Raw genomic sequence first — 460,280 nt, 5'->3', positions numbered from 1 at the left:
GCTGATCATGCGCCTCGGCGAACTACCGGTACTGCCGCAACATTATTGGAAAGACCGCGATTTCCGCGCCACGACGTTCGAGCCACCACTGGGTAGCGGCCCTTACCGCATCAGCGAGGTGCAACCGGGACGCCGGGTAACCTTCGAGCGGGTGAAGGACTGGTGGGGCGCGGAGCTTCCAGCCAACCGCGGCAAATACAATTTCAACCGTGTCGACGTCGAGTTCTATCGAGACAGCACGGTTGCATTCGAAGCTTTCAAGGTCGGCGAATTCGACTTCTACATCGAGCATCAGGCGAAGAACTGGGCCAACGGTTACCAGTTTCCCGCTGTTCTGCGCGGTGACGTGATCCGCGCTGAAATCCCGCATCAGATCCCCACCCAGACGCAGGCGCTGTTCATGAACGGGCGCAGGCAGACCTTTGCCGACATCAGGATTCGTCAGGCCTTGGGCATGATGTTCGATTTTGAATGGACCAACCGCGCGCTGTTCTATGGCGCTTATCAGCGCAGCGAAAGCTACTATCCGAACAGCGACTTCGCGGCGACCGGCACACCGAAAGGAGGTGAATGGTTGCTGTTGTCGCCTTTCCGCGACCAGTTGCCCGCCGAACTATTCACCGAGCCCTACGAACTGCCGAAAACGGACGGGCGCGGTATTCCACGCGACACCTTGCGCGAAGCGCTCAACCTACTCAATCAAGCTGGCTGGAAACTGACGGCTGATGGTCTTCGCGACCACGCAGGCCGCGCTTTCCAGTTCGAGATTCTGCTCGTCAATCCGCGACTAGAGCGCATTCTTCAGCCTTACGTGGAAAATATGGCTCGCATTGGCATACAGGCTCGCTTGCGTACCGTTGATAGTGCGCAGTATAAGCAGCGCCTGGATCAGTACGACTACGACATGATTCTGACAACGCTGGGTCAGAGCCTCAGCCCTGGCCTCGAACAGTGGCTGTATTTCCACTCCAGCCAGGTGAACGTCAAAGGTGGCCGCAATTACGCCGGCATCGCCAACCCATTGATCGATGAGCTGATCGGCAAATTGCTGGCGGCCAAAACCAGAGAAGAGCAGATCGCCGCCGCGCGCGCCATCGACCGCGTTTTGCTCTGGAATCACTACACCATCCCCAACTGGTACATCAGTTACCACCGCCTGGCGTACCGCAATCGGTTCGCCCATGTCACCACGCCGCCGTACACTCTCGGGTTGCGTGCCTGGTGGCTGAAGGATCTGGAGAAGGCTCAATGACAAGAAACATACGATTACCGATCCTGCATACGGGAATCCTTGCCGTGTTATGCCTTCTGGGCGTTGCCCAAGCGGCGCCCCGGCATGCATTGACGCTGTACGACGAGCCGGCCAAGTATTCCGCTGACTTCTCTCACTTCGATTACGTCAACCCCAATGCGCCCAAGGGCGGCACGCTGCGACAGGCAGGCTTCGGCGGTTTCGATTCGCTCAACCCTTTCATCAATAAAGGCGTCGCTGCGGACGACATCGGCCTGATCTACGACACTCTGACGACCAGCAGCCTGGATGAACCTTTCACGGTTTACGGCCTGCTGGCAGAAAAGATCGAAAAGGGCCCGAACAATGAGTGGGTTCGCTTCCATCTACGGCCCGAAGCGCGCTTTCACGACGGCGAGCCGGTTGAGGCGGAAGATGTCGTATTTACCTTCGAGACGCTGATAAGCCAGGGCGCGCCGCACTACCGTGGCTACTACGCCGACGTAGAGAAAGCCGTGGCCGAAAGTCCACGCCGCGTGCGTTTCGACTTCAAGCATGGCGGCAACCGCGAACTGCCGCTGATTCTCGGACAATTACCGGTCCTGCCGAAGCACTGGTGGGCCGAGCGGGACTTCACCTCCGGCAGCATGGAGCCGCCGCTAGGCAGTGGCCCCTATCGAATCGAACGCGCGGAAGCTGGACGCTCGGTGCGCTATGCCCGTGTCGAGGACTATTGGGGCAAGGACCTAGCCGTCAACCGCGGCTTTTACAACTTCGACCATGTGCACCACGATTACTACCGCGACAACACGGTAGCGCTACAGGCCTTCAAGGCCGGACATTTCGATTACTGGCTGGAAACCAGCGCGAAGAACTGGGCGACCGCCTACGATACCGACGCGGTCCGAGACGGGCGGATCATCAAGGACGAGATCGCCAATCACAATCCGCAAGGCATGCAGGGCTTCATCTTCAATACTCGCCGACAACACCTTCAAGACATCAGGGTTCGAGAAGCCCTGGCGCTGCTGTTCGATTTCGAATGGACCAATCGCCAGCTGTTCAACGGCGCCTACACCCGCACCACCAGCTACTTCGACAATTCGGAACTCGCCTCCTCGGGCATGCCGAGCGAGAACGAACTGAGCATTCTCGAACCCCTGCGTGGCCAAATACCCGAAGAGGTGTTCGAAAAATCCTTCGAACTGCCGCAGACCAACGCCGACGGCATGATCCGAGAGCAGCAGCGCCGCGCTTACGAGCTACTCACCGACGCTGGCTGGAAGATTGAAAACGATCGCATGGTGGATGCCGAGGGCAAGCCGGTAAAACTGGAGTTTCTGCTGGTACAGGCCGACTTCGAACGGGTGCTCCTCCCGTACAAGCGCAACCTTGCCGGTCTGGGGATCGAGCTGGAGATCCGCCGGGTCGACGTATCTCAATACATCAACCGGTTGCGCTCGCGCGACTACGACATGATCGTTAGCGGTTTCGGCCAATCCAGCTCTCCGGGCAACGAACAGCGCGAGTACTGGCATTCAGCGAGTGCGGACAATCCCGGCAGCCGCAACTTCATTGGGCTGAAGGACCCAGCCATCGATACGCTGGTGGAAAAGCTGATCGCCGCCGACTCGCGTGAAGAGCTGATCACCCGCACCCGCGCATTGGATCGCGTACTGCTTTGGGGGCACTACGTGATTCCGAACTGGCACATCAAGACCTGGCGTGTGGCGTACTGGAATCATCTGGCTCACCCCAAAACGACACCTCGTTACGATATTGGCCTGATGACCTGGTGGCACAAGCCCAACGTCGACAGCCCCGATCCGCAAGAGCCAATCACAGAATCAGACGCCAGCGACTCCACCCGAGCAGCGGAGCGATAGGCATGCTGGCGTACATTTTCCGGCGTTTGCTGCTGATCATTCCCACCCTGTTCGGCATTCTGCTGATCAACTTCATCATCATCCAGGCCGCGCCTGGGGGGCCGGTCGAGCAGGCGATCGCCAAACTCGAAGGGTTCGAAGGCGCGACGAGCCGCATTGCAGGTGGTGGCTCTGAAGTGGCTACCGGCAGCAACAGCTATCGGGGCGCGCAAGGGCTAGACCCGGACCTGATCGCGGAGATTGAACGTCTGTACGGCTTCGACAAACCGGCACCGGAACGTTTCTGGATCATGCTCAGCAACTATCTGCGCCTGGATTTCGGCGAAAGCTTCTTCCGTGACGCCAAGGTGACCGATCTGATCATCGAAAAGATGCCGGTGTCGATCTCGCTGGGGCTATGGAGCACGCTGATCATGTATCTGGCGTCGATACCGCTGGGTATCGCCAAGGCGACTCGTCATGGCAGCCCTTTCGATGTCTGGACCAGTTCGGCGATTATCATCGGCTATGCGATACCGGCATTTCTGTTCGCCATCCTGCTGATCGTACTGTTTGCCGGTGGCAGCTACTGGAACTGGTTTCCGTTGCGAGGGCTGTCTTCGGGCAATTTCGATGAGCTGACGCTGGGCGGCAAGATTCTCGACTACTTCTGGCACTTGGCGCTTCCGGTCACGGCCCTGGTCATCGGCAACTTCGCGACCCTGACCCTGCTGACGAAAAATAGCTTTCTCGACGAAATCAACAAGCAGTACGTGATCACGGCACGAGCCAAGGGCCTGAGCAAGAATCGCGTTCTCTACGGCCATGTCTTTCGCAACGCAATGCTGATCATCATCGCGGGTTTTCCAGCAGCCTTCATCGGTATGTTCTTCACCGGTTCGCTGTTGATCGAAGTGATCTTCTCGCTCGACGGCCTTGGCCTGCTCAGCTTCGAAGCCGCCATCAACCGCGACTATCCCGTCGTGTTCGGCACCCTCTTCCTGTTCACCCTGCTCGGCTTGGTGGTCAAGCTGATCGGTGATCTGACCTACACACTGGTCGATCCGCGAATCGATTTCGAAAGCAGGGAGGCCTGAGATGCAGCTGTCGCCGCTGAATCAGCGCCGCTTCGCCCTGTTCAAAGCCCACAAACGCGGCTGGTGGTCGCTGTGGATATTTCTCACCCTGTTCGTGCTGAGTCTCGGAGCCGAGCTGATTGCCAACGACAAGCCGATCGTGGTGCGCTTCGACGGCGGCTGGTATTTCCCCGTATTCGAACGCTATCCGGAGACGGTGTTCGGCGGCGAATTCCCGCTGCAGGCCGATTACAAGGGGCCGTACATTCAGGAGCTGATCGAAAAGAAGGACGGCTGGATGATCTGGCCACCGATTCCATTCCATCACTCCAGCATCAATTACGACCTTCAGGTGCCTGCGCCCGCCCCGCCATCTTGGAGTAACTGGCTGGGTACCGATGATCAGGGCCGCGACGTATTGGCCCGGATCATCTACGGTTTCCGCATCTCGGTATTGTTCGCGCTGACCCTGACGCTGATCAGTTCGGTGATAGGCGTCGTAGCCGGTGCGTTGCAGGGCTTCTACGGCGGCTGGGTGGATCTCGTCGGTCAGCGGGTCCTGGAAATCTGGTCCGGATTGCCGGTGCTCTATCTGCTCATCATCCTTGCGAGCTTCGTGCAGCCGAATTTCTGGTGGTTGCTTGGCATCATGCTGCTGTTTTCCTGGATGAGCCTGGTCGATGTCGTGCGCGCCGAGTTCTTGCGTGGACGCAACCTCGAATACGTCCGCGCTGCACGGGCGTTGGGCATGCGCAACGGCGCAATCATGTTCCGTCACATCCTTCCGAATGCGATGGTGTCGACCATGACCTTCATGCCGTTCATCCTGACCGGAGCAATTGGCACGCTAACCGCTTTGGACTTCCTTGGCTTCGGCCTGCCGCCTGGTGCCCCATCGCTGGGCGAACTGGTCGCGCAAGGCAAGGCGAATCTGCAGGCGCCTTGGCTTGGCATCAGTGCATTCATGGTGTTGGCCGTCATGCTGACTCTGCTGGTATTCATCGGCGAGGCCGCTCGCGATGCCTTCGATCCAAGGAAATAGCATGGCTGAGAATCTGATAGAGGTCCGCGATCTGGCCGTCGAGTTCGCCACCGGGGACCGGGTTCAGCGGGTCGTAGAAGGTGTTAGCTTCGATATCCGCAAGGGCGAGACCCTGGCACTGGTGGGTGAAAGCGGTTCCGGCAAGTCCGTCACGGCTCATTCGATCCTGCGCCTGCTGCCCTACCCGCTCGCCCAACATCCAGCCGGTGAAATCCGCTACTCCGGTGAAGACCTGCTCAAGGCAACCGAAAAACGCATGCGTGGCATACGTGGCGACCGCATCGCCATGGTGTTCCAGGAGCCGATGACATCGCTGAATCCGCTGCATACCGTTGGCAAGCAGATCAATGAAGTGCTGCAGATTCACAAGGGCCTCAACGGCAAAGCCGCCACGGCACGCACCCTCGAGCTTCTCGAACTGGTCGGCATTCCAGAACCTGCCAAGCGTATTCGTGCCTATCCGCACGAACTGTCAGGCGGTCAGCGTCAACGTGTGGTGATCGCCATGGCGCTGGCGAACGAACCCGAACTGCTCATCGCCGATGAACCGACCACAGCGCTGGACGTAACGGTCCAGTTGAAAATCCTGGAGCTGCTCAAGGATCTGCAGGCACGCCTGGGCATGGCGCTGTTGCTGATCAGCCATGATCTAAACCTCGTTCGCCGAATCGCTCATCGTGTATGTGTCATGCAGAGCGGTCGCGTCGTCGAACAAGCGCATTGCGAAGAATTGTTTCGTTCGCCACAGCACCCCTATACCCGGGAGCTACTTGCGGCGGAGCCGAGCGGCGGTCCGGTAACAGTTGAAGCACCATCGCCGACGCTGCTGGAAGTGAATAATCTGCGCGTCTGGTTCCCTATCAAGAAGGGGTTATTCAGGCACACCGTCGATCACATCAAAGCGGTTGATGGCGTCACCTTCAGCTTGCCTAAGGGCCAGACGCTGGGCATCGTCGGGGAAAGCGGCTCGGGGAAATCTACGTTGGGGCTTGCAATCCTGCGGCTGCTAGCCAGCAATGGCGAAATCCGGTTTCAGGGTCAAGCACTGGAGAAGATGTCGCAACGTTTGGTACGTCCGTTGCGGCGTCAAATGCAGGTCGTATTTCAAGATCCATTCGGTAGCCTCAGTCCCCGAATGTCGGTCGGCCAGATTGTTGGCGAAGGGCTTGGCATTCATGGAATGGGCAATGCGGAGGAACAGGCGCAGGCAATCATCGATGCGCTGGTCGAGGTTGGGCTCGACCCGGAGAGCCGCCACCGCTATCCCCACGAATTCTCGGGGGGCCAGCGGCAGCGTATCGCGATAGCCAGAGCCCTGGTGCTCAAGCCGGAGCTGATCCTGCTCGATGAGCCAACCTCAGCGCTGGATAGAACCGTACAGCGGCAAGTCGTGGAGCTACTACGCTCGCTACAGGCCAAGTACAACCTGACCTACCTGTTCATCAGCCACGATCTGGCGGTGGTAAGAGCTCTGAGCCACCAGATGATGGTCGTCAAGCAAGGCAAGGTCGTTGAACAGGGAGTGGCCGAGGCTATCTTCGCCACCCCCCAACATCCATATACACAGCAGTTGCTGGAATCCGCCTTCATGGTGCCAGCGGCTGAACAACCAGAAGAGGGACAAGCACATGGGTTTTCTTACCGGTAAGCGCGTACTGATCGTTGGCGTCGCCAGCAAATTGTCGATCGCCTCGGGTATCGCCGCCGCCATGCATCGCGAAGGCGCTGAGCTGGCTTTTACCTATCAGAACGAAAAGCTCAAGGGGCGCGTCGAAGAGTTCGCCGCCGGCTGGGGCTCAGGTCCGGAGCTGTGCTTCCCCTGCGACGTCGCCAATGACGATGAAATCGTCCGGGTCTTTGAAGAGCTAGGCAAGAAGTGGGACGGCCTGGACGGCATCGTTCACTCGGTCGGGTTTGCACCAGGCGATCAGCTCGACGGCGACTTCACCGATGTCACCACTCGCGATGGCTTCAAGATCGCTCACGACATCAGCGCCTATAGCCTGGTCGCCCTGGCCAAGGCCGGTCGCCCGATGATGAAGGGCCGTAACGGCGCCATCCTCACCCTCTCCTACCTGGGCGCCGAGCGCACCATGCCTAACTACAACGTCATGGGCATGGCCAAGGCCAGTCTTGAAGCAGGCGTTCGTTACCTAGCCGGTAGCCTCGGCCCAGAGGGCACCCGCGTCAACGCCGTATCCGCAGGCCCGATCCGCACCTTGGCGGCATCTGGCATCAAAAGCTTCCGCAAGATGCTGGCAGCCAACGAGAAGCAGACACCGCTGCGTCGCAACGTCACCATCGAAGAAGTGGGTAATGCCGGCGCGTTCCTCTGCTCGGATCTCGCTTCCGGTATCAGTGGTGAAATTCTCTACGTCGACGGTGGCTTCAATACCACCGCAATGGGTGCGATCGAAGACTGAACCAGCGCCCATAAAAAACCCGCACCAAGTGCGGGTTTTTTTGCGCCTAAGTGAATCGAATTAGAAGGTTTCGATGTCAGCGTTGGCGTGCAGCATCTGCCGGTAGGCAGCAAAATCCTGCTGACCACTACGCGAAGCAAGGAAACGGCGATAGCTTTGCTTGTCTTCCTCCGACAGTTCAGCGTTCGGCTCGCTGACTCCGCTTAGACGAACGACTACAAAGTCCCCACCGGGAAGCCGGACGCTGCCGTAAGTCGGCGTTTCATTCGTCTCCGGCTTCGGCATCCGGAACACCTGCTGAAGCACTGCCGGATCAACGCCTTCCTGATTGCGCGAAGCAGCCTCTACCGGCTGCCATTGCTGCTCAGCCTGCACGCCTTCACGCAGACTGGCAACCAGCGACTCGCCTGCCTCACGCGCCTGTTCAGCCGCTTTGCTGCGCTGCAGTTGAGCGACGATGTCGCCTTTTACCTCATCGAAAGGCTGCACTTCCGGTTGTAGATGCTCTTTCACACGCACCGCAACAACGGTGTCCGGATCCAGTTCGATGACACCGCTGTTGGCGCCATCTATCAGAACCTCTTCGCTGAACGCCGCCTGGATAACCTGCCTATTGGCTGCAACACCACTGCCGCCGCCCTCACGTCCGAACGCCTCGGTCGTATGCACGGACAAGCCGAGCTCTTGAGCCGGCTGGGCGAGATCGGACGACTCGAACGCAGTATCTTCCAACAGCTTGGCTGCCTCGACGAAACGCTGCTCGACCTGCTGCACTTTGAGCTCACGAACCAGCTCCGGTTGCATGCTCTCCAGCGTAGGGACTTCAGGCGACTGCACACCCAACAGCTTAATCAGATGCCAGCCAAAGTCAGACCGGACCGGAGCTGATACCTGTCCTTCTTCGAGCGCATACAGCGCTTCCTCGAACGCCGGGTCATAGACCCCCTGGCCGGCGAAGCCCAGATCGCCCCCTTCGTTGGCCGAACCCGGGTCGTCGGAGGTTTCCTTGGCCAATGCCGCGAAATCCTCACCGGCGGACACGCGCTTGGCAATTTCGTCGATCTTCGCCTTGGCCTCAGAGTCGCTGGAGTTATCGGCCTCGATCAGAATATGCGCCGCACGGCGCTGCTCGGCAAGATTGGCGATGCGCTGCTGATAGAGATTCGCCACTTGCTCGTCCGAGACATCGACCTGATCGAAGAAAGACTCCTTCTTCAACTCGACGTACTGAAGAACGACCTGCTCAGGCGAGCGGAAACGATCCGTGTTCTGCTCGTAGTACTCGCGCGCCTCATCGTCACTGACTTCAACCACGGTCGCATCTGCCGGCACGGTAATGGTGGCGAAATCGCGAGTTTGCTGCTCCAGTCGAGCAAAGGCTTCGATCTGATCATCCGTGACGAAACCGGAACCAGAGATACCGGCACGCAGCTGCCCAATGAGCATTTCCTGCTTCAGCAGCTCGCGAAACTGGAATCGAGTATAGCCCATCTGCTGAATGACCTGATCGAACCGTGACGCGTTGAAAACGCCGTCGACGAGAAACTCAGGTGTCTGCAGTATCAGCTGATCGAGCGCAGCCTCGGAGAAGGCGAAATCGGCTTCATGAGTGCCTTGTAACAAAAGCGCACGATCAATCAGCGCTTGCAGAGATGATTCGCGGACTAACTTGTCGTCCAGCAGCGAAGGGTCGAAGTTACCGCCCAACTGCTGGGTCAGCTGTCGGCGCTGCATGTTCATTGCCTGGTTGAGCTCATCCTGCGAGATTTCTTCGCCATTGACCTCCGCGGCCGTTCGGCTGTTGCCCGCGCTATTGAAGATGGCCTCGAAGCCTGTAAGCGCCAACAGCACAACGATGATGCCGATGATGGTTTTGGCAATCCAACCTTGTGAATTGTCCCTGATGTTCTGAAGCATGCGTCCCCCAGGAGTCAGCTGCGCAATGATCGTTGCAGCGCGGGTGGAATCCGAAAAAAGAAAGGCGCATCCAGGGATGCGCCTCTTGGAGCTTTGGAGCGGTTGGACCTTATCCCCCAGGCCCGAACGCAACAGGCCGTGCCTGTTCGATTAACCGCTCCAAGCCAGGGCCAGCGCTAACTGACAACTGGCCGGATCGAAAACGCTTAGTTGACAGCGTCTTTTAGAGCTTTGCCGGCTTTGAAACCTGGGATCTTGGCGGCGGCAATGTCGATTGGCTTGCCGGTCTGGGGGTTACGGCCAGTACGGGCGGCGCGTTCCTTGACAGCGAAAGTACCGAAACCAACCAGTACCACTGAATCACCAGCCTTCAGAGCACCAGTGACGGATTCAATCACTGCATCCAGCGCGCGGCCAGCAACAGCTTTCGGGATATCAGCAGATGCAGCGATGGCATCGATCAGTTCCGACTTGTTCACTCTAAGTCCCCTTATTTCTGTTGAGTCGTATCTTTAATTTTTAGGTGTAAGCAAAGCGGTGTCGAAATAGCGACGACACAAGGGGCCGGCTTATATCAAGGCCGGCGAAAATGTGTCAACAAAGCCTTTCAGACTAATGCGTGCTGATTCGCTCCTTGGAATCAGACTCGCGCTTGTCGTCCTTTGCAACAATCTCGGGAGCCGCATCGGGCAAGGGCTCCGGCGCGTATTGCAGCGCAATTTGGAGGACTTCGTCAATCCACTTCACCGGTTTAATCTGCAGGTCCTGCTTAATATTCTCAGGAATCTCTTTCAGATCACGCTGATTTTCTTCGGGAATGATCACAGTCTTGATTCCACCCCGATGCGCAGCGAGCAGTTTCTCTTTCAGTCCACCGATAGCCAATACCTGACCACGCAATGTGATTTCTCCGGTCATCGCAACTTCGGCGCGAACCGGAATCTGCGTAAGCGCTGATACGAGCGCTGTGCACATTCCAATCCCCGCGCTCGGTCCATCCTTGGGCGTTGCGCCTTCCGGCACGTGAATATGGATATCCTGCTTCTCGTGAAAATCCACCGGGATACCCAGACTTTTGGCTCGGCTACGCACGACCGTAAGCGCCGCGGTGATCGACTCACCCATTACATCACCGAGCGAACCCGTCTTGGTCAACCGGCCCTTGCCAGGCACCACGGCGGCCTCGATCGTCAGCAGCTCGCCGCCAACCTGGGTCCAGGCCAGCCCCGTCACTTGGCCGACCTGATCCTGCTGTTCGGCAAGCCCGTAGCGGAACTTGCGAACGCCAAGGAAATGCTCGAGCGATTCGGCGGTAACCGTCACCTCGAAGCTCTTCTCCGCAGCATGTTCCTTGACCACTTTTCGGCAGACCTTCGCCACTTGGCGTTCCAGGCTGCGAACGCCCGCCTCGCGAGTGTAATAACGGATGATGTCGCGGATCGCCTCTTCCTCGAACAGCAGCTCGGTCTTTTTCAGTCCGTTGGCCTGTATCTGCTTCGGAACCAGGTAACGAATCGCGATGTTGATTTTCTCGTCTTCGGTGTACCCCGGAAGACGAATGATCTCCATACGATCCAGCAATGGAGCCGGGATATTCATGGAGTTCGCAGTACAAAGGAACATCACATCGGACAGGTCATAGTCGACCTCGAGGTAATGGTCGTTGAAATTATGGTTCTGCTCGGGGTCTAGCACTTCAAGCAACGCGGACGCCGGATCGCCACGCATGTCGTTGCCCATCTTGTCGATCTCATCGAGCAGGAATAGCGGATTGCGCACGCCGACCTTGCTCATCTTCTGGATCAACCGGCCAGGCATCGAACCGATATAGGTACGCCGATGGCCTCTGATCTCAGCCTCGTCCCGCACCCCACCCAGCGCCATCCGCACGAACTTGCGGTTAGTGGAACGCGCAATGGACTCCGCCAGCGAAGTCTTACCCACGCCCGGCGGGCCGACCAGGCAGAGCACCGGCCCCTTGAGCTTTTTCACGCGTTTCTGGACAGCAAGGTACTCAAGAATGCGATCTTTGACCTCCTCGAGACCGTAATGGTCGGCGTCGAGCACTTCCTCAGCCTTCGCCAAATCCAGACGCACCTTACTCGCGGCCTTCCACGGTACATTTACCAGCCAGTCGATATAAGTCCGCACGACAGTCGCTTCGGCCGACATCGGCGACATCTGCTTTAACTTATTCAGCTCGGTCGTCGCCTTGGCGTGGGCATCCTTGCTCAGGCCAGCATTCTCGATGCGCTTCTTCAGGTCATCGATTTCGTTATGACCTTCGTCGATATCGCCCAGCTCTTTCTGAATGGCCTTCATCTGCTCGTTCAGATAGTACTCACGCTGGCTTCGCTCCATCTGCTTCTTTACGCGGCCGCGAATTCGCTTTTCCACTTGAAGCAGATCGATTTCGGCATCAAGCAACGCCAGTACGTGCTCGACCCGGGCCGGCAGATCGATGATTTCGAGAATCGCCTGTTTTTGCTCGATCTTAAGCGCCATATGCGCGGCCATGGTATCGACCAGACGCGCCGGCTCATCGATGCTGGCAAGCGATGAAAGCACCTCGGTAGGGACCTTCTTGCCAAGCTGAACGTACTGTTCGAACTGACTCAGCAGACTGCGAGTGAAAACTTCCGCTTCGCGCTCTTCGATGTCGGACTCATCGATCAACGACACCTCAGCGCGACAATGGTCGTCCACGTCGTAAAAGCGATCTATGACGCCACGCTGCTCGCCCTCAACGAGAACCTTGACGGTGCCGTCCGGAAGCTTGAGCAACTGCAGCACGGTCGCAACCGTGCCTACACGGTAAAGCCCGTCTTCAGCCGGATCGTCATCGGCCGGGTTTTTCTGGGCCAGCAGCAGTATTTGCTTGTCACCAGCCATGGCGGATTCGAGCGCCTCGATGGACTTTTCTCGGCCAACGAACAGCGGAATCACCATGTGCGGGTAAACCACGACGTCGCGCAGTGGCAAAAGGGGCAATTCGATGGTTGTCTTCATAAATTCAGCTCTACGACGGCCATACGGCGGTGAACGGGAAACACCCTGGCAATCAAGATGAGGGCGTGCAGGGCAAAAAACAAGGCGGGGGCAGAAAAGCAAAGGGGCCCGGAGGCCCCTTGTTATGTTACGCGTCCGGCGCAGCCTTCGCAGGCGGCTCACTGCTCTCGTAAATAAGCAGCGGCTGGGAAGTCCCTTCGATGACGCTTTCGTCGATGACCACCTTGCTGACATCCTTCTGCGAAGGAATTTCATACATGGTATCGAGCAGCACGCCTTCCAGGATCGAACGCAGACCACGCGCTCCGGTCTTGCGCTCCAAGGCACGACTAGCCACGGCCTTGAGTGCATCGGTACGGAACTCGAGATCTACGCCTTCGAGCTCGAACAACTTCCCATACTGTTTGGTCAGCGCGTTCTTGGGTTCGGTCAGGATCTGAATCAGCGCCGCCTCGTCCAGCTCATCGAGGGTCGCAATGACCGGCAGACGACCGACGAACTCTGGAATCAGGCCGAACTTGACCAGATCGTCAGGCTCCACGGCACGCAACGACTCACCGATCTTCTTGCCCGGATCCTTGCTGCGAACCTCGGCATTGAAGCCGATGCCGCCCTGGGTCGAGCGGCCCTGGATAACCTTCTCCAGACCAGCGAACGCACCGCCACAGATGAATAGGATATTGCGCGTATCGACCTGCAGGAACTCCTGCTGCGGATGCTTTCGACCACCCTGCGGCGGAACCGAAGCGACCGTACCTTCGATCAGTTTGAGCAGTGCCTGCTGTACACCTTCGCCCGACACATCGCGGGTAATCGAAGGGTTGTCTGACTTGCGGGAAATCTTGTCGATCTCATCGATGTAGACAATGCCCATTTGAGCCTTCTCGACATCGTAATCGCATTTCTGCAACAGCTTCTGAATGATGTTTTCAACGTCCTCGCCTACGTAGCCCGCCTCGGTGAGGGTGGTGGCGTCGGCAATGGTGAACGGCACATTCAACAGCCGTGCGAGCGTCTCGGCGAGCAGCGTCTTACCCGAACCGGTCGGCCCGATCAGCAAAATGTTGCTCTTGCCCAGTTCGACTTCTTCCTTCTTGTCGCGCTGGTTGAGTCGCTTGTAATGGTTGTAAACAGCCACTGCCAAGATCTTCTTGGCGCGCTCCTGACCAATGACGTACTGGTCGAGAATGCCGCTGATCTCTTTGGGTGCGGGCAGTTTTTGCGCGCTGCTTTCAGCCTGTGCCTCTTGCACCTCCTCACGGATGATGTCATTGCACAGGTCGACGCACTCGTCGCAGATAAAGACCGAGGGTCCGGCAATCAACTTGCGTACTTCATGCTGGCTTTTGCCGCAGAAAGAGCAATAGAGCAGCTTGCCGGAATCCTCGCCGTTGCGGGTGTCAGTCATTCGATCGATCCAATCGGGGAAGGCTTGAAACACAAGATGAAGGCAATCGTGGGCTTTTTCAAGCCCACGCTACAGCCGGATATCGCCGGGCGGTGTGATCAGACTGCCATCTGCCGCTGGGCCAAGACCTGGTCGATCAGGCCGTACTTGACAGCTTCTTCGCCACTCATGAAGTTGTCACGGTCGGTGTCGCGCGCAATCACTTCCATCGGCTGGCCAGTGTGTGCAGCCATTACCTTGTTCAGCCGCTCGCGAATCGTGAGAATTTCGCGAGCGTGAATTTCGATGTCAGACGCCTGCCCCTGGAAACCACCCAGCGGCTGGTGAATCATCATGCGCGAATGCGGCAAGCAGTAACGCTTGCCCGCTGCGCCGCCCGTCAGCAACAGGGCGCCCATGCTGCAGGCCTGACCGATGCAAATCGTGGAAACGTCGGGCTTGATGAACTGCATCGTGTCGTAAATCGACATGCCTGCAGTAACCGAACCACCGGGGGAATTGATGTACAGGTGAATGTCCTTCTCGGGGTTTTCCGCCTCGAGGAACAGCATCTGCGCAACGATCAGGTTGGCCATGTAATCTTCCACTTGGCCGACCATGAAGATCACCCGCTCCTTCAGGAGACGGGAATAGATGTCATACGCGCGCTCGCCACGAGCAGACTGCTCGATGACCATCGGCACCAGGCCGCCAGCCGCTTGGATATCTGGTGCTTGCATAAACGGATTGCCGGACATTTCCAACGAAACTCCCTATGTCATGCCGCAAAGACATAAGCCAGCACGAGGCTGGCTTATGAATGCATATAAACGGTGAAGAGACTCAGGCAGCTTGCGGAGCTTCCGCAGGCTTCACTGCTTCTTCGTAGGAGACCGATTTGTCGGTCACTTTAGCCTGCTGCAGGACAGTATCTACAACTTGCTCTTCGAGCACAACAGAACGGACTTCGTTCAATTGCTCGTCGTTCTTGTAGTACCAGGACACGACCTGCTCCGGCTCTTGGTAAGCGGAAGCCATTTCCTCGATCAGTTCGCGAACACGTGCGTCATCAGGCTTGAGCTCGTACTGCTTGACCACTTCGGCGACGATCAGGCCCAGCACGACACGGCGCTTGGCCTGCTCTTCGAACAGCTCCGCCGGCAGTTGGTCAGGTTTGATGTTGCCGCCGAACTGCTGAACGGCCTGAACGCGCAAACGGTTCACCTCGTTGTCGATCAGTGCTTTCGGGACTTCGATCGGATTGGAACTGACCAGCCCTTCCATGACCTGGTTCTTGACCTTGGTCTTGATGGCTTGGCGTAGCTCGCGCTCCATGTTCTTTTTCACTTCGGTACGGAAGCCTTCGAGACCACCTTCCTGTACGCCGAACTGAGCGAAGAACTCATCGTTCAGTTCCGGCAGCTGAGGGGCCTCGACACTGTTTACGGTAACGGTGAATTCGGCAGTTTTGCCGGCGAGGTCGAGATTCTGGTAGTCCTCCGGGAAAGTCGGGGTGATGACCCGCTCTTCACCAGCCTTGGCGCCAACCAGCGCGGATTCGAAGCCTGGAATCATGCGACCGGATCCCAGCACGAGCTGGGTGCCTTGCGCCGAACCACCGGCGAAGGCTTCACCGTCGATCTTGCCGACGAAATCGATGTTCAGCTGATCGCCGTCTTCGGCAGCACGGTCGGCCTTTTCAAAACGAGTGTTCTGCTTGCGCAGGATTTCGAGCATGTTGTCGACGTCGGCATCTGCCACTTCGGCCTGCATGCGCTCGATCTCGACGCCTTCGAAGCTGGCAACCTTGAACTCGGGGAAAACTTCGAAAGTCGCGACGTATTCCAGATCTTTGCCCTTCTCGAACACTTTCGGCTCGACGGCAGGCGCGCCAGCGGGGTTCAGCTTCTCGGCTACCACGGCTTCGTAGAAGGTGGCCTGGATCAGATCGCCCAGCGCTTCCTGGCGTGCGGCAGCTTCATAACGCTGACGAATGACGCTCATCGGCACCTTGCCGGGGCGGAAACCTGGGATCTTTGCACGGCTGGCGGTCTGTTGCAGACGCTTGTTGACTTCGTTCTCGATGCGCTCGACCGGCACGCCAATGGTCATGCGGCGCTCAAGAGCGGAGGTGCTTTCAACAGAAACTTGCATGGATTTTCCTCGTTGCACAGACATAAGCCGGCGTTCCGGCCCCAGAATGGGCAAGCATTCTAGTGGCTCGAATCATAGAAGTCACCCCGCTCGTCAGGGCACAATCAAACGGAGCTTTGCCACGAGTTAAAAGGCGATTTCGGCGGAAAAGCGCGACCGGATGCCCCAGCGCCAACTGGAGCCATTCGGCACAGGCATTACGACCAACTGAAGGTCGTAGGCGAAGCAACTGTCCCGTTTCCGGCTATTGGATGCAGTCACAATAAAGGGAAGCGTTCCGCCCGGCGGAATCCTTAAGTTTGCTGCTCACGCATCGAACGACGCATCACGGGGAAATACAGTCAGTGCACATGCAGCAGTACCACGGCTGGTCTACTGTCTTAGATACCAGAGCATGGGTGCTCTACTGGATGGTTCGAACATGACTGAAGATATTGGGAAGCTGGTACTGAGAGTATCGGTTGGTGTGCTGATCTTGTTGCATGGAATATCGAAACTGCAGAACGGCATAGGCGGTATTGAGGGGATGCTGGAAAGCCATGGGCTGCCCACGCTCCTCGCTTATGGCGTCTACCTTGGGGAAGTGGTCGGGCCCGTGCTGGTGATCATCGGTCTGTTCACACGTGTTGGGGCGGTACTTATGGTTGGCAATATGGCAGTAGCCTTTACCTTGGCGCATATGCAGGAGCTTTTTTCGCTCGGCCAGATGGGTGGCTGGGCGCTCGAATTACAAGGCATGTTCCTCTTCGGTTCGATCGCTATCGCGCTACTCGGTGCCGGCAGGTACAGCGCTGGCGGGAACAACGGACGGTTCAATTAAGATCGATAGGCAACGCCGTGTGCCGTTTACTATGATCAGCGCCATGACAGCCTCGGTTCAGATCCGCCAACCCTGCCCACCCACCGCTTGCAACTGCGGCCGAGAGCAGTTGTTGGACAAGCCCAAAAGCGATGCGCGCATCCTTCGCTTGACCCTCCATGAAGAGAATCGGCTGCTGGAGCGGCTGGAGAACCTGACCAGCATGGGCGACCTCGAGCGCATGCAGCAGCGGATGCACCAGCAATTGGGCATTCGCGTGGAGATCGCGCCGGGACACAACGAAGTGCGCAGCATGCGCGGCATCCGCATTGAGATAGCCGAGCTGCCTGGGCTGTGTCGTAAAACGCGCCAGTCGATTCCCGCCGCGATTCGACGGGCATTACAGAAGCGCCCGGAAATCGCCTTCAGTCTCCTCAACGCCCACGACTTGTTGCGCGATGCCTGATGATCCGCCGTTGCGTCTAACCAGAACCGGCAATAGCGCTCCGTGACACCTTCTGCGATAGTTGTCCGACCTGTCGCGTTGCGGCTGGTACGCCGCTCGCTCACAAGGCATTCGGCGCTCGTGACGCCCTTCGATATTCGCTGCGCCCACCTCCCGCAGCTCGCCGCGTCCTTTCGCGCTACCCGCGCGTTCGATGGCCGACCCGCTATCGTTACACCCGTCGCTGCCCGCCAGCGCCCGGTCGTTCGCTAAATAAAACCAAGATCGATCCGAACAAGGACGCCTCATGAAACTGACCCGTTGCTTTACCGCGCTGGCTGCCGCTGCGGCCCTGTCTGCCACCTTCGCCGCTTCGGCCCGCGAATATTCCGTTTCCACCGTGCTGTCCGATGCCTTTCCGTGGGGCCAGGCGGCGCAAAAATGGGCCGATCTGGTCGAGGAACGCTCCGGAGGCGAAATTACCTTACGCGTTTACCCCAACGCGCAACTGGTCGCTGGGGATCAAACCAAGGAATTCTCCGCCATGCGTTCCGGGCTGATCGACATGGCGGTCGGCTCGACCATCAATTGGTCGCCTCAGGTGCCGGAGCTGAACCTGTTCTCCCTGCCCTTCCTGATGGCCGATAGCGCCGATCTTGACGCCATCACCCAAGGCGACGCCGGCAAGCAGGCCTTCGCCGCCATCGAGAAGCGCGGCATCGTTCCACTGGCCTGGGGTGAGAACGGTTTTCGCGAAATATCCAACTCATCCAAGCCGGTGAAAACCCCAGCCGATCTTGCCGGCCTGAAGATTCGGGTAGTTGGTTCCCCGCTGTTCCAGGACACCTTCACCGCATTGGGCGCCAACCCGACCCAGATGAGCTGGGCCGATGCCAAGCCAGCGCTCACCACTGGCGCGGTGGATGGCCAGGAAAACCCGCTGGCGGTGTTCGACGTCGCGCGCGTTGATCAGGTTGGCCAGAAATACCTGACACTTTGGCACTACATGGCCGACCCGCTGATCTTCGCGGTCAATCAGCGCGTCTGGAAACAACTGCCCGAAGCCGATCGCGAACTGCTGCGTCAGGCTGCCATCGACGCAGGCAAATGGGAGATCGAATTGTCGCGCAGTAGCGAGGCCAAGCGCTTGGAAGACATCCGCGCCCGCGGCGTCGAGGTCACCGAACTGTCTGATGCCGAGCACCAAGCGTTCGTCGACGCGACTCGCAGCGTGCATGAGAAGTGGACGCAGAAGATCGGCGCAGAGCTGATCGAGGCGGCGCGCGCGGCCATCGCTGAGTAAACCGTTCTACCCGGCGGCACCGTGCCGCCGGGATTCGAGGAAATCCATGAACAATCGAAAGGACGCGCGCCTGGAGCGCGTACTGGGCACGCTGGCGCTGATATTTATCAGCCTGATCAGCTTGGCCAACGTAGTGGTGCGTTATTTCACCGATGCTTCCTTTGCTTTCACTGAAGAGCTTTCTGTCTTTCTGCTGGTCATCCTGACCTTTGCCGGCGCCTCCGTGGCAATGCGCAGTAACCGCCACATTCGCATTGGCTTGATCGAGCGCCTCTTTCCGCGCTTGCGCACATCCCTGATCCTCCTTCAATGGCTCGCCAGCATAATGGTGCTGGGTCTGGTGGTCTGGTTCGGGGGCCAGTTCGCGCTGGAAGAGTATCAATGGGAATCGGAGTCTCCCGGCCTTGGCCTGCCGAACTGGTGGTATGTGGTCTGGCTGCCATTGCTGGCTCTGTCGATGGCGGTGCGCCTTACTCAAATGACCGTCGACCGACTGCGCGGGAGGCTCTCTGATGAGCCCTGATTTCTGGATGCTCGCAAGCTTCCTGCTGTTGCTGCTGATCGGCGTGCCGGTGGCATTTTCTCTGGCGTTGTCGGGCGCGATCGGCATTCTTGCCGGGCTCTCGCCGGACATGTTGGCAACGCTCGGCACCAATACCTACAACGGCGTCGCCAAGTACCCGCTGATTGCCATTCCATTGTTCATACTCACCGGTCTGGTATTCGAGAAATCCGGCGTAGCGCTGCGTCTGGTGCGCTTCGCCCAGGCAGTGATCGGCCCACGTCATGGCGGCCTGGCGATGGTTGCGATCCTGGTGTGCCTGATCATGGGCGGAATGAGCGGCTCGGGCCCGGCCGATGCTGCGGCGGTCGCCATGGTGATGCTGCCGAGCATGACTCGCGCGGGCTATCCCAAGCCGTTCTCCGCCACGCTAATTGCCGCCTCGGCTTCCACCGCCATCCTGATTCCGCCGTCCATCGCGCTGATCCTTTATTCCATCGTCGTACCCGGCGTGGACCTGCGTGCGCTGTTTGCTGCGGGCCTGTTTCCGGGAATCATCGCCGGCTTGGTACTGGTGCTGCCGGCCTGGCTGCTGGCCAGGCGTTATGGCTGGGAAAATCCGGAAGATACCGAGCGACCTCCCTTGGGCGAAAGCTTCCGCCAGGCGTTGCCCGCACTGTTCGCGCCAGTGCTGATCCTCGGCGGCCTGCGCAGCGGCCTGTTCACGCCGACCGAAGCGGCCGTAGCCGGCGTGGCTTACGGCGTACTGATCGGCCTGTTCGTCACTCGCGAACTGGATTGGCGCAACCTCTGGCGGCTTTGCGGCGAGGCTGCGGTGATTTCTGGCGTGGTCATGCTGATCATCGCTCTGGCCGGCATCTTCGCCTGGGCCGGGACGATGCTCGGCACGTTCCGTCATCTGGCCGAATGGCTGATTTCGCTATCGGACAACGGCACGGTACTGATCATTCTGGTGATGATCGCCGTGCTGCTGGCCGGCATGTTGCTGGACGCTATCTCCATCTACCTGATCCTAATGCCCATTCTGATTCCTGTGATGCAGCACTTCGGCTGGAATCCGGTGTGGTTCGGCATTCTGCTGGCGATGAACATCGCCATCGGCCAGTTCACGCCACCGGTTGCAATCAACCTGATGGTCACGGCCGAAGTCGCCAAGATCCGTCTGGAGCAAACGGTCGGCTGGGCCATGCTGTTCGTACTGGTGATGGGAAGCGCACTGGTGCTGGTGGCTGTCTTCCCTGAAATCGCGCTGTGGCTACCGCGCGTGCTGGGATACGCGGTCTAGCGGTACGTCACACTCGCCGTCTTGCTCGATAGCGCGTGCAATGGCCCAACACCCCTGCACTTCAGCGGGGGCTTGCGCATCCGGTCTGCGCAAGCCCCCGATCTGGTTCCCCGTCCGACTGGACGCCGACACGCCTGACCCGCGACTCGCACGCATCATCGCATCGAGCAGCCATGTCAGTAGCCATCACATCCGATAGCGCTTCATCGCAGTCCATCAGGCCTGTCGACTACCGCTTCGCCAGAATTATCCAGCCTCAACATCTATAGTCGTTCAAGCCGCAGCGAATCAGCGCCCTGTCAACGCGCGCAAGCATGACGTGTATTTTTGCAGATGCACTATGCGGCAAGCCTCATTGATACTGAGAAATTTGCACTCTAGGATCAGGACAGACGTATCCAATAACAACAATCGCTAGGACCACGCCATGACCCCGTCAAGTGCCATACCCACAGTCAAACTCCTGATCGGCGGTGAGCTGGTCGAGTCGTCCACCAGCGAGTGGCGCGACATCGTCAACCCGGCGACCCAGGAAGTGCTGGCCCGCGTGCCCTTCGCCACTGAAGCGGAGATGAACGCCGCCGTTGCCAGCGCCAAGGAAGCTTTCAAGACCTGGCGCAAGACGCCCATCGGTGTGCGCTCGCGGATCTTCCTCAAGTACCAGCAGCTGATTCGGGAAAACATGAAAGAGCTGGCGGCAATTCTTACCGCCGAACAGGGTAAGACCCTGCCCGACGCCGAGGGCGATGTGTTCCGCGGACTGGAGGTCGTCGAGCACGCCGCTGGCATCGGCAACCTGCAGCTGGGCGAGCTGGCCAACAACGTCGCCACTGGCGTCGACACCTATACGCTGCTGCAACCGCTGGGCGTTTGTGCCGGCATCACGCCGTTCAACTTCCCGGCGATGATTCCGCTGTGGATGTTCCCGATGGCCATCGCCACGGGAAATACGTTCGTGCTCAAGCCATCCGAGCAGGACCCGATGGTGACCATGCGCCTGGCCGAACTGGCGATGGAAGCCGGTGTGCCGCCGGGCGTGCTCAACGTCATCCATGGTGGCGCCGATGCAGTGAACATGATCTGCGATCACCCGGACATCAAGGCCGTTTCCTTCGTTGGCTCGACCAAGGTCGGCACCCATGTCTACAACCGCGCCAGCCAGGCCGGCAAGCGTGTGCAATGCATGATGGGCGCCAAGAACCACGGCATCATCCTGCCCGATGCGCACAAGGAGCAGACGCTCAACAACCTGCTTGGCGCAGCGTTCGGCGCGGCGGGTCAACGTTGTATGGCATTGTCGGTGCTGATTCTGGTCGGCGAGGCGCAGAACTGGTTGCCCGATCTGGTGGCCAAGGCCAAGACCCTGAAAGTCAACGCGGGTGCCGAAAACGATACCGATCTCGGTCCGGTTGTCTCTTGCGCAGCGCTTGATCGCATCAGCTCGCTGATCGAGCGCGGCGTTTCGGAAGGTGCCGAGTTGGTACTCGATGGGCGCAATCCACAGATCGCCGGTTACGACAAAGGCAACTTCGTTGCGCCGACCATCTTCTCCGGAGTGAAGCCTGAGATGAGCATCTACCGCGAAGAAATCTTCGGCCCGGTGCTCTGCGTGATGCAGGTCGACACCCTCGACGAGGCCATCGAACTGATCAACGCCAACCCCAACGGCAACGGCACCGCCCTCTTCACCCGCTCCGGCGCCGCGGCGCGGCATTTCCAGGAAGAGATCGACGTCGGCCAGGTGGGCATCAACGTACCGATTCCGGTGCCGGTTCCGATGTTTTCCTTTACCGGCTCGCGCGCTTCGAAGCTCGGCGACCTTGGCCCATACGGCAAACAGGTGGTGCAGTTCTACACTCAGACCAAGACTGTCATCCAGCGTTGGTTCGACGAGAGCGAAGTGGGCGGACCAGTTAACACCACCATCAACCTCAAGTAACGCAATCGGCGCCGCGCACCATTGGCGGCGCTCTGTTGCCAGCATAACCAGTAGCCACTAACAAGAAGAAGGAAACGGCCATGCATATCGGTTTTCTCGGACTCGGCAACATGGGCGGGCCCATGGCCCACAACCTGCTAAAAGCCGGCCATCAGGTTAGCGTTTTCGATCTATCCGCCGCGGCGGTTTCCGGGCTAGTGGAAGCCGGCGCGAAGGAAGCAACCTCGCCCGCTGCGATAGCAAAGTCGGGTGTTGAGGTCATCATCACCATGTTGCCCGCGGCCGCGCATGTGCGTCAGGTCTATCTTGGCGACGATGGACTATTGGCCCACGTACCGGCCGGCGTATTGCTGATCGACTCCTCCACTATCGATCCGATGAGTGCGCGTGAAGTTGCCGCAGCGGCAGCCAACAACGGCAATCCCATGCTCGACGCGCCGGTTTCCGGCGGCACGGTCGGTGCGGCTGCCGGCACCTTGACGTTCATGGTCGGAGGCAGTGACGCGGACTTTCAGAAAGCGCAGCCAATTCTCGCGACGATGGGCAAGAACATCGTCCACTGTGGAGGCAGCGGCAACGGCCAGGTGGCCAAGGTTGCCAATAACCTGTTACTCGGTATCTCCATGATCGGTGCCGCCGAAGCCATGTCCTTGGGCGTCGCGCTTGGGATGGACGCCAAGGTGCTGGCACGCGTGATCAATTCGTCCACCGGCCGCTGCTGGTCGTCTGAAATCTACAATCCCATTCCCGGCGTAGTGGAAAACAGCCCGGCCTCGCGCGACTACAGCGGCGGCTTCGGCACCGACCTGATGCTCAAGGATCTCGGCCTTGCCAGTGAAGCGGCGAAACAGGTGCGCCAGCCGGTTATCCTCGGTGGCCTCGCGCAGCAGCTGTACCAGGCCTTCAGCATGCAAGGCAACGGTGCGCTGGATTTTTCCGCGATCATCAAACTTTACCGCCAGGAGCATTGAGCATGACCCAGGCAGAAGCGCCGGTACTGATCGAAGTCCGCAACCGCGTCGGCTATCTCACACTAAATCGTCCAGCCGGCCTGAATGCCCTGACGCTGCCCATGGTGCGCACCCTCTATCGCCAGCTGCAGGATTGGGCCGACGACCAGGGCGTGGTCGCCGTGGTATTGCGCGGCGCCGGTGAAAAAGCGTTCTGTGCCGGTGGTGATATTCGCTCGCTGTATGACAGTTACCAGAACGGCGAAGACCTGCATCGCGTCTTCTTCGAGGAAGAATACGCGCTGGATCAGTACATCCATGCCTACAGCAAACCGCTGCTGGCATTGATGAACGGCTTCGTGCTCGGCGGCGGCATGGGGCTGGTCCAAGGCGCATCGCTGCGAATGATTTCCGAGCGCACACGCATGGGCATGCCGGAAGTTGGCATCGGCTATTTTCCTGATGTCGGCGGCAGTTACTTCCTGCCGCGTCTGCCCGGCAATCTAGGCATTTATATGGGCCTGACTGGCAACCACGTTGGTTCGGCCGATGCGCTCTACGCTGGACTAGCCGATTACTGCGTGCCCTACGAGCGCTTCGCCGAACTGGAACAACGGCTGGACGAGCAGCGCTGGACCGCTCCGGCCCGCGAAGCACTCACCGCCCTGCTCGCCTCCATGGGCAGCAAGGAACTGCCAGACGCGCCGTTCAAGACCCTGTTCCCCGCCATCGAGAAGCACTTCGCCCATGACAGCGTTGCGGCCATCCGCGAATCCTTGGCGGACGAAAACCGACCCGAGTACCGCGACTGGGCGGCCGAAACGCTCAAGGTCATCGACAGCCGTTCGCCGCTATCGCTCAGCGTCACGCTGGAAATGCTTCGTCGTGGTCGCACGCTGTCGCTGGCCGAGTGCTTCGCCATGGAGCTTCATCTGGACCGCCAATGGTTCGACCAGGGCGACATCATCGAAGGCGTGCGCGCACTGATTGTCGACAAGGACAAGAACCCGCGCTGGAACCCGCCGACGCTCAATGAAGTAACGCCGCAGCGTGTTGCCGATTTCTTCGCGGGTGCCTGAGGAGGATCAATGCAAGACATCGAACTGAGCGAAGAACAGCGGATGATCCGCGATATGGCGCGAGACTTCGCCCGCTCCGAGATCGCCCCCAAGGCTCAGGCCTGGGAACAGGCCGGCTGGATCGGCGACGAGACCGTGACCCAACTGGGCGACCTCGGTCTTCTCGGCATGATCGTCCCCGAACAATGGGGCGGAACCTATATCGATTACGTCGCCTACGCCCTGGCGGTCGAAGAAATATCGGCCGGCGACGGCGCCATTGGCGCACTGATGTCCATCCACAGCTCGGTCGGCTGTGGCCCCATCCTGAAATACGGCACACCAGAACAGCAGGACGAATGGCTGCCGGAGCTGGCTGCTGGCCGTGCCATCGGTTGCTTCGCCCTCACCGAACCCCAGGCCGGTTCGGAAGCGCACAACTTGCGCACCCGTGCCGTGCTGAATAACGGCGAATGGGTAATCAACGGTGCCAAGCAGTTCGTCAGCAACGGCAAGCGCGCTAAGATCGCCATCGTCTTCGCAGTGACCGACCCGGATATGGGCAAGAAAGGCCTGTCGGCGTTTTTGGTGCCCACCGATAACCCCGGATTCATCGTCGATCGCATGGAAAGCAAGATGGGCATCCGTGCTTCGGATACCTGCGGCGTGACCCTGCGCGATTGCCGTATTCCCGAGGCCAACCTGCTCGGCCCGCGCGGCAAGGGCCTAGCCATTGCGCTGTCGAACCTCGAAGGTGGACGCATCGGCATCGGCGCCCAGGCGCTAGGTATCGCCCGCGCCGCTTTCGAAACGGCGCTAGGTTATGCCCGTGAGCGCATCCAGTTCGACAAGCCCATCATTGAGCACCAAAGCGTGGCGAACATGCTGGCCGACATGCTTACGAGGCTGAATGCCGCGCGCCTGTTGATCCTGCATGCCGCCCGCCTGCGCAGCGCCAACCTGCCGTGCCTTTCGGAGGCGTCCCAGGCCAAGCTGTTCGCCTCGGAAATGGCCGAATACGTCTGTTCCAAAGCCATGCAAATACACGGTGGCTACGGCTACCTCGAGGACTATCCGGTCGAGCGCTACTACCGCGACGCGCGCATCACCCAGATTTACGAAGGCTCCAGCGAGATCCAGCGTTTGCTGATCGCGCGCGAACTGAACAACTACGGTTTGTGATCGAAACCAACGGAAGGGAGGAAGCAGATAACGAGCGAAGGACCCAGGGGAACGCGAGCGATTGCCAACGATCAGCGATCCAAAGATGGACGCACACCTGGCGGCCAACAGACGAAACACCTCGAAGCAGTATTCCGAGCGGCAGATGCCGGCCACCGCGGACCGCCATCCAGAAAACAATAAGAAGGATACGAAGATGCTCAAAGGCACGATGCAGCAGACCCCGCTAATGATCAGCGGCATTCTGACCCATGCGGCCCAAGCCCATGGCGACAGGGAAATCGTTTCGCGACTGGTCGACGAGCCACAATGGCGCTACGACTATGCCGGCCTGGCGAAGCGCGCCGGCCAAGCAGCCGCAATGCTGCGCAGCCTTGGCGTCAAACCCGGCGATCTGGTGTCTTCGATGGCCTGGAACACGCATCGTCACTTCGAACTATTCTTCGCCGTGCCTGGCATCGGCGCTGTCCTGCACACCGCCAACCCCCGTTTGTCGGACGAGCAGATCATCTATACGTTGAATCACGCCGGCAGTGGCGTGTTGCTGTTCGACCGCAGCTTCCTCGCTGTGGTCGAACGCGTACGACCACGGTTGGAACACATCCACACCTTCATCATGCTCTCCGATGCGCAACGCACCGAGCAGGGGGAAGTGGGTGCGCTCAGCTACGAAACGCTGCTCGCCAAGGAGCAACCGATCACTGACTGGCCGCAGTTCGATGAGAACGCGGGCGCCATGCTCTGCTACACGTCAGGCACCACTGGCAACCCGAAGGGCGTGGTCTACAGCCACCGCTCCGTCGTCCTGCATGCCATGGCGGCGGGACTCACCGGCGCCTTCGGCTTTTCCGCGTTCGATTGCATCATGCCCTGCTCCTCGCTCTACCATGCCACCGCTTGGGGCGTACCCTTCACCGCGGCCATCAACGGCTGCAAGTTCGTCCTGCCCTGCGACAAGATGGACGGCGCCAGTCTGCAGGAGCTGATCCAGACCGAGGGCGTGACCTTCTCCGGCGGCGTGCCGACCATCTGGACCATGTACCTCAATCACTTGGAACGCACCGGAGAAAACACCGGCAAGCTCAAGTGTCTTGTGATTGCCGGCTCGGCCGTACCTCGGGCACTGGCCGAAAAATTCGAGACCCGCTACGGCGTCAGCGTCCGTCAGCTCTGGGGCATGACCGAAACCAGCCCGCTCGGCGTGGTCGCCACCCCGACGCCCAAGCTCGCAGCCCTGGGCGAAGCCGCCACCAACGAGGCCATCTGGACCCGCCAGGGCCGCCTGCAATTCGGCATCGAATTAAAGATCGTCGACGAAGCGGGCAACGATCTGCCGCATGACGGGACCAGCTCCGGTGCCCTGCTCGTGCGCGGTCCCTGGACCGTCGAGCGCTACTTCCGCAGCGAGACCAGCGCACTGGATGCTGACGGCTGGTTCGACACGGGCGACATCGCCACCCTCGACCCCAACGGCTACATGCGCATCACCGACCGCAGCAAGGATGTGATCAAGTCCGGCGGCGAATGGATCAGCTCCATCGATATCGAAAACGTTGCCGTGGGCTGCCCAGGCGTACGCATCGCCGCGGTGGTTGGTGTAGCGCATGAAAAATGGGAGGAACGCCCGCTGCTCATCATCGAACCGCATGACGATGCCGAACTGTCCACCCAAGCCGTACTCGCTTATCTCGAACCACAGATCGTCAAGTGGTGGATGCCCGACGCGGTGATCTTCGACAGCGTGCCCCTTACCGCCACCGGCAAGATCGACAAGAAAACCCTGCGCGACCGCTATCGCTCGTACCTCGTAGACATGCCGGCGAGCGAAGCGAGCGCGGCGAGTATGTAGTCAACACTGCTGGCCGTAGGACGGAGGGGTTGCGGAGCCAAGCCAGCTCATTGGACTTCGCTCCCGTCAACCTGCACAGCCCGACGCAGCTCCGATCAGCGCTCTGCGTTGCGGGGTGCAGCCATCAGCGAGTCCCACCGCGACTGGAGCGTCCCATAAGGTGGATGACATGGTCATCCACCTCGGGAGCATCTCATGAGTTGCTTCCGCGTGGCCTGCCCCATCCTACGGAACAGTACGCATCACCGATCCATCAGGTGATGCCCATCGGAAAGCCGGCCGCACGTCTGTGCTCGGAGCCGCCAACGGTTCCGGTTCAACACGCGCTACGCGCCTCGCCCGCTACGCTTAGGAGCCATCCATGCCAACCGAAAATACTCAACACCACCAAGGCCCGCTGGTTGGGCTGCGCGTGCTGGAATTTTCCAGCATCGGCCCCGGGCCGCATTGCGCGATGCTTTTGGCCGATCTGGGTGCCGAGGTCATCCGCATCGAGCGTGACGGCGGTAACGGCTGGCCCAACCCAGTGGTGGACCGCGGTCGCAAGCGGCTGACGCTGGATATCCGCAGCGATGCCGGTCGCGAGCGTTGCCTGGCGCTGGCGGAAAACGCCGACGTATTGATCGAAGGCTTTCGTCCCGGCGTGATGGAGCGACTGGGTCTCGGACCGGAGCAGGTTCACGCGCGCAACCCACGGCTGATCTATGGCCGCATGACCGGCTGGGGCCAGACCGGGCCGCTGGCAAAAAGCGCTGGGCACGACATCAACTATCTGGCAATTACCGGGGCATTGGCGGCAATTGGCGGTCGGGGAGGTCCTGCCATTCCACCGCTCAACCTGGTCGGCGACTTTGGCGGCGGCTCGTTGTACCTGGCGTTCGGCATCATGGCCGCGTTGTGGGAGCGAGAACGGTCGGGCAAGGGGCAAGTGGTCGACGCCGCGATTGTCGACGGTGTGTCGTCGATGATGAGCTTCTTTGCGGGACTCTTGCCCAGCGGGGCCATATCCCTGGAGCGCGACCGCAATCTGCTCTCTGGCGCCGCGCCGCATTACCGCTGCTACACCTGTGCCGATGGTCGCGATATCGCCGTCGGACCGCTGGAACCGCAATTCTTCGCCGAGTTGATGCAGCAAATCGATGCCCCACAGAGCCTACGACAAGGCTGCGCCGATCCGGACCGCTGGCCGGAACAGAGCGAGCAGCTCGCCGCCCTCTTCGCCAGCCGAACCCAGGTCGACTGGTGCGCCCTGCTCGAAGGAACCGACGCCTGCTTCGCATCGGTGCTCACTCTGGAAGAAGCCGCGCAGCACCCGCATATGCGACAACGGGGCGTCTATCGCGACATCGACGGTGCCCTGCACGCCGCACCGGCTCCGCGTTTTTCAAGAACGCCGGGAGCGATCAGGGATTCGGAAGAGGATGCGGCAGGCTGGGATTGATGGGCACCAGGATCACTCGATTGCGGTGGGCTAAAGCCCACCCTACCTAAGCGCCGCGGATCATCCATAGCGCCCCGCACCCACGCAGGAACTGTAGGGTGGGCCGGGCGGCGTTCCGCTTCAGCCCACCAAAGACGGCAGTATCACTCCGTTGCGGTGGGCTAAAGCCCACCCTACGCGAGCCCCGGAGCAGCCCAGGCGCAGGCATGCCGACACAACCCCGTAGGGTGGGCTTCAGCCCACCAGGCCCCCAGAATGCGCATAGTAGTGAGCTAAAGCGGAACGCCGCCCGACCCGCCCTAAGAGGAGCGGAACGGCCTGATGACCCTCACGACGCCCGAACCGCTTCTCGGGCTCACTCCCCCAAATTACGCGCAATCACCAGACGCTGGATGTCGCTCGTCCCTTCATAAATCTGGCAGACCCGAACATCGCGGTAGATGCGCTCCACCGGGAAGTCCTGCAAGTAGCCATATCCACCGAGCGTTTGGATGGCCGCCGAGCAGACCTTTTCCGCCATTTCCGACGCGAACAGTTTGGCCATGGATGCTTCGACAAGTGCAGGCTGACCGGCCTCGCGCAGTGCAGCGGCGTGCAGCACCATCTGCCGGGCAACGGCGATCTGGGTCGCCATATCGGCCAGGCGGAAAGCGACGGCCTGGTGTTCGGTCAGAGCTTTGCCAAAGGCTTCACGCTCGCGAGCGTAGTCGCGAGCTGCTTCGAAGGCGGCGCGGGCCATGCCGACCGCTTGGGCGGCGATGCCGATGCGGCCGCCTTCCAGGTTCGCCAAGGCGATGCGGTAGCCCTCGCCCTCCTCGCCCAAGCGCTGGGATTCATGCACGCGCACGTCTTCGAACGCCAGCTGGCAGGTGTCGGACGCATGCTGGCCGAGCTTGTCCTCGACGCGCACCACCTGATAGCCGGGCGTATCGGTGGGCACGATAAAGGCGCTGATGCCGCGCTTGCCGGCGTCCGGATCGGTCACGGCAAAGACGATCACCGTGCCGGCATGCTGGCCCGAGGTGATGAATTGCTTGGCGCCATTGATCACGTAACCGTCGCCGTCACGCCGGGCGCGGGTGCGCAGGCTGCTGGCGTCGGAGCCCGCGTGCGGTTCGGTCAGGGCGAAGGCGGCGATCTGCGCGCCGCTGGCCAGTGGCGTCAGGTAGCGCTGCTTCTGCTCGTCAGTCCCGAATCGCAGGATCGGCACGCAACCGACCGAGTTGTGCACGCTCATGATGGTCGAGCAGGCACCGTCGCCAGCGGCGATCTCTTCCAGGGCCAGCGCATAGGCGATGTAGCCGGTGTCGCTGCCACCCCACTGTTCGGGACAAAGCATGCCGAAGAAGCCGAGTTCGGCCATTTCGCCAATCGCGTCGGCCGGGTAGCGGTGTTCGCGGTCCCAGTCGGCGGCGAAGGGCTTCAGCCGCTCCTGGGCGAACTGCCGGGCCATGTCGCGGATGCTGGTTTGATCGTCGTTGAGCAGCATGGCAGATCCTCAGTCGAGCAGTTCGACGGCCATGGCTGTCGCCTCGCCACCGCCGATGCAGATGGCCGCAATGCCCTTGCGCAAGCCGCGATCACGCAGTGCGGCGATCAAGGTGACCAGGATACGCGCTCCGGACGCACCAATCGGATGGCCTAGAGCGCAGGCGCCACCGTTGACGTTGACCTTGGCGTGATCCAGGCCGAGCTCGCGCATGGTGACCATGCTGACCACGGCGAAAGCCTCGTTGATCTCGAACAGATCCACCTCATCGAGACGCCAGCCGGTACGCTCCAGCAGCTTGTGAATGGCGCCGATAGGCGCGGTCGGGAACAGGTTTGGCGCATCGGCGAACACCGCGTGGCCATGGATCACCGCCTGGGGTTTCAAACCAAGACGCTCGGCTTCGGAGCGACGGGTCAGTACCAATGCGGCGGCACCGTCGGAGATGGAGCTGGAATTGGCCGCGGTCACCGTGCCGCCTTCGCGGAACGCCGGCTTGAGCGAGGGAATCTTCTCCGGCATCGCCTTGGGCGGCTGCTCATCGTCGCGAATCGTACGTTGCTCGCGGCCCTGGGTGACGTCGAGCGGAACGATCTCACTGGCGAAGCGGCCGCTAGTGATCGCATCGCGAGCACGCTGCAGGGATGCTAGCGCGTAGGCGTCCTGTTCTTCGCGGCTGAAGCCGTGGTTCTGCGCGCAGTCTTCGGCAAAGGTGCCCATCAGCCGGCCCTTGTCGTACGCATCCTCGAGGCCATCGAGGAACATGTGGTCGAGCACCTTGCCATGACCCATGCGGTATCCGCTGCGGGCCTTTTCCAGCAGATAGGGCGCGTTGGACATGCTCTCCATGCCGCCGGCGACGATCAGATCGACGCTCCCAGCGCGCAACGCGTCATGCGCGAGGATGGCGGCCTGCATGCCCGAGCCGCACATCTTGTTTAGCGTGGTGGACGCGGTCGCCTTTCCCAACCCGGCACCGAGCGCCGCCTGACGGGCCGGCGCTTGGCCAAGACCGGCTGGCAGCACGCAGCCCATCAGCACTTCCTGCACTTGTTCGGCGCCAACGCCACTGCGCTCCACCGCTGCGCGAATCGCCGCCGCACCCAGCTCCGGCGCACTGACGCTTTTCAGATCGCCCTGAAAACCGCCCATGGGCGTACGGGCGCTGCCCAGAATCACGATTGGATCGTTGATCATCATGTATCTCCCGATTATTTCGCGGCCATGCGCAACGCGCCGTCGAGGCGGATGACTTCGCCGTTGAGCATGTCGTTTTCGATGATGTGGCGCACCAGCGCCGCGTACTCATTCGCTCGCCCCAGACGCGGCGGGAACGGCACGCCAGCAGCCAGCGAGTCGCGCACTTCCTGGGTCATGCCGGCCATCATCGGCGTCTCGAACACGCCGGGAGCGATGGTCATCACGCGGATACCGTGACGCGCGAGTTCGCGCGCGACAGGTAGCGTCATGGCGACCACCCCGCCCTTGGAGGCGGCATAGGCGGCCTGACCGATCTGCCCGTCGTAGGCGGCGATGGACGCCGTGTTGATGATCACGCCGCGATTGCCTTGCGCATCCGGCTCACCGCGCGACATCGCTTCGGCAGCCAGGCGCAGCATGTTGAAACTGCCGGTCAGGTTGAGGCCGATGACCCGGCTGAAACTGCCCAGCCCGTGCGGCCCCTGACGGCCGAGAACCTTTTCGCCGCTGGCGACACCGGCGCAGTTGACCAGCCCATGCAGGCCGCCGAAATGTTCGACAGCCGTATTCACAGCCGCCTGCGCCGCCACCTCGTCACACACATTGGTGACCACACCGTGAGCGCTTGCGCCCAGCGCTTCGCTGCGCTCGTTCAGCAGCTCGGCGTTGATGTCCGCCAGCACGACCTTCGCGCCCGCGGCGATCAGCGCTTCGGCAGCTGCCGCACCCAGACCGGAAGCGCCGCCGGTGATCAGAAAAACCTTGTCTTGAATGTTCACAGCATGACCTCACGAAAATGTTAGGGATCGCTGCAGACGCGCTGCCGGATCTCGCTGGTTCCATCTTCATCAGACCGGTTTGCCCGGACAATGGTCGTTGCACGCAATCGCGATGACTGTTTTGGCCAAATCGCCTGCACGGCGCGGCGTAGCCGACATTCATAGCAAGGCGACGCTTCCGTGTTATCAGTTTGGCGCCGGTGGATAGCTCAGCCTTGTTCCCTCACCCCAGCCCACTCCCCAACGGGGCGAGGGAGCCGGTAGCCAGACGTATCAGGCGGGGTTTGACGACGAGACGGAGTAGTCAGCAGCAGCGCTGGTTGTCCCAAGACAAGAGTGGTTGGAGCACCATCAGATCTTGCAGCACGACGTTCATTGCTTCTACAGGAACACGCTTGGCCTATTCATCGGCGCGGAGGATCAACCCACGATACTGGCCTGGATTCGTACCGGTCCACTTGCGGAACGCCTTATAGAACGAGCTGACATCGGCGAAACCGAGGCGCTCGGCGATTTCGGCATAGGTGACGCCGGCATCGGCCAGCCATAGCGTGGCCATCTCCTGACGTACTAGATCCTTGATCGCCTGGTAAGGCATTCCGGCTTCGGCCAGTCGCCGACGCAACGTCGAGGGTGAGACGCACAGCGTCTGCGCGAGCAGTTCGCTGGTCGGCCATTGATCTGCCGGCAGCTCGCGCAGCTGCGCCTTGATGCGGCTGGCGAGGCTGGTGGTGTCGCGGTATTTGACCAGGATGTTGGCCGGAGCATGAGCCAGAAAGTCATGCAGTTCCTGCTCGCTGCGTCGCACCGGCAGGTCCAGCATCTCGGCGGCAAAAATGATCCGTGTGCTGGGTCGGGCGAAGCGCAGGTTGTCTGAGAACATCACCCGATAGTCATCGGTATAGGCTGGTTCGTTGCAGCGCAGTTCCACGGCCAGCAGCGGGATGCGCCGCCCGATCAGCCAGCACGCCAGGCCATGCACCAACATCCAGAACGTGAAGTACGTGAAAGCGCGGAGCGGCGTTGAATCCGTGCGTTCCAGCAGTACGACCTCGGCCAGACTCTCGCTACGGTGCAGCGTGCCGCGAAAATGCTCCAAGGTCAGGCCGAAAAAATCCAGCGCCAGCCGCAGCGCACCGTCGAGCGTCGGCTGTGCCATGGCCGCACGCGCGACGAAGGCAAAGCTGCCCGTGCGCATACGCCGCGTATCCATGCCAAAGAATTCGTCATCGAAGCGCCGCGCCAGACGACGCCATAGCTTGCTGTACTCGACCACATCGATCCGCGCCGATGAGTCATCGAGGTCGATCGGTGAAACATCCAGAGCGTGCAGCAGCGCAGTGGCCGTCTGCTCTGGCGTCATGAAGGCCCGCAGCGCTTCTTCCACCAACCGTACGGAAATGGTGCCCTTGTCCTCGCGCATCATGCTCGCCCCATCATCTGATCCTGGCTGCTGGCGGCGACCTCACGAAGGAAATCCCAGCACACGCGCATCCTAGCCAGGTCCTTGTTCTCAACCGGCATCAGCATCCAGAAGGTGCGGGTGAACTCGATCTCCTCGACCAGCACCTCCTTCAGCAAGGGCTCCTTGCGTGCGGCAAACACTGGCAGGATCGCCAGCCCAGCGCCGGCCGCAACGGCTTCCTGCTGCGCAAGAATGCTGGTGCTGCGCAGCGAGTGCTGGCGCGGCCGCATGATTTCATCGAGGAAGTTCAGTTCCTTACTGTAGAGCAGGTCCTCGATATAGCTGACGAATACGTGGTTGCTCAGATCGTCCCGACTGCGAATCGGCGGGTGCTGCGCGAGATAAGCCTCCGATGCGTAGAGCCGCAACACGTAATCGGTCAGTTTGGTGATCACATAGGGGCCTCGCTCCGGGCGCTCCAACGTGACGACGATATCGGCCTCATGCCGCGCCAGCCGCACCGAACGCGGGACCGCTAGCAAATCCACGCCAAGGTGCGGATAGTCGCGGGTGAGATTGGCCAACTGACCGGCCAACATCACAGTGCCGTAGCCTTCGGTCGCGCCGATGCGTACCTGGCCGGACAGCTTGTCGGCGCTCAGGCTCGGTTGTTCGATCGAGGTAATGGCGCTTTCCATTGCCTCGGCTTGCACCAACAATTCGCGACCGGCTTCGGACAGTCGATAGCCCGCCTTGGCTCGAATGAACAGTTGCCGGTCCAGGGTTTTCTCCAGTGCCTGCACGCGTCGCGCCACCGTCGTGTGATCGACGGCCAGGCGTCGCGCAGCGATGGTCAGCTTGCCCGCCCGGGAGAGTTCAAGAAAGAAACGCAGGTTGTCCCAATCCACTTCAGGCTCCATCCAGTTGGCTTGAGCGTGCTGACTTGTGCAAAAACACAGAATACCTCTGCATTTAGCACCATGGGTTTACTATTTTTACGCTGCTAGGCTCGTTCATCGAGCGCTGTATCGCCTACCGATCATTCCAACAAGAAGGAACCGACATGAGCCAGAAGATCCAGCTCGAAATGCGCGACCACACGGCCTTGCTAACCATTGCCAACCCACCAGCGAATACCTGGGATCGGGAATCGCTGGCCGCTCTAGAACAGATGATCGAGCGCCTCAACGATGATCCGAACGTGTACGCGCTGGTGATCACCGGCCAGGGCGAAAAGTTTTTCTCCGCCGGTGCCGACCTCAATCAATTTGCCGATGGAAACAAGCAGAGCGCTCAGGAAGTCGCCGCGTTGTTCGGTCGGGCCTTCGAGGCGCTGAGCCATTTCCGCGGTGTGTCCATCGCCGCCATCAATGGCTATGCCATGGGCGGCGGCCTGGAATGTGCGCTGGCGTGCGATATCCGTATCGCCGAAGAGCATGCGCAAATGGCGTTGCCTGAAGCCAAGGTAGGACTGCTGCCCTGTGCCGGCGGCACGCAGAACCTGCCCTGGCTGGTCGGTGAAGGCTGGGCCAAGCGGATGATCCTTTGTGGCGAACGCATTAATGCTCAGAAAGCGGAAAAGATCGGCCTGGTCGAAGAAGTAGTGCCGCGCGGGCAGTCGCTGGAGGTCGCGCTCCAACTCGCCGAAGGCGTCAGCGCACAAAGCCCCTCCTCAGTCAGCCGCTGCAAGCGTCTGGTGATGAACGCCCGGCAGGCGCCGCAATCCGCCGGCTGGGCCGCCGAACGCGAGCTGTTTGCCGAACTCTTCGATACGCAGGACCAGAAAGAAGGCGTCAACGCGTTCCTGGAGAAGCGCAGCGCCAAATGGCAGAACGCCTGAGCCGATCCGGCCCCGCGCATGCGGGGCTTTGGCTGTTTTCGCTCGTTCCCTCGCTCCCCTCGACGCCCTGCATCTGGGGGAGCGAAGCGTCAGTCGGAATTTCCACGCAGAGCACGGGATCACCAACCATCAGTCCCAACCGCGATGGGTTGCACCCAGGCCGGATTCCAGCCTCCAGCTATTTGAAGTTGCGCTTGATCAGCTTTTCCAACCAGCCAACGATGCCGGAGCGGAACAGCAGCACGCACAGTACGAAGATCACGCCGAGAATCACATGCACCCACTCGCCCAGCGGGCCGCTGGATAGCGAGCTTTGCAGCGTCACCACCACGGTCGCTCCGACTATCGGCCCGAGGAGCGTGCCAACGCCGCCCAGCAGCGTCATCAGGATCACTTCGCCAGACATGTGCCAGTGGGCATCGGTCAAGGAGGCGAGCTGGAACACCACCGTTTTGGTCGAGCCAGCCAGACCGGTGAGCGCTGCGGAGATAACGAACGCGAGCAGTTTGTGCGCATCGACGTTGTAGCCCAGCGATACCGCCCGCGGCTCGTTCTCGCGGATCGCCTTGAGCACCTGCCCATAGGGCGAATGGATGGTGCGCTGGATGATCGCGAAGCCAAGCACGAACACCGCCAGCACGAAGTAATACAGGGACATGTTGTTCTGCATGTCGAACAGCCCAAACAGGTGTCCACGCGGAACCCCCTGCATGCCGTTTTCACCGCCGGTGAACGGCGCCTGGACGAAGACGAAGAAGACCATCTGCGCCAGGGCCAGGGTGATCATCGCGAAATAGATGCCCTGTCTGCGAATCGCCAGCAGCCCGAAAATCACGCCTAGTACCGTAGATGCCAGAGTTCCGACCAGGATGCCGAGTTCTGTGCTCAGTCCGCTGTAGGTGCTGAGCATGTAGCCGGTGATATAACCGCCGCAGGCGAAAAATGCCGCATGTCCAAAGGACAGCAACCCGGCATACCCCAGCAGCAGGTTGAACGCACAGGCAAACAGTGCGAAGCACAAGAATTTCATCAGAAACACGGGGTAGATCATCATCGGCGCGACCAGCGCCACACCTAACAGGACCAGATAGAAGATGTTCTGGCGCCGCCGCGCAGCACGGCGGCGCTCACGCTCGGCATTTGCACGGATGGTCATCGGAGACGCTTGAACGCTTTCCTGAGTCGACATGTTCATGCCTCCTTACCGAACAGACCTGCCGGACGAACAAGCAGGACCAGAACCATGATTACAAAGATCACCGTGTTTGCCGCCTCTGGGTAGAACACCTTGGTCAAACCCTCGATCAGCCCCATGGCAAGGCCGGTAATGATTGCGCCCATGATCGAGCCCATGCCTCCGATCACCACCACCGCGAACACCACGATTAGCAGGTTCGAGCCCATGCCAGGCGTTACCGCATAGATCGGCGCCGCCAGCACGCCGGCGAAGGCAGCCAGCGCCACACCGTATCCATAGGTCAAGGTGATCAGCAGCGGCACGTTGATACCGAATGCCTGCATCAACTTAGGGTTTTCCGTACCAGCGCGCAGATAAGAGCCCAGGCGGGTCCGCTCGATCATGTACCAGGTAGCGAAGCACACCGTCAGCGCGGCGACGATGACCCAGCCGCGGTAGGTCGGCAGGAACATGAAACCCAGGTTATGCCCGCCTTTGAGCATTTCAGGCATCGGATAGGACGAGCCCGATACGCCGAAGAGTTTGACGAAGCTGCCTTCAACGATCAGCGCCAGGCCGAACGTCAACAACAGGCCATACAAGTGGTCTTCACCGGCGATGCGTCGCAGTAGGCCGCGTTCGATCCCCATCCCCAGCAAACCGATCAGTAGCGGCGCCAGCAGCAGCGCTGCCCAATAATTGATGCCCAGGTAGTTCAGCCCGAGGAATGCCGCGAAGGCGCCCAGCATATATTGCGCGCCGTGAGCAAAGTTGATGATGCGCAGCAAGCCGAAGATGATCGCCAGACCAAGGCTCAGCAGCGCATAGAACGACCCGTTGATCAGGCCGAGCAGCAACTGCCCGAACAACACACTCAGGGGAACGCCGAAAACGAGAGTCATGATTCACTACCCAGAAAAGTCCGTGACGCCCCGGCCATCGGCGACCGGGGATGGCTCGGGTCCGGCCGGTCAGTTCTTGGTAACCAGCTTGCACTGACTTTCGGAGAGCGGGCGGAACGCCACGTCGCCCGGGATGGTGCTGACGATTTTATAGAGGTCCCACTCGCCCTTGGATTCGGCCGGTGTCTTGACCTGTACCAGGTACATGTCGTGGACCATGCGGCCGTCCTCGCGGATGGTGCCGTTCTTGGCGAACATGTCATTGACCGGCGTCTTGGCCATCTGCGCGCGAACGGTTTCGGTGTCGTCGCTGCCGGTCTCTTTCACGGCGTTCAGGTAATGAGTGGTCGCCGAGTAGATACCGGCATGAACCATGGTCGGCATGCTACCCATGCGCTCTTCGTATCGCTTAGCCCAGGCACGCGTTTCCTCGTTCATGTCCCAGTACCAGCCAGTCGTCAGCATCAGGCCCTGAGTCACTTCAAGCCCCATGGCGTGAATGTCGTTGAGGAACACCACCATGCCGGCCAGACGCTGCCCAGACTGAGTCACGCCGAATTCACTGGCGGTCTTCAGCGAGTTGACGGTATCGGCGCCAGCGTTGGCCAGTGCGATCACATCGGCGCCAGAACCCTGTGCCTGCAGAATGTAGGACGAGAAATCGCTGCTCGGGAATGGATGGCGAACGGTGCCGACCACGCTGCCGCCTTCGGCCTCGACCACCTTCGTGATATCCGTCTCCATCGCATGGCCGAACGCGTAGTCGGCGGTGAGGATGAACCAGCTCTTGCCACCATCCTTGAGCACGGCGTTGGCGGTTCCGTTGGCCAGCGCGAAGGTGTCATACGTCCAGTGAATGTGGTTGGGCGAGCAGAACTCGTTGGTGATGCTCGATGCGGCGGCACCCGAGATCAAGGCAAGCTTGCCGCCCTGCTCCACCACCTTGCTGGCTGCCAGCACCACGGAGCTAGCCACCATGCCGGTGACCATGTCGACGTTGCGCTCATCGATCCACTGGCGCACGGTGTTGGCGCCCACGTCCGGCTTGTTCAAATCATCGGCGTTGAAGGTCACGATCTTCTTGCCATCGACACTGCCGCCGAAATCCTCGATGGCCATTTTCAGCGCTTCGAGACCGCCCGGACCGGAAAGGTCGCGGTAGGTGCCGGACATATCGGCGAGATAACCGATGCGAATTTCGTCGTTACTGATTTCCGCCTGCGCGGCACCGGCGATCATGCTGGAAACGAGAACGGCGGCTGCGGTTTTCTTGATGATTTTCATAGTCACTCACTGTGATTGTTTTTGTTGTTGTATTCACCGGCTGTATTCCGAACCGGCATGCCTTCCTGAGAACGGGCCGTCAGACCCCCAGACATCTATTCAAAAACTCCTTTTTCGAATCCAGTTCGGCGGCGCTGATTTCTTCGATGATCTGCCCGTGTTCCATTACATAGTGACGGTCCGCCAAGGGTGCGGCGAAGCGGAAGTTCTGCTCCACAAGAACGATGGTCAAACCACGCTTCTTCAGTTTGATCAATACTTCGCCGAGCTTTTGCACGATCACTGGTGCAAGGCCTTCAGTGATTTCGTCCAGCAACAGGAGATTGGCGCCGGTACGCAGAATGCGCGCCATCGCCAGCATCTGCTGCTCGCCACCGGATAACCGCGTGCCTTGGCTGAAGCGGCGCTCATAAAGATTGGGAAACATCTCGTACAGCTCATCCAGCCCCATACCGCCGCTGCGCACGGTTGGCGGTAACAACAAATTTTCCTCAACGCTCAGACTGGAAAAGATGCCCCGCTCTTCTGGGCAATAGCCGACGCCCAACCGCGGAATCTGGTGGGCGGGTATGCCGATGGTTTCGTTGCCGTTGACCACGATCGAGCCGGTGCGGCGGCCGACCATGTTCATGATGGCGCGCAAGGTGGTGCTGCGTCCGGAGCCGTTACGCCCGAGCAATGTCACCAGCTCTCCCCGTCCGACCACCATGTCGACGCCATGAAGGATGTGGGACTCGCCATAGAACGCATGCAGGTCATCCAGCCGCAGCTGGTCGCGATCGGCCATGGGCGTCATGGATGCGCCTCCTCTACGGTGGCTTCGCTGCCCATGTAAGCCTCGCGTACCTGTGGGTTGGCCGAAACGGTCTCGTAGTCGCCCTCGGCCAGCACGGCACCACGAGCGAGCACCGTGATGCGGTCGCAGAGGCGGCTGACCACACTGAGGTTGTGCTCGACCATCAGCACCGTTCGGTTCGCCGCCGCTCGGCGGACCAGCGCAACGACCATATCAACATCCTCGCCGCCCATTCCCTGAGTGGGCTCATCGAGCAGCAGCACGACCGGGTCCAGGGCCAGCGTGGTTGCCAGTTCGAGGGCGCGCTTGCGACCGTAGGGCAACTCGATGGCGAGCGTCTGGGCAAAGGACTGCAGGTCCACGTCAGCCAGCAGTTGCATGGCGCGTTCATCCAGATCGCGCAGTGTTCGCTCGGATTTCCAGAAGTGGTACGAGTTGCCGAGCTTTTGCTGCAGCGCTACCCGCACGTTCTCCAGCACTGTCATATGGCCGAATACCGCTGAAATCTGAAACGAACGCACCAGTCCGAGTCGGGCGATTTCGTTGGCCTTCATAGCGGTGATGGATTTGCCGCGATAGAGAATGTCGCCGCGAGTGGGCTTCAGAAATTTGGTAAGGAGATTGAAGACAGTGGTCTTGCCGGCGCCGTTCGGGCCGATCAGCGCGTGGATGTGACCCTTCTGAACGCGAAGATCAACGGAATCCACTGCGGTGAAGCCGCGAAATTCCTTGGTTAAACCGCGCGTTTCCAGCACGAACTCTGGTGCCATGGAATGCCCTCTAACCTTGATTATTGTTGTTGGTTATGGCGCAGGTCGCTGGATGACCTTTACGTAAACGATAACAATCGTTTCGATCAGCAGGCAAGCTCCAATTTCAAACGATCGATTGATCGGAATGAGCCGCTTTTGGCCAAGCCGTGGGCGAACCCACATTGAAGGTAGTCGAAAAAAACCGGGCTACAACAGCCCGGTAAATCGATCAACGAGGAGGTATTTGAAACAAACGCTGCGCTGTTACCACAGCGCCATCGTGTAGCTCAGGATCAGCCGGGTTTCGTCTATATCGCTGCCGAAATTACTGCGTACGGTCGCGTTGCGCACTTTCAGGCCAAGGTTCTTCATCGGTCCGCTCTGAATCACATAGGCGATATCAGTGTCGCGTTCCCATTCCTTGCCTTCGCTGGCACGGCCGACGACGTTGACGTTATCGCCGGTCACGTAGCGGGTCATCAGACTCAGACCAGGAATGCCCATGGCAGCGAAGTCATAGTCATAGCGAACCTGCCAGGACTTCTCATCTTCGTTACCGAAGTCATTGATCTGCAACAGATTGATCAGCGAGTTATCGCCGCCGCCGATGTACGCAAAGCCGGTGTCGCCGCTCATCTTCTGGTAGCCGCCAGTGAAACCATGGCCACCAATTTTGTAGGTGAAGAGCGCACCGAAAGCGTTGTTGTCGACGTTGCTACCGCCATCATCGGTGGAGCGCACGTAGCGTAGATCGGTCTTGAAGCTCTGGTTGTCACCGATCGGCAGTACATGCACGACATTGAGGTTGTGCTGGTCGTAAACGCCGTCCAGCCCGCCGTAGTAGTAGCTGCCGGTCAGCTCAGGAGTGAACTGGTAACGACCGCCAGCGAAGACGAATTCGTCGCTGGTCGCCGTGCTGCCCAATACGATATTTCTCGAACCGCCATTAAATACCGCCATTTCTTCGTAATCCGAAGAGTCTCGGTAGCTGATGCGGTCGAGCATGCCCACATCGACGGTCAAGCCTTTGAGTTCCTTGCTTTGCAACCAGGCGCCGCGGTAGATGTTGGGCAACAGGCGGCTGTCGTTGCGCATTACCACCGGAATAATCGGCTGCAATGTCCCGACATGGACAGTCGTGTTGGACATCTTTGCTTTGGCTGTCAGGCCTGCCGTGCCGTAATCGTCCTGAGCGCGGTTAGGCGCCTCCCTGTCTCGCTGCAGAATCCCGGTACCCGTACGATCCGGGCTGGAATCGAGCTTGACGCCAAGCAGGCCGAGGGCATCGACACCAAAGCCGATCGGGCCTTCGGTGTAGCCGGACTCGAACTTCAGAATGAAGCCCTGGGCCCATTCCTCGGCCTTGGCTTGAGTGGCCTCGCTACCGCGAAAATCACGGTTCATGTAGAAGTTGCGCAGCTCGATGGCCGCTTTGCTGTCGTCGAAAAACGCAGCTGATGCTGTCGTCGACATGCCCAACGCGGTGGCCGCCAGGCTACTGAAGACGAAGAAACGGCTTAGGGGTTTCAGTTGCATAGTCATCTCTCTTGTTATTGTCTTGGTTGATGCAGCTGTTACGACCGGCCTCGCTCCGACCGGTCGGGCTTTACCGCGTTGCGGTAAATCGATCGCTGCCGCTCAGCCTGCGGCAGCCCTGGGTACCCGACCCAGCAAATAGAATTCATCGTTAGGCGGCGTACGCGCCATCGACACCAGGCGGTTGGAAAGGCCGAACAGCGCCGCAATCGAACCGATATCCCAGATGTCATCCAAAGTGAAGCCCAGTTCCTCAAGACGCGCCTGCCAAATGTCATCCAGCACGCCCCGATGCGCAGCCAGATGCAACGCGAAGTCGAGCATCACCCGCTGACGCTCACTGATTGGCGCCGTGCGGTAGTTGACCGCGACCTGATCAGCGATCAGCGCGTCCTTGGCCAGAATGCGCAGGATCGCGCCATGGGCCACCACGCAATACAGGCAACCGTGTTCAGCACTCACTGCCACTACGATCATCTCTTTCTCGGCCTTGGTCAGGCTGTGGGACTTCCTTTCCATCAAAGCATCGTGATAGCTGAAGAACGCGCGAAATTCATCGGGGCGATGAGCCAACATCACGAAGACGTTGGGTACGAAGCCTGCTTTTTCCTGCACCGCCAGAATGCGCTCACGCACATCGGCAGGCAGCGCATCCAGGTCGTCGACCAGCGGAAAGCGACTGATTGCTTGAGTCATCGGCTAACTCCTTATCCGGACATGCAGCGGCTGGGCCTACCAGCAATTCTTATTGTTCAGCGAGCCCGAGCTCGGCCACGCTCACTTCGCGCATGCGAAATTTCTGCACCTTGCCGCTGATGGTCATGGGGAAGTCATCGACGAACTTGAAGTGTCGTGGAGTCTTGAAATGCGCAATCTTGCCTTTGCAGAAATCACGCAGATCGTCGGAACTGGCTTCGTGCCCTGGATGCAGCTTGACCCAGGCGACGATCTCTTCGCCGTAGGTCTTGTCCGGCACCCCGATCACCTGAACGTCCGCGACGGCTGGATGAGTGAAGAGAAACTCCTCGACCTCACGCGGATACACGTTCTCGCCGCCACGAATGATCATGTCCTTGTTGCGCCCGACGATCTTGAGATAGCCCTCGTCGTCCATGATTGCTAGGTCGCCGGTATGCATCCAACGCGCTCCGTCGATGGCGCCAGCCGTCGCTTCGGGGTTGTTCCAGTAGCCCAGCATTACGCTGTAACCGCGGGTGCAAAGCTCGCCGATCTGTCCGCGCGGGACGATGCGGTTGTGCTCGTCTACCACCTTGCTCTCCAGGTGCGGCTGTGTGCGTCCGACGCTGGTGACACGGCGCTCCAGATCGTCGTCAGCAGCGGTCTGAGTCGATACCGGGCTGGTCTCGGTCATGCCGTAGGCGATCTGCATTTCATTGAGGTGCATATCGTCGATGACACGCTTCATCACTTCGATCGGGCAAGTGGAGCCGGCCATGATCCCGGTGCGCAGATGGCTCAGGTCCAGTGACTGACGCTCCGGATGGTCGAGCATGGCGATGAACATGGTCGGCACGCCATACATGCCCGTGGCTTTCTCTTCGGCGGCGGCTTGAAGGGCGGCGAGCGGTTCGAAGGCCGCGCTCGGGTAAATCATTGTGGTGCCGTGGGTCACGCAACCCAGGTTACCCATGACCATGCCGAAGCAGTGATACAGCGGCACCGGGATCACCAGCCGGTCATGCTCGGTGAGTTTCAGGCTTTCGCCGACCATGTAGCCGTTGTTGAGGATGTTGTAGTGGCTGAGCGTGGCACCCTTGGGGAAGCCCGTAGTGCCGGAGGTGTACTGGATGTTGATCGGATCGTCGAACTGCAGCTGCTCGCCGCATTGGCGCAGCTGTTCTGGGCCTACGCCCTCGGCCATCTCCATCAAGCCTTTCCACAACAGCATGCCGTCCACGGGCTTGTCACACAGGCTGATCACGCCGCGCAGCTCCGGCAGCATGTGGCTTCGCAAGGCGCCGATGGCGGAACGTTCCAGCTCGGGCAGCAGCTCGTGGAGCATGGCGTGGTAATCGGACGTCTTGAAAGCATCGGCGCAGATAAGCCAGCGGCAGCCGGATTGCTTCAGCGCGTATTCGAGTTCGTTGAGGCGATAGGCCGGGTTGATGTTCACCAGCACCACGCCCACTTTCGCCGTTGCGAACTGGGTGATGCACCACTGCGCATTGTTCGGCGACCAGATGCCCACCCGCTCGCCTGGCTGCAGGCCTAAGGCAAGCAACCCGCGCGCGCAGCGCTCGACTTCATCGGCCAACTGCGCCCAGGTGTAGCGCAGATTCTGATGCCGCACGACCAGGGCCTCACGCTCGGCGAACCGCTCGACCGCCCGGTCGAACGCCGCGCCAATGGTCATCGCTAACAGAGGTTTGCTCTGCGGGCCGCAGGTATAACTCGGAAGACTCATGCTGAAATTCCTCAGTCTTATGTTTGTTATGAGGCCTTGCCATCCGGGCGTATCGATGAGTTGACAGTCGCTCCGGACTGGGATTACGTTAACGTAAAGGTTACAGCGTGACAACCCACCGCACCCGCCATCAGAAATCACAGTCGGGACGCGGTATCGAACAGGCTGCAGGACACGCCGATTCAACGTTTCACGGCGACCGTCAGTCGAACCAGAACAATGACAAAATCGAACAGGTGGCACATGAACTATTCCGGCCTTAACTTCGCCCTCGGTGAAACCGTCGACATGCTCCGCGACCAGGTGCGCGGTTTCGTGGCCGATGAACTGGCGCCCCGCGCCGAAGCCATCGACCGTGACAACCTCTTCCCGAGCGACATGTGGCGCAAGTTCGGCGACATGGGCCTGCTCGGTATCACCATAGACGAAGAATACGGCGGCGCCGGGATGGGCTATCTGGCCCACGTCGTCGCGCTCGAGGAAATCAGCCGCGGCTCGGCTTCAGTCGGCCTGTCTTACGGTGCGCATTCCAACCTCTGCGTCAACCAGATCAACCGTAACGGCACGCCGGAACAGAAGGCGAAATACCTGCCCAAACTGATCTCCGGTGAACATATCGGCGCGCTGGCGATGAGCGAGCCGAACGCCGGCTCCGACGTGGTTTCAATGAAGCTGCGCGCCGATCGCAAAGGCGACCGCTTCGTGCTCAACGGCAGCAAGACCTGGATCACCAACGGCCCAGATGCCGACACCTACGTGATCTACGCCAAGACCGACCTGGAAAAGGGCCCGCACGGCATCACCGCCTTCATCGTCGAGCGCGACTGGAAGGGCTTCTCGCGCGGCAACAAGTTCGACAAGCTCGGCATGCGCGGCTCCAACACTTGCGAGCTGTTCTTCGACGACGTTGAAGTACCGGAAGAGAACGTACTGGGCGTCGAGAACGGCGGCGTCAAGGTGCTGATGAGCGGGCTGGACTACGAGCGCGTGGTGCTCGCCGGTGGCCCGGTTGGGATCATGCAGGCCTGCCTCGACGTGGTGGTGCCATACATCCACGACCGCAAGCAGTTTGGCCAGAGCATCGGCGAGTTCCAGTTCATCCAGGGCAAGGTCGCCGACATGTACACCCAGCTCAACGCCAGCCGCGCCTATCTCTACACGGTGGCCCAGGCCTGCGACCGGGGCGAGACCACCCGCAAGGACGCCGCCGGCGTGATCCTCTACACCGCCGAAGCGGCGACGCAGATGGCCCTGCAGGCGATCCAGATTTTGGGCGGCAACGGCTACATCAACGAGTTCCCAACTGGCCGTTTGCTGCGCGACGCCAAGCTCTACGAGATCGGCGCCGGCACCAGCGAAATTCGCCGCATGCTGATTGGGCGCGAGTTGTTCAACGAAACCAAATAACCAAGACGCTGGCGGCGAACTCAGTAGCGTGGGCCGGGCGGCGTTCCGCCTTAGCCCACCTACCCTCATGACGGTGGGCTAAAGCCCACCCTACAGGGAGCGAGTTCAGTAGGGTGGGCTTTAGCCCACCGCAGTCTGAAAACGGCAGGCTTGTTGCCTACCCTACAGACAACTTCCAGCTTCCGGCGTGTCAAGTATCGGAGACAATGAATGGCCGTCTTGCGTACCCAAATCAACACCCGCTCACCGGAGTTTGCGGCCAACAGCGCAGCCATGGCCGAGCAGGTGAACAACCTGCGCAGCCTGCTCGGTCGCGTCAGCGAAGGCGGCGGCGAAAAGGCCCAGCAGCGCCATGTCGCACGCGGCAAGCTGTTAGTGCGTGATCGCATCAACGCCCTCCTCGACCCAGGTTCGGCCTTTCTCGAGGTCGCGCCTTTGGCTGCTTATGAGGTGTACGGTGAAGACGTCGCCGCCGCTGGCGTGGTCGCCGGCATTGGCCGGGTCGAAGGCGTCGAATGCATGATCATTGCTAACGACGCGACAGTAAAAGGCGGCAGCTACTACCCGCTCACCGTGAAAAAGCACCTGCGCGCCCAGACCATCGCCCAGCAGAATCGCTTGCCATGCATCTACCTAGTGGATTCCGGCGGTGCCAACCTGCCGCGTCAGGACGAGGTCTTCCCCGACCGAGAACACTTCGGCCGCATCTTCTTCAACCAAGCCAACATGAGCGCCATGGGTATTCCGCAGCTCGCCGTGGTGATGGGCTCCTGTACCGCGGGCGGTGCCTATGTACCGGCAATGGCGGATGAGACCATCATGGTGCGCAACCAGGCGACCATTTTCCTCGCCGGCCCGCCGCTGGTAAAAGCCGCCACCGGTGAAGTGGTGACCGCCGAGGACCTGGGCGGCGCAGATGTGCACTGCAAGATCTCCGGCGTGGCCGACCATTACGCCGAAAGCGACGAGCACGCGCTGGCCATTGCGCGCCGCTGCGTCGCCAATCTCAACTGGCGGAAGCTCGGCACAGTCCAGCCTCATCAGCCGCGGGCGCCGCTGTATGCGGCAGACGAGCTCTACGGTGTGATTCCAGCCCAAGCCAAGCAGCCCTACGATGTGCGCGAGGTGATCGCGCGACTTGTCGACGGCAGCGAATTCGATGAATTCAAGGCACTGTTCGGCACCACCCTGGTCTGCGGCTTCGCCACGTTGCATGGCTACCCGATCGCGATCCTGGCGAACAACGGCATCCTCTTCGCCGAGGCCGCACAGAAAGGCGCGCACTTCATCGAACTAGCCTGCCAGCGCGGCATTCCACTGTTGTTTCTGCAGAACATCACCGGCTTCATGGTCGGGCAGAAATATGAAACCGGCGGCATCGCCAAGCACGGCGCCAAGCTGGTCACTGCCGTGGCCTGCGCCCAGGTGCCGAAGTTCACCGTGGTCATTGGCGGCAGCTTTGGCGCGGGCAACTACGGCATGTGCGGGCGCGCCTATGACCCGCGCTTCCTGTGGATGTGGCCCAACGCGCGCATCGGCGTGATGGGTGGTGAACAGGCCGCTGGCGTACTGGTGCAGGTCAAGCGCGAGCAGGCCGAGCGCAGCGGGCAAACGTTCTCCGATGAGGAAGAAACGCAGCTCAAGCAACCGATCCTCGAACAGTACGAGCGTCAGGGCCATCCCTACTATTCCAGTGCGCGGTTGTGGGATGACGGCGTCATCGATCCGGCGCAGACCCGCGACCTGTTGGGCCTGGCAATTTCGGCCAGTCTCAATGCACCGATCGAGCCGACCCGCTTTGGCGTGTTCCGCATGTAGAAAAAAGCTGAAACGACGCTGGAGGCGTGACGTCCCGCCTCCAGCAAAGGGCCGTAGGCCTTCGCTGCAGGAACCTGATATGAACACGTCCTCCTTTCAAACTATTGAACTCGAATACTCAGCCAAGGGTTTCGCCACCCTCTGGCTCAACCGCCCGGAAAAGAACAACGCCTTCAACGCCGAGATGATCCGCGAGCTGGTGCTGGCCATCGATCAGGTGCAGGCGAACAAGGACCTGCGCTTCCTGCTGTTGCGTGGTCGCGGCAAGCACTTCTCGGCCGGCGCCGATCTCGCCTGGATGCAGCAGTCGGCCAAGCTGGATTTCGAGGCCAACCTCACCGACGCCCGCGAGCTGGCCGAACTGATGTACAGCCTCTACCACCTCAAACTGCCGACGCTGGCGGTGGTGCAAGGCGCAGCCTTTGGCGGCGCAGTCGGGTTGATCGCCTGCTGCGACATGGCCATCGGCGCTCACGACGCGCAGCTGTCGCTTTCGGAGGTACGCATCGGCCTCGCACCGGCGGTGATCAGCCCCTTCGTGGTCAAGGCCATCGGCGAACGCGCCACGCGCCGTTATGCCATGACCGGAGAGCGTTTCAGCGGCGAACGTGCATGCGAGCTCGGTTTGTTGTCCGAAACCTATGCCACGGCCGAACTGGACGATGGTCTTGATAGCTGGATCGACAATCTGCTGCTCAATAGCCCACAGGCCATGCGCGCCAGCAAGGACCTGATGCGTGAAGCCAGCAGCGCTTCGTTGAGTCCGGCGCTGCGCCGTTACACCGAAAACGCCATTGCGCGCATCCGCGTAAGTCCCGAGGGCCAGGAAGGACTGAACGCCTTTCTGGAAAAGCGCAAACCGGCTTGGTTGGGGGACGTTTGATGTCCGGGTTCGTCTGGAACTCCGCCCCCTCTCCCCAGCCCTCCCCCCAGAGGGGCGAGGGGGTTGTTTCGTGCGACGCCTGGACCACGACGCTAGCTCCCAGCTACGGCAACCATGCTCGCCTTGCCACGTCAATCAGGCGAGCCACCGTCTGCCAAACAACACCATTCCCTCGCCTCACCCCGTCATCCCCTCGCCCCTTTGGGGAGAGGGCTAGGGTGAGGGGAAACATACTCAAGGCCACGCAGGAGCCACAACAATGATCACCACCCTCCTGATCGCCAACCGCGGCGAAATCGCCTGCCGCGTGATGCGCACCGCCAAGGCCATGGGCCTGACCACCGTTGCCGTGCACAGTGCCATCGACCGTGACGCACGGCATGCCCGCGAGGCCGACATCCGCATCGACCTCGGCGGCGCCAAGCCGGCGGAAAGCTACCTGCAGATCGAAAAACTGATCGTCGCCGCCAAGGCCAGCGGTGCTCAGGCGATTCATCCCGGCTATGGCTTCCTGTCCGAAAACGCCGATTTCGCCCGCGCCATCGAAGACGCTGGCTTGGTTTTCCTCGGCCCGCCCGCCTCCGCCATCGACGCCATGGGCAGCAAGTCCGCCGCCAAGGCACTGATGGAGAAAGCCGGTGTGCCGCTGGTGCCCGGCTATCACGGCGAAGCCCAGGATGTGGAAACCTTCCGTGTCGCTGCGCAGAAGATCGGTTATCCAGTCCTGCTCAAGGCCACCGCAGGCGGCGGCGGTAAAGGCATGAAGGTCGTCGAGCGGGAAGCGGATCTCTCCGAAGCGCTGCAATCGGCCCAGCGCGAGGCGCAGTCCTCGTTTGGCGATTTGCGGATGCTGGTCGAGAAATACGTGCTCAAGCCGCGCCATGTGGAGATTCAGGTGTTCGCCGATCAGCACGGTAACTGCCTGTATCTCAACGAGCGCGACTGTTCGATCCAGCGCCGCCACCAGAAAGTCGTCGAGGAAGCGCCAGCACCGGGCCTGTCTCCAGAGCTGCGTCGAGCCATGGGCGAAGCGGCGGTCAAGGCTGCGCAGGCCATCGGCTATGTCGGTGCCGGCACGGTTGAGTTTCTGCTCGACGCCCGTGGCGAATTCTTTTTCATGGAGATGAATACCCGCCTACAGGTCGAACATCCTGTCACCGAAGCCATTACCGGTCTCGATCTGGTCGCCTGGCAAATCCGCGTCGCCCGTGGCGAACCGCTGCCGATCAGCCAGGATCAGGTACCGCTCAACGGCCACGCCATCGAAGTGCGGCTGTATGCCGAAGACCCGGATAACGACTTCCTGCCCGCTACCGGGACGCTCAATCTGTACCGTGAATCCGCTTCAGGTCCGGGCCGCCGTGTCGACAGCGGCGTGGCCGAAGGCGATACGGTGTCGCCGTTCTATGACCCGATGCTCGGCAAGCTGATCGCCTGGGGCGAAAACCGTGAAGAGGCGCGTCTGCGCCTGCTGGCTATGCTGGATGAGACCTACGTCGGCGGCGTGCGTACCAATCTCGCCTTCCTGCGTCGCGTCATTGGCCACCCTGCGTTTGCAGCGGCAGAGCTGGATACCGGCTTCATCCCGCGCCACGAAGCGGAGCTGATGCGCAAACCCGGTGAGTTACCCGATGAATTCTGGCGGCTGGCCGGTGAACGCTTCGTGCAGACCGAACCGGCACGGGTCCGGAACGACGATGCCCATTCACCTTGGGCCAGCCGCGACGGCCTGCGCTTCGGTATGCCGACGCAAATTGGTGTGCACCTGATGTGCAACGGCGAAAGCCGGCTGGTAAAGGTAGACGCAGCCTCACGTAGGAGCGACGGGAACGTCTCAGTCCTTGCTCGCGAATCCGAGCGCGCGGCGCCCACCGGAGAAGGGTTCGCGAGCAAGCTCGCTCCTACACAAGCCCTGCGCCAGCCAAAAGCCATCCGCCAGGGCAGCACGCTCTATCTGGAATGGAACGGCGAACTGCAAGCCGTCACCGCTTTCGATCCCATTGCCGAAGCAGAGGCCAGCCACCAACATCACGGCGGCCTTACTGCGCCCATGAACGGCAGTATCGTGCGCGTGCTGGTCGAGCCCGGGCAGAACGTCGAGGCCGGCACCGCGCTGATCGTGCTGGAAGCGATGAAAATGGAGCACAGCATCAGAAGCCAGCAGGCCGGTGTGGTCAAAAGCCTGTTCTGCGCCGAAGGCGATATGGTCAACGAAGGCGTAGTGTTGCTGGAGATGGAAGAAGAAGCCTGACGCAGGATACAGAGCGCTGTGGCTCGGCATTGGTGGGCTGAAGCGGAGCGCCGCCCCGGCCCATCCTACGGGTGAGCCCGGCGGTGTTCCGCTTCTGCCCACCAGACCATGGAAGCTGCGTAGGGTGGGCTTCAGCCCACCAGGCAGGACGGAAAACTCACACTAAAGGTGAACAAGGCTCGCCGTTGTCCACCCTACGACCAACGAATAGGTGAAATGCCAAGTGCCTTTCACATCCATGGAGGACATATGAACCTGCCCAAACACGTCCGCCTGGTCGAAGTCGGCCCGCGCGACGGGCTGCAGAACGAGAAGCAGCCGATCAGCATCGCCGACAAGGTGCGGCTGGTAGACGACCTCAGCGCCGCCGGCTTGCAGTACATCGAAGTCGGCAGCTTCGTGTCGCCCAAGTGGGTGCCGCAAATGGCCGGCTCGGCCGATGTATTCGCGCAGATCAGGCAGAAGCCCGGCGTTACCTATGCGGCCCTGACGCCGAACCTGAAAGGCCTCGAAGCGGCCATCGAAGCCGGTGTGCAGGAAGTCGCGGTGTTTGGCGCCGCGTCCGAAGCGTTCTCGCAGAAGAACATCAACTGCTCCATCGACGAGAGCCTGTCGCGCTTCGCTCCGCTGATGGAGGTGGCGCGCGAAAACGGTATCCAGGTGCGTGGCTATGTGTCCTGCGTGCTGGGTTGCCCCTACGAAGGCGAGATCGATCCGAAGCGCGTCGCCCACGTGGCGCGCGAATTGTTCGCCATGGGCTGCTACGAGGTTTCGCTGGGCGACACCATCGGCACCGGCACGCCGGGCAAAACCCGTCAGCTGATCGAGGCCGTCAGCCGCGAAGTGCCGCGTGACAAGCTCGCCGGGCATTTTCACGATACCTACGGCCAGGCGCTGGCTAATATCTATGCCAGTCTGCTGGAAGGCGTCTGCGTATTCGACAGCTCGGTCGCCGGGCTCGGCGGCTGTCCTTACGCCAAGGGCGCCAGCGGCAACGTGGCCAGCGAAGATGTGCTTTACATGCTCAATGGGCTGGGCATCGAGACGGGTATCGATCTGGACGCGCTGGTCGCTGCAGGGCAACGCATCAGCGATCTGTTAGAGCGGCCCAACGGCTCGCGGGTCGGGCGGGCTCGCAGCGGCACCTGACGCCGCACTTCTTATAGGAGGTGCGTCCTCGTGGCGACGCGGGCCGCAGGTCCGCCTGAAGCAGAAGAGCTTCGCCCCAAGATCGGCCCCCACAAAAGCGGCATCTGTAACACCCGGCGCCACAGGTCAGCACAACAAGAGAGGCACGCTATGAACAAGCTCTACCCTAGCGCCCAGCAGGCCCTCGACGGCCTGATCGAGGACGGCATGACCCTCGCCGTCGGCGGCTTCGGGCTCTGCGGCATACCCGAAGCGCTGATCGAGGCGCTGCGCGACACCGGCAAAAAAGACCTCACGGTGATCAGCAACAATGCCGGCGTGGACGGTTTCGGCCTCGGCGTACTGTTGGAAACGCGCCAGGTGCGCAAGATGATTTCCTCCTATGTGGGCGAGAACAAAGAGTTCGAGCGGCAATATCTGGCCGGCGAACTGGAACTCGAATTCACTCCCCAGGGCACGCTGGCCGAGAAGTTGCGCGCCGGCGGTTCCGGCATTCCCGCGTTCTACACCCGAACCGGCTACGGCACGCTGATCGCCGAAGGCAAGGAAACGCGTCAGTTCAACGGCGAGTGGTACGTGATGGAAGAATCGCTGACCGCCGACATCGCCCTGATCAAGGCTTACAAAGCCGACAAGGCGGGCAATCTGGTGTTCAACAAGACCGCGCGTAACTTCAACCCGCTCGCGGCCATGGCCGGCAAGGTCTGCGTGGTAGAGGTCGACGAGCTGGTCGAAACTGGCGAACTGGACCCCGACCAGATCCATCTGCCGGGCATCTACGTGCAGCGCATCATCCATAACCCGAACGCCGAGAAGCGCATCGAAAAACGTACGGTGAGGAGCTGATCATGGCCTGGACACGTGAGCAGATGGCGCAGCGCGCCGCGCAGGAATTGCAGGATGGCTTCTACGTCAACCTCGGCATCGGCCTGCCGACCCTCGTCGCCAATTACATTCCGGACGGCATGGACGTCTGGCTGCAGAGCGAGAACGGGTTGCTCGGCATCGGCCCCTTCCCCACCGAGGAAGAAATCGATCCCGACCTGATCAATGCTGGCAAGCAGACCGTCACTGCCCTGCCCGGCAGCGCCTTCTTCGACAACGCCATGAGTTTCGGCATGATCCGCGGCGGTCACATCAATCTGGCGATTCTTGGTGCCATGCAGGTCTCGGAGAAAGGCGATCTGGCCAACTGGATGATTCCCGGCAGGATGGTCAAAGGCATGGGCGGCGCGATGGACCTGGTGGCCGGCGTCAAGCGCGTGGTGGTGCTGATGGAACACACGGCTAAGGGCGCGCACAAGATCATCGAACAGTGCGATCTGCCGCTGACCGGTGTGGGCGTGGTCGACCGGATCATCACCGACCTGGGCGTGCTGGATATCACCGAGCAAGGGCTGAAGCTGGTGGAGCTGGCCGATGGGGTGAGCTTCGAGCAGATGCAGGGCGCGACCGGCTGCACGATCCATCGCTGAGCTGGTCACGCAATAGCCATACGCCACTGTGCACGATTGGCGCCCGCGTGTAGCCTTGCCGGCACCTGAAGAACGATACGCCGGTTCATCTCGAGCCGATGACATGCAAGATTGGACACCCTATGGCAAAGCAGACCTACAGCATTTCCGACCTGGCCAACGAGTTGGATATCACCACCCGCGCCATTCGCTTCTATGAAGAACAGGGCATGCTCTCGCCCACTCGCCGCGGTCAGGAGCGTATCTACAGCCCCAAGGACCGCGTTGCACTGAAGCTCATCCTGCGTGGCAAACGCATCGGCTTCTCGCTGGCCGAATGCAAGACGCTGATCGAACTCTACGACCCTAAGGCGGGCAATCAGAAACAGCTGAACATCATGCTCGGCATGATTGCCGAACGCCGCCAGCAGCTCGAACAACAGCAGCTCGACATTCAGCAGATGCAGCTTGAGCTCGATACGGCCGAAGAACGCTGCCTCAGCGCTCTGAAAGCGACCCTTGGCAAAGAAGCGATTTAAACCGCACTGCTAGTCCGTACTTCACGCCGCTGTCTGGCGTGAAGTCGCATCTCCGTTCCTGCGATGCCGCGACAGACAGGTGCGGCCTCTACACGTCTCGCAGCTCCACCAGTCCAGCCAAGCAGACACTAGTCCAGCATCATGGACACTCGATCACTTCCTCCATTCAGCTGTCCAGCTAGCTGGACACCGGTTCGCTTACGCCTTAGGCTCGACCGCTCTAGAACGGTCTTTCCAGTGTATTTCGCAAGTCAGGCACAGAACCTGCTAAGACATCTGGGCTACACGCCAGAACGCTGATGGATGGATGACTGGAGTCACCTTCTGCTCCGGCTACGCAGCACGCTGCCGCGCCACGACCTTCTGGTTCCAAAACAAAAAAAACAAGGAAACTGCACATGTCAGCAAAGAAAAAACTGTCCCGTCTCGCCTGTGCCATCGGTGCAACCACCCTTCTCAGCGTCAGTCTGCTCAGCGGCAACGCAATGGCCACCGAGAAAATTCGCTGGCAGGTACCGCTTGCGTTCCCATCCCATCTCATCGGCTTGACCACACCGGTCAAACACCTTTCCGAGTCGCTCAAGGCGATTTCGGGCGGCGACATCCAACTGCGCTACTACGAGCCCGGCGAGCTGGTACCGCCCTTCGAAATCATGGATGCGGTGAGCAACGGCAAGTATCCGGCCGGCTACACCTGGATCGGTTACGACCAGGGCACAATCCCAGCGCTGCCACTGTATTCCGGTGCTCCGTTCAACATGGAGCCGCCGGCCTACATTGCCTGGTACTACGAGGGCGACGGTAAGAAGCTGCTCGAGGAGATCTATGCCGAGCGCAACATCCACCCGATGCTGTGCAGCATCATCGGTCCGGAAGGCGCCGGCTGGTTCGCCAAGCCCATCGAGAAGCTGGAAGACATCGACGGGCTGCGCATCCGCTTCGCCGGCATCGGCGGCAAGGTGCTCGAAAAGCTCGGCGCCTCGGTGACCATGGTGCCGGGCGGTGAGATCTACCAGGCGCTGGAACGCAAGACCATCGACGCCACCGAGTTCTCGCAGCCAGCAGTCGACAAGATGCTGGGCCTGGATCAGATCATCAAGAACTACATCATGCCGGGCTGGCACCAGACGCTGACCACCTCGCACCTGCTGGTGAACAAGGATGTCTGGGACAAGCTCGAGCCGCAAAGCCGCGCACTGATCGAGATGGGCTGCGAATCCGCCACGCTCAAGGGCTTTGCCGAAAGCGAGTGGGCTCAGCCGACCGCCCTGCGTGATTACGAGCAACAAGGTGTGAAGGCTCAGGTGCTGCCTGAAGAAGTGCTGCGCGAGCTCGAGCGCGTCACCAACGAGGTGCTCGACGAAATGGCTGCGGAGAACGAAATGTTCAACCGCGTCCTGACCAGCCAACGCGAGTTCATGGAGCACCACTCCATCTGGCACGGCAAGGGCTACCTGCCGCGCGATTACTACAAGTACGAGTAACCGCACGAGTCGAGGGGCGCAGCGCGGCTGTGCCCCTTATTTCAAGCGGGCCGTTGCCGTACCTGTGTAGTTGCGTCGCGTGCCCGTGCTGGATTTGCCGAGGTCGTCATGTCCGTTCACCCCGTTTCCCCCAACGACGCGGCGCCCGCCTCTGCCAAGGCCGAGCTGCCGCATAATCGACTGTCTTACTGGCTGGACAGGGCCTTGGTCGCCATCGGCGAACTCAGCGCCTGGCTCTGGGTGCTGTGCCTGCTGGTGGTGCTGACCAATGTGTTCAGCCGTTTCGTGCTGGCGCGTGGCTCCATTGCGCTGGAAGAGTTGTCCTGGCACCTGTTTGGCGCCGCCGTATTGCTTTCCCTGGCCTACGCAGTGGTACGCGACGACCACGTGCGGGTCGATGTGTTGAGCGAGAAATTCACCCTGCGCAGCCGGGCCATCATCGAGTTGCTGGCCATCGCGTTCCTTGCCTTGCCTGTCGTTGTGCTGATGGTCGATGCGCTGATTCCCTTCGCCTACCAGGCGTTCATCTACAACGAGCGCTCGCAAGCGCCAAGCGGCCTGCCGCATCGCTTTATCTTCAAGAGCACATTGCCGCTGGGCTTGATGCTCCTGGCGCTGGCGCTGTTCTCCAAAGCCACGCGCTGCAGCACGCTGTTGTTCAAATTCCCACGGGCCATTACGGCCTCTCCGAATGACCGCGACCGCGGCCATCCGCAGCCCTGATGGAGTAGCCGTAATCATGGGTCTGGAACAAATACTCGTCATCGGCATGTTCGCCAGCTTCATGGTGCTCCTGCTGCTTGGTTTCCCCGTCGCCTGGTCACTGGCCGGCATCGGGCTTCTGTTCGCCGTTCTCGGCTATGTCATGGTCGAGCATTTCGATGCCGATCTCTGGTTCACTTGGGAAGGCACCATCGGCGTGCTGGACGCCCGCATCTACGGCATCGTCGCCAATGAACTGATGGTCGCCCTGCCGCTGTTCATCTTCATGGGCATCATGCTCGACCGTTCCGGCATCGCCGAGCGCTTGATGCACAGCCTGGTCCGTGTGCTCGGGCCATTGCGCGGCGGCTACGCCGTGACGGTCGTGCTAGTGGGCATTCTGCTTGCCGCGTCCACCGGCATTGTCGGCGCTTCGGTGGCGCTGCTCGGCATGCTTTCGATCGGCCCAATGCTGCAGGCCAAATACAACAAAAGCCTGGCCGTCGGTACTGCCTGCTCGGTCGGCACGCTGGGCATCCTGATTCCGCCAAGCATCATGCTGGTGCTAATGGCTGATCGTCTTGGCACCTCCGAAGCTTCGGTGGGCAAACTGTTCATGGGCGCGCTGATCCCCGGCATGATGCTGGCTGCGATGTACATCCTCTACATCGTGATAGTTGCCTGGGTAAAAAAAGACTTCGCGCCTGCTCCGGCCAACCGTCCCAAGCTCGACGCGCGCGCGCTGCTCGACGTCTTCTTGGCCGTGGTGCCGCCCTTCGTGCTGATCCTGGCTGTGCTTGGTTCGATCTTCTTCGGCATCGCCACGACCACCGAAGCCTCCGCTGTCGGCGCATTCGGCGCGGTACTGATGGCCGCTTGCAGCCGAAGGCTGAATCTCACCGTGTTGAAGGAAGCGCTCTACCAGACCAGCCGCACCTCCGCTTTCATCTTCGGCATTTTCATCGGTGCCACGGTGTTCGCCGCAGTGCTGCGCGGCCTGGGCGGCGACGATGTGATTCGCGATGCACTCACCGGATTGCCGTTCGGCCAGACTGGCGTATTGCTCACGGTGCTATTCATCACCTTCCTGCTGGGGTTCTTCCTGGATTGGGTGGAGATCACCTTGATCGTTCTGCCGCTGGTAGCACCGGTACTGTTCTCGATGGGCGTCGATCCGCTGTGGTTCGCGATACTTTTCGCGCTGTGCCTGCAAACCTCGTTCCTGACACCACCGGTAGGCTTCGCCCTGTTCTACATCAAAGGCGTCTGTCCGCCAGAAGTGACCACCCGCGACGTCTATCTCGGTGTATTGCCGTACATCCTGATCCAGCTGCTCGGCCTGGCGCTGGTGTTCTTCTTCGAGCCGCTGGCGACGTGGTTGCCCAATGAGGTATATGCGCGCTAGCGCCCTCGCCCCGGCTGCCTTGCCCGAGGCAGCCGGGGCCTTCCATAATCGGTCGGAACCCAAACGGACATCCCTGCCCATGGCGATTGCGCGCAACGACCTCGATCACAATGGTTTGATAATCGGCGTCTCCCCGGAGCGCTTTCGCGCCGTGGCGATGCCGCTGCTGTTCGATCACCTCAACGCCCAGTGCGAAGGCACCATTGCGGTCAACCGCCAGGCGCGCATCGTCTGGATCAATGACAAGTACGCCGCAAAGGTTGGCATCAGCGACCCACGCAGCGTGCTTGGCAAGGAAATTGAAGAGGTGCTGCCAGCCAGCCGTCTACGCGAGGTCATGGAAAACGGGCTGCCCAGCATGCTCGACCTGATGGCGTTCGGCGATGAGCATTTCGTGGTGACTCGCATCCCGCTACGGGACGAGGACGGCACCTTGGTCGGCGCGCTGGGCTTCGTGCTGTTCGACCGGGCGCAGCACCTCAGACCGCTGATGTCCAAGTTCAACGTTCTGCAGACGCAGCTGGTCGCGACTCAGAACGAGTTGGCGAAGGCTCGCCGCGCGCGTTACACCATTGCCGGCTTCATCGGTACCAGCCCAGCCGCCAGCGAGGTCAAGCGTCAGGCCCGCCGTGCGGCACAGCTTGACGCCACGGTGCTGATCCGCGGCGAGACCGGCACTGGTAAGGAATTGCTCGCGCAAGGCATTCACAACCTTTCGCCACGGGCCAATGGCCCTTTCGTCGCGGTCAACGTCGCGGCCATCCCGGAAACCCTGGCAGAGGCCGAGCTGTTCGGGACCGCCCCAGGCGCGTTCACCGGTGCGGATCGCAAGGCGCGTATCGGCAAATTCGAAGTGGCTAACGGCGGCACGCTGTTCCTCGATGAAATCGGTGATCTGCCCATGCCACTGCAGGCGAAACTGCTACGGGTGCTGCAGGAACAGGAAATCGAGCCGCTGGGCTCCAACCAGGTCAAACCGCTCAACGTGCGGGTGATCGCCGCGACCCACATCGACCTGGAAGCCAAGGTCGCCGCCGGGCAATTCCGAGACGATCTCTACTACCGCCTCAATGTCCTCGCGCTCAAGGTCCCATCGTTGCGCGAACGCGCCAGCGACATTCCTGCGCTGGTCGAACATCTGCTCGATGACATCGCCAATCGATCCGGCCATGCGCCGATGGAGCTCACGCCCGAAGCCGTAGCGCTGCTCTGCGGCCAACCCTGGCGCGGCAACGTTCGCGAATTGAGCAACCTGCTGGAGCGGGCCCAATTGAATGCCGATGGCCTGCCACTGGAATCGCGACATCTGCTCCCGTTGCTTGGCGAGCAGAGCAGCAGTGCCGCATCTGTGCCGCCAACAGTAATGCCGCCCCTTACCGAACCATCCGCCTTGGAAGAAGCGCCGCTGCAGCTGCTGGCCGAGAGCATTGCTCAGGCCGAACGCCGCGCGCTGCAACATGCACTGCGCACCTGCAAAGGCAACCGTCGCCGTGCCGCCGTCGAGCTGGGTATTTCGCGTGCGAGCCTGTATTCGAAACTGCAGCTGCACGGGTTGAGCGAGCGTTAGCCTTTCGTGACACAAGACGCCATCGGCTCGGTGGCGTACAGCCTGCCTCGCAACCCTCGAACGACGTGTCTCATTCGGCAATGCTTTCTCTAGCGCTGAAGATGCTCTATGGCCTGCGGCCTTTTTCGCCGCGAGGTCGCGCCTCTCACACAGTCAGGTGCATCTGCCTGCTTTCGTGGGAGGCCCGACCTCGGGGTGAATGTGCTTAAGTGAACGCCCCGCCCACCACCCCCGAAATGCTCAGGCAGAACTGCCGATAATCTGGACGAATCACCATGATCGACCCAATGGCGCCGTCCAGGCTTAAACTGGACGGCGCACCGGGGCCTATCAGGCATTCAGTCGTTCGATCTGACCACCAAGCTCTTGCGCCAATAGCCGCAGCTCGGTACTGGCGGCGCGAGTTCGGGTGACCGTCTGCCCAGCGGAACTGGCGGTGTCGCGGATGCCGTTGACGCTACGATTGATTTCCTCAGCCGTAGCGGTCTGTTCCTCCGCGGCCGTCGCGATCTGCAGGTTCATGTCGTTGATGGTCGAGACCGCCACGGTGATGGCGCCGAGCGATTCACCCGCGCGCGCGGCCTGTTCCATCGTCGACTGCGCCTTTTCCGCATTACGAGCCATGCGCTCGACGGCTGTGGTCGCGCCTGACTGAAGCCGCTCGATGATCGCGTGGATCTCTTGAGTCGAACGCTGGGTACGCTGCGCCAGCGAGCGTACCTCGTCGGCCACCACCGCAAAACCGCGACCATGCTCGCCCGCGCGGGCTGCCTCGATGGCGGCATTGAGCGCAAGTAGATTGGTCTGTTCGGCGACGCCATTGATCACGTCGAGCACCGTGCCGATGTCGTAGGAATCCTTCGCCAGTTTCTCCACGACCGAGCGCGCTTGCGACAGATCGCCGGTCAGGTCCGCGATTTCCTGCATGGTCTGCTCGACCATCCGCCGACCTTGCGCGGCCTCTGCTTCTGTCTGCTTGGTCGAATCAGCCGCGAGACTGGCGCTACGCGCCACTTCCTGCACCGTGGCGACCATTTCGTTCATGGCGGCGGCCAGACTGATGGTTTCGCTTTCCTGCCGCTCGGCATCGCGCTGGGCGCCTGAGGTGATCTGAGACAAATCTTCGCTGGCGGTCATCAGCTTCAGGTTGGCCTGGGTCACCTGGCCAACCACGCCGCTGGCGGCTTCCATGAGCGTATTAAAGCTGCCTGCCATCTGCGCGAGTTCGTCGCGACCTTGTGTCGGTAGGCGTACGGTCAGGTCAGTGCGGCCCTCGGCAGCCTTTTCCAGGGTGGTTACCGTTTCACGCAGGGGCCCGGTGATGCTGCGGATCAACAGTATGCTGAATCCCGCGAGCGCCGCGAGAATAAGCGCGCCGACGAGCAACGCGGTCGTCACCTCTCGGTTCACGGCCGAATCGATATCGGCGGGGTGAATACCGCTGGACACCATCCAACTCCACGGTTTGAAACCACGTGCCTCGGTCAGCTTGAGCTCGGGCTCGGTGGCGCCCGGTCGCGGCCAAAGATATTCGAGCCGCATGGAGCCGTTGCTGCGCACTCCGTCCACCAGCTGCTGCACGAATGGCTTGCCGGCCTTGTCCTTCAGATCACGCAGATCGCGACCGACCAGTTGCGGGCTGACCGGGTGCATTAGCCAGACGAAATCCATGTTGTTGATCCACAGATAGTGGTCGCCCAGATAACGGATGGTGCCGATCACTTCCATCGCGCCGGTTTGCGCCTCTGGCAGCGTGATTTCACCAGCGCGCGCTTTGCCCTCGTAATGCTCCATCACCCGTACGGCGGTGGTCAGTGCCGCATCCACGGCGGCCATTTTTTCTTCGGTCAGACTGCGTTGCAGACTGGCCACCATCCACCAGGTGAACAGAACTACGACCACACCGAAACCAAGGGTAAGCATCCAGACCCGCTGACCGATACGAAACTGACGAAAGAAGCTGTTCATCGAGACGTCATCCTTATGAAGGCAGCGCGCCAACCATTGGCGAACCGCAACTGCTCACCAGCGCATAGAGCTCAGGCGCCGTTCCTAAGTGCGTTAACGTGAAGACTTGCCGCAAAGGTCGATCAAGGCCGCAGCGTCACTGCGCCAGCCAGCCGCCATCGACGTTCCAGGCCGCGCCGCGTACTTGCTTGGCGGCGTCGCTACAGAGAAACAGCGTCAGATCACCCAGCTCCTCGGGCGTGACGAAATCCAGCGAAGGCTGTTTCTCCATCAGCAGCTCCCGCGTCGCGCGGGCCGGGTCGCCATGAGTTTGCGTCTTGCTGTCGATCTGCTGCTGTACCAGCGGCGTCAGTACCCAGCCTGGGCAGAGCGCGTTGCAGGTGACTGCGGTGGATGCGGTTTCCAGAGCGACCGTCTTGGTCAGGCCGATCACCCCGTGCTTGGCAGCTACGTAGGCCGATTTCTGCGCCGAAGCCACCAGGCCGTGAACCGAGGAGATGTTGACGATCCGCCCCCAGTTGCGCTCGCGCATGCCCGGCAGCGCCAAACGCATGGTGTGGAATACCGAGGACAGATTGATGGCGATGATGCTGTCCCAACGCTCGACCGGGAAACTTTCGACCGGCGCGACGTGCTGAATGCCGGCGTTGTTGACCAGCACATCGAGAGACCCGAAATCACGCTCGGTGTGGCTGACCATCTCGGCGATCTGTTCGGCATTGGATACGTCGGCTGAGTGATGCAGCACACGGGTGCCATAGACGGACACTCGGGCGATAGCCGCCTCCACATCGCCGAAGCCATTGAGCATCACGTCGGCACCCGCCTCTGCCAGCTTGCAGGCGATGCCCAGACCGATCCCGCTGGTCGAGCCGGTGACCAGGGCTGCTTTGCCTTTCAGAATCATGGCTGTCTCCGATTGCTGCGGGTAACGATCAGGGCAGCGGTGCACATGGCACCATGACAATCAGAGTAGCGGCTGTTACGAAGCATGCTGGGCGGGATAATGGTGAAGCGGGACGGTCGGGTGCCGGCGGCTGGTCCGCCGATAGGTGTGCGTAGGGCATTCATGTACGGTTTTCCTTATTGTTCTGATCGCGCCGGCCGCACCGTCGAAATGCATCGACGGTGCGGCACGGAAACAAGCGAGACCGGAAAACCAGAGCGAAAGCCATGCCAGAGCGGCGAGCGGCCGGGCAAAAAGGTCGAGACGCCCGCGATAGCGGGCGTTCGGAACGAGAAGATGGGTGTCCTTACCCCTCAGCCGGTTTGTGCAATGTCCAGCATTTTGCACATGCTCACAGAGCGACACATACCGGCGAGGCCTATGTCCGAGCCGCTGGACGGTAATGAAAACCTCGCTCGAAAGCGGCTGTATCACTTTCGCCGAACACAATCAGTCCCTACTGGATTGCGCTTGTTGCCTCACCCTGCCAGCACGCCGTCGACCAGCGCCTTGGCTTCTTCCTGGATGCGCTTCAAGTGCGCCTCGCCTTCGAAGCTTTCGGCGTAGATCTTGTAGACGTCCTCGGTACCGGATGGCCGAGCGGCGAACCAGCCGTTATCGGTCACGACTTTGAGCCCACCAATGGCAGCACCGTTACCCGGCGCTTCGGTCAGGATTTGTGTGATCGGCTGGCCGGCCAGTTCGCCCGCCGTGACCTGAGAGGCGGACAGCTTGCCGAGCTTGGCTTTCTGTTCACGGTTGGCTGGGGCGTCGATGCGCTGGTACACCGGAGCGCCGAAACGATCGGTCAGCGCCTGGTAGCGTTCGCCCGGGTCCTTGCCGGTGACTGCGGTGATTTCCGCCGCCAGCAGGCCGAGGATCAGGCCATCCTTGTCGGTTGACCAGGCGCCGCCGTTCTTGCGCAGGAAGGAAGCACCCGCTGATTCCTCGCCGCCAAAGCCCAAGCTGCCATCCATCAAACCATCGACGAACCACTTGAAGCCCACCGGCACTTCTACCACTTGGCGGTCGATGCCCTTCGCGACGCGGTCGATCATCGAGGACGAGACCAGCGTCTTGCCGATACCGGCCTGCGCGCTCCATTCGGGGCGGTGGGTGAACAGGTATTCGATGGCGACGGCGAGGTAGTGATTGGGGTTCAGCAGCCCGACCGAGCGCGCGACGATGCCATGGCGGTCATGGTCCGTGTCGCAGGCGAAGGAGACGTCGAAGCGGTCCTTGTTTTCGATCAGCCCGGCCATGGCGTGTGGCGAGCTGCAGTCCATGCGGATCTTGCCGTCCCAATCCAGGCGCATGAAGCGGAAGGTTGGGTCGACTCGGGTGGAGAGCACTTCGAGCGGCAGACCATAGCGTTCCGCGATGCGCGTCCAGTAATGCACACCGGCGCCGCCGAGCGGATCGACGCCAAACTTCAGGCCAGAATTGCGGATCGCTTCGAGGTCGATCACCTGATCCAGGCCGCCCACGTAGCTTTCGATGAAATCGAAGCGCTGGGTGGTCGGAGCCTTGAGCGCTTGCGCGTAATCCATTCGCTGCACGCCCTTGAGCCCGGCGACCAGAAGCGCGTTGGCGCGTTCCTGAATCCACTTGGTCACGCCGGTATCGGCCGGGCCGCCGTTGGTGGGGTTGTACTTGAAGCCGCCATCGGCCGGCGGATTATGCGACGGGGTGATGACGATGCCGTCAGCCAGGCCGCTGCTGCGGCCGGCGTTGTATTCGAGGATGGCGTTGGAGATCGCCGGCGTCGGGGTGTAGCCGGGCTCGCCATTGGTTTCGCTGCAGCCGGCATCGATGCGCGTCTCGACGCTGTTGGCCGCCAGTACTTCCAGCGCGGAAACGAACGCCGGTTCAGACAGCGCGTGGGTGTCCATACCGACGAAGATCGGACCGTCGATGCCCTGCTCTCGACGGTAATCGCAGATTGCCTGCGTGGTGGCGAGGATGTGCCATTCGTTGAAGCTATTCTTCAGCGACGAGCCACGATGGCCAGACGTCCCGAAGGAAACCTGCTGCGCTGGGTCCGACGGATCGGGGCGCTCGCTGTAGTAACGGGATACCAGGCGTGGAAGATTGACCAGGGAATTCTCGTGCGGGAGGCGTCCTGCGTTGACGTCAATGCTCATCTGTCGTTCCTTTGAAGGGGCTGGATAATGTCGCCTCGGGCATAACCGCAGAGGTCGCATAGGAGGCAATCGAAGCAATAAAGCGCGGTCCCGCGCCACTTATCTACGCGCTAAGACCACCACCCCTTGGGCTTTGGTTCCCCATGCGTGATAAAGACATGTTCGGTCTGATTCGGGTGCGCATGATATTGCCGATTTCTTCGGTAGCGAAGGTCTGCTGCACTCACCTTGCGTCGAGCAAACGAGTAATCCATACGACTTCTTTGTGGTCAGCCCAACAAGCTCGTCCATGCCGAGACGAGCAACAGCAGCGCCATGCTCTGATTGAAGCGCCGCATCCAGCGCGTCGACGTCAGAAACCGCGCGGCGCCCCGCCCCAGTACGGCCCAGGCAGTTAGACAAGGCACGGCGACGAGAAAGAAAATCAGCGCATAGATGCCATAGCGGAACGAGCTGGCCCCCGCGCTGGTGAATACGCTAACGACAGCGAACGCCATCATCCAGGTCTTGGGATTCACCAATTGCAGCGCCGCTCCGCCCCAGGCCCCGATGCGCTTACTGCTGCCGTCCTTATCCACGCCGACGGGCTGAGTGCGGAACAGCTGCCACGCCAGCAGACTGATCCACGCCACACCGAGCCACGCCAGGCTTTGCTGCGCCAACGGAAACCGCAGCAATGTCTCGCCCAGCCCCAACCCGACCACCAGCACGATGGCAGCCGCACCGGCACAGGCGCCCAGCACGATGGGCAACGCAGCACGCAAGCCGTACAGCGCGCTATTGCTGAGCACCAGAATGTTGGTCGGCCCAGGTGTGATCGATGCCACCAAGGCAAAGAGCACGAAAGGCAAAAACTGACTCATCGCCATGCACCGAGGCACGGCTGGCTATGAAAGACCTCGAAGATCGAAAACATGGGCGGAAACTCCAATGGACTGTTTCTGCCATGTTCCGTCGGGGCGCGTTAGCGGTCTGGAAGATTTGAGCAGCGCTTGCGATAGGCAGCGGGACTCAACCCGTACGCACGCCGAAACCAACGCCCTAGATGGCTCTGATCGGCAAATCCCAGCTCCACCGCAACGCTCGCCGGAGCCAATCCCTGGCGCAAAAGCTTGCGAGCCAGACTCAGGCGAAGTTGCACCAGATAAGCGTGAGGTGCCAGTCCGAAGGCCGCCTTGAACGCGCGGGAAAGGCGGAAGCGGTCTACATCGACCGCCAATGCCAGGTCATCCAGACCGATATCCTGATCCAGGTGAACGTGCAGAAAATCCCGCGCCTTGAGCGCCACAGAAGGCAGCCGCGGACTCAGCTCCCCTTTCTGTCGCCAATGAACATGGCTGGACAGTTTTTCCAGCAATGCATCCAGCGCCGCGTGCCGGACGATGCGCAAATCTGCGCTGTGCAGCGCCTGGAAAGCATGGGCAATGTGGTTCACCAGATCCGGCCCGCTCGCCAGCGTTTCAACAAAGCTCGGCAGGCAATGCTCAGGCGCGTCCTCGAACAACGCCCGCAGCTGGGCTTCAAGCCATTGCGGCTGCAGGTAGAGCATCGAATAGGTGAAGCCACCAGGCGCTGGGGCATGGCCGTCATGAATTTCCCCGGGCTCCAGCAAAAACGCCTGCCCCGCCGTACTGCTATGCAGCACCTTGCGACAACGAAACTGCTGCACCCCCTGCTCCGTAAAACCGACGAGGTAGCTGTCATGCCAATGCGGGTCGTAGGCATGGCCCTCGAAATGAGCACGGATGATCTCGATGCCCGTTTCAGCATCCAGCTTCAGATCGACCCAGCTGTTGGCACCCATGGATTGGCTCTTCGATAACGAATGGCTACAGGCGAAGGCCCGTGAACAGGCATTCTCTTAGGAGATAGACGGCAGTCATAGAAGATTTGTGCAAACGCGGGCCGCATAGGATTGACGGTCGTCTTGGCAGGGCGGGTTTGGGACCGGTAAATCGCATCGCTGCGCTGGGCCAAGCGTCAACGGTTCGGAGAGCGCCGGTCGTGAATGACCGGCGTCTGATCCGCTCGAGTTCAGACCGCTTTGGCAGCCGTTTCAACCCCTGCTGGCCGTTGTTCGCGGAAGGCGAATAGGAAGGTCAGGAAGACCCCCAATGCGAATACCGCCGGGAAAATCCAAATGCTCTGCCAGTCGTGGCCGTCCATGGTCGCGAAGTGATCGGTGACCTTTCCGGCTACCCAGAAACCGATGAGCATGCCGACGCCGTAAGTGGCGAGGGTGATCAGCCCTTGTGCCGAGCCTTTGTAGGTCTCGCCGGCCTTGGCGTCGGTATAGATCTGTCCGGAGACGAAGAAGAAGTCGTAGCAGATCCCGTGCAAGGCGATGCCGGCAACCAGCATGAAGAGCAGATCACCGTTATTACCGTAGGCGAACAGCGCATAGCGCAACGTCCACGCAAGCATCCCCAGCAGCAATGTCTTCTTGATGCCGAAGCGCTGGATGAACAGCGGCAGCAGCAACATGAACAGCACTTCGGAGATCTGTCCCAAGGTCATCTTGCCGGTCGGATTGTCGACGCCGATTTCCGCGAGGAAAGGGTTGGCGTTCTGGTAGTAGAAGGCCAGTGGAATGCAGATCAGCACCGAGGCGAGGAAGAAGATGGCGAAGCTGCGGTCCTTCAGCAGTTTGAGCGCATCCAGACCCAGCGCTTCCTTGAGTCCGCCCTGCTCGCGCCGGGCCAGCGGCGGCGTACTCGGCAGGCTGAAGCTGTACAGTCCAAGCAACGCCGAGGCGATGGCGCACATCAGGAAGGTGTTGCGTAGCGCACCGGCCGCGATGGCTTGCTGCGAATCCCAGCCGAACAGAAAGCTGATCACCAGCCCGGCGATGATCCAGCCCACCGTGCCCCACACCCGAATCTTCGAGAACTCCTGCGCGGGGTCACGCATCTGCCGGAAGGCGACGGCATTCACCAGGGCCAAGGTGGGCATGTAAACGATCATGTAACCCAGCACGAACGGGTAGAACGCACTGAAGTCGCTGGCCCGATAAAGCTGAAACAACAGCACCGCACCAACCAGATGCAGGATGGCGAGCAGGCGTTCGGCATTGAAGTAACGATCGGCGATCAGGCCGATCACGAACGGCGCCAGTATCGCGCCCCAGGATTGGGTCGAGAACGCCATACCGATCTGGCCGCCAGTCGCGCTCAGGTTGTTGGCCAGAAAGGTGCCGAGGGTGACGAACCAGCCGCCCCAGATGAAGAACTGCAGAAACATCATCAGGCTCAGCCGCGCATTGAGTGTGCTCATGGTCTTGTCCTTATTGTTGTGCACGTTTATCAGGAGAACGCCTTAATCGAGTCCCAGCAGACGGCGGTTTGCCGAAGCGCTGCGAGCAACGCCGGCGAAATCGTCGAAGGCCCGGCTGGCGCGGTTGATCAGCTGCTGTCGAATGAAAGGGGCGCCTTCCTCGGCCCCCTGCGCTGCATCCTTGAGGCAGCACTCCCATTCGAGGACTGCCCAGCCCTCGTAGCCGTACTGCGTCAGCTTGCTAAATATCTGTTTGAAATCGATCTGGCCGTCGCCCAGCGAACGGAAGCGCCCGGGGCGATCGGTCCAGCTCTGATAACCGCCGTAGACGCCGGAACGAGCATCCGGACGGAACTCCGCATCCTTAACGTGAAACATGCCGATGCGTTCGTGGTAGCGGTCGATGAAACCGAGGTAATCCATTTGCTGCAGCAGCATGTGGCTCGGGTCGTAGAGAATCTTCGCGCGGGGATGGTGGTCGACCGCATCGAGGAAGCGCTCGAAAGAGGCGCCGTCGTGCAAGTCCTCGCCGGGATGGATCTCAAAGCACAGGTCGACCCCAGCTTCCTCGAACGCATCGAGGACCGGTCGCCAGCGCCGCGCCAGTTCGGCAAAGCCCTCCTCGACAAGACCGCTCGGTCGCTGTGGCCAGGGATACATGTACGGCCATAACAGCGCGCCGGAAAACGTCGCATGAGCGCTGAGCCCCAAGCGCCGACTGGCCTTGGCCGCGAGGTGCAACTGATCGATGGCCCACTCGGTACGGGCCTTTGGCTTGCCACGCAGCGCGGGCGGGGCGAAGTCATCGAACAGGCCGTCGAACGCCGGATGCACCGCCACCAGCTGACCCTGCAGATGGGTCGACAGCTCGCTGATTTCGACGCCCGCCTCGGCGCAAAGTCCTTTCAGTTCGTCGCAGTAGGTCTGGCTCTCGGCGGCTCTTTGCAAGTCCAGACATTGTGCGCCAAGCGTGGGTAGCTGAACCCCGCAGTAGCCGAGCGAGCCCGCCCAGCGCGCCAGGTTTGACAGCGTGTCGAATGGCGCCTCCGGGCCGAGAAACTGCGCAAGGAAAATGGCCGGACCGCGAATACCACTGGATGTCATGGGTTGCTGCATCTTGAGTTCCTATCGTTCGGTAGCGGCGAATGGCGTCCACTTGGCATCGCTGTGATGGCTAGCGATGACCGTCTCGATGAAGGCCATGCCACGCAGGCCGGCATCGATACCCGGTACTTCGAGCGCGCGCCCCGAGCGGATGGATGTGGCGAAGTCGGCATAGAGATTGGCCATCGCTTCGAGATACCCCTCGGGATGTCCGGCGGGCAGGCGCAGGCGCCGAAGCGCGTCATCGCACAGCCAGCGCTGATCGACCCCAGCACGCAGCACTTGCAGCGCCTCGCCAAGTGGCCGATGAACCAGGCTGTTCGGCTCTTCCTGGCGCCATTCCAGGCCGCCGCGCTCGCCATACAAGCGCAACGTCAGGGCGTTCTCTTCGCCCGTGCAGACCTGACTGGCGATGAGCACGCCGCTTGCGCCGTCATCGGTCTGGAACAGCACCGCACCGTCATCGTCGAGCTGCCGCCCCGCGACATGCACGCCAAGGTCCGCGCACAACCGCTCGATGCGCTGGCCGCTGACGAACTCAGCGAGGTTGAACGCGTGAATGCCGATGTCACCCATGCACCCGCTCGGTCCCGCCTGAGCTGGCTCACCGCGCCAGGCCGCCTGCTTGTTGCCTTGCCCTGCTTGATCCTCGCCCAACCAACCCTGCGGATATTCGACGAAGATTTTGCGCAATCGACCGAGCGCGCCGGCCTGCACCATATGCCGCGCCTGCCAGACCATCGGATATCCCTGGTAGGTATGTGCCAGTCCATACAGTCGGCCGCTGTCGGCCTGGGCTTCGGCAAGCGCCTGCATATCCGCCAGCGACAGCGCCGCCGGCTTCTCGGAAAACACGTGGAATCCGGCACGCAAGGCAGCCTCAGCGATAGGCGCATGCAAATGATTAGGCGTAACGATAGCCAGCAGTTCCATGCGCTGATCCGCTGGTCGCTCCTGCTCGGCCGCCAGCAGCGTCTCCCAGGTGTCATAGCGACGCCCCGGGTCGAGATGCAGACCCGCACCACTTCGCCTGTTGTTTTCGGGATCGCGGCTGAAGGCACCACAGACCAGCTCGATATGGCCGTCGAGGCGCATTGACTGTCGGTGCACCTGGCCGATGAACGCCCCTTCACCGCCACCCACCATGCCCACCCGAACCTTAGATCGACCGGTTGAATCCATGCCTTTGCTCCAGCTTTCGAGGTTTGATCACTTGCAATGTAACCGGTTACATTGATTCGAAAGTAGCACCGAAAGCCTTACTGTCAAGTCGCAAGCGCTGCGTTACGCTAGTCACCGCTGACCGACAGCGTCGGCGTCGATGATCGAGGAGTTATGCCAAACATTCGCAAGGTGGCCGAGCTGGCCGGCGTATCAGTCGCCACCGTCTCGCGCACATTGAAGACGCCTGAAAAGGTATCGCCGCAGACCCGCGATCGCGTGAACGCTGCGGTCGAACAGGCCGGCTATCGCCCAAACCTGATGGCCGTGCAGTTCCGCTCGCGCAAGACGCGCAACCTCGTCGTGCTGGTCCCGGCCATCGCCAATGTGTTTTTCGCCCGGGTCATCAGCGGTATTCAAGAAGCCGCGCAAGCCTTCGATTACCGCGTGCTGTTGTGCAATACCCTGGGCCGTGAAGACGTCGAGATCGCTTATGCCGAACTGGTTCACGCCCACCAGGCCGACGGCTTGATCCAGCTGCGCGCGTTCAACCCTTTCGCTGAAACCTGCCTCCACGGCGATGCGCTACCGCCGATGGTCAACGCCTGCGAAGTGCTCGATATTCCGCCCTGCCCGACCGTTCGACTGGATAACCGCGCCGCGGCCCGCGCAATGACCGAACATCTGCTCGCGCTGGGCCATCGCCGCATCGGCCTGATCAAGGGGCCGCAAGGCAGCCCCCTGACCCGAGAGCGTATCGCCGGATACGAAGATGCGCTGAATGAAGCAGGCATCGCGCTCGACTTGGAGCTGCTGCGCCGCGGTAATTTCACTTTGCAAGCCGGTTACGACGCCGCCGGTCAGCTGCTCGACAACCCGAATCGACCGACCGCGATCTTTTGCGAAAACGATGAAATGGCGATAGGCGCCATGCAGCGCATCCGCCAGTCCGGATTGCGCGTTCCGCAGGACGTATCGGTCGCCGGCTTCGATGACATTCCCTTCGCTGCTTTTAGCGACCCACCGCTGACGACCATCGCCCAGCCCGCCGAGGCGTTCGGAAGGCACGCGGTCGAGATGCTAGTGGCTCAGTTCGAGCAAAGCCCGCTCGACATTCCTCATTTGATATTGCCCTTCAACCTGATCGTGCGCGGCAGCACAGCGGCTGTTGCACGCACTTGACCGCCCTGTTGCATTCGCCCTGACTAATCAATTGCATTCGACCACCGCTCGAACCCGACTTTGACCTGTACATACCGAAGGGTGACCGGCGGAGAACGGCCAGAAGCGGACAATGCCAGTTCTCTCTATTCCCTTAAAGTCGAGCGTTAATCCAGTCCCAGACTGGCTGGTCTAACCAGCCTTGGTGGTTGCCGTTGGTAACTTGGCACACAAATATGCGGTCGTTTGTATCCAACTTGCTTCGGAGATCAGCATCCACCTCATGAACTGAACGTGGCGTGTTGATCCAACGCACCGACTCCAAACCCGAATCCTTCTTATTGTCGTAACGCTCGAGGTGCTGAAGGAATGCACGACGCGCTGCGTCATAATTACCGCGTTCTTTATTGAGATTCCAAGTAACAACGTAAACTGCCATATCCATCTCCGATAAAGTTAGAAGAGTGATTAGCTAACAATTCGATTTCTAGCGATAGTGATCGCGGCGGTGGAATCATGACGCGATGCGAATGCCACCCGCCGAGTATTTCTGCTTAAGCGCGAGGTCAATGTCGGCGACGTACTTTTCAGGAGCCGTGTTGCAGGGCTCATCCATCAGCTGGTGCACAGCCTTCACCGTTTCAGCTCGAATCTTGTGGCTACTGACGATCTGGATCGTCAACTGCAAGCTTGCTGGCTTACAAAAATCGTCGAACAACTCGAATTGATTTTGCAATTCACGCTCGATGTTCTCCAGAGTCGACACCTGTCTGAGCGCGGCCTCCGCCAATTCCAATTCAAGTCGGCTCAATCGGGCCTTGTTAGGAATTGCCTCTAGCTGTCGTCGTAAGGACAAGAGGGCTTCCTGATGGGGCTGTTGATCCACTTGCAGCCACGCGCCCAAACCTTTGAGTTTGCCAAAAGAATGCGGATACCAGCTCCGTTCCTCGAACGGTTTTCCGTTGTCATCTTTCCCCTTCTTGATGAGCAAATACTCCCAAGAAACCTCTAAGACATTCCGCTTCCAACGATCCAGCAGGACGCCGCCGACCTCAGCGGGCAGGGTAGAGAGAACCACGCTGGCTTTGGCCTGCAGTCTCCTGAGCTCAATGCTCGCGGCCCGAACCCGGCCTATGAGATTCTCCCGCTGCTTGAGCATCGTTTCGACCTTGTGGCGGCGGATGTTTTGCCGCTCAGCGGAGCTCAGCCTCTTGAAATCCCCCCTAACCTGCTCATCATCCAAACCCAAGTGGTTCAGTGCACAGCAATTCCCTATCAATACCTTTGAGTCGTCGTTCCGCTCGACGACGAAGCCGTGCTGATGCATCTGGGAACAACGCTTCCCATTCTTCCGGTACTGGCAGCTCGCCTCGGGCTGAATCAATCGGTAAGGGCGCAGCGGGTTTCTGTACTGGTCTTTCGTCAAGGTGCTTTCCGATGCGATCTCGTATAGGGACAACAATTCGGCGAGCGTTCTGAGTTCCACGATTGCATTCGAGGCGGGCATCAACTCCTCCTGGTGGATTTACTCGTGCAGAGCTGTATATTAAACCAGTGATTGCATAATGCAATCTCCACACAGGGCAAGTGACCATAGACTGAGATAACCTCGTTATTGTTAGAACCGGCAGGTAGAGAGCGATGGAAAATAACGATCAACTGGAACCTGTTCTCGCTACGGTACATGCACTTCTGCGTGCCGAAGGTGCTGACGATGCTGCGGCTATCGTGCGTGACTACCCGGCCCAAGCGGAATTGACCGGCCATGACAATTGGAACGGCGGGACAGACATTTGGGAGATCCAGTTTCGAATCCCGGCACCGGAATTCGCCCGTCTTGGTCCTAGGCGTAGTCAACTGGAAGAGCAGGTGACCGCCAGACTCAAAACCGTCCTTGAGCACGAAACCCAAGACTGGTATTCGGCCCGTCTTGTCCCGGCGAAAGAATTTCGGGCTGATTGGAGATCGGACAAATCAGAGCTCCCTCGCAATGTTCGGCAGAACATTTTGGATGGGCTGCGCTTGGAGGAAGTAATCTGGTATGGCCAGTTGGATGACGTTGAGTTTCTGGGTCGCCTGTACGATTTGCAAAAGCTTCCATCGACCGACAGTCGCTACAAAGACGCGGCGGGTGACATCTACCAGCATCGCTTCAGCAACGATGATTGGGAGAAAGATTGGGTCTACACCGACGGTCGCTTCCAACTCCTTGATGGAAGCGCGGAACAGTTCCTTCGCTTCCTTTGCGAGGTCGTGCACCCAGTGGTTCGCCCCGTTCGGGATGAGGCGCTCAAATTAGTGTTGCATTTCAATCAACAGCTCCGAATGGCCGGCTGGGAGTTATTTGAGGAAGAGCATATTGCCGGACGGCCCCGCTTCGCCTTCCGCCCGGTGCATAACAACTCAGCGCGTGCCGTTCTAAGAGCTAAGTCGGTAGCAGATGCACTCAATGCTGGTTGGATGGCCAAGGAGATCGAACGGCTTGAAAATGCGGTTGATCGTGATCCAGCTCTGGCGATCGGCACGGCTAAAGAACTAGTTGAGACGTGCTGTAAGTCGATTCTGACGAAACGCGAAATTGCATTTACAAAGTCCGATGATCTGGGCGACCTCGCCAAGAAGGTCACGAAAGCTTTGCAGCTCGTCCCTGAAGGCATCAGCGAAGCAACCAAGGGGGCGGAAAACATCAAAATGATCCTTCGCAACCTCGCACAGTTAGCCAGCAATTTGGCGCAACTCCGCGGCCTATACGGTACCGGGCATGGGCGAGATGGGCAGCATCGCGGCTTGCAACCCAGGCATGCCCGGTTGGCCGTAGCCTCTGCTGTGGCATTTATTGACTTCGTGTCCGAGACCTATCGGTATCGAGAGAGCTTGAACGGCGATGAAAAGCCATGACAGTTAACGCCAAACAGCTTCCGTCCGGAGGAAAATCATCAGATAAAAACCAGAGTAGCGCTAAGCCGTTCTTAAGCGTCATGTTTTTCCTAAAGCAGAAACTCATGAAAGGCCGCTATTGGCCGTTTTCTACCTGTCATGAGCGCCCATTTGGGTCGGCCGCTCTGTTCGCTCCTAGCCATAATCGGCCGCTGGCGAACGGCTGCATACAACCGATACTGAATATCTTGGGAAGAATGGGCCAGCCATGTCTGTCGAATTGGAGCGACTCAGTAGTTTTTCTGTGCGATGGTCTGGGGATTGTTCCAACAGCGAGAAAGCACACCTTTTGTCTTCTAACAGCAAGGTCGTTAGGGCCTCGACGTGGAAGATGTAGCTAGGAGCGCACTTAAGGTCAGGTGTATGCGTAGCCGGAACGAGATGTCCTCCAAGTAATAAGCAACTTGCTTCCCTGCCCGTCGCAGCCACGTTACGGCTAATCCGATTGAGCCATATCCCTTTGGAGACGATATGTACGTCCCAGCACATTTCAATGAACCCTCATCCGAAGCCATGCATCAGCTCATCAAGCAGCATCCGCTAGGGATACTTTTCACGAATGGCGAAAGCGGATATGACGCAAACCATGTGCCCTTCGAACTGGCTGCCGACCAAGGCACCTGCGGCACGCTCCACGCTCACGTGGCCCGCAATAATCCTCTCTGGACTGACGTTCGAAATGGCGATGAAGTACTGGTTGTATTCCGGGGTGAGGAGGCCTACATCTCACCCAACTGGTATCCGAGCAAACATGAGCACCATAAACAGGTGCCGACATGGAACTACAAGGTCGTGCACGCTCATGGGCGCATTCTGATTAGAGATGATGAGCGCTACGTTAGAGGACTGGTTGCTCGGTTGACTCGGACTCACGAGGCAAACCAGCCGAAGCCCTGGAAAATGACCGATGGGCCGACGGAATACATCGAATCGATGCTCAAAGCCATCGTTGGTGTAGAAATCCAAATCACCCGTCTAGTTGCTAAATTCAAGCTCAGCCAAAACAAAGAAACACGTGATATCCAAGGTGCTGCGCGTGCACTAATGAAAAACGGTCGCCCTGCAATAAGCGTATCAATGCAGGAAGTTGCTTCACAGAAAGACGGCTTGAAACCATGAGTAGGATAGGCGTCACGGCCCTCTCATCCTCGATGGGTTTTTCCTATGTCCGCGTCTAGCAGATAGCCCGATCGTCACTGTCTGTTTGGGTTCGATTTCTCCCGATCGTATCGACGTAATGTCGACGAGAGTCGTCGGCTTCATCGAGACGTGAGAGCGAGATTGATGTATCGCCAGATAAATGTCTTCAGCTGAGTTTCCTTAGCAGCCTAAGGGATGGTGCTATTGCACTGATAAATGGCACATTGATGCCCCTGCCGTTTGTACCCTCCGTGTGGAACTCTCATGACCATCAGCAATGCCCAGGCCGGCGCGACATTGGCATCCGCGACTTCACAAAGCAGCCCGTTGGCCATGCGCATTATCGGCGCGGTTGCGCTGGCGCATTTGATCAATGACCTGATCCAGGCAGTGCTACCGTCGATTTATCCGATGCTCAAGGCCAGCTATGGTCTGACGTTCACGCAGGTCGGTCTGATTACCCTGACTTTCCAACTGACCGCCTCGCTGTTGCAACCTTGGGTCGGTTACTACACCGACCGCCACCCCAAACCCTGGTTATTGCCGGCCGGCACGGTCTGCACGTTGATCGGCATTCTGATGATGTCCATGGTCGGCAATTTCCCGTTGATTCTGTTGGCGGCGGGGTTGATCGGCATCGGTTCTTCGACCTTTCACCCTGAAGCTTCTCGCGTGGCGCGACTCGCTTCGGGTGGGCGTTTCGGGCTGGCGCAATCGACTTTTCAGGTAGGCGGCAATGCGGGTTCGGCGTTCGGGCCGCTATTGGCTGCGGCAATCATCATTCCGTACGGTCAGGGCAATGTGGCCTGGTTCGGGCTGTTCGCCGTGTTTGCGCTGTTCGTGCTGTATCGAATCAGCCGCTGGTACGCCAATCACTTGAGCCTGTTCAAGCTCAAGCAAGGTCAGGCGGCGACCCATGGCTTGTCGAAAGGTCGGGTGATGAGCGCGCTGGTCGTGCTCGGCTTGCTGGTGTTTTCTAAGTACTTCTACATGGCCAGCTTCACGAGCTACTTCACCTTCTACCTGATCGAGAAGTTCGATCTATCGGTGGCCAGCTCCCAACTGCATCTGTTCCTGTTTTTAGGTGCAGTTGCAGCGGGAACCTTCTTCGGAGGGCCGATCGGCGACAAGATTGGCCGTAAGGCAGTGATATGGTTTTCGATCCTTGGCGTGGCGCCATTCACCCTGATTCTGCCTCACGTCGACCTGTTCTGGACCAGCGTCCTGAGCGTTGTCATCGGCTTCATCCTCGCCTCGGCGTTCTCGGCCATCGTCGTGTATGCCCAGGAATTGGTGCCGGGAAATGTCGGGATGATCGCCGGGGTGTTCTTCGGATTGATGTTCGGCTTCGGCGGGATTGGCGCAGCCTTGCTGGGGCATTTGGCGGACATTCACGGCATCGAATACGTGTACTTCCTGTGTTCGTTCCTGCCGTTGTTTGGTGTGTTGGCGATCTTCCTGCCAAGGACCAAAAAAGCCTGAGGGACTCCGAGGTCGTTGAACGAAGCAATCGGCGGCAAGCGACCTTCAGCCTGCTGTCGAAGCTACCTCATGAAACCGAGCTTCTCTCCTCTAACGTCTCCCGCAAGCAGCGCCGAAACAGCTGATGCAACGGCAATCGCTGCGCGCTGTGGCGGCTGACGAGCATCAGCTCGCGGTAGAAGGTGGCACTGCCGAGGGAAATAATGCGTACCGTTGGCGTGCGTTCCAGCCACAGCCCGGCCTTTGGCACCAGCGCCACGCCCAGGCCGCTTTCAACCATCTTGACAATGGCATCCAGCTCGTCCAGTTCGAGCCCTGGGCGCACATCCAGATGGTGTTTGCGCAGGAATTGACTCACCTGGCGACCACCGAAAGAATTGCGGTCGTAGCGCACTAAGGGATGCTCGACGAGCAACCTTAACGGGTCGTCGCCCTCTACGCTCAGCGGAGCGATCAGCATGAAGGGCTCCTTCTGGATCAGCTCGGCATGCAATTCCTTGGGCAGCGCAAACGGCGGTCGGATCATCACCGCGAGGTCGATATCCCCAGCGTCGACCTGCGACAGCAGGTTCAGCGAAACGCCTGGAACAAGTTTGGGCGCAACGCCCGGCGCTTCGCGCAGCAAACGCAGCAGAACTGGCGGCAGCAAGCCGGTCTGCACGGTGGCGATGGCACCGATGCGCAGTTCGCCGCGGTATTCGTTCAGCGTTTCCGGCTGGCCCATCAGCGCATAGGTTTCGAGGATCTGTTCGGCCAGCGGCACCGCACGGAGCCCGGCTGCATTGAGATGCGCCGAGCGCCCTGTTCGATCGAATAAATGCATGCCTAGCGCATCTTCTAGATTCTTGATCTGGGCGCTCACGGCCGATTGGGTCAAGCCGATCTGATTACCCGCAGCAGCGAAACTGCCACACCGGACGATAGCGAGGAACGTTTTCATTTCACGGATCATTCGGCACCGTTTCATCGATTTTTTCGAGGCTCGAATCAAAACATATTCGTTGTAGAAAGATGCAGCAAATCGGCAAGAATCATCGCTTCCGTTTCATCATAAGAAGGAAGCCCAGATGAGCCTTTCCCCTTTTCACCTTGCGATTCCCGTTTACGACTTGCCAGCCGCCCGCCATTTCTACGGCGAGGTGTTCGGACTCGCTGAAGGGCGCTCTTCCGACCATTGGGTCGACTTCGATTTCTACGGACATCAGTTGGTGATCCATGAACATCCGAAAACCCAGTCTCAGGACGCCGCGCACACCAACGCGGTGGACGGCCATGACGTGCCGGTACCGCACTTCGGCATCGTGCTGAGCTGGCCGGAGTGGGAAGCCCTGGCCGAACGCCTCCGCTCGCTGGGCACCCAGTTCGTCATCGAGCCTTACGTGCGTTTTCAGGGGCAGGTCGGCGAACAGGCCACGATGTTCCTCTTCGATCCCTGCGGTAATGCGTTGGAATTCAAGGCGTTCAAGGACATGAGCCAGCTGTTCGCCAAGTGAGTTGGCGGGCGTCTGATATGACGCGCTGCGGAGATGCGGCAAGCAATTCGCAGCGTCTTGATTAGTCTTTAGCTCAGCCTGCTCCGAGCGCGTAGATATACGCTTTTACAGTCTGACCGCTGCCGAGCCTGACGTCCGCCAGGATGCGTTTGTAGGCGTCGCCTTCGAACTCATCGAGCCTTGCCCAATGCGCCGCAAACGCCTCTGAGCTGAGCACGAAGCCTTCGATCGTCTCGCCGCGCTCATCCAGATCGAGACCGGGAAACCCCAGCGCCGCGCCCCAACCTTCTTCACGCAACCTGCCCGACACACTTGCGGGCTCCCAGGTACCGGGAATCGCCGCCAGGATGTGCTCGTTCGGCCGCCCAGGTGCGAGGGAGCCGTATACAAAAAGTCGCTCGATCATGAGTCGCTTTCCTCAATGCGTTCGGTTGCTTAAGCGAGATTTTGCCATGCGCTCAATGTGGCCAGCCATTCAGCCGGTCTACGAGACTGCCCTGGCGCATAGCGGGCACGAGCGGCGCCAGACAGATTTTCGACACTTGGCGCTAAACAAAAGCGCTGATGGACCGATAAACCGACATGCCAAGCGAAGCGGACGCGGTTCGATCCGCCCCTTCGAGGCGCCCTACACAGCCGGTCTCGTATCTGCTCGCATGCGGCAGACTCGAGATGCGGCATGGCCACTCTGCAAACGGAATCCTTACCGTGCAACTCATCGATAACAGAGCGCTGATCAACGAAGCCCTGAGTCAATCCGCGGCGCTGACTGGAGGTCGTTTCGATCATCGCTACTGGTTGAGCAAGGTGGCGGACGTAAAACTGCTGATCATCTCCAAGCCGGAGGTGCTGTTCGATCTGTCCGTGAAGGTTTACATCCCCCTCGCACCCGGACAGAAGACACCCTTGACCTATGGCGACGGCTGGTTCAACTGGCATTTTCTGGGTAGCAAAAGTGCGATGGTGACCATTGCCCGCGAGATTCTGTCCATCGCGTTGCGCAACCAGAAAGGCAATTCGCCTGTGCTGCAGGCTTGGCTAGCCGAGCTGGTGACGTTCAAACGCAGCAGCAATACCATCGCCGTGCTCGAACCTGAGCCGCATCAGGACCAGGCCGGCCGCTAGAATCCGCTCCCGCTGCTGCACGAGGCGGAAACAATCTTTAAACCGCGTCGCCCGTGCCGAGCGCCGCCTCTTCGTAATCGAGTTCGCGCAGCAGGATCTGCAGCATCTGCTCGTCGATCAGGTGGCGCTTTCTCATCCGGTACAATTCCTTGCGCTGCACAGCGATGGCCTGCACGCGAATGTCGCGCTCCAGCACCTGCGTCTGGCGCGCCTGGTTCGCACGATCTTGGTGTTCCATCAAGGCCTCGATGTCGTGCCGATAGGACTCGGTAATCCGAGCCGTGACCTCGCTGCGCAGCAGCGCCTCGTCGGGATCGTCCACGGGGTTGGCCTGTTTCCAGTTTTCCAGCCAGGTGACCGCAGCCTGGGCGGCGATCCGACGGGCTTTCTTCAGCTCTTCCCTATGTTGTTCGACATCGTTGTTGGGCAGTTGCTTGAGGAAATAGGGGATGCCCAGCGCACCGACCAGCAACGACAAGATGATCACGGCGGCCGCCAGAAAAATCATCAGATCGCGCCCCGGAAATGGCGTGTCGCCAATCATCAGTGGAATCGACAGGACGCCGGCCAGGGTGATTGCCCCACGCACGCCCGCCACGGCGCTGAGCGCGGAAAACAGCCTAAGGGGTTTGGGCTGAACAGTCTTTCCACGCAGCCGATGTACCCGCGCCTCGCTCCAGTGATAGGCGTAAACGAAGCCGAAACGGATCACCAGCAGCAGCGCCATGATCGCCAATGCGCTGAAGATCAGCATCGGCATGCTGTAGCTCTGCTGCCCCGCCGCTTCCCAAACCCGCGCCACGATCCGCGGGAATTGCAGCCCCAACAGCAGAAACACCAGACCGTTGAAGCTGAAATCAAGCATTTCCCAAATGCTGCGGTTGAGGATGCGCGTGCTGGTCTTCACCGGCAGCATGTCGATGCGGCTCTGCACCATGCCCGCCGCTACCGCCGAGAGGATGCCAGACATACCTGCATGTTCGGCCAGGAAGAACGCCGCGAAGGGCAGCAGCAGAATCATCAGCACATAGGCCGAGGGATCAAACAGGTCTCGCGCGGTCATCCATTGCTTGGCCTTGCCCACCGCCCAGCTCAAGCCGGCGCCAATGAGCAGACCACCCAGCGCGATGACAAAAAACTCGCCGGTGACCGTCGTCAGCGAAAAGGTGCCGGTAATGGCGGCGGCCAGTGCGAACTTGAACGAGACCAGGCCAGTGGCATCGTTCATCATCGCCTCGCCTTCCAGCTGGTGCGCCATATGGCGCGGGAGTCGACCCTGGGCGATGGCGATTACGGCTAGCGCATCGGTCGGCGAGAGAATGGCCGCCAGTGCGAAGCTCGCCGCCAGCGGAATCGTCGGCAGTAGCCAGTGGATGAAGTAGCCCACCACCACCAGGATGACCAATACAAGCACCAATGACATGGCGGACATTTCGGCGCCATGCTCGGTGAACTCGCGTTTGGGAATTTTCCACCCGTCGTAGAACAGCAACGGCGGAATGAACAGCAGCATGAAGATCTCTGGCCGTAGCTCAACGCCCATTCCGAACGGCGGAAGCGCCAACATGCTGCCCATCAGAATCTGCAGGATTGGCAGTGGCACTGGCACGACATTGGCGAGTACCCGGCTCGCGCCCACCGCAAGCAACAGCAGAAAGATCAGATAAAGCGTTTCCATAGGATCGGTGGGTCTCTAGCGAAATCAAGTGAGGGGCGCATATAGAGTGCCCGCATATGAAAAAGTATAGCCAGGCGGTTTGATATAGCCGGTTCGTTCGTCAGGTCCGCCTCAACAACCACCAGCACTGCCGCGCGTGGCGTAACATACCGCGCCCTGATCACCATCACCCAATGCTGCCCAACCGAGCAAACATTGCCCCGACGCAGTGGTTACAGAAGCCTGTCATCAGGCGACGAGAGCGGCTTCATCGGGATCGGAGGAGTGAATGGCACCAGGCTGCCAACCCGGAGATTTCCAATGCCCATCTGGCTTCAGACTGCCGCCCTGCTTTGCATCTCCAACTTGTTCATGACCTTTGCCTGGTATGGCCACCTCAAAACACTCAACGGCAAACCCTGGCTGATCGCTGCACTGATCAGCTGGGGTATCGCCTTGTTCGAGTATCTGATCATGGTGCCCGCCAACCGCATCGGCTACACCGAGCTGTCGATCGGCCAACTAAAGATCATGCAGGAGGTCATCACCCTCGCGATCTTCGTCCCCTTCAGCGTGCTCTATATGCAGCAGCCACTGAAGCTCGACTATCTCTGGGCCGGGATTTGCCTGTTAGGTGCGGTGTACTTCATTTTTCGCTCGTGAGCGTGCCGCTGCAAAGCCGCAACATGGCCTTCATTCGAAACATGAGCGGCCTGATGACGCCATCAGGCCGCTTCGGCATACTGGCCGCCCTTTTACGCACCCTGGAGTTTCCGAATGTTCAAGGTCAACGAGTACTTCGACGGCACCGTCAAATCCATCGCCTTCGACATGGCAGCAGGGCCTGCCACCATCGGCGTCATGGCCGCAGGCGATTACGAATTCGGCACCAACCAGTTGGAAGTGATGCACGTGGTCGCTGGCAGCCTGGACGTCAAACTACCGGGAAGCGACAGCTACGAAACCTTTGGCGCCGGCACTCAATTCACCGTGCCAGCCAACAGCAAGTTCCAGCTGAAGGTTGCATCGGATACCGCTTATCTTTGCGAGTACCGCTGAAAGCAAAACGCACTGACTGGCTCAGTTGCCAGACAGTGCGTCTGTGTTGCGTTGACAAATAGCATCTGTAGTACTGCGGCTTGAATCAAACCTTAAGCGCGATGCCGTCCCAGCCTTGCTTGATTTCACCTAGCAGATTCGCCACTTCATCAAGCTTGTTTACGTCGTTATGCCGGCTGGCTTCGAACAGCCGCATCGTCATGAATTCGTACAGGCGATCCAGGTTTTCCGCCAGTTCGCCGCCCGCCTGCTTGTCCAGCACGTCGCGCAGACCGCCAATGATGTTGACCGCCTTGCCAATCAGCGAGCCTTTCTCCGCATATGCCTCACGCTCCATGGCGCCCTTGGCCTGAGCGATACGGTCCAGCCCACCCTGCATCAACATCTGAATCAAACGATGCGGATCGGCCTCGGTCACCTGGGCCTTAACGCCGACTTGCTGGTACTGCCTCATTGCTGCCATAGCATTCATTTGGATGAGCCCCTTGCCACATCAATTTGCATGTACAGCTTATCGGTCGGGGTCGCTCAAGCTTGAGAGCAGTCAGCAAAATTAACGGATAAACGAAAGCGCTTTGTCGGCGGCCTAGGAACGATAGCGAAGCTCACTAGCTTGGGGGTTTGGTTTTTTCAAGCGGATCGTTTCTCGGCAGGCGGTCCGGTGTTACAGGGAAGGCTGAACCGTGCACAGCCCCGGAGGGTGGGCCGGGCAGCGCTCCGCTTCAGCCACCGAATGCTGGTCAACTAGCAAGCCGAACTAAGAACCCCGCCAGGCTCCTGTATAAATCGCGTCGGTGCGTACGTGCGGCACGCTCCATCTGGTGGGCTGAAGCCCACCCTACCTGAACCGTGCACAACCTTGTAGGGTGGGCTTCAGCCCACCGAAACCTAATGGTCAGCTAGCGAGCCGAACCAAGAACCCCGCCAGGCTCCCGCATAATCGCGCCGATGCATACGTGCGAAACTCCGTCTGGTGGGCTAAAGCCCACCCTACCGCACTGCCCCTACGGTGCTGTTACTTCTTGGAGTTACCCGCTGCCCAAGGCAGGTTTTCCAGCGACGCGATAAGGCTGTTGGACGTATTCGACAATTGCCCCACCAACAAGTCCATGGAATTGAACTGCTTGTAGAGTCGCTCTTGCAGCGAGGTGATACGGCGGTTCAAATCTTCCTTCTGATCATCGATCTTCGAGATGGTCTCGGTCATCGCCTTGTTGCGCTGTTCGAGAATGCCGCCAGTTTCGGTGTAGGGCTTGAGCTTCGCATCAAGACGGCTAGCGAGACCTGTATCGCCAGTGAACAACGCCGGCAGCTCGGTAAAGTTGCCATCCATTGCCTTGCCCAGCTTGGCATCATCGATCTTTAGCGTACCGTCTTTCTGCGTGGTGATGCCGATATCGGTCAAGGCACGCAGCGCGCCATCGCCCTGCACATTTACCAATTCATTACGGATGGTATTGAGCAAAGTGCGGGCCGTGGCATCGCCTACCAGCGCACCTGTTACAGGAGCGTTGCCTTCGCCTACGGACGTCACTTTGGTCTGCGCATTGATAACGCCGATCAGCTTGTTGTAACTATCGACAAACGACTGAATCTGCTTTTTGACGCCTGCCTTGTCTTCTGCAACGCTAATACTGAGCGGCTCGTTAGCTGCAGTTTTGGCCTTGAGATCGAGCGTAACGCCGTCGATGGCACCCTCGACCTTGTTTGTTTCACTAACGATCTGCAAACCATCGATAGACAACCTGGCGCTCTGCGCCGTGGTCAGCGTGCGCGCACCTTCACCGGCACTCGAGATGCCGTCGAAGGCCAGTTTCGAGAGACTAACTTGACCACCCTGTACTGGCGCTGCATCAGTTCCCGCCACAGTGATATCGCGCCCGTCACCGCTTTTGCTGCTGCTAAGCACCAGCCGCGAGCCGTGCTCATCCGTCACGATGGTGGCACTGACGCCCATCTCCTTGCCGGCCGCGTTGATGGCATCACGCATACCGGCCATCGTGTTGTTGCTCTCATCGACCGTAACGGAAAATGATTCTTTTGAAGGAGGGGTGCCCGGCACACCGAGCGAAATCTCCAGCGTCCCGCTGGCGAAGCGCGCCGGCGCATCGGCGGTGTTCTTAACCGCAGCGAGAGCCACTTTGCTGCTGGTAGCCAGCTTCTCTACCTCGACCTGATAGCTACCGGCCCCGGCAGTAGTACTGGCAGTGACGCCAACCAGATCCGACTTGCTGGATGTAGCTGAACGCGCCTGGAACAGCTCCGGCTTATTCAGCGCACCAAGTGCCGTCTGGAAGTCGCTGATGGCGCTTTTCAATGCACCAACGGCAGTAATTTGGGTGGTGGTTTTCTTTTCGAGGTTCGCGAGCTGCGTCTCTTTGGGCGCACGCTCAGCCGCGACCATGCTGGACACGATACTGTCGATGTCAATACCGGAGCCAATACCCGTTACGCCAGCCATAGCCTTACCTCGTCAAGAAATTGTTAGCCGGAAAACACAATACAAAAATCGTACCGTTAAGCTTTGGCTTCGAATAACAAACTGCGCATTTCATCCAGTCGCTCGGTAAGGTGAAGGATTTCCTCCGATGGTATCTGCCGAACGATTTTACCTGACTCGCCATCGATTACACGAACAACCACGTCACCGGTGGAATCGTCAACGCTGAAGCTCAGATCCCGTTGGATATTCTGCATCTGCGACCGAAGTTTTTCGACCAAGTCAGCGGTGTTCTCTTGCTCTTCCGCTTTTGCGGGAGCCGTTGCTGGCTGAAGCCTATCGGACGCAGAAAACCCAGCCTCCTTGAGAAGGCTGGGTGGCGATCCAGCTGTCATCTGCGTTTGCGGTGCGGCTCCGCCAGATAATTTTCCGACGTCCATTGATTCACCTCTCATGAATCAATGAGGGTAGAGCACAGCCCTACCCTCATCATTAACGCCTTCTGCTTATTACTGCAGCAAGCTCAGAACAGCCTGCGGCAGCTGCTTGGCCTGGGCGAGGATTGCGGTACCAGCCTGTTGCAGGATCTGGTTCTTGCTCAGGTTGGCGGTTTCAGCTGCGAAGTCGGTGTCTTGGATACGACCGCGGGCAGCGGAAACATTCTCACTGATATTCGTGAGGTTGGCGATGGTATTGTCGAAGCGGTTCTGAACCGCACCAAGATCGGCGCGCTGTGTATCTATGCTTTTCAAAGCAGCATCGATTACATCAATGGCACTCTGAGCTCCGTCTACAGTTGAAATATCAACCTTTGATACTGAATTAACAGTCGATGACCCAGTAGCAGCAGATAATATCTCCGTGCTTGCGCCAGAAAAGCTGAACGACTCAACACCGCTAAGCTTAACTTCACCGACTGCGATCCGATTAGCGTTGGAGTTAACGGCAGACGATGCAGCTCCGTTTATGCCTACATCGTAAGTATGTGTTGCATCCGCCTCGGCAATCGAGAAGCTGATATCATCAGAACCCTTTAGCACAATGCTTGTTTTATCCAACGTACCGTCGCTATTCGCAGCAAACTCGGCAGTAACACCTGCATTAGAAGAATTTATTTGGTTCTTCATTGCGGTTAAGTCGTTAGCATTAAAATTATCAACGGTCACGCTTTCCCCATTCAGTGTCAAACTAACCGTTCCGCCATTGAATGTAGAATCAAAGCCACCAATTTTCACATCGTTCTTAACTTCTGCGGTAACACCAACCCCAGCAGCAGCAGTCGCCGTATTGATAGCTCCGGCAATATCTTTTGACGTCGATTCAGCAGTGTATGCAATTGCTCCTGTGGCGCCTTTAGAGTCAGAAATCTTAAAGTTAGCCGCTGCCAAAACAGCGTCAGTACCGTTGGTTGCTGCTGTAACAACAGTCCCGGCTACCGAACCTTTAGTCCCATATTCATTATTTCCGAGCTTGGCCGCCGCGGTGGATGCGATTGAAAAACCAATCGTCTCGTTTGCTTGCGAACCTACTTGGAACTTCACATTTGAAAAGTCACCATCGAGCAATTTGCGACCACCAAACGTGGTTGTGTTTGCAATACGATCAAGCTCTTCCTTAAGCTGCCCAACCTCTTGATTAAGAGCCTGGCGCTCAGTAGTGGAGTTGGAACCGTTAGCCGACTGGAGCGAAAGATCTCGCATACGCTGCAAAAGGTTGGTCGATTGCTGCATAGCGCCTTCAGCAGTCTGCGCCAAAGAGATACCGTCATTGGCGTTCTTTACGGCTACACCGAGACCATTGATCTGGCTGGTCAGACGGTTGGAAATCTGCAGGCCTGCAGCGTCATCCTTCGCGCTGTTAATGCGGCTACCAGTAGACAGGCGCTGCATGGAGGTGCTGAGGGCGTTGGACGAAGATTGCAGGTTACGCTGAGTGTTGAGCGATGCAATGTTTGTATTGACTGTAAGAGCCATGATGTGCCTCCAAGGGCGCTAGTTACTTTGGTTGCCTGAGCTTGCGACTCCGGGCCGGCTTTTGCCCAGGCACCCATTGAGTTCGCATTCGATTAGCTTATCGGCGTCGTTTCGGTGAGCTTTAGGAGGCGGTTGAAAATATTTTTGCAAGCCCCGAGAACAACCTGTACGACACCGGCGAATCCGCAAACAAGCGAGCCCGCCTGCGAAGGTTGTCGGACGGGTGGTGGAAATCTTTAATGGATGAATAGAAGGTAGCGAGGTGGACGGCAGGCGCGTGCGGGAGTGTTTGGTTTTAGAGTGGGCTGGAAACCCTTTTCGCCGCGAGGGCGCGCCTCCCACAGGACTGGAGTAAAGCCGCTGCTTTTGTAGGAGGGCCGCCCTCGGCGCGAAGCTTTTACTTGTTGTTCACTACCTGCTGTTCGTCGCGGGGCGAGCCCTAGCGGGCACAAGCGGTCGCCGGATCCGGATGCCTGCTTGTTGGCGGATTGTACCCGCCCAACGCGGATGCGCAGTTCGCCAGGAACCGGCGTTGTAGGCTAGTTTTCGAGCGCCGCCAGTCGTTGCAGGAACGACTCTTCATCTTCCACCGCGACGCCGAGTTCGTTGGCCTTCGCCAGTTTCGATCCGGCGCCCGGCCCTGCAACCACTACGCTGGTTTTTGCCGAGACGGAACCCGAAACCTTCGCCCCCAACGCCTCCAGCCTCGCCTTGGCCTCGTCGCGGCTCATGCTTTCCAGCGTTCCGGTCAGTACCCAGGTTTGGCCCGCCAGCGGCATGCCTTGCGCCGCCTTACGCTCGCTTTGCCAGTGCATGCCGAACTCATGCAACTGGGCCTCGATTGCGTAGGCGCGCTCGGCGTTGGTCGCGACATCGAAATAGTCGCGCAATGCGCGAGCAGCCTTTTCGTTGAGCCGCTCTACTTGGCGTAGATCGAGCCAGTCGGCTTCGATGATGCCCTTGAGGCTACCGAAGCGGTCGGCGAGGCGCTGAGCGCCGGTGGCGGCGATAGACGGCATGTTGAGCTTGTCGAGCAGTCCGGCGAGCGTCGCGCAGGCGGCAAACTCAGGATGCACGTCGCCCTCCTCCTGCAGCTGCACGCCTCGCTCGCGCAGCTGTTCGATGACGAGCTGGTTATGCTCATCCTCAAAGAAGCTGTGAATTTCATGGGCTACTTCCAGGCCGATGTCCGGCAGGTAAACCAGCACATCCGGTAACGCCCGGCTGATGCGATCCAGGGAACCCAAGGCCCGCGCCAGGAGTTTGGCCGTGCCCTCGCCCACGTCGGGAATGCCCAGCGCATAGATGAAGCGCGCTAAGGACGGCGTGCGGCTGACGTCGATGGATTTGAGCAGGTTGCGAGTCGACACTTCGGCGAAGCCTTCCAGAGCCAATACCTGCTCGAAGGTCAAGCAGTAGAGATCGGCTGGCGAGCTGACCAGTCCGGTATCGACCAGCTGCTCGACGATCTTGTCACCGAGCCCGTCGATGTCCATGGCGCGACGCGAAACGAAATGAATGATCGCCTGCTTGAGCTGCGCCTGGCAGGCCAGCCGGCCCACGCAGCGGTAGATCGAACCTTCGCTGATCGACTCCCGGCCCTTGCTGCGTTTGATCAGCTGGGTGCGTTCAACGGCCGAGCCGCAGACTGGGCATTGTTCCGGTACGTGAACGACACGCGCGTTTTCAGGACGACGCTCCGGGATCACACCGAGAATTTGCGGAATCACATCGCCCGCGCGCCGCACGATGACCGTGTCGCCGATCATCACGCCCAGGCGCGCCACCTCATCCATGTTGTGCAGCGTGGCGTTCGAGACCGTCACGCCAGCGACCTGCACGGGCTTCAGGCGTGCAACCGGTGTGATTGCGCCAGTACGGCCCACCTGGAATTCCACGTCCAGTAGTTCGGTCACTTCCTCGCGGGCCGGAAACTTATGCGCGATGGCCCAGCGTGGTTCGCGCGCACGGAAGCCCAGCTCGCGCTGCTGCGCGGTCGAGTTGACCTTGAACACTACGCCATCAATCTCGTATGGCAGCGCGTCGCGTTTTTCGCCGATCGACTGGTAATAGGCACGGCACTCAGCGACGCCCTTGGCCAGCCTCAGCTCACGGCTAATGGGCAAACCCCAGCCTTTGAGCGCATTGAGGATGTCGATGTGGGTATCCGGCAGCTCGCCATCGCTGCGGCCGACGCCGTAGGCACAAAGCTCCAGCGGGCGGCTGGCGGTTATCTTCGAGTCAAGCTGTCGCAGGCTGCCGGCTGCGGCGTTGCGTGGATTAGCGAAGGGCTTGCCGCCGGCTTCCAGTTGGCGTGCATTCAACGCCTCGAAGCCGGCCTTGGGCATATAAATTTCACCGCGCACTTCCAGTACCGACGGCCAGCCGCTGCCATGCAGTTTGAGCGGGATATTGCGAATGGTGCGGACGTTGGTGCTGATGTCCTCGCCCGTACTGCCGTCACCACGCGTGGCACCGCGTACCAGCTGGCCGTTTTCGTAAAGCAGGCTGACGGCCAGGCCGTCGAGTTTCGGTTCGCAGCTGTATTCCAGCTCAGCGCCGTTGCCAAATAGATCACCCGAGGGCAAGTCCAGCCCGTCGCGGGCGCGTCGATCGAAGTCGAGCAGATCCTGCTCCTCGAAGGCATTGCCCAGGCTCAGCATCGGCACTTCGTGGCGGACCTGGCCGAATGCCGCTAAGGCCGCACCACCGACACGCTGAGTGGGTGAGTCGGGGGTGACCAGTCCCGGGTGTTCGGTTTCGAGCGCTTTGAGCTCCTTGAACAGGCGGTCGTACTCGGCATCGGGAACGCTGGGCTCGTCGAGTACGTAGTAGCGATAGTTGTGAGCGTCGATTTCGCTGCGCAGTTCGGCGATGCGCTCGGCAGCAGTTTGGGCGGAAGGCATAGAACGGAGCCGTGGCAGTGGCAATGCTGGTCAGACAGTCTCAGCGCGCCTTTGGTTGATATAAGGCGCGGGATTTTAGCTGATTCAGAAAATGGTGGCTGGGGTGCGCGGGGGTTCGGTCTTTCGGAGGGGCTGGTAGGCCTGCGGCCTACTTCGCCGCGAGGGCGCGCCTCCTACAAGAGCGGAGCGGTTTTGAGTAGGTTGGGCTTCAGCCCACCACAGACCACGGTGGGCTCCTTCTTGGTGGGCTGAAGCCCACCCTACGGGCTGAAGCGGAGCGCCGCCCGGCCCACCCTACGCCAGTCAGCGTTGCTTGACGGTCATCTGCCGGCGCTCGTATTCGACGATGCGCTGGCGGTAGTGCTCGATGGTCTGCGCGGTCAATACGCTGCGCTGATCGTCTTTCAACTCGCCGTTCAATTCCGAGGACAGCTTGCGTGCGGCGGCGACCATCACGTCGAAGGCTTGCTTGGGATGACGCGGGCCGGGCAGGCCGAGGAAGAAGCTCACGGCCGGCGTGGTGAAATGGTCGATATCATCCAGATCGAATGTGCCGGGCTTGACGGCGTTGGCCATGGAAAACAGCACCTCGCCATTGCCTGCCATGCTTTCGTGGCGATGGAATATGTCCATTTCGCCGAAACGCAGGCCGCTTTCCAGAATGTTCTGCAGCAGCGCCGGGCCACGGAAGCCGTGCGGGTCGCGGGAAATCACGTTGATGACGAGCACTTCCTCGACCGGAGGCAGTTCATGCTCGGACTCGCTCGCCTCACCGTCATCGCCTGCCACAGGCTCGAGCAATGTCGGGACCGGCTCATCGCTGGTGAAGTGTAGATCGCCCTGCTGAGGTTCGTTGGTGCGACGTTTGACTGTCTCGCGCGCGCTCATTGACGGGAGATCCGTTTCGTCCAGCGATGGCTCGTTGTTGCGGCTAACGACTCGCGGCGGTCCTAACAACTCATTGGAGTCGCCTTCGTCAGGGAAACTGTTGGCGATATTGCGATCTAGCTTGAATTTCAACTTGCCTTTGCTGCCGCGCATCCGGCGCCAGCCATCGAAAAGAATGCCGGCGATAACAATGATGCCGATGAGGATCAGCCACTCGCGCAGACCGATATCCATTAATGCTTAAACCCCTGAAATCGATGATAAAGACGCAGATTCACAGCCGCTGAACAGGCTCATCTGCGCATCGCAAAAATTGCGCTCTAAACTAGCACGACGAACGGTAGATGTGCACCGCCCGACGCGGCTCTTTTGTTAGTCTCCGTTTCCCTCAAAAACACCCGAACTAGCGGGTCTCAAGCCTCCACGAGTGCTACCGCCTGTTCCACATCGACGGCCACCAATCTTGAACAACCCGGTTCATGCATGGTCACGCCCATCAGCTGATCAGCCATCTCCATCGCGATCTTGTTGTGCGTGATGTAGATGAACTGCACCTTTTCGGACATTTCCTTGACCAGTCGCGCGTAGCGGCCGACGTTGGCGTCGTCCAGGGGTGCATCCACTTCATCGAGCATGCAGAACGGTGCCGGGTTGAGCTGGAAGATCGCAAACACGAGCGCCAGAGCGGTCAGTGCTTTTTCGCCGCCTGACAACAGGTGGATGGTGCTGTTCTTCTTGCCCGGCGGACGCGCCATGATCGCCACCCCGGTATCGAGTAAATCTTCCCCGGTAAGTTCCAGATAAGCGCTGCCGCCACCGAAAACCTTGGGAAAAAGCGCCTGCAGCCCGCCATTGATCTGGTCGAAGGTATCCTTGAAGCGATTGCGGGTTTCCTTGTCAATCTTGCGGATGACATTCTCCAGCGTATCCAGCGCCTCGGTGAGGTCGTCGTTCTGCGCATCGAGATAGCGCTTTCGTTCCGATTGCTGATGGTATTCGTCGATCGCCGCGAGGTTGATCGGACCGAGGCGCTGAATACGCGCAGCAAGGCGCTCGAGTTCAGCCTCCCACTCCGCCTCCGCTGCGCCAGCAGGCAGCGTCGCCAGCACGCCATGCAGATCGAAGCCATCTTCGTGCAGCTGATCCTGCAACGCCTTGCGCCGAACGCTGAGCGCTTGCCACTCCATGCGCTGCTGTTCGAGCTGGCCGCGTAATAGTTGCGCCTGCTGTTCAGCCTGGGTACGGCGTTTCTCGACATCGCGCAGTTCACGGTCGGCGTCTTCGAGTGCCAGGCGCGCCATCTTGAGCTCCTCCTCGACACCCATGCGTCGCTCAAGCAGCTCCTCGAGCTTCATTCGCAATTCATCGAGCGGGGCTTCACCCTCTTCCAGATTCAGACTGAGCTGCTCGCGACGCTCCATTGCTCGTTCGAATTGTTGTTCTAGGCGCTCCAATGCCTGGCGAGTCGAATCATGCTGTGCTTTCAGCGAGCCGACTCGCACAGCCAGCTGGTGCGCGTGATCCTTGTGCTGGCGGGCCTCCTGGCGAACCCGATCGAGAGACTCGCGGATGGCATCGCGGCTCGCCAGCAATGTTTCGCGTTGTTCGGTATCCGCTGCCATCGCGTCGAGCGCATCCTGCAGATGCAAACGAGCCTCGCCGAGCTGTTCGGTTTCAAGCTCACGCTGTTCGGACAGTTCGGAAAGCTCTTCATCTAGTCGAACACGGCGCAAGCTGAGCTGCTCCAGCCTGGCCTGGCTGGCGGATAATCGTGCATTCAACTCGGCCTGCTGACGGGACAGGTCTTGATGCTGACGACGCTGCTGTTCGCGCCGATCTTCCGATTCACGTTGTGTTTCGCGAAGCTGGCCGAGCCGCTCGCCCTGCAGTTCCAGACTTTGTTCGCGCTCATCGCGCTCAGCCTGCAGCCGCTCCAGTTCCTGACCGCGCGCCAGCAGTCCGGACTCGGCCTCTCCGGCACGCCGCACGCGCAAAAAATGTCGACCAACCCAGTAGCCGTCACGGCTGATCAGGCTTTCGCCCTCGCCGAGCGAACCACGTGCAGCCAGCGCCTGATCAAGATCATCCACCGGACGCACCCGCCCCAGCCACGGCGACAAATCGGCAGCTGACTCGACCTTATCCAGCAAGCTATTGGCCATGCCACCGCCGCCCTGCGCCGGGCTGACAAGCCGTAGTTCGCCCTGCTCGAAGCCGCTCATATCGAGGCCGTCGAATTGGTCCAGTAAGACCGCCTGTAAATCCGCACCCAGCACGGTTTCGACCGCCAGCTCCCAGCCCGGCTCGACGCGCAGCCCTTCGGCGAGGCGTGGACGCTCATCGAGCCCCTGCTCACGCAACCATTCGGAAACGCCTTTGCCTGGATCCATCGCGGCCTGCTGCAGTGCTTCCAGCGAAGCGATGCGGCCGCTGAGCCGCTGCAGTTCACCCTGCGCCTGCTGCTCGGCCTGACCGGCCTGTTGCAGCTGCTCGCGTATGCGTTCGAGCTGCTGATCGGTCTGCTCTTGCGCGGCAATTAGCTCTTCCAAGCTCAACTCACCGACGGACAGCTGTTCGCTCAGCTCCGCTACCGCGGCATCCTCAGGGTCGCCCGCGAGCGAGGTGCGCTCGTCTTCCAAGCGACGCTGGCGCTCGCTCAGACGCTCCAGTGATTGTTCGAGCTGCTGGATACGCGACTGCTGCACCTCGGCCGCACGGCGTGGCTCGGCACTTTGCTGGTTGAAGCGCTCCCATTGCTCCTGCCATGCCTGCATGGCAGTTTCGGCCTCTTCGAGTTGCGCCGCGGTTTCCTCGGCTGCCGCGCCGGCGATGTCTTGCTCGGGCTCGAGCATTGCCAGCTCTTCGCCGAGGGTGGCGAGCAAGGTGCGGTCGTGACCCAGATGTGATTCGGTCTCCAATCGTGCTTGCTCGGCCTCGCGAAGATCATCCTGCAGCTGCCGCAAACGCTGCTGGCCGTGCTGGATGCTCTGCTCGACCCGTGCGATATCGCCGCCGACCGAATAGAAGCGCCCTTGGACCAGGTTGAATCGCTCGGACAGCTCGTGATGACCGTCACGCAGCCGCTCGATACCGGCGTCCGCGTTGCGCTGTTCGGCGACTAACGCCTCGAAACCGACCTCCTGATCGCCGATCACTTGCTCGCGCTGGCCGACCTGTTCGTTCAACACCTGCCAACGCAACGCCGACAATTGCGCCTTGAGCTGACGCTCTTCGGCCTTGTATTCCTGATATTTCTCAGCGGACTGCGCCTGGCGGTGCAAGCGCTCCAGCTGGCGCTCGAGCTCTTCGCGCAGATCGGTCAGGCGCGCAAGGTTTTCATGGGTGCGGCGAATGCGGTTCTCGGTTTCACGGCGGCGCTCCTTGTACTTGGAGATGCCCGCCGCCTCTTCGATGAAGTTACGCAGATCCTCAGGCTTGGCCTCGATCAGCTTGGAGATCATGCCCTGCTCGATGATCGAGTAGCTGCGAGGGCCCAGGCCGGTGCCCAGAAAGATGTCAGTAATATCGCGGCGGCGGCATTTCACGCCATTGAGGAAGTAGGTGTTCTGCGCATCGCGAGTCACGCGGCGGCGGATGGAGATTTCGGCGAAGGCTGCGTATTCGCCGGTCAGCGTGCCGTCGGAGTTATCGAAGATCAGCTCGATGCTGGCCTGGGTCACCGGTTTGCGCGTATTGGAGCCGTTGAAGATGACATCGGTCATCGACTCGCCACGCAGATTTTTCGCCGAACTTTCGCCCATCACCCAGCGCACGGCGTCGATGATGTTGGATTTGCCGCAGCCGTTCGGCCCGACCACGGCCGCCATGTTGCTGGGGAAGCTCACGGTGGTGGGATCAACGAAGGATTTGAAGCCGGCCAGCTTGATGCTTTTCAGACGCATGCGGGCCTATCCGTGGCAGTCAGCGTGAGGACGAACAAGAGAGTCGCCTTGAACATCGGGATTCCTGGCATCGAGTGGGTGCTGGCGAGAAAACGGCGGAGTTTATCACGCCGCTTTGTAGCCATCGCGGCGATAGATTCGCAGTTTCGGTGTGATTCGGGGATGCGTTGCGCCTGGTGGGCTGAAGCGGAGCGCCGCCCGGCCCACCCTACAGAATCGGAACGTCGCGCGGCTCGTTTTAGCGACGTAGGGTGGGCTTCAGCCCACCTATGATGACGGCGAGGAGTTTTCTACCAGCTACAAGCGACATAAATCGTAGCGCGGCTCGCTTCAACCGCCGGTCATGCTCATAAAGCGCACCACTTGCACTTGCTCGTCGGTGCGGAATTCATGTCTTTCCGGCTTGAGTTGCAGCGCGTCAACCAACGCTTGACGCAGTCGCTCACTGTCGCCCGGATGGCTGCGCATCAGGGTCTTGAGGTCCAGTGCGCCTTCGTGGCCGAGGCACAGCACCAGCTTGCCTTCAGCCGTGACACGCACCCGGTTGCAACTACCACAGAAGTTGTTGCTGTGCGGCGAGATAAAGCCGACCTGGGTTTCGCTGCCGGCGACCTGCCAATAGCGCGATGGGCCGCCTGTGGTGTGGCTACTGCGTATCAGCTGGTGGCCGACTTCGATGCGCTCACGCACCTCTTCGCTGGAACAAAAGGTAATTTCACGCTCATGGCTGGAGATATTGCCGAGCGGCATTTCCTCGATGAAGCTGATGTCCAGCCCGCGCTCCACAGCGAAATTCACCAAGTCCAGCACCTCGTCGTCGTTCCTGCCCTTCTGGATCACGCTGTTGAGCTTGATCCGGCGGAAACCTGCGCTACGCGCGGCATCGATACCTTCGATGACCTGATGAAGCATGTCACGGCGGGTCAGCTCGGCGAATCGCTCGCGTTTGAGCGAGTCGAGACTGACATTAAGACGCTTGACGCCCGCGTCGCGCAGTACTGTCGCGAGTACTGGCAGTTGCGAGCCGTTGGTGGTGATGGCCAGATCTTCCAGTTCTTCACGCGCGCCCAGACGACTCAGCAGGCTCGGCAGCCCTTTTCGCACTAACGGTTCGCCACCCGTCACCCGGATACGTTTGACGCCAAGACTGATGAACGCATCAGCTACGGCATAAAGCTCTTCCAGTGTGAGGATCTGTGCACGCGGAGCGAAGACCATGTCTTCGCTCATGCAATAGGTGCAGCGAAAGTCGCAGCGGTCGGTGACCGACAGCCTCAGGTAGGTGATGCGTCGGCCGAATGGATCGACCAACTGGGAATCTGGCATGTCGCTCTCCAAACACTTGATGCGCGAGCTAAGACTATGCCGGAACGTGACGCGTGGCAAAGGTACGGAGCCAAATGGTCTATCGGAGCTTGGAGCGGCGTAATTCCACGAAGCCCCTCCTCTGACCGTGCATTCAAAAAAAAACGAAAACCGTCCAGCTTTTTCTGACCGCCGTCCGCAACGATGTTTTGCCAGTGCGGTTCGAACGTTAGGATATTCGCCTTCTCCGTTTTGCCGGGAGCTTACGCACATGGACAACGACGCCCTCCGTTCGATGGGCTGGCGGGAGCGCCTCTACGTCATCATCTTCTTTACCAATACGCCGGCAGGTAAACGATTCGACACCTGGCTTACTGGTATTCATTTTCGCCAGCCTCGTGGTTGTGATGCTCGACAGCATCGCGATCTACCGGTTGGAATACGGCACGTTCCTGGTCGGTCTCGAATGGTTTTTTACCGCCGTTTTCGCTATCGAATATCTAGTGCGGATTTATACCCACCCCGAGCCGCGCAAGTACATTTTCAGTTTCTATGGAGCCATCGACCTACTGTCGGTACTCCCAGCGTTCATCGCCTTGCTGTTACCGGATGCGCAGTACCTGCTGGTAGTGCGTGCGATCCGGATGTTGAGGGTGTTCCGCGTGCTCAAGCTGACTCAGTATCTGAGCCAGCCAACTTCTTAATGGTTGCCCTTCGCGGCAGCAAACAGAAGATTGTTGTCTTTCTGCTCAGCGTCACCACCATGGTGTTGGTGTTCGGCACCTTGATGTATGTGATCGAAGGGCCATCGAGGGGCTTCACCAGCATTCCGATGAGTATTTACTGGGCGATCGTCACGATCATAACCGTCGGTTTCGGTGACATCGTGCCGCAAACTCCACTAGGCAAGGCGGTGGCGAGCCTGGTGATGATCACGGGTTACTCAATCATCGCCGTCCCTACCGGCATTTTCACTGCCGAGCTGGCTACTGCCATGCGTGCTGACAGCTTGCAGCATCGTTGTCCCACATGCGAAAAGCTCAGCCACGAAGCCAATGCAGCGTTCTGCAGCCGGTGCGGTACTCAGCTCTTCAAGCGCCCTGAACCCGACCCCGAAAGCTGAGCCGCGCGCACAAAGACGTTCACTCCCTGATTTCCTCGAATCAAGCGCCACTGCGCGCATTCGAACCGCCTCGGTCGAGGGTTGTCACAACCTCTGACCTGCCGCGGGCCCGGATGGAGACGCGAATGCCCTTGCTCAAACTGCTGCACTTCGCAAGCCTGCTGTGCTGGTGCGGCACTCTCCTGTACCTGCCTGCGCTCATTGCCGCCGGCACCAAGCGTACTGATGCGCTTTTTTACCGGGACCATGCTCATCTCACGCGCATGGTGTTCAACCTCGTCGGTACGCCGGCTGCGCTTATCGCCATCGGCTCGGGGACGGCCCTGTTTCTGCGCGACGGCATCATGGCTGGCTGGTTGATTGTCAAACTCAGCACCGTCGCAGGCATGGTCTTGTGTCATGCCCTTTGCGGCGTACTTGTGCTGCATATCGAACGCACCCCGGAACAGAGCGTGACCACCCGTTGCCGCGTTCTTGGCGTGGCCATCGCGGCTTTCACTACCGCGACGCTCTGGCTGGTACTGGCCAAGCCGTTTTAGCCCATGACCCAACCGCCGGATCGAACCGAATAGCGCCCATGACCGAACGATTCAAGCCTCACCCACAGCAGCCCAGGTCAGACCTTGTCCAGATCGACCCCAACGGCATGCTCATAGACCAGTCGCCCCCCCAGATAGGCGGCCAGCGAGATCAATGCGGCCGTGATCGCGGACAGGTACAGCGCCCACAGATGAATGTTGTCCCCCTCGTTCTGGAAGCGCAGCAACCAGTTGAGCGAAGCCAGCGAAAGCATCATCACCGCGAGGATCGCATGGCACCAGGCGGTGATCTTCTGACGAATCTCGCGCACCGTGAGCAGGTCGATCAGGCCGAAGATACTCGCGACCCAGCCACCCAACGCACCCACACCGGCGAGCCAGATTCCGGCACGCCACCAGAAATCATCCAGCGTCCAGATATGGGCGAGATCGACCGGCAGCAAGCCGATCAGCGCCGCTACCGGGAAATGGATCAGCATCGGATGCAGGGGGTGTCCGGCGATCGCGGCGCGACTGTGAATAGAACTTTGGTCATTGGCCATCCGGCACTCCAGCGGCATAAAGGGGAACGCGCCGAACGAGCCGGCAGCCTCTTGAAATGGACCACGCTGGCGCTGGCAGTTCCTTTATTGGCCGCGTGCGGTGGCCCACTGTCCGCGCTCCACCCGGCCAGCCCGATGGCAAGGCAGGTGGCGAATGTCTGGTGGGGCATGTTCGCCTTCGCCACCTTGGTGCTGGTGGTGGTCAGCGCGATCTGGATCTACGCGCTGGTACGCAAGCCACGCCAGACCAGCCAGGAACAGGCGATGCGAATCAATCGCTGGTGGATCATCGGTGGCGGCGTCGTGCTGCCAAGCGTGAGCATCATCGTGCTGCTGATATTCGGCATCCCCACTGGCCGCGGCATGATTCCGCTTCCCGTGGACGGCGAGCAGCCGCTGAAGGTGGAGGTCACCGGCCATCAATGGTGGTGGGAAGTGCACTACCCCGACAGCGGCGTTACCACGGCCAATCAGTTGATCATCCCAGCCGGCCGCCTGATAGACGTGCATGTCACCAGTGCGGACGTCATCCACTCGTTCTGGGTGCCTCGTCTTGGCGGAAAAATGGACATGCTGCCCGGCCGAACCAACGTCATTCGCATCGAAGCCGGGCATGCCGGGATCTTTCATGGGCAGTGCTCGGAATTCTGCGGACTTCAGCACACCCACATGAAACTCCATGTCGAAGCCCAGACCACTGCCGACTTCGACGCCTGGATCGCCGCGAGGGAAAACCTCAGCTTCACGCAGCGCGCGCCCGGCGCGGCCGGTCAGGTCTTCGACGAACGCTGCGGCCAATGTCATCGCGTCGAGGGAATAACCAACGGCAATCGAGCACCGGACCTGACCGACCTCGCCAGCCGCCCGTCGCTGGGCGCCGGAGTGATCGAAAACGACCATGAAGGACTGCGCCGTTGGTTGCGCGAACACAAGTCGCTCAAATTCGGAAACGGCATGCCTGCCCATGATGACGTTCCGCCAGAAACCCTAGATCAGATTGCCGATTGGCTGGAGACGCTCGCTCCATGATTTCTTCGTTCAGGGGCAGCGCCCCTTCTACCGATCCGGATCAGCTTCATGATCAATTCAATGACGTCTGGGGCAACCCGCGCGGCTGGCGTGCGCTGACCATCGTCAACCACACCAGCATCGGCCTGCGCTTCATGGTCACTGGGGGCGTGTTCTTCCTGATCGGCGGGCTGATGGCGATGCTGATCCGCACGCAACTCGCCATGCCGGGCTACGTGTTGATGGAGCCGGACGTCTACAACCAGGTCTTCACCATGCACGGTTCGGTGATGATGTTTCTGTTCGCCGTGCCGATGATGGAAGGGCTGGCGGTCTATCTGATACCCAAGATGCTCGGCGCACGGGATCTGGTCTTTCCCCGACTCTCGGCCCTCGGGTATTTCTGCTATTTGTTCGGCGGCATCATTCTGCTGTCCAGCGTATTTCTCGGCGTAGCGCCCAAGGCTGGCTGGTTCATGTACACGCCGCTGTCCAGCGCCTCGCACATGCCGGGCGTGAATTCGGACTTCTGGTTGCTGGGCATTACTTTTGTCGAAATTTCGGCGGTGAGCGCGGGCGTCGAGTTGGTGGTGTCGATCCTGCGCACCCGCACCAACGGCATGGCGCTGCACAAGATGCCGATTTACGCCTGGTACATCCTGGTGATGGCGATGATGATCGTCATCGGTTTCCCACCGCTGATCCTGGGCAGCATTCTCCTGGAACTGGAGCGCGCCGCCGGCCTGCCTTTCTTCGACACGGCCAAGGGCGGTGACCCGGTACTCTGGCAGCACCTGTTCTGGCTGTTCGGCCACCCCGAGGTTTACATCATCTTTTTGCCCGGCGCTGGCATCGTCTCGACGTTGTTGCCGGTGTTCTGCCAGCGTCCGCTGGTGGGATATCGGTGGGTCGTGCTGGGCGTCCTGACTACAGGTTTTCTCAGCTTCGGGCTCTGGGTTCATCACATGTTTACGGTGGGCATCCCGGCGCTCGCACTGGGCTTCTTCTCGGCAGCGAGCATGCTGGTGGCCATCCCCACCGGGGTGCAGATTTTCGCCTGGATCGCGACCCTGTGGCTGGGCAAGCCGGTGTATCACGTCCCGATGCTTTGGCTGGTCGGGTTTCTGATCGTCTTCGTCTGCGGCGGCCTGACCGGCGTGATGGTGGCGCTGGTGCCCTTCGACTGGCAGGTACACGACACCCATTTCGTCGTCGCGCACATGCATTACGTGCTGGTGGGCGGTATGTTCTTTCCGTTGATGGCAGGACTCTACTACTGGCTGCCGCATTTCTCCGGCCGCATGCCCTCCGTGCGCTTGGGGCGCTGGGGGTTCTGGCTGGTATTCATCGGGTTCAACACCACCTTCTTGATCATGCACTGGACCGGCCTGATAGGCATGCCGCGTCGTGTCTACACTTACGACACCGGTCTGGGCTGGGACATACCCAATCTGATCTCATCGATCGGCAGCTTCATCATGGCCATCGGCATCGGCACCATACTGCTGGACATCGTGTTGCACTTCCGCTTCGGTCAGCCCGCCAAGACCAACCCCTGGAACGCCGACACGCTGGAATGGGCGACCAGCCTGCCACCGAGCCCGTACAACTTCGTCAGCCTGCCGGACATCACTGATCGTCATCCGCTGTGGAAGGATCCGGATCTGCCCCACAGCATCGCCCGCGCTGAACATGCGCTGACGACCATCGATCATGGACGACGGGAGACCTGGGGCTCGGACCCGCTGAGCGGCAAGGTACGTGAGGTTATTCATCTGCCGGGAAATAGCTGGTGGCCCTTTGTGGCCTCAGTATTCCTTGCCGCGCTCTGCCTGAGCCTGCTGAACAAGGTCTACTGGGGTGCACTGTTCGCGACTGTCGCAACCTTGATCGTGCTGTTCCGCTGGTCCTGGGAAAACGGCGCGCATCCATCCGCCGCACCGGATGCACGCACCCAGCCCGGCGAGCCTCCGCTGCATTCGCGCACCTTCGACGGCCCGGGGCTCTGGGGCATGGGCGTCACCTTACTGGCCAACGGCACGCTCTACCTGTCGCTGCTGTTCGGCTGGTTCTATCTGTGGACCGTCTCGCCGCAATGGCAGGTGCCGGAGCAGCCGCAACTGAACGGCTGGCTGATGCTCGCCAGTGCCGTTCTGCTGACCATCGGTACGTTGTGGATGCGTGTCATACCGGCGCGGCTGCGCCGTGGCGACACCAGCGGCCTGATGGGCAATCTGGGTGTGGTAACAGCCATCGGTGTGGCGCAATTCGGCACCTTGTTATGGGTGTTGCTAAGCGCCAACTTGCAGGTAACCGAGACCGCCCACGACGCGGTGATCTTCGTGATCCTCGCCTACAGCCTGATCCATTGCGGCCTGGCAACCATCTGTACGTTGCTGCAGATGCTGCGGGTGCATCACGGTTATGTGGGTGAGATGGCGCCATACGAGCCAGTGGTCGTCGAGCAGCTCTGGTACTACAACCTTGGCGTGGTCTGGAGCGCTTACGCGGCGATCGTTCTATTCCCGTCGGCCTGGGGAGGTGCCTGATGAGTTACCGCCGCACGTCAGTGTTTCATCCGATACAGATCCCCTTCGGCCTGATCATCTGGAGCCTCTGGTTCGCCACGATGTACGGCTCGCATGCGGTGGTCTGTTCGATCGCACCGCCTGATCCCAATCTGGGAATCTTCAATTGGCTGAACGCGAGTTTCGGCATATTCACCTTGGTAGTGGTTGCTCTGTTGCTTTGGCTGGGGTGGCGGTCCTGGAGGCTCTCACGGCCACCACATGATCTCGACGAACGCCAAGTATTCGTCACCAAGGTCGCATCGGGGATTCATTTCATCGCGGCGTTGTCGACGATGTTTGTCGGTCTGCAGCTGGCGTTTCTGCCGCCATGCGTGTGAGAACTCAGGAGCTCAATCGAGCTTCTTGCGAATCCAGTACAGGTAGGTTCCCTCTTCAGCCTGTTGGCCGACCAGCTCATGACCGAGAAACACGCAGAATTTCGGTATATCGCGCTGGGTAGACGGATCGGTCGCGATGACCTTGAGCAACTCGCCCCCACCCAAGCCGCGCACCTTGTTGTGCAGCATCATCACCGGCTCGGGGCAGTTGAGGCCGCTGGCATCGAGCACCGCGTCGGCGGACAGTTCAACAGATTGAGACATCACAAACTCCCTAAAAACAGGTCGGCATTGTCGCCCAGACAGATCGCGCGATCACTCGGCCAAGCGTCACAGCCGACGCAGATGGCAAGTCACTTCTTCGCGGTCATGGTAAAGCTGCTTGCAGCCGATGCTCGCTTTCACCCCTCGTTCGGCAAGCCCATCGGCAATGCGTTCCAGCAAACGTTTCACCTCGGCATAGCGTTGTTTCATCGGCAGCTTGAGGTTAACCACCGCTTCGCGACACAGGCCTTCGCCAATCCAGGTCTCCAGCAAAGCGGCATTTTTTGCGGGTTTCTCGACGATATCGCAGACCATCCAATCCACCGCACGCTTGGGGCGAAAGGCGAAGCCATCGGCCCGGTAATGGCCAACCAGCCCCGACTCGAGCAACGCTTCGTTCATCGGGCCGTTATCCACGGCCATCACCTCGATGTCACGGTTGACCAGCTGCCAGGTCCAACCACCCGGCGAAGCGCCCAGATCCACGGCAGTCATGCCCGCTGCCAGCCGCTCGTCCCACTGATCACGGGGAATGAAGTGATGCCAGGCCTCTTCCAGCTTCAACGTCGACCGGCTCGGCGCCTGCCGCGGGAATTTCAGACGCGGGATACCCATCGGCCACATCGCGCTGTTATCTGCCTCAGCGATACCAAGGAAAACTTCGCGACCACTTTTGAATGTCAGTAGCAAACGCGGGCCGTCACCGCCCACGCTCAATCGACCCGCTTTCGTCAGCGCCTTGCGCAACGGCGCCTCGAACTTGCGGCAGAAAGTCGACAGCTCCTTACCGTCATTGGTGTCCAGCACTTCCAGCCAGAGGCTTCCACAGACCGGATAGGATTTGAGACGGTCGAGCAGCACGCTGATCCGATCAGTTTCCGGCAGCGCCAGATAATCGCCTCGGGCCCATTGTCGGGGGAAGATCAGCCGCGCGAAGCGTGCGCCGCGCATTAGCCGCTCCGCACCATTTTCCTCGCTACAAATGAATTCAGCGCAGGCGCTGTCCGGTTTCGCCCTGGCGTAGCCCGTCACATCGAGGCGTGTGGCTTGATCACTGATTTCTGCACAGACTTCGTTCTCAAAGCCCGGTCGGCAATGCAGCAGCAGTGTTTTCATGGTACGTCCTGTAGTCAGCGCGAAGGCACATCGGCGCGCGAGCGCTCTGCGACCAAAGCCGCACATGATAGCCGAGAGGGGAACCCCAGGCTCTGTGCTCCGGTCCAGAACAGATAGCTGGGATCGATAAAGCCCGATCTACGGCCCTTCAGGCAGATGCAATGCCAAGCAAGATTCAACTGCCGCAGACACAGGTCTGCGGCCAGCTCCGTGGCGAAACATGCCGCCAGAAGCTAGCGTCAACATAACGCTTCCCATCCAGTAAGCCCGACCGTGCGGGCAAAAAGGAGAGACGAATGCGATCCCTGGACAGCTTGAACTGCCGCCGCAGCCTGGAGGTCAACGGCAAGACCTATCACTACTACAGCCTGCCCGAAGCCGCCAAACAGCTGGGCGACATCAGTCGTCTACCGACCTCGCTCAAGGTGTTGCTGGAGAACCTGTTGCGCTGGGAGGATGACGTCACGGTGCGTGCCGATGACTTCACCTCGCTGGCAGTATGGCTGAAGACCCACACCTCCGAGCGTGAGATCCAGTACCGTCCCGCGCGAGTGCTGATGCAGGATTTCACTGGCGTACCGGCCGTCGTCGACCTGACTGCCATGCGCGATGCCGTATCCCGAGCGGGCGGCGACCCTCAGCGCATCAACCCGCTTTCGCCGGTGGATCTGGTGATTGACCATTCGGTGATGGTGGACCGTTTTGGCAGCAATCAGGCGTTCGAGCAGAACGTCGAAATCGAAATGCAGCGCAACGGCGAACGCTATGAGTTCCTGCGCTGGGGCCAGCAGGCCTTCGATAATTTCCGCGTGGTACCGCCGGGCACCGGCATTTGCCACCAGGTCAACCTCGAATACCTGGGCCAGGTGGTGTGGACCAAGGAAGAAGATGGCGAAACCACCGCCTATCCGGACACGCTTGTCGGCACCGACTCGCATACCACCATGATCAACGGCCTCGGCGTGCTGGGCTGGGGCGTTGGCGGAATCGAGGCGGAGGCGGCCATGCTCGGCCAGCCCGTGTCGATGCTGATTCCGGAAGTGGTCGGCATGCGCCTGACCGGCAAGCTCAACGAAGGCGTGACCGCCACCGACCTGGTCCTTACCGTCACGCAGATGCTGCGCAAGCACGGCGTGGTGGGCAAGTTCGTCGAGTTCTTCGGTCCCGGTCTCGACAATCTTCCCCTCGCCGACCGCGCCACCATCGGCAACATGGCGCCGGAGTATGGCGCCACCTGCGGCTTCTTCCCGGTCGATCAGGTCACGATCGATTACCTGCGCCTGACCGGACGCGACGAGGACCGCATCGCGCTGGTCGAGGCCTACAGCAAGGCTCAGGGCATGTGGCGGGACAGCAATTCTCCGGACCCGGTATTCACCGCCACCCTCGAGCTCGACCTAAGCCAGGTCCGGCCTTCCCTCGCCGGCCCCAAGCGTCCGCAAGACCGGGTTTCGCTAGGGGATATCGGCGCCAACTTCGATCTTCTGCTGGAAACCAGTGGTAAAACCCAGCAAGCCAACAGCTCGGTGCCCGTAGCTGGCGAGGACTTCGGTCTCAAGCATGGCGCAGTCGTGATCGCGGCGATTACCTCCTGCACCAACACCTCCAACCCGAACGTGCTAATGGCCGCCGGCCTGGTGGCGAAGAAGGCACTCGAACGCGGCCTGAAGCGCGCGCCCTGGGTTAAATCATCCCTTGCGCCCGGCTCCAAGGTGGTCACCGATTATCTCGAACGCGCCGGCCTAACAACCTACCTGGATCAGCTCGGCTTCAACCTCGTCGGTTATGGCTGCACCACATGCATCGGTAACTCTGGACCACTGCCGGAAGCCATTGGCCAGACGATCACCGACAACGACCTGATCGTTTCCTCGGTGCTTTCCGGCAACCGCAACTTCGAGGGCCGCGTGCATCCGCTGGTCAAGGCCAACTGGCTGGCTTCGCCGCCGCTGGTCGTGGCTTTCGCGCTTGCCGGCACGACGCGAATCAACATGGACAAGGATCCGCTGGGCTACGACGAGCAGAACCAGCCTGTCTATCTCAAGGACATCTGGCCGAGCAGCACCGAGGTGAACGAAGCGGTCAGCAAGATCGACGGGCAGATGTTCCGCACCCGCTATTCGGACGTCTTCAGCGGCGACGAACACTGGCAGTCAATCGCGGTAACGGCGGGCGACACCTACGAGTGGAACAACAACTCCAGCTATGTGCAAAACCCGCCATTCTTTGAAGACATCGGCCAACCGCCGGCACCACCGAAGGATGTCGAAAACGCTCGCATCCTGGCGCTGTTTGGCGACTCGATCACCACCGACCACATCTCGCCAGCCGGTAACATCAAAGCCAGTTCACCGGCCGGCGTGTACCTGCAACAACTCGGCGTGCAGCCGGAAGATTTCAACTCTTACGGCTCGCGCCGTGGTAATCACGAAGTGATGATGCGCGGCACCTTTGCCAACATTCGTATCAAGAACGAAATGCTTGGCGGCGAAGAAGGCGGCAATACCCTGCATCAGCCGAGTGGCGAGCGGATGTCGATCTACGATGCGGCGATGCGCTATCAGACTGAAGGCGTGCCGCTGGTGGTGGTCGCAGGCAAGGAATACGGCACCGGCTCCAGCCGGGACTGGGCAGCCAAGGGCACCAACCTGCTCGGCGTCAAGGCAGTGATAGCCGAAAGCTTCGAGCGCATCCACCGCTCGAACCTGATCGGTATGGGCGTGCTGGCGCTGCAGTTCGTTGGCGAGCAGACCCGGCAATCGCTGGGCCTGACCGGCAACGAGAAGCTCTCGATTCGCGGCCTTGGTGTCGACATCAAACCGCGCCAGTTGCTGACGGTGGATGTCGAGCGCGCAGACGGTTCCCGAGATAACTTCCAGGTGCTCTGCCGCATCGACACGCTCAATGAAGTCCAGTACTTCAAGGCCGGCGGCATTCTGCATTACGTGTTAAGGCAGTTGATCGAAGCCTGAGCGCTCGCCGCGCGGCCGCCGGAACGCCCGTTCGCAGTGACCTGCGGCGGGCGTTTTACTTTGCGGTGACCACTTATCCATCGCTTCTCAACTAATCGCTTTGCGTGCCGTTAAGACAAACAGCACGGTCAACCGACCCTAGAACAATCAGAAATCACGCAAGCCATTTTGAATTTGCCAGGCGTATTCCATATGCGAAACAACCAGCCCATCACCCAGCGCGAATATGCATTCCCCGACCAGCAACGGCTGATATCCACTACCGACCTGAAAGGCAAAATCAGCTACTGCAACGATATCTTTGCCGAAGTCAGCGGCTTCGATCGTGGCGAGTTGATCGGATCCCCGCACAACTTGATCCGTCATCCGGACGTGCCTTCCGCGGTATTCGCACATATGTGGACGACGCTCAAGGCAGGCAAGCCTTGGATGGGCATCGTCAAGAATCGACGCAAGGACGGCGACCATTACTGGGTCAACGCCTACGTGACGCCGGTGCTGGACATGCAGCGTAATGTGATCGGTTATGAATCGGTCCGTACCAAACCCACCCGCGAACAGATACAGCGAGCCGAAGCGCTCTATGCGCGGCTCAACGCTGGCAAAAGCGGCGTGCCACGCCGGGACAAGTGGCTGCCGCTGGTCGTCAACTGGCTCCCTTTCATCCTGACCAGCCAGATCGGTTTCATGGTCGGTTTCTGGCTCAATCACGCATGGGGCTTCGCGCTGGCTGCGCTGCTATCCGTACCGCTGGGCCTGGCCGGACGCCATTGGCAGATGCGTGGCGTCAATCGCCTGGTGCGCCTGGCCGAGCAATCGATGAGCGATCCAATGATTGCCCGGATGTACACCGACAGTCAGGGCGTCGAAGCCCATCTGGAGATGGCGATGCTCAGCGAGCATGCGCGGTTGAAAACCTGCCTGACTCGCCTGCAGGACAGCGCCGTGCAACTGCAGCAACAGGCCAAGCGGGCCGATGAACTGGCGCACAGTTGTTCGGACGGTCTGGCTCGTCAGCACCACGAAACCGAGCAGGTCGCCACAGCCATCAACCAGATGGCCGCAACGACCCAGGAAGTCGCCAGCAACGTCGCTCTAGCCGCCGGGGCTACGGAGCAGGCCAGCCAGCTGACGGCCCAGGGCCGTGAAATCGGGGCTCAGACCCGCAAGGCCATCGAACTGCTGGCCCATGCCGTGACGGAAACCGGCGATGCGGTTTCGGCACTGGCGCATAACAGTGAAGAAATCGGCACCGTGGTCGATGTGATCAAGAGCATCGCCGACCAGACCAACCTGCTGGCACTCAACGCGGCCATCGAAGCGGCGCGCGCCGGGGAAAGTGGCCGCGGTTTCGCGGTGGTCGCCGACGAGGTCCGTCAATTGGCCCAACGCACCGCTGCCGCCACCGGCCAGATCCATCAGCTGATCGAAAAACTGCAGGTGCAGGCACGGCATGCCGTCGAGACCACCGAGCAGGGACGCGTGCAGGCGAGCCGTGGCGTGGATCAGGTGGTCGACGCGGACAAGGCACTCGCCGGCATCAGCACGGCGATGGAAAGCATCATCGACATGACGTCGCAGATTGCCTCGGCAACCGAACAGCAGAGCGCGGTGGCAGACGAAATCAGCCACAACGTCAGCAATATTGCCCGCCTTGCGGTGCAGACGACAGGCGATGCACAGAGTTCGGCGCTGCTTTCCGAAGATCTGGCCAACACAGCCCGCTCGCAATACACCCTGGTGGAGCGTTTCAACCGCTGAGCGAGGCTCGTATCGCATGACGCCCGTGCTGCCACGGGCGTTTTGCTATCTGCTTACGGATTACACAGAAACGCTGCAACTTCGTCTGCAGCACTGTCCAGATGCTGTTCATGAGTCAGCCCTGATCGTTTCAGCGGCTTGAGATCATGATCCGCGGCCACGAGCCATTGGAGACGAATCGCTGGTGATAGCGCGTAACCGCTAACCGTATCCCGGTCGCCCAAGGCATCGCGCTCGCCTTGGATGATCAGCGTCGACGTGCGCAATTCGGCAAGATGCGCCACGCGTGGCTTGTCCGGTTTGCCGGTGGCGTAGAACGGATAGCCCAGACACACCAGCGCATCAGCGTCCAATTCATCGGCCAGCAAACTGGCCATTCTTCCCCCCATCGACTTGCCCCCAATCGCCAACCGACCTGCGGTTTGCTGTCGCACCGAGCGATACACCGCACGCCACTCTTGCAGCAACTGCGCCTGTGGGTTGGGCGGCCGTTTGCGTCCGTTCGCGCGGCGCTCGGCCATGTAGGCGAACTCGAAACGAAAGACCGCAACCCCGCGTGCCAGAAGCCGTTCGGTCATCTGCTGCATGAACGGACTGTCCATCGGCGCGCCCGCACCGTGCGCCAGAATGAAGCTGCCGCACGCCTCGCCTTGCGGCTGATCGGCTCTGATGAATGGAATTTCATCGCCCTGCGAGTATTGATCGGCGTCAATACCGGCCATTTGCCCTTTGCCCATCCTTGCCCCCGCTTTTCAGTGAAAGAAACGTCTGCTCACGCAACGAAAAACATGCTCACTACCGTGGATGGAAGCCCATACATGAACACAGCAACCAGTACCGCCTATGACTATAAGGTGGTCCGCCAATTCGCCATCATGACGGTGGTGTGGGGAATCGTCGGGATGGGGCTCGGCGTTCTCATCGCAGCGCAGCTTGCCTGGCCCGCACTCAACTTCGATCTGCCCTGGACCAGCTTCGGGCGCTTGCGACCTCTGCATACCAACGCGGTGATTTTCGCCTTCGGTGGCTGCGCATTGTTCGCAACCTCCTACTATTCCGTCCAGCGCACCTGCCAGGCCACGCTGTTCGCGCCCAAGCTGGCGGCCTTTACCTTCTGGGGTTGGCAGCTGGTGATTCTGCTCGCGGCGATCAGCCTGCCGCTGGGCTTTACCAGCTCCAAGGAATACGCCGAGCTGGAATGGCCAATCGACATCCTGATCACCATCGTCTGGGTGTCCTACGCGATCGTGTTCTTCGGCACGCTGGCAACGCGCAAGGTCAAGCACATCTACGTCGGCAACTGGTTCTTCGGCGGGTTCATCCTGACCGTGGCGATCCTGCATGTGGTCAACAACCTGGAAATCCCGGTCACTGCGATGAAGTCCTATTCGCTGTATGCCGGCGCAACCGACGCCATGGTGCAGTGGTGGTACGGGCACAACGCCGTGGGCTTCTTCCTGACCGCTGGCTTCTTGGGGATCATGTATTACTTCGTGCCGAAGCAGGCCGAACGCCCGGTGTATTCCTATCGCCTGTCGATCGTGCATTTCTGGGCGCTGATCACCGTTTACATCTGGGCCGGCCCGCATCACCTGCACTACACCGCGCTGCCGGACTGGGCGCAGAGCCTCGGTATGGTGATGTCGCTGATTCTGCTGGCACCGAGCTGGGGCGGCATGATCAACGGCATGATGACCCTCTCGGGCGCCTGGCATAAGCTGCGCAGCGATCCGATCCTGCGCTTCTTGGTGGTGTCCCTGGCGTTCTACGGCATGTCGACCTTCGAAGGTCCGATGATGGCCATCAAGACCGTCAATGCCCTCTCCCACTACACCGACTGGACCATCGGCCACGTTCACGCCGGCGCCCTCGGCTGGGTTGCCATGGTCTCGATTGGCGCTCTGTACCACCTGATTCCCAAGGTATTCGGCCGGGCGCAAATGCACAGCATCGGCCTGATCAACTCCCACTTCTGGCTGGCCACCATCGGCACCGTGCTTTACATCGCTTCGATGTGGGTCAACGGCATCGCTCAAGGCCTGATGTGGCGTGCGATCAATGAAGACGGCACCCTCACCTATTCCTTCGTCGAAGCACTTGAAGCCAGCCATCCGGGCTTCGTTATTCGCCTGATCGGCGGTGCGGTCTTCTTCGCCGGCATGTTGCTGATGGCCTACAACACCTGGCGCACCGTGCGTGCCGCCAAACCGGCCGAATACGAAGCCGCCGCGCAGATCGCCTGAGGAGCTGAACCGATATGAAACAACACGAGAAACTCGAGAAGAACGTCGGTCTGCTGACCCTGTTCATGATCCTCGCGGTGAGCATCGGCGGCCTGACTCAGATCGTTCCACTGTTCTTCCAGGACGTGGTCAACGAGCCAGTGGAAGGCATGAAGCCCTATACCGCGCTACAGCTCGAAGGCCGCGACATCTATATCAAGGAAGGCTGCGTCGGCTGCCACTCACAGATGATCCGGCCGTTCCGCGCCGAAACCGAGCGCTACGGCCATTACTCGGTCGCCGGTGAAAGCGTTTACGACCATCCGTTCCTTTGGGGCTCCAAGCGTACTGGCCCGGATCTGGCCCGTGTCGGCGGCCGCTACTCCGATGACTGGCACCGCGCGCATCTCTATAACCCGCGCAACGTGGTGCCGGAATCGAAGATGCCGTCCTATCCATGGCTGGTGGAAAACACCCTCGATGGCCGGGATACCGCGAAGAAGATGAAAGCCTTGCGCACCCTGGGTGTGCCATACACCGATGAAGACATCGCAAGCGCCAAGGACGCGGTCAAGGGCAAGACCGAAATGGATGCCTTGGTGGCTTACCTGCAGGTTCTTGGCACGGCTCTGACTAACAAGCGCTGACCATCGAAAGCGGCGCGCTGCAAAGACAGCCGCCAGGGACTTCAATCGCGGACAGCCCGAGTGGCTCGGGCTGTCCAGGAGTAGCACATGAGCACTTTCTGGAGTGGATACATCGCCCTGCTGACGCTGGGCACCATCGTCGCGCTGTTCTGGCTGATCTTCGCCACCCGCAAGGGCGAGTCGGCCGGTACGACCGACAAGACCATGGGGCATTCCTTCGACGGCATCGAGGAGTACGACAACCCGCTGCCCAAGTGGTGGTTCTGGCTGTTCATCGGCACGCTGGTGTTCGGCATCCTCTATCTGATCATCTATCCGGGCCTGGGCAACTGGAAAGGCGTCTTCCCCGGCTACGAAGACGGTTGGACGCAGGAGAAGCAGTGGCAGCGTGAAGTCGATCAGGCCGATGCCACGTTCGGTCCGATTTTCGCCAAATACTCGGCCATGGGTGTCGAGCAAGTCGCCCAGGACGAACGCGCCTTGAAGATCGGCGGTCGCCTCTTCGCCAACTACTGCTCGGTTTGCCACGGCTCGGACGCCAAGGGCGCGAACGGCTTCCCCAATCTCGCCGACAACGACTGGCGCTGGGGCGGCGATGCTGAAACCATCAAAGCGTCCATCCTCCATGGCCGTGTTGCGGCGATGCCGGCCTGGGGACAGGCCATCGGCGAAGAGGGTGTGAAGAACGTCGCGGCTTTTGTACGCAATGATCTGGCCGGTCTATCGCTGCCGGAAAGCACCGAGGCGGATGTCGCCGCCGGCGCTCAGGTGTACACCCAAACCTGTTCGGTCTGCCATGGTTCGAACGGTGAAGGGATGGCTGCATTGGGAGCGCCGAACCTGACCAACCCAGCCGGCTGGATTTATGGCTCCAGTCTGCCGCAACTGCAGCAGACCATCCGCCACGGCCGCAACGGCCAGATGCCGGCGCAGGAGCAATATCTGGGCAACGATAAGGTGCACTTGCTGGCCGCTTACGTTTACAGTCTTTCGCAACAGCCAGAACGCCTGGCGAAGCAATAATCATGGCAGGGCGGTATTGCGATACCGCCCTGTTCCAAATCAAGTCTAATTATAAAAAGTGCCAGTGCGACGCTCTGTCGCAGACCGTTCACCCTCTTCCCCGTTTGCCCTTCAGTCCAGCTGCTCTTATATTCCTCCCCACTCGCCGGACCCCCGCAGAACTACAAGGCGAAGCCCTCGATTCATCACATCGGCATGATGTGAAAACGACCCTGCAAAGAGCATGGAAAACGCTTGGAATAAGGGTCTGAACGGCACGAGATGGCCTGGGCGTTGATTGCATTGCCCCCCTCCTTTCTCCATACTTGCCGCCGTTTTTGCCCCCTGAAATGCCATTTAGCGTGGAAGCCTTGCATGAGCACAGCAATAAGTGAGACTGCATATAACTATAAGGTGATTCGCCAATTCGCCATCATGACGGTGGTGTGGGGAATCATTGGGATGGGTATGGGCGTGCTTATCGCCTCGCAGTTGGTGTGGCCCTCACTCAACTTCGACCTGCCTTGGGCCAGCTTTGGCCGCCTACGTCCGCTGCACACCAATCTGGTGATTTTCGCCTTCGGCGGCTGTGCCCTGATGGCAACATCCCTATACGTGGCCCAGCGGACCTCGCAGACGCGTCTGTTTTCCGACGGCCTGGCCGCCTTCACCTTCTGGGGCTGGCAAGCGGTCATCGTTCTGGCCGTGATCACCCTGCCGATGGGCTTCACCAGCTCCAAGGAATACGCGGAGCTGGAATGGCCGATCGATATCCTGCTGGCCATCGTCTGGATCAGCTACGCGACGGTGTTCTTCGGCACCCTCATGAAGCGCAAGGCCAAGCACATCTACGTGGGTAATTGGTTCTTCGGTGCCTTTATCCTGGTTACGGCGATGCTGCACATCGTCAACAACCTGGAAATCCCGGTGTCCTGGTTCAAGTCCTACTCGATCTACGCGGGCGCGACCGACGCGATGGTTCAGTGGTGGTACGGTCACAACGCGGTTGGTTTCTTCCTGACCACCGGCTTCCTGGGCATGATGTATTACTTCGTACCCAAGCAGGCTGGCCGCCCGGTCTACTCCTATCGTCTGTCCATCGTGCATTTCTGGGCATTGATCACCCTGTACATCTGGGCTGGTCCGCACCACCTGCACTACACCGCACTGCCAGACTGGGCACAGAGCTTGGGCATGGTGATGTCGATCATTCTGCTGGCACCGAGCTGGGGCGGCATGATCAATGGCATGATGACCCTCTCGGGCGCCTGGCATAAGCTGCGCACCGATCCGATCCTGCGCTTCCTGGTGGTCTCGCTGGCGTTCTACGGCATGTCGACCTTCGAAGGTCCGATGATGGCCATCAAGACTGTCAACGCACTCTCCCACTACACCGATTGGACCATCGGCCACGTACATGCCGGCGCCCTCGGCTGGGTAGCCATGATCACCATCGGCTCCATATATCACCTGATTCCGAAGGTCTTCGCTCGCGAGCAGATGTACAGCATCGGCCTGATCAACGCCCACTTCTGGCTGGCCACTATTGGCACCGTGCTCTACATCGCTTCGATGTGGGTCAACGGCATCACCCAGGGCTTGATGTGGCGTGCGATCAACGAAGACGGCACCCTCACCTATTCCTTCGTCGAAGCGCTGGAAGCCAGCCATCCGGGCTTCATCGTTCGGGCGCTGGGCGGTGCATTCTTCCTCGCTGGCATGCTGCTGATGGCTTACAACACCTGGCGTACCGTGCGTGCCGCCAAGCCGGCTGAGCTCGAAGCCGCCGCGCAGATCGCCTGAGGGAATCGATAAATGAAGAATCACGAAATACTCGAAAAGAACATCGGTCTGCTGACCCTGTTCATGATCCTCGCAGTGAGCATCGGCGGCCTGACCCAGATCGTTCCGCTGTTCTTCCAGGACGTGGTGAACGAGCCGGTGGAAGGTATGAAGCCCTACACCGCGCTGCAGCTCGAAGGGCGTGACCTGTATATCCGCGAAGGCTGCGTCGGTTGCCATTCGCAAATGGTTCGTCCGTTCCGCGCCGAGACCGAGCGCTACGGCCACTACTCGGTTGCCGGCGAAAGCGTCTACGACCATCCGTTTCTGTGGGGCTCCAAGCGTACCGGCCCGGATCTGGCTCGCGTCGGCGGCCGCTACTCCGATGACTGGCACCGCGCGCACCTCTACAATCCGCGCAACGTCGTACCTGAATCGAAGATGCCTTCTTACCCCTGGTTGGTCGAGCACAGCCTCGATGGCAAACACACCGCCAAGAAGATGGAAGCCTTGCGCAGCGTAGGCGTGCCTTACACCGAAGAAGACATTGCCGGTGCGAAGGACGCGGTCAAGGGCAAGACAGAAATGGATGCCCTCGTAGCCTATCTGCAAGTACTTGGCACCGCACTCACCAACAAACGGTAACGCACCATGGATATCGGGACTCTTCGCGGTCTGGGCACCATTCTTGTTTTCGTCGCCTTTATCGGCATCGTGCTCTGGGCTTACAGCAGCAAACGCAAGAAAAGCTTCGATGAAGCCGCCAACCTGCCCTTCGCAGACGAGCCCGACGCCAAGAAGCGTGATGAAGAAGCTTCCAGGAGTAAGAAATAGATGACCTCGTTTTGGAGTTGGTACGTCACCCTGCTCAGCCTGGGGACCATTGCGGCACTGGTCTGGCTGCTGCTTGCGACTCGCAAGGGACAACGCCACGACAGCACCGAAGAAACCGTCGGCCATTCCTATGACGGCATCGAGGAGTATGACAACCCGCTCCCGCGCTGGTGGTTCATGCTGTTCGTCGCCACCGTGATCTTTGCCCTTGGCTATCTGGTTCTGTATCCAGGCCTGGGTAACTGGAAAGGCGTGATGCCCGGCTACGAAGGTGGCTGGACTCAGGTCAAGGAATGGCAGCGTGAAGTCGACAAGGCAAACGAACAGTACGGCCCGCTCTACGCTAAGTTCGCAGCGATGCCGGTCGAGCAAGTGGCTCAGGATCCGCAAGCCCTGAAAATGGGTGGCCGCCTGTTCGCTTCCAACTGCTCCGTCTGCCATGGCTCGGACGCCAAAGGTGCCTACGGCTTCCCCAACCTGACCGACCATGACTGGCTGTGGGGCGGCGCGCCCGAAACCATCAAGACCACCATCATGGGTGGACGTCAGGCCGTCATGCCGGCGTGGCGCGATGTGATCGGCGAAGAAGGCATTCGCAACGTGGCCGGTTACGTCCGTACTCTGTCCGGCCGGGAGATTCCTGAAGGCATCAACGCCGACATTGAGCAGGGTCAAAAGATCTTCGCTGCCAACTGCGTAGCCTGTCATGGAGCCGACGGTAAAGGCACCGAAGCCATGGGCGCACCGAACCTGACCGACAACGTCTGGCTTTACGGCTCGAGCTTCGGTCAGATTCAGCAAACCCTGCGCTATGGCCGAAACGGTCGCATGCCAGCCCAGGAACACATCCTTGGCAATGACAAGGTGCATTTGCTGGCGGCTTATGTGTACAGCCTCTCGCAGCAGCCGGAGAACTGATCCAACCCGCACAGGCGCGACTTACGGTCGCACCTGATGCCGGCTATCGAGGCGTACCATTTGCACCAGGTCAGCTAAGGATCCCGGTCGACACGTATTGACCGGGACACTCACCCTCCGCCGTGGTACGCATTCGATGTCTGAGCAAATTCCCGTCCATGATGTAACTCCTCCGGCCAAGGTCAACGCCTCATCCGACCTCTACGCCGCCCGCGAAAAAATCTACACACGCTCCTTTACCGGCCTGTTCCGCAACCTGCGACTCGTCGGCGGTGCGCTGCTGTTCGCGCTCTATTTCGGCACTGTATGGCTTAACTGGAACGGTCGCCAGGCCGTCTGGTGGGACCTGCCCGAGCGCAAGTTCTATATTTTTGGCGCTACCTTCTGGCCTCAAGATTTCATTCTTCTTTCCGCGCTGCTGATCATCTGCGCGTTTGGACTGTTCTTCATCACTGTATTCGCAGGCCGCGTCTGGTGTGGCTACACCTGCCCCCAGAGCGTGTTCACCTGGGTATTCATGTGGGCGGAAAAGATCACCGAAGGCGATCGCAATCAGCGCATGAAGCTCGACAAAGCGCCAATGAGCGCCGGCAAATTCGGGCGCAGGCTGGCCAAACACGCCATCTGGCTGGGCGTATCCCTGGCCATCGGCATTACCTTCGTCGGCTATTTCACACCGATTCGTGAACTGGTGCCCGACCTGCTCACACTGGAAGTCGGCGGCTGGGCGCTGTTCTGGGTCGGCTTCTTCACCCTCGCCACCTATGGCAACGCCGGTTTCTTGCGCGAGCAGGTGTGCATTTACATGTGCCCCTATGCGCGCTTCCAGAGCGTGATGTTCGACAAGGACACCCTGATCGTTTCCTACGACCCGCGCCGTGGCGAACGGCGTGGCCCGCGCAAGAAAGACGCCGACTACAAGGCGCTGGGCCTCGGTGACTGCATCGATTGCACCATGTGCGTACAGGTCTGCCCGACCGGCATCGACATCCGTGACGGCCTGCAGGTCGAGTGCATCGGCTGCGCGGCCTGCATCGATGCCTGTGACACCATCATGGACAAGATGAACTATCCACGGGGTCTGATCAGCTACACCACGGAGCACAACCTGTCGGGGCAGAAAACCCGGCTGGCTCGGCCGCGACTGATCGGCTATGCCATCGCATTGCTTGCGATGATGGGTGTGTTTGCCTATTCCGTCTCGGACCGCGCACTGGTCAAGCTCGACGTCCTGAAAGACCGCGTGCTCTATCGCGAGAACGAGCAAGGCAGGATCGAGAACGTCTATACGCTGAAAGTGATGAACAAGGCTCAGAACGAGCAGACCTTCATCATCGAAGCCACTGGGCTGGACGGTCTGCAGTACGAAGGCCGCAACGAGGTCCACGCCGGTGCAGGCGAGCTGATCACGGTCCCGGTGGAGCTTTCGGTTGCACCGGAACAACTGCCCTCGAGCACAAACGAAATCGTCTTCCACATCAGATCGGCAGACGACCCCGAAATCGAAGACGAAGCGGATAGCCGCTTCATCGGTCCTAGCATTCGCTGAACAGGTAGTAAATGAGCGCACCTTCCGATACTGAAAATAGCCGTTGGTACAAGCAATTCTGGGCCTGGTTCGTCATCGGCATCCTGATGATGTCGGTGATCCTCGGCACCTCGATGCTGGCCATCGCGATCCGCAACTCCGACACCCTGGTATCGGACAACTATTACGATGCAGGCAAGGGCATCAATCAGTCGCTGGAGCGTGAAAAGCTTGCCGAGCGTTTGCAAGTGCAGGCGCAACTGACGCTCAACGACGATCGGGGGCTCGCCGAAGTGCAGCTGAGCGGCCATAGCGGTCCGCAGCAACTGGTACTCAACCTGCTCTCCCCCACGCAGCCCGAACGCGATCGCCGCATCGTTCTCCAGCCTCAGGGCAACGGCTTCTACCAGGGGCAGATGCAGGAGCCGGTCACCGGCCGGCGTTATGTCGAACTGCTCGGTCGCGAGGGCGATCAGGACTGGCGTCTGTTCGAAGAAAAGGACATCGTGAGCGGTCAGACGCTTGAACTAAGCTACTGACCGGTCGATGGCGAATCCAACCCCCTGCTTTCACTGCGGTCTGCCGGTTCCCGCCGGCAGCGCCTATCACGCCCGCGTTCTCAATGAGCAGCGGGCGCTTTGCTGTCCGGGTTGTCAGGCGGTCGCGGAAGCCATCGTTCAAGGCGGTCTGGAAAGTTACTACCTGCATCGCAGCGATACCGCCATCAATCCCGGCGCCCTGCCGCAGGCGCTGAGCGAAGAGCTGGCACTCTACGACCGCAAGGATGTGCAACAGCCCTTCGTGCAGCACGAAGGCGAGCTGGCCGACACCTCGCTGATGATCGAGGGCATCAGTTGCGCGGCCTGTGGCTGGCTGATCGAAAAACACCTGCGCGGATTCGATGGGATCGCCGAGGCCAACCTCAACCTTTCCAATCATCGCTTGCGAGTGCGCTGGAACGATGCGGTCTTGCCACTCAGCGAACTGCTCGCCGAACTTCGGCGCATCGGCTATGCCGCTCACCCTTACCGGGCCGATCAGGCGGCGGAGCAACTCGCGCGGGAAAACCGCCGCAGCATGCGCCAACTGGGTGTGACCGGGCTGCTCTGGATGCAGGTGATGATGGCTACCATGGCTACATGGCCGGAATTCAATCTGGATCTTTCGGAAAGTTTCTTCGTCACCCTGCGCTGGACCGCGCTGGTGCTCACCACGCCTATCGTTTTCTATTGCTGCACCGACTTCTTCAAGGGCGCGTTGCGGGATTTGCGTACCCGCCACCTGAGCATGGATGTTTCGGTATCGCTGGCGATCGGCGGAGCCTATATCGCCGGCATCTGGTCGACGGTGACCGGTCAGGGCGAGCTGTATTTCGATGCCGTGGGCATGTTTGCGCTGTTCCTGCTCGCCGGACGCTTTCTCGAACGCCGCGCGCGCGAACGCACCGCCGCTGCGACTGCGCAGCTGGTCAATCTATTACCGGCGTCCTGCCTGAAGCTCGTCGAAGATGGCCAGACGGCGCGCATTCTGCTGAGCGAATTGCAGGTCGGCGACCATGTGCTGGTACACCCCGGCGCACTGATCCCGACAGATGGTCGCATCGTCAGCGGGCAGTCGAGTGTCGATGAATCGGTCCTTACCGGCGAATATCTACCGCAGCCACGAAATGTCGGCGATGCGGTTACCGCCGGCACCCTTAACGTCGAAGGCGCCCTGACTCTCGAAGTCCTGGCGCTGGGTGACAATACCCGCCTGTCCGCCATCGTGGGACTGTTGGAACGCGCCCAATCGGATAAACCGCGCCTCGCCGAACTGGCTGATCGCGTCGCGCAGTGGTTCCTGCTGATCGTGCTGCTGACCGCTGCTGTAGTCGGTTTCGTCTGGTGGCAGATCGATCCTCAACGCGCGTTCTGGATCGTTCTCGCCTTGCTGGTCGCGACCTGCCCCTGCGCGCTATCGCTGGCCACCCCGACCGCCTTGACCACCGCCACCGGGACATTGCACAAGCTCGGGCTGCTGCTCACTCGCGGGCATGTCCTGGAGGGGCTCAATCAGATCGACACGGTGATTTTCGACAAGACCGGCACCCTCACCGAAGGACGCCTGACGCTGAGCGAGGTCCGTCCCCTGGGCGAGCTGGATGCCAACGCATGCCTGGAGCTGGCCGCCGCGCTGGAAAACCGCTCCGAACACCCGATCGCCAGAGCGTTCGGCCGCGCGCTGCAAGCAGCCGATGCGGTGGACAGCACCCCCGGGCTGGGCCTGCAGGGATCGGTTGCTGGACGCGTTCTGCGTATTGGCCAGCCGGGCTTCGTTGCGGCCGGATATGCAGGCGTCGCGCCCGAAATTCCGGGCGACAAGGGCCAATGGTTGCTGCTTGGCGATACGCTGGGGCCACTGGCATGGCTAGTACTCGACGATCGGCTGCGCGAGGATGCGCCTGCGCTGCTGCAAGCCTGCAAAAACCGCGGCTGGAAAACGGTGCTGCTATCCGGTGACAGCTCGCCGATGGTTGCCGAAATCGCTCGACAGCTCGGCATCGAGGACGCGCACGCAGGAATGACCCCGACCGACAAGCTCGCCCACCTGCAACGGCTGCAAGCCGAAGGTCGCCGCGTGCTGATGCTTGGCGATGGCGTCAACGACGCTCCGGTCCTGGCTGCGGCGGACATCAGCGTAGCCATGGGCTCAGCGACCGACCTGGCCAAAACCAGCGCCGATGCCGTCCTGCTCACCAACCGACTCGACAGCCTGGTGCAAGCTTTCGCCGTGGCGCGACGCAGCCGTCGCATCATCATCGAAAACCTCGCCTGGGCGAGCCTGTACAACGGCTTGATTCTGCCATTCGCCGCCATCGGCTGGGTAACGCCGTTGTGGGCAGCCCTGGGCATGTCGGCAAGTTCGCTGGTGGTAGTGCTCAATGCATTGCGACTGGCGCGCCTGCCTGCTCCCTCTGCGCCCCGACATTCTGCGCTGCCTGGCGTAGGATAGTCGGCGTCTGCCAAGGCTGCGTTGCCGAACCCATCTGGAGACCCGCTATGGCCGCACTTTACATTCTGATTCCCGTCGCCGTGGTTCTGGTCGCACTGGCTATCTGGGTATTTTTCTGGGCGGTCGACAGTGGCCAGTACGACGATCTGGACGGCCCAGCCCACAGCATCCTGTTCGACGAGGAAGATCCCAAGCATCGCGCCGGCATCGAAGAAGCGGACAAGGGCAGCGACGAGGGAAAAGCCGATCGTGACTGAGCTATTGCCGCTGCTGGTGTCGGCGTTCGTCCTCGGTTTGCTGGGCGGCGGGCACTGCCTGGGTATGTGCGGCGGCCTGATGGGCGCACTGACCATGGCAATCCCGGCGCAACAGCGCGGCAGACGCCTGCGTTTGCTGCTGGCATACAACCTGGGACGAGTGCTCAGCTACGCCAGTGCGGGTCTGCTCATCGGATTGGCCGGCTGGGCGGTAGCCAATAGCCCAGCCGCCATGGCGCTGCGAGTCGTAGCCGCGCTATTGTTGATCAGCATGGGGCTTTATCTGGCCGGCTGGTGGAGTGGACTGACGCGTGTCGAAGCAGTAGGACGCGGCCTCTGGCGTCACATCCAACCTTTCGCCAGTCGGCTCATGCCGGTCCGCAGCGTGCCGCGAGCTTTGCTGCTTGGCACGCTCTGGGGTTGGCTGCCTTGCGGCCTGGTCTACAGCACATTGCTATGGGCCGCGAGCCAAGGCGACGCGCTGGACAGTGCACTGCTGATGCTGACATTCGGTATCGGCACCTGGCCCGTACTTCTGGCGACCGGCCTGGCCGCCGAACGGCTCACCGCGCTATTACGCAAACGCGGCGTGCGAACGCTCGGCGGCATCACGGTAATCCTGTTCGGCGTTTGGACACTTCCTGGCCCGCATCAGCACTGGTTGATGGGGCATTAACTGGAAGCCGGAAGAAGCGCAGACAGGTGATCCGTCCAATTTACTGGCGGTGCATCCAGCTTCCTTCCGGCTTCAAACCTGATGCTGCTCTAGACCGGCTCTTTCGGCATCTGCCGCTTGTGTGCCGACTTGTCGTAGGTTTCCACGATGATGCGAGCCGCCTCTTTAGGAACCGGCAGGCCTTGCAGGAACGCATCGATATTCTGATAGCTCACCCCATGCGCGTCTTCGTCCGGCTTGCCTGGCGAGAGCTCTTCCAGATCGGCCGTCGGCACCTTCTTGACCAGTTGCTCGGGCGCGCCTAACGCGGCGGCCAATTCCCGCACCTGATGCTTGACAAGGCCGGCCAGCGGTGTGAGGTCACAGGCGCCATCGCCGAATTTGGTGAAGAATCCCATCACCGCTTCGGCCGCATGATCGGTGCCGATCACCAGACCTTGTCGTGCATTGGCAATGGTGTACTGAGCTACCATGCGCATCCGCGCCTTGGTGTTGCCCAGCACGAAGTCGCGCTTCGCCGGGGTCAAGTCATCGAGCGCCTCGGTCGCCCGCGCCAAGCCCTGCACCGCAGCGCCGATATTGACCGTATGGCATTCATCCGGCTTGATCGAGTCAATTGCCAGCTGCGCTTCGTCCTCGTCATGCTGAACCTGATATGGCAGGCGGACCGCAATGAAGCGGTAGTCGTCGCCCTCCCCTGCGGCACGCATCCCCTCCACCGCACGCTGAGCAAGCAGGCCAGCCGTAGTCGAATCGACGCCGCCACTGATCCCCAGAACCAGAGTTTTCATGCCCGAATCGCGCAGGCATGCCTGGATGAAGGCAACCCGCCGCTCGATGTCGGCCTGGACCGCTGCAGGCCCATCAAACGGTGAGCAAACGTTGAGTGCGGCAGCGATCTCTTGTTGGCGGCTATGCATGTGTGTCTCCTATGCGGATGAACGGTTTCGGTTCAAGCCCTAGTTTGACTAATCCGACCACGGTTCGGCGATAAATCTCCGTGTCCGCGCCACCGGTCTCAGCGCCCGCCGCTGGGTCTGGACTTGCTTGATACAGGTCAAGTCTACGCGGATGCGCCAGTCCTAGAATCCCGTCACCGCAGTCAAACCGAGACCGTATGATGCTCGACGCCATTCGCTGGGATGCCGACCTGATCCATCGTTACGGTCAGGCTGGGCCGAGCTACCCGTCATATCACGCGGCGCTCCAGTTCAGCGGCGGACTGAGCTCCTTCGATCTGCTGCATGCATTGCGTCGCAGTCGACAGGCCAGCCGCCCGCTTTCGCTTTATATCCATCTACCGTTCTGCGCAACGGCCTGCTACTACTGCCACCGCAACAAGGTCATCACGAGCGACCGCAGCCGCATCCAATCCTATTTGCAGCGGCTGGAACAGGAAATCGAGATGATTGCCTGTCATCTCGCCCCGCATCAGATGGTCGAGCAGCTGCATATCGGCGGCGGCACGCCGAACTTGCTCAGCCATGACGATCTGCGACGACTGATGACGCATCTGCGCAAACATTTCAATCTGCAGAACGACGATCACGCGGACTTCAGTATCGAGATCGATCCCCGCGAAGCGGACTGGCCGACGATGGGATTGCTGCGCGAGCTTGGCTTCAATCGGATAAGTGTGGGTCTGCAGGCGCTGGATCCAGATGTGCAACGAGCCATCAATCGGCCGCAGACGATCGAGCAGACCCAGACGATCATCGAGGCAGCTCGGACCCTGCAATATCGCTCGCTACACATGGACCTCGTCTATGGCCTACCACTGCAGACCCACGGACGCTTCGCCCGCACGGTAGAAGCCGTTCTTGCCCTGCAGCCTGATCGCATATCTGTCTCGAATTATGTGCACCTACCCGAACGGCACATGGCACAGCGACGAATAAGCGCCACGGACCTCCCCACCTCGAACGACCAGCTCGCGATGCTGCAACACAGCGTGGAACAACTGACCCGCTCCGGCTACCGCTATATCGGCATGGATCAGTTCGCCCTGCCTGATGACGAGCTGGCAATGGCGCAGGAGGACGGCACGCTACAACACAACGTTCAGGGCTACACCACACATGGTCATTGCGACCTGATCGGTCTCGGCGTTTCGGCGATCAGCCAGATCGGCGATCTGTACTGCCAGAACCACAGCGATATCACGCTTTATCAGCAGATGCTGGATCAAGGGCAGCTGGCCACGATTCGCGGGCTACGATGCAGCGAGGACGACCGGATCAGGAGCAGGGTGATCGAAGCGTTGATCTGCAATTTCGAACTGCGTTTCGACGAAATCGAAAGCGCCCACGGAATCGTCTTCAAAATCTATTTCAAGGACAGCTGGCCAACTCTGGAGCAAATGGCTGCCGACGGACTCATTCAACTCAAGGCAGACACCATCACCATCCTGCCGGCCGGGCGCCTGTTGGCGAGCTCGGTTTGCATGCAGTTCGACAATCGCCCGCCTCGTCCCGCCCGGCTCTTTTCCCGCGCGATCTGACCTTGGGTCGCTCTTGCCTGCGACCCTCGCGCCAATTGGCCTAAGCCACTGGCCTGGGTTAATCTTGCACGTCCCGTAAGGTTTTTCAGGAACCACCGATGTCCGAGTCGATCAAGGTCCGCAGGCAGCCGCAAGCTCATTGCAAAGAATGCAGTCTTTCCGGCCTTTGCTTGCCGCTTTCGTTGAACATGCAGGACATGGATACGCTGGACGAGATCGTCAAGCGCGGGCGCCCGCTGAGAAAAGGTGAAGTGTTGTTTCGCCAGGGTGAGCCGTTCAGCTCGGTTTTCGCCATCCGCTCCGGGGCCTTGCGCACGTTCAGCGTCACCGACACTGGCGAAGAGCAAATCACCGGCTTCCATCTGCCTAGCGAGCTGGTCGGCCTTTCCGGCATGGATACCGAAACCTATCCGGTAACCGCGCAAGCGCTTGAAACAACTTCGGTGTGCGAAATTCCTTTCGATCGCCTCGATGAACTCAGCGTGTTGCTGCCGCAGCTTCGCCGTCAATTGATGCGCATCATGAGCCGCGAAATTCGCGACGATCAACAAATGATGCTGCTGCTTTCGAAGAAGAGCGCCGACGAGCGCATCGCGACCTTTCTGATCAACCTGTCGGCCCGTTTCAGTGCGCGGGGTTTTTCCGCCAACCAGTTTCGGCTGCCCATGTCGCGCAACGAGATCGGCAACTACCTGGGGCTGGCGGTCGAGACGGTCTCGCGGGTGTTTACCCGCTGTCAGGCCAACGGCCTGCTAGAAGCAGAAGGCAAGGAAGTTCGTATCCTCGATTCAATCCGGTTATGCGCCCTGGCGGGCGGAAACATGGACGCCTAGAAACTCGGACGCCTAGTAGCGAGAGCCCGTTATGATTTTCGACGAATTCGCCATCAAGACACTGATACGCCCGGTCCCCGACTTCCCCAAGCCGGGCGTGGTATTCCGCGACATCACTCCGCTGCTGCAGTCGCCCAAGGCGCTGCGCATGGTGGCGGATAGCCTGATTCAACGCTATGTCGAGACCGACTTCAGCCATGTAGGCGCACTCGACGCCCGCGGCTTCATCATCGGTTCGATCATCGCCTACGAATTGAACAGACCGCTGATCCTGTTTCGCAAGAAAGGCAAGCTCCCGGCCGACGTGCTGGCCGCGTCCTACAGCACCGAGTACGGCGAGGCCTTCCTCGAAGTTCACGCTGACAGCCTTTGTGAAGGCGATTCGGTGTTACTGCTGGACGATCTGATCGCCACCGGCGGCACGCTGATTGCCGCCGCGCAGCTGGTTCGCCGCATGGGCGCCCAGGTTCATGAAGCCGCCGCAATCATTGATCTGCCCGAACTGGGTGGATCACGCAAACTGCAGGACATGGGCATTCCCACGTTCACGCTCACCGCATTCGAGCTGAACGAGCGCTGATCATGTTCCGCAAAGCAACGAGGATTATCAGCTGCGCAGTTTTGCTGGTGACGTTCTGCTCCTCTTCGTTTGCCCTCGACCGCAACGCGTTGCTCGATGATGCGAATCTGCTGCTTCTGCCGCGCGAGCGGCCATTGCCGGTCCTCGAGCTGATCAACGAGCAAGGCCAGGCCGTCAGCACCGATTCTCTTCGCGGACGCTGGCACCTTATGCTCTTCGGATTCACCGCCTGCCCGGATATCTGCCCCACGACACTGAGCGACATGCGACGGCTATTCGGCCAACTGCCTTCGGATGTTCGCGAACAGCTCCAGCTGGTGTTGATCACTGCCGATCCGGCGCGCGACACGCCCGAGGTGCTGCGCACCTATCTCGGTTATTACCGTGCAGGATTCCAAGGGTTGACGGGAGACATGGCGCAGTTGCAGAAACTGTCCAGGGCACTGGGGCTTCCGTTCGTCCCGGCAAAGCAGACCGAAGGAGACTACAGCGTCAACCACAGCGGCAATCTAGCCATCGTCGGCCCCGATGGCAGCCTGCGCGGCCACATCCGCGCACCTTTCAAGCTGGAGGGGTTGCGTCAGGCCCTGCCGCAGATAATCGAAGCCGAGAGACAGCCCTGGTGGGGAAACCAGCCCTAGTGGCAATCCAGGGTGTCGGCTAGCACATAGGCCTGAAATGCCACTTCGTCGATCCAGTACTGAGTGGCTTCAACCAGCATCTCCTGTCCCTGCTCGCTTGAAAGAATCTGCTCGACGCGCTGCTGCAACAGCGCATCGTCAGCCTCGATCCGCAGTGCCAGCGCGGACTCCTCCAGAACAGGCAGCAGCCGATTGTAGCGACGCCATTCCGGTAGCGTGGCGATCTGCTGGAGCAACAACTGATCGCCCACTACCGCCTGGCATTCGCCAAGCTTCAACCCAATCAATGCCTGCGCCGCACTTGGATAAGCGCGGGCAATACCATCGAAGCGAGACACAACGGTAGCGGCATGAGGGTTCCCAGCCGCGATGCAGACGGGTGCGCCAGCAAGGTCGGTCCATTCGGCTGGCCCCGCTTCGGCCGCAGCCAGCGCCGCGATCTCGCTGGAGTAATAGACGGCGCCCGAGCTAATCTCTCCGATACGCAGCTCCGCCTGTGCCTGTGCGTCGGCGAGGTCGATATCGCTCCCCAACGCCTCACCCAAGCTGACAAGCCAGGCCGCCTCGAACCCTTCGGTAACCGCCTCCGCTTCAGTCGCCTTGAGCGGCCGATAGTCGCCGACCAGCACCGCCTGCAAGGGTGCCGCAAGCGCGCTGGCCGGCATCAGCAGCACGATCAACAACCGCAGCAGATGAGACTTCACGGCACCTCCTTCTCAGACGTACTGGTAGCGAAGCATCCTTTGTTTGAATTTTTCCAGCACCACCTGATCGATCAGCGTGGCAAGAATGGCGATCACCAGGATATTCATCATCACCCCGACCATGTCGGCGATCTCGCCGGAATAGGCGAGTGAACGCCCCAGGCCCTGCCCGAAGCCGATCAGCATTTCAGCGGAAATCAGCGCACGCCAAGCGTTACCGAAGGCCAGCTGAGCGCCGGTAATCAATTCTGGCATCACTGCCGGCAAATAAACGCGCCGCAGCAACTGCCAGCGCGACGCCCCCATCACCCGCGCGGCCGATACATGTACCGGCTGCACGCTTTCGGTGGCGTTCATCACCGACAGGGCCATGGGGAAGAATGCCGCCAGGGCCACCACAACGATGATCGGCAGGTTGCCGAAGCCCATGACGATGAGAAATAGCGGCACCCAAGCGATCGAGGGAATCGACTGCAGGATGACGATGGCCGAGCGCAGGATCTCCCGAAAGAAGAACAGCACGCCTCCGACCAGACCAAAGCCAATGCCAAACAGCAGCGCAAAGCCGTAGCCGCTACCAAGACGGCTCATGCTGCCGTACAGGCCTTCGCGGAATTCGGGCTCTTGTACCGTGGCGAACAGCCGTTCGAGCACCGTGGGAATCCCTGGCATCAGAAACGATGGCAGGCTCCAGGCCGCAGCCTGCCAAATCAGCAGGATGAACAGGACCGCCAGCACCACAGCAAGGTGTTTCTTCGGCCCGGTTAGACGACGAGGTTGACTCATGGCTGACCGACCTCCGTCTTGATGCCCAGCAACCGCAGAATCTCGGTGCGCTCGGCGGCAAATGCGGAGAGATCGTGACTCTTCTCGCAATGGGTGAAATTGAAGGTTTTCAGCACCCGCGCCGGGCGCGCGCTGAATACGAGGACATGGTCGGCCAGATACAGCGCCTCGTCGACGTCATGGGTCACCAGCAGCACGGTGGGCTGATGTTCGTTGATGAGCTCCAGCAGCACGTCCTGCAGCGCCATGCGGGTCAGCGCATCAAGCGCACCGAAGGGCTCATCGAGCAGCAGTACCTCGGGTTTGGCGATGAAGGCACGCGCCAATGCCGTGCGCTGACGCATGCCACCCGAAACCTGGTGAGGGTAGTAATGTTCGAAGCCTTCCAGGCTCACCCGGGCCAACCAGGCAGCGGCTTGCTCGAAGGCACTGACCTTCGCCACGCCCTGCAGCTCCAGCGCCATGGCGACATTGGCCTGCAGGCTCAGCCATGGATAGAGCGCATGCTCCTGGAATACCAGGGTGCGCCGCGGGCTCGGTCCGGGAATCTTCTTGCCATCGGCCAACACACGACCTGCAGTCGGGTTCTCCAGCCCGGCCACCAGATGCAGCAAGGTCGATTTGCCACAACCGGAAGGTCCGACCAGCGCTACCAGTTCGCCCTGGGCAAACTCACCATTGAAACCCTTGATGACTTCCAGTTGCCCGAACTGCTTGTCTACTTCTTCGAATCTGAGCTGCATGAAAAACCTGAAAGAAACTTCACCGGCAACGACCGGCAGAATGAAAACTGCCCGGCACGTGGCCGGGCAATGAACGATCGGCGCCATTAACAGGTCGCCGATACGACGATCAGAGTTCGCGTGCTTCCTGCCAGGAAAGATCAAGGATCGCGCTGGTATCGAACGGCTTGCCGTCGCGGGTTTTCAGCGAACCCAGTTCCTGAAGGATATCGGCCAGCTCCTGGATACGCGCCAGATCGGCATCGTCCAGTTTGGCGGTGAAATCCTGGGTCGCGATGGCTTCCTCGATTACCACCTCACGTGACAACTCGCCACGCTCGAGCGTCTTGAGCGTCGGTTCGGCAATGAAGTAATCGGCGATCAGCTTGGCGGCTTCGGCAGGTTGCTTCTCCAGCAACTCAATGGCGTCACGCTGGGCATCGAGAGATTTCCAGACGGCATCCTTGCGCTTGGCCAATGTTTCACCGGAAGTGATCACCACCATGCAGGGGAAAGGCCAGACCTCGCCGATCTCGTAGATCTGCTTGACCGGTGCTACCAGCTGGGCGATGCGGTCATAGGGCTCGAACAGGAACGCCGCATCGACCCGACCGGAAACCAGCGACTGCACCGCAACCGCCGGACTGACACCCATGATGTTTACGTCGCTGGGTTGCAGGCCGGCAGACTTCAGCGTCACGCCGCGCAGTACCGAATCGGCGGTGCTGCCCTCGCGCTGCGAAGCCAAGCTGTGTCCCTTGAGACCGGCCACATCATCGATACCGGTTTCGTTACGCACCAGAATCGAGTGATAACCCTGCTGGGCACCACCGACCACTTTCAGATCGGCGCCCTTGGAAGCCCAGGCGACCGCGTTGGTGAAGCCCAGTACACCTGTATCCAGCTGCCCGCCAACGATCGCCTTGATCAGATCGGTCCCGGAGCTGAATTCGACCAGTTCTACATCCAGTCCATGCTTTTTGTACAAGTCGCCTTCGAAGGCAACCATCGCTTGAGCATCGTCCATAACCCGGATGAAGCCAACCTTGAACTTTTCTTGAGCTTGCGCGAAAGCGCTGAGCAGCAGTAGCGCAGGGACCAGCCAGTGTTTTGCCTTCATCATCAACCTCAAGCTCTTAGGCAGCATTTAGTCATATAACCAAAAGAAAGCTTTCAATTCCATTTAGTTATAAATCAATTCTGGCTTAGAACTTTACACGAAGTTATTTCTGAACGGCACTAGTTAACAGCCATAAGCATTAAACCGGAGGTTATAAGTTGCTGAGATTGCACTACGGCAAAAGATTAGAGCGTGATCGTCTTCCGTCCAGCCAAGGCGTGGGCAAGCGTGCCGCCATCGACCAGATCGAGCTCTCCACCAAGCGGCACGCCATGTGCGATGCGGCTCAACGTCAACCCCTTCGGAATCAACAGCTGGGCGATGTAATGAGCAGTCGCCTCACCTTCTACGGTCGGATTGGTTGCCAATATCGCTTCGCTGAAATTGCCTTCAGCTACACGCACAAGCAGTTCAGGGATACCGATGGCCTCGGGACCCAGCCCGTCGAGCGGCGATAAGTGCCCCTTCAGGACGAAGTAGCGCCCACGAAAACCGGTCTGTTCCACAGCGAACACATCCACTGGGCTCTGGACGATGCATAGCAGCGAATCGTCCCGCCGCGGGTCGGCACATTGCGGACAGAGTTCATCCTCGCTCAACGTACGGCATTGCCGGCAATAGCCCACCTCCTCCATCGCCCGTGCAAGCGCTTGCGCCAATCGCAGCCCGCCACTTCGATCACGCTCGAGCATCTGTAGCGCCATGCGCTGAGCGGTTTTCTGTCCGACACCGGGAAGAACGCGCAGCGCATCGATGAGTTGACGAATAAGGGGACTGAAGCTCATGAATTTCTCGGATAAAGCTGAAAGCTGAAAGCTGAAAGCTGAAAGCTGAAAGCTGAAAGCTGAAAGCTGAAAGCTGAAAGCTGAAAGCTGAAAGCTGAATCAGAGCCTGCGTTCGACCGGATGGTTTGCAAGCTCTTCCTCGCGCTTCAAGCTTATGGCTTCTTTCAGAACGGCATCTTGAAACCCGGCGGCAGCTGCATGCCCTCGGTCATGCCCGCCATCTTTTCCTTACTGTTCTGCTCGATCTTGCGCACTGCATCGTTCACCGCAGCGGCGATCAGATCCTCGAGGATCTCCTTGTCTTCCTGCATCAGGCTGTCGTCCAGGCTGACGCGTTTGACGTCGTGCCGGCCGTTCATCACAACGCTCACCAAGCCGGCGCCGGACTGGCCGGTGACTTCGGCGTTGGCCAACTCCTCCTGCATCTTCTGCATTTTTTCCTGCATCTGCTGTGCCTGCTTCATCAGGCCGGCCATGCCACCTTTCATCATGGGATTTACCTCGGATCAGGGTTCGGAGTGTTCTACGGGTTCGATGGTACCGTCACGAATGACGGCGGCGAACTGTTGCATCAATTGCTGTACTACGGGATCAGCCTGGATCGACTGCTCGGCCGCCCGCTGGCGCTCACCACGGCGTCGTGCCGCTGCCTGAGCGGGTGTTTCCTGCTGCGGCGTCTGCAGCTCGATATCCAGCCGCAATGTACGCCCGTGATATTGATTCAGCGCCTCGTTAAGACGCCGATGCTGGGTCGCGTTGAATAGCGCACTTTGCGCCGGATCCAGGTGCATCAGCCAGCGATCGTCGCTCACTGAAATCAGCGTGCAATTGGCCGCGATGCTGCCGGTCAGGCCGCCCAGACCCAACTTCAGATAGATATCGAGCCACTCGGCAGCCAGACCGGTAGCAGGCTCTACCGCAGGAGCCGGCGCGACGACCTGCGGTTCTGCCGTCAGGTCATCCAGCCCTTCGAGATAGGCTTCGGCCTGAGTTTCGACTTCGAAATAATCCTCGTCGGTCAACGGCGGCTCGTCATCGTCCGGCTCGTTCACCTCAACGACTGCGGCCACATGCTCGGGCTCGCCAACCGGGGCGATTCGCTGCTCAAGTGCCTCGCTTTCCACCGCAACTGGGGGCGTAACCGGCGGCTCATTCCAAGGCAGGTCGACGACCGGAGGCGCAGGTTCGGACACCAACTCGGGCTTGATCACAGTAGCCGGAGCGAGTTCAGGACTGATCGGCGCCAGAGCGGGTTCCGGTGACGATGAAGAAACAATGGGCGCCGGGGACGCTGGCGCGGGCATCACACGCGACTCAGGTTCCGGCGCAGCCGATGTTGCTGGACCGGCCACATCGGTTGGTCTGGAATCAGTCGTGGCCGGACTGATCCCCAGGCTCTTTAGCGGTGTTCGTGGTGCATCTTCACTATCAGCCGGTCGAAACGCCAGCATGCGCAGCAGGACCATTTCGAAGCCACCGCGTGGGTCCGGCGCCAGCGGCAGATCGCGCCGACCGATCAGGCCCATCTGGTAGTAGAACTGTACGTCTTCAGCCGGCAACGCCTGGGCCAGCCCCAGCACCCGCTCACGATCGCCCTGGCCGTTATCCACCGCCTCCGGCAACGCCTGGGCGATGGCGACGCGATGCAGCACATTGAGCATTTCGGCCAGCACGCCGCCCCAGTCCGGGCCTTGCTCCGCTAAGTGCCGGACCGCCTCCAGCATGGCGCGTGCGTCACCCTCCAGTAGCGCCTGCATTACCCCGTAAACCTGGCCGTGATCCAGGGTGCCGAGCATGCTACGCACGTCCTCGGCCAGCACCTTACCCTCACCAAAGGCGATCGCCTGGTCGGTCAGGCTCATGGCATCGCGCATCGAACCGTCGGCGGCGCGTCCAAGCAGCCAGAGAGCGTCTTGCTCGAAGGGTACGTTTTCAGCACGCAGTACATGGTTCAGGTGCTCGACCACCCGCTCCGGCGGCATGTTCTTCAACGAGAACTGCAGACAGCGCGAAAGAATGGTGACAGGCAGCTTCTGCGGATCGGTGGTGGCCAGCAGGAACTTGACGTGCGGCGGCGGCTCTTCGAGCGTCTTTAGCAGCGCGTTGAAAGAATGCGACGAGAGCATGTGCACTTCGTCGATCAGGTAAACCTTGAAACGCCCACGGCTGGGCGCGTATTGCACGTTATCCAGCAGCTCGCGAGTGTCTTCGACCTTGGTGCGGCTCGCGGCGTCGACTTCGATCAGATCAACGAAACGGCCTTCATCGATCTCGCGACATACAGAACACTCGCCACAAGGCGTGGAGCTGACGCCGGTTTCGCAGTTCAAGCACTTGGCGATGATGCGCGCGATAGTGGTTTTACCCACCCCGCGGGTACCGGTAAATAGATAAGCGTGGTGCAGGCGCTGGCTATCGAGCGCATTGATCAGAGCCTTGAGCACGTGCGTCTGCCCGACCATTTCGCGGAACGAACGCGGACGCCATTTACGGGCTAAAACCTGATAACTCATAACACCATCGCGGGGAAAGCAGAGGACGGGTAATGCTAGCGGAGCAGGCCGCAAATTGCATCCGGCCTGTCGTCAGCCAAGCAGATCCAGCTCGCAACACGCTAAACGTCGCGTCAACGCTTGAGGGTCGCACCCAGTGCGCGTACCAACTGCTCCAATTGCGGCTGGGCATCGTTGATCTCGACTTGCAGCCCCTCTATCTCTCGACGCGGAGGGTACTGTTTGCGCAGCAGATCGAAGCCGTTGCGACGCTGTTCATCTTTGCCGGTCAAGCTTCGGCGAAACGCTGCATCGTCGCTACGCGGGTCGTAAACCGCTCGGCATATTGTTGCCAGCGCATCACGGGGTGGCGCCGATGCATCGAAGGAAAGCCCACGCAACGGCGCGACCGGTGTCAGATCGGTCAGATCTACCGTGGGTGCCAGTCCTTTGCTGACGCAGAACGCCTCGTATATCTGAGCGGTTCCGCGCAATTTGCCGTCCAGGCTGTAACCGGCAACGTGCGGTGTGGCGATGCGACATAACCTGGCCAGTTCGACGTCAACCTGCGGCTCCCCTTCCCAGACGTCGAGCACCACCTGAATATCGGGCCGACTGGTCAGCTGTTCGCGTAGAGCTGCGTTGTCGACGACCGCACCGCGAGCTGCGTTGATCAGCCAGGCGTCCGGGCGCAGCTGTTGCAGACGGGATCGGTCCAGCAGGTGAAACGTCGAATGCTCGCCTTCCAATGTCAAAGGTGTATGCAGGCTGATGACGTCACACTCGGCGAGGATTTCATCCAGACCGACGAACTCGCCAACCTCACGGGCCTGACGCAGCGGATCACACACCCGTACATTCCAACCCAGGCCGCGCAACACCTCCACCAGTCTGCCACCCACTTGCCCGGCACCGACCACACCATAACGGCGATCAGCCAGCTCCGTGCCCCCACGCTCGGCCAGCGCCAGGAGACTGCCGAGCACATAGTCGACGACGCCCCGGGCATTGCAGCCCGGCGCGCTTGCCCAGCTAATACCCGCCTCCTCGAAATAATCGATATCCAAATGATCGGTACCAATGGTGCAGGTACCGACGAAGCGCACGGCACTGCCTTCGAGCAGCTCGCGGTCGACACGGGTGACTGAACGAACCAGAAGCACCTCAGCTTGTTCGAGCGACGCTCTATTGATGCTACGGCCAGGCATACGGCGAATCTCGCCGTGCTCGATAAAGAATGCCTCGACCAGCGGAATATTTTCGTCGGCAAGGATGCGCATTGGCAGGCTCCGTCAGTGATGAGCCCATTCTAGACATCTTCGAAGCGCCGTGCCGCCTTCCGAGAACACCTCTCACGGCGTAGACTGAGCAGCTCTGTATACAATTGGATACACCCTGAATGCCCACTGAGTCGAAACTCAGCAGGGTTCGCGTTGAATTGCGCACCCTCTTTGCTCTCGCCCTGCCCATGATGATCGCGCAACTGGCGAACACCGCCATGGGCTTCGTCGATACGTTGATGGCCGGGCGCGTCAGCCCCCGCGATCTCGCTGCCGTAGCGCTGGGCAACTCCATCTGGGTCCCTGTGTTTCTGCTTCTCACAGGGATTATTCTGGCAACCACACCCAATGTCGCACAGCGCTTCGGCAGCGGGCAGCATGAGCAGATCGGCCCGCTGGTGCGCCAGGCATTATGGATGGGCCTCGGGATTGGCACGCTGTTGGCGATCATGATGTGGAATGCCGAACCCGTGCTACACCTGATGCAGGTCGATCAGACGCTGATTGAACCAGCGATGGCCTATCTGAGAGCGGTGGCGTGCGGCTTTCCGGCGGTGGCCCTGTACCAGGTATTGCGCTGCTACAGCGACGGCCTCGGACACACGCGTCCCAGCATGGTCGTAGGGCTTCTTGCGCTGGCATTGAACATCCCGCTCAACTACATCTTCATCTATGGCAAGCTTGGCCTGCCCGCCATGGGCGGTGTCGGTTGCGGCTGGGCCACTGCCGTAGTCATGGGTTTCATGCTGCTGGCCATGCTGTTCTGGGTCCGGCGTGCCGACTACTACCAACCAAACCGACTTTTTGCCCGTTTCGATTGGCCGGACTGGTCCGTACTGAGCCGCCTGCTTTCCGTTGGCGTACCGATCGGGGTTGCGGTGTTCGCCGAGGCCAGCATCTTCTCGGTCATCGCACTGCTGATCGGTAGTCTCGGAGCAACTGTCGTCGCTGGGCACCAGATCGCGCTGAACTTCACCTCGCTGATCTTCATGATTCCGCTGTCGCTGGGTATGGCCATCACCGTACGCATCGGCCAGACGCTGGGACGTAACGCGCCGCGAGATGCGCGCTTCGTTGCTGGCGTCGGGATCGTTTCAAGTTTGGTCTATGCCTGTTTCTCGGCCGGCACGATGCTGTTGTTCAGCGAGCAGATCGCTCGCATCTATACCACCGACCCGGCCGTAATCGCCGTCGCCGCCAGCCTGTTCTTTTACGCCGCGCTGTTCCAGTTCTCCGACGTGGTGCAAGTCACCGCAGCCGGCGCGCTACGTGGCTATCAGGACACCCGCATGACGATGATCTTCACGCTCTTCGCCTACTGGGGCATCGGCCTGCCGGTAGGCTACCTGCTGGGCCTCACCGACAGGTTCGGCGATCCGAGCGGTCCAGCAGGGCTCTGGCAAGGGCTGATCGCCGGCCTGAGCTGCGCCGCGATATTGCTCACCATCCGCCTGGCGCGCAGTGCCCGATGGGAGATACGCCGGCAAGCGACCCAGGCCGCAGCGTAGTGTGGCGATCACCTCAAACGTGTCAAACCTCGAACGCCAGCATCACAGCACTTAGTAGCAGGAAGCCGCTGAACAGAACGCGCAACAGGCGTTCCGGCAGCGCGTGTGCCAGTTTCACGCCAAGGCTGATACTGAGCAGTCCGCCAACGGCAAGCGGCAACCCCAGCGACCAGTCGACCTGGTCGTGAGTGGCATAGGCGAATAACGTTACGGCGGTGCTTGGCGCTGCCAACGACAATGACAGCCCCTGCGCAACGACCTGCGATGTACCGAACACCGCCGTAAGCACCGGCGTGGCAAGCACCGCGCCGCCAACGCCGAACAATCCACCCAACGCACCGGCGCCAGCGCCCAGCACGCCCAGCCAAGGCCACGGATGGCGCAATTCGGTACTCCCAGGCTGCGACCGAATGAAAACGCGCAACAAGGTGTAGGCGGCTAGGGCGACGAGGAAACCGACGAAGGCAATACGCATGCGGCCAGCATCGAGCGAAACCGCAATGGCGGCACCCGCGATGGCAAAAAAGAAACTGGCTATACCCAGCGCCGCAGCGTGGCGCGGGTCGATGCGGTTGCGCTGGTGATAACGCCAGATGGCGAGCAGCACATTAGGCACAACCATCACCAACGCCGTGCCTTGCGCAACCTGCTGATCCAGCCCGAACAGCACGCCGAGCACTGGAATCGCAATCAGCCCACCGCCGATTCCGAACAGGCCGCCGAGTGTTCCCAACGCCAAACCCAACACCACATTCAGCCCGAACCCGACGAAGTCCATGATCGCTTCCTGATGAAAACCGCAATGCTACTCACCACACTCTAGTAGGTACACGCACAAGCCTGCACAATGGTTTTGCAACTTACGCAAAGCGGAGCAACGAACATGGATGCCAACGCACTCACCGATCAGTTCCGGCTGTTTCTTGCCGTGATCGATACCTCCAGCTTTTCAGCGGCGGGCCGCCTGCATGGACTCACGCCCTCTTCCGTTGCCCGTCGTATCGATTCGCTGGAACGCTCGCTTGCCTGCCAACTGGTCAGCCGCAACACCCATTCCATCAAGCCCACCGCAGCCGGGCAGGTCTTTGCCGAGCGCGCCAGGCGTATCGTTCAGGAACTCAACCTGGCACGCGCCGAAATGACATCGCTACAAAGCACACCGGAAGGCCGCATCCGTATCGATGCGCCAGCGCCTTTCGGCCGCCGGCATCTGGCACCTGCGCTTGCGGAGTTTCTGCAGGCCTATCCGGGCGTGGATATCCAGCTACGCCTGATCGACAGCTTTGTCGATCTGCAGGGCGAACACTTAGGCGAGGTCGATCTGGTACTGCGTATCGGCCCGCTGGCCGAAACCCGGCTGGTCGCCACAGCACTGGCGCCGATGACACGCATCGCCTGCGCCAGCCCCGATTACCTGGCACGGCGAGGCACTCCGATATCGGTTGCGGAGCTGCCAGAACATGACGGGCTGGATTGGGATGCACTGGCACCCACCCACGCTTGGCGATTCGAGCATGAGGGCAAGTTGCAGCTGTTACGGCCGAGACGCCTGCGGATGATTGCGAACAATGCCGAAGCGCTGCTTTGCGGCACCGTGGCTGGCCTGGGTATTGCGCATCTGCCGACCTGGTTGATCAGCGATCACCTGCTGCGCGGGAAATTGCTGCCGCTGTTCTGTGAACAGGGCCTGCCTGCGCCGGAGCCAAGCGGCATCTACGCCCTGCGCCTGACCAGGGAAGCCGACTCTCGCAGCCGGTTGCTACTAGAGTTTCTGAAAAGCCGGTTTGGCCCGATCCCACCCTGGGATCAGGCACTGCAAAGCGGGCTAAGCTTTGGTTAAGGACTGACGTCAGACGGGGCAGCCGGATATTTCCTGGGTGACACCCCAACCATCGACCACGCCACCCAGCGGCTCGATCAGATTTTCCAGATCCTGTTCGAAATCACCAATGCCATCGAAGGTGGCGTACATCACCTTGCTGACCTGTAGGTCCCAGGCGCCGTCATCACGTGGGGCGATCTGAGCGTTGATGCATTCACCGCGAAATTGGCTTGCGGCGGCAGACGCACACTCGCGATCAGGAAATACGGCATAAAACTCGATCGGATGGACGCGGGCGAAATCGAAACCGCCCTCTTTCATCCTCATCAATACGTTGCTGCTTACATCCTCATGGAAGGTGGCACTCATAAAACAACCTCCTCTCACTCATGGATGAAACGGTGGGGGAATGGATAGAGTCTTGAGTCAGCCTCTTTGCAGATATCGGCTGACTAGAGCCAATCGCAAATACCTTTAACAGATAAGAAACCGCAACGGGAAACAGCGTGCGGTATAAACAATAGGCCTCAGCAGTCCTGAGTAGTTCGGTTCAGGCGCCGCATGCCGTCCCCCAACGACATACGGTGTACGCATCGTTATCGGACGCATGATGGACATCGAGCCAACCTGCACACTGCGGCAAACAGACTGCCGCAGTGCGCTAAGCGCTCAATCGTTGCTCGGCTTGCTGATGGCCTGCAACACATACTGAGGCAGCGCGAACGCGCCGATATGGATGTGCGGGTTGTAATAGCGGGTGACGATTCCGCTGCCGGCGAAACGCTGGCTCAGAGTTTCCAGCGTCAGTTTGCGGCTGGCCGAGTCGCAAGCGCCCCAGGCGAAGGTCATGGCGCCGCCGATGTAGGTAGGCACCGCCGCCTGGTAAAAATGCCAGTCAGGGAAAAGCCCGGTCATGCGCTTGGCGGTGGTCTGCACTTCGGCCAACTGCATGAACGGCGTACCGTTCTGCGTGACCAGAATTCCACCTTCGTTGAGGCAGCGGCGGCAGGCCTGGTAGAAGTTTTCCGAGAACAGCACCTCGCCAGGACCGATAGGATCGGTCGAATCGGAAATGATCACGTCGAACTTTTCTTCGGTAGTCGCAACGAAGCGCATGCCGTCGTCGATCACTAGATTCAATCGCGGATCAGCGAATGCGCCTTTCGAGTGCTCCGGCAGGAACTCCTTGCACATCTCCACCACGGTGCCGTCGATCTCAACCATGGTGATGCTTTCCACATCCCGATGCTTGGCGACTTCGCGCAACATCCCGCCGTCACCGCCACCGATGATCAGCACGCGGCGCGCCAGGCCATGCGCCAGAATCGGTACGTGAGTAAGCATTTCGTGATAGATGAATTCATCGGCCTCGGTGGTCTGGATTACGCCGTCGAGCGCCATGACGCGTCCCATTCGGGCATTCTCGAAAATCACCAGATGTTGATGCTCGGTACGCACTTCATGCAGCATCTTGTCGATCCTGAAGCGCTGGCCGTATCCCTCGTAGAGAGTTTCCTGATAGTCGCTCATGGGGTGTCTCCCTGATGGATGGCGTAACAGACAAGCCGCCCGCAGGCCGCACGGACTGCCCGTTGGCAAAGAGGCGCATTCTACTTTGGTCTCATGACAGGGGAAACCATACCGCTTTCAAAGCGCTTTCGGTGAAGACACCCCATCAACGACGGCTATGGTCGGCCTATGACGCCTCTACACCTGCCCTATATCGCCCCTTGGAACTGGACACAATTTCACCAGCACTTCGCGCTGCGGCTGTTGCCGGGAGTCGAAGCGCTGGATGCCGACCGCTACAGCCGTACCGTTCGCGTGAATGGAAGTGTCGGCTGGATCAGCGTGCGACCGTTACCGGGCCAGGACGCCATTGAACTGACCCTGAGCGACTCGTTACATGAGCACGCACCCATACTGGTTTCTCAGGTTCGCAAGATGTTCGATCTCGACATCGACCCGGCAGCCGTAGTGCGGCATTTCATCGACGATCCGCAGCTCGGGCCGCTGGTCGTTGCGCATCCCTGGCTGCGCCTGCCCAGCGCTTTCGATCCGTTCGAACAGGCGGTGCGCGCCATCATTGGCCAGCAGGTCACGGTGAAAGCCGCCGTGACCATCACTCGACGGCTAGTAGAGCGGCTCGGCGGCGAGCTGCCCCGCTCAACGGCGAGCGAAGCCGCCGGTTTGCTCACGCTGTTTCCCAGCCCGGCAGCGATAGCGCAAGCCCAACTGGACAATATCGGCATGCCTGGCAAGCGCGTTGCGACACTGCAACGCCTGGCGGCTGCGGTGGCAGAAGGCGCGCTCGAACTTCAGGTTCAGGACGGTGCGGACGAACTTGTTCGCAGGCTCTGCATGTTGCCTGGTATCGGCCCGTGGACCGCCGAGTACATTGCATTGAGAGGATTTGGCGAAGCGGACGCCTTTCCGGCCGCCGATCTCGGCCTGCTGAAAGCGCCCTTATGGGGAAGCGAGGGTATAACAGCCAAACAGTTATTGACTCGATCACAGGCATGGCGACCTTGGCGGGCCTACGCTGCGGTACATATCTGGCAGAACTACGGCGTCACGGCAGGACAAACAAGACCGGTCACAAAGGCCGGGCCAGCAGCCTCAACGAGTTAGTGGTTGCTCGCGAATCGCGGCATGACAAGCAACTGGCTGAGGCTCGGCCCGCACAGCTCACAACCTGACCTTGGCAAAGTGCCCCGCCGCAACGAACCACATGATCAGCCCCACTACCGGCAGCAGCACAATAACGAGGCTCCAGATGATCTTTCGCCCCACCTCGATACGGCTACGCCACACCTGAACAATGGCCAGCACATCGCCTACCAGCACTACCACTGCCAGCAGAGCACTCCAGGTTTCCATAGGCTTAGGGTCTCAGGTTCCGGTCGTCGGGACGGTTACCACGCGGCCCCATGATGCCCCAAATGATCAGACCCAGGACCGGCAGGATCACGATCAGCAACACCCACATCGCTTTTTTGCCAGTCGTGGCGTCGCTGCGCAGCACGCTGACGATGGCCCAGACATCCAGTGCCAGAATGAGCAGGCCGAAAATACCGCCGAAGGCATCGGTCATGGCAAGACTCCAATTACAGTGAGTACGTAATTAGGATGCCGGGGCGGTTTGAGGGTTCAGTAAGACGACCCGTTCAATAACGGGCCGGGTCGATCGCGGCAAAGCTTTGGACGGATTCATGACCAGTCAGCTCGCCGCCTTCGCGAGCCAGGCCACAGGTGTGCATGCCGGCCTGACGCGCAGCGTCCAGCTCTTCCACCACATCGGACAGAAACAGAACCTCATCGGCCTGCAGGCCGATCGATCCGGCTATTCGTCGGTAAGACTCAACCTCCCGCTTGTGGCCGCTGCCCGTGTCGAAGTAACCGGAGAACAGTGGAGTCAGATCCCCCGCTTCAGCACATCCGAAAATCAGCTTTTGCGCCTGAATCGATCCGGAGGAATACACATTGAGCGCGTAGCCCTGCTCATGCCAACGATGCAGCGCGTCCACCGCATCCGGGTAGACATGGCCTTTGATTTGACCGGCCCGATAGCCTTCGGCCCAGACCATGCCTTGCAGTGCTTTCAAAGAGGTGGCTTTGCGATCGGCGGCGATCCATTCCAGCAGGATTTCGACGACGCGCTCGATGCTCGCCTCCGGCTCGCCGCTTTCGCTGCGCACGGCCTCGATCTGCGTAGCCACCGCCGGCTCCGCCACATGCTTGCGCACAAACGCTGGCAGGTGCTCGCGGGCATAGGGGAACAGTACGTCGAAGACGAAGCTCACCGCGCTGGTGGTGCCTTCGATATCGGTGAGAATGGCTTTGATCGGCATCTTCAATCCTCCAGGCGCGGGAAGCGACCGGCAATGTCTTCACCGGTAAATTGCGCGACCCAGCCTTCTGGATTGTTGAACAGGCGAATGGCGACGAAGTGCGGATTCTCACCCATGTCGAACCAGTGCCGGGTGCCAGCGGGCACGGAGATCAGATCGTTCTTTTCGCACAGCACGGCGTAGACCTTGTCATCGATATGCAATGTGAAAAGACCCCGCCCAGCAACGAAGAAGCGCACCTCGTCCTCGGCATGACGATGTTCTTCGAGAAACTTGGCCCGCAACTCGGCTTTTTGCGGGTGATCGTTGCTCAGGCTGATGACGTCTACCGTGACGTAGCCCCGCTCGTTCATCAGTCGGTCGATCTGCGGCCGGTAGGCGGCAATCACCTCTTCCGGGCTGGCACCGGCGGCAAGCGGCGCACTGGCCTGCCAGCGTTCGAGGCGCACGCCAACCTCAGCCAATGTGGCGGCGATATCTTCGACATGGGTGAGCACCTTGAGAGGCTGCTCGGGAGCGTTGTCCTGATAGACGCTGAGAATGCTCATGGGGTTGTCTCCGAACCGGGTGCTGTCCCGGCTTCTCATCGGTTATTCGGGCACGCGTTGCGTGCGGTAGAAAGAGCGGCGGTCAGACGCGCTGCAACATGCGCATCTTCAGTTCGCAATCGAACAGGAACTCGAACGCCTCGATCTGGCGCAGCGCGTCGTTCATCTGTGCGCCCCAGGTATAGAGGCCATGCCCACGGATCAGATAACCAGCGCAGTCGGGATGCTCGTCGAGCCAGGGCTGAACACGCGCGGCGAGTCGCTCGATATCCTGATCATTGTCGAAGATCGGCACCAGCACCTGGGATTCATGGGTCGCGATGCCGCTGAACGCCTTCTGCAACTCGTAATCAGCAAAGACCAGCGAATCACTCAGGCAGACGCGCGAAAGCACGGTGGCGTTGACCGAATGCGTATGCAGCACGGCGCCGATTTCCGGCTGCCAGCGATACAGCTGCGTATGCAGCAGGGTTTCCGCCGAGCGCTTCTTGCCCTCCTCCAGGCTGCGCCCGTCCATATCGACAGCCAGCAGATCATCCACCGTCAGCTGACCTTTGTGCTTGCCCGAAACGGTCAGTAGCGCCTCGGCGCTGGTCAGCCGCGCCGAATAGTTACTACTGGTCGCCGGAGACCAACCGCGGCCATAGAGAAAGCGACCCGCGTCGATGATGGCCTGCGACAAGTGTTCACGAGTGGCTGTCATGCCCGGTTCTCCTGCTTAGGGATGGCAATGATAACGGCTGCGGCCAGTGCCGCCAGACTGGCGATGGCGAAGGTCCAGAACGGGCCGAGGCTGGCCCAGCTGTAGCCGGAGTAAAGCGCTCCCAGCGCCCCGCCGACACCCGCAAGCGTCGCGTACAACGCTTGCCCTTGTCCCTGCTGACGGTGGCCGAAGCTGCGCTGAACGAAATGGATCGCCGCCGCATGAAAGCTGCCGAACGTCGCCGCGTGCATCAGCTGTGCGATCAGCAGCACGCCCAGATGATCGGCCAGCGTGCCGAGCAGCAGCCAACGTATCGCCGCCAGCACGAAACTAGCCATCAAGACCTGACGCAACGAAAAGCGCGCCATCAGCGCAGCCATGACCAGAAAAATCAGAATCTCCGCGACCACGCCCAGCGCCCACAACAGGCCGATGGTGCTCCGGCTATAGCCAAGCGACTCAAGATGAATACTTAAAAAAGTGTAGTAAGGCCCGTGACTGACTTGCATCAGTCCAACACAGACAAAGAACGCGAGTACGCCGGGACGGCACAACTGACGAAGGAAGCCACCCTGTTCAGCCAGATCCGGTCGTTGTTCCGGCGCGGCATTGGGCACCCAGACACTGGCGATGAAGATGCCGACCATGACCACCATCACCGCCACGGGGTAAATATCCAGGGTCAGACGCTCGAACAGTGCACCAAGCCCCACCACCGCCGCGATGAAGCCGATGCTGCCCCACAAACGGATCTGACTGTAGCGCGATGCCTGATCACGAAGATGCGCGAGCGTGATGACTTCGAACTGCGGTAGCACGGCATGCCAGAAGAACGCATGCAGCGCCATGACCAGCGCGAGCCAAGCGTAGCTCTTGCCGAAGAAGATCAGACCAAACGACAGCAGCGTGCAGAGCGCGCCAATGCGAACGATGGCCAGACGCTGGCCGGTGACATCGCCCAGCCAGCCCCAGAGATTCGGCGCCAGGCAGCGCATCAACATCGGAATGGCGACCAGCTCACCAATGCGCTCGGCGCTGAACCCCAGGTGATCGAAATACAGCCCGAGAAACGGCGCGGCGGAGCCGAGCAAGGCGAAATAGAAGAAATAGAAGCTGGAGAGGCGCCAGTAAGGAAGAGAAGCAGTCATAAGCGGCAAACTTCAAGCGTCAAGACACAAGCACAAGCCAGGACGCTACCTTTACTGCCTTCTCGCTTGCAGCTTGAAGCTTGTGGCTTGCAGCTCAAAGCTGTTTCAACACCGGAGTCGTTACCCGCACATCGGCATTCTGCCCGCGATGACGCAACAGATGGTCCAGCAGGACGATGGCCATCATCGCTTCGGCGATGGGCGTGGCGCGAATGCCGACGCAAGGGTCGTGACGGCCTTTGGTGATGACATCGACCGGATTGCCGTCGATGTCGATCGAGCAACCCGGCGTGGTGATGCTGGACGTCGGCTTGAGCGCCAGATGGGCGATGATCGGCTGGCCGCTGGAGATTCCACCCAGCACGCCGCCGGCGTTGTTGGAAAGGAAGCCCTCAGGGGTCAGCTCGTCACGGTGCTCGGTGCCACGCTGGGAAACACTGGCGAAACCGGCACCGATCTCCACACCCTTGACGGCGTTGATGCTCATCAGTGCATGAGCCAGATCGGCATCCAGACGGTCGAAGATCGGCTCGCCCAGGCCTGGCGGTACGCCCTCGGCAACGACGGAAATCTTTGCGCCGACCGAATCCTGATCGCGACGCAGTTGATCCATATAAGCGTCGAGCTCCGGTACCTTGCCTGGATCGGGGCTGAAGAAGGCGTTCTGCTCGACGCTGTCCCAGGTCTTGAAGGGGATCTCGATCGGACCTAGCTGACTCATGTAGCCGCGCACCTCAATGCCGAGAGTCGCCAGGTATTTCTTGGCGATGGCGCCGGCCGCTACGCGCATCGCGGTTTCACGCGCCGAGCTGCGACCACCGCCGCGGTAATCACGTAGCCCATACTTGTGGTGGTAGCTGTAGTCGGCGTGGGCCGGGCGGAACTGATCCTTGATCGCCGAGTAGTCCTTGGACTTCTGGTCGGTATTGCGGATCAGCAGGCCGATCGGACAACCGGTGGTGCGTCCTTCGAACACGCCAGAGAGAATCTCGACCTCGTCGGCTTCCTGTCGCTGGGTCGTGTGCCGGCTGGTGCCGGGCTTGCGTCGATCAAGGTCGCGTTGAAGGTCGGCGACGGTTAATTCCAGCCCCGGCGGGCAACCATCGACGATTGCGACCAGCGCAGGACCGTGACTTTCACCAGCTGTGGTGACGGTGAACAGCTTGCCGTATGTGTTGCCGGACATGCAGGGCGCTCCGCGATCGACCTAAACAGGGGGCGGGAGTATACCCGAGCCGCCGCAGGTTTCACCGCTTCGGTGACTGCGCGTATGGTTGGCAGGCGAACCAAGTGCTTCGCATCGCATCCAACCCGCTTCGCCGATGGTTGACCCCTACTCATGCGCACGCTCTTGCTGTTTGTCCTTCTCGCCATGCTTGCTCCACATATCCAAGCTCAGACGCTGCTGAATCAGGCCGTTACGGTGCAAGTACCGGAAGGTCGTCTACATGGCACTCTGCTGCTTCCCAAAAGCGCCGAACCTATACCGGTCGCGCTGCTGATTGCCGGATCGGGCCCCACCGACCGCAACGGCAACAGCCCAATGGGCCACAACGACAGCCTCAAGCGGCTGGCACAGGCGCTGGCCAAGCGCGGCATTGCCAGCCTGCGCTATGACAAACGGGGCGTTGGGCAAAGCCTTGCAGTCGCTCCAGACGAAAGGCAACTGCACGTGGAGCGCTACGCCGCTGACGCGGTGGCCTGGGCACAGATGTTGAAAGCCGACCCGCGCTTCTCTGCTGTCGTGCTGGTCGGGCACAGCGAGGGCGCGCTGATCGCCAGCCTGGCCACGCCTGTCGCCAAGCCCGGCGCGCTAATCAGCATTGCCGGCAGCGGCCGCCCAATCGACTTGCTGCTGCGTGAGCAACTCCAGGGCCGCCTGCCGCCAGCGCTACTGGCAACCGCGCATTACCTGATCGACGAACTCAAGGCGGGACGAGTGCATGAGCAAGTGCCTGATGCGCTACAGATCCTGTTTCGTCCAAGCGTGCAGCCTTATCTGATTTCCCTGTTCGGTAAAGACCCGGCAGAGGCCTTCGCCAGCACGACCGTGCCGGCCCTGATCATCCAGGGCACCCATGACATCCAGGTCGAGCAGGAAGATGCCGAAGCCTTGCAGCGCGCCCGAGGAGACGCCGAGCTGGCACTGATTGAGGGGATGAACCACGTACTGCGCATCGTGCCGATGGATCGCAACGAACAGACCGCCTCCTACAACCAACCCGAGTTGCCGATCGCCTATGCGCTGACGGAGCGGATCAGCCAATTTCTGCGCAGGAATGGCTTATTGCCAGCCTCCAGCTAGCCGAACGTCGGCCGATACGCTCTTTGCCCACGCAACGACTCGCTCCTGGAGCCCATGGACGCCGACATGACCGACAGCTCGCCTTCCGCTAACGGCAGCGAGGCCCAAACGCCTGAAACAACGCCGCAGCCGCATCCCTGGGCGGAGCTCGCCCCGGATCGTTTTCGACTACTGCGCCTGGCGCCACTTCCGACCGATCGGGATACCGGTGCGCGGCCGTTGAGGTTCGTTGAACTGGCTCAAGTCGAACGGCATACACCGCAGCAGAGTTTACTGAAGCTGTTCGTGCGGCTACCGGGCCAGGTTTTGCCGAAGAAGCACAATGCACTGGAAGTCTGGGCGGATCATCGTGCCAAGGAGCTGCGCTTTGGCCCCGACTCCGGCCTGCATATGCAGCCAGTCAATCGAGGCCTCGGACGCTTTCTGCTGGCGCAGGGTGCACTTTGGGCTCAGAAGCGCTGGGCACACTATCTGGTCGAAGGCGGCGCCCTTTCCGCTGCGGACATAACCGGCGAAGACATGCGCTTGCGCCGCGACCAATGCCTGCTGAGTCAAGGCTTCGATGTGCTCTATCCGGAGCCCAGCAAACTCAAGGCGACCTATAGCGCGTCTCGTGTCAGCTCACTGCGCCCCGACTGGAACCTGGAGAAAGTCCAGATCATCGACCTGAAGGATGCTGCCGCGATGCTGGAGCAGGCCGATCAGAATCTGCTGGAGCAGGAAAACAAGATCCGAGACCTGCAGGAGCGGCTGAACAAATTCCGCCGGGAAGATGGCACGCTCAGATTCACCATTGCCTGCCTGATCGCCTTCTCACTGTTCCAGGCGGGGTTGCTGATCTGGATTGCGACTCGCTGAGTCCCGTGCCGCCCCACATCGCAGCGCTGCTTTCTAGCCTTTGAGGCGAGCGCGAAACAATGCCTGATGCTCGCGGCATTGGCTGGCGGCAAGCAGAAATACGCCATGCCCGCCTTCGCTGAATTCCAGCCAGGTAAAGGTCACCTCGGGGTAAAGCGCCTCGACATGCACCTGGCTGTTACCTACCTCGATAACCAGGGTGCCGGTTTCGGTCAGGTGATCAGCCGCCTCGGCCAGCATGCGCCGCACCAGGTCCAGCCCATCATCCCCACAGGCTAGCCCCAGGGCCGGCTCGTGATGGTATTCGTCCGGCATGTCGGCGAAGTCTTCCGCATCCACATACGGAGGGTTGGAGACGATCAGATCGAAGCGCTGGCCGGGCAACCCGTCGAAGCCATCGCTCTGCACGGTGTAGACCCGATCCTCCACGCCATGATGCTCGATATTGCGATTCGCCACTTCGAGCGCCTCGAACGACAGGTCGGCCAGTACCACTTCGGCATCGAGAAACTCATAAGCGCAGGCAATTCCGATACAACCGGAGCCGGTGCACAGATCGAGAATCCGAGCGGGGGGCTGCGCCAGCCAGGGTTCGAAGCGGCGATCAATCAGTTGCCCGATTGGCGAACGCGGAATCAACACGCGCTCGTCGACGATGAACGGCAGCCCGCAGAACCAGGCTTGCCCCAGCAGGTAGGCGGTGGGCACACGCTGCTCGATTCGACGATGCAGCAGGTTTTGCAAATGCTGCCGCTCATCGTCTTCCAGCCGGCAGTCGAGATAGCTGTCAGCCATTTCCCAGGGCAGATGCAGGGCACCAAGCACCAGCTGACGCGCTTCATCCCAGGCATTGTCCGTGCCGTGACCGAAGAACAGCTGTTCGGCCTGGAAGCGGCTGACGGCCCAGCGAATGTAATCGCGCAAGGTGCGCAATTGGGACGGCGAAGCGGTCACGGCAGCATCTCCTTCTGAAAAGCGCGAGAGTTTAGCCGATGGCTTCGCGACTTTCTCAAATCGTATAGAAGGATCATGGGTCTATTGCAGGATTGCGCAACTCCGCTGGCGAAATCATCATCTTGGGCAGTTCACATATCGGTCATCTAGCGCCACAATCAGGCCCCTCTCAAAACAAGGAGTCAGTGATGTCCAAGCCACAGACCATGCTTCAGCTCAGTGGCCGCAGTTATGCACCGGCGACTCTGGCTAACGCGACCGTTGTGGTCATTGACGCTCAGGAAGAATATCGGACAGGGACTCTTGCGCTACCGAACCTGAGCTCAGCGCTGGAGGAAATCAAGAGCCTGGTCAGCGCTGCGCGCGCCGCCGGTGCACCCGTCGTGCATGTTCATCACCTGGGTATTCCAGGCGGGCTGTTCGACCCGCAGGGCCTACGCGGCCAGATCATGCCGGAAGCCGCGCCGCTCCCCGGCGAAACCGTGATCGGCAAGACCCTGCCCAACGCCTTCGCCGGCACTGAATTGCACGAGCTGTTGCAGCAGCATGGCCGCCTCGACCTCATCGTCTGCGGCTTCATGACTCACTCCAGCGTGAGCACCACGGTTCGCGCGGCGAAAGACTATGGGTACCGCTGTACCCTCGTTGATAAAGCCTGCGCCACCCGCGATCTGCCAATGGGAGACGGTGTGCTCGAGGCGGCGCAGGTACATCGCATGGAAATGACCATTCTCGCGGACAACTTCGCTGTTTGCGTGGCTGACGTAGGAGCACTGGCGTAATCGTTCGCGCCGTAAGCGTTACCTGACCGCGAATAAAACTGACCGGGCTGCCCCGGTCATAGCCTGTTCTGACGAGGTAACCGGAATGAAACGAACCGATGGATTCGATGCACGCCGACTTCGCCCTCGCGAGCAACGGAGCTGGGGCGCACGCCTCGGCGCAATGCTGGGCCTGCTGTTGAGCATCCTCGGTGTGCTTCTGGCGGGATCTGGTGCGGCGTCCCTGTTCGGCAGCCATGCAGCCTTCGCCAACATGGCGTTCGAATATGAAGAAGCAGTGACGCTATTGGTGCTTGGCCTGGCTTTGCTGGTTATCGGTCTGCTCATCCGACACCGCGTGCGTCGCCGGTTGCGTGAACCCGGCGGGCTGAGCCTGTCCCCTGGACTGAAGAAGAAGCGCTGACCTCTGCGCTTCGAGCAGGTTGAAAGCGGAGGCTTTCGGGTAAGATCGCCTGCAACGCGGAGGCCCCATGCAAGACGACGACTTTTCCCTGTTCAAATCAGCCGTTCATGGCGTCAAGCCAATCAAACACGACCGCGCCGACACCGGCAAACCACGCAGCAACAAGGCGCAGATCGCCACTCGACGCGCAAACGCAGTCATCAGCGACAGCGAAATCCGCATCGATGGGCTTTCCGATCAGTTCGTCATCGATGTCGCAGCGGAAGACGAGCTGTATTGGGCACGCGACGGTGTGCAAGACAGCCAGATGCGCAAGCTCAAAGCCGGCCAGATCCCCTTCGAAGGCAGCCTGGATCTGCATGGGCTGAGCGTCGAAAAGGCGCGCGAGCTGCTCTGGGATTTCCTTGCCGAAGCCAGCAAGTTCGAAATTCGCTGCGTGCGAGTCACCCACGGTAAGGCCGCACGCGTCGACGGCAAACGTCCAATGATCAAGAGCCACGTCAATACCTGGCTGCGTCAACATGACCGAGTGCTTGGCTTTTCTTCATGCCTGCCGAGACATGGCGGCACCGGGGCGGTTTACGTGATGCTCAAACGCACCATGCTCGAGGGGAGAGATGAATAGCATCTCCAAGCTGACGAGACCAAACGAGCCCTCAGGCTCTTGTTGCGGCTCATAGCGTACAGCTTGCTGTTTTCCCCTTGCCAGCGCGGCGGGTGCACCCTACCCTTCGCGCTTGCGCTCACACGAAGCCCGACAGGTAGCTCAATGTCACTGGAACAACATTACACCGAGATCCTTGGCCAGCTCGGAGAAGACGTCACCCGCGAGGGATTGCTCGATACGCCCAAGCGCGCCGCCAAAGCCATGCAGTATCTATGCAAGGGCTACCAGCAGACGCTGGAAGATGTCACCAACGGCGCGCTGTTCAGCTCCGACAACAGCGAAATGGTGCTGGTAAAGAATATCGAGCTGTACTCCTTGTGCGAACACCACATGCTCCCCTTCATCGGCAAGGCCCATGTTGCCTACCTGCCCAACGGCAAAGTACTGGGACTGTCGAAGGTAGCGCGTATCGTCGAGATGTACGCTCGCCGGTTGCAGATTCAAGAGAACCTCACCCGCGAAATTGCCGAGGCGGTCCAGAAGGTCACCGGCGCATGGGGCGTGGCTGTTGTTATTGAAGCCCAGCACATGTGCATGATGATGCGCGGCGTCGAGAAGCAGAACTCCTCAATGGTTACCTCGGTCATGCTCGGACAGTTCCGGGAAAACGCCGCCACCCGCAGCGAATTTCTCGGGTTGGTCAGATAGGAGAAATGAGGCTGGGCTGGCTTCATGCTTTCTTTGCTGCTTGAGACTTGCAGCGCGCAGCTGCTTTCTCGCCCAGCCTCAAGCCTCCAGCCTCTTTCTCGTCTTCCTTAGTCGAACATCCCGACGTGCCGAGGATGGCTGGCAACCCGCTGTAGCCACGCGCAGATTGCTGGGTATTTCTCCAGTTTGAATCCTCCCTCTTCCGCTACGTGCGTATAGGCATACAGCGCGATGTCCGCAATTGAGTAGTGATCGCTAACAAGGTATGGCGTGCGCAGTAGCTGTTGCTCCATGACGTCCAGCGCGTGGTAGCCGTCCAGTTGCTTGGCAGCATATTCATCGAGACGATCAGGCAAACCCAGATATACCTTAATGAATCGCGCCACGGCAATGAACGGCTCGTGACTGTATTGCTCGAAGAACTGCCACTGCAGCACTTGGGTGCGCAAGCGCGCATCCTTGGGCAGGAACTCGGTTCCCTCCGCAAGAAAATTGAGAATCGCATTCGACTCCCATAGACAGGAACCGTCTTCCAATTCGAGCACGGGAATCTTGCCGTTAGGATTCTTTTTCAGAAACCATCCTTCACGGCTTTCGCCACGGAGGATATCTACCGGTATCCACTCGTAATCCCGCCCGAGCAGATGCAATATCAGCTTCACCTTGTAGCAATTGCCAGACCGATAGTCGCCATAAACCTTGTACGCCATATCTCTTCTCCATGCGGCAGCGCAAGCACCGCTAAATGAAACTACGCCGCATCGACCATTTCGGCACTCCGAATGACGCTCGCCAGCCGGCGAACGCCCTCAGCCAGCCGCTCCGGCGCGACGTGGCTGAAATTAAGCCGCAGGTATCCTGGATTCTGCTCCGGGTCGACGAAGAACGGCTCGCCGGGCATGAATACCACGTCCTGCGCCAACGCCGAATCGAGCAGGGTTCGCGTATCTACCGGACGCTTCAGCTGCAACCAGAAGAACAGCCCACCCTGCGGGAGCTGCCAGTCGGCAAGATCGCCAAAATGAGCCTCCAGCGCAGCCTGCATCGCATCACGGCGTAGGCGATAAAAACGTCGTAGCTCGACCAGGTGCGACTGATATTGCTCGCTTCCCAGCCATTGCAACGCCTGCCACTGGCCGATGCGATTGGTATGCAGGTCGGCTGACTGCTTCAGCCGAAGCAGATACGGAAACAGATCAGGAGTCGCGATCAGATAGCCGACCCGTAGCCCCGGCAGCAGCGTTTTGGAGACCGTACCGGTGTAGATCCAGCTTGCCCTGTGCATGCGGCTGACGATGGGTTTGGCGCTACCTTCGTCGAAAACCAACTCTCGATAAGGCTCGTCCTCGATCAGAGTGACGTTGAATTCATCGAGCAGCGCCGCGACAGCGTCGCGTTTTTCTTCGCTGTAGCGCACCGCTGAAGGGTTCTGAAAGGTTGGAATGAGGTAGGCGAAAGCCGGTTTGTGTTGCTCCAGCCGTTGGCGTAGCGCAGCGAGGTGCGGCCCGTCAGCTTCCTGCGGTACCGCCAGGCAGTCCGCACCGAATAGTTGGAAAGCCTGCAACGCCGCCAGATAGGTCGGCGCCTCCAGCAACACTTCGGTACCTCGATCGATGAACAGCTTCGATGCCAGATCCAGCGTCTGCTGGGAGCCGCTGACGATGAGAACCTGACTGGCCGAACAGTCGACACCGAGTGAACGCGCTTCGGCGGCAATGGCCTCGCGCAGCGCCGGCTCTCCCTCGCTCATACCGTACTGCCCCATGGTCGCCGGCATCTGCGCCCATTCCACCTTCGGCAGCATCGATTCGGCCGGCAACCCACCGGCAAAGGACATCACCTCGGGACGCTGCGCAGCGGCGAGAATTTCACGGATCAGCGAGCTTTTCAGGCGGTCGACGCGTTCGGAAAAGACCATGGGGCACCAGATGCATTAAGGGGAAAATTAAGTCAAACTACCTGACCGAAATTACGCTTACGCCCCCGAATACGTCAATATGGCTGACCTAAAAAAAAGCACAATCCAGCGCCAGATCATGGAAAGTTTCTTCCTTGGCTATCAGGCCTTCACAGCCAAGCCGGACGAAATGCTCGCGCGCCGCGGACTTTCTCGGGTCCATCACCGCATTCTTTTCTTCATCGCAAGCTATCCCGACCTCAGCGTCAAGGAGCTGCTCGGCTACCTCGGCGTGAGCAAACAGGCACTGAATATCCCGCTACGGCAGCTCATCGAGATGCATTTGGTGGAAAGCAGAACCGCGGAGGACGACAAGCGCAAGCGCGTACTGCGCTTCACAGCAGAAGGCGCCAAGCTGGAACAGTTACTTAGACGAGAGCAGGTACGGCTACTCGAACGAGCGTTCAAACAGGCGGGCGATGACGCCGTATCCGGCTGGCTTGCAGTGAACCAGACGCTGGCGACCGGCACCAATCGACATTAAGCAACCTTGGGCGCACAGATGCGCCTGAAGGTTTTTGACGCGATCTCCAGCTTATTCGAAGCACAAAAAAGGGCGACCGAAGTCGCCCTTTTTTATGGATTGCAGAACTTAGTTCTGGTTTTCCATCTGTGCGCGGATCAGATCACCAATGGTGGTCGGACCAGCGGCTGGCTCTACGTCCTGCTTGGTACGCAGTTCCTTCATCGCGTCTTTCTCGTCCTCGACGTCTTTCGACTTGATGGACAGGCTGATGACGCGGCTCTTGCGGTCGATGCTGATGATCTTGGCTTCGACTTCATCGCCTTCCTTCAGCACGTTGCGCGCGTCTTCAACGCGGTCACGGCTGATTTCGGACGCCTTCAGAGTTGCTTCGATATCGTTGCCCAGATCGATGATGGCGCCTTTGGCGTCAACTTCTTTCACGGTGCCACGAACGATGCTGCCCTTGTCGTTGACGGCGGCGTAGTTGGAGAACGGATCGTCTTCCAGCTGCTTGATGCCCAGGGAGATGCGCTCGCGCTCCGGATCGACCGACAGGATGACGGTATCCAGCTCGTCGCCCTTCTTGAAGCGACGCACGGCTTCTTCGCCAGCTTCGTTCCAGGAAATGTCGGACAGGTGAACCAGACCGTCGATACCGCCGTCCAGACCAATGAAGATACCGAAATCGGTGATCGACTTGATGGTGCCGGAGATGCGATCGCCCTTGTTGAACTGGCCAGAGAAGTCTTCCCATGGGTTGGACTTGCACTGCTTGATGCCCAAGGAAATACGACGACGCTCTTCGTCGATGTCCAGAACCATGACTTCCACTTCGTCGCCGACCTGTACAACCTTCGACGGGTGGATGTTCTTGTTGGTCCAGTCCATTTCGGAAACGTGCACCAGGCCTTCGACACCCTCTTCCAGCTCGGCGAAGCAGCCGTAATCGGTCAGGTTGGTGACCTTGGCAACAACGCGAGTGTTCTCCGGGTAACGAGCCTTGATGGCAACCCATGGGTCTTCGCCCAGCTGCTTCAAGCCCAGGGAGACGCGGTTGCGCTCGCGGTCGAACTTCAGCACCTTGACGTCGATCTCGTCGCCAACATTGACGATCTCGGAAGGATGCTTGATGCGCTTCCAGGCCATGTCGGTGATGTGCAGCAGGCCGTCGACACCACCCAGGTCCACGAACGCGCCGTAGTCGGTGAGGTTCTTGACGATACCCTTGACCTGCTGGCCTTCCTGCAGCGATTCCAGCAGAGCTTCACGCTCGGCGCTGTTCTCGGCTTCCAGGACGCTACGACGGGAAACGACAACGTTGTTGCGCTTCTGGTCCAGCTTGATGACCTTGAACTCGAGTTCCTTGCCTTCCAGGTGAGTGGTATCACGCACTGGACGAACGTCAACCAGGGAACCTGGCAGGAACGCACGGATGCCGTTAACGTCGACCGTGAAGCCGCCCTTAACCTTACCGTTAATAACGCCCTTGACCACTTCCTCAGCTGCGAAAGCCGCTTCCAGAACAATCCAGCACTCGGCACGCTTAGCTTTCTCGCGGGACAGCTTGGTTTCACCGAAGCCATCTTCAACCGCGTCCAGCGCCACGTGAACTTCGTCACCCACGCTGATGGTCAGCTCGCCCTGCTCGTTGTAGAACTGCTCGACCGGGATGACGCCCTCGGACTTCAGACCGGCATGGACAGTGACCCAGTCACCATCGATGTCGACCACGATGCCGGTGATGATGGCGCCCGGCTGCATGTCGAGGGATTTCAGGCTTTCTTCAAAAAGTTCTGCAAAGCTTTCGCTCATGTTTATTCCTGCTGTTTTCGGGCGAGGATCCGCCCTATCTCCACGCCCCAGATAACGTGGGTTCATTCATATAAAAAAAGGCCTGCGGGACTGGATCTGGTCTCCCACATGCCTCCTTGTTAACAGCTCTCGAAACGAGAACCGTCGGACCGCACCTCGGCGGTCGCTCTTCAGGCGAAATCGCCTTTGGCGACTTCGCTCAGAATCTGTCCTAGCACCTGCTCGACGGAAAGATCGGTAGAGTCCAGCTGTACCGCATCGTCTGCCGGCTTCAGCGGAGCCACTTCACGTTGGGTATCACGCTCATCGCGCACCCGTATCTCATCGAGAAGACTCGCGAGATTAACATCATCACCCTTGGCCTTCAACTGCAGGAAGCGCCGACGTGCCCTTTCCTCGGCACTGGCGGTGAGAAAAATCTTCAGCGGAGCGTCCGGAAAGACCACGGTCCCCATGTCTCGCCCATCCGCGACGAGCCCGGGCGGCTCACGAAAGGCCTTTTGACGCTGCAAGAGTGCATCTCGAACGACCGGTAGTGCGGCCACTTGGGACGCACCCGCACCGACCTGCTCGTTGCGAATCGCGCTGGTGACGTCCTCCCCTTCGAGAATGATCTGCATACCATGGCCGTCCCCAGCTCCGAACTGGACGTCAAGATGAGCCGCGAGCAGCTTCAGCGCTTCTTCATTGGTCAAATCGACCCCGTGGTTGCGGGCTGCGAAGGCAAGCAGGCGATAAAGTGCCCCGGAATCAAGAAAATTCCATCCCAGCTTTGCAGCCAGCAGCGCCGCCACCGTGCCCTTGCCGGACCCGCTAGGGCCGTCAATGGTTATGACCGGAACCTGTCTGATCATGAATCAGCCTCCACAGTCACCCGCATTCCGGCCCGTTCGGCCAGCGCCAGGAAGTTCGGGAACGAAGTGGCGACGTTAGCGCAATCGTGGATGCGTATCGCAGCACCGGCACGAAGCGCAGCGACACTGAAAGACATCGCAATTCGATGATCGCCGTGCGCCCAGACCTCGCCACCACCGAAGGCAGCGCCGCCTTCGATGATAATCCCATCCGGGGTCGGTGTAGCCTGCACGCCGAGCGCTTGCAGACCATCGGCCATCACCTGAATGCGGTCGGACTCCTTGACTCGCAACTCTTCGGCACCACGCAAGGTCGTCCGGCCCTCGGCACAAGCCGCTGCGACAAACAGCACCGGGAACTCATCGATGGCGAGCGGGACGAGGTTCTCCGGTATCTCGATACCCTTGAGCTGAACGGCACGCACCCGTATATCCGCAACCGGCTCGCCGCCTACTTCACGCTGGTTGGTCAATTCGATATCGGCACCCATCAGCTTGAGAATGTCGATGACGCCGGTACGCGTCGGGTTTATCCCAACGTGTTCGAGGGTGATGTCCGAACCTTCTGCAATACTGGCAGCGACCATGAAGAAGGCGGCGGAAGAAATATCCGCAGGCACTTCGATCTGCGTGGCGTGCAGTTTGTGGCCAGATTCGACAGCAGCGGTGCTGCCCTCCACCATAACCGGATAACCGAAGCCCTGGAGCATCCGCTCGGTATGGTCACGGGTGGGCGCCGGCTCGGTCACGGAGGTCCGCCCGGCCGCATAAAGCCCCGCCAGCAACAGGCAGGACTTAACCTGAGCACTGGCCATCGGCATGTCGTAATTCATCCCGGAGAGCTTCTGCCCACCGCGAATGGTCAGCGGCGGACGCCCCTCGGCGGCCGTCTCGATCACTGCACCCATATCACGCAGGGGCTTTGCGACGCGATTCATCGGGCGCTTGGACAGAGAAGCATCACCGGTCAGCGTGGTGTCGAACGGCTGCGCCGCCAACAAGCCGGACAGCAGACGCATCGAGGTCCCGGAATTACCGAGATAGATCGGGCCTGGCGGAGCCTTCAAGCCATGCAGGCCGACGCCATGGACGGTCACGCGTCCCTGATTCGGCCCCTCGATCACCACACCCATGTCGCGGAATGCCTGAATGGTTGCCAGGGCATCCTCGCCCTCGAGAAACCCTTCCACTTCGGTGATTCCATCGGCAAGCGAGCCGAGCATGATCGACCGGTGGGAAATGGATTTGTCGCCTGGTACTCGAAGTGTGCCGCTAAGGCTGCCGCCAGGATTGGCGAGGAAGATCAGATCTTTGGAATGCATAACGTCCACATAGGCTCTGCGAGCCAGTATTTTGCTGAAATGTTCCCGGGCAGCCCTGGCGCGCGTGAACACGCCCAACAACGTATGCCCGTCTCCTTCATCGACCGCGGCGCGTAGCGCATCGAGGTCGGCACGAAAATCATCGAGGGTATGCAGCACCGCCTCGCGATTGGCGAGAAAGATATCGTGCCACATGACCGGATCACTGCCTGCTATACGGGTGAAATCACGAAACCCGCCTGCCGCATAACGGAAAATCTCGAGATTCTCGTTGCGTTTGGCCAGCGAATCCACCAGACCAAACGCCAACAGGTGAGGTAAGTGGCTGGTCGCTGCGAGCACTTCGTCATGATGTTGAACATTCATATGCTCAACATCGGCGCCCAATGCCCGCCACAAGGCATCGACAAGCGCCAGCGCGTCAGAATCCGTGCCCTCCAGCGGTGTAAGAATCACCTTGTGGCGACGAAAAAGCGTGCTTTGGGCAGCGGTAACGCCGCTCTGTTCCGAACCTGCTATCGGATGGCCCGGCACGAAACGCGGCGGCACCCGCCCGAACCGCTCACGAGCACAACGCACCACGTTGCCCTTGGCGCTGCCAACATCGGTCAGCACCGCACTTCCGAGATCGAGCATTGCAAGCTCCGCCAGCAGACGCTCCATCGCCAGGATCGGGACGGCCAGCTGAATCACATCCGCGCCTTGGCAAGCGTCCGCAAGGTTGTCTGCGCAGCGATCCACCACGCCAAGTTCGACGGCAAGCTCGCGAGAACGGGCATCGAGATCGAAGCCGACCACCTCGCCACACAACCCACGCTCACGCAGCCCTTTGGCGAACGAGCCACCGATCAGTCCAAGACCGATAACGACCAGACGACCTACCTGGGGTACGTCGGCGCTCGTCGATCCAGTGCCGCGACTCAACGCCCGAGAGCCTTGCGCAGGACGTCGAGAAACCGTGCATTCTCGGCTTCGGTTCCGATCGACACACGAAGAAAGGTTGGCATTCCATAGCCAGCCATAGGTCGAACGATGACGCCATCGCGCAGCAACGCCTGGTTGATCGGCGAGGCGTCACGGCCAAAATCAACCGCGATGAAGTTCCCCCTGGACGGTATCCAGTCCAGCCCCAGCTGTTTGAAGCCCGTCTCGAGCTGCTGCATACCAGCGCTATTACACGCCCTGCTTTGAGACAGATATTCGGCATCGTCAAGCGCGGCGCAGGCGGCTGCAAGGGCGAGACTGTTAACGTTGAACGGCTGACGGACACGATTCAGCACATCGGCAATCCGCTCCGAACAGATTGCATAACCCACGCGCAACGCAGCCAGGCCGTAGGCCTTGGAGAAGGTGCGGGACACCAGCAAGTTGGGATGCGAAGCCAGAAAGGTCAATCCATCCGGCAGCTCGCCACCCTCTGCGTATTCAATATAAGCCTCATCCAGCACAACCAGAACGTGCGTCGGAACACTGGCGAGGAAGCTGTCGAGCGCGTCGGCATCGAACCAGGTGCCAGTCGGGTTATTGGGGTTGGCGATGAAGACCACACGGGTGTTCTCATCGATAGCCGCCTGCATGGCGTCGAGATCGTGCCCCCAGCGCTTGGCCGGGACAGCCCTCGCCTGCGCGCCGACGGCCTGGGTAGCAATCGGATAGACCGCAAAAGCGTGCTCGCTGAATACCGCATTGAGCCCGGGTGCGAGGTAAGCACGCGCAACCAGCTCGAGGATATCGTTGGAGCCGTTGCCGAGCGTGACCTGATCAAGCTCGACGCCGTATCGCTCGGCCAGTTTCTGCTTGAGCACGAAACCGTTGCCGTCGGGATAGCGGGTCAATTCGTCGAGCTGCGCTCTGATCGCAGTGATGACGTTCGGACTGGGACCCAGCGGATTTTCATTGCTGGCCAGCTTGACGATGGTCTGTGGATCGAGATCAAGCTCCCGAGCCAGCTCGTCCACGGGCTTGCCGGGCACGTAGGGCGACAGCTTCTGCACGCCTGGCTGCGCCAGGGCGAGGAAATCACAGGACATATTCAGCTCCGCTGAAGCTGAAAACTTGAAACTTGAAGCTTGAAGCTTGAAGCAATCCGCATTGCCCAAAGTTCCAGCTTCCAGCTTCCGGCTTCCAGCTGCTTATTAAAGTACCGCCTTGGGATACGACCCCAACACCTTCAACGCCACCGCTTCACGACCGATCTTCTCCAGAACGTCCTTGATCAGCGGGTCCTGGTGGTGGCCGATGCAGTCGATGAAAAATACATAGGTCCATTTACCGCTGCGCGAAGGGCGGGTTTCGATCCGCGTAAGATCGATGCCGTTGGAATGGAATGGCATCAACAGTTCATGTAGCGCGCCAGGTTTGTTGCGCATGGAAACGATGATTGAGGTTTTGTCGTCACCGGTAGGCGGTACTTCCTGGCTACCGATGATCAGGAAGCGCGTGGAGTTGTCCGGACGGTCTTCGATCTTTTCGGCAATCTTGCTCAGGCCGTAAAGCTGAGCGGCCATGTCACCGGCGATCGCTGCGGAGTTCCACTCGCTCTTCACGCGCTTGGCCGCATCAGCATTACTGGAAACTGCTACGCGTTCGACGTTCGGATAATGGGCATCCAGCCATTTGCGACATTGCGCCAGCGACTGCGCATGGGAATAGATGCGGGTGATGCGGTCGGTCTTGGTCGTCTCACCCACCAGCAAGTGATGGTGAATACGCAGCTCGACCTCGCCGCAGATGACGATGTCATGCTCGAGGAAGCTATCCAGCGTATGGTTGACGGCGCCTTCGGTGGAGTTTTCCACCGGCACCACGCCGAAGTTCACCGCACCGGCAACCACTTCTCGGAAAACTTCGTCGATGGCCGCCATCGGCTTACTAACCACCGAGTGACCAAAATGCTTGAGCGCCGCCGCCTGCGAGAAGGTACCTTCAGGGCCGAGATAGGCGACCCGCAGCGGCTGCTCCAGTGCCAGGCATGAGGACATGATTTCGCGAAACAGGCGCGCCATCTCCTCGTTGTCCAGCGGGCCTTTGTTCAGCTCCATGATGTGCTTGAGCACCCAGGCTTCGCGCTCGGGACGATAGAACACCGCTTCCTCGCCTTCGGCCAGCGAAGCCGTTTTGACACGGGCCACGTCCTGGGCGCAACGGGCGCGCTCGCTGATCAGCTCGAGAATCCGCTCGTCGAGACTGTCGATGCGAACGCGTAGCGCCTTCAGCCGGTCGGCATCACTCATCAGCCGTGCTCCTTCTCGAATTCGCGCATGTAGGCGACGAGCGCCTCCACGGCGTCCAGCCCGACTGCATTGTAGATAGAGGCACGCATACCGCCGACCGAGCGATGACCTTTCAAGTTGAGCAGGCCGCGCGCATCGGCCCCTGCCAGAAAGGCCTTGTCGAGTTTTTCATCGGCCAGCCTGAACGGCACGTTCATCCAAGAGCGAGCGTTGCTGGCAATCGGGTTGGAATAGAAGTCGCTGGAGTCGATCACGCCGTAAAGCAGGTCTTTCTTGGCGCGATTGCGCTGTTCCATCGCTTCGACACCTCCCTGCTCCTTCAGCCACTCGAACACCAGGCCGGAGAGATACCAGGAAAACGTTGCCGGCGTGTTGTACATGGAACCGTTGTCGGCTGCGATCTTGTAATCGAGCATGGTCGGGCAACTGGAACGCGCGCGACCGACCAGATCCTCGCGAACGATCACTACCACCAGACCCGACGGGCCGATGTTTTTCTGCGCCCCGGCGTAAATCAGACCGAATTTCGACACATCGATGGGGCGCGACAGAATGTCCGAAGACATGTCGACCACCAACGGCGTGCTACCCAGTTCAGGCGTCCAGTCGAACTGCAGTCCGCCGATGGTTTCGTTACTGGCGTAATGCAGATAGGCCGCGTTGTCGCTGAGCACCCACTCGTTCTGCCCCGGAATCGCGAAGTAGTCGTAGGGTTTGGCGCTGGCAGCGACATTGATATGACCAAAGCGTTTGGCCTCTTCGATACTCTTGCGCGACCAGATACCCGTATCGATGTAATCGGCGACGCCATCGTCCGGTAACAGATTCAACGGGATTTCGGCGAATTGCTGGCTGGCGCCACCCTGCAGAAACAACACCTTGTAGTTGGTGGGAATGTTCAGCAAATCGCGCAGATCCTGCTCAGCCTTCTCGGCGATGGCCGTGTATTCGTCGCTGCGGTGGCTCATTTCCATCACCGACAGGCCTCGGCCCTGCCAGTCAAGGAGTTCAGCCTGGGCGCGCTGCAGCACAGCTTCAGGAAGCGCGGCCGGACCGGCACAGAAATTAAAGGCGCGTTTGCTCATCTTCGTTCTCTCAAAAACGGTCGATACCATGCTCGCTCCGCCCGTCGCCGAGGCGCTCAGGTCAAGCGCTTGCAATTTCTTCACCCGTAGCGGGTTGCCGATCGAACACGCGCGGCGCCCTTAGGCGCCGCAATCTGTCGAATCAGTTTTCGTCGTCGGTGGGCACTACATCCGGCGGAACGTCCCCGCCCCCGCCAAGCAGCTCGTCCTCGCTAGGCTCGGTGCTGACGACAGGCATTTCCTTATCCAGCGCCTCGTCATCGAGAACCGCCTCGATATCTTCCAGGACATCCTCTTCGGATGGTTCCTGGACTCTTTCGAGACCAACCAGATGTTCGTTCTTGCCCAGCTTGATCAACGTGACACCCTGGGTATTTCGACCCAGAGATGAAACTTCATCGACACGGGTACGGACCAGCGTGCCCTGATCGGAAATCAGCATGATTTCCTCGCCTGACTGAACCTGTACCGCGCCGACCAGCGGTCCATTACGTTCATTGCTGACCATGGCAATGACACCCTGACCGCCACGACCGCGACGCGGGAACTCATCGATCACCGTGCGCTTACCGTAACCATTGAGGCTCGCGGTGAGGATTTGCGCATCGGGCTCGGGAATTAGCATGGAAATCAGACGCTGGCCTTCCGGCAGGCGCATGCCACGAACGCCGCGGGCGGTACGGCCCATGGTACGAACGTGTTTCTCCTTGAAGCGAATCACCTTGCCGCCGTCGGAGAACAGCATGACTTCGCGTGCACCATCGGTAACCGCAGCAGCGATCAGGGTGTCGCCCTCTTCCAGACCGAGCGCGATCAGGCCGACGCTGCGTGGACGACTGAATTGCGAGAGCGGAGTCTTTTTGACGGTGCCCTTGGCGGTCGCCATGAAGATGTAGGTACCGGTCGGCTCGTCCACCGACTCGTCGGCGTCCTCACCGTCGAGCGACTCTTCCACTTCATCGCTTTCGCTGATGATTTCAGCGTCTTCGATATCGTCATCACCGTTCAGCTGCTGCTGACGCGCTGCCTCGATATCGACCTGCAGCATCGCGGTGATGTGCTCGCCTTCGGAAAGCGGTAGCAGGTTCACCAGTGGACGACCGCGCGAGGTGCGTGAGGCTTCGGGAATTTCGTAGGTCTTGAGCCAGTACACCTTGCCCTTGCTGGAGAACAGCAGCAGCGTGGTGTGGCTGTTGGCGACCAGCAGATGCTCGACGTAATCCTCTTCCTTGACGCCGGTCGCCGCCTTGCCGCGACCGCCACGGCGCTGTGCCTGGTAGGCCGCCAAAGGCTGCGACTTGGCGTAGCCGCCATGGGAAATCGTGACGACGCGTTCTTCTTCGGTGATCAGGTCGGCCAGTGTCAGGTCCAGGCGCGCTTCGAGGATCTCGGTGCGGCGGGCGTCGCCGAATTCGGCCTTGACGCCTTCCAGCTCCTCGCAGATGACTTCCATCAGGCGCTCGGGACTGGTCAGGATCCGAATCAGCTCGCCGATCTGGGCCAGGATTTCCTGGTACTCGCTGAGCAGCTTCTCATGCTCGAGCCCCGTCAGGCGATGCAGACGCAGATCGAGGATGGCCTGCGCCTGTTCCGGCGACAGGTAGTAACGGCCATCGCGCAGCCCGTATTGCGGATCGAGGTCTTCCGGGCGGCAGGCATCGGCTCCGGCGCGCTCGACCATGGCTTCCACCGCACTGGATTCCCAGGCGGTGGCGATCAGCGCGTCCTTGGCTTCGGCCGGCGTCGGCGAGGCTTTGATCAGCGCGATGACCGGGTCGATATTGGACAGCGCGACCGCCTGACCTTCGAGGATATGGCCGCGTTCGCGCGCCTTGCGCAGCTCGAATACCGTGCGGCGCGTCACCACTTCACGGCGGTGGCGAACGAAGGCTTCCAGCAGCTCCTTGAGATTCAAGGTGCGCGGCTGACCGTCGACCAGCGCCACCACGTTGATGCCGAACACGCTCTGCAGCTGCGTCTGGGCATAAAGATTATTGAGAATAACTTCCGGCACTTCGCCGCGGCGCAGCTCGATCACTACGCGCATACCGTCCTTGTCAGACTCGTCGCGCAGCTCAGTGATGCCTTCGAGCTTCTTCTCCTTTACCAGCTCGGCGATCTTCTCGATCAGACGCGCCTTGTTCAGCTGATAAGGCAGCTCGGTAATGACGATCTGCTGACGACCGCCCACCTTGTCGATGTCTTCGATGGTCGAGCGGGCACGCATATAGATGCGACCGCGGCCGGTGCGATAAGCCTCGATGACACCAGCACGGCCATTGATGATGCCTGCGGTCGGAAAATCCGGACCGGGGATATGGGTCATCAGCTCATCGATGGTGATATCCGGATTGGCGATCAGCGCCAGACAGCCATCAATGACTTCGCCCAGGTTGTGGGGCGGAATGTTGGTTGCCATGCCCACCGCGATACCGCTGGAACCGTTGACCAACAGGTTCGGGATCTTGGTCGGCATGACCGCCGGGATCTGTTCGGTGCCGTCGTAGTTCGGCACCCAGTCCACGGTTTCTTTGTGCAGATCGGCCAGCAGCTCGTGAGCCAGCTTGGCCATGCGCACTTCGGTGTATCGCATGGCCGCCGCGCTGTCGCCATCGACCGAACCGAAGTTGCCCTGGCCATCGACCAGCAGGTAGCGCAGCGAGAAAGGCTGCGCCATCCGTACGATGGTGTCGTAAACCGCCGAGTCGCCGTGAGGGTGGTATTTACCGATCACGTCACCGACCACACGGGCGGATTTCTTGTACGGCTTGTTCCAGTCGTTACCCAGCTCGCTCATGGCAAAAAGCACACGGCGATGCACGGGTTTCAGTCCGTCGCGCGCATCCGGCAGCGCACGACCGACGATTACACTCATGGCGTAGTCGAGGTAGGACTGTTTGAGTTCGTCTTCGATATTGACCGGGAGGATTTCTTTGGCCAGTTCGCCCATGGAAGCCTGGTTCCTTATAGTCAGCAGGGTCCTGCGATTAAGCGCGGGATGGTATCACAAGGCGGGAGGTCGCTGGAGGCCGGAGGCGTAACGAAGAAGCGCTCGCCGAGGCCACAAAATTCAATTACTGCCGCCCCTAGCCTCCAGCCGCTTTAGTCATCTTGCACCTTAATGCAACCGTTTACGGCTCATCAGGGCCGCGAGTTTAGCCGCGCTTGGCCGCTCGACGACGCCCTTCTCGGTCACGATGGCATCAATGAGATCCGCCGGGGTCACATCGAATACCGGGTTGAAGGCATCGACCTCCGCCGCCAACCGTTGGCCGTTCACTTCCAGCAACTCGCTGCCGGCACGCTCCTCGATGGGAATGTCATCACCAGATTCCAGCTCCATGTCGATGGTCGAACTGGGCGCCACGACCATGAATCGCACCCCGTGATGCATGGCAAGTACGGCGAGCTGATAGGTACCGATCTTGTTGGCGACGTCGCCATTGGCGGTGATCCGGTCGGCCCCGACAATCACCCAGGTGATACCTCGCGTTTTCATCAAGTGCGCGGCAGCCGAGTCGGCATTCAACGTAACCGGCACGCCTTCGCCGGCCAGCTCCCATGCGGTCAGCCTTGAACCCTGCAGCCAGGGACGGGTTTCATCGGCATAAACGCGTTCGACAAGCCCTTCCAGATGCGCAGCACGGATCACGCCGAGGGCAGTGCCGAAACCACCGGTGGCAAGCGCACCGGTATTGCAGTGGGTGAGCAGGTTTTGCGGATTGCCTTGGTGCTTGCGGATCAGGTCGACGCCGAACTGCGCCATGGTGAGATTGGCTTCGCGGTCACTGTCGTGAATGGAGGTCGCCTGAGCCTCGGCTGCGATCAGCGGATCTTCGCCCGACTTCAAACGATCGAGCCGTTCGCGCATCTGATTCAATGCCCAGAACAGATTGACGGCGGTCGGACGTGAGCCGGCAAGCACCTCAAAGTCTGCTTCCAGCGCCGCGCGCCAGTCACCGCCCTCGGCGAGCCGCGCCCTGAGTCCCAGAACCAGTCCATACGCCGCGCTGATTCCAATCGCCGGAGCGCCGCGCACAACCATCTCACGGATAGCCTTGGCGACAGCCGCAGCAGAATCATAGGTGTGCCATAGCTCTTCCAGCGGCAGTTTGCGCTGGTCGAGCAAACGCAGCTGCCCGTCCCGCCACTCGATAGCCTTCACCTTTTCTGCGGCCAACAAGCGTTCGCGCATGGCAATCCTCTCTGTTCTTGACTAGCACCCCGGATCACCAGGGATAGTACCGGCCCGCTCATGGCTACGAGCCGGCGCATGAAAAAGCCCGGTCATCCTCGAGCCGGGCTTCAACATTCGGCATGAATATGCAGCGTCATTCGACCTCGCACTCATACCCGGGCGCGAATCCTAATCGACTGATTTTTTCAGCACAAGCAAAGCTCATCTGCCGCACTCGATACGGAGCGGATACAGTGATCAGCGGCATTAGGCGGATGGCGGCGGCTACGTTCTGGATTTCAGTTTTAGTTTGAAAAAGCGTTCTTCATCGTTTCATCTTGACCTGTAGTCGACAGCCAGAATACTGTACTGATATACAGTATTAGGATTATTCACTGCCATGACGTCCGTGGTCGCCCTCAACCACCTGATCGATACGCGCCGGCTCTGGCGCGGCCAGACCAAAGTCCTTACACCTAACGCCCAGCCAACCGGGCATGCTGCGCTGGATGACGTATTACCCGGCGGCGGCTGGCCTGAATCGGCATTGAGCGAGATTCTCTTCGCCACTACCGGAATCGGCGAGTTACGCCTGCTTTGGCCCACCCTGGCGCGCCTCACCGCCGCCGGCGAGCGCGTAGTGCTGGTGGCTCCGCCCCATGTGCCTTATCCCCAGGCCTGGCTGACTGCCGGCATAGATCTGCGTCAGCTGTTCATTATCAACGCACGGGGCCGTGACGCCTTGTGGGCTACCGAACAATGCCTGCGCTCGGGCAGTTGCGGTGCGGTGTTGTGCTGGCCGCAACAGGTCGATGATCGCGCTCTGCGCCGACTGCAGGTCGCTGCCGAAACAGGCCAGACATTGGCCTTCGCTTATCGTCCGCTACGCGAAGAGATCAATCCGTCCCCAGCGGCGCTGCGCCTGGCTTTCGAAAACCGACCGGCGCAACTGCGCGTCCTCAAGTGCCGAGGTGGCCTGGCCAGAACGCTCCCCATTCCCGCTGCGGCGTTGGGCTGAGGTCCTCATGCTTTGGGTCTGCATATTGCTGCCTCAACTGGCCATGGACGGCGTGCTGCGAGGCCGAGACGATGCTGAATCGCCGCTGGCGCTCTTGAGCGGCACACCACAACGCCGCGTGCTGCAGGCAGTCAACCCCGCTGCACGGGCTCTGGGCCTCAAGCCAGGACAATCGTTGATCGCTGCCCAGACGCTGACTCACGCCTTCGCCACGGCTGAATATGACCTGGCGTCGATCGAGCGTTGGCAGCAATTTCTCGCCGCCTGGGCCTATGGCTTTAGCTCGCAGGTCAGCCTGCACTATCCGCGTTGCCTGCTTTTGGAAGTGCAATCCAGTCTCGGCCTGTTCGGCCCCTGGCCTCGCTTGGAGGCACGCCTGCGCGAAGAATTGAACACGCTGGGTTTTCAGCATCGCATTACCCTGGCGCCAAACCCTGCCGCCGCGCGAGTCCTGGCCAACGCGCATGACGGTCTGGCGGTGATGGATACCGAAACGCTGCCTGGCGTGCTCGCTGCATTGCCGGTAGAGCGCATCGGAGTGCCCCGTGAAGTGGCAACCGCCCTTGCGCGCATGGGGCTTCGGACCCTTAAGCAGGTGATTGAAATGCCACGCGATGGTTTGACACAGCGATTTTCAACCGGCGCGCTGAAGCACATCGACACCCTACTCGGCCATCAACCACTGGCGCTGGACTTTTATCGACCGCCAGATGTGTTCGATGCCCGGCTTGAACTGAACTTCGAAGTCGAGTCGCATCAGGCATTGCTATTCCCGCTGCGACGCCTGACAGCCGATCTCGCCGCCTACCTGGCCGGACGCGACAGTGGCGTGCAGCGCTTCGCTTTGCACCTGGAACACCGCAACCTGACAGACAGCCAAGTACCGGTCGGCCTGCTCAGCGCCGAGCGTGATCCGGCCATGCTGTTCGAACTCACCCGTGGGCGCCTGGAAAACTTGCAATTACCGGCCCCGGTATTGGCGATCCGCCTGACAGCACGCGAGCTACCCGCCTTCACCCCAGCGCACCGCGAACTGTTCGAAGAACGGCCACAGCAATCGTTGCCCTGGGAGCAACTGCGCGAACGTCTGCGGGCCCGGCTGGGTGACGATGCCGTGCAGGGACTCGGCGCTCGCTACGACCATCGCCCTGAGTGCGCCTGGCAGCCGCAGCCTGGCCGGAACGAACCTCCATTCAGCACCGCTCCACGCCCCGGCTGGCTGCTGACCGAATCGAAGCCGTTGCACGAAGCCTCATTGCGCATTCTCGCGGGCCCCGAGCGAATCGAGTCCGGCTGGTGGGACGGCGGTGACGTGCGCCGCGACTATTACCTGGTGGAAACCCGCTCAGGCCAGCGTGGCTGGGCCTTTCGTTCGATCACGGACGGGGGGCCGCTGTCGTTGCACGGTTGGTTCGCATGACAGCCGACTATGCCGAATTGCACTGCCTGTCCAATTTCAGCTTTCAACGGGGCGCCTCCAGTGCCCGTGAATTGTTCGAGCGCGCCGTCCGCCTTGGTTACCGGGCCTTGGCCATCACCGACGAATGCACCCTGGCCGGCATCGTGCGCGCCTGGCAAGCCTCGAAGGAGGTTGGCCTGCCATTGATCATCGGCAGCGAGGTTCAGATCGAGGGCGGACCGAAGCTCGTTTTGCTGGCGGAGAACCTGACCGGCTACCAGGCACTATGCCGGCTGATCACCCGCGCCCGACGCCGCGCGGAGAAAGGTCGCTATCAGCTGCTGCCTGAAGATTTGAGCAAGCCGGTAGATGGGCTGCTGGCTATCTGGCTCGCCAAACAAGCTGACGCTGATGCTGATGCTGAGGGTCGCTGGCTTCACGAGCGCTTCGGCGAGCGCCTCTGGCTGGGTATCGAACTGCACCGCGGACCCGACGACAGGCTGCGTCTGGAGCAATGGCAGGCCTTGGCTGCGCGCCTGAACATCCCTGCTGTGGCGTGCGGCGATGTACATATGCACGCCCGCGGCCGTCGCGCCCTGCAGGACTGCATGACCGCAATTCGTCATCACTTGCCGGTATCCGAAGCCGGGCGCTATCTGTTTCCCAACGGCGAACGGCACCTGCGCCAACGCGAAGACCTGGCCCAACTCTATCCACCCAAGCTGCTCGACGAGACGCTGCGCATTGCCGAGCGGTGCCAGTTCACGCTTGACCAATTGCGCTACCAATATCCCCACGAATTGGTGCCCACCGACCATAACGCCACCTCCTGGCTGCGCAAGCTGGTCGAGGACGGCATCCGCCAGCGCTGGCCGGACGGGGCAACGACGAAAGCCCGCGCACAGATCGAACATGAGCTGCAACTGATCGCTGAACTAGAGTACGAGAGTTACTTCCTCACGGTACACGACCTCGTTCGCTTCGCCCGCAAGCACAAAATTCTCTGCCAGGGCCGCGGCTCGGCGGCCAATTCCACGGTGTGCTTCGTGCTCGGCATCACCGAACTCGATCCAGCGCACACCAGGCTGCTGTTCGAGCGCTTCCTCTCGCGTGAACGCAAGGAGCCGCCGGATATCGACGTCGACTTCGAGCATGATCGTCGAGAGGAAGTCATCCAGTACGTATTCCGCCGCTACGGTCGTGATCGCGCAGCGCTGACCGCCGTGGCCAGCACTTACCACGCCACAGGTGCTCTGCGCGACGTGGCCAAGGCGCTCAGCCTGCCGTCGGATCAAATCAATGCATTGGCCGATTGCTGCGGACGCTGGAGCGACCGGGTTCCCGACGATGGGCGTCTGCGCGAAGCCGGCTTCGACCCCGACAGTCCGGTGTTGCGCCGGGTATTGGTGCTGACGGGTGAATTGATCGGCTTTCCCCGTCACCTGTCCCAACATCCAGGCGGCTTCGTCATCTCCGAACATTCGCTGGAAACACTGGTACCGGTCGAAAACGCCAGCATGGCCGAACGCACCGTGATCCAGTGGGACAAGGACGATCTCGACCTGGTCGGACTGCTCAAAGTCGATGTACTCGCCCTCGGCATGCTCAGCGCCCTACGCCGCTGCTTCAACCTGATCGAACGCTATCGTGGCACGCGCTGGACCATAGCCACCCTGCCCCAGGAAGACCGGGCAACCTATGACATGATCAGTCGCGCCGATACCGTCGGTGTGTTCCAGATCGAATCGCGGGCACAGATGGCGATGTTGCCGCGGCTGCGCCCCAGAACCTTTTACGATCTGGTGATCCAGGTCGCCATCGTGCGGCCGGGGCCGATTCAGGGCGACATGGTTCACCCCTACCTACGTCGGCGCAATGGTGAGGAACCCGAAGATTATCCTTCCGAAGAACTGAAGCCGGTTTTCGAACGCACCCTCGGCGTGCCGCTTTTCCAGGAACAGGTGATGGATCTGGCGATGGTTGCAGCCGAATACACCCCTGACGAGGCCGACAATCTTCGCCGTGCCATGGCGGCCTGGAAGCGACATGGCAGCCTGGAGCCGCATCGCATACGGCTGACCGAACGCATGCTTGCCCGTGGCTACAAAGCTGAATTCATTGCCCGTATCTTCGAGCAAATAAAAGGATTCGGCAGCTACGGCTTTCCCGAATCCCATGCCGCCAGCTTCGCCCTGCTCGCCTACGCCAGCAGCTGGCTGAAATGCCACGAACCGGCTGCCTATGCCTGTGCGTTGATCAACAGTTGGCCCATGGGGTTCTACAACCCCGACCAGATTCTTCAGGATGCTCGCCGGCACAAGGTGGAGATCCGGCCCGTGGATGTCCGCCACAGCGATTGGGATTGCAGCCTGGAGCCGAGCGGCAGCGAGCAACCGGCTATCCGCCTGGGCTTGCGCTTGGTACGCGGTTTTCGCGAAGCGGATGCACGACGCATCGAGGCGTCCCGTCAGGCTCGGCCATTTGCTGACACCCATGATCTATGCACGCGTGCCGGGCTGGATATCCGTGCTCGGGAGCACCTGGCCGACTCTGGTGCTCTGCGAGACCTCGCAGGCCATCGCCACCGGGCCCGCTGGGCGGTGGCAGGGTACGAGCCACAATTGCCCTTATTCGCTGGTCGACCTCCACAAAATGAAGTTCCGCCCCCCTTGCCGTTACCCACGGTCGGTGAAGATCTGCTGACCGATTACGCCACGCTCGGCACCACGCTGGGTCCACACCCACTGGCGCTGCTACGTGATCAATTGAGAGCAAAGCGCTGTCGCAGCTCTCGAGAGCTGGTCACCATCGAGCCTGGCCGCCCTATCAGCGTTGCCGGCCTGGTCATCGGTCGCCAACGCCCACAAACCGCCAGCGGAATCATCTTCGTCACGCTGGAAGACGAGTTCGGCATGATCAACGTCGTCGTCTGGCGCAACCTGGCAGAGCGCCAACGGCGCGTATTGATCCAGTCGCAGATGCTGCGAATCGATGGTCACCTGGAGTCGGCTAACGGAGTACGCCATGTCATTGCCGGACGCTTAAACGACCTCACAGCGTTACTGACAGGGTTGGATGTACGTAGTCGAGATTTTCAGTGACACGCGGCGATGGAAGTGCACATCAAGACCGTAACCGAGCAGAAGCCTCAACGATTGAGTCGCTAGGCCAAAATCAGCAAATACGTTCCGCCAGCCTTGATCTAACCCCAGCCACCTCGACCCCGCCGATTATCGCACCCGGCGTATTCCCAAGGCCGGGTTCGCTTCACGATCCCAATCAGGGAAGCGGGTTACCGAGACCAGGCTCGTTCGGGTCATAAATGTTTGGCTCGCTACCGCTAGGGGTATCTGAATCCGGCACACCAACCGGCCGTTCAGCCGGTTTTCCACGATTGCCAGGGTCTCTTTGCACGTCTGGATTATCAGTAATGAAATCCGGCTCGGGGGAGTGACTCGGGTTCTGACTTTGCCCTGGGACCGGCTGCTGATCATGGGGCCTGTCGAGTGGATCAATGCTCATGGGCTATCTCCGATTGAGTTTGATGGCTCTTACGTTTGAAATAACCCAACTATGTTCGTGCAGTCCGCACGTCGACTAATACGGCACCTGGCTTCGTGGAACTGTTCTGACTGTATCGAGCCGGTAGCCCCCCAGCACAAGGGGGCCGATTGCCGGATTGCGAAACGAAGCCACAAGGCTCGACTCAACACTCAACCATCAGGGTCTAACGACTATCCCAACGCCTCGACCACGAGGGTCCGACGCGGTTTGCAGCGTTTTTCCATCCACCCGTATCGCCTGGATATCACCCATAGACCAGCCCTGATCTTCAAGTATGTAGCCCATGGCCTTCAGCTCGTCCGCAACCTCGCCCGCTAACGGTGCGTAGGCGTCGTAATAGATAGTGTCCTTGGGCAGTAACTGATGATGTACGCGCTGTGCGGCCACGGCTTTCTCCAGGGGGAGGCCGAAGTCATAGACGTTGTTCAGCACTTGGAAGATGGACGTGAATATCCGCGAGCCGCCGGGCGTACCGAGCACCAGGCTTACCTTTCCATCGCGCGTGACGATGCTCGGGCTCATAGAAGAAAGCATGCGCTTGCCCGGCTCGATGGCGTTGGCATCACTGCCAACCACGCCGAAGGCATTTGCAACGCCCGGCTTTGCGCTGAAATCATCCATCTCATCGTTGAGCAGAAACCCAGCCCCCTGGACCACGACCCCGCTGCCGAAGTCCCAGTTCAGCGTGTAGGTATTGCTGACCGCATTCCCATCGGCATCGACGATCGAGAAGTGTGTGGTTTGCCGTGGTTCCAAGCCAGGACGCACCTTTTCGGTCGCAGAGATGGCCGAAGGGTTGATCTCGGCCGCGCGCTGCTCCAGATAGTCAGGAGCGATCAGTTGAGCTACCGGCACGTCGGAAAAGTCTGGATCGCCAAGATAGTCGGCACGGTCGGCAAAGACCCTCTTCTCGATTTCCGCCAACAAATGGATGTAGCGCGCCGAGTTCAGCTCAACCGCCTTGAAATCTTCAGCACGCCGTTCCTTGATGCCTATCAGCTGAGCCAGCGCAATGCCGCCTGAGCTGGGCAGCGGCGCGGTGTAGAGACTGTTGCCCTGCCAGTCAACGCGCATCGGCTCGCGCCACTTGATGCGGTAGTCGGCCAAATCCTCTTTGGTAATAAGCCCGCCGTCGCGCTGCATCTGGGCGATCAGTAGCTCGGCCGTCTTGCCTTTGTAGAAATCGTCGGCGCCTCGGTCGGCGATGCGCTCCAGCGTCTCGGCCAGCTCTGGCTGGCGGAAGTTAGCTCCTGGACTCATGGTGCCGAAGTAGTCTTCGAAATTGGTCTTGTCGTTGAAAAGCCCGATGGCGTCCTCACGGTACTGGAACTGCTGGTCGGCCACCTTGAAGCCTGCCCGCGCATAGCCAACTGCAGGTGTTATTAACTCGCTCCAAGGCAGTTTGCCAAAACGTCGATGCGCCTCCCACATACCCAATACGGTCCCCGGAACGCCCGCTGCCTTGGCGCCGACCAAACTGAGATTCTCGATCACCTCTCCCTTGTCATCGAGGTACATGATCTTGCTCGCTGCCTTGGGCGCGACTTCACGGTAATCCAGGAAATAGGGATTGCCGTTCATGTACAACGTCATGAATCCACCACCGCCGATATTACCGGCCTCGGGATAGGTAACGGCAAGCGTGAAGGCTGTCGCCACCGCTGCATCCACCGCGTTGCCCCCGTTCCTTAATACTTGCGCGGCGACCTTAGCGCTGTACTCGTCAGGAGCCGCGACCGCACCGCCTTCGAGGCTAGCTCCGAGAGCGGCATGACTGGTGACAACAACCGCCACACAAAGGGTCAGTTTGGATAGGTGGAGGGGATGCATAGTGACCATTCCTTCTTATTGTGATGAGAACGAGCGCCGGCTGCTTGGCAGGCGCTGGCTGATAGTCAGCTTAGAAGATAGGTGGGCACAGGGTGTCGCTCGCTGCAGACAGATGTCGGAACCGTCCGTTATGCGGATGCTGGTAGACAATCGGGGCAAGACGGAGAGGTGTCACGCCCGGACGTCCCTACGGCAATCCCGACGAGCGCCGCAACGCTATGCCTGTTCTTTACGTGAAAGGAAAATGTGTACTGGGGAAAGAAAGAAGGGTTCTGCTGGGCCAGTCACTCTGGTCCAGCTGGTTGCGGCCGCCAATAATGTCTGCCGACTCATGCGCACCCGCTCGATAAGAGGAGGCAGGATAGGAAAAAAGCCGGTTTACTCGGAAAATTACTAAGACAAAAACAACAAAGCCACCCGAAGGTGGCTAAGTTATTGAAGTATATGGTCGGGACGGAGTGATTCGAACACTCTACCCCTTGCACCCCATGCCGGAGGTCGACCCTATAAGACATTGATTTTAATAGGATATTTTTGAGCGCTCGCTGCAGCCAATGCTCTACGCTATCCGACGGTTTTCAACGATTCCCCGCAAAAGTCCCTAGTCGCCCCAACCATAATCCCCAGCGGCCGTCTCGCCCCCTCGGGCTTCCGTCCCGCGTGAGTTCGTGCCGATGTCCACACTCGTCGACCTGCGTCGATAGGCAGATCACCGTATGTCACACCGCGAGAGGTTGCACGAGGTGAAGGGACGGAACGGCCAGTCATGCAGAGCGATGACCAGGTTCGATGAAGCTGATAGCGAACCCGCACTCGGGTTCGCCCAACGCGGTATAGCTCGCGATGCCCGCAAGAGACTCTGTTAGAGCAACCGCAGCGGTCTCACCGAGAAGAAGCGAGCGAATCGGCTCAACAACCTTACGCCGTATATCGTCTGTCGTATTGATAGCGGACAGTCGCTGGCTGTAAAGCCAGAGTCCCTGAGGCGAGACACCTGGCCATCGCATCAGAATGCCGTCCTCAAGCACCGGAGCTTCACCAGAGAGCGGAAACCCCATGTAGTAACCCTGTGGGAAGCTGATGGGGTCATCCCACAGCCCTATGTGAAGCAATGGCTCGGAACAACCGCTGGCGGCGATACCATCACCGGCAAGGCTTATCTGAAAAAAAAGGTGGCTGCCCGGCTTGTGCTTGGGTCGGCGCGCCAGTGGCAGCGAGCCGCCGAACGAATAATACATACAGCCACTCGGGTCCTCCTGATAGGTTTCCACCCACGGTCCCGCGGACTTGTACATCCTACCGAGTTCGGCATCGAGCAACGCCGCACTTATCTCCTGCTTGAGCAGGTTGGACAGGTTGATGCTCTCTCTGTACACCCTGGCGAGAAACGCAACGCTCTGGGTTATCGAATTGCCAATATCTGTCATTTTTCCTCCCTTTTCATGGTTCCAGTCGCTTGAAAACGATCAATTTCCAGGCTTCCCGTCTGAGCCATACCAGAATCCGAGTTGTGCGGACGGAGTTGATAACGGCGGCACGAGGCTCCGGAAGCCTCTAAATGGATGTATCTGTAGCAGGCTCAGAACAGCCTCGATCTGCCTTGCCCACTTACCAAGCGGAGCGTCTGCGTTGTCCTTCAGTTCTTGCACGCCGTTCAGAACATCCAGCCACGAACGAAGTAGTAGGCGACCGTCCCAGACATCCTCGTCGGCCAGTGCATTCAAACCGTGACTGACCTCTGGAGCAATGAATACATGAAGCGCCTGCCGACGCTCATCCGGGGTGAGAAAGTCTTTCCATTGATTGTGAAGCTGACGCTCCCCGCTGAGCGGCGCGCGCCATTTGAATTCAACGAGCAGCAGCCGGCGAACGCCCTCGTCCCAGTGCAGGGACACCAGCAGATCCGGCTCGACATAGCCACGCGATACGGTCCGTCGCGGCCAAAACTCGACGCTGGCCCGCGACGGCTCGCCTTCAGGCCAGTCAGTTGGCGATCCGACAACCGTCCTCCACAGGCAAGCAACCGCCCCCGGACTGAAAAATGCCAGAGGCCCCATCAACAGGGCCGTAAGCTCGTCCTCCTCCATGACGCGCTTTTCGCCCGGCTCCCGATGGCCTAGGTAACGCTGGTACAAGCGGGTCTTTTTCCCGCTGATGGCATGCAGCATGCTGAGTCCTTGCAGTGCTTGGCATCTCGAATGCCCGATGGTAGATCGACGCAGCCAAACGAGCCGCGATGCCGAACGGCCATGTCGCACGGGCCGTGCCGAGTGTTAAATAGCCCCGCAACTTCAATTGCGCCTCCTTGGTCCGGGAGGAAGGATACGACGAGCCAATGCGTCAATCGCTCCCACGAAACCGCCAAAGCAACGAACTCCATACGCGGAACATTCGGTATCGGACGATATGTTGCCAAGCGGGGCGTATGCCTGTGGCGCTTGCGGGCTTGGTCGCTTTCCTTACCTACCCTGCCCTATTCAGGGGCGGCAACTCCCCGAACCGTGAGCAATATTCCTCTAGCGCCAGCCTCTCCGCCGTTCGAGGACAGTCCGACAGGGTGAATGAAACTACCAGGCGCTCATACGGAAAGGCTGCCGCGATTGAAGCGTGCCGCTTGTGGCGCGTTCCGCACTCATGACTTCGGGACACATATTCGGGTGCAATGCTTTTCTTTAGGCTGATGACGCGATCAAGAAAGGAGATGGCCATCCCAATGTACAGCGCGCCTTCAGGATCATCCCCCAGTAACCGCCGGACCGGGGTGATCACGTCGCTGCCTTCCTCTTGAAGACACGACAGCCTGTATACCCCTCCCGAACAACCGAAACTGAGTTTGATGCGATTCCAGAAATCTGCAGACGCGACCCGCAGCATCACTGGTGCCTCGGCTACCCCCCGCATGATCTGTTCCGCCGGATCGTAATTGCTCAGCATGTCTGCAGGACGCGCTCGACCGGACCCGGGACGACGCCGTTGAAAACCGGCAGGCCGGCACCCCCATGCGCAGAAGACGTACAGGAAGCTGGTTGTCCGGCCAGTTCGGCAGCGATCTCCTGCAGCGCTTGCGCTCGACGAGGATGGCCCTGTGCAAAGCGTGGATGCGTCGTACGCAGGCACAGCGTATCGCCGACGCGAAAGCGCCATAGCCGCTTCGGCTCGACCACGCAACTGCTTTCGATGCGCCCGTCGAAGCAGGCTTTCAGAAATCGGTCGTAACCTGCACCCGTGACGAACAGGATCGTACGGGGCTGCAGCAACTCTATCTGCCTAAGCAACAGCTGCCTGGATAGCTCCACTATCAGATCGAAGGATTTGCTTTTCCTGGGGGATCTGCCCTTGAAGCTGAGGGCGAACAGGTTATGCCAGGCCACCGAGCCCTCGACGGCAATCAGTTTCGCTACAGCCGCCCGATGAAACTGGCCAAACTTCGATCGCCTCGCAGGGCCCGCTAGCAATTCGCGGTGTCGGGTCATCGATCCGGTGACGTACTCGGCTAGTGGCGTGTCGTGGACCTTTCCGAACCCGCCGAGCCATCCCCGCGTCTCCTGCCCGACAACCATCAGCTTGACGGGGCCAGCGGGAGCAGACGGCAGAAAAATCCCAGCCAGGCCGTTATCGGTACCAACGAAACGCGTCAAGTCGAAATCTTCTATCAGCTCGACATAAGCCCGGGCGAGTTGTTCATCCGTTATAGCGCTCATCTATCCGCGTCCTTGCCAGGTCATGCTACTGAAGAAATGTCACATGATATCAACATGCCTTACCATCGGCACCGCAGGAAAGGGCCTGAGCCTGCGGCCAGCCAGATAGAGGTGGCATGTAACGCACCGTCAGTCCATCGGTGAAGGCAGGGATCGCAATGCTCATCAAATGCCCCGAATGCTCAAAGCCAATGACCTCAAGTTGGAGGCTGGCGTCAGTTGCGGCCACTGCAGGACGCAGCTGACCGGCCACAGTTACGCCAGGGTCAAACGATCGATCGGGACAATAGTGTTGGCCGTAGGCGCAGGGGCATTTGCCACCAAGAAGGCAGGCGACTATCTGAACTATACGAATCGGTACTCCATCCACGATGAGTATGCGATCGTCGAGATGTGCCTGCACTCTTCGCAGCGGCCACTTGCAACATACCAGTACATGGCCAAGCGGGACGACTGCATCTGCGCTTGACAGGGTGCAGAAATCACGCACTGTAGGCGACTTCAACAAGGACACCTCGTCCTACCTGGCGGCATTCGAGGCTGCTGCCGGCATCTGCAGGACGAGCATGCGCGCCTATCATGACGGGGGCCAGTATGCCGGGCTGGATTATGACGATGACTATGGGGGATCGCTGTACGTCGACGGCGACGAAGGCCTGAATATTCCTGCTATCGACTCCGAAGCGGATCTACGCGCGAAGGATGAAGCTAAGCGACTGTTTGAAGGGCTTGTTTTGCGGGACCGACTCCAACAAGGGAGATCGAGCAAAGCGGTCTCCCATTTAGGTCATTTCGCCCATATCGTTATGTTCTAGACCTATAAACTTGCGCGCGCTCAGCGTGCGCCCACATTGTGCTGTGATCTCGCCAACCGCCTGAGCCAGGGGCTAACCAGAGTCAGCCAACATATGGTTGCGAATACGAGCCAAATCAGTACGCTCAACTATGCATACCACCTCGCTACAGCCAACAAACGAATATTACAAACTACTGAACTATTGGATCCTCACCTTTCATAGATAGCCATAACATTGATATCCCCGCCAGTCTTTAACGTACCAACGATCCTCACACCATTACTTCCTCCTCGCTGAATAAACGCGTGGGCAAAGGTACCCATTGAGTAGCGTCCGGCCGGCACGATATGGAGATGAAATGGCGAAGGTGCTCCAGTGCTACCCCAGGGCATCCTAAAATCTATCCAGTCGAACCGTGCCCCGCCATGTTTCCTCCCGGCCTCCTCAACAATCTGCATAGCTACGCGCGAATCAAAACGGGTGATCAACTCGCTCCAGCGCTCCGCTTTCTTATCTTCCGGCATGTCGCGGCTAAATCTTTTTAACGGCTCCTCGGAGGTTGAAAGCTTCCTAACTAGATCCTCGTATAAGACCTCAACCGCCCCATTCAGCAACTCCCCCGCCATCGGCATAATTTTTGTTCCGCGAGGCGCGTCTATTAGTATTAATGGCCTTGGCCCAGGATCGTTACAGGTAGCGTCGAGGATAGCGAAGTCAGCGACAACTCCCGTTTCAACTGCGGCAGTCGTGACAGACATCCGAACGGGATCAACCCTCAATACTCGTTGAGGGAAATGCGCCAAATAGAACGCTACAACCTCTTCAAGCAAACGCTCGGGTGTGCGCGGAACGCTTGAAGTCTTAATTCTTGAGTTCTCAGAACCATTGTTAGTCCGATAATCAAAGCTACCTTTCAAGGCCATATTAACTACGAACGGAAGGTCTACATCCCCGTTGCCGCCGACTCCTAGCTTTTTCTCTGTCGCTTTTTTAAAACCATTTGACTCTGATTCAGTCAGTGCTATGAGGCTAGGTCGCATCACGGCGTCATGAAAGCGTTCAATCAACGGATCATCGGTGTACATCGGAGCATCGACAAGGAACCAAAAGAAGCCCAAGTCGTTTGACCGTTTCGACAAAGGGGTAGCATCGTCCATCCCCATACACAACCTCGATAATTTATTTATTAGCCTGTACACGATATTCGTCATATGACGCATGAACACTTCCCAGCACGATCGTTATTGCTAGCCGAGGTACTCACAGCCACTAGTGCAGGTCTCATTTATACGGATGCGAGACAATTCTGGCAGCACGGGCTTTAGGTTGCACCACAGCCAAATGGCGATATTTTCGCTTGTAGGGTTCTCGAGCCCCTCGATCTCATTAAGGTAATTATGGTCGAGGCGATCGAAGAACGGCTTAAATATTTCTTTAATTTCACCGTAGTCTTTGATCCAACCTAAATTAGGGTCAACGCGACCACTTATGTAAATAGCTACGCGAAACGAATGACCATGCAACCGGCCACACTTATGCCCTGCCGGGACATTTGGCAGAAAGTGAGCAGCCTCAAAAGTAAACTCCTTATAAATCTCCATGTCACTCAGCCTCGAGGTCAAGGATGTCCGACCTCAACGATTCATATAGGAACTCAACTACCTTAGCCCTATCGTCCCCAAGCGACACAGTTAACGTTGCAATCGACAGTACGATCGACTGCAACCTCTTCAACGATACTGCATCATTCACAGCCTTGGCCGCACGGCTAATAAGATCCATCAGGTCACGTTGAGTAAAACTCAAATTAGCGACTATGTGATTTGCAGCATCATTCTGAAGCACGTACGCCCGATTTCTGAGGCCGTATACTTCCGTCAAAACAGTATAGCCAGAGTCAGCGAACGCCAAATCGTCTATTGAGATTCGATGTAGCGCACGTTGATAGGCATCCGCGGCTTGTAACAGGCTAGCCGAGAACTCTCTTACACATTCGACGGTAGCCAGTGCCGGAGTACCACTCTCTTCATTAGCCATGTACTTTCTCCATTGTTAAGTTTTTCACAGCGAAACAGCCTCGGTGCGGGTGGCGGAGTTACGACGCACCAGTTTCGTCAAGTAATCAGATAGCACATGTATGTCTTGATGTAGATTTTGGATGCCGTTCCACGACCTAATACCGCTCTGGAAAGGCCAATCTCCATGTCCTGCCGTCCAGGGCGTCTTGCCCTCGAGATTCTTAAGTCCAAGTTTGAACAGAGGAGCAAATGGCGCCGAAGTTGTACACAATTGATCCATCACGTAACCCATAGAGATGATGCCAGCGCTGTGCACCAATCGAGACGACTTCGGATGATGCCCGACCCAGGCTTTGCGGAAAACCTGTTGGACCGCGAGGAAGAATTCGCTTATTACGAGGAAACACTTTTCCTCGCCCTCCTCCTGATCGATAAGCGACCGGCAATATCCATCGGATAATGAATTCATTACCATTTTCTGGAGCGCAGTATCACTGATCGTACCCAGGGGGTTCGTATGTTGTTTGATCTGTCCCCTAAGCGACGACCGCTCATCAAAGTTCAGCAGCTCTACAATACGTGCCGCACGAGCGCGGGACGTCATGCGCGTAGGGAGACCGTCTACGCCTGGAAGCAATTCGTAAATCAGCGACTTTGATAAAGGTCGTGTGTTGTTGACCAAAATGAATTGTTGGCGCAGTTCGTCCTGGTGCTGACAGATAAGCGCCGAAACCAGTAACTGAAAGTCACCCGACGGTAACCCAGCCAACGCTGACAGCCGCTGCTGGCCGTCCACAACAAACCCAGTCGGACCTCTGGATACATCTATCTCGATTTCTGCGTAGGGACCTTGTCCCTCTGTGATGGTGATGCCATCGGTGAATGCGAGCACCACTGCATTCGGCATCACAGCATCAGGTCGCTCGAGATAGTCACGAATCTCTCTAATATGTTTGGCAACCATCGGTCGCTGAAACCCGTGCAGGTCGCCTCCTGCGTCTCGCCTCACCCGATCTATCGACGCAATGGCCAAGATCTGCTCCACAGTGGCAGCGAAAGACACGACCTGGTGTGTAGCGCTTTGCTTAGCTCGAATAGCCGAAAATCGCATCGATCCCCCTCATATACGCCACCGCACCGGGTGTAACGCATTCCTCAGGTCAGCTTTGCTCTCCACCCTCACGTTGGCGCAAGGCAATAGCTGGGACAGTTATCAGGTGGTAGGATTACACACTATAAATTAACTGCAACCCATCAAAAAGCCACAGGCGCAGTTTTCCAATGGCATCGATCATCATCATCTCTAACTGTACCAACAGGAAGCGAGTGGCTGGCACGGCTACGCTGTGTTTGCCTCAAAAGCCGTTTGCTTCTCTGGACGAGATGACCGACGAATGGGTTGGGCAGATCAGAGCCAAAGGCCTTGGAACCCTACCAGCAGCGTCCCTCTACGCAGGCCGAAGCGTTCAGGATGCCAAGCGCGCGGCTCAGTTTGTCGACGCGCGTTTGATGTTCGCATCTACTGGACTTGGCCTTATTGAAAGCGAATATCCGTCTCCTTCATACAACCTGACTGTTGGCAGCGAGAACGACTCCATCCGACCAAAACTAGCAAAACTGGGCGCTGCTCCTTCGCATTGGTGGACGCAACTGAACGTACGCTTTCGCTCCCGCAGCCCTATCGCCGAACTGGCAACGCAGCCCGCGGTCGAGTTGGTCTTAATTGCACTCTCCGCCAACTACGTCGATCTTATTCGCGACGACCTGTTGGACCTCAATGCATGCAGCCGATACAAGCTGAGGATTTTCACGTCTCGACCCGGCGTCGAAAGGCTGCCTGACGATCTGAAGCCCTATGCAATGCCATATGACGACCGGCTAGAAGGTTCAGACCTGGCGGGGACACGGGCAGATTACCCGCAGAGAGCCTTGCGCCACTTCGTAGAGCACGGCTGGACGACGTGCTCATTGCCGGACGCCCGTCGGGCTGTGACCGTCGCCATGAGCGAGCTCTCATTCGCGTCAAAGGTGTCGCGCCGGCGGACATCTGACGAGGAAGTGAAATCTTTACTAGCCAAGGCTTGGGCAAAACACAACGGCAGTTCTTCCCGATTGCTCCGTCACTTGAGAGACGACGTATGCGTGAGTTGCGAGCAGTCTCGGTTCCGAAAACTATGGACGGAGTTGAAGTCGGAATACACAGCGAGAACCAAGGCATGAACGAGAAGAACCAAGAAATTGTGGTGCGTGCTCTTCGTACTACGCAAGGAGACAACCTAGAAGTCTATGCTCTGTTCGTACGCGGTTCGGATCTGGTTCGGATAGCCGATATAAGCCGTCTTTCTCGAGACGAAAGCAGCAGCCTGAAGGGTTTCCAGCGACCTGAGATCCGCAGTCACGTAAAAGGGATCGTAGACTATTTGAACCAAGGAAATGCCCTCTTCCCCAACGCGATCATTTTGGCGCTATCTCCAGACGTTAAGTTCGTTGCGTCACGCGGAAGCAAACCAACCGGCGATGAAGGGCTATCCCAAGCAGGCACACTTCGTATCCCTTTACATGATGAGGGTAGACGTTCGGCGTGGATCGTCGATGGCCAGCAGCGTTCACTGGCACTTGCTAAAGCACAGAATGCCGACTTGCCTGTTCCGGTAGTAGGCTTTGTTTCTGACAACCTTACCACTCAGAGAGAACAGTTCATTCTGGTAAACAAAGCTAAACCGTTACCTACTCGCCTAATCAACGAACTACTTCCCGAAACAGGCACGATCTTACTCCCCAGAGAATTAAGTGCTCGGAGGGCTCCGGCAGAGCTATGCGGGCTCCTTAATCGCGATTCAAAGTCACCATTCTACAAGCTTATCAAGCAACCCTCCGATCAACACAATCATGCTGCAATAGTAACCGATACGGCTGTCGTCAAAATGATCCGAAATAGCATGACGAACCCATTGGGCGCTCTTTACCCATACAAGTCAGGTGACGACGAGACCGCTAATATTGAAGCCATGTACCATCTACTTATTCAGTTCTGGAATGCAGTGAAGGCCTGTTTTTCGAAGGACTGGGGTTTGGATCCCAAGGATGGGCGACTTATGCACTCAGCGGGCATAATCGCTATGGGAGTATTGATGGACCGCATCTACGCCAAAACGGGAGTAAGCAAAGACAGCGCCGAACAAATCGAAACAGAGCTTCGAAAAATTGCAGCCGTCTGTGCATGGTCTTCGGGTGAGTGGCCCATTTTGAAAAAGGCTTGGAATGAAATCCAGCATACGCCTCAAGACATTAAAAACCTGCAAGACACATTAATACGCCTTTATTTAACTAGCGCCGCATCATGAAATTTCTGTACGCCGACACTCAAGATTACGTGGATCCAAGATACGACTTCATCAATGATCGTAATGCTCCTGGGCGCAGACGTTATTGGGACGACCAATACGCGCACGAAATAATGACACCCATCCCCTACGACGGCCTACTTGTCTCAATGAGTGCGGTTCGACCTGCCATAGGCGTTGCCAGTTCGAAGGTTCGATACTCCACAGCTGAACAGCAGCGTTTTCTCAGAGAGGGTGTTCGAAAGTTCTTGCGGCTAGACGACGAGAAGTTCGACGACACGATGGTTTTAGGTGATTGTGGTGCGTTTGCTTACGTAACTCATTCGAAACCAGCCTATAGCCCACTAGAGGTAGTGGAATTTTACGCTGATAGCGGATTTACCCACGGATGCTCACCTGACCATATAATTTTCAGTTGCGACTCAAGCAACCCACCAGCAGCCAGCCAAACTGAAGACACCCTAAACCGCTACAGCATCACGCTCGAAAACGCACGTGAGTTTTTAAAGCTTACGAACGAAGCCGGTCAGCCCTTCGAACCATTAGGTGCAGTCCAAGGATGGTCTCCTGAAAGCATGGCACAAGCGGCAAAAGAACTTGAAGACATGGGATATCGGTACCTTGCGATTGGCGGCCTGGTTCCCCTGAAAGTGGAGCAGATACACGAAGTGCTGATTGCACTGCGAGCCGCAATAAAACCTGAAACCAATATTCACTTGTTGGGATTTGCCAAGGCAGAGCGAATCGATGAATTTACAGGTTACGGTATTACCAGTTTTGATTCTACGTCTCCCCTCATTCGGGCCTTTAAGGATGCAAAAGCCAACTACTATCTAGAGAACGAGACATCAAAACTGTCTTATTACACTGCGATAAGAATCCCACAGGCCATCGAGAATCCGCGTTTAATGCAAGGCATAAAGCGCGGGACCCTTAGTGCTGAAGAACTGCAGAAACGTGAAGCAAGATCGTTGAAGGCATTACGTGACTATGACGATGGCGCTCTTGATTACGAATCAACCTTATCGGCCATAATTGACTATCTCCGTCTAACACTCAGCGATACCGTGTCTACCGCTGAAGAACTCGAAAAAGAAATCGACAAGAACATCCGCCTAATCGGCCCCACCCTTCGTGACAAGCCATGGCAAAAGTGCAAATGTTCGATTTGTAGCAGTGCCGGTATAGAAACTATCATCTTTCGCGCCAGCAACCGAAACAAACGCCGGGGATTCCACAACCTAGGCGTTTACCATCGACACCTTCAGAAGACTCTGGAAAATTCTAAAGCATGATCTACAGGTTCAAAGGTATTCGCGCTACTCAGGCTCAAGGCCATGACATATTTACGTTTGCCGCTACGCCAAAAGACATCCTCTCTTTCTCAGAAATTGAACGGGTTGGCAGAAACGAACAAGGTCATCTCAAAGGATTCCAGCGCCATCAGGTGGCGTCACATATCCAAGATATACGTGACTATCTGCGCCGAGATGATGCTCTGCTGCCCAACGCGATTATTTTGGCGTTCCTTGGCGATGTCAAAGTTATCGACATAGGCGACGGAGTCGTGGATATCACTGTAGACGCGTCGAAAACCAAGCCGGGTTTTGTTGTCGATGGCCAACAACGCCTGAGTGCTTTGTCGACAATGGATAAAGCAAATTTCCAAATATTTGCATCTGCTTTGATTTGCAAAGACTATAACGAATTGAGGCAACAGTTTGTTCTGATTAATAATACTCGACCGCTGCCGAAGTCGCTCATCTATGAACTTCTTCCTACCGTCGACGGCCTTCCAGAGCGTTTCACCAAGCGTAAGTTTGCTGCGCGTATAGTAGACATGCTGAACCACTTACCGGGTTCGGCTCTCTTCTGTGAGATCCGTCAGCATACGAACCCACAGGGCGTGCTAAGTGATACGGCGATGCAAAAGCTTGTCATGAACTCTGCAAGCGATGGAGCTATTCAGTCATTCATGCAATACGATGACTTTGATGCCCGTTCTGTCGAACTCATCAATAACTTTTTTCAAGCTGTTCGTACGGTATTTCGTTCAGAGTGGGATGGCTTATCGCCCCGGCATTCGAGACTTAAGCATGGCGCAGGTCTCGTTGCGCTTGGATTCGTAATGGAAGAGTTATACGCCCGGCAAGGTTCAACGAGCAAGGAAGGTTTCATAGAAGGACTTAAACTCCTTAAGCCACACACTGCGTGGACCAGTGGGGAATGGCGCATTTCCGAAACAGACCGTCGCCCATGGAACGGAATACAGAATACCCCGAGTGATATTTCGCTGCTAACCCAACATCTTACTCACAAACTTCGAGTAGAACTCAAACGCAAATAGATAACGATTCGTGAGGCCAGCAATGCATACTAACGCATTAGTTCTCTTCTCTGGCGGTCAAGACTCCACGACCTGCCTTGCATGGGCACTAAACCGATACGATCACGTCGAAACGATAGGCTTCGATTACGGACAACGTCACAATGTAGAACTGGATTGCAGGCATCGAGTTCTCCAGCGCCTTCGCACCGACTACCCTCGCTGGGCGGAAAAATTAGGGAAGGATCACTTTCTCGATCTGAAACTCCTTGGCCAGATCAGCGATACCGCCATGACCTCTGAGAAGGAGATCGAGTTCAAGGAGAATGGCCTGCCCAACACCTTCGTTCCCGGACGTAATCTGCTGTTCTTCAACTTTGCTTCCGCTATTGCCTATCGGAGAGGCCTTAGCGTGCTTGTAGGCGGGATGTGTGAAACGGACTACTCAGGTTATCCAGATTGTCGAGACAACACCCTGAAATCGTTGCAGGTCTCTCTCGGCCTCGGTATGGACATGCCGTTGGTTATTGAGACACCGCTGATGTGGCTGGATAAAAAAGAAACCTGGGAGCTAGCTAAGAGCCTTGGCGGATCTAGCTTTGTCGAACTCGTACAAGAAGAGACCCATACCTGCTACCTAGGAGACCGCCAACACAGACACGACTGGGGGTATGGCTGCAACAAATGCCCTGCTTGCGAATTGCGCCGGAGCGGCTTCGATGCATTCAAGCGAGACAATGACGCATGACCTACAGCGTCAAAGAGATCTTCTACACCCTGCAAGGCGAAGGACTTCGGGCTGGCAGACCAGCTGTGTTCTGTCGATTTGCAGGTTGTAATCTTTGGAGTGGTCGGGAAATTGACCGCCTTAGGGCCGTTTGTCAGTTCTGTGACACCGATTTCGTGGGCACCAACGGAACCTTGGGGGGCAAGTACTTGACTGCTGAGGTCTTGGCCGAGCGAGTTTCCTCGCTATGGCCAGTTGCCCAAGAGCATCGCTATGTCGTGCTCACAGGAGGCGAACCGTTAATGCAGGTTGATGTAGCCCTGATTGCAGCCCTGCACGATCAGGGATTCGAAATCGCAGTCGAGACCAATGGGACCATTCCGGCACCTTCAGGGATCGATTGGATTTGTGTTAGCCCTAAAGCTGGGGCCGACTGGGTGCAGCGTAGTGGCCACGAATTAAAACTCGTCTATCCGCAGCCTGGCCTACTCCCAGATGCCATCTCTGATAGCGACTTTCAGTACTACCTACTGCAACCTATGGATGGGCCAATGCAGAAACAAAATACCCGCTCTGCCATTGCCTATTGCCAGGCCAATACTAAATGGCGACTTTCCGTACAAACACACAAGATATTGGAGATCCGCTGATGTCTTCTCTAGCAACTGCGTCCAGAGATTGTCGACCTGAGGTAGCTGTTAAGCCCCCCATTGATTGCGTGACCGTGTACGAACTGTCGCAGCGCTTTTTCTTCGAGGCAGCCCACACCTTGAATCGCAGTATCGAGACCGAGGGCAGTCTACGTATCCACGGACATACCTACGAAGCAGAGGTTACCGTCGCTGGTCAACCGGATTCCACCTCCGGGATGCTTATAGATCTTGGCTATCTGCGCAGCGAAATTGCCAGAGTAAAAGGAATGCTAGATCACCGATTCCTTGATGAGGTTCAAGGTCTAGGATCTGCCACTATCGAGAATCTCTGTGCTTTTATTCGCGCACAGATGGAAGATTCGGTACCAGGCCTATGCGCCGTTATGATCGAGCGCCGAGCCAGCGGCGATCGCTGCGTGTTGCGTTGGACAAGGTGACGTCTCAAGACATCTGACTCTTATTAATCACACAATCTACGATGCGCGTCGTACCGGTACCCTCGACTTGAAGTAACGCTGCATCGGGCCGTAACGCAGCCTTGATGCAAAAAAAAGCCTGATGGGTAGCAACGCCTGAAACAAACACCACCCAGTCCGCATTACGAACTCCTGTCTTCAAGCGTGAACTGCAGACCTCATCGGAGTTGGTCTCAACCTTGGCCAATGGAAGCGCCTCTTCGAGTATTAGTGCTGCACGTCGAATGGCTTGGGTGTCCAAGCTGTAAAGGAAAATACGGTTCCTTATGTCTGTTCGAGCTTTTTCGGCTTCATCCACTTCATCGTCGAGTCGCTTGGGAAGTTCAAGACCAAACTCTTGCGCAAGCAGTTTTAGCAAGCAGCGCTCTGCAAGAGACAGTCTGGCCCAACACTGGGTCGCAGCCTGAACTGCCCTAGTTGTCCACCGCAGGCGCGCCTCCTCGTCACGACATGGATACATAACCAACAAATCTGTCGCATCCAATGCCCATGCGGCTTCGCGTGGCGACAGCGGACTGGACAATACTGTAGCAAGCCTTTCAATAAGCCCTGTGTACTCAGCCGACGTCAATCCGGCGATCAGACTATGTCGAAGCGCCAGCCTGATCATCTCTCGCTCGCTATCTCCAAGGCGGTCTCGCACGTTCAGGGATTCAATGAACCCCAGATAGAGTTGAGTAAGCACGCTCGAGGGTGGAGTTTGGACGATGAGCCAGTCAAACCAAATAGGAAATAGGGATTCGAACAAGGGTGACGAGTCGAGAGCAGAATCCTCTACGCTCGACAACAACGACTGGATGAAACTGGGCTGGGCCAACAGAGTACTAGCCTCGGGCGACTGAACCAGTTCCCGCCAATAGACTATGACGTCGTCAACAGCCATCGGCGTATGCGTAGTCTGCAGTTGCTCTTGAAGCGATTCGCACACTTCCTTAGCGGCCAACTTCTCTACATCAGAGAGCAACCGAGCCCGAGCAGTGCGAACCTTGGCGGCAGTATCGGGGGCACTCAACGACAGCCGCTCGAGCACCACACGAGCTTGACCAGGATCACCCACTTCTTTGGCACAACGCAATTGGGCTTGGAGCACTTCGACCGAATCCGCCAGTGGTAAAAGCAAAGCAAGAGCCTGTTCATAGCGTTCCAACTCCATTTCATGGAGCGCCTGCTCAATTCCGGACTTGATTTGCAAGGTCTGCGCCATAGCCATGATGGCGTCAGAAGCGGGCCCAAAAGCATTTGGTCCAAGGTCATTGAGCAGGGTCACGCAGAGTTCGGCGGAAGGCTGCTTCAAAGACAACTCATGAAGCAAAAAGCCCTTAAGGGCTGCGGGGCGACGGCTACGCCCGCGGCTTTTGAGCAGAGGAGCGGCCATAATCCGAACCCGCTCTGCGAAAGCTTTCACCAACTGAGTGGCGGCGCCCTGCGCTTCGACTTGGGCTAAGAACGTTTCGTAGAGCGCGTCCCAGATGTCACCGTAAGTCTCCGGCGGCAAGCGAACCTTGAGAAAGTCATCCCACTGGGGATGATTCAGAATTCGGTCCCATCGGCCAAAGGCTGAATGTAAACGTATTTCCAGGAAGGTCCGGTTTTCAGCGCTAAGGCCATGCTGGTCTCGTAGTGCCGCCATCGCGGCCATCGCTGCATTTTCATTGCGAGCCACCAAGGCGCGGTCAAACAACGCTCGCAACTGGCGAAACGTGCGCAGTTCCTGTCTGGGCCTAGGCGGGCGTTGGTCCAAGAGTTGCCAGTAGCGTTGCCAGCTTTTGACTACGCGCAGCTCAAACTTCGGCGTGATCGCAAAAAAGGCAATCGCGTTCAGGCCAGCCTGCGCCAATACAGCTTTCGCGCTCATTTGTGCAATAGAGAGCACCGCCCCGTCAATCTCAAAGTCACCAAAGCTCGACCCAATGAAAGCGCGCATTTCCTCGTGCAACTCACGCGAACTTAGTTCATCGTGCGAACAGGCCAGCCAACAGGTGCGCTCACCGGTAACCTCAGAAAATGGCAAGAGCAGCGGTCGGTCCTTGAAGCCTTTCGCATAACGGGCGATAGCTGGAACCAATGCGTCAGGTACAGTCTGACCAGCGAGGGTTTTAACAGTGGCTAAAGGGCTCACATAAATGTTAAGACCTGAAAAGAACTGACTGAGTAAGGCCTGAGAGACTGCCACTGCGGGGTCTACCGTTTGGCTAGAGGCTGATGCCATGGTTCGCAAACTCCAGACGGATGCTAGATACCATCTGCGGGTTGAAATCAACAACGAGTGATTCAGCGTTCAGGCCAATGCCGCGCTCAGTGAGGTTCATCGATCCGCCAATCCAGACTCGATCGGTTAGCAATCCCTTCGTGTGAAAATCAGGAATCTCGGACCATTGCAACGAATCTTGCAGACCGGCATCTATCAGCGCTGCGTGCAAGCGCTTACCAAAAGGCTTATTGTGAGGTTCAGGTCGTACGCGAATATCTAACTGCGTATTGTTAGATGCGATAGCCGCCAATACCTCAATCAAGCGAATCTCACGACGGCTCCACTCCGGATTTAGCCCCTCAAAACTGCCCGTTGAGTTATCGAAAATAACAATGTTGCTAACCCACGGAGCGGCTAAATAGAGTGTCCTGCTGGGAAGCAGGATCTCCTCGGCCAAAACCATGGCTATAACATCACGAGCGGCTTGAGGCGAAGTCGTTGCCGACTTGAAGATGTGGCGTACGTTTGTCATAGAGCGTCCGGTATCGAAAACGTCCACTCGATGCGATCACCGAGGCGCTTGACCTCGCAGAGTTGGGCGAAGACGTTTAGATAGTCAAATTGAATTGGCTCTGTCGCCAAGGCTGCGATCACCTTGGGCAACAGTGTTCCGGCATCGGCGGCAGATACCGACACAACCGCACGCGAAGTGGCGAGTAAGCATTTTCGCAACTGCTCCTGCCAGTCCAGTGCTGTCGGATCGATCGGTTGAGAACGAGGTGTCAGCCACTGCTCCACCAGAAGTCGTTCAGTATCTATAGCGAACGGCGAGAAGCGATTGGACCATGGCATGGCAACAGCGCGCAGCGCATGCCCTTGAGGCCACAATATCCCCATTAGCACCCCGAAGCGCCATGCCATACGACTGCCGAAAGGAAGGACCTGCCCCGCGCTTGCAAATGCCCGATCGAGATAATCATCTGTACTGAACAATGCGCAGAGAACCCTAACGTCAATCTCGACACCATGTAACGCCTCCAACGCATCCCAGCGCTCATGTATCTGAGCCAGCAGACAATCCAACTCGTCTGGGGTGTTCGGTCGCAACAATCGCATGCTCAGAGCCACACTGTAGCCGTGGAATATCGATTGCCCCCGAGTTACTAGCCTGAACCGCAGACCGGCTAAATGCTTGGCGGCATCGGCAGAATTCATGGCTTGTCGAACCTGCGTTACCGCCTCAGTAATAGTGGAGTCCGGCTTTGATCCACCAAGCCATTGGACTACCTGGCGCAACTGAGAATTTGTCCATTCAAAGTCACGCGGGCTTAAGGCCGCCTCGATATGACGGTAAAGGCTATCGGGACGAGTCGCTAACAATTCCGCAACGCTCTCAATCAGACCATTGCCACCAGGATTGACCTCCGAGATCCAGATTTCGAACCCGGGCTGGGGGTGTGGGTCACCGTCATCACTACGCACGTCGATATCCACAATCAACCCATCGGGATCAATCTGGGGGCAGGCTTGCTGTATTGCGTCCAGGCAAGCTGCACCGAGCGTGGCGCGGATCGACAGGGCAAGCCAGTCGTTCCACTCCTCATCAATGGGTTCGACTAGTACACGAGATGCGTAACGCACAGCTTTACGCACTGCTTCTGTCTTTAGCGCCTCATCTAGCTTTTGACGAAGCTTGTCCGCCCCCTCCTCACTACTTTCGTTCTCCGGAACCTGGAACACCGTCTGCAGGACGTTGAGTAGCGTATCCATCCTGGCGCCGTCAGCAACATAGTCCAGCGAGTCGCGCAGCGAGACTTCCTCAGCCATTGCGACTTGAAGGGCCGCAATTTGGAAAATCTGTGCGATCCACCCGCGCAGGAATGGATTCGGTACTGCAATGCAGAATTCGGGGTTCTGGCGTGCCTCCCAGTTGTAGCGAGCTGCACGAGCTGCACGCAAACGTCGCGGATCACCCCAATTGATGGCGCCGCTGAGATCATGCGGCAAATCCAACTCCAATACCAACGCATCGACATCAATGTCGAAGCCCACACCGCAGGGCTGGCCTGAATGCATGAACTGCCAGTCGACTGTGACGCGCTCGCTCTTACTTCCAGATCGCAGTCGAAGTTCTGCGCGCGAACTTACGGCATAGCGGCGCACAGAAGCATTGGCTTGTTCAGCGTGGGTGTGAACAACCACTCTCTTGATCAACTGGCTGATGCCAATGTGCGTCGGACTGGTCAGTGGTACGCCCTGATAGGGCGCCTGAAGGAAGGATTTCCATTGCAGCTGAGCGTTGGATGTGTCACTTAGCTCGGGGATTCCATTGCCCCCACGAGCCACTGGAGACAGGCGGGCTGCCGCTGGACGAAACGCTTTGAAAGTCACTCGAGCCGAGTCGTCCTGGACAACAAAATTTCTTTGAGGCTCAAGGTCGTACCATGTGGATAGCTCCACATCCTCAGACACTTCGGTGCTACCGCAAGCGAAGATTCGAGCCAGCGCTGGTCCATCAACGCCCAACCAAAGAGCATCATCGTAACGACGCGAGACCCTACCGGGTGCAAACTCAGCTAAACCCTGTTGAACAGGCAGATACTGCTCTTCAACGCTGCCATCGCGCGCAAGCCATTCAATGCGCATTTCCGGCAGACTTAGATCGGCAAAAAGGCTGGAGGGAATGAAGTCCGGTAGTGGATGGCCCGCTTGGTAGTCTTTCCCCTGTTCGCCATTTGCACGCCAGTTCGATGCCAGCCGACGAACAACTGTAGGAATCGCGCCAAGCATTAGCGGGCGTGGATGGCTCCACATGAGCAAATTCATATCGTCGGTCGTCAACGCCAATCGGTCAGCTAGGCTGCGAGCAAGACGTTCGACTTTCGCTGGACTCTCCTGAAGATCCCCCAGCAGCTTGACAACACGTTGGTGTTGCAACCGTTTTGCCAACCAATTGGCGCCTGCAAACTTAACAGCAGACTCCCCATTGGGACCGAGGTTGCACGCTTGATTCCTGAGCACTTTCCACTCCTGCGCAGAGAGCGGGAATGTCACACCTTCCGCTAGGCGCTTAACTGAAACAAACGCATTCGGGTGCCACCCATGCGGTGTGGCCTCAATATTTGGGGAAGCCAAGTCGCGCCAAACCGACAGAGGTGGTTGGTCACGGCAGGTCAAATCTCCTAACTCGTCGAGCAACGCGTAGACCGCTTGCATTCGCTGGACGTAGCGATTGGCCAAAGGCAGTTGGCGCGCCGGAAGATCGGGATCGAACAGCTGATCGTAGGCTTGATAGGCCAGCCGGTCGCGACCGTAATCCGTGAGCACAACGACAGTCCATGGTCGCATGTGACGCGTTCGACCCGCTCGCCCCTTGCGCTGCAAGAACGATGCGATGTCTCTCGGCGCCTTGTGCTGAACTACAACGCCCACTGCCGGGTCATCGAAGCCTACTTCTAGAGCAGACGTGGCAACTACAACTTCTGTATGAGTACAAACCCCACTATCTAATGCAGTCGTACGCCCGATTCCGAGGCGACGGGTGAGATCGTTTCCAATGGTTTGTGGAACACTCCAGTCTTGCCCAGCGAAGTAGCGCGGGGTACCCATGATGGGGGTAGATCCGTTACGCAGCAGTGCCAACCCGCCATCAGGGTGCTTGATCAAGTTTGCGTTACCACTAGGATGATATCGTCCCTCAGCATCGAGCAAGTCCTTGAAGAGCCGATTCGTTGCGTCCAACTGATCAGTAAAAGCAAATGCCCGCCAACCAAAAAACGGCATTGCTTTTCTATCAAAAGTCCCAGGCGGATCGAGTAAACGAGCACTCAGCATCAGCGTCTGGATAGTGGTAGACAGCAGGGCGGTCTGCGAAACCGGATCACCGCGCAGAGCGAGCATGTACTCGCCCCCTTCCTCCTCAATCTCGTTCTCTAGCGGTTTGATCTCCTCAACAACCGTTGGACTCAGTCCTGTTAGGTGGGAAAAAAAGGTTTGGCCTTCCGCGATGGTAGCGGACAATCCCACAAAACTAGAGCGCCGCCCGCTGGCGGCCCACCAACGACGTAACAAGTAGGCCACCTGCGCCCCATAGCTGCCAGCATACAAGTGAACTTCGTCCAGCAAGACGAGGTCAGGGGTTCGTTCGGCCTTAGGACCCACGCCAAAGACATGGCGCAAGTCGCTGCTAGGTAAATGCCGATTCAGCATTTCCACCGTTGTGAAAAGAATGTCCGGTGGATCAGATTGAATTGTGTCGCGGGTGAATGCCAGAGTACGTCCATCTACGACTGCACTGCACTGCGAGCAGACGATGCGCTCCAGACCCTTTTCCGCATCACTATTGCGCAGCACCATTTCCCCGTGCTGACTGTCGTTAGGACAATTGAAGAACGGTACGCGTTTGCCCTGGGAGTGCTTGGGCCATTTGGCCTTGGCGACCTTCGTGGGTGTGTCCCCAAAAAGAACACCTACGCGCAGAGGTCGCCCTCCCCGACGTCCGATCCAGCTATCGAACTTGCGGCACTGGTCATAGACTTCGGCGAGTTGATCCTTCAGCAATTCATTACGAGGATAAAGAGCTAACACCCTTACCCCACCGCTAGTCATCGGCGGCACTCGTTGGGATGCCAGCCATGACAACGCAGGCAGATAGAATGCCAGGGTCTTGCCACTACCAGTTCCAGCGGATACCAACGTGCCCTGACAACTCCCCTCCTCCAAGCCAGTCAAAATACGTTCAGCCGATTTCACCTGGAATTGCGAGAGACCACCGCTCGGATCCATATGATCTAGCCAGGTCTTGAGGGCCTCCAGCAATAGCGGCGATTTCACCAAGTTATTCAACTTAGCATAAACGCTAGCGCCATCCACGTCTCTAAGGGGGTAACGGCGGGGGCGTCTAAGGAAGCGATAGTCCGCTACCAGTGTGGCGGCTTCAGCCCACCTGTCCGTACCATGCTTGGGAAATAGTTGGCGAAGTTGGGCAATCAACCGCACCCCTTCGGCCATCCTCGTCCGCCAGCGCACTTCCTGATCAACCACAAATGGCACTTGGAACAACATTTTGCGTTCAATCAGCAAGTCCCACAGATCCTTCACCGTGTGAATGCAGCAATTCGGATCATTCTGGGCGGCATGAGCCTTTGGCGCATCGAGGGCTCGTTGAAGAGCCTCCATTACTTCATCGCGACTGAGAGCATTGTCAATCAGGCCCCAGATCAGACAACGCGCCTCCAGAGCCTCGAGTTCGTCAAGCGCGAACTCGGCCAACTGCAAATCTGGAACTAACGCCATAAAACATTGGTCCTCGACTTCACTACGAACCGGGAGGGCTCATCATTTGCCTGGAGCCATTGCATCACTTCAGGAGTAATCAAATCCATTGAAGCCCCCCCACTCTCCACAGCCTTGAGAAATAATCGAACTGCCTCTGGTGCCGTCCCCTTAAGTTGTTGCTGTACGTCCTGCAGTGTGCTCACTACTCTGATCAACTCATCCGGAGTCGATGTGCTGGCTGGTAAGTCGGTGCGCGCAATCGCGGAGTACTTTGGGTAATGCTCCTTGTAGGTCCGCAGAAGGTCCTCATTGGCAGGGGTTCTGAGCATTTGCTCGTCTAGGTATGTAGGCGTGTCGACGCGTCCCAGACTCTCAACAAACTGGCGCCATTGGTCGCGGGCAGCGCTGCGGACCTTGTCATTAGCCGATTCGGCCGCCGCAATTAGTCGGGTCCACAGATTATCAACTGCCAAATCCTGCAAATTACCACCTGCAAGTAGTAGCGTTTTCGCTTGCTGCGCCAACCCTTTCACAGCGCAATCAGCTTGGACAATATCCTCGCGCGCGAGTAAAGAGGGTTCGACAATGCGGACCTTTTCCACCAGTGCGCGTCGTGCGTTCGCGTGTTTTGTCCACTCACGCAAGCGCTGCTGAAGCGCAGAGATTTCTTGCTTAGTCTGGTTGGCTACCTTCACCGTCTGCAGGTCAGAGAGCAGCTTTTTGCATGTACCGGCTAGGCTAGACATCAGCTTTCCCACTCCAAACTCTTAGTCAACTCTTCTCGTTGCTCGATGGCCTGACTCAACTCAACTGATCGAGTCTGACTGTCGATCAACTTCCCGAGGCGATCAAAAAAGCCATTGAGTTCGTCAACATCGCAAGCTAACTGGCTCAATCTTGGTAGCGGTACAGCACATAATGCAGCGAGCCGCACGGGAACCAGTTCGTCGTCGGAAGGTATGCTCATTTTGCGCATCCGTTGGATGACGGACTCGATGCCATCTTGTGACAGTCGGTCAATGACCGCTCGAATCTCCGATTCGGAAACGCCAGACGGCCAGACCGATAATTGCAGGACCTCTTGCACCAGCAAACGCATCTCATCGCGCGAGGCGACACGTGCGTGATCGGACTCAAAAGCGGCGCTTGCTATAGGCAAGAGAGATTGCACCGCGCCCTGCAAGTTATTGACCAAGGCAGGTAGTTTCTCGGTAGAAACGCGTTCAAGTACATCTAGCGCCTCTACACTCAAACCACCACTGCTGCTCAACCCAGGAACCCACCGCTGGGGCAATTCGGTTTTCCAGGCCCGTTTGAGGCGGTCAATATCAATTCCCATCAACTTGTTTCCGGCACCCTGGAAGCACCCGATCAGTTGCCTCATCCGATCCTGAATTTCGGTGCGACAAATGGTTGCTTTGCTTCGGATCTCCAAAGATCGAACAATCGATGGGGTAACAGTTGAGGCCAGCAACATAGACTCGTCAGGACCGGGAGCGAACAACTCTTTGAAGCTTGGATTATCTGGCTGGCCACGAGTGCTCAGACCCAGCAGCAGGCTTTGAATATGTAGGGTACGCCCCATCATGCCCGCATCACGTTCAGCTTCAACGGCGAGAGCTTGTAGGACTTGACACTCCAGACTATCCAGCAAGGCGTCAGCCGCCGCATAGTCGGTTTCTGCGTTCGCGTAGCACCAAGACTTCGCGTTTTTTTCCCAGCGGGCCAGAGCTTTAAGCCCTGCCAGAACGCCCGGAGGAATGGGCTCATCCGGGAGGGCAACCTGAATTACAAGGCCTTTGTTCGGGTTGTTCGCCGTAATCATCGGGGGCAACCAGAACCAGCGATAGTCAATCTTTTGACCTTTTAAGCACAAATTTCCCAGATCCAATCGACTTTCCAGCGCGGTCTGTATTAAGCCACGAGTGTCCCTAGCATGCGTATTTGTTAACCGATTGTTAGGCGTCCACGCCTCCAGCGCTTCTGCATAAGCTGAGATATCCGGCGCGACTGGAATTGGGTCAACAGCAGAAGTCAGCGACGCCAAGTCAACTGGAGCGGTGGAAGGCTCGGCGTTTATGGGCGGTTTGATCTGAGTTGGCGCCGCCGCCGACGGTCGTACTGGAGAGTTGGCAGCATCAAATGGCCAGGGCAGAGAGAAAGCCTCGAACACTGGCTTGGGCACTGCGGTCCCTGATGCCAGACTGATCGGGCTACCGGCCCAAAAATACAGAGCCACTTCCAGTTTCTGGGACAGCACCGGTGAGTAGCCCTTGCGCTGCAAGTCCGTACGTACCTCGGCGACCAATCGTGGAGACTTAAATCCGGGCGGAGGGAAGGCTCCGTCGAGGAACGCGGGACGCTCAGCGAGTGTTTTGCGCAAGACCTGATTAATGAAGGCTCGTGGGTTATAAGTCCAAACACTGCCTAGCTTTAGCGCTGTTTCAGCAAGGCCACGGATAGCAAGTTCGTTGAAAGGAAACAAGGGATAGCCTTGCTGACTACGCCCAAATGCATCCAGTCGCTCTGCAGCCTCAGTATCTAAAGGTTCTTCGAATCTCGGCACCCATGCGTATAGGTCAGCGCCATGCCGGGCCCCTCTGGCGAACTCCTGCTGCAGGTACTCAACTCCCCAACGCGCTGCATTGAGATAACGCCCCGTCAACTCCACTAACTTGCTGACAATCGCGCGTTCAGATAGGCCTTCGCTCGGAACCACCCACTGCTCCGAGGCACGAGTCAACACAGTCTGGCGGCCAGCAAGAAAACCGTCGGTAACGGCTACCGCGGTGCGAATAGGCGCTCGGACCCTCCTCCCGTGTTCGTTACTCTCGATAACCATAATGTCCAACAGTGGCTGTTGGATTCCCGACAGGACAGACAAGTCCTCGATAAGGAGCACAAGTTCTTTGTTTTCCTTGAGGAGTTGTCGTCGAATATCGTCAATCACTTCCGGGATTGACTTCTGTTGCAGAGCTTCCGTGATCCGGAATACGGTGCGCAGTGCGCTATCGAGCACCTCCTGCAAAATATTGGCGGCGGTACTGCGATATCGGCCATTGGCATTGCCCAGAAACGCTAGCGCCGTCTGCACTCGATGTGGCAGTTCATAACCTACTGCCTCCTCGGGTGGCTCAAGATCCTCCGCACAAAACTGTCGATCCGATGGATTGTTAGTACCACCCAGACTTGCTCCGACAATTCGAAGTAGCACCTTGCCTAGCCACAACTCACGCGCCTCAGGAGCTAGAATCAAATTCCGAGCATGCTCAGCCACAGCCACATGTGGCCGAAGCGCAACGTTTTCCGCTGATGAGCCCTTTGCCAGTTCAACAGTACGTTCACGATACTCCTTCAGGCCCTCCCCCAAAGCTGCTGCGAGCAGTTCAGCAGCAATAGAAGGGGTCAACGCCTCAGAAGCGCGCGCCAACTCGCGTTTTAGTACCTCGTATTCAGCGCTGACAAGCGGTTTTAGGATCAACTCCACGACCCCCCGCAGGCTCACGCCCTTAGGGATCGAGACAACCACCAGATCGTCACGGCGTGGGTGACGCTCCAACTGTGCGCCCAGCCAACGCACCATATGGGACTTACCGACACCTGAGGCGCCCGTTATGGCGACCACGACCGCACTACCATCGGTTACGGGGCGCATCAACTCGTTCAATAGAGCAACTTCGTCAGCAGATTCCTCTAGCCCAGACTGGGCAGCCCGACGCAGTAACAAAGTTGGCGCGTGGACTGCCAGGAGCAATGCATCATCGACAGTTTCAGCTTCAGTAGGCAGGCACTCCGTCGCATGTGCACTTGTCGGCCAGTAACGCTCCAGCGCGCTCATACCTTGTCACCTCGTACCGGGCGAGTAATCCACTGGAAGGTTAGATCGCTGCGTGCCCCACCAGCACCAGTTAACGTAATCGAACTCCCGAGGTCAGCCTTTGACTGCAATAGCAACTCACCACCCTCCCAAAGATTGAGCAACGCCCGACTCAGTGCCGTGGAGACCTGACCGGGCTGACGCAATGGCAGTGCCAGGGGATCTACATACTCCAGAACCTCCCGCTGCCAGCGACCGCCATCCAATACAGGCAGCACAGTGCTCAGACGCTCCACAAACTGCGGAGCAGGCATGCTGTCACCGGGTGCGAGAACCTCAGTCAAAGCGTCACGTACCGCCACAGTCGGATCAATGGCGGCAAAGGGGTGGCGGCTGAACCCAAGAAATGGCGCCCAAAACTGAAGACCCGAGCGCCGGGTCGAATTGCGCATCAACAACCGCTCCGGGTCGAGGATCTGTTGCGACTCTTGCTTCTCGAACTGATCGAAGGATGCACGATAGATATCCTGGGCAAGCATCCATGCCAACGACCGTGTTAAATCAGCAGCCCGTGCACCTTGACTAGCCCATAGATCCTGATTGTTCTCTTCCGCTAACGCTTGGCGGCAGGCCATCCGGCGTGTGAACGGCAGGACTTCCAACATGGAGGAATGTCGCGAAGGCAGCCTGTCTTTGACGGAGATAAGTCCCTCCTCTCGTACAAATAATCCAAGTTCCACCCATCGGTTTAGGGTGTTACGCGCCATTTGCCCTTCATCCTCAACGAGCGCAGTCGGAGCTACAGCTTCTAATAGTTCGGTTTCTAGAATCGGATTGGCCGCACGCAACACGGCCCCGTGTAGTGCAACAAGGATATTTGGCAATCCATCATTGGTAATGTTTAAAAGGCTCATGCAATCAACTTCCGTAATACCGTGTCCTCATCTGCATGGGCAATTACGGAAACCCAAGATCGTTCTGGCCGGTACGGGTCCGGCAACTGGCTGTCGATAAAGACGACAGTCATCGCACTAGGGGAAGTACGCAATGCAGTAGCCACCTGAGTCGTGATCTTCGAGTCTGCCCACAGAATAAATCGGACTTCGTCGACTGCCCCATGCAGGGCGATGGAGTCAAGAGGATCGAAGCGATCAACAAAGGTATCGCTGCGCGTAATTGTCATCTGGTCGATCATCCCTTCGACCAGGACATTGCTGGTCGACTGCGGCACTAGCAAGGAGTGGGGGCGTACTTTCTGCAGCATCAACGCAAAGCACGAGCGGCTATCAGCGCAAGTACGTATCAAATCGGGAACCGCAACGAATACCAAGTTTGGCTGATCCTGCGGTAAAGTTTTAAGTGCCGGCCACTGCTCGGTGCGGTGTGAAAACTGGGCGATTCTCGCTACGAACGGGCGCAACCGGCGCACAGGCATGCGATTGTCAGCCCAATGCTGATTACAGCCTCCGCAGTAAGCCGTTACCGGCCCCCACTGGTTGGGTAATGCCAAACCGTACAGTTGGACCAGTGCATTCGATATCTCGACTTGAGACGTGGCAGTCCGCACCATTAGGCTGAATGCCTTATCCGCAGCCAGAAGCAGTCCCTCTCGAGCTGAGTTCATTTGCTCCTCGAAAACCTGGCGATTACGGTGATTAGGATGGCGAATACGCACTGCTGCATATGTCACTTGGGAATCGCTGTACTCTATATCCTCGCTAATACTTTCACTGCCTGGCGGCAAGGCACTTAAAGCGATAATTTCAATCAGCCCAGCGGATGCCATCAGGTTGAGCGTTCGCAGGTTCCATATGCGGTTACTTTTCCCCTGTGCCGTCAATCCGGCCCGTAGCCGATTGAGGTCGACCCAAACCTCGCCGTCTGGCGTAACCGGGCGAGTTGGATCATCGAGCATAGCCTCCCATCGGTCATAACCTAACTCATTACCTATTAGTGTTGGACCAGACATCCCTTTTGCCTGTTCAACATCCTGCTGCGTGTAAAGCAACAAACTTGCGGAGGCTTTGCCATCACGGCCGCTTCGCCCGACTTCCTGATAAAAACGGTCGAGTGACTCCGGCAATGTGGCGTGAATTACTGTCCGAACGTCGTTCTTGTCCACGCCAAGGCCAAATGCCGAAGTTGCTACCATGCCATCGAGCTTATTGGCATCCCAATCCGACATTAGAAGTTGGCGCTGCTGCGGAGGCGTTTCTCCGGTAAAGGCGGCTATCCGGCCCAGGCCATTCTCAGTCAGTAAACGAGTCCATTCCTCAGCCTCGTCAGGTCTAGTTACATACAGGATGAAGGGGCGTGGCGACTTCATCACTGCCTCGAGAACACGATTCACCTGTTCCACCGGAGAGACCATCGCCTTCATCGCGTAGCGCGGTTCGGGCCGTAGATAGATCCCGGAAACAACACAATTGCCATTTACTCCGGCAAACAACGTTTGCAAGCTCGTAACAGTGTGCGGAGTAAGGGTGGCTGAGGCTAGTGCAATACGTATGGCCTGCGGCGATTCAGGATTGCGCGCATGACGAAGACTGGCGATGAAGGCCGGCAGTAACTGGAACGCGGGACGAAATCCGCTACCCCAAGTGACCACCAAGTGTGCTTCATCGATCACAACGTGCGAGATACGCCCCTCATACGCACAGTCGATCAAGATGCTGCGCAAAGAGCCGGTGGCGGCCTCTGGAGAGGTGAAAAGGACTCGCTGCTCGCCACAGCGCACAGCATGGAAGATGGAAGTCCTTTGTTCGACCGACAAGCCACTATGAAAGGACAGGGGATGCTCTGTCCAATTGGGGTCACGAGCCTTAAGGAGTTCTGCCATTCGACGACCTTGATCGATGGCTAACGCCACTGTGGGTACGATCACCAAGGTCAAATTGCCTTGACTGCCCAATAGCGGGGGAATCTGGGCCAGCAACGACTTGCCACTACCAGTCGGTAGATTGGCAATCAGCGTCGTGCCTGCAGGTAGGTGCATCAGTGCCCGAATCGCCTCACGTTGACCTGGACCGGTGTACGCTGGCTTCCCCAACAGAGACCGAAGCGGTGGGTCCGCTGGCACCCAGGTTTGAAGGCGCGCCACGATGCCATCGAACGCGTCATCAAATAAATCTTGCTGCTCACCTAGCCACTCTAATCGGGGATAGGCGGGGCGTATCTGCGCAGACGTGCCAATCACCGCCACTTCAAAGCCTTGCTCGTGCCAGACTTCGCTGGCGGGCCAAGGTGCAGCAAGGGGCACTTGCAACCAAACTCGAGTCCCGCCCTTGGATTGGGCTAGCAGCCAATGTCGCAACAGTGCGATCAGATCAATAAACGCGGCCGTTCCACTCTGATCCAACAACTCTCGCAGGCATTGCTGAACTCGGTCCAAAAGGCTGTCACTGGCGGTCGTGGCTTCTAGATAGGCATGACTGTCTGGCCAATGGGTCAGAGCTTCACGCAGGTCAAACTCAGAGAACATAGTGAAGGTCATTCGTTAAAGGGCGAAATAGAAGACAAGAAAAGTGCACCGACCACATCCAAGTCGAGACGAGGACTAGCTATGGCTGCCTCTAGCGCCGCATACATTTCTTCAGCTTGGAGCAGTTCGTCTAGCTCTTGTTGGCGGGCCAGTCCTTGTAGGCGACTAGCCCTCGCCTCCCCTTGTGATCGGCGCAACCGACGCTCCTGAGCGCAGACCTTCAGCGCGCTCTGTATATGCTCGATATACACGGGTGCGCTCCGTGCCGCGACTGTGGCGATGTCCCGCTGGCTCCCACACAATCCACCCCAGTTGCGTAACCAGGTCGACTTGATGTCCGTTGGTAGTCTGCGCCAGCGTTTAGCGTTCAGATTGAAATCACATCGAACTCCCTTCAACGTCGGAGCATACTTACTGGTCAAGAACTCGCTGGGTTCAGCTTCAACCCTTCCATTGCCGTGCACCCAAACGCGGATGGCCAGGGGAGGTAGCAAGGTGCCTGCCTTGCGAGCGAGTACTTGCTGTTTCAGGGACGAAGTATCTTCACCCTCCTCGTTGAGGGCGGGGCGCACCATAAAGTCAAAACGGAAGTACAGATCGGCGCCACTAGGATCGTTGACTTCGTACTGCCGATTGGCCCGCCAAACTGCAAAAGCACGCCCCCGGTCATCAGTTGCACAAAATTGCTCAAGCGAGGCCACAAGAGGATCTCCGATGCGAAGTAGCCGGAGCCCTTGCGCCAACCCCCGACGACTCGTGACGGTGTTTCGCTTGAACGCATATTGGTAACTCAGCGGAAAGCGGGCGCTTCCGCCGATGGCTCTCTGGTCGACTGTCGCTAAAAAATGCTTAAGGAAACCTGCTAGGGGTAGCAGCGTTGCTTTCCCACCGCCGCGATAGGCATACCCCACTCGAAACGGGGTATCCGTAGTTTGTTCACCTAATTCGTTTTCGCTACGCCAGTCAAATTGCAGCGAGTCAACCGCCAGCATTTTGAAAGCAGCACGCCATTTAATCCAATCGCTATCTGCATCCTCCAGTGCGTCCATGCCGGGAATTTCTCGGTTAGCTAGAGCATCCAGACTATCTTGGTGATTCAATTGCCGTACTTCGCGTTGAACCCAGCCGTCTGATCCACCGAGTTGATCCGCGTGTACTTGGAGAGCGGCGGTGCCCTGCTCAGACCATTCGTATGCCAGCGGCTCGGAGGTCGACTCGATCAGATACTGTAGGCTTGCCACAGATTGGCGAAATACGCCCCAGCCACTGTCCAGAACTTGAGCCCAAGCAGCTTCGTCCGGATTTTCCTCATCAAGCAATACATAGGACACGATTGGATCGCCGGTTCCGTAACGGTCCAATCTCCCCAAACGCTGTTCAATGCGATTCGGAGAGGACGGCAGATCATAATGGACGGCAACTTTGCGCCCGCCATGCAGATTAACGCCTTCTTCCGCGCGCGCATCACACACTAGTACACGCACCTGGTTAGGCGAGTTGAGGAACTGCTCCCACTCCGGAGCAGCCACCTCCGTATCTTCGTCTACCTCTGCCGGTTCGTGACGAACAACGCCATGACCTATCTCGCGAGCCAAAACCTCAGTAACCAAATCGGCATCCTGTGGCCGATCGCAAAAGACGACTATCTGGGTCGCAGGTACTTCCAGGATCGTGCGGATCTCACCGCACAATGCATTCACCCGTGCAGGGTCAGAAAGTAGGCGCTCAGCGGCATGATCAACGGCTCTCGCTTGAGCGAGTAAGTCAGGTTCATCCAGCCCAGCAAGGGTCAAGGCCCGCACTAGCGATTGTCCTGAATGGGAGTGAACAGCCGCCTGAAGCAGCGATTGGTGGACGTGGGGAAAAGATCCGTAGGCTGCCAACGCCAATCGCAAGTCTTCCAACCGATCTCGCCACGTAGCAGTAGCCTCACCGCTAAAGACGATTGTCCGCATACCTGCTCGCCGAGGCGTTGCCCATGGCACTGCTGTACGACGGTTGCGCAGGAGCCTACGGTGCAATCGGTAGCTTTCCACCAAGTGGGTCTTGAGGTCTTCCAAAGCGACTAAGAACTGAGAATCTTCCTCGTCAGGAAAGGTATCTAATACCTTTTGTAGGGCATCAACCTTCTCCACTAGCAGAGGATCGTCAGGATAGCTCTCTAGTAATCGATCAAGGTCCGGGCCAAGACCCCAGACGTTTTCAGGTAGGAGCGTCGAAACCACTTCTGCGATGACTTGGCGGGATGCAATGCGACGCTTGAACCCGTCGAGGTCATCAAGAGGGAAAACCACCGGGTCCAATAGGTGCAGAACCCGAAGGAACTCCTCCGCATTGCCTAAGACCGGAGTCGCCGACAGCATCAGCAACCTCGTCAAAGACGGGGCATGTGATCGCAGTTGTTCATACAGTTCGCGCTGTTCAGCGGTAGATTGCTTGGACAGATGGTGAGCCTCATCGACCACCAACATGCCAGCGTTAGCAATCACTTGAGACAATCGATTCAAGTCGTCATACGCAATGACATGCAACATGTCATCCAGTTCGGCACCTAGACCGAATCGGACTGTCAACTCACGACGCCACTGGTACACCAAGGCGGGCGGGACGATCAGCACCGCCCGTGCAGCAGGATCGTCGATAAAGTACTGCCGCAAGATGATCGCTGCCTCGATCGTCTTACCCAACCCCACCTCATCTGCCAACAAATACCGCTGAATAGGATCCGAGAGGACTTGGCGCACTACATCGAATTGGTAGTCGACTAGGTCGATCGAAGAGCAAAGCGCGGCAGAAACACCTGCGACCGCATGATGCTGACCAGCCACAGCACGGACGAAATCTGCCCTCGCATCAGCTAGGAAAGGTGTCTCAGTGGCTTGAACAGCCAACAAAGGTAGTGGATCGTTAAGTGGCCGACTCCACCGAACCTGCAACTGTTCAGCTTCGAAATTCTCCATTTCCCCATTCGGAAACTGCACAAAAATGATCGCGCCATCATCCTCGAGCACACGACCAACCTGCCAATACAGGTCGGCGTTCTGACGATAGACTCGAGTTTGTGCAGGTAATTTCGCCTGTACTAATTGAGAAGATGGCACTTCGACCAGGTCAGGCAACAGAGCGCCCGGTGCATCAAAGTACTGGACTCTGGCGACACCTTGAGTTACCCCACATAGTTTCCCAACACCCCAGTTCGTGTATCGGGGGGACGATATCCGAACAAAAGCGCCCATACGCAGTGGAGATTTTCTCTCCATCATCAAGCTGCCCCTTTAGCTAGCGATAGCCAAGGATACTTAGCTTGAAAAATTACGGAGCGCGGAGCAGCCCCCCAAATCGCTCGCAAACGCGACAAATTAACCGTCCTCATGGGGCTATATCACTTCCTTGATGCGACGTAACCACAGTATCCACTCACAATGTGTAGGTAAAGCCTTAGAGCAGGCGAATTGCCATCCCATACTTGCAAGCATCCTTGCCAAAGTAGGTTGCCATCCCGAAACCCTCGGGCTAGAGTGCGCCCGTCGTGGTCAATCCCACGGCCGGGTGTGGTAGCCCGATTCACACGAAGGCGCGGTTGCGTCATAAACGAGAGCAGGCCCTTCTCAGGATCTGCAGTTTTCTCGTGCATTTATGGCGGGCCGTGTGAGGCAGGCTTCGGCCTGGCCGGCCTTCCTTCGTGGGTCGGTCTACCACCCTTGCACGGTCCGCCTCCATTCGTGTGGTAGCGAATGGCTCGCGGCTCCTTAATCTCACGAAGGAGCATAAGGAAAATGCGCTACCTACTTTTTACCCGAGAGCTCCGCCTTGGGCTTCAGGTCTTGCTGTCCACCTCTGATCTGGAGGTGCGCCATGGCTGAGCTCGAATGCTGCGTTGTACCTTTCCCGCTACAGCGAAGCCCGCTGCATGATTCCGAACGCTCTCCCCTACCCTCTGAAGCTGCAGCTGAATTGCGTGGCGTGATGCTCGGCAATCTGCTCGATCAACTAGCTGAACCTGACGGTTTGCAGCCAGCCGATCTGCGCGTGCGTATAGCTGCTCACTCAGCGCTGGCTCTACTCGATGAGATGGTCGTGCTCTATCGCCGCGCCCTCTCTGACGCTCGAGGAGGTGCCAGATGAGAAAGCGCGTTATCACCTACCTTCCGTATAGCGACGGCCATCCAGGCATGGAAATTGCCTGGGCTGCCGACTGCAGAGAAGCGTTCAACCAGGGCGTGAGGCTGGCCCAGACCTGGCTCGACAACGCCCGCAGTGGATGGCTCTGGGCAGTGATGATCGCGGAGCGCGATCTGCTGCCCTGCGCTATTGAGAGGCGAGCTTTTGAGGTGGGTTTCCTGAGTCGTATCCACCAGCGTATGTGCTCGCATCATCACTGCGGTGAGCAGGCCGAGACCTATACAGCGGGTGATTGCTTTGGCCACAGAAAGACCCTGACGCTCGCCGGAGCGTCAAGGCTGACCTGAGCCATGGCAAATGCCAATGAAGCGGCCTGTTTACACAGGCCAGGAAGGAAGGTTCTGAGCTAACGAAGTGCAGGGTCAGCGTCCTGCCTGTTCGCACTTCGTTAGCCCAGAGACCGAAGAATATTTCGGTAGCGGCCGTCTGCCAATCCAGTTGATAGGCGCTGGCTACAGGTGGCGACCGGCCTCGTTCCTTTCTCGTTGCTGATTCAGGCCATATCTGCAGTTCTGCAGCCGCCAACAACACCTCTTTGTGTCTGTCGCTGGGCCGACAGAGCCTGCGCGCTGCGCTTGCTGGTGGCGCCTGCAAGATTGGTGGAATGGCGGTCTTGCTGTTTCCTCTCACCGTATCACGGCGTTCTCGCCGTCAAGGGCTGCATGCGCTTCGCGCATGTGCGGCCGGGCCGGCTATCGCCCCCTGACTGCTGCGCTGCGCCGTGCTGGACCGGTTCCGGGCAATTCCGCCCGAGCAACTGGAGCATGATCATGTCGCAGCTTTCTCTCGTCTTTGACGCTTCCCTGATGATTCGCGACGAGCAAGGTCGCTATCTGCCTGCCACTGCAGAACAGATTCTGAGCGCTGCTCGCAAGGTGATCGATCAGAAGGTTCAGCGAGGAGCAGCCTTCACGTCTTCGGAGCTGGTCAAGGACTATCTGATCGCGAAGCTGGGTGGCTTTGAACACGAGGTTTTCTCAGTACTGTTTCTGGATGCCAAGCATCGCCTGATCCAGTACGTCGAGATGTTCCGCGGCACCATCGACAGTGCGTCTGTGTATCCACGCGAGGTGGTCAAGGAAGCACTGCACCTGAATGCGGCTGCAGCGATCTTCGCGCACAATCATCCAAGCGGAAATCCAGAGCCAAGCCAGGCTGACAAGGTGCTCACACAGCGTTTGAAAGAATCCTTGGCGCTGGTCGATGTCCGCTCGCTGGATCACGTCATCGTGGCTGGCCAACGCACGGTGTCTTTCGCTGAGCTTGGGTTGCTATGAACCAAGGGGGCTGAGCCCCCTTTTTGCGGCGGTCTTTCAGGCGTGCGCAGCGTGTTCCGTCGGTTCCTCCTCCTTGGCCGCCAGCCCAACCGTCCAGTGACCACCGTTCTCTTGGATCAGATGCAGCAGGTCGTAGGTTCTGATCATGTCCAGTAGACCAGAGTGGCCGTAGGCGTTTGGCGAGAATGCCGGATCGGTACGTTTGAGGTACTGCACAACGGCGCTCAGGGTAACCTTGCCTTCGCTGGTTCCACCTGCAAGCAGAGATACGGCATCGACCACGAACCTTGGTCGCCGTTTGACGACAGGCTTGCAGGGCTCCGGCTTGGCAGTTTCCTGCTTGCAGTTCGACTCAGTCTTGGCCGCAGGCTTCTCGGCATGCTCCGCAACAGGTTCCTGGAAATGCTCCTCGCGACGCCACTCGAAGAACTGGTCACTGGCGTTGCGCAGTGCGTCGGGGGTCTTGGGTTCACCGACGATGCAGACGGTAGCGCCGCGCTCTCTGAGCTTACGGCACAGGTAGGCGAAATCTGAGTCGCTGGTTACCAGGCAGAGCGTATCCGCGCGCTGATCGAATAGCGCCTCCATGGCATCCAGGGCCAGGGCGATGTCGGAGGTATTCTTGCCGGCTGCATACTGGTACTGCAGGCATGGCGTGAAGGCCAGTCGAACCAGAGCCTCCTGCCATTTGTTGGCCAAGGTGCCGTGATTGCCATATCCCCTTCTCAGGACGACACGGCCGAACTGGGCGACCACACGCAAGGCGTGTTCCAGAATCTCGGGCGATACGTTGTCACAATCCACCAGAACAGCTACACGCGTTTCTCCAGCCGGAGTGAAAACTCCCATCCCTGCTCCTTTTGTGATCCCTGTTGAGCCAATAGCCTCACGACTGCTGCCAGCACGACAATTACAGACCGGGTGGTCTAGCTCGGGTCTAGATCATTTGGCGAACTTGCGCGTCTTCAGTTCCAAAGTAGAAATACCGTGCTGGACAAGCGATCAGATTGTGAACCAGCAGCCCACTGGCCTCCAGCATCAACCAGTAGCTTTGCGTAAGTCACGGCGGAAATTTTCCAAACTCCGGAAGTCGCTAGGTGACTTGGCTACGGTCACTGTCGGTCGGCCACCAGGATGAGTAAGCCGTCCATGCTTACCTCCACGATGGAAGCGCCATCCTTGACGAACCAGTTGACGGATGAGCGCATCGATTTCTTTGTTCGAACAGTACTTCATGCGCCCTCTCCTGCCTGCAGGATGTAGCGTGCGATGAAACGCTCAATGTCGAAGGACATTTGAGAAATGGCCGCATCCGCACCTACCTCCAGGATCGGCCTACTGTAGGTGTAGCCGCTCCCCACAATCAGCGGGCTGTTCTGGAAGAAGCGCCCATGTGGATCAACCATCAGATAGGATTCGGCCATGTCCTGATTGTCTTCCGGACATAAGATATTCGCGAAGGCGCGATGACGTAGGACAAAGGCGGCGAACTGCTCTTCGCTGATGCTCAAGTGCTGGTTGACCACGGGCAGCATGCGCAGGACTTTCCACTTCTGCGGAGCAAAACGGCCCAGAAGATCGCTCATGTCTTCAGCATGATTGGCCTGATTGACCACAGTATTGAGCTTGAGCCTCAAACTAGGGTTGAACTGACGAACACTGTCGAGGGCGCTGGCCAGATCGCTCAGGTTGAGAAGCTTGCCACGACGGTCGACTCGGCCGATTGCACGGTTGGTCTCAGAACTACTCGAATCGATGCTGATACCAAGCCAGGTTAGCTGGGGTGCCAAACGATCCAGTAACTCCCGGGTCAGACTTGCCCCATTGCTGATCATCGAGACTTCGAAGCCAAGCGCACGGGCCTGACTAACAATGGCAGGGAGCTTCTTGCCATGTAGCAAGGGCTCTCCGCCAGCCAGATTGAGACGGACGGAGCTCCAGGACATTCGCCTAGCCAGCGGATTGGCGTGGTTGGTCGGGTGGAAGAATCGATACAGTTCTCTAAGCAACGCTGTGGTTTGCCCTAGATCGAGTATCAGCTCTCGTGGGCACGCAGATTCTTTCCATGCTGCATAGCAGTATTGGCAACGGTAATTGCATGCTTCGGTGAGATGCCAGTTTAGGACAAGCTGGGTGGGTGGTTGCATGAAGCGGACTCCGTCTGTTGGGGTCCGCGCAGGATCTCAGTGCACCTGATTACCCGGTATGCAGAACGGCGTCCCCCCCTCCTCATCGTTCCTGCGTAGGGGGGGGGGGTACACGATTTTTCAGTGGTAAGGTTGCAACGCTTTGCAAGGATTAACGCACCGTCAACAACACCAAGGACAGGCGCCATGAGCACCCTACCACTGGCCGAAGCTATTCTACTGGAGATTCATCAGAGCCTCGGCTGCTCAAGCTATCCGACCACCAAAAAGAACAAGTTTGCGAACGGGCAAGACAGCCTTGCAGCCCACAAGGCCATGGGCGAAGAAGTCCTGCACGCTATCTTCGATGCTCTGGATATGGATCCTCGGGCTCGCCTCGATGTCCTCGACAACCTTACCGAGTTCGGGAACGCCTACAAATATCTAGAGCTTAATACCTGGACCTTTGCCGCCGATGAGCGCCAGATCCTGTGGATGCTGCTGGGGTACTTCTATATGCCTGGACTGGCTCGCCGCGCCGCATTTTGGAATCTGGGCAAACCATTGGACACGGGCATGCCTGGCGGGCGCTTCTGGTATCTGCCCGAACCCCGCGGGGTGAGCGGAAAACAGAGCCTCTATCTACCCGTAGCCCAGGTAGTGGATTGGCTACTAGATTTACTGGGGATGCCACTAGAAGAGCTTGCCGATCAGCGCAGTGAGATCACCAGAGGCGGACATGATGGCCTACGGCGCTCCCTGTACAACTGGCGAAAGGATACCAATATCCGCCCCGACTCCTTCCGCAAGTACTTTTCGGACAAAGCGGTGTTGGACTTCAAGGGAGCGTTCACCCTCGACAACAGTCGCTCGCCTGCCGAGCAGTTCGCCGACGCGCAGGCATTCGTAACACGCAAACAACTTACAGCAGACCAACTCCGCCTCGAAATTCCGATGACCCAACCGGGTCGCCTTGAGGCCATTCTGGATGGTGCTGCTGATGAAGATGAAAAAGCTGCTTTCATCGAATGCCTGGCCGATCGTTATGCTATTCCGTCGCTACACACAGTCCGTCAACGCCTGCTCTTTGCCCGAATGGTGCAGGATGGTTATGAGCGTTTGCTCAAATTTCTTTGCCCCGGCGTTAACTCGCAATGCACTGACCCTAAGCAGAACAAACTGCTGCAGCCACTCGCTATCTACAAGTTTGTCTACAACATGACTATCGACGCTTGGCGTAACTGCGGGGATAAGGGCGAGGCGGCAGAGAATGCTTGGTTCGAGGAGCATCTGCCCGCCACAGATAGACGTGGGCTATACCTTTCCATCCTGCCGTCACGTCGAGAAACTGCCAATATGGAGCTGGCACACCTGCTGACGCGCTACTTCTTCGAAGTACAGGCAGGCGCAAAGCTTGAGGATCACTTGGGGCTCGATACGGAATCCGCACGGCCTATCATCATGCGCAATGCGGAACGTGCTGCTGCCATTGCAGACGAACTGAATACAGAGTTGCATCTGATAGCTCGCATGACGCGCACTTCCTCGTGGCGAGCCTTGCAAAGTGAACATCGCTACTGGGTAGTCAGCCAAGTGGTCAATCACTCCGAACTCAGCACACGCGCCAAAGCGGCCGCGATTCAGCGCCTGCGTGAACTGGCCCTCACACCGGCACAGACTGTCCAGGCGATTCTGTTCGAGCTCAATGCTTATCTGAACGGCGACCATCAACAACGCCCGAAAGACTGCAGCAAGCGGGTCCAAGCATTGCTTGACGAAGCCGAGGCGAGCGATGGTTACGTTCTGTGGAAGGCGGCAATCTTGCAGTACAAGGCCAAGCATCTGTTGGCCAGCAATGACTTCGAGGGTGCTGGCAAGCTGTTTCGGGAGGCTTTAGACGCTGGACTGGAGCGCAACTGTGGGCCATTGCGTGGTGAAGTGGCACGGGACTGTCTTGCCATAGCAGTGGCTAATCAGAGGCTCGTACCGGAAAACCACGAAAAATATTATCGAGAGATGTTGGCCGGAGGAATGGTCGAGAGTAGTGAGATTCCCAGCATCGAGGATACGGCACGCTGGGCCAGCGATTATTTCTGGAGCACGCTGTACAAACCCTACCCGGGTATTGAGCAGTTGGAGCCTCTGGCTCGTGAAAAAGTGCAAGAGTCCATCAGACTTCTGATGGCCGGTGACCAGACGGGACTGCTTGACTGGATACAGCGCAATCGCAGCAAACTCAACGCGCCACTTCCGTCGGTGACCGGTGATTCACTGTTGATGCATTGGATAAAGGGACACAGCAATTTTCTTCGCGGACTTCCCCACCTTCGATATATGACACCAAACGAATTGCAAGGCGAATGGAGCCGTCTTGAGATCATGCTTAAACACTGGCATCAAGCCATTGGCATGTTGGCACTGAAGGCACCGAAACAGCTAAATATTTCTGACTTCAAGAAGCAAACCCCGCTCATGCTGATGGCGGAAGTTGGGGATACTGAGATGGTCACGCTAATGCTGGAGGCAGGTGCCGACCCTGATATGCAGGATGTGCAGGGCATGACCGCTCTGCACTCTGCGATCAAGTCCGGCGTGAACAGTTGCGTCGATGCCCTGCTCGATCATCCATGCGGGCTGGACAAGACCACTTTTGACGGCCAGTCTCCGCTTCATACTTCAGCCTGGACCGCGAATCTGTATGCGACCGAACGTCTTTTACAACTAGCCCCTGAGCTTGCATGGAAGCGAAACCTGCGCGGCATGACTCCGTTGGAGCAGGTTGAGATCTTGATAGAGCATCCAGAGGCGTTGGCCGCTCTAGCTCATAAACTCGCTCAAGCCGGTAATCGCTGTGCCAGCAGAAATGACTTGTTGCGCACTGCCCACGTGTTGGAGCAAGCGATACCGATGACCTCAAGCTAACAGCTATCAGAGACTGGACGCCTTCTGCGTCCAGTCTCTGTTCTGGTTGCTGTCACCACTCGTGGTGAAGTTCTCCCTGTTTAAAAGCAGGGGTTCTTGCCCCCTCAAAATCAAGAAAAATAGACGGTTTCCACCCGGCCGCTGCGCTGGGTGGAGCCTCCGCGATTTTTCCTGATTTTTTCACGACCGCCTTAGTCGCCCTAGTCGGCAGGGGTTCATGCGCAGCGCAAGCGCAGAACCCTGAAGATGAAGGAGCGAAAGCCATGAGCAAAGAAATCAGGATCTACGTTGCCGACCTGGCCGTCTACAACGCCGGTCATCTGCATGGTGTCTGGATCGACGCCACCCTGGAACTGGAGGACATCCAGGCGCAAGTCAGCGTCATGCTGGCGGCCTCGCCGGTCAAGGATGCAGAGGAATACGCCATCCACGATTTCAAGGGCTTCGACGGCTACCGCCTCGGCGAGTACGAGGGCCTCGAAAGCGCCCATGAGGTTGCGTGCTTCATCGAGGAGCACCCCGAGTTCGGCGGCGCCCTGCTCGCTCACTTCAACGACCTGGAGCAAGCGCGCGAGACGGCTGAGGAAGATTACTGCGGCTGCTACAGCTCGCTGGCCGACTACGCCCAGGAGCTGACCGAGGAAACTACCGGCATTCCGCAGCACCTGGCCATGTACATCGACTATCGCGCCATGGCCCGCGACATGGAGTACAGCGGTGACCTGTTCACCCTGGAAACCGGTTTCGAGCAGGTGCACGTGTTCTGGAATCGCTAGGCATCGGAAGGCACCGGGGCGATCCGGTGCCTTGTTTTCTGCGCCCCTGCCCTGCCGGTCACCCGCGCGCCCCACCCGGAAGGCTGATGTCCCGGCGGGCACCCCTGGCGATCAGCCTGGAACGCCACGTTGTGCCTCCAGTTGATTGGGACCGTTACGGTCTTACGTTTCTGCCCAAATCCTTCGATCCGTATCCACGGATTTACGGATTGGTGGGAAAGCGGTTTTACGCTTCTACGGATTTACAGATATCCGCCGTTGCGGTTTTCCGGTTTTGTGGAAAGCCGTAGCCCCGTAAATCCGTAGGGCTACGCGTGCGGAGCTTGGCGTGCTTGAGCACCGTGGCCGGTGACACGCGTAGATGGGCGTATCCGATCAGCGCTCAGATCTTCCCGGCATCAATTCTCGCGCCTCCTGCCAGCGCATTCGCTCAGACCCAACCCGGCATGATCGAATGCGACGGCTACCGCACGGTGCACCTCCCACGTCAACGGAGGACACACCATGTCGCTCTCAACCAAGCTTTCCCGCCAACCACGTCGCATCGATATCGATGCCCCACTGCACCGCAAGGCCGGGCCAACGGCGCATGCCATGCGGCCCGTTGAGAGTGCTGGCGAGGCGCAAACACCACAGCACTGCTCTGCCCCCCGCTATCTCACCAACAGCGAAGCAGCGGACTTCCTGCGGCTGTCGCCGCGCACGCTGGAGAAGCAGCGGGTGATCGGCGGCGGGCCGCGCTTTCATAAGTTCGGCCGGCGGGTGATGTATGCGCTTGCCGATCTCCAAGCCTGGGCCGGTGAGCGCAGCTTCGAGACCACCTTCGATCCCGAGTACATCGACCGCCACCCGGGAGCGCAGCGTGATGATCAGTGAAACCTCCGCCAATGAATCGTCAGCATCTCGATTTGCCTTCGCAGAACGAGCAACTGGATCTGTTCCGTGCCCTGCCGGGGGACATGGCGCCACGCGACGCCCAGGACCTGATGGCGCATCCGTTCTTCTCGCTGGCCAAGTCGCGACGCACGGTGCCCATCGACTTTCGCTCGGGAGAAGTGACGGTCCGCGTGGAGGGCACTTTGGAGCATGGCATCGCCACGATCTGGGATGCCGACATCCTGATCTGGGCGGCCAGCCAGCTTGTCGAGGCGCGCGATGCGGGCATCCCCACTTCGCGGCTGATGCGTGCAACGCCCTACCAGATCCTGCGTTTTATCGGTCGTGGCACCTCGCTGCGCGACTACCAGCGCCTGAAAGCTGCCCTGGACCGGCTGCAGTCGACAAGCGTGGCCACCTCCATCCGCGAGAGCACCGGCCGGCGCCTGCATCGATTCTCCTGGATCAACGAATGGAAGGAGCTGGCCGCGGCGGATGGCCGGCCTCTGGGCATCGAGCTGATCCTGCCGGACTGGTTCTACAGTGGGGTACTGGATCAGGCCTTGGTGCTGACCATCGACCCGGCCTACTTCCGTCTTACCGGCGGCATCGAGCGCTGGCTGTACCGCCTGGTGCGCAAGCACGGCGGCAAGCAGGAGGGCGGCTGGCAATTCGATTTTCGCCATCTGTACCGCAAATCAGGCAGCTCCGCGCGCTATTCGGACTTTGCCTTGGATGTACGTGCACTAGTCGCCCGGCAGTCGCTGCCGGGGTATCGCCTGGAGATCATTCCCCTGCCACCATCGACCGAGCTGCTGGCCTTCCGACGCGTGCCGTAAACGGCACGGGGATAACTTGCGTAAAGGCTGTGAATACAGTCGTGCTATCAGGCGCAACCGAGCACGTGCTATCAGGCGCATCACCCTCGTGCCATCGGGCGCACGAGTTTCTCTGCAAGCCACGGCTGGCGTGTCTTTCAGCCGCCCTTAACTTAACTAACTTAAAAGCTCTAACTTGTTATTGGGGCAGCGCCCGCTTGTGGACAGGGGCTGATCGACGCGGTTTGGCCGGGGAGATCCGGCCATGATCATCGCTCTGCTCAACCAGAAAGGCGGGGTGGGCAAGACCACCCTGGCCACACATATCGCCGGTGAGCTGGCCCTGCGCGGACAGAACGTCATCCTGCTCGATGCCGACCCGCAGGGCTCGGCCCTGGACTGGACGCAGCGGCGCAGCCAGCAGGGCTTGCCCAGACTGTTCAGCGCCGTCGGCCTGGCGCGCGAGACGCTGCACCAAGAAGCCCCGGAACTGGCTCTCCGCGCTGACCACGTGATCATCGACGGACCACCTCGCATCGCCGCCCTCGCCCGCTCGGCGTTGCTGGCGGCGGATCGCGCGTTGATCCCGGTGCAGCCCAGCCCCTACGACCTGTGGGCCAGTGCGGAGATGGTCAACCTGATCCGCGAGGCGCAGGTATTCAGGCCGACGCTGCGCGCGGCCTTTGCCATCAACCGCCGTGTCAGCACCACGGTGATCGGCCGCGAAGCGCGCGGTGCCTTGGCCGACCAACCGCTACCGGCGCTACAGGCCGAAGTACGCCAGCGCATCGTTTTCGCCGAGAGCGTGGCGGCCGGTCGCCTGGCACGTGAACTGGCACCGGACGGCGCCGCCGCACGCGAGGTCAGCAGCCTGGTCGACGAGCTGCTGAGGTGGTCGCAATGAGCGGCAAGCGCATCGGTATCGGTGCACGCCCACTGGCTGATCCGCAGGCCGAAACCTGGATACGCAAAGGCTCTGGAATCGACAGCGGCAAGGTCGAGCGCTATAGCGCCCGACTGACATTGGACGTTACACCGGCACTGCGCACGCGCATCAAGCTGGCGGCCTTCGACCGCGGAGTGACTATGGCGGAGATGCTGCGCGAAGTGCTGGAGCGGCAGTTTCCGGAGGCTACGTCATGACGCTGGGGGCTCGCAGCGCACGGTGGCCACTGGCACTACTTGCCGGCAGCCTGATTGCCCTTGGCTGGACAGCGATTGCGACCTCGCCACCACGGCTGGTCTACAACGCGTCCGACAGCGCGCCCTCCGGCTGGTACCGCATTTCGCCGGCCACCTCGTTGGTACCGGGCGATCTAGTACTGGTTCATCTGCCGCCGGAGGTGAGGTCGCTGGCAGCGCAGCGCGGCTACCTACCGGCGAACGTGCCACTGCTGAAGACAGTGGCGGCGATGGCGCCGCAACGGGTGTGCGCGATGGGCAGCCAGTTGCGCATCGATGGCGCTCTTGTGGCCAGGCGCTTGAGGTGGGATCGGCAGGGGCGCGAGCTGCCAACCTGGCAGGCCTGCCGGCGCCTTGTTGGCGATGAACTGCTTCTGCTCAGCAGCAACCCGGAGTCCTTCGACAGCCGCTACTTCGGCCTGGTTTCTGTCGACGCGGTGATCGGTCGGGCGCATCCCCTGTGGCTGGGGTCGCGTCGATGAACGGGGCTTCTCCGTATCGATCTGCCTGCCGACCGCATGCGCTCGACGTGCACGGTCGCGGGCCCCCTGGCTTTAGATTCTTTTGCCCTCGCCTGCCAGCCAGAGACTTTGGAGGTCGTCGTCCTCCTGATTACCCAACTCAGCAGCGCAAAGGCACGGTAAAAGCGGAGGGCAAGATAAAAGGGGGCGGCACTTCGTTGGCCCGGAAAGCAGTCTGCACGGGGGTTGGCTGTGACACGGCGCCTGCCTCGCCAGGTGCCGGAATCGTGTTCGCCCCGCAGTTGTGTTGGCCGGGAAGCGTGCCTGATACGCCGTACCACGATCAACTTGGAGGAGTCTAAACATGAGCAAGGGAAGCCGTCCTGACGACGAGTTGCGCTTTCGCCCGCAGCCGGGCAAGCCGCAGCAACGCGGACAACCCTTCGTCAACCAGGTGCTGCGCCAGGCCAACAAGGCCGGTACCGGCAAGCCACGCAAGACAGGCCACCAGCCCGGCGCCCGCCTCGGCCGCGGGCATGTCGCCGCCCGTTTCAGCGCGCAGCAACTGCCGTCCAACGCCCGCCGCGTCACCATCAAGACGCGCCTGGTAAACCTGCGCCAGGCTGGCAAGCGCTCGACGCTCAGCCACCTGCGCTACATCGAGCGCGACGGCGTCAATCGTGAGGGTGATCCGGGTCAGGCCTACGGGCCACTGACCGACCAGGCCGACCAGGCCGACCTCAATGCATTCGAGGAGCGCGGCAGGGACGATCGCCACCAGTTTCGCTTCATCGTCTCGCCCGAGGATGCCGAGCAACTCGACGACCTGCGCACCTACACCCGCCACCTGATGAGCCGGATGGAGGCCGACCTCGGGACGCGCCTCGACTGGGTAGCGGTCGACCACTGGAATACCGACAACCCGCATACCCACATCGTCCTGCGCGGCAAGGACGACACCGGCAAGGACCTGGTGATCGCCCGTGACTACATCGCCGAGGGCATGCGCAACCGAGCGTCGGAACTGGCCACCGAATGGCTCGGCCCGCGTACCGAACTGGAGATTCGGCAGAGCCTGCAGCGCGAGGTGCAGCAGGAGCGTTTCACCAGTCTGGATCGCACCCTGTTGCGTGAACGCCAAACTGACGTGCTCAGCCTGAAGGGGCTCGCCAACCATCCACGTAGGCAGTTGCTGATCGGTCGCCTGCAGCAACTACGGAAGTTTGAACTGGCCGATGAAGTTCGCCCCGGACAATGGCTCCTGCGGGACGACGCCGAGGCAACCCTGCGCGCCATGGGCGAGCGCGGCGATATCGTACGCACGATGCAGCGGGCCATGGGGGGCGCGCAGCGCGAGTTGACTGTCTTCCAGCCGGGCAAGGTTGGTCCCGAGGTAGCCGGCCGGATCGTCGCCAAGGGGCTGGCCGACGAGCTGCACGACCGCGGCTACCTGGTGGTCGACGGTCTCGACGGCAAGGCTCACTACCTGGCCCTGCCTGCCCGCGCGGAACTGGCCCACTACCCCATCGGTGGCGTGGTGGAAACGCGCAGCCTGAGCGAGCCGCGCACAGTAGACCGGTCGATTGCCGCGCTGGCTGCGGGCGGTATTTATCGCACCGATCATCATACGGCCCTGGCACGATCACAAGCAGTCGAAGGACAGGATCCCGAGACACTGGTCGAGCGTCATGTACGGCGACTGGAAGCGCTACGCCGGAGCGATATCGTCGAGCGGCTGGCCGAAGGCGTCTGGCGGGTACCGGCCGATCTGCCCGAGCAAGGCCGGCGGTATGATGCCCACCGTCTGGGCGACGTCGCCGTCGAGCTGCGCACGCCGTTGCCCCTCGGGCAGCAGGTGCGCGCCGTCGGCGCCACCTGGCTGGACCAGCAGTTGATCAGCGGCAACCGCGAACTGGTCGACCAAGGTTTTGGCAAGGAGGTGCGCGAAGCGTTGCGACAGCGCGCCGACTTCCTGGTGGAACAGGGCCTGGCCCAACGCCAGGACCAACGCGTGGTGCTCGCACGCAACCTGCTGGCCACCCTGCGCGGGCGGGAGCTGACCGCGGCGGCGCACGATATCTCGGTTCAGACGGGTATGCAGTACCGCCCAGCGGTTGAGGGCCAGCGAGTCAGCGGGATTTACCGGCGCAGCGTGCAGTTGGCCAGCGGCCGTTATGCCCTGCTCGACGATGGCATCGGCTTCAGCCTGGTGCCGTGGAAGCCAGTGATTGAGCAGCGACTCGGGCAGAGCGTATCGGCGCTGATCCAGAGCCACAGGGTGTCCTGGCAACTGGGTCGCCAGCGCGGGCCGTCGATTGGTTGAACAACCGGCGCCGGGGCTTATACCAGCGCCGGCTCCTGCAGCAGCCACTGCTCGAAGTCTCGGCTCTGCGGCATGCCTTCCTTGGCCGCGTAGTAGACCAGCCGCAGGTGGCGATCCTCGTCGATGGTCAGCGTGGTGTGCTCGAACACCACCTGGCCGACCGCCCCGATCTTCAGATGACGGATCCCCTGGCAAGGGCCGTGGATGTCCTGCTGCCGCCACCAGTCCCTGAAGTCCGGTGAGGCCTTCTCCAGGTCCTTCACCAGCGCGGCGATATCCGGATCCTGGGTGGCTCGCACGAAGTCACGGCGGAAGCTGGAGAGTATCTGCAGCGCCTGCTCCTCCCAGGGATTGAACAGCTCGCACATGGCCGGGTTGGTGAACAGCATCCACAGCAGGTTACGGCGGTCCGCCGGCACGACGGAAAAGCCGAACACCCGATCCGCTGCGGCGTTCCAGGCCAGCACATCCCAGCGCAGGTTGAGCACGTAGGTCGGACGTGACGGCAGATCCCCCATCAGGCGATGAATCAGCGCAGGCACCGTGCACCAGGTCTTGCCCGGCTCTGGCGGCAGTCGCTGGTGGGCGAGCAGGAACAGGTGGCGACGCTCGGTGGCATCCAGCTTGAGCGTGCGCGAGAGGTTGTCGAGGAAGGTCGCGGATACGCTGATGTCCCGTCCTTGTTCCAGCCAGGTGTACCAGGACAACCCTACTCCGGCCAGGGCTGCGACCTCCTCGCGGCGCAGCCCCGGCGTGCGCCGCCGAGTACCGGCGGGCAAACCCACCTCCTCCGGCGAAATACGTTCGCGGCGGCTACGCAGGAATTCTGCCAGCTCTACCCGAGTGCGTTCGGCTGTGCGAGGCGCGCTCATCCGGTTACCTCCAGTACTAGGATAAACAGTCAAATTGTAACCCCTATAAATCCCGAGAAGAATACCCCGACCTGGCCGCAAATACCCGTGCCAGGGCTCTTGCTTGATGAGGATCCACACAGAGACGTGTCATCAACTCGCTAAGGAGATAAACGGATGTACCAAGCACTTCTTCGGGAACAACTGGAGGCACTGAAGCTCTCCAACCAGTACCGCACCTTCACCACCCTCAGCCGCATCTGCGGCCAGTACCCGCTGGCCAAGCTGGATGGCCGTGAGCAAGAACCGGTGGTGGTCTGGTGCAGTAACGACTATCTCGGGATGTCGCAACATCCTGCAGTCCGCGAGCAAATGCATAACGCACTGGAAGCCTACGGTGCGGGCTCCGGCGGATCGCGCAATATCGGCGGTTCGCACGAGGTGTATTCCAGCCTGGAAGCTAGCCTGGCTGACTGGCACGGCAAGGAAGCGGCGCTGGTCTTCCCCACGGGTTTTGGCTCCAACGACGCCACCCTGCAGTGCCTGCTGCGGCGTATTCCCGATTGCGTGGTAATCAGTGACGAACTGAACCACGCCTCAATCGTCAACGGCATCCGCTCGACGCCCAACGAGCGCAAGATCTTCCGCCATAACGACGTTGAGCATCTGGAGCAGATCCTCGCCAGCTACCCGCATGGCCAGCCGAAGATCGTGGTGTTCGAGTCGGTCTACTCGATGGACGGCGATATCGCTCCCATCGCCGAGATTGTCGCGGTCGCCAAGCGCTACAACGCCCTCACCTACCTCGATGAGGTACACGCAGTAGGAAGGTATGGCCCACGTGGTGCCGGTATCGCCGCAGAACTGGGCGTAGCCGATCAGGTGGACATCATCCAGGGCACCATGGCCAAGGCCATTGGCGTGATCGGGGGCTATATCGCCTCGACCCAGGTGATCGTGGATGCCGTGCGCTCTTTCGCCGTGGGCTTCATCTTCACCACCTCGCTGCCGCCGGCGATCACTGCCGGCTGCCTGGCCAGTGTCGAGCATCTCAAGGCCAGCAGCCTCGAGCGTGATCAGTTGCATACCCAAACCGCCAAGCTGCGCGAGCGCCTCAAGCACCATGACGTGCCGGTGATGCCCTGCTCACAAACCCATGTACTGCCGGTGCTGGTAGGTGAAGCCAAGCGCTGCAAGGCGTCGGCCGAACGCCTGCTGCATAACCACGGTGTGTACCTGCAGCCGATCAACTATCCATCCGTGCCGGTAGGGACCGAGCGCTTCCGCGTCAACGCTACGCCGAATCACAGCGACGAGCAGATCGAGCATCTGGCGGTGTCGCTGCGCGAGACATTCGACCACTTCAGCATCCCGTTGGCATCCAAGGTTTTTGCTGCGGAGGTGGCCTGAGATGGAACAGTCCTTCCTCATCGTGCGCCCCGCGACCCAGGCCGACCTGGCCAGTCTGGTGGAGCTGCGCGCGTACCTGCTGGATGGCACCGCAGCCAGCTACTCGAGCAAGACGCCGGAAGACACGGCACGCTGGCGAACGGCCTACCGCGCCTGGCTGAGCAGCCGCTTGAACGACAGTGAGTGCGTGCAGATCCTGGCCGCCGAGCACAAGGAGACCGGCCAGGTGCTTGGCTGTGCGACCGCCATTATCGACCAGCGTGCACCGGCGCCGAGCTGCCTCAACGGCCTGTCCGGCTGGGTGCAATCGGTGGTGGTTGAACCACAGTGGCGAGGCCGCGGCATCGCCCGGCAACTTATGCAGCACCTAATGCGCTGGTTCGCCAACCACGACGTCGGCTGCGTGGTACTGCAGAGCACCGAGGCGGCCGGCACGCTCTACCAGACCCTGGGCTTCGCCGTCAGCGACGAGCGCCTGATGATCCGTCAGGAGGCCTCGGCATGAAGATCCTGATCATTGGTCTGGGCTATGCCGGCAACCGCTACCGCCGCGCCTTCGAGCATATCGCCACGAGCACCGGCCTGCCGCTGTCGCTGGCCTATGTCGGGCGCCGGCAGAAGGCGAACGAGCTGCCCTACTTCGACAGCGTCACCCGCGCACTGGATGCCTTCGCGCCGGACATCGTGGTGGTCAGCGTCAACGACCACAGCCATGCGCCCGTGCTCAAGCAGCTGTCCGGCTATCGGGGCTTCGTGCTCTGCGAGAAGCCGCTGGCCACGCCAGGTGACGACATGGACGAGTTGCTCGCCGCCCTGGAGCAGGTCGGCGGCTTTGCCCTGGATTTGGTAGAGCGCTATTCGGACGCAACCCAGCAGTTGCGCGATTGGGTCGAGCGCCATGACTGGCAGCTGGTTCGGGCCAGCTTCCACTGGGGCAAGGACCGCATCAACGACTATCGCCCCACCTGCGGCGTGACCAGCGAGGTAATCCATGCCCTGGATCTGGTCGGCTGGATCTGCCCGCGCGCTGGCCAGCTCAAGCTCGATGGTGTGCTCGGTGTGCGCTCGGACTTCTCGATCTCCGGCGCAGAGGTACTCGACACCGTGCAACTCACCGCCGCCCTGGGCGAAGTACGGGTCACCGGTTACGCCAGCTTCGTCAACATCGTGCGTCAGCGAACCGTGGATTTCAGCTTCGTCGACCGCGATGCCCGACTGATCCATGCGCGCCTGGTATTCGATACGCCGCGCTGGGATCACGACCAGTTGCGGATCTGGACGCGCAGCGCCAACGGCGCCGAGGAGTTGCTGCACGAGTTCGCCACAGCTCCCGACGAGCCAGGCCTGGACACCCTGCACAAGCTCTCGCGGCTGTGCCGACAGGTAGTGCGCGCCGTGGCGCTCAAGGAGCCACCCCGCCAGCCCTTCGCCGGCCTCGACACCGCCGCGGCGCTGCAGCGCCTGCTCAACGACATGGAAATCCATGCCCAAACCCCAGCACCGGCGCGCTACGTCCATGGCGAGACGCGCCTGCTGCTGGCCGAGGACAGCGACCTGGAAAGCCTCGGTTAACCCAATCACAAGGAGAACGACTATGTGCGGAATCGCTGGATGGCTGTCCTACAGCCAGAACCTGGAAACGCAACGCGACACCTTGCAGCGCATGACCGACACCATGGCCCTGCGCGGGCCGGATGCCGGCGGACTGTGGATCGACGGGCCGGTCGGCCTGGGCCATCGGCGCCTGTCGATCATCGATCTGGAGGGCGGCCGCCAACCGATGACGTCGATGCACGGCGGCCCGCGCGAGATCGCCGCGATCACTTACAGCGGCGAGGTCTACAACTTCCGCGAGCTGCGCACCGAACTGCAGCGACTCGGTCATGAGTTCAAAACCCGCAGCGACACCGAGGTGGTACTGCGCGCCTATGTCGAATGGGGCGAGGCCTTCGTCGAGCAGCTCAATGGCATGTATGCCTTTGCCATCTGGGATCTGCGCTCACAGGAGCTGCTGCTGATCCGCGACCGCATGGGCGTCAAGCCGCTGTACTACTTCCCCACCTCCGACGGCGTAGTGTTCGGCTCCGAGCCCAAGGCCCTGCTGGCCAACCCGCTGGTACCGCGCAAGGTGCGTGCCGATGGCCTGCGCGAGATCCTGGAGATGGTTAAGACACCGGGCCATGCCGTGTTCGACGGCATGCGCGAGGTGATGCCAGGTGAGATCGTGCGTATCAACCGCCAGGGCCTGGGCCGCCGCCACTACTGGAAGTTGGAGGCGCGCGAGCACGAACATACGCTGGACGAGACCATCCGCCATACCCGCGACCTGCTGGAGGACATCGTCGACCGCCAGATCGTCGCCGACGTACCGTTGTGCAGCCTGCTTTCCGGCGGGCTGGATTCCTCGATCATCACCGCTCTGGCGTCGAAGAAGCTGCTGGCTGCCGGCAAGGAGAACATCCGCTCCTTCTCTGTCGACTTCGTCGATCATGGCAGCGCCTTCACCGGCGACGCCGTGCGCGGCACCCCGGATGCGCCCTTCGTGCGCGACCTGGTGGAGATGATTCACTCCAGCCATCAGGAAATCGTCCTCGACAGTCGCGAGCTGGCCGATCCAGCGCTGCGTGCGCAGATCGTCCGCGCTTTGGATCTGCCACCAGCTTTCTGGGGCGACATGTGGCCGTCGCTCTACCGGCTGTTCCAGGAGGTGCGCAAGCACTCGACGGTGGCACTGTCCGGCGAGAGCGCGGATGAGGTGTTCGGCGGCTACCGCTGGTTCCACGACCCGGAGGCGATCCAGGCCGACACCTTCCCCTGGCTGGCCTCGGTCACCGGCAAGTACTTCGACGGCAAGACCCTGTTTGACCCGGGCCTGCTGGCCCAGCTCGACATGCACAGTTTTCTGCGCGACAGCTACACCCAGGCCATAGCCGAAGCGCCGGTACTGCCCGGCGAAAGCGCGGTCGACCAACGCATGCGGCAGATGAGCTACGTCAACCTGACCCGCTTTGTGCAGACCCTGCTCGACCGCAAGGATCGCATGAGCATGGCCGTCGGCCTCGAAGTGCGTGTGCCCTTCTGCGACCACCGCCTGGTCGAGTACGCCTTCAACATCCCCTGGGCGTTGAAGGCCTTCGACGGGCGAGAGAAAAGCATCTTGCGCGCGGCGACCCGCGACCTGCTGCCGGAGTCGATCAGCGCGCGGGTCAAGAGCCCCTACCCCTCGACCCAGGATCCGGCCTACGAGCAAGCGCTGCGTGACGCCCTGGCTGCCATCCAGGCGGATCGCAACGCGCCGGTCACGCCGCTGCTCGACAGCGCCCGTATCCAGCAAACCCTGGCCAAACCGCTCGGCAGTGTCTCGCCCATGTACGAGCGCATGGGCATGGAACTGGCGGTCGGCCTCAACACCTGGCTGAACGAGTACGACGTCAGCCTCGAACTCTAGCCCCAACCGGATGTGGCCCCGGTGCGGGGCCGCATCCCTCCGCTGTACCACCTACACGTTCCTGCAACGCAAGCGAGTCCGAGCATGCACACTCCCAACCAATCACCCATCTACCTCATAGCGCTGGGTGCCTTTGCCCTCGGCATGGCCTCCTATGTCACCGCCGGGCTGATCCCGATGATCGAGGCCTCGTTCGCGGTCTCCGTCGCGGTGGCCGCGCAGCTGGTTACCGCCTTCACCCTGGCCTACGGCCTGGGTTCGCCAATCTTCGTCGCCCTGACCCCAGCGCACCGTCAGCGCGCCGGCTTGCTGCTGGCCCTGGGCCTGTTCGTCATCGCCAACGCTGCCAGCGCGCTGGCCGAGAGCTTCACCGCGCTGATGGCCTGGCGGGCCATCGCCGGTATCGGCGCCGGCGTCTACCTGGCCATGGGTATTGGCGCCTCGGCCGCCGTGTCCATCCCCGAGCGCCGTGGCAAGGCCATCGCCATCATCATGGGCGGCATGGCCAGCGGCGTGGTGCTTGGCGTTCCGCTCAGCCTGCTGATTGCTGAACAGCTGGGCTGGCAAGCTGCCCTGTGGCTGGTCACCCTGCTCGGTCTGGTGGCCTTCTTCGGCCTGCTGCTGAAGCTCCCTTCCCTGCCGGCAGCCACTGCGACCACGCTGGGCGAGAAGCTGGCGATCCTCGGCGACAGCCATGTGCTGGTCATCCTGCTGGTGTCGCTGCTGGCCGCCATCGCCAGCCTGGGCATGTACACCTTCATCGCCCCGCTGCTGGCTGACCCGGCCTATGGTGCGGTGCGCTCGGTCACACCCTACCTGTGGGTCTGGGGCATCGGCGGCGTGCTGGGCAGCTTCCTGGTCGGCCCGCTGGTGGACCGCATCAGGGGCCCGGTGCTGACCTTCGCCATCATGCTGATCCTCGCCGTGTCGCTGTTCGTGCTGCCGCTGGCGGCAGCCCTCAACACCTGGCTGGTGATGCTGCCCATCGCCCTGTGGGGCGCCGTCGGCTGGGCGCTGCAGGTACCGCAGAACAACGAACTGATACTGGCGCGCCAGGCCCAGGGTGACGGCAACCTGGCCATCGCCCTGAACGAGTCGGCGCTCTACCTGGGCAGCGCCATCGGCGCCGCAGCCGGCGGCTTCGTGCTGCTGTTGCAGATGCCCACCTGGACCCTGGCCGCCAGTGCTGGTGGCGTCGCCGCACTGGGCGCGCTGCTGCAGATCATCACCCTGCGTCGCCAACCAAGCTTGAACGGCGACGTGCAAGGCGAAACTTACAACTGACGGAGGAAAGGCCGTGGAACTGCGCCACCTTCGCTGTTTCATCGCCGTTGCAGAAGAACTGCATTTTGCCCGCGCCGCCGCGCGCCTGCATATCGAGCAGTCGCCCTTGTCGCGGATCATCAAGGAACTGGAGTACCGCCTGGGCGTGCAACTGTTCGAGCGCACCACACGGCGCACGCGCCTGACCTGGGCCGGCAAGGTGCTCCTGGAAGAAGCCCGCCGGGTGCTCACCGTGGTCGACCAGGCCAAGGCCAGCGTCAAGAGCGCGGCGGCCGGCTACCGCGGGCGCATCCGCGTAGCGCTATCCGACGGCATACCCCAGGCACGTCTGGCCGCCCTGCTCGCCCAGTGCCGCGAAGAGGAGCCGGAGGTCGAGATCTGCCTGTCGGAGGTCACCTTCAGCGAGCAGGTCAGGGGCCTGAACGACGACCTGTTCGACATCGGGCTCGCACAGTCCGACGAGGTTGGCGATGGGCTGGTGGCCGAGCCGGTCTGGTTCGATGCACTGGTTGTGGCGGTGCCTGCCCGCCACCCGCTGCTGCGCTACCGGTGTGTGCCGCTTGAAGAGGTCGTACGCTACCCGTTGGTCCTTTGCGATCCACAAGTTTGCGAAGGTTTCTGGCAACAGCTGCAGCGGGTGCTGGGCGCCGTCGATACGCGACTGACCATCGCTGACCGCGTTCCCACCCTGGACCTGATGATGGCGCTGGTGTCGGCAGGATACGGGCTCGGCTTTTCCAGCCTGGCGCGCATCAACGAACTCAACAACCCGGACGTCGTGGCCCGGCCGCTGGCCGGCTGCACAACCATGTTGACCACTTACCTGATACGGCGCGAAGGCGAGCCGGCCGAGCAACTGGCACGGTTTATCGAGCGGGTAAGCCCCGCGGAAAGCCAGGAGCCGCTGGCAGATCACGCATCACAGAAGGAGATCGCTTGATCGCCTCGCAGCCCCCTCAGAAGAACGTCTGAGCGGCAGCACCGCAGTCCGCAACCATGGGTCTTCAACCTGTATGGCAAAGACGAACTTGATGACCTGAGCAACGACCAGCGCAGGCAGTGAAAGCGCTCCTTGAGAACCAAGAAAGCCATGACCAAACGCGATATTTTTTCTGAGCTGATCGAGGGGTTCGACGATCTGGCCGCAGCACGTGAAGGCAAGCGTACGCTGCGTAACCACAGGGTCGAATACAAGCCAATCGAACCCGCGAAAAAGTTGCGCAATCGTCACACTGCACGAAAAGCTGCAGATGTCCCAGGATGTGTTTGTCCAGGCCATTCAAGCCAAGCCTGCGACCCTCAAAAACCGGGAACAGAACCGTTCAAAGCCTAACCACCAGATTACCGTTCTGATCCGTATTTTGAGCAGGCATCCAGATGCTCATACGCGAGCGGGCATAGATAGGAAATTCAGAGTTTCCGCACTGGCCATAACTCTTCCACAGGTAGTAATGCTGGAAAGCTACACGGCTCTGGCTCTGAAGGCGGTACGAATGTTAAACCAAGGCCATTCTCCGTAGCGGCCGGCAGTTTTCGGCCAGAAGCGGGCATTGCGGGTCGAAGTTCTTGTATTCGGGGACTGGGGCTGGGGACGGGCGAAAGAGACCGAAGTAGGTCCTGCACATCGCTAGTGTGCGGCCTTTGCTGTAGCGGTTCCCGGTGCGACCAACGTCAACGGCTTTGACAGCCCATGACGTGCGACCGGGATATCGCCCCTCCAAAGACCCAAGGTACTCTCTAGCGAACACCGCCCGAGGGGCACTCCTCTCAAGATATCTGAGGATCGCCTTGCACCTCCAGAGATTGCATCGCCTTGCTGCTCAACAGCATCTGTTTTGAGGCAAGCTCGTTTACCTCAACGTAGTGACGAAGCTTGGTTGGGGTCATGCTTACCCCAGTCTCGTCGCGGACCACCCGGACAATCGTGTCATAGCTGTAGTTGCGTTTGAGCAGGGTTTGTACGCGCGCCAGATTCAGCTCGCGGTAGAACGGGGAATGGATTGCCATGGATCGCCTCTTAGTCGTGTTCCTGTACCGGTCGCGTAATTGCCCCGGTTGAGAAGACGATACAAATCCGGCACATTCGGCCACCACCCCAAAATGGGAAACCCGATTTTCAGGGCAGCCAGCTCATGCCTAGTCCGAACCATAAGCCTTCCGAACTCTTCGTCATGGACCAGCTAGAGCGGATCTTCCTGCTTGAGATTGCTCAACAAAAGGCCAGGCGAGAGGAGCCAGAAGAGTTTGCTGAGCTCTGCTTGCTCCGCGAGGAGCTACAGCTCTTCTTCGAGAACAATCCTGATTCAGATATGGAGGTGCTGGAAAACGGACCCGATATCGTTTTTGACGCAGTTGAAAGGGAGGTTGATATCGAGCTGCAGGTCAACCTGAGTGGCGTTGATCACATCGAATTTCACTGCGGGTCCGTCAATAATGCCCTGGAGATTTTCGGAAAAAGGATCTCTGACGTCGGCCAGTCTCTCAGACTCTCACGTGGGTTTCGATTGGCAGACTTCTCACACGTAAATTCGATGATTGAGCTGGCGGACTGGTGGTACTTCATCACTGATGATGACGTGCGCAAGGAGTCCAAGTGGGAAGGAACCATAGGGACAGTCAGCAAGCCTCTTCAGGATGCCAATTGTCCGGAAATGAAGGTCATCAAAACAGCGCCGATCTGCCCCGCGAGGGTACCCATCCGATTGGGGGGGGCACCTCCTTTCACCATTATTGATACCCAGCAAACCGCGGTGATGATCGACGATTGGCCAGTTCAGGATGCTCTGGTAATCGTGCTTGACCGTAATGCTCCGATGCCACCACTCAATACCCTACGTTTCGAACTGGCGCGTCGTATGAACTCCATCAAGTTGGAAAAGGACTGGACCGACCTGATTGAGGGGCGAGTTCCTTCTGAAGGACGCCGGGAAGAGATGGACTTCAGCTGGCTTCTTCCACCGACGAAAGACCTTGTATTGGCAACAGGGCCAAAGGCCATTGAGATGATGCTTCGAGGTCTAAGCTGTCTTGCCAATCGCGCTGTCTGTAAGTCACACCATGATGCGATTGAGAAGACAATGAAGGATCTCGAGGCTGTGGAGCCTGAAGTGACGTACGAGAAGGTCGAGTACGCCTATTCGTTGGCTCGCAAGCGTTGCGATGGTTATCACCTGGGGTTGTTGTCCTGGCTGAGAGAGGCGTAATGGAGAATTGGCGGAGAGGTTTAGCACTACTGCTTCTGGCCGATTGAATCGCCCCGGGTTTAAGTCTCGGGCACGACCCTTACGTCAACCGAGAGGCGTTCTGCCAGCTCAGCGAGTTGAGTGGGGAGATCTCTTGGATCACAAGCACAGCATGAGCATCGAGCGCTCTTTGCCAGGCGATGCAAACCGCGCGGTATTTGAAGCATTGATAGATGCCGCGAGAGAGGTCATGCCCATTCATCCGTGCCGACTGGATCAGGCTCATGATTGCCGCCGCCCGCTTGCCGCTGCGCAGTGACCCTGCGAAGAGCTAGTTCGAACGCCCAAGCGCCCACGGCCGGATCTGGTTCTCGACCGCATTCTTGTCGATGGGCACAGCACCATCATCTAGGTAGCGCGTCTGCGCTACCCCGCGTTTTAAGCTGTTATCCAGTGCCTTGGCCGTGGCCGATCCTTCAGGTACGCACTTATTTTATCCTCCTTCCTTGATTTCCAATTTATCGACCTTACTTGACATCAAAGAGCTAACGCGCATCAGTGTTCCTGATGTTTCAAGGAGGATTCGTGGAAAAACAAGGAAAAGCCAATATTGCCAGCGGTCGCTACGACACCGACGAAGTGACAAAGCGTGTCGTGTGGACTCAGGCTGCAGGCCATTGTGAGCTGTGCGGCACCGACCTCATGTATGACTATCGTGCAGGTAAGCCCATGAAATGGGGCGAGGTAGCCCACATCCTGCCAGCTAGCCCCAAGGGCCCACGGGGTCGATCTGACCATGACGAAGCCAAGGCTGCGTCGCTTACCAACGACCCAGCCAATCTCATGCTTCTCTGCCCTGGTTGCCATGACAAAATCGATCGGGATGCTGATGGATATCCGGAAAGCGATCTTAGCGGCCTGCACCAAGCATACCTGGAGCGAGTCCGGCTGGCGGCAACCACTCCTGACGGTGGAAGAGCGATTCCAGTAATTGTTCAAAGCCAGCATTTCGCAACGAACAACGACATCCCCGTCCGTGACCTGTTGGTGGCAATGTCCTCAGAGGGACTGACTGCATTCGATCATCCTATCAAGATCACTTTTCCTGCCCCGAGCCATCGTGGCAGGGATGCCCACTATTGGCAGAGCATTAGGGACAACATTCAGCACGAATTAGAGCAGCAGCTAAAGCGCCGCGGAGGAGCCTATGGTGATGCTCCTGCGCTGGCCGTAGTGGGCGTAGCTGACATCCCAGCGCTGATCATGCTGGGGCAGTCCTTAGGAGATCGATCCAAGCGCCTGCTTTTCTCGTTCAACCGCGAACACCAGCTACGTTGGCCTGACCAGTCAGCCGAACCTCCCAAGTTTGTGTTCACCCCGCCCTCGGATGGAGAAGGCCCGCTGGCTTTGGTGTTGTCTATCTCCGCGCAAGTCCCAGCTCGCGATGTCGAAGAGGCACTACCTGGTGCGCGTATCGCTGAGCTGAGCATCCCAGTGCCCAGCTATGCGATGGTTCAGAACCGTCGCGTGATACACGCGTTTCGCGACGCTCTACAAACGCACTTGAGCCGGCTTGAGGCCATGACTGCAGACACGATCCATGTGTTCGCGGCGATTCCCGCTGCTTTGGCAATTGAGTTCGGGGCCTTGCTTACTACGCAACACCAACACGCTTACCTGATTTTCGATCGAGATAAGGACAACCAAAACAGGTTCACGCCAACACTACAGTTGGGCCACCAAGCCCAGGAGGTTCGTTGATGTCCATGAGCAATGAACAGACCAAGCGCGGAAGCTGGGAGCACTTTCTGCTCCGCGCTGCGAAGGAGATCTCACTGTCCGAAGCACAGTACGAGAAGATCAACGACCGATACTCCCAGCTTGAGAAGATCCTCAACGCTTCCGACAATCCACTATTGGCGGAGGCGCACATTTTTGTTCAAGGCTCCATGCGCCTGAAGACAACGATCAAACCCGTTTCTGGCGCCCCAGAGGATCTGGACACCATCGACGCGGACGCCATTATTTGGCTCCCTCATGCCCAGGGTGCTGGAGTTCGAGAGGTTCTGGATGCCATTGAGGAACGCTTCAAGGCTGGCAGCCGTGTCCAGGAGGAAATCAAGCAACTACGCCGAGGCATCCGGATTATCTATGCTGACGAAAACCCTGGATTCCACATCGATGTCACGCCAGCGCGAGCCATCAATGGGAATTTTCAAGGCAATGGCGAAGGTAAGCTGGAGGTACCCGATCGGGAGACTGGGTGGAAGGCGAGTAGCCCGATCCCCTACTCAAAATGGTTGCAGGTCGCGTCAACGCAAACCATTTCCTTGGCGGAACATATGGCTGTCGCGAAAAACCAGCGCGCTTTTGATGCCGCCACTCAGGATCCGCTGCCGCAGTATCAGGACTATCTCGATCAAGACCCACTTCGGGCAACGATCAAGCTGCTGAAGCGACATCGGGATGAGTGGGCCATCCGCACCAAAAATACGGATCATCGTCCGATTTCGGCAGTTATCACCACTCTCGCTACCCACGCCTACCTTGATGTGGCGAAAGAGTCCCAGTCGACGCCGCTAAGGCCGCTAGATGCCATCCTCGAAATCGTGCGAAGGATGCCGGATCACGTTAAGTACCGGGGCAACGAATGCCAGGTTTGCAACCCGGCAGATAGCGGCGAAAACTTCGCTGAAAAATGGAATAGGCCGCTCGATGGACATCGCTACCGCCGGGCATTCCAGGAGTGGCACGAGAATGCCAGCGTATCGGTCTCGCTGGGACTTGAAAGCTTCGAGTCCGCAGAAGCGTTTGCCAAAGCAGTGAATGAAAACTTCGGCATTGGCCCTACCTTCATTTCGGCAGTGAATAGCGAAATTCCGCCCAACTGGACGATGCCTGGCCGGCCTGATGGCACCACCCGAAACGCCACGTTAATGGGCACCATGTTTGGCGGCGTGAGCGGGACTGCGAGTTCTCAAGAGGATGTGAAGCCAGTTGGGCGTCTTGGTTGATCAGACGGATACGTCTCTGCAGCGTGGTATAGCCGCGCTGCGAGGTGCTCTTGGCGAAGATGCCGCACTGGCACTGCTTCAGCCTGCGGTCGCTCGGACCGGTGAAGCTGCGAGCTACTACTTTCCTCTGCCAGTTGACTATACGGGCACGGAGCGGCGGCTACGCATCGGCTTTCCGAGGAATTTCCCCCGCAGTGGGTTGAGGCTTACAGTCGAGCCCTCGCCATGGCTTTTATGGCCTCATGCTATGGAAGTCGGACTCTGCCTGCATGGTTTCCAGGAGCGCCCTGTGATGGGCACCCCTGAATATGTGGTATCGGATAGCCTGGCGCGGTTAGGCAAGATCGTAAATTTGTCCCGGATGGGTTCATGTGCGGCTACCCGGGATGCCGAATTTCGTCGCGAAATCACATCGTACTGGTCTAGGCAGCAAGGGCTATCTCTACAGAACCTTATCCTTTTGGATCGCCCTCAAGCTGCCTCGAAGCTGTATGCCCTTAGCGATCCTCGGCAAACGTTACCATCTGGACAAGAAACAGTCTGGTTCGCCACGGATCTGGCATCCCTGAAAAGGCACTGCTGGCGGACGATTGGCCGATCTCCAAGGATGCGAGCACCGGAGGCCCCAGGTTTCTATGCAAAGCTTCGGAGCTATCCGGACCTGCGTCTTCCCGCCCCTGAGCTACTGCTCACATGGCTTTTGCCGCATCTTGCTCCTAATGACAGAGCGCAGCTGGTGGCTTGGTTCAATGAGCGTGGCTCACTGCCCAACCGCTGGATCGCTTTGGAGCTACCCGGGGATACCAGCGCCCCAATCTACTGCCTGAACGTTCGCGCATACGGCCCACAGCTGGATCGAGGATCGAGGTTTTACCTGCGATCAGCGCGGCGCCGGCCTGCAGTTGCAGTCAATCATCCCCCAGTTCTGATCCGAGCAACGACGCTGGATGTGCTGGATAGGACGGAGATTTTGTCCCGTGACCTCAGTGGCGTGGCGCAGAAGCTAGAAGGAGCTCGCGTCGTTTGCGTTGGGGTAGGCTCATTGGGTAGCACCGTTGCCCTACAGTTGGCGCGTTCGGGTGTTGGTCATCTGACACTCATTGACCCGGACCACTTGGTCTCGGCAAATCTTGGCAGACATGTGCTCGGTGCCGATGACCTTGGTCTCCCCAAGGCCGAAGCGCTTCAGGAAAAAATTCGCAAAGACCTGCCCACCACGGAAGTCGCGGCGTTCGCCACCTTCGCCGAAGTGGTGATGTACAAGAATCCCGAGGTTTTTGATAAAGCGGATCTGGTAGTGGTTACTACCGCAGACTGGCAGTCGGAGGTGGCGCTGTGGGGGGCCAAGTCAAATGGCACCTCCTGGGGGTTACTCCAGGCCTGGAGTGAACCTCATACACAGGTGGGGCATGTGCTCCTTGCGCCATCTGGTGCATTTGATGCTCGAGGCCTATTCACAGACAACGGTGATTTTAAGCACAAGTTCACCGAGTGGCCGGAAGGAGGGGTCGTCGCCCTTCCCGCCTGCGGGGAGAGTTTCATCCCGGGAGGCTCACTTGGGATGGTGAACATTGCTTCGATGGTTTCTCAAGCTGCATTACGAGCGTTGAATGGCAACATCGGTAGCCCGAGTTGGGTCAGCAGCATCAATCGACCTGATGACGTGGTTACGCTGGGAGGTAGCTATCTCGGGCCTGAGCTACCTGCCGGAATGCAGCAGGCCCAGCTGGAGCGCGATTGGCCAGAAATATCGGAGAGAAGTAAATGACGGCGATCGCCTGGCAATGGACCTGGCCCGGGCTAAACACTTCTCTGTTGGTATCGCAGGAGGTTGCGAGCCTGCTGGAGAGCTACAGACAGAAAAACTTTGATGTAGAGCGTGGAGGACAGCTCTTCGTTGACCCTTCAGGCGCTGCCGGATTGGTACTGGCCTTGGCAACTCCTCCTCATAAAGATGATCGGGCTGGTAGGGCCTGGCTGGATTTGAATGCTCGTCGCTGTCGAAAGGAAATTGAGCAGGCTAACGCCACAGGTCTCCGCCTGGTGGGGTACTGGCATACGCACCCGCAAAGCATTCCTATGATCTCCCCCACTGATATCGGGAGCTTTTCCAGGTTCGCCGCGTACTACACCCAACAGCTGCCGCACCCGCTAGCAATCATTGTGGGCAACTCCAGCAGCAACGAAGGCATAAAGGCTTGGTCTTTCAGGGATGGGTGTTATGTTGAGGCCATCCGGGGCAGTTGGCCAGGTTAGCGGTTACGTGCCTCTTCCAGCATGAGAGCGAAAAGCTCCCCCTGAAATCGTGCGTCGTCCAACGCGTTATGGTTGGGAGCGCTTTGGGGGGTGAAACGAGCGGTCATTTGGGAGGATTTAGTTTCCCTCCAGCGGCATCCGGTAACCCCCATGTAATACGCCTTCATGTCGAGTGCGGTGAACCCAAAGGGGTTCGTCCCAGAATACTTGTGGAAGTAGTAGTTGATGAACGACCAGTCAAACGGGGCATTCAGTCCCACGAAAACGACTTTCTGATCTGCCGGACATATCTGGCTCAACCATTGCTCCAGCTTGAGCATTGCCGTCTGTGGGGCTAACCCTTCGTTTTCGAGCCTGGTGAGGTCGAGGCCAGTTACGGCGACCGCCTCCGGATCGTGCTGTAGGCCGTCAGGCTGAAGTTCGAGATAGATTGACTGAGCGGGTTCTGAGACGACGCAAGCGCCGATGGAGAGCAGGCTATAGATGCCCGGCACCGGCCCCGAAGTCTCGACATCGACGGAAATATAAAGCTCATCGCTCATCATCTTGCTCCCTATATTTCGAACAGTATGCCGGGAGTTGAACAAGGCTAATACCCATCAACTCGATGGCGAAGTAGTCGTCGTGGGTAATGCGCCTGAATCACTCAAATTTTATCAAGCGTTCGATGACTGCTTCTGGCCGATTCCTGTCTAAAGGCCGCCAGCCGGCCATCTACACCATACCCCGTTGATCTTGTCCGCCACCCACCACTGTCTGCTGTGTTGTCCTACCCGTCTTAGTACCCGCCGAAACGGTCTTTGACCCCCTCCTCTCCCAGTACCGAACCTCTGGCCCGCGGCACATCGGCGTGCCGTACGTTTTGTCTCGGAGGCTGGGTTCAGGGATGCAAGTGACAACGGTGCTTTACGGCCAGGTGCTGGTGGTTCTGGCCATTACCCTTTCCGGGGTGTGGAGTGCCACGCAGTGGACGGCTGCTGCGCTCGGCTATCAGGCCCGCCTGGGAGCACCCTGGTTCGAGTTGCTGGGCATACCGGTCTATCACCCTTGGCGTTTGTTCGAGTGGTGGTTCGTCTTCGATGCTTATGCGCCGGAAGTCTTCAACGTCGGCGGTAGCATCGCCGCTTTCAGTAGCCTGCTGGCGTTGGTGGTGGGCATCGGCATGGCGATCTGGCGGGCGCGCCAAGCGCGCCGGGTCACCACCTACGGCTCGGCGCGCTGGGCCGATGCCGATGAGGTGCGCAAGGCCGGCCTGACCCAACCGGCGGGTGTGTTCCTCGGCCAGCTCGACGAGCAGTACCTGCGCCACGAAGGCCCCGAGCATGTGTTGACCTTCGCGCCGACGCGCTCGGGCAAGGGCGTCGGCCTGGTGGTACCCACCCTGCTCTCCTGGCCTGCCTCGGCGGTCATCCACGACATCAAGGGCGAGAACTGGAGCCTGACCGCAGGATGGCGTTCGCGTTTCTCCCACTGCCTGCTGTTCAACCCCACCGACCTGGCCTCGGCCGCCTACAACCCGCTGCTGGAAGTGCGTAGAGGCGCCCACGAGGTGCGCGACGTACAGAACATCGCCGATATCCTGGTCGACCCTGAGGGCGCGCTGGAACGGCGCAACCACTGGGAGAAGACCAGCCATGCGCTGCTGGTCGGCGCCATCCTGCACGTGCTCTACGCCGGCCAGGACAAGACCCTGCGCGGCGTCGCCAACTTCCTCTCCGATCCGGCATGCACCTTCGAGCTGACGCTGCACCGGATGATGACCACGCCGCACCTGGGCGATGCCCCGCATCCGGTGGTGGCCTCGGCGGCGCGGGAGGTGCTGAACAAGAGCGACAACGAGCGCTCGGGTGTGTTGTCCACGGCGATGTCCTTCCTTGGCCTATACCGAGATCCAACGGTGGCCGAGGTCACCTCGCGCTGCGATTGGCGCATCGCCGACCTGATCTCGGCGGAGCATCCGGTATCGCTCTACCTGGTGGTGCCTCCCTCGGATATCAGCCGCACCAAGCCACTGATCCGCCTGATCCTCAATCAGGTCGGCCGGCGCCTGACCGAGTCCCTCGACGGCTCCGACGGCATCGAACGCCGGCACAAGCTGCTACTGATGCTCGATGAGTTTCCGGCGTTGGGGCGGCTGGATTTCTTCGAGACGGCGCTGGCCTTCATGGCCGGCTATGGGCTTCGCGCCTTCCTGATCTCGCAATCGCTGAACCAGATCGACAAGGCCTACGGCCAGAACCACTCGATCCTCGATAACTGCCACGTGCGAGTGACCTTCGCCACCAACGACGAACGCACCGCCAAGCGCGTCTCGGAGACCCTGGGTACCGCAACCGAGTTGCGCGCGCAACGCAACTACGCCGGCCACCGTCTGGCGCCCTGGCTGGGCCATCTGATGGTCTCGCGCCAGGAAACCGCCCGCCCGTTGCTGACTCCAGGCGAGGTGATGCAACTGCCTAGCGACGAGGCCGTGGTGATGCTCTCGGGCCTGGCGCCAATCCGCGCGAAGAAGCTGCGCTACTTCACCGACGCCAACTTCCAGAGCCGGGTGCTGCCCGCGCCGCGCTTGCAGCCGGGCCGCTATGCCGACGCGCCGACGCCACGCGCGGATGACTGGAGCGGCCTGGTCGTACCTGCCGCCATCGGCGCTTCGCCGGCTGGCCTGACCGATGACGAGACCGTCGACGGCGGCGGCCCGAACATTCAGCCCGAGTTGGCGGAAGTCGCCCAGTTGCCGGATCACGACGTGCTGGCCAGCGACCTGCTGCTGCTCGACGAGGACGACATTCCCACGCCCTTCCCCACCCAGCCGGATCCACGCCTGCAGCGTGTGGCGCGGCTGGCCGCCCTCGACCCTGACGATGGAATTGCGCTATGAGCCGAGCCCGCCTCAACCTGTTTATCCAACCCGAGCACGCCAAGCGTCTGAATGAACTGGCGATCGCCAAGGGTGTGTCGAAGTCCTCGATCATCGCTGCGGCACTGGCCTCCTGGCTATCGCCCGAGTCCGGCGAGCAGCGCGAGGTGGCCATGGCCAAGCGTCTGGATCGACTGTCGCGCCAGTTCGAGCGGCTGGAGCGCGACCAGAACATCCTCATCGAGACCGTGGCGCTCTACGTGCGCTACTACCTCACGGTCAGCACGCCTGTACCCGAGGCTCACCAAGAAGCAGCACGCGCGCAGGGCAAGCTGCGCTTCAGCCAGTTCGTCGAGCAACTGGGGCGTCACCTGCAGCGCGGGCGCAGCCTGGTCAGGGACGTGCAGGAAGAGGTTCAGGCAAAGACCCAGGTCTCGGGAGAGCGTCCATGACTGTCGCCTCCTCCCCAGTGCTGAGCGTTGCGGCAACGTCCCTGGAGCGGCGCACGCGCATGCTGCGCACGGCGATGGGCCCGCAGATCGCTGCTGCCCTTGACGACCCGGACGTGGTCGAGGTGATGCTCAACCCCGACGGCGTGCTTTGGCTGGATCGCCTGTCCGCCGGCCGCGCCCATCTGGGCACGCTGGCAGCTGCCGATGGTGAACGGATCATCCGCCTGGTGGCAGCGCATGTCGGTCAGGAGGTACACCGCAACAAGCCTCTGCTGAGCGCCGAGTTGCCAGGAACTGGCGAGCGCTTCGAAGGTGTACTGCCGCCAGTGGTGGCAAGCCCCACCTTCGCCCTGCGCAAACGCGCAGCCGGCGTCATTCCGCTGCAGCAGTACGTGGCCGACGGCATTCTCAGCGCTAGCCAGGCCGAATACCTGCGCGCGGCCGTACGCGAGAGACAGAACATCCTCGTGGCCGGCGGCACCAGCAGCGGCAAGACCACTCTGGCTAACGCATTGCTGGCCGAGGTGGCCGGCAGTGGTGACCGTGTGCTGGTGCTTGAGGACACGGTCGAGTTGCAGTGCCCGGCCCTCGATCACGTTGCCCTACGCACCAAGCCCGGCGTGGTCTCCATGGCTGATCTGGTGCGCAGCACGCTGCGTTTGCGCCCCGATCGCGTGGTGGTCGGCGAAGTGCGCGGCGGCGAGGCGCTGGATCTGGTCAAGGCCTGGGGCACCGGCCATCCCGGCGGTATCGCCACTATTCATGCCGGCTCTGCACTGGGCGCACTGCTGCGCCTGGAGCAACTGATTCTGGAAGTCGCCCTGACCGCGCCGCGGGCGCTGATCGCCGAGGCGGTCAACCTGGTGGTGTTTCTCGCCGGGCGTGGCCACACGCGCTATGTCCAGCAGATCGCCCGCGTCACCGGCCATGACGAGCGCGGCTATCAACTCACGTCCATCGCCCCCGCTTTCATTCCTTCGCTTACTCAGGAAAACAGTCATGACTGCCTGCCATCCCCGCGTTGCTAATCGTCGTCGCCTCATCGGCGCCTTGATGCTCGGTGCCCTCTGCCTGGGCTCCTCCCTGCCTGTGCTCGCAGCCGGCTCCGGCATGCCCTGGGAAGGACCGCTGCAATCGATCCTTGACTCGGTACAGGGTCCGGTGGCGCGCATCATCGCAGTGATCATCATCATTACCACCGGCCTGACGCTGGCCTTCGGCGACACCAGCGGCGGCTTTCGCAAGCTGATCCAGATCGTCTTCGGCCTGTCGATCGCCTTCGCCGCGTCGTCGTTCTTCCTCAGCTTCTTCAGCTTTGCCGGCGGGGCGGTGATCGCATGAACGGCGAGCGCGAACTCATCCCCGGTTTCGAGGTGCCACTGCACCGATCGCTGGCCGAGCCGATCCTGCTCGGCGGCGCGCCGCGCAACGTGGCGATCCTCAACGGCACTCTGGCGGCCGTGGTCGGCCTGGGTCTGCAGCTGTGGCTGCCTGGCTTGGCGCTCTGGCTGGTCGGCCACTCGCTGGCGGTCTGGGGTGCCCGCCTGGACCCGCAGTTCCTGCAGGTGTTTGCCCGGCATATCAAGCAGCCGTCGCTGCTGGATGTGTGAGGAGGCCGCCATGCTGAATCTCACCGAATACCAACTTCGCCCCGCCCAACTCGCCGACTGGCTGCCCTGGGCCGGGCTGGTCGCGCCCGGCGTGGTGCTGAACAAGGACGGTTCGTTCCAACGCAGCTTGCGCTTTCGTGGGCCGGATCTGGACAGCGCCACCCAGGGCGAACTGGTGGCGACCTCGGCACGCCTGAACAATGCCCTGCGTCGCCTTGGCTCGGGCTGGGCGCTGTTTGTCGAAGCCGAGCGCCTGGCGGCGGCAGACTACCCTGACAGCGATTTTCCCGAGCCGTTGTCCTGGCTGGTGGACGAGGAGCGTCGCGCCGCCTTCGACGCGCACGGAAGCCACTTCGAGAGCAGTTATCATCTGACGCTGCTCTACCTACCGCCGGAGGAGTCCCGCTCGCACGCCGCCGGCCTGCTCTACGAGCATCGGCCGCATCGCGGCGTCGACTGGCGCGAACGGCTGGCTGCCTTTGTCGCCGAGACGGATCGTTTCTTCGACCTGCTGGACGGGGTGATGCCGGAACTCGCCTGGCTCGATGACAGCCAGACGCTGACTTACCTGCATGGCACGATATCTGTCCACCGCCAGAGCGTGGCTGTACCCGAGGTGCCCTTCCATCTCGATGCCCTGCTGGCCGACAGCCAGCTGACCACGGGCCTGGCGCCGCGTCTCGGCGAGCAGCATCTGCGCGTGCTGTCGGTACGTGGCTTCCCCACCGCGACCTGGCCGGGCGTGCTGGACGATCTCAACTGCCTGGGCTTCGCCTATCGCTGATCGACCCGCTTCATCTGCCTGGACAAGGACGAGGCCGAGAAGGAACTGGTGCGTCTACGCCGGCAGTGGTTCGCCAAGCGCAAGGGCGTCCTGGCGCTGCTGCGCGAAGCGATCTTCCAGCAGGAAAGCCCGCTGCTCGACAGCGACGCCGCGAACAAGGCCAGCGACGCCGACGCGGCGTTGCAGGAGCTCGGCGCCGACCAGGTCGCGTTTGGCTATGTGACCGCCACCGTGACGGTGAGCGATGCCGATGCCCAGATCGCCGACGAGAAGCTGCGCCGTGTCGAGCGGGTGATCCAAGGCCGCGGTTTTGTCACCATCGCAGAGAGCCTCAACGCGGTGGAGGCCTGGTTGTCGTCGATCCCCGGCAACGCCTACGCCAATGTCCGCCAGCCGCTGATCTCCACGCTCAACCTCGGGCATCTGGTGCCGGTCTCGGCAGTCTGGGCCGGCCCGGCACGCAACGACCACCTGAATGGCCCGCCGTTGGTGATCACCCGCACCGATGGCGCGACACCGTTTCGCCTGGTCACCCACGTCGGCGATGTCGGCCACACCCTGGTGGCTGGCCCTACCGGCATGGGCAAGTCGGTGCTACTGGCGACCCTGGCACTGCAATTTCGACGCTACCCGGGCTCGCGCCTTTTTCTGTTCGATATGGGGCGCTCGCTGCGCGCGACGGTGCTGGGCCTGGGTGGCGAGCACTACGACCTCGGCAGCGACGGTGACCTGGCCTTCCAGCCCCTCGCGCGCATTGATCAACCTGGATACCGAACCTGGGCCGCCGAATGGCTGGAGGCTCGCCTGCTGCAGGAAGGCGTGGCCGTCGGCCCCGGGCAGAAGGCTGCGCTGTGGACGGCGCTGGACAGTCTGGCCGGCGCGCCCGAAGTGCAGCGCACATTGACCGGTTTTTCGGTGCTGCTGCAGGACAACGCTCTGCGCCAGGCGCTGCAACCCTATGTGCTAGACGGCGCTCATGGCGTATTGCTGGATGCCGATCAGGATCGGCTGGGCAGCGCCGACGTGCAGTGTTTCGAGATGGAGGAACTGATGCACAGCAAGGCGGCGGTGGCTGCCGTGCTGAGCTACCTGTTCGCTCGCTTCGAGGAACGTTTCGACGGCGCGCCGACACTGCTGATCCTCGACGAGGCTTGGCTGTTTCTCGACGATCCGCTGTTCGCCGCGCGCATCCGCCAGTGGCTCAAGACCCTGCGCAAGAAGAACGTCAGCGTCATCTTCGCCACCCAGTCGCTGGCCGACATCAAGGATTCCAGCATCGCTGCGGCAATCATCGAGAGCTGCGCCAGCCGCATCTTCCTGCCCAACCCGCAGGCGGGCGAGCCGCAGATCCGAGGCATCTACCAAAGCTTCGGCCTCAATGACCGGCAGATCGAGATCGTCGCCCAGGCCACGCCCAAGCGTGATTACTACTACCAGTCGCGCTTGGGCAACCGCCTGTTCGACCTCGATCTGGGGCCGGTGGCGCTGGCCTTCGCCGCCTCGGCCAGCCCGGCCGAGCAGCGTGAGATCGACCGCATCCTGCAGGCGTCCAGCGCCGCCGATTTCGCCCCTGTCTGGTTGCGTCACCGTGGCCTGGACTGGGCCGCCGACCTGCTCACCGCTTATCCCTCATCACACAAGGAGTGCCTGCCATGAGATCCCCTGCCCACCGTTTTCCCGGCGCAACGTTGCTGGTACTGGGTCTGCTGGCCTTGAAGCCGGCCAACGCCTTCACCGTAATCGATCCGACCAACCTGGTGCAGAACACCTTGACCGCAGTACGCACCCTGGAGATGGCGAACAACCAGGTTCGCCAGTTGCAGAACGAGACCCAGATGCTGCTGAACCAGGCCCGTCATCTGCAGCGCCTGGACTACAACGTGGTCAGCCAGTTGCGCGCGAGCCTGGCCAATACCGAGCGGCTGCTCGCCGAGGCGCAAGGGCTGGCCTACGAAGTGCAGCGCCTGGATCAGGAGTTCAGCCGACTCTACCCGAACGAGTACACCGGCGACGTCAGCAGCCAGCGCCTGGCAGAAGAGGCGCGGGAGCGCTGGCAGCAGGGCCTCGACGGGCTGCATACGGCGCTGCGCGTGCAGGCACAGGTGACGCAGAACCTAGCCGAGGATGAAAGCGCCTTGGCCGCTCTGGTCCAGCAGAGCCAGTCCGCGGGTGGCGCCTTGCAGGCTGCCCAGGCCACCAACCAGTTGCTGGCCCTACAGGCCAAGCAGTCGATCCAGGCGCAGCAACTGCAGATCACCCAGAACCGCGCCGTCGCCCTGGAGCTTGCCCGTCAGTCTGCTGCGGCCGAGGAAGCACGCGAACGGCGGCGCCGATTCATGGGCAACGGCACGCCCTACACCCCCTACCCCGTGCAGTTCTATCGCTAGGGAGGCGGATTGATGAGACTCCTGACACTGCTGCCGCTGCTGGTGCTAGCCGCCTGTGGACAGGCTGACAACGGCGTCATGGCTCGGCAAGAGGATGCGCCTGAACGCTTCTACTCGGGCGGCGCCCATCCAGGCGAGTTTCTCCGTCCTACCGACCTAACCGCCATACCAGCAAGTTTCGACGAGGACGTGCCATGAACGACGTCAGCGTGATCGACCGTTTCCTCGAGGTGTTCGGGCTGTATATCGACACCGGCTTCGGGCTGCTCGGCGGCGAGGTGGCCTTTCTCACCATGACGCTGGTGGTGATCGACATGACCCTGGCCGGGCTGTTCTGGGCCATGGGCGGTGAAGACGTCAGCGCCAAGCTGATCCGCAAGACCCTCTATGTAGGCGCCTTCGCCTTCATCATCGGCAACTTCAACATGCTCGCGAAGATCGTCTTCAACTCATTCGCCGGGTTGGGTCTGCTGGCCTCAGGTTCTGCGTTGAGTCATGCGGAGTTTCTGCAGCCGGGACGATTGGCTGCAATTGGGGTTGAGACCGGAGGGCCGCTGCTTGAGCAGATCAGCAGCCTCAGCGGTTTTCCCGAAGTCTTCAGCAATCTGCATAGCATTTTTGTGCTGTTTCTCGCCTGGCTGGTGGTGATCGTCAGCTTCTTCTTTCTGGCCATTCAGCTGTTCGTGACCTTGATCGAGTTCAAGCTGACCACCCTTGCCGGCTTCGTGCTGGTGCCCTTTGCGCTGTGGAACAAGACCGCCTTTCTCGCAGAGAAGGTGCTGGGCAACGTGGTGGCGTCCGGCATCAAGGTACTGGTGTTGGCGGTGATCGTCGGCATTGGCAGCGGGCTGTTCGCCGAGTTTCAGGTCGTACCGGACGAGCCCTCCATCGACCATGCGCTGGTGGTCATGCTCGCCTCGCTGGCCCTGCTCGGCCTGGGCATCTTCGGGCCGGGCATTGCCAGCGGGTTGGTCTCCGGCGCACCGCAACTGGGTGCTGGTGCAGCTGCCGGTACCGCGCTCGGCGCGGCGGGCATGGCAGCAGGTGCTGCTGCGCTGGCAACAGGTGTCGGCGGTGCGGTATTGGCCGGTGCACGCATGGCACCCGGTGCGGCGCGCGTGGCGATGGGCGGCGCTGGCTCTCTGGCAGGAGCCTCTTCCGGCGCTGCAGCAGGTGGCGCCCCCGCAGCGTCCGATCCTGCTACTGCTCCAGCCAAACAGCCCGACTGGGCCAGGCGCCTGCAGCGCAGGCAACAACTCTCACAGGCCACCAGCACAGTCGCTCACACCCTTCGTGGTGGTGATGGCGGTGGTTCATCACCCGGGCCGCAGATCCGCGACCCATCGAATTCGTAAAGGAGGACGAGGATGCGATTCAGACGTCCACGGGTGCGCTACAGCGACACCCCTCAACCGGTCACCCCCTACCAGGCAGCGGCACAGGCCTGGGACCTGCGCATGGGTAGCAGCCTGGCGCAGGCACGCAACTGGCGGCTGATGGCCTTCGGTTGCCTGGGCCTGGCGCTGCTGATGGCCGGCGGTCTGGTCTGGCGTTCGGCGCAGTCGACGGTGACGCCCTATGTGGTGGAGGTCGACAACCTCGGCCAGGTGCGCGCCGTCGGCGAAGCCGCCAGCCCCTACCAGCCCCAGGATGCGCAGATCGCGCACCACCTGGCGCGCTTTATCGAGCAGGTGCGCTCGCTGTCGATCGATCCGGTGGTGGTCCGGCAGAACTGGCTGGAGGCCTATCACTCCACCACCGACCGCGGCGCGGCCACCCTCAACGATTATGCCCGCGTCAACGATCCCTTCACCCGAGTCGGCAAGGAGTCGGTATCAGTCGAGGTCACCAGCGTGGTGCGTGCCAGCGACAGCTCGTTCCAGGTGCGCTGGATCGAACGCCGTTTCGTGAATGGTTCGGCCGCCGGCCTGGAGCGCTGGACAGCGGTGATCTCTCTGGTACTGCAGCCTCCGCGCACTGAGGAAAAACTGCGCCGCAACCCGCTCGGCATCTACGTCAACGGCCTGTCCTGGAGCCGTGAGTTGGACACTACGGAAGGAGCCAAGAAACCATGAAAACCTCCCTGAACCTTTCAGTCTGCCCGCTGCTGCTGAGCATGCTGGCCGGCTGCGCCAGCCAGGAACTACCGGTGATCGCCTTGGACGAACCGGTCGAGGCGCATCGCCTAGCGGAGCCACCTAAGCCAATCGAGGTGGTAGAAGTGCCCAAGCCCCTGGCTCTGCCGGCTCAGCTCAAGCCACTGCCGGAAACTCACCCCAGCAGGCCAGCCAAGGAGCCTGCCGATGAGCGCGTGCGGGTCTCGCGCGCCAATCGCGATGCTCGCGTAGCGCCGAGCCGCGAGGGCTATATCAACGCCATTCAGGTGTGGCCCTACTCCGATGGCGCGCTGTATCAGGTGTATGCCAGTCCTGGCCGGGTCACAGCGATCAACCTGCAGCCTGGCGAGGAGCTGGTCACCGTGGCCGCCGGAGACACCGTGCGCTGGATCGTCGGCGATACCACCAGCGGCAGCGGCGATGAGCTACGTACCAGCGTGCTGATCAAACCGACACGGGTCGATCTGAAGACCAACCTGGTGATCACCACCACGCGCCGCACCTACCTGGTCGAGCTGAGTTCCACCGAACACGCCTGGATGGCGTCGGTGTCCTGGGACTATCCGAAGGATCGCATGCTCGCCCTGCGCCGCCACGCTAGTGCCGCCCAGGCCGCGGCGCCGGTGGACGCCGGCCTGGCGCTGGAACAGCTGCGTTTTCGCTATGCGATCAGCGGCAGCAATCCACCCTGGAAGCCGCTGCGCGCCTTCGACGACGGCCGCAAGGTGTATATCCAGTTTCCCGCTGGCATCGCCCAGGGCGAGCTGCCGCCGTTGTTCGTGATCGGCCCCGAAGGCGACGGACAACTGGTCAACTACCGCTTCCGCTCGCCCTACTACATCGTCGACCGTCTGTTCGGTGCGGCCGAGTTGCGCCTGGGCGCCGACAAGGGTGACGTGGTGCGGATCGAGCGCACCGATGGTGTGGCACGGAGGCCCTGAGCATGACGGGCAAGGACAACGACCAAACCGCTGCAAGCTCGCTACCACCCAAGGAAGCGCCGGAGTCGCTGGAGCTGCGTGCCAAGCCTCGCCCAGTCACCCGCCTCAACCCACGCATGCTGGCGATAGTGGTCGGCGGCCTGTCGGCTGCGGTACTGGGTGCCATGCTGTGGTCCCTGCAACCACAGCAACGCCGTCAGGACGCAGAGCCGAACGAGCTATACAACGTCGACCACGTTGCGCGCTCCGAGGGGCTGGACCAGTTACCGGCAGACTACTCGCAGTTGCCGCCTCCACCTGCACCCGAGATACCGCAACTGGGCCCACCGTTACCCGGCGATTTGGGCGGGCCAATCCTCAGGGCGGAGCAGCAGACGCAAGGTTATGGACATGGGCCAGATGCAGCCGAAGCAGAGCGCCTTGCCCTGCTCAAAGAAGCCGAGGAGGCAACGCAGTCCTCGGTGTTCTTCCAGACCAGCAGTGCGAGGAAATCGAACGTTGCATCCACTGGGAGTGCCCAGCCAGATCCCATGACCCTGGGTATGGCCTCGTCAGGGGCGGTAGCAGCAGTTGCAGGGACGCCAAGCCAGCAGGAACGGAACGAGGCGGTTCTCAGTAAATCCGTAAACGCACAAATCCGTAATTCCGGATTGCTGCAGATGCCTGAATCGCCCTACCAGGTGATGGCCGGCACCGTCATCGCGGCGGCGCTGGTCACCGGGATCAAGTCGGATCTACCCGGTGACGTGATCGCCACGGTGACCGAGCCGGTCTACGACAGCGCGACCGGTGAGCACATACTGATCCCTCAGGGTGCACGCCTGCTGGGCCGCTATAACAGTCAGGTGAGCTATGGGCAGAGCCGCGTGCAGGTGGTGTGGCAGCGGGTGATCTTGCCGGACACCTCGTCCTTCCAGCTCGACAACCTGGTTGGTACGGACGCCGCCGGCTATGCCGGCCTCGAAGATGGCGTCGACTGGCACTGGGACCGGATCGTCGCCGGCGCGGCCATGACCAGCCTGCTGGGTATCGGTGCCGAGTTGGCGGCACCGACCAGTCGCACTGATGGCGACCGCATCATCCTCGCCGGGCGCGACAGCCTGCAGGACACGGTGAACCAGGTCGGCCAGGAGGTCACCCGCCGCAACCTCGATATCCAACCCACGCTGACCCAGCGCCCTGGCCTGCCCCTGCGCGTGATCGTCAATCGCGACCTGGTGCTGCGCCCCTACCAGTCCTTCTCCACCCACCAGAGGAGTCTGCAATGAGCACGACCAAACTGCGTCTCGGCCCACTGCCGAAAACCGAAAACATAAAGCTGACCTTCACCTGCCCCGCCAGCCTGAAGGCCAACCTCGAGCGCTACGCGGCATTGCATTCGCATACCTATGGCGAAGAGGTCGACGCCCTGACGCTCATCCCGCACATGCTGGAAGTATTCATGGCGAGGGATCGGGTTTTCAGGAGAACAAATACACAATCTTTCACCGGCAATTGATAAGCCTGCATCCCCTCCCAGCTGCCGTGGTGACAACGGCAGAAAACCCACACACGCTTGAAAACCGTGACCCAATACATCACACTTATCACCATGATCGTGAGCTTCCGGCACAAAGGTCTACGCATTTTCTTTGAATCTGGCTCAACCAAAGGCATCCGGGCCGATCACGCAAAGCGCCTGGGCCGGATGCTGAGTTTTATGGATAGAGCCAATGAACCCGCCGACCTCGACATCCCCGGTTGGCGGCTACATCCCCTCAAAGGGGAACTGGAAGAGTTCTGGTCACTCACCGTCAATGGAAACTGGCGAGTGATCTTTCGATTCGTGGGTAGCGACATCGAGCTCGTCGACTACCTTGACTACCACTGAACAGGAGGGGGTTATCCATGACCATGTTCAACCCACCGCATCCTGGTGAAACCCTGCTTGAGGACGTGCTCCCCGAACTGGGCATCAGCATTGCCGAACTTGCCCGCCGCCTTGGCTTTGCGCGGGAATCCCTGTCTCGAATCTTGCACGGCCATGCGCCGGTCAGTCCGGATTTGGCTGTTCGCCTAGAGTTGGCCGGCATCGGCAAAGCTCGCACCTGGCTCGGCGTGCAAGCCGACTACGACCTTTGGCAAGCCAGGCATCGCGAACAGCCGCACATCGAGCGCTTTGCTGCGATTGCTTAATTCCGTATGGAAGATGACGACTGATAACGAGGGAGGCGACATCGATGAGAAGAAGGATTCTTGGGAGCAATTCAAGCCCACTATCGACCTTCTTCAGGAGCAGCTCTGATACAGCCAAGCGCGCTGCTTACGGCGCAGCAGCTGAGCGCGCCATCGAAAGTCAGCGCAAGGTACTCGGAAAAGCGAAACTCATTCGAGAAGCCAAGGCAATAGCCTGAAGTTTTCGTCGCGCTAACGAGCGCCGCTATCCACATCCGGCTTTGAGGGATTAGCCTTTCCAGCGACGCCCACCCAGCACATGCCGAAATGACAACGGCTGGGCAGACCGCGAATACTATCGACGATCAAACATCTCGAAGGCCGATTGCAGCTGAGAATGGTCGGAGGCCCGCTTCGTAGCTGATCGTGAAGCAAGATTCTGCAGTTTCCTTTTTATCGCAGGGAGCTCTGCTGCCTGTGGCAACTCGATCAAGTCAAAATCTGGATTTTCCATCTCAACGGACTCCAGAAATGCTCTCGACCGCGGAGTCAGCCACTCCGAAATTTGCAGAAGAAGCCTGGCGCGGTGTTCCAGCAGTATCTCTGAGCTGACAGGTGCTGCAGTCATACCACGGAAGTGGGTCTGGTATATCGCCTCGAAATCCTTGGGCTTATTGGGAACCAGCATCTCCCAGGCAGGTTTCGGGCTACAGGTCATGTAGATTAGGAAGGTTCGCCAAAGTCGCTCATCTGTGCGCGGATCGGCCAGAAGCAAACCTATATCAAACAGGTCGCGCGGATGCTGCCTCGACAATGCTGCTGCCATTTTCCCCGCATATAGATCCGCAAAGTCGAGCACCTGGATCGAGGCAAAGCCAAAGGCCTCCTGGACCTGCGACTGGACAACCATTGTCCGTACCGGATGCACGGAACCGCGCATCACCGGAGTCGTTTCTATTTGGACTCGGGCTCGTCCACGACTCACTATCAGCCGGTTTACGAAACCACCTCTCTCTGGCGCTGATGTTTGTACTTGTAGCCTTAATGGCGCAGAGCCAAGTGCCCTTCCCAGACTTTCTAATGCATCGGAGATCTGACCAGCATCCTGCGCATAGTCCTGCATCGGCAACCAGGTCAGATCGATATCCACAGACAACCTGGGCAAGTCATGCTCGAACAGGTTGATCGCCGTCCCCCCTTTGAGGGCAAATCGTGTTTCTTTCGCCAAGGTCGGCAGAATTTCCACCAATAACTGGACTCGGTCGGTGTAGCGCTTATCCCAGGTGCTCATCAAGATCCGCCGGCAAGGTTATTTGGTAGGTTGGGTTCAAGCGACCACCGGGAACCAGGCAACGCTTTCCCTTCCCTAGATAGACGCCGTCCAACGAGACATGATCCATCCAGGCGTGCTGGTGGCGTTCTGCGAGGGCTAGGAACAAGCGCTTGGCTTTTATGCTGGTGCAATGTCGCAGCAGCATGCTTATCCTTTGGGGACGAAGAGTGTCCGCACCCTGCATCAGCGCATCCACTTCATAAACGAGCGATGCGTCTGACACGCCATCACACAGTTCGAGGATTGCGCGCTCAGGTGTCGCGACGACGATGCGGCCGCGGTCGCCATCAGCATCCACCCACTCGAGCCCAAGATTCCTTAGGGCTTCGTCATCCATGTCGGCCTTGAATGACAGTGCTGAAAGATTGAATGGGCTTTTGCCGCACAACACTAACTCAGCTTTCAATGGAAGCTTATCCACCCAGGCAGGGAGGCTTCCAGGACCATACAGAGTAACCGTCTCACGCTCGCCCAACCGCAGGTAGTGCTCGTGCCCATGCCAAGCCAAGGCAAAACGCCCGCCAACATGCAGCGGCAATCGTTCTCCTTCCTGCAACGCACGCACTACAGCAGCCCAGGTGAGACGTCCGCCTCGTCGTTGATAGATTCCACGCGCAGGCGATTCCAGCCAGCCGCTCGCAATATATCGCGCTACGAGGTTGCTGCTGTAGCCATGAGCCTTCAACCAGCTACTGGACACCAGATCGCTGTCGCCGAGCCCTGCAAGCAAGGAGTTTAGTTTTTCAGGTTTTTGCACACTCATAGTGAGCAAAATAGAGATTTTCTAAACCACCTGCAAGAAGAAGGTTTATAGAAACCAAAAAAAACTCACCATTAGTGAGCAAAATTTAGTTTTTATAAACCAGCACTGAGGAGCTCTTGAACATTGCTACAGGCGCTCCCGAGGCCCCTTCCATTCCAGCAACGCCTGTAGCGGATCCAGCTCGCCAACAAGCTCACGCGCTTGGGCGAGCTTGTCCATAGCAACACACCGCTCGGCTTCGGGCAGATTCGATACGGAGCTCTCAGCATCACTGAAAAAGGCCTGAATCCGCTTGATGTCATCCCACTGTTTGATGGCGATCAGCAAATCAGCTCTCGCCTGCTCCCTTGCCTCGTTTTGACGTCGAATCCGTTCTCTCTCCTCGAGCCGGCGTAACTGCTCCCTCCACTCCTGCTGCCGAATCCTGGCCTGCTCCTCGGCCTCTTCTACCAATCGGGCAATTACAGGCGCGGCGTCTGTGAGCTGCTGGACGATGTCATTCAACTGGCCACGCAGCGAGCTTTGCTTGACCTCCTTCCAACTTTGAGACCAATCCGCACCTGGGTAGGGAGAGAAAGCCCTTATGCATAGACGGCCGGTCGCAAAGTCCATTCGGGTCGTCCAGTTCCAAGCAGAGCTCAAGCGGCGCAGTTGCTGCGCCGAGATCTTAGAGGTAGGGATGTACTCACCATCGATATTCCGAGCCTCCAATTCCTCAGTCATCTCAAACAGCGTCAGCCCGATGGCAACCGTCCCGACGAAAACCACTGTGGGCTTGGAGGGTGACCACAACGCCGGATACCGGTGCTTTGGTTTCTTGGGTGGGTGCTCATGCTCATCAAACGAGGCACGGGCATAGGTGCGGTCACTCGGAGCAAACATCACGCGATGGCAGGCAGCCTCCAGCTTGAGAAACAGCTGATTAGCAAGCTTGAGGGCAGGCTCAAGTTGCGATTTGGTCACCACAACATCTACCAGACGCTGCTTCCCAGGCTTGAGGAAGCCCTGGTCGATGACGCGCCCCTGCTCAAAGACTTCATACGCCCCCACAACAACAGGGTGCTGCCTTGATCGTGATATGCGGAGCTGTTCAGGCCTGATTTTACGCGGCACCGGTGCCTTCGGAGCCGGTTGAGAAACAGCACCAAGAGCATCTCCCCTGCGCCAGACCTGAAGATCACCAGGCCCAGCCTCAGGCAGCGGTGGCTGAGGACTTGGTATTCCATTCTCCAGCTTTACCCAGTGTCCACGCGGCGGCCGCGGGACATTCATGCGGGCACACACGCGCGCCAAGAAGCTGGAAGAAACACGGTGGTGATCTGCGATCTTGGTCATGGGACGCCGCCACACCTCTGCGTACATCTCCTCACGACTGACTGGGCCACCAGGGCTGGAACAAGGTTGCTGGGCTACCTCTTCGGAAGACACGTATCAATCCTCAAGCCTGAATCGCCGACCAGCCAACGGCTGGCCATACGCCACGATCCATCAGGTCAAACCGAACCAAAACGGTTGTTGTACCAAACCCTCCCCAGCCCCCTCCACCACGTTGTTCGCCCGGCGAGCAACGGACAGCATCTGCAGAACGGATCAGGGTCGATAAGGAGGCGATATTCATGCCCGCATCATCTGAACAGATAGCCGCACGCTTGATCACCTGCCCACCCCGAATCCTCCGAGCCAGTGCGGCCCCAGCCTACCTCGGCATGTGCCGCACAGAATTCAACAAAACCGTCCGGCCTTACGTGCGGGAATTCCGCATTGGCGTGCAAGGCATCGGCTTTGATCGCGAAGAGCTGGATGCCTGGGCAGATGCCTACATCGACCGGGCCATCATTGAAAAGGAAGGTGCCAAGGGACATGATCACTCCCGCAGCGAGCGCCAAGGAGAAAAACCATGGCGCGAAAAACCATTAGCGGCCTCTACCAAAGGAACGGGACCTGGCACATCGACAAGGTCTTCAGAGGTCAGCGAATTCAGGAAAGCACTGGATCAAGCGATAGGAAGGAGGCAGAGCAATACCTGATACACAAGCTGGAAAAGCTCCGGGAACAGAAGATCTACGGCGTCCGTACGATCAGAACCTGGCGGGAAGCCGCTACGCGTTACCTGACCGAGTACAGGGACCAGCCGTCGATAGGCCTCACAGCCATCTATCTGGAGCAGTTGGACCCGTATATTGGCGACCAGCCTCTGACTCATGTCGACGACGAGACCCTGGCTCCCTACATAAGGGATCGACTCAAGAGCACCAGAACCCGCGATGGCAAGTTGAAGCCTGGCGTTTCACACCGCACGGTGAACATCGCTCTGGAGCGCGTCATACGCATCCTGAACCTGTGCGCCCGAAAATGGCGTGATGAGCAGAAGCGTCCCTGGCTCGACGTTGTGCCGATGATCACCAAGCTGGAAGAGAAGAAGACGAGGCGACTCCCCTACCCTATGTCCTGGGAAGAGCAGTCGATTCTCTTCGCCGAACTGCCCGATCATTTGCGCCGCATGGCCCTGTACAAGGTCAACAGCGGCTCACGCGAACAGGAGGTTGTGAAGCTTCGCTGGGATTGGGAGATACCGATTCCTGAGCTCAACACCAGCGTATTTCTCATACCGGCGGATTTTGGTGGCCGACACGAGAGTTCCGGGGTCAAGAACGGCGACGAGCGCCTCGTGGTGCTCAACAACGTAGCCAAGTCGGTCATCGAGGGACAGCGCGGGCTTGATCCGGTCTGGGTATTTCCTTACGGACAACCCGTTCGAAACGGCAAGGCCACTCCAGTTCACCGGATGAACGATTCGGCATGGAAGAAAGCCAGGGTCAGAGCTGCGAAGAAATTCCAGGAGCGATTCATGCGCCCTGCTCCACCTGGATTTGCTTCGATCCGCGTTCACGATCTGAAGCACACCTTCGGTCGAAGACTTCGAGCAGCTGGTGTGACGGAGGAAGACAGGAAGGCTCTGCTGGGCCACAAGAACGGCAGCATCACCAGTCACTATTCAGCCGCTGAGCTGGGCAAACTGATCGATGAAGCCAACAGGATTTCGGCTACCGACTCGCGCGGGCCGGCCCTGACAATTTTGAGGAGAATGGCAGGATGAAAAAAGTCCCGCAAAAGTCCCTGCGCTTTTAAGTGTGAAGCGCCCATAAAAAAATCCAGTCACCGCTAAGTAACTGGATTTTCTAGGGTTTTTTGGTCGGGACGGAGTGATTCGAACACTCGACCCCTTGCACCCCATGCAAGTGCGCTACCAGGCTGCGCTACGCCCCGACTGTGCCATCAGCACTGCTGAAAGCGGATCGAACTATACATTAAGCATCTGAATATGTGAAAGTTTTTTGTGCAGGAGCACTTAATTCTTAAGGAGCTGAAGCACATCCTCAAGTTCGGTAATCACTTGCCGGATCAGTTGTTTGTACTGAGTGGTGTCGTCTCGGGCCTCATCACCAGACATTCGCTGACGAGCCCCGCCGATAGTGAATCCCTGCTCGTAAAGCAGCGACCGGATTTGCCGGATCAACAGGACGTCCTGACGCTGGTAATAGCGGCGGTTGCCTCGCCGCTTCACCGGGTTCAGCTGGGGGAACTCCTGCTCCCAATAGCGCAGCACGTGTGGTTTGACCGCACACAGCTCACTTACCTCACCGATAGTGAAGTAGCGCTTTCCAGGTATCGTCGGCAATTCGTCGTTATGACTTGGTTCCAGCATACGCTTCGACTCTGGCTTTTAATTTTTGGCCTGGCCGGAATGTCACGACACGACGCGCCGTGATTGGGATTTCCTCGCCGGTTTTCGGATTACGCCCAGGGCGCTGTCGCTTATCACGCAAGTCAAAGTTGCCGAAACCGGACAACTTTACCTGTTCGTTATGCTCGAGCGCCTGACGGATTTCCTCGAAAAACAGCTCGACCAACTCCTTGGCCTCGCGCTTATTCAAGCCTAGCTCTTCATATAGACGTTCCGCCATTTCAGCTTTCGTCAGAGCCCCCATACGCTATTTCCTTAACGTGGCATTGAACCTTTCTTCCAGGGAGGAGAGGATTTGCTGCAGCGCACCACTCACCTCGTCGTCGTTTAGAGTGCGCGAAGGGTGTTGCCAGGTCAAGCCGACTGCCACACTTTTGCTAAGGGGATCAATACCTTTACCCTGATACACATCAAATAGCTTGAGGTCTGTCAGGTTCTCGCCCGCCGCATTACGGATGCACCGCAACAGGTCGTCAGCCGATACGTCTTGCGCCACCAGAACCGCAAGATCACGTCGCACCTCGGGGAAACGGGAGAGCTCGTTGAAACTCGGCAAAAGTCCTTCGCTGACCTCAGCAACCAACAATTCGAAAAGGTAGACGGGCTGATCGATACCCAGAGTGGCGGCCAGCTCTGGATGAAGGCCGCCGATGTAGCCAACCGGGCGTCCGCCTCGTTCAATCCGAGCAGTCTGCCCCGGATGCAAAGCAGGATGCTCAGCCGGAACGAAATCATACGCAGAGGCATCCCCGACATGTCCGAGCAGAGCTTCGACATCGGCTTTCATGTCATAGAAATCGGCCGCAGCCCGTTCGTTGCTCCAGCCCACCGGCAGACGGCTTCCGGTAATTACACCTGCCAGCATCGGCTCCTGTTTCAGCTGGCCGAGTTGGCCGACGAAACGCAGTCCGCTTTCGAACAAACGCACCCGAGTTTGCTGACGATTGAGGTTGTACTGCAAAGCCTTGATCAAACCCGGCCAAAGCGTCTCGCGCATGGCAGCCATGTCCGAAGAGATCGGATTGGCTAGCCGCAGCGGTTCGACGCCAGGACTGAAAAGCTCGAACAACTTCGGGTCTATGAAGCTGTAGGTAATCGCTTCCTGGTAGCCACGCGCAACCAATAGACGGCGCAACGCTGGCAATTCCGCACGGGCTTCGGGACGGGCCTCTGGGGCCAGTCGCGCCTGCGGATAACGCACCGGAAGACGATCGTAACCATAGAGGCGCCCCAGCTCTTCGATGAGATCTACTTCAAGGCTGATATCGAAACGATGACTGGGCACGCTGACTTCCCAGCAGCCCGGTGACTGTTCCACGACGCCCAGGCCGAGAGCGGACAGCAGCGAGACGACCTGCTCTCCCGCCATCTCCAGACCGAGCATTTGCTCGATACGCTGCGCCCGCAGCTGGATCGGAGCGACTTTTGGCAGATCGGCTTCGCTTGCGACTTCGGTCACTGGGCCGGCGCTGCCTCCAACTATTTGGAGCAGCAATGTCGTGGCGCGCTCCATAGCTGCCTGCGCAAGCTGTGAATCGACACCGCGTTCGTAACGATGCGATGCATCTGTATGCAAACCGTAAGAGCGTGCTTTGCCCGCAAGTGCGATAGTGTCGAAGAAGGCACTTTCAAGGAACAGGTCCTGCGTCGAGGCGCTTACACCGCTGTGCTCACCACCCATTACACCTGCAATCGCGAGGGCACGCTGGTGATCGGCGATGACCAGCGTATCGGCACGCAGTGTTACTTCCTGTCCGTCGAGCAAGACGATCTTTTCCTGCTCTTCAGCCATCCGAACCCTGATGCCACCATTGATTTCGGCAAGATCGAATGCGTGCAACGGCTGGCCCAGTTCGAGCATCACGTAGTTCGTTACGTCCACGACAGCATCGATGCTGCGGATATCGGAACGGCGCAGCCGCTCGACCATCCACAGCGGAGTCGGCCGCGCCAGATCGACATTGCGAATGACACGACCAAGATAGCGAGGGCAGGCTTTCGGAGCCAGCACCTCGACCGGGCGCACCTCGTCATGAGCTGCATCCACTGGAGCAATATCGACTGGCGAAACCGACGCCGCGTAAATCGCACCCACTTCACGTGCAAGCCCGGCGATGGATAGGCAATCCCCTCGATTCGGCGTTAGACCGATTTCGATGCTCGCATCATCGAGGCCGAGGTATTCACGCAGATCACTACCCACCGACGCATCCGCAGCCAGCTCCATCAGCCCGCTGTCATCGACACCGATCTGCAGTTCGGTTTCCGAACACAGCATGCCATTGGATTCGACGCCACGGAGCTTGGCCTTCTTGATCTTAAAGTCGCCCGGCAACTTAGCGCCGATCATGGCGAAGGGGATTTTCAGTCCGGGGCGCACATTTGGGGCACCGCAGACCACCTGGAAGGTTTCGCTGCCATTGCTGACCTGACATACGCGCAGCTTGTCGGCGTCGGGGTGCTGTTCGGTACTAAGCACCTCCCCCACCACCACACCGCTAAATTCGCCGGCAACCGGAATAACCGCATCGACCTCTAGGCCGACCATCGACAGGCGTGCCACAAGTTCTTCACGGGAAACCTGCGGATTGACCCAAGTACGCAACCACTGCTCGCTGAATTTCATCCTGCTCTCCTGAAAATTCTTGGATTGACTCTGGACCTAGCGAAACTGCGCCAGGAATCTCAAGTCGTTATCGAAGAACAGGCGTAAGTCGTTGACGCCATAACGCAGCATCGCCAGCCGCTCGGCACCCATGCCGAAAGCGAAGCCCTGATACTTTTCCGGGTCGATACCGGACATGCGCAGCACGTTCGGATGCACCATGCCGCAGCCCATCACCTCAAGCCAGCCGGTTTGCTTGCACACGCGACAACCTTTACCGCTGCACATCACACATTGCATGTCCACTTCAGCCGACGGCTCGGTGAAGGGAAAGAATGACGGACGAAAACGAACACCCAGCGGCTTTTCGAAAAACACGCGTAGGAACTGCTCAATGGTGCCCTTCAGGTCTGCAAAGCTGATGCCCTCGTCAATGAGCAAACCTTCGACCTGATGGAACATCGGGGAATGGGTGATATCCGAATCGCATCGATAGACACGCCCCGGACAGACGATGCGGATCGGGGGCTGCTGCGATTCCATCGTACGCACCTGAACCGGTGAGGTATGGGTACGTAGCAGCATGTTCGCATTGAAGTAAAATGTGTCATGCATCGCGCGCGCCGGATGGTGGCCCGGAATATTCAATGCCTCGAAGTTGTGATAGTCATCCTCGACTTCAGGGCCCTCCGCAACGCTATAGCCTATATGGCTAAAGAACTGTTCGATCCGCTCCAGGGTGCGCGTCACTGGATGCAGCCCGCCGGAGGCCTCGCCGCGGCCAGGCAACGTCACATCGATCCGCTCCGCAGCGAGCTTGGCGCTCAATGCTGCTTGATCAAGGTCGGTTTTCTTTGTGAGTAATGCGTCCTGAACCTGGCCTTTGGCCGCGTTAATCAAGGCCCCAGCCTTGGGGCGCTCTTCCGCGGACAGCTTGCCCAAGGTCTGCATGAGCAGCGTCAGCTCACCCTTCTTACCCAGGTACTGGACCCGGATCTGCTCCAGGGCATTGATGTCTTGACTATGTTGCACCGCCTCAAGCGCTTGCGAGACCAGTGCATCCAGGTTTTCCATGTACAACCTCCAGAGGTTCTTGCAGAACCGCACCAAGCGATCAGCACTCAGGCGTTACGCGACGTGCACTTTTGCAAGTGCCCCTTCAGATACGAAATAGGGGAAGAGCACAAGGCTCTTCCCCTATCGGTGACACTACGAATCCGAAGATCCGATTATCGATGGGCTTAGGCCAGAGAAGCTTTAGCTTTTTCGACAATTGCAGCAAACGCTGCTTTTTCGTTCACTGCCAGCTCGGCCAGAACCTTGCGGTCGATCTCGATGGCCGCTTTCTTCAAGCCAGCGATCAAACGGCTGTAAGACAGACCGTTTACACGAGCACCAGCGTTGATACGAGCGATCCAAAGAGCGCGGAACTGACGCTTCCGCTGACGGCGGTCACGGTAGGCATACTGGCCAGCCTTGATCACCGCCTGCTTGGCAACACGGAACACGCGCGAGCGAGCGCCGTAATAGCCTTTAGCGAGTTTCAGGATTTTCTTGTGACGGCGACGAGCGACGACGCCACGCTTAACACGAGCCATGAGTTATTCCTCTGAGTCTTGACCGAATTAACGAACGCGCAGCATGCGCTCTACTTTTGCGTTATCAGACGGGTGCATCAGAGATGTACCACGTAGCTGGCGCTTACGCTTGGTAGACATTTTGGTCAGGATGTGGCTCTTGAAAGCGTGCTTGTGCTTGTAGCCATTTGCCGTCTTCTTGAAGCGCTTCGCAGCGCCGCTTTTAGTCTTCATCTTTGGCATGTTCGGTACTCCACAGTGTGGGTGATTTCAAATAACCGCAAGGCCTGCCAGTGCCCTGGTGGTTACTTTTTCTTCTTGGGAGCGATGACCATGATCAGCTGGCGTCCTTCCATCTTTGGATGCTGTTCGACCGAACCGTATTCAGCAAGATCAGCTTCGACCCGCTTCAACAATTCCATCCCCAGCTCCTGATGAGCCATCTCACGACCACGGAATCTCAACGATACCTTGGCCCTGTCCCCGTCACTCAGGAAACGCACCAGGTTGCGTAGCTTAACCTGGTAGTCGCCCTCTTCCGTCCCTGGACGAAACTTTACTTCTTTAACCTGGATCTGCTTCTGGTTCTTCTTCGCTGCAGCGACCTGCTTCTTCTTTTCAAAGAGGTGCTTGCCGTAATCCATGATCCGGCATACGGGAGGAACCGCATCGGCGGAAATTTCCACCAGATCCAATTTGGCTTCTTCAGCTATACGAAGCGCTTCATCAATCGAGACGATGCCAACCTGCTCGCCATCAGCACCAATCAAACGGACCTCACGAGCCGAGATATTCTCGTTGATCGGGGCCTTGGGTGCAGCTCGTTTATCCTGTCTCATTTCACGCTTAATAGTCATTACTCCAATTCTTGGCGACCACGCCGGGAAACCGCTTGTGCCAGCAACTGGGCGAAGTCATTCAGGGGCATGGAGCCCAGATCGACGCCTTCACGGGTGCGCACAGCAACGGCTCGTGTCTCTACTTCCCGATCTCCGATAACCAAGAGATAGGGAACCTTGAGCAAGGTATGCTCGCGGATTTTAAAGCCGATCTTTTCGTTTCTCAAGTCGGACTTGGCACGGAAGCCGCTTTGGTTGAGTGTTTTCTCCACTTCCAGAGCGAAATCGGCCTGCTTGTCGGTGATATTCATCACCACAGCTTGCGTCGGAGCCAGCCAGGCGGGGAAAGCGCCCTCGTAGTGCTCGATGAGAATGCCGATAAACCGCTCGAACGAGCCGAGAATGGCACGGTGTAGCATGACCGGATGCTGGCGATCGTTGTTCTCGCTGACGTATTCGGCGCCCAGGCGGATCGGCAGATTGAAGTCCAGCTGCAGGGTGCCGCACTGCCACACACGCCCCAGACAATCCTTTAGCGAAAACTCGATCTTCGGCCCATAAAAGGCACCTTCGCCCGGCTGCAGATCGTATGGGAGACCAGCACTGTCGAGCGCCGCCGCCAACGCCGCTTCGGCGCGATCCCAGAGCTCATCGGAGCCGACACGCTTTTCTGGACGAGTCGACAGCTTCAGTTCGATATTGTCAAAGCCGAAATCCGCATAGACCGCTTGGGTCAGTTTGATAAAGGCCGCCGACTCCGACTGCATCTGCTCTTCGGTACAGAAGATATGCGCATCGTCCTGGGTGAAGCCGCGCACCCGCATGATGCCATGCAGCGCACCCGACGGCTCGTTACGGTGACAGGCCCCGAATTCGGCCAGGCGCAGCGGCAGCTCGCGGTAGCTCTTCAAGCCCTGGTTGTACACCTGCACGTGGCACGGGCAGTTCATCGGCTTGATCGCGTAGTCGCGGCTCTCCGATTCGGTGGTGAACATGTTCTCGGCGTAGTTGGCCCAGTGTCCGGACTTCTCCCACAAACTGCGATCGACGACCTGAGGCGTGCGAATCTCCTGATAGCCGTTTTCACGCTGCACGACACGCATGTATTGCTCGAGCACCTGATACAGCGTCCAGCCATTCGGATGCCAGAACACCATGCCCGGCGCTTCTTCTTGGGTATGAAACAGATCCAGACGCTTGCCGATCTTGCGGTGATCGCGCTTCTCGGCTTCCTCGATACGCTGGATGTATGCCGCCAGCTGCTTCTTGTCAGCCCAGGCGGTGCCGTAGATACGCTGCAACTGCTCGTTCTTCGCATCGCCACGCCAGTAAGCACCCGACAGCTTGGTCAGCTTGAAGGACTTGAGGAAGCGCGTGTTAGGCACGTGCGGCCCGCGGCACATGTCGACGTATTCTTCGTGGTAGTACAGCCCCATCGCCTGCTCGTCTGGCATGTCTTCAACCAGACGCAGCTTGTAATCTTCACCGCGCGCCTGAAACACCTCGATGACTTCCGCGCGGGGTGTGACCTTCTTGATCACGTCGTACTCGGTATCGATCAGCTGCTTCATGCGCTGCTCGATTGCGGCCATATCGTCCGGTGTGAAGGGGCGCTCATAGGCGATGTCGTAATAGAACCCTTCCGCAATCACCGGTCCGATGACCATCTTAGCGGTCGGATAGAGCTGCTTGACCGCATGCCCGACCAAGTGCGCACAGGAGTGGCGAATGATCTCCAGCCCCTCCTCGTCCTTTGGCGTAATGATCTGCAGGGAAGCGTCCTGCTCGATCAAATCACAAGCATCGACGAGCCTGCCATCGACCTTGCCGGCTACGGTTGCCTTGGCCAGGCCCGCACCAATGGACTGCGCCACTTCAGCAACGGAAACCGGATGATCGAATGAACGCTGACTGCCGTCAGGAAGAGTAACGATGGGCATGGCGCCTCCTCTCCTAGTGGTGACCCCTACCAAAGGCCACATGGGTTGGGATGAGCCAGGAAAGCGGCCTGCCGGATAACCTGCCGCACGGTGGCAGGAGCCCTAAGGCTGATCGAGGCGGACCGAAGTCACTGGAAGTACGGGAGCACGGATGCTTTCAGAAAGCCGCCGCACTGACAAGCAAGGCATAAAAAAAGGGTCGCTGGCGCGACCCTTTCTCGGAATTTGGTAGGCACAATTGGATTCGAACCAACGACCCCCACCATGTCAAGGTGGTGCTCTAACCAACTGAGCTATGTGCCTCCGATGGACGCGCATTCTAGAGATCCGCCCGAGGGAGTCAAGCGCTTTTTAGCTAAACCACTGATATTTTTAGAAACCAGGGACGCCCTCCGTTCTTTGATATGGCATCGCGGTTCCGGCAGCGCTAGCATCCTCGTCAAATATTCGGAACAGGACACTCAGAATGTCGCACACCCCGTACCCGTCATCGTATTACGCAGCTTCGGCGAATCCAGCAAACGCGCGCGATGCCCTGAATAGCAGTATCGAAACTGATGTTTGCGTCATCGGCGCAGGCTATACAGGACTGTCAAGCGCACTATTCCTGCTGGAGCAAGGCTTTCGGGTCGTCGTTCTGGAGGCAGCGAAAGTCGGCTTCGGCGCATCCGGGCGCAATGGCGGTCAGATCGTCAATAGCTACAGTCGTGATATCGACGCGGTCGAACGCAGCGCCGGGAGCGACGAAGCGCGCCTGATCGGAGCGATGGCATTCGAAGGCGGGCGAATCATTCGCGAGCGAGTCGCACGTTCTGGCATCGATTGCGACCTGAAAAACGGAGGCGTGTTCGCGGCGTTCAATCTCAAGCAGATGCGTCATTTGGAAGCACAAAAGTCGCTCTGGGAACGCTACGGTTACGATCAGCTGGAGATGCTCGATCACGACGGCATTCGAAATGTCGTGTCCTGCGATCGTTATATCGGCGGCATGCTCGATCACGGCGGCGGCCATATTCACCCACTCAACCTCGCCCTGGGCGAAGCGGCGGCGATCGAGTCGCTCGGTGGCGTTATCTATGAGCAGAGCCCGGCAATCCGTATCGAACGAGGAAGCAACCCACGTGTGCATACCCCAAACGGGCAGGTGACGGCGAAGTTCGTAGTGATCGCCGGAAATGCTTATCTTGGAGCGCTGGTTCCCGAGCTGGCGGCGAAATCCATGCCCTGCGGTACGCAAGTCATCGCCACCGAACCCCTGGCCCCTGACCTAGCGGCGAGCCTGTTGCCTCAGGATTACTGTGTCGAGGACTGCAATTACTTGCTCGATTACTTCCGCCTCTCCGCTGACAAACGCCTGATCTACGGTGGCGGAGTGGTTTACGGCGCGCGTGATCCAGCCGATGTCGATTCGGTCATCCGACCCAAGATGCTCAAGACGTTCCCTCAATTGCAAAACATCAAGACGGACTATGCCTGGACTGGCAACTTTCTGCTGACGCTGTCCCGCTTACCCCAAGTCGGCCGGCTCGATGACAACCTCTATTATTCCCAAGGGTGCAGCGGCCACGGCGTCACCTATACCCATGTGGCGGGAAAGGTAATCGCCGAGGCCTTACGGGGACAGGCTGAACGCTTCGATGCCCTTGCCAGCCTGCCTCACTACCCGTTCCCCGGTGGACAAACTTTCAGCGCACCGCTCAGTGCGCTCGGCGCGCTCTACTACAGCCTGCGAGACAGAATTGGCTTTTGACCGATCACAACACCGGACAAGGCGGAGGTTCCTGACAGGCAGCCGCTTCGCCGCGCCTTTGAAGCAACTCCGCCTTAAATCGCTCGTCGTCGGGCACGAGTCGTGCGGCGCATGCACGAGCGGCGGATGACTGCACGGGGCATCCCTGCTCCGCCAATACCTGCGAGAGGTTGAACCAGCCAGCAGCAAAGGAATCGTCGCGCTGAACACTGGTCCGCAGCGCTCGCTCGGCGGCACGTTTGTCACCCTGCGCATATCGAGCATTGGCCAGCGCAAACCAGGCCAACCCGCTGTTCCAATGCTCGGCTGCGGTCTCGTAAGCGGTCATAGCCGCATCGTCATGATCCGTTTGCTCAAGATCGTTCGCCGCCCTCAGCCAAACCGTCTCCGTGGCAGTGCGAGGCAGCTGATCAGGTGCCACGGTCACTACCGCCCAACGTTTACCTTTGGCCCAGCTTCGTTCGAACTGATGAAAGCTGCCGGTCCAGCGTCGAGTGGTCCCGGAACGCAGTACGACAGTCTGAGCCGCAAGGTCGTATCCCACCACGACCGCAAAATGCCACTGAGGCCAGCGATCAAAGGCAAGGTTCTGCAGCACCAGAACGGGGTTCCCCGCCGCCACTTCGGCCAACACCGCCTCCAGCCGAGGCTCTAACGGATAAACCAGCAAGTCATGCGCTCGGGCAGCGGCTACCATTTCGACCTGCAGGCTGCCCTTACGCTGCGGAAGATAGACCCTCGGAACAAGATCTTCCGGCGCGGTAGCAACGCCACGTTGGGTGAGCATTGTGGCAAGCGCTGCAGGCCCGCATTGATAGTCTTCCTGCGGGAAGAAAGGAACCTCATCCAACTCAACCCGCTCGGGGAGTCCTACGGAACCGATCGGAATGACCGGCGCCCGCGCACACGCCCCGAGAAGGGCTATCGCGAACAGCAGGATTAGCTGCCTGATCAACGATTAATACAGTTGATGAAGTTGAAGATGTTGGTGGCACACAGCATGTCCGTGATGATGAAGATCACCAGAAACAGAACGATGACCCCAACCACTCCGGCACCGGCAGGCGCCTGATCCAGTTGTTGATTGAATTGTGCGAGTTCCGCCGGTGTCAGACTGTTGATTCGCTGCTCGACCTGATCCCGCTCGACGCCCATCGACACCAGCTTTTTCTGAACGTCTTCATCTTCAAGCATCGTCAGCAATTGCTGGCGATCCACCTGCTGTTGTTGCTCGGCGATAACCTCCGGGGTGCCGATCATGGTTGCCTGGGCCAGCGGAATCTGTGCAAACAGCATGAAATGCAACGCGGCCAAGAGTGTGGCGACACGCTTCATCACGGACGAGTTGAACATGGCGGAACTCCTTATTCGTTAGCCCAGCGTAGTGTGCTCGGGCCGTCAGGAGTAAGACGGCGCCTCTGTTCCGCCAGTTCCCTTTGAGCGTTATGGTTTCGCAGACAGAAACGTTCGACTTACCTACCACGGATTTACACACATCGTGCCAAACGACGTGATGCTCCCAAAACAAGGAAAAAGCATGAAAACTACCTGTTCGATAACGCTGACGCTGTGCTGCACCATTCTGGCCGGTTGCCAATCATCATCACCCGAGCCTGCACATTCGCCTCACGGCTCAGCCGACCGATGCGATACATCCGTCGTGGAGAAGCTTGTTGGAGAACAGGCGAGTCCGGAACTGCTCGATCGGGCCCGTCGCGAAAGCGGGGCCTCGGTCGCTCGCATCATTCGCCCCGGGGACATCGTCACGCTGGAATACAACGCGCATCGTTTAACGCTTACGACAGACGAGGCACTAACAGTGCAGCGAGTTAGCTGCGGCTGATCCGACCATAGCCACGGTGTATGGCTGCGCAGGTGCCATGATCGGCATGGCAACTGCGCTGGTATAGCGTACCGCTACTGAGCCACTGCCCTGCGTGTCCGCAGGCCGGTCGCTGACAGAGGCTTGGGCGGGGTCAACAGGAAATAAAGGTCATATCGTTTGATGATGATCTGAGCCAGCAACGGCCCAAGTAGCCCGACCAGAGTGCCAACCACCAAATGCACTGGGACCGAATCAATACCCATAAAGCTGCTCAGGATGACTCGAATTCCACTTCCGGCCAGAATATGCGCCAGATAAATTGTCATCGAAGAAGCCCCGATGAACAGCAGCCAGTCGATGCGGACCTGGCCCAGACACATCGACAGCGCGATCACGAAGAAGATAGAAACGGTCGCCAATACAAGTACCGGCAAGCCGCCTATTTCCCAATTCAAGCCGAAGGTGATGTGAAACAAATATTGGCCAGCAAGGAATAACGCGCCGAACAGCAAGGTGAGCGAAACATAACGGGCCAGGAAAAACGCCTTTATTTCGTTGAACCACACGCCTAGCGCGAAGAAAACCGCATTGCCGAAGATGAATCGGCCAATGTTCCCCATCGCCAAATCCTGTTTGAAGACATAAAGCGCGCCGAAGGCCAGAAATACAGGAAGGAAATAACGGCGATCGACCTTGGCGTAGATAAAGGAACACACCACGAAGACCAGGAACAGCGCGTAGAGGAACCAGAACTGCGCACGGGGCGACCAAAGCAGCGAGAACACCTGCCCTAACGTCACGTCGCCGTTGGTGTAGTTCGACAGCACTACCTCAAGCAGGCCCTGCAGTAGCGACCATACGATGAAGGGATAGACGATAGTGTCCACCTTGTTGACTATCAATCCCGCCTTTCCACGCTTGATCAGCGAATCGTAAAAAAACAAACCGGATAGAAAGAAAAACAGCGGCATGTGGAAGCTGTAAATGATGCTATCGACGAGAAGATAGTTATCTTCATTCATCGGCAGCCCAGCGTTGAACACCCCGCGCGCGACATGTCCGTAGACAACCAGAATGATCCCAATGGCTTTGGCGTAATCGACCCAGGCATTTCTCTCCTGCATCACATTCTCCTTGTTATGGGTAATACCAGACACATCGCAGCCAGACCTGGCGCAGATGGGAAAGGTAGACAAGGGAAAATGCAATCCGTTTGATGTAGGCGCCGAGCCGCTGCTATTCCCGACGGAATGCGGCACAACTTCGGCGCCTGAATCAAGCGCGAGCGTTGAACTCAGCAGAGCAATTCGGCGAATGAGATAAAGGGCACCAAATCGCCATCTTTCAGTTGCCTGTGCTCCCGCACCTCGACCAATCCATCCGCCCAGGCTGCACTACGCAGAATCGACGAGCTCTGGTTGGAATACAGCACTGCCTTGCCCGATTCGAGACGCGCTCGCAGATATTCCCGGCGCTTGCCAGGCCTGGGCCAATCGAAGTTCGCAGGAACCTGAAAGCTCAGCGGTTCGACTTGTAACACACCCATTCGGCGCAACAGATAAGGGCGCGCCAACAGACCAAAGGTGACCAGCGTGGAGGCAGGATTGCCTGGCAAGCCAATGACGGCAACACCTTGATAACTTCCGCAAGTCAAGGGTTTGCCAGGCTTGATGGCCAGCTTCCAGAGCGACAGTTCGCCCTCTTCTCGAAGCACCTGCCCGAGAAAATCAGCCTCACCAACCGAAACGCCTCCGGTAGAGAGAATCAGATCGACCTCATGCAGATCCGCCAGGCACTGGCGAACCCTTACCAAATCATCCGGCACGATCCCGGCGTCTATAACCTCGCATCCCAGGCGTTGCAGCCAATGACGCAACAGCATGCGATTGCTGTTGTAGATCTGTCCCGGCTGCAGCGTTTCACCCGGCTCGACCAGCTCGTCACCCGTGGACAGCAGCGCAACCTTGAGCTTTCGGCTTACGCTCAGCCGCGACACGCCTAATGACGCAGCGAGCCCCAGCTCGATCGGCCCCAGCCGAGCGCCGGCTGCTAGTACCTCATCTCCCGTTCGCGCCTCGCCACCCTGGGGACGAACGTGTTGCCCTCGCCTCACCGGCTCAAGGAAGCGCACTCGGCCATCGTCGAGCAGCTCGACGTTTTCCTGCATTTCCACGCTATCAGCGCCGTCCGGCATCGGCGCGCCGGTGAAAATCCGCGCACAGCTGCCGGCCTCCAAAGGCTCAGGCTGGCTACCGGCGAAGATCTTCTGACTGACCCGAAGCGGCTGCCCTCGAAGATCGCTTTCGCGGATGGCGTAACCATCCATTGCGCTGTTCGGCCAGGGTGGCAAATCCAGTTGCGCAACCAGTGGCTCGGCCAGTATTCGTCCAACCGCATCCTCGATCGAAGCGCTCTCGACGTCCTTGATTGCAGTGCTTTCCGCTTGCCTGAGCAAAGCGTCGAGCGCCTGTTCTACAGGCATCAGCGCTGGCGAGTCGGTCAATGTCATGAGCGGCTCTCGCATGGCTCGGCCTGCTTGAGATGCGGCACGAAGTTGCACGGACGATGACGCGCATCGAGTTGCTCGGCGAGAATGCCGTCCCAGGCGGTTCTGCAAGCATTGGTCGATCCCGGCAGGCAGCAGACAAGGGTCGAATTCGATAATCCAGCCAATGCGCGCGACTGGACAGTCGAACTGCCGATATCGCCTACCGATATCTGGCGAAACAGCTCGCCAAAGCCATCGACCTGCTTGTTCAGTAGGCATCCAACCGCCTCCGGCGTACTGTCGCGACCTGTAAAGCCCGTGCCCCCAGTGATCAATACGACCTGCACCATGTCCTCGGCGATCCAGCTCGCGACCTGCGCTCGGATCCGATACAGATCATCCTTGAGCAGCGCACGCGAAGCGAGCCGATGACCAGCAGCCTGCAGACGGTCGACGAGTAACTGCCCTGAGGTATCGGTTTCCAGCGAGCGAGTGTCACTGACCGTCAGGACAGCAATATTCAGCGGAACAAATGATTGATCGGCAAGGTGGCTCATGGCGGCATTCCGGTTGTTGGTCTGAATGCCGGGTGTTATATCACAAGCTTTTAATGGAGCCCTTGATGCAACAAAGCATGCTTGCCGATTGCTCAATCCTGCTGCTAGCGGGTGGTCGCGGGCAGCGGATGGGAGGCCAGGACAAAGGTTTGGTCGAGTGGCATGGCGAGCCGCTCATAGCCTGGCCGCATCGGATCGTACGGGCATTGACGGATGATCTGCTTGTTTCCTGCAACCGCAACCACCAGCGATACGCAGCCTTCGCGGATCGAGTGGTTAGCGACGACGAGCCGGACTTTCCCGGACCACTTGCGGGTATACGCGCCGGCCTCGCGGCGGCTCATCATCGCTGGCTCTTGGTAGTGCCATGCGACGCACCGCTGATCGATGACTCACTGCTCGCAGGCCTGCATGCAGCGGCTCGGGCGGAACCAAACGTTCCCGTGATGGTTCGGCGAGGTGAGCAATGGGAACCGCTGTTTTGCGTCATCCCGGTCAGGCTTGCTTCTGCAATCGAGGAGGCCTGGCGGGCCGGCGAGCGAAGCAATCGCAAGATACTGCTGAGCCTACAATCCCGCGCTCTCGAGCTTAATGAGAATGATCCTCGGCTTGCCAATCTGAACTCACCCGAACTGCTTTCGGAACAAAAGCCCCCAGATTGAACTTAGCGCCCTCGAACGCCGTCACAAACGCAACTAACCAAGAGGAGAAGCACTATGCGCGCAGCAACCGGACCCGCCTTGGCATTGTTGGTCGGACTGACCCTGCTAGCGGGCTGCTCGAACCCCAGCGTCATCACCCTGAACGATGGCCGCGAGATCCAGACACTGGACCATCCCCATTACGACGATGAAGCTGGCTTCTATGAATACGAAAGCATTGACGGCAAGCCGGGCAGAGTCAACAAGGATCAGGTTCGTACTGTCAAGGAACTCTGACGACCACCCTTCTGGTGCCAGGCGGCTTGCCGGGCGCCACCAAAAAGCCCGTTCTAACCTCTTGTGAAGCAACAGTTTTTATGTAGAATGCGCGCCATCTTCGGAGCGTAGCGCAGCTTGGTAGCGCGTCTCGTTCGGGACGAGAAGGTCGCTGGTTCGAATCCAGTCGCTCCGACCAAAATCCCGATATTGGATAAACAGTCTGATACATACAAACCGGCTAATGGCCGGTTTTTTGTTTTCCAGATTTGCATTTCGTTATCTCGATTCGAGCAGCCAGGATCCGCCAACATGGTGTCCTGCCGTTTCGGTGACAACTATCTAACCCAGCGCCCTAACCAAGCCATCTCTCGCTGCAATTGCTCAGGCGCAACGGCTTATTGACGTAGAAACCAGACGACCTGTTCGGTTTCAAATGGCCAATCCAACTCAGCCCCCGTATCGACTCGCCGGAGCACGGGTATACGCAGCCCATAGTCGTCGACCCATTCAGGCCTGTCCGCTATATCCACCAACTCCACCAGCAGACCATGCTCCACCAACGGCAACACTACTGCCTCGGCCTGCTCACATAGATGGCAGCCCAACGTTCCAAATAGTTGGCATTCAGGAAGGTACATAAGTGCGCTCATTGAAACTGGCTGCACGCAATTCTAGCAGCCTCGCCCTGATCCGACTGCCGCTAGCCGACCTCATTCCTTGGCGTAACGAATGAGAAAGTGTGATCTCGACCCCACTCAAACGATGGTTTGGTTTAGGGAATCGACGCGAGGCCGGCAAACGGCTAGGATGCGCGAACCCAAGCGGCCACAGAGCTGTAGGGACGAAAGTGTTCGTGCGTATCGGTAGCGCTTGATGCTTGCATCAAATCAACGTAAGCAACTACAGATCAGTTCAACCGACACTTTCGCACTCAAGTCTCAAAGACTAAGGTCTAAAGGCTGAAATACCTATGTAGTGCTTTATTGCACAGCGCCGTAAAGAGCGACTTCAGAGCATCATCCAACGAGGAGAAATAAGAAATGCTCAAGACCCCAATCGCCCGGGGCGTGGCACTCGCCACTCTGGGAGCAACACTGGCAATCCCGTCCATGGCTCAGGCTGCTTTTATTGAAGACACCAAGGCCAGCCTGGAACTGCGAAACTTCTACTACAACCGTGACTATCGCCAAGAAGGCGCGGGCCAATCCAAGCAAGACGAATGGGCACAAGGCTTCCTGCTCCGTATTGAGTCGGGTTACACCGAAGGTACTGTAGGCTTCGGCGTCGATGCTTTGGGCCTGCTTGGCGTAAAGCTGGACTCGAGCCCTGACCGTACTGGCACAGGCCTCCTGCCGGCTGGCGACTCCGGCGCACCAGATGATTACTCCCAGCTGGGATTAACCGCCAAGGCGAAAGTATCCAAAAGCGTCCTGAAAGTCGGCACGCTGCAGCTGAAGAACCCAGCCATCGCGACCAGCGATAGCCGTCTGCTGCCTGCTGCAATGAGTGGTGCCCAGTTAGTATCCAATGAAATTGATGGCCTGACTCTGGACCTGGGTTATGTTGACCAGATCAACAACCGGAACTCGACCAACTATGAAGACATGGTCGTCAATACGTCCGGTAAAAGCATTACTGGTACTACCGATGTAGAATCCGACGAGTTCGTTTATCTCGGCGGCACTTACAAAGTGACCAAGGACCTGAGCGCTTCCTACTACTACAGCAACCTGGAAGAGTTCTACAAGCAGCACGCACTGAACCTTGTTCATGTGCTGCCGATCGCCGAAGGCCAGTCGCTGAAGACCGACCTGCGCTACCAGCGCTCTACGGACGACGGCAACACCAACGTCGACAACAAAGCCTTCGGCGCCATGGTCACCTACTCGCTCAGTGGCCATAGCTTCGGTCTGGGTTATCAGAAAATGTCCGGTGACACAGGCTTCGCCTATGTCGGCGGCAATATTGACCCCTACTTGGTTAACTTCGTACAGATCGGTGACTTCGCTCAGGCCGACGAGAAGTCTTGGCAGGCTCGCTATGACTTCAACTTCGCCTCTATCGGCATTCCTGGCCTGACGTTCATGACCCGCTACGTTACTGGCGATAATTTCGAGCGCGCCGGCGTATCGGAAGGCAAAGAATGGGAGCGCGACACCGACATCGGTTACACCTTCCAGGAAGGCGCGCTGAAGAACCTTAACTTGAAATGGCGCAACGCTACTTTCCGCAGCAATGGTACTGCTAACGATATCGACGAAAACCGTCTGATCGTCAGCTACACCATCCCGCTGATGTAATAGCGGCTACCGCATGCAGATGCAGTAGATAGAAAACCCGCTTCGGCGGGTTTTCTTTTCTCTGACACCCCACGCTACTGCGAAGCTAATTCTGAAACTGGCACGCCGGCCTCATCGATCACCACGCGAATTGACTAACCGAAGCGGGAACCTTGCGCCAGCAGCATGCTCGAAAACTCTAGGCACCGGGACCTGTCGTCCCTGCGCGATTAAAAAGAGGAGCTGCAGATGTCTACCGAATCGACTTTCGGCACCAATGACAACACCCCGATTCCCGACGCAACCACGGGAACTTCCTCACCCCTGTTCGATAAATCCGCACACCGCCGCAATCTTCAGGCCGCTCAGGCTGCGCTCATCGATGAGTTTCATACGTTGATCGGCGATACGGAGCGTCTGCTGAAACATACGCAGGACACCGCAGGCACCCAGACCGAAGAGTTGCGCGGCAAGATCAACGCGAACCTGACCCGCGCCCGGCAGATGCTCAAGGAGCAGGAAGGCTCGCTGCGTGAGCAAGGCCAGGCGGCTATTCAGTGCACCGAGGAATATGTCCACACCCACCCCTGGCAGTCGCTGGGCATCGCGGCTGGGGTCGGCTTTCTCTTCGGCCTGATTACCCGCCGCTGATGTGGGGAACCGATCCAATGGAAACCAAATATTCCGATGAGGCCCCTGCCCCTTCCATCAAAAAGATGGGCAGCGCGCTTGCCGGCCTCATCCAGGGGCATCTGGAGCTTGTCGGAATAGAGCTGCAGGAAGAACGGGTACGGGTCTTCAAACTGTTTCTGCTGGCCAGCATCAGTCTGATACTAGGCTTGCTGATCCTGGTAGGGCTTTCGGCGGCGATCGTGATCGCCTTCTGGGATAGCAACCCTATCGCGGCGATTCTGATTCTCTGTGCGGCATACGCGGTTGTACTAGCGGTATGTATCAGCCGCGCAATCCGCCTCGCCAAGGCGAGCGCTTCGCCCTTCCAGGCGACGGTCGAAGAATTGGCCCGCAATCGGGAGCGTCTACTGCCATGAGCCTGCCTCTCAGTAATTCCAGCGATCTGACCATGCGCAAGGATTTGATCCGGTTGCGCATGGAAATGAACCGGCAACAAATCCTCTACCACTCACAGCCTTTGGCTCACCCATTCCAGCGAATCAAGGGGATGGTGGCGAATAGAGCTACCGGAGCCGATCAGCACATACCAAAAGCACCTCTGATGGTTGCCGCAACCTTGGCCATGACGCTCTTCGGACGTCGTTTGGGGAAAGTTGGCAAACTCGCGCGGCTGGGTCTCCTTCTGTATCCGGTGATTCGCAAGCTGCGGCATTAGTGGTGTGGCAGCGCCTAGCGGTGAGGAAATACGGTAGGCTGCTGCCTGTGCGCGAACACTTCCCCGGCTTGATGCGCTCTCGCTGACGGAATGGCGCCGCTTGGCCTATCGGTCCCACTGACGGCATAACAAGGAGGCTCTTTGGATTGGAACACCCTGCTCAATCGTGAACGGCTCGGGAAATCCGTCCACAGCAATGAAGAACTTGGTCGAAGTCCATTCCACAAGGATCACGACAGGATCATCTTCTCCGGCGCATTCCGCAGGCTTGGTCGCAAGACCCAGGTGCATCCGGTCTCAAGCAACGATCACATCCACACCCGCCTAACCCATTCGCTGGAAGTCAGCTGCGTTGGACGCTCCCTCGGCATGCGCGTGGGTGAAGTGCTGCGTGAAGACCTGCCGGAATGGTGCAGCCCGGCCGATCTCGGCATGGTCATTCAGTCGGCGTGTCTCGCGCATGATATTGGTAACCCGCCGTTCGGTCATTCTGGCGAAGATGCCATTCGCCACTGGTTCCAGCAGGCCGCCGTCCGTGGCTGGCTCGATGACATGAGTGACGCCGAGCGAGCCGACTTTCTCAACTTCGAGGGTAACGCCCAAGGCTTCAGGGTGCTTACACAGCTCGAATACCATCAGTTCGATGGCGGCACCCGACTGACCTACGCAACGCTCGGCACCTACCTCAAGTACCCCTGGACATCGCGCCATGCCGAGGCGCTCGGCTACAAGAAACATAAATTCGGCTGCTACCAGAGCGAGCTGCCCCTGCTCGAGCAGATTGCGTCGAAACTCGGCCTACCGAAGCTGGACGAGCAACGGTGGGCGCGCCATCCATTGGTCTATCTGATGGAAGCGGCGGACGACATCTGCTACGGCCTTATCGATCTGGAAGACGGGCTCGAAATGGACCTGCTCGACTATCCCGAGGTCGAGGCGCTGCTGCTGGATCTGGTGGGCGAGGATCTGCCGGAAACCTACCGGCAGCTCGGTCCTGGCGATTCACGCAGGCGCAAGCTGGCGATCCTCAGGGGCAAGGCTATCGAACACCTCACCAACGCAGCTGCACGCGCCTTTGTCGAACAGCAACCGGCACTACTGGCCGGCCAACTCACCGGGGATCTGGTCGAGCACATGCACGGCCCCGCCAAGCGCTGCGTCGTGCAGGCCAAAGCCTTGGCGCGGCAGAAAATCTTTCAGGACAAACGCAAGACGCTGCATGAAATCGGCGCCTATACGACGCTCGAGATACTGCTCAACGCCTTCTGTGGCGCGGCGCTGGAGCAACACGGCGGGCGCACGCCGTCATTCAAGAATCGCCGCATTTTGGATCTGCTTGGCAGCAATGCTCCAGACCCCGACTGGCCGCTGTATCAATCATTCGTGCGGATGATCGACTTTATCGCCGGCATGACCGACAGCTACGCGACCGAGATGGCCGGCGAAATGACTGGACGCTCGAGCCCGACGTGAGCCAGATGAAAAAACCGTTGTGGAAGGTCGTCGGATGGCAGCCTGGCCGCCCCGCCTGGGGAGCCGCAGCCGTGGCGGGCCTGGGCTGCGCATTGCCGCTTCTGCTCGGCCTGTTCAGCGGCCATCCGGGTTTCCTCTGGGCCACGGTCGGGGCCTTCCAGGCAGCCAAGGCGAATCCGCTACACCGTCTCGGAATGTTGCGAATGCTGTTGCTGATAGCCCTTGGCGCCGGCAGCGCCGGCCTCGGGTTCTGGTCGGCGACTCATCCACTGATCAGCCTCGGCCTGTTCGCCTTTTACGGTCTGTTGTTGGCATGGCTACAACGTTACGGCAGCGAAGCCGGCAAGCTCGGGATCGGCTTGGCCATTTGCCTCTGTCTTGGCCAGGGCCAATACGGCATCAGTGATTTCAACAACCCTCAAGCGATTGCCGCTCTGTTTGCACTGGGCGGTCTCTGGGTCACCCTGCTCGCCTTCGGCTTACGCGGCATGCATGGCTTGCGCATGTGGCCATACATGCCGCGCCTGCTCAGTTTGATGAAGGTGCTGCGACGCCGAGCGCGGCGCACGCCGATTCGCCAGTGGCGACTGCATGCACTCACTTACATGATCGCAGCTGCCGCAGGCGGCCTAATCGTCAACATTGCAGATCTTCCACGAGGCTATTGGCTGACGCTGGCGGTTTTCACCACGCTGCAGATGGATCTGCAACGCAGCCTCGCTCGGGCTTTGCAGGCCGGGGTCGGGATTCTTTGTGCAGCGGCGGTGTTGATCTACATGGGCCACAGCCTGGCCGATCCGCCGATGATGGTCATGATCATGCTGCCGCTGGTCATGCTCAGCCGGGCTTTCCAGGCACATCACTATGGGCTTTTCGTCTTGCAGACGACCCTGAGTTTCCTGTTATTGGCCGAAACCCTGGCGCAAGACTGGGAATTACCACAACTGCGCCTGATCAACGCTGTGATTGGCGTGGGCGTAGCGTTAGCCGTTACGTTGCTGGTGTATTTGCTGCGTAGGCTGTTTGCCCGGATTGCGTTGCGCAAACGCGGGCAAACGGCCACAACCGATCAGGACAAGAACGACTCGATCATGCCTTAGCGTTGATCTCGTTTTCCGGGTACCAGACGTCCATCAGCGGGCTTACGTTGAATTCGGACAACTCGTTGCGCCCTTTGAGCCACGCCTCGACCTGACCGCGCTGCTCTTCGTTGACCGAGCCACGGCTGGCCAGGCAAACGAAACCGTAATCCTCACCACCGATATAGCCCAGACCATTGGCTTCGATGGCCTCGGTCAGAAAGGCTTCGAGGAAATCGTCCACCGCCTTGGCATCAAGACCCTCACCGTAGGTCAGAGTCACTTCAAAACCCAGTTCCTGGAATTCGTCGACACAAAGTTTTTTGCGCAAACGACGCGAGCGATTGGTAGCCATTGAATCGGTCCTTTTTTCTAACGAGATGACGGCGCGCACTCTAACAGCAACGCCGCGCTTGTGCGATTGCATCAGGCCGCACTGCTCATCGTCTTTTTGCTGACTCTCGACATCGCCGTCTACGCTTGTCGGATGAGAAGTACGTCACTTCTCGGTCACGGGCATAATGGCCCGCCATTTTCCCTGAACGTAGTAGGGAACCTCCATGTCATTGATTCTCGCAAGAACTGCCCCAGCCAATCGGGGCAGCGCAATCGGCAGATTTCTAGGCCGTGTCGCCGCCGCCGCACTGACGCTACCGCTGGCATTCCCGGTTTATGCCGAAGCCATCAATCAGACCCTACCGCCGCGCGTCGCGCAGGCACTCAAGGCAAACAAGATCGAGAGCAGCGCGCTGTCCGTCGTCATGCTGCCGCTCAACACCAACGCGACCCCGACGTTCGTGAATGCCGATGTATCGGTAAATCCCGCCTCGACCATGAAACTGGTCACGACCTATGCCGCACTGGAGTTGCTGGGTCCCAATCATCAATGGAAAACGGAATTCCATGCCGATGGCCCAATTGAGAACGGCACGCTCAATGGCAATCTTTATCTCAAGGGCGGCGGCGATCCCAAGCTCAACATGGAGAAGCTCTGGCTCTTGCTACGAGACCTGCGCGTCAACGGCGTGCAGACCGTGACCGGGGATTTGGTGTTGGATCGCAGCCACTTCGTTCAGCCAGCCCTGCCGATCTTCGATGACGACGGCAATGACAAGAACAAGCCCTTCCTGGTCGCACCGGACTCGCTGTTGGTCAATCTCAAGGCGCTTCGCTTCATCGCCCGTAACGATGCCGGCAACGTGAACGTCGTCGTCGAGCCACCGATCGCCTCGGTTCGTATCGACAATCGCATTCAGGCTCTGCCGAAGGCCAAGTGCCCAGGCTGGCCCGATATTCGCTACAACCCGATCGAAGATGCTGAAGGTGTTACGGTCGTCGTCACCGGCAAGCTTCCGGCCGGCTGCAGCGGCCAAACCTATCTGGCGCTACTCGACCATCAACGCTACGCCGCAGGCGCCGTGCGTGCGATCTGGAAGGAGCTCGGTGGCAGCATCCTCGGTGAGGATCGCGTCGCCCCGGTACCCGACGACGCGCGGATGATCGCCCGTGCTTACTCGCCGGATCTAGTCGAGATCATTCGCGACATCAACAAATACAGTAACAACACCATGGCGCGGCAGTTGTTTTTGAGCCTGGGTGCCGAATTTCGCAACGAAACGGACGCGGATGATTCCATGGCCGCGCAGCGGGTGATTCGTCAGTGGCTGGCGAAGAAGGGGCTGATTTCACCGCACCTGGTCATCGAGAACGGCTCAGGCCTGTCGCGTGCCGAACGCGTCAGCGCACGGGAACTGGCGAGCTTGCTCCAGGCTGCATGGCAGAGCCCCTACGCCGCGGAATTCATTTCCTCGATGCCACTCGCAGCGATTGACGGCACCATGCGCAAGCGTCTGCGCAATACTGGCGTCGCCGGCAAAGCACATATCAAGACCGGCACGTTGAACAACGTGCGAGCAATCGCCGGTTATAGCCGCGACAACGATGGCAACACCTGGGCAGTCGTCGCGATTCTCAACCACCCCCGGCCCTGGGGCGCGTCTTCGGTGTTGGACCAGGTACTGGTCAGTCTCTACAACCGCCCAGGCAACGAAAGCACTGCGCAACGTTAACTCGGCGTGCCGGCGGCTGGCACCGCCGGCACGGGCTCGACTGAAACGGCGAGCCGATTACCTTCTGCGAAAGCTTCAACGCGCCTGGAGCTTCCAGGCACGGTGAATCTTGCTGTTGCGACGGAAGTCATCGTCCAACGTGGCACTGGTGATCTCTTCGACGGCGTAGCGCTCGGCGATACCTGCGTCGAGCACGAACTTGCGGAAGTTGTTGGAGAAATACAGCGTGCCGCCTGCTGCCAGCCGCGCCATGGCCAAGTCGAGCAAAGCGATATGGTCGCGCTGGACGTCAAAAACGCCTTCCATACGCTTGGAGTTCGAGAAGGTCGGCGGGTCGATGAAGATCAGGTCGTACTCGCCACGATCCTCTTCCAGCCAAGCCATCACATCGCCCTGCTCCAGACGCTGCCGATCGGACAGGCCGTTGAGCGCCAGATTGCGCCGCGCCCAGTCCAGATAGGTTTTCGACAGATCGACGCTGGTCGTGCTGCGCGCACCGCCCTTGGCCGCATGTACCGTGGCTGTCGCTGTGTAGCAATACAGATTGAGGAAGCGCTTGCCGGCCGCTTCGCGTGCGATGCGCAAGCGCATCGCACGATGATCGAGGAACAGTCCGGTATCGAGATAATCCGTGAGATTGACCAGCAACTTGACGTCACCCTCGCTGACCTCCAAAAACTCTCCTTGGCTGGCCTGGCGTTCGTACTGCCGCGTCCCGCTCTGACGCTCGCGCCGCTTGACCACCACGCGCTCGCGAGAAACGCCCAGTGCCTGCGGGATCGCACTCAGTGCATCGTATAGGCGCGCCTGGGCTTTCTCCGGATCGATCGAGCGCGGCGGCGCATATTCCTGCACATGCACCCAGTCCCCGTACAGATCGATGGCTAGGGCGTATTCGGGCATGTCGGCATCGTATAGCCGATAGCACTGGATGCCCTCCTTACGTGCCCACTTGCCAAGCTGGCGCAGATTTTTCTGCAAGCGGTTGGCGAACATCTGGCCACCCTCGCTGAGGCGCGCCAGTTCCATGGCGGGCTCCTGCTCAGGCTTGTTTTCAGTGGACGCTTTGCGCTGACCAGTGACGAACTGATCCAGCTCGACCTTGATCAGCAATAGCTTGCACGGCAACGCACCGTTCCAGAAGGCGTATTGCTTGTGGCTGCGAATGCCCATGCGCTTGCCGAGATCGGGCGCCGACGTCAGGACCGCAGCCTCCCAACCGAGGCAGGCCTGTCGCAGTCGCTCGCCAAGATTCTGGTAGAGATAGACCAGGCTCGCCTCATCGCCCAAACGCTCGCCATAGGGCGGATTGCAGATCACCAGGCCTTTCTGATTCTGATCGGGCCGGGGCTCGAACGTCGCCACATCGCCTTGATACACACGGATCCAGTTCGCCAGCCCGGCGCGCTCGATATTGTTACGCGCCGGCTGGATTAGCCGCGGGTCCGCCTCGTAGCCACGTATCCACAACGGTTGCCGGGCCATACCCGCCTCGGCCCGCGCCTGCGCTTCGGCATGCAGGCGGTTCCAGATGGCCGGAACGTGGCCAAGCCAGGCGCTGAATCCCCAACGCTCGCGACGCAGGTTCGGCGCGATGTCCGCCGCCATCATGGCGCCCTCGATGAGGAAAGTACCGACGCCGCACATGGGGTCCGTCAGCGCCCCGCCCGCTGCGGCGATGCGTGGCCAGCCAGCGCGGATCAGTACCGCGGCGGCCAGATTTTCCTTCAATGGCGCGGCACCCTGCTGCAGACGATAACCACGCTGATGCAGGCTGTGCCCGGAAAGATCCAGGGAAAGAACCGCCTGACCGCGATCCAGACGTACATGTATGCGCAGGTCCGGATTCAACTTGTCGACGCTAGGGCGCTCGCCAGTGGCCGTGCGAAGGCGATCGACAATCGCGTCCTTGACCTTCAATGCGCCGAAGTGAGTGTTGTCGATCCCCGATCCGTGGCCACTGAACTCGACCGCCAAGCTGCCGCTCGCTTCCAGGTGCTCTGACCAATCGATCCGATGAACGCCGTCATACAGCGTTTCGGCGTTTTCTGTGGCGAAACGATCGATCACCAGCAGCACCCTGTTAGCCAGCCGCGACCAGAGACACAGCCGATACGCTATCTCCATGCCAGCGAACCCGCGGATCGCAGCGGTCTGCTCACGCGCCTCTTCGAGTCCGAGCTCGGTGGCTTCTTCAAGCAGCAGGCCTTCCAGCCCTTTTGGGCATGTGAGGATGAGTTCGTAGCGATCGGTCATGGCATGGTCCAGAGAATGTAGGCGACCGGTGGGGATTCCCGTTCCGGATCTCGTTCGATAGGGGTGCAGTCAGGACTGGCTTACTGCGAATCAGACGCAACGGGGCGCCGGAAAGCTGCGTCTTGCCTGCCTTATGGGCAGCGCTACTGTTTGGTTACCTGCTTATGACAAAACGATCATTCCCGCCTCGGAGCCATTAGGTTAGAACTCGACTCAGCCCGGCATCGCAACGATGTCCGGCAGATGTCCGCCACGCCGGCAGCGGACTTCGCTGGCAGTCTATCTGCCGACCTCGCCATGAGGTCAACAGGAACACCAGTCAACCACTGAGGGCAATACCCAATGAGAAGACTCAAGCGTGATCCGATGGAACGAGCATTTCTACGCGGTTATCAGCATGGCATACACGGTAAATCTCGCGACCTCTGTCCTTTTTCTCATCCCGAAGTACGCCAAGCCTGGATTAACGGCTGGCGGGAGGGTCGCGGCGACAACTGGGATGGTCTGACCGGCGCCGCCGGTCTTCATCGACTGAACGAACTCCACGCGGTCGGCTGACACGATCACACCGACCTCAACTGGCACGCCCCACCCGGGCGGCGGGCTTGAAGCCCGGGCTCCCTCAGGGAGCCCCTCCGGGCAACCAATCAGCGATTCACTTCCTTTCTTGATTGCAACGCGGCGATGGCATCCACCGCCTCGCGTATCAATGCTGGCCCCTTGTAGATGAAGCCCGAATACAGCTGAACGAGGCTCGCTCCGGCTTCGATCTTTTCCGCCGCGTGCCGGCCTTCCGTGATCCCGCCGACCGCAATGATCGGTAGACGACCAGCCAGGGTTTCAGCCAACACCTTGACGGTATGGGTGCTTTTCTCGCGCACCGGAGCCCCCGAAAGCCCACCGGCTTCGTCGGCATGGGCAAGCCCCGCGACGCCTTCACGGCTCAGCGTGGTGTTGGTCGCGATGATCGCGTCCATCCCAGCCTGAAAAACCGCTTCGGCCACCAGCACGGTTTCTTCGTCGCTCATGTCCGGCGCGATCTTGATGGCCAGCGGCACACGCTTGCCATGCAGTATTTCCAAGTCTTCGCGGCGTTGGCGAAGCGCGTCGAGCAGTTGTTTGAGCGAATCACCGAACTGCAGACTGCGCAGTCCCGGCGTGTTGGGGGAACTGACGTTGACGGTGACATAGCTTGCCTGGTGATAAACCTTGTCCAGGCACAGCAGGTAGTCGTCCTGGGCACGCTCGACCGGCGTATCGAAATTCTTGCCGATGTTGATACCCAAAATGCCTTTGAATCGCGCTGCATCGACCCGGTCCAGCAGCGCATCGACCCCATGGTTGTTGAACCCCATGCGATTGATGATGGCTTCGGCCTCAGGCAGGCGGAAGATACGCGGCTTCGGGTTGCCCGGCTGCGGCCTCGGCGTCACGGTACCCACTTCGACGAAGCCGAATCCCAGCTGGGACATTCCGCAGATCGCTTCGCCATTTTTATCCAGTCCGGCCGCCAGCCCCACCGGATTGGGAAAATCCAGGCCCATCACGCGCACCGGCAACGCGGCCGGCGTCTTGTTCAATAGCGCGTTGAGCCCCAGACGACCGCCTGCACCGATAAGATCGAGCGATAATTCATGGGACGTCTCGGGGGTGAACTTGAACAACAGCTGGCGAGCCAGGTTATACATACGCAGCCTAGATCCTGGAAAGTGTGGCGCGGGAGTATAGCAGGCAGGAGGATTCGTCAGCGGGGCGAAACTCAGTTCGACCACACCGCATCGCCCTTATTCGAGCGAGAGTTAATCGAGGCGGCGCAAGCGAATCAGCTGGCCCTCTGGAGCAAATTCCATCTCGAATGAACCAAACACGCCCGCACTTGTCAGAAAGGGTCGCAGATGATGGGCCGGTAAGCTGACATTTCTTCCTTCCCGGCTCTTGATCAGGATGCGATTGGCGCGCCCCTGGTAGACCGCCAACAGTTTTTCGGCGGGCAGCGCGATATCCAGCACGAGGCTTGGCATGGAGGCTCCTCATTGATCAGCTCAGCGATTTTGCAATATTGGCGCCCTGCGGAAGATACATCGCCGGTACCCGAATATCTCATCTTCGAGCAAAAGCTCGGCAAACACGGTGCACGGCCTCGCCCGCTCTGCCACACTTCGACCGTTGCCCCATGCGTTCATCCACAATGATGAGCTTGCCAGAGCCGATGCCACCCGTGACTTCCCGAATCTCCAGATTTGCCCAGCGCCTTGGGCTGACCGGCAAATCGCCGCGCCAGATTCTTGAGCACGCCAGCCAGATCCGATTGCCGTTCGCCCCGCTCTGCGAACCGGCACCGAGCATCTTCTGGAACGACGGACCGTGCCTGCAGCGATTCGTCGATCTCCCGAGAAGCGCCCTGTCCGGCCCGATACAGGAAGACAAGGCCCGAGCTCGCGCGGCTCTGATGCGACTCGTGCGTCAGGAGCAGAGCAGCCATCGGGCAATCGACCTGCGGCAGATCGACGGGCTCGGTGGCCAAAGCGCCGACGGAATGACCTATCCGACGTTCGAAGCCCTGGCTGCCACACCAGCTTGCCGTCAACTCCGCGTGATCAGTTACAAGGATTTCGTTCGGACCATCACCACCGCCCTGCCCGATTTTCTAGCTCGGGCTCCGATCGAGCTTCGTCAGGCCAGTTGGCTGGGCGAGCGCATTTATTGGACGGGCGAGCTCCATGCCGAAGCCTTCGCCTGCGCCATCGCCTATGCGCGACTGCGTGGTCTGGATGTGAGCCTGCCTTGCGAGCTGACCGACTACCGGCTCGACGCGGGCGGGCTGCATGCACTGGATAACGAATATCACGCCGTCACCATGCCAGCGCAGGCCTGGAATGATCGTGAATTCATGGGGCTATTGCTGGAAGCGAAGATCCCATACGCCCGCTTGACGCTCCTGCGCAACGCCAACAACACCGAATTACTCCTGCTGGACAAGCGACAGCCGGCCGCCAATGCGCTCGGCGAAGGACTGAAGCTGGCCGGAGCGCCAGACATGGTGCGTTATCTGCACCACCTGCCACAGATAACCCGTTTCCGCCTCGGCAACTAACCCGTACAAAGCGAACTAAACGTCGCCCTTATAATCACGGCGGCCATTCCATGGACGGGCCGCTGCGTAACCTCGGGCCAATTGCACAACGCGAAACGCCGGTGCACATGACATGCACCGGCGTTTTAACGAGCGCCAGCTACCGGGCTGTCCGGCAGCTGACCGTTACTACGGTTGCGTGCTGTTCAGCGCCAGGTCCTGCAACTCGCGACCGGCGACGGCGTACATTGCGTAGTCGACACTGCTGGCGCCCTGCAACTCGACCAGCATCCGCCGCCAGCGCTGGACCTGATATTCACGCTGCGCCAGCCAGAGTTGAACCCGCGCATCCAGCTCTTCCGGTGCGTCACTCATCTGCAGCACCGACACCGTGATCGCACGCTGCTGAGCATCGAGATCATCGCGGAAACTTTCCCGCGCCAGCGCCTGCCAGTTGTTCTCGACCGGAAGCGCGGTGATCTGCTGCAGATACCAGGGCAACTCCAGCGCGCCGCCGACGGCAAAATAGGCCGCGGCGACATCAGCCGGCGGCTGACCGGTCTTGTCGGCGGCTTCGAGGATTGGCAACAAGGTGTACAGGTGGTTGGTGCCAGCCACCATCCGCGCCAGCAGCTCAGGGACGCCTGCCTCGGTGTAACGCTCGTAACGGCCCTGCCACAACTCACGCGTACCGCCTTGCAGCAGCGCGTCGAGCTTCAGGCCAAGCGCCGCCACACGCGGCCCGAAATGAGCGATGTCACGCGCCGCGTCCAGCTCGTTGCGACGGTTGCGCAGGAACCAGCGGGTCGCACGGCGGCCCAGACGCATGAGTTCATTCATCAGATTGAGCTGCAGCTCGGCCGGCACCTTGTAATCCAGCGCTTCGATCTGGCGGAACCAGTGCGGTAGATGGAAAATGTCGCGCACGATCACATAGGCGCCAGCGACGTTCGCGGCGCTCAGGCCGGTGGCCTCTCTGAGGCGCTGCACGAATGTGATGCCCATGTTGTTGATCAGGTCGTTGGCGATCTGCGTGCTGACAATCTCGCGCTTGAGACGATGCTGCAGCATCGGCTGACGATAACGCTCGCTCAGCAGTTGCGGGAATGCGCTTTCCATCTCTCTCGCCAGATAGGCATCGTCCGGCACGCGTGACTGCAGCAGCGCTTCCTTCAGATCGATCTTGCTGTACGAAATGAGCACCGACAGCTCGGCACGCGTCAGGCCCTTGCCCTGGTTCGCGCGCTCGGCCAGGGCCTCGTCGCTCGGTAGGAACTCCAGCGCGCGATCCAGCAACCCATCGGCTTCAAGGCCGGTAATCAACCGCTTGTACTCACTGCCACCTTCACGGGCACGGTGCTGCGCTTGCGACAGCGCCTGGGTCTGCTTGTAGTTGTCATGCAACACCAGCTCGGCCACCGCATCGGTCATCTCGAACAGCAGCTGATCGCGCTGCTTGCCGGTCATGTCGCCGGCGCTGACGATCTCATTGAGTAGGATCTTGATGTTTACCTCATGGTCGGAGCAGTTGACCCCACCGGCGTTGTCGATGAAGTCGGTATTCGAGGCACCACCGTGCAGGCCATATTCGACCCGCCCCAGTTGCGTGACACCCAGGTTGCCGCCTTCGCCAATCACTTTGGCCCGCACTTCGTTACCGTTGACGCGCAGCACGTCGTTGGCCTTATCGCCGACATCGGCGTGGCTCTCCATGCTGCTCTTGATGTAGGTACCGATACCACCGTTCCAGAGCAGATCAACCGGCGCCTTGAGCAATGCATGGATCAATTCGGCGGGTGTGAGCTGATCCGCGGCGATATCGAAACGCGCTTTCATCTGCGGAGTGATCGCGATGCGCTTGGCGGACCTAGAAAAAACGCCGCCGCCCGCTGAAATCAGCGAGACATCGTAATCGGCCCAAGACGAGCGCGGCAGATCGAACAGACGCTTGCGCTCGATGAAGCTGCGCGCCGCATCCGGATCGGGGTCGATGAAGATATGCAGGTGGTTGAACGCTGCGACCATTTGCAGGGTTTCGGACATCAGCAAGCCGTTGCCGAAAACGTCACCGGCCATGTCGCCGATGCCTATCACGCTGACCGGGTCGCGCTGAACGTCGATGCCGCGTTCGCGAAAATGCCGCTGCACCGAGACCCAGGCGCCCCTGGCGGTGATCCCCATTTTCTTGTGGTCGTAACCCGCCGAGCCGCCGGAGGCGAAGGCATCGCCCAGCCAGAAGTCATAGTCGGCGGCGATGCCGTTGGCGATGTCGGAAAATGTCGCGGTGCCCTTGTCGGCCGCTACCACCAGATAGGGATCGTCTTCGTCATAACGCAACACGTTGACCGGCGGGACGACGTTGCCGTCCTTGAGGTTGTCGGTGATATCCAGCAAGCCGCTGATGAAAATTCGGTAGCAGGCGATTCCTTCGGCCAACACCTCGTCGCGTGAGCCACTTGTCGGCAGCCGGCGCGGAACGAAGCCCCCCTTGGCGCCGCCCGGCACGATGATCGCGTTTTTCACCTGCTGCGCCTTCACCAAGCCCAGCACCTCGGTGCGGTAATCCTCTTCACGATCCGACCAGCGCAGCCCACCACGCGCCACCTTGCCGCCACGCAGATGCACGCCTTCGACCCGAGGCGAGTAGACGAAGATCTCGAATTTCGGTGCCGGCCGCGGCATTTCCGGAATCGAGCGGGGATCGAGCTTGAAGCTGAAGTAGCTCTTCAGTTTGCCGCTGGCATCGGTCTGGTAGAAGTTGGTCCGCAGCGTCGCCTTGATCAGGGCCAGGTAGCGCCGCAGGATGCGGTCCTCGTTCAGTACCGCGACATCATCCAGCGCGGTGACAATGGCCTGTTCCAGGCGTGCCTGCTTGTCGGCCAGATCCTCTTCTCCGAGCTTGCGCGCCAGATAGAAGCGCATCTTGAACAGGCGCACCAGCTCACGGGCGATGTCGGTGTGATTGAGCAATGCGCTGGCGATGTAACCCAGATCGAAGCCCATGCGGATCTGCTTGAGATAGCGCCCATAGGCGCGCAGTAGCGCCACCTCACGCCAGGTCAGGCCGGCTGTCAGCACCAGTCGGTTGAAGGCATCGTTTTCAGCCTGGCCGTTGTGGATAGCAATGAAGGCATCCTGCAGCGGCTCGTTGATCTCCATCAGGTCGATTTCCAGACCTTCGGCGTAGGTAAAGGCGAAATCGTGAATCCAGTATTCGCGCCCACCCTTGTGCCGCAGATGGAAGGGGAACTCGCCAAGCACCCGCAAGCCTAGGTTTTCCAGGATGGGCAGCATGTCCGACAGCGGCAGCGGCGTGTTCAGGTGGTAGAGCTTGCAGTGCAGGCGATTCTCGGCGGCGGTGATCGGTTGGTAGAAGCTCATCACCAGCGGCCGCTCTTCGCTCAGGCTCAGCACGTGCTGCATGTCGACCGCAGCCGAATGCGGCGCGAAGCGTTCGCGGTAACCGGCCGGGAAACCCCGAGGGAAATCAGCGAGGATGCCGGTGCCCTGCCCCTCGCCGAAGCGCTCGACCACCACGCTGGAGTAGTCGTCCTGCCAGGTACGACAGGCCTGCACGACTTCCCGCTCCAGTTGCGCCGCGTCGAACTGCACCTGCTTGTTCGGATCCACACGCAGCAGGAACTGCACGCGAATCAGCACGGATTCGGAGAAGTACGTGGAGAACTCGCAGCCGCTGGCTTCCAGCCGATCCATCAGCACCTGCTGGATGCGCAACCGCGTTTCGGTCGAATAGCTGTCACGCGGGACGTAGGCCAGGCAGTAGCAGAAACGGCCATAAGGGTCGGTGCGCAGGAACAGCCGCAGCTTGTTCCGCTCCTGGATCTGCACGATGGCGATCGCGGTGTCGAACAGCTGATCGAGCGTCATCTGGAACAGCTCATCGCGCGGCAGCACTTCGAGCACCTGGATAAGCTCCTTGGCCAGATGCGCCGAATCGTCGAAGTGAGAGCGCTCGACCACTTGCGCGACCTTGCTGCGGATATAGGGAATCCGCCGCACGCTCTGGGTGTAGACCGAGGAGGTGAACAGCCCGAGGAAACGACATTCCTTGACTACCCGCCCCTGCTCGTCGAACTCACGGATGGAAACGAAATCGGGATAGGCCGGGCGATGCACTCGGCTCGGCGTCGCCGCCTTGGCGAACGACAGCAGTAGCGGCTCGCGTAAATAGGCCAGGGCCGGCGACATGATCAGCTGATCGCTTTCCTCCAACCCGGTGCGCAGCGTGCGTGACAAGCCCAGCAGTGACGACTCGTCATAGACGATGCGCCCGCCGTCACCCTGATCCACCACGGTGAATTCTTCATAGCCGAGGAAGGTGAAGTGGTCATCGGCGAGCCAGCGCATGAAATCCATGATTTCCGCCAGCTGCCCGTCGCCGGCCTGCTGCGGCAATGCGCTCAGCCGGGCGTAATGCTCCTCGGCCTTGGCCTTCATGGGCGGGAAGTCGCTTACGGTAATACGCACGTCGGCGAGCACGGCATGCAGCGACTGCTCCAGTTCGCGCAAGGCAGCGGCACTGGCGCAGCGGTCTATTTCGACGAAAATCAACGACTCGGCCTGACTGTCCTCGGCAGAGCGCCCTTTAGGCAGCAGCTCGATCAGACTGCCATCGGCGTTCCGGCGAACCTGCAGCACGCTGTTCTGCAGCGTATGAATCGCATAACCGCGACGGGTCAGCTCCATCCGTACCGAGTCCACCAGGAACGGCATATCCGGATGCAGCACCTCGACCACGCTATGGGTCGACTGCCAACCGTGCTTCTCGTAGTCAGGATTGAAGACATGAACTTCCGGGCTGGCCGGATCGAAACGCTCCAACAGACGCCAACTGGCAAGTGTCGAGCCGACGAGATCGGTCATGCGTCGCTGGGTGAGTTCGGGCAGGGCGACAATTCCGAAGAACTGCTCGGCGAAAAGTCCCACTTGTGGCAGGAGTCTCTCGTCGACATGCTGCGCCAGGGCCACTTGCAGTTGTTGCTGAAAGTCGGCTTTGCTGGCAGCGGTAAAGAACGCCATTGGTTCGCTCCATTCTGGCTTGAGATTCAGTTAAGGCCGTCGCGGCACCAAACTGGCGACGCAACGTTCTAGTTCAACGGTAGTCCAGCAGACGAGGATTGCATCAATGCCAGCCTGCTCTGACCCGGCGAGCCCAGGCTCTGCCAGGCTGTCTCCAATGCGTTGGTACCTCCTGAGGCGACGAAGTTGCCGAGCCGCGCATAGCTCGCTCCCCGGCAAATGAATTAAAGTCGCGACGTCGAGCGCCCCCGCCCCGACATTCCCAGCAGAAGAGCTCAGCGATGGTCCACCGTGAAGCAATAGTCGCCTTGCGACAGTTCCTTTCAACCCAGATTCTCGGCCAGGAAAGGCTGATCGAGCGGCTGCTGATCGCCTTGCTGGCCGACGGGCATCTGCTCGTCGAAGGCGCTCCGGGCCTGGCCAAAACCCGCGCGATCAAGGAACTGGCCGGTGGCCTGGAGGCCGAATTCCATCGCATTCAGTTCACGCCTGATCTGCTTCCGGCCGACATCACCGGCACGGAAATCTACCGCCCGGAAACCGGCAGCTTCGTTTTTCAGCAGGGCCCGATCTTTCACAATCTGGTGCTGGCCGACGAAATCAATCGCGCCCCGGCAAAGGTCCAGTCGGCGCTGCTCGAAGCCATGGCCGAGCGCCAGGTCAGCGTTGGCCGCAGCACCTACGATCTATCGCCACTGTTTCTAGTGATGGCCACGCAGAACCCCATCGAGCAGGAGGGCACTTACCCGCTGCCGGAAGCACAGCTCGACCGCTTCCTGATGCACGTGAAGCTGGGCTTTCCCGATGCCTCGGTGGAGCGCCGCATCCTTCAGCAGGCCCGTGGCGAGGCCATCAACGGCGAAACCCCTCCGGAACACCGCGTCTCGCAGCAAGCCATCTTCGCTGCGCGCAAGGAAATTCTTGGCCTGTACATGGCCGATGCGGTGGAGGAATACCTGGTGCAGCTGGTCATGGCGACCCGAACGCCCGCCAAGTTCGATGCCGAGCTGGCCGGCTGGATCGCTTATGGCGCCAGTCCGCGCGGCTCGATCTCGCTGGACCGCTGCGCCCGCGCCCATGCCTGGCTGGCCGGCCGCGACTTCGTCAGCCCGGAAGACATTCAGGCCATGCTGTTCGATGTACTGCGCCACCGATTGATCCTCTCGTTCGAAGCAGAAGCCGCCGGCATCGATCAGGATCGAGTGCTGCAACGCATCCTCGACGTGGTCGCGGTGGCCTGATGCAACCCTCGCTATCGCCTGGCAGCGACGCGACGCACTCGCCTGACGCGGGCATTCGCGTGAGCCTGGCCGAGCTGATCGACATGCGTCACCGCGTCAGGGAAGTCCCGCTGTTCTCCAGCCCGCATCGACGCAGCTCGCTGGTCGGCCTGCATCACTCCAAGCTCCGCGGGCGCGGCGTAGATTTCGACCAGGTGCGCATCTATCAGGCGGGCGACGACGTGCGCACCATCGACTGGCGGGTAACGGCGCGTACTCAGGAGCCCCATACCAAGCTGTTCCACGAGGAGCGCGAACGGCCCATTTACATCCTTGTAGAACAGAGCCCCCGGTTGTTCTTCGGCAGCGGTCTGGCCTTCAAATCGGTACTGGCCGCCCAGGCTGCCAGCCTTGTCGGCTGGGCCGCGCTGAGTCACAACGACCGCGTCGGCGGCTTGGTTTTTGGCTGTGGCGAGCAGCACGAGGTAAAGCCTCGGCGCAGCAAGCAGAGCCTGTTGCAGCTGCTCGATCGTCTGGCCCGCGCCAACGCCAACCTGAATACCGACCAGAATTGCGAAGCCGACGCCTTCGGCATGGCCCTCAGGCGCGCCCGCGAAGTGCTGCGTCCCGGCAGCCTGGCGGTGATCGTCTGCGATGAGCGCACCCTGAGCGATGCCGCCGAACAACAGCTGACCTTGCTGGCCCGCCATGTCGACCTGTTGCTGATTCCGGTGTTCGATCCGCTCGACCATGCCCTGCCCGCTGCCGGTCTGCTGCGCTTCGCCCAGTCCGGCGCACGGCTGGAGCTGGACAGCCACGACGCCGCCATACGCCAGGCCTACCGGAGCCAGGGCGAAGCTCGCACCGCTCGGTGGCGCCGCCTGGCAGATCGCCTGCGATTGCCGTTGATGCCGCTCGACGCCCAGCGCGAGTTGATCGAACAGCTGCGTGAACACCTCAGCGTGCAGCATCCGGGGGCGCCCCGATGAGTTCGCTCGATCAACTCGAGCCCCTTATGGCTCCTGCTCCGATAAGCGCCTGGCCGCCCGCGCCCGGCTGGTGGTTTCTCGCCGCATTGCTGCTCAGCCTCGTTCTGCTCGTACGCCTACGCCCCTGGCAGCGTTGGAAGCGAGACGACACGAACGAAGCCGAGCCGCCACTCGAACCTCAACGACAGATCGCCCTCGACGAACTTGCACAGCTGAACAAACCCTACGGAGGCCAGCCCGCCAACCAATGGCTGCAGCAGCTCAACGCGCTGCTCAAGCGCCTCTGCCGAACCCGTTATCCGGGCGATCACCCGCATACGCTCAGCGGGCGCGCCTGGCTGGCGTTTCTCGACAACCGCTGCCCGGCGGCTGGTCTGACGCGCTGGATGGTGCTGGTCGAAGGCGTCTATCGCGCCGAATGCCGACTGGACGACAAGGCCATCCAAGGACTAGAGCAGGCTGTGCAAATCTGGATTCGCAAACATGTTTGATCTTGCATGGCCGTGGGTCTTCCTGCTGCTGCCGCTGCCCTGGGTGCTGCGCTGGCTGTTGCCCGCAGCCGACAGTGGCGATGCGGCCTTGAAGGTCAGCTTTCTCGACGACCTGGAGGCACTGGCCGGTCACCGCGCCATGGTCACGCTGCCGGCGTGGCGCCAGCAACTTCCGTATCTGCTGGTCTGGTTGCTGCTGCTGTTCGCCGCTGCCAGGCCGCAATGGCTCGGCGAGCCGTTACCGCTGCCCACCAGTGGCCGCGACCTGCTACTGGCGGTGGATGTTTCCGGATCGATGGACTACCCCGACATGCAATGGCAGGGCGAGGAAATCAGCCGACTCGAACTGGTCAAGCACCTGCTCGGGGACTTCATCATCGAGCGGCGCGGCGACCGCGTCGGACTGATCCTGTTCGGCAGCCAGGCCTATTTGCAGGCTCCGCTGACCTTCGACCGGCAAACCGTGCGCACCTGGCTCGACGAGGCGGCCATCGGCATCGCCGGCGGCAACACGGCGATTGGCGATGCCATAGGTCTGGCCATCAAACGGCTGCGTGAGCGCCCAGCGGACAGCCGGGTGCTGGTATTGATCACCGACGGCGCCAACAACGGCGGCGAGATCGAGCCGCTGCTGGCCGCTCGCCTGGCTGCGACGCAAGGCATCAAAGTGCATACCATTGGCATCGGCGCCGACGCGGAAAGCGGCGGCGTGCTGCAGCATTTCGGCTTCAATGTCGGTGCCGAACTGGACGAACCGACGCTGCGGGCAATCGCTGAACAAACCGGTGGCGAATACTTTCGCGCACGTTCGAGCAGTGAATTAGCAGCCGTCGGCACGGCACTCGATCAGCTCGAACCCGCCGCGCAACAACCAACCCAGGCACGCGTCGCCGATGCGCTCTATGTCTGGCCATTGTCCGCCGCTTTGCTGATCAGCCTGCTGCTGGTGGCCAACAGTCTCTGGCATTCCTCACTGCAACGCCTGTTCTGGCGTGGAGAACGGCCGTGATGGAGTTTCTGCCGCAGCTGCTTCGACCCTTCTGGTTATTGATTCTGCCGCTGCCGATCTGGCTGCTGTGGCGGCTCTGGCATCGCCAGCGGCAGATCGGCCGCTGGCAACGCCTGTTGCCCGAAGCATTCCATGCCGCCTTGCTGACCCGCGGCAGGCTGCGCAACAGCCGACGCCCCTGGCTGGTGCTCGGCGCGGCCTGGCTGCTTGCCTGTCTGGCGCTGCTCGGACCGAGTTGGCAGCAGGCCGAGCAGCCGAGCCTGTCGCGTGCCGATCCGCTGGTGGTGCTGCTCGACACCACGCCTGCCATGCTCGCCGCCGACGTTCGGCCCACCCGCCTGGAACAGGCCAAACACGAGATTCTCGATCTGTTGCAGACCCGCCAGGACGCACAGACCGCACTGGTGGCATTCGCCGGCAGCGCTCACACGCTGGTGCCACTGACCAACGATATCGCCACGACCCAGAACCTGCTGGATGCCCTCCAGCCCGAGCTGATGCCGGAGCCAGGTCACCGAGCGGATTTGGCCGTTGCTCATAGCATCGACTTGCTCGCTCAGGGTGGCCATGAACGTGGTCGGTTGCTGCTGATCGGTAGCCAGCTGGATGAACGGGAGCGATCCGCGATCGCCACGCTGCTGGAGGACAGTTCCGTGCAGCTGCTGATACTGGGCATCGGCACCGAGCAAGGCGCGCCGATCGCCCGCGAAGACGGCAGTTTTCTAAAAGATGACAGCGGCGCCATTCTGATTCCAAGGCTCGATGACAGTGGTTTGCGCCGCTTCGCCAGCGAAATCGGCGGGCGCTATCAGCAGTCGCGGCTCGATGAAAGCGACTTGCATGCACTGGGATTACTGGCGCGCACCGGCGAGATCGTGACACGAGACGACACCACACGCCTCAGCGCCTGGCTGGATCAGGGACATTGGCTGCTGCTGCCGCTGCTGTTGCTGGCCGCCTGTGCCGGTCGCCGCGGCTGGTTGTTCTGTCTGCCGCTGATCGTCTTCATGCCGCAACCGGCCAGCGCATCGGGCATGCAAGATCTGTGGTCGCGCCCGGATCAGCAAGGCATGCACCTGCTCGAATCCGAACGTCCCGCCGAAGCCGCAGAGCGCTTCGAAAACCCGCAATGGCGAGGCTACGCTCTTTACCAGGCCGACGATTTTGCCGGTGCCGCCGAGCAGTTCGGTAAGGGCGATACTGCCGCGGACCATTACAACCGGGGTAACGCACTGGCGCGCAACGACGAGCTGGAAGCGGCGATCGAAGCCTATGATCAAGCATTGGCGCTCGACCCGGCGCTGGAACACGCCCAACGCAACAAGTCCACCGTCGAAGAAATCCTGCGCCAGCGCCAGCAACAGGCGCAGCAGGAGAAAGCCCCTGACGACCAGCATGTCCAGGATGCGTCGCCCGATGCCGAGCAAAAGCCTTCGACCAGCGGCTCGGCGGCCAGTCGACCCGAAGCCACCGAGCAGGTCGACGCGGATGAAGCCAGCAACGACGGCGAAAACGCAAACACCACACCCGCCGCGACGCCCGAACCGATAGAGCAGAGCGAGACGGATGAGTTACTTGCTCAGTCTCAGGACGGCTCGCTCGATCCCGAGCAGGATCAGGCGATGGACCAATGGCTGCGCAAGATTCCCGACAACCCCGGCGAGTTGCTGCGCCGCAAATTCCTCTACGAACAACGCAAGCGCCAGGAAACGATTAGATGACGCGGCTGATGACACTGGTGTTTTTGCTCCTGCTCGGCTGCCAGGCGAGCGCCGCTGCGCTGGTCGCTCGGGTCGATCGCACCCAGCTGAGCCTGGATGAAACCGTCGAGTTGACGCTCGAGACTGGGGATATCACGGCCTTCGGCAGACCGAACCTGCAGCCACTCGATGGCTTGTTCAAAGTCTTCGACAGCCGCCAGGTCAACCAGCTGTCCGGTGCCAACGGCGAGGCGCGCACCATCACGCAGTGGCTGATCACGCTTCAGCCGTTGCAGACCGGCTACGTGGTGATTCCGCCATTGCAGCTGGGCGACTGGCGCAGCGAACCCATCACGCTGCATGTCAGCGAGCCCGGGAACGAAGGCAGCGACACGCTGGCGCCAATATTCATCGACTCCAGCCTCGACCAGGACAGCGTCTACGTCCAGGCGCAGGTGGTGCTGACCCTGCGCATCTACCATTCCGTGTCGCTTTACGATGACAGCACGCTATCGCCCTTGCAGATGAGCGATGCGTTGGTCGAGCGACTCGGCGAACCACGCACTTATGAAAAAGATATCAACGGCATTCGCCACGGCGTGATCGAGATCCGCTATGCGCTGTTCCCGCAGAAAAGCGGCACGTTGAGCATTCCCGCGCAGCTGTTCAGTGCGACCACCGTGGCGTCGAACGGTGCCTTTTACGGCTCTCGCTTCGGCAAGTCCACCCAGGTCAAATCTCCTGAGATTCCTCTGGAGGTCAAAGCCAAGCCGGCCGAATATCCCGCCGATGCGCCCTGGCTTCCGGCGACAAATCTGACCCTGGTCGAAGCCTGGAGTCCGCAACCGCAGGACGCACAGCTGGGAGAGGCCCTGACGCGCAGCCTGATGCTGAAGGCCGAAGGCCTGTCCAGCACCCAGTTGCCTCCGCTCGAATCGCCGCCGGTGGCTGGACTTCGGCGTTATCCCGACCAGCCAAGCCTGAACGACGAGGTCACTGACAAGGGCGTCAGCGGCAGCCGTGAGCAGCGCGAGGCGCTCGTTGCGACAGGCGCCGGAGAATATGTACTGCCAAGCGTAGAGCTGGTCTGGTGGAACACCGTCGAAGATCGCCTGGAGCGCAGCACCTTGCCCGAGCGGGCACTTCAGGTATCAGAAAACCCCGAGTTTCAACATGCACCGATCGAGCATCCAGACATGCCTCAGGCGCAGACCGAAACACGGCTATGGCCGTGGCAGCTGAGCAGTGCAGTGCTGGCCCTGACCACCCTGCTCGGCTTCGGCCTGTGGTTGCGGGCACGCAGCCAGCCGGCGGTGATCCGCACGGTGCAGAGCGGTCCGACACCGCGCAGCCTGCTCGACGATCTCAAGCGCGCCTGTCTGGCCAACGACACCCAGGCGACCCGCCACGCGCTCGATGCCTGGGCACGTCAGCAACCCGAGACGCTGGCGGACATGGCCGCACGCTTCGTCCCGCTGTCCGATGCGCTGGATGGCTTGAACGGCGCGCTCTACAGCGAGACCGGTCAGCGCTGGCAAGGCGAGGCGCTATGGCAGGCCATCCAGAATCTGCCGACTGCTCAACCGACCGCCACCGAGACGGAAGCCGGCGCATTGCCGCCGTTGTATCCGCGCTAAAGCTCGCAGAGCAGCAGTTAACGTATGGCCCGCGTCTGAACCGAGCCGGGCAGGTCGTCATTCCCTTTGGCATGTGGCTTGCTTCGTCAGGCACATGATCTCTCAGCGCATTAGCCGCCTCCGGCGGCGATCCGCGCGTCCAGCATGTCAAAGGTCCCGTTCGCATGACCCATCTCCACACCCCGCCACGGCCCGATCCATTGGCCTGGATCACAGGCAGCGATGCGCCGGAAAAGCACGTCGTCAATCTCGGCTTCATGGCCCTGACCGATGCCGCATCGCTGATCGTTGCCGCCACGCAAGGCTTTGCTCAACCCTACGGCTTGACCCTCAACCTGCAACGGCAAACGTCCTGGTCGAATATTCGCGACAAGCTGATCGAAGGTGAGCTGGACGCCGCCCACGGCCTGTACGGCCTGATCTATGCCGTGCATCTGGGTATCGGCGGCAGCGCGCCCGTCGACATGGCGGTGCTCATGGGTCTGGCGCAAAACGGCCAGAGCATCAACTTGTCCAGCACACTCAAGTCATCTGGCGTGACCGATCCCGAAGCGCTCAGCCACAGCGTGCGCCAGAGCGGTGCAAAACTCGTCCTGGCGCAGACCTTTCCTACCGGCACGCATGCCCTCTGGCTGTACTACTGGCTGGCCGCCCACGGCATCCACCCACTGAAAGACGTACGTACGCTGGTGGTGCCGCCTTCACAAATGGTGGCTCACCTGCGGGCAGATCGCATCGATGGTTTCTGCGCCGGCGAGCCCTGGGGCGCCCAGGCGATCCGCGAAGACCTGGGTTTCACCCTGGCCACCAGCCAGTCGATCTGGCCCGACCATCCGGAAAAGGTGCTGGGCTGCACGCGCGCCTTCGTCGAGCAATATCCCAACACTGCCCGCGCGCTGATCATGGCGATCCTCGAAGCCAGCCGTTTCATCGACGAGAGCCAGGAGAATCGACGCAGCACTGCGCAGTTGATCGCCGGCAGCGGCTACGTCGATGCACCGGTGGCTGCCATCGAGCCGCGGTTCCTCGGCCAGTATGAAGATGGCCTGGGCTACGCCTGGCAGGATGAACACCCGTTACGCTTCTTCGGCAACGGCGAGGTGAACATGCCCTACCTCTCCGACGGCCTCTGGTTCATGACCCAACTGCGCCGCTGGAACCTGTTGCGCGAAGATCCGGACTACCTCGCCGTTGCGCAGAAGGTGCAGCAAACCAGCCTCTACCGCGATGCCGCGACGGCGCTGAACATTTCAGTGCCGGATTCGGTCATGCGCAGCGCCGTGCTGATGGATGGCAGTCGCTGGAACGGCAACGATCCGGCGGCTTATGCGCGCAGCTTCGCCTTGGATGGCCTAACCGAAACCGCCGCGCTGTCCGAGCCGAGCTAAGGGAGAAAGCCATGCTTCGCGTCCTGCTGATCGACGATACGCCCCGCAAGGTCGGTCGCCTGCGCGCCGCGCTGATGGAAGCCGGTTTCGAGGTGATCGAGGAATCCGGCCTGACCATCGACCTGCCCGAGCGGGTCGATGCAATTCGCCCCGACGTGGTGCTGATCGACACCGACTCACCTGGCCGAGACGTAATGGAGCAGGTGGTGCTGGTCAGCCGTGACCAGCCGCGGCCCATCGTGATGTTCACCGACGATGACAACCCCGATGCCATGCGCCAGGCGATTCGCGCTGGTGTCAGCGCCTATATCGTCGAAGGTATCCAGGCCCAGCGCCTGAAACCCATCCTCGACGTGGCCATGGCCCGCTTCGAAAGCGATCAGGCGATTCGCGCGCAACTGCAAGCGCGCGATCAGCAGCTGATCGAACGCAAGCGCATCGAACTGGCCAAAGGCATGCTCATGAAGATGCGCGACTGCAACGAGGAAGACGCCTACACCCTGATGCGCCGCCAGGCCATGAGCCGCCAGCAGAAATTGATTCAGGTGGCCGAACAGATCATCGCGATGAACGAATTGCTCGGCCAGTAAAGTTACCGGAGCGCACCCTACAAAGCATCCGCTACAAGGCTGCAGGCTTGCAGGACATACCTCTCCAGCCGGCCCGTGGTGCCCTAGAATGCGCGCCATTTCTCCTCGAACGAGCACATCATGGCCCGCCTGACCTTGCAGTTTCCCGAAGACCAGTTCTGCTTCACCACCCAACTGACCGTACGCATCACCGACATTAACGCCGCCAACCATTTGGCCAACGATTCGATGATCTCGATGATTTCCGAAGCCCGCGCGCGCTTCCTGTTCGCCTACGGCATCGCTGAATCCCGCAAGGACGGCAGCGGCATCATCGTTACCGACCTCGCCACTACCTACAAAGCCGAAGCCCATGCGCGTGACGTGCTGCTGTTCGAAGTCGGTGTGATGGACTTCAACCGCTACGGTGGCGACATCACCTTCCGCATTACCCGGCCCGCTGATGGCACCCTGGTCGCCATGGCCAAATCCGGTTTCGTTTTCTATGACTATCTGAACAAGCGCGTCGTGCCGATGCCCAGCGAGTTCGACGCGAAGTTCCCCAAGGCTAACCGCATCGGCTGAAAACGCCCCACTTCGAAGCACGACACACCTGAGGTGCGCCCATTTCGCTCGGCAGCGAAGCCCTGACCTGCGCGCGAAGCCGCTAAACGTCAGGCTTCGACTCTTGGCACAACCAATGCTTAGTGCACATCAGGTAGCCAAAGGCGGTTACTCACAGACATGACAAAGGCGTCGCGTTGCCCCGTCGAGACTGACGGCGGTTTCGCGGCGCTTTTTCGTTTGCTCCAGGGATCGGGGCGCGATGGCAACGACCCAGCCATTCGCAACAGCTTCGAGCGCGCAGCCGGATCGGCTGGGCAGTCACCGCATGGCCGCCGCCTATTCCGGCGCGGCGGTTACACCGTCTAGTGAGGTATTCAATGAATACGAGTTTCTGGAAAGCCGGCCATACGCCGACGCTCTTCTCCGCCTTTCTCTATTTCGATCTGAGTTTCATGGTCTGGTACGTGCTCGGCCCGATGGGCGTGCAGATCGCTGCTGATCTCGGGCTGACCACGCAGCAGCGTGCCTTCATGGTGGCTACACCCATTCTCTCCGGCGCCGTTCTGCGTCTGGTGCTGGGTATGCTGGCCGACCGCACCTCACCGAAGGCAGCTGGGCTGTTCGGCCAGATCGTGGTGATCGCCGCGCTGTTCGTGGCCTGGCTCCACGGCGTCCACAGCTATGAGCAAGCGCTGCTGCTCGGGCTGTTCCTCGGCATGGCAGGTGCCTCGTTCGCCGTCGCGCTGCCGCTGGCGTCGCAATGGTATCCACCGCAGCATCAGGGCAAGGCCATGGGTATCGCCGGTGCCGGCAACTCCGGGACCGTCCTTGCAGCTTTGTTTGCACCTGTGCTGGCAACGATGTTCGGCTGGAGCAACGTGTTCGGCCTGGCGCTGATCCCGCTGGTACTGACCCTGATCATCTTCGCCAGCGTCGCCAAGAACGCACCGAACCGTCCCGCGCCGAAGTCCTTCGCCGACTACATGAAGGCGTTGAGTGACCGCGACAGCTGGTGGTTCATGTTCTTCTACAGCGTGACGTTCGGCGGCTTCCTCGGACTGGCCAGCACCCTGCCCGGCTACTTTCACGACCAGTACGCGTTCGACCCGGTCAAGGCCGGCTACTACACCGCTGCCTGCGTGTTCGCTGGGAGCTTGTTGCGGCCGCTGGGTGGCGCGCTGGCCGACCGTATCGGCGGCATCCGCTCGCTGCTGGTGATGTATACCGTGACGGCCATCTGCCTGTTCATCGTCGGGTTCAATCTGCCGAGCTCGACGGCCGCATTGGCGTTGTTCGTCGTCGCCATGCTCAGCCTCGGTGCCGGCAACGGCGCGGTGTTCCAGTTGGTGCCGCAGCGCTTCAACAAGGAAATCGGCGTGATGACCGGGCTAGTCGGCATGGCCGGCGGCATCGGGGGTTTCCTGCTCACAGCCGGCCTGGGCGCCGTCAAGCAGGCCACAGGCGACTACCAGCTGGGCCTCTGGCTGTTCGCCAGCCTGGGTGCGCTGGCCTGGTTCGGCCTTTATGGTGTCAAGCGTCGTTGGAGAACCACCTGGGGGTCGGCGGCAATGACAGTGGCAAGGGTATAAAAGAATCAGCTGGAAGCTGGAAGCGCTGCATTTAACTTCTAGCTTCGAGCTAAACCTGATCGCTTCGGATCGACTTATGCCACTTCAACTTTCCTTCGGCGAAGCCACCGCAACCGGCCCGCGTGCAGAAAATCAGGACGCGTTGCGTATCGTCACGCCGACCCCTGGCCTCACCGCGAGCAAGGGCGCGCTGTTCGCTATCGCCGATGGCGTCAGCCAATGCGCGGACGGTAGCCTGGCGGCGCGCGCGACCCTGCAGGCACTGGCGACCGATTACTATGCGACACCGGAAACCTGGACCGTCGCACAGTCGCTCGATCGGGTGCTGGTTGCTCACAATCGCTGGCTACAGGCCAACGGTGGCGGGCAGCCGCTGCTGACGACATTGACCACACTGGTGCTACGTGGGCGGCGCTTCACCCTCGCCCATGTCGGCGACTGCCGGGCTTATCACTGGTATGACGGCCAGCTACATCGTTTGAGCGAAGACCATGTGTGGGAACAGCCGAACATGCAGCACGTGCTCAAGCGTGCCATGGGCCTGGATCAGCACCTGGTGATGGATTACCTCGACGGTGAACTACGGCTCGGCGAGTCCTTCGTGCTGCTCAGCGACGGCGTCTGGGCCAGCATCGCCGAGAATGATATCCGGAACGTTCTTAGCGCCGAGCCAGATCTATCCAGCGCAGCCAGAACGCTGGTCAATCTCGCGCACCAGAGCGGCAGCCAGGACAACGCCAGCGCCCTGCTGCTGCGGGTCGAGGAATTGCCGGAAGCGGCGCTTGCCGATTCGCTCGCTCAGCTGGCCGATTGGCCGTTGCCACCCAGATTGCGGCTCGGCCAGACATTCGAAGGCTGGACCGTCGAGGCGTTGCTGGCCGAGTCGCGCCAGTCGCTGGTCTACCGGGTGCGCGATCAACAGGGTCAGCCCTGGCTGCTCAAGACCTTGCCGCCGAGCCGGGCTGACGAACCCGAAGCCGGACCAGCCCTGCTGCAAGAGGAATGGTTTCTGCGCCGAGTCGCCGGTCGTCATTTCCCCGAGCTCCACGACCTGCCCCAACGTCAACACCTTTACTACGTGCAGCGCGAATACAGCGGCCAGACGCTCGCCCAGCGCTTCAAGCAGCAAGGCCCGATGTTGCTGGTCGACTGGCTGCAGTTGGCGCCACGCCTGATCCGCGCACTGGGCATGTTGCATCGACGCAACATCCTGCACCGCGACATCAAACCGGAAAATCTCCACCTGGACGACGCGGACGAGCTGCGCCTGCTGGATTTCGGTCTGGCCTATTGTCCGGGCCTCTCGCAGGATTCGCCGCACAAGCTGCCAGGTACGCCGAGTTTTATCGCACCCGAAGCCTTCAGTGGCGTGGAGCCGAGCCGGGAACAGGACCTCTACGCAGCAGGCGTCACGCTCTACTACCTGCTCACCGGGCGCTATCCCTACGGTGAGATCGAGGCTTTCCAGCGTCCCCGTTTCGGTACGCCGGTATCGGCCAGCCGCTATCGACCTGACTTACCCCAGTGGCTGGATGAAATGCTCAGACGCGCAGTTGCGGCCGAGCCCACGCAGCGCTTCGAAACAGCGGAAGAATGGCTGCTGGTACTGGAACAGGGTGAGCGCCTGGCAAGCAACGCGCCGACGCGGCCATTGCTCGAGCGAGAGCCATTGAAGGTCTGGCGCGGCCTCGCCCTGTTCTCTCTGCTGCTGAATCTGGTGCTGCTGGTGTGGCTGGCTAAAGGCGACTAAGCGATTGGCGGCTCACCGCCGAACGATCAGGCCTTGGCGCGCGACACGCGTCAGCTCGCGCACGCACTCCTCAAGCCGCTCGCCGCTCGGCGCCTGAATGACTGCCAGATCGAAACTGTTCGTGGCGAAATGCGCCAGCGATTCATCAGCACCTGTGAACTGAACGAGAAAAGCGCGCGGCTTTCCCCAGCGCTTTGGCCAACCGTCCAGATAGCGCAACAGCGACGGTTGATGATTACCGCCAAGGAGAATTTTCGGATTGCTGCGGACCAGCCCGCTGGTGATGGGGGCCAAACGTAGACAGGTGCGTTGCGATGCATTCATGAAAGATATCCCGCCTCGAGGATTCCGCTGGGCAGCGGTGGGAGGCGACACCGAACCAGCGCTTTAGCGGTATTTCGAAGCCTTCGGCTCCAGGCGCCCCGCAAGTAGCTGACTAAATCGGCGCATGAGGCGAAACAATAAAAAGCGGCACGGGTGCTGTCAACGGCGAATTTTCCGCGTGCTAGGCAGTTTGGCTGCACCAGTGCTGCACGGCGCGCATCATAGCGGTGCAAAAACACCGCCTCAGCATTCCCCTCGCTGACGCGAAGCGCCGGAAAACAAGCGAACACAGGATTGGCACAGCCCCTGCATTGTCAGGAGCAACATCAAGCCGGGTCTTCAATGTGGAGGGCCGGGCTCCGAATACGGAACAAGGACAAAGGCGTCCTCACCGGGTAACTGGTGGGGGCGCCTTTTTCGTTGACGCCCAGCCCGCGCGGAGAACGGTATGAAAAAACTCAGACTCGTAATGATCGGCAATGGCATGGCCGGGGTTCGTACCCTGGAGGAACTGCTCAAGCTCGCCCCCGATCTCTACGACATCACGGTATTCGGTGCCGAGCCCCATCCCAATTACAACCGTATCCTGCTTTCGCCCGTATTGGCCGGCGAGCAGACCTTCGAGGAGATCGTGCTCAACGACCTCGACTGGTATGCGAAGAACGGCATCCGCCTGTTACTCAACCGTAAGGTGATTCAGATCGACCGGATCAGGCGTCGGGTCATAGCCGAAGACGGCAGCGAAGCCGAGTATGACCGCCTGCTCATCGCCACCGGTTCGACACCGTTAATCCTGCCGATTCCCGGTAACCGGCTGGACGGGGTGATCGGCTATCGCGATATCGCCGACACCCAGGCGATGCTGGACGCCGCCAGGAACCATAAACACGCTGCGGTGATCGGTGGCGGGTTGCTTGGGCTGGAAGCGGCCAACGGCCTGAAGCTGCGCGGCATGCAGGTGACCGTAGTGCACCTCGGCGAATGGCCAATGGAGCGCCAGCTCGACCAGAGCGCCGGCACCTTGCTGCAGAACGCGCTGCAAGCCCGCGGCCTGACCTTCAGGATGAACAAGCAGACCGCCGAACTGATCGGCAACGATCAGGGCCGGGTCCAGGCCGTACGCTTCACCGACGGCGAGCTGATCGACGCCGATCTGGTGGTCATGGCCGCCGGCATCCGCCCCAATAGCGCGCTGGCGGAGCAGGCCGGAATCCCCTGCAACCGCGGCATTCTCGTCAGCGACACCCTGCAGACCTACGACCCTCGCATCTATGCCGTCGGCGAATGCGCCAGCCATCGGGGCACCGCCTATGGGCTGGTCGCACCCTTGTTCGAACAGGCCCAGGTCTGCGCCAATCACCTGGCGATGCTGGGCTTCTCCCGTTACCCGGGCTCGGTGACGTCGACCAAGCTGAAGGTCACCGGAATCGACCTGTTCTCCGCCGGTGATTTCATCGGCGGTGAAGGCACCGAGACCATCACACTCTCCGACCCCATCGGCGGCGTCTACAAGAAACTAGTGATCAAGGACGACGTCCTCGTCGGCGCCTGCCTGTACGGCGACACCTCCGATGCCGGCTGGTATTTACGCCAGGTACGCGAGAGTCAGAACGTCAGTGATATTCGGGATTGCTTGATGTTCGGCCCCGACTCGGGCGTTGGGGCTAATGCCCCGCGCAACGGTAGCGAATCCGGCGCCGTTCGGCTTTCAACGGATAGCGCAACCGAATGCGCCTGACGGCGCACTGTCCCACCGAGTCAGGAGAGAACGCCATGCGCCAAACCACCGCCTCCACCTGCTGCTACTGCGGCGTCGGCTGCGGCGTGCTGATCGAACACGACGGCGAGCGCATCCTCGACGTCGCTGGCGACCCGAATCATCCAGCCAACTTCGGCAAGCTGTGCAGCAAGGGATCGACCTTGCACCTGACCGGTGATCTCGACGCCCGCGCGCTCTACCCCGAGCTGCGCCTGAGCAAGGGCCTGGCCCGTGCCCGCACCGGCTGGGACAGCGCGCTCGACCATGCCGCTCATGTATTCGCCGAGACGATTGCCAAACACGGCCCGGACAGCGTCGCCTTCTACATCTCCGGTCAGTTGCTGACCGAGGATTACTATGCGTTCAACAAGCTCGCCCGCGCGCTGGTCGGCACCAACAATATCGACTCCAACTCGCGCCTGTGCATGTCGTCCGCCGTGGCCGGTTACAAGCGCAGCCTCGGTGCCGACGCGCCACCGTGCAGCTACGAAGACATCGAACAAAGCGACTGTTTGCTGATCGTCGGTAGCAACATGGCCTATGCCCACCCGGTGCTGTTTCGCCGTCTGGAAGAAGCCAAGGCGAAGCGACCAGAGATGAAAGTCATCGTGGTCGACCCGCGACGCACCGACACCTGCGACCTGGCCGACCTGCACCTGGCGATCCTACCCGGCAGCGATGTCGCGCTGTTCCACGGCATTCTGCACCTACTCCTGTGCGAGGGCTGGGTCGACCGGAACTTTATCGAGGCCCACACCGATGGCTTCGACGAACTCGGGGACATGGTGCGTGAATACAGTCCGGCCAGGGTCGCGGACCTGTGCGGCATCAGCACCGAAGATCTGCAGATTTGTGCTCGTTTGATTGGTAGCGCGCCTAGCTTTCTGTCGCTCTGGTGCATGGGCGTGAACCAGTCGACATCCGGCAGCGCCAAGAACAGCGCGCTGATCAATTTGCACCTGGCTACCGGCCAGATTGGCAAATCCGGCGCCGGGCCCTTCTCGCTGACTGGCCAGCCCAACGCCATGGGCGGACGCGAAACCGGCAGCCTGTCCAACCTGTTGCCAGGCCATCGTGAATCGGGCAACGCGGGGCATCGTGCCGAAGTCGCTAATTACTGGAACATCCCTGCGCTGCCTGAAGCGCCGGGCCTGTCTGCCATCGAACTGTTCGATGCCGTACGCAGCGGCAAGGTCAAGGCGCTGTGGATCGCCTGCACCAATCCCGCGCAGTCGATGCCTGATCAGCAGAGCATTCATCAAGCGCTGGCGGCGTGCCCTTTCGTGGTCGTCCAGGAAGCTTTTTTCACCACCGAGACCTGCCGCTACGCCGACCTGCTGCTGCCCGCCGCCGGCTGGGGCGAAAAGGACGGCACCGTAACCAACTCCGAGCGCCGCGTCAGCCATGTGCGACGCGCCATTCCCGCACCGGGCGAGGCGCGCACCGATTGGTCGATCACCTGTGATTTTGCTCGCCGGCTGGAAAGCCTGATGCGCCCCGGTCAAGCCAGCCTGTTCGCGTTCGACACCGCCGCCGCGCTGTTCGAGGAATACAAATTGCTCACCCAGGGCCGTGACCTGGACCTGTCCGGTCTTAGTCACGCGGTGATTGACCAGCTCGGCCCACAGCAATGGCCCTTCCCTGCCGGCAGCCAGCGAGGCACGCCGCGGCTCTACGGCGACAGCGTGTTTCCGACCGATAACGGCCGCGCACGCTTTATCGCTGAGCACTATCAGGCGCCGAAGGAGAAACGCGAAACCCAATTCCCGCTGACGCTGAACACAGGTCGGCTTCGCGATCACTGGCATGGCATGAGCCGCACCGGCACCGCCGCGCGCCTGTTCGGCCATGTCGAAGAAGCGCTGCTGAGCATGAGCGCCGAGGACATGCGTAGCCGCCTACTGCTCGATGGCCAACTGGTCAAGGTCCGCAGCCGCCGTGGCGAGCTGCTGTTGCCGGTACGCGAGGACGACAGCCTGCGCCCTGGCCAGGTCTTCATGCCCATGCATTGGGGTGATCGCTTCCTCAATGGGTTGGGCGTCAACCGGCTCACGTTGCCGGCATTCGACCCGATTTCGAAGCAACCCGAACTCAAGCATGCCGGTGTCGAGGTGGAGAAGATCGAGCTGCCCTGGCAGTTCTTCGCCCTCGTCGAAGGCTCGGTGCAGCAACGTTTCGAGGCGCTGCGCCCATTGTTCGAAGGGTTCGCCTACGCCAGTTTCAGCCTTGCCGGGCGGGACCAGGCAGCGTTGGTGATCCGCGCCGCTGGTAGCGAGGCGCCGAGCACAGCGTTACTGGCGCAGCTCAATCATTTGCTGCGACTGGATGAAGGTCCGGTACTGATCTACGACGACCCGCGCCGCAGGGTTGGCAAACGGGTGCGCATCGAAGACGGCCGCATCGTCGCGCTCAGCTTGTCCGGCGAAACCGCCGCACGCCACTGGCTGAAGCAGCTCTGGCACGACGGCAAGGCCGATCCGGCGCTGCGCCGCTGGTTACTGGCCCCGCTAAGCACGCCGCCTGGCAGTGATATGCGCGTCAGCAAGATTCTGTGCAACTGCATGAACATCAGCCATGACGCGGTCTGTGCGGGAATGGAGCGGGGCCTGGATCTGGATGGTTTGAAGCGTGAACTGGGCTGTGGGACCAGCTGTGGTTCCTGCGTACCGGAAATCAGGCGACTGCTGATGAAACAGCCAACGATGGCCTGAACGACATCGATGACGGAACAAGCGATGCATAGCGCATCGTCAGCATGATCGAAGCAGCATGAGAGGTAGACACATGAGCGCAAAAGTATGGCTGGTGGGAGCAGGTCCCGGTGATCCGGAACTATTGACGCTCAAGGCCGTGCGGGCCATGGGCGAGGCGCAGGTAGTACTGATCGACGACTTGGTCAATCCCGCCGTGCTCGAACACTGCCCGAACGCGCGGGTGATCCCGGTGGGCAAGCGCGGCGGCTGCCGCTCGACGCCGCAGGTCTTCATCCATAGATTGATGTTGCGCTACGCACGCCAGGGCAAGTGTGTGGTGCGCCTGAAAGGCGGCGATCCGTGCATTTTCGGACGTGGCGGTGAAGAAGCGGAATGGCTGGCGCAGCGTGGCGTCGAAGTGGAGATCGTCAATGGCATAACCGCAGGCCTTGCCGGCGCAACTCAGTGCGGTATTTCGCTGACCCATCGCGGCGTCGCCCGTGGCGTTACCTTGGTTACAGCACATACGCTGGATGGCAGCAGTCCCGAATGGCACGCGCTGGCGAAAACCGGCACGACATTGGTCGTCTACATGGGCGTCAGCAGCCTGCATCAGGTACAGGCCGGCCTGATCGAAGGCGGTCTGCCGGCGTGGACCGCCGTCGCGATGATCGAAAATGCCTCCCTTACGCAGCAACGTGAATGCCGCTCCAGCCTGGCGGACATGTGCCGCGATGCCCTGGCCTTTCAGCTGAAGAGTCCGGCGATCCTGGTGATCGGTCAGGTCGCCGCGCACGCGCAGACCATGTCCGGTGACCGTGTAGCCTGAACGAACAGGATGAATTGCCGACTAACCCAAGTTTTGCGACAGCCGGCTATTCACCTATGCAAGGCCAGGCTCGACGCCGTCTAGCGGCATACAACAATCGAAGCCATCAATGAAATACGGGAAATACTTCAATATGTTTCATGTAGAAACATGTACTTAAACTTTAGGTAGGCATAGAATGCCCGGCCATTAGGGGTTGCGACGCTTGGTCGCTGTCGCAAGCTGGACATAATAAAGCCGTTCCGCTAAGGAGCCCGGCATGCCTGATGTATCCCTGTCCCATAATTGGGGCTTCGCTGTATTTGTTCTCGGCGTTATCGCGCTATGCGCATTCATGCTTGGCGTATCCAGCCTCCTCGGCAGCAAAGCCTGGGGCCGCGCCAAGAACGAACCTTTCGAGTCCGGCATTCTGCCCACGGGCAACGCACGGCTGCGTTTCTCCGCAAAATTCTATCTGGTCGCGATGCTCTTCGTGATCTTCGACGTTGAAGCCCTTTATCTCTTTGCCTGGGCTGTCTCGGTGCGCGAAAGCGGCTGGGCGGGCCTCATTGAAGCTACCGTATTCATAGCAATTCTGTTGGCGGGTCTTGTCTACCTTTGGCGGGTGGGTGCGCTCGATTGGGCGCCATCCAGCCGTCGCGAGCGACAGGCGAAGCTAAAACAATGAGGCTCTTCACATGCAATACAAACTTACCCGGATCGATCCGGATGCGGTCAATGACCGTTATCCGATCGGCCAGCAGGAGACTGTTGCCGATCCATTAGAAGACCAGGTTCATCGCAACATCTACATGGGCAAGCTGGAAGACGTGCTAAGTGGCGCGGTCAACTGGGGGCGCAAGAATTCCCTCTGGCCGTACAACTTCGGCCTGTCGTGCTGCTATGTGGAGATGACCACTGCCTTCACCGCGCCTCATGACATCGCCCGCTTCGGTGCCGAAGTAATTCGCGCTTCACCGCGCCAGGCCGACTTCATGGTCATTGCCGGTACCTGCTTCATCAAGATGGCGCCCATCATCCAGCGCCTTTACGAGCAAATGCTCGAACCCAAGTGGGTCATCTCCATGGGTTCGTGCGCCAACTCCGGTGGTATGTACGACATCTACTCGGTCGTTCAGGGCGTGGACAAGTTCCTCCCCGTGGACGTGTACATACCCGGCTGCCCGCCCCGCCCCGAGGCGTTCCTGCAAGGCTTGCAACTGCTGCAGGAATCCATCGGCAAGGAGCGTCGCCCGCTTTCCTGGGTCGTCGGTGATCAAGGCGTCTATCGCGCCGAGATGCCGTCGCAGAAAGAACAGCGACGCGAACAGCGTATCCAGGTCACCAACCTGCGCAGCCCCGACGACGTGTGAATTCCGGCTTTCCCGACCGGAAGGCCTCCGCACACCCAAACGTTGACCGAAAGCGACCGAGATCATGACTGCAGGCAATGCTCTGTACATCCCGCCCTACAAGGCTGACGACCAGGATATCGTCGTCGAACTGAACGCGCGCTTCGGCGCCGAGACCTTCACGCTGCAACCCAGCCTCACTGGCATGCCGGTGCTCTGGGTGCCTCGCGAAAAGCTCATCGAGGTGCTGAGCTTCCTGCGCCAGGTCAGCAAGCCCTACGTGATGCTCTACGACCTGAGCGCCACCGACGAGCGCTTGCGCACCCAGCGCCGGGGCCTGCCTGCCGCCGATTTCAGCGTCTTCTATCACCTCATGTCGCTGGAACGTAACAGCGACGTGATGATCAAGGTCGCACTGCGCGAAGGCGACATGAACCTGCCCACCGCTGTCTCCATCTGGCCCAACGCCAACTGGTACGAGCGCGAGATCTGGGACATGTTCGGCATCACCTTCGCCGGCCACCCCTTCCTCACCCGCATGCTGATGCCGCCGACCTGGGAAGGTCATCCGCTGCGCAAGGATTACCCGGCGCGCGCCACCGAGTTCGACCCCTACAGCCTGAACGCGGCCAAGCAGGATCTGGAGCAGGAAGCCCTGCGCTTCAAGCCCGAAGACTGGGGCATGCAGCGCCACAGCGAGCACGAGGACTACATGTTCCTCAACCTCGGCCCGAACCACCCCTCGGCCCACGGTGCCTTCCGCATCATCCTGCAGCTCGATGGCGAGGAAATCCTCGATTGCGTGCCGGAGATCGGCTACCACCATCGCGGCGCCGAGAAGATGGCCGAGCGCCAGAGCTGGCACAGCTTCATCCCCTACACCGACCGCATCGACTACCTCGGCGGGGTGATGAACAACCTGCCTTACGTGCTGGCGGTGGAGAAACTGGCCGGGATCACCGTGCCGTCGCGCGTCGACTTCATCCGCGTGATGATGGCCGAGTTCTTCCGCATCCAGAACCACCTGCTCTATCTCGGCACCTACATCCAAGACGTCGGCGCCATGACGCCGGTGTTCTTTACCTTCACCGACCGCCAGCGCGCCTACAAGGTCATCGAGGCCATCACCGGTTTCCGCATGCACCCGGCCTGGTACCGCATCGGCGGCGTCGCTCACGACCTGCCACGCGGCTGGGACAAGCTGGTGCGCGAATTCCTCGATTGGATGCCCAAGCGTCTCAATGAGTACGAAAAGGCCGCACTGAAGAACAGCATTCTCATCGGCCGCACCAAGGGCGTCGCCGCCTACAACACCAAGGAAGCGCTGGAATGGGGCACCACCGGCGCCGGCCTGCGCGCCACCGGCTGCGACTTCGACATTCGCAAGGCACGCCCCTACTCCGGCTATCAGCATTTCGATTTCGAAGTGCCGCTGGCGGTCAATGGCGACGCCTATGACCGCTGCATGGTGAAGATGGGCGAGATGCGCGAGAGCCTGAAGATCATCGAGCAGTGCCTCAAGCACATGCCCGAAGGCCCCTACAAAGCCGACCACCCGCTGACCACGCCGCCGCCGAAAGAGCGCACGCTGGAGCACATCGAAACGCTGATCACGCACTTCCTGCAGGTCTCCTGGGGTCCAGTGATGCCGGCCAACGAGAGCTTCCAGATGATCGAAGCGACCAAGGGCATCAACAGCTACTACCTGACCAGCGACGGCAGCACCATGAGCTATCGCACGCGCATCCGCACGCCCAGCTTCCCGCATCTGCAGCAGATCCCCTCGGTGATTCGCGGCAGCATGATTCCGGACCTGATCGCCTACCTGGGCAGCATCGATTTCGTTATGGCCGACGTGGACCGCTGATATGAGCACTGTTATCAAGACTGACCGTTTCGTCCTCAGCGAAACCGAGCGCTCGGCCATCGAGCATGAGATGCACCATTACGAAGATCCGCGTGCGGCCAGCATCGAAGCGCTGAAGATCGTCCAGCAGCAGCGCGGTTGGGTGCCGGATGGTGCCTGCGATGCCATTGGCGAGATCCTCGGCATCCCGGCCAGCGACGTCGAAGGCGTGGCCACCTTCTATAGTCAGATTTTCCGCGTGCCGGTGGGCCGCCACATCATCCGCGTCTGCGACAGCATGACCTGCTACATCGGCGGCCATGAAAGCGTGCTCGACAGCATCAGGAACGAAATCGGCATCGAGCCCGGCCAGACTTCCACCGACGGCCGCTTCACCCTGATTCCGGTGTGCTGCCTGGGCAACTGCGACAAGGCCCCGGCACTGATGATCGACGACGACACCTTCGGCGACGTTCAGCCCGGCGGTGTCGCCCAGCTGCTGGAGTCCTATCAATGAAGACGCTTTCATCCTTCGGCCCAGCCAACCGCACCGCCCGTAGCGAAGAAACCCATCCGCTGACCTGGCGTCTGCGCGACGACGGCCAGCCGGTCTGGCTCGACGAATATCGCCAGAAGAACGGCTACGCCGCGCTGCGCAAGGCGCTGACCGAAATGGCCCAGGCCGACATCGTGCAAACGGTGAAGGAATCCGGCCTCAAGGGCCGTGGCGGTGCGGGCTTCCCCACGGGCGTGAAGTGGGGCCTGATGCCCGCCGACGAATCGCTGAACATCCGCTACCTGCTGTGCAACGCGGACGAGATGGAGCCCAACACCTGGAAGGACCGCTTGCTGATGGAGCAGCTGCCGCACCTGCTGGTGGAGGGCATGATCATCAGCGCCCGCGCGCTCAAGGCGTATCGGGGCTACATCTTCCTGCGCGGCGAATACGTCGATGCGGCACGCAACCTCAACCGCGCCATCGATGAGGCCAAGGCCGCCGGACTGCTGGGCAAGAACATCCTGGGCAGCGGCTTCGATTTCGAGCTGTTCGTGCACACCGGCGCCGGCCGCTACATCTGTGGCGAGGAAACCGCGCTGATCAACTCGCTGGAAGGCCGTCGCGCCAACCCCCGCGCCAAGCCGCCCTTCCCCGCCGCCGTCGGCGTCTGGGGCAAGCCAACCTGCGTCAACAACGTCGAAACCCTGTGCAACGTGCCGGCGATCATCGGCAACGGCGTGGACTGGTACAAGTCACTCGCCCGCCCCGGCAGCGAAGACCACGGCAGCAAGCTGATGGGCTTCTCCGGCAAGGTGAAGAACCCAGGCATCTGGGAACTGCCCTTCGGCATCACCGCGCGCGAACTCTTTGAGGATTACGCCGGCGGCATGAAGGATGGCTACACCCTCAAATGCTGGCAGCCCGGCGGCGCCGGCACTGGCTTCCTGCTGCCCGAGCACCTCGAGGCGCAGATGTACGCCGGCGGCATCGCCAAGGTCGGCACGCGCATGGGCACCGGCCTGGCGCTGGCGGTGGACCAGACCGTCAGCATGGTCTCGCTGCTGCGCAACATGGAAGAGTTCTTCGCCCGCGAATCCTGCGGCTGGTGCACACCGTGCCGTGACGGTCTGCCTTGGAGCGTGAAGACCCTGCGCGCACTGGAGCGCGGCCAGGGCACGCGCCAGGACCTGGACATCCTGCTGCGGCTGGTGGACTTCCTCGGCCCGGGCAAGACCTTCTGCGCCCATGCACCCGGCGCGGTGGAGCCGCTGGGCGCCGCGATCAAGTATTTCCGGGACGAATTCGAGGCGGGTGTCGCCCAGGCGGCAACCGCGCCTCCACAGCCGGCATGAAGAATTGAAAGACGCTGAAGGCTGAACGCTGGATGAAAGAGCCGTACGGCCTCATCCAGCCCTGATCTTCAACCTTCAGCGGACAAAAAGTTTCCTATTAGCCAGACCCGCGCAAGCGGGATGAGAAGACCTAGAAATGGCCACTATCCACGTAGACGGCAAAGACTACGAAGTCGATGGGGCGGACAACCTGCTGCAGGCCTGTCTGTCCCTCGGCCTCGACGTTCCCTATTTCTGCTGGCACCCGGCGCTGGGCAGTGTCGGCGCCTGCCGCCAGTGCGCGGTAAAGCAGTACAGCGACGAGAACGACACCCGCGGTCGCCTGGTCATGTCCTGCATGACGCCCGCCACCGACAACAGCTGGATCTCCATCGACGACGAGGAAGCCAAGGCCTTCCGCGCCAGCGTGGTCGAATGGCTGATGATCAACCACCCGCACGACTGCCCGGTGTGCGAGGAAGGCGGTCACTGCCACCTGCAAGACATGACGGTGATGACCGGCCACAACCAGCGCCGTTATCGCTTCACCAAGCGCACCCACCAGAACCAGGAACTCGGCCCGTTCATCGCCCATGAGATGAACCGCTGCATCGCCTGTTACCGCTGCACGCGCTACTACAAGGACTACGCTGGCGGCACTGACCTCGGCGTGTTCGGCGCCCACGACAACGTCTACTTCGGCCGCGTCGAAGACGGCGTGCTGGAAAGCGAGTTCTCCGGCAACCTCACCGAGGTCTGCCCCACCGGCGTGTTCACCGACAAGACCCACTCCGAGCGCTACAACCGCAAGTGGGACATGCAGTTCGCACCGAGCATCTGCCACGGCTGCGCCTCCGGCTGCAACATCAGCCCCGGCGAGCGCTACGGCGAAATTCGCCGCATCGAGAACCGTTTCAACGGCGAGGTGAACCACTACTTCCTCTGCGACCGCGGGCGCTTCGGCTACGGCTACGTCAACCGCAGCGATCGCCCACGCCAACCGCTGCTGGGCGCGGACAGTCTCGGCATCGACGCCGCCCTGGACAGCGCCGCCGAGCTGCTGCGCGGCAAGCGGGTGATCGGCATCGGCTCGCCACGCGCCAGCCTGGAAAGCAACCACGCCCTGCGTGCGCTGGTCGGTGCGGAAAACTTCTACAGCGGCATCGCCGCCGCCGAGCTGAAAAATATCCGGCTGATCCGCCAACTGCTGCAGAACGGCCCGCTGCCGGTGCCGACGATGCGAGACATCGAAAGCCACGATGCGGTGTTCATCCTCGGCGAAGACCTGACCCAGACGGCCGCGCGCATGGCGCTGGCCGTGCGCCAGGCCGCCAAGGGCAAGGCCACCGAGATCGCCACCTCGATGAAGATTCAGGACTGGCACATCGCCGCCGTGCAGAACGTTGCACAAGGCGCCCTGCATCCGGTGTTCATCGCCAGCGTCAGCGAAACCCGTCTCGACGACATCGCCGAACAGAGCGTGCACGCCGCGCCGGCCGATCTGGCCCGTCTCGGTTTCGCCGTGGCGCACGCCATCGACCCCAGCGCGCCGGCCGTTGACGGCCTGGAAGCCGAAGCTCGCGAGCTGGTGCAGCGGATCGCCGACGCCCTGCTCGCCGCCAAGCGCCCGCTGCTGATCAGCGGCGCCTCACTGGGCGAGAAGAGCCTGATCGAAGCCGCCGGCAACATTGCCCAGGCGCTGAAAAATCGCGAGAAGAACGCTTCGATCAGCCTCGTCGTGCCGGAAGCCAACAGCCTCGGCGTGACGCTACTCGGTGGCGAATCCGTGGATGTCGCGCTGGATGCGCTGATCGCCGGCGAGGCCGAGGCCGTGATCGTGCTGGAAAACGACCTCTACCGCCGCGCCGATCAGGCCAAGGTGGACAAGGCATTGGCCGCTGCCAAGGCCGTCATCGTCGCCGATCACCAGCAGACCGCCACCACGGCCAAGGCCCATCTGGTGCTGTCCGCCGCCAGCTTCGCCGAAGCCGATGGCACCCTGGTCAGTCAGGAAGGCCGCGCGCAGCGCTTCTTCCAGGTCTTCGAGCCCAGCTACTACGACGGCAAGATCCTGGTGCGCGAAGGCTGGCGCTGGATGCACGCGCTGCAGTGCACGCTGCAAGGCAAGGCAGTGGACTGGACCAATCTGGATCAGGCCACCGCCGATTGCGCCGCGGCCAACCCGCAGCTGCAGGGCATTCTGGCCGCCGCACCGCTTTCCTCGTTCCGCATCAAGGGCCTGAAAATGGCACGCGAGCCGCTGCGCTACAGCGGACGCACCGCCATGCGCGCCAACATCAGCGTGCACGAGCCGCGTCAGCCGCAGGACCAGGACTCGCCGTTCGCCTATTCCATGGAAGGTTATTCCGGCAGCAAAGAGGATCGCCAGCAGATTCCCTTCGCCTGGTCACCGGGATGGAACTCGCCACAGGCCTGGAACAAGTTCCAGGACGAGGTCGGCGGTCATCTGCGTGCCGGCGACCCCGGTGTGCGCCTGCTCGACGACGTCCGCCAGGATCTGGCCTGGAGATCCGCCCCCGCCGCTTTCGCCCCCGCGCTTGGCAGCTGGCAGGTGGTGCCGCTGCATCATCTGTTCGGCAGCGAGGAAACCACCGCGCTCGCCGCACCGATCCAGAGCCGCATCCCGCAGCCCTATGTCGCCCTGGCCGAAGCCGAAGCCGAGCGCCTTGGCATGGCCGAAGGCGAGCTGCTCAGCCTGCGGGTCGCCGATACACACCTGCAACTGCCGGTGCGCATCGATGAATCCCTGGGCCTCGGCCTCGTCGGTCTGCCGGTCGGCCTCGAAGGCATTCCGGTACTGAACGGCACCTGCCTGGCCACTGAACTGGAGGCGTCGCGATGAGTTGGCTGACTCCCGAAGTGATCGACGTGATCATCGCCGTCGTCAAGGCGCTGGTGATCATGCTGGCGGTGGTGGTGTGCGGCGCCTTGCTGAGCTTCGTCGAACGCCGCCTGCTGGGCTGGTGGCAGGATCGCTACGGCCCCAACCGGGTCGGGCCGTTCGGCATGTTCCAGATAGCTGCCGACATGCTGAAGATGTTCTTCAAGGAGGACTGGAATCCGCCGTTCTCCGACCGCCTTATTTTCACCCTGGCGCCGGTCGTGGCGATGAGTTCGCTGCTGCTGGCCTTCGTCATCGTGCCGGTCACCCCGACCTGGGGCGTGGCGGACCTGAACATCGGCCTGCTGTTCTTCTTCGCCATGGCTGGCCTGACCGTTTATGCGGTGCTGTTCGCCGGCTGGGCGAGCAATAACAAGTTCGCCCTGCTCGGCGCCCTGCGCGCCTCGGCGCAGACGGTGTCCTACGAGGTTTTCCTCGGTCTGTCGCTGATGGGCATCGTCGCCCAGGTCGGCTCGTTCAACATGCGCGACATCGTCGAGTACCAGCAGCAGAACCTATGGTTCATCATTCCGCAGTTCCTCGGCTTCTGTACCTTCTTCATCGCTGGCGTCGCGGTCACCCACCGTCATCCCTTCGACCAGCCGGAAGCCGAGCAGGAGCTCGCCGACGGTTACCACGTCGAGTACGCCGGGATGAAATGGGGCATGTTCTTCGTCGGCGAATACATCGGCATCGTCACCATCTCGGCGCTGCTGACCACGCTGTTCTTCGGCGGCTGGCATGGGCCATTCCTCGACACCCTGCCCTGGCTGTCGTTCTTCTGGTTCGCGATCAAGACCGCTTTCTTCATCATGCTGTTCGTGCTGTTGCGCGCCTCGCTGCCGCGCCCGCGCTACGACCAGGTGATGGCCTTCGGCTGGAAATTCTGCCTGCCGCTGACCCTGATCAACCTGCTGGTGACCGGCGCGCTCGTGCTGGCCGCGGCCCAGTAAGGAGAGAATTCGATGTTCAAGTACATTGGCGCGGTGCTGCACGGCACCTACACCCAACTGCGCAGCCTGGTGATGGTCTTCAGCCACGGCTTTCGCAAGCGCGACACCCTGCAGTACCCCGAAGAGCAGGTCTACCTGCCGCCGCGCTATCGCGGTCGCATCGTCCTGACCCGCGATCCCGACGGCGAAGAGCGCTGCGTGGCCTGCAACCTCTGCGCGGTGGCCTGCCCGGTGGGCTGCATCTCGCTGCAGAAGGCCGAAACCGATGAAGGCCGCTGGTATCCGGAGTTCTTCCGCATCAACTTCTCGCGCTGCATCTTCTGCGGCCTTTGCGAAGAAGCCTGCCCAACCAACGCGATCCAGCTCACCCCGGATTTCGAGATGGGCGAATACAAGCGCCAGGACCTGGTGTACGAGAAGGAAGACCTGCTGATTTCCGGCACGGGCAAGTATCACGACTACAACTTCTACCGCGTCTCGGGCCTGGCCATTGCCGGCAAACCGAAGGGCGCCGCGCAGAACGAGGCGGAGCCGATCAACGTCAAGGGGTTGTTGCCATGACGCGCTGTCTATTCGCAGGTTTCCCGCATGCCGGCTTCGCGCCGGACACCCATCGGTCGAGGATGCGTTGATGGAATTCGCCTTCTACTTTTCCGCCGGCGTGGCCGTGGTCGCCACCCTACGCGTGATCACCGGCAGCAATCCGGTGCACGCCCTGCTCTACCTGATCACGTCGCTGCTGGCCGTGTCGATGTGCTTCTTCGCCCTCGGCGCACCCTTTGCCGGCGCGCTGGAAATCATCGTCTATGCCGGCGCCATCATGGTGCTCTTCGTGTTCGTGGTGATGATGCTCAACCTGGGCCGTAACACCGCCGGCCAGGAACGCGCCTGGATGGCGCCGCGCGTCTGGATAGGCCCGTCGCTGCTGGCGGCGATCCTGTTGGCGCAGCTGCTCTGGGCCTTGTTCTCAGCGCCGGAATACGCACCGGCCGGCCTGACCACCGTCGGTCCCAAGGAGGTCGGCATCGCCCTGTTCGGGCCTTACCTGCTGGCCGTCGAGCTGGCCTCCATGCTGCTGCTGGCGGCGCTGGTCGCCGCCTTCCACCTGGGCCGCCACGAGGCGAAGGAGTAAGCCATGCATTCGATTCCAATGGAGCACGGCCTGGCCATCGCCGCCGTGCTGTTCTGCCTGGGGCTGGTCGGCCTGATGGTGCGTCGCAACATCCTGTTCATGCTAATGAGCCTGGAAGTGATGATGAACGCCACTGGCCTGGCCTTCGTCGTGGCCGGTAGCCGCTGGGCGCAGCCGGATGGGCAGATCATGTTCATCCTGGTGATCACCCTGGCCGCCGCCGAGGCCGCCATCGGCCTGGCGATCCTGCTGCAACTGTATCGCCGCTTCAACACCCTCGATGTCGATGCTGCAAGCGAGATGCGCGGATGAACCTACTATTCCTGACCTTCGCTTTCCCGCTGCTCGGCTACTTCCTGCTGGCCTTTTCGCGCGGGCGTATCTCCGAGAACCTGGCCGCCGTGATCGGTGTCGGTTCGATCGGCCTGTCGGCGTTAATCAGCGCCCTGTGCATCTGGCAGTTCAACACCTCCCCGCCCGAGGGCGGTGTGTTCAGCCAGCACCTGTGGCAGTGGCTGGACGTGGTCGGTTTCAGCGTCGCCTTCGGCCTGCATCTGGACGGTCTGTCGCTGACCATGCTCGGCGTGGTCACCGGCGTCGGCTTTCTGATCCACCTGTTCGCGAGCTGGTACATGCGCGGTGAAGAGGGATACTCGCGCTTCTTCGCCTACACCAACCTGTTCATCTTCAGCATGTTGCTGCTGGTGCTGGGCGACAACCTGTTGCTGCTGTACTTCGGCTGGGAAGGCGTGGGGCTGTGCTCCTACCTGCTGATCGGCTTTTATTTCAAGGAACGCAAGAACGGCAACGCCGCGCTCAAGGCCTTCATCGTCACCCGCGTCGGTGACGTGTTGATGGCCTTCGGCCTGTTCATCCTGTTCGTCCAGCTCGGCACGCTGAACATCCCGGAACTGCTGGCGCTGGCGCCGCAGAAGTTCGCCGAAGGCGATCTGTGGATCACCCTGGCGGCCCTGGCGCTGCTGGGCGGTGCGGTGGGCAAGTCTGCCCAGCTACCGCTGCAGACCTGGCTGGCAGACGCCATGGCCGGCCCGACGCCTGTCTCGGCACTGATCCACGCGGCGACCATGGTCACAGCGGGCGTCTATCTGATCGCCCGCACCCATGGCCTGTTCCTGCTGGCGCCGGACGTGCTGGAGCTGGTAGGCATCGTCGGTGGCGTCACCCTGGTGCTGGCCGGCTTCGCCGCGCTGGTGCAGACCGACATCAAGCGCATCCTCGCTTACTCGACCATGAGCCAGATCGGCTACATGTTCCTCGCCTTGGGCGTCGGCGCCTGGGACGCGGCGATCTTCCACCTGATGACCCATGCCTTCTTCAAGGCGCTGCTGTTCCTGGCCTCCGGTTCGGTGATCAACGCCTGCCATCACGAGCAGAACATCTTCAGGATGGGCGGACTGTGGAAGAAGCTGCCGCTGGCCTATGCCAGCTTCATCGTCGGCGGCGCGGCATTGGCGGCGCTGCCGCTGATCACCGCCGGCTTCTACTCCAAGGATGAAATCCTCTGGGAAGCCTTCGCCAGCGGCCACAGCGGCCTGCTCTACGCAGGTCTGCTCGGGGCCTTCCTGACCTCCCTGTACACCTTCCGCCTGATCTTCATCGCCTTCCACGGCGAGGCGAAGACCGAGGCGCACGCCGGTCGCGGTCTGGCCCACAACCTGCCGCTGGTAGTGCTGATCGTGCTGTCCACCTTCCTCGGCGCGATGATCTCGCCGCCGTTGTCTGGCGTGCTGCCACAGAGCGTCGGCCATGCCGGTGGCGAGGCCAAGCACAGCCTGGAGATCGCCTCCGGCGCCATCGCCCTGGCCGGCATTCTGCTCGCGGCGCTGCTGTTCCTCGGCAAGCGCGGCCTGGTCAGCGCCATCGCGCAAAGCGCACCGGGGCGTTTCCTGTCGGCCTGGTGGTACGCCGCCTGGGGCTTCGACTGGCTTTACGACAAGCTTTTCGTGCAGCCCTACCTCTGGCTCACCCGCCTGCTGGCGCGCGACCCCATCGACGCCACCATCGGATTGGTACCGCGTACGGCACGGGGCAGCCATGTGCTGCTCAGCCGCAGCGAAACCGGCCAGTTGCGCTGGTACGCCCTGTCCATCGTTGGCGGAGCCGTGCTGTTGCTCGGCATCGTTCTGCTCTGAATTTGCGCAAGGACTCGAAATCGTGATTCTGCCCTGGCTAATCCTGATTCCCTTCATCGGCGGCCTGCTCTGCTGGTTCGTCGAACGTTTCGACAAGAGCATGCCGCGCTGGATCGCCCTGCTCACCATGACGCTGTTGCTCGCGCTTGGCCTCTGGCTATGGGCGGGCGGCAATTACCAGCTCGCCCCTGCGCCTGGCGCAGAGGCCAACTGGGCCGTGGAATTCAAGCACGTCTGGATCGAGCGCTTCGGCATCAACCTGCACCTGGCACTCGATGGCCTGTCGCTGCTGATGATCATGCTCACCGGCCTGCTCGGCGTGCTCTCGGTGCTCTGCTCCTGGAAGGAAATCCAGCGCCACGTCGGCTTCTTCCACCTCAACCTGATGTGGATTCTCGGCGGCGTGGTCGGGGTGTTCCTCGCACTGGATCTGTTCCTGTTCTTCTTCTTCTGGGAAATGATGCTGGTGCCGATGTACTTCCTCATCGCGCTCTGGGGTCACAGCTCGGAAGGCAAGCGCTCGCGGATCAACGCGGCGACCAAGTTCTTCATCTACACCCAGGCCAGCGGCCTGATCATGCTGGTGGCCATTCTCGGCTTGGTGCTGGCCAACTTCTACAACACCGGAGTGCTGACCTTCGACTACGAGCTGCTGCTCCAGGCCGACCTGGCGCCGGGCGTCGAGTACCTGCTGATGCTGGGCTTCTTCATCGCCTTCGCGGTGAAATTCCCCATCGTGCCGCTGCATTCCTGGCTTCCCGATGCCCACGCCCAGGCGCCTACCGCCGGCTCTGTCGACCTGGCGGGGATTCTGCTGAAGACCGCCGCCTACGGCATGATCCGCTTCGCTCTGCCGCTGTTTCCCGAAGCCTCGATGGACTTCGCGCCCATCGCCATGGGCCTCGGCCTGCTCGGCATCTTCTACGGTGCAGTGCTGTCGTTCGCGCAGACCGATATCAAGCGTCTGATCGCCTATTCCAGCGTCTCGCACATGGGCTTCGTGCTGATCGGCATCTATTCGGGCAGCGAGCTCGCCCTGCAAGGCGCGGTGGTGCTGATGATCGCTCACGGTCTCTCGGCTGCAGCGTTGTTCATCCTCAGCGGCCAGCTCTATGAACGCCTGCACACGCGTGACATGCGCGAAATGGGCGGCCTATGGTCGCGCCTGCCATGGCTGCCGCCGCTGAGTCTGTTCTTCGCCGCCGCCTCGCTGGGCCTGCCCGGCACCGGCAACTTCATCGGTGAGTTCGTGGTGCTGTTCGGCGCCTTCGCCAATTCGCCATGGGTCGTGGTGATCGCCACCTTCGGTCTGGTGCTGTCGTCCATTTACTCGCTGGCGATGATCCACCGCGCCTATTTTGGCCCGACCAAGGCCGAAGGGCTACTACGCGGCCTGGACGCACGCGAGATAGGAATGGTGCTGTTGCTGGCCGTACTGCTGGTGCTGCTCGGCGTCTATCCGCAGCCGGTGTTCGACACCTCGCTCGCCACCATGAACGGTGTGCAGCAATGGATCGATACCGCTTTCACCCCAACAGTTTCGGCCCGGTAGTCTCGCCATGGAATTCACACAGCAACACTTCATCGCCCTGCTGCCTTTGCTGATCACTGGCGCCACCGCTATCGCGGTGATGCTGGCCATCGCCTGGCGACGCAATCACGGGCTCAGTTTCATCGTCACCTCGATAGGCCTGACGCTCGCCCTGTTATCCATTGTGCCTGCACTGCGGGTCGCCCCATTGGATGTGACGCCACTGCTGCGGCTGGACGCCTTCGCCTACTTCTACAGCGCCGTGGTACTGGTCGCGACACTGGCCTGCGTGACCCTGGCCCACGCCTACCTGGGCGAGAAAGCCGGCTCCGAGGGTTTTCCGGGTAATCGAGAAGAGCTCTATCTGTTGATGACCCTGTCGGCAGCAGGCGGGCTGGTGCTGGTCAGCGCGCAGCACCTGGCCGGGTTCTTCATCGGCCTGGAGCTGCTCTCGGTACCGGTTTACGGGCTGGTCGCCTACGCGTTCTTCAACAAGCGCTCGCTGGAAGCCGGCATCAAGTATGTGGTGCTTTCCGCCGCCGCCAGCGCCTTCCTGCTGTTCGGCATGGCGCTGCTCTACGCTGAGTCGGGCAGCCTAAGCTTTGCCGGTATCGGCGCCAGCCTGGCTGCGCAAGGCTCGTCGCCACTGGTGCAGGCCGGCATCGGCATGATGTTGATCGGCCTCGGCTTCAAGCTCTCGCTGGCTCCCTTCCACCTGTGGACGCCGGACGTCTACGAAGGCGCGCCGGCTCCGGTGGCGACCTTCCTGGCCACCGTCAGCAAGGTGGCGGTGTTCGCCGTGCTGCTGCGCCTGTATCAGCTGTCGCCGGCCACAAGCGGTGGCTGGCTGAACGACGCGCTGAGCCTGATCGCCATCGCCTCGATCCTGATCGGCAACCTGCTGGCATTGAACCAGAGCAACCTCAAGCGGCTGCTGGGTTATTCGTCCATCGCCCATTTCGGCTACCTGCTGGTGGCGCTGATCGCCAGCAAGGGGCTCGCGGTGGAAGCCATCGGCGTGTACCTGGTGACCTATGTGCTGACCACCCTAGGCGCCTTCGGCGTGATCACCCTGATGTCGAGCCCCTACAACGGGCGCGATGCCGATGCGCTCTATGAATACCGCGGGCTATTCTGGCGGCGCCCCTACCTCACCGCCGTGCTCACCGTGATGATGCTGTCGCTGGCTGGCATTCCGCTGACGGCAGGCTTCATCGGCAAGTTCTACGTGATCGCCTCCGGTGTCGAATCCCAACTGTGGTGGTTGCTGGGCGCGCTGATCATCGGCAGCGCTGTGGGCCTGTTCTATTACCTGCGGGTGATGGTGACGCTGTACCTGGTCGAACCAGGCATTCGCCGCCACGACGCGCCGATCAATTGGGGGCAGCGCGCGGGCGGCATCATGTTGCTGGCGATTGCCCTGCTTGCGTTCTTCCTCGGAGTTTATCCGCAGCCGTTGCTGGAGCTGGTGCAGCAGGCGGGGTTCGCTGCGCTCTGACACGCTCGATCTAGAAGCAGAACGCCCCAGCTCGGGGCGTTCTGCTTTCTGCGGATCGTAAGCTCTCTCTCTCAACTCCTTTGTGATGTCGATCAGTCCGACAGACGCTCGCGCAACTCATGCATCTGCTAGCTGCCAAGCAGACCGCATCTAGCGATGTGGTTTTCATGTTGCATACAGCGCTGGTTTTTCGTAACCGTTTCTACGCTTCTAGTGGGGCGCACCCAGACGCTTCGCATCACGGAACCGAGCACTTCCGCAAAAAAAAACCGCGACCCAAGGGCCGCGGTTTTGCTTACTGCCGAAGCATCACACCTTCTGCTGCAGCTTTTCCGGTTTGATCAGGAAGCGCGCCAGGGCTGGCAGCAGCCAAATCGCGCCGACCATGTTCCAGAGGAACATGAAGGTGAGCATCAGGCCCATGTCCGCCTGGAACTTGATCGCTGAGAACACCCAGGTGAACACGCCGATCGCCAGGCAGACGCCGGTGAAGATCACCGCCTTGCCAGTGGATTTCAAGGTCTGATAGTAGGCTTCCTGCAACGTCATGCCTTGACGCAAATACGTCTCCAGCCGGCTATAGATGTAGATGCCGTAATCCACACCGATACCCACGCCCAAGGCGATCACTGGCAGTGTTGCTACCTTTACGCCAATGCCCATGAAAGCCATCAGCGCATTGCCGAGGATCGAGGTCAGCACCAGCGGCAGAATCACGCAGAGCGTCGCGGCAACGGAGCGGAACGTCAGCAGGCACATGAAGCTCACCGCCGCGTAAACCGCGATCAACATAGTGGTTTCGGAGGCTGCGATGACTTCGTTGGTAGCCGCTTCGATACCGGCGTTACCGGCAGCGAGGACAAACTCCAACCCTTCACGGTTGTTCTCCTCGGCGAACTCACGCGCCGCGGCTACGACGTGCTCCAGCGTTTCAGCCTTGTGGTCGTTGAGGAACACCAGTACCGGCGCCAACGAGCAATCACCGTTATACATGCCCTCGGCACGAGCGATGGAGCTGTTCAGGACGAACTGGTTACGCGACAGGGTTTCCCATTTCAGGCTGCCCTCGTTCATGCCCTTGATGCTCTGCCGCGCGACCGTGACCATCGACACCGCCGACTGCACGCCCTCGGTGTTCTCCATCTTCCACATCAGCTCGTCCATGGCGGCGAGCGTGTCGTAATGGGCACAGCCTTCAGGCGCCGTCTTGACCATTACCACCAGCACGTCGGAGCTGGTCGAGTAGTTGCGGATGACGAAGTCATTGTCCAGGTTGTAGCGCGAATCCGGGTGCAGTTCCGGTGCGCCCTGGTCGAGATCGCCGATCTTCAGGTTCTGGCCGTACCAGAGCCCCCCGCCCACGGCGAGCAAAGCAATGACGATGGAAATCGGCGCGACCACCGGGTTGGCGAAATTCGACAGCAACCGCCAGAACGGGTGGTTGCGCGCCGCTTCCTCACGCGCCTGTTTAACTGAGCGCTGGCTGATACCCATGTAGGAAATCGCAACCGGCAGCAGGATCAAGTTGGTCAGGATGATCACCGCCACGCCCAGCGAAGCGCCAATCGCCAACTCGCGAATCACACCGATATCGATCAGCAGCAGCGTCACGAAACCAACGGCATCAGACGCCAGTGCCACCATGCCGGGGATGAACAACTGACGGAACGCCATGCGTGCAGCCGCCAGCGGATCATCGGTTTCGCCCGAAGCCATGGCGATGCCGTTGATCTTCTGAACACCGTGGGAAATACCGATGGCGAACACCAGGAACGGCACCAGCATCGAATAGGGATCGAGCCCGAAGCCCAGCGTGTGCAGCAAGCCGAGCTGCCAGGCCACGGCGATCAGCGTAGTCACCACCACCGCGATGGTGCTCTTGAAGCAGCGGGTGAACCACAGCAGCAGCGCTAGCGTGATGCCGATAGCAACGAAGAAGAACAACGCGACACCGACCAGCCCATCGATCAGATCGCCCACCTTCTTGGCGAAACCGATGATGTGGATGTCCACATTCGGGTTCTGCGCTTCGTACTTGTCGCGAATCTTCTCTTCGAGCTCGTGGGAAAACGCCTGGTAGTCGAGGGTGATCTGCTTGCTACGGTCATCAGGATCCGAGTAGAACTCCATCAGCGGCACGTCGATGATGCTGGACTTGAAGTCGTTGGCCACCAGACGCCCGATCTGACCGGACTTGAGGATGTTGTTGCGCAAATCGTCGAGGCTTTCAGGCGAGCCGTCATAGGTCTGCGGAATGACTTCACCGCCGGCGAAGCCCTGCTCCGTCACCTCGGTCCAGCGAACGCTCGGGCTCCACAGCGACTTCATGTTCGAGCGGTCGACGCCTTGGATATAGAAGACTTCGTCATGGATCTGACGCAGCGTCTCCATGTACTCCTTGGAGAAGATGTCGCCATCCTTCGCCGCCACGGAGATACGCACCGTGTTGCCCAGGTTGGCCAGATCATCACGATGCTGGAGCATGTTCTGAATGTAGGGATGCCCCAGCGGAATCATCTTCTCGAAACTGGTCGAAGGACGGACCTGAGCAGCCTGGTAGAACAGGAATACGCTGATCAACAGGCAGACAAGGATCACTGCCGGTCGATTGTTGAAAATCAGGCGTTCTAGAAAGGACGCCGGCTTCTGCTGATGCTTGGTCATGTTGGCTCCGGCTTATTGTTGTTGTGCGGGCAAGTTGGCGCCGGTCGGCGAAACGACCCTGACGCCGCTCTGCCCGACGAGGACCAGATTGCCGTCCGGGTTGGAGACGACGCCTGACAGTGAGCGTCGATCCGGGCGACTGAACAGCTTGAAGCTCCGTCCTTGATCCTCGCTACTAAGCACGGTGCCGCCGTGGCCGACCACGACGATACGACCATCCGGCAGCAGATTGCCGTCCGCTAGCCCCGACTCAAGGGCATCGCTTCCGTCGAGCAGATCGATCGCTTGCCAGCTATCACCGAAGTCGGCGGAACGGAACAGATGACCGCGCAGACCAAACGCCACGACCACTCCGGGTTCGCCGCCGCTCACGACGCCGAACAAGGATCCCTGATAGGGCGACTCGACGCGCTCCCAGGTCTCACCCATGTCGCTGGAACGGAACATTCCGCCCATTTCGCCAACGACGAACAGACCCGCGTCCTGAATGTGGGTGATGGCGTTCAAGTGGGCGCCGTCCTCGTTGTCGAGGCGATCAGCAACATCTTCCCAATTCTGGCCGCCGTCAGTGGTTTCCAGCAGCACGCCATAAGCACCCGTGGCGAAGCCGTGCTCCGAATTTTCGAACCAGACGTCAAGTAAAGGCACTTCGCCTTCGCGATTTTCGTATTGCTGCGTCCAGGTTTCACCGCCATCGCTGGTCGCCAGGATCAACGCGTCGTGGCCGACCGCCCAGCCATGTTTGTCATCGACGAAATAAACAGCCGTGAGCATCTGACGGGTCGGAACCTTGGCCTGAGACCACGTAGCGCCGGCGTCATCGGAAAAGAGGATATGCCCGCGATCACCAGCCGCGACCAAGCGCTTACCCGCATAAGTAATATCGAGCAGGAGAGCCGATGCGGCCTTCTCCGATTCGATCGCATAGCGGGTCGCTGACTCAGCGCTTTGCGCATGAGCGGGAGCGGTGGCGAGAAACAGGATGGATAGAACACTGCAGAGCGAGAGCGTTCTTGCAAGCGGCGAATACTTGAAATTCGACTTGCGGGATGTTTTTTCCGCACGGCCGAACCGGGTGCGCCACATGACGGGCTCACTCATACATACCCCCTTTATTCTTATTAAGGTAAGACCTGCGTTAAGTACCAGGCGGAGCCATGCTATAGGGCTTTCGAAAGCGGCGGCAATTGCCTGGACGTTATGTTTTGTTAAGCCAGGCTGATTGATGTTGCTTGATTAGCAGGCTTTATGGCACGGCATCTCACCGCCGCTTTACATTCCGTTTCACGAAAACGATCCGATCTCCGATGAGTACCCCCCAAAGAACGAATCCCGTGACATCGCACGGGATTCGGGGTGGTTCATATCACCTTGCAGGCGCTGCAGCGTGTCAGGCGAGGCTCTTGCTGACCACCTCGTAGACATCGCTGGACAGCTCGCCCGAGGCCAGAATCCGTTCCAGCTCGCCCTTCATCAGGCCCTGCCGACCGGCGTCGTACTTGCGCCAGCGGGTCAGCGGCGCCAGCAGACGCGAGGCGATCTGCGGATTGAGCCCGTTCAATACGATGATCTGATCGGCCAGGAACCGATAACCGGCACCATCGGCGCGATGGAAGTTGACCAGGTTCTGGTTGGCAAAGGCGCCGATCAAGGCGCGGACCTTGTTCGGGTTCTTCAGCGTGAACGCCGGATGCTGCATCAAGTGCTGAACACGTTCCAGCCCGCCCGGCTGGGTGTTGCCGGCCTGCACGCTGAACCACTGATCCATCACCAGCGGGTTGTCCTTGAAGTTTTCGGCAAAGGCTTCAAGTGCCTTGTCGCGCTCAGACTCGAAACCCGAGTTGACCAGCACGGCCAGCGCAGTCAGGCGCTCGGTCATGTTGTCGACCTCCTCGAACTGCTCGACGCAGGCGGCCACCACTTCGGGCTTGCCGCTGAGCATCAGATACGACAAGGCGATGTTCTGTAGAGCACGACGGGCAAAGTGGCTGGCTTCGGCAATATAAGGCGTCTGCCGGGACAGCTCGCGGTTGGCCTGGTAGCGCTTCCAGAACAGGTCGAACAACGCTGTAGCGATACCTTGGCGAGCAAAGTCGCGCGCCGCGTGAATGGCATCGACATCCGCCACCTCGCTGATCTCGGTGAGGTAGGCCTCGCTCGGCAGCGACAGCATTTCGGCGACCATCGCTGGATCGAGACTTTCGTCCTCCAGCAGGCTGCGCAACGCCTCGACCAGACGCTGATCCAGCTGCAGCGCTTCGCCGCGCTGATGCTGTCCGATCATCTCCTGCAACACCTGAACCGACAGTTGCTGACCGGCCTCCCAGCGGTTGAAACCGTCGGAATCGTGCTGCATCAGGAACATCAGCTGATCGCGGCTGTACGGAAATTCAAGCTTCACCGGCGCGGAGAAACCGCGCAGCAACGAGGGCAACGGCTGCTCGGGAACGTCGACGAAGGTGAACGTCTGTTCGGCCTGATCGACTGCCAGCACGCGAGTGGTCCCGACGGCGGCATCCTCGCCTTGCAGGCGCAGCGCAATCTCGTTGCCCTGGCCGTCCAGCAGGCCCAGCGAAACAGGGATCACGAATGCCAGCTTCTCGCTCTGGCCCGGCGTCGGCGGGCAGCTTTGGCGGAAGGTCAGGCTATAGGTCTTCGCGGCAGCATCGTATTGCTCGCTGACGGCGAGGCGCGGCGTGCCGGCCTGGCTGTACCAGCGCTTGAACTGGGTCAGGTCGGCACCGTTGGCGTCTTCCATGGCCTTGACGAAATCATCGACGGTCACGGCCTGGCCGTCATGGCGCTCGAAGTAGAGATCGCTGCCCTTGCGGAAGCCCTCCTCGCCCAGCAGCGTCTGGATCATGCGCACCACCTCGGCACCCTTCTCGTACACGGTCAGGGTGTAGAAGTTGGAGATCTCGATGAATGACTCGGGGCGAACCGAGTGGGCCATCGGCCCGGCATCTTCAGCGAACTGATGGGTACGCAGGTAGGACACGTCCTCGACGCGCTTGACTGTTTCCGAATTCATGTCGGAGGAGAACTGCGCATCGCGAAAGACAGTGAAACCTTCCTTGAGCGACAGCTGGAACCAGTCGCGGCAGGTCACACGGTTGCCGGTCCAATTATGAAAGTATTCGTGGGCAACGATCGCCTCGACCCGCTGATGTGCGGCGTCGGTGGCGGTTTCCGCTCGAGCCAGCACGGCGCTGGAGTTGAAGATGTTTAGGCCCTTGTTCTCCATCGCACCCATGTTGAAGTCGTTGACCGCGACGATCATGAAGATGTCCAGATCGTACTCGCGACCGTAGGCCTCTTCATCCCACTTCATCGATTTCTTCAGGCTGTCCATGGCGTGCTGGCATTTGTCGATATTCTCCGGCTCGACGTAAATACGCAGCGCTACCTCGCGGCCGCTCATGGTGGTGAAGCTGTCCTCAACGCACCACAGATCACCGGCCACCAGTGCGAACAAATAAGCCGGCTTCTTGAACGGATCTTCCCAGGTCGCCCAGTGGCGGCCGTCGTCCTCTTCGCCGCTGGCGATCGGGTTGCCGTTGGACAGCAGGATTGGATAGGCATGCTTCTCGGCGCTGACCGTGGTGGTGAACTTGCTCATCACATCCGGGCGATCAAGGTAATAGGTGATCTTGCGGAAGCCCTCGGCCTCGCATTGGGTGCAGAACATGCTGCCGGATTTGTAGAGGCCTTCCAGCGCGGTGTTGCTCTCCGGATGGATGACCACGGTGCTGTCGAGCGTGAAGCTGGCAGCGTCGGGCTGCAGGGTCAGGCTTTCCTCGGCGATCTCGTAATCACCGAGGCCGAGCTGGCGGTCGTTCAGCGACAGGGACATCAGTTCGAGATCCTGGCCGTGCAACTGCAACGGCGGCAGGCCGGCGCCCGCTTCAGGATTGCGGCGCATTACCAGTTGCGCATGCACCAGGGTGCGGTCTTCGTACAGTTCGAAGGTCAGGTGTGTTTCATCGATCAGGTACTCGGGCGCCTGATAATCCTTGAGATGAATGACTTTCGGTTGTTCGGTGCGCATCGATAAAAGCCTCTTCGAGGCAGCTACAAGCCGCAAGCTTGAAGCTGCAGGTAAATGTGCCGTGACTGCCTCCGACGCCCGGAATCAAGCCTTCGCGGGTCAAGCTTGAAGTTTACGGCGTGCAGCTTGCGGCTATTTGATAAGCGGTGAACTTGCGGATGTTGATCACGCCGGTGTCCAGGATCAGGTATTGACCCTTGATGCCGCGCAGGGTGCCTTCAACAACGGGCGTCTTTTCCAAGTCTAGACTGACGATCTTGGTCGGGTAGGCATCGACCGGGTAACGGATCTCCAATACCTCGGCGTCCGCCACTGGCTGGATTGCCTGTAACCCATAGCGCTGCTGCAGGCCCCGCAGGCCTTCGGCGCAGGCATCGAATATTTGCTCGCGAATCTCGATCAGGTCGATGGGCTCGGCATCCCCCTTGAGCAGCGCGCGCCAATTGGTGCGATCAGCCACCTGGCTGCGCAACAGGTCTTCGACCATGCCCGACTGCTGGCGAGTAGCGACACGCATGATCGGCAGCGCCTGGCTCGCGCCCTGGTCGAGCCAACGGGTCGGCAACTGCGTGGCGCGAGTGATGCCCACTTTGATACCTGACGAGTTGGCCAGATAGACCACGTGGTCGGTCATGCAGAAGTCCATGCCCCACTGCGGATCGCGGCAAGTGCCGAAATCGTGGTGGCATTTTTCCGGACTCATGATGCAGATGTCGCACTGCGGGAGCTTCTTGAAGCAGGGATAGCAATAGCCCTGGCTGAAACTCTTGTTGGTCTTGCGTCCGCAATGCGTGCAATTGATGGCGCCGAGGTACTCCAGCCGCAGGGTCTTGCCGATCAGCGGATTGACGGGCACCAGTTCGTCGTTCAGACGGAAGGAATATTGCGCTTGGGCACCCAGCTGAATTGACATCTTGCTCAGGGCGCCGCGTCCTAGCTCCAACATCAGTGACGGGTCCCGGAAGCAGGTGCGAACAGACTGGTGTCGATCGGCGCCTTGCTCTTGCTCTTGGAGGCGCATTCATCACCGCCCATATAACCGGTGCGCTCTTCTTCCGGCAGGTTCTGGATTTCCCAGGCGATCATCGCGCCGAGGCAGGTTTCCTTCTGCTCGGGCGTCAGCTTGCGACCGTCGCTCCACTTGCCCAGCTCGACGGCAGTTTTCAGGTTTTCGTAGATTTCGGGGGTGATGTTTTCGATGGCTTCGATAAAGGACGACATGGCCGGCTCCCGGGGAAACAAGCGCGCATTCTACCGAGCGCCGCTGCTTTAGGGAAAAACGATCAGCCTTTCAGTTGCCTTGGCCCGCGGCCCTGCGGCGCGCCAGCAGCCCACCAAGGATACCGGTCAGGCACCCAGCGACCAGCCCGCCGACGTGGGCCGCGTTAGCGATCGCCAATGCACCGAAGCTCACCACTTCGATCACCCCGGTCAGGCATACCACCAGCCAGATCAGCATCAGCACCACCACACCGGGCGGCAGTCGGTAGGCTTCGTCCGGCGACAGCTTCTGGAACAGCCAGCAGTGGCCGAGCAGCCCGTACAAGACGCCGGACAACCCGCCAAAGATGCTCGGCCCGCCGAACAGGTATTGCGCCAGGTTGGACACGACGCCGAACAGCAGCGTGAACCCGAACAGCATCAGCGCGCCCTGGCGATATTCGATGCGCCGCCCCAGCTCCCAGTACCACATGGAATTCATCGCCAGATGCAGGAAGCCGAAGTGCACGAAGATCGGCGTCACCAGCCGCCACCACTGCCCTTCTGCGAGGGTCTGTTCGAGCGTCGCGAAATAGGCGTATTCGCCGTCGATGCGGAAATCGCTGAAGCTGAACCAGCGAATGGTCTCGAAATTTTCGCCGAGCATGGTGATCGCCGCCGCGATCAGCGTCAGCAGCAACACCGCGGCGGTCAGCGGACTGCGGCGCAGGCTGGCGACGAATCCCCCACCGCGGCGTGGCGGTTGCTCGGCGACGACCGCGCCGTCGCCTTGCGGGTAACGCTGATAGAGTTCACGAACTTGCTCGGCGGTTTCCGCCGGCACGCGCAGTACCTGCTCACCCGACTCTTCGGAGACGCGACAAGGCACCTGCAGGCGCCGCAACAGCGCGACGAAACCACTCAAGTCTTCGGATAACGGCAGGCGCAACGCCTCGACAACCACCATCTAGCGCTCCACATTCACCCAGACGAATTTCGCCGGGTCGAGTCGGGTTTCCTGGTCGAGCCGGTAGGCGACCAGCTTGCCGTATTTCACCGCACTGTAATCCAGGCAAGCCAGGTTATGGCGTATGGGCGCGGGCTCGCCGCTACGCCAGTAATGCCCGACGAACAGCAGCGGATCGTCGGGCCCGTACAGGAACAAGCGGCTCTTCTGGCTTTCGCTAAGCGGCAGGCACGCCGCCTTTTCCGGCAGACCGTCGGGCTGGAACACGATATCGCCGTAGGTCCTGGGGTTCTCTTCCCAGAACTTGGTGCGGAAGAAGCTGCGAGTGAATCCCTCGGCGCTGGTCAGCGTCAGGCCCTGGGGCAGCGGCATGTCGGTGCCCCGCAGTAGACGGTCCAGTGCCTTGGCCGCGAATCCGTCACTGAACGCGGCATCGCGCAAGAATTCTGGATCGACACAGCCGTGGCTCAAACGCTGGCGAAGCTGATCGATGACGGCGTTATCCCAGCAGGCGTGAACCACGCGGAAACGCTCGCTCTGAAGAAATAACGGCAGCTCCATGAACCACTCGCGAAACGCCCGCCATTCATCCGGATAGTGTTCGAACTGCTGGAAGGTCTCCTGCAGCAGCGTCTCGTAGCGCGGGGTATGTTCGCGAACGAAGGTCTTGCCGCTTTCCGGCGGTGCCGGGGTGTACCAGCCCAGTGCGTTGAATTCGTGGTTGCCCATGATGCAGTAGGCCTGTTCCGCCTCGACCATCGCATGCACCAAATGCAACGCCTCACGAATGCGTGGGCCGCGGTCGATGATGTCGCCGAGAAAGATCACTTGTCGGCGCGGATGCCGCCACACATCGCCATGCCGGCGATAGCCGAGCTGATCAAGCAGCCGCTCCAGGGTACGAGCGCAACCATGTACGTCCCCGATGAGGTCGTAGCTGCGCTCCGGATCGACGATCACTATTCCCCTCCACCGAGGCGGCTGCCCCAGCCAAGCTTGGTGCGGCAGACCTCGTAATAATTGTGGTCCAGCGGATGGATCAGGTGCAGCTTCTGCGGCTTCTTGCGCACCGTGACGGTATCGCCCGGCGCGCAAGTGAAATGGTTCTGGCCGTCACAGGAGACCTGCGGATAGATCTGCATGTTCGGCGATACCACGATCTTCAGCTCGCTGTTGCCATCCACCACGATCGGCCGGCTAGACAGGGTATGTGGATACATTGGCACGACGACGATTGCATCCAGCCGAGGGTGCATGATCGGCCCACCAGCAGACAGCGAGTAGGCCGTGGAGCCGGTGGGCGTGGCGATGATCAGGCCATCGGCCTTCTGGCTGCAGACGAACTGGCCGTCGATGTACAGCTCGAACTCGATCATTCGGGTCGACTTGCCTGGATGCAGCACCACGTCGTTGAGCGCGTCGCCTTCTCCGATGGACTCCTCGAAGCGCCTGACCTGAGCTTCGAGCAGGAAGCGATTTTCCAGGGTGTATTGCCCACGCAGCACTTCAGCAACCTTCTCTTCCAGCTCGTCGGGGCGAATATCGGTGAGGAAGCCAAGGCTGCCACGGTTGATTCCAAGCACCGGGACACGATGCTTGGCCAGCGCTCGCGCCGCGCCAAGCAAGCTGCCGTCACCGCCGACGACAATCACCAGATCACAAGAGTCGCCCAGCCGTTGCCGCGACGAGGTCTGCATGCCATGCCCCGGCAACACCTCGGCGATGTTTTCTTCGAGAATGACGTGCAGGTGGCGCTCCACGAGGAATTTCTTCAGTCGGCGAATGGTGTCCAGCACCTGGGAACTGCCCAGGCGGCCGATGATGCCGATGTTGCGGAACTGGTCCATTGAAGCTCCCTGATAGCGTGGCGGGTAACAGGCCGGCACGCATCGAGCGGTAGCGGGCCGGGCAGAGCCTAACAGGCTCTAGATTGGTGTCGCGCGGGCGCGTTTGAGTTCAACACCGCGTTAGCGGACCCCGTTGCGGTGCGGCGCGAGGATTATGGGCGAAAGGCCAGAGGCGCAGCAAACCATCCCGGCTATGCTTGCTGCATGACCCTCCCTTGTCTTGACGAAGTAATGTCTAACTTGCGGCACCCACAGGTGCGGGATCTCGCCTGGGTAGTGCTCTCGCCGCCGCTTTTGATCGATGCCCCATCACCCCAGCGCCACCCGCTTTCGGCCAGTCGCTGGAGCAATGACCCCGCTGCGCTGAGCGACTGGTTGCTATTGCTCGACAGACAGCCGGCGGTACTCCAAGCGTGGCTGGCACAGCACAGCATTCGCCGGCTGGGCCTGTATTACGAACGCCTCTGGCAATTCGCACTGGCTCAGGCGCCGGATGTCGAACTGCTGGTGGCGAATCTGCCGATCCGCCAGGGCGGCCAGACGTTGGGCGAGCTGGATCTGATCCTGCGCGATGCAGAAGGCGTGCATCACCTTGAACTCGCGGTGAAATTCTACCTGGGCCTGCAGTCCGGCGATCGCCGCCGACACGACCACTGGCTGGGTCCCGGCAGCCATGATCGGTTGGATATCAAGTTGCAGCGCCTCTGCGAGCACCAGCTGCGACTCTCGTCCAGCCAACAGGCACAGGCACTGCTGACCGAGCTGACTTGCCGCCAGATCAAAAGCGCCTTGTGGCTCGGTGGCTACCTGTTCCAACCCTGGCAGGACGGGTGTGAACCGCCCGCTGGAGCCAACCCGATGCATCTCGGCGGGTCATGGTTGCGGCTGCGCGACTGGCTGCATTCGGCTGTCACCGATAGCGATGCGCACTGGCAACCGCTGCCCCGTCAAACCTGGCTGGCCCCGGCGCAATTGGAAGACAGCCAACTCTGGCAAGCCGAAGACGTTCAGCAATGGATTGTCGATGCCAATCGCAGCCAGGCACGCCTGCTGGCTCGAATGGAGCCCGACGCAGATGGGCACTGGGTCGAGCGCGAACGCCTTTTCGTGGTATCCGATAGCTGGCCTGGGTGATGCACTCTTCATCAAATCGTCACCCACATGCGACACACTGCAGCGCCCATCAGACTGCCCCTCAGTAACAGAACGGCCTATCGATGTCCTCAGTTCAACCCGATTCAATCCCTCTGCAGCATTCAAGCGCCTGGACCATCTTTCTGGTGTTTCTGCGTCTGGGGCTGACCTCTTTTGGTGGTCCGGTGGCTCATCTCGGCTATTTCCGCGAAGAGTTCGTCAACCGCCGCCGCTGGCTGGATGAGGCGGGATATGCCGATCTGGTAGCGCTCTGCCAATTCCTGCCAGGGCCGGCGAGCAGCCAGGTCGGCATTGCCATCGGTTTGCTACGCGGTGGTTATCGCGGCTCGCTGGCCGCCTGGGCCGGGTTCACCTTGCCGTCGGCGATCGCGCTGATGCTCTTCGCGTTCGGCATCAGCAGTTGGGGCGAAGCCGTTCCGGATGGGCTTCTGCATGGCCTGAAGATCGTTGCGGTTGCTGTGGTGGCCCAGGCGGTTTGGGGCATGGCCTGCAACCTGTGCACCGATCGAACGCGTATCACCATCGCGCTGCTCGCCGCGTGCGCGGTATTGGCTCTGCATAATGCCTGGGCGCAGCTTGGCGTTATCGTGCTGGCAGGTCTGGCCGGGCTGATGCTGTTTCGCCCTACATCGAAGGGTTCTCTCGCACCTCATCAGGGCCGTCAGGGTCGCTCGGTTGCCGGCCTCTTCCTGTTGTCGTTCTTCGCGCTGCTGATGGCCTTACCCCCGCTGGCCGCCGCTTCCAGCAGTCAGTTGTTGGCATTGTTCGACACCTTCTACCGCGCCGGCGCGCTGGTCTTCGGTGGGGGGCACGTGGTGCTTCCGTTGTTGCAGGCCGAAGTCGTACCCAATGGCTGGGTCAGCAACGACATATTCCTTGCCGGCTACGGCGCCGCCCAGGCGGTGCCGGGGCCGCTGTTCACTTTTTCGGCATTTCTCGGCGGGTCCATCGGTACTGGCAGCGCCGGCCTGATAAACGCAGCCGTATGCCTTGTGGCGATATTCACCCCTTCATTTCTGCTGGTGTTCGGCGTCATGCCGTTCTGGGACAGGCTACGCGCCAACCTTCGTGTACAGGCAGCGCTGGGTGGAGTGAACGCCGCGGTGGTCGGCCTGCTACTGGCGGCGCTTTATGATCCGGTCTGGACCAGCGCCATATTCAGCGCCGTCGACTTCGCTCTGGCGCTGGTCGCGCTGGTCGCCTTGATGGTCTGGAAGCTACCGCCCTGGCTGGTCGTGCTGGTGGGCGGCCTTGCAGGCTGGGCTATCGCCACAGTGTCTTGATCGTTCGCCAGTGATTTCAGCTTAGCCGCTGCGTTCAGTGCGACCGCCGGAACGAGCTAGATAGCCGCTGCCCTGCTCACAGATCAAGGTCGCGTGTTGCTCGGCGGACAGCCCATCGAGGCCGTCAGACAGCGGATAAGCGGTGAAACCCAGTTGGGTCAGCAGAAAGACCGCGCTGGCGCTGCGCTTGCCGCTTTCGCAGTAGCACAGATAGATCCGATCCTGAGCCAGCAGGCGTGTCTTGAGACGCAACAGATGCAGCGGCATATGCAGTGCCTGCAGCGCATGGCCGCGCTGGTATTCCTCCAGCAGCCGGACATCCAGCCATTGAGCACCCTTCGCGATCAGTTCGTTCGCCTCGGCAAGGTCAAGCTCGGCTACCACCGGCGCCCTCAACAGGGCGATGAAATCCCGCCGCGCCAGGCGCAGCACCTGAGCATTCTCGAGCAGCGTCACGGTGGCGTTGCGAGGGCATTCGGTGAGCAAAGCTTCTTCGCCGAAGCAGGCGCCGACATCCAGTTCCGCCACGACCTGCTCTACACCGCCAATGCCGGATATGACCTCGGCTCGACCGCTCTTGAGGAAGTAACAGCAGTCGCCGGCATCACCTTCACGCAGCAGTACGTAACCGGCAGGTAGCTTGATCGACTCGAGCCTGCCAAGCATCTTTCGCACGTTTTCCGGCGGCACCTTGGCGAACAGCGGATTGTCCAGCAGCGCTTCGAGCCAGTCAGTCAGTTCGCCAGCCGTGGACAGCTCCAGGAGCAGATCGGCATGGGTCTGATGCCAAGACAGCAAACGATCCAGCTGGGCGCCATCGACCGTCAATACACTGCAATCTTCCAGCGCCCGCACCTGGCTCAGCCGGGGTCCGGGGCCGAATGCGTGGCAGCTTTCCGGCGAGCCAGCGGCCATCCGCCATTGCTTGCCGTCCGGCCCATGCATGGACAAGGCGCCGGTGAGCAGGAAGTAGCAGGAACCGGCGCCTGTCTCGTCATCGAACAACAGCTCATCGGCGAGCAGCAGTCGCGGAATCAACTGCGCGCGAAGCGTCTGAAGTCGACGAGGCGAGAGCGCGTTGAGCGGAATCAGACTACCTAACTGATCGGGACGCAGCGGCTTGTTCATCCATGGTTCCAGAAGACGGGAAAGTCAGCGCAGCAGCTCGTCCAACTGCGCCTGCGCAGCTCGCCGGCCCTGCAAGCCACCGGTATGCACGAAGATGAGCCGCGTGCCGGGCGTAAAATAGCCGCGCTCAATATAAAGGCGCAATGCCATCATCGCCTTAGCCGTATAGACCGGTTCCAACGGCAACCCGGTGGCACGCTCGGTTTCCACCATGAAGCGCGCAAGCGCCTCGTCGAACCGACCGAAACCGCCGCGACTCGCATCGATCAGCTGATAGTTTGAGCTGGAGACTTCAGCCTCGCCGAGCAGCCTGCCGACTTCTTGCGCAACACCATGAGACGGCGGCCCTGCCAGCGCACCGTAGACGCGGCGCTCGTTCTGATCGGCTTCGCCGATCACCAGCCCTGCCAGGGTCGTACCGGTTCCAACGGCCAGCCACCAGCCGTCGTGATCGTCCCAGCCAATCGCGGCCAGTTGCTCCTGTACACGTGTCACCAGCGGCGCGCAACCCCGCGCGCCAGCGAGGCCGCCACCGCCTTCCGGCACGCAGTAAAAGCCGGGATAACGTTCGCACCAGGCATCGAAGAATCCCGGCTGGTGCCGCTCACGGTAGCCGCCGTAGCCCAGCCAATGCAGTTGCATACCGAAACTCTGCAGATCGTCGATGGTCGCCGTCCGCTGTGGTTGCCCGCGCAGCAGGCCGACACTGGCCAACCCGCTGCGTTTGGCAGCCGCCGCCAGCGCATGTAGATGATTCGAATGGGAGCCACCAAGGCTGATGAGTCCTGGTGCACCGGTCGCCTGCGCGGCCTGCAAATGGTGAGCGAGCTTGAACCACTTGTTTCCAGACAGCTCGGGATCGACCAGATCCAGGCGCAACACGGCAACCTGCACCTGCGCTTGTCGCAGCCAAGGCAAGACGATGAGCTGCAATGGCGCGGGCCGTAACTCTGGAAATGATGATGGGAATGCCGGCAAATCGTCAGCTACCCGTGCGCAGCCGGTCCTGAGCTCTATGTCTGGCACAGCAGTTGGACTCGCCAATGAAAAAACGGCTAGGGGCTTCCACTTTGTCCAGCGGCATATTGCAGCGCTCTCCACTGGACAAGGTAGCGACGCAGGTCGGCTGTTGATAATGCTGTACCCACTGGCCGTACTGCTCTTCGGAAACGGCACATTTGGCTGCGGCATAGGCGAGAGGGTTTTGCTGATAGCGCGCCATGTCATGCAGCGGAATGGTCAGGTGGCCCGCACCGGGGTGATAAGCCATGAACGTCACGCCGATTCCTGAAAGACGCTTGAGCACTTGCTCACCGCTTTGCTCGATGAGTGCATCACGCTGCTTTTGGAGTTGCTCGATCTCCTGCTGCAGCTGGGAGTCCAGTTCGTTGCGGTAGGCCAGCTCCACATCACGGATGGACACTTGCTCTTTGTATTCGGCGACCGCTGCTGCGATCTGCCGCCTCAACTCCTCATTGAACTGCGCCTGCGAGGCTTGCGCTTCGGCGCGGCTGTTGTGCTCCAGCGCACGCAGCTGCTGGCTCATTTCTTCACGGTTTTTTTGGAAACCCTCCGCCTGCTCGGCGAGCTGCGAGCGAAGCTGTTCGACGAGCTGCTCCTTGTCCAAGAGCTCCTGGCGTAACTGGGCAGCCTCTTCCAGTAGCCTGGCCTGCTGCTGTGCAGCCAAATCGCGTAGTCGGGTGATATCGGCCTCGCGCTGCTGCTCGAGATTGGCGATGCGCAGACGCTGCTGCTTGATCAGCTGCGCCGCCTTAACGCGCTGCTCCTGCTCGCGCTTTTCGGCTCGCTCGGTGGCCGCTTGCTTGGCAGAATCAGCCGCATACCAGGCGTCCTCGGCGACCATCTGTAGGCGTTCGGCCGGTACCACCTGAGGTATTTCTTCTTCGACCAGCAGGCCGAGCTGGTTGCGCCTGATTCGGTCACGCAGCATGACGAGGTGATTCCGGCTCTGGGTCAGTTCCGGGTCCCAGAGATGCATCTGATACCAGGACACCGGACATTGGCTGCGGCATGCCAGGCGAATGGGGCCCGCGCCTAGGTCAGGCCCACGTCCGGTGCGCTCGGCCAGATTGCGCAGTGGAATGTTCCAGCCGCTGTCCGCCGAGCCGTCTTCGTTGAAATCCAGGTAAAAGAACACCGCCGCACGGATCTGCAACCGGGTATTGATCAAGACGTAGGCGACACGCATCTGCTGATCGGCGAACTCCGGCATGCTCACCACGCCATCGAGCATGGCCTCGAATTCCGGGTAGAGCATTTCCTTACAGACGCCGCCATCATTGAAGAACAGTACGGCTTCGACCGTCTGCGGTTTGATCTGCATGCTCGCACCCTCAATGGCTTGATCAGCTAGCGAATGTTTCCATGAGGCGGTCGCATAACGCCGCTTCTCTATTGTCGGGCGCAAGTGTAGGAGAAAAATCGAAACGGGCGATGTGATTGGGTTGGCAGCGAGTCCGGTGCCCACAACTCCTGAGTTGCGCAGGAGAAAAACTGTGACTGAGTTGGAGAAGCCGGTCAGGACTTCATCGCCGCAAGCTGAGGCGCCAGACGCCGGCCCATTTCTTCACCAAGGGCCGCCAGGCCGCTCATTGGGCGCACCATGACTTCGAAATCAGTGATCAGGCCGGACCCGTCGAAGCGAATCATGTCGATGCCCTTGAGCTGTCGATCGCCGACACGCGCGCTGAATTCCAGCACGACGCTCAAGCCGTCCGCACTGGCCAACTCGCGGTGATAAGCGAAATCCTCGAAGACCTTCACTACGGTATTGAGGATCAGACTGACCGCTGCCGCACTCTCATAGGGCTTGTAGGCCATCGGCGAGCGAAACACGGCGTGCGAATGTAGCAACTCTGGCAGGCGGCTGAGATCGGCGGCTTCGATCATCTGATGCCAGCGCTGCAGCGTAGCGGCAGCGGCCGGTTGCAACGAAAGTGCGGTGTGCATACGAGGCTCCTATGAATAAAGCGGCCCCGCTCGAAGCGGGGTCGGGTAACTCAGATTTCCGCAGCGAGGCGCGAGCCCTGGTTGATCGCGCGTTTGGCATCCAGCTCGGCGGCGACGTCAGCTCCGCCGATGAGATGCACCTTGGCGCCCGCCGCCTCGAGCTCGGCCTGCAGCTCACGCAGTGGATCCTGCCCGGCGCACACGATCACAGTATCCACCGGCAGGATTTGCAGTTCGCCTCCGGCGACGCTGATATGCAGGCCCTGGTCGTCGACCTTGAGATATTCCACAGAACTGATCATCTGCACCTGCTTGTTCTTCAAGCCGGTGCGATGAATCCAACCGGTGGTCTTGCCCAGCCCATTTCCGACCTTGGATTTCTTGCGCTGCAGCAAATAGACCTGACGCGCCGGTGCGTGCGGTACCGGCTGGATGCCGGCGACGCCGCCGCGCGCTTCGAGCCCAAGGTCGATCCCCCACTCTTTCCAGAACGCCTCGCGATCCAGGCTGGTCGACTGCCCCTGATGGGTGATGAACTCCGAAACGTCAAAGCCAATACCGCCAGCGCCGATGACGGCAACGCGCTGCCCCACCGGCTTGCGCTGCAGGATCGCATCGAGGTAACCGATCACCATCGGATGCTCGATGCCCGGAATCTCTGGCGTACGTGGCGCGATGCCGGTGGCGAGGATGATCTCGTCGTAACCGCCGGCCAGCAGATCGGCCGCACCGATGCGGGTATTCAGGCGGACGTCGACACCGGTGCTTTTCAGTTTGCTGTCGAAATAACGCAGGGTTTCGTAGAACTCTTCCTTGCCCGGGACGCGTTTGGCCACGTTGAACTGGCCGCCGATTTCGCTACCCGAATCGAACAGGGCTACCTGATGGCCACGCTCGGCGGCGACGGTGGCCGCCGCCAGACCGGCCGGACCCGCGCCGACCACGGCGATCTTGTTCACCGCTGCGGTGGGAATGTAGTTCAACTCGGTCTCGTAGCAGGCCCGCGGGTTGACCAGACAGGTGGTCAATTTGCCGCTGAACGTATGGTCGAGACAGGCTTGGTTGCAACCGATACAGGTGTTGATGGTATCGCTGCGATCGGCGGCCGCCTTGTTGACGAAATCCGGATCGGCCAGGAACGGGCGCGCCATCGAAACCATGTCGGCGTCGCCCTCGGCCAGCACCTGTTCAGCAACCTCGGGGGTATTGATGCGGTTGGTGGTCACCAGCGGAATGCTCACCTCGCCGCGCAACTTCGCCGTTACCTTAGTGAACGCTGCACGCGGCACTTTGGTGGCGATGGTGGGAATGCGCGCTTCGTGCCAACCGATGCCGGTGTTGATCAGTGTCGCGCCGGCCCGCTCGATGGCTTTGGCCAACGTCACGACTTCTTCCCAGGCGCTGCCGCCTTCCATCAGATCGAGCATGGACAGGCGATAGATGATGATGAATTCAGGCCCTACCGCCTCCCTCACCCGCCGCACGATTTCCACCGGCAGACGCATGCGGTTTTCGTAACTGCCGCCCCAGCGGTCCGTACGATGGTTGGTATGGGCCACCAAGAACTGATTGATGAAGTAGCCTTCCGAACCCATGATCTCCACGCCATCGTAGCCGGCCTGCTGGGCCAGGCTCGCGCAATTGACGAAGTCACGGATTTGCTTTTCGATTCCCTCTTCGTCCAGCTCGCGCGGCGTGAAGGGGTTGATCGGCGCCTGGATGGCGCTGGGCGCGACCAGCTGCGGACTGTAGGCGTAACGACCGGCATGCAGGATCTGCATGCAGATCTTGCCGCCCGCCTCGTGAACGGCCTGGGTGACGACCTTGTGTTCTTCTGCTTCGGCGGCGGTCGACAGCTTGGCCGCCCCTGCGCGCACCGAACCTTCTTCGTTAGGGCCTACGCCGCCGGTGACGATCAGGCCGACACCACCACGCGCACGTTCAGCAAAAAAGGCTGCCATGCGCTCGAAGCCGTTTGGCATTTCCTCGAGACCGGTGTGCATCGAACCCATCAGCGTACGGTTGCGCAGCGTGGTGAAGCCCAGATCCAACGGGGCAAGCAGGTGCGGGAAAGCGGTCATGGTCGTTCCTCGATCAAGCGGCGCGAGAGTGGTGCGCTGTAGTCAACGGTAAAATCGCCACGCCTCATGGGGTCGTGGTCGCTATGGAGCGAAGATAAACAGGCGCCACGAAGCGCTCAATGATCGAAACTCACAACTGCCTGACCCTGGCGCGCAAAACACTTGGCAATCGTGAACGATATACCTAGTCTTTCCGCATATGCCTTCAGCAGCGCCTTCCATGCGTACCTACAGCAAATTGCTCGGTCTGACCGCCCTCGCCCTTGCCGCACTCATCATCTATCTGGACTGGACCGGTGACCGGCGCAGCGGCCCATTGCTGTCCGATCTGCGCACGCTGCCGATCAATAGCCAGGGCCAACCGGGGTCCGCCGGTAATCTGCTCGGGATCGAAACGCGGCTGATGCCCGCTGATTATCAAAGCAGGGAGCGGTTGCAGCTGAAGTTCACCACCTACCTAGATCAGGCGCGTGACGCCGGCCTGCTGAACCCGCGCACGATCGTCGTGCTGCCGGAGCACGTCGGCACCGGCCTTTTCGCCCTGGGCGAAAAGCCCGAAGTACAACAGGCACGTACGCTACGCGATGCCATGCAGTGGATGGCGTTGAGCAATCCTTGGGACTACGTGCGCGCACTTTTTGCTAACGAGGGCGGCCACCACCGCACCGAGGCCGTGCTGAAGATCAAGGGGCAGCAAATGGCCGATGACTATCAACTCATCTTCGGCAATCTCGCGCGCGACTACGGCGTCACGCTGGTCGCCGGCTCCATAGTGCTGCCCGAGCCGCGCCTTGAGGATGGCAGTCTACGGATCGGCGATGGTCCGTTGCGGCAAGTCAGTCTCAGCTTCGCCGCAGACGGCCAGCCCATTGGTCCGCTGCAATACAAAATGGCCTTAAGCCGCTATGAACGCCGCTACAGCCAGGCACCTGACCTGCCATCGTCTACGCTGCCCACGCCGGCCGGGCGCCTGGCTGTGCTGATCGGCTGCGACGGCTATATCCGCCAGCCACCTGCCGATGCTGAACTGCTCGCCCTCCCCGGCATGCGCGATAATCCGCACGCCAGTTGCGCAACCGCTCCCTTGCCACAAACGTCGCTGCCCCGCATGGAAGTACGCACGTTCGGGCTGCCCTGGAATCTGGTCGGCTCGCCCCGTCGACCCGCACCGCAGCATTACAACGCGCCCGTGCAACTGAACAATCTGTGGCTGCCGGAGCGCTCGTGAATCGCCAACGGGTGCGCCTCGGTGACCTCTCGGTTGGCTTCGTACACAGCCTGAGCAGTGCCCTGCAGGAAAAACAGATCGATCCGCAGCCGCTGCTGGATGCTTACGGTCTGGATCTGGCGCGCCTGTCCGAGCCACACGCGCGGCTGTCCATTCCGCGTTATATGCGCCTCGGCCACGCGGCCATCCAGCTTACCGGCGACCCGAGCCTGGGCCTGGAAATGGGGCGACTGCGCAAGGCCGGTCATCTGGGTCTGGTCGGCATAACCTCCGCCCAGGCGCCAACAGTCCGCGAAGCGGCACGCACCCTTATTCGCTACGAGCCGCTGTACGCATCCAACTACCGTGGCGCGTCGGCCTTTCATGAAGACGCCGAAGGGGCCTGGTTGCGGTTCTACTCGATCAGCCCCTACAACAGCTACAACCAGTTCGTCGTGGATACGGTATTGGCCAGCTGGATCACGCAACTGGCCACGGTCGCCGCGAACGCGATAACGCCCGTCGCGATTCATATCGAGTTCGAACGCCCCGACTATGCCGCGCGTTACGAGCCGATCTTTACGAAACCCGTTGAGTTCGCTGCCGAGCACAATCAGCTCCGGCTGGATAAAGCCACACTGGCGCTGCGCAACCCGGAGCACTGCCCGGGTACTTGGCGCCAGCTACTGGAACTTTGCGAAGCGGAACTGGAACAGCGAACCCGTACACGCAGCCTGCGCGAGCGGGTCACGCAACTTCTGGGGCCGATGCTCAAAGGCGGCGAGCCGGACCTGCAGCAGATTGCCAGCCGACTGCAGCTGCCATCCTGGACGCTGCGTCGAAAGCTGGAAGAAGAAGGCACCAGCTATCGAGCTATTCTCAACGATACGCGCCGCGACCTGGCCATGACCTATATTCGCGACACCGAATTGGCGTTCGGCGAGATCGCCTGGCTTCTGGGCTTTTCCTCGGCGGAGGCGTTTCAGCGCGCATTCAAGCGCTGGAGCGGGCAAACGCCTGGCGAATACCGGCGCCAGCAGCGGCGTGCCGACTGATCAACTAAAGCTCGAAAGCGTCTTCGGCCGGCTCGGGACCATCCTGCTCGGCGGCGTGCCATTCGAGTATTTCGTCCTGGTAGTCATCCATAGGAGCGCTCCTCGTATTGGGTCTCTAATCGACAAATCCGTACCAGCACGCTAACGCGAGTACATGACCAAAACATGAACCGCTGCGCACCGATGTTGGAATATCTGAATAGCCCAAGCTCACCGCCACCACAACGCGCCTAAACGCCGCATAGCACAGCACAGCACCGCACTTCGCGCGACGTTCATGGAGTCGTCAGGCCGGCGGCCGTCATGAACTGACGCAGCAACCAGGCGACTACTCCAAGCACCAATACGCTTGTGGACCAGATCAGCACGAGCCAGGTCATGCGCTTCCATAACGGCTTGGCCTCTGATGCGCTGCTTTCACGCTCCTTTTGCATAGGATCCTTCATGACGCGACCAACTCAGTGATAGCCATCTTCAGCACTGACCTTTCCCCTGAACACGTAGTAACTCCAAGCCGTGTACATCAGGATCAGCGGAATGATCAACAGCGCCCCAACCAGCGTAAAACCCTGGCTCTGCGGCGGCGCGGCAGCTTCCCAAATGCTTACCGACGGCGGAATGATGTTCGGCCAGAGGCTGATGCCCAGGCCGCTGTAGCCAAGGAAGATCAGCGCCAATGTGAACAGGAACGGTGAGTAATGAGCGTAGCGTGCGATCGACCGCAGCAGGCCGTATGTGCACAGCAGTACCAGGATTGGCACCGGCATGAAGAGAAACAGGTTCGGCATGCTGAACCAGCGCTCGGCGATGTCCGGATGCGTCAGCGGTGTCCACAGGCTCACGACGCCGGTCACCGCCAGCAGCGCCCAGACCAGCGGCACACCTATATCGTGCATGCGCCGCTGCAGATCACCGGCGGTTTTCATGATCAACCAGGTGCAACCCAACAAGGCATAAGCGACGATCAAGGCCAGCCCGCAGAACACCGAGAACGGCGTCAACCAATCCAGCGGGCCACCGACATAGGCCCGATCGGCCACCGGAAAGCCGTGGATGAAGGCGCCCAATGCGACGCCTTGGAAGAAGGTCGCGGCGAGCGAGCCACCAATGAAAGCTTTGTCCCAGATATGTTGGCGCGTAGCGCTCGCCTTGAAACGAAACTCGAAGGCGACACCGCGAAAAATCAGCCCCATCAGCATGAAAATGATCGGCAGATACAGAGCGGACAGCACGACTGAGTAAGCCAGCGGGAAAGCGGCGAACAGTCCGGCACCGCCCAGCACCAGCCAGGTCTCGTTGCCATCCCAGATCGGCGCCACGGTGTTCATCGCCACGTCACGTTCGGAACTGTCGGCAAGGAACGGGAAAAGAATTCCGATACCCAGGTCGAAGCCGTCCATTACGACGTACATCATGATCCCGAAAATGATGATCACAGCCCAGATCAGCGAAAGATCGACACCCATATTCAGTTCCTCTCGCCCAGTTGATCGCCGTGCTCATGGGGAATCGCCTCGTCGGCGGCCGAAATCGGCCGCATCGGCGTTCTTTTTTCACCGGGCCCACCTGCGCCCTTCTCGCTGCCTTCGTTGATGACCGGCCCTTTCGCAATCAACCGCAGCACGTAGACGAAACCGATGCCGAACACTGCGAAGTAGATGAGCACGAACAGCGCCAGCGTCAGGCCCAGCTGTTCGGCACCATGATTCGAGACTGCATCGGCGGTGCGCATCACACCGTAAATAACCCACGGCTGACGGCCAATTTCCGTCGTGAACCAACCGGCGAGGATTGCGATGAGTCCCGAAGGTCCCATCCACAATGCCAGCCGCAGAAACGCACGCGATTCATACAACTTGCCGCTGCGCCGCAGCAAAAGACTCCATACGCCGGTGAGGATCATCAGAAAACCCAGCGCGACCATTATCCGGAACGTCCAAAACACGATCGTCGAGTTGGGCCGGTCTTCTGGAGGGAAATCTTTGAGGGCCGGAATGGGCTCGGTCAGGCTGTGCTTGAGAATCAGGCTGCCGAGGTACGGAATTTCGACCTTGAAGCGCGTCTCTTCACGCTCCATGTCCGGCCAGCCAAACAGCAGTAGAGGGGTTGGCTCGCCAGAGGAGTTATCCCAGTGTCCTTCCATCGCAGCGATTTTTGCGGGTTGATGCTCGAGCGTATTCAGACCATGAAAATCGCCGACCACAGCCTGAATCGGGGCAACGATCAGCGCCATCCACATGGCCATGGAAAACATCTTGCGAACCGCCGGATTGTCTCGTCCACGCAGCAGGTGCCAGGCCGCCGAAGCACCGACCATGAACGCCGTGGCAAGAAACGCCGCGATCGCCATGTGTGTCAGCCGATACGGAAACGACGGGTTGAAGACGATGGCGAACCAGTCCACCGGCACCACAATGCCATTGATGATCTCGTGGCCCTGGGGCGTATGCATCCAGCTGTTAGAGGCCAGGATCCAGAAGGTCGAGATCAGCGTGCCGACCGCCACCATGATCGTGGAAAAGAAGTGCAGCCCCGGTCCGACGCGGTTCCAGCCAAATAGCATGACGCCGAGGAACCCGGCCTCAAGGAAAAACGCGGTCAAAACCTCATAGGCCAGCAATGGCCCGGTCACGCTGCCGGCGAACTCCGAGAACGCGCTCCAGTTGGTGCCGAACTGGTAGGCCATGACGATACCGGAGACCACGCCCATGCCGAAGTTGACGGCGAATATCTTCAGCCAGAAGTGGTAGAGGTCGCGATATACACCACGTTTGGTCTTGAGCCATAGCCCTTCCAGCACGGCGAGAAAACTGGCCAGCCCGATCGTGATCGCCGGAAAGATGATGTGAAAGGAAATGGTGAAAGCGAATTGGATCCGCGCAAGCTCGAGAGCTTCCAAACCGAACATTCAAGGCCCCTCGTCAGTTAGCCGCGTGCCCATGGCAGATGGATGTCGTCACGCATTACTGACAGCAAGAAACCGCAAGGGTGCGCTCGATCGCTCGGCAACCACGTCGCTAGACCGAGCAGAACGCGCCATGACAGTGCAGAGCAAGAGGACAGAGGTAAGTACCATCGCTGCACGGTGCGATCAGGCGACGTCCCGATATGCAGAGCGCGGATGCGTAACTAAGAAAGCTGAGCGCGGTAAACAATCGCTTATCCGCACGGCAGAGCGGCGTGCTCAAGGAGCCAGCGAAAATCAGCCAGGACACTCTCGAATGGATGCGCTAAATAACGGCGAGGCAGAAACGAAAAAAGCGACCCGAAGGTCGCTTTTTGCGAGACTTCCCGGCGGCTAGGGCCTGGAAGTAAATATGGCGCAGCGGACGGGACTCGAACCCGCGACCCCCGGCGTGACAGGCCGGTATTCTAACCGACTGAACTACCGCTGCGCGTCGGCCGGACTTTCGTCCGAATCGTAAGGCTTGCTGTTAAGCAGTGGCCAACCGAGTAACCAACCGGTTGATCGCCTTGCGAGGCGCGCAATTTACGCATCCACCCGAACCAAGTCAACTGTGCGCAGCGTTTTTTTCAGAAAAAATCCGGCCATTTGCAATCACTGCCAGGAATCGCACGTTGCCGGGCACCTTTTGCCTGAAAAACAGTCATTTGCACTGGCTATTTTAGGTGCTTCAGTTGTCATGGTCTGGTCTAGACTCCAGGCATGCCGGACATCGACGGTACCCACCAACCTCTACCCAAACAGCGTTCACCCTTATTCAGTTTCACGGAGTGCCTGGCTTGGCTTCCACCGCCACCCTGCAGAACGTTCGCCAACACGCGCCGCTGATCATCAGCGCGGCTATCGTCGTGCTCTTCAGTCTCTATCTGGCTGGTCAGATCAGGGAATGGCTGCAACTTACCCAGGCGCCCTCGGCGGCTGCTGCGCAGAGCAGCCAGCCAGCGGGCGTCGCGCCGGATCTTCAACGCATGGAAAGCCTATTCGGCACCCCCGTATCGTCCAGCCAGGGCTACACAGCCGGGACATCAAATTCCGATCTGACCTTGCTAGGCAGCTTCGTACACGCCGATCCGGCCCGTTCCACGGCAATAATCCAGCTGAGCGGCTTTCCACCACAGCTATATCGGGTCGAAGAGGAACTGGAACCAGATGTCAGCCTGCACAGCGTTCACCCTGACAGAGTCGAAATACTGAGAGGCGGCCGCGTCGAAAGTCTGTATTTCCCGAGCGTTCGCTCCGCTACGGCGGTACCCGACAACCTGCCGGACTACAGCGACCCTGCGGAGACGGAGTACGTCGACCCGCAAGCGGAAATGCTGCAACAGCAAATGGAAGCGCTCCGCCAACAGATGGAAGGGGCCACCAGCCCACCAGAAACCATGCCCACCGATGAACAGCCCACGGAAGACGACTGACTGATGCTGCCTTTTTCCTCTCGCCCGTTGATTGCATTGATCGCCGTTGGCGTACTCGCCGCTCCCCTGCCCTTGCTGGCGGTCGACCCCGGAATCGAGCCGAGCGAAACCCAACAGGACGGCTGGACGATCAACCTCAAGGATGCCGACATTCGCGCCTTCGTCGATCAGATCAGCCAACTGACGGGGCAGACCTTCATCGTCGACCCACGGGTCAAGGGACAGGTCAGTGTCGTGTCATCGACGACGCTCTCGCTAGCAGAGGTCTACCAGCTGTTCCTGTCGGTCATGGCGACTCACGGATTCAGCGTGCTCACCCAGGGCGAAGTCACGCGAATCGTGCCGAACGCCGAAGCAAAATCGGAGGCAGGCGGAGGACCGGCCGGCGGCGATCTGCTGGAAACCCGTGTCATCCAGGTCCAGCACACTTCTGCCACCGAATTGATCCCACTGATTCGCCCGCTGGTCCCGCAATATGGCCATCTCGCCGCGGTCGGTTCGGCCAATGCACTGATCATCAGTGATCGCAGTGCAAACATCGCCCGCATCGAAGATCTGGTCCGTCAACTCGACCGCGCCCAAACCGACGACCACAGCGTGGTCAATCTGCAGTATGGCTGGGCCGTGGACATTGCCGAGGTGCTGCGCAACACGCTGGCACGGGGCGAAGCCCGGGATACCGCAGGCGCACAAATCATTGCCGATTCACGCACCAATCGACTGATCTTTACCGGGCCGGAACAGGCGCGGCAGAAACTTGCCAATCTGGCGAGGACACTCGACACGCCAAGCACCCGATCGGCCAATACACGCGTCATCCGCCTGCGCCATAACGATGCCAAGTCCTTGGCCGAGACCCTCGGCGATATTTCCGAAGGTCTCGCAACACCAGTGGATGGCGAGGTTCAGGGCGGCCGTTCGCAGAACATCCTGATTCGCGCCGATGAAAGCCTCAACGCCCTGGTCATGCTCGCCGAACCCGAACTGATCGGCACCCTGGAGTCGATCGTGCGTCAGCTAGATATTCCACGTGCGCAGGTTATGGTCGAGGCTGCCATCGTTGAAGTTTCCGGCGATATCACCGACGCACTCGGCGTCCAGTGGGCGGTCGATGCGCGCGGAGGCACGGGCGGTGCCGGCGGCGTCAGCTTCGGCAATACCGGCATATCCATCGGTAGTGTGCTCAATTCGATCAACGAGGACGAGATACCAAGCAACCTTCCTGATGGCGCGATTATTGGGGTCGGCACGCGCAGCTTCGGCGCATTGATCACTGCGTTGTCTGCCAACAGCAAGAGCAACCTCCTGTCGACGCCCAGTCTGCTGACGCTGGACAATCAGGAGGCCGAAATTCTCGTGGGACAGAACGTGCCCTTTCAGACCGGCAGTTACACAACGGACTCGTCCGGCGCAAACAATCCGTTTACCACCATCGAACGCCAGGACGTGGGTGTGACACTGAAGGTGGTGCCGCACATCAACGACGGAGCCACGCTGCGCCTGGAAATCGAACAGGAGATTTCCACGATCGCGCCATCGGCATCGCTTTCAGCGCAAGCGGTCGACTTGGTGACGAACAAGCGTTCGATCAAGAGCACAATTCTTGCGGAAGACGGCCAGGTGATCGTACTGGGAGGCCTCATTCAGGACGACGTTACCCGCACCGACTCGAAGGTCCCGCTCCTCGGAGATATCCCGTTTCTAGGCGCGCTGTTTCGTTCTACTCAGGAAACTCACATCAAGCGCAATCTGATGGTGTTTCTGCGCCCGACCGTTATTCGCGATCGCGCCGGGCTGGCAGCGCTGTCCGGTAAGAAATACAGCGATATCCGGGTCATCGAAACCGGCTCGGACAGCCCGAGCATCCTCCCTGCCACGCCAGAGCGGCTGTTTGACGGCCAAGGTCAGCCAGCACCGGCTATCGATCTTCGCTCCAACGAACCGGAGCAGCGCCGTGCGATTCCCAAAGCGCCGGCAACACAACGAGCTCCTGCAGTCTCCGCTCCTATTCCGCAAAGGGAACAGTCATCGATTCGCTCGGGCTGGGCCGTCCAGGTAGCCAGCCTGCAGAACCGCGACAGCGCCGAAGCGCTACGGGGAAAGCTGGGTGCTGAAGGGTTCGATACCTATATAAGAACGACAGGCCGGACACATCGCATATTCGTCGGGCCAATGGAACAGCGCCAGGAAGCAAGTCGGGTCCGCGACCAGCTCTCCGAGGAACAGCGCCTGGACGGTTTCGTAGTGAGCTTCGACGCTGGGGACAACTGAGATACCGTGCAATCCGGATTGAGGACGATCCTTCGTCCCCAATTCAGCATCACAGCGAAGCCAGCCCTCGGGCGAGATCGGCTTTCAAGTCAGCCACATCTTCCAGGCCCACGGCCACACGGATCAGACTGTCACGGATGCCAGCGGTTGCACGATCTTCCGGCGAAAGCCGACCGTGAGTGGTCGACCCTGGATGAGTGATGGTGGTCTTGCTGTCGCCCAGATTGGCGGTGATAGAGATGAGCCGGGTCGCGTCGATAAAGCGCCACGCAGCCTCCTTGCCCCCCGCAACCTCGAAGCTCAGCACAGCCCCAAAGCCCTTCTGTTGACGCTTGGCCAGCTCGTGCTGCGGGTGGCTGGACAGGCCAGCGTAGTAAACTTTTTCGACTCCCGGTTGCTGCTCGAGCCACTCAGCGAGCGCCTGCGCGTTTGCGCAGTGCGCCTGCATACGCAGCCGCAGGGTCTCCAGCCCCTTGAGAAACACCCAGGCATTGAACGGGCTCAACGTCGGACCCGCCGTGCGCAGAAAGCCCACCACTTCTTTCATCTGCTCGGCTCGGCCGGCCACCACGCCGCCCAGACAGCGCCCCTGGCCGTCGATGTACTTGGTGGCGGAATGAATAACGATGTCAGCACCGAGCGCCAATGGTTGCTGCAGCACCGGTGTGCAAAAGCAGTTATCCACCGCCAGCATGGCGCCCTTGGCATGGCAGAGTTCGGCCAACGCCTCGATATCGACCAGCTCGGCAAGCGGGTTCGAAGGTGACTCGACGAATACCAGGCGGGTATTGGGTTTGAAAGCGGGCTCCCAAACGTCAACTTCCGTGAGCGGGACGTAGTCGACTTCAAGCCCGAAGCGTTTCAGATACTTCTCGAACAACGAAACCGTCGCACCGAAGACGCTGCGCGAAACCAGCACATGATCGCCGGCGGAGCACAGGCTCATCACCGTTGCCAGGATCGCAGCCATCCCAGATGCGGTCGCCACGGCTTGCTCGGCACCTTCCATCGCGGCGATACGCTCTTCGAACGCACGCACGGTGGGGTTGGTATAGCGCGAATAGACATTTCCCGGCACTTCACCGGCAAAACGTGCGGCGGCGTCGGCGGCACTCCGGAACACGTAGCTGGATGTGAAGAACAGCGGCTCGCCATGCTCACCTTCGGGCGAGCGGTGCTGACCCGCACGAACAGCCAGTGTATCCATGCCCACCCCGGACAGATCACTGTCCAGTCGGCCTGCGTCCCAGTCAGTTGTCATAAGTTGTCCACCCTGAACGGAGGCGGCAAGCCGCCGAATTGTCGATCAGTTGTTATGTAGATCGATGATAGCGCTGCCCGTGATGCTCTTGCTTTTGCTCAAGTCGTTACGTGCCTGCTCGATCTTGTGCAGGTAGACCTCATCGATATCGCCGGTCACGTACTTGCCATCGAATACCGCGCAATCGAAATTCTCGATCTTCACCTTGCCACCTCCGACCGCATCGATCAGGTCATCCAGATCCTGATAAACCAGCCAGTCGGCGCCGATCAGCTCTGCGACTTCATCGGTGCTGCGATTATGTGCGATGAGCTCGTGAGCGCTGGGCATATCGATGCCGTACACGTTCGGGTAGCGAACGGCCGGGGCGGCGGAGCAGAAATAGACATTCTTCGCCCCGGCTTCGCGGGCCATTTGAATGATCTGCTTGCAAGTGGTGCCGCGAACGATGGAGTCGTCCACCAGCATGACATTCTTGCCGCGGAATTCGAGATCGATGGCATTGAGCTTTTGCCGCACCGATTTCTTGCGCGCCGCCTGACCCGGCATGATGAAGGTCCGGCCGATGTAGCGGTTCTTGACGAAGCCTTCTCGAAACTTCACACCCAGCCGGTTAGCCAGCTCAAGCGCCGCGGTACGGCTGGTGTCAGGAATCGGAATGACCACGTCGATATCGTGATCCGGACGTTCACGAAGAATCTTGTCGGCCAGCTTTTCGCCCATCCGCAGGCGGGCCTTGTATACCGATACGCCATCCATCAGCGAATCCGAACGCGCCAGGTAGACGTGCTCGAAGATACAAGGCGCGTAATGAGGATTCGGCGCGCATTGACGGGTATGCAGTTTGCCGTCCGAGGTGATGTAAACCGCTTCGCCTGGAGCGAGATCTCGGATCAACGAGAAGCCCAGCACATCCAGTGCGACGCTTTCGGAGGCGATCATGTACTCGACGCCATGCTCGGTGTGTCGCTGTCCGAACACGATCGGGCGAATGGCATTCGGATCGCGGAAACCGACGATGCCGTAACCCGTCACCATGGCCACCACCGCGTAGCCGCCGACACAACGTTCATGGACCTTGGCCACGGCCGCGAAAACGTCCTCCTCGGTGGGCTGCAGCTTGCCCCGCACCGCCAGCTCGTGGGCGAACACGTTGAGCAGCACTTCCGAATCGGAATTGGTGTTCACGTGGCGCAGGTCGGATTCGTAGATTTCCTTGGTCAGCTGATCGACGTTGGTCAGGTTGCCGTTGTGCGCCAACGTAATGCCATACGGGGAGTTCACATAGAACGGCTGTGCCTCCGCCGAGCTGGAGCTGCCCGCAGTGGGATAACGTACGTGACCGATTCCCATGTTACCGACCAGACGCTGCATGTGACGCTGCTGAAAGACGTCGCGGACCAACCCGTTGTCCTTGCGCAGAAACAGCTTGCCGCCGTCACTGGTCACGATTCCGGCCGCATCCTGCCCACGATGTTGCAGTACGGTAAGTGCGTCATATAACGCCTGATTGACGTTCGACTTACCGACGATGCCGACAATGCCACACATGCAAGGAACCTCTCAGTTAATACAGGCTGACCCGGACATGACACAGGCCTAAAGGCCCAACACACCCGTTGAAAATGTTCGTCTCAGCCGGACGCATCGAGCGAGCCGGCTACCCATTGGCTTCCAAACCCGAGAATCAGGTTTTTCGACCAGTCGGCAACCAATAGAAAATGGGGCAGCAGTGTCGATTCACGCCACCACGGATCCTGTTGTACAGGCGCGAGGCTGAGCAGACCAACGAGCACAACGATCAATAGCCCGCCACGAGCCGCACCGAATACCATTCCGAGAAAGCGATCCGTGCCTGACAAGCCGGTTACCCGAACCAGCTCCCCAATGAGGAAATTAACCAGCGCGCCGACCAGTAGCGTCACGATGAACAGAATCGCGCATGCCGCGATGACCTGAAAAGAAGGGGTACTGATGAACTCGGCAAGATGATGGGACAGCGCACCACCGAACATCCAGGCAACCACGCCAGCAATGATCCAGGTGAGCAGCGAAAGCGCTTCCTTAACGAAGCCGCGTTTCAAGCTGATCAGGCTGGAGATGACCACAACGGCGATAAACGCCCAATCGACCCAGGTGAGCGTCACAGGGTTTCCTGCTAAGGAGAAAGGCGGCGCATTTTAGCAGAGCGTCCGCGAAGGGGTAAGCAGGCAATCATGCTTACCCGCGGAGCGGCGGGACGACCAGCGACAAGCCTGAGCCCCCTTGCTTAACCCTGTTCAGGCTTGAAACGGACTACGAACCCGTTCAGCTTTTGCTGGCGTTGTAGTTGATCACGAAGGCGGTTGGCTTCCGCTCGCTCGACAAGCGGCCCGACGAAGACCCGGTTCATCCCGTCTGCGGTACGTATATAAGCGTTATACCCCTGAGAACGCAGTGTCTTCTGCAGCTTGTCGGCATTCTCGCGACTCGACAGGCTGGCCAACTGCACCGACCAGCTGATCGGCAAATTAGCCGTGTCCAATCGCTTCTCTTCTGTAGCGGTCGGCGGCGTCTCGGCGGTTGCCGACTCAGGTGCTGCTGGCGCGGGCGCTGACTCGACAGGGGTTGGAGCCGGATTGATAGGAGTCGCGGGCGTCTCGGACTGGGCAGCTGCATTCTCCTCGATGATTTCGAACTCTTCCGGGAAAGGCTCGACCTCGGGCTCAGGCACCTCCACAGGCTGCGCCTCGATCACAGGCGCAGCCGGCGCTTCGGGCATTTCCGGCGCATCCACGACTATCTGCCGGCCGGCATCTTCGCGGTTGAACAGCATCGGAACGAATATTACCGCCAGTGCCAGAAGCACCAAGGCGCCAACGATACGCTGCAGCAATCCCCTATCTACCAAGACCATATTCTCCACTGGTTGCGTGCCGATCGATCCAGCTCAGCGCATCGGCCACACAGTAAAAAGACCCGAAGAGCAATATCTCGTCGCCATCGACAGCCAGATCGCACTGACCTTCGAGCGCCTGGGATATCCCCGGATAGATAGTGACGCTTGCATTGCGTTCCAGCAATGCCGCACTCAGCTCAGCTGCCGAGCGCGAGCGCGGCGTAGCCAGCGGCGCGACCGCCCAGACATCGACTACAGGTAGCAACGCATCGATCACGCCAGCCAGATTCTTGTCAGCCAGCAGACCGAATACCGCCAGCCGACGGCAAGGCTTCGGCTGTCGCTGCAGGTGTCTGGCCAGATATCCAGCCGCGTGCGGGTTGTGCCCGACATCGAGCAGTATCGACAAGTCACGTCCTCGCCAACGGATCGTCCGCCGGTCCAGACGGCCGGTGACACGAGTGTTCAGCAGAGCCTCAACCAGCCGCTCCGGCTGCCAGGACGACTGCAGCAATGCAAACGCTTGCAACGCCACAGCTGCATTTTCCAGTGGCAATGCCAGCATCGGCAGATTTCGCAGCTCTAGGGGGTTGCCGGTCCCGTCTCGGCCACGCCAGTGCCAACGGGTCGCCTCCATCGCCAGATCGAAATCGCGCCCACGGACCAGCAACGGCACAGCCGCCTCAGTCGCGTTTTTCAGCATGGAGCCTGGCGGAGCGGGATCACCACATACGGCAGGCTTTGCGGGGCGGAATATCCCGGCTTTTTCAAATGCTACGCTTTCGCGCGTATCACCGAGCCATTCGGCATGGTCCAGTCCGATATTGGTGACGACCGCCACGTCCGCATCGATCAGATTCACCGCGTCGAGACGGCCGCCAAGCCCGACTTCCAGCACCACGGCGTCCAGCGCCTCACGTCCGAAAAGCCAGAAAGCGGCGAGCGTGCCCATTTCGAAATAGGTCAGTGAAACAGAACCTCGTGCCTGCTCGACTGCCTCGAAGGCTTCGCACAACGCCTCATCACTGGCATCCGTACCATTGAGACGAACGCGCTCGTTGTAACGCAATAGATGAGGCGAGCTGTAGACGCCCACTTTCTTACCCTGCCCTGTGAGCATCTGGGCGATGAAAGCGCAGGTCGACCCCTTACCATTGGTGCCGGTAACGGTAACCACCTGCGGAGCCGGGCGCTTGAGACCGAGCTTTGTCGCCACCTCACGGCAGCGATCAAGGCCCATATCGATGGTGGTGGGATGCAGCTGCTCAAGATAATCGAGCCAGTCCTGCAGGTTCCGCCGACTCATGCGCTGGCCGTTACCAAGGCAGGCTCCGCCGGGGTAGGCAGATGTTGCAGCTGAGCGAGAAGGCGCGACAAGCGAGTACGCAGCTCGGATCGCGGAACGATCAGGTCGATGGCACCGTGATCAAGCAGGAACTCACTGCGCTGAAAACCTTCCGGCAGCTTTTCACGCACTGTCTGTTCGATCACGCGCGGCCCGGCAAAACCGATCAGGGCCTTGGGCTCGGCGACGATGACATCGCCCAGCATGGCCAAACTTGCCGATACGCCGCCGTAAACCGGATCGGTAAGTACGGAAATGAACGGCAATCCTTCTTCGCGCATGCGGGCCAGCACTGCGGAGGTCTTGGCCATCTGCATGAGCGAGATCAGCGCCTCCTGCATGCGAGCACCGCCGGAAGCTGCGAAGCAGATCAGCGGACAACGCTGCTCAAGCGCGGCGTTGGCCGCCTGAACGAAGCGCTCCCCGACGATCGCGCCCATGGAACCGCCCATGAAGGAAAACTCGAAGGCACAGGCCACGACCGGCATGTTCATTAAGGTACCCCGCATGGCGATCAGCGCATCCTTTTCGCCGGTCTGTTTCTGCGCCGCGGACAGGCGATCCTTGTATTTCTTACTGTCGCGAAACTTCAGTCGGTCGACCGGCTCGAGGTCGGCGCCGATCTCCTCGCGCTCCTCCTTGTCGAGAAAGATATCCAGACGCGTACGTGCGTCGATGCGCATGTGATGCTGGCATTTCGGGCAGACATCCAGCGTTTTTTCCAGCTCGGGGCGATATAGCACCGCCTCGCAGGACGGACATTTGTGCCACAGGCCCTCGGGTACTGAGCTCTTCTGCGTTTCCGAGCGCATGATCGAAGGGATCAGCTTGTCTACTAGCCAGTTGCTCATGCTTTTATTCTCCACAGCTTGTCAGTCCCGCGCGTAACGACTGCACGCACCGAAAAAATTCATCGTTGCGACCGGTCTCCATTCGGAGTTCACTGCGTCGCGTAGGCGATAGCCAAGGAATCGCTATCGCTGAAGTCTGATCGCCGTCTGGCACCAGATCGGTAACAGTGGCGGGATTCGCCAAACCAGCGAATGGTAACTGGACGGCAATGCCCCCGCGCTCGTCACATCGAAGATCTTACTGACCGAACGAAGTCCCGCACTTTCTGCGCATCTTTGACGCCCTTGCTCAGCTCTACTCCCCCACTCACGTCGACGGCGAACGGACGTACCTCGGCCAGCGCCTGACGAACATTTTGCGAAGTCAGCCCGCCAGCCAATATCAGTGGCTTGGGCAGATTTGCAGGGATCAGTGACCAATCGAACGCCTCGCCCGTCCCGCCAGGAACACCGGCAACAAAGGTATCGAGCAGAATTGCGCTAGCCCCATCGTAGCGTGCGGCCTGGACACGGACATCCTCACCCGCCTTGACTCTGAGCGCCTTGTACCACGGCCGATGAAAACCTTCGCAGTCAGCCGGCGTTTCGTCACCATGAAATTGCAGAGCATCCAGCGGCACGGCATCCAGCGTCTCATTAATTTCGCAACGCGATGCGTTGACGAACAAGCCTACGGTGGTGACGAAAGGCGGCAGAGCAGCAACGATGGCCCGCGCCTGCTGTATATTTACCGCGCGTGGGCTTTTCGCATAAAACACCAGGCCAATCGCATCCGCACCGGCTTCGGCAGCGACGAGCGCATCCTCAACCCGGGTGATTCCACATATCTTGCTACGAACGATAGGCAACGGCAGGCACCTGCGATAAAAGACCCCGGATGGTAACAAAAGCGCTACAGGCTGCAACCCGCATCACTTTATCCTCCGTTTCCGAAGGATGACTCGTCACTTGTCCGGCCGCTGGCATCAGGTCAGATGACTCGCACATCCGGCAGGCCTGACAGGAAATGTGGCCCAAGATAGCGCTCAGGTAATTCGAACTGCTCGGGGTAATCTACCTGAACGAGATACAAGCCGTAGGGATGCGCGGTAACACCACCCGTTCGCCTTACACGCGACTCCAGCACTTCCCGCGCCCATTCGACCGGGCGCTCGCCCGTCCCGATGGTCATCAACACACCGGCGAAGTTACGCACCATGTGGTGCAGAAAGGCATTGGCACGCACGTCGATCACGATCAGCCTGCCATACTCGAGTAGCTCCAGATGGTGAATGGTTTTGATCGGTGATTTCGCCTGGCACTGGCGCGCTCTGAAAGCACTGAAGTCGTGGGTTCCGACGAATGCTTTGGCCGCTTCGCGCATACGCGTGATATCCAATGGCCGGTGGTTCCAAGTCACCTCTTCGGCAAGATGAGCCGGGCGAATCTGGTCGTTGTAGATGACGTAGCGATAACGACGCGCCATGGCACTGAAGCGCGCGTCGAAGCTCTTGGGCATTTCTTTGGCCCAGGTCACACTGATATCACCTGGCAGATTCATGTTCGCGCCCATTACCCAGGCGTGCATGGAGCGCGTCACTGGAGTATCGAAATGCACCACCTGGGCGCAGGCATGAACGAGCGCATCGGTACGTCCGGCACAACTCAGCGTTATCGGGTGCCCGCCGGCCACCTTACTCAAGGCATTTTCCAGCGAGAGCTGAATTGACGGCACGCCATCGCGTTGCCGTTGAAACCCACGATAACGGGAGCCCTTGTATTCCACACCAAGGGCAATTCTGAAAACGCCAGCGGCAGCCGTTAGGGCTGCCGCTTCAGGTACTGCTTCGATCATGGTCAGGCTAGTTTGGCGAGCATCTCTCGCGCCTCTTGCTGCTGGGTATCGCTGCCCTCGTTCATGACCTCATCGAGGATATCGCGAGCGCCTTCGGCATCACCCATATCGATATAGGCGCGGGCAAGGTCCAGCTTGGTGGTGGTTTCATCGGTGTCAGCGAAGAAATCGAAATCATCGTCAAGCCCCTCCGAGGTTGACTCGGCCTCAAGCGCGGCCTCCGGCTCCGATAGGTCGAGCGGCTCGCCCATGTCTCGCGACAAGGCTTCAGACTCAGTTTCGGCCTCGTCGAACTCGGAGATATACGTTTCGGATACCGCTCCGCCGCTGGTCTCGTCAGAGACCGACAGATCGAATTCATCCGGCATGTCCGCAGACTGGACTTGATCGGCGAGCTGGAAATCAAACTCCTCGGCAGCAGGCTCGCCCGTTACTGGCTTCGACAGTTCTTCGTCGAGGTCTAACAGCACATCGTCATCGGCAGTAGAAGCTTTCGGCTGATCGTCAAGATCGAGCGAGAAACCGGCAAGTTCGGCTTCAAGGGATTGCATATCCGCTTCGGACGATTTGTCCAGGTCAAATTCGAAATCGTCAGCGGCCTGCTCCTGCGCAGCGGCGTCAAGATTGAGGTCATCGAAATTGAGCTCGTCAAGCTCCCCTGAGGCCTCGCCAGACGGGGCTACGGCTGTTTCAGTCAGGTCATCATCAAGCTCAAGATCGTCCAGACTCAGGTCAAAGGCGTCATCCGACATCTGCTCAGCAGTCGTTGCCGAAGCCGGTTCGTCAAGTTGGAGATCATCCAGGCTGAAGCTCTCGAAGTCATTGGTGCTTGTCGCGGCGGTTGCCGCAGCGAAGCCAGCTGCTGAAGCCATTGCCGGATAACGGAGCTTCGTTTGTTCAATTGCGTCCAACGAGCCGCCGATTTCGCGGAGCTCCGCCTCTTGCCGAGCGAAACCATCCCGATCAACAAGTTCGGCATAGACTTCCATCAGCTTCAATCGCAGGTCACTGCGCTGCGGCTCATCGTTCAATGCATTCTGCAGCAGGTCGGCAGCCTGATTAAAACGTCCGTAAGCGATGTAGATATCGGCCTCGGCCAAAGGGTCGTTGGTAGCGGCAGCGAGCGAGTCAGCCGAATGTTCGCCGCTGTCTTTAACGGTCGACTCCACAGCGGACGAATCGAGATCCTGCTGCGCCATGTAGAACGTGTCAGGTGAACTATCGGCAAGCAGGCTTTCCTGCAGTTCAGCTTCCTTCAAAGCGTTGCGGCGTGACAACGCCATCAGCCCGACCAGCAATAGCAAAAGGGCTCCGCCACCCAAGGCGCCGAGGAGAATGGGATTGGCCAACAGCTCGTCGACGTAGCTATCAGCTTCAGGCTCTTGTACCGCTGGGGCCGATGCTGCCGGAGCCGGTGTGACCGGCGCCTGTGCAGCCGGCTCCGCATCTACCGCTGCTTCTCCCTGGGTCGCTGCTGGGGCTACGACCTCAGCACCAGCAACTTCGGGCTCGGCATTGGTTTCTGTTACCGCTTCGGACGTTTCCGGCGCGACGTTAGCGTTTGAATCAATTTCACCAGTCGAAGGCAGTGCGGATGTCGCATCGCCTCCCGGCTCGACCCCCGCTGCCAGTTGAGCCTGTAGTTTGGCTAACTGGTCGTCCTTGAGCTGCATCAGGCGCTGCAGCTTGTCGAGTTGACCCTGAAGATCGTTGAGACGGTCCTTGAGATCCAGATTTTCGCGACGACTGGAATCAAGACTTTCCTCGGAAACCGCGAGCTTGTCACGCAAGGCCTGAGCATCGGCTCCGCTTCCAGTATCACTGCCGGCTGTGGCTTCGCCGGCTTCCGGTGCGACCAAGCGCAGATTATCGCCCTGCTCGCTACGCGATGGTGCCGCTCCCACTGAATCACGCTGGGTCGCATCTAGCTGGCGTGTGCCTGCTGCGCCAGAGACGGCAGCCTGACGCCAACTTGCGTTCTGTTGCGCGACTTGCTGAATCGCCTCGGCTTGTGACCGGCTACCGATTTGCTCGGCATTCGGTAGGCGAAGCACCTGACCATTCTTCATTCGGTTGATGTTGCCAGCGATGAAAGCGTCAGGGTTCAGGTCTTGAATGGCCAGCATGGCCTGATGAACGGTGCCCCCTTGGCGGGCGCGCTCGGCAACTTCCCACAGCGTGTCATTGGGGGTGACTTTGTATTGCTCACCTTGCAGCGCGGAAGCGCCGGCAGGCGCTGGTGCAGGCCGCGTTGCGACTCGCGGCGCCGTCTCGGGCCGAACGATTGGCGCTGCAATAGGCAACTGAGGGGCGACGGAAGCAGCAATTTCCGGCGAATAAAGCGGCGGGTCCAGCAGGAGCGTGTATTCGCGCAGCAGCCGACCGTTGGGCCAGAGCACCTCAATGAGGAAGTTCAAGTAAGGTTCGCGAACCGGCTTGGTCGATGAGACCCGGATAACGCTCTTGCCATCAGGGCGCAAAACCGGGGTAAAGGTCAGGTCCGTCAAGAAATACTGCCGGTCAACACCCGCCCGATTGAAATCTTCCGCAGATGCCAGAACCGGGACCACTTCTCCCGGCGCCAGTGTTTTCGCATCCAACAATTCGATTTCAGCCACCAGCGGTTGATTCAGTGCCGACTTCAGCGTGACCTCTCCCAGCCCCAGCGCGTACGCCATTTCGGAAGTCAGCGCGGTAGCAGCCGCGATTGCCAGCACCAGATTGCGAACCCGAACCATTATGTAATCCCTTGTTTTTTAACTTTTCTCGGATCTTCGAGAAGGGTCTTATAGACGCTGCCCGTGCCCGCCAGATGGCGGCCCCCCGTCAGCGATAAGCCTAAACAGCGCAGCTAGCTAGAATAGTTATTCGAATTGCCGGTAAGTATCTTTTACAGATAGTGTTTTATCAATAACTCACCAGACCGCACGGCATTGCCCGCCACGCCTTTTGCCACGTTATCAGACACAATCCACAATTCGCGTTCGCCTGCTTCAACGAAGCTGCAGCCTGCTCGCGAACCGGTAACCCTTGTACTTCATTGCGAACAAGGCGCTCAACGAAACAATGCGAAACCCTAGCCGTGTAATTATTGAAGCAATATCTATCGTCCCGTCACCTAAATATGGAAACGAAAAACACAGCCCTTAACCGCGTCGATACCCACACATGGTGAGCCGTTCCAAAGGGCGTCACTGTAGCCGAAGCAGATCGTCCCGCTGCGAGGTTAAGCCTAGATCCGACGAACGCGCTGTGCAGAGCCTTCGCTGCAGAGCGCTCAGCTAGACAGCTTCGACCGGATAAAAAAAGCGCCGCGGCTGTGCCGAGGCGCTTCGGGTGTTTCCGTCCTTGCGGTTTAGCGCTCCAGAAGGATGCGCAACATCCGCCGCAAGGGTTCCGCGGCGCCCCAGAGAAGCTGGTCGCCCACGGTAAAGGCGCCCAGGTAATGGGAACCCATGTTCAGCTTGCGTAAACGACCGACAGGTACGTTCAACGTGCCGGTCACCGAGGTCGGACTGAGCTCCTGCATGCTGGCGTCCCGATGATTCGGAACCAGCTTCACCCAGGGGTTGTGTTGGCTAATCATGCCCTCGATGTCCGAGATCGGCACATCCTTGTTCAGCTTGATGGTCAGCGCCTGGCTATGGCAGCGCATGGCGCCGACGCGCACGCAGATGCCATCGACCGGAATCGGACTCTTGAAGCGACCGAGGATCTTGTTGGTTTCAGCCTGCGCCTTCCACTCTTCACGGCTCTGCCCGTTGGGCAGCTCCTTGTCGATGTACGGGATCAGGCTGCCCGCCAGCGGCACGCCGAAGTTATCTACCGGGAAGGATTCGGAACGCTGGCACTCTGCGACCTTGCGGTCGATCTCCAGAATAGCGCTGGCCGGATCGGCAAGTTCATCGGCAACCGCAGCATTGATGGTGCCCATCTGCTTGATCAGTTCGCGCATGTTCTGCGCACCGGCGCCGGATGCCGCCTGGTAGGTCATGGCGCTCATCCACTCGACCAGACCGTTCTCGAACAGGCCGCCGAGCCCCATCAGCATTAGGCTGACAGTGCAGTTGCCACCAATATAGTTGCGAGTGCCGGCATCGAGCTGCTGGTCGATCACCTTGCGGTTGACCGGGTCCAGCACGATGACCGCATCGTCCTGCATGCGCAGGGCGGACGCAGCGTCGATCCAGTACCCATTCCAGCCGGCTTCGCGCAGCTTGGGGAATACTTCGTTGGTGTAGTCGCCACCCTGACAGGTCAGGATCACGTCGAGGCTTTTCAGCTCATCGATGCTGTAGGCATCCTTGAGCGGCGCGATGTCCTTGCCGATCGAAGGCCCCTGACCGCCTACATTGGAAGTGGTAAAGAACACCGGCTCGATCAGGTCGAAGTCCCGCTCTTCCAGCATCCGCTGCATGAGCACGGAGCCGACCATGCCGCGCCAACCGATCAGACCTACACGTTTCATCGAACTACACCTATATATAAAGTGGCCCACCCGCTTGAAGACGGGCCAAGAGATTACAACTTCGCGAGCGCCGCGACTACCGCATCGCCCATCGCCTGGGTGCCGACCTTGCTACAGCCCTCGGACCAGATGTCGCCGGTGCGCAGGCCTTGGTCGAGCACGTCGCTGACCGCTCGCTCGATGGCATCGGCCGCCACCACCTGATTAAAGCTGTAGCGCAGCATCATCGATACCGAAAGGATGGTCGCCAGCGGGTTGGCGATGCCCTTGCCGGCGATGTCCGGCGCCGAGCCATGGCAAGGCTCGTACATGCCCTTGTTGCTGGCATCCAGCGACGCCGACGGCAGCATGCCGATGGAGCCAGTGAGCATGGAAGCCTCATCCGACAGAATGTCGCCGAACATGTTGTCCGTAACGATTACGTCGAACTGCTTGGGCGCGCGGACCAGTTGCATGGCCGCGTTGTCGACGTACATGTGCGACAGTTCGACCTCGGGGTAGTCCTTGGCGACCTCCTCGACCACGACTCGCCACAACTGGCTGGAGGCCAGCACGTTAGCCTTGTCCACCGAGCAGAGCTTCTTGTTGCGGACCATGGCCATGTCGAAACCGACCTTGGCGATACGGCGAATTTCGCTCTCGCTGTAAGGCAGCGTGTCGTAGGCCATGCGCTCGCCGTTCTCCAACACTTTGCTTTCGCGCGGCTGGCCGAAATAGATGCCGCCGGTCAGCTCGCGCACGATGAGGATATCCAGACCAGCAACGATCTCCGGCTTGAGGCTGGACGCTTCAGCCAGTTGCGGATACAGCAGCGCCGGACGCAGGTTGCCGAACAGGCCCAGCTGCGAACGGATTTTCAGCAGCCCGCGCTCCGGGCGGATGGCCGGCTCAATCTTGTCCCACTTGGGACCGCCGACGGCGCCGAGCAGAATGGCGTCGGCGGCACGCGCGCGCCCCAGGGTTTCATCGGCCAGCGGTACGCCGTACTTATCAATGGCAGCGCCACCCAGCTCGTCATAACTCAACTCGAAACCCAGCTGAAACTTATCGTTCGCCAACTGCAGCACCTTGACCGCCTCGGCCATGATTTCCGGGCCGATACCATCGCCGGGCAATACCAGAATCTTTTTCGACATTTCCATTCCTTCAGATAAGCGCTCATGGTGGGCTGAAGCCCACCCTACTTTTATTCTTGCGGCTTGCCGCTGCTGTTATTTGATCGCGCCGAACAGCCAAGGCTGGCTCTGCTGATGCCTGGCCTCGAATACCTTGATCGCGTCGGCATCCTGTAGCGTCAGGCCAATGTCGTCCAGACCGTTGAGCAGGCAATGCTTGCGGAAGGCGTCGACCTCAAAGCCGTACTGCTTGCCATCCGGGCGCGTGACGGTCTGCTCGGCCAGATCAACGGTGAGTTGGTAGCCCTCGTTGGCCTCGGCCTGTTCGAACAGTTCGTCCATCTCGGATTCGGTCAGGATGATCGGCAGCAGACCGTTCTTGAAGCTGTTGTTGTAGAAGATGTCGGCAAAACTCGGCGCGATGATGGTGCGGAAGCCGTACTCTTCAAGCGCCCAGGGCGCATGTTCGCGAGAGGAGCCGCAGCCGAAATTCTCACGTACAAGCAGCACGCTGGCGCCCCGATAGCGCGGGAAGTTCAGCACGAAATCGTGATTGACCGGACGCTGTGAACAATCCTGGTTCGGCTGGCCAACATCCAGATAGCGCCACTCATCGAACAAATTCGGACCGAAACCGGTGCGCTTGATCGACTTCAGGAACTGCTTGGGAATGATCTGATCGGTATCGACGTTGGCACGATCGAGCGGACAGACCAGGCCGGTGTGTTGGGTGAATGCTTTCATGTTTCGCCTCCTCAGGCCTGGAGCAGTTCGCGCACGTCGATGAAACGGCCGGTCACAGCGGCTGCCGCGGCCATGGCCGGGCTGACCAGATGAGTGCGGCCACCAGCCCCCTGGCGCCCCTCGAAGTTGCGGTTGGACGTGGACGCGCAATGCTCGCCGCTGCCCAGCTTATCCGGGTTCATCGCCAGACACATCGAGCAACCCGGCTCGCGCCACTCGAAACCGGCTTCGAGGAAAATCTTATCCAGCCCTTCCGATTCCGCCTGCTGCTTGACCAGGCCCGAACCCGGCACCACCATCGCCTGCTTGACGGTCGCGGCGACCTTGCGCCCCTTGGCCACTTCGGCAGCAGCGCGCAGGTCTTCGATGCGCGAGTTGGTGCAGGAGCCGATGAACACGCGATCCAGCTGGATATCGGTGATCGGCTGGTTGGCGCGCAGGCCCATATATTTCAGCGCGCGCTCGATGGAGTCGCGCTTGACCGGATCGGATTCTACCGCCGGGTCCGGAACCTGTTGGTCGACCGCCAGGACCATTTCCGGCGACGTGCCCCAGCTCACCTGCGGCTTAATGTCCTCGGCTTTCAGCTCAACGACAGTGTCGAACACCGCATCCTCGTCAGATACCAGATCTTTCCAGACCTCGACTGCCTTGTCCCAGTCCGCGCCTTCCGGCGCATAAGGGCGACCCTCGACATAGGCGACGGTTTTCTCGTCACAGGCCACCATGCCCACGCGAGCGCCAGCTTCGATGGACATGTTGCAGAGGGTCATGCGGCCTTCCATGGACAATTCGCGGATGGCGCTACCGGCGAATTCCAGCGCGTGGCCGTTGCCGCCAGCGGTACCGATCTTGCCGATCACGGCGAGCACGATGTCCTTGGCGGTGACGCCGAACGGCAGCTTGCCTTCAACGCGCACCTGCATGTTCTTCATCTTCTTGGCCACCAGGCACTGCGTGGCGAGCACATGCTCGACCTCGGAAGTGCCGATGCCGTGGGCCAGCGCACCGAAGGCGCCATGGGTGGACGTATGCGAATCGCCGCAGACCACGGTCATGCCCGGCAGGGTCGCGCCCTGCTCCGGGCCGATGACATGCACGATGCCCTGGCGGATATCGTTCATCTTGAATTCGAGAATGCCGAAGTCATCGCAGTTCTCGTCCAGAGTCTGCACCTGAATGCGCGAGACCTCGTCGGCGATGGCTTCCAAGCCGCCCTGGCGCTCGCCCTTGGTGGTCGGCACATTGTGGTCCGGGGTGGCGATGTTGGCGTCGATACGCCACGGCTTGCGCCCGGCCAGACGCAACCCTTCGAACGCCTGCGGCGAAGTCACTTCATGGAGAATGTGACGGTCGATATAGATCAGCGACGAGCCATCGTCGCGACGCTTGACCTCATGCATTTCCCAGAGTTTGTCGTAGAGCGTTTTGCCGGCCATCGGACTCTTCCTCATCAGTTCTGCGGGCAAATAGCCCTTTCGCTTATGGGGAGATGCTAGGGGGTTGCGTTTAATTACTCAAATTCATATTTTTTATCTAACGCATTCCTCGCAGGAATCTCACGAACATTAAGTCGAGTGGGCCGGGCGGCCCACTACGGTCATTTAACGCCTTGGAAAAATACATGGATCTAGCCAGCCTCAACGCCTTCATCGCCATTGCTGAAACCGGCAGCTTCTCTTTGGCAGGAGAGCGCCTGCACCTGACTCAACCGGCGGTGAGCAAGCGTCTCGCCGCGCTGGAGTCGCAGCTCGATGTGCGCCTGTTCGATCGTTTGGGACGGGAGATTGGGCTCACCGAAGCCGGCCGAGCCCTGTTGCCCCGTGCCTACCGAATCCTCAATGTACTGGATGACACCCGCCGCGCATTGGCTAATCTCAACGGTGAAGTCAGCGGTCGCCTGTGTCTGGCGACCAGTCATCACATCGGCCTGCATCGCCTGCCGCCGTTGCTGAGGAGCTTCACTCGTGCCTATCCCAACGTGAACCTGGACATCCGCTTCCTGGATTCAGAAGTTGCCTACGAAGAGGTTCTTCATGGTCGTGCCGAACTGGCCGTGATTACGCTGGCGCCACACACAACTGCGCCGATCCGCGCCAGCAAGGTATGGGACGATCCGCTGGATTTCGTCGTCGCCCCGGAGCATCCGCTGGCACAAAAACAGCAGATAACCTTGGCCGACGTGGCCGACTACCCCGCCGTATTTCCAGGCGGCAACACCTTCACCCACCATATCGCTCAACGGCTGTTCGAGCGCGAGAATCTCAGACCGAACATTACGATGAGCACCAATTATATGGAGACGATCAAAATGATGGTCTCCATTGGCATCGCCTGGAGCGTGCTGCCCCGCACCATGCTTGATGAACAGGTGGTGCGTCTGCCGCTGCCTGGGGTTCAACTAACGAGGGAGCTCGGTTACATAACCCACACCGAGCGCACCCTGTCGAACGCAGCCAAGGCCTTCATGTCTTTGCTGGATGCAGGCTGACGACTTGCACCTTGCCATCTGCTACGGATAAGTTCGGACATAACAACAAGAGCACCAGAATCATGAGCAGCACCGGTTATCGGCCGATCCGTCACCTTCCCACTTGCCCGGCGGAAACCATTCATGCGACCGCCTGAATCCCTGATCGGTGTCAGCGCCAGCGAAGCGGCAATGCCCTGGCGGGATGCGACCCGCCTATTATCGGTACTCGACGCCGCAGGACTTGGCGTTTGGTCGTGGGACTTGCAGCGCGGCATCGTCCACTGGTCGCTCGGCACAGGGCGGCTGTTTGGTCTCAGTGAACCGCTCACTCAGATTACTCAGGACGAGTATCTGAATCTGATCGCTGCCGAAGACCGGCTTCATCTCACAACCGTCGCCCGCTCCGTACTGTCGGGCGACAGGTCGCGCTTCAGTGTTCGTCACCGGGTGCGCTGGCCAGACTCAAGCGTGCACTGGATGGAGATCGATGGGCAGCTGCAGGACAACGGCACCAGCTCATCGATGCTGGTGGGCATCGTCCGCGACATTACCGCTCAGCACACTCAGGCCCAGGCCTTCGAAGACAGCCAGGAGCGTCTGGAACTGGCGCTGGCCTCAGCAGAGCTGGGCAACTGGGAATGGCACATCCCAAGCGACCGGCTCTATGCTTCGAGCCGCGCTTCTGAATTGCAGGGCATCATCGACGGTCCGTTCGATGGTTCGTTCCGGGAGTTTTTTCGCAGCGTCGCCGCCAATGACCGACAGACCATGCGCGAGGCTTACAGCGATCTGCTGGCCGGGCGGCGCCAGAGCTATCAGACGACCTATCAGGCGGTGCACCCGAACGGCACCGTCCGGCATCTGGAAACCACTGCCAAGCTGTACCGTGACGAGCACGGCGTGCCGTTGCGGATGGCCGGAATCATTATCGACGCCACGGAGCGGGTCCTGCGCGAACAGCATCTGGCCGCGTCCGAAGCCAGATTTTCCGCCTTGTTCCAAGGCAGTCCCGACCCCATTTCCCTTTCCCGTATCCGCGACGGCACCTTCATTGATGTCAATCCCAGCTTCAGCGCTGTATTCGGCTGGGAAGGCAGCGATATCGTTGGGCGTTCGGCCCCGGACATACATTTCTGGCGCGACGAGAAACAGCGGCAGTCGCTCTATCAACGGCTGGCTCGTGACCAACGCCTGGACGACGCCGAAGCGCAATTTCGCACCAGGGCTGGTCAGTACATCACATGCGTGGTCTCCAGCCGCTTCATTCGAATCGACCGAAGGCTGTGCATCGTGACGACTTTCCGCGACATCACCGAGCGCCAGCAGGCCGAAGCAGCCTTGAAAGCCAGCGAGGCCAAGTTCGCCAGGGCATTCCATTCAAGCCCCGACGCCATCATCATCAGCGAACGCGCCACCGGACGCTTCATAGAGGTCAACGAAGGTTTTCACCGTCTCTCCGGCTACCGCCCAGAAGAAGCCATTGGCCGTACATCCACCGAACTGGGCATCTGGTCGGACTCGCAGCGCAAGGACATTCTCGAACAGCTGGAGCGTGACGGCCGCGTCGCCAACTGGGAAATGGTCGGCCAGGATCGTCACAGCAACCCTAAACACATCGAGGTGTCAGTCGAACCGATCGAACTCAACGACACCGACTGCCTGTTGATATCGGCGCGAGACATCAGTCAGCTGAAGGCTGCACATGCGCAGATCCATCACCTGGCGTATCACGACCCACTGACCAACCTTCCCAACCGGGCGCTGCTGATGGATCGTCTGGTACAGCAGATTGCGCTGCACAAGCGCCATGACCTGCGAGGCGCCCTGCTGTTTTTAGATCTGGATCATTTCAAGCACATCAACGATTCGCTTGGGCATCCGGTCGGCGATGCTGTCCTGAAGATGATTACGGCTCGCCTCGAAGCCAGCACCCGCCAAGAAGATACCGTCGCGCGCCTCGGGGGCGATGAGTTCGTCGTTCTGCTGACAGGTTTGAGCGGCAGGCGCTCGGAGGTGACGCGCCATGTTCGTCAGATTGCCGAAAAGCTACGGACCCTGCTCGCCGAGCCCATGACATTCGAAGGCAACCGGTTGCACGTCACCCCAAGCATCGGTATCGCCCTTCTGCCTGACCATGGCGACACACCCGCCGATCTCCTGAAGCGAGCCGACATTGCGCTCTACGGGGCCAAAGCAGCCGGGCGCAACGCCATCCAATTGTTTCGCACGACGATGCAGCAAGCCGCAAGCGCACGCATGCAGCTGGAGAGCGAGCTACGGTTGGCGCTGCAGCGCAACGAATTCGAGTTACAGCTGCAACCCCAAGTGGATGCACGCTCGGGTTCGGTGATCGGCGCTGAAGTTCTGTTGCGCTGGAATCACCCGGAGCACGGCCCGCGCTCGCCCGCTCAGTTCATTGATGTGCTGGAAGAAAACGGCCTGATCGTCGAAGTCGGCGACTGGATCATCACACAAGCCAGCCGCATCGGCGCTTCGCTGTTGGCCGCGGGACTGGTGCACCCCGACACCTTCAGCCTTTGCGTCAACATCAGCCCGCGTCAGTTCCGTCAGAACGAGTTCGTCGAACGCACCCTCAATGCGCTGAAGGCCACCGGGGTTCCGCATAGGATGATCAAGCTTGAGATCACCGAAGGTATTGTGATCCAGAACCTGGACGACACCATTGCCAAGATGCGCCGCCTTTGCCGACACGGCGTCAGCTTCGCCATGGACGATTTCGGCACTGGCTATTCATCGCTCACCTATCTGAAACGATTGCCGGTGGATTTGCTCAAGATAGATCAGTCATTTGTACGAGACGCGCTGGATGCGCCCAACGACGCCGAGATCATCCGCGCTATCGTCGCGATGGCTAGAAGTCTCGGGCTTGAGGTGATCGCCGAAGGGGTCGAGCAGCAGGCGCAGCTAGACTTGCTGCAACTGCAGGGCTGTCACCTGTATCAGGGTTATCTGTTCAGCCGTCCGCTGCCCCTCGACGAGTTCAGTAGGCTTCTGACAGGTTCCGACACGAACGATGGCGGCGGCTAATAGGCAGCGAAACGGCTAGGCATGTTATGTGAGCGCAGCGACTGCCCTTCGCGCTGATCGGACAGGAACGATAGCCCGTAAACAAAAGCCCTGGCACAGGCCAGGGCTTTGTCAGCGTACTGAAGCCAGCGGAACACACCGGCTTAGAAATGAGCTCACCTGATCAGTTCAGGCTCAACTTGGCGCGGTTCTTTTCCAGGGTAGCGGCACCAATCCCTTTGACTTCCAGCAACTCATCGACCGAGCCGAACGGGCCATGGGCTTCACGGTACGCGATGATGGCCTTGGCCTTTGTTGCACCGATGCCTTTGAGTTCGCGGGTCAGGGTTTCGGCATCGGCCGAATTGAGATTGATTGTTGCCGTTTGAGCTACGGCTACTTCTGCTGCTGCAACAGGTTCAGTCTGAGCTGCATGGCCGCCAATGGAAACGCTGGCAAGCAATGCGAAGAGTGCTGCGGAGAGAAAAGACTTGGTCATGATTCACGTCCCTTTGAGTGTTGGTTTTCGACCGGCGCGGTACTCCATGCGCCGCCGGGACACTTTATGCTGCAACAATGCCAAGTCAAATCGGCGCGCTGGTTCTGTGAACCACGCCCGCCAGGCCGCGCTTAACGCATCACATTGAACAGGCTAAGCCCGGAAATTTTCACGTAGCTCTGCTGGGCCGCTTCTAGAATGACCGTTTGCATCGACAGCCGCGACAACGCCTCGGCGTAGTCCAGTTCGCGCAGTTCCGCCTGGACGCCTTTGTTGACCAGCGCGACGTCTTCGTTGTCGGTCAGGGTGGTGTCGATGGTATTTAACCGTGCGCCAATATTGCCGCGCGCCGCGTCGACGCTGACCATGCCGTGGTCGAGGTTGGTCAAGGCGACTGCGACCGCGTCGCGGACGCCGGTGTTGCCGGTCGCTGGATCTTCCAGAGCCTTGCGGAGGTTAGCAATCGTATCGAGAACTCCTTGTTTAGGACTCTCACTTTCGGGAATCGTAATTACCTCGCCGGCAGTCGGCTCGCCTGAGATATAAAGAGTCACTCCGCCAACTACCAGCTTGTTTTCCTTTTCTCCGTCACTGTCCAAACTACCAGTGCTAAGGACGTTCCCGCTGGCGTCGGCCACGCTATAGTTCCGCTCGTTCGGACTCGCGCTGAACGTGATTTCCAACCCCCCAATGCCGGCAAAAGCGACCTCATCACTAACCAGCGCGTCTGAAACATTCAACGTCGAAGCCGCCTGGTCAGATACCGCAGCGCCAAGACGTCCAGCGTTGGTTACGTTCTCGAAAATGGACTTGCCGTTATCGCTGATCGGAACATTCAACGAACTGGCAATCTGCAACTTCCGCTGCCCCTCGTCACCCTGATAGCTGTAGCTACCATCCGTGCCCCTGACAAAGGGCTGCGTCTTGCCCTGAAATCCTGAGAACAAATACTCACCGCGCGCATTGCGCGTATTCATCAGCGACAGCAGCTCATCCTCGCGCTCACCCAGCTCGGCAGCGATGGCTTTGCGGTCCTGCGGGTCTAGCGCACCGTTACCGGCCTGAACCGCCAGCTCGCGGACACGCTGCAGCACGGTATTGACCGAGTTCAGCGTCACTTCTTCCTGAGTCAGGCTGTTCTTCGCAGCCGTCAGATTGGAGTTGTACTGGCCAAGCACGTTCTGCTGTTGCTCCAGCTGCAGCAGGCGTACCGAGGCAACCGGATCGTCCGCAGGCGTAAGGATGCGGTTGCCGGTGCTGATCTGCTCCTGGGTGCGCGTAGCGTTGGCGTAGTTTCGCTGGATGCCGGTCACGCCGTTATTGAATGCTTGCAAGGTCGAGATGCGCATGGGCGGGCCTGTTACCTGAAGGTGCTGATCAATGTATCGAACATGGTGCGCGCAACTTGAATGATCTGGGCCGAGGCGTTGTAGTACTGCTCGAACTTGATCAGGTTGGCGGCTTCCTCGTCGAGGTTCACGGCCGAGAGCGAATCCCGGTTGTCGGTCGCCTGCTTGAGGATCGCACCCGTCGCTTCGCTGTCCATGCGAGCCTGAGCGGTCAGCGTGCCGACCCGCTCTACCAGCTCGCCGTAGCCATCGGTGAAGCTGGAGCCCGACCCGACAACAGCGCCATCGACCCCGATCGTCTGCTTTGTCTGCAGATCCACCAGCTTTAATGCGTTGCGGTTGTCCGATACGCCGCTCTGGTTGAAGTTGAGCGAGAAACTGTCATTCGCCTGTGGTCGTCCGTTGATAGTGAAATCAAACTGATAAACCTCTCCCGATGCTGCCGTATAAGCCAGCCGAACGGTGTTGCTATTACCGGATTGAAGCGTCGGAGTCGCTGGATTGCCGCTGCCATCGACAAGAGAATTGCCATTTTCATCCACGTATGACCAGTTGCCTGTAGCGGCGGACAACGTGAAGGTGCCGTCTGCGTTGACGGTTGCAGCTAGATTCAACCCACTGCCGAACGCTGTTTTCAGTTCGGCAGGGTCGATCGGCGAAGGCGCGGAAACCATGTCCGGCTGGCCAATCGCTCCGGTACCGCCGTTTTGCAAACTGCTTTCCGCACGCACTGCCGCAGCGAAGGCGAGCTGATCAGCCTGATCGAGCACTGCGCCGATTTCAGAGGCGCCGCGCCGAGTCGGCATGATCAATACCTTGTCACCCTCGCCGAGCGACGAATCGATCCGATGTAAGTTAAAACCCAATCCAGGCACTTCGGTACCGAACGTTTGACCCTCGATCCAGCGCCCACCCACCGGACGAATTCGATAACTGTCGCCCGCGCCGATTTCTATCTCGTAGTCACTAGCAGCAAGCGACGAGGTGTTAGTGATCTCGACATTTATCCCCGTCGGATAACTGCGCTTATCGACCAGATCGGCCGCATTGATATCTTTGAACAGGCCGACGCCAACGTTGCCCTTCAAATCCAGCCCCTGTCCCAGCTGGGTATTGACCTGATCACTCACAGCCAACGCCAGCTGCCCCAGCGAATTGAGCGTCGGGTCCAGCACTTCCTGGCGATAGCGAATCAGCCCACCCAGCTCGCCGCCGGTAATCTGCGACGTAATCCCCTGGCGCGAGCCGCCGCTGACAAACTGGATCTCGTGACGGTTGGGATCGCGCTGTCCTGGCACGATTTCCAGCCGGCTGACGGCGCTTCCGACGACTAGGGGCTGACCAGTACCGACCGAGATATTGAAGCTATTGTCGTCCTGCGGCGTTACGGTGACGCCGATGTAGGTCGATAACTGACGCACCGCCTCGTCGCGTGCGTCGAGAAGGTCATTGGGTTGTTTGCCGTTGGCCGAAGCTGTCGCGATGGCTTGGTTCAAGCTACCGATGCTGCCGGCCAGACGATTGATCTGATCGGTGACCGCAGCCATCTGCTTGTTGGTGAAGTTGTTCTGTTCGGTCAGCCGGTCGGAAACGGTATTGAATCGGCGCGCCAGCCCCTCAGCCTCCGCCAGTACCAACTGACGTGCCGGAATGTTGGCGGGGTCTTCCGCTGCCGTTTGCAGTGCCGAGAAAAACTTCTGCAGCGAGGGCGTGATGCCGGTCGTGCTGCCTGCCAGCAGAGAATCGAGCTGGTCGATCTGGCTTTTGTAGGCTTCCACGTCGCTGCTCAGCGAAGTGCTGCTGCGCAACTGACTGGTCAGGAACTCGCTGTACGTCCTGCGGATTTCCACCAGCGTAGTGCCCGAGCCGACATAACCCGCCCCGCTGAATTGAGGGGTCCGAGTTGCCTGGGATGCATCCTGGCGGCTATAGCCGGGAGTATTGACGTTGCTGATGTTGTGGCCTGTGATCGACAGCTGGCTCTTGCTCGCACTCAAGCCCGACAGGCCAATATTCAGTAGGTCAGCCATGATTAGCCTCTAGTCCGCACGGCGGGCGCTGAACTCGCGTCAGCGATCGTCTGGTAGGTCTGCACTTTGCGAGCGATCTGATTGATCTTGTTCGCATATTGCGGGTCGGTCGCGTAACCGGCCCGCTGTAATTCGTTGACGAAGCGCTCCGAGTTACCGGTGGTGCTCGCAACCTGAATCGCCGGCTGGTAGCGGTCGTTGTTCTCGAGCAGCCGAACGTAATCGTTGAAGCTCTGTTCGAACGAGTCGTAAGCCCGGAACCCAGCGACCTGCTTGGTCGCCTTGCCATTGATGTACTCGGTTGTGGTGACCTTCGCCGACTCACCTTGCCAACCCGTGGATTTGATACCGAACAGGTTGTGGCTGTTGCTGCCGTCCTTCTGACGAATCATCGACTTGCCCCAGCCGGTTTCCAGCGCGGCCTGCGCCACCAGGAAGCGCGGCTCTACGCCGAGTCGCTTGGCGGCTTTCTCCGCCATGGGCAGCATGGTCGCGATGAATTCGGCCGGTGAGTTGAAACGCGTCTTGCTCGGCGCGCTAGGTGCCGTCGCCTCGACGCCATTGACGATCAACGGCGCGTCTTGAGGTGCGGCGAACGCCGTCGCGGGCTGCCAGTCGAGATTCACCAACGGCTGCGGCTTGCCGGCCTGTTGGGCGTCGGCTCCGTTCTTTGCAACCTCGACAGGTGCGGTCTCTGCCGACGGGCGCTCGGCAAGCTTGCCCGGCAGCGCCAGGCGGCGTTGATTCAGCAGCTGCGAGTCATTTCTGGCCGGCGCAACGGCGGCGCTGGGGCTGCTCGACGCTTTCGCGCCTTCGGTCTGTGCAACCTGCGCAAAAGGATTCGGCTTCTCGCTGGGCTCCTGCTGCTTGCTCAGCTGACGGATCAGCACGTCAGCCAGGCCAATACCGCCGCCTTCCTTGGAAAGCGTGACCGACAGCTGCTGGTCGTGCATATCCTGATACTGCTTGCTGGCCTGGCTGTTGAATGGATTGTCCTTGGACATCACCTCGGTGGCCGAACGCATCGACTTGAGCATCTCGTTCATGAACAGGGACTCGAACTCCTGCGCAACCTTGCGCACGTTCTCCGCGCCGTCACGGTCCTTGCCAACCTTGAGCTGATTCAGCCGATTCAGGTCGGAATAGCTGCCGCTATCAGGTGTGCGCCGGCCAAGCCCCAGTCGATTTTCCATGTCCCGGTCCTCAGATCACGATCAGGTCGGCTTGCAAAGCGCCTGCTTGCTTGAGCGCTTCGAGGATAGCCATCAGGTCGCTGGGCGCGGCGCCCACCTGATTCACCGCTCGCACGATCTCATCAAGCGTGGTCCCCGGACCGAACTTGAACATCGGCTTGGCCTCCTGCTCCGCCTTGACGTTGGAGTTGGGCACCACCACCGTCTGGCCGTCCGACAGCGGGTTCGGCTGGCTGACTTGCGGGTCTTCGGAGATGGTCACGGTCAGGCTGCCATGGGTAACTGCCGCCGGCTGCACACGAACGTTCTGGCCGATCACGATGGTGCCGGTGCGCGAGTTGATGATTACCTTGGCCACCGCCTGGCCAACGTCGACTTCGAGGTTTTCCAGGATCGATAGATAGTCGACGCGCTGGCTCGGGTCCAGAGGTGCGGTGATGCTGATCGAGCCGCCATCGAGCGCCTGGGCCACGCCCGGGCCGAGCAGTTCGTTGATGTGATCGACGATGTTCTTGGCGGTGGTGAAATCTGGGCGATTGAGGTTCATCGTTAGGGTGTTGCCCTGATTGAACGCGCTCGGCACCGGCCGCTCGACCGTCGCGCCGTTCGGAATGCGGCCTGCGGATGGAATGTTCACGGTAATGCGCGAACCGTCCGCGCCGCCGGCATCAAAACCACCCACCACCAAGTTGCCCTGGGCAATGGCGTAGACGTTGCCGTCGATACCCTTGAGTGGCGCCATCAACAGGCTGCCGCCGCGCAGGCTCTTGGCGTTACCGATCGACGAAACGGTGATATCGATGGTCTGGCCCGGCTTGGCGAAGGGCGGCAGATCGGCATGAATGGACACGGCCGCGACGTTCTTCAGCTGAACGTTGCCACCTGCCGGCACCTTGATGCCGAACTGCGCCATCATGTTGTTGAACGTCTGCACCGTGAACGGCGTCTGGGTGGTCTGGTCGCCACTGCCATTGAGGCCGACCACCAGGCCGTATCCGATCAACTGGTTGCTACGAACACCTTGAATGGTGGCGATGTCCTTGAGCCGCTCGGCTTGGGCCGGAACGGCTACCAGGCACAGCAAGGCAACTACGAATGAGCTGAACAGTTTCATTGCCTGCACCTGCTTAGAACGGCCACAACGGGTTGATGAAGAAACGATCCAGCCAACCGGGCTGACTGGCATCGGCGAAGGCGCCGGTGCCGGAATAGGTGATGCGGGCATCGGCGATACGGGTCGACGGCACGGTGTTGTCGGTGGCGATGTCGTCCGCGCGCACCAGGCCGGCAATGCGCACCAGCTCATCGCCCGTGTTGAGTGTCATCCACTTCTCACCGCGAATCGCCAGGATGCCGTTTGGCAGCACGTCGGACACCGTGACGGTGATCGAGCCGGACAGGCTGTTGCTCTGCCCTGCCTGGCCGGAGCCGGAAGTATCACGCGCCGCGTCGTACTCGGCGCCCAGGTTCATGGCGTTGCCGGTCAACGGGTTGGCCATCGATACGGCGCCGCCAAACAACGAGCCGAGCCCGATATTGGCGCTGCTCTCCTTGGATATCTGGGAATTGGCATTCTTGCTCGCCTGGGTCCGCTCGTTGAGCGTGATAGTGATGATGTCACCGACCCGATGGGCCTTCCGATCGTCGTACAGATTGGTTTCGAAACCCGCCTGATAGATGGCGCCGTTGTTTTGCGCAGCCGGCAGCGGCGTACGCGGCAGGACCGGCGCGTAGTACGGGTCATTAGGCTTCGGGGCTGGCGCCACGCAACCGGTCAGAACCACAGCGGACATCAGCGGAAGAACAATCAACAAGCGGCGCATATTCACCTCAATCCAGCGGCTGACAGCTGTTACAGCTGCTGGGTAACGAAGGACAGCATCTGATCGGCCGTGGAGATGACTTTCGAGTTCATCTCGTAGGCGCGCTGAGTGGTGATCATGTTCACCAGCTCCTCGACGACACTGACGTTGGAGTTTTCCAGAGTGTTCTGCAGCACCGTGCCCAGTCCGTTCAGGCCGGGCGTGCTGACCTGCGGCGCACCGCTTGCGGCGGTTTCCAGGAACAGGTTGCTACCCATGGCCTGCAGGCCTGCCGGGTTGACGAAGTCGGCGGTCTGCAGGTTGCCGATGATTTGCGGCGCCGGGTTGCCGAGTGTGGTAACCGAGACGGTGCCGTCCTCGCCGACCGTGAAGGTCTGGGTTTCCGGCGGTACGACAATCGCCGGCTCCAGCGCATAGCCGTTGGAGGTCACGATCTGGCCGTCGGCGTTCAGATGGAAGCTACCGTCACGCGAGTAGGACACGGTGCCGTCGGGCAGCAGCACCTGGAAGAAGCCGCGGCCATTGATCGCCATGTCGAGCGGCTGCTCGGTAGTCTGCAGGCTGCCGGCAGTGAACTGCTTCTGCGTGCCGACGATGCGAACACCGGTACCCAGCTGCAGGCCGGACGGAAGCTCGCTGTCCTGGGTCGACTGGCCACCTGGCTGCCGCCGGATCTGATACAGCAGATCCTGGAATTCGGCGCGGTCTTTCTTGAAGCCCGTGGTGGAAACGTTGGCCAGGTTGTTGGAAATGGTCGTCAGGTTCATGTCCTGGGCGGACAAACCCGTCTTACTCACCCACAGTGCTGGAAGCATGCTCTTCTCCTCGTACGCCGGTATTCGGGCGCAGCGCGTTGTTTACTAGCTGAGTTGCAAGACTCGGGCCGCAGCGGCACTGTCTTCTTCGGCGGTACGCATCATTTTCACGTGAAGCTCGAACTGCCGGGACAGCGCCAGCATCGATGTCATCTCCGCCACCGCGTTGACGTTGCTCGCCTCGAGAAAACCGGACGTCACGCGAACCGCGGCGTCAGCCTCGACGGGCTGGCCGTCCTTCATCCGGATCAAACCATCGGTGCCCTTTTCCAACTGCTTTGGATCGGGGTTGACGAGCTTGAGACGGTCGACCGTCACCACCACATTCGGATCTTCTCCGAGCGCACGAATGCTGATGGACCCGTCGGCGCCGATCTCCACTTTCTCTTCCGGCGGCACGGCAATCGGCCCGGCATTGCCGAGCACCGGCAAACCGTCGCCGGTGCGCAGCATGCCGAGCGTGTCGATATTCAGGCTGCCGGTACGGGCATAGGCCTCGCTGCCGTCGGGCGCTTGCACCGCGATCCAGCCCTCGCCCTCGACCGCCACGTCCAGATCTCGACCCGTTTCCTGCAACGTGCCGGCACTGAAATCCGTGCCTGGACGCTCGGTCATGGCATAGACGCGTGCCGGAAAACTGTCGCCGAACACCTGCATTGAACGCGCTTGCTCAAAGTCACGACGGAAGCCGGTAGTCGAGATATTTGCCAGGTTGTTGGCATGAGCCTGCTGAGCACGAGCGTTTTGGCTCGCACCCGTCATGGCTACATAGAGCATCTTGTCCATCGAACCTCCGAGACGCGTGAATTGACGCTTGACCGTTCCATACCTTCTCGGAAGCAATGCGCATGCCAACCACCAAAAGGCGCTTAAGCTACTGATTTGCAGAGATTTAGAGAAAAGAAAAGGCCCCGAAGGGCCTTTTGTTAGACGGAGCGGCAGAATTCCGCCATGCAGCGACTGCCGCTGCGACTCGTCAACGCAAGTTGATGATCGTCTGGGTGATCGCGCTTTCGGTTTCGATTGTCTTGGCGTTCGCCTGGTAGTTGCGCTGCGCCACGATCAGGTTGACCAACTGGTCCGACAGCTCGACGTTGGAATCCTCCAAGGCGCCGGCCTGCAACGAGCCCAACGTGCCGCTGCCTGGCGGGTTGCGCACTGGTTCGCCGGATTCGAACGACTGTACCCACTGGGTTTTGCCTACTGGGGTCAAACCCTGAACGTTGGCGAAGTTGGCCAGGATGATCTGGCCCTGCACTTTGGATTGGCCGTTGGTATAGCGAGCAAAGATCTCACCTGTTTCCCCAATCTCAAGGCCGGCAAGCTCGCCCGTGGTATAGCCGTCCTGACTTACGCTATTAACCGCAAACGCGCTGGCGTACTGGGTGGAGCCACGCATATCCAACGTCATGTTCAATCCGCCCGCAGGCGCCGCATTGTTCAGTGACCAAGTACCGTCACTGTTCTGGATGGCAGGCTGCCAGCCGTTAAGCGCCATGCTGCCGTCAGCCGGGGTGATCAAACTGCCAGAAGGGCTGAACTCAAGCGTTACTGAAGCTGGCTCGGTGCCGCTCCAAGCAGCTACTGGCGGGACGGCAGACGGATCGCCCGGTGTGGCGATAGGCATTGCTGGGTTACGCCCATCAATCAGTACGTTCATTTGCCAGGAGTTAGACGTGGGCGATTTAACGAAGTACTGCGTCATGACATGAGCATTGCCTTGCTCGTCATAGATGTTGGTCGAGGTCGACGAGTTATAGGTCAGCGGATCTGCCGGATTGAATGGCGTATTGACCGGCTGGGTATTGGTCGAATTCAGGTTGAAACCTTGGGCGATTGTCGTCGTCGCCTTAGGCTCCTGGCTGGCCGTCTGGATCTTCAGGTCGCTCACACGCCCTGTCTGGATATTGCCATTACCGTCGACCGAGTAACCCTGAAGGTTGTAGCCGAAGTTATCGACCAGATTGCCCTCTTTATCCGTTCCGAAATAACCGGCGCGGGTATAGCTCAGCGCACCGTTATTGCTGACCTGAAAGAACCCGTTGCCATTGATCGCCAGGTCCAGCGCATTCTGCGTGTAGTTGATGTTGCCCTGGTTGAATTGCTGCGACACGTTCGCAAGCAACACGCCGCTGCCCTGGGGATTCTTACCAGTTCCGAGTACGGACGAGGCATACACATCCGCAAACTCTGCACGTGACTGCTTGAAGCCAGCAGTTCCGGCGTTAGCGATGTTGTTACCTGTAACGTTGAGGTCTTTGCTGGCGGCACGCATGCCGCTAAGGCCGATATTGAACGACATGAATTGCTCCTGTTACCGGGTGTGCCGGCAGTTACTGACCAATGACCTGGACTTGAGACAGCCCAATGCTGCCAACACCGGCCAGGTTGAGCATCAGCTCCCCGCCGTTCTGTCCGAGCGTGACGCTGTCTACGTTGGCTGGGAGCAAGGTGTACAAACCCTTGGTCTCGCCTTGATAGGTGGCTTGTGCTTCGAATCGGTAGGTTCCAGGCGGCAAGGTATTGCCGCTCGAATCCTTGCCGTCCCACATGAACGAAACGTTTCCGGCTTCCTGCTGGCCCATGTTGATCCGGTTGACCACCGTGCCGGCACTGTCATAAACGTTGACCGACACGTTGCTGCTGGTCGTCGGCAATACCAGGCTGGCCTTGAAGGTTTCGCTGGTATCGACGACGGCCTTGTCGGTGGGCACGATCACCTTGCGGCCAACCAGCGACGACGCCTGTAGCGCCTGGGATGACTGATAGCCCGATAGCATGGTTTCCATGCTTGAGTTCAGTTTCTCCACACCTTCGACCGTACTGAACTGGGCCAACTGTGCAATGAACTCGCCGTTTTCCTGAGGTTCCAGAGGGTTCTGGTTGTTCAGCTGAGTTACCAGCAGCTCAAGAAACTCGTTCTTGCCAAGATCGTTGCTTTTTACTTCGCGATCTTTGATCTGGTATTGGTCGAGTACCGAACCGGTACCGCTGACGCCGCCTGTCGTGCTCATGGCTATCTCTCGTAAGGGTTACTGGCCTAGGGTCAGAACTTTCTGCAGCATGGTCTTGGCCGTATTCATCAACTCGGCGTTGGTCTGGAACGACCGGCTGGCAGAAATCATGTCCGCCATTTCCTCCACGACGTTGACGTTCGGGTAATAGACGTAGCCTTCTTCATTCGCAGCCGGATGGTTGGGCTCGTAACGGGCTTGCAGCTCGCTCTGGTCTTCCACCACGCCGAGCACCTGAACACCGGCACCAGCTTGATCCTGCTCGGCGAACAAGGATCCGCTTGGCGTACCGTTGGCCTGCTGCAACATGGTCGCGAAGACCGGATGGCGGGCGCGGTAAGTTTGATCGACGCTGGACGAAACGGTCTCAGCGTTGGCGATGTTGCTGGAGATGGTGTTGAGGCGAGTGCTTTGAGCACTCATGCCGCTGCCGGCGATATTGAATACGCTGCTAAGGGACATGGGCTTCGCTCCTGTTATTCGCCGCGCAGGGCGCTCATGAGCCCCCTGAATTTACTGTTGAGAAAGGTGAAGCTTGCCTGGAAGTCGACGGCGTTTTCGGCGTAAGCGGCTTGCTCGACCTGTGCATCGACAGTGTTCTGATCCAGCGAAGCATGCATCGGCGTGCGAAATCGAAGGCCTGGATCGGCAATCTCAAACCCTTGCGCCGCGATGTGCTTGCTACTGGTGACAGCGACGCCGAACTCGCCCTGGTTTTTGCTCTGCTGGGCAGCCAGAACGCTGCCGAACTCCAGATCACGGGCCTTATAATTAGGCGTGTCGGCGTTGGCAATATTGTTGGCAAGCACCTCGGCACGCTGAGCGCGAAAGCCAAGTGCTTTTTCGTGGATACCCAGAGCTTTATCGAAACTGATGCTCATGATCTGGCCCTCTGCCGGATACAGTCTGCTTAGCAAACCAACAGCAAAGGCCATGCCATTTCGATAATTAACTGATTTAGAAGGGATTTATAGCAACGCATCAGGAGCGATGCGTCAAAAGCGGCAAAGCTTTTCCATGTTTTTGCCGCCTCTTCACTCATGACCGACAGATTTCTGCCGCCGCCTCGCTGCGACGCTGCAGGATCGACCGTTCCTACTTAGCCTTATAGATGATGCCTGGACTGCATTGGATCATCTGGTACAACTCAGGAAGCCCGTTCAGCGCCTCGGATGCCCCGAGAAACAAATATCCGCCCGGCTTCAGCGTGGCGTGAATACGCCGAAGAATGTCTTTCTTCACATCCGCAGAAAAGTAGATGAGCACGTTACGGCAGAACACCACGTCGAACTTCCCCAGCACCGCATAGCTATCGAGCAGATTCTGAACACGGAACTCGACGCGGTTTCGAATCGCTGGTTTGACAACCCAACGGCCTGGTGTCTTGACGTCGAAATAACGCTGTAAGCGCTCGCTCGACAATCCCCGCGCGATAGCCAGACTGTCGTACTCCGCAGCCTTGCTTGCAGCAAGCATGGTGCCAGACAGCTCGGTAGCGACGATCTGAACTGCCAACTTAAGTTGGCTGGGGTTGCTGCGCTCATATTCGTCGACAGTCATCGACAACGAATAAGGTTCCTGCCCCGAGGAACAGGCAGCCGACCATATACGCAGGCGTTGACCCGGCGCGGTTTTCAGGAGCTCCGGCAAGGTCCGACTCCTAAGCACTTCGAATGGATAGGTATCGCGAAACCAGAGCGTTTCGTTGGTCGTCATCGCATCCACGACCTGCTCACGCAGACCGCTGCGTGGCTGGGCCTGAATTTTCCTGACCAGGTCGCCAAGGCTCCTGAGCCCCTGCTGCTCCATCAGCTTGTTCAGCCGGCTGGTTACGAGGTACTGCTTGTTGCTGCCCAGCAGAATGCCGCACGTCTTCTCTAGGAACACTCGGAACTGATCGAAATCCGGATCACCTGACACTGATAAGGCCCACCAGTCGTATTGAAGAGGACATGCCTCAATTCTTATCCGTAGTTCGGATTCGCTCTATCACCCGGTTGGCCAGATCGTCCGCCTGAAATTTGGCGAGAAAATCGTCCGCACCGACTCGCTTGACCATGCTCTGGTTGAACACACCGGAGAGTGAAGTATGCAGCAGAATATGCAAATCCCGCATGGCCGGATCCTGACGAACCTCGGTGGTCAACGTATAGCCGTCCATCTCAGGCATTTCGATGTCTGAAATCATCATGACGAATTCCTCGGATGGCTTCTTGCCATCTGCTACCAACTTTCGCAGGTAGGTCAGCGCCTGGCGGCCATCGTTGTGTGCAACCACCTCGATTCCCAGATTCTGTAGACAACGAATTATCTGTTTCCGCGCAACCGAGGAATCATCGACGATCAGAACCCGGCTGGATGACGCCTTGCTGGTGGTTTCCTCGTCCGCGATACCAACCGATAGCACTTCCGAAACGGGAGCCACCTCGGCCAGCACTTTTTCCACGTCGATGATTTCGACCATCTGGCCATCCACATGGGTGACAGCTGTCAGATAGTGATCAGGCCCAACGCCTTTGGGCGGCGGCAGGATGGCCTCCCAGTTCATATTGACGATCCGCTCCACCGATCGCACCAGAAACCCGAGCACCTTGTTGTTGTATTCAACGATGATGGCGAAGCTATTGGAGAGGTCCTGCAATGCAGGTTTTCCGGTAGCCAAGGAAAGATCGAGAATCGAAAGCGTGCTGCCACGTATGTTCGCCACGCCACGCACAACCGGACTGGACCGAGGCATGATGGTGAGCCGAGGACACTGCAGCACCTCTTTAACCTTGAACACGTTAATGCCATAGAGCTGCTTGTCATCCAGCCTGAACAGCAGCAACTCCAGACGATTCTGCCCCACCAGCTGGGTACGCTGGTTAACCGAATCCAATACACCGGCCATGCCAGTTCCTCTTGCTTTGCGAAATGGTGTTCAGAATGTCCGGCAGACTTACCGGCACGCCCTTTGCTTCTGCCATGACATGAACGAACAGATGACTTTTTTCCGGCGTCCTTGCATTGCGCTTTGTCGCGCGATCCTGTTTTCGGCGTTATGCGGGCTGAGCCAGTTTGCTGACTCGGCAACAAGGCCTGAACAGCTTATCGACGCAGCACGCGGATTTCTTGAGCGTGAGGTGACCGACTATTTGCAGCGTAGCCAAATCCAGGCCCGCCATCAGGTCGAGGTCAACAGACTCGATCCTCGTCTGCGCCTGGCGCATTGCGATCGCCCGTTGACTACGAAACTGGAAAGCCCTGCGCAACCGGTTGGCCGCACAACCGTACGGGTCAGCTGCGAAGGCTCGGCGCCCTGGTCCGTTTTCGTCCCCGCGCAGGTCCATTTGTTCCGCGAAGTAATAGTCGCCCGGCGACCGCTGGCGCGCGAAAGCATCCTGGAGCAAGCTGACGTGACTCTAGCCGAACGGGACGTCAGCCTGCTGACCCAGGGTTACCTGACGGCCTACGATCAGGTTCTAGGTAACAAACTCACCCGCAGCGCCCTTCCCGATCAGGTGCTTACCCCTAACGCTGTTTCGCTAGCGGAAATCGTGCGCAAAGGCGATCAGGTCGTAATCAGCGCGAAAAATTCGTCAATAAATGTGAGAATGCCAGGCGAAGCTTTATCCGATGGCGCACTTGGCAGTCAGATCAGGGTCAAAAATCAGCGATCTGGCCGCGTTATCAAGGCCCGCGTCGTTGGTCCCGGTCAGGTGGAAGTCGCGATGTGAGAAGGACTGACGCTGCCGCAGCCACTCCGGGAAAATAAAGCTAAAGTTTCCCATGGCTTTGCCGAAAAGCAGGCAAGCGTCCTGACTTATTCGAGGTTTCGATCATGGCTATCGATTTCAACCGGCCCAACGGTGCCGTCAGCCCACCGAGCAGTGGGCGAAGCAGCAATGTGCAGAACACTGAGCGGCCAACGGTTCCGCAGCCTGCTGCCGACGCAGTGAAGAACACCAGTAGTACGGCTGTATCCGGCGAGAGCGTTCAGTTGAGCCCGGAAGCACAACGTCTGCAGCAGACCGCTGAGAAGTTGAGCCAGCAACCCTCTGTCGATCAGGAGCGTGTCGCTCAGATCAAGCAGGCGATAGCCGATGGCAGCTATCAGGTAGATCCTCAGCGAGTGGCATCGAAACTGCTAGCGTTCGAAAGCCAGCGTTGAACCCAGTAAAAGGTAGCCAGGCGTCAGCGCATTAGAGACCACTATGCAAGATACCGAATTGCTTCAACAGCTGGTTGACGATATCGGCACCGCCCGAAAGCTTCTTGAGCTCATCGATGCCGAGTACCAGGCACTTGCCGAGCGCAACCTCGCAGGCCTGGAGCAGCTGCTCACACAAAAGCAGACACTCCTGGCGCTGCTGGGTCAGCATGGCGCCTTCCGCAGCCAAACCCTTGCTAAGGCGCAGCTTAGCGCCGATAAAAAAGGCTTGGCGACCTTTGTCGCGAACTCTGCGATAGGCGACGACATTCTTGCCCATGCGGAGCAGCTCGAGAGCGTTTTAGAAACCTGCAGAAATTCCAACGACCGCAACGGCAAGCTTATTCGCGCCAATAAGAGCGCAGTAGGCGCCATGCTGCATGTGCTGCAGGGTAGCAACCAGACGCCCGATCTCTACGACCGCCGAGGTGCCACCGCCAGAACGGCAAATCATCGCCCGCTTAGCCAGGCCTGACCGCCGCCAAATAAAGGCAAAATGCTATTATGCGGCGGACGTCGTTACATGCCGGAGAGCAATGTTAAGTGTCCAATCCGTTTGCAGAGGACGGAGGCCCGCAGCCTCCTCAGATTCTCAAGACAACAACCGAGATCCACGCGACTCTGAAGCAACTGCTGGATAACCACATCCCGCTACTGGTCCGATTCGTTGACCGTAACCAGCGCTATCAGACTTATATGGTCGAAATGAACCGTGAGAAGGGCTGGATTGCGCTCGACGAGTTGATACCTAACGACGGCGAACGCTTGATGGCGTCCGGCGAAGCCTTTCAGGTTGAAGGCTATTACGAAGGCGTGCGCATTGCCTGGAGCAATGATCACCCGGTGCATCCAGGCGAACTGGAAGATGCCCGCTGCTACTGGGCACCCCTACCCGATCAAGTCCTCTACCATCAACGACGCAACGCGTACCGTGCCTCGTTGGCTGGCCAACCTATCGTTGCCGAACTCAGCGACAAAACTATCAAGCCTGTTGAAGGTAAAGTGCTGGACATGTCGGCGACTGGCTGCAAGCTGAGCTTCCAAGGCAACCTTCAGAGTGGCCTACAGACGGGACGAGTGTACGAACACCTCTCCGCAAGGCTTCCCTTTGGCACCATCACAACGGCGGCCGAACTACGGCATGTCGTTTTCGATGAAAAGCTCGATGTCACTTTTTGCGGAATGCGCTTCTATCGCATCAGTGGCCTGACGCAACGCCAGATCGAACGATTCGTCTACCAGCTACAACGCGAAGCACGACGCGACCAGCCGAGCGGCCGCTTCAGCTGAGATAAATGCTCCGTTACGAAAAGACGAGCAAATGGTTAGAGCGGCTCCCGACAAGCCGTTCAACCCACGTCACTTTGATTGGTCATGAATTATCCCGCCGCGGCTATCGATAGGCCAGACGGCGGCGGGATGCCGTGACCTAATGGAGGCAAAAGCTGGCGTCCCAGGCGAGGTTCGAACTCACAACCTTCCCCTTAGGAGGGGGATGCTCTATCCAATTGAGCTACTGGGACGCGTTAGGCGCAGCATGTTAGCGGGCCTCGGCTCGTTTGTCATGCGCTTGGCAACAGAGCCAGACCGTCAGTCAGCCGTATATCAAGGCGACGGAATCATGACCCAACCTTATATTGCATTTTGCATTGCGCTTTTTATGTGCATCATGCAAAACGCATCATGGACATAAAATAATCTGTCGTAAGTATATGAAAAATAAGGAATTTTTTCCTTAAAAAGATGGCACACCGAATGCTTAAGCCATGCGAACCATTTGCGAAGGAGCCGCCAATGCTACGCCCAGCTTATTTATTCAGTTCAGCCATCCTGGCCGTGGTCGCTGTGATGCAATTGCAGGCAACAGCGCAGGAACCAGAACACGCTCCAACTGGCACATTGGAGCAACCCGCTACCCCGTCGGTTCATAGGCTGACAATGCCAGCGCAAACCATTAGCAGCCAAGCAATGAGCACGCCCACGCAACCGCAACGGTGGGTCTTCTAAGACCCCTGCGTTTTGTTTCATCAAGGAGATAACGGATGTCTATTTATGGCTGCATTTTCCTTCTGCTCAGCATCATCTGTGGCGCACTGAGCATTGGTACTGCCCTTCCCGACATGTGGGAGCCGGTCGTAGAAGGAGGCACGGTATTTTTTTGCGTTCTCTTCGTGATCTCACTTCTGATCGGTCGGCGGATTAAATTCGATCCAGTACTACGCTAGGACGCGATTAACAGACAAAGATCAGTAGCTGATCACAGTAACGGCGTTTCGCCATCATCATGTCTTTACTCTGATATTTGTCGTCGTATAATTGGCGCCATAAAGCCGCCTAGCATCTTTTTTTCAGGTCGCGGAACAGCGAGTGCTGTTTGGTTGTCAGACCGGGACTAGAACGGCAATAAGCCACCATCTCCACCCTGACTAACCGGTTTAATATGCGCCCTATGAAGCAGGCAGTTTACTCCAGCCGTACGGCTGACAAATTCGTGGTTCGGCTACCAGACGGAATGCGGGAGCGTATCGCCGAGGTTGCGCGCAATCATCATCGCAGCATGAACTCTGAGATCATTGCTCGCCTGGAGCAAAGCCTTCTGCAAGAAGGCGCACTCGACGACGATTTGAGCATGCGGCTGGACAGCCCGGAACTGACACTTCATGAGCGTGAATTGCTCCAGCGTTTTCGTCAGCTTGCCCATCGCCAGCAGAACGCCCTGATCGCTCTGATCGCGCAAGACACCGAAGCTGCAAAAGAAGACTAACCATCGCCGATAGCCTGCGGACTTACAAACGCCTCGACACAGTCGGGGCGTTGTCGTTTGCGGCGCACCATCTGAGCGTTATCTGCTTGATCTAAGGCCTGGATCGAGGAAACGGTTAGCAGGGCACACGCGCTAATACAACGCTCGAGCAAAACAGGGAAAAGCTTGGCTGGTTGACGACCAAGCATCGCCTCATGCATCGGTTCGCTAAGTACGCGAATGGCCCGCGTTAACTTGGAAACAAAAATGCCCGCGCCTTCTCGAGGTACAAGCATTCATTGTTACCGGCGGCAGGCGTCCTGCGAGGAGCCTGAAAACAACTAGCTAACCCACAAAACTAAGCAGCACACCGGCAGCAACAGCCGAGCCGATTACCCCTGCCACGTTCGGACCCATGGCGTGCATGAGCAGGAAGTTTTGCGGATTGGCCTCGAGCCCAACCTTGTTCGACACCCGCGCCGCCATGGGTACCGCCGATACACCTGCCGAGCCGATCAGCGGATTGATCTTGTTCGAACTGAACATGTTCATCACCCTGGCCATCAGCACCCCGGCGGCGGTACCACCACAAAACGCGACCATCCCAAGCAAGAGGATTCCAAGCGTTTTCAGCTGCAGGAAGGCGTCGGCAGACAGCTTGGAACCGACGGTCAATCCTAGCGCGATGGTGACGATGTTGATCAGCGCATTACGCGAGGTATCAGCCAGGCGATCGACCACCCCACACTCACGCAACAGATTGCCGAAGGCGAACATGCCTACCAGCGGCGCCGCATCGGGCAGTAGCAAACCGACCATCAAGGCCAGCATGAGCGGGAAGACTATCTTTTCCGCCTGGCCGACATGACGCAGCTGCTTCATGACGATGGCGCGCTCTTCCTTGGTCGTCAGTGCTCGCATGATGGGTGGCTGAATCAACGGGACCAGCGCCATGTACGAGTAGGCTGCCACAGCAATCGGCCCCAGCAGATGCGGCGCGAGCTTCGCCGTCACGAAGATCGAGGTTGGGCCATCGGCACCACCGATGATCGCGATCGAAGCCGCTTCACGCAGGGTGAACTCCATACCCGGAATCCCCGCCGCTGCCAGCGCCAATGCGCCGAGTAAGGTGGCGAAGATACCAAACTGCGCCGCCGCACCGAGCAACAAGGTCTTGGGATTGGCCAGCATCGGTCCAAAATCCGTCATCGCCCCGACACCCATGAAGATCAGCAGCGGGAACACGCTGGTCGGCAAGCCAACTTCGTAGAACAGATGCAAGATGCCCGCACCCTCGGCCATGTTGGCGACCGGAATGTTGGCAAGCAGACCACCGAACCCGATCGGGATCAGCAGCAAGGGCTCGAAACCCTTGCGAATCGCCAGATAGATCAATGCCAGGCACACCACGATCATCAGCAACTGACCGGGCTCCAGATGATACAAGCCGGTGCTCTGCCACAGCTTGAGCAACTTATCCATGCCGCACTCCTTAAGCGATGGTCAGCAGGCTGTCGCCCACCGACACCGCATCGCCGACCTTGACGTTCACACCTGAAACGGTGCCGGCCTTGAATGCGCGGATTTCAGTTTCCATCTTCATGGCTTCGAGGATGATGACCAGATCACCCTCCTGAACTGACTGACCGGGCTGTACGAGCACCTTGAAGATATTGCCCGCCAGCGGAGCAGGCTGCGGCTCACCTGTACCAGCGGCCGGTACGGTAGCGGCTCCAGGCGCTGCGTCCGCCGCCTCACCGATCAGTTTGAGACCTTCTATGTCGCCACCTTCATTGACCTGTACCACAAACGACTTGCCGTTGACCTCGACGGTGTAGACCTCGGGTACGCCCGGTTCGCGCGGTGCCTTGTCATTACCGGTCGGCACCGGCTCGAAGGCGGCGGCGTTGCCACGATTCTCGAGAAACTTGAGGCCGATTTGTGGAAACAGTGCGTAGGTCAGGACGTCATCGATTTCGTCCTTGGCCAGCCTGATGCCTTTCTCTTGCGCCAGCGCTTTCAGCTCGGCCGTCAACTTGTCCATTTCCGGTTGCAGCAGATCGGCGGGACGGCAGGTAATGACGCTCGCACCGTCGAGCACACGCTGTTGCAGTTCGGTATTGAAGGGGGCCGGCGCGGAGCCGTATTCACCCTTGAGGATCCCGGCAGTTTCCTTGGTGATGGACTTGTAGCGCTCGCCGGTGAGTACGTTGATCACCGCTTGCGTACCGACGATCTGCGAAGTCGGCGTCACCAACGGAATGAAACCGAGGTCCTCACGAACCCGAGGGATCTCGGCCAGTACTTGATCGAACTTGTCGAGAGCACCTTGCTCCTTCAGCTGGCCCTCCATGTTGGTCAGCATGCCGCCCGGCACCTGAGCCAAGAGGATGCGCGAATCGACGCCCTTGAGCGTGCCTTCGAATTTCGCGTACTTCTTACGTACCTCGCGAAAATACGCAGCGACTTCCTCCAGCAGGTCGAGATCAAGGCCCGTGTCCCGGTCGGTGCCCTGGAAAATCGCCACCACCGACTCGGTCGGCGAATGGCCATAGGTCATCGACAGCGAAGAAATGGCGGTATCAACGTTATCGATACCCGCCTCGACGGCTTTGAGAATCGCTGCAGTAGAAAGGCCCGCCGTGGCGTGGCACTGCATATGGATTGGAATGGACAGGCTTGCTTTCAGACGCGAGACCAGCTCATAGGCGGTATAAGGCGCGAGGATGCCGGCCATATCCTTGATCGCCACCGAATCGGCGCCCATGTCTTCGATCTGCTTGGCCAAATCGACCCACATTTCCAGGGTATGCACCGGGCTGGTGGTGTAGGAAATGGTGCCCTGGGCATGTTTGCCCTGCTGCTTGACGGCCCGCAGCGCGGTTTCCAGATTGCGTGGATCGTTCATCGCGTCGAATACGCGGAATACGTCGACGCCGTTGACCGCAGCCCGCTCGACGAATTTCTCCACCACGTCATCGGCGTAATGCCGATAGCCCAGCAGGTTCTGACCGCGCAGCAGCATTTGCTGACGGGTCTTGGGCATCACGCTTTTCAGTTCACGGATGCGTTCCCAAGGGTCTTCACCGAGATAGCGAATGCAGGCATCGAAGGTCGCACCGCCCCAGGATTCGACCGACCAGAACCCGACCTGATCGAGCTTGGCGGCAATCGGCAGCATATCCTCGAGACGTACCCGAGTGGCGAGAATGGATTGATGGGCATCACGTAGCACCACATCGGTAATGCCGAGCGGTCGTTTTGCAGAATGCATGAAGGGAACTCCCTGTCTGATCAACCGCGACGGGCACGGTGCTGATGAATAGCGGCCTGGATGGAAGCAAGAACGTCCGCGTCCGGCTCAGCTGCTGCGCCCGAAGTGGCAGGCTTGACGGAAACTACCTGTGCTGCTGGCGTACTATCGAAGCGAGCGATTACAAACGCCATCAGTCGGATGCATGCAATCAATAAGACAAGGAAAATGAAGACAGAACCTAGGCCGAATAGCATAAGTTCGACGCCTTCAAGCAGGAGTTCGCTAGGGGTCATCAGTATTTCCTGTCCAATCAGCGGCTCGGGCCGCCTGTTATTCGCATCGTGTTCTAGAAACTTCGCCAAGGCGAAACCTCCGAACAGTAGCCCGAAAAACGACAGCAAAGCAAACGCCAAGCCGCTGTAGATGGGAAGGAGTCAGAGCAGGAAAACAGTCGCCAGACCGAGAAAGATAAAAAAACCACCGCTATCGGTCACGGCAGTGATCATCACGCTGGCGCCGAGCGCAGGATCCCGCCCCATACGGGCTAGCGTTACTGGAATGAGCACCCCCATCAAGGCTGCCAACAGGAGATTGAGGGTCATCGCTGCGGTCATCACCGCCCCCAGCGACCAGCTGCCATAAAGCCAATAGACCACCATGCCTATGACTCCACCCCATATCAGACCATTCAGCATGCCAACACCTGCTTCCTTACGCAGCAAGCGAGCACTATTGCCCGTACCCATCTGATCCAGCGCCATCGCCCGAACGATCATGGTGATGGTTTGATTGCCGGAGTTACCACCGATACCGGCGACAATGGGCATCAACGCAGCCAATGCGACCAGCTTTTCGATCGAGCCGTCGAACAGACCGATCACGCGTGAAGCGATAAAGGCCGTGATCAAATTTACCGCCAACCAAGCCCAACGGTTGCGCAGCGACTTCCAGACCGACGCGAAAATATCTTCTTCTTCGCGCAGACCCGCCATGTTCAGAACTTCGCTTTCGCTCTCTTCGCGAATCAGGTCGACCATTTCATCAATGGTCAGGCGCCCGATCAGCTTGCCACTCTTGTCCACCACAGGCGTGGAAACAAGGTCGTAACGCTCGAACGCTTGAGCTGCCTCGTAGGCATCCTCGTCCGGGTGAAAGGTCACCGGATCGCTGGCCATTACCTCGGAAACGTCTCGCTCCGGATCGTTGACCAGCAAGCGCTTGATGGGCAGAACCCCCTTGAGCACGCCGTCATAGTCGACTACGAACAGCTTGTCGGTATGCCCCGGTAGCTCCTTCAACCGGCGCAGATAGCGAAGGACCACTTCAAGACTCACATCCTCACGAATCGTGACCATCTCGAAGTCCATCAATGCGCCGACCTGATCCTCCTCGTAAGACAGCGCCGAGCGGACACGCTCACGCTGCTGCGCATCGAGTGTTTCCATCAGCTCATGCACGACGTCACGGGGCAGCTCGGCAGCCAGATCCGCCAGCTCGTCGGCATCCATTTCCTTAGCGGCCGCCAGCAGCTCGTGATCGTCCATGTCGGCGATCAGTGTCTCGCGAACGGCATCGGAAACTTCGAGAAGAATGTCGCCATCGCGGTCCGACTTGACCAGCTGCCAGACCGTCAGACGCTCATCGAGCGGCAACGCCTCAAGAATGTAAGCGATGTCTGCGGGGTGTAGCGCTTCCAGTTTACGCTGCAGCTCGACGAGGTTCTGGCGGTGCACCAGATTCTCAATGATGTCTTGGTGCTGCCCTTCCTGACGGTGCGCCAAGTCTTCAACGATCTTATGCCGATGAAGCAAGTCGATGACCTGCGCCAGACGATCCTGGAGACTTTCCTGCGGCTTTTTTGCTTCTACTTCAGTCATGGCGCACTCCATCCCCAGCGGTCGGAACGCACCAAGGGATCAATCATTCGGAACGTGATTGGCAAGAAAAAGATTTATGTGACTACTGGGCAAATCCATGAGAAGGATCCAGAAGCCCCAACAGGGGCGAACCGCGCAATGATACCACCCCGCCCACCACGCCAGATTCGCAACTGCAGACAATACAACCGCTTGCGCCGGCTTTCAGTGTCGACGCATTCACGTTGCGAGAAGACACGACCGCAGCACCACAAATTATTAGTTAGGCTGCCCAACCGATCGTCAAGGAGGACGAACAATGAACAAACTTCTCACTGCAAGCTGCTGCGCCCTATTTCTCATCACGACCCCGACGCTCGGAGCACGCATCTATCGCTGCGTCGATGATGCAGGCAACCTCACCTTCACCCGACAGGGTTGCCCTACGAATCAGACCGCTCAAATTCAAGAAGCGCTAAATCCCACACCAAGCTCCGGCAAGGCTGTTCCCCTAGCCAAACCAAGGAAAGCACCCAAGGCCGCCAGGGAAGAAACCAGGCAGCTCACCGTTGTAGGCAAACAGGACGACGGTTGCGGAAACCGCGTGACAGGCAGCGCGAGACGCAATGCACTCATAAGCCAGCAGATCCTTCCAGGCATGACCCGCGCCGACATCGAAAGCACCTTCGGCACGCCTGACACCGTAACCAATCGCAACGGGCAAATGCAGTATCGCTACAGTAGCGACAAGGGACGGACGCGGACCGTCAGCTTCGACGAGCACGGCTGCGTTCGAGGTAAACCCTGAACAATAAAAAAGGGCCTGCATCGCTGCAGGCCCTTTTGGGTTGGTGCACTCAGGAGGATTCGAACCTCCGACCGCTCGGTTCGTAGCCGAGTACTCTATCCAGCTGAGCTATGAGTGCATAAGCGCTTGATAAACCAGATCACCGCTGGCTACAACAACGAATCGCATTTCCGCAACTCGTTTAATATGGTGCACTCAGGAGGATTCGAACCTCCGACCGCTCGGTTCGTAGCCGAGTACTCTATCCAGCTGAGCTATGAGTGCACTAAGGGTGCGCATTATAGATTCGCGAATTTGTTGGTCAAGCTCTTTAATTCAATGAATTCCATCAAACCAAACAGCTAAATCGACTCACTATCTAACTATGCAAAATGGCGGAGAGGGGGGGATTCGAACCCCCGACACCCTTTTGAGATGTACTCCCTTAGCAGGGGAGCGCCTTCGGCCACTCGGCCACCTCTCCGCAACACGGGGCGCATGATACCCATCTTTACCCCGCTTGCAAAGCCAAAAATCACATAAATATTAATGGCTTGGTTCTTGATCTTTCTCTTTCTGGATCCGTTGGTAAATCTCCTCGCGATGCACCGCTACCTCTTTGGGTGCATTCACTCCAATGCGCACTTGATTTCCCTTAACACCCAGCACAGTGACAGTCACATCGTCACCCACCATCAGGGTCTCTCCGACCCGGCGAGTCAGAATCAGCATTCCTTTCTCCTTAAAAACGGATTCAATTCAGTAAACAGTCTGCAAAGATAAAAACGGATAATGTTCCGTGAGACATCGACCCTAGAGCCTTTCACCAGCTATTGACCAGCAAAAACGTCTCTAAAGTTCCTTTCGGCTCATTCAAATCGACAGAAGGTGCGAATTAACGCAATTCCGTCGAATCAATCACCTTTTGCGGTTGGAGCGTCCAGCTCGAATGCGGTATGTAGCGCCCGCACCGCCAGCTCCAGGTACTTCTCCTCGATCACAACCGAAACCTTGATCTCCGAAGTGGAAATCATCTGGATGTTGATATTTTCCTTCGCCAGCGCCTCGAACATCCGGCTGGCGACGCCCGCATGCGAGCGCATACCGACGCCGACTATCGACACCTTGGCGATATCGACATCGCCGATGACTTCCCGTGCACCCATGTCCCGCGCAATGCCCTCGAGCACCTGCTGCGCGTTATGGTAGTCGTTCCGGTGGACAGTGAAGGTAAAGTCCGTGGTGTTATCGTGCGCGACGTTCTGCACGATCATATCGACCTCGACGTTCGCCGAGCTGATCGGGCCGAGAATCTTGAAGGCTATCCCGGGCGTATCCGGCACACCACGAATGGTCAGCTTGGCTTCGTCACGGTTGAACGCGATGCCGGAGATGATGGGCTGTTCCATGGATTCCTCTTCATCAAGTGTAATGAGGGTTCCCGGACCCTCCTGAAAGCTGTGCAGCACGCGCAACGGCACGCTGTATTTTCCGGCAAACTCCACGGCGCGAATCTGCAGCACTTTGGAGCCGAGACTCGCCATCTCGAGCATTTCTTCAAAGGTGATCTTGTTCAGGCGCTGAGCCTTGGCGACCACGCGCGGATCGGTCGTGTAGACACCGTCGACGTCGGTGTAGATCTGGCACTCGTCCGCCTTCAACGCAGCCGCGAGCGCGACACCGGTCGTATCCGAACCGCCACGCCCGAGAGTGGTGATGTTTCCGCTTTCATCCACGCCTTGGAAGCCTGCAACGACCACCACGCGGCCAGCCTTGAGTTCCTTTTGAATATTTTGCGAGTCGATCTGGAGAATACGCGCCTTGGTATGCGCACTATCGGTAAGGATACGAACCTGGCTGCCGGTGTAGGACACAGCCGGTACGCCAATCTTGATCAACGCCATCGCCAGCAGGGCGATGGTGACCTGCTCACCGGTCGAAACCATGACATCCAGCTCGCGAGCCACGGGCTGCTCAGTGATCTGTTTGGCCAAATCGATCAGGCGATTGGTTTCACCGCTCATGGCCGAGACCACCACGACGATGTCGTCGCCGTTGTCGCGGAATTTCTTGACCTTCGCCGCCACCTGTTCGATGCGCTCGACGGAGCCCACCGAGGTACCTCCAAACTTCTGTACGATCAAAGCCATTTCATCGCCGCCTAAGCCCGTCACGGGCGCTCATTAAATAACCTGCCTGCTCAAAGCATCGCTTATTGCGTGCGGGCAGCGGCCTGCCCGCTTGCGATGCGTTGTCCGTTACGCCTCAGTGCCTCGACCAAGGACAGAGCGGCACTATCATCGCTCTGGTTACAAACCTTGCTCTACGAATGCGTGCGCGAGTGCCAGCGCCTCGTCGAGTCGCGCCGCATCGCTGCCGCCACCTTGTGCCATGTTCGGGCGTCCGCCACCCTTGCCGCCGACAGCCGCAGCCGCCTGCTTCATCAGATCGCCTGCCTTCAAACGGCCAGTGAGATCCGGGGTCACGCCAGCCACCAGCACGACCTTTTCGTCCTGCACGCCGCCGAGCAGAATCACGCCGCTGCCGAGCTTGTTCTTCAACTGATCAACCAATGCCAGCAACGCCTTGCCATCCAGGCCATCGACACGGACGGCCAAGGTCTTCACGCCCTTCACATCGACAGCGGATCCAGCGAGATCATTGCCGGTGGCGCTAGCCGCCTTGGCTTTGAGCTGTTCAAGCTCTTTTTCCAGTTGACGATTGCGCTCCAGCATCGTGCCCAGCTTATCCAGCAGATTTTCACGACTGCCTTTGACCAGCGCGGCGGCTTCTTTCAGCTGGTCTTCCGCGCCGTTCAGATAAGCCAGCGCCTGCTCGCCAGTGACCGCCTCGATGCGGCGCACGCCGGCTGCCACACCGCCTTCGCTGATGATCTTGAACAGCCCGATGTCGCCAGTGCGCTTGACGTGAGTGCCGCCACAGAGTTCGACCGAGAAGCCTCCGCCCATGGTCAATACTCGCACCTGATCGCCGTACTTTTCGCCGAACAGGGCCATCGCCCCTTTGCCCTTCGCGGTCTCGATGTCGGTTTCCTCGATTTCAACGACCGAGTTGCAGCGAATCTCCGCGTTCACCTTGTCTTCAAGCGCCTTGAGCTGCTCAGGCTTGATCGCCTCGAAATGGCTGAAGTCGAAGCGTAGACGCTGACTATCGACCAACGAGCCCTTCTGACTGACGTGCTCGCCCAGAATCTGCCTCAGCGCCGCGTGCAACAGGTGCGTTGCCGAATGGTTCAGCGCCGTGGCCTGACGAACCGATGCGTCGACGGTGGCATCGACAGTCCCGCCCACCTGAAGGTTGCCGCTATCGAGAATGCCGTGGTGTAGAAATGCACCGCCAGCCTTGCTGGTATCGCGCACATCGAAGCGCAGCCCTTCAGCGGACAGGTAACCGCAGTCACCGATTTGCCCACCTGACTCGGCATAGAACGGCGTCTCATCGAGAACGACAACGCCCTCCTCACCTGCCGACAGGCTCTGTACGGCCATGCCTTCTTTGAACAACGCCAACACCTTACCGCTGCCAGAGGTGCCGAGATAACCGGTAAAACGCGTTTCGCCCTCAACCTTGACCAAGCTGTTGTAGTCCATGCCAAAGGCGCTGGCCGACCGCGCGCGCTCGCGCTGAGCTTCCATCTCACGCTCGAAGCCTTCCTCGTCCAGTGTCAACTCGCGTTCGCGGGCGATGTCGCCGGTGAGATCCACGGGGAAACCGTAGGTGTCGTAAAGCTTGAAGATCACCTCGCCGGGGATGACGCTGCCCTTCAGCTCGACCAGGTCCTGCTCGAGAATTTTCAAGCCCTGTTCCAGCGTCTTGGCGAACTGCTCTTCTTCGGTTTTCAGCACGCGCTCGATGTGCGCCTGCTGCTGTTTCAGCTCGGGGAAGGCCTCGCCCATTTCGGCGACCAGCGCCGCGACGATCTTGTAGAAAAAGCTACCCTTGGCGCCCAGCTTGTTGCCATGGCGACAGGCGCGACGAACGATGCGGCGCAGCACGTAGCCGCGACCTTCGTTGGACGGTGTCACGCCATCGGCGATGAGGAAACCGCAAGAGCGGATATGGTCGGCGACAACCTTCAGCGAAGCCTGTCCTTCATTGCTGCAACCAATCGCCCCGGCAGCCGCATTCAGCAGGCTCTGGAACAGGTCAATCTCGTAGTTGGAATTGACGTGCTGCAATACCGCGCTGATGCGCTCCAGCCCCATGCCGGTATCCACGCTCGGCGCCGGCAGCGGGTGCATGACACCGTCGCCGGTGCGGTTGAACTGCATGAACACGTTGTTCCAGATTTCGATGTAGCGGTCGCCGTCTTCCTCGGGCGAACCGGGCGGGCCGCCCCAGATATGCTCGCCGTGGTCGAAGAAGATCTCGGTGCAGGGGCCGCAGGGGCCGGTGTCGCCCATCGCCCAGAAGTTGTCCGACGCATAGGGCGCGCCCTTATTGTCGCCGATGCGCACCATGCGTTCGGCCGGTACGCCGACTTCCTTGGTCCAGATATCGTAGGCCTCGTCATCGGTGGCGTAGACGGTGACCCAGAGCTTCTCGGACGGCAGATTCAGCCACTTGGGCGAGGTCAGGAATTCCCAGGCGTAGGTGATGGCATCGCGCTTGAAATAGTCGCCGAAACTGAAGTTGCCCAGCATCTCGAAGAAAGTGTGATGACGCGCGGTGTAACCGACGTTCTCCAGGTCGTTGTGCTTGCCGCCGGCACGGACGCATTTCTGGCTGGTGGTGGCGCGGGTATAGGCACGCTTCTCCAGACCGAGGAAGCAGTCCTTGAATTGGTTCATGCCGGCGTTGGTGAACAACAAAGTCGGATCGTTCGCCGGAATCAGCGAACTGGAGGCCACGCGAGTGTGGCCCTTCTCTTCGAAGAAGCGGAGGAAGGCTTCACGGATTTCTGCGCTTTTCATAGATTTCTTCCAGAAGACAGCGGCCGAACGGCTGCAAAACGACACGGCGAGGCGGCACCGGGGGCCGGTTCGCAACTATCCAAACGGATAGCCGGCAAAGGGCCGCATTATATCGGGCCAACGCCTCGCGCATAGAGGATAAGTGAGATTGAATCAAGCTATTCGACAGCAATTCGGACCTATGCTCTGACGAAAGCAGCGAAGATCTCGACGATCGGCTCGATATGCTCGGGCCGCACATCCAGATGCGTCACCATCCGCAGCCGTGGCGCAGCGGTGAGGATGACGCCGCGCTCCGCACAAAACGCCTTCAGCGCCGCCGCGCGATCGCCCATCTGTACATAAACCATATTCGTCTGTACCGGCTCGACCGCGTAACCCAACGCTTGCAGCCCTTCCGCAATAGCGAGCGCGTGCCGGTGGTCCTGCTCCAAACGCTGCACCTGATGCTCCAGCGCATAGAGTCCGGCCGCCGCCAGCACACCAGCCTGACGCATACCACCGCCGACCATCTTTCGCAGCCGCCGCGCCTTGGCAATGAACGCCTCGTCACCGCAAAGCACCGAGCCGACCGGAGCACCCAACCCTTTCGACAGGCACACCGATACCGAGTCGAAGTGACGGCTGATGTCGTGCGCCGTACACCCCAACTTGACAACAGCGTTGAACAGCCGGGCACCGTCGAGGTGCAGCGCCAATCCTCGCTCGCGGGTGAATGCTCTGGCCTTGGCCAGGTATTCGAGCGGCAGCACCTTACCTTGCATGGTGTTTTCCAGCGCCAGCAGGCGAGTCCGGGCGAAATGGAAATCGTCCGGCTTGATCACCGCTGCGACTCGCTCCAAATCCAGCGAGCCGTCAACTTCCATTTCGATCGGTTGGGGCTGGATGGAACCGAGCACCGCGGCGCCACCCGCCTCGTACTTATAGGTGTGCGCCAACTGGCCGGTGACATATTCATCACCGCGCTCGCAGTGCGACATCAGCGCCAGCAAATTACTCATGGTGCCGCTGGGTACGAACAATCCTGCTTGCATGCCCATCTGCGTCGCTAGGGTTCGTTCCAACAGTCGAATGGTAGGATCTTCGCCGTAGACGTCATCGCCGGTGGGCGCTCTCAGCATGGCCTCGCGCATACCGGTCGTAGGTTGTGTGACCGTATCGCTGCGTAAATCGATCAGGCTCATGGCAATTCCTTGGTTTCGGGTCATCTGCCCAGGCGCGCCCCAACCTCACGTCTTTCAACGCAACAGACGGGTGTCCAACACGGCCGAGGCGCCGCCCAGCATGGTTTCGGTGATATCAATGAAATCTTCGGTGGTGGCCTTGTCGAGGCGCATCAGACCGCGCGCGACATCGTCCAGCGAGTGTCGGTTCTTGGTGCGCTGTCGGATCTCTCGGTCGAGCTCCTGCAACAGCAACACCGCCCTGGCCGTGACGGGACCGCTGGAATGTTCGGTCCGCAGACTGGTGACTTTGCGACTCCATTTAGTCAGGTGTTCACGCACCCGCTGGTATCGATCCTCGCTCATGCCGCCGGCCCTGCGCATCAGTTCGATGGCGTAGTACTCGGCCAGCCCTTCGCTAATCCAGTCACTGCGGTCGGCATCGGTGATACGGCTAAACACGTGAACGAGTTCATGCACCAGTGAGCTGGTGCCATTTTCGCTAACCAGCGGCCGATCGGCGTGCATGAACAGGGAGTTCGGGCCGGACAAGCCGCCCCGCCACATCGGGTCTCCAGCGCCGACGATCAGCAGTTTCTTCGGATCACGTGGGAACACGTTCTGCACTTCGGGCCAGACGAACGTGAGCAGCGTAAGGATATCCATCCGCCGCAATCCCTCGCCCACCGGGCCAGCCACTGTTACGTCGGTTTCGCCGAGCTTGGCCCGACGACTACCGAGCTTGCCGGCAAGAATCCAGCCGGTAGGACGATCGAACAGGCGCTCGCGATTGTCGATGCGAAAACGGTTCTTGCCGATGCGGGGCCAGCCCGTCTCGACGCTCTTCCACTCCTTCGGAAGCTCGATCCGCAGTCGGGAAATCAACTTGACGCCGTCCTGATGATCCATGCGACCGGCAGGCACCAGATCGTCACCGCGCAGCAACGCCCAGTCGTCCGTCATTCGCGCATCGAAGCGTCCGCTCTTGCGCTGGTGACTAACCTTGACCCGATAGCTCAGCCGCGCCTTGCCAGCGACCGGGCGCCAGACACCGCGGCCGTTCTCTTCCTGCCAGCTGCCCTCCGGATCGGTTACGAAGCCGCTGTACAGCCCTTCGTCACCCAGATTGAAATCGATGTATTGGATAACGCTGCCGTCTTCTACAAGCAGTTCGACTTCAGCAATATCCTGTTCGGGGACGAACTTGACGTTGAAGTCGACATCGACGCTCTTGGCGGCGTGCGCAGTCGTGATGAAAGACAACAACAGAACGGCAAGCAGCGGTAACAGGCGAAGGGACATCGAGCGACTCCAGGTTGAGTTCAGTGCTATGACGACGCGCCCAGACGGAGATTCAACCGGCTCGGAAAATCAAGTGATCTTCCCAGTCGTCCTCGGCGACGGAGCCCTCGGCGATCATCCGCCCGGACTGAGAAATCCGTTCGGCATGCACTGCATCCGGGTCGCCGCAAACCAGATGATGCCAGAGCGGGAGATCCTTACCCTCGGCTACCAGTCGATAACCGCAGGTCGGTGGCAGCCACTTGAATTGCGCGGCATCCGCTGCGGTCAGCTGAATGCAATCGGGCACACTGGCGCGTCGGTTGGGGTAGTTCGTGCAGCGGCAGGTTTTCAGATCGAGCAATTTGCAGGCGATGCGGGTGTAGTAGACGCTGCCGTCCTCCTCGTCCTCGAGCTTCTGCAGGCAGCACAACCCGCAGCCGTCGCACAGCGACTCCCATTCGACCGAATCCAGCTCGGCGAGGGTTTTGCGCTTCCAGAAGGGTTCGACTTTTGCCGCCATGGAATTTGCCATCTCGAATAAAGGCGCGAGTCTAGCCATTGCGATGCGACTGGCCAAGCTCGGGCACGCGTGCCGGCTTAAACGGGATCGTTGCGGCGCAGCAACTCTTCGGGCAGGTGCTCGATGTATTCCTCTTCCGGCGGCGGCATCTGCAGGTGGTAACCCTGTTTTTCCAGGTTATCGAGCACCGTTGCAATATCTTCCCGGGCCAGCTTGCGCTCGGGGGTCAGGACGATATCGAACGCATGCTGCGGCGGGCCGAAGGCAGCCAGCAAGGCTTCCGGCACACGCGCCAGCGCCTCGCTACGCTCGACGTACAGGTACATTTCGTTCTTGCGGGGGCTTCTATATATAGAACAGATGCGTTTCATGACTTCACTTCCAGCACATCGAGAAGGGCTTGGCCCATGCGTTCACGACGCCAACCGCGCAACGAATCAGGCAATTCATAGGGACCATCCGGATAGCCGCTCTTCAACAAGGCTTCGAGCACCTTCTTGCGCAGCATTAGTTCAGGGGCGATATCAAGCGCCTGGGCTTCGCGCTGACCCACCGCACGAAGCTTTTTCAACAGCCCCGATACCTCCAGAGGCAGCGGCTCCGGCAGCGGCCCCGGCCAATCCTGCTCAGGCGCGGCGGCGCCGACGCGGATGAGCTCCAGCAAGGTTTCGCCATCCTGACGCACGGTGCGCGGATGCATATCGTCGATACGCGCGAGACTTACAAGATCGGCCGGCTGGGTACGTGCCAGCGGCCACAAGCTGTGCTCACGCAACACCCGATTGCGCGGCTGATTGCGCGCTCGCGCCTCACGCTCTCGCCAAGCGGTCAGTACACGCAACACCGCGAGCTGTCGCGGTTTGAGACGCCAGGCCTGCTTGACGTCGCGATAGGCTTCATCAGGGTCCGTTTCGCGCTGCAGATTGGCAACCAGCTCGGAACCGTCTTCAAGCACCCAGGCGCGTTTTTCCTCGGACAGCCTCGGCTGCAGCGCCTCGTACAGCTCGGCCAGATGCTGCGCATCTTCGGCGGCGTAGCGAATCTGCATCTCACTCAGTGGCCGCTGGAGCCAGTCGGAGCGCGTTTCGCCCTTGGGCAGCTCGATGTTCAACACGCTCTGCACCAGGCGCGAATAACCCATGGAGAAACCGATATTCAGGTAGCCGGCGGCGAGCTGCGTATCGAACAGCGGGTTCGGCAAACTGTTGGTCAGGCGCCAAAACACTTCCAGGTCTTCACTGCAGGCATGCAGGACCTTCACCACGGCCGGGTCTTCCAGCAGCCCGGCAAATGCACTCCAATCGCTGATCCGCAGCGGGTCGATCAGGTAGGCGCAACGCCCGTCGCCAACCTGCAAAAGCGCCGCAATCGGGTAAAAGGTATCGACCCGCATGAACTCGGTATCTACCGCCACGTAAGGCAGCTGGCGCCACTCGCCACACAGACGGGCCAGATGCGCGTCATCCAGCACCCATTGAGTTTCGATGGCCACTAGGCCCTCCTTGTTATTCGGCTCGCGGCCGGACGCCTGGTCGAAAGGCGCGCAGTATATATCGCTGAGGTCACGCCGCGCCCTGCTCATCCATCGCGTGCTAACGTTTCGCGAATCTCAGAACGGAGCCCCGCCATGCCGCTTGCCCAACTGATCAGCGCCGACCAACTGGCCGCGCGCCTGCATGAACCTGCACTGCGTATCCTCGATTGCCGCTACGCATTGGATGATCTGGATTACGGCGGACGCAGCTACGCCGATGCGCATATTCCCGGCGCCCGCCATGCCGATCTCGAACGCGATCTGTCCGGAAAAATCGTACCGGGCGTAACAGGCCGGCATCCGCTACCGCACCCTGAGGATTTGATCGCGACGTTCCGGGCGCTGGGCTTGAACAACGACAGCGAAATCGTGCTCTATGACGACGGCCCCGGCGCCTTCGCCGCTCGTGCCTGGTGGCTGCTGGCATGGCTGGGTAAGCGTGACGGCGTATACCTGCTCGACGGCGGCTACCGAGCCTGGTGCGACGCCGGTCTGCCAGTGGAGCAAAATGCGCCATCGTCGACGACAGGCGAATTCCACGGACAACCCGATGACAACCTGACCATCGATGCAGCGGCGCTTTCGGGCGAGCTTGAAACGCCGAACCTGACCCTGATCGATGCCCGCGCCCTGCCCCGTTTCCTCGGCGAAGTCGAACCGATCGATCCCGTTGCCGGACACATTCCAGGCGCCGCCTGTGTGCCATTCACCGAGAATCTCGATGCTAACGGGCACTTCCTCTCGGCCGACCAGCTGCGCGCGCGTTTCAGCCAGCAGCTCGCCAATCGATCGACAGATGCCCTGGTAGCCTATTGCGGTTCTGGCGTAACGGCGTGCCATAACCTGTTCGCCCTGTGCCTCGCCGGCTATCCGCTGGCTAAACTTTATCCAGGCTCTTGGAGCGAGTGGATCACCGATCCGCAGCGGCCAGTCGCCTGACGCAACTTGAGCGGCCGACCAGTCATAATCTGCCGGCGGGTTTTATTGAATATTCACCCTTATCGCCGCCGATCATCGCGCTTTACGAAAAATTGCACTCTTTCGTTTGCGACGAATCAGAGAAGCTTGATAGGGTCCGAGCCGCTTTTTTCTCTGGAGTACAACAATGAAAACAACTTGGTTGAAGACCGCGATCGCAGTAGCCGTGGGCGCCCTTTCCACTCAGGCCATGGCTGCCGGTTTCGCCCTTAACGAGCAGAGCGTCAGCGGCATGGGCACCTCGTTTGCCGGTCGCTCCTCTTCTGCCGATGACGCCACCACCCTGTTCGGCAACCCTGCCGGCATGTCGCGCCTCAAGCGCGAAGAAGTGAGCTTCGGCGTGGCGGCGATCAATGCCAAGACGGATATCAAGAACACTAGTAGCTTCCCTGCAAGCGGTAGCAACGATGGCGATATGGTCCCGTTCACAGCAGTGCCGATGGGCTATTACGTCAAACCTATCGACGACAAATGGGCGGTTGGCGTAGGCGTCTATGTTCCCTTCGGTCTGGTGAGCGATTACGAAAGCGGCTTTCAAGGCCGTTACTTCGGTGATTACAGCGAAGTCCGCGTAATTACGGTGCAACCAACCGTTAGCTATCGTTTCAACGAAAAACTGTCGATCGGCTTCGGCCCAACCATCAACCGCATCGATGGTCAGCTGGAGAGTGCCTCCCTGAGCCGCTTTACCCCCGGCACCAATGACGGCCGCGTCAAGGTCAAAGGTGATGACACTGCGCTGGGCTTCAATGCTGGCCTGCTCTACGAGTTCACACCACAGACTCGCGCTGGCATCACCTACCGCTCCAAAGTCAAGTACAAGCTTGAAGGCGATACTCGCCTGTCAGGTGCCGGATTCGATCAGTTCGAAGCGATAGGCCTGCAAGCCTCAGGAAAATACGATGCTTCGCTGGACCTCGACACTCCCGAGTCCGTCGACATGTCGATTACACACGATCTAGATGACCAGTGGACCCTTTATGCAGGCGCCATGTGGACGCGCTGGAGCCGCTTCGAATCGATCATTATCGAAAACGAAGGTATCCCTGCACTTTTGCAGCCAAGCCTTGCGCCTATCGTAGAAGAGCAGGACTGGCATGACACTTGGTCCTATGCTCTCGGCGCTGCTTACAAGCTGAACAAGGAGTGGACACTGCGTACCGGTCTGGCATTCGACCAGAGCCCGACCAACAACACTCATCGTTCGCCTCGCATTCCGTCCGGTGATCGCACCGCCGTAAGCTTCGGCCTGGCCTGGAATCCGACCGACGATGTCACTGTCGACTTGGCTTACTCCTACCTTTGGGAAGAAGACACCACGGTTCGCAGTCAGAGCCCAACTAAAGGGCTTTACAACGCCACCTACGAAAACAGCGCCCACGGCTTCGGTGCTGCTTTGAGCTACCGCTTCTGATGCACCTCCGCCCCGGCCGCTCGGCCGGGGCTTCTTTCCCCCGCGCTACTTGCCCAACGCCTTTTCCACCGCAGCGATCAGCTCAGGATCGTCCGGCTCGACCTTGCTGGAAAAGTAGTCGACCACCTTGCCGTTGCGATCCACCACGTACTTATAGAAGTTCCAGCGCGGCGCGCCTCCGGCCTGCTCGGCTAGCTCCTTGAACAGCGGCGTCGCATCGCCACCCCGCACCGGTTGAGTTTGCGCCATCGGAAAGGTCACACCGTAATTGACGTAGCAGACTTCAGCCGTCTCAGCGGCATCGTCCGACTCCTGAAAGAAATCATCGGACGGCACGCCTAGAACCTCCAATCCCTCGTCCTTGTATCGCTGATAGAGCACTTCGAGACCTTTGAATTGCGGCGCGAAACCACAAAAGCTGGCTGTATTGACGACCACCAGCGCCTTGCCCTGGAACTGCTGGCACAGGTCGATCGTTTCCTTTGAGCGCAGCTTCGGCAGTTCATGCTGCAGCAAGGCCGGGCATTGATCCGCCGCCGCGTTGCCGGCCAGCAGCGTCAGAGCGAGGGACGCAACGATCAGTTGAATTCTCATGGCAAACCTCCGAGCAGGGTCGCCACACGCTACGCCTGAGCCATCCAACCGGCAACGCCTGCCTTTTTCAGCCAACGCAGCAAATTCCAAACAGCTTCGTCTTCGCTATATACAAATCTATATAACGATTGTCAGAATGCCCGCATTCACAAGGGCCAAACATGAACGATCCACAGCATCTCGGACCATTGCGCATCGACGGACAACTTTGGTTCAACCGCGGCGAAAAGGGTTATCTCGGCGGCAAACGCATCGAACTGCTGGAACAGATCGAGGCGACCGGCTCGATCAGCCGCGCGGCCAAGGCCATCAACCTCAGCTACAAGGCCGCCTGGGATGCAGTAGATGCGATGAACAACCTGTCGGAACGTCCCTTGGTGGTTCGGGCAGCGGGCGGAGCAAAGGGCGGCGGCACCCAGCTGACCGACTTCGGTCGCGAGATGCTGCACGTCTGGCAGCGCATGCAGCAGGAATATGAACGCTTTCTCGCCCAGGTGGCACAGGGCATCGAAGGCTTCGACGACATCGACAAATTGCTCCGGGCAATCGCAATGAAAACCAGCGCGCGCAACCAATTTCGCGGACGCATCACCCATGTCGAAAAAGGCGCAGTGAACGGCAGCCTGAGTCTCGATATCGGGGAAGGCCAGACAATTACCGCAACCCTGACTAACGACAGCATCGACGAACTTCACCTGACACCCGGCAAGACCGCGATGGCATTGATCAAAGCCAGTTTCGTGCTGCTGTCACCCGATCCGGCAGTAAAAATCAGCGCCCGTAACCGCCTGACCGGCACCATCGGCAGCCTGACGCCCGGCGCGGTGAATTGCGAGGTCAAGTTGCTGCTGCCCGGCAACCGCACGCTGGGCGCGGTCGTTACCAACGAGAGCGCCGAAGAGCTGGGCCTGGCACTCGGACAATCTTGTACGGCTCTGATCAAGGCGTCACACGTCATCATCGCCGTGGACTAAGGAGAAACGGATGAAGCGTCTGTGCAAAACTGCCGCCCTGTTTATGACCGTACTGTTGCCCTTTGCCAGCCACGCCGCCGAGGTGCAGGTCGCGGTGGCGTCGAATTTCACGAAGCCGATGCAGGCCATCGCCGAACAATTCGAACAGGACACAGGACACAAGGCCCTACTCGCCTTCGGTTCGACCGGAAAGTTTTATGCGCAGATTCGCAACGGTGCGCCGTTCGACGTGCTGCTGGCCGCTGATGAAGAGGTTCCGGCCAAGCTGGAAAGCGAAGGCCTGGGCGTAACCGGCAGCCGCTTCCCCTATGCCATCGGGACGCTGGTCCTCTGGTCGCCGCGCAAAGACTACGTCGAGGATCAAGCCAAAGCGTTGACCGAACGACCGTATCGCCATCTTGCCATCGCCAATCCTAAAACCGCGCCTTACGGCGCCGCAGCGATGGCGACGCTGGAAAAACTCGGGCTGATCGAATCAACGAGTGGCCGGCTGGTGCAAGGCGAAAACATCGCCCAGGCGCATCAGTTCGTGGCCAGCGGCAACGCCGAGCTCGGCTTCGTCGCCCTTTCTCAGGTCGTGGATGAGGGTGCGATCAGCGAAGGTTCCGGCTGGATCGTACCGGCGTCATTTCATCCACCCATTCGCCAGGATGCCCTTCTGCTGAACAAGGGCCGCGACAACCCCGCCGCGCAGGCTCTGCTCGAATACCTCAAAAGCGCAAAAGCCGCCGAGGTAATCGAGGCATACGGCTACAGCCTGGAATGACGCCGCCATGATGCCGCTGGACGACGCAGGCTTGGCAGCCATCCTGCTGACACTCAAGCTTGCCGGCATTACCACGCTGTTGTTGCTGGTGATCGGCACACCGATCGCCTGGTGGCTGGCGCGTACTCATTCGCGCCTCAAGGGGCCGATCGGCGCAGTGGTTGCATTGCCATTGGTGCTTCCCCCAAGCGTGCTGGGCTTCTACCTGCTGGTCGCTATGGGCCCGAACGGCCCGGTCGGACAGCTGACGCAGAGTCTCGGCCTGGGCACCCTGCCCTTTACCTTCGCAGGACTGGTGGTGGGCTCGGTGTTCTATTCCATGCCCTTCGTCGTGCAGCCGCTGCAGAACGCCTTCGAAGCCATCGGCGAACGCCCATTGGAAGCCGCCGCGACCTTGCGTGCCGGGCCGCTGGATACATTCTTCAGCGTCGTTCTTCCGCTCGCTCGCCCCGGATTCATCACCGCCAGCGTTCTCGGCTTCGCCCATACCGTCGGGGAATTTGGCGTGGTGCTGATGATCGGCGGCAACATCCCCGAGAAAACCCGCGTGCTGTCCGTGCAGATCTACGATCACGTCGAGGCTATGGAATATGCGCAAGCGCACTGGCTGGCAGGCGGCATGCTGGTGTTTTCCTTTCTGGTCTTACTGGTGCTTTACAGCAGCCGCCTCAAACAGGGATGGCGTGGATGAACGAAGGATCAAGCGGCATCCAGGCACAACTGCGGATGGACCATCCCGGCTTCCGGCTAGACGTCGATCTGAAGCTACCCGGACGCGGCGTGACCGCGCTGTTCGGTCCATCAGGTTCCGGCAAGACCAGTTGCCTGCGTTGCATCGCCGGCCTCGAGCGCAACGCAACCGGGCTGATCGATATCAACGGCGAGCGCTGGCAAGACTCGGCCAGCGGCTGCTTCGTACCGCCGCACCAGCGCGCTATCGGCTATGTGTTTCAGGAGGCCAACCTATTCGCCCATCTTTCGGTGAAGCGCAACCTGGAATTCGGCATGAAGCGTGTCGCGCGAAGCAAGCGCCGCGTGATCTGGGAGCAGGCAGTGGAATTGCTCGGCATTGGTCACCTGCTCGACCGCATGCCCGAACGCCTGTCGGGCGGCGAGCGGCAGCGTGTCGGCATCGCCCGCGCTCTGCTGACCAGCCCGCGACTGTTGCTGATGGACGAACCGCTGGCGGCGCTCGACTTCAAACGCAAGCAGGAAATCCTGCCGTATCTGGAGCGGCTGCATGACGAGCTGGAAATTCCCGTTCTTTATGTCAGCCACTCACCGGACGAAGTGGCGCGACTCGCCGATCATGTGGTGCTGCTGGAAAATGGGCGCGCGATTGCTCAGGGCGGGCTGCAGGAAACCCTTGCCCGCCTCGATTTGCCGACCGCCTTCAGCGAAGACGCAGGCGTAGTCATCGAGGCGCAGGTTGCAGAACATGACCCGACCTATCACCTCACACGCTTGGTGTTTACTGGCGGCGAAGTACTGGTGGGGCAGCGTGATGAAGCAATCGGCCAGCGCCTGCGCTTTCGTGTCCACGCGCGTGACGTCAGCCTGACGCTGGAGCGCGCCGAGGGCACTAGCATCAGCAACTTGCTGCCGGCACGCGTCGAGCAAATCGCCGATGCCGATACGCCCGCGCACGTTCTGATTCGCCTGGATGCCCAAGGCACGCCATTACTGGCGCGCATTACCCGCCGTTCGGCGGATCAGCTTGGCGTCGTGGAAGGCAAAGCGTTATGGACGCAAATCAAAGCCGTCGCCCTGCTTGGCTGAGGTTCAGACCTTTAGCGCCAGCGCGACCAATACGCCACATTCCACCAGCTCCAACAGCGCACCGGCCGTGTCGCCGGTGGTGCCGCCGATGCGCCGGCACATGGCCCGACGCGCCAACAAGCCGATGGCGAGACTCACCGTCAGCGCCAGCCAACCGCTCGTGCCCAGCGCCAGACAGAAAGCCACGAGCGCAAGCAGAACGATACGAACGGACGCGCGCGGGAGGTGCTCGGCCAGTGCATGACCGAGGCCACCGGGACGCACGTAGGATGTCGTCAGGAATAATCCGAGCAATGCGCCGCGGCCGAGCAACGGTGCCAGCAGCAGAGCCATCCGTTCGCCCGCGGCAAGCAGTGTCCAGAGCGCGACGAACTTGAGCAGCAACAGCAATACCAGAACCACCACGGCAATCGGACCGCTGCGCGGGTCTTTCATGATCGCGAGGGTGCGCTCCCGATCGCCGAAACCGCCGAGCCAGGCATCGGCACTGTCGGCCAGGCCATCGAGGTGCAGCGCGCCGGTAAGCGCCACCCAGACGGCCAGCAACAGGGCCGCCTGCAGCGGCACGGCTGTCCCTTCGATTGCGAGACTGCCAAGCCAGAGAATCGATCCCAGCAGCAATCCCACCAGCGGGTAATGAAGCAGCGATCGGCCAGCCACCTGAGGCGCGGGCATGCCGCTCAGCCGCACCGGCAGGCTGGTGAGGAACTGCAGCGCGATCAGAAAGGGCTGCATGCTTCTTCCAGCCAGAGCGTAGCGTCGGCGAAGCCGGTTTTCAGCCCGCACATTCCGCCATGGCTCACCTCGACCTGTAGCAGTTGCCCGCGCGGCAAGCCACGCGCCTCGGCCAACAACAGGCGCATCACGCCGGCATGGGTGATCAGGAGGATGCGCTCACCGGCGAAACGGTCGGTGATTCGTTCGATCACCGTCAGCACACGCGCCTCGAACTCGATCAACCGCTCGCCTCCGGGCGGCGTGAAGCCGTAGGGATCGCTCCAGAAGCGACCCAAGGCATCGCTTTGATCGACCATCAGCTCGGCAGCTGTACGACCTTCCCAGTCGCCGAAATCAAGTTCGCGCAGGTCGGGTTCAAGCTCAAGTGGGAGCTTGCGTTGCGCAGCAAGCTCCTCGGCAAACTGCGCACAACGCCGCAGCGGGGAGCTGATGATCCGTTGCCAAGGCCCGGCACCGGTAACTGCGCTGCGCAGCTGTTGCCAGCCGGCCTCGGTGAGTTCGTCATCCAGTCGACCACGAAAACCACCGCCCGAAACCGTCTCGCCGTGGCGCAGCATGTCGAGATGAAGGTTCATGCGCCCCGCTCCGCGACGGCCGCTTCAGCAAACGTGGCCATGCCGTTATGCAGCGCGCAAGCCATGCGCAATAGCGGGACCGCCAGCGCCGCGCCACTGCCTTCGCCCAGCCGCAGACCGAGGTCGAGCAAGGGCCGTGCATTGAGCGCTTCCAATACCGCCAAGTGCCCAGGCTCCGCCGAACGATGAGCGAATAGCAGCCAGTCGCGACAGGCCGGATTCAAGCGCACCGCACAGAGCGCCGCTACGCCGCAGATGAATCCATCCACCAGCACCACGATGCCCTGCTGCGCACAGGCCAGATAGGCACCGGTCAGAGCAGCCAGCTCGAAGCCCCCTAATCGCTGCATCCAACCAAGCGTGTCGTGGTTTCCGGCATGCAGCGTCAGCGCCCGCTCGATTACTGAACATTTATGTGCCACACCAGCAGCATTCAGACCGGTACCGGGACCGGCGAGCTTATGCGGCGCGCAAGCCAACAGAGCACAGGCCAGAGCAGCGGCCGTCGTGGTGTTGCCGATGCCCATTTCACCGCCGATGAACAGTTCGGCCTGCTGCTGTTGCGCGCGCATGGCGCTGTCGCGACCCGCCTGCAACGCCTTTAGGCAGGTGCTGGCGCTCATGGCGGCGTCGCGGCTGAAGTTAGCAGTGCCCGGCCCGAGGTTAAGATGGTGCACGCCGGGCAGCGGCACGACTGGAGTTGCCGTGCCCAGATCCACGACCTCCAGCGCCGCGTCGAGCTGGTGAGCAAGCACGCTGATCGCCGCGCCGCCGCTGACGAAGTTGCCAAGCATCTGCGCGGTGACCGATTGCGGGTACGCCGATATGCCTTCCTCCGCGACGCCATGGTCGCCAGCGAACACAGTGATCCAGATATTTCCCAGGGTCGGTTGCGCGCGCCCCTGTAGAGCGGCGAGCTGTGTCGCCAGCGTTTCGATGCAGCCCAGCGCGCCGGCCGGCTTGGTCAACTGCGCGTCACGCTGAACGGCCGCCGAGCACGCGGATTCATCCGGGACGCGACAAGGCGCTTGCCACCAGTGATCGATCAAAGCGGTCCTCCTTTCAAAACCATGGGCAAGCCCGCTACGGTGAAAACGACACGCTCACAGCGCTCGGCCAGCGCCTGGTGCAGCCAGCCGGCCTCATCCACATACCGCCGGCTCAGCTCACCCAGCGGCACCACGCCCAATCCGGTTTCGTTACTGACCAGCAGTACGCGCCCTGGCAGCTCCGCCAGACATTCGAGCAGCGCGTCGCGCTCTTCGGCCAGGCGCGACGGATCCTCCAGCATCAGCAAATTGGTCAGCCATAGCGTCAGGCAGTCCACCAGCAGGCATCGATCAGCGCCGGCGTGTTCACGCAGCACCACGGCCAGCGCCAGCGGCTCCTCCACCAGTACCCAGTTCGATGGCCGTCGCGCGCGGTGCTGGGCGATGCGCTCGCTCATCTCGCCATCCAGCGGCTGGCTGGTGGCGATGTAGGTGACCGCCAAGCCAGATTCGCTGGCCAGACGCTCGGCCAGCCGGCTCTTGCCGGACCGGGCACCGCCGAGAATCAGTTCAAGCATTCCGGTTTTCCTCAAACGGTCGGATTCTTTGTAGGGCGGGTGTAACCGCCGAACGTGGCCGAGGTTCAACACGCAACGGCGGCTTACAACATCAAACACCGCAAAGCCCCCGCAACAGGCGGGCATCCAGATGCACCTCGACCAAGTCGGCCAAGCGCTCGATGTCACGTTCGCGCAGCGCGTGATAATCCACCCGCTGCGCATCTTCCAAACCGGCCCAGCGCAATAGCGCTTCGCAGGCCGTGGCGGATTCGAACAAACCATGCAGGTAGGTGCCGAGTACCTGGCCGTCCTCGCTGATAGCTCCATCCATCCGACCGTCATCGAGTTGCACGGCGGATCGCTCGAGTGCCGGGCCGCTGCTGATCCCCGCGTGAATCTCGTAACCGCTGATGGCGGCCTCATCCAGACATAATCGCCCGCGCACGTTGCGCAATTGTTTCTCAGCGGCCAGTTCGGTCGACAACGCCAGCAACCCGAGCCCATTACTCTGCCCCGCCGCGCCTTCGAGCCCAAGGGGATCGGCGATGCTTTCACCGAGCATCTGCAACCCGCCACAAATTCCAAGCACCTTGCCGCCGTAGCGCAGATGGCGACCGATCGCAGCTTCCCAGCCGTTCTCGCGCAGCCAGGCAAGATCGGCGCGGACGCTCTTGGAGCCCGGCAGGATGATCAGGTCCGCACCCGGAATCGCCTGGCCGGGGCCGACGAAACGCAGATCGACCTGAGGATGCAGGCGCAACGGGTCGAAGTCGGTGTGATTGCTGATGCGCGGCAGCACCGGCACCACCACCCTCAAGGTCTGCTCCGCTTTGGCGGACTGGCGCACGTCGATCGCGTCCTCGGCTTCCAGATGGAAATCCATCAGATAAGGCAACACGCCCAGCACTGGTTTGCCGGTGCGCTGTTCGAGCCAGTCCAAGCCTGGTTGCAGGAGCGCGATATCGCCGCGAAAGCGGTTGATCACAAAGCCCTTTACCCGCGCCTGCTCGCTTTGACTGAGCAGTTCCAGCGTGCCGACCAGATGGGCAAAGACGCCACCCTTGTCGATATCGGCAATGAGAATGACCGGGCAATCCACCGCCTCGGCGAAGCCCATGTTGGCGATGTCATTGGCGCGCAGATTGATCTCCGCAGGCGAGCCGGCACCTTCGACCATCACCACTTGATACGCAGCACTCAGGCGCCGATGGGATTCGAGCACCGCATCCATCGCCACACGTTTGTAATCGTGGTACGCCACGGCGTCCATGTTGCTGACGGCGCGACCATGGATGATCACTTGCGCGCCGATGTCGCTGTTGGGCTTGAGCAGCACCGGGTTCATGTCGGTGTGCGGCGCCAGCCCGGCGGCCTGAGCCTGGACCGCCTGGGCGCGGCCGATTTCCCCGCCTTCGGCAGTGACAGCGCTATTGAGCGCCATGTTTTGCGGCTTGAACGGCGCGACCGACACGCCTTGCCGGCGAAGCCAACGGCACAGCGCGGTCACCAACGTGCTCTTGCCAGCATCTGAGGTGGTGCCCTGAACCATCAATGTGTTCATGCGCGAATCTCCTGATAGCAAGCCAATGCGCGGCTCAGGCGAGACCAGCCCAGCTCGTCTGCGGGCAGACCGAAACGCAGGCTCGGCGGATAGTGAAAACGGCGAACAAGAATGCCCTGACAGGCAAGGAATTCGTACAGCAGATCCGCCTCTTCGGTTACGACCCACTGAAACAGGCCACAACTGCCTGCAGGCGGCAGGCCGCTGGTTGTCAGCAGCTGGGCCAGCCGCTCGCCTTCAGCCAGGAGCCGTTCACGCTGTCGGCGTTGTCCTGCGCAGTCGGCAAGCAGTGCCGTGCCGATGAACCGTGACGGGCCGGCGATCGGCCAGGGGCCCAATGCATTTTCCAGCGCGCCCAGCAGCTCAGACTCGGCTAGAACGAAGCCGAGCCGCGCGCCGGCCATAGCGAAGAATTTGCCAAACGAGCGCAGCACGATCAGCCCTGGCAGATGGACGTAGGACGCCAGGCTGAGCTCGGGCGTCGGATCCATGAACGCCTCGTCGACCACCAACCAGCCGCCGCGCGCCGCCAGCCGCGCATGCCAGTCGAGTAGCTGTTCGGGCGGTAACAGGCGCCCGGTGGGATTGTTCGGATTGACCACCACCAGAACGTCGAGCTGATCGAGCATCCGTGGTACCGCCCCTTCGCTGAACTCGCTGACGCGATGCCCTTCGCGGCGCCACGCCTCGGCGTGCTCGCCATAACAGGGCGAAACGATGCCGACCTGCGTATTCCGACGCAGCCGCGGCAGCATCTGGATCGCGGCTTGCGAGCCGGCGACCGGTAGCAGCGACTCGGCTCCGTAATAATCGCGGGCCGTAGCGGCCAGCTCGTCCTCGATTTCCGGCAGCCGCATCCAGGCATCAGCGGGCACAACCGGCAGATCGAATCCATAAGGCGCGATACCGGTGGACAGGTCGAGCCAATCCGTCAGCGGGATGGCGAAATCGCGCGCCGCTGCCCGCAGCCGTCCGCCATGTTCAAGCATGCAGCCAGCCTCCCAGCAGCAATGCCAACAGCCAGAGACCGACGCCAGCCCAAACCATGTCCAACGCGCGCTCGATATCGCGCGCGCCGGGCGCTTCGCCCTCGCCCAGGACCGGGCGCTGATGCAGCACATCCTGATAGATCGCCGGCCCGCCCAGCGACACACCCAACGCGCCGGCACCTGCGGCCATCACCGGCCCGGCGTTGGGGCTGTCCCACAAGGGTGCCTGCCGTCGCCAGCAGCGCCAGGCTTTGCCCGTTTGGCCCAGCACGGCGTAGGTCAGCGCGACCAGTCTGGCGGGAATGAAATTGAGCGCGTCATCGATGCGCGCGGCGGCCCAGCCGAAACGCTCGAAGCGTTCGGTGCGATAGCCCCACATGGCATCCAGCGTATTGCTCAGGCGATACAACACGACGCCAGGCGCACCGGCAATCGCGAACCAGAACAGCGCGGCAAAGATCGCATCGCTGCCATTCTCCAGCGCCGATTCGGTCGCCGCGCGGGCCACGCCCTGCGCGTCCAGTTCACTGGTGTCGCGGCTGACGATGAAACCGACTCGTCGCCGCGCCTCGGTCAGGTCGCCACTGCGCAAGGCGAGCGCCACCGGCATCAGATGCTCGCCCAGGCTGCGCAGGCCGAGCGCGAGGTACAGCAGAGAGATCTCGACCAGCCAACCAACGCCAGGCAGCAGGCTCAACAACCAGGCGATGACCGTCAACGGCAAAACCGCGAGGCACCAGGCGGTGACGCCATGGCTGCGCCAACCGCGGCCGTCCGGGCCGTTGAAATGTTGCTCCAGTCGATCAGCCAGCCGCCCGAAGATCACCAGCGGGTGGCTGCGACGAGGCTCGCCCAACAGCGCATCCAGGCCGACTCCGGCGAGGCAGCTCAGCGCCACGCTCAAGATTGTTTCTCCCAGCCGTCTTCGAACAGCAATTCATCCAGCGGTCGAGGTTGCGTCCAGCCCTGCAGTGCCAGCATCGGCGCCGGATAGAACGCATCGACCGGTCCGAGGCAGATCACCGCTACCGGCTCGGCACCGGTGGGCATCTGTAACAGGTCGGCCAGTGCCTGAGGATCGAACAACGACACCCAGCCCATTCCCAACCCTTCCGCTCGCGCGGCGAGCCAGAGGTTCTGGATGGCACAGGCCGTCGAGGCCAGATCCATCTGCGGCAGGGTGCGACGGCCGAATATGTGGGTTTCGCGTCCTTCCATCAATGCGACGACCAGCAGTTCGGCGCAATCCATGATGCCCTCGACCTTCAACTGCATGAATTCACGGCCACGCTCACCCAACGCCTCGGCGGTCAGCACACGTTCCTGCTCGACCAGCTCGGCGATGGCCGAACGCAGCTCGGCGCGACGAATGCGGATGAACCGCCAGGGTTGCATCAAGCCGACGCTGGGCGCCTGATGCGCGGCTTCCAGCAGTCGTGCGAGCAGCTCGGGCGCTATTTCGCCGCCGCTGAAATGGCGCATGTCGCGTCGTTCGGCGATGGCGCGGTAGACGCCAGCGCGCTGTTCCTCGGTGAACGCGTGATCGCTCATGGCTTGAACAGCGCCGCCGCAGCGTGGGGATCGGACGGCATATAGAAGTGGATATAAGACGCTGTCAGCCGACCCTGCCGATAAACCGCTTCGGCGGTGCGTTTGTAGTTCGGACATTCGCCCTGCGCGATGGGCTGCATGGCTGTTTCGAGCGAAGAATGATGAAAGGTGTGGCCGCGCAGGCGCCCTTCCGGCAGTGCAGTTTCCTGCAGCGCCAGCGCGGTCAGGCGCTTTTGCATCCGCGCCTGGCCAGGTAGCAGACCGAGCATGTCCTCGCGCGTACCGGCCTGGTCGGTCAGCCCGTCGAGCAGATAGAGCATGCCGCCGCATTCGGCGAGGATAGGTTTGCCCGCTGCGTGATGCGCCTGGATCGCCTCGCCCATGGCGCGATTGCGAGCCAAGGTGGCCAGATGCAGCTCGGGATAGCCACCCGGCAGGTACAGACTGTCTACCGCGGGCAGCTTGGAAAAATGCAGCGGAGAAAAAAACAGCAGCTCGGCGCCAAGCGCCTCAAGCAGATCGAGATTGGCCTGATAGACGAAAGCGAAAGCGGCATCGCGCGCAACGCCGATGCGCACGCCCTGCAATAGCGGCGGCACCCTCAAGGGCTCTGGCGGTGGGAAACTGACCGGCGCCGGCAACTCGCTATCCGCACTCGCCGCCAGCGCATCGGCAGCCGCATCGAGCCGGGCATCCAGATCCGCCAGTTCCTGCGCCTGCACTAGGCCCAGATGTCGGCTCGGCAGGCCCACCGACTCACTGCGCGGCAAGGCGCCGAACCAGCCAATCTGCTCCGGCAAGCAGTCCCGCAGAATCTCGCCATGCCGGCTGCTGCCCACCCGATTAGCGAGCACGCCGGCAAATGGCAGGTCCGGCTGATAGCTGGCCAGGCCGTGTGCCAGCGCGCCGAACGTCTGCGCCATGGCCGAACCGTCTATAACCGCCAATACCGGAATACCGAAGTGCCGGGCCAGATCGGCAGCCGATGGGGTGCCGTCGAACAGCCCCATCACCCCTTCGATCAAGATCAGGTCGGCCTCGCCCGCCGCTTCCCACAGCAGCCGGCGGCTCTCGGCTTCGCCGACCATCCACAGATCGAGCTGATAGACCGGATGACCGCTGGCACGCGCCAGCACCATCGGATCGAGAAAGTCTGGACCGCACTTGAACACCCGCACGCGTTTGCCCAGCCGGGTATGCAGGCGTGCCAGGCCGGCCGTGACGGTGGTCTTGCCTTGGCCTGACGCTGGTGCGGCTATCAGCAGTGCGGGGCAGCTTCTGCTATTCATCGCGGCCTCTGATCATCGTAGGGATGACGTTTCATCCATCCACCGACAACGCGGGTGGATGAAACAAACGTCATCGTGAACGCCTTGCATGCAGGCATCAGAATTCGACGCCCTTCTGCGCCTTAACCCCAGCCTTGAAGGCATGTTTGATCAAGCTCATTTCAGTCACGGTATCGGCCGCCTCGATCATCCCGGGCGGCGCGCCGCGACCGGTGACTACCACGTGCTGCAACATGGGCCGCGACTCGATATCGGCGAGCACCGGGTCGAGTTCCAGATAGCCGTACTTGAGCGCGATGTTCAGCTCGTCCAGCACCACCAGCCCAATCTCCTGATCGGCCAGCAGCTCGGCCGCGACGCTCCAGGCTTCGCGAGCCTTGGCGATGTCGCGCTGGCGATCCTGGGTTTCCCAGGTGAAGCCCTCGCCCATCACGTGATAGCGCACTTCCTCGGGGAATCGCCGGAAGAAATTTTCCTCGCCGGTACTGGCTGCGCCCTTGATGAACTGCACCACGCCGACTTTGATGCCATGCCCCAGCGCACGGGCGACCATGCCGAAGGCCGAGCTGCTCTTGCCCTTGCCGTTGCCGGTGTGCACCAGCAGCAGGCCGTACTCGTCCTGGGCCTCGGCGATCTTCGCGTCGACCACCGCTTTCTTGCGCTGCATGCGCGCCTTGTGTCGTGCGTCGCGGTCGTCCATCAATGCACCTCCCGCGCACGCATCAGGCGTAGCGCCGAAACGATACCGACGTGCAGCACCAGCGCCGTGCCGACGTAGAACACCAGGTTGCCCAGGTGACGCGGCACGTACTGGGCGATGCGCGGCAGGAAGCCGGCCAGCGTCGGCTCCGGATAGCGGCCGGAGAAGAAGTAGAACGTCCCGCCGGAGATCAAGTAGGCGACGAAACCCGCGACCAGCAGCGTCAACGCCAGCACGGCCAAGCTGCGCAGATCGTCACGCTGCCAGCCGGCGAACAGCCGCCCGGCCAGCCACAGGCTGCCGTAGGCCGGCACCAGCGCCCAGTAGGCTGGCGACAGGCACCAGTCGCTGATGCTGCCGCTGGCCAGGGAACCGAAGTCCAGCACGGACGCTTCGGCGAACAGCAGCACGAACATCCAGCGCGAACGCAGGTAGAAGCCGGCGAGGAAGAAAATCGACCAGCTGGCGCTGGGCAGATTCTCTACGCTGGCGAAGTGTTGACCCCGGGTCATGGCCATCAGAAGGATCAACGCGGCGCCTATTGCCAACTGGGCGCGTGTGGACAGGACATGCATGATGTTCTCCTTTGGGTTGCGGATCAGATGGCCTGGTAGCGGACGGTGAAATACACCGCGCGGCCAGGTTGTTCGTAGGTTTGGGTGGTTTCGTAGTCGCGGTCGAACAAGTTCGCCAGTTTGACCTGCAGGCGCCAGGCCTCGTCGACGCGGTATTCGCTGCGTAGATCCATCAGGGCGTAGCCGGGCATGCGCGACTCCTCGGTGTTGCTTGCCTTGTCGAAGCGTTCGCTCGCCGCGTACAGCGAGGCGCCCAGCCCGATGGCACCGAACTGGCGATCCAGATCCAGGTTGAACTGGCGCTTGGCACGGCGTTGCAGCAGATGGCCGTGGTTGGCCTTGCTGCGGTCCTGCGGGTCCATGAAGGTCAGATTGGCGTTCACATCCCAGCCGGCCAGCACGGTGGCAACGGTGGTCTCGATGCCACGAATGCGCGCCACGTCGACGTTTTCCGGACGCATGGGGCTAGTCCCTGCCCAGACGATCAGGTCCTCGATCTGGTTTTCATAGGCGCTGACACTCCACTCGCCCCAGCCGTGGCTGCCGCGGATGCCGATCTCGTAGCTTTCCGATTCCTCCGGCTTGACGTCCGGGTTGCCGGCGGTAAAGGCGCTGGCCGGGTAGTACAGATCATTGAAGGTGGGCGCGCGGTAGGCGGTGCCGTAGGCTGCGGTCAGGGTCAGTGCCTCGCTCAGGTCGAAGCTGTAGCCCAGGCTGCCGGTGTCATGCGAGCCGAAGAATTCATCGTCGTCGCGGCGCAGGCCGGCCTGCACGCCGTGACGACCGAAGGCGGCCTGATACTGGACGAAGTAGCCCTTGTTGTAGCGGCTGTCTTCGGCATAGTTGTCGCTGCTGTCGATGCGATCGGTCTGGTAATCCATGCCGAGGCTCAGCACCTGCGCCTCACCGAAACGCAGGTCGTTCTGCCAGCTCAGGCTGTCGCGGCGGGTGTCGAAACGGGAATAGAAGTTGCCATCCTGAAAGTTGTCGCTCAGGTCCTCGCTGTGCCCCGCCTGCAGGGTGATATCCCAGAAAGCCAGCGGCGAGAAACGTGCACGGCCGCTGAGCGCCTGCAGAGAGCCGTCGCTATAGGCGTCACGACCGGTGGCGCCGCTGGTCGAGCGCGTGTCGAAATCGCTGTGGTTTTCGCTCTGCAGCCAGCTGCCGTCCAGCTCCAGCCCGTTGTCGAAGCGATAACCGGCGCGCAGCTGCGCAGACAGTTCGCGGTAGCCGTCCGCATCCGGCTCGAAGGCTTTGGGTGCAGTGCCGCGATAGGCACGGGCATTGATGCCGTCGGTGGACTCGCTGGCCACGCCGAGGTTGAACCAGCCGTTGCCGTGGCTGCCGGCCAGGCCAGCCGAGCCGGTGTAGCTCGAACGCGAACCGGCACCCACCGAAAAGTAAGGTTTGAAGCCATCAGCGCCGCCACGACGGGTGAATATCTGGATCACCCCGCCCATGGCCTCCGAACCGTACAGGCTGGAACGCGGTCCGCGCACGATCTCGATTCGCTCGATCTGCTCCACCGGGATGCTTTGCAGCGCGGCGCTGCCGGAGGTGGCCGAACCGACCCGGACGCCGTCAATCAGCACCAGTACGTGCTTGTCGCTGGTACCGCGAATGGATATCGAGGTGCTCTTGCCACGCCCGCCGTTGCTGGTGACGCTAACCCCAGCCAGGCGTTGCAGCAGCTCCGGCACGCTGCCGGCCTGCTGGCGTTCGATCTCGTCACGAGTAATAAGGCTGCTGGAAGCGATGGAGACCGGCGAATGGCCGGTCCGGCTGGCGGTAATCACCTGCTGGCCCAACAGCAAGGCATCGCCGTGATCGGCCAGCACACAGGAAGGAAGGCCCAGCAGCACCACGGCCAGGGGAAGGGAATTGCGCATTGGATGGATATTCTCCGTCGTGCCCGCCGCACGACATACAGTCGATAAAGGCAGACGGAGAAAGTGAAAGAGGTGCAGGTGCAGGCAGCCGCACCCCGATCAGCGCCCGCCGCACTGCCGTGGAATGCGACAGGCCGGTCTCCGGGCTTGCGAGCGGATGCCTTGCATCCGGAAACCGTCGCCTTCCCATGCCTGTGGCACAGTGGCTGTGAGCGGTGTCCTGTCTCGCCTACCGTTGCGGGGGCAGCGCCGGAATCGTCATTGCGACTGGACCGGCTTCCCTGTTTCACCACTGGCATTAAACCAGTGGCACCTGAAGCGACGCGGAGGTTAGTCCAAGGCCCTGCGCAGCGCAACTGAAAGCAATGCCGCAGGCGCTTCCGGGTGCGATCCGGATTTTTTACCGGAACGCCAGGCCGTTAACGGCTTCGAATGCGATAACGTGCCCATCAATTCGGCATCCCCAACGAGAAGACGCCAGCCACATGACGACCATCGTGCAGATCTCCGACACTCATTTCGGCACCGAGCAACCGGCGGTGGTGCAAGCCATGGAAGACCACGTGCGCGAGCATCGCGCCGATCTGCTGATCTTCTCGGGCGACATCACCCAGCGCGCCAGAGCCGGACAGTTCGCCGCAGCGCAGGCATTCGTCCAGCGCCTGCACGGCCATGGCATTGCCGAAAAACTGGTGATCCCGGGCAATCACGACATTCCGCTGTATAACGTTTTCGCGCGCTTTCTGATGCCGTACCGCAACTATCGCCGGCATTTTGGAGACGATCTCGAGCCCACCTTCGAGAACGACGAAGCGCTGATCATCGGCCTCAACACCACGCACCCACGGCGGCACAAGGACGGTCTGGTGACCGAGGAGCAGGTGCAGGCCGTGACGCGGCGATTGAAGCAGGCCGATCAGAACAAGCTGCGCATCGTGGTCGCGCACCAGCCTTTCGGGGCGATGAAATTGAGCGACCTGAGCAATCTGCAGCACAACGCCGACGACGCACTGCACCGCTGGGCCGATCACGGGCTGGACTTGGTGATGGGCGGGCATATCCACCTGCCCTATGTGTTGCCGCTGTCCAAGCAGTATCCCGGACTATCGCGGGAGATCTGGATGGTCCAGGCCGGCACCACGCTTTCGTCACGGGTACGCGGCACTTCGCCGAACTCGTTCAACCGCCTGAAGCTTCACCCCGGTGCCGACAAGAAAGCCTGCGTTGAACGCTGGGACCTGCTGGATGATCGCTTCGTGCTGGGCTCGCACTTCAATCTGCACTGGTAGCGCCGCTGCGCACCGGTCAGAGGTGAGAGAGGTCAGTGCCGTGGAACGAATCCGGCCGGTTTGGTGGCCAGCCAATCGACGAAGGTGCGCAATTGCGGATCGGCAAGTAACGCCTCTCGGCTGTTGTAGGTGAGCGCCAGTTCCTTCTCGCTGAACAGACGGTGGATCTGATTATGACAAGGCCGACATACCCACAGCGTGGCGATGATGCGCTCTTCGCGAGCGAAACGTTTACGTATGTAGGTTTTGCCGTGTAACGCTTTGGGAATCAGGTGATGGCGGGTCAGCGGCACCTCGCGCTTGCACAGCTCGCACACCTCGGGAGGGTCTGGCAGGCGAAGAATGGGCGGCATGCTCAGCTCCTCTTGGCTGTCGAACCCGATGTGCACGACACAGACGCCGGGCACGATGAGGCATATCGAGGCTCAGGGATTGCGGGCGATCTGCTCGCTATCGAGGATGCGCTTGGCGCTGAGGTAAGTCTTCTGCCAGTAGCTGTTGGAAAGGCTATCCAGCCGCACCGTCCCGCCACTGGACGGCGCGTGGACGAAACGTCCTTCGCCGACGTAGATGGCCGCATGGCTGACACCGCGACCGCCGTTGGTGGCGAAGAACAGCAGATCACCAGCTTGCAAGGCATCACGCCTGATTGCGGCGCCGCCAATCGTGCTCATTTCCCGAGTAGTACGCGGCAACGAAAGGCCTGCGGCGCCGCGAAATACATAGCCGATCAGGCCGCTGCAATCGAAGCCGCTGTCAGGCGTGTTGCCGCCATAGCGATAAGGCGTGCCGACCAGCCCCAAGGCGGTGAACAGGACATCCTCCGCAGCACCCGACAAAGGCGGTGCTGACATTGGAGTTATCGTCACCGGTTCAATTGACGACCGATTGGCACAGGCGCTTAGCAATAGCGCGGTTAACAGAACGATCGCGAGACGAGCCGGAAGGGGCATGACAGAGCAGTCCAGGCACAAGAGCCATCACTCTGCCGGCATATGCATGAGGATGCAACTCTGACGCCGCCCGGTCCGGTATTCAGTGATGAACGGGAACGGCGGTCGAATCGCTGGCAAGCGCCAGTACGCGCTTGGCTTGCATAAAGCTGGCCCGCCAGTACTTGTCGTTCAGGCTGTCCACCCGTACGCCACCACTGCGGCTGCTGGATGAATGAATGAACTGGTCGTCGCCGATGTAGATGCCGGCATGACTGACCCGGCCACGGCCGCGATTGTTGAAGAAGACTAGATCGCCCGGTTCCAATTCGCTGCGCGCAACCTTCGGTGCGTCGACCTTGATCATCTCGCGTGTGGAACGCGGCAGCTCGAGGCCAGCTTCCTTGCGAAAGACGAAACCGACGAAGCCGCTACAATCGAAACCCGTCCTGGTCGAGCTGCCGCCGTAGCGATAAGGAGTACCGACCAGTGTGAAACCGCGCTCGAGCACGCTGTCGGCAAGCGCCGGTAGCTTGTAACTCTCGTCGTCGGCAAGCTCGCGGAGTTGCTCCTCGGTGGGTTCGTCCGACCCGGCGCTGATGTCCGACTCGGATACCGCGTTGGAGAAGTCGAACTCGAAGCCTTCCAGCGTTAGTGTGCTGTCGCTCTGTTCAGGCTGGACGGCGCAGGCTGTCAGCAGCATGATCAGGGCAAAGGGCAGCAGGGATGCGAAGCGTCGGCGCATAGGGAAGGCGTATCGGGGAAATCGAAAGTGGCATGACTATGCCTGCCCAAACCCCGATGATCAAATTCAATTGGCAAAAATGTGACGAACTAACTGCGGTAAAACGTCTGACGCGCCCGCAGCGACATGCACATCCACCATCATCGACAGTTCGCTGGCAGCCGGATCGATTTGCGCCGTGAAACCGCCGCCATGACGTGCCCGCAAAAGCGGCTCGACGATGTAAGCGAAGCTCGCCGAAGTGCCCACGGCAAGTACCGCATCGAAACCCTTCGTCGACGCTTCGCGCAGACGTCCCAGGGCCGACTCCGGCAGCATCTCATCGAACAGCACGACTGGCGGCCGCAACATGCCGCCGCACGCACAGCGCGGTGGTAGTGGTCGGGCCAGATGTTCCGACAATTCCTCGCTCGTTTCGCCACAATTCATGCAGTAGAGGTTGGCAAGCGTCCCGTGGATTTCGATCAGGCGCTGCGGCGGACTGCCTGCCGCCCGGTGATACCCGTCGATGTTCTGAGTCAGCACCCAGCAGTCGGGTTTGCGCCGCTGCAACTCGGCGATAGCGGCATGGCCGGCGTTGGGTTTCGCCGCGATGCAGGCGCGGCCGATTTCAGCCAGGTATTTCCAGCACAGCGCCGGATCGAGCCGGAGCATCGGGCCGGACAGCGCTGTTTCGATCGGCAAGCCATCTTCGGTGCGATCATTGTAAAGCCCGCCCACGCCACGGTAGGTGGGCAAACCGGAATCGGCAGACAACCCGGCGCCGGTGATGATCAGAATGCGCTCGGCTTGTCGTAACGCGTCGGCGACTTGCTGCATGGCCCCGTTCACTTCCAGCCTCCTCTATCAGCCTGAGCTGGCACGCGTGGCAACTGATGAATTCTTGCTGACCTCTATGCCAATGCAGCGATTTCAGTGGTTGACGGTAAACGCCAGCATAGACGACAGCTGACACATGGGCCGGCCACTCTGGTCATGCCACTGGTTGAACACGGCCTGCACCGCCGCCTGGTCGCGCTGGCTACTCGGCACTTTATCGACCACCTTCTGCGCCTTGAGCGCAGCCACCACGTCATTGCTGGGAATGAAAGTGTCTTTGCCGGCCATGCGCAACAGGCGCGGCGCGGACAAGCCGCCAAGCTGGGTGCCGTGCTTGGCCAGATAACGCCAGAGGCTGACGATATCGGTCGCCGGCCAATCGGCAATAAGATTGCCGAAGCTGCCGTGCTCCTTCGCCACGTCGAGGACGAACTGAGCATTGCGCGGCACGCTCTTGAGCTTGCCAAGATGACGAATGATTCGCGCATCCTGCATCAGTCGCTCAATGTGCTCGCCGCCCATGAGCACCAGCTTTTCCGGATCGAAGCGGAAGAACACCTCTTCGAAGGCCGGCCACTTGGCATCCACCAGGCTGTGCTTGAGGCCGGCGCGAAAGATTCGCAGGCTGATCAGCGACAGGTAGCGATCGTCAGGAATGGCACGCAGCTCATCGGGGCTGCTCGGCCGGGGCAGCCGGCTTTCCAGCGCGGCGGCTGAGCCGAAACGATTGAGACAGTATTCGTGCAGCCATTTGTAGTCATGCATGGTTTATTACGGTCCGAAAAACAGCGGCGACACAGGTTGCCGATAGCAGCCGCAAGCTGCAAGCCACGAGCTGCGAGTAAAAGCAGTCGGGGCTGGTGGTTTGGCTGAAGCCATTGCCCGGGCCTGCAGCCAGAGATTCGCGGTAAACGACGGAAGCGCCCTCGGCGATTCCATCCTGCTTCTGCACGTTGCAGTTTTCGTAGGTCGGATTAGCCGAAGGCATAATCCGACGATCAGAAGGCGTAATCCAACATCGTTTCTATGGTCTGCCCTTAACCACGCAGACGTTCGGCCGCATCGCGCAGCAGCCGCTCGGTTTCCATCCAGCCCAGACAGCCATCGGTGATCGAAACGCCATAGCGCAGCTCGCCGGATAACGGTTGGCAGCCATCGAACAAATGGCTCTCGAGCATCACGCCACGCAGGCTCGCCTCGCCAGCCAGACGCTGGTCGATAACCGCATCCAGCACCGCCGGCTGGCGCAGCGGATCCTTGCCACTGTTGGCATGACTGCAATCGACCATGATTCGCGGCGCTATGCCCTGGCGCTGCAGCGTTTCACAAGCTACGGCGACACCCTTTTCGTCGTAGTTCGGGCCAGCGTGTCCGCCGCGCAACACCAGATGGGTGTCGGGATTCCCGCTGGTCTGTAGCAGCGCCGGATGCCCGAGATCATCGATACCGAAATGCTGATGCGCATGGGCGGCCGAGCGCATGGCATCACAGGCGATGCCCAGGCTGCCGTCGGTGCCGTTCTTGAAGCCCACCGGCAGATCGAGCCCACTCACCAGCTCGCGATGAATCTGCGATTCGCTGGTACGTGCACCGATGGCCGCCCAGCCAAGCAGATCGTCGAAGTAACCTGCGGCCAGCGGCTGCAGCAGCTCGGTAGCGATCGGCAGGCCAGTCTCGAGAATGTCCAACATCAGGCGCCGCGACAAACGCAGGCCTTCAGCCATGTCGCCGCTGCCATCGAGATGAGGGTCGTAGACCAAGCCTTTCCAGCCGACGGTGGTTCGCGGCTTCTCGACGTAGGCACGCATCACCAACAGCAACTGGTCATCGACCTGAGCCGCCAGGCCAGCGAGGCGTTCGGCGTATTCACGAGCAGATTCGGCGTCGTGCAACGAGCAAGGTCCAACCACGACGAGCAGGCGCGGGTCGCTGCCATCGAGCACGGCGCGAATGGCGTTGCGGTCGGTATGGATACGTTCGGCGAGCGCTGCACTGAGCGGCAGGCGCTGACGCAGTACGGCGGGGCTGGGCAGTGGATGAGCGCTGCGTCTGGCTGGGCTGGAGGCAGGGTTGGAGCTGGCGAGCTGAGCGGAAAGCGGTGCATTCATGATCTGGCGGTCCTTGGCCGGCGCGGCTTCTATGCCGCGTCGGCGCTAGCGAAGTGTTCGGTCTATGGGTGTCGGAGCGGCGGCGGTGAAGCGGCTAAATCGCCAGTCATAGCGGTAGGTACGGTAATCGTTGCGGTAGCTGTACATGGTGCGGTCCTCGATGCGTGTGGCCTTTCCGGGCCGAAAAAAACAAAACCCCCGATCGGGAGGCCGACCGGGGGTTCGAAAACTGTCTGGTGGCGACCCTGCTTTGCTAGGGCGCCTGTGGGGTATCAGGCGCGCCTGTGGCTAAACCAATACCCAAAGTAATAACCATCAGCCGCGAACGCTTGGCCACGCAGCTGCTCGGCGCGTGCGGCACCGGCATTTACGAGGGAAATGGAAGCGAGGCTGAGGGACATATCAAACTCCTGAATGGCGTCTACCTTACTGCTGCGAGCTGCTTGCCGCAAGCTCATTGGGTGGCTTCCTTTTCAGCTCTCCTGCGCTTTGGTGGGCGGAAGCGGAGCGCCGCCCGGCCCACCCTACATAACTGCAAGCTCGTAGCTGACGCTTACACCGGTAGGGTGGACTTCAGCCACCATTCGAATGCCGCAATGGGCCTCAAGCCACCACCAGGGTCATGAAACGCCCCGTGGGCTGAAGCCCACCCTACGAAACTGAAGCGGGGCGCTGCCCGGCTCACCCTGCGAAACCGCTCCGCCCTATAGACTCATCACGTCGAGAAAGCGTGGCGTCGCGCTGTCGTCGATGCGCAGGCTGGTGAAGTCGAACAGGTTGCGGTCGGCCAGTTGCGACGGCACCACGTTCTGCAAGGCGCGGAACATGATCTCGACGCGGCCCGGCGACTTGCGCTCCCACTCTTGCAGCATTTCCTTGACCACCTGGCGTTGCAGGTTTTCCTGCGAGCCGCAGAGGTTGCACGGGATGATCGGGAATTCCTTCATCTGCGAGTAGGCTTCGATATCGGCCTCGCTGCAATAAGCCAGCGGGCGAATCACCACGTTGCGGCCATCATCGGAGAGCAGCTTGGGTGGCATGGCTTTGAGCGTGCCGCCGTAGAACATGTTGAGGAAAAAGGTTTCCAGGATGTCGTCGCGATGATGACCGAGGGCCATCTTGGTCGCGCCAATTTCGTCGGCGAAGGTGTAGAGCGTGCCTCGACGCAGGCGCGAGCACAGCGAGCAGGTGGTCTTGCCTTCCGGGATTTTCTCCTTGACCACTGAGTAGGTGTCCTTCTCGACGATGTGATAATCCACGCCGATGGACTTCAGGTACTCGGGCAGCACGTGCTCGGGAAAGCCCGGTTGCTTCTGGTCCATGTTCACCGCGACGATTTCGAAGCGGATCGGCGCGACTTTCTGCAGGTACAACAGCACGTCGAGCATGGTGTAGCTGTCCTTGCCGCCGGACAGGCAGACCATGACCTTGTCGCCATCCTCGATCATGTTGAAATCGGTAACGGCCTCGCCGGCGAGACGGCGCAGGCGTTTTTGCAGTTTGTTCTGGTTGACCGAAAGGTTGCCCATGTGAGGAGTCCGGTGGAATGCGAAAAGGCGCGCATTTTACGCGCAAAGTGCGGCGCGCCCCACCCCATCCATCCAACGATTCGCACCGCTGGCTGCTAGGCTTACCTGCATGACCGACGACTTCGAATCCGAGATGGACCTGGCCGAGCAGATTTTCGTGCTGCTATGCGAACAGCCGGAGGGCTGCAGCGAATACCAGCTGATCCAACAGCTAAAGGCCCGTCACAGCACGCACATTCCCAACCTGCCGCTACTCGACAAGCTGGTGCTGTTCCGTACGCATTTCCTCGTTTTCAACGCGCTGTACCGTCTGCGCGACCAGCTTTGGGGCGAGAACCGCCACAATCTTCAGATTTCACCGTTGTGTGTCCAGCTTCAGCCTTACATGCCAGGGATCGCCGGTGTCGTCGAGAACGACCCGCTTCGCGAGTACTACCTGGACATGACCAACCTGCGCGACACCGACGAGGGAGAAGTGGAACGCCTGCTGGCGAGTTTCTGGTCGCGGATGCGCGGCGACCACCTCGATGAGCGGAGCGAAGCTTGGGATCCAGAGCAGAAGCAGGCGGCGCTCGAGTTGTTCGAGCTGGATCAGGAAGGCGCCTCGCTGACGTTGCATGCAATCAAGCGGCGCTACCGCCAGTTGGTGAGCATCCATCATCCGGATCGTGGAGGCAGCACCAAGCGCATCCAGTCAATCAATCTGGCGATGGAAATACTGCAACGCTATTACCGCTAAGCCCATAGCTTCTAAACGCTCTAACCAGCCGGGTGCGCCGTACCGCCAAATTCCTATACTGCGACTTAAGGTCGCACGCCCGTCCAACTGACGGCACGCCAGGCGAAGCGACCCTCCAAAACCGAGGAGACGCTGGCATGATCAATCACGTTTGGGGATTATTCGCTCACCCAGGTCAGGAGTGGCAGGAGATCACCGGAGAAGAACGCGACGTCGGACATTTGCATCTCGGAGAAGTGTTGGTTCTGGCGGCGATACCAGCCATTTCCGCTTTCATCGGTACCACTCAGTTCGGTTGGAGCATTGGCGGTGGGGACGCCGTAAGACTCACCGAAAGCAGTGCATTTCAGCTTACCCTTCTGTCCTACCTGGCAATGCTCGCGGGCGTTGCGGTGATGGGCGGCTTCATTCACTGGATGTCACGCACCTACGATGCCAGCCCGAGCCTGGTGCAATGCATCGTGTTCGCCGCCTACACCGCAACGCCTCTGTTCGTTGGTGGCCTGGCCGCGCTCTACCCTCACATATGGTTGGGGATGATCGTCGGCACGGCAGCAATCTGCTACACGACTTACCTGCTTTATGTCGGCTTGCCGACGTTCATGAATATCCCGTCTGACGAAGGCTTCCTGTTCTCCAGCTCAGTATTGGCCGTTGGGCTGGTCGTGCTGGTGGCGATCATCGCGCTCTCGGTGATCATGTGGGGCATGGGCGTCGGGCCGATTTACATACGCTGATGAGCCGAGCTTCAAGCCCCGCACTGCGGGGCTTGAAGCTTTTGCGTGCCCAAACCATCCAGACGCGACAGATTGAAGCCAAAGCCTGCTGAATCCCTGCGCCGCTGTGACGTCTATATCTACGACAGCGGCTCAAGCACGGTATCAGGAGGCTCCATGACCCCAGAATTCATCAGCTTATTCACCCGGCCGGATCGTGCCTGGGAAGCCATTCGCCAGAAGGAAGATGCGCACGGCCTGCATTACCTGATGCACTTGCTCCTGCTTTCCCTGATTCCAACCGTATGCCTGTTCATTGGGGTCACTCTCGTCGGCTGGAGCCTGGTGGATGCGGAACGGGTGAGGCTCGACTTCGGCAGTGCGTTCCAGCTATGCCTGCTGCTGTACGTCACCATTGTCGTCGGCACCATCATCATGGGCCTCTTAGTGCGCTGGATGGCGCGGGCCTTTGAAGTACGGCCAAGCCTGAACCAGTGCATAGGCTTCATCGCCTACGTGATCACACCCTTTCTGTTGGCTGGAGTGTCCGGGCTTTACCCGAACCGCTGGTTCGCCGCGATCGTACTGCTGATCGCTGGGATCTACTCCACGTACTTGCTGTTCACCGGACTGCCCGCTTTCATGCGCCAGCGCAGCTCGCAGAGCTTTCTATACGCCAGCACGATCTGGGGCGTCGCGTTACTGGTACTGGTGACGGTGCTGGTCGGCATGATTCTGTTCTGGACGCTCTCGCTCGAGCCGAACTACGAGCGCACCGTGGACCAGAACCAGAGCTATGGCACCCAAGAGAGCCGTCCACAGGAGGAGCCCGGCGGTCTCTGAACGGTTTGTCACCCTGCCACATTGCGGCATAATTCCGGGCTTCTTCGGAGGCCCCTATGCCCGAACAGCTTCATGCCCGCGTCGAGGCCTGTTATCAGCAGGCCGAGGCCTTCTTCAACAAACGCTTCGCGCGTCCGCAGGTCAGCTTCAGATTGCGCGGGCAAAAGGCCGGCGTTGCGCACCTCGATAGCAACCTGTTGCGCTTCAATCCGCAGCTGTACCGGGAAAATCGCGATCACTTCCTCAAGCAGACCGTGGCCCATGAAGTCGCGCATTTGGTCGCCCATCAGATGTTTGGTGGTCGCATCCGCCCGCATGGCGAAGAGTGGCAATTGATCATGCGCGGGGTGTACGAACTGACCCCTGATCGCTGCCACAGTTATGAGGTCAGCCGCCGCCAGGTCAACCGCTATATCTATCGCTGCGCCTGTCCCGATCAGGATTTTCCGTTCACGCCGCAGCGCCATTCGCTGGTCCGCAAAGGCCGTCGTTATTTCTGTCGCAGCTGCCGTGCCACACTGGTATTCAGCGGCGAGCAACGGGTCGAGTGACCGTCTACAGACGCCCGGCACGCCAGGCGGCCAACACGAATAGCGCAGCGAGTACCGCCATCAGCGGTAGCCAGCCGGCGTGCTCCCAGACGTAACCGGCCGCATAGCCCACCACGCTTGAGCCCAAATAATAGGCGCATAGATACTGCGCCGATGCCTGCGCCTTGGCACCATTGGCGTGCACGCCAACCTGGCCGCTGGCGACAGCATGTGCGGCAAAAAAACCGAGCGTGAACAGCGCCAGCCCGACGATGATCGCGACCAGCCAGGGCGTTGCGCACAAGCCGACACCCAGCAACATTAGCCCGACGCCGCATTGCAGGACCGTCTTGGCCCCCAACCGCGGCACCAGTCGCCCTGCCCAACCCGCACTGAAGATTCCCGCTAGATAGACAATGAATAGCAGGCCGATCACCGTCGAAGATAGGCCGAACGGCGCCCCTGCCAGACGGAAGCCGATGTAGTTGAACAGCGCGACGAAACCGCCCATCAGCAGAAACGCCTGCAGAAACAGGTTGCGCAGAATCGGGTTGCCCAGATGTCGAGCGAAGTTGTCCAGAAGTGCGCGCAGCGATAACGGCTGAGGCTTGAAATGTCGCGACGCTGGCAATAGCCAGATGAACGATCCCAGCGCCAGCAGCCCTAATCCTGCTATCCCGCCCAGCGCCAATGGCCAACCGCCGATGTCGCTCAACAGCCCCGACAGCAATCTGCCCAGCAGGCCGCCTAGAGCGGTCCCGCCGATGTACAAGCCCATCGCGGCGGGCAACGACTCGGGATCGAATTCCTCACCGACGTAAGCCATCGCCAAGGCCGGCAATCCGCTGAGCGCCAGCCCCAGCAACGCTCGCAGCACGAGCAGCAGCGTCCAGGACTCCACCGCTACGCAGGCGAGGCCAAGCAGGCAAGCCAAGGCCAGTGCCAGCGCCATGACCGGCTTGCGACCCCAGCTTTCAGCCAGGCTTCCGGAGATCAGCAGGGAGAGCGCCAGTGTCAAGGTCGTCAACGACAACGCCAGGCTGCTGACGGCAGCTGATACGGAGAACTGCGACGCCAACAGCGGTAATAAAGGCTGCACGCAATAAAGCATGGCGAAGGTGGCGAAACCGGCGCAGAACAATGCCAGCGTGGCGCGGCGATAAGCAGCGGTCCCGCGCTTGAGATGATCATGAGCGAGCGAGTCAGGAAGCATGCGTTTATTCCTACATCCGTCACCGGCGGAACGAGCAGAAAAAGCGGCGCAGCCTACCACACAGCCATACAGATGCTACGCAGCCACACCCTGGCCAGATAAAGGCACAAGCGGTCATATATCAACGCTAGATGTTCAAACTTGTTTCGTCGCAGTCGCAACGAAACAAGACTTTGAGTTTCGGCCGTATATCGCTCAGATGATGCAACGCTTTCCGCGCACCGAACCTTATTGTTGAGCCAGGTCAAAACAACTGTGATTAGCGCTTATTAGCCTGTCGTTTATCGACGGGCGACTTTGAATAAGCCATTGGCGCTTCCTAGACTCCATACACAGTCGAAGAAAAGGTGAACGCAGTGCCGCACGACACCGATCCCGCCCTTATAAGCAAGCCAGACGAAACACGACTGTTCGTATTTCTGCTGGTCTTCCTGTTCCCCCTGCTAAGCGTCGTGATCGTCGCTGGGTACGGCTTCATCGTCTGGATAAGCCAGCTGGTCGTCTTCGGACCACCCGGCCCGCCGAGTTGACCACCGGCACTAACCTGACCTTAACAGTCCTCTTTTAGCTTGCAGTTTCAATGTAGGCGGAGCCTTACCTAAAACAATGAATAACGCCCTGCATATCGCCAGTTTGCTCGTGCATTGCCGCGCCGAGCTGCTGGAAGCCGTGAAAAGAAACCTGGTGTTATTGCCCGGAACCGAACTGCATCAAGAGAGTGCAGCGGGGAAACTGGTCGTGGTCCTCGAAGCCGAACATGAAAGCCGGATCCTCGACACGATCAGCCATATCCAACAAATACCCGGCGTTCTCAATGCCGCCCTGATTTACCACGAACTCCTCTCACCCGAAGGAGAGCCTGAATGAGCCTCACACGACGTCAATTTGCCAAGGCCAATGCTGCGGCCATAGCGGCCAGCGTGGCGGGACTGCCGATCGCCACCAGCGCCAGCAACCTGATCACCAATCCGGAGGTCACCAACCTTCAATGGAACAAGGCGCCCTGCCGCTTCTGCGGCACCGGTTGCGGTGTGATGGTCGCCACTGCCGGGGATCGTGTCGTGGCCACCCATGGCGACGTGAAGGCCGAGGTTAATCGCGGCATCAACTGCGTCAAGGGCTACTTTCTGTCCAAGATCATGTATGGCTCCGATCGTCTGACGCAGCCGTTATTACGCATGAAAGATGGGCAGTACGACAAGCAGGGCGAATTCCAGCCGGTCAGCTGGGAACAGGCCTTCGACGTCATGGAGGAGAAGTACAAGGCGGCGCTCAGGGAGAGCGGCCCGAGCTCCATCGGCATGTTCGGCTCCGGCCAGTGGACCGTGTGGGAAGGCTACGCGGCCAACAAATTGATGAAGGCGGGCTTCCGTTCCAACAACCTCGACCCCAATGCCCGTCACTGCATGGCGTCGGCGGCGGTAGGCTTCATGCGGACCTTCGGCATGGACGAGCCCATGGGCTGCTATGACGACATCGAAGCGGCCGATGCCTTCGTGCTCTGGGGCTCGAACATGGCCGAGATGCACCCGGTGCTCTGGACCCGAGTCACTGACCGCCGGCTCAGCGCGCCGCACGTCAAGGTCGCGGTGATGTCGACCTTCGAGCACCGCAGCTTCGATCTGGCCGACATCCCGATGGTGTTCAATCCGCAGACCGATCTGGTGATCCTCAACTACATCGCCAACCACATCATCCAGAGCGGCGCGGTCAATCAGGACTTCATCAAGAACCACACCCGGTTCGCCAAGGGCGCCACCAACATCGGTTACGGCCTGCGCCCCACCGATCCGCGCGAGCTGAAGGCCGAAAACGCCGCAGTAGCGGCCAGCTGGACCGATATCAGCTTCGAGGACTACGCCGAGTTCCTCAAACCCTACACCCTCGAACACGCCGCCCACGAATCGGGCGTCCCCGCCGAGCGCCTGAAAGCATTGGCCGAGCTGTATGCCGATCCGAAGACCAAGGTGATGTCGTTCTGGACCATGGGCTTCAACCAGCACACCCGGGGTGTCTGGGCGAACAACATGATTTACAACATCCACTTGCTCACCGGAAAGATCAGCGAGCCGGGTAACAGTCCCTTTTCGCTCACCGGCCAGCCCTCGGCGTGCGGCACCGCGCGGGAGGTGGGGACCTTTTCCCATCGCCTGCCTGCGGACATGGTGGTCACCAATCCGAAACACCGCGCCACCACCGAAAAAATCTGGAAGCTGCCAGAAGGCGCCATCCAGGAGAAACCCGGCTTCCATGCTGTGCAACAAAGCCGTGAACTGAAGGATGGCGGCCTCAAGGTTTACTGGACCCAGGCCTCCAACAACATGCAGGCCGGCCCGAATCTGATGCAGGAAACGCTGCCCGGTTGGCGCAATCCGGAAACCTTCATCGTTGTTTCCGATGTCTATCCGACGGTATCGGCCCAAGCGGCCGATCTCATCCTGCCGGCGGCCATGTGGGTGGAAAAGGAAGGTGCCTACGGCAACGCCGAACGCCGCACTCATTTCTGGCACCAACTGGTCAACGCGCCGGGCGAAGCACGCTCGGACTTGTGGCAGCTGATGGAGTTTTCCAAACGCTTCACCACCGATGAGGTATGGCCGGCCGATCTGCTCGCCAAGGCCCCGGATCTCAAAGGCAAGACGCTTTTCGATGTGCTGTTCAAAAACGGCAAGGTTGATCGCTTCCCCACTTCGGATATCGAAGAGGGCTACCGCAACAAGGAGTCGGAAGAGTACGGCTTCTACGTACAGAAGGGCCTATTCGAGGAATACGCCGAGTTCGGCCGCGGCCATGCCCATGACCTGGCGGACTTCGATCGCTATCACCAGGAGCGGGGCCTGCGCTGGCCCGTGGTAAACGGTGAAGAAACCCGCTGGCGTTACCGGGAAGGCTACGACCCCTACGTCGAAAAAGGCACCGGGGTGCAGTTCTATGGCTATCCAGACAAGAAGGCGATCATCTTCGCCCTGCCCTACGAGGTCCCGGCGGAGATACCTGACGAGGATTATCCATTCTGGCTCAGCACCGGCCGCGTGCTGGAGCACTGGCACACCGGCAGCATGACTCAGCGCGTCGACGAACTGCACCAGGCGGTTCCCGATGCATTGGTGTACATGCATCCCGATGACGCACGCGACCTCAAGGCGCGTCGTGGCAGCGTGGTCAAGGTCATCAGTCGGCGCGGCGAGATGCAGGCTCGCGTCGAAACCCGGGGCCGCAACAAGCCGCCGAAGGGATTGATCTTCGTGCCCTTCTTCGATGCCAACAAGCTGATCAACAAGGTCACCCTCGACGCAACCGACCCGATCTCCAAGCAAACCGACTACAAGAAATGCGCCGTGAAAATCGAAGTGGTCAGCATCGCCTGAGGAGAGTCGCCATGAAATTTCGCTTACTGCCTTTGACGCTCCTCACGGTGTTTGGCCTGGCCATCGCCGCCGAGCCGAACTACCCACTGGACGCCCCCGCGCCGGACGGCCGGCGCCCAGGCGGCACCATCACCCAGGAATTCACCCCGCCGCCACTCAAGGACGAGGAAAACAAGGACCTCAAGCGCGAGCGCAACTACCCCGAGCAGCCGCCGACCATTCCGCACACGATTCGTGGCTACCAGGTCGACGTCAACAGCAACAAATGCCTGTCATGCCACAGCCGCGCCAACAGCGCACGCACTCAGGCGCCGATGATCAGCATCACGCATTTCACGGATCGCGACAGCCAGACGTTAGGCACCGTCGCCCCTCGCCGCTATTTCTGCACCCAGTGCCATGTGGTGCAGCACGATGTGAAACCGCTGGTGCAGAACGACTTCGAGAACATCGACGAGTTGCTCTATCGCGAAAACCAACAGAACGAACAGTGAGGACGCCTGGATGAAGTCGATACTGTCGTTTCTCAAAAAATACTGGACGGTTCTGCGCCGCCCGAGCGTGCATTACAGCCTAGGCGCGCTGACGCTTGGCGGGTTCATCGCCGGCATCATCTTCTGGGGCGGATTCAACACCGCGCTGGAAGTGACCAACACCGAGGCGTTCTGCATCTCCTGCCACGAAATGGAAGACAACGTGTACATGGAGATCAAGGACACCATTCACTACACCAACCGCTCGGGCGTGCGCGCCACCTGCCCGGACTGCCATGTTCCCCATGAATGGACGGACAAGATCGCACGCAAGATGCAGGCGTCCAAGGAGGTCTGGGGCAAGATCTTCGGCACCATCAACACCCGGGAGAAATTTCTCGGCATGCGCCGTGAAATGGCCGAACGCGAATGGCGTCGTCTGAAAGCGAATGACTCGCTGGAGTGCCGTAACTGCCACGATTTCGACTACATGGACTTTACACGGCAGTCCGCCCGCGCATCGCAGTTCCACTCCACTGCCCTGGCCAACGGCGAAGCCACCTGTATCGATTGCCACAAGGGCATCGCCCACCGGCTGCCGGACATGCACGGCGTGCCGGGCTGGTAAACACGATCCGGCGCGGCCCTCAGGGTCGCGCCGGCTCTGTTCCTCCACATCTAACGCCCTTCGCTACACCTGAACGACCGGGTTGCAGGCGAGTCGAACGACGGCTATCAATCGACGTTGCCATAACAAGGAGTTCTCTCATGCGCTATTGCCTGCTCGGCGCGCTGATGGCCGCCAGCGCCTCCGCTCAAGCCGAAATCCAGACTCAGGAAATTCCCTATACCGCCGCCGACGGCACCGAGATGATCGGCTATTACGCTTATGACGACGCCATTGAAGGCAAGCGCCCGGGCGTCGTGGTGGTGCATGAATGGTGGGGCCTCAACGACTACGCCAAAAGCCGCGCTCGAGATTTGGCCGAGCTAGGCTACAGCGCGCTGGCGATCGACATGTACGGTGAAGGCAAGAACACCGAGCATCCCAAGAACGCCATGAGTTTCATGCAGGCCGCCTTGGCCGATGCCGACGCCGCCAAGGGCCGCTTCAACGCCGGCCTGGACCTGCTCAAGCAGCAACAGCAAACCGACGCCGCAAAACTCGCCGCGGTCGGCTACTGCTTTGGTGGCAAGGTAGTGCTGGACATGGCACGCCAGGGCGCGCCGCTCGTTGGCGTCGTCAGCTTCCACGGCGCGCTGGCCACGCAAACCCGTGCCGTCCCAGGCAGCGTCAAAGCTCGCGTACTGGTCGAGCACGGCAGCGAAGACAGCATGGTCAGTGTTGATGACGTAGCAGCACTGAATGCAGAAATGGTCAAAGCCGGCGCCGACTACCGCTTCGTCAACCTGCCTGGCGCAAAACACGGATTCACCAACCCCGGAGCCGACAAGTTTCAGGAAAAAGGTGTCGACGTGGCGTACAACAAGGCGGCCGACGAGCGCTCCTGGAAGGACATGCAGCGTTTTCTCGACGAGACTTTTGCCGATACCCATCCGTAACTATCTGATTGAATCTGGTTGGGCATCGGTGCTCATGGTTTGGATTCTTTATGGCCAACAATGGCCAGCCTAAAGCAGCCTAGCAACCACTCGGTCAGCTCCCTCTCCCCATCCGGGAGAGGGCTGATATGAGGGGAATGGCGAGTCTCGCCGCCGAAAACAGCCCCCAGGCCGCGTAACCCTGGCTCCCCGCCCTCCAAAAAGACAGCAACCACTCGGTTCGCCCCCTCTCCCCTCCGGGGAGAGGGCTGGGGTAAAGCGGCAGACGACCTTGCTGCCGGAGCCCCGCTCGCCGTGCCTTAGACCGATTGCCCAGCAACGCATCGGAAAACCGGATTGCTCGATTACTTTGCCTCGTCCAGCGCAGCCTCTGCTCAACTAGCGTGCTAGCATTACGGCCCGCCGCAAAAGCCCCCTCATTCCAGTCGATCGCGAGTCATGGCCGAACACGATTTCCGTTACAACCTGCTCAACCCCGCACACACCCTGACCGAATGCCGCGCTCTGGCACCGGGCCGCTATCAGGTCACAGGTAACGGCGGCAACATCCGCTCGGGCGACGTGCTCATCGTCACGCTCAAAGGCAGCCGGGAGCTCTTCCAGCGCCTGACGGTCGACAAGGTTCGACACCTGATCAATCCGCCGGGCCAGTGGATGGCCGTGGCGAGCGGCCCGGTGTTTCGTGAACTGGCGATCATTAACTGGCAGGTCGACTGCGACGCTTGCGGTAAACAGCTGGATTTCGAATTCGCCGTGGACGCAGCCAAAGGAGAAGCCGCTCGCGCCCCGGCGGCCGAAGCGCGGATCAGCGAATTGGGCTGGACGAACGACGGCGGTCGACACCTGTGCCCCACATGCCGGGAGCCCAAACAATGAACAAGTTCATCATGGCCAGCCTTGCCGTGTTGTCTGTCAGCGGTTGCTCAGTCGACCCGCTCACCCTGCAGCATGACGTCACTTACATCGCCGAATGGATCGGCGAAGACCCCGTGGTAGGCCGCAACCCGGTCTCGCTGACCTTCAGCGAAGACCGCGTCTACGGCAACGCCGGCTGCAATCACTGGTTCGCCAACTACCAGCTTGACGGTCAGCAGATCCGCTTCAGCGAAGTAGGCAGCACGCGCAAGATGTGCGCCGACCACATCATGAAGCAGGAACAGCAGTTCCTGGATTTGCTTTCCCGTGTTGAGCGCTGGGACGTATCCAAAATCGATCAGCTGCGCTTCTGGCCAGCTGAAGGCGCCCCGCTCCGCGTCTGGCCGGAACAGAACTGACTGCGCCACAAGTGTGCGAATTGCATGCAGTTGCACTCTATTTGCGCGAAACGAGCGAAGGCAGCCATCGCACTAGCTTGATATCGCCACCCCAAAACCCAGCAAGAACGCGGCCCTTGGCGAACGCAGCCTCCAATCAGTTGATTGCAGATACCCAAAACGGAACTGGCATATGCGATGCATAGCTTTATTCAGCCAGTTTCGGGGACCTCGGTACAGGCAGGCCGGGGCAACCCCTCTTTTATGCCAAGTGTGCCGCACGAAACCGTTGAATTGACGGAGCCACCAGCGGCAGAAGGCTAGAACAGACTCAGCTGCATGAAGTCGTTGCGTAGATCAATCAAACGGACCCCGACGCCCATCAGCCGCACTGGACGCTTACCACGCGCATAGGCGCCGGCAACGAGATCAGCGTAATTCTCCAGCTCAAGGCCGGCGCCTGCCTGCTCTAAGGTCGTCTGGGTGAAGTCGTGAAATTTGAGTTTGACGAAGGGTTTGCCCGGTCGGTATCCACTGTCGAGCCGCGCCATCCGGCCGGCGAGTGCTTCGAGCAGTTCGGGTAATCGTTCCAGGCAGGCTGCGAGGTCCGGCAGGTCGCGCTCGTAGGTGTTTTCAACGCTGACCGACTGGCGCCGTCTTTCAACTTTAACCAGGCGCTCATCGACCCCGTGCGCCAGCCCCCAGAGCCGCTCGCCGAACGAACCGAAATCCCGAACCAGATCCAGGCGCTTCCAGGTGCGTAGATCCGCGCAGGTGTGGATGCCCAGTCGCTTGAGCTTTTCGGCAGTCACGCGGCCGACGCCATGCAACTTGGCGACCGGTAGCGCCAGCACGAAGTCTTCGACCTGATCCGGGGTAATCACGAACAATCCGTCAGGCTTGTTCCAATCACTGGCGATCTTGGCGAGAAACTTGTTCGGCGCAACGCCCGCCGAAACCGTGATGCGCAGCTGCTGCCATACCCGGCGGCGAATATCCTGGGCGATACGTGTCGCACTGCCGGAGAAGTGTTCGCAATCGCTCACGTCCAGAAAGGCCTCGTCGAGCGACAGGGGCTCGATAAGATCGGTATAGGTACGAAAGATCTCGTGGATCTCGCGCGAGGCTTCCTTATAGGCGTCCATACGGGGCCGAAGGATCAGCAGGTCTGGACAGAGCTTCAGTGCATGCCCAGACGCCATCGCAGAGCGTACACCGTAGGCGCGTGCTTCGTAGTTGCAGGTGGCAATGACGCCACGCCGGTCGGCCAGCCCGCCCACAGCGATAGGTCGGTTCGCCAGACTGGGATCGTCACGCATCTCGATGGCCGCGTAGAAGCAATCGCAATCGACGTGGATGATTTTGCGCAGCTTGTTAACCAACTGGCCTGCCTTGAATTTGAACTGAATCGGTCCACTTGAAAAATGCGATCGATACCCATCGAACCACGACGAGGCCAGACTGAGCGGCACCATTATCCATCATCCCGCGACCAGAGCGCTCAATCGCTGCGAGCGAACAATCCTCCATGCATCGAGTCGGAATTAGGGAGTAGGCCAATCACTACCGGAGACTCCTATGAAAACCACGCATCTTACCGCCGCCGTCTTTGCCAGCTTTATTGCCACTGGCGCGATGGCTAACCAGGACGATATGCATGACAGCACACACGGTGCCGCCAGTGACGCCCATGGCAGCGCCATGAGCGAAAACCATCAGCGCGCCAACACTGCCGATGTCAATGAAGACGGCACGACCCTGGATGAAAAAATGAAAAAAGAAGTACAAGACGATTGGCGCGAAGACGCCGATGAACGCCGTGATGCCGATGTGAGCAAACCGGAACAGCGTTGACTTGAGGCCCGTTAGAGTTCGAGGGGATAAGGCTGAACCAAGGCCTGGCCGTACCCCTCCACGAACTCCAGCGGCATCCGTTTGGGCTTGCCACTCGACATCTGAATGCAGACGAAGGTGGTCTGAGCCCGTAGCAGGGTCGTGCCATCTGCCGGCCTGACCAACTGGAAGTTACGCTTCATCTTCAACCGCTGATCGGAATCGACGATCCAGGTTGCCAACTGCAGGCGATCGCCCAGATAAGCCGCTGCCAGATAATCGATCTCATGCCTGAGCACGGCCATTGCTCGATCCAGACGGCGGTAATCCTCCACTCCCAGACCCAGACTCTGAGAGTGCTGCCAGGCGCTCTGCTCCAACCATGAGACATACACCGCATTGTTGGCATGGCCTAACTCGTCGATATGGTCGGCCTCGACTGCGATGTCGATTATGAACGCGTCGGCTTGATCCCAAATCATGCATCCCTCCTCGCTGTGCTGTGCGCCGTCAGACGCAATACTCCTATTGGAAGCTAGACGCTGCTGGATGTCACGCCTGCGCCGAACGTCTATGACGGACCATTCAGCACAGCGAGCCGTTTCAACCGGATGAATGGGATCTTGCACCCACTTTAAACGCGCCCAAACAAAAAGGGCCACTTCGTGAGAAATGACCCTTTGGCGCCCAAAACGGGCAATAAAAATGGCGTCCCCTAGGGGACTCGAACCCCTGTTACCGCCGTGAAAGGGCGGTGTCCTAGGCCACTAGACGAAGGGGACGAAACCTTCGAACGATTCAGCGACTGCCGAAACGCGTGGAAATTGGTGGAGCTAGACGGGATCGAACCGTCGACCTCTTGCATGCCATGCAAGCGCTCTCCCAGCTGAGCTATAGCCCCGGATTTAACGTCTCCCGACTCGCGATGCTTGCGCAACGCTGCTGGAATATGGCGTCCCCTAGGGGACTCGAACCCCTGTTACCGCCGTGAAAGGGCGGTGTCCTAGGCCACTAGACGAAGGGGACAAAACCTTCTTACGCGACCCGCCGCTAGGCGTGTCGGTGGCAATCATCGTCCGAGATTGGTGGAGCTAGACGGGATCGAACCGTCGACCTCTTGCATGCCATGCAAGCGCTCTCCCAGCTGAGCTATAGCCCCATCTCGAGGACGGGGCGCATATTAGGGGCGACCCTGCACAGTGTCAACGAAATTTTTACTGGCCGGTGAAGAAATTTCGACAGAAGAACAATTACTTACCGCCGACGGATGGCGCGTCTCAAATTTTTCGCGAGCAAGCCCGCTCCCACAGAAACCTGTGCTTCGTATCGCAGGTGCCGGCTAGTTCACGAAGCGTTTAAAACCGCTCAAACAATCGCTGCCAACAGCTTCTCCCACTCCTTCACTTCTTTCTTCGACGCCCCGCCGAGCAACTCCAACGCCTGGCGCAGACGGAAGCGAGTCAGATCAGGACCGAGAATCTCCATAGCATCAAGCACTGACACAGAACTGGCCTGACCGGTGATCGCGGCGAACATCAGCGGCATCACGTCACGTAGTTTCAGCTCCAAGTGCGCAGCCACCGCCTGAATGACATCAGTGATGCGCTCCTTATCCCAATGGCGAAGCGCTTCGAGCTTCCACAGCGTCAGTTGCAACACTTGACGCACCTGGATTTCGTCCAGCTTCTTGTGAGCGAATAGCGACGGATCGAGGTTCAGCGCACCAGAGAAGAAGAAACCGGCCAGCGGCGCGATCTGGCTGAAGGTCTCCACCCTACCCTGCACGTGCGGTGCGATCTTCATCAGGTACTCGGGGTTTAGCGCCCATTTCTGCACCTGGCTGGCGAAGGTCTCGACGCTCAGCTCACGGATCCACTGACCGTTGAGCCAGGACAGTTTCTCAACATCGAAGATCGGCCCGCCCAGGGAAACGCGGTTGATGTCGAAGTGCTCGATCATTTCCGCCAGGGTGAATTTCTCACGCTCGTCGGGCATCGACCAACCCATGCGGCCCAGGTAGTTGAGCATCGCCTCGGGCATGAAGCCCATGCGTTCGTAGAAGGTAACCGAGGTAGGGTTCTTGCGCTTGGACAACTTGCTCTTGTCCGGATTGCGCAGCAGCGGCATATAGCACAGCTGCGGCTGTTCCCAGCCGAAGTATTCGTAGAGTTTGATCAGCTTGGGTGCCGACGGCAGCCACTCTTCGCCACGCAGCACGTGGGTGATGCCCATCAGGTGGTCATCGACCACGTTGGCGAGGAAATAGGTTGGCAGGCCATCAGCCTTCATCAGCACCTGCATGTCCATGCGGTCCCAGCCGATCTCGACGGTGCCGCGCAGCATGTCCTGCACTTGGCAAATGCCTTCGCTGGGCACTTTCATGCGGATCACGTGGGATTCGCCACTGGCGATGCGCTGTTGCGCCTCGGCTGGCGCGATGTGCATGCAGTGCCCGTCGTAGCGCGGGGTTTCCTTATTGGCCATCTGCTCGGCGCGCACCTGATCGAGGCGCTCGGCGCTGCAGAAGCACGGGAAGGCATGGCCCTTGGCGACCAGTTCGTCCGAGTACTTCTTGTAGATCTCACCACGCTCGCTCTGCCGGTAGGGGCCATGCGGGCCGCCGACGTCCGGGCCTTCGTCCCATTCGATGCCCAACCAGCGCAGGGCATCGTAGATCTGCTGTTCGGATTCGCGGGTCGAGCGCAACTGGTCGGTGTCCTCGATACGCAGAATGAACTGACCACCATGCTGGCGGGCGAAGCAGAGGTTGAACAGCGCGATATAGGCTGTGCCGACGTGCGGGTCGCCAGTGGGAGATGGCGCGATGCGGGTGCGAACGGTGGTCATGAAAGATCTCGAACGAACGTAAATCGAAGGGATGAATGGTAACAGGCACGCCGTAAGACGCTCCAGTTCGGATGGAATCGCCGAAGGCGCCTCCATCGTTTACTGCGAACTGGCCACATCCGCCTGCACACATGAAGCTTGATCCGAGAACGCCGGATTACGCCCTCGGCTAATCCAACCCACTTGGCTACGTGTTGCAACCGCTGCAACGTCCCGCTTCTTCCCCCCTACACCTGCAACAACCGCTCGCGCAGTTTGTGTATCTCGTCGCGCGTCTGCGCGGCGGCCTCGAACTCCAGGTCGCGTGCGTAGGCAAGCATCTTTTCTTCCAACTGTCGGATACGCTTGGTGATCTCGCTAGGCGAACGCAGCTCGTTTTCGTAACGCGCCGCCTCCTCCGCCGCCTTGGCCTCGCCGCGGCGCTTCTTGCTGCGCGAGCCCGGCACGGTGGCCCCCTCGAGGATGTCCTGCACATCCTTGAACACCCCCTTGGGCACGATGCCGTGAGCCTCGTTGAAGGCGATCTGCTTGTTGCGCCGGCGCTCAGTTTCATCGATGGCGCGCTGCATCGAGCCGGTCACGTTGTCGGCGTAGAGAATCGCCCGACCGTTGAGGTTGCGCGCCGCACGGCCAATGGTCTGGATCAGCGAACGCTCGGAACGCAGAAAGCCTTCCTTGTCCGCATCGAGGATCGCCACCAGCGACACCTCCGGCATGTCCAGGCCTTCGCGTAGCAGGTTGATGCCTACCAATACGTCGAACACGCCCAGGCGCAAGTCGCGGATGATCTCCACCCGCTCCACGGTATCGATATCCGAGTGCAGGTAGCGCACGCGCACGCCGTGGTCGCCGAGGTAGTCGGTCAGATCCTCCGCCATGCGCTTGGTCAGGGTGGTAACCAGCACGCGCTCTTCCTTGGCCACGCACTTGGTGATCTCCGATAGCAGATCATCGACCTGAGTCAGCGCCGGTCGTATTTCGATTTGCGGATCGACCAGCCCCGTAGGCCTCACCACCTGTTCGACCACACGCCCGGCGTGCTCAGCTTCGTAAGGGCCCGGCGTGGCCGAAACGAAGATAGTCTGCGGGCTGATCGCCTCCCACTCGTCGAAGCGCATGGGCCGGTTATCTAGCGCCGACGGCAGGCGGAAGCCGTACTCCACCAGGGTTTCCTTGCGCGAGCGGTCGCCTTTGTACATGGCGCCGACCTGCGGCACGCTGACGTGAGATTCGTCGATCACCAGCAGCGCATCGGCCGGCAAATAGTCGTACAGCGTTGGCGGCGCCTCGCCGCTGTCGCGCCCCGAGAGGTAGCGTGAGTAGTTCTCGATGCCATTGCAGTAACCCAGCTCCATGATCATTTCCAGATCGAAGCGGGTGCGCTGCTCCAGGCGCTGCGCCTCCACCAGCTTGTTCTGACTGCGCAGGTAGTCCAGCCGGTCCTTGAGTTCGACCTTTATCTTTTCCACCGCCTCCAGCAGGATTTCGCGCGGCGTTACGTAGTGGCTCTTGGGGTAGAAGGTGAAGCGTGGCAGCTTGCGGATGACCTCGCCGGTCAGCGGGTCGAAGGCCGACAGACTTTCCACTTCGTCATCGAAGAGCTCTATGCGCACCGCTTCCAGGTCGGATTCGGCGGGGAAAATGTCGATCACGTCTCCCCTTACACGGAAGGTCGCACGGGCGAAATCCATATCGTTGCGGGTGTATTGCAGACCGGTCAGACGGCGCAACAACTCACGCTGATCGAGCCGGTCGCCGCGGTCCACATGCAGCACCATCTTCAGGTACGACTGGGGATCACCCAGGCCGTAGATGCAGGACACCGTGGTGACGATGATGGCGTCCTTGCGTTCCAGCAGCGCCTTGGTCGCCGACAGGCGCATCTGCTCGATATGGTCGTTGATTGAGGCATCCTTCTCGATGAAGGTGTCAGACGACGGTACATAGGCCTCGGGCTGGTAGTAGTCGTAGTAGGAGACGAAATACTCCACCGCGTTGCGCGGAAAGAACGCCTTGAACTCACCGTAAAGCTGCGCCGCCAGTGTTTTGTTCGGCGCCAGCACCAGCGTCGGGCGCTGCACGTGAGCGATCACGTTGGCGATGCTGAAGGTCTTGCCCGAGCCCGTCACGCCCAGCAGCGTCTGGTGCGACAACCCGGCCTCGATGCCTTCGATCATCTGCCGAATGGCTTCGGGCTGATCACCGGCGGGTTTGAAACGGGTGACCAGTTCAAATTGCGACATAACGACCTCTGGAGTTGCGGACCGGCTGGAGCGCCGATTGTGACATTTTGGGTGCCATCCGGAAGCGATGCCAGGCGGAACCCTGCGCTGTCGAAGGGCGCCAATTCTGTCAGAAAAACCGCCCCGGCATCTCGCGACCGAGGACCGGTGCGGCTATACTCCTGCCCCGTTTGCGCACCGCCCTCAGCGCGAAGCGAGGGTGCTGTATCACTCACCTTCTTCTCTTCGAGCCTCCCCACCATGAGTTTGTTCTCTGCTGTCGAAATGGCGCCGCGCGATCCGATTCTCGGCCTCAATGAAGCCTTCAACGCCGACACGCGGCTGAACAAGGTCAACTTGGGAGTTGGCGTTTATTACAACGAAGAAGGCCGCATTCCTCTGTTGCGCGCAGTTGCCGCTGCAGAAATGGCACGCCTGGAGCTGAACGCACCGCGCGGTTACCTACCCATCGAAGGGATCGCCAGCTATGACATGGCGGTTCAGGGACTGCTATTCGGCGCGGATTCGGCGCTGGTGGCCGACGGCCGCGTAGTGACCAGCCAAGCCCTAGGCGGCACCGGCGCGCTGAAGATCGGTGCCGACTTCCTCAAGCGCATCCTGCCGGATGCCGTGGTCGCCATCAGCAACCCCAGCTGGGAAAATCATCGCGCCCTGTTCGAATCCGCCGGTTTCGCCGTACAAAACTACGCCTATTACGATGCCGCCACTCATGGCGTCGACCGCGCAGCCATGCTCGAAGACCTGAAGAATCTTCCGCCCCGCTCCATCGTCGTGCTGCACGCCTGCTGCCACAACCCCACCGGCGTCGACCTGCTGCCCGAAGACTGGAAGCAGGTACTGGAAGTCCTGCGTGCCAAAGATCACGTACCCTTCATCGACATCGCCTACCAGGGCTTCGGTGACGGCATCGAGGAAGACGCCGCTGCGGTGCGCCTATTCGCCGAATCCGGCATGACCTTCTTCGTCTCTAGCTCGTTCTCCAAATCCTTCTCGCTGTATGGCGAGCGCGTCGGCGCGCTGTCGATGGTCACCCAGAGCCGCGAAGAGTCGACCCGCGTGCTGTCGCAGATCAAGCGCGTGATCCGCACCAACTACTCCAACCCGCCGACTCACGGCGCCACCGTGGTTTCCGCCGTGCTTAACAACGCGGAACTGCGCGCCATGTGGGAAGCCGAGCTGGGCGAGATGCGCACCCGCATTCGCGAAATGCGCCTGACCATGGTCCGCCTGCTGGCCGAGAAAGGCGCCAAACAGGACTTCAGCTTCGTCGCCAAGCAGCGCGGCATGTTCTCCTATTCCGGGCTGACCGCCGCTCAGGTCGAGCGCCTGCGCGTCGAGTTTGGCGTCTACGCCATCGGCACCGGACGCATCTGCGCGGCCGCGCTTAACCACAACAACCTGGACCACGTCACCGACGCCATCGTGCAGGTGATCTGATCGGCAAGGACTTGACTTCCCTTTTGTAAACAGTAGGATACGCACCGCTGTTCCGCGATAGCTCAGTCGGTAGAGCAAATGACTGTTAATCATTGGGTCCCTGGTTCGAGTCCAGGTCGCGGAGCCAAACTTCAAAGCCTCGGTTCATACCGGGGCTTTTTTGTGGGCGGATGGAAAGATTATTTGGCAAGCCTCCCTTCGGAGGTGCCTGCTGCGCAGCCATTGAACATACCACCCTGCGCCAGCAGGTAAGATGGCCGCTTTCTTCACCGCATACAGCACGCGCATGTCCTATTCCGTATCGCCCATTGGTTTCATCCGCTCCTGCTTCAAGGAGAAGTTCGCCATTCCTCGGCAGCCGCAACTGGCGCCCGCGGCACGTGGCGTTCTTGAGTTGCTGCCGCCGTTCGACCAGGCCCATGCGATCGAAGGCCTCGAACAGGTCAGTCACGTCTGGCTGCTATTTCTCTTCCATCAGACGCTGGAAGCCGAGCCACGCCTGCGGGTACGTCCGCCGCGACTAGGTGGCAACCGTATGGTGGGCGTCTTTGCGACCCGTTCCACGCACCGCCCGAATGGGATTGGACAATCGGTGGTCAGGCTGGAAGGGATCGCACCTGGCCGTCTGCAGCTGTCGGGAATCGATCTGCTGGACGGCACGCCGGTGCTGGATATCAAACCTTACGTGCCGTATGCCGATGCAATCACCAATGCGTACAACGGCTTGGCGACCGATGCGCCGGAGCCGATAACCGTGCACTGGACCGAGGCGAGTCTGCAACAGGCCCGTAGCGAAGCCCTGCGGTTGGGCGAGCCGCTGCAGGAGTTGATCGAACAGTGTCTGGCTCAGGACCCGAGACCGGCCTATCAGACGCCTTCACCGGCACGCCGTTACGGCACGCGCCTGTGGGACATCGATGTGCGCTGGCACTACCCTGATCCGGCGTCCATCACCGTGCTGGAAGTGACCCGGGTACCGCACTAGGTTGACCCGGCGCTACTGGCGCGCCGGGGTGAGCAATAGCCGTTGAGTACCGTAGACGTTGTCCAGATTCTCGGCCTTGAACGGAAAGCTCATGTATCCGCCTTTCAACCACGCATCGATACCGTCGGCATAGTGCGGGCTGGCCGGATTACCTGACTGACCGGAGCTGTTAAGTCCCATCATCGGTTCATCGCGTCCGAAATCGACGATGATGCGCATGGCCGGGATCAACCAGGTATCGAAGTTGTCGCCCCAGCGATAAGCCGAAACGTTCAGGGTGCTGTGATCGCCTCCCGCCGCGAACGGGCCGCGGTCGAGATAGTTGGCGATGGCGTTGATCCCAGCACGCTGACTGGCCGACATGTAGGGCGCCAGCTGTGTGGTCCCGGTTTGCCAGGTGTAGCTGTGCAAGCCACCCCAGCGCCAGGCACCGCGATCCAGCCCCTGGGCGGCTTCCATGCGTTTGGTTGCCGCTGCCAGGGAGCGCGCCAGAATGGCGGGTTTGTCCTCTTTTAGCGGCGTGCTCAGGTCATCCCAGAACGGGCTGTCGTCGCGACCGAGCAAGTGGTCCGCCTGCGCCGAGTAGGATGTGTTGGCGATATCCACCAGTCCCTTCCATGCAGCACTGGTGTCCGGCCCGAGTTCGTCGAGGAAGGTCTGTCGCGCCGACTCCGTCAGGAAGGCGGCATACAGAGCGGCGTCGGCGGAGTTTGCGGCGAGCTTACCATCGAACCTCAGAAGGCTCGTAAGCGCCTCGCGCGCCCTGTCTCGCTCAGGTGCGGCGAGCGTATCGATGGCGGTTTTCAGCGACTCGACCATTCCTGGCGCCTGCAGCATCGTTTGCAGCTTGGCAGCAAAGGTCGTGGTCTGGTCGTATTGCATGGCGATTGCACTGCGGCTGTCCTGTTTGCCCTGAGCAAGCAGCTCGGCAATGCGCTCGCCACGTTCCGGGTAAAACCAGGAGTTTGATAACTGCATGCCGTAGCCTTTGGCGACGGTGCGCTGATTGGCAGTCGCCAGCCAGCCTCGTGGCGGGTCCTGATCATAGGGGTGCAGCATGGGATCGGCGAAGCCATCCCAGTCGTAGCGGCCCTCCCAACCTGGTGACGGCATAAGACCCAGGCCTTCGCGACGATTGGGATAGCGCCCGGTCACCTGCCAGCCGGTGCTCTGCTCATCGGCAAAAACGATATTGAGTGCCGCGGCACGGATTTCACGAGCCGCCTCGAACGCTTGATCCACCGATTGCGCGCGAGTCAGGTCGAAAAACGCATCCAGCGACCGATCGCCTTCGAACTGCGTGGTTTTCAGCGCAAGCCCGTAACCGCTACTCAGCTGCAAAGGTTGCAACGGATGCTTGCGCTCGCCCAGTACGCTGTTCAGCAATGGGCCATTACGGGTCTCGTAAACTGTCTCGCGCTGCGGCCGTCCACCTTTGACGAAAAAAGTCTCGTGGCGCTCTCGGGCAGGCACCCATTTACCATCGGCGAGATAAAGCAAGCGGCCACCCTCACGGCGTACCTGCTCCAGAAACAGATCCTGGTTATCTCCCATGACCATCGTCATGCCCCAACCGAGCTTGCCGTTGAAGCCCGCGACCACGGCGGGCACGCCTGCGATCGTCACCCCCGCAGCCTGGAATCTAGGCGAACGGATCTGCACGAAATTCCAGTAAGAGGGCAACGACAACGGCAGGTGCGTGTCATTGGCCATCAGCGGTTTGCCGCTGCGGGTGTTGCTGCCGGATACGGCCCAGTTGTTCGAAGCGGCGACACCCAGCATGTTCAGTGAGGCAACCTGGGAAGCAGCGTTATCGAGCGCAGCAAGTCCCGGTATGTCTCCACTCAACTTGAGTCCCTTAAGCTTCTGGGCCTCTTCGAATGGCAGCGCCTCGTCAGGATAGACGGGCATCAGCCAAGCGAGCTTGTCGCTGCCGACTTTCTGCGCCATGACCAGCGACGCGATTTCTTCCTGCAGATTCACCGCCAGGCCGAAATTCAGCAGGCAGAACACCAGCACCGAGTCCTCAGCTTTCCAATATTCAGGGGTGTAGTCGGCGGCAGCCAGATCCATCGGCAGCCTGTCGCGATGGCGGAACAGGTATGCATTGACGCCTCGCGCATAGACTTCGAAGAAGCGCTTCATGCGCGGCGACGCATCGCGATAGAGCACGGCAGCGCTTTTTCGAAGATCGACAGCGCGCATGAAGCGATCGATATCCAGCACACCAGGCCCAGCCATCTCTGCAAGCCGCCCTTCAGCAATGAGACGCAAGCTGACCATCTGGCTCAAGCGATCAGTGGCATGGACATAACCCAGGCCGAACAACGCATCGTGGAACGTCGCCGTCTCGATCAACGGCATTCCCAGCGTGTTGCGTCGAATACTTACGCTCTTGTCCAGACCGGTAATTGCCTGGACGCCATGTGAGGGCGGAAGACTGTCGCTGTAGCGACTGTCCAGGTAGGCCTGACAACCGCTGAGGCCGCCAGTGATCAATGCAGCGCCCAGAGTCAGGCGAAACAGAACGAACGGCAGACGCAGAGACATGATGGCTCCTTGCAGGCAGGGCATGAGGAATAGACAGGATAGAGGATGCGATGCGTATGCCGTCGCGCTCAGGCGGCTTCCCGAGCTTTCGGCAAGACGTCGTCGAGCAACCAGCGAGCGGACCGGCGAGCCGCTGCCTTGTGTTGCAGTTCGAGCGCACTGAAGTTGGCTTCGTGACGGCGGCGTTCGGTTTTGTCCAAGGCTTTCCAGGCGGCGTGCGTGGGTACCTGTTCGGTTGCCTCGAAGAGCGTCTGAAATACTTGGCAGCGCGGATCCTGCCCAAGGTTCGAATCGTAATTGTCCAGCAGAACCTTGATCCGAATCGCGCCTTCGATCAGCGGCACCTGCTCGTCGAGCAGGCTGCCGGCGAGCACGCGCAGATCAGCCGCAAGCGCCACTTGCTGCTGCGCCTGCAGGGCCGCGAGTTGTTGCTCTCTGCGCCAGACCCTGCGCCACAGATGCAGAGCGTATCCAGCCAGCGCCACAATCAGCAACAGGCCAGCAACGAACAGCACAATGGCAAGGGGCGTCATGAGCGGATCAGGCTCCGTGGCACTTCTTGAATTTTTTCTGGCTACCGCAGGGGCAAGGGTCGTTGCGGCCGACATCCTTCAGCGGATTGCGTACCGGATCATGGCTGTGATTGCAGTGCGGGCCGTGAACATGAGGTGCATGGTCGTGATCGTGGTCGTGATTGCAATCGGGACCGTGCACGTGGGTTTCGTGGTTCATGAGGTGTCGCTACTCCGGGATAAAGTTGCCGGGGATTATCTCGCCATTGGTGGAGATGTGCACGCGTCGCCCGAGCATCAAACCAGTTTTCAGCTCACCATCCAGACGATAGGCGATCGGCCGATCCGGCTTCTCGAGCAAGCGCACGATGTACTTCATATGCCGCCAGAGATTGGTGTGGATGGGCACTTCGTAGTAGTCGAAGCCATGACCGGGAACTGTCGTCCAGCCGCTGGACTCGCCGCTCGCCAGCTCAATGTCGTTGAGATGAACTCTATAGATCAGGCCACGTACAGGTAGGCTCTGCTCATTGGGATTGTCGATGCGAAAACGCAGCATGAACTGCTGCTCAAGGAGTCTCGCCTTGATGATCTCAACATCGGTAAGCTGAACCCGAGGATCTTTGAAATCGCCGCTGAACCAGGTCGAACAACCCGCAAGGCCAGACAGCAGACCCAGCAAAACCACTGCTCTCGATATTCTTCTTATAAGTGAGTGGCAAAGCATTCCGGTACTCCAAAGGACGGCCAAGTGTAGCAAGCGGCAGATCAGCTGCAATGGGTGTATGGCGAAATTAGCATGTCCCTGCTACGTCTTTGCTACTCCTGCCGCTGCCATGGTCCCGTCGCGCTCTGCTCACCTTTCGGCCTCCCCCAGGAACGCCGCTGCGTCTGCATTCAATCAACCAAGCGCTCGTGCAAGCACCGCCCGCGTCTTGACTATCCCTTCCGCCAGCGCCGCTTCGATTTCAGCCATTGTGATCACACCGATGGTTTTGCCGGCGGCCGGATTGACCACCAGTGCCAGGCAGGCGTACGGCAGCTCAAGCTCGCGAGCGAGCACCGCTTCGGGCATGCCGGTCATGCCGACGATATCGCACCCATCGCGCTCCATTCTGGCAATTTCGGCCACTGTCTCCAGCCTCGGCCCCTGGGTACAGCCGTAAACGCCATGACTGCTGAATAGGTAGCCCTCGGCAGCCAGACCGGCAATCAGACGTTGACGCAGCGGTTCGTCGTAGGGGTAGCTGAAATCGACGTGAGTGACGTGCTTGATGTCGCCCTCGAAGAAGGTGTGCTCACGCCCATAGGTGTAATCAATGAGCTGATGCGGTACACACAAGTGGCCCGACCCCATCGCCGAATGGATGCCGCCGACGGCGTTCACCGCGACGATCGCCTGCGCCCCGGCGCGCTTGAGCGCCCATAAGTTGGCGCGATAGTTCACCTGATGCGGCGGGATGCGATGCGGATGACCATGGCGCGCCAGAAAGAGTATTTCTCGACCAGCATATTTCCCGCGCAGAATTTCCGCTGATGGCGGGCCGTAGGGCGTTTCCATGGGTACAGCTTCATGCAGGCTGAGCCCCGGCAGCTCGGTGAGCCCGGTGCCGCCAATAATGGCGTGGACTGTCATCTTTGTTTCCTTGGTCAAACGATCAATTCGGCTGCTTTGAGCGCGGCAATCGATGCGCGCCAACGCGGATCCTGCTTGTATTCCAGCGAGCCTGAAACACGACTGCGCATCTTCGCCAGCATCGGTGACGGTTGCGCGCCGCGACGCTGCAGCGCCGACAGTGCCAGTTCAGCTGCACCCCTGTCGTTACACACCAGCCCCATGTCGCAGCCCGCCGCAAGCGCTGCCTCGATGCGACTCGCCGCATCACCCGCGACATGCGCACCAGCCATCGACAGATCATCGCTGAAGATCACGCCCTGGAAACCCAGCTCTTTGCGCAGGATGTCCTGGAGCCACCGTTGAGAGAAACCAGCCGGTTTGTCGTCTACTTGTGGATAAATCACATGGGCCGGCATTACCGCATCCAGTTCGCCAGCTAGCCGCCGGAACGGGATCAGGTCACGCTGGCGAAGCGCCTCGAGCCCTCGCTCATCGACCGGGATCGCCACGTGCGAATCAGCCTCGGCCCACCCATGGCCCGGAAAATGCTTGCCTGTGGCTGCCATTCCAGCGCTGTGCATACCCTTGATGAACGCGCCCGCGAGCTCGGTAGCGCGTTGCGGATCGCCCTCGAAAGCGCGTGGACCAACCACTGCGCTGCGCTGATGATCGAGGTCGAGCACTGGCGCGAAGCTGAAATCCAGCCCAACCGCCAGCACTTCCGTAGCCATCACCCAACCGCAGATTTCCGCCAATTGCTGGGCATCAGCACGCAACGCGAATTCGCGCATCGCCGGTAGGCGAATGAAATCACGCCGCAGCCGCTGGACGCGTCCGCCCTCCTGATCGACCGCAAGCAAAATGTCAGGCCGTACAGCCCGAATCGCACGGCAGAGTTCCTGCACCTGACGCGGGTTTTCGATATTGCGCGCGAACAGAATCAACCCGCCTACTTCCGGCTTACGCAGCAACTGGCGATCCTCGGCGGTCAGCCAAGTGCCGGCGATGTCCAGCATCAATGAACCTTGCATGATATTGAGCAGATCCTTAATTCAGCGTTGCGCTCGACCAATCGGGGCATGCCGCTTCGCCTATCTGTACGGCACAACCAGCCGGCACCCGCGGGAACAGATCGAGCAAGTCGGCATTGCGCAGCCTGATGCAGCCGTGAGAGAGCGGTACGCCCATGGGCTCTGAATCAGGCGTGCCATGCAAATAGATGTATCGACGGAAGGTATCGACCGCGCCCATTCGGTTGTATCCGGGCTCGCAACCGCTGAGCCAAAGAATGCGGGTCAGTATCCAATCGCGTCCTGGGTAGCAATCATGCAGTTCCGGGCTCCAGACCTCGCCAGTCCAACGGCGGCCACGCAGAACAGCGTCGGCCGGCAATCCTTCGCCGATGCGCGCGCGCACCCGGTGAAGGCCACGCGGCGTACAACCGGAACCGTTGCGTTCCCCCGCACCATTAAGGGCGGTCGACACGGGAAGCCTGAGGCGCAGCCTGCCTTCGGAAAATCCGTAGAGCAGCTGGTCGGCAATTGAGATATGGAGTAAATCGAGATCAGACATGGGCGGCAAGCTTAGCCGATCGTTCCCAAACCGTGCACCTCAACTCTTGGCCGGCATTGCCAATGCATTGCGACGGGCAATGGCGTGAGCCTGCGCCAGGTCGGGATCGTCCACGCCGGAATCAGCTCGCATACCGGCCGCCAGAAACGGAACCATCATCCGCATGACCTGCTCGATGGACGTTCTGGCACCGAAGTCGTTCTCGGCTATCGCCCTCAGCGCCTTGATGCCCGACATGCTGAACGCCGCCGCGCCGAGCATGAAATGTACGCGCCAGAACAGTTCGATCGGCGGAATCGAAGGGGCAGCCTCATGCACCCGCATCATGTAGCGACGGAAGACCTTGCCATACATATCTTCGAGGTATCGCCGCAGGTGGCCCTGGCTCTGGCTGAAGGACAGGCCCAACAGGCGCATGAAGATCGACAGGTCGTCGCCACTGCGCGGCGTCACCGCCAGCGCCTGCTCGACGAGGATCTCCAGCAGCTCTTCGAGACTTTCCTTTCTGTCGGACTGGGCTTCACGCCTGTCCAACTCACGCTCGAGACTCACACAGAACGGGCCGAGAAAACGCGAGAAGACCGCCTGGATCAGGGCCTTCTTCGAACCGAAGTGGTAGTTCACCGCAGCCAGATTCACCCCGGCCTTACTGGTGATAAGACGAAGCGAAGTCTCGGCGAAGCCTTTCTCAGCGAATAACTGTTCCGCTGCGTCAAGAATACGCTCCACTGTTTCAGACTGCGCCATGCCCCCTCCTCCGACAAACACTTGTTTGAAACTTACGTTTCAGCCCACATCAAGTCAACCATCAAAGCGCCTGAACGCTTTCGCTTTCAACCAAAGTTAGCGGCACGCTCCTCCAGCTCCCCACCAAACAACGATTGCCAAGCATCAGGCACTGTATATAATCCCAGGCACTGTATAAAAGCACAGAGACGCTCATGATCAAGCTGACCCCTCGCCAGTCGGAAATTCTTTCGTTCATCAAGCGCTGCCTGGAAGACAACGGCTACCCACCTACGCGGGCGGAGATCGCTCAAGAGCTGGGATTCAAATCGCCCAATGCGGCCGAAGAGCATCTGAAAGCGCTGAACAAAAAAGGCGCTATCGAGATGACGCCTGGCGCATCGCGCGGGATACGTATTCCCGGCTTCGAACCCGCAGCCGAGGAAAGCGGCTTGCCGATCATTGGGCGAGTCGCCGCTGGCGCGCCCATTCTGGCTCAGCAACATATAGAAGAGTCCTGCCAAATCAATTCGACATTCTTTCACCCGAAAGCCGATTACCTATTGCGCGTGCACGGTATGAGCATGCGAGACATCGGCATTTTTGACGGAGACCTGTTGGCCGTCCATACCACACGAGAAGCGCGCAACGGTCAGGTCGTTGTGGCCCGCATCGATGATGAGGTCACTGTGAAACGTTTCAAGCGTGAGGGCCACAAGGTTTGGCTACTGGCCGAAAACCCTGAATTTGCCCCAATCGAAATCGATCTCAAGGAACAAGAGCTTATTATCGAAGGGTTGAGTGTCGGTGTGATACGCCGCTAACAGACCGTTAAAAAAGGTAGGCAAGACGAGGCGCGACGACCTACGGAAAAACAGCCGAAGATGCGGACCGGCCTCGCTTACGAGCTGACTGTTTGAATGAGCGCCTGAGGCTGTTTTTAACGAAGTATTGGCAATGCAGGCAGTTTCAACAGCCTGCCAAGGAGAGGTTGATGCAGTACCACCCCCAGCCCACCACAGGCAAACCACCGCAGCTGTCCTTGTTCGAAGGCCTGATTGCACATCGCTTGATGCCAATTCAGGAAGTCGTCCGCAGCAAGTCAAAAGAAACCGATGACAGCCTGAGCGAAATGACCCTGAGCGGTAGTAGTGATCACTGTCACCTGCTGCTCGCATCCATCCTTCGAGATCTTAGCGAAGCTGCCGATACGCGCTGGCTAACACTGATTGCGCCACCCGCATCGCTTTCACAAAGCTGGCTGCGAGATACCGGACTCAACCGCGACCGCATTCTGTTGTTGCAAGCTCGAGAAACGCAAGGTGCTCTTGAGCTTGCATGCAAAGCGCTCATGTCAGGCTGCAGCCATACGGTCATCACCTGGCTGCCGCGCCTCGACAAACATGGTCGGCTGAAACTCCGCGCGGCAGCGGACCAAGGTAGCGCGCGCAGCTTGAACATACGCTTGGGAAACTGACCCCAGCTGCTCGGCATAAGGAAGTGCCGAAACCCACCCAACCGCAAAGGCAACCAGGCAGCCGTCTCAATGTAGTACGCGCGGCCCCTCTTCCTCCCGCTCGAACTCCCCTTCCGATACTCGTCCCGCCATTTGCACGCCGACATTGAACATCGCCTTGGCGATTTCGACATGCTGACCTTGCAGGAACACCTTGGCATCGTCGGAAAAATCCAGCGTGACCAGAACACCCTCATCCTCAGCACGACGCAGCACGATGGTACCGTCGGGTAGCTCGACGATTTCCAGAAACGATGTTGGCATGAGTCTGCTCCCCGTGAAACGGCGCATTGTAACAGCCGACCGACTTGTCGGCTGCCCTTGGCTTCTCCACGTGAGAACCGTGCCGTGCTCATCATGGAGCGGTGGGCTTAAAGCAGGTGCGCCGTCGATCAGCGACACAGTAGGATGGGACCTTATAGAAGTCCGGACAGCAGTCAGGACAGCCCTAGCCGCTTCAAGGTACTCAGGATGAGCACAAGAACCTTACTGTTGACCGCATTGGCCATGCTCGCCTTTGCTGGCAATTCGCTGCTTTGCCGTGCCGCATTACGTGACAGTCAGGTCGACCCTACAAGCTTTACCGCGCTGCGCCTGCTGGCCGGGGCGCTGGTGCTGTGGCTACTGCTACGGCTACGTAACGGCCCTTCGGCTGCAGCTGGCGGCTGGTACGGCGCCCTCGCGCTCTTTGCCTATGCTGCAGCGTTCTCGTATGCCTATCTGCACCTCGATGCTGGCGCTGGAGCATTGATGCTGTTCGGTGCCGTGCAGCTGAGCATGATTGTCTGGGGTCTCATCACAGGAGAGCGGCTATCCCGCCTGCAGATCACCGGGCTGGTACTGGCTGCAGGGGGACTGGTCACAATCCTTCTACCCGGCACGAGCATGCCGCCGCTATCGGCTTCGTTGCTGATGGTAATTTCAGGTGTCACCTGGGCAGCCTATTCGCTGCTTGGAAAAGGCGCGCCCGATCCGCTGGCCGCCACCGCTGGGAATTTCATTCGCAGCCTGCCGTTCATGGCCGTGCTTTGCCTACTGGCTTTGGATGGGCTCGAATGGGACCGCGCAGGAGTCATATACGCCTTGTTATCCGGCGGGCTGACATCGGGTGTCGGCTACGCGATCTGGTATGCCGCGTTACCTGGCCTTACGGCTATTCAGGGCGCCAGCGTGCAGCTGAGTGTGCCGCTTATCACTGCGCTTGCGGGCAGCTTGCTGCTCGGGGAAACGCTAACCGTCCAACTCTTGATTGCCGGTGTTGCAATCCTGGGCGGCATCGCTCTGGTCCTGCGGGTCAAGCACAACACATGACGCAGCCCCGGAAAGCCGCACAAGGCTTTCCATTCACCACTCGGTGAGCGATTCGCGGAAGCGCAAGGCCAGATCCTTCAAATTGCTCCGCCAGGATTCCACATCCGCACGCGCCAATTCCGGGGTTTCTTCGTCCACGCTGATCGCCTCGATCAACGGCATGGTTGGATCGGTCTTGCGTTTGGCAGGTGCGCGTGGCGGCTCGAATAGCGCGGTATGGGCCTGCAACAATTGCGCAAGCCAGGTTTCGGAGTACGCGGCCAACTCGCTCAGCTCTGCAAGTTCCGGACTGGGAGAGGGATCGGTCGTCGGGCGCACCAACAGCAATTCGACACGCGGCGCGCTCGCTCCAGGCAGACGGTAATAACCGGCAATCTCATGGCAAAGCCCTAGCAGCGCGCCGTACAGGTGAAAAAGACTGGCCTCTCGCTCTGCCTGGATTACGCCGGGAGCGTTCAGCGCGCCATGCTCTTCGGCCCGACGCCAATTCTCGAGAGCGAGCCCGGCGAAATAGATCTTCTGATTGGTTCGGGTATACAGCTCATGAGCCATGGCGGGTCGCTCTCGTAGATCAGCGTCAAGAAAGTTGCAGGCACACCGCCTGCTTCCATCGAGGCTATGCGGCTTCCGTTCTGCCCAGCCTCGAGCTCTCTTTCCAGCTTCAGCCTATTTGGTGGTTTTGTCTTCTATCTTCCACTTGCTGCCATCGTAGAACGCCTTCCAGCCAGTCGGTTTGCCGCTCACCTCGGTCTGCACATACTGCTCCTTGGTTTTACGGCTGAAGCGGATAACGGCTGGGCGGCCTTCCGGATCCTTCTGCGGCGCACTCATCAGGAAGTGATACTTCGGGTCGATCTCATCCTTGTGTGGAATCAGCTCCAACACCAGCGGTGCACGGGTTTCGCGGTTCTTTGGAAACTGACTGGCCGCAAGGAACAACCCGGATGCGCCGTCACGCAGAACATAAGTATCGTCCACCTTTTCGCATTTGAGTTCCGGCATCTTCACCGCATCCATCTTCGGCGGCGCCGCCTCACCACTTCTGAGTAGTTTGCGCGTGTTCTTGCACTCAGCGTTGGTACAACCGAAGAACTTGCCGAAACGACCGGTTTTGAGCTGCATTTCGCTGCCGCATTTATCGCATTCCAGGCTCGGACCTTCGTAACCCTTGATGCGGTACTGGCCTTCTTCGATTTCATAGCCGGTGCAATCGGGGTTATTGCCACAGATATGCAGCTTGTGCGTCTCGTCCAGCAGGTAGGCATCCATGGCGGTGCTACAGATCGGACAACGATGCTTGCCCAGCAGCACGAGAGATTCGGACTCGCCCTCGTCGTCGGCGGCAATCTCGTCACCTGGAATAAGGTTGACCGTGGACTTGCAGCGCTCTTTCGGCGGTAGGCTGTAACCAGAGCAGCCGAGGAACACGCCCGTGGAAGCCGTGCGGATCATCATCGGTCGGCCACAGACCTTGCAGGGAATGTCGGTCAGCGTCGGCTGGTTGGCACGCATACCATTTTCGCCGGCCTCGGCGACATCCAGCTTCTTGCGGAAGTCGCCGTAGAATTCGTCCAGCACGTGCTTCCATTCACGCTCGCCCTGGGCGACGTCGTCGAGGTGCTCTTCCATGCCGGCGGTGAAGCCGTAATCCATCAGGTTGTTGAAGCTTTCAGACAGGCGCTCGGTGACGATGTCGCCCATCTTCTCGGAGTAGAAGCGACGGTTGTGCAGCGACACGTAACCGCGATCTTGAATGGTCGAGATGATCGCCGCATAGGTGGACGGCCGACCGATGCCACGCTTTTCCATCTCTTTGACCAGGCTTGCTTCCGAGAAGCGCGCCGGCGGCTTGGTGAAATGCTGGCTCGGGTCAAGCTGGAGCAGCGCCATGGCATCGCCCTTGTTCATCTCCGGCAGTACATCGTCTTCGCCGCTCTTGCTCTGCTGTGGCATGACCTTGGTATAACCGTCGAACTTGAGAATGCGGCCCTTGGCACGCAGCTCGAAGTTCCCGGCTGTCACCGCGACGCTGGTGGACAGATACTGCGCCGGCGGCATTTGGCAGGCGACGAACTGGCGCCAGATGAGATCGTAGAGCCGCTCAGCATCACGTTCCATTCCGGACAGCTGCGCCGGCCGCAGATTGACATCGGACGGGCGGATCGCTTCGTGCGCTTCCTGGGCGCCTTCCTTGCTGGAATAAACGTTGGGCTTTTCCGGCAGGTACTTATCGCCGAACTCGTCCTGGATGAAGCCGCGCACCATGCCGACGGCATCGGCCGAGAGATTGGTCGAGTCGGTACGCATGTAGGTGATGTAACCGGCTTCGTACAAACGCTGGGCCATCATCATGGTTTTCTTCACGCCGAAGCCGAGGCGATTGCTCGCCGCCTGCTGCAGGGTCGATGTGATGAAGGGCGCGGACGGCTTGCTGCTGGTCGGCTTGTCTTCGCGCTTGGTGACGTTGTAGCTCGCCCCGCGCAACTGCTCCAGCGCAGCCATGGCATGAGCTTCGTTCAGCGGTTTGAACGCCTCGCCATTTTCGCGCGCCACTTCGAAGCGAACCTTGGCCTTGTCGGCGGTGGCCAGGTCGGCGTGAACTTCCCAATACTCTTCCGGAACGAAGGCGCGGATCTCACGTTCGCGCTCGACCACTAGCTTCACCGCAACAGACTGCACGCGTCCGGCCGACAGACCGCGGGCGATCTTGGCCCACAGCAGCGGCGAAACCATGTAGCCCACTACGCGGTCGAGGAAGCGTCGTGCCTGCTGCGCGTTGACGCGGTTGATATCCAGCTCGCCCGGTTTGGAGAAGGCTTCTTGGATCGCCTTCTTGGTGATCTCGTTGAACACCACGCGCTTGAAGCGGCTGTCGTCACCGCCGATGGATTCACGCAGGTGCCAGGCGATGGCCTCCCCCTCTCTATCCAAGTCGGTCGCGAGATAGATGGTGTCGGCTTCCTTGGCCAGGCGACGCAACTCTTCGATCACCTTTTCCTTGCCCGGTAGGATCTCGTACTTGGCTTTCCAGCCGTGCTCAGGGTCGATCCCCATACGGGTGAACAGCTGACGCTTGGCTTTTTCCTTCGGCGACAGCGCAGGAGCCTCGGCGACGGCCTTGCCACGCTTGGCCGGTTCGCGAGCCGCGGAACCGCTGGTAGGAAGGTCGCGGATGTGGCCGATACTCGACTTCACCACGTACTGGTTGCCCAAATACTTGTTGATTGTCTTGGCCTTGGCCGGTGATTCCACGATGACCAGCGATTTACCCATGGAGACGAGAGTTCCTGAATCGAGAGGTGAACTGAGAATATCGAACCGACAGTAGACGGGCGTCACGAACGCTCGACCTGCCTGAAAGAAGCGAAGCAGCCCTTTTACGGGACTGCAAAGAGCAGTCATTTGCTCCGGAAATCTTTCGTACCCACGGCCAGAATCCATTGACGGCCTGGCTGTCCGGTGGGTTTTGTACTGCCCGAAACCCGGCGAAGTCGCCAGCACTCGGTTTGAAAGCACCGCTATATATAGTGGCGATAGAGCCGAGGTCAAGCATAAGGGTTAAGCCAGAGTGGCCTGACGGCACTCAAAAACGGCTGGGCTCGACTTCGACCAATGCAAAACGGGGGAGCGTTTCGCCGTCGACCTCCACCGTCTCGGTAAACATCGACAACGGACGCACCCAAAGACCGAAATCCCCGTAGAGCGCCTGATAGAAGACGACTGGTTCTTCGGTTTCGGAATGCCTGGCAACTGCATATACCCGGTACTCCGGGCCTTTGTAATGACGATAACGGCCTGGTGTGACCTGCATCTGGACTGCCTCTGAAAAAATCACATATCCATCAAATGAAAACCGGGGCACGAGGCCCCGGTTTCCGTGTCACCGAACAGCTTAGACGCGTTCGAACACCGTGGTGATACCTTGGCCCAGACCGATACACATGGTGGAGACCCCCAACGTGCCGCCGTTCTGCTTCATGACGTTCAGCAGAGTGCCGGAGATACGCGCACCGGAACAGCCGAACGGGTGACCCAAGGCGATGGCGCCACCATGCAGGTTGACCTTCTGCTCCATCTTGTCGAGCAGTTTCAGATCCTTCAGCACGGGCAGCGCCTGGGCGGCAAAGGCTTCGTTGAGTTCGACGTGATCGATGTCGTCCATGGTCAGACCGGCGCGCTTGAGCGCCTTCTGGGTAGCCGGTACAGGACCGTAGCCCATGATCGCCGGATCGACACCAGCCAGCGCCATCGAGCGAATCACGGCCAGCGGCTGGATGCCAAGATCCTGAGCGCGCTGTGCGGACATCACGATCATGCAGGACGCGCCATCGGTGATCTGCGAGGAAGTCCCCGCCGTCACGGTGCCGCCCTTGGGATTGAACGCAGGCCGGAGGGTGGCCAGGCTTTCCAGGGTGGTTTCTGGGCGAATGGTTTCGTCGTAGTCGAAGACCTTGAGGAAGCCGTTCTCGTCATGGCCCTGCATCGGGATGATTTCATCCTTGAACAGGCCTTCGACGGTCGCCTTGTGCGCCAGACGGTGCGAACGCTCACCGAAGGCATCCTGCTGCTCGCGAGTGATGCCGTGCATCTTGCCCAGCATTTCTGCGGTCAGGCCCATCATGCCGGACGCCTTAGCGGCATACAGCGACAGCTGCGGGTTCGGATCGACGCCGTGCATCATGCTGACGTGGCCCATGTGCTCGACACCACCGACGACGAACACATCGCCATTGCCGGTCATGATCGCCTGAGCGGCAGTATGTAGCGCGCTCATCGACGAGCCGCACAGGCGGCTGACGGTCTGCGCAGCACTGGTGTGCGGAATGCGGGTCATCAGCGACGCCATGCGCGCGATGTTCCAGCCCTGTTCCAGGGTCTGGTTGACGCAGCCCCAGATCACATCTTCCACTTCTGCCGGATCGACTTTCGGATTGCGCGCGAGCACGCCTTCGATCAGTTGCGCGGACATGGTCTCGGCGCGGGTGTTGCGGTGCATGCCGCCCTTGGAACGACCCATCGGGGTACGGCCGAAGTCGACAATGACGACGTCTCTCGGATTAAGGCTCAT

411 protein-coding genes, 13 tRNA genes, 6 pseudogenes and 1 riboswitch (1 of these 431 running past the window's edge) are annotated in these 460,280 nt (G+C 59.9%); of the genes and pseudogenes, 204 read left to right on the top strand and 226 right to left on the bottom strand.

What is annotated here, in order from left to right:
• The 6 genes in view from GYM54_RS02140 to fabI are tightly spaced (at most 2 nt apart) and all read left to right on the top strand, a layout consistent with a single transcriptional unit that may run on beyond the window.
• On the top strand, nt 1–1,252 hold the 3' portion of the coding sequence (locus tag GYM54_RS02140) for an extracellular solute-binding protein (protein ID WP_181103777.1). The gene continues 578 nt to the left of window position 1, outside the view; the window shows 1,252 of its 1,830 coding nt (coding positions 579–1,830); its start codon lies beyond the left edge, outside the window; it ends in the stop codon at nt 1,250–1,252.
• Nucleotides 1,249–3,117, top strand: a complete 1,869-nt coding sequence (locus GYM54_RS02135; RefSeq protein WP_181103780.1) for an extracellular solute-binding protein — start codon at nt 1,249–1,251, stop codon at nt 3,115–3,117. Before GYM54_RS02140 ends, GYM54_RS02135 begins: the two co-directional genes overlap by 4 nt.
• A 2-nt stretch (nt 3,118–3,119) precedes the next feature.
• A complete protein-coding gene (locus GYM54_RS02130) occupies nt 3,120–4,193 on the top strand; it encodes a microcin C ABC transporter permease YejB (protein WP_181103783.1) in 1,074 nt (357 codons plus the stop codon).
• Between the two features lies 1 nt (nt 4,194).
• Nucleotides 4,195–5,214: an ABC transporter permease gene (locus tag GYM54_RS02125; protein WP_181103786.1), complete on the top strand. Its 1,020-nt coding sequence runs from the start codon at nt 4,195–4,197 to the stop codon at nt 5,212–5,214.
• A 1-nt stretch (nt 5,215) separates the two neighbouring features.
• Entirely contained in the window at nt 5,216–6,862 is a 1,647-nt protein-coding gene (locus GYM54_RS02120; RefSeq protein WP_181103789.1) for an ABC transporter ATP-binding protein, read from the top strand.
• Nucleotides 6,843–7,637, top strand: coding sequence for an enoyl-ACP reductase FabI (gene fabI, locus GYM54_RS02115; RefSeq protein WP_181103792.1), 795 nt, complete (start codon nt 6,843–6,845; stop codon nt 7,635–7,637). Before GYM54_RS02120 ends, fabI begins: the two co-directional genes overlap by 20 nt.
• Before the next feature lie 60 nt (nt 7,638–7,697).
• On the opposite strand, the gene GYM54_RS02110 is transcribed toward fabI, so the two are convergent.
• From GYM54_RS02110 to tig, 6 genes are all read right to left on the bottom strand, one after another.
• Nucleotides 7,698–9,554, bottom strand: coding sequence for a SurA N-terminal domain-containing protein (locus GYM54_RS02110; RefSeq protein WP_197444737.1), 1,857 nt, complete (start codon nt 9,552–9,554; stop codon nt 7,698–7,700).
• Nucleotides 9,555–9,760: 206 nt separating this feature from the next.
• The gene (hupB, locus tag GYM54_RS02105) at nt 9,761–10,033 is read right to left on the bottom strand and encodes a nucleoid-associated protein HU-beta (RefSeq protein WP_019339231.1); all 273 of its coding nucleotides are present in this window, start codon (nt 10,031–10,033) and stop codon (nt 9,761–9,763) included.
• A 133-nt stretch (nt 10,034–10,166) separates the two neighbouring features.
• The gene (gene lon, locus GYM54_RS02100) at nt 10,167–12,563 is read right to left on the bottom strand and encodes an endopeptidase La (protein ID WP_131648973.1); all 2,397 of its coding nucleotides are present in this window, start codon (nt 12,561–12,563) and stop codon (nt 10,167–10,169) included.
• Nucleotides 12,564–12,690: 127 nt separating this feature from the next.
• Entirely contained in the window at nt 12,691–13,971 is a 1,281-nt protein-coding gene (gene clpX, locus GYM54_RS02095) for an ATP-dependent Clp protease ATP-binding subunit ClpX (RefSeq protein WP_131648641.1), read from the bottom strand.
• 98 nt (nt 13,972–14,069) lie between these two features.
• On the bottom strand, nt 14,070–14,708 hold the full coding sequence (gene clpP / locus GYM54_RS02090) for an ATP-dependent Clp endopeptidase proteolytic subunit ClpP (protein WP_131648640.1): 639 nt from the start codon (nt 14,706–14,708) through the stop codon (nt 14,070–14,072).
• An 85-nt stretch (nt 14,709–14,793) separates the two neighbouring features.
• Nucleotides 14,794–16,104 (bottom strand): trigger factor, encoded by a 1,311-nt coding sequence (tig, locus tag GYM54_RS02085; protein ID WP_181103798.1) that lies wholly within the window; start codon nt 16,102–16,104, stop codon nt 14,794–14,796.
• A gap of 421 nt (nt 16,105–16,525) precedes the next feature.
• On the opposite strand from tig, the gene GYM54_RS02080 reads away from it, so the two are divergent.
• The 11 genes from GYM54_RS02080 to GYM54_RS02030 all read left to right on the top strand — a co-directional run bounded on the left by GYM54_RS02080 (nt 16,526) and on the right by GYM54_RS02030 (nt 28,878).
• Nucleotides 16,526–16,924 (top strand): DoxX family protein, encoded by a 399-nt coding sequence (locus GYM54_RS02080; RefSeq protein WP_181103800.1) that lies wholly within the window; start codon nt 16,526–16,528, stop codon nt 16,922–16,924.
• A 43-nt stretch (nt 16,925–16,967) separates the two neighbouring features.
• Nucleotides 16,968–17,369: a hypothetical protein gene (locus GYM54_RS02075; RefSeq protein ID WP_131648637.1), complete on the top strand. Its 402-nt coding sequence runs from the start codon at nt 16,968–16,970 to the stop codon at nt 17,367–17,369.
• A gap of 286 nt (nt 17,370–17,655) precedes the next feature.
• Nucleotides 17,656–18,651, top strand: coding sequence for a DctP family TRAP transporter solute-binding subunit (locus tag GYM54_RS02070; RefSeq protein ID WP_181103803.1), 996 nt, complete (start codon nt 17,656–17,658; stop codon nt 18,649–18,651).
• Nucleotides 18,652–18,697: 46 nt separating this feature from the next.
• Complete coding sequence (locus GYM54_RS02065; protein WP_181103806.1) at nt 18,698–19,174, top strand: TRAP transporter small permease; 477 nt, start codon at nt 18,698–18,700, stop codon at nt 19,172–19,174.
• Nucleotides 19,164–20,459, top strand: a complete 1,296-nt coding sequence (locus GYM54_RS02060) for a TRAP transporter large permease (RefSeq protein ID WP_181103809.1) — start codon at nt 19,164–19,166, stop codon at nt 20,457–20,459. Before GYM54_RS02065 ends, GYM54_RS02060 begins: the two co-directional genes overlap by 11 nt.
• A 427-nt stretch (nt 20,460–20,886) precedes the next feature.
• The gene (locus GYM54_RS02055; RefSeq protein ID WP_181103811.1) at nt 20,887–22,398 is read left to right on the top strand and encodes a CoA-acylating methylmalonate-semialdehyde dehydrogenase; all 1,512 of its coding nucleotides are present in this window, start codon (nt 20,887–20,889) and stop codon (nt 22,396–22,398) included.
• An 80-nt stretch (nt 22,399–22,478) separates the two neighbouring features.
• Nucleotides 22,479–23,369 carry a 3-hydroxyisobutyrate dehydrogenase gene (gene mmsB, locus GYM54_RS02050; protein WP_181103814.1) on the top strand — a complete coding sequence of 297 codons (891 nt, stop codon included), beginning with the start codon at nt 22,479–22,481 and terminating at the stop codon, nt 23,367–23,369.
• Between the two features lie 2 nt (nt 23,370–23,371).
• The gene (locus GYM54_RS02045; RefSeq protein WP_197444736.1) at nt 23,372–24,427 is read left to right on the top strand and encodes an enoyl-CoA hydratase/isomerase family protein; all 1,056 of its coding nucleotides are present in this window, start codon (nt 23,372–23,374) and stop codon (nt 24,425–24,427) included.
• A gap of 9 nt (nt 24,428–24,436) precedes the next feature.
• Nucleotides 24,437–25,588 (top strand): acyl-CoA dehydrogenase family protein, encoded by a 1,152-nt coding sequence (locus GYM54_RS02040; RefSeq protein ID WP_197444735.1) that lies wholly within the window; start codon nt 24,437–24,439, stop codon nt 25,586–25,588.
• A 196-nt stretch (nt 25,589–25,784) separates the two neighbouring features.
• Nucleotides 25,785–27,437: a long-chain fatty acid--CoA ligase gene (locus GYM54_RS02035; RefSeq protein ID WP_374105178.1), complete on the top strand. Its 1,653-nt coding sequence runs from the start codon at nt 25,785–25,787 to the stop codon at nt 27,435–27,437.
• Nucleotides 27,438–27,798: 361 nt separating this feature from the next.
• Nucleotides 27,799–28,878, top strand: a complete 1,080-nt coding sequence (locus GYM54_RS02030) for a CaiB/BaiF CoA-transferase family protein (protein ID WP_197444734.1) — start codon at nt 27,799–27,801, stop codon at nt 28,876–28,878.
• 355 nt (nt 28,879–29,233) lie between these two features.
• On the opposite strand, the gene GYM54_RS02025 is transcribed toward GYM54_RS02030, so the two are convergent.
• The 5 genes from GYM54_RS02025 to GYM54_RS02005 form a co-directional block, all read right to left on the bottom strand.
• Entirely contained in the window at nt 29,234–30,367 is a 1,134-nt protein-coding gene (locus tag GYM54_RS02025) for an acyl-CoA dehydrogenase (RefSeq protein WP_181103827.1), read from the bottom strand.
• Between the two features lie 9 nt (nt 30,368–30,376).
• The gene (locus GYM54_RS02020; protein WP_181103830.1) at nt 30,377–31,564 is read right to left on the bottom strand and encodes an acetyl-CoA C-acyltransferase; all 1,188 of its coding nucleotides are present in this window, start codon (nt 31,562–31,564) and stop codon (nt 30,377–30,379) included.
• Between the two features lie 14 nt (nt 31,565–31,578).
• Nucleotides 31,579–32,346: an SDR family NAD(P)-dependent oxidoreductase gene (locus GYM54_RS02015; RefSeq protein WP_181103833.1), complete on the bottom strand. Its 768-nt coding sequence runs from the start codon at nt 32,344–32,346 to the stop codon at nt 31,579–31,581.
• Nucleotides 32,347–32,746: 400 nt separating this feature from the next.
• Nucleotides 32,747–33,772, bottom strand: coding sequence for an AraC family transcriptional regulator (locus GYM54_RS02010; RefSeq protein ID WP_181103835.1), 1,026 nt, complete (start codon nt 33,770–33,772; stop codon nt 32,747–32,749).
• Complete coding sequence (locus GYM54_RS02005) at nt 33,769–34,659, bottom strand: LysR family transcriptional regulator (protein ID WP_181103838.1); 891 nt, start codon at nt 34,657–34,659, stop codon at nt 33,769–33,771. Before GYM54_RS02005 ends, GYM54_RS02010 begins: the two co-directional genes overlap by 4 nt.
• 155 nt (nt 34,660–34,814) lie before the next feature.
• Between GYM54_RS02005 and GYM54_RS02000 the strand changes: the two genes are divergently transcribed.
• Entirely contained in the window at nt 34,815–35,591 is a 777-nt protein-coding gene (locus tag GYM54_RS02000) for an enoyl-CoA hydratase (protein WP_131648623.1), read from the top strand.
• Nucleotides 35,592–35,769: 178 nt separating this feature from the next.
• Here the strand turns inward: GYM54_RS02000 and GYM54_RS01995 are convergent, their stop codons facing one another.
• The 8 genes from GYM54_RS01995 to GYM54_RS01960 all read right to left on the bottom strand — a co-directional run bounded on the left by GYM54_RS01995 (nt 35,770) and on the right by GYM54_RS01960 (nt 44,463).
• Nucleotides 35,770–36,780 (bottom strand): branched-chain amino acid ABC transporter permease, encoded by a 1,011-nt coding sequence (locus GYM54_RS01995; protein WP_181103841.1) that lies wholly within the window; start codon nt 36,778–36,780, stop codon nt 35,770–35,772.
• A gap of 2 nt (nt 36,781–36,782) precedes the next feature.
• Complete coding sequence (locus GYM54_RS01990) at nt 36,783–37,670, bottom strand: branched-chain amino acid ABC transporter permease (RefSeq protein ID WP_131648621.1); 888 nt, start codon at nt 37,668–37,670, stop codon at nt 36,783–36,785.
• 69 nt (nt 37,671–37,739) lie between these two features.
• The gene (locus GYM54_RS01985) at nt 37,740–38,954 is read right to left on the bottom strand and encodes an ABC transporter substrate-binding protein (RefSeq protein ID WP_181103844.1); all 1,215 of its coding nucleotides are present in this window, start codon (nt 38,952–38,954) and stop codon (nt 37,740–37,742) included.
• 79 nt (nt 38,955–39,033) lie between these two features.
• On the bottom strand, nt 39,034–39,750 hold the full coding sequence (locus GYM54_RS01980) for an ABC transporter ATP-binding protein (protein WP_197444733.1): 717 nt from the start codon (nt 39,748–39,750) through the stop codon (nt 39,034–39,036).
• The gene (locus GYM54_RS01975) at nt 39,747–40,520 is read right to left on the bottom strand and encodes an ABC transporter ATP-binding protein (RefSeq protein WP_131648618.1); all 774 of its coding nucleotides are present in this window, start codon (nt 40,518–40,520) and stop codon (nt 39,747–39,749) included. The genes GYM54_RS01980 and GYM54_RS01975 overlap by 4 nt, the downstream gene beginning before the upstream one ends.
• 246 nt (nt 40,521–40,766) lie before the next feature.
• Nucleotides 40,767–42,038 (bottom strand): OprD family porin, encoded by a 1,272-nt coding sequence (locus GYM54_RS01970; protein WP_197444732.1) that lies wholly within the window; start codon nt 42,036–42,038, stop codon nt 40,767–40,769.
• Nucleotides 42,039–42,140: 102 nt separating this feature from the next.
• Nucleotides 42,141–42,734, bottom strand: a complete 594-nt coding sequence (locus GYM54_RS01965; protein ID WP_197444731.1) for a peroxidase-related enzyme — start codon at nt 42,732–42,734, stop codon at nt 42,141–42,143.
• Between the two features lie 49 nt (nt 42,735–42,783).
• Complete coding sequence (locus GYM54_RS01960; protein WP_197444730.1) at nt 42,784–44,463, bottom strand: AMP-binding protein; 1,680 nt, start codon at nt 44,461–44,463, stop codon at nt 42,784–42,786.
• Between the two features lie 243 nt (nt 44,464–44,706).
• Between GYM54_RS01960 and GYM54_RS01955 the strand changes: the two genes are divergently transcribed.
• The 12 genes from GYM54_RS01955 to GYM54_RS01900 all read left to right on the top strand — a co-directional run bounded on the left by GYM54_RS01955 (nt 44,707) and on the right by GYM54_RS01900 (nt 59,122).
• Complete coding sequence (locus tag GYM54_RS01955) at nt 44,707–45,870, top strand: isovaleryl-CoA dehydrogenase (RefSeq protein WP_197444729.1); 1,164 nt, start codon at nt 44,707–44,709, stop codon at nt 45,868–45,870.
• 210 nt (nt 45,871–46,080) lie between these two features.
• Entirely contained in the window at nt 46,081–47,688 is a 1,608-nt protein-coding gene (locus GYM54_RS01950; RefSeq protein WP_197444728.1) for a carboxyl transferase domain-containing protein, read from the top strand.
• Between the two features lie 79 nt (nt 47,689–47,767).
• Nucleotides 47,768–48,571, top strand: a complete 804-nt coding sequence (locus tag GYM54_RS01945) for a gamma-carboxygeranoyl-CoA hydratase (protein ID WP_197444727.1) — start codon at nt 47,768–47,770, stop codon at nt 48,569–48,571.
• Nucleotides 48,572–48,830: 259 nt separating this feature from the next.
• Nucleotides 48,831–50,822: an acetyl/propionyl/methylcrotonyl-CoA carboxylase subunit alpha gene (locus GYM54_RS01940; protein ID WP_197444726.1), complete on the top strand. Its 1,992-nt coding sequence runs from the start codon at nt 48,831–48,833 to the stop codon at nt 50,820–50,822.
• Nucleotides 50,823–51,071: 249 nt separating this feature from the next.
• Nucleotides 51,072–51,971: a hydroxymethylglutaryl-CoA lyase gene (locus GYM54_RS01935; protein WP_197444725.1), complete on the top strand. Its 900-nt coding sequence runs from the start codon at nt 51,072–51,074 to the stop codon at nt 51,969–51,971.
• A gap of 150 nt (nt 51,972–52,121) precedes the next feature.
• Entirely contained in the window at nt 52,122–52,817 is a 696-nt protein-coding gene (locus GYM54_RS01930) for a CoA transferase subunit A (RefSeq protein ID WP_197444724.1), read from the top strand.
• Nucleotides 52,818–52,819: 2 nt separating this feature from the next.
• Nucleotides 52,820–53,446, top strand: coding sequence for a CoA transferase subunit B (locus GYM54_RS01925; RefSeq protein WP_197444723.1), 627 nt, complete (start codon nt 52,820–52,822; stop codon nt 53,444–53,446).
• A 122-nt stretch (nt 53,447–53,568) separates the two neighbouring features.
• Nucleotides 53,569–53,964 carry a MerR family DNA-binding transcriptional regulator gene (locus GYM54_RS01920; protein ID WP_181103872.1) on the top strand — a complete coding sequence of 132 codons (396 nt, stop codon included), beginning with the start codon at nt 53,569–53,571 and terminating at the stop codon, nt 53,962–53,964.
• A 398-nt stretch (nt 53,965–54,362) separates the two neighbouring features.
• The gene (locus GYM54_RS01915; RefSeq protein ID WP_197444722.1) at nt 54,363–55,448 is read left to right on the top strand and encodes a TRAP transporter substrate-binding protein; all 1,086 of its coding nucleotides are present in this window, start codon (nt 54,363–54,365) and stop codon (nt 55,446–55,448) included.
• Between the two features lie 108 nt (nt 55,449–55,556).
• Nucleotides 55,557–56,171: a TRAP transporter small permease subunit gene (locus GYM54_RS01910; RefSeq protein WP_181103876.1), complete on the top strand. Its 615-nt coding sequence runs from the start codon at nt 55,557–55,559 to the stop codon at nt 56,169–56,171.
• Between the two features lie 16 nt (nt 56,172–56,187).
• Nucleotides 56,188–57,555 (top strand): TRAP transporter large permease subunit, encoded by a 1,368-nt coding sequence (locus tag GYM54_RS01905; RefSeq protein ID WP_131648604.1) that lies wholly within the window; start codon nt 56,188–56,190, stop codon nt 57,553–57,555.
• Nucleotides 57,556–57,634: 79 nt separating this feature from the next.
• A complete protein-coding gene (locus GYM54_RS01900) occupies nt 57,635–59,122 on the top strand; it encodes a sigma-54-dependent Fis family transcriptional regulator (protein WP_197444721.1) in 1,488 nt (495 codons plus the stop codon).
• Nucleotides 59,123–59,452: 330 nt separating this feature from the next.
• Here the strand turns inward: GYM54_RS01900 and GYM54_RS01895 are convergent, their stop codons facing one another.
• The 8 genes from GYM54_RS01895 to GYM54_RS01860 form a co-directional block, all read right to left on the bottom strand.
• Nucleotides 59,453–60,958, bottom strand: a complete 1,506-nt coding sequence (locus tag GYM54_RS01895; RefSeq protein ID WP_374105187.1) for a methyl-accepting chemotaxis protein — start codon at nt 60,956–60,958, stop codon at nt 59,453–59,455.
• Nucleotides 60,959–61,226: 268 nt separating this feature from the next.
• Nucleotides 61,227–61,997, bottom strand: coding sequence for a 3-hydroxybutyrate dehydrogenase (locus tag GYM54_RS01890; protein ID WP_197444719.1), 771 nt, complete (start codon nt 61,995–61,997; stop codon nt 61,227–61,229).
• Nucleotides 61,998–62,515: 518 nt separating this feature from the next.
• Nucleotides 62,516–64,180 carry a phosphoglucomutase (alpha-D-glucose-1,6-bisphosphate-dependent) gene (pgm, locus tag GYM54_RS01885; RefSeq protein ID WP_197444718.1) on the bottom strand — a complete coding sequence of 555 codons (1,665 nt, stop codon included), beginning with the start codon at nt 64,178–64,180 and terminating at the stop codon, nt 62,516–62,518.
• Between the two features lie 269 nt (nt 64,181–64,449).
• The gene (locus GYM54_RS01880) at nt 64,450–65,043 is read right to left on the bottom strand and encodes a LysE family translocator (RefSeq protein ID WP_181103889.1); all 594 of its coding nucleotides are present in this window, start codon (nt 65,041–65,043) and stop codon (nt 64,450–64,452) included.
• A 101-nt stretch (nt 65,044–65,144) separates the two neighbouring features.
• Nucleotides 65,145–65,984 carry an AraC family transcriptional regulator gene (locus GYM54_RS01875; RefSeq protein ID WP_197444717.1) on the bottom strand — a complete coding sequence of 280 codons (840 nt, stop codon included), beginning with the start codon at nt 65,982–65,984 and terminating at the stop codon, nt 65,145–65,147.
• A gap of 230 nt (nt 65,985–66,214) precedes the next feature.
• Complete coding sequence (locus GYM54_RS01870; protein ID WP_197444716.1) at nt 66,215–67,453, bottom strand: nucleoside permease; 1,239 nt, start codon at nt 67,451–67,453, stop codon at nt 66,215–66,217.
• Between the two features lie 42 nt (nt 67,454–67,495).
• Entirely contained in the window at nt 67,496–68,569 is a 1,074-nt protein-coding gene (locus GYM54_RS01865) for a sugar phosphate isomerase/epimerase (RefSeq protein ID WP_197444715.1), read from the bottom strand.
• Between the two features lie 9 nt (nt 68,570–68,578).
• Nucleotides 68,579–69,739, bottom strand: coding sequence for a Gfo/Idh/MocA family protein (locus tag GYM54_RS01860; RefSeq protein WP_231752135.1), 1,161 nt, complete (start codon nt 69,737–69,739; stop codon nt 68,579–68,581).
• 153 nt (nt 69,740–69,892) lie between these two features.
• On the opposite strand from GYM54_RS01860, the gene GYM54_RS01855 reads away from it, so the two are divergent.
• Entirely contained in the window at nt 69,893–70,900 is a 1,008-nt protein-coding gene (locus GYM54_RS01855; protein ID WP_181103901.1) for a LacI family DNA-binding transcriptional regulator, read from the top strand.
• A 133-nt stretch (nt 70,901–71,033) separates the two neighbouring features.
• On the opposite strand, the gene GYM54_RS01850 is transcribed toward GYM54_RS01855, so the two are convergent.
• The gene (locus GYM54_RS01850; protein ID WP_181103904.1) at nt 71,034–71,318 is read right to left on the bottom strand and encodes a hypothetical protein; all 285 of its coding nucleotides are present in this window, start codon (nt 71,316–71,318) and stop codon (nt 71,034–71,036) included.
• A gap of 75 nt (nt 71,319–71,393) precedes the next feature.
• Nucleotides 71,394–72,386 (bottom strand): hypothetical protein, encoded by a 993-nt coding sequence (locus GYM54_RS01845; RefSeq protein ID WP_181103907.1) that lies wholly within the window; start codon nt 72,384–72,386, stop codon nt 71,394–71,396.
• A 134-nt stretch (nt 72,387–72,520) separates the two neighbouring features.
• On the opposite strand from GYM54_RS01845, the gene GYM54_RS01840 reads away from it, so the two are divergent.
• The 3 genes from GYM54_RS01840 to GYM54_RS01830 all read left to right on the top strand — a co-directional run bounded on the left by GYM54_RS01840 (nt 72,521) and on the right by GYM54_RS01830 (nt 76,438).
• A complete protein-coding gene (locus GYM54_RS01840) occupies nt 72,521–73,777 on the top strand; it encodes an abortive infection family protein (RefSeq protein WP_181103910.1) in 1,257 nt (418 codons plus the stop codon).
• Between the two features lie 510 nt (nt 73,778–74,287).
• Complete coding sequence (locus GYM54_RS01835; RefSeq protein ID WP_181103913.1) at nt 74,288–74,935, top strand: FMN-binding negative transcriptional regulator; 648 nt, start codon at nt 74,288–74,290, stop codon at nt 74,933–74,935.
• A gap of 285 nt (nt 74,936–75,220) precedes the next feature.
• Nucleotides 75,221–76,438, top strand: coding sequence for an MFS transporter (locus GYM54_RS01830; RefSeq protein ID WP_181103916.1), 1,218 nt, complete (start codon nt 75,221–75,223; stop codon nt 76,436–76,438).
• Between the two features lie 67 nt (nt 76,439–76,505).
• Here GYM54_RS01830 and GYM54_RS01825 read toward each other — a convergent pair whose 3' ends face one another.
• Nucleotides 76,506–77,390 (bottom strand): LysR family transcriptional regulator, encoded by an 885-nt coding sequence (locus tag GYM54_RS01825; protein WP_181103919.1) that lies wholly within the window; start codon nt 77,388–77,390, stop codon nt 76,506–76,508.
• 115 nt (nt 77,391–77,505) lie between these two features.
• Between GYM54_RS01825 and GYM54_RS01820 the strand changes: the two genes are divergently transcribed.
• Nucleotides 77,506–77,931 (top strand): VOC family protein, encoded by a 426-nt coding sequence (locus GYM54_RS01820; protein ID WP_181103922.1) that lies wholly within the window; start codon nt 77,506–77,508, stop codon nt 77,929–77,931.
• Nucleotides 77,932–78,004: 73 nt separating this feature from the next.
• Here the strand turns inward: GYM54_RS01820 and GYM54_RS01815 are convergent, their stop codons facing one another.
• On the bottom strand, nt 78,005–78,337 hold the full coding sequence (locus tag GYM54_RS01815; protein WP_131648589.1) for a gamma-glutamylcyclotransferase family protein: 333 nt from the start codon (nt 78,335–78,337) through the stop codon (nt 78,005–78,007).
• A gap of 302 nt (nt 78,338–78,639) precedes the next feature.
• On the opposite strand from GYM54_RS01815, the gene GYM54_RS01810 reads away from it, so the two are divergent.
• Entirely contained in the window at nt 78,640–79,056 is a 417-nt protein-coding gene (locus tag GYM54_RS01810) for a hypothetical protein (protein WP_181103925.1), read from the top strand.
• A 37-nt stretch (nt 79,057–79,093) separates the two neighbouring features.
• Here GYM54_RS01810 and GYM54_RS01805 read toward each other — a convergent pair whose 3' ends face one another.
• Nucleotides 79,094–80,734: a Na+/H+ antiporter gene (locus tag GYM54_RS01805; protein WP_181103928.1), complete on the bottom strand. Its 1,641-nt coding sequence runs from the start codon at nt 80,732–80,734 to the stop codon at nt 79,094–79,096.
• Nucleotides 80,735–81,034: 300 nt separating this feature from the next.
• Between GYM54_RS01805 and GYM54_RS01800 the strand changes: the two genes are divergently transcribed.
• The gene (locus GYM54_RS01800; RefSeq protein ID WP_131648586.1) at nt 81,035–81,376 is read left to right on the top strand and encodes a DMT family protein; all 342 of its coding nucleotides are present in this window, start codon (nt 81,035–81,037) and stop codon (nt 81,374–81,376) included.
• A gap of 114 nt (nt 81,377–81,490) precedes the next feature.
• Nucleotides 81,491–81,772: a pyrimidine/purine nucleoside phosphorylase gene (locus GYM54_RS01795; protein WP_181103932.1), complete on the top strand. Its 282-nt coding sequence runs from the start codon at nt 81,491–81,493 to the stop codon at nt 81,770–81,772.
• An 85-nt stretch (nt 81,773–81,857) separates the two neighbouring features.
• Here GYM54_RS01795 and fliS read toward each other — a convergent pair whose 3' ends face one another.
• The 8 genes from fliS to moaA all read right to left on the bottom strand — a co-directional run bounded on the left by fliS (nt 81,858) and on the right by moaA (nt 95,207).
• Nucleotides 81,858–82,244, bottom strand: coding sequence for a flagellar export chaperone FliS (fliS, locus tag GYM54_RS01790; RefSeq protein ID WP_181103935.1), 387 nt, complete (start codon nt 82,242–82,244; stop codon nt 81,858–81,860).
• A gap of 543 nt (nt 82,245–82,787) precedes the next feature.
• Complete coding sequence (fliD, locus tag GYM54_RS01785; protein WP_181102049.1) at nt 82,788–84,233, bottom strand: flagellar filament capping protein FliD; 1,446 nt, start codon at nt 84,231–84,233, stop codon at nt 82,788–82,790.
• A 56-nt stretch (nt 84,234–84,289) separates the two neighbouring features.
• The gene (locus tag GYM54_RS01780) at nt 84,290–84,652 is read right to left on the bottom strand and encodes a flagellar protein FlaG (RefSeq protein WP_181102051.1); all 363 of its coding nucleotides are present in this window, start codon (nt 84,650–84,652) and stop codon (nt 84,290–84,292) included.
• Between the two features lie 69 nt (nt 84,653–84,721).
• Nucleotides 84,722–86,185: a flagellin gene (locus tag GYM54_RS01775; RefSeq protein ID WP_181102053.1), complete on the bottom strand. Its 1,464-nt coding sequence runs from the start codon at nt 86,183–86,185 to the stop codon at nt 84,722–84,724.
• Between the two features lie 539 nt (nt 86,186–86,724).
• Nucleotides 86,725–89,091 (bottom strand): NAD-dependent DNA ligase LigA, encoded by a 2,367-nt coding sequence (gene ligA, locus GYM54_RS01770; RefSeq protein ID WP_181102055.1) that lies wholly within the window; start codon nt 89,089–89,091, stop codon nt 86,725–86,727.
• A 303-nt stretch (nt 89,092–89,394) separates the two neighbouring features.
• Nucleotides 89,395–90,213 (bottom strand): cell division protein ZipA, encoded by an 819-nt coding sequence (gene zipA, locus GYM54_RS01765; protein WP_131648581.1) that lies wholly within the window; start codon nt 90,211–90,213, stop codon nt 89,395–89,397.
• A gap of 179 nt (nt 90,214–90,392) precedes the next feature.
• A complete protein-coding gene (gene smc / locus GYM54_RS01760; protein WP_181102057.1) occupies nt 90,393–93,881 on the bottom strand; it encodes a chromosome segregation protein SMC in 3,489 nt (1,162 codons plus the stop codon).
• A gap of 330 nt (nt 93,882–94,211) precedes the next feature.
• Nucleotides 94,212–95,207: a GTP 3',8-cyclase MoaA gene (moaA, locus tag GYM54_RS01755; RefSeq protein WP_181102059.1), complete on the bottom strand. Its 996-nt coding sequence runs from the start codon at nt 95,205–95,207 to the stop codon at nt 94,212–94,214.
• 250 nt (nt 95,208–95,457) lie between these two features.
• Here moaA and GYM54_RS01750 point away from each other — a divergent pair.
• Nucleotides 95,458–96,309: pseudogene (locus GYM54_RS01750) on the top strand (ion transporter).
• A 125-nt stretch (nt 96,310–96,434) separates the two neighbouring features.
• On the top strand, nt 96,435–96,848 hold the full coding sequence (locus GYM54_RS01745) for a CopD family protein (protein WP_131648577.1): 414 nt from the start codon (nt 96,435–96,437) through the stop codon (nt 96,846–96,848).
• Between the two features lie 77 nt (nt 96,849–96,925).
• Here GYM54_RS01745 and GYM54_RS01740 read toward each other — a convergent pair whose 3' ends face one another.
• Nucleotides 96,926–97,390 carry a DUF2231 domain-containing protein gene (locus tag GYM54_RS01740; protein WP_181102061.1) on the bottom strand — a complete coding sequence of 155 codons (465 nt, stop codon included), beginning with the start codon at nt 97,388–97,390 and terminating at the stop codon, nt 96,926–96,928.
• Between the two features lie 135 nt (nt 97,391–97,525).
• Between GYM54_RS01740 and coxB the strand changes: the two genes are divergently transcribed.
• Genes coxB through GYM54_RS01725 form a run of 3 tightly spaced genes read left to right on the top strand, consistent with a single transcriptional unit; the run spans nt 97,526 to nt 101,306 of the window.
• Nucleotides 97,526–98,419, top strand: coding sequence for a cytochrome c oxidase subunit II (gene coxB / locus GYM54_RS01735; protein WP_181102838.1), 894 nt, complete (start codon nt 97,526–97,528; stop codon nt 98,417–98,419).
• On the top strand, nt 98,416–100,947 hold the full coding sequence (ctaD, locus tag GYM54_RS01730; protein WP_197444713.1) for a cytochrome c oxidase subunit I: 2,532 nt from the start codon (nt 98,416–98,418) through the stop codon (nt 100,945–100,947). Before coxB ends, ctaD begins: the two co-directional genes overlap by 4 nt.
• On the top strand, nt 100,947–101,306 hold the full coding sequence (locus GYM54_RS01725; protein ID WP_197444712.1) for a hypothetical protein: 360 nt from the start codon (nt 100,947–100,949) through the stop codon (nt 101,304–101,306). The genes ctaD and GYM54_RS01725 overlap by 1 nt, the downstream gene beginning before the upstream one ends.
• A 12-nt stretch (nt 101,307–101,318) precedes the next feature.
• On the opposite strand, the gene tusA is transcribed toward GYM54_RS01725, so the two are convergent.
• Both tusA and rlmM read right to left on the bottom strand, forming a co-directional pair.
• Entirely contained in the window at nt 101,319–101,570 is a 252-nt protein-coding gene (gene tusA, locus GYM54_RS01720; protein ID WP_131648573.1) for a sulfurtransferase TusA, read from the bottom strand.
• A 66-nt stretch (nt 101,571–101,636) separates the two neighbouring features.
• Nucleotides 101,637–102,686 (bottom strand): 23S rRNA (cytidine(2498)-2'-O)-methyltransferase RlmM, encoded by a 1,050-nt coding sequence (gene rlmM, locus GYM54_RS01715; protein WP_131648572.1) that lies wholly within the window; start codon nt 102,684–102,686, stop codon nt 101,637–101,639.
• A 296-nt stretch (nt 102,687–102,982) separates the two neighbouring features.
• Here rlmM and acnA point away from each other — a divergent pair, with 296 nt between their 5' ends.
• From acnA to GYM54_RS01705, 3 genes and pseudogenes are all read left to right on the top strand, one after another.
• Complete coding sequence (gene acnA / locus GYM54_RS01710; protein ID WP_197444711.1) at nt 102,983–105,658, top strand: aconitate hydratase AcnA; 2,676 nt, start codon at nt 102,983–102,985, stop codon at nt 105,656–105,658.
• Between the two features lie 192 nt (nt 105,659–105,850).
• Nucleotides 105,851–106,180: pseudogene (locus GYM54_RS21920) on the top strand (PAS domain-containing protein); the annotation flags it as partial.
• Entirely contained in the window at nt 106,163–107,419 is a 1,257-nt protein-coding gene (locus tag GYM54_RS01705) for a methyl-accepting chemotaxis protein (protein WP_374105186.1), read from the top strand. The pseudogene GYM54_RS21920 and the gene GYM54_RS01705, both read left to right, overlap by 18 nt.
• A 53-nt stretch (nt 107,420–107,472) precedes the next feature.
• On the opposite strand, the gene GYM54_RS01700 is transcribed toward GYM54_RS01705, so the two are convergent.
• On the bottom strand, nt 107,473–108,156 hold the full coding sequence (locus GYM54_RS01700; RefSeq protein WP_197444709.1) for an alpha/beta family hydrolase: 684 nt from the start codon (nt 108,154–108,156) through the stop codon (nt 107,473–107,475).
• Nucleotides 108,157–108,237: 81 nt separating this feature from the next.
• Here GYM54_RS01700 and ccoN (GYM54_RS01695) point away from each other — a divergent pair, with 81 nt between their 5' ends.
• The 12 genes from ccoN (GYM54_RS01695) (at nt 108,238) to GYM54_RS01640 (ending at nt 120,276) form a co-directional block, all read left to right on the top strand.
• Complete coding sequence (ccoN, locus tag GYM54_RS01695; protein ID WP_197444708.1) at nt 108,238–109,662, top strand: cytochrome-c oxidase, cbb3-type subunit I; 1,425 nt, start codon at nt 108,238–108,240, stop codon at nt 109,660–109,662.
• Between the two features lie 14 nt (nt 109,663–109,676).
• The gene (gene ccoO / locus GYM54_RS01690) at nt 109,677–110,288 is read left to right on the top strand and encodes a cytochrome-c oxidase, cbb3-type subunit II (RefSeq protein WP_197444707.1); all 612 of its coding nucleotides are present in this window, start codon (nt 109,677–109,679) and stop codon (nt 110,286–110,288) included.
• A gap of 87 nt (nt 110,289–110,375) precedes the next feature.
• Entirely contained in the window at nt 110,376–111,311 is a 936-nt protein-coding gene (ccoP, locus tag GYM54_RS01685) for a cytochrome-c oxidase, cbb3-type subunit III (RefSeq protein WP_197444706.1), read from the top strand.
• A gap of 354 nt (nt 111,312–111,665) precedes the next feature.
• The gene (gene ccoN / locus GYM54_RS01680; RefSeq protein WP_131648565.1) at nt 111,666–113,093 is read left to right on the top strand and encodes a cytochrome-c oxidase, cbb3-type subunit I; all 1,428 of its coding nucleotides are present in this window, start codon (nt 111,666–111,668) and stop codon (nt 113,091–113,093) included.
• A 12-nt stretch (nt 113,094–113,105) separates the two neighbouring features.
• Complete coding sequence (gene ccoO / locus GYM54_RS01675) at nt 113,106–113,717, top strand: cytochrome-c oxidase, cbb3-type subunit II (protein ID WP_131648564.1); 612 nt, start codon at nt 113,106–113,108, stop codon at nt 113,715–113,717.
• Between the two features lie 6 nt (nt 113,718–113,723).
• Nucleotides 113,724–113,906, top strand: coding sequence for a cbb3-type cytochrome c oxidase subunit 3 (locus tag GYM54_RS01670; protein WP_131648563.1), 183 nt, complete (start codon nt 113,724–113,726; stop codon nt 113,904–113,906).
• Nucleotides 113,907–114,824 carry a cytochrome-c oxidase, cbb3-type subunit III gene (gene ccoP, locus GYM54_RS01665; protein ID WP_131648562.1) on the top strand — a complete coding sequence of 306 codons (918 nt, stop codon included), beginning with the start codon at nt 113,907–113,909 and terminating at the stop codon, nt 114,822–114,824.
• A 136-nt stretch (nt 114,825–114,960) separates the two neighbouring features.
• The gene (gene ccoG / locus GYM54_RS01660) at nt 114,961–116,373 is read left to right on the top strand and encodes a cytochrome c oxidase accessory protein CcoG (RefSeq protein ID WP_181102082.1); all 1,413 of its coding nucleotides are present in this window, start codon (nt 114,961–114,963) and stop codon (nt 116,371–116,373) included.
• Between the two features lie 11 nt (nt 116,374–116,384).
• Entirely contained in the window at nt 116,385–116,891 is a 507-nt protein-coding gene (locus GYM54_RS01655) for a FixH family protein (RefSeq protein WP_197444705.1), read from the top strand.
• 7 nt (nt 116,892–116,898) lie between these two features.
• A complete protein-coding gene (locus GYM54_RS01650; protein ID WP_197444704.1) occupies nt 116,899–119,343 on the top strand; it encodes a heavy metal translocating P-type ATPase in 2,445 nt (814 codons plus the stop codon).
• A gap of 47 nt (nt 119,344–119,390) precedes the next feature.
• Nucleotides 119,391–119,600, top strand: a complete 210-nt coding sequence (ccoS, locus tag GYM54_RS01645) for a cbb3-type cytochrome oxidase assembly protein CcoS (protein ID WP_131648558.1) — start codon at nt 119,391–119,393, stop codon at nt 119,598–119,600.
• Entirely contained in the window at nt 119,593–120,276 is a 684-nt protein-coding gene (locus GYM54_RS01640; RefSeq protein ID WP_181102086.1) for a sulfite exporter TauE/SafE family protein, read from the top strand. The genes ccoS and GYM54_RS01640 overlap by 8 nt, the downstream gene beginning before the upstream one ends.
• 89 nt (nt 120,277–120,365) lie before the next feature.
• Here GYM54_RS01640 and nadE read toward each other — a convergent pair whose 3' ends face one another.
• Nucleotides 120,366–121,196, bottom strand: a complete 831-nt coding sequence (nadE, locus tag GYM54_RS01635) for an ammonia-dependent NAD(+) synthetase (RefSeq protein WP_181102088.1) — start codon at nt 121,194–121,196, stop codon at nt 120,366–120,368.
• Nucleotides 121,197–121,396: 200 nt separating this feature from the next.
• On the opposite strand from nadE, the gene hemN reads away from it, so the two are divergent.
• From hemN to GYM54_RS01615, 4 genes are all read left to right on the top strand, one after another.
• Nucleotides 121,397–122,776 (top strand): oxygen-independent coproporphyrinogen III oxidase, encoded by a 1,380-nt coding sequence (hemN, locus tag GYM54_RS01630; RefSeq protein ID WP_181102840.1) that lies wholly within the window; start codon nt 121,397–121,399, stop codon nt 122,774–122,776.
• A 98-nt stretch (nt 122,777–122,874) separates the two neighbouring features.
• Entirely contained in the window at nt 122,875–123,609 is a 735-nt protein-coding gene (gene fnr, locus GYM54_RS01625; protein ID WP_181102090.1) for a fumarate/nitrate reduction transcriptional regulator Fnr, read from the top strand.
• 31 nt (nt 123,610–123,640) lie between these two features.
• Nucleotides 123,641–124,189 carry an adenine phosphoribosyltransferase gene (locus GYM54_RS01620; RefSeq protein ID WP_131648554.1) on the top strand — a complete coding sequence of 183 codons (549 nt, stop codon included), beginning with the start codon at nt 123,641–123,643 and terminating at the stop codon, nt 124,187–124,189.
• A 2-nt stretch (nt 124,190–124,191) separates the two neighbouring features.
• Nucleotides 124,192–124,830, top strand: a complete 639-nt coding sequence (locus GYM54_RS01615) for an SCO family protein (protein WP_181102092.1) — start codon at nt 124,192–124,194, stop codon at nt 124,828–124,830.
• Here GYM54_RS01615 and GYM54_RS01610 read toward each other — a convergent pair.
• The 8 genes from GYM54_RS01610 to pdxB form a co-directional block, all read right to left on the bottom strand.
• Nucleotides 124,827–125,534: a transporter substrate-binding domain-containing protein gene (locus tag GYM54_RS01610; protein ID WP_231752134.1), complete on the bottom strand. Its 708-nt coding sequence runs from the start codon at nt 125,532–125,534 to the stop codon at nt 124,827–124,829. The two genes, GYM54_RS01615 and GYM54_RS01610, sit on opposite strands and share 4 nt — an antisense overlap.
• A gap of 12 nt (nt 125,535–125,546) precedes the next feature.
• Nucleotides 125,547–126,320 (bottom strand): ABC transporter permease, encoded by a 774-nt coding sequence (locus tag GYM54_RS01605; RefSeq protein WP_181102094.1) that lies wholly within the window; start codon nt 126,318–126,320, stop codon nt 125,547–125,549.
• Nucleotides 126,317–127,063 (bottom strand): ABC transporter ATP-binding protein, encoded by a 747-nt coding sequence (locus GYM54_RS01600; RefSeq protein ID WP_181102096.1) that lies wholly within the window; start codon nt 127,061–127,063, stop codon nt 126,317–126,319. Before GYM54_RS01600 ends, GYM54_RS01605 begins: the two co-directional genes overlap by 4 nt.
• Nucleotides 127,064–127,172: 109 nt before the next feature.
• Entirely contained in the window at nt 127,173–128,162 is a 990-nt protein-coding gene (locus GYM54_RS01595; RefSeq protein WP_131648966.1) for an ABC transporter substrate-binding protein, read from the bottom strand.
• 185 nt (nt 128,163–128,347) lie between these two features.
• Entirely contained in the window at nt 128,348–128,947 is a 600-nt protein-coding gene (recR, locus tag GYM54_RS01590; RefSeq protein WP_131648550.1) for a recombination mediator RecR, read from the bottom strand.
• Nucleotides 128,948–129,111: 164 nt separating this feature from the next.
• A complete protein-coding gene (locus GYM54_RS01585) occupies nt 129,112–129,438 on the bottom strand; it encodes a YbaB/EbfC family nucleoid-associated protein (protein ID WP_131648549.1) in 327 nt (108 codons plus the stop codon).
• A 15-nt stretch (nt 129,439–129,453) separates the two neighbouring features.
• Nucleotides 129,454–131,460 carry a DNA polymerase III subunit gamma/tau gene (gene dnaX, locus GYM54_RS01580; protein ID WP_197444703.1) on the bottom strand — a complete coding sequence of 669 codons (2,007 nt, stop codon included), beginning with the start codon at nt 131,458–131,460 and terminating at the stop codon, nt 129,454–129,456.
• Nucleotides 131,461–131,573: 113 nt separating this feature from the next.
• Nucleotides 131,574–132,719, bottom strand: a complete 1,146-nt coding sequence (pdxB, locus tag GYM54_RS01575) for a 4-phosphoerythronate dehydrogenase PdxB (RefSeq protein ID WP_197444702.1) — start codon at nt 132,717–132,719, stop codon at nt 131,574–131,576.
• 119 nt (nt 132,720–132,838) lie between these two features.
• Here pdxB and GYM54_RS01570 point away from each other — a divergent pair, with 119 nt between their 5' ends.
• A complete protein-coding gene (locus tag GYM54_RS01570) occupies nt 132,839–134,227 on the top strand; it encodes an MATE family efflux transporter (protein ID WP_197444701.1) in 1,389 nt (462 codons plus the stop codon).
• 22 nt (nt 134,228–134,249) lie between these two features.
• Here the strand turns inward: GYM54_RS01570 and GYM54_RS01565 are convergent, their stop codons facing one another.
• Nucleotides 134,250–135,005: a sulfite exporter TauE/SafE family protein gene (locus GYM54_RS01565; protein WP_197444700.1), complete on the bottom strand. Its 756-nt coding sequence runs from the start codon at nt 135,003–135,005 to the stop codon at nt 134,250–134,252.
• 105 nt (nt 135,006–135,110) lie between these two features.
• Between GYM54_RS01565 and GYM54_RS01560 the strand changes: the two genes are divergently transcribed.
• Complete coding sequence (locus GYM54_RS01560) at nt 135,111–136,067, top strand: LysR family transcriptional regulator (protein ID WP_197444699.1); 957 nt, start codon at nt 135,111–135,113, stop codon at nt 136,065–136,067.
• A gap of 9 nt (nt 136,068–136,076) precedes the next feature.
• On the opposite strand, the gene GYM54_RS01555 is transcribed toward GYM54_RS01560, so the two are convergent.
• Entirely contained in the window at nt 136,077–136,418 is a 342-nt protein-coding gene (locus GYM54_RS01555; protein ID WP_131648543.1) for a ribonuclease E inhibitor RraB, read from the bottom strand.
• A gap of 300 nt (nt 136,419–136,718) precedes the next feature.
• Entirely contained in the window at nt 136,719–137,579 is an 861-nt protein-coding gene (gene speE / locus GYM54_RS01550) for a polyamine aminopropyltransferase (protein ID WP_131648542.1), read from the bottom strand.
• Between the two features lie 168 nt (nt 137,580–137,747).
• On the opposite strand from speE, the gene GYM54_RS01545 reads away from it, so the two are divergent.
• Nucleotides 137,748–138,680 carry a DNA-3-methyladenine glycosylase gene (locus GYM54_RS01545; protein ID WP_197444698.1) on the top strand — a complete coding sequence of 311 codons (933 nt, stop codon included), beginning with the start codon at nt 137,748–137,750 and terminating at the stop codon, nt 138,678–138,680.
• Nucleotides 138,681–138,737: 57 nt separating this feature from the next.
• On the opposite strand, the gene GYM54_RS01540 is transcribed toward GYM54_RS01545, so the two are convergent.
• The 7 genes from GYM54_RS01540 to aroC form a co-directional block, all read right to left on the bottom strand.
• The gene (locus GYM54_RS01540) at nt 138,738–138,929 is read right to left on the bottom strand and encodes a PLDc N-terminal domain-containing protein (protein WP_131648540.1); all 192 of its coding nucleotides are present in this window, start codon (nt 138,927–138,929) and stop codon (nt 138,738–138,740) included.
• Between the two features lie 4 nt (nt 138,930–138,933).
• Nucleotides 138,934–139,143 carry a PLD nuclease N-terminal domain-containing protein gene (locus tag GYM54_RS01535; protein WP_131648539.1) on the bottom strand — a complete coding sequence of 70 codons (210 nt, stop codon included), beginning with the start codon at nt 139,141–139,143 and terminating at the stop codon, nt 138,934–138,936.
• Nucleotides 139,144–139,216: 73 nt separating this feature from the next.
• Nucleotides 139,217–139,900: an acireductone synthase gene (mtnC, locus tag GYM54_RS01530; protein WP_197444697.1), complete on the bottom strand. Its 684-nt coding sequence runs from the start codon at nt 139,898–139,900 to the stop codon at nt 139,217–139,219.
• Nucleotides 139,901–139,902: 2 nt separating this feature from the next.
• Nucleotides 139,903–140,448 (bottom strand): acireductone dioxygenase, encoded by a 546-nt coding sequence (locus GYM54_RS01525; protein WP_181102111.1) that lies wholly within the window; start codon nt 140,446–140,448, stop codon nt 139,903–139,905.
• Between the two features lie 82 nt (nt 140,449–140,530).
• Nucleotides 140,531–141,151 (bottom strand): methylthioribulose 1-phosphate dehydratase, encoded by a 621-nt coding sequence (locus tag GYM54_RS01520; RefSeq protein ID WP_197444696.1) that lies wholly within the window; start codon nt 141,149–141,151, stop codon nt 140,531–140,533.
• Nucleotides 141,148–142,299 carry an MFS transporter gene (locus tag GYM54_RS01515; RefSeq protein ID WP_197444695.1) on the bottom strand — a complete coding sequence of 384 codons (1,152 nt, stop codon included), beginning with the start codon at nt 142,297–142,299 and terminating at the stop codon, nt 141,148–141,150. Before GYM54_RS01515 ends, GYM54_RS01520 begins: the two co-directional genes overlap by 4 nt.
• Before the next feature lie 94 nt (nt 142,300–142,393).
• Nucleotides 142,394–143,485 (bottom strand): chorismate synthase, encoded by a 1,092-nt coding sequence (aroC, locus tag GYM54_RS01510; protein ID WP_197444694.1) that lies wholly within the window; start codon nt 143,483–143,485, stop codon nt 142,394–142,396.
• A 153-nt stretch (nt 143,486–143,638) separates the two neighbouring features.
• Between aroC and GYM54_RS01505 the strand changes: the two genes are divergently transcribed.
• Together GYM54_RS01505 and GYM54_RS01500 are read left to right on the top strand one after the other, a co-directional pair.
• Nucleotides 143,639–144,604, top strand: coding sequence for an alpha/beta hydrolase (locus GYM54_RS01505; RefSeq protein WP_197444693.1), 966 nt, complete (start codon nt 143,639–143,641; stop codon nt 144,602–144,604).
• Between the two features lie 66 nt (nt 144,605–144,670).
• Nucleotides 144,671–145,462 carry a hypothetical protein gene (locus tag GYM54_RS01500; RefSeq protein ID WP_197444692.1) on the top strand — a complete coding sequence of 264 codons (792 nt, stop codon included), beginning with the start codon at nt 144,671–144,673 and terminating at the stop codon, nt 145,460–145,462.
• A gap of 33 nt (nt 145,463–145,495) precedes the next feature.
• On the opposite strand, the gene prmB is transcribed toward GYM54_RS01500, so the two are convergent.
• On the bottom strand, nt 145,496–146,416 hold the full coding sequence (gene prmB, locus GYM54_RS01495) for a 50S ribosomal protein L3 N(5)-glutamine methyltransferase (RefSeq protein WP_131648531.1): 921 nt from the start codon (nt 146,414–146,416) through the stop codon (nt 145,496–145,498).
• 188 nt (nt 146,417–146,604) lie between these two features.
• On the opposite strand from prmB, the gene GYM54_RS01490 reads away from it, so the two are divergent.
• From GYM54_RS01490 to folE, 4 genes are all read left to right on the top strand, one after another.
• Entirely contained in the window at nt 146,605–147,198 is a 594-nt protein-coding gene (locus GYM54_RS01490; RefSeq protein WP_131648530.1) for a cysteine hydrolase family protein, read from the top strand.
• Between the two features lie 85 nt (nt 147,199–147,283).
• Entirely contained in the window at nt 147,284–147,601 is a 318-nt protein-coding gene (locus GYM54_RS01485) for a hypothetical protein (RefSeq protein ID WP_131648529.1), read from the top strand.
• 67 nt (nt 147,602–147,668) lie between these two features.
• The gene (locus tag GYM54_RS01480; protein WP_197444691.1) at nt 147,669–148,226 is read left to right on the top strand and encodes a Smr/MutS family protein; all 558 of its coding nucleotides are present in this window, start codon (nt 147,669–147,671) and stop codon (nt 148,224–148,226) included.
• A gap of 144 nt (nt 148,227–148,370) precedes the next feature.
• Nucleotides 148,371–148,916, top strand: a complete 546-nt coding sequence (folE, locus tag GYM54_RS01475; protein ID WP_197444690.1) for a GTP cyclohydrolase I FolE — start codon at nt 148,371–148,373, stop codon at nt 148,914–148,916.
• Between the two features lie 107 nt (nt 148,917–149,023).
• Here folE and GYM54_RS01470 read toward each other — a convergent pair whose 3' ends face one another.
• Nucleotides 149,024–149,626, bottom strand: coding sequence for a glutathione S-transferase family protein (locus tag GYM54_RS01470; protein ID WP_197444689.1), 603 nt, complete (start codon nt 149,624–149,626; stop codon nt 149,024–149,026).
• Between the two features lie 41 nt (nt 149,627–149,667).
• On the bottom strand, nt 149,668–150,834 hold the full coding sequence (locus tag GYM54_RS01465) for a PLP-dependent aminotransferase family protein (RefSeq protein WP_181102130.1): 1,167 nt from the start codon (nt 150,832–150,834) through the stop codon (nt 149,668–149,670).
• A 79-nt stretch (nt 150,835–150,913) separates the two neighbouring features.
• On the opposite strand from GYM54_RS01465, the gene GYM54_RS01460 reads away from it, so the two are divergent.
• Complete coding sequence (locus tag GYM54_RS01460) at nt 150,914–151,357, top strand: MarR family winged helix-turn-helix transcriptional regulator (RefSeq protein ID WP_181102132.1); 444 nt, start codon at nt 150,914–150,916, stop codon at nt 151,355–151,357.
• A 108-nt stretch (nt 151,358–151,465) separates the two neighbouring features.
• On the opposite strand, the gene rpsA is transcribed toward GYM54_RS01460, so the two are convergent.
• From rpsA to mtnA, 8 genes are all read right to left on the bottom strand, one after another.
• Entirely contained in the window at nt 151,466–153,151 is a 1,686-nt protein-coding gene (gene rpsA / locus GYM54_RS01455; protein WP_181102134.1) for a 30S ribosomal protein S1, read from the bottom strand.
• 170 nt (nt 153,152–153,321) lie between these two features.
• Complete coding sequence (gene cmk / locus GYM54_RS01450) at nt 153,322–154,005, bottom strand: (d)CMP kinase (protein ID WP_181102136.1); 684 nt, start codon at nt 154,003–154,005, stop codon at nt 153,322–153,324.
• Nucleotides 154,002–156,251 carry a bifunctional prephenate dehydrogenase/3-phosphoshikimate 1-carboxyvinyltransferase gene (locus tag GYM54_RS01445; RefSeq protein WP_181102138.1) on the bottom strand — a complete coding sequence of 750 codons (2,250 nt, stop codon included), beginning with the start codon at nt 156,249–156,251 and terminating at the stop codon, nt 154,002–154,004. Before GYM54_RS01445 ends, cmk begins: the two co-directional genes overlap by 4 nt.
• A complete protein-coding gene (gene hisC, locus GYM54_RS01440) occupies nt 156,248–157,357 on the bottom strand; it encodes a histidinol-phosphate transaminase (RefSeq protein WP_181102140.1) in 1,110 nt (369 codons plus the stop codon). Before hisC ends, GYM54_RS01445 begins: the two co-directional genes overlap by 4 nt.
• 105 nt (nt 157,358–157,462) lie before the next feature.
• Entirely contained in the window at nt 157,463–158,560 is a 1,098-nt protein-coding gene (pheA, locus tag GYM54_RS01435; RefSeq protein ID WP_131648519.1) for a prephenate dehydratase, read from the bottom strand.
• Entirely contained in the window at nt 158,560–159,645 is a 1,086-nt protein-coding gene (serC, locus tag GYM54_RS01430; RefSeq protein WP_181102142.1) for a 3-phosphoserine/phosphohydroxythreonine transaminase, read from the bottom strand. The genes pheA and serC overlap by 1 nt, the downstream gene beginning before the upstream one ends.
• A 142-nt stretch (nt 159,646–159,787) precedes the next feature.
• Nucleotides 159,788–162,595, bottom strand: a complete 2,808-nt coding sequence (gene gyrA, locus GYM54_RS01425) for a DNA gyrase subunit A (RefSeq protein WP_181102144.1) — start codon at nt 162,593–162,595, stop codon at nt 159,788–159,790.
• A gap of 168 nt (nt 162,596–162,763) precedes the next feature.
• Nucleotides 162,764–163,840, bottom strand: a complete 1,077-nt coding sequence (gene mtnA / locus GYM54_RS01420; protein WP_181102146.1) for an S-methyl-5-thioribose-1-phosphate isomerase — start codon at nt 163,838–163,840, stop codon at nt 162,764–162,766.
• Between the two features lie 382 nt (nt 163,841–164,222).
• Between mtnA and imuA the strand changes: the two genes are divergently transcribed.
• The 3 genes from imuA to GYM54_RS01405 are packed head-to-tail and all read left to right on the top strand — an operon-like array spanning nt 164,223 to nt 169,340.
• Nucleotides 164,223–164,840: a translesion DNA synthesis-associated protein ImuA gene (gene imuA, locus GYM54_RS01415; protein WP_181102148.1), complete on the top strand. Its 618-nt coding sequence runs from the start codon at nt 164,223–164,225 to the stop codon at nt 164,838–164,840.
• Between the two features lie 7 nt (nt 164,841–164,847).
• Nucleotides 164,848–166,260: a DNA polymerase Y family protein gene (locus tag GYM54_RS01410; protein WP_181102150.1), complete on the top strand. Its 1,413-nt coding sequence runs from the start codon at nt 164,848–164,850 to the stop codon at nt 166,258–166,260.
• Nucleotides 166,257–169,340, top strand: coding sequence for an error-prone DNA polymerase (locus GYM54_RS01405; protein WP_181102152.1), 3,084 nt, complete (start codon nt 166,257–166,259; stop codon nt 169,338–169,340). The genes GYM54_RS01410 and GYM54_RS01405 overlap by 4 nt, the downstream gene beginning before the upstream one ends.
• 619 nt (nt 169,341–169,959) lie before the next feature.
• On the opposite strand, the gene ggt is transcribed toward GYM54_RS01405, so the two are convergent.
• The 4 genes from ggt to GYM54_RS01385 all read right to left on the bottom strand — a co-directional run bounded on the left by ggt (nt 169,960) and on the right by GYM54_RS01385 (nt 175,334).
• Nucleotides 169,960–171,633, bottom strand: coding sequence for a gamma-glutamyltransferase (gene ggt, locus GYM54_RS01400; RefSeq protein WP_181102154.1), 1,674 nt, complete (start codon nt 171,631–171,633; stop codon nt 169,960–169,962).
• A gap of 764 nt (nt 171,634–172,397) precedes the next feature.
• On the bottom strand, nt 172,398–173,060 hold the full coding sequence (locus tag GYM54_RS01395; RefSeq protein ID WP_197444688.1) for a hypothetical protein: 663 nt from the start codon (nt 173,058–173,060) through the stop codon (nt 172,398–172,400).
• 39 nt (nt 173,061–173,099) lie between these two features.
• Nucleotides 173,100–173,801 carry a hypothetical protein gene (locus tag GYM54_RS01390; protein WP_197444687.1) on the bottom strand — a complete coding sequence of 234 codons (702 nt, stop codon included), beginning with the start codon at nt 173,799–173,801 and terminating at the stop codon, nt 173,100–173,102.
• 759 nt (nt 173,802–174,560) lie between these two features.
• Entirely contained in the window at nt 174,561–175,334 is a 774-nt protein-coding gene (locus GYM54_RS01385) for a hypothetical protein (RefSeq protein WP_197444686.1), read from the bottom strand.
• 566 nt (nt 175,335–175,900) lie between these two features.
• On the opposite strand from GYM54_RS01385, the gene GYM54_RS01380 reads away from it, so the two are divergent.
• Complete coding sequence (locus GYM54_RS01380) at nt 175,901–176,149, top strand: hypothetical protein (protein ID WP_197444685.1); 249 nt, start codon at nt 175,901–175,903, stop codon at nt 176,147–176,149.
• Nucleotides 176,150–176,340: 191 nt separating this feature from the next.
• Here the strand turns inward: GYM54_RS01380 and GYM54_RS01375 are convergent, their stop codons facing one another.
• The 4 genes from GYM54_RS01375 to dbpB (GYM54_RS01360) all read right to left on the bottom strand — a co-directional run bounded on the left by GYM54_RS01375 (nt 176,341) and on the right by dbpB (GYM54_RS01360) (nt 179,260).
• Nucleotides 176,341–177,216 carry a hypothetical protein gene (locus GYM54_RS01375; RefSeq protein WP_197444684.1) on the bottom strand — a complete coding sequence of 292 codons (876 nt, stop codon included), beginning with the start codon at nt 177,214–177,216 and terminating at the stop codon, nt 176,341–176,343.
• Between the two features lie 162 nt (nt 177,217–177,378).
• Entirely contained in the window at nt 177,379–177,732 is a 354-nt protein-coding gene (queD, locus tag GYM54_RS01370) for a 6-carboxytetrahydropterin synthase QueD (protein WP_197444683.1), read from the bottom strand.
• Nucleotide 177,733: 1 nt separating this feature from the next.
• Nucleotides 177,734–178,168, bottom strand: coding sequence for a hypothetical protein (locus GYM54_RS01365; RefSeq protein ID WP_197444682.1), 435 nt, complete (start codon nt 178,166–178,168; stop codon nt 177,734–177,736).
• Between the two features lie 24 nt (nt 178,169–178,192).
• Nucleotides 178,193–179,260 (bottom strand): DGQHR domain-containing protein DpdB, encoded by a 1,068-nt coding sequence (gene dbpB, locus GYM54_RS01360; protein WP_197444681.1) that lies wholly within the window; start codon nt 179,258–179,260, stop codon nt 178,193–178,195.
• Nucleotides 179,261–179,430: 170 nt separating this feature from the next.
• On the opposite strand from dbpB (GYM54_RS01360), the gene GYM54_RS01355 reads away from it, so the two are divergent.
• The 7 genes from GYM54_RS01355 to GYM54_RS01325 are packed head-to-tail and all read left to right on the top strand — an operon-like array spanning nt 179,431 to nt 185,636.
• Complete coding sequence (locus GYM54_RS01355; protein ID WP_197444680.1) at nt 179,431–180,369, top strand: hypothetical protein; 939 nt, start codon at nt 179,431–179,433, stop codon at nt 180,367–180,369.
• A complete protein-coding gene (dbpB, locus tag GYM54_RS01350; protein WP_197444679.1) occupies nt 180,366–181,493 on the top strand; it encodes a DGQHR domain-containing protein DpdB in 1,128 nt (375 codons plus the stop codon). The genes GYM54_RS01355 and dbpB (GYM54_RS01350) overlap by 4 nt, the downstream gene beginning before the upstream one ends.
• Nucleotides 181,490–182,788, top strand: coding sequence for a tRNA-guanine transglycosylase DpdA (gene dpdA / locus GYM54_RS01345; RefSeq protein WP_197444678.1), 1,299 nt, complete (start codon nt 181,490–181,492; stop codon nt 182,786–182,788). Before dbpB (GYM54_RS01350) ends, dpdA begins: the two co-directional genes overlap by 4 nt.
• A complete protein-coding gene (gene dbpB, locus GYM54_RS01340) occupies nt 182,785–183,840 on the top strand; it encodes a DGQHR domain-containing protein DpdB (protein ID WP_197444677.1) in 1,056 nt (351 codons plus the stop codon). The genes dpdA and dbpB (GYM54_RS01340) overlap by 4 nt, the downstream gene beginning before the upstream one ends.
• 22 nt (nt 183,841–183,862) lie before the next feature.
• On the top strand, nt 183,863–184,567 hold the full coding sequence (queC, locus tag GYM54_RS01335; RefSeq protein WP_197444676.1) for a 7-cyano-7-deazaguanine synthase QueC: 705 nt from the start codon (nt 183,863–183,865) through the stop codon (nt 184,565–184,567).
• Entirely contained in the window at nt 184,564–185,196 is a 633-nt protein-coding gene (queE, locus tag GYM54_RS01330) for a 7-carboxy-7-deazaguanine synthase (RefSeq protein ID WP_197444675.1), read from the top strand. Before queC ends, queE begins: the two co-directional genes overlap by 4 nt.
• Nucleotides 185,196–185,636, top strand: a complete 441-nt coding sequence (locus GYM54_RS01325; RefSeq protein WP_197444674.1) for a 6-carboxytetrahydropterin synthase — start codon at nt 185,196–185,198, stop codon at nt 185,634–185,636. The genes queE and GYM54_RS01325 overlap by 1 nt, the downstream gene beginning before the upstream one ends.
• Before the next feature lie 4 nt (nt 185,637–185,640).
• Here GYM54_RS01325 and dpdD read toward each other — a convergent pair whose 3' ends face one another.
• Genes dpdD through dpdE form a run of 8 tightly spaced genes read right to left on the bottom strand, consistent with a single transcriptional unit; the run spans nt 185,641 to nt 203,677 of the window.
• The gene (gene dpdD / locus GYM54_RS01320; RefSeq protein WP_197444673.1) at nt 185,641–187,884 is read right to left on the bottom strand and encodes a protein DpdD; all 2,244 of its coding nucleotides are present in this window, start codon (nt 187,882–187,884) and stop codon (nt 185,641–185,643) included.
• Complete coding sequence (gene dpdK, locus GYM54_RS01315; RefSeq protein WP_197444672.1) at nt 187,868–188,398, bottom strand: phospholipase D-like domain-containing protein DpdK; 531 nt, start codon at nt 188,396–188,398, stop codon at nt 187,868–187,870. The genes dpdD and dpdK overlap by 17 nt, the downstream gene beginning before the upstream one ends.
• Nucleotides 188,395–193,161 carry a protein DpdJ gene (dpdJ, locus tag GYM54_RS01310; RefSeq protein ID WP_197444671.1) on the bottom strand — a complete coding sequence of 1,589 codons (4,767 nt, stop codon included), beginning with the start codon at nt 193,159–193,161 and terminating at the stop codon, nt 188,395–188,397. Before dpdJ ends, dpdK begins: the two co-directional genes overlap by 4 nt.
• A complete protein-coding gene (locus GYM54_RS01305) occupies nt 193,152–193,889 on the bottom strand; it encodes a hypothetical protein (RefSeq protein ID WP_197444670.1) in 738 nt (245 codons plus the stop codon). The genes dpdJ and GYM54_RS01305 overlap by 10 nt, the downstream gene beginning before the upstream one ends.
• Nucleotides 193,889–196,981 (bottom strand): protein DpdH, encoded by a 3,093-nt coding sequence (gene dpdH / locus GYM54_RS01300; RefSeq protein ID WP_197444669.1) that lies wholly within the window; start codon nt 196,979–196,981, stop codon nt 193,889–193,891. Before dpdH ends, GYM54_RS01305 begins: the two co-directional genes overlap by 1 nt.
• Complete coding sequence (gene dpdG / locus GYM54_RS01295) at nt 196,978–197,874, bottom strand: protein DpdG (RefSeq protein ID WP_197444668.1); 897 nt, start codon at nt 197,872–197,874, stop codon at nt 196,978–196,980. Before dpdG ends, dpdH begins: the two co-directional genes overlap by 4 nt.
• Nucleotides 197,871–200,441, bottom strand: a complete 2,571-nt coding sequence (gene dpdF, locus GYM54_RS01290; RefSeq protein WP_197444667.1) for a protein DpdF — start codon at nt 200,439–200,441, stop codon at nt 197,871–197,873. Before dpdF ends, dpdG begins: the two co-directional genes overlap by 4 nt.
• Before the next feature lie 8 nt (nt 200,442–200,449).
• The gene (gene dpdE, locus GYM54_RS01285; protein WP_257626596.1) at nt 200,450–203,677 is read right to left on the bottom strand and encodes a protein DpdE; all 3,228 of its coding nucleotides are present in this window, start codon (nt 203,675–203,677) and stop codon (nt 200,450–200,452) included.
• 619 nt (nt 203,678–204,296) lie between these two features.
• On the opposite strand from dpdE, the gene GYM54_RS01280 reads away from it, so the two are divergent.
• The 3 genes from GYM54_RS01280 to radC all read left to right on the top strand — a co-directional run bounded on the left by GYM54_RS01280 (nt 204,297) and on the right by radC (nt 205,900).
• Nucleotides 204,297–204,566: a hypothetical protein gene (locus GYM54_RS01280; protein ID WP_197444665.1), complete on the top strand. Its 270-nt coding sequence runs from the start codon at nt 204,297–204,299 to the stop codon at nt 204,564–204,566.
• A complete protein-coding gene (locus GYM54_RS01275) occupies nt 204,563–204,910 on the top strand; it encodes a LasR-specific antiactivator QslA (protein ID WP_197444664.1) in 348 nt (115 codons plus the stop codon). Before GYM54_RS01280 ends, GYM54_RS01275 begins: the two co-directional genes overlap by 4 nt.
• 483 nt (nt 204,911–205,393) lie before the next feature.
• On the top strand, nt 205,394–205,900 hold the full coding sequence (gene radC, locus GYM54_RS01270) for a DNA repair protein RadC (RefSeq protein ID WP_197444785.1): 507 nt from the start codon (nt 205,394–205,396) through the stop codon (nt 205,898–205,900).
• Between the two features lie 36 nt (nt 205,901–205,936).
• On the opposite strand, the gene GYM54_RS01265 is transcribed toward radC, so the two are convergent.
• The 3 genes from GYM54_RS01265 to GYM54_RS01255 all read right to left on the bottom strand — a co-directional run bounded on the left by GYM54_RS01265 (nt 205,937) and on the right by GYM54_RS01255 (nt 208,047).
• Complete coding sequence (locus GYM54_RS01265) at nt 205,937–206,749, bottom strand: NYN domain-containing protein (RefSeq protein ID WP_197444663.1); 813 nt, start codon at nt 206,747–206,749, stop codon at nt 205,937–205,939.
• A gap of 189 nt (nt 206,750–206,938) precedes the next feature.
• A complete protein-coding gene (locus GYM54_RS21915) occupies nt 206,939–207,136 on the bottom strand; it encodes a type II toxin-antitoxin system HicA family toxin (RefSeq protein ID WP_125851392.1) in 198 nt (65 codons plus the stop codon).
• Nucleotides 207,133–208,047 carry a viperin family antiviral radical SAM protein gene (locus tag GYM54_RS01255; RefSeq protein WP_197444662.1) on the bottom strand — a complete coding sequence of 305 codons (915 nt, stop codon included), beginning with the start codon at nt 208,045–208,047 and terminating at the stop codon, nt 207,133–207,135. The genes GYM54_RS21915 and GYM54_RS01255 overlap by 4 nt, the downstream gene beginning before the upstream one ends.
• Before the next feature lie 186 nt (nt 208,048–208,233).
• Here GYM54_RS01255 and GYM54_RS01250 point away from each other — a divergent pair, with 186 nt between their 5' ends.
• From GYM54_RS01250 to GYM54_RS01215, 8 genes are all read left to right on the top strand, one after another.
• Nucleotides 208,234–210,948: an ankyrin repeat domain-containing protein gene (locus GYM54_RS01250; RefSeq protein ID WP_197444661.1), complete on the top strand. Its 2,715-nt coding sequence runs from the start codon at nt 208,234–208,236 to the stop codon at nt 210,946–210,948.
• A gap of 263 nt (nt 210,949–211,211) precedes the next feature.
• Nucleotides 211,212–211,724 (top strand): antirestriction protein ArdA, encoded by a 513-nt coding sequence (locus GYM54_RS01245; protein ID WP_197444660.1) that lies wholly within the window; start codon nt 211,212–211,214, stop codon nt 211,722–211,724.
• Between the two features lie 594 nt (nt 211,725–212,318).
• Entirely contained in the window at nt 212,319–212,600 is a 282-nt protein-coding gene (locus GYM54_RS01240) for a helix-turn-helix transcriptional regulator (RefSeq protein ID WP_374105185.1), read from the top strand.
• Nucleotides 212,601–212,611: 11 nt separating this feature from the next.
• Nucleotides 212,612–213,439, top strand: a complete 828-nt coding sequence (locus GYM54_RS01235; protein WP_197444658.1) for a replication initiator protein A — start codon at nt 212,612–212,614, stop codon at nt 213,437–213,439.
• 244 nt (nt 213,440–213,683) lie between these two features.
• Nucleotides 213,684–214,322 (top strand): ParA family partition ATPase, encoded by a 639-nt coding sequence (gene parA / locus GYM54_RS01230; protein ID WP_197444657.1) that lies wholly within the window; start codon nt 213,684–213,686, stop codon nt 214,320–214,322.
• Nucleotides 214,319–214,561, top strand: a complete 243-nt coding sequence (locus tag GYM54_RS01225) for a hypothetical protein (protein WP_197444656.1) — start codon at nt 214,319–214,321, stop codon at nt 214,559–214,561. Before parA ends, GYM54_RS01225 begins: the two co-directional genes overlap by 4 nt.
• Complete coding sequence (locus tag GYM54_RS01220) at nt 214,558–215,082, top strand: S26 family signal peptidase (protein ID WP_197444655.1); 525 nt, start codon at nt 214,558–214,560, stop codon at nt 215,080–215,082. The genes GYM54_RS01225 and GYM54_RS01220 overlap by 4 nt, the downstream gene beginning before the upstream one ends.
• Before the next feature lie 343 nt (nt 215,083–215,425).
• Nucleotides 215,426–217,384, top strand: a complete 1,959-nt coding sequence (locus GYM54_RS01215; RefSeq protein WP_197444654.1) for a relaxase/mobilization nuclease and DUF3363 domain-containing protein — start codon at nt 215,426–215,428, stop codon at nt 217,382–217,384.
• Between the two features lie 17 nt (nt 217,385–217,401).
• Here GYM54_RS01215 and GYM54_RS01210 read toward each other — a convergent pair whose 3' ends face one another.
• The gene (locus GYM54_RS01210; RefSeq protein WP_197444653.1) at nt 217,402–218,256 is read right to left on the bottom strand and encodes a helix-turn-helix transcriptional regulator; all 855 of its coding nucleotides are present in this window, start codon (nt 218,254–218,256) and stop codon (nt 217,402–217,404) included.
• A 156-nt stretch (nt 218,257–218,412) separates the two neighbouring features.
• Here GYM54_RS01210 and hemA point away from each other — a divergent pair, with 156 nt between their 5' ends.
• The 7 genes from hemA to GYM54_RS01175 all read left to right on the top strand — a co-directional run bounded on the left by hemA (nt 218,413) and on the right by GYM54_RS01175 (nt 225,710).
• On the top strand, nt 218,413–219,645 hold the full coding sequence (gene hemA, locus GYM54_RS01205; protein WP_197444652.1) for a 5-aminolevulinate synthase: 1,233 nt from the start codon (nt 218,413–218,415) through the stop codon (nt 219,643–219,645).
• 1 nt (nt 219,646) lies between these two features.
• Nucleotides 219,647–220,150 carry a GNAT family N-acetyltransferase gene (locus GYM54_RS01200; protein WP_197444651.1) on the top strand — a complete coding sequence of 168 codons (504 nt, stop codon included), beginning with the start codon at nt 219,647–219,649 and terminating at the stop codon, nt 220,148–220,150.
• Complete coding sequence (locus GYM54_RS01195) at nt 220,147–221,217, top strand: Gfo/Idh/MocA family oxidoreductase (protein ID WP_197444650.1); 1,071 nt, start codon at nt 220,147–220,149, stop codon at nt 221,215–221,217. The genes GYM54_RS01200 and GYM54_RS01195 overlap by 4 nt, the downstream gene beginning before the upstream one ends.
• A gap of 22 nt (nt 221,218–221,239) precedes the next feature.
• Nucleotides 221,240–223,093, top strand: a complete 1,854-nt coding sequence (gene asnB, locus GYM54_RS01190; RefSeq protein ID WP_197444649.1) for an asparagine synthase (glutamine-hydrolyzing) — start codon at nt 221,240–221,242, stop codon at nt 223,091–223,093.
• Between the two features lie 84 nt (nt 223,094–223,177).
• Entirely contained in the window at nt 223,178–224,377 is a 1,200-nt protein-coding gene (locus tag GYM54_RS01185; protein ID WP_197444648.1) for an MFS transporter, read from the top strand.
• Between the two features lie 13 nt (nt 224,378–224,390).
• The gene (locus tag GYM54_RS01180) at nt 224,391–225,317 is read left to right on the top strand and encodes a LysR family transcriptional regulator (RefSeq protein ID WP_197444647.1); all 927 of its coding nucleotides are present in this window, start codon (nt 224,391–224,393) and stop codon (nt 225,315–225,317) included.
• Between the two features lie 150 nt (nt 225,318–225,467).
• The gene (locus GYM54_RS01175) at nt 225,468–225,710 is read left to right on the top strand and encodes a hypothetical protein (RefSeq protein WP_231752133.1); all 243 of its coding nucleotides are present in this window, start codon (nt 225,468–225,470) and stop codon (nt 225,708–225,710) included.
• Between the two features lie 434 nt (nt 225,711–226,144).
• Here GYM54_RS01175 and GYM54_RS01170 read toward each other — a convergent pair whose 3' ends face one another.
• Complete coding sequence (locus GYM54_RS01170) at nt 226,145–226,384, bottom strand: hypothetical protein (RefSeq protein WP_197444646.1); 240 nt, start codon at nt 226,382–226,384, stop codon at nt 226,145–226,147.
• A gap of 164 nt (nt 226,385–226,548) precedes the next feature.
• On the opposite strand from GYM54_RS01170, the gene GYM54_RS01165 reads away from it, so the two are divergent.
• Nucleotides 226,549–227,580, top strand: a complete 1,032-nt coding sequence (locus GYM54_RS01165; RefSeq protein WP_197444645.1) for a hypothetical protein — start codon at nt 226,549–226,551, stop codon at nt 227,578–227,580.
• A 226-nt stretch (nt 227,581–227,806) separates the two neighbouring features.
• Here GYM54_RS01165 and GYM54_RS01160 read toward each other — a convergent pair.
• A pseudogene (locus GYM54_RS01160) lies at nt 227,807–228,043 on the bottom strand (transposase); the annotation flags it as partial.
• A gap of 83 nt (nt 228,044–228,126) precedes the next feature.
• Between GYM54_RS01160 and GYM54_RS01155 the strand changes: the two are divergent.
• The 4 genes from GYM54_RS01155 (at nt 228,127) to GYM54_RS01140 (ending at nt 232,829) form a co-directional block, all read left to right on the top strand.
• Nucleotides 228,127–229,320, top strand: coding sequence for an SAVED domain-containing protein (locus GYM54_RS01155; protein WP_197444784.1), 1,194 nt, complete (start codon nt 228,127–228,129; stop codon nt 229,318–229,320).
• Nucleotides 229,320–230,573: a nucleotidyltransferase gene (locus GYM54_RS01150; protein WP_197444644.1), complete on the top strand. Its 1,254-nt coding sequence runs from the start codon at nt 229,320–229,322 to the stop codon at nt 230,571–230,573. The genes GYM54_RS01155 and GYM54_RS01150 overlap by 1 nt, the downstream gene beginning before the upstream one ends.
• Before the next feature lie 970 nt (nt 230,574–231,543).
• Nucleotides 231,544–232,341, top strand: coding sequence for a ThiF family adenylyltransferase (locus GYM54_RS21675; RefSeq protein ID WP_231752131.1), 798 nt, complete (start codon nt 231,544–231,546; stop codon nt 232,339–232,341).
• On the top strand, nt 232,338–232,829 hold the full coding sequence (locus GYM54_RS01140) for a Mov34/MPN/PAD-1 family protein (protein WP_197444642.1): 492 nt from the start codon (nt 232,338–232,340) through the stop codon (nt 232,827–232,829). The genes GYM54_RS21675 and GYM54_RS01140 overlap by 4 nt, the downstream gene beginning before the upstream one ends.
• Here the strand turns inward: GYM54_RS01140 and GYM54_RS01135 are convergent.
• Nucleotides 232,826–233,374, bottom strand: a complete 549-nt coding sequence (locus tag GYM54_RS01135) for a 3'-5' exonuclease (RefSeq protein WP_197444641.1) — start codon at nt 233,372–233,374, stop codon at nt 232,826–232,828. The two genes, GYM54_RS01140 and GYM54_RS01135, sit on opposite strands and share 4 nt — an antisense overlap.
• 341 nt (nt 233,375–233,715) lie before the next feature.
• Between GYM54_RS01135 and GYM54_RS01130 the strand changes: the two genes are divergently transcribed.
• The 15 genes and pseudogenes from GYM54_RS01130 to GYM54_RS01060 all read left to right on the top strand — a co-directional run bounded on the left by GYM54_RS01130 (nt 233,716) and on the right by GYM54_RS01060 (nt 246,152).
• Nucleotides 233,716–235,707 carry a conjugal transfer protein TraG gene (locus tag GYM54_RS01130; protein WP_197444640.1) on the top strand — a complete coding sequence of 664 codons (1,992 nt, stop codon included), beginning with the start codon at nt 233,716–233,718 and terminating at the stop codon, nt 235,705–235,707.
• Nucleotides 235,704–236,138, top strand: coding sequence for a ribbon-helix-helix protein, CopG family (locus tag GYM54_RS01125; protein ID WP_197444639.1), 435 nt, complete (start codon nt 235,704–235,706; stop codon nt 236,136–236,138). The genes GYM54_RS01130 and GYM54_RS01125 overlap by 4 nt, the downstream gene beginning before the upstream one ends.
• 59 nt (nt 236,139–236,197) lie before the next feature.
• Nucleotides 236,198–237,166 (top strand): P-type conjugative transfer ATPase TrbB, encoded by a 969-nt coding sequence (trbB, locus tag GYM54_RS01120; RefSeq protein ID WP_197444783.1) that lies wholly within the window; start codon nt 236,198–236,200, stop codon nt 237,164–237,166.
• Nucleotides 237,138–237,479 carry a TrbC/VirB2 family protein gene (locus GYM54_RS01115; RefSeq protein ID WP_197444638.1) on the top strand — a complete coding sequence of 114 codons (342 nt, stop codon included), beginning with the start codon at nt 237,138–237,140 and terminating at the stop codon, nt 237,477–237,479. Before trbB ends, GYM54_RS01115 begins: the two co-directional genes overlap by 29 nt.
• Nucleotides 237,476–237,748 carry a VirB3 family type IV secretion system protein gene (locus GYM54_RS01110; protein ID WP_003116617.1) on the top strand — a complete coding sequence of 91 codons (273 nt, stop codon included), beginning with the start codon at nt 237,476–237,478 and terminating at the stop codon, nt 237,746–237,748. The genes GYM54_RS01115 and GYM54_RS01110 overlap by 4 nt, the downstream gene beginning before the upstream one ends.
• Before the next feature lie 10 nt (nt 237,749–237,758).
• Nucleotides 237,759–240,188: pseudogene (gene trbE / locus GYM54_RS01105) on the top strand (conjugal transfer protein TrbE).
• On the top strand, nt 240,185–240,919 hold the full coding sequence (gene trbJ, locus GYM54_RS01100) for a P-type conjugative transfer protein TrbJ (protein WP_197444637.1): 735 nt from the start codon (nt 240,185–240,187) through the stop codon (nt 240,917–240,919). The pseudogene trbE and the gene trbJ overlap by 4 nt, the downstream one beginning before the upstream one ends.
• Nucleotides 240,920–240,931: 12 nt before the next feature.
• The gene (locus GYM54_RS01095; RefSeq protein WP_197444636.1) at nt 240,932–241,117 is read left to right on the top strand and encodes a hypothetical protein; all 186 of its coding nucleotides are present in this window, start codon (nt 240,932–240,934) and stop codon (nt 241,115–241,117) included.
• A complete protein-coding gene (gene trbL / locus GYM54_RS01090) occupies nt 241,114–242,274 on the top strand; it encodes a P-type conjugative transfer protein TrbL (RefSeq protein WP_197444635.1) in 1,161 nt (386 codons plus the stop codon). Before GYM54_RS01095 ends, trbL begins: the two co-directional genes overlap by 4 nt.
• 12 nt (nt 242,275–242,286) lie before the next feature.
• On the top strand, nt 242,287–242,994 hold the full coding sequence (gene trbF, locus GYM54_RS01085) for a conjugal transfer protein TrbF (protein ID WP_197444634.1): 708 nt from the start codon (nt 242,287–242,289) through the stop codon (nt 242,992–242,994).
• A complete protein-coding gene (trbG, locus tag GYM54_RS01080; RefSeq protein ID WP_197444633.1) occupies nt 242,991–243,977 on the top strand; it encodes a P-type conjugative transfer protein TrbG in 987 nt (328 codons plus the stop codon). The genes trbF and trbG overlap by 4 nt, the downstream gene beginning before the upstream one ends.
• 2 nt (nt 243,978–243,979) lie before the next feature.
• Nucleotides 243,980–245,245: a TrbI/VirB10 family protein gene (locus GYM54_RS01075; protein WP_197444632.1), complete on the top strand. Its 1,266-nt coding sequence runs from the start codon at nt 243,980–243,982 to the stop codon at nt 245,243–245,245.
• Entirely contained in the window at nt 245,242–245,475 is a 234-nt protein-coding gene (locus GYM54_RS01070) for a DUF2274 domain-containing protein (RefSeq protein WP_197444631.1), read from the top strand. The genes GYM54_RS01075 and GYM54_RS01070 overlap by 4 nt, the downstream gene beginning before the upstream one ends.
• 93 nt (nt 245,476–245,568) lie before the next feature.
• Complete coding sequence (locus GYM54_RS01065; protein ID WP_019339397.1) at nt 245,569–245,847, top strand: type II toxin-antitoxin system RelE/ParE family toxin; 279 nt, start codon at nt 245,569–245,571, stop codon at nt 245,845–245,847.
• Between the two features lie 17 nt (nt 245,848–245,864).
• Complete coding sequence (locus tag GYM54_RS01060; protein WP_003108490.1) at nt 245,865–246,152, top strand: HigA family addiction module antitoxin; 288 nt, start codon at nt 245,865–245,867, stop codon at nt 246,150–246,152.
• Between the two features lie 334 nt (nt 246,153–246,486).
• Here GYM54_RS01060 and GYM54_RS01055 read toward each other — a convergent pair whose 3' ends face one another.
• The 4 genes from GYM54_RS01055 to GYM54_RS01040 all read right to left on the bottom strand — a co-directional run bounded on the left by GYM54_RS01055 (nt 246,487) and on the right by GYM54_RS01040 (nt 250,089).
• Nucleotides 246,487–247,422 carry a nucleotidyl transferase AbiEii/AbiGii toxin family protein gene (locus GYM54_RS01055; RefSeq protein ID WP_197444630.1) on the bottom strand — a complete coding sequence of 312 codons (936 nt, stop codon included), beginning with the start codon at nt 247,420–247,422 and terminating at the stop codon, nt 246,487–246,489.
• Complete coding sequence (locus GYM54_RS01050) at nt 247,406–248,227, bottom strand: type IV toxin-antitoxin system AbiEi family antitoxin domain-containing protein (protein ID WP_197444782.1); 822 nt, start codon at nt 248,225–248,227, stop codon at nt 247,406–247,408. Before GYM54_RS01050 ends, GYM54_RS01055 begins: the two co-directional genes overlap by 17 nt.
• A gap of 126 nt (nt 248,228–248,353) precedes the next feature.
• Entirely contained in the window at nt 248,354–249,562 is a 1,209-nt protein-coding gene (locus tag GYM54_RS21670) for a hypothetical protein (RefSeq protein ID WP_231752130.1), read from the bottom strand.
• Nucleotides 249,563–249,852: 290 nt separating this feature from the next.
• A complete protein-coding gene (locus tag GYM54_RS01040; protein WP_197444629.1) occupies nt 249,853–250,089 on the bottom strand; it encodes a hypothetical protein in 237 nt (78 codons plus the stop codon).
• A 35-nt stretch (nt 250,090–250,124) separates the two neighbouring features.
• Here GYM54_RS01040 and GYM54_RS01035 point away from each other — a divergent pair, with 35 nt between their 5' ends.
• On the top strand, nt 250,125–251,324 hold the full coding sequence (locus GYM54_RS01035) for a tyrosine-type recombinase/integrase (RefSeq protein ID WP_197444628.1): 1,200 nt from the start codon (nt 250,125–250,127) through the stop codon (nt 251,322–251,324).
• Nucleotides 251,325–251,417: 93 nt separating this feature from the next.
• On the opposite strand, the gene GYM54_RS01030 is transcribed toward GYM54_RS01035, so the two are convergent.
• The 10 genes from GYM54_RS01030 to GYM54_RS00985 all read right to left on the bottom strand — a co-directional run bounded on the left by GYM54_RS01030 (nt 251,418) and on the right by GYM54_RS00985 (nt 259,236).
• A tRNA-Pro gene (locus GYM54_RS01030) sits at nt 251,418–251,494 on the bottom strand.
• An 82-nt stretch (nt 251,495–251,576) separates the two neighbouring features.
• Nucleotides 251,577–251,933: a MerR family transcriptional regulator gene (locus GYM54_RS01025; RefSeq protein ID WP_131648511.1), complete on the bottom strand. Its 357-nt coding sequence runs from the start codon at nt 251,931–251,933 to the stop codon at nt 251,577–251,579.
• Entirely contained in the window at nt 251,914–252,216 is a 303-nt protein-coding gene (gene ihfA, locus GYM54_RS01020) for an integration host factor subunit alpha (RefSeq protein WP_003282572.1), read from the bottom strand. The genes GYM54_RS01025 and ihfA overlap by 20 nt, the downstream gene beginning before the upstream one ends.
• A gap of 3 nt (nt 252,217–252,219) precedes the next feature.
• Nucleotides 252,220–254,598, bottom strand: a complete 2,379-nt coding sequence (pheT, locus tag GYM54_RS01015; protein ID WP_197444627.1) for a phenylalanine--tRNA ligase subunit beta — start codon at nt 254,596–254,598, stop codon at nt 252,220–252,222.
• Between the two features lie 36 nt (nt 254,599–254,634).
• The gene (gene pheS / locus GYM54_RS01010) at nt 254,635–255,651 is read right to left on the bottom strand and encodes a phenylalanine--tRNA ligase subunit alpha (protein ID WP_131648509.1); all 1,017 of its coding nucleotides are present in this window, start codon (nt 255,649–255,651) and stop codon (nt 254,635–254,637) included.
• A gap of 167 nt (nt 255,652–255,818) precedes the next feature.
• The gene (gene rplT / locus GYM54_RS01005) at nt 255,819–256,175 is read right to left on the bottom strand and encodes a 50S ribosomal protein L20 (RefSeq protein ID WP_131648508.1); all 357 of its coding nucleotides are present in this window, start codon (nt 256,173–256,175) and stop codon (nt 255,819–255,821) included.
• A 27-nt stretch (nt 256,176–256,202) separates the two neighbouring features.
• Complete coding sequence (rpmI, locus tag GYM54_RS01000) at nt 256,203–256,397, bottom strand: 50S ribosomal protein L35 (RefSeq protein ID WP_019339386.1); 195 nt, start codon at nt 256,395–256,397, stop codon at nt 256,203–256,205.
• Between the two features lie 62 nt (nt 256,398–256,459).
• Nucleotides 256,460–257,011 (bottom strand): translation initiation factor IF-3, encoded by a 552-nt coding sequence (gene infC, locus GYM54_RS00995; RefSeq protein ID WP_177493022.1) that lies wholly within the window; start codon nt 257,009–257,011, stop codon nt 256,460–256,462.
• Nucleotides 257,011–258,933 carry a threonine--tRNA ligase gene (thrS, locus tag GYM54_RS00990; protein WP_197444626.1) on the bottom strand — a complete coding sequence of 641 codons (1,923 nt, stop codon included), beginning with the start codon at nt 258,931–258,933 and terminating at the stop codon, nt 257,011–257,013. Before thrS ends, infC begins: the two co-directional genes overlap by 1 nt.
• Before the next feature lie 226 nt (nt 258,934–259,159).
• A tRNA-Val gene (locus GYM54_RS00985) sits at nt 259,160–259,236 on the bottom strand.
• A gap of 163 nt (nt 259,237–259,399) precedes the next feature.
• Here GYM54_RS00985 and GYM54_RS00980 point away from each other — a divergent pair.
• Nucleotides 259,400–260,683 carry an FAD-binding oxidoreductase gene (locus tag GYM54_RS00980; protein WP_197444625.1) on the top strand — a complete coding sequence of 428 codons (1,284 nt, stop codon included), beginning with the start codon at nt 259,400–259,402 and terminating at the stop codon, nt 260,681–260,683.
• A 4-nt stretch (nt 260,684–260,687) separates the two neighbouring features.
• Here GYM54_RS00980 and GYM54_RS00975 read toward each other — a convergent pair whose 3' ends face one another.
• Both GYM54_RS00975 and GYM54_RS00970 read right to left on the bottom strand, forming a co-directional pair.
• Nucleotides 260,688–261,638, bottom strand: a complete 951-nt coding sequence (locus tag GYM54_RS00975) for a PA2778 family cysteine peptidase (RefSeq protein WP_197444624.1) — start codon at nt 261,636–261,638, stop codon at nt 260,688–260,690.
• On the bottom strand, nt 261,635–262,036 hold the full coding sequence (locus tag GYM54_RS00970) for a PA2779 family protein (RefSeq protein ID WP_197444623.1): 402 nt from the start codon (nt 262,034–262,036) through the stop codon (nt 261,635–261,637). The genes GYM54_RS00975 and GYM54_RS00970 overlap by 4 nt, the downstream gene beginning before the upstream one ends.
• A gap of 184 nt (nt 262,037–262,220) precedes the next feature.
• Between GYM54_RS00970 and GYM54_RS00965 the strand changes: the two genes are divergently transcribed.
• Nucleotides 262,221–262,526, top strand: a complete 306-nt coding sequence (locus GYM54_RS00965; protein ID WP_197444622.1) for an I78 family peptidase inhibitor — start codon at nt 262,221–262,223, stop codon at nt 262,524–262,526.
• Between the two features lie 74 nt (nt 262,527–262,600).
• On the opposite strand, the gene GYM54_RS00960 is transcribed toward GYM54_RS00965, so the two are convergent.
• The 3 genes from GYM54_RS00960 to moaB form a co-directional block, all read right to left on the bottom strand.
• A complete protein-coding gene (locus GYM54_RS00960) occupies nt 262,601–263,632 on the bottom strand; it encodes an acyltransferase family protein (protein WP_197444621.1) in 1,032 nt (343 codons plus the stop codon).
• A gap of 170 nt (nt 263,633–263,802) precedes the next feature.
• Nucleotides 263,803–265,017 (bottom strand): gephyrin-like molybdotransferase Glp, encoded by a 1,215-nt coding sequence (glp, locus tag GYM54_RS00955; RefSeq protein ID WP_197444620.1) that lies wholly within the window; start codon nt 265,015–265,017, stop codon nt 263,803–263,805.
• Entirely contained in the window at nt 265,014–265,553 is a 540-nt protein-coding gene (gene moaB, locus GYM54_RS00950; protein ID WP_197444619.1) for a molybdenum cofactor biosynthesis protein B, read from the bottom strand. The genes glp and moaB overlap by 4 nt, the downstream gene beginning before the upstream one ends.
• 65 nt (nt 265,554–265,618) lie before the next feature.
• On the opposite strand from moaB, the gene mobA reads away from it, so the two are divergent.
• From mobA to GYM54_RS00935, 3 genes are all read left to right on the top strand, one after another.
• Nucleotides 265,619–266,215, top strand: a complete 597-nt coding sequence (mobA, locus tag GYM54_RS00945; protein ID WP_197444618.1) for a molybdenum cofactor guanylyltransferase MobA — start codon at nt 265,619–265,621, stop codon at nt 266,213–266,215.
• A 54-nt stretch (nt 266,216–266,269) separates the two neighbouring features.
• Nucleotides 266,270–266,491: a YgdI/YgdR family lipoprotein gene (locus GYM54_RS00940; RefSeq protein WP_131648500.1), complete on the top strand. Its 222-nt coding sequence runs from the start codon at nt 266,270–266,272 to the stop codon at nt 266,489–266,491.
• A gap of 101 nt (nt 266,492–266,592) precedes the next feature.
• Nucleotides 266,593–266,669: transfer RNA gene (locus GYM54_RS00935), tRNA-Pro, on the top strand.
• 199 nt (nt 266,670–266,868) lie between these two features.
• Here GYM54_RS00935 and GYM54_RS00930 read toward each other — a convergent pair.
• Nucleotides 266,869–267,111: a glutaredoxin family protein gene (locus GYM54_RS00930; RefSeq protein ID WP_258189928.1), complete on the bottom strand. Its 243-nt coding sequence runs from the start codon at nt 267,109–267,111 to the stop codon at nt 266,869–266,871.
• Nucleotides 267,112–267,513: 402 nt separating this feature from the next.
• Between GYM54_RS00930 and GYM54_RS00925 the strand changes: the two genes are divergently transcribed.
• The 6 genes from GYM54_RS00925 to GYM54_RS00900 all read left to right on the top strand — a co-directional run bounded on the left by GYM54_RS00925 (nt 267,514) and on the right by GYM54_RS00900 (nt 272,673).
• The gene (locus GYM54_RS00925) at nt 267,514–268,773 is read left to right on the top strand and encodes an OprD family porin (RefSeq protein WP_197444617.1); all 1,260 of its coding nucleotides are present in this window, start codon (nt 267,514–267,516) and stop codon (nt 268,771–268,773) included.
• A 228-nt stretch (nt 268,774–269,001) separates the two neighbouring features.
• Nucleotides 269,002–269,403, top strand: coding sequence for a YqjD family protein (locus GYM54_RS00920; RefSeq protein WP_131648497.1), 402 nt, complete (start codon nt 269,002–269,004; stop codon nt 269,401–269,403).
• 17 nt (nt 269,404–269,420) lie between these two features.
• Nucleotides 269,421–269,801: a phage holin family protein gene (locus GYM54_RS00915; protein WP_131648496.1), complete on the top strand. Its 381-nt coding sequence runs from the start codon at nt 269,421–269,423 to the stop codon at nt 269,799–269,801.
• Entirely contained in the window at nt 269,798–270,100 is a 303-nt protein-coding gene (locus tag GYM54_RS00910) for a hypothetical protein (RefSeq protein ID WP_131648495.1), read from the top strand. The genes GYM54_RS00915 and GYM54_RS00910 overlap by 4 nt, the downstream gene beginning before the upstream one ends.
• Before the next feature lie 141 nt (nt 270,101–270,241).
• Nucleotides 270,242–271,573, top strand: coding sequence for a deoxyguanosinetriphosphate triphosphohydrolase (locus GYM54_RS00905; RefSeq protein ID WP_197444616.1), 1,332 nt, complete (start codon nt 270,242–270,244; stop codon nt 271,571–271,573).
• 5 nt (nt 271,574–271,578) lie between these two features.
• The gene (locus tag GYM54_RS00900) at nt 271,579–272,673 is read left to right on the top strand and encodes an FUSC family protein (protein ID WP_197444780.1); all 1,095 of its coding nucleotides are present in this window, start codon (nt 271,579–271,581) and stop codon (nt 272,671–272,673) included.
• Here GYM54_RS00900 and GYM54_RS00895 read toward each other — a convergent pair.
• Nucleotides 272,663–273,007 (bottom strand): YggL family protein, encoded by a 345-nt coding sequence (locus GYM54_RS00895; RefSeq protein WP_197444615.1) that lies wholly within the window; start codon nt 273,005–273,007, stop codon nt 272,663–272,665. The two genes, GYM54_RS00900 and GYM54_RS00895, sit on opposite strands and share 11 nt — an antisense overlap.
• A 205-nt stretch (nt 273,008–273,212) precedes the next feature.
• On the opposite strand from GYM54_RS00895, the gene dacB reads away from it, so the two are divergent.
• The gene (gene dacB / locus GYM54_RS00890) at nt 273,213–274,721 is read left to right on the top strand and encodes a D-alanyl-D-alanine carboxypeptidase/D-alanyl-D-alanine-endopeptidase (protein WP_197444614.1); all 1,509 of its coding nucleotides are present in this window, start codon (nt 273,213–273,215) and stop codon (nt 274,719–274,721) included.
• Nucleotides 274,722–274,796: 75 nt separating this feature from the next.
• Here the strand turns inward: dacB and rlmKL are convergent, their stop codons facing one another.
• Nucleotides 274,797–276,977, bottom strand: coding sequence for a bifunctional 23S rRNA (guanine(2069)-N(7))-methyltransferase RlmK/23S rRNA (guanine(2445)-N(2))-methyltransferase RlmL (rlmKL, locus tag GYM54_RS00885; RefSeq protein WP_197444613.1), 2,181 nt, complete (start codon nt 276,975–276,977; stop codon nt 274,797–274,799).
• A gap of 342 nt (nt 276,978–277,319) precedes the next feature.
• Here rlmKL and rmf point away from each other — a divergent pair, with 342 nt between their 5' ends.
• A complete protein-coding gene (rmf, locus tag GYM54_RS00880; RefSeq protein ID WP_021207445.1) occupies nt 277,320–277,535 on the top strand; it encodes a ribosome modulation factor in 216 nt (71 codons plus the stop codon).
• A gap of 89 nt (nt 277,536–277,624) precedes the next feature.
• Here rmf and GYM54_RS00875 read toward each other — a convergent pair whose 3' ends face one another.
• Together GYM54_RS00875 and GYM54_RS00870 are read right to left on the bottom strand one after the other, a co-directional pair.
• Nucleotides 277,625–278,665, bottom strand: coding sequence for a quinone-dependent dihydroorotate dehydrogenase (locus GYM54_RS00875; RefSeq protein ID WP_197444612.1), 1,041 nt, complete (start codon nt 278,663–278,665; stop codon nt 277,625–277,627).
• A gap of 111 nt (nt 278,666–278,776) precedes the next feature.
• On the bottom strand, nt 278,777–278,998 hold the full coding sequence (locus tag GYM54_RS00870; protein ID WP_131648488.1) for a DUF2835 domain-containing protein: 222 nt from the start codon (nt 278,996–278,998) through the stop codon (nt 278,777–278,779).
• A gap of 167 nt (nt 278,999–279,165) precedes the next feature.
• Here GYM54_RS00870 and GYM54_RS00865 point away from each other — a divergent pair, with 167 nt between their 5' ends.
• On the top strand, nt 279,166–280,071 hold the full coding sequence (locus GYM54_RS00865) for a DUF6685 family protein (RefSeq protein ID WP_197444779.1): 906 nt from the start codon (nt 279,166–279,168) through the stop codon (nt 280,069–280,071).
• Nucleotides 280,072–280,239: 168 nt separating this feature from the next.
• Here GYM54_RS00865 and GYM54_RS00860 read toward each other — a convergent pair whose 3' ends face one another.
• On the bottom strand, nt 280,240–285,090 hold the full coding sequence (locus tag GYM54_RS00860) for an NAD-glutamate dehydrogenase (RefSeq protein WP_197444611.1): 4,851 nt from the start codon (nt 285,088–285,090) through the stop codon (nt 280,240–280,242).
• A gap of 281 nt (nt 285,091–285,371) precedes the next feature.
• Here GYM54_RS00860 and GYM54_RS00855 point away from each other — a divergent pair, with 281 nt between their 5' ends.
• The 11 genes from GYM54_RS00855 (at nt 285,372) to GYM54_RS00805 (ending at nt 297,999) form a co-directional block, all read left to right on the top strand.
• A complete protein-coding gene (locus GYM54_RS00855; protein ID WP_131648486.1) occupies nt 285,372–286,331 on the top strand; it encodes a MoxR family ATPase in 960 nt (319 codons plus the stop codon).
• Entirely contained in the window at nt 286,331–287,299 is a 969-nt protein-coding gene (locus GYM54_RS00850) for a DUF58 domain-containing protein (protein WP_197444610.1), read from the top strand. Before GYM54_RS00855 ends, GYM54_RS00850 begins: the two co-directional genes overlap by 1 nt.
• Entirely contained in the window at nt 287,296–287,790 is a 495-nt protein-coding gene (locus GYM54_RS00845; protein WP_197444609.1) for a DUF4381 domain-containing protein, read from the top strand. Before GYM54_RS00850 ends, GYM54_RS00845 begins: the two co-directional genes overlap by 4 nt.
• Nucleotides 287,783–288,799: a VWA domain-containing protein gene (locus GYM54_RS00840; RefSeq protein ID WP_197444608.1), complete on the top strand. Its 1,017-nt coding sequence runs from the start codon at nt 287,783–287,785 to the stop codon at nt 288,797–288,799. Before GYM54_RS00845 ends, GYM54_RS00840 begins: the two co-directional genes overlap by 8 nt.
• Nucleotides 288,796–290,520, top strand: a complete 1,725-nt coding sequence (locus GYM54_RS00835) for a VWA domain-containing protein (RefSeq protein WP_197444607.1) — start codon at nt 288,796–288,798, stop codon at nt 290,518–290,520. The genes GYM54_RS00840 and GYM54_RS00835 overlap by 4 nt, the downstream gene beginning before the upstream one ends.
• Complete coding sequence (locus GYM54_RS00830; RefSeq protein WP_197444606.1) at nt 290,517–292,136, top strand: BatD family protein; 1,620 nt, start codon at nt 290,517–290,519, stop codon at nt 292,134–292,136. Before GYM54_RS00835 ends, GYM54_RS00830 begins: the two co-directional genes overlap by 4 nt.
• Nucleotides 292,137–292,300: 164 nt before the next feature.
• Nucleotides 292,301–293,524: a CmpA/NrtA family ABC transporter substrate-binding protein gene (locus GYM54_RS00825; protein ID WP_197444605.1), complete on the top strand. Its 1,224-nt coding sequence runs from the start codon at nt 292,301–292,303 to the stop codon at nt 293,522–293,524.
• Between the two features lie 11 nt (nt 293,525–293,535).
• On the top strand, nt 293,536–294,114 hold the full coding sequence (locus tag GYM54_RS00820; protein ID WP_197444604.1) for an ANTAR domain-containing response regulator: 579 nt from the start codon (nt 293,536–293,538) through the stop codon (nt 294,112–294,114).
• Between the two features lie 120 nt (nt 294,115–294,234).
• On the top strand, nt 294,235–294,678 hold the full coding sequence (locus GYM54_RS00815) for a thioesterase family protein (protein WP_197444603.1): 444 nt from the start codon (nt 294,235–294,237) through the stop codon (nt 294,676–294,678).
• Between the two features lie 359 nt (nt 294,679–295,037).
• Nucleotides 295,038–296,249: an MFS transporter gene (locus GYM54_RS00810; protein ID WP_197444602.1), complete on the top strand. Its 1,212-nt coding sequence runs from the start codon at nt 295,038–295,040 to the stop codon at nt 296,247–296,249.
• Nucleotides 296,250–296,325: 76 nt separating this feature from the next.
• On the top strand, nt 296,326–297,999 hold the full coding sequence (locus GYM54_RS00805; RefSeq protein ID WP_197444601.1) for a bifunctional protein-serine/threonine kinase/phosphatase: 1,674 nt from the start codon (nt 296,326–296,328) through the stop codon (nt 297,997–297,999).
• Nucleotides 298,000–298,011: 12 nt separating this feature from the next.
• Here GYM54_RS00805 and GYM54_RS00800 read toward each other — a convergent pair whose 3' ends face one another.
• Nucleotides 298,012–298,323 (bottom strand): class I SAM-dependent methyltransferase, encoded by a 312-nt coding sequence (locus GYM54_RS00800; RefSeq protein ID WP_131648475.1) that lies wholly within the window; start codon nt 298,321–298,323, stop codon nt 298,012–298,014.
• A gap of 448 nt (nt 298,324–298,771) precedes the next feature.
• Between GYM54_RS00800 and GYM54_RS00795 the strand changes: the two are divergent.
• The 16 genes and pseudogenes from GYM54_RS00795 to nuoN all read left to right on the top strand — a co-directional run.
• Nucleotides 298,772–299,972 (top strand): annotated as a pseudogene (locus GYM54_RS00795) (NAD(P)/FAD-dependent oxidoreductase); the annotation flags it as partial.
• Between the two features lie 124 nt (nt 299,973–300,096).
• Complete coding sequence (locus GYM54_RS00790; RefSeq protein WP_197444599.1) at nt 300,097–302,793, top strand: nitrate reductase; 2,697 nt, start codon at nt 300,097–300,099, stop codon at nt 302,791–302,793.
• Between the two features lie 73 nt (nt 302,794–302,866).
• Nucleotides 302,867–303,604, top strand: coding sequence for a uroporphyrinogen-III C-methyltransferase (cobA, locus tag GYM54_RS00785; protein WP_197444598.1), 738 nt, complete (start codon nt 302,867–302,869; stop codon nt 303,602–303,604).
• 259 nt (nt 303,605–303,863) lie between these two features.
• On the top strand, nt 303,864–304,271 hold the full coding sequence (locus GYM54_RS00780) for an NADH-quinone oxidoreductase subunit A (RefSeq protein ID WP_131648471.1): 408 nt from the start codon (nt 303,864–303,866) through the stop codon (nt 304,269–304,271).
• 10 nt (nt 304,272–304,281) lie between these two features.
• Nucleotides 304,282–304,956, top strand: a complete 675-nt coding sequence (locus GYM54_RS00775; RefSeq protein ID WP_014852512.1) for an NADH-quinone oxidoreductase subunit B family protein — start codon at nt 304,282–304,284, stop codon at nt 304,954–304,956.
• A 64-nt stretch (nt 304,957–305,020) separates the two neighbouring features.
• The gene (gene nuoC, locus GYM54_RS00770; protein ID WP_197444597.1) at nt 305,021–306,802 is read left to right on the top strand and encodes an NADH-quinone oxidoreductase subunit C/D; all 1,782 of its coding nucleotides are present in this window, start codon (nt 305,021–305,023) and stop codon (nt 306,800–306,802) included.
• Between the two features lies 1 nt (nt 306,803).
• Complete coding sequence (gene nuoE / locus GYM54_RS00765; protein WP_197444596.1) at nt 306,804–307,298, top strand: NADH-quinone oxidoreductase subunit NuoE; 495 nt, start codon at nt 306,804–306,806, stop codon at nt 307,296–307,298.
• Nucleotides 307,295–308,632 (top strand): NADH-quinone oxidoreductase subunit NuoF, encoded by a 1,338-nt coding sequence (gene nuoF, locus GYM54_RS00760; RefSeq protein WP_197444595.1) that lies wholly within the window; start codon nt 307,295–307,297, stop codon nt 308,630–308,632. The genes nuoE and nuoF overlap by 4 nt, the downstream gene beginning before the upstream one ends.
• Nucleotides 308,633–308,768: 136 nt before the next feature.
• The gene (nuoG, locus tag GYM54_RS00755) at nt 308,769–311,474 is read left to right on the top strand and encodes an NADH-quinone oxidoreductase subunit NuoG (RefSeq protein ID WP_181102248.1); all 2,706 of its coding nucleotides are present in this window, start codon (nt 308,769–308,771) and stop codon (nt 311,472–311,474) included.
• Nucleotides 311,471–312,466 carry an NADH-quinone oxidoreductase subunit NuoH gene (gene nuoH, locus GYM54_RS00750; RefSeq protein ID WP_181102250.1) on the top strand — a complete coding sequence of 332 codons (996 nt, stop codon included), beginning with the start codon at nt 311,471–311,473 and terminating at the stop codon, nt 312,464–312,466. The genes nuoG and nuoH overlap by 4 nt, the downstream gene beginning before the upstream one ends.
• Before the next feature lie 12 nt (nt 312,467–312,478).
• Complete coding sequence (nuoI, locus tag GYM54_RS00745; RefSeq protein ID WP_131648466.1) at nt 312,479–313,027, top strand: NADH-quinone oxidoreductase subunit NuoI; 549 nt, start codon at nt 312,479–312,481, stop codon at nt 313,025–313,027.
• A gap of 70 nt (nt 313,028–313,097) precedes the next feature.
• A complete protein-coding gene (nuoJ, locus tag GYM54_RS00740) occupies nt 313,098–313,598 on the top strand; it encodes an NADH-quinone oxidoreductase subunit J (protein WP_058078281.1) in 501 nt (166 codons plus the stop codon).
• A 3-nt stretch (nt 313,599–313,601) separates the two neighbouring features.
• Entirely contained in the window at nt 313,602–313,910 is a 309-nt protein-coding gene (nuoK, locus tag GYM54_RS00735) for an NADH-quinone oxidoreductase subunit NuoK (protein ID WP_131648465.1), read from the top strand.
• Nucleotides 313,907–315,751, top strand: coding sequence for an NADH-quinone oxidoreductase subunit L (gene nuoL / locus GYM54_RS00730; protein ID WP_197444594.1), 1,845 nt, complete (start codon nt 313,907–313,909; stop codon nt 315,749–315,751). Before nuoK ends, nuoL begins: the two co-directional genes overlap by 4 nt.
• Before the next feature lie 22 nt (nt 315,752–315,773).
• On the top strand, nt 315,774–317,303 hold the full coding sequence (nuoM, locus tag GYM54_RS00725; RefSeq protein ID WP_181102256.1) for an NADH-quinone oxidoreductase subunit M: 1,530 nt from the start codon (nt 315,774–315,776) through the stop codon (nt 317,301–317,303).
• 7 nt (nt 317,304–317,310) lie between these two features.
• Nucleotides 317,311–318,780, top strand: coding sequence for an NADH-quinone oxidoreductase subunit NuoN (gene nuoN, locus GYM54_RS00720; protein ID WP_181102258.1), 1,470 nt, complete (start codon nt 317,311–317,313; stop codon nt 318,778–318,780).
• Nucleotides 318,781–319,089: 309 nt separating this feature from the next.
• On the opposite strand, the gene GYM54_RS00715 is transcribed toward nuoN, so the two are convergent.
• The 8 genes from GYM54_RS00715 to GYM54_RS00680 form a co-directional block, all read right to left on the bottom strand.
• On the bottom strand, nt 319,090–321,444 hold the full coding sequence (locus tag GYM54_RS00715) for an RND family transporter (RefSeq protein WP_197444593.1): 2,355 nt from the start codon (nt 321,442–321,444) through the stop codon (nt 319,090–319,092).
• Nucleotides 321,445–321,456: 12 nt separating this feature from the next.
• Entirely contained in the window at nt 321,457–322,545 is a 1,089-nt protein-coding gene (locus tag GYM54_RS00710) for a YCF48-related protein (RefSeq protein WP_197444592.1), read from the bottom strand.
• Nucleotides 322,546–322,834: 289 nt separating this feature from the next.
• On the bottom strand, nt 322,835–325,492 hold the full coding sequence (pepN, locus tag GYM54_RS00705) for an aminopeptidase N (RefSeq protein WP_197444591.1): 2,658 nt from the start codon (nt 325,490–325,492) through the stop codon (nt 322,835–322,837).
• 112 nt (nt 325,493–325,604) lie between these two features.
• Nucleotides 325,605–326,438, bottom strand: coding sequence for a DUF2797 domain-containing protein (locus GYM54_RS00700; RefSeq protein ID WP_131648458.1), 834 nt, complete (start codon nt 326,436–326,438; stop codon nt 325,605–325,607).
• The gene (locus GYM54_RS00695) at nt 326,438–326,713 is read right to left on the bottom strand and encodes a YeaC family protein (RefSeq protein ID WP_181102268.1); all 276 of its coding nucleotides are present in this window, start codon (nt 326,711–326,713) and stop codon (nt 326,438–326,440) included. The genes GYM54_RS00700 and GYM54_RS00695 overlap by 1 nt, the downstream gene beginning before the upstream one ends.
• Before the next feature lie 70 nt (nt 326,714–326,783).
• Nucleotides 326,784–327,659 carry a rhomboid family intramembrane serine protease gene (locus tag GYM54_RS00690; protein WP_197444590.1) on the bottom strand — a complete coding sequence of 292 codons (876 nt, stop codon included), beginning with the start codon at nt 327,657–327,659 and terminating at the stop codon, nt 326,784–326,786.
• Nucleotides 327,660–328,619, bottom strand: coding sequence for a metallophosphoesterase (locus GYM54_RS00685; protein WP_131648455.1), 960 nt, complete (start codon nt 328,617–328,619; stop codon nt 327,660–327,662). It lies immediately after the preceding gene.
• Nucleotides 328,619–329,506 carry an NAD(+) kinase gene (locus tag GYM54_RS00680; protein ID WP_131648454.1) on the bottom strand — a complete coding sequence of 296 codons (888 nt, stop codon included), beginning with the start codon at nt 329,504–329,506 and terminating at the stop codon, nt 328,619–328,621. Before GYM54_RS00680 ends, GYM54_RS00685 begins: the two co-directional genes overlap by 1 nt.
• Nucleotides 329,507–329,710: 204 nt before the next feature.
• On the opposite strand from GYM54_RS00680, the gene GYM54_RS00675 reads away from it, so the two are divergent.
• The gene (locus GYM54_RS00675; RefSeq protein WP_181102272.1) at nt 329,711–330,640 is read left to right on the top strand and encodes a DUF1853 family protein; all 930 of its coding nucleotides are present in this window, start codon (nt 329,711–329,713) and stop codon (nt 330,638–330,640) included.
• Between the two features lie 83 nt (nt 330,641–330,723).
• Nucleotides 330,724–331,944, top strand: coding sequence for a chromate efflux transporter (gene chrA / locus GYM54_RS00670; protein WP_181102274.1), 1,221 nt, complete (start codon nt 330,724–330,726; stop codon nt 331,942–331,944).
• A gap of 21 nt (nt 331,945–331,965) precedes the next feature.
• Here the strand turns inward: chrA and GYM54_RS00665 are convergent, their stop codons facing one another.
• The 5 genes from GYM54_RS00665 to GYM54_RS00645 form a co-directional block, all read right to left on the bottom strand.
• Nucleotides 331,966–333,072: a cyclic nucleotide-binding domain-containing protein gene (locus tag GYM54_RS00665; protein ID WP_181102276.1), complete on the bottom strand. Its 1,107-nt coding sequence runs from the start codon at nt 333,070–333,072 to the stop codon at nt 331,966–331,968.
• Nucleotides 333,073–333,096: 24 nt separating this feature from the next.
• Entirely contained in the window at nt 333,097–334,005 is a 909-nt protein-coding gene (locus GYM54_RS00660; RefSeq protein ID WP_231752129.1) for a 1-aminocyclopropane-1-carboxylate deaminase/D-cysteine desulfhydrase, read from the bottom strand.
• 49 nt (nt 334,006–334,054) lie between these two features.
• Complete coding sequence (locus GYM54_RS00655) at nt 334,055–335,416, bottom strand: chromosome partitioning protein ParA (RefSeq protein ID WP_131648449.1); 1,362 nt, start codon at nt 335,414–335,416, stop codon at nt 334,055–334,057.
• Between the two features lie 194 nt (nt 335,417–335,610).
• On the bottom strand, nt 335,611–336,042 hold the full coding sequence (locus tag GYM54_RS00650) for a nuclear transport factor 2 family protein (RefSeq protein WP_197444588.1): 432 nt from the start codon (nt 336,040–336,042) through the stop codon (nt 335,611–335,613).
• Between the two features lie 50 nt (nt 336,043–336,092).
• A complete protein-coding gene (locus tag GYM54_RS00645; RefSeq protein WP_197444587.1) occupies nt 336,093–338,123 on the bottom strand; it encodes an NADPH-dependent 2,4-dienoyl-CoA reductase in 2,031 nt (676 codons plus the stop codon).
• Nucleotides 338,124–338,343: 220 nt separating this feature from the next.
• Between GYM54_RS00645 and GYM54_RS00640 the strand changes: the two genes are divergently transcribed.
• Together GYM54_RS00640 and GYM54_RS00635 are read left to right on the top strand one after the other, a co-directional pair.
• On the top strand, nt 338,344–339,351 hold the full coding sequence (locus tag GYM54_RS00640) for a carbon-nitrogen hydrolase (RefSeq protein ID WP_181102286.1): 1,008 nt from the start codon (nt 338,344–338,346) through the stop codon (nt 339,349–339,351).
• A complete protein-coding gene (locus tag GYM54_RS00635; protein WP_181102288.1) occupies nt 339,348–340,385 on the top strand; it encodes an AraC family transcriptional regulator in 1,038 nt (345 codons plus the stop codon). Before GYM54_RS00640 ends, GYM54_RS00635 begins: the two co-directional genes overlap by 4 nt.
• A gap of 275 nt (nt 340,386–340,660) precedes the next feature.
• On the opposite strand, the gene GYM54_RS00630 is transcribed toward GYM54_RS00635, so the two are convergent.
• From GYM54_RS00630 to GYM54_RS00615, 4 genes are all read right to left on the bottom strand, one after another.
• Nucleotides 340,661–340,819: a DUF2474 domain-containing protein gene (locus GYM54_RS00630; RefSeq protein WP_181102290.1), complete on the bottom strand. Its 159-nt coding sequence runs from the start codon at nt 340,817–340,819 to the stop codon at nt 340,661–340,663.
• A gap of 24 nt (nt 340,820–340,843) precedes the next feature.
• Nucleotides 340,844–341,851, bottom strand: coding sequence for a cytochrome d ubiquinol oxidase subunit II (gene cydB / locus GYM54_RS00625; RefSeq protein WP_181102292.1), 1,008 nt, complete (start codon nt 341,849–341,851; stop codon nt 340,844–340,846).
• A gap of 2 nt (nt 341,852–341,853) precedes the next feature.
• Nucleotides 341,854–343,293 (bottom strand): cytochrome ubiquinol oxidase subunit I, encoded by a 1,440-nt coding sequence (locus GYM54_RS00620; RefSeq protein ID WP_131648443.1) that lies wholly within the window; start codon nt 343,291–343,293, stop codon nt 341,854–341,856.
• A 410-nt stretch (nt 343,294–343,703) separates the two neighbouring features.
• Nucleotides 343,704–343,780, bottom strand: a tRNA-Asp gene (locus GYM54_RS00615).
• A 349-nt stretch (nt 343,781–344,129) separates the two neighbouring features.
• Between GYM54_RS00615 and GYM54_RS00610 the strand changes: the two genes are divergently transcribed.
• Both GYM54_RS00610 and gspD read left to right on the top strand, forming a co-directional pair.
• Entirely contained in the window at nt 344,130–344,765 is a 636-nt protein-coding gene (locus GYM54_RS00610; protein ID WP_231752128.1) for a type II secretion system protein N, read from the top strand.
• A gap of 3 nt (nt 344,766–344,768) precedes the next feature.
• Nucleotides 344,769–347,036 carry a type II secretion system secretin GspD gene (gene gspD, locus GYM54_RS00605; protein WP_131648442.1) on the top strand — a complete coding sequence of 756 codons (2,268 nt, stop codon included), beginning with the start codon at nt 344,769–344,771 and terminating at the stop codon, nt 347,034–347,036.
• A gap of 49 nt (nt 347,037–347,085) precedes the next feature.
• On the opposite strand, the gene GYM54_RS00600 is transcribed toward gspD, so the two are convergent.
• From GYM54_RS00600 to leuC, 14 genes and pseudogenes are all read right to left on the bottom strand, one after another.
• Nucleotides 347,086–348,297 carry an O-succinylhomoserine sulfhydrylase gene (locus GYM54_RS00600; protein ID WP_131648441.1) on the bottom strand — a complete coding sequence of 404 codons (1,212 nt, stop codon included), beginning with the start codon at nt 348,295–348,297 and terminating at the stop codon, nt 347,086–347,088.
• Nucleotides 348,298–348,342: 45 nt separating this feature from the next.
• On the bottom strand, nt 348,343–349,848 hold the full coding sequence (purF, locus tag GYM54_RS00595) for an amidophosphoribosyltransferase (RefSeq protein ID WP_181102294.1): 1,506 nt from the start codon (nt 349,846–349,848) through the stop codon (nt 348,343–348,345).
• A gap of 83 nt (nt 349,849–349,931) precedes the next feature.
• Entirely contained in the window at nt 349,932–350,444 is a 513-nt protein-coding gene (locus tag GYM54_RS00590; RefSeq protein WP_181102296.1) for a CvpA family protein, read from the bottom strand.
• 122 nt (nt 350,445–350,566) lie between these two features.
• The gene (locus GYM54_RS00585; RefSeq protein ID WP_181102298.1) at nt 350,567–351,193 is read right to left on the bottom strand and encodes an SPOR domain-containing protein; all 627 of its coding nucleotides are present in this window, start codon (nt 351,191–351,193) and stop codon (nt 350,567–350,569) included.
• The gene (gene folC, locus GYM54_RS00580; protein ID WP_181102300.1) at nt 351,177–352,481 is read right to left on the bottom strand and encodes a bifunctional tetrahydrofolate synthase/dihydrofolate synthase; all 1,305 of its coding nucleotides are present in this window, start codon (nt 352,479–352,481) and stop codon (nt 351,177–351,179) included. Before folC ends, GYM54_RS00585 begins: the two co-directional genes overlap by 17 nt.
• On the bottom strand, nt 352,478–353,371 hold the full coding sequence (accD, locus tag GYM54_RS00575) for an acetyl-CoA carboxylase, carboxyltransferase subunit beta (protein WP_181102302.1): 894 nt from the start codon (nt 353,369–353,371) through the stop codon (nt 352,478–352,480). The genes folC and accD overlap by 4 nt, the downstream gene beginning before the upstream one ends.
• 224 nt (nt 353,372–353,595) lie before the next feature.
• Nucleotides 353,596–354,219, bottom strand: a complete 624-nt coding sequence (locus tag GYM54_RS00570; protein ID WP_181102304.1) for a phosphoribosylanthranilate isomerase — start codon at nt 354,217–354,219, stop codon at nt 353,596–353,598.
• 122 nt (nt 354,220–354,341) lie between these two features.
• The gene (truA, locus tag GYM54_RS00565; protein ID WP_181102306.1) at nt 354,342–355,205 is read right to left on the bottom strand and encodes a tRNA pseudouridine(38-40) synthase TruA; all 864 of its coding nucleotides are present in this window, start codon (nt 355,203–355,205) and stop codon (nt 354,342–354,344) included.
• Nucleotides 355,206–355,207: 2 nt separating this feature from the next.
• Nucleotides 355,208–357,943, bottom strand: a complete 2,736-nt coding sequence (locus GYM54_RS00560; protein ID WP_197444586.1) for a FimV family protein — start codon at nt 357,941–357,943, stop codon at nt 355,208–355,210.
• Between the two features lie 152 nt (nt 357,944–358,095).
• Nucleotides 358,096–358,182, bottom strand: a pseudogene (locus GYM54_RS00555) (aspartate-semialdehyde dehydrogenase); the annotation flags it as partial.
• Between the two features lie 378 nt (nt 358,183–358,560).
• A complete protein-coding gene (gene asd, locus GYM54_RS00550) occupies nt 358,561–359,673 on the bottom strand; it encodes an aspartate-semialdehyde dehydrogenase (protein ID WP_131648432.1) in 1,113 nt (370 codons plus the stop codon).
• Nucleotides 359,674–359,726: 53 nt separating this feature from the next.
• Nucleotides 359,727–360,809 carry a 3-isopropylmalate dehydrogenase gene (gene leuB / locus GYM54_RS00545; protein ID WP_197444585.1) on the bottom strand — a complete coding sequence of 361 codons (1,083 nt, stop codon included), beginning with the start codon at nt 360,807–360,809 and terminating at the stop codon, nt 359,727–359,729.
• Nucleotides 360,810–360,884: 75 nt separating this feature from the next.
• Nucleotides 360,885–361,532 (bottom strand): 3-isopropylmalate dehydratase small subunit, encoded by a 648-nt coding sequence (gene leuD, locus GYM54_RS00540; protein WP_197444584.1) that lies wholly within the window; start codon nt 361,530–361,532, stop codon nt 360,885–360,887.
• A gap of 11 nt (nt 361,533–361,543) precedes the next feature.
• Nucleotides 361,544–362,971, bottom strand: a complete 1,428-nt coding sequence (leuC, locus tag GYM54_RS00535) for a 3-isopropylmalate dehydratase large subunit (RefSeq protein WP_197444583.1) — start codon at nt 362,969–362,971, stop codon at nt 361,544–361,546.
• 185 nt (nt 362,972–363,156) lie between these two features.
• Here leuC and GYM54_RS00530 point away from each other — a divergent pair, with 185 nt between their 5' ends.
• Together GYM54_RS00530 and GYM54_RS00525 are read left to right on the top strand one after the other, a co-directional pair.
• Nucleotides 363,157–364,023: a LysR family transcriptional regulator gene (locus GYM54_RS00530; protein WP_181102318.1), complete on the top strand. Its 867-nt coding sequence runs from the start codon at nt 363,157–363,159 to the stop codon at nt 364,021–364,023.
• 123 nt (nt 364,024–364,146) lie between these two features.
• Nucleotides 364,147–367,053, top strand: coding sequence for an EAL domain-containing protein (locus GYM54_RS00525; RefSeq protein ID WP_197444582.1), 2,907 nt, complete (start codon nt 364,147–364,149; stop codon nt 367,051–367,053).
• 163 nt (nt 367,054–367,216) lie between these two features.
• Here the strand turns inward: GYM54_RS00525 and GYM54_RS00520 are convergent, their stop codons facing one another.
• The 14 genes from GYM54_RS00520 to GYM54_RS00455 form a co-directional block, all read right to left on the bottom strand.
• A complete protein-coding gene (locus GYM54_RS00520; RefSeq protein WP_131648426.1) occupies nt 367,217–367,531 on the bottom strand; it encodes a helix-hairpin-helix domain-containing protein in 315 nt (104 codons plus the stop codon).
• 131 nt (nt 367,532–367,662) lie between these two features.
• Nucleotides 367,663–368,880: a flagellar hook-associated protein FlgL gene (gene flgL, locus GYM54_RS00515; RefSeq protein WP_181102325.1), complete on the bottom strand. Its 1,218-nt coding sequence runs from the start codon at nt 368,878–368,880 to the stop codon at nt 367,663–367,665.
• 11 nt (nt 368,881–368,891) lie between these two features.
• Nucleotides 368,892–370,910: a flagellar hook-associated protein FlgK gene (gene flgK, locus GYM54_RS00510; protein ID WP_197444581.1), complete on the bottom strand. Its 2,019-nt coding sequence runs from the start codon at nt 370,908–370,910 to the stop codon at nt 368,892–368,894.
• Nucleotides 370,911–370,912: 2 nt separating this feature from the next.
• Nucleotides 370,913–372,103, bottom strand: a complete 1,191-nt coding sequence (flgJ, locus tag GYM54_RS00505; protein ID WP_197444580.1) for a flagellar assembly peptidoglycan hydrolase FlgJ — start codon at nt 372,101–372,103, stop codon at nt 370,913–370,915.
• A 10-nt stretch (nt 372,104–372,113) separates the two neighbouring features.
• Entirely contained in the window at nt 372,114–373,217 is a 1,104-nt protein-coding gene (locus tag GYM54_RS00500) for a flagellar basal body P-ring protein FlgI (protein ID WP_131648422.1), read from the bottom strand.
• 13 nt (nt 373,218–373,230) lie between these two features.
• Nucleotides 373,231–373,926, bottom strand: a complete 696-nt coding sequence (gene flgH, locus GYM54_RS00495; protein ID WP_197444579.1) for a flagellar basal body L-ring protein FlgH — start codon at nt 373,924–373,926, stop codon at nt 373,231–373,233.
• Nucleotides 373,927–373,955: 29 nt separating this feature from the next.
• Nucleotides 373,956–374,741, bottom strand: a complete 786-nt coding sequence (gene flgG / locus GYM54_RS00490; RefSeq protein WP_025241209.1) for a flagellar basal-body rod protein FlgG — start codon at nt 374,739–374,741, stop codon at nt 373,956–373,958.
• A gap of 45 nt (nt 374,742–374,786) precedes the next feature.
• The gene (flgF, locus tag GYM54_RS00485; RefSeq protein WP_131648420.1) at nt 374,787–375,527 is read right to left on the bottom strand and encodes a flagellar basal-body rod protein FlgF; all 741 of its coding nucleotides are present in this window, start codon (nt 375,525–375,527) and stop codon (nt 374,787–374,789) included.
• A 190-nt stretch (nt 375,528–375,717) separates the two neighbouring features.
• Nucleotides 375,718–377,043 carry a flagellar hook protein FlgE gene (flgE, locus tag GYM54_RS00480; RefSeq protein ID WP_197444578.1) on the bottom strand — a complete coding sequence of 442 codons (1,326 nt, stop codon included), beginning with the start codon at nt 377,041–377,043 and terminating at the stop codon, nt 375,718–375,720.
• Between the two features lie 31 nt (nt 377,044–377,074).
• Nucleotides 377,075–377,755, bottom strand: a complete 681-nt coding sequence (gene flgD / locus GYM54_RS00475; RefSeq protein ID WP_197444577.1) for a flagellar hook assembly protein FlgD — start codon at nt 377,753–377,755, stop codon at nt 377,075–377,077.
• 18 nt (nt 377,756–377,773) lie between these two features.
• Nucleotides 377,774–378,217 (bottom strand): flagellar basal body rod protein FlgC, encoded by a 444-nt coding sequence (gene flgC / locus GYM54_RS00470; RefSeq protein WP_131648417.1) that lies wholly within the window; start codon nt 378,215–378,217, stop codon nt 377,774–377,776.
• Between the two features lie 14 nt (nt 378,218–378,231).
• Complete coding sequence (flgB, locus tag GYM54_RS00465) at nt 378,232–378,636, bottom strand: flagellar basal body rod protein FlgB (RefSeq protein WP_197444778.1); 405 nt, start codon at nt 378,634–378,636, stop codon at nt 378,232–378,234.
• 214 nt (nt 378,637–378,850) lie between these two features.
• Nucleotides 378,851–379,675, bottom strand: a complete 825-nt coding sequence (locus tag GYM54_RS00460) for a protein-glutamate O-methyltransferase CheR (protein WP_181102338.1) — start codon at nt 379,673–379,675, stop codon at nt 378,851–378,853.
• Nucleotides 379,676–379,712: 37 nt separating this feature from the next.
• The gene (locus tag GYM54_RS00455; protein ID WP_131648414.1) at nt 379,713–380,645 is read right to left on the bottom strand and encodes a chemotaxis protein CheV; all 933 of its coding nucleotides are present in this window, start codon (nt 380,643–380,645) and stop codon (nt 379,713–379,715) included.
• A gap of 91 nt (nt 380,646–380,736) precedes the next feature.
• Between GYM54_RS00455 and flgA the strand changes: the two genes are divergently transcribed.
• From flgA to GYM54_RS00435, 4 genes are all read left to right on the top strand, one after another.
• Nucleotides 380,737–381,471: a flagellar basal body P-ring formation chaperone FlgA gene (gene flgA, locus GYM54_RS00450; protein ID WP_181102340.1), complete on the top strand. Its 735-nt coding sequence runs from the start codon at nt 380,737–380,739 to the stop codon at nt 381,469–381,471.
• Nucleotides 381,472–381,575: 104 nt separating this feature from the next.
• Nucleotides 381,576–381,905 carry a flagellar biosynthesis anti-sigma factor FlgM gene (gene flgM, locus GYM54_RS00445; RefSeq protein ID WP_181102342.1) on the top strand — a complete coding sequence of 110 codons (330 nt, stop codon included), beginning with the start codon at nt 381,576–381,578 and terminating at the stop codon, nt 381,903–381,905.
• A 43-nt stretch (nt 381,906–381,948) separates the two neighbouring features.
• Entirely contained in the window at nt 381,949–382,419 is a 471-nt protein-coding gene (locus GYM54_RS00440; protein ID WP_181102344.1) for a flagella synthesis protein FlgN, read from the top strand.
• Between the two features lie 68 nt (nt 382,420–382,487).
• Nucleotides 382,488–383,234 (top strand): flagellar brake protein, encoded by a 747-nt coding sequence (locus GYM54_RS00435; RefSeq protein WP_181102347.1) that lies wholly within the window; start codon nt 382,488–382,490, stop codon nt 383,232–383,234.
• A 156-nt stretch (nt 383,235–383,390) separates the two neighbouring features.
• Here the strand turns inward: GYM54_RS00435 and GYM54_RS00430 are convergent.
• Nucleotides 383,391–383,467 (bottom strand) — tRNA-Arg (locus tag GYM54_RS00430).
• A gap of 519 nt (nt 383,468–383,986) precedes the next feature.
• Between GYM54_RS00430 and GYM54_RS21855 the strand changes: the two genes are divergently transcribed.
• Complete coding sequence (locus tag GYM54_RS21855; protein ID WP_131648410.1) at nt 383,987–384,169, top strand: PA3371 family protein; 183 nt, start codon at nt 383,987–383,989, stop codon at nt 384,167–384,169.
• Between the two features lie 215 nt (nt 384,170–384,384).
• The gene (locus GYM54_RS00425; RefSeq protein WP_131648409.1) at nt 384,385–384,708 is read left to right on the top strand and encodes an Arc family DNA-binding protein; all 324 of its coding nucleotides are present in this window, start codon (nt 384,385–384,387) and stop codon (nt 384,706–384,708) included.
• Nucleotides 384,709–385,032: 324 nt separating this feature from the next.
• Here the strand turns inward: GYM54_RS00425 and GYM54_RS00420 are convergent, their stop codons facing one another.
• The 4 genes from GYM54_RS00420 to mgtE all read right to left on the bottom strand — a co-directional run bounded on the left by GYM54_RS00420 (nt 385,033) and on the right by mgtE (nt 389,820).
• Nucleotides 385,033–386,169 (bottom strand): sodium ion-translocating decarboxylase subunit beta, encoded by a 1,137-nt coding sequence (locus tag GYM54_RS00420; RefSeq protein WP_131648408.1) that lies wholly within the window; start codon nt 386,167–386,169, stop codon nt 385,033–385,035.
• 10 nt (nt 386,170–386,179) lie between these two features.
• Nucleotides 386,180–387,961, bottom strand: coding sequence for a sodium-extruding oxaloacetate decarboxylase subunit alpha (gene oadA / locus GYM54_RS00415; RefSeq protein ID WP_197444576.1), 1,782 nt, complete (start codon nt 387,959–387,961; stop codon nt 386,180–386,182).
• A 20-nt stretch (nt 387,962–387,981) separates the two neighbouring features.
• A complete protein-coding gene (locus tag GYM54_RS00410) occupies nt 387,982–388,236 on the bottom strand; it encodes an OadG family protein (protein ID WP_197444575.1) in 255 nt (84 codons plus the stop codon).
• A 141-nt stretch (nt 388,237–388,377) separates the two neighbouring features.
• Complete coding sequence (mgtE, locus tag GYM54_RS00405) at nt 388,378–389,820, bottom strand: magnesium transporter (protein WP_197444574.1); 1,443 nt, start codon at nt 389,818–389,820, stop codon at nt 388,378–388,380.
• A 298-nt stretch (nt 389,821–390,118) separates the two neighbouring features.
• Between mgtE and GYM54_RS00400 the strand changes: the two genes are divergently transcribed.
• Entirely contained in the window at nt 390,119–390,607 is a 489-nt protein-coding gene (locus GYM54_RS00400; RefSeq protein ID WP_197444573.1) for a DUF4124 domain-containing protein, read from the top strand.
• 41 nt (nt 390,608–390,648) lie between these two features.
• Here GYM54_RS00400 and GYM54_RS00395 read toward each other — a convergent pair.
• The 11 genes from GYM54_RS00395 to rnd all read right to left on the bottom strand — a co-directional run bounded on the left by GYM54_RS00395 (nt 390,649) and on the right by rnd (nt 399,979).
• A tRNA-Arg gene (locus GYM54_RS00395) sits at nt 390,649–390,725 on the bottom strand.
• A 69-nt stretch (nt 390,726–390,794) separates the two neighbouring features.
• Nucleotides 390,795–390,871, bottom strand: a tRNA-Arg gene (locus tag GYM54_RS00390).
• A gap of 108 nt (nt 390,872–390,979) precedes the next feature.
• Nucleotides 390,980–391,070, bottom strand: a tRNA-Ser gene (locus tag GYM54_RS00385).
• Between the two features lie 62 nt (nt 391,071–391,132).
• Nucleotides 391,133–391,318 carry a carbon storage regulator CsrA gene (gene csrA / locus GYM54_RS00380; protein WP_003283978.1) on the bottom strand — a complete coding sequence of 62 codons (186 nt, stop codon included), beginning with the start codon at nt 391,316–391,318 and terminating at the stop codon, nt 391,133–391,135.
• Nucleotides 391,319–391,500: 182 nt separating this feature from the next.
• Complete coding sequence (locus GYM54_RS00375) at nt 391,501–392,736, bottom strand: aspartate kinase (RefSeq protein ID WP_131648403.1); 1,236 nt, start codon at nt 392,734–392,736, stop codon at nt 391,501–391,503.
• A gap of 159 nt (nt 392,737–392,895) precedes the next feature.
• Complete coding sequence (gene alaS, locus GYM54_RS00370) at nt 392,896–395,520, bottom strand: alanine--tRNA ligase (RefSeq protein ID WP_197444572.1); 2,625 nt, start codon at nt 395,518–395,520, stop codon at nt 392,896–392,898.
• A gap of 179 nt (nt 395,521–395,699) precedes the next feature.
• The gene (gene ltaE, locus GYM54_RS00365; protein ID WP_197444571.1) at nt 395,700–396,704 is read right to left on the bottom strand and encodes a low-specificity L-threonine aldolase; all 1,005 of its coding nucleotides are present in this window, start codon (nt 396,702–396,704) and stop codon (nt 395,700–395,702) included.
• 54 nt (nt 396,705–396,758) lie between these two features.
• Nucleotides 396,759–397,985: a hypothetical protein gene (locus GYM54_RS00360; protein WP_197444570.1), complete on the bottom strand. Its 1,227-nt coding sequence runs from the start codon at nt 397,983–397,985 to the stop codon at nt 396,759–396,761.
• A gap of 52 nt (nt 397,986–398,037) precedes the next feature.
• Nucleotides 398,038–398,487, bottom strand: coding sequence for a YcgN family cysteine cluster protein (locus GYM54_RS00355; protein ID WP_131648399.1), 450 nt, complete (start codon nt 398,485–398,487; stop codon nt 398,038–398,040).
• A 77-nt stretch (nt 398,488–398,564) separates the two neighbouring features.
• Nucleotides 398,565–398,858 carry a YcgL domain-containing protein gene (locus tag GYM54_RS00350; RefSeq protein WP_131648398.1) on the bottom strand — a complete coding sequence of 98 codons (294 nt, stop codon included), beginning with the start codon at nt 398,856–398,858 and terminating at the stop codon, nt 398,565–398,567.
• Nucleotides 398,855–399,979 (bottom strand): ribonuclease D, encoded by a 1,125-nt coding sequence (gene rnd / locus GYM54_RS00345; protein WP_197444569.1) that lies wholly within the window; start codon nt 399,977–399,979, stop codon nt 398,855–398,857. Before rnd ends, GYM54_RS00350 begins: the two co-directional genes overlap by 4 nt.
• A gap of 135 nt (nt 399,980–400,114) precedes the next feature.
• Between rnd and GYM54_RS00340 the strand changes: the two genes are divergently transcribed.
• Nucleotides 400,115–400,960 carry a sulfurtransferase gene (locus tag GYM54_RS00340; protein ID WP_197444568.1) on the top strand — a complete coding sequence of 282 codons (846 nt, stop codon included), beginning with the start codon at nt 400,115–400,117 and terminating at the stop codon, nt 400,958–400,960.
• A 166-nt stretch (nt 400,961–401,126) separates the two neighbouring features.
• Nucleotides 401,127–402,413, top strand: coding sequence for an OmpP1/FadL family transporter (locus GYM54_RS00335; RefSeq protein WP_131648395.1), 1,287 nt, complete (start codon nt 401,127–401,129; stop codon nt 402,411–402,413).
• Nucleotides 402,414–402,458: 45 nt separating this feature from the next.
• On the opposite strand, the gene GYM54_RS00330 is transcribed toward GYM54_RS00335, so the two are convergent.
• Entirely contained in the window at nt 402,459–403,007 is a 549-nt protein-coding gene (locus tag GYM54_RS00330; protein WP_181102373.1) for a glutathione peroxidase, read from the bottom strand.
• 161 nt (nt 403,008–403,168) lie between these two features.
• Between GYM54_RS00330 and GYM54_RS00325 the strand changes: the two genes are divergently transcribed.
• Genes GYM54_RS00325 through modC form a run of 4 tightly spaced genes read left to right on the top strand, consistent with a single transcriptional unit; the run spans nt 403,169 to nt 406,526 of the window.
• Nucleotides 403,169–403,981: a TOBE domain-containing protein gene (locus GYM54_RS00325; protein WP_181102375.1), complete on the top strand. Its 813-nt coding sequence runs from the start codon at nt 403,169–403,171 to the stop codon at nt 403,979–403,981.
• A gap of 10 nt (nt 403,982–403,991) precedes the next feature.
• Nucleotides 403,992–404,747 (top strand): molybdate ABC transporter substrate-binding protein, encoded by a 756-nt coding sequence (gene modA, locus GYM54_RS00320; protein ID WP_181102394.1) that lies wholly within the window; start codon nt 403,992–403,994, stop codon nt 404,745–404,747.
• A gap of 10 nt (nt 404,748–404,757) precedes the next feature.
• Nucleotides 404,758–405,438 carry a molybdate ABC transporter permease subunit gene (gene modB / locus GYM54_RS00315; RefSeq protein ID WP_197444777.1) on the top strand — a complete coding sequence of 227 codons (681 nt, stop codon included), beginning with the start codon at nt 404,758–404,760 and terminating at the stop codon, nt 405,436–405,438.
• Nucleotides 405,435–406,526, top strand: coding sequence for a molybdenum ABC transporter ATP-binding protein (gene modC / locus GYM54_RS00310; protein ID WP_197444567.1), 1,092 nt, complete (start codon nt 405,435–405,437; stop codon nt 406,524–406,526). The genes modB and modC overlap by 4 nt, the downstream gene beginning before the upstream one ends.
• Before the next feature lie 3 nt (nt 406,527–406,529).
• Here modC and GYM54_RS00305 read toward each other — a convergent pair whose 3' ends face one another.
• The 12 genes from GYM54_RS00305 to btuB form a co-directional block, all read right to left on the bottom strand.
• On the bottom strand, nt 406,530–407,261 hold the full coding sequence (locus GYM54_RS00305; protein WP_197444566.1) for an adenosylcobinamide-GDP ribazoletransferase: 732 nt from the start codon (nt 407,259–407,261) through the stop codon (nt 406,530–406,532).
• Nucleotides 407,246–407,839, bottom strand: coding sequence for an alpha-ribazole phosphatase family protein (gene cobC, locus GYM54_RS00300; RefSeq protein ID WP_197444565.1), 594 nt, complete (start codon nt 407,837–407,839; stop codon nt 407,246–407,248). The genes GYM54_RS00305 and cobC overlap by 16 nt, the downstream gene beginning before the upstream one ends.
• On the bottom strand, nt 407,836–408,888 hold the full coding sequence (gene cobT / locus GYM54_RS00295) for a nicotinate-nucleotide--dimethylbenzimidazole phosphoribosyltransferase (RefSeq protein ID WP_197444564.1): 1,053 nt from the start codon (nt 408,886–408,888) through the stop codon (nt 407,836–407,838). Before cobT ends, cobC begins: the two co-directional genes overlap by 4 nt.
• Nucleotides 408,885–409,406: a bifunctional adenosylcobinamide kinase/adenosylcobinamide-phosphate guanylyltransferase gene (gene cobU, locus GYM54_RS00290; RefSeq protein WP_197444563.1), complete on the bottom strand. Its 522-nt coding sequence runs from the start codon at nt 409,404–409,406 to the stop codon at nt 408,885–408,887. Before cobU ends, cobT begins: the two co-directional genes overlap by 4 nt.
• Before the next feature lie 91 nt (nt 409,407–409,497).
• Nucleotides 409,498–410,949, bottom strand: a complete 1,452-nt coding sequence (locus tag GYM54_RS00285; protein ID WP_197444562.1) for a cobyric acid synthase — start codon at nt 410,947–410,949, stop codon at nt 409,498–409,500.
• On the bottom strand, nt 410,946–411,938 hold the full coding sequence (cobD, locus tag GYM54_RS00280; protein WP_197444561.1) for a threonine-phosphate decarboxylase CobD: 993 nt from the start codon (nt 411,936–411,938) through the stop codon (nt 410,946–410,948). The genes GYM54_RS00285 and cobD overlap by 4 nt, the downstream gene beginning before the upstream one ends.
• Nucleotides 411,931–412,842 (bottom strand): adenosylcobinamide-phosphate synthase CbiB, encoded by a 912-nt coding sequence (gene cbiB / locus GYM54_RS00275; RefSeq protein WP_197444560.1) that lies wholly within the window; start codon nt 412,840–412,842, stop codon nt 411,931–411,933. Before cbiB ends, cobD begins: the two co-directional genes overlap by 8 nt.
• Entirely contained in the window at nt 412,839–413,489 is a 651-nt protein-coding gene (bluB, locus tag GYM54_RS00270) for a 5,6-dimethylbenzimidazole synthase (RefSeq protein WP_197444559.1), read from the bottom strand. Before bluB ends, cbiB begins: the two co-directional genes overlap by 4 nt.
• On the bottom strand, nt 413,486–414,778 hold the full coding sequence (locus GYM54_RS00265; protein ID WP_197444558.1) for a cobyrinate a,c-diamide synthase: 1,293 nt from the start codon (nt 414,776–414,778) through the stop codon (nt 413,486–413,488). Before GYM54_RS00265 ends, bluB begins: the two co-directional genes overlap by 4 nt.
• A 97-nt stretch (nt 414,779–414,875) precedes the next feature.
• Nucleotides 414,876–415,478, bottom strand: coding sequence for a cob(I)yrinic acid a,c-diamide adenosyltransferase (gene cobO, locus GYM54_RS00260; RefSeq protein ID WP_197444557.1), 603 nt, complete (start codon nt 415,476–415,478; stop codon nt 414,876–414,878).
• A complete protein-coding gene (locus GYM54_RS00255) occupies nt 415,478–416,053 on the bottom strand; it encodes a hypothetical protein (protein WP_197444556.1) in 576 nt (191 codons plus the stop codon). The genes cobO and GYM54_RS00255 overlap by 1 nt, the downstream gene beginning before the upstream one ends.
• A 23-nt stretch (nt 416,054–416,076) precedes the next feature.
• Nucleotides 416,077–417,942, bottom strand: a complete 1,866-nt coding sequence (gene btuB / locus GYM54_RS00250) for a TonB-dependent vitamin B12 receptor (RefSeq protein ID WP_197444555.1) — start codon at nt 417,940–417,942, stop codon at nt 416,077–416,079.
• A 114-nt stretch (nt 417,943–418,056) separates the two neighbouring features.
• A riboswitch (cobalamin riboswitch) is annotated at nt 418,057–418,274 on the bottom strand.
• Between the two features lie 153 nt (nt 418,275–418,427).
• Between btuB and GYM54_RS00245 the strand changes: the two genes are divergently transcribed.
• Nucleotides 418,428–419,231: a metallophosphoesterase gene (locus GYM54_RS00245; RefSeq protein WP_197444554.1), complete on the top strand. Its 804-nt coding sequence runs from the start codon at nt 418,428–418,430 to the stop codon at nt 419,229–419,231.
• Nucleotides 419,232–419,263: 32 nt separating this feature from the next.
• Here the strand turns inward: GYM54_RS00245 and GYM54_RS00240 are convergent, their stop codons facing one another.
• The 7 genes from GYM54_RS00240 to ttcA form a co-directional block, all read right to left on the bottom strand.
• Entirely contained in the window at nt 419,264–419,584 is a 321-nt protein-coding gene (locus GYM54_RS00240; RefSeq protein WP_131648377.1) for a hypothetical protein, read from the bottom strand.
• 72 nt (nt 419,585–419,656) lie between these two features.
• Nucleotides 419,657–420,184 (bottom strand): C40 family peptidase, encoded by a 528-nt coding sequence (locus GYM54_RS00235; RefSeq protein WP_131648376.1) that lies wholly within the window; start codon nt 420,182–420,184, stop codon nt 419,657–419,659.
• A gap of 82 nt (nt 420,185–420,266) precedes the next feature.
• On the bottom strand, nt 420,267–420,908 hold the full coding sequence (locus tag GYM54_RS00230; protein ID WP_181102444.1) for a C40 family peptidase: 642 nt from the start codon (nt 420,906–420,908) through the stop codon (nt 420,267–420,269).
• Between the two features lie 66 nt (nt 420,909–420,974).
• Entirely contained in the window at nt 420,975–421,727 is a 753-nt protein-coding gene (locus tag GYM54_RS00225; RefSeq protein WP_181102446.1) for an NAD-dependent deacylase, read from the bottom strand.
• Nucleotides 421,728–421,820: 93 nt separating this feature from the next.
• A complete protein-coding gene (locus GYM54_RS00220; protein WP_181102449.1) occupies nt 421,821–422,492 on the bottom strand; it encodes a DNA-3-methyladenine glycosylase I in 672 nt (223 codons plus the stop codon).
• A gap of 272 nt (nt 422,493–422,764) precedes the next feature.
• Nucleotides 422,765–423,835 (bottom strand): 3-deoxy-7-phosphoheptulonate synthase, encoded by a 1,071-nt coding sequence (locus GYM54_RS00215; protein WP_197444553.1) that lies wholly within the window; start codon nt 423,833–423,835, stop codon nt 422,765–422,767.
• Between the two features lie 704 nt (nt 423,836–424,539).
• Nucleotides 424,540–425,364, bottom strand: coding sequence for a tRNA 2-thiocytidine(32) synthetase TtcA (gene ttcA, locus GYM54_RS00210; RefSeq protein ID WP_197444552.1), 825 nt, complete (start codon nt 425,362–425,364; stop codon nt 424,540–424,542).
• A 109-nt stretch (nt 425,365–425,473) separates the two neighbouring features.
• On the opposite strand from ttcA, the gene GYM54_RS00205 reads away from it, so the two are divergent.
• From GYM54_RS00205 to GYM54_RS00190, 4 genes are all read left to right on the top strand, one after another.
• The gene (locus GYM54_RS00205) at nt 425,474–426,103 is read left to right on the top strand and encodes a DNA-J related domain-containing protein (protein WP_181102455.1); all 630 of its coding nucleotides are present in this window, start codon (nt 425,474–425,476) and stop codon (nt 426,101–426,103) included.
• Between the two features lie 137 nt (nt 426,104–426,240).
• A complete protein-coding gene (locus GYM54_RS00200) occupies nt 426,241–426,840 on the top strand; it encodes a Yip1 family protein (RefSeq protein ID WP_181102457.1) in 600 nt (199 codons plus the stop codon).
• A 156-nt stretch (nt 426,841–426,996) separates the two neighbouring features.
• Nucleotides 426,997–427,662 (top strand): Yip1 family protein, encoded by a 666-nt coding sequence (locus GYM54_RS00195; RefSeq protein ID WP_181102459.1) that lies wholly within the window; start codon nt 426,997–426,999, stop codon nt 427,660–427,662.
• 56 nt (nt 427,663–427,718) lie between these two features.
• Nucleotides 427,719–428,213, top strand: a complete 495-nt coding sequence (locus tag GYM54_RS00190; protein WP_131648367.1) for a SprT family zinc-dependent metalloprotease — start codon at nt 427,719–427,721, stop codon at nt 428,211–428,213.
• Nucleotides 428,214–428,217: 4 nt separating this feature from the next.
• Here the strand turns inward: GYM54_RS00190 and GYM54_RS00185 are convergent, their stop codons facing one another.
• On the bottom strand, nt 428,218–429,405 hold the full coding sequence (locus GYM54_RS00185; RefSeq protein ID WP_197444551.1) for an MFS transporter: 1,188 nt from the start codon (nt 429,403–429,405) through the stop codon (nt 428,218–428,220).
• A gap of 347 nt (nt 429,406–429,752) precedes the next feature.
• Between GYM54_RS00185 and GYM54_RS00180 the strand changes: the two genes are divergently transcribed.
• From GYM54_RS00180 to GYM54_RS00145, 8 genes are all read left to right on the top strand, one after another.
• The gene (locus GYM54_RS00180; protein ID WP_371924023.1) at nt 429,753–429,935 is read left to right on the top strand and encodes a nitrate reductase; all 183 of its coding nucleotides are present in this window, start codon (nt 429,753–429,755) and stop codon (nt 429,933–429,935) included.
• Between the two features lie 76 nt (nt 429,936–430,011).
• Nucleotides 430,012–430,272, top strand: a complete 261-nt coding sequence (locus GYM54_RS00175) for a chaperone NapD (RefSeq protein ID WP_131648364.1) — start codon at nt 430,012–430,014, stop codon at nt 430,270–430,272.
• Nucleotides 430,269–432,773: a nitrate reductase catalytic subunit NapA gene (gene napA, locus GYM54_RS00170; RefSeq protein WP_197444550.1), complete on the top strand. Its 2,505-nt coding sequence runs from the start codon at nt 430,269–430,271 to the stop codon at nt 432,771–432,773. The genes GYM54_RS00175 and napA overlap by 4 nt, the downstream gene beginning before the upstream one ends.
• Nucleotides 432,774–432,784: 11 nt before the next feature.
• The gene (locus GYM54_RS00165; RefSeq protein ID WP_131648362.1) at nt 432,785–433,267 is read left to right on the top strand and encodes a nitrate reductase cytochrome c-type subunit; all 483 of its coding nucleotides are present in this window, start codon (nt 432,785–432,787) and stop codon (nt 433,265–433,267) included.
• Nucleotides 433,268–433,277: 10 nt separating this feature from the next.
• Nucleotides 433,278–433,874, top strand: coding sequence for a cytochrome c3 family protein (locus GYM54_RS00160; protein ID WP_131648361.1), 597 nt, complete (start codon nt 433,278–433,280; stop codon nt 433,872–433,874).
• Nucleotides 433,875–434,014: 140 nt separating this feature from the next.
• On the top strand, nt 434,015–434,809 hold the full coding sequence (locus GYM54_RS00155; RefSeq protein ID WP_197444549.1) for a dienelactone hydrolase family protein: 795 nt from the start codon (nt 434,015–434,017) through the stop codon (nt 434,807–434,809).
• A gap of 438 nt (nt 434,810–435,247) precedes the next feature.
• Entirely contained in the window at nt 435,248–435,685 is a 438-nt protein-coding gene (locus GYM54_RS00150) for a hypothetical protein (RefSeq protein ID WP_181102470.1), read from the top strand.
• Nucleotides 435,682–436,083 (top strand): META domain-containing protein, encoded by a 402-nt coding sequence (locus tag GYM54_RS00145; protein WP_197444548.1) that lies wholly within the window; start codon nt 435,682–435,684, stop codon nt 436,081–436,083. The genes GYM54_RS00150 and GYM54_RS00145 overlap by 4 nt, the downstream gene beginning before the upstream one ends.
• A gap of 299 nt (nt 436,084–436,382) precedes the next feature.
• Here the strand turns inward: GYM54_RS00145 and dinB are convergent, their stop codons facing one another.
• Entirely contained in the window at nt 436,383–437,432 is a 1,050-nt protein-coding gene (dinB, locus tag GYM54_RS00140; RefSeq protein ID WP_374105204.1) for a DNA polymerase IV, read from the bottom strand.
• 208 nt (nt 437,433–437,640) lie between these two features.
• On the opposite strand from dinB, the gene GYM54_RS00135 reads away from it, so the two are divergent.
• Nucleotides 437,641–437,916, top strand: a complete 276-nt coding sequence (locus GYM54_RS00135) for a hypothetical protein (RefSeq protein ID WP_181102886.1) — start codon at nt 437,641–437,643, stop codon at nt 437,914–437,916.
• An 11-nt stretch (nt 437,917–437,927) separates the two neighbouring features.
• Here the strand turns inward: GYM54_RS00135 and GYM54_RS00130 are convergent, their stop codons facing one another.
• The 7 genes from GYM54_RS00130 to uvrB form a co-directional block, all read right to left on the bottom strand.
• Nucleotides 437,928–438,377: a thioesterase family protein gene (locus GYM54_RS00130; protein WP_131648355.1), complete on the bottom strand. Its 450-nt coding sequence runs from the start codon at nt 438,375–438,377 to the stop codon at nt 437,928–437,930.
• A 224-nt stretch (nt 438,378–438,601) separates the two neighbouring features.
• Nucleotides 438,602–438,677, bottom strand: a tRNA-Glu gene (locus GYM54_RS00125).
• Between the two features lie 43 nt (nt 438,678–438,720).
• A tRNA-Ala gene (locus tag GYM54_RS00120) sits at nt 438,721–438,796 on the bottom strand.
• Nucleotides 438,797–438,845: 49 nt separating this feature from the next.
• A tRNA-Glu gene (locus tag GYM54_RS00115) sits at nt 438,846–438,921 on the bottom strand.
• A 57-nt stretch (nt 438,922–438,978) separates the two neighbouring features.
• Nucleotides 438,979–439,054 (bottom strand) — tRNA-Ala (locus GYM54_RS00110).
• 206 nt (nt 439,055–439,260) lie between these two features.
• Nucleotides 439,261–440,742: a glutamate--tRNA ligase gene (gene gltX / locus GYM54_RS00105; RefSeq protein ID WP_197444546.1), complete on the bottom strand. Its 1,482-nt coding sequence runs from the start codon at nt 440,740–440,742 to the stop codon at nt 439,261–439,263.
• A gap of 227 nt (nt 440,743–440,969) precedes the next feature.
• Nucleotides 440,970–442,985 carry an excinuclease ABC subunit UvrB gene (uvrB, locus tag GYM54_RS00100; protein ID WP_197444545.1) on the bottom strand — a complete coding sequence of 672 codons (2,016 nt, stop codon included), beginning with the start codon at nt 442,983–442,985 and terminating at the stop codon, nt 440,970–440,972.
• A gap of 240 nt (nt 442,986–443,225) precedes the next feature.
• Between uvrB and GYM54_RS00095 the strand changes: the two genes are divergently transcribed.
• The 3 genes from GYM54_RS00095 (at nt 443,226) to tsaA (ending at nt 445,407) form a co-directional block, all read left to right on the top strand.
• Nucleotides 443,226–444,422 (top strand): amino acid aminotransferase, encoded by a 1,197-nt coding sequence (locus tag GYM54_RS00095; RefSeq protein ID WP_181102482.1) that lies wholly within the window; start codon nt 443,226–443,228, stop codon nt 444,420–444,422.
• A 51-nt stretch (nt 444,423–444,473) separates the two neighbouring features.
• Nucleotides 444,474–444,549: transfer RNA gene (locus GYM54_RS00090), tRNA-Asn, on the top strand.
• A gap of 159 nt (nt 444,550–444,708) precedes the next feature.
• Nucleotides 444,709–445,407 carry a tRNA (N6-threonylcarbamoyladenosine(37)-N6)-methyltransferase TrmO gene (gene tsaA, locus GYM54_RS00085; RefSeq protein WP_181102874.1) on the top strand — a complete coding sequence of 233 codons (699 nt, stop codon included), beginning with the start codon at nt 444,709–444,711 and terminating at the stop codon, nt 445,405–445,407.
• A gap of 12 nt (nt 445,408–445,419) precedes the next feature.
• Here the strand turns inward: tsaA and GYM54_RS00080 are convergent, their stop codons facing one another.
• The 8 genes from GYM54_RS00080 to GYM54_RS00045 form a co-directional block, all read right to left on the bottom strand.
• Nucleotides 445,420–447,957, bottom strand: coding sequence for a penicillin acylase family protein (locus GYM54_RS00080; protein WP_181102485.1), 2,538 nt, complete (start codon nt 447,955–447,957; stop codon nt 445,420–445,422).
• A 68-nt stretch (nt 447,958–448,025) separates the two neighbouring features.
• Complete coding sequence (locus GYM54_RS00075; protein WP_181102488.1) at nt 448,026–448,490, bottom strand: DUF2489 domain-containing protein; 465 nt, start codon at nt 448,488–448,490, stop codon at nt 448,026–448,028.
• Between the two features lie 7 nt (nt 448,491–448,497).
• Nucleotides 448,498–448,689: an SEC-C metal-binding domain-containing protein gene (locus tag GYM54_RS00070; RefSeq protein WP_131648349.1), complete on the bottom strand. Its 192-nt coding sequence runs from the start codon at nt 448,687–448,689 to the stop codon at nt 448,498–448,500.
• A 9-nt stretch (nt 448,690–448,698) separates the two neighbouring features.
• Nucleotides 448,699–449,196: an LEA type 2 family protein gene (locus tag GYM54_RS00065; protein WP_131648348.1), complete on the bottom strand. Its 498-nt coding sequence runs from the start codon at nt 449,194–449,196 to the stop codon at nt 448,699–448,701.
• A 174-nt stretch (nt 449,197–449,370) separates the two neighbouring features.
• Nucleotides 449,371–450,105 carry an S-methyl-5'-thioinosine phosphorylase gene (locus GYM54_RS00060; protein ID WP_181102876.1) on the bottom strand — a complete coding sequence of 245 codons (735 nt, stop codon included), beginning with the start codon at nt 450,103–450,105 and terminating at the stop codon, nt 449,371–449,373.
• A 14-nt stretch (nt 450,106–450,119) separates the two neighbouring features.
• Nucleotides 450,120–451,118, bottom strand: a complete 999-nt coding sequence (gene nagZ, locus GYM54_RS00055; RefSeq protein WP_181102491.1) for a beta-N-acetylhexosaminidase — start codon at nt 451,116–451,118, stop codon at nt 450,120–450,122.
• Between the two features lie 16 nt (nt 451,119–451,134).
• Entirely contained in the window at nt 451,135–451,659 is a 525-nt protein-coding gene (locus GYM54_RS00050) for a L,D-transpeptidase (RefSeq protein WP_131648346.1), read from the bottom strand.
• A gap of 39 nt (nt 451,660–451,698) precedes the next feature.
• Nucleotides 451,699–452,406: a TetR/AcrR family transcriptional regulator gene (locus GYM54_RS00045; protein ID WP_131648345.1), complete on the bottom strand. Its 708-nt coding sequence runs from the start codon at nt 452,404–452,406 to the stop codon at nt 451,699–451,701.
• A 194-nt stretch (nt 452,407–452,600) separates the two neighbouring features.
• On the opposite strand from GYM54_RS00045, the gene lexA reads away from it, so the two are divergent.
• On the top strand, nt 452,601–453,209 hold the full coding sequence (gene lexA / locus GYM54_RS00040) for a transcriptional repressor LexA (protein ID WP_181102494.1): 609 nt from the start codon (nt 452,601–452,603) through the stop codon (nt 453,207–453,209).
• 170 nt (nt 453,210–453,379) lie between these two features.
• Nucleotides 453,380–453,862: an SOS-induced cell division inhibitor SulA gene (gene sulA, locus GYM54_RS00035; protein ID WP_181102497.1), complete on the top strand. Its 483-nt coding sequence runs from the start codon at nt 453,380–453,382 to the stop codon at nt 453,860–453,862.
• A gap of 66 nt (nt 453,863–453,928) precedes the next feature.
• On the opposite strand, the gene GYM54_RS00030 is transcribed toward sulA, so the two are convergent.
• A complete protein-coding gene (locus GYM54_RS00030) occupies nt 453,929–454,165 on the bottom strand; it encodes a hypothetical protein (RefSeq protein WP_131648343.1) in 237 nt (78 codons plus the stop codon).
• A gap of 207 nt (nt 454,166–454,372) precedes the next feature.
• Between GYM54_RS00030 and GYM54_RS00025 the strand changes: the two genes are divergently transcribed.
• Nucleotides 454,373–455,212, top strand: a complete 840-nt coding sequence (locus GYM54_RS00025; RefSeq protein ID WP_197444544.1) for a DMT family transporter — start codon at nt 454,373–454,375, stop codon at nt 455,210–455,212.
• 33 nt (nt 455,213–455,245) lie between these two features.
• On the opposite strand, the gene GYM54_RS00020 is transcribed toward GYM54_RS00025, so the two are convergent.
• From GYM54_RS00020 to fadA, 4 genes are all read right to left on the bottom strand, one after another.
• A complete protein-coding gene (locus GYM54_RS00020) occupies nt 455,246–455,764 on the bottom strand; it encodes a DUF6586 family protein (RefSeq protein WP_181102501.1) in 519 nt (172 codons plus the stop codon).
• 114 nt (nt 455,765–455,878) lie between these two features.
• Nucleotides 455,879–458,485, bottom strand: a complete 2,607-nt coding sequence (gene topA / locus GYM54_RS00015; RefSeq protein WP_181102503.1) for a type I DNA topoisomerase — start codon at nt 458,483–458,485, stop codon at nt 455,879–455,881.
• A 310-nt stretch (nt 458,486–458,795) separates the two neighbouring features.
• The gene (locus GYM54_RS00010) at nt 458,796–459,023 is read right to left on the bottom strand and encodes a DUF1653 domain-containing protein (protein ID WP_181102505.1); all 228 of its coding nucleotides are present in this window, start codon (nt 459,021–459,023) and stop codon (nt 458,796–458,798) included.
• Between the two features lie 81 nt (nt 459,024–459,104).
• Nucleotides 459,105–460,280, bottom strand: a complete 1,176-nt coding sequence (gene fadA, locus GYM54_RS00005) for an acetyl-CoA C-acyltransferase FadA (protein WP_131648338.1) — start codon at nt 460,278–460,280, stop codon at nt 459,105–459,107.

The sequence above is a fragment of the Pseudomonas sp. MTM4 genome (genome assembly GCF_019355055.1).
In the GTDB taxonomy this organism is placed as follows: domain Bacteria; phylum Pseudomonadota; class Gammaproteobacteria; order Pseudomonadales; family Pseudomonadaceae; genus Stutzerimonas.
Note: the sequence above shows the minus strand (reverse complement) of the source record. Positions and strands in the feature narration are given on the sequence as shown.

What these genes read in the sequence shown, in the direction of transcription:
- GYM54_RS00915 (WP_131648496.1), top strand. Translation starts at nt 269,421, where the DNA reads ATGGAAACCAAATATTCCGATGAGGCCCCTGCCCCTTCCATCAAAAAG.
- GYM54_RS01505 (WP_197444693.1), top strand. Translation starts at nt 143,639, where the DNA reads ATGCGCACGCTCTTGCTGTTTGTCCTTCTCGCCATGCTTGCTCCACAT.
- trbL (WP_197444635.1), top strand. Translation starts at nt 241,114, where the DNA reads ATGAACGACGTCAGCGTGATCGACCGTTTCCTCGAGGTGTTCGGGCTG.
- GYM54_RS00860 (WP_197444611.1), bottom strand. Translation starts at nt 285,090, where the DNA reads ATGGCGTTCTTTACCGCTGCCAGCAAAGCCGACTTTCAGCAACAACTG.
- GYM54_RS01835 (WP_181103913.1), top strand. Translation starts at nt 74,288, where the DNA reads ATGTACGTCCCAGCACATTTCAATGAACCCTCATCCGAAGCCATGCAT.
- GYM54_RS01275 (WP_197444664.1), top strand. Translation starts at nt 204,563, where the DNA reads ATGAGAAAGCGCGTTATCACCTACCTTCCGTATAGCGACGGCCATCCA.
- GYM54_RS01775 (WP_181102053.1), bottom strand. Translation starts at nt 86,185, where the DNA reads ATGGCTCTTACAGTCAATACAAACATTGCATCGCTCAACACTCAGCGT.
- GYM54_RS00900 (WP_197444780.1), top strand. Translation starts at nt 271,579, where the DNA reads ATGAAAAAACCGTTGTGGAAGGTCGTCGGATGGCAGCCTGGCCGCCCC.
- GYM54_RS01075 (WP_197444632.1), top strand. Translation starts at nt 243,980, where the DNA reads ATGACGGGCAAGGACAACGACCAAACCGCTGCAAGCTCGCTACCACCC.
- mtnA (WP_181102146.1), bottom strand. Translation starts at nt 163,840, where the DNA reads ATGCGCGAACGCTTGTTGGCCGCAGAAAAGGTGAAGGCTATCGAGTGG.
- GYM54_RS01025 (WP_131648511.1), bottom strand. Translation starts at nt 251,933, where the DNA reads ATGCTGGAACCAAGTCATAACGACGAATTGCCGACGATACCTGGAAAG.
- trbJ (WP_197444637.1), top strand. Translation starts at nt 240,185, where the DNA reads ATGAGATCCCCTGCCCACCGTTTTCCCGGCGCAACGTTGCTGGTACTG.
- cobC (WP_197444565.1), bottom strand. Translation starts at nt 407,839, where the DNA reads ATGAACCTTCATCTCGACATGCTGCGCCACGGCGAGACGGTTTCGGGC.
- GYM54_RS00350 (WP_131648398.1), bottom strand. Translation starts at nt 398,858, where the DNA reads ATGAAACGCATCTGTTCTATATATAGAAGCCCCCGCAAGAACGAAATG.
- GYM54_RS02110 (WP_197444737.1), bottom strand. Translation starts at nt 9,554, where the DNA reads ATGCTTCAGAACATCAGGGACAATTCACAAGGTTGGATTGCCAAAACC.
- GYM54_RS00265 (WP_197444558.1), bottom strand. Translation starts at nt 414,778, where the DNA reads ATGAATAGCAGAAGCTGCCCCGCACTGCTGATAGCCGCACCAGCGTCA.
- ihfA (WP_003282572.1), bottom strand. Translation starts at nt 252,216, where the DNA reads ATGGGGGCTCTGACGAAAGCTGAAATGGCGGAACGTCTATATGAAGAG.
- flgH (WP_197444579.1), bottom strand. Translation starts at nt 373,926, where the DNA reads ATGCGCCGCTTGTTGATTGTTCTTCCGCTGATGTCCGCTGTGGTTCTG.
- GYM54_RS00520 (WP_131648426.1), bottom strand. Translation starts at nt 367,531, where the DNA reads ATGACCAAGTCTTTTCTCTCCGCAGCACTCTTCGCATTGCTTGCCAGC.
- GYM54_RS00820 (WP_197444604.1), top strand. Translation starts at nt 293,536, where the DNA reads ATGCTTCGCGTCCTGCTGATCGACGATACGCCCCGCAAGGTCGGTCGC.
- GYM54_RS00175 (WP_131648364.1), top strand. Translation starts at nt 430,012, where the DNA reads ATGAATAACGCCCTGCATATCGCCAGTTTGCTCGTGCATTGCCGCGCC.
- GYM54_RS00780 (WP_131648471.1), top strand. Translation starts at nt 303,864, where the DNA reads ATGCCTGATGTATCCCTGTCCCATAATTGGGGCTTCGCTGTATTTGTT.
- lexA (WP_181102494.1), top strand. Translation starts at nt 452,601, where the DNA reads ATGATCAAGCTGACCCCTCGCCAGTCGGAAATTCTTTCGTTCATCAAG.
- GYM54_RS01880 (WP_181103889.1), bottom strand. Translation starts at nt 65,043, where the DNA reads ATGAGTCAGTTTTTGCCTTTCGTGCTCTTTGCCTTGGTGGCATCGATC.
- GYM54_RS01395 (WP_197444688.1), bottom strand. Translation starts at nt 173,060, where the DNA reads ATGACAGATATTGGCAATTCGATAACCCAGAGCGTTGCGTTTCTCGCC.
- GYM54_RS01990 (WP_131648621.1), bottom strand. Translation starts at nt 37,670, where the DNA reads ATGACTCTCGTTTTCGGCGTTCCCCTGAGTGTGTTGTTCGGGCAGTTG.
- GYM54_RS01740 (WP_181102061.1), bottom strand. Translation starts at nt 97,390, where the DNA reads ATGGCCAATGACCAAAGTTCTATTCACAGTCGCGCCGCGATCGCCGGA.
- moaA (WP_181102059.1), bottom strand. Translation starts at nt 95,207, where the DNA reads ATGCCAGATTCCCAGTTGGTCGATCCATTCGGCCGACGCATCACCTAC.
- GYM54_RS00970 (WP_197444623.1), bottom strand. Translation starts at nt 262,036, where the DNA reads ATGTTCAACTCGTCCGTGATGAAGCGTGTCGCCACACTCTTGGCCGCG.
- GYM54_RS02020 (WP_181103830.1), bottom strand. Translation starts at nt 31,564, where the DNA reads ATGATCAACGATCCAATCGTGATTCTGGGCAGCGCCCGTACGCCCATG.
- trbG (WP_197444633.1), top strand. Translation starts at nt 242,991, where the DNA reads ATGAAAACCTCCCTGAACCTTTCAGTCTGCCCGCTGCTGCTGAGCATG.
- fliS (WP_181103935.1), bottom strand. Translation starts at nt 82,244, where the DNA reads ATGAATGCTATGGCAGCAATGAGGCAGTACCAGCAAGTCGGCGTTAAG.
- GYM54_RS00375 (WP_131648403.1), bottom strand. Translation starts at nt 392,736, where the DNA reads ATGGCTTTGATCGTACAGAAGTTTGGAGGTACCTCGGTGGGCTCCGTC.
- GYM54_RS01795 (WP_181103932.1), top strand. Translation starts at nt 81,491, where the DNA reads ATGTTCAAGGTCAACGAGTACTTCGACGGCACCGTCAAATCCATCGCC.
- GYM54_RS00240 (WP_131648377.1), bottom strand. Translation starts at nt 419,584, where the DNA reads ATGCCGCCCATTCTTCGCCTGCCAGACCCTCCCGAGGTGTGCGAGCTG.
- GYM54_RS00665 (WP_181102276.1), bottom strand. Translation starts at nt 333,072, where the DNA reads ATGAACAAGCCGCTGCGTCCCGATCAGTTAGGTAGTCTGATTCCGCTC.
- nuoK (WP_131648465.1), top strand. Translation starts at nt 313,602, where the DNA reads ATGCATTCGATTCCAATGGAGCACGGCCTGGCCATCGCCGCCGTGCTG.
- GYM54_RS01890 (WP_197444719.1), bottom strand. Translation starts at nt 61,997, where the DNA reads ATGATTCTGAAAGGCAAAGCAGCCCTGGTCACCGGCTCGACCAGCGGG.
- GYM54_RS01410 (WP_181102150.1), top strand. Translation starts at nt 164,848, where the DNA reads ATGCTTTGGGTCTGCATATTGCTGCCTCAACTGGCCATGGACGGCGTG.
- GYM54_RS00185 (WP_197444551.1), bottom strand. Translation starts at nt 429,405, where the DNA reads ATGCTTCCTGACTCGCTCGCTCATGATCATCTCAAGCGCGGGACCGCT.
- GYM54_RS00640 (WP_181102286.1), top strand. Translation starts at nt 338,344, where the DNA reads ATGCGTACCTACAGCAAATTGCTCGGTCTGACCGCCCTCGCCCTTGCC.
- GYM54_RS00070 (WP_131648349.1), bottom strand. Translation starts at nt 448,689, where the DNA reads ATGAACCACGAAACCCACGTGCACGGTCCCGATTGCAATCACGACCAC.
- dpdK (WP_197444672.1), bottom strand. Translation starts at nt 188,398, where the DNA reads ATGACAAACGTACGCCACATCTTCAAGTCGGCAACGACTTCGCCTCAA.
- GYM54_RS01920 (WP_181103872.1), top strand. Translation starts at nt 53,569, where the DNA reads ATGGCAAAGCAGACCTACAGCATTTCCGACCTGGCCAACGAGTTGGAT.
- GYM54_RS01700 (WP_197444709.1), bottom strand. Translation starts at nt 108,156, where the DNA reads ATGGGCAAAGGGCAAATGGCCGGTATTGACGCCGATCAATACTCGCAG.
- GYM54_RS01500 (WP_197444692.1), top strand. Translation starts at nt 144,671, where the DNA reads ATGACCGACAGCTCGCCTTCCGCTAACGGCAGCGAGGCCCAAACGCCT.
- GYM54_RS01515 (WP_197444695.1), bottom strand. Translation starts at nt 142,299, where the DNA reads ATGACTGCTTCTCTTCCTTACTGGCGCCTCTCCAGCTTCTATTTCTTC.
- alaS (WP_197444572.1), bottom strand. Translation starts at nt 395,520, where the DNA reads ATGAAAAGCGCAGAAATCCGTGAAGCCTTCCTCCGCTTCTTCGAAGAG.
- flgJ (WP_197444580.1), bottom strand. Translation starts at nt 372,103, where the DNA reads ATGGAAAATCGACTGGGGCTTGGCCGGCGCACACCTGATAGCGGCAGC.
- GYM54_RS01065 (WP_019339397.1), top strand. Translation starts at nt 245,569, where the DNA reads ATGATCGTGAGCTTCCGGCACAAAGGTCTACGCATTTTCTTTGAATCT.
- pheT (WP_197444627.1), bottom strand. Translation starts at nt 254,598, where the DNA reads ATGAAATTCAGCGAGCAGTGGTTGCGTACTTGGGTCAATCCGCAGGTT.
- GYM54_RS00230 (WP_181102444.1), bottom strand. Translation starts at nt 420,908, where the DNA reads ATGCGCCGACGCTTCGCATCCCTGCTGCCCTTTGCCCTGATCATGCTG.
- flgG (WP_025241209.1), bottom strand. Translation starts at nt 374,741, where the DNA reads ATGCTTCCAGCACTGTGGGTGAGTAAGACGGGTTTGTCCGCCCAGGAC.
- GYM54_RS00065 (WP_131648348.1), bottom strand. Translation starts at nt 449,196, where the DNA reads ATGCTTTGCCACTCACTTATAAGAAGAATATCGAGAGCAGTGGTTTTG.
- aroC (WP_197444694.1), bottom strand. Translation starts at nt 143,485, where the DNA reads ATGTCCGGCAACACATACGGCAAGCTGTTCACCGTCACCACAGCTGGT.
- rlmM (WP_131648572.1), bottom strand. Translation starts at nt 102,686, where the DNA reads ATGAAAACACTGCTGCTGCATTGCCGACCGGGCTTTGAGAACGAAGTC.
- GYM54_RS00810 (WP_197444602.1), top strand. Translation starts at nt 295,038, where the DNA reads ATGAATACGAGTTTCTGGAAAGCCGGCCATACGCCGACGCTCTTCTCC.
- GYM54_RS01900 (WP_197444721.1), top strand. Translation starts at nt 57,635, where the DNA reads ATGGCGATTGCGCGCAACGACCTCGATCACAATGGTTTGATAATCGGC.
- GYM54_RS21915 (WP_125851392.1), bottom strand. Translation starts at nt 207,136, where the DNA reads ATGAAGTACTGTTCGAACAAAGAAATCGATGCGCTCATCCGTCAACTG.
- GYM54_RS01155 (WP_197444784.1), top strand. Translation starts at nt 228,127, where the DNA reads ATGTTTCAAGGAGGATTCGTGGAAAAACAAGGAAAAGCCAATATTGCC.
- GYM54_RS02040 (WP_197444735.1), top strand. Translation starts at nt 24,437, where the DNA reads ATGCAAGACATCGAACTGAGCGAAGAACAGCGGATGATCCGCGATATG.
- GYM54_RS00190 (WP_131648367.1), top strand. Translation starts at nt 427,719, where the DNA reads ATGCCCGAACAGCTTCATGCCCGCGTCGAGGCCTGTTATCAGCAGGCC.
- mtnC (WP_197444697.1), bottom strand. Translation starts at nt 139,900, where the DNA reads ATGCCGATCAAAGCCATTCTCACCGATATCGAAGGCACCACCAGCGCG.
- ligA (WP_181102055.1), bottom strand. Translation starts at nt 89,091, where the DNA reads ATGCCTTCCGCCCAAACTGCTGCCGAGCGCATCGCCGAACTGCGCAGC.
- lon (WP_131648973.1), bottom strand. Translation starts at nt 12,563, where the DNA reads ATGAAGACAACCATCGAATTGCCCCTTTTGCCACTGCGCGACGTCGTG.
- GYM54_RS01095 (WP_197444636.1), top strand. Translation starts at nt 240,932, where the DNA reads ATGAGACTCCTGACACTGCTGCCGCTGCTGGTGCTAGCCGCCTGTGGA.
- GYM54_RS00410 (WP_197444575.1), bottom strand. Translation starts at nt 388,236, where the DNA reads ATGACCCCTAGCGAACTCCTGCTTGAAGGCGTCGAACTTATGCTATTC.
- GYM54_RS02075 (WP_131648637.1), top strand. Translation starts at nt 16,968, where the DNA reads ATGACAGCCTCGGTTCAGATCCGCCAACCCTGCCCACCCACCGCTTGC.
- tig (WP_181103798.1), bottom strand. Translation starts at nt 16,104, where the DNA reads ATGCAAGTTTCTGTTGAAAGCACCTCCGCTCTTGAGCGCCGCATGACC.
- GYM54_RS01355 (WP_197444680.1), top strand. Translation starts at nt 179,431, where the DNA reads ATGGCATCGATCATCATCATCTCTAACTGTACCAACAGGAAGCGAGTG.
- GYM54_RS00235 (WP_131648376.1), bottom strand. Translation starts at nt 420,184, where the DNA reads ATGCCCCTTCCGGCTCGTCTCGCGATCGTTCTGTTAACCGCGCTATTG.
- GYM54_RS00830 (WP_197444606.1), top strand. Translation starts at nt 290,517, where the DNA reads ATGACGCGGCTGATGACACTGGTGTTTTTGCTCCTGCTCGGCTGCCAG.
- GYM54_RS21670 (WP_231752130.1), bottom strand. Translation starts at nt 249,562, where the DNA reads ATGACCAAGATCGCAGATCACCACCGTGTTTCTTCCAGCTTCTTGGCG.
- ccoP (WP_197444706.1), top strand. Translation starts at nt 110,376, where the DNA reads ATGAGCACTTTCTGGAGTGGATACATCGCCCTGCTGACGCTGGGCACC.
- GYM54_RS00355 (WP_131648399.1), bottom strand. Translation starts at nt 398,487, where the DNA reads ATGGCGGCAAAAGTCGAACCCTTCTGGAAGCGCAAAACCCTCGCCGAG.
- truA (WP_181102306.1), bottom strand. Translation starts at nt 355,205, where the DNA reads ATGATCGAAGCAGTACCTGAAGCGGCAGCCCTAACGGCTGCCGCTGGC.
- moaB (WP_197444619.1), bottom strand. Translation starts at nt 265,553, where the DNA reads ATGAGCCACCTTGCCGATCAATCATTTGTTCCGCTGAATATTGCTGTC.
- GYM54_RS01210 (WP_197444653.1), bottom strand. Translation starts at nt 218,256, where the DNA reads ATGAGCGCGCCTCGCACAGCCGAACGCACTCGGGTAGAGCTGGCAGAA.
- clpX (WP_131648641.1), bottom strand. Translation starts at nt 13,971, where the DNA reads ATGACTGACACCCGCAACGGCGAGGATTCCGGCAAGCTGCTCTATTGC.
- modC (WP_197444567.1), top strand. Translation starts at nt 405,435, where the DNA reads ATGAACGAAGGATCAAGCGGCATCCAGGCACAACTGCGGATGGACCAT.
- GYM54_RS00525 (WP_197444582.1), top strand. Translation starts at nt 364,147, where the DNA reads ATGCGACCGCCTGAATCCCTGATCGGTGTCAGCGCCAGCGAAGCGGCA.
- flgA (WP_181102340.1), top strand. Translation starts at nt 380,737, where the DNA reads ATGACTTTTTTCCGGCGTCCTTGCATTGCGCTTTGTCGCGCGATCCTG.
- GYM54_RS00560 (WP_197444586.1), bottom strand. Translation starts at nt 357,943, where the DNA reads ATGGTTCGGGTTCGCAATCTGGTGCTGGCAATCGCGGCTGCTACCGCG.
- GYM54_RS00910 (WP_131648495.1), top strand. Translation starts at nt 269,798, where the DNA reads ATGAGCCTGCCTCTCAGTAATTCCAGCGATCTGACCATGCGCAAGGAT.
- GYM54_RS01490 (WP_131648530.1), top strand. Translation starts at nt 146,605, where the DNA reads ATGTCCAAGCCACAGACCATGCTTCAGCTCAGTGGCCGCAGTTATGCA.
- GYM54_RS00920 (WP_131648497.1), top strand. Translation starts at nt 269,002, where the DNA reads ATGTCTACCGAATCGACTTTCGGCACCAATGACAACACCCCGATTCCC.
- dacB (WP_197444614.1), top strand. Translation starts at nt 273,213, where the DNA reads ATGTCATTGATTCTCGCAAGAACTGCCCCAGCCAATCGGGGCAGCGCA.
- infC (WP_177493022.1), bottom strand. Translation starts at nt 257,011, where the DNA reads ATGACTATTAAGCGTGAAATGAGACAGGATAAACGAGCTGCACCCAAG.
- GYM54_RS00875 (WP_197444612.1), bottom strand. Translation starts at nt 278,665, where the DNA reads ATGTATAACCTGGCTCGCCAGCTGTTGTTCAAGTTCACCCCCGAGACG.
- gspD (WP_131648442.1), top strand. Translation starts at nt 344,769, where the DNA reads ATGCTGCCTTTTTCCTCTCGCCCGTTGATTGCATTGATCGCCGTTGGC.
- GYM54_RS01565 (WP_197444700.1), bottom strand. Translation starts at nt 135,005, where the DNA reads ATGGACTTCGTCGGGTTCGGGCTGAATGTGGTGTTGGGTTTGGCGTTG.
- GYM54_RS00060 (WP_181102876.1), bottom strand. Translation starts at nt 450,105, where the DNA reads ATGACAGTCCACGCCATTATTGGCGGCACCGGGCTCACCGAGCTGCCG.
- trbF (WP_197444634.1), top strand. Translation starts at nt 242,287, where the DNA reads ATGCGATTCAGACGTCCACGGGTGCGCTACAGCGACACCCCTCAACCG.
- ccoN (WP_131648565.1), top strand. Translation starts at nt 111,666, where the DNA reads ATGAGCACAGCAATAAGTGAGACTGCATATAACTATAAGGTGATTCGC.
- GYM54_RS02120 (WP_181103789.1), top strand. Translation starts at nt 5,216, where the DNA reads ATGGCTGAGAATCTGATAGAGGTCCGCGATCTGGCCGTCGAGTTCGCC.
- GYM54_RS01375 (WP_197444684.1), bottom strand. Translation starts at nt 177,216, where the DNA reads ATGTACACCGATGATCCGTTGATTGAACGCTTTCATGACGCCGTGATG.
- cobA (WP_197444598.1), top strand. Translation starts at nt 302,867, where the DNA reads ATGAGCGCAAAAGTATGGCTGGTGGGAGCAGGTCCCGGTGATCCGGAA.
- GYM54_RS01935 (WP_197444725.1), top strand. Translation starts at nt 51,072, where the DNA reads ATGAACCTGCCCAAACACGTCCGCCTGGTCGAAGTCGGCCCGCGCGAC.
- dpdG (WP_197444668.1), bottom strand. Translation starts at nt 197,874, where the DNA reads ATGAGCCTTTTAAACATTACCAATGATGGATTGCCAAATATCCTTGTT.
- flgD (WP_197444577.1), bottom strand. Translation starts at nt 377,755, where the DNA reads ATGAGCACGACAGGCGGCGTCAGCGGTACCGGTTCGGTACTCGACCAA.
- GYM54_RS02130 (WP_181103783.1), top strand. Translation starts at nt 3,120, where the DNA reads ATGCTGGCGTACATTTTCCGGCGTTTGCTGCTGATCATTCCCACCCTG.
- GYM54_RS01390 (WP_197444687.1), bottom strand. Translation starts at nt 173,801, where the DNA reads ATGCTGCATGCCATCAGCGGGAAAAAGACCCGCTTGTACCAGCGTTAC.
- asd (WP_131648432.1), bottom strand. Translation starts at nt 359,673, where the DNA reads ATGAAACGTGTAGGTCTGATCGGTTGGCGCGGCATGGTCGGCTCCGTG.
- GYM54_RS01305 (WP_197444670.1), bottom strand. Translation starts at nt 193,889, where the DNA reads ATGTCTAGCCTAGCCGGTACATGCAAAAAGCTGCTCTCTGACCTGCAG.
- GYM54_RS02080 (WP_181103800.1), top strand. Translation starts at nt 16,526, where the DNA reads ATGACTGAAGATATTGGGAAGCTGGTACTGAGAGTATCGGTTGGTGTG.
- dnaX (WP_197444703.1), bottom strand. Translation starts at nt 131,460, where the DNA reads ATGAGTTATCAGGTTTTAGCCCGTAAATGGCGTCCGCGTTCGTTCCGC.
- GYM54_RS01825 (WP_181103919.1), bottom strand. Translation starts at nt 77,390, where the DNA reads ATGATCCGTGAAATGAAAACGTTCCTCGCTATCGTCCGGTGTGGCAGT.
- GYM54_RS01465 (WP_181102130.1), bottom strand. Translation starts at nt 150,834, where the DNA reads ATGGTCTTTTCCGAACGCGTCGACCGCCTGAAAAGCTCGCTGATCCGT.
- tsaA (WP_181102874.1), top strand. Translation starts at nt 444,709, where the DNA reads ATGTCCTATTCCGTATCGCCCATTGGTTTCATCCGCTCCTGCTTCAAG.
- GYM54_RS01265 (WP_197444663.1), bottom strand. Translation starts at nt 206,749, where the DNA reads ATGGGAGTTTTCACTCCGGCTGGAGAAACGCGTGTAGCTGTTCTGGTG.
- GYM54_RS00965 (WP_197444622.1), top strand. Translation starts at nt 262,221, where the DNA reads ATGAAAACTACCTGTTCGATAACGCTGACGCTGTGCTGCACCATTCTG.
- GYM54_RS01955 (WP_197444729.1), top strand. Translation starts at nt 44,707, where the DNA reads ATGAACTATTCCGGCCTTAACTTCGCCCTCGGTGAAACCGTCGACATG.
- GYM54_RS01650 (WP_197444704.1), top strand. Translation starts at nt 116,899, where the DNA reads ATGGCGAATCCAACCCCCTGCTTTCACTGCGGTCTGCCGGTTCCCGCC.
- GYM54_RS00790 (WP_197444599.1), top strand. Translation starts at nt 300,097, where the DNA reads ATGCGCCAAACCACCGCCTCCACCTGCTGCTACTGCGGCGTCGGCTGC.
- smc (WP_181102057.1), bottom strand. Translation starts at nt 93,881, where the DNA reads ATGCGTCTGAAAAGCATCAAGCTGGCCGGCTTCAAATCCTTCGTTGAT.
- ctaD (WP_197444713.1), top strand. Translation starts at nt 98,416, where the DNA reads ATGATTTCTTCGTTCAGGGGCAGCGCCCCTTCTACCGATCCGGATCAG.
- GYM54_RS00145 (WP_197444548.1), top strand. Translation starts at nt 435,682, where the DNA reads ATGAACAAGTTCATCATGGCCAGCCTTGCCGTGTTGTCTGTCAGCGGT.
- dpdH (WP_197444669.1), bottom strand. Translation starts at nt 196,981, where the DNA reads ATGAGCGCGCTGGAGCGTTACTGGCCGACAAGTGCACATGCGACGGAG.
- GYM54_RS02070 (WP_181103803.1), top strand. Translation starts at nt 17,656, where the DNA reads ATGAAACTGACCCGTTGCTTTACCGCGCTGGCTGCCGCTGCGGCCCTG.
- GYM54_RS01985 (WP_181103844.1), bottom strand. Translation starts at nt 38,954, where the DNA reads ATGAAAATCATCAAGAAAACCGCAGCCGCCGTTCTCGTTTCCAGCATG.
- GYM54_RS00805 (WP_197444601.1), top strand. Translation starts at nt 296,326, where the DNA reads ATGCCACTTCAACTTTCCTTCGGCGAAGCCACCGCAACCGGCCCGCGT.
- GYM54_RS00305 (WP_197444566.1), bottom strand. Translation starts at nt 407,261, where the DNA reads ATGCAGCCCTTTCTGATCGCGCTGCAGTTCCTCACCAGCCTGCCGGTG.
- GYM54_RS00050 (WP_131648346.1), bottom strand. Translation starts at nt 451,659, where the DNA reads ATGTCTGATCTCGATTTACTCCATATCTCAATTGCCGACCAGCTGCTC.
- GYM54_RS00695 (WP_181102268.1), bottom strand. Translation starts at nt 326,713, where the DNA reads ATGTCGTCCTTTATCGAAGCCATCGAAAACATCACCCCCGAAATCTAC.
- GYM54_RS01975 (WP_131648618.1), bottom strand. Translation starts at nt 40,520, where the DNA reads ATGGCACCAGAGTTCGTGCTGGAAACGCGCGGTTTAACCAAGGAATTT.
- GYM54_RS00195 (WP_181102459.1), top strand. Translation starts at nt 426,997, where the DNA reads ATGACCCCAGAATTCATCAGCTTATTCACCCGGCCGGATCGTGCCTGG.
- GYM54_RS00530 (WP_181102318.1), top strand. Translation starts at nt 363,157, where the DNA reads ATGGATCTAGCCAGCCTCAACGCCTTCATCGCCATTGCTGAAACCGGC.
- GYM54_RS00600 (WP_131648441.1), bottom strand. Translation starts at nt 348,297, where the DNA reads ATGACAACTGACTGGGACGCAGGCCGACTGGACAGTGATCTGTCCGGG.
- GYM54_RS01970 (WP_197444732.1), bottom strand. Translation starts at nt 42,038, where the DNA reads ATGCAACTGAAACCCCTAAGCCGTTTCTTCGTCTTCAGTAGCCTGGCG.
- speE (WP_131648542.1), bottom strand. Translation starts at nt 137,579, where the DNA reads ATGAGCGACTATCAGGAAACTCTCTACGAGGGATACGGCCAGCGCTTC.
- btuB (WP_197444555.1), bottom strand. Translation starts at nt 417,942, where the DNA reads ATGCGCAATTCCCTTCCCCTGGCCGTGGTGCTGCTGGGCCTTCCTTCC.
- GYM54_RS00620 (WP_131648443.1), bottom strand. Translation starts at nt 343,293, where the DNA reads ATGTTCGGTTTGGAAGCTCTCGAGCTTGCGCGGATCCAATTCGCTTTC.
- fadA (WP_131648338.1), bottom strand. Translation starts at nt 460,280, where the DNA reads ATGAGCCTTAATCCGAGAGACGTCGTCATTGTCGACTTCGGCCGTACC.
- queD (WP_197444683.1), bottom strand. Translation starts at nt 177,732, where the DNA reads ATGGAGATTTATAAGGAGTTTACTTTTGAGGCTGCTCACTTTCTGCCA.
- GYM54_RS01945 (WP_197444727.1), top strand. Translation starts at nt 47,768, where the DNA reads ATGAACACGTCCTCCTTTCAAACTATTGAACTCGAATACTCAGCCAAG.
- GYM54_RS01250 (WP_197444661.1), top strand. Translation starts at nt 208,234, where the DNA reads ATGAGCACCCTACCACTGGCCGAAGCTATTCTACTGGAGATTCATCAG.
- GYM54_RS01535 (WP_131648539.1), bottom strand. Translation starts at nt 139,143, where the DNA reads ATGACCGATGCCTTCGGCGGTATTTTCGGCCTGCTCATTCTGGCACTG.
- GYM54_RS01525 (WP_181102111.1), bottom strand. Translation starts at nt 140,448, where the DNA reads ATGAGCATTCTCAGCGTCTATCAGGACAACGCTCCCGAGCAGCCTCTC.
- GYM54_RS00675 (WP_181102272.1), top strand. Translation starts at nt 329,711, where the DNA reads ATGACCCTCCCTTGTCTTGACGAAGTAATGTCTAACTTGCGGCACCCA.
- flgB (WP_197444778.1), bottom strand. Translation starts at nt 378,636, where the DNA reads ATGAGCATCAGTTTCGATAAAGCTCTGGGTATCCACGAAAAAGCACTT.
- glp (WP_197444620.1), bottom strand. Translation starts at nt 265,017, where the DNA reads ATGACATTGACCGACTCGCCAGCGCTGATGCCTGTAGAACAGGCGCTC.
- GYM54_RS01325 (WP_197444674.1), top strand. Translation starts at nt 185,196, where the DNA reads ATGTCTTCTCTAGCAACTGCGTCCAGAGATTGTCGACCTGAGGTAGCT.
- tusA (WP_131648573.1), bottom strand. Translation starts at nt 101,570, where the DNA reads ATGTCTCAATCTGTTGAACTGTCCGCCGACGCGGTGCTCGATGCCAGC.
- GYM54_RS01050 (WP_197444782.1), bottom strand. Translation starts at nt 248,227, where the DNA reads ATGAGTGTGCAAAAACCTGAAAAACTAAACTCCTTGCTTGCAGGGCTC.
- fabI (WP_181103792.1), top strand. Translation starts at nt 6,843, where the DNA reads ATGGGTTTTCTTACCGGTAAGCGCGTACTGATCGTTGGCGTCGCCAGC.
- GYM54_RS01170 (WP_197444646.1), bottom strand. Translation starts at nt 226,384, where the DNA reads ATGGCAATCCATTCCCCGTTCTACCGCGAGCTGAATCTGGCGCGCGTA.
- nuoI (WP_131648466.1), top strand. Translation starts at nt 312,479, where the DNA reads ATGTTCAAGTACATTGGCGCGGTGCTGCACGGCACCTACACCCAACTG.
- GYM54_RS01060 (WP_003108490.1), top strand. Translation starts at nt 245,865, where the DNA reads ATGACCATGTTCAACCCACCGCATCCTGGTGAAACCCTGCTTGAGGAC.
- GYM54_RS01940 (WP_197444726.1), top strand. Translation starts at nt 48,831, where the DNA reads ATGATCACCACCCTCCTGATCGCCAACCGCGGCGAAATCGCCTGCCGC.
- GYM54_RS00225 (WP_181102446.1), bottom strand. Translation starts at nt 421,727, where the DNA reads ATGCAGCAAGTCGCCGACGCGTTACGACAAGCCGAGCGCATTCTGATC.
- nuoH (WP_181102250.1), top strand. Translation starts at nt 311,471, where the DNA reads ATGAGTTGGCTGACTCCCGAAGTGATCGACGTGATCATCGCCGTCGTC.
- pheA (WP_131648519.1), bottom strand. Translation starts at nt 158,560, where the DNA reads ATGAGTGATGCCGACCGGCTGAAGGCGCTACGCGTTCGCATCGACAGT.
- ccoO (WP_131648564.1), top strand. Translation starts at nt 113,106, where the DNA reads ATGAAGAATCACGAAATACTCGAAAAGAACATCGGTCTGCTGACCCTG.
- GYM54_RS01035 (WP_197444628.1), top strand. Translation starts at nt 250,125, where the DNA reads ATGGCGCGAAAAACCATTAGCGGCCTCTACCAAAGGAACGGGACCTGG.
- GYM54_RS01895 (WP_374105187.1), bottom strand. Translation starts at nt 60,958, where the DNA reads ATGGCCGCCGTGGATGCGGCACTGACCACCGCCGTACGGGTGATGGAG.
- GYM54_RS00870 (WP_131648488.1), bottom strand. Translation starts at nt 278,998, where the DNA reads ATGCCAAGCCTCGTGCTGGATATCGCGCTGCCCGCCGAAAAACTGTTG.
- hisC (WP_181102140.1), bottom strand. Translation starts at nt 157,357, where the DNA reads ATGTCCTGTGATTTCCTCGCCCTGGCGCAGCCAGGCGTGCAGAAGCTG.
- GYM54_RS00650 (WP_197444588.1), bottom strand. Translation starts at nt 336,042, where the DNA reads ATGCACACCGCACTTTCGTTGCAACCGGCCGCTGCCGCTACGCTGCAG.
- flgE (WP_197444578.1), bottom strand. Translation starts at nt 377,043, where the DNA reads ATGTCGTTCAATATCGGCCTTAGCGGCATGCGTGCCGCCAGCAAAGAC.
- flgC (WP_131648417.1), bottom strand. Translation starts at nt 378,217, where the DNA reads ATGTCCCTTAGCAGCGTATTCAATATCGCCGGCAGCGGCATGAGTGCT.
- GYM54_RS01915 (WP_197444722.1), top strand. Translation starts at nt 54,363, where the DNA reads ATGTCAGCAAAGAAAAAACTGTCCCGTCTCGCCTGTGCCATCGGTGCA.
- GYM54_RS01845 (WP_181103907.1), bottom strand. Translation starts at nt 72,386, where the DNA reads ATGCCCGCCTCGAATGCAATCGTGGAACTCAGAACGCTCGCCGAATTG.
- topA (WP_181102503.1), bottom strand. Translation starts at nt 458,485, where the DNA reads ATGGGTAAATCGCTGGTCATCGTGGAATCACCGGCCAAGGCCAAGACA.
- GYM54_RS00215 (WP_197444553.1), bottom strand. Translation starts at nt 423,835, where the DNA reads ATGAATGCACCGCTTTCCGCTCAGCTCGCCAGCTCCAACCCTGCCTCC.
- GYM54_RS01130 (WP_197444640.1), top strand. Translation starts at nt 233,716, where the DNA reads ATGCAAGTGACAACGGTGCTTTACGGCCAGGTGCTGGTGGTTCTGGCC.
- GYM54_RS01925 (WP_197444723.1), top strand. Translation starts at nt 52,820, where the DNA reads ATGGCCTGGACACGTGAGCAGATGGCGCAGCGCGCCGCGCAGGAATTG.
- GYM54_RS01745 (WP_131648577.1), top strand. Translation starts at nt 96,435, where the DNA reads ATGCCCTTGCTCAAACTGCTGCACTTCGCAAGCCTGCTGTGCTGGTGC.
- GYM54_RS01780 (WP_181102051.1), bottom strand. Translation starts at nt 84,652, where the DNA reads ATGGACGTCGGAAAATTATCTGGCGGAGCCGCACCGCAAACGCAGATG.
- chrA (WP_181102274.1), top strand. Translation starts at nt 330,724, where the DNA reads ATGTCCTCAGTTCAACCCGATTCAATCCCTCTGCAGCATTCAAGCGCC.
- GYM54_RS00335 (WP_131648395.1), top strand. Translation starts at nt 401,127, where the DNA reads ATGAAAACAACTTGGTTGAAGACCGCGATCGCAGTAGCCGTGGGCGCC.
- nuoL (WP_197444594.1), top strand. Translation starts at nt 313,907, where the DNA reads ATGAACCTACTATTCCTGACCTTCGCTTTCCCGCTGCTCGGCTACTTC.
- dpdJ (WP_197444671.1), bottom strand. Translation starts at nt 193,161, where the DNA reads ATGGCGTTAGTTCCAGATTTGCAGTTGGCCGAGTTCGCGCTTGACGAA.
- folC (WP_181102300.1), bottom strand. Translation starts at nt 352,481, where the DNA reads ATGAGTCGGCGGAACCTGCAGGACTGGCTCGATTATCTTGAGCAGCTG.
- zipA (WP_131648581.1), bottom strand. Translation starts at nt 90,213, where the DNA reads ATGGATATCGGTCTGCGCGAGTGGCTGATCCTCATCGGCATCATTGTT.
- GYM54_RS00160 (WP_131648361.1), top strand. Translation starts at nt 433,278, where the DNA reads ATGAAGTCGATACTGTCGTTTCTCAAAAAATACTGGACGGTTCTGCGC.
- GYM54_RS01960 (WP_197444730.1), bottom strand. Translation starts at nt 44,463, where the DNA reads ATGAGTCTTCCGAGTTATACCTGCGGCCCGCAGAGCAAACCTCTGTTA.
- GYM54_RS01255 (WP_197444662.1), bottom strand. Translation starts at nt 208,047, where the DNA reads ATGCAACCACCCACCCAGCTTGTCCTAAACTGGCATCTCACCGAAGCA.
- GYM54_RS01965 (WP_197444731.1), bottom strand. Translation starts at nt 42,734, where the DNA reads ATGACTCAAGCAATCAGTCGCTTTCCGCTGGTCGACGACCTGGATGCG.
- csrA (WP_003283978.1), bottom strand. Translation starts at nt 391,318, where the DNA reads ATGCTGATTCTGACTCGCCGGGTCGGAGAGACCCTGATGGTGGGTGAC.
- GYM54_RS01820 (WP_181103922.1), top strand. Translation starts at nt 77,506, where the DNA reads ATGAGCCTTTCCCCTTTTCACCTTGCGATTCCCGTTTACGACTTGCCA.
- recR (WP_131648550.1), bottom strand. Translation starts at nt 128,947, where the DNA reads ATGAGCTTCAGTCCCCTTATTCGTCAACTCATCGATGCGCTGCGCGTT.
- GYM54_RS00285 (WP_197444562.1), bottom strand. Translation starts at nt 410,949, where the DNA reads ATGAACACATTGATGGTTCAGGGCACCACCTCAGATGCTGGCAAGAGC.
- queC (WP_197444676.1), top strand. Translation starts at nt 183,863, where the DNA reads ATGCATACTAACGCATTAGTTCTCTTCTCTGGCGGTCAAGACTCCACG.
- dpdF (WP_197444667.1), bottom strand. Translation starts at nt 200,441, where the DNA reads ATGTTCTCTGAGTTTGACCTGCGTGAAGCTCTGACCCATTGGCCAGAC.
- nadE (WP_181102088.1), bottom strand. Translation starts at nt 121,196, where the DNA reads ATGCATAGCCGCCAACAAGAGATCGCTGCCGCACTCAACGTTTGCTCA.
- GYM54_RS00095 (WP_181102482.1), top strand. Translation starts at nt 443,226, where the DNA reads ATGAGTTTGTTCTCTGCTGTCGAAATGGCGCCGCGCGATCCGATTCTC.
- GYM54_RS00360 (WP_197444570.1), bottom strand. Translation starts at nt 397,985, where the DNA reads ATGTCCCTTCGCCTGTTACCGCTGCTTGCCGTTCTGTTGTTGTCTTTC.
- gltX (WP_197444546.1), bottom strand. Translation starts at nt 440,742, where the DNA reads ATGACCACCGTTCGCACCCGCATCGCGCCATCTCCCACTGGCGACCCG.
- GYM54_RS00815 (WP_197444603.1), top strand. Translation starts at nt 294,235, where the DNA reads ATGGCCCGCCTGACCTTGCAGTTTCCCGAAGACCAGTTCTGCTTCACC.
- GYM54_RS01110 (WP_003116617.1), top strand. Translation starts at nt 237,476, where the DNA reads ATGAACGGCGAGCGCGAACTCATCCCCGGTTTCGAGGTGCCACTGCAC.
- mmsB (WP_181103814.1), top strand. Translation starts at nt 22,479, where the DNA reads ATGCATATCGGTTTTCTCGGACTCGGCAACATGGGCGGGCCCATGGCC.
- GYM54_RS02025 (WP_181103827.1), bottom strand. Translation starts at nt 30,367, where the DNA reads ATGCTGCTCAACGACGATCAAACCAGCATCCGCGACATGGCCCGGCAG.
- nuoE (WP_197444596.1), top strand. Translation starts at nt 306,804, where the DNA reads ATGAGCACTGTTATCAAGACTGACCGTTTCGTCCTCAGCGAAACCGAG.
- GYM54_RS02035 (WP_374105178.1), top strand. Translation starts at nt 25,785, where the DNA reads ATGCTCAAAGGCACGATGCAGCAGACCCCGCTAATGATCAGCGGCATT.
- serC (WP_181102142.1), bottom strand. Translation starts at nt 159,645, where the DNA reads ATGAGCAAACGCGCCTTTAATTTCTGTGCCGGTCCGGCCGCGCTTCCT.
- rplT (WP_131648508.1), bottom strand. Translation starts at nt 256,175, where the DNA reads ATGGCTCGTGTTAAGCGTGGCGTCGTCGCTCGTCGCCGTCACAAGAAA.
- cmk (WP_181102136.1), bottom strand. Translation starts at nt 154,005, where the DNA reads ATGATCAGACAGGTTCCGGTCATAACCATTGACGGCCCTAGCGGGTCC.
- GYM54_RS01850 (WP_181103904.1), bottom strand. Translation starts at nt 71,318, where the DNA reads ATGGCAGTTTACGTTGTTACTTGGAATCTCAATAAAGAACGCGGTAAT.
- GYM54_RS01540 (WP_131648540.1), bottom strand. Translation starts at nt 138,929, where the DNA reads ATGGAAACCTGGAGTGCTCTGCTGGCAGTGGTAGTGCTGGTAGGCGAT.
- leuC (WP_197444583.1), bottom strand. Translation starts at nt 362,971, where the DNA reads ATGGCCGGCAAAACGCTCTACGACAAACTCTGGGAAATGCATGAGGTC.
- GYM54_RS00690 (WP_197444590.1), bottom strand. Translation starts at nt 327,659, where the DNA reads ATGGTGGTTGTCGAGGCGTTGCGCCTGCCGTTATCCGAAGACTTGAGT.
- GYM54_RS01115 (WP_197444638.1), top strand. Translation starts at nt 237,138, where the DNA reads ATGACTGCCTGCCATCCCCGCGTTGCTAATCGTCGTCGCCTCATCGGC.
- GYM54_RS00420 (WP_131648408.1), bottom strand. Translation starts at nt 386,169, where the DNA reads ATGGATAAGTTGCTCAAGCTGTGGCAGAGCACCGGCTTGTATCATCTG.
- GYM54_RS01555 (WP_131648543.1), bottom strand. Translation starts at nt 136,418, where the DNA reads ATGAGTGCCACCTTCCATGAGGATGTAAGCAGCAACGTATTGATGAGG.
- GYM54_RS00340 (WP_197444568.1), top strand. Translation starts at nt 400,115, where the DNA reads ATGCCGCTTGCCCAACTGATCAGCGCCGACCAACTGGCCGCGCGCCTG.
- GYM54_RS02010 (WP_181103835.1), bottom strand. Translation starts at nt 33,772, where the DNA reads ATGATGCGCGAGGACAAGGGCACCATTTCCGTACGGTTGGTGGAAGAA.
- flgL (WP_181102325.1), bottom strand. Translation starts at nt 368,880, where the DNA reads ATGCGCATCTCGACCTTGCAAGCATTCAATAACGGCGTGACCGGCATC.
- GYM54_RS00400 (WP_197444573.1), top strand. Translation starts at nt 390,119, where the DNA reads ATGAACAAACTTCTCACTGCAAGCTGCTGCGCCCTATTTCTCATCACG.
- nuoG (WP_181102248.1), top strand. Translation starts at nt 308,769, where the DNA reads ATGGCCACTATCCACGTAGACGGCAAAGACTACGAAGTCGATGGGGCG.
- GYM54_RS00220 (WP_181102449.1), bottom strand. Translation starts at nt 422,492, where the DNA reads ATGCATGACTACAAATGGCTGCACGAATACTGTCTCAATCGTTTCGGC.
- GYM54_RS01905 (WP_131648604.1), top strand. Translation starts at nt 56,188, where the DNA reads ATGGGTCTGGAACAAATACTCGTCATCGGCATGTTCGCCAGCTTCATG.
- GYM54_RS01950 (WP_197444728.1), top strand. Translation starts at nt 46,081, where the DNA reads ATGGCCGTCTTGCGTACCCAAATCAACACCCGCTCACCGGAGTTTGCG.
- GYM54_RS01245 (WP_197444660.1), top strand. Translation starts at nt 211,212, where the DNA reads ATGAGCAAAGAAATCAGGATCTACGTTGCCGACCTGGCCGTCTACAAC.
- rpmI (WP_019339386.1), bottom strand. Translation starts at nt 256,397, where the DNA reads ATGCCAAAGATGAAGACTAAAAGCGGCGCTGCGAAGCGCTTCAAGAAG.
- GYM54_RS00440 (WP_181102344.1), top strand. Translation starts at nt 381,949, where the DNA reads ATGCAAGATACCGAATTGCTTCAACAGCTGGTTGACGATATCGGCACC.
- GYM54_RS01365 (WP_197444682.1), bottom strand. Translation starts at nt 178,168, where the DNA reads ATGGCTAATGAAGAGAGTGGTACTCCGGCACTGGCTACCGTCGAATGT.
- hemA (WP_197444652.1), top strand. Translation starts at nt 218,413, where the DNA reads ATGTACCAAGCACTTCTTCGGGAACAACTGGAGGCACTGAAGCTCTCC.
- GYM54_RS01910 (WP_181103876.1), top strand. Translation starts at nt 55,557, where the DNA reads ATGTCCGTTCACCCCGTTTCCCCCAACGACGCGGCGCCCGCCTCTGCC.
- accD (WP_181102302.1), bottom strand. Translation starts at nt 353,371, where the DNA reads ATGAGCAACTGGCTAGTAGACAAGCTGATCCCTTCGATCATGCGCTCG.
- GYM54_RS00205 (WP_181102455.1), top strand. Translation starts at nt 425,474, where the DNA reads ATGACCGACGACTTCGAATCCGAGATGGACCTGGCCGAGCAGATTTTC.
- purF (WP_181102294.1), bottom strand. Translation starts at nt 349,848, where the DNA reads ATGTGTGGCATTGTCGGCATCGTCGGTAAGTCGAACGTCAATCAGGCG.
- GYM54_RS01135 (WP_197444641.1), bottom strand. Translation starts at nt 233,374, where the DNA reads ATGATGAGCGATGAGCTTTATATTTCCGTCGATGTCGAGACTTCGGGG.
- fliD (WP_181102049.1), bottom strand. Translation starts at nt 84,233, where the DNA reads ATGGCTGGCGTAACGGGTATTGGCTCCGGTATTGACATCGACAGTATC.
- fnr (WP_181102090.1), top strand. Translation starts at nt 122,875, where the DNA reads ATGTCCGAGTCGATCAAGGTCCGCAGGCAGCCGCAAGCTCATTGCAAA.
- ccoS (WP_131648558.1), top strand. Translation starts at nt 119,391, where the DNA reads ATGGCCGCACTTTACATTCTGATTCCCGTCGCCGTGGTTCTGGTCGCA.
- GYM54_RS01655 (WP_197444705.1), top strand. Translation starts at nt 116,385, where the DNA reads ATGAGCGCACCTTCCGATACTGAAAATAGCCGTTGGTACAAGCAATTC.
- GYM54_RS01385 (WP_197444686.1), bottom strand. Translation starts at nt 175,334, where the DNA reads ATGAGCGCTATAACGGATGAACAACTCGCCCGGGCTTATGTCGAGCTG.
- GYM54_RS00855 (WP_131648486.1), top strand. Translation starts at nt 285,372, where the DNA reads ATGGTCCACCGTGAAGCAATAGTCGCCTTGCGACAGTTCCTTTCAACC.
- GYM54_RS00680 (WP_131648454.1), bottom strand. Translation starts at nt 329,506, where the DNA reads ATGGACCAGTTCCGCAACATCGGCATCATCGGCCGCCTGGGCAGTTCC.
- GYM54_RS00630 (WP_181102290.1), bottom strand. Translation starts at nt 340,819, where the DNA reads ATGCAAAAGGAGCGTGAAAGCAGCGCATCAGAGGCCAAGCCGTTATGG.
- GYM54_RS00330 (WP_181102373.1), bottom strand. Translation starts at nt 403,007, where the DNA reads ATGAGAATTCAACTGATCGTTGCGTCCCTCGCTCTGACGCTGCTGGCC.
- GYM54_RS01200 (WP_197444651.1), top strand. Translation starts at nt 219,647, where the DNA reads ATGGAACAGTCCTTCCTCATCGTGCGCCCCGCGACCCAGGCCGACCTG.
- GYM54_RS00850 (WP_197444610.1), top strand. Translation starts at nt 286,331, where the DNA reads ATGCAACCCTCGCTATCGCCTGGCAGCGACGCGACGCACTCGCCTGAC.
- dbpB (WP_197444677.1), top strand. Translation starts at nt 182,785, where the DNA reads ATGATCTACAGGTTCAAAGGTATTCGCGCTACTCAGGCTCAAGGCCAT.
- mobA (WP_197444618.1), top strand. Translation starts at nt 265,619, where the DNA reads ATGCAACAAAGCATGCTTGCCGATTGCTCAATCCTGCTGCTAGCGGGT.
- dbpB (WP_197444679.1), top strand. Translation starts at nt 180,366, where the DNA reads ATGAACGAGAAGAACCAAGAAATTGTGGTGCGTGCTCTTCGTACTACG.
- cobD (WP_197444561.1), bottom strand. Translation starts at nt 411,938, where the DNA reads ATGCTTGAACATGGCGGACGGCTGCGGGCAGCGGCGCGCGATTTCGCC.
- thrS (WP_197444626.1), bottom strand. Translation starts at nt 258,933, where the DNA reads ATGCCCATCGTTACTCTTCCTGACGGCAGTCAGCGTTCATTCGATCAT.
- GYM54_RS00020 (WP_181102501.1), bottom strand. Translation starts at nt 455,764, where the DNA reads ATGGCTCATGAGCTGTATACCCGAACCAATCAGAAGATCTATTTCGCC.
- oadA (WP_197444576.1), bottom strand. Translation starts at nt 387,961, where the DNA reads ATGCATTCTGCAAAACGACCGCTCGGCATTACCGATGTGGTGCTACGT.
- GYM54_RS00865 (WP_197444779.1), top strand. Translation starts at nt 279,166, where the DNA reads ATGATGAGCTTGCCAGAGCCGATGCCACCCGTGACTTCCCGAATCTCC.
- GYM54_RS01185 (WP_197444648.1), top strand. Translation starts at nt 223,178, where the DNA reads ATGCACACTCCCAACCAATCACCCATCTACCTCATAGCGCTGGGTGCC.
- GYM54_RS01165 (WP_197444645.1), top strand. Translation starts at nt 226,549, where the DNA reads ATGGACCAGCTAGAGCGGATCTTCCTGCTTGAGATTGCTCAACAAAAG.
- GYM54_RS02045 (WP_197444736.1), top strand. Translation starts at nt 23,372, where the DNA reads ATGACCCAGGCAGAAGCGCCGGTACTGATCGAAGTCCGCAACCGCGTC.
- GYM54_RS00165 (WP_131648362.1), top strand. Translation starts at nt 432,785, where the DNA reads ATGAAATTTCGCTTACTGCCTTTGACGCTCCTCACGGTGTTTGGCCTG.
- GYM54_RS00840 (WP_197444608.1), top strand. Translation starts at nt 287,783, where the DNA reads ATGTTTGATCTTGCATGGCCGTGGGTCTTCCTGCTGCTGCCGCTGCCC.
- GYM54_RS01380 (WP_197444685.1), top strand. Translation starts at nt 175,901, where the DNA reads ATGCGCGCCTATCATGACGGGGGCCAGTATGCCGGGCTGGATTATGAC.
- rlmKL (WP_197444613.1), bottom strand. Translation starts at nt 276,977, where the DNA reads ATGACCGATCGCTACGAACTCATCCTCACATGCCCAAAAGGGCTGGAA.
- GYM54_RS01875 (WP_197444717.1), bottom strand. Translation starts at nt 65,984, where the DNA reads ATGGGTGCCAACAGCTGGGTCGATCTGAAGCTGGATGCTGAAACGGGC.
- GYM54_RS01215 (WP_197444654.1), top strand. Translation starts at nt 215,426, where the DNA reads ATGAGCAAGGGAAGCCGTCCTGACGACGAGTTGCGCTTTCGCCCGCAG.
- nagZ (WP_181102491.1), bottom strand. Translation starts at nt 451,118, where the DNA reads ATGCAAGGTTCATTGATGCTGGACATCGCCGGCACTTGGCTGACCGCC.
- rmf (WP_021207445.1), top strand. Translation starts at nt 277,320, where the DNA reads ATGAGAAGACTCAAGCGTGATCCGATGGAACGAGCATTTCTACGCGGT.
- GYM54_RS00130 (WP_131648355.1), bottom strand. Translation starts at nt 438,377, where the DNA reads ATGATTTGGGATCAAGCCGACGCGTTCATAATCGACATCGCAGTCGAG.
- GYM54_RS01805 (WP_181103928.1), bottom strand. Translation starts at nt 80,734, where the DNA reads ATGGAAACGCTTTATCTGATCTTTCTGCTGTTGCTTGCGGTGGGCGCG.
- nuoF (WP_197444595.1), top strand. Translation starts at nt 307,295, where the DNA reads ATGAAGACGCTTTCATCCTTCGGCCCAGCCAACCGCACCGCCCGTAGC.
- GYM54_RS01815 (WP_131648589.1), bottom strand. Translation starts at nt 78,337, where the DNA reads ATGATCGAGCGACTTTTTGTATACGGCTCCCTCGCACCTGGGCGGCCG.
- GYM54_RS01865 (WP_197444715.1), bottom strand. Translation starts at nt 68,569, where the DNA reads ATGCAGCAACCCATGACATCCAGTGGTATTCGCGGTCCGGCCATTTTC.
- GYM54_RS01070 (WP_197444631.1), top strand. Translation starts at nt 245,242, where the DNA reads ATGAGCACGACCAAACTGCGTCTCGGCCCACTGCCGAAAACCGAAAAC.
- GYM54_RS01980 (WP_197444733.1), bottom strand. Translation starts at nt 39,750, where the DNA reads ATGACGCCCATGGCCGATCGCGACCAGCTGCGGCTGGATGACCTGCAT.
- GYM54_RS00715 (WP_197444593.1), bottom strand. Translation starts at nt 321,444, where the DNA reads ATGACCAAGCATCAGCAGAAGCCGGCGTCCTTTCTAGAACGCCTGATT.
- GYM54_RS00425 (WP_131648409.1), top strand. Translation starts at nt 384,385, where the DNA reads ATGCGCCCTATGAAGCAGGCAGTTTACTCCAGCCGTACGGCTGACAAA.
- pepN (WP_197444591.1), bottom strand. Translation starts at nt 325,492, where the DNA reads ATGCGCACCGAACAACCGAAAGTCATTCATCTCAAGGATTATCAGGCG.
- GYM54_RS00845 (WP_197444609.1), top strand. Translation starts at nt 287,296, where the DNA reads ATGAGTTCGCTCGATCAACTCGAGCCCCTTATGGCTCCTGCTCCGATA.
- GYM54_RS01705 (WP_374105186.1), top strand. Translation starts at nt 106,163, where the DNA reads ATGCAGCGTAATGTGATCGGTTATGAATCGGTCCGTACCAAACCCACC.
- dbpB (WP_197444681.1), bottom strand. Translation starts at nt 179,260, where the DNA reads ATGCGATTTTCGGCTATTCGAGCTAAGCAAAGCGCTACACACCAGGTC.
- GYM54_RS00700 (WP_131648458.1), bottom strand. Translation starts at nt 326,438, where the DNA reads ATGTTGGAGCTAGGACGCGGCGCCCTGAGCAAGATGTCAATTCAGCTG.
- leuB (WP_197444585.1), bottom strand. Translation starts at nt 360,809, where the DNA reads ATGTCGAAAAAGATTCTGGTATTGCCCGGCGATGGTATCGGCCCGGAA.
- GYM54_RS02030 (WP_197444734.1), top strand. Translation starts at nt 27,799, where the DNA reads ATGCCAACCGAAAATACTCAACACCACCAAGGCCCGCTGGTTGGGCTG.
- nuoN (WP_181102258.1), top strand. Translation starts at nt 317,311, where the DNA reads ATGGAATTCACACAGCAACACTTCATCGCCCTGCTGCCTTTGCTGATC.
- uvrB (WP_197444545.1), bottom strand. Translation starts at nt 442,985, where the DNA reads ATGTCGCAATTTGAACTGGTCACCCGTTTCAAACCCGCCGGTGATCAG.
- GYM54_RS01930 (WP_197444724.1), top strand. Translation starts at nt 52,122, where the DNA reads ATGAACAAGCTCTACCCTAGCGCCCAGCAGGCCCTCGACGGCCTGATC.
- GYM54_RS00080 (WP_181102485.1), bottom strand. Translation starts at nt 447,957, where the DNA reads ATGTCTCTGCGTCTGCCGTTCGTTCTGTTTCGCCTGACTCTGGGCGCT.
- GYM54_RS00585 (WP_181102298.1), bottom strand. Translation starts at nt 351,193, where the DNA reads ATGGTCTTGGTAGATAGGGGATTGCTGCAGCGTATCGTTGGCGCCTTG.
- GYM54_RS00255 (WP_197444556.1), bottom strand. Translation starts at nt 416,053, where the DNA reads ATGCATGTCCTGTCCACACGCGCCCAGTTGGCAATAGGCGCCGCGTTG.
- trbB (WP_197444783.1), top strand. Translation starts at nt 236,198, where the DNA reads ATGCTGCGCACGGCGATGGGCCCGCAGATCGCTGCTGCCCTTGACGAC.
- GYM54_RS01595 (WP_131648966.1), bottom strand. Translation starts at nt 128,162, where the DNA reads ATGAAGGCAAAACACTGGCTGGTCCCTGCGCTACTGCTGCTCAGCGCT.
- modB (WP_197444777.1), top strand. Translation starts at nt 404,758, where the DNA reads ATGCCGCTGGACGACGCAGGCTTGGCAGCCATCCTGCTGACACTCAAG.
- sulA (WP_181102497.1), top strand. Translation starts at nt 453,380, where the DNA reads ATGCAGTACCACCCCCAGCCCACCACAGGCAAACCACCGCAGCTGTCC.
- GYM54_RS00655 (WP_131648449.1), bottom strand. Translation starts at nt 335,416, where the DNA reads ATGCAGATCAAACCGCAGACGGTCGAAGCCGTACTGTTCTTCAATGAT.
- GYM54_RS00925 (WP_197444617.1), top strand. Translation starts at nt 267,514, where the DNA reads ATGCTCAAGACCCCAATCGCCCGGGGCGTGGCACTCGCCACTCTGGGA.
- GYM54_RS00075 (WP_181102488.1), bottom strand. Translation starts at nt 448,490, where the DNA reads ATGACGCCCCTTGCCATTGTGCTGTTCGTTGCTGGCCTGTTGCTGATT.
- GYM54_RS01570 (WP_197444701.1), top strand. Translation starts at nt 132,839, where the DNA reads ATGCCCACTGAGTCGAAACTCAGCAGGGTTCGCGTTGAATTGCGCACC.
- GYM54_RS01605 (WP_181102094.1), bottom strand. Translation starts at nt 126,320, where the DNA reads ATGAGTCAACCTCGTCGTCTAACCGGGCCGAAGAAACACCTTGCTGTG.
- folE (WP_197444690.1), top strand. Translation starts at nt 148,371, where the DNA reads ATGTCACTGGAACAACATTACACCGAGATCCTTGGCCAGCTCGGAGAA.
- GYM54_RS00150 (WP_181102470.1), top strand. Translation starts at nt 435,248, where the DNA reads ATGGCCGAACACGATTTCCGTTACAACCTGCTCAACCCCGCACACACC.
- clpP (WP_131648640.1), bottom strand. Translation starts at nt 14,708, where the DNA reads ATGTCCGGCAATCCGTTTATGCAAGCACCAGATATCCAAGCGGCTGGC.
- GYM54_RS01125 (WP_197444639.1), top strand. Translation starts at nt 235,704, where the DNA reads ATGAGCCGAGCCCGCCTCAACCTGTTTATCCAACCCGAGCACGCCAAG.
- GYM54_RS01175 (WP_231752133.1), top strand. Translation starts at nt 225,468, where the DNA reads ATGACCAAACGCGATATTTTTTCTGAGCTGATCGAGGGGTTCGACGAT.
- GYM54_RS00010 (WP_181102505.1), bottom strand. Translation starts at nt 459,023, where the DNA reads ATGCAGGTCACACCAGGCCGTTATCGTCATTACAAAGGCCCGGAGTAC.
- GYM54_RS00825 (WP_197444605.1), top strand. Translation starts at nt 292,301, where the DNA reads ATGACCCATCTCCACACCCCGCCACGGCCCGATCCATTGGCCTGGATC.
- ccoP (WP_131648562.1), top strand. Translation starts at nt 113,907, where the DNA reads ATGACCTCGTTTTGGAGTTGGTACGTCACCCTGCTCAGCCTGGGGACC.
- ccoO (WP_197444707.1), top strand. Translation starts at nt 109,677, where the DNA reads ATGAAACAACACGAGAAACTCGAGAAGAACGTCGGTCTGCTGACCCTG.
- queE (WP_197444675.1), top strand. Translation starts at nt 184,564, where the DNA reads ATGACCTACAGCGTCAAAGAGATCTTCTACACCCTGCAAGGCGAAGGA.
- GYM54_RS01195 (WP_197444650.1), top strand. Translation starts at nt 220,147, where the DNA reads ATGAAGATCCTGATCATTGGTCTGGGCTATGCCGGCAACCGCTACCGC.
- ltaE (WP_197444571.1), bottom strand. Translation starts at nt 396,704, where the DNA reads ATGAGCCTGATCGATTTACGCAGCGATACGGTCACACAACCTACGACC.
- GYM54_RS00980 (WP_197444625.1), top strand. Translation starts at nt 259,400, where the DNA reads ATGTCGCACACCCCGTACCCGTCATCGTATTACGCAGCTTCGGCGAAT.
- GYM54_RS02065 (WP_181103806.1), top strand. Translation starts at nt 18,698, where the DNA reads ATGAACAATCGAAAGGACGCGCGCCTGGAGCGCGTACTGGGCACGCTG.
- GYM54_RS01280 (WP_197444665.1), top strand. Translation starts at nt 204,297, where the DNA reads ATGGCTGAGCTCGAATGCTGCGTTGTACCTTTCCCGCTACAGCGAAGC.
- ggt (WP_181102154.1), bottom strand. Translation starts at nt 171,633, where the DNA reads ATGCATCCCCTCCACCTATCCAAACTGACCCTTTGTGTGGCGGTTGTT.
- GYM54_RS01800 (WP_131648586.1), top strand. Translation starts at nt 81,035, where the DNA reads ATGCCCATCTGGCTTCAGACTGCCGCCCTGCTTTGCATCTCCAACTTG.
- GYM54_RS02055 (WP_181103811.1), top strand. Translation starts at nt 20,887, where the DNA reads ATGACCCCGTCAAGTGCCATACCCACAGTCAAACTCCTGATCGGCGGT.
- GYM54_RS01585 (WP_131648549.1), bottom strand. Translation starts at nt 129,438, where the DNA reads ATGATGAAAGGTGGCATGGCCGGCCTGATGAAGCAGGCACAGCAGATG.
- GYM54_RS01470 (WP_197444689.1), bottom strand. Translation starts at nt 149,626, where the DNA reads ATGGCGTACAAGGTTTATGGCGACTATCGGTCTGGCAATTGCTACAAG.
- GYM54_RS01560 (WP_197444699.1), top strand. Translation starts at nt 135,111, where the DNA reads ATGGATGCCAACGCACTCACCGATCAGTTCCGGCTGTTTCTTGCCGTG.
- asnB (WP_197444649.1), top strand. Translation starts at nt 221,240, where the DNA reads ATGTGCGGAATCGCTGGATGGCTGTCCTACAGCCAGAACCTGGAAACG.
- GYM54_RS01620 (WP_131648554.1), top strand. Translation starts at nt 123,641, where the DNA reads ATGATTTTCGACGAATTCGCCATCAAGACACTGATACGCCCGGTCCCC.
- GYM54_RS00045 (WP_131648345.1), bottom strand. Translation starts at nt 452,406, where the DNA reads ATGGCGCAGTCTGAAACAGTGGAGCGTATTCTTGACGCAGCGGAACAG.
- rpsA (WP_181102134.1), bottom strand. Translation starts at nt 153,151, where the DNA reads ATGAGCGAAAGCTTTGCAGAACTTTTTGAAGAAAGCCTGAAATCCCTC.
- GYM54_RS00025 (WP_197444544.1), top strand. Translation starts at nt 454,373, where the DNA reads ATGAGCACAAGAACCTTACTGTTGACCGCATTGGCCATGCTCGCCTTT.
- GYM54_RS00325 (WP_181102375.1), top strand. Translation starts at nt 403,169, where the DNA reads ATGAACGATCCACAGCATCTCGGACCATTGCGCATCGACGGACAACTT.
- GYM54_RS01725 (WP_197444712.1), top strand. Translation starts at nt 100,947, where the DNA reads ATGAGTTACCGCCGCACGTCAGTGTTTCATCCGATACAGATCCCCTTC.
- GYM54_RS01830 (WP_181103916.1), top strand. Translation starts at nt 75,221, where the DNA reads ATGACCATCAGCAATGCCCAGGCCGGCGCGACATTGGCATCCGCGACT.
- GYM54_RS01040 (WP_197444629.1), bottom strand. Translation starts at nt 250,089, where the DNA reads ATGTCCCTTGGCACCTTCCTTTTCAATGATGGCCCGGTCGATGTAGGC.
- GYM54_RS00895 (WP_197444615.1), bottom strand. Translation starts at nt 273,007, where the DNA reads ATGGCTACCAATCGCTCGCGTCGTTTGCGCAAAAAACTTTGTGTCGAC.
- coxB (WP_181102838.1), top strand. Translation starts at nt 97,526, where the DNA reads ATGGCAAGGCAGGTGGCGAATGTCTGGTGGGGCATGTTCGCCTTCGCC.
- acnA (WP_197444711.1), top strand. Translation starts at nt 102,983, where the DNA reads ATGCGATCCCTGGACAGCTTGAACTGCCGCCGCAGCCTGGAGGTCAAC.
- nuoC (WP_197444597.1), top strand. Translation starts at nt 305,021, where the DNA reads ATGACTGCAGGCAATGCTCTGTACATCCCGCCCTACAAGGCTGACGAC.
- GYM54_RS00135 (WP_181102886.1), top strand. Translation starts at nt 437,641, where the DNA reads ATGAAAACCACGCATCTTACCGCCGCCGTCTTTGCCAGCTTTATTGCC.
- dpdA (WP_197444678.1), top strand. Translation starts at nt 181,490, where the DNA reads ATGAAATTTCTGTACGCCGACACTCAAGATTACGTGGATCCAAGATAC.
- GYM54_RS00455 (WP_131648414.1), bottom strand. Translation starts at nt 380,645, where the DNA reads ATGGCCGGTGTATTGGATTCGGTTAACCAGCGTACCCAGCTGGTGGGG.
- pdxB (WP_197444702.1), bottom strand. Translation starts at nt 132,719, where the DNA reads ATGCGCATCCTTGCCGACGAAAATATTCCGCTGGTCGAGGCATTCTTT.
- GYM54_RS00645 (WP_197444587.1), bottom strand. Translation starts at nt 338,123, where the DNA reads ATGACCGCTTTCCCGCACCTGCTTGCCCCGTTGGATCTGGGCTTCACC.
- GYM54_RS00940 (WP_131648500.1), top strand. Translation starts at nt 266,270, where the DNA reads ATGCGCGCAGCAACCGGACCCGCCTTGGCATTGTTGGTCGGACTGACC.
- leuD (WP_197444584.1), bottom strand. Translation starts at nt 361,532, where the DNA reads ATGAAAGCATTCACCCAACACACCGGCCTGGTCTGTCCGCTCGATCGT.
- GYM54_RS21855 (WP_131648410.1), top strand. Translation starts at nt 383,987, where the DNA reads ATGTCTATTTATGGCTGCATTTTCCTTCTGCTCAGCATCATCTGTGGC.
- dpdD (WP_197444673.1), bottom strand. Translation starts at nt 187,884, where the DNA reads ATGGCATCAGCCTCTAGCCAAACGGTAGACCCCGCAGTGGCAGTCTCT.
- GYM54_RS01460 (WP_181102132.1), top strand. Translation starts at nt 150,914, where the DNA reads ATGGCTGACCTAAAAAAAAGCACAATCCAGCGCCAGATCATGGAAAGT.
- napA (WP_197444550.1), top strand. Translation starts at nt 430,269, where the DNA reads ATGAGCCTCACACGACGTCAATTTGCCAAGGCCAATGCTGCGGCCATA.
- ccoG (WP_181102082.1), top strand. Translation starts at nt 114,961, where the DNA reads ATGTCTGAGCAAATTCCCGTCCATGATGTAACTCCTCCGGCCAAGGTC.
- GYM54_RS00800 (WP_131648475.1), bottom strand. Translation starts at nt 298,323, where the DNA reads ATGAATGCATCGCAACGCACCTGTCTACGTTTGGCCCCCATCACCAGC.
- gyrA (WP_181102144.1), bottom strand. Translation starts at nt 162,595, where the DNA reads ATGGGCGAACTGGCCAAAGAAATCCTCCCGGTCAATATCGAAGACGAA.
- ttcA (WP_197444552.1), bottom strand. Translation starts at nt 425,364, where the DNA reads ATGGGCAACCTTTCGGTCAACCAGAACAAACTGCAAAAACGCCTGCGC.
- GYM54_RS01995 (WP_181103841.1), bottom strand. Translation starts at nt 36,780, where the DNA reads ATGTCGACTCAGGAAAGCGTTCAAGCGTCTCCGATGACCATCCGTGCA.
- cobU (WP_197444563.1), bottom strand. Translation starts at nt 409,406, where the DNA reads ATGCTTGAACTGATTCTCGGCGGTGCCCGGTCCGGCAAGAGCCGGCTG.
- GYM54_RS01480 (WP_197444691.1), top strand. Translation starts at nt 147,669, where the DNA reads ATGCAAGACGACGACTTTTCCCTGTTCAAATCAGCCGTTCATGGCGTC.
- GYM54_RS01670 (WP_131648563.1), top strand. Translation starts at nt 113,724, where the DNA reads ATGGATATCGGGACTCTTCGCGGTCTGGGCACCATTCTTGTTTTCGTC.
- cobO (WP_197444557.1), bottom strand. Translation starts at nt 415,478, where the DNA reads ATGGACGACCGCGACGCACGACACAAGGCGCGCATGCAGCGCAAGAAA.
- GYM54_RS01840 (WP_181103910.1), top strand. Translation starts at nt 72,521, where the DNA reads ATGGAAAATAACGATCAACTGGAACCTGTTCTCGCTACGGTACATGCA.
- modA (WP_181102394.1), top strand. Translation starts at nt 403,992, where the DNA reads ATGAAGCGTCTGTGCAAAACTGCCGCCCTGTTTATGACCGTACTGTTG.
- GYM54_RS01520 (WP_197444696.1), bottom strand. Translation starts at nt 141,151, where the DNA reads ATGACAGCCACTCGTGAACACTTGTCGCAGGCCATCATCGACGCGGGT.
- dpdE (WP_257626596.1), bottom strand. Translation starts at nt 203,677, where the DNA reads ATGGGCGCTTTTGTTCGGATATCGTCCCCCCGATACACGAACTGGGGT.
- mgtE (WP_197444574.1), bottom strand. Translation starts at nt 389,820, where the DNA reads ATGACTGAAGTAGAAGCAAAAAAGCCGCAGGAAAGTCTCCAGGATCGT.
- GYM54_RS00245 (WP_197444554.1), top strand. Translation starts at nt 418,428, where the DNA reads ATGACGACCATCGTGCAGATCTCCGACACTCATTTCGGCACCGAGCAA.
- GYM54_RS00930 (WP_258189928.1), bottom strand. Translation starts at nt 267,111, where the DNA reads ATGTACCTTCCTGAATGCCAACTATTTGGAACGTTGGGCTGCCATCTA.
- GYM54_RS00200 (WP_181102457.1), top strand. Translation starts at nt 426,241, where the DNA reads ATGATCAATCACGTTTGGGGATTATTCGCTCACCCAGGTCAGGAGTGG.
- GYM54_RS01855 (WP_181103901.1), top strand. Translation starts at nt 69,893, where the DNA reads ATGCCAAACATTCGCAAGGTGGCCGAGCTGGCCGGCGTATCAGTCGCC.
- hemN (WP_181102840.1), top strand. Translation starts at nt 121,397, where the DNA reads ATGCTCGACGCCATTCGCTGGGATGCCGACCTGATCCATCGTTACGGT.
- GYM54_RS02000 (WP_131648623.1), top strand. Translation starts at nt 34,815, where the DNA reads ATGAGCCAGAAGATCCAGCTCGAAATGCGCGACCACACGGCCTTGCTA.
- flgM (WP_181102342.1), top strand. Translation starts at nt 381,576, where the DNA reads ATGGCTATCGATTTCAACCGGCCCAACGGTGCCGTCAGCCCACCGAGC.
- GYM54_RS00030 (WP_131648343.1), bottom strand. Translation starts at nt 454,165, where the DNA reads ATGCCAACATCGTTTCTGGAAATCGTCGAGCTACCCGACGGTACCATC.
- radC (WP_197444785.1), top strand. Translation starts at nt 205,394, where the DNA reads ATGTCGCAGCTTTCTCTCGTCTTTGACGCTTCCCTGATGATTCGCGAC.
- GYM54_RS01240 (WP_374105185.1), top strand. Translation starts at nt 212,319, where the DNA reads ATGCGGCCCGTTGAGAGTGCTGGCGAGGCGCAAACACCACAGCACTGC.
- GYM54_RS01225 (WP_197444656.1), top strand. Translation starts at nt 214,319, where the DNA reads ATGAGCGGCAAGCGCATCGGTATCGGTGCACGCCCACTGGCTGATCCG.
- GYM54_RS00155 (WP_197444549.1), top strand. Translation starts at nt 434,015, where the DNA reads ATGCGCTATTGCCTGCTCGGCGCGCTGATGGCCGCCAGCGCCTCCGCT.
- imuA (WP_181102148.1), top strand. Translation starts at nt 164,223, where the DNA reads ATGACGTCCGTGGTCGCCCTCAACCACCTGATCGATACGCGCCGGCTC.
- pheS (WP_131648509.1), bottom strand. Translation starts at nt 255,651, where the DNA reads ATGGAAAACCTGGATGCACTGGTCTCGCAAGCGCTTGAGGCGGTGCAA.
- flgF (WP_131648420.1), bottom strand. Translation starts at nt 375,527, where the DNA reads ATGGACAAGATGCTCTATGTAGCCATGACGGGTGCGAGCCAAAACGCT.
- flgK (WP_197444581.1), bottom strand. Translation starts at nt 370,910, where the DNA reads ATGGCTGACCTACTGAATATTGGCCTGTCGGGCTTGAGTGCGAGCAAG.
- GYM54_RS01140 (WP_197444642.1), top strand. Translation starts at nt 232,338, where the DNA reads ATGACGGCGATCGCCTGGCAATGGACCTGGCCCGGGCTAAACACTTCT.
- ccoN (WP_197444708.1), top strand. Translation starts at nt 108,238, where the DNA reads ATGAACACAGCAACCAGTACCGCCTATGACTATAAGGTGGTCCGCCAA.
- GYM54_RS00710 (WP_197444592.1), bottom strand. Translation starts at nt 322,545, where the DNA reads ATGAGTGAGCCCGTCATGTGGCGCACCCGGTTCGGCCGTGCGGAAAAA.
- GYM54_RS01485 (WP_131648529.1), top strand. Translation starts at nt 147,284, where the DNA reads ATGAAACGAACCGATGGATTCGATGCACGCCGACTTCGCCCTCGCGAG.
- pgm (WP_197444718.1), bottom strand. Translation starts at nt 64,180, where the DNA reads ATGAGCATTGACGTCAACGCAGGACGCCTCCCGCACGAGAATTCCCTG.
- GYM54_RS01405 (WP_181102152.1), top strand. Translation starts at nt 166,257, where the DNA reads ATGACAGCCGACTATGCCGAATTGCACTGCCTGTCCAATTTCAGCTTT.
- GYM54_RS01615 (WP_181102092.1), top strand. Translation starts at nt 124,192, where the DNA reads ATGTTCCGCAAAGCAACGAGGATTATCAGCTGCGCAGTTTTGCTGGTG.
- GYM54_RS01870 (WP_197444716.1), bottom strand. Translation starts at nt 67,453, where the DNA reads ATGAGCACACTCAATGCGCGGCTGAGCCTGATGATGTTTCTGCAGTTC.
- GYM54_RS01220 (WP_197444655.1), top strand. Translation starts at nt 214,558, where the DNA reads ATGACGCTGGGGGCTCGCAGCGCACGGTGGCCACTGGCACTACTTGCC.
- GYM54_RS01150 (WP_197444644.1), top strand. Translation starts at nt 229,320, where the DNA reads ATGTCCATGAGCAATGAACAGACCAAGCGCGGAAGCTGGGAGCACTTT.
- bluB (WP_197444559.1), bottom strand. Translation starts at nt 413,489, where the DNA reads ATGAGCGATCACGCGTTCACCGAGGAACAGCGCGCTGGCGTCTACCGC.
- GYM54_RS01055 (WP_197444630.1), bottom strand. Translation starts at nt 247,422, where the DNA reads ATGAGCACCTGGGATAAGCGCTACACCGACCGAGTCCAGTTATTGGTG.
- GYM54_RS02060 (WP_181103809.1), top strand. Translation starts at nt 19,164, where the DNA reads ATGAGCCCTGATTTCTGGATGCTCGCAAGCTTCCTGCTGTTGCTGCTG.
- GYM54_RS00775 (WP_014852512.1), top strand. Translation starts at nt 304,282, where the DNA reads ATGCAATACAAACTTACCCGGATCGATCCGGATGCGGTCAATGACCGT.
- GYM54_RS00960 (WP_197444621.1), bottom strand. Translation starts at nt 263,632, where the DNA reads ATGCAGGAGAGAAATGCCTGGGTCGATTACGCCAAAGCCATTGGGATC.
- GYM54_RS01600 (WP_181102096.1), bottom strand. Translation starts at nt 127,063, where the DNA reads ATGCAGCTCAGATTCGAAGAAGTAGACAAGCAGTTCGGGCAACTGGAA.
- parA (WP_197444657.1), top strand. Translation starts at nt 213,684, where the DNA reads ATGATCATCGCTCTGCTCAACCAGAAAGGCGGGGTGGGCAAGACCACC.
- GYM54_RS02125 (WP_181103786.1), top strand. Translation starts at nt 4,195, where the DNA reads ATGCAGCTGTCGCCGCTGAATCAGCGCCGCTTCGCCCTGTTCAAAGCC.
- nuoJ (WP_058078281.1), top strand. Translation starts at nt 313,098, where the DNA reads ATGGAATTCGCCTTCTACTTTTCCGCCGGCGTGGCCGTGGTCGCCACC.
- GYM54_RS01545 (WP_197444698.1), top strand. Translation starts at nt 137,748, where the DNA reads ATGACGCCTCTACACCTGCCCTATATCGCCCCTTGGAACTGGACACAA.
- GYM54_RS00500 (WP_131648422.1), bottom strand. Translation starts at nt 373,217, where the DNA reads ATGAAACTGTTCAGCTCATTCGTAGTTGCCTTGCTGTGCCTGGTAGCC.
- GYM54_RS01235 (WP_197444658.1), top strand. Translation starts at nt 212,612, where the DNA reads ATGAATCGTCAGCATCTCGATTTGCCTTCGCAGAACGAGCAACTGGAT.
- GYM54_RS01860 (WP_231752135.1), bottom strand. Translation starts at nt 69,739, where the DNA reads ATGGATTCAACCGGTCGATCTAAGGTTCGGGTGGGCATGGTGGGTGGC.
- cydB (WP_181102292.1), bottom strand. Translation starts at nt 341,851, where the DNA reads ATGGGTGTCGATCTTTCGCTGATCTGGGCTGTGATCATCATTTTCGGG.
- GYM54_RS02135 (WP_181103780.1), top strand. Translation starts at nt 1,249, where the DNA reads ATGACAAGAAACATACGATTACCGATCCTGCATACGGGAATCCTTGCC.